Source organism: Ruegeria sp. CDSA193 (genome assembly GCF_059611885.1).
Map to the genome: position 1 here is coordinate 56,979 of NZ_JBXWPN010000005.1, position 361,203 is coordinate 418,181.

Below are 361,203 nucleotides of genomic sequence, written 5' to 3' on the forward strand. Positions count from 1 at the left end.
GGCCGCATTCGCGCAGAATCTTGGCGATCTGATTGACGGTATCGCGCGAATCCGCTGCAACCGTGGCCGATCCCGGTTCGAATGCGATTTTGCTGCTGGCCTGAACCTCAGCAAGCTGGTCTTCGCACAGCTCTGGGTCGGGCAGGCTGTCTGCGGGTTTCGGCGGCTCTTGATAGGTGATCGAAAGGGTGAAACCTTTGGCATCCCCAAGCTTTTCCGACAGCAATCCGGCGATACGGGCTTTGGCGTCCGGGTCGTAGCTGACTCCGCTGAGAGAAACGTCGTCAGGGGTAACAGTCAGAGCGCCGTTATGCAGCAGAGACAACGCTTCCAGCCCCGCCAGAACACGCACCGGCCAGTCTGGGGGTAAGTCGGAGGCGATGCGGGTGGCGGTATAAACCTGTTCCGATCCAAATGCCGCGCGGGCAAAACTGTCGGCCATGTCGCGCGACGTCTCATTGCTCAGACGACCGCGCATTTGGACCAGCCCTTCGGGGCTGCGCGTGGTCGAGAACTCGGGGGGGCCGGTGGAGTCGGCGGTTTCGGGTTCGGGCAGGACGGCGTGCAGGGCGAAAACCTCGGGCAGCGCATTTTCCAGCTCGCCCACCACACGGTCAAAGACCCCAGCCTCTGTTCCTTGCGCCGCCACCAGCGTGATATCCGCATCCGAAATCGTGACCGAACCCTGACCAATCTCGGACAGGGCACGAATGCTGAGCGTTGCCGCTTCGGGCCAACGGGGTGAGGGCACGCCCAAACCGATTGTACAGTTAAACGGGCCGGCAAGGCCTGCCGCTTTGGCAGCGGCGACGATGGCATCCCGCGCTTTTTCATTCTGGGCCGAGCAGGCATCGAACTGGCCGCCGTTGGCATCAATCAGGTAGCGCAGTGTAAAGGGGGTGATTACGGGGCGCGGAGCCGAGATCGACAACCCGATTCGCAAACTGGGAGGTGCTGCGCGGGTCAGGCTCTGTTCCAGTCGTTCTTTTTCCCGCAGGCTGTCTGCAATGGCGGTGATTTTCACCAAACCGGGGCTGGCCGATATTTTGGCGCGCGGCAGGCGGGTCAGCGCTTCGAGCGCATAGTTCAACGCGTCGTCCCAGCCTTCGGGTATAGGGTAATCCGCAGTTTCCATCAGATCCGAAACGGTGTCGCCGTCCATCCGGCGCAACCTTTCGATCAGCTCGCTGCGGTCTTGGCTTGCGGGTATCAGACCAATAATCGAAATACCGCTGTCGTTTCGCAAAATTTCAGCGGAAAAGCGCGGTGCTGCCAGTTGCCGGGTGGGGGCGACCTGCATGTCGTCAATAACGCGTGAGGTATCAACCTCGGTCCCGGCTGCGGTCAGCGCATTGAACCGCGTTGCTTCGTCAATGGCTGTGCCGGTCAGGACAACGCGCAGGCCATCGGATTCGACTTCGGCCCAGTCATGCCCTTTTAGGTCAAGCGCACGCCGCACGGCGAGTTCCGACGCTTCTTCAACTTTGGTTACCGCATATCCTGCGGCCACAAGCGATAGGCTGGCCGAAACGAGGAATATCAGGGAGGCAGCTAGGAAATAGGGCAGGCGCATGTGCGGGCAGACGACTCCTGAAGTTATTGAGCAGGACTCTTACAGAGGCCCGCGCCGAGGTGCAATCAGAGCAGCACAGCAATGCAAAGGAAGATCAGCGGAATAAGGCCGGTGTCACGATTGGCGCGGAAAAGCTGCAGTAATTTGGCGTTGTCTTCAGTGTCCAGCCCACGCAGTTGCCACGTCATGTGCCATCCCATCGCCCAAGGTCCCGCCAGTGCAACGAACATGGCTGTAATCGGCTCCTGCCCTATCATGGCGTCGATAATGGCCAGCGCCATCAGGGATACGGTTGCGGCCAGAAAATACTTCAACCACCGCGCGGTATCTGCGCCGAACAGGCGGGCGGTGGATTTGATACCGATCAGCTCGTCATCCTCGGCGTCCTGATGCGCATAGATCGTGTCGTAGAACAGCGTCCAGGCGATGCCGGCCAGGTACAGAGTGATAGCCGGGCCGCTGACCGTTCCGGTATGCGCGGCCCAGGTCAGCAGGATGCCCCAGTTGAAGGCAAGTCCCAGAAATACCTGTGGCCACCAGGTGAACCTTTTGGCGAAGGGGTAGACAGCGACGGGCAACAGGGACAGCACGCCCATGGCGATGGCGGCCTGGTTGAAGCTCAGCAGAACCAACAATGCCAGCAGGCATTGCAGCACCATCCAGATCGCGGCCTGCCGAACACTGACTTGCCCAGAAGGGATCGGGCGCGACCGGGTCCGTTCCACTTTTGCATCAAAGTCGCGGTCCGAAATGTCATTCCATGTGCAGCCCGCGCCGCGCATCAAAAAGGCACCGATGGCACAACCGATGGCGATCCAGAGGTCCTCCCACCGCGGGGTGCCGTCGCTGAGGATGGCCAGCGTCAGTCCCCACCAGCAGGGGATCAGCAGCAGCCATGTGCCGATAGGCCGATCAGCCCGGCTCAGCCGCAGGTAAGGGCGCGAGAATTCTGGCGCATAGGTGTCGACCCAGTTGCCGCTGACCGCATCAGCGACCTGACCGTCTGGTGTTGGCGCATTGCCTTGCATATGTAAGGTCTCATGAGTGCAAAGATCAGACTGTATGTAGAGCACCCTTTGGGTCCGGGGCAATCGGTAGAATTGACGCGCGAGCAGGCACATTACCTGTTCGGTGTCATGCGCCTGGCTGTGGGGGGGCAGGTTGCCTTGTTTAACGGACGGGACGGAGAATGGCAGGCCGAAGTGGCCGAAGAGGGAAAGCGTGGCGGTGTACTGACCTGTGTCGAACAGACCAAACCGCTGCAACGGCCACCCGACCTGTGGTTCCTGTTCGCCCCGATCAAAAAGGCACGCACCGATTTCATCGTAGAAAAGGCGGCGGAAATGGGTGCGGCGCGGATCATGCCGGTGCAGACAGAATTCACCAATTCCGAACGTATCCGTCAGGACCGCTTGCAAGCCCACGCGGTAGAGGCCGCCGAGCAATGCGGCGGTACCTTTGTGCCCGAGGTCGCCGATCTGCAGCGGCTGGACCGAGTTCTGGATAGCTGGCCCGAGGGGCGTCAACTGATGTTCTGTAACGAGGCCGAGGTCGGCTCGGCCCTGCGCCTGGCGGCGAATGAAAAGGGGTTGCCATGGGCGATCCTTATCGGACCCGAGGGCGGCTTTTCCCAACGTGAACGCGCCCGGCTGACCGCCTTACCCTATGCCCATGTCGTCAGTCTTGGCCCGCGTATCCTGCGTGCGGATACAGCAGCCGTTGCGGCTCTGACCATGTGGCAGCAGGCGTTGGGGGACTGGTCATGATTTGGCGTCTCGCGCAGGAGGCGGATGTACCGAAGATCGACCAGTTTCTAATGCGCCACATTCAGACGTCGATGTTCCCCTTGGCCAATCTGCGTGATTTTGGATTGCGGGGCACGGACCGACGTGCCGTTAATATCTGGGTGTTGGGCGACGATCCCCGTGCGGCGTTCTCCATCACGAATGAGGGCATGGTTTTACCGCAATGTCCCGATTGCACAGATGAAGAACTGGCCGATGCGATTGATCTGATCCGGGGGCGTGCCTTGTTTGGAATGGCGGCTGAGGCAACACAGGCCCGCCGGATCATGCGTCTTGCGGGGTGGGAGGATCGGCCGGCAACGCTGAACAGCGATGAACCGGGTTTCACGCTGGATTTGGAACAGCTTGCTATTCCGGATGCTACAAGCGCAAAATTGGTGCCTTTGGGTGCGTTTGATCGTGAAATCGTCGAAAGGTGGCGGTCTGACTACCTGGTCGAAGCAATGGAATTCAATTCGTCACGAGCGCAAAATCAGGCTGGCTTGGATTACGACGCCTATATCGAACGCGATTCTCATCGTGTGTTGCTAGTCGACGATCGGCCTGTCGCCATGACTGGTTTTAACGCGCGCTTGCACGAAGTTGTGCAGATTGGTGGGGTCTTTACACCTCGTGAAATGCGCGGCCGTGGATATGCGCGTCTGGCCGTCGCGCTGCATCTGGAGGAGGCGCGCCGTACGGGTGCGAAACGCGCGGTTTTGTTTGCGGCTTCCGATTCCGCTGCGCGTGCTTATATCGGTATCGGTTTTCAATCCGCGGGGCAGTACTCGCTCATCCTGTTCATAAACCCAGAGGATACCGCATGAGTTTCATCCGACCCGAAGCGAAACTGGCCCTGTGGCGCTGGCGCGAAGTGCTGGTTGCCGGTGTCATTCTGTTGGTTGGCCTCAGCTGGATCAGCGGCCCGGGTGGGTTGCTGGGCTGGTTGGGCTGGGTATTGGTGGCGGTGTCGCTTGCACTGGCCGTTATCGGGGTTCAGCGCTCCAGGTTTCGCACCGGCGTCGGTGGCCCCGGAGTTGTGACCATCGACGAAGGCCAGATATCTTATTTTGGCCCGCTGGACGGTGGCATGGTCGCGACGCGGGAAATCGAGCGGTTGGCGTTGGACCCATCCTCGAATCCGGCGCATTGGGTGTTGGAACAGCCTGGCCAGCCGACACTTCACATTCCTGTGAATGCTGAAGGGGCCGAAGCGCTGTTTGACGTGTTCTCGGCGCTGCCGGGGTTGAAAACAGAACATATGTTGTCGGAATTGAACGGTGGGGCCGTACATCCCGTAGTAATTTGGGAGCGTCAGCCGATGCGCCCTGCGCATATGCGGTTGCATTGACACCGCCGTCGTTTGCGACCACGACTGACCAACAAGACAGACACATCAGGATCGGAGCACGGTTCATGTCCATCCCCCAGTCCGGCGGCGGACCGATCGAACGCCACGAGCAACTTGCCGAATATCTGGAAGCGGGCTGCAAGCCCAAAGCCGATTGGCGCATCGGAACCGAACATGAAAAGTTCGGCTATTGTAAAGACTCACTGAAACCGCTGCCATTCGAAGGCTCGCGGTCGATTGTGGCGGTGCTTGAAGGGCTGCGTGACCGGCACGGCTGGGCCGAGGTGCGCGAAGCGGGCCACCTGATCGGTCTGGAAAAAGACGGGGCCAATGTCAGCCTTGAACCGGGCGGTGCACTAGAGCTGTCGGGTGCGCCGTTGGAGACGATCCACGAGACCTGCGACGAGGTGAACACCCACCTGCGCGAGGTTAAGGATATCGCTGATGAAATCGGCGTGGGCTTTATCGGTCTGGGCGCGGCCCCGATCTGGACCCATGAGCAGATGCCTCTGATGCCCAAAGGCCGTTATCGGCTGATGAACGATTACATGGAGAAAGTCGGCTCGATGGGTCGTGCCATGATGCGGCGCACTTGCACGGTTCAGGTCAATATCGACTTTGGGTCCGAGGCAGACATGGTGCAGAAACTTCGCGTGGCGCTGGCTTTGCAGCCTGTGGCGACTGCGCTGTTTGCCAATTCACCCTTCTTCGAAGGACAGGTCAACGGCCAGAAAAGCTGGCGCAGCCATATCTGGCGGCATCTGGACGATGCACGCACCGGTATGTTGCCCTTTGTGTTCGAAGAAGGCTTTGGGTTCGAGCGCTACGTGCAATACGCGTTGGATGTGCCGATGTACTTTGTCTATCGCGATGGCCAGTATATCAACGCGCTGGGCATGTCCTTCCGCGATTTCCTGCAGGGCAAACTGCCCGCGCTGCCGGGTGAAACACCTACCCTGTCTGATTGGGCCGATCACCTGACCACCGCCTTCCCCGAGGCGCGGATCAAGAAATTCATGGAGATGCGCGGCGCGGATGGTGGCCCGTGGCGGCGTCTGTGTGCGCTGCCTGCCTTCTGGGTTGGCCTGACCTATGATCAGGGCGCGCTGGATGCGGCCTGGGATCTGGTCAAGGGCTGGGATGCCGAAACGCGCGAGGAACTGCGCGTTCAGGCGGCCGTCAATGGCCTGCAGGCGCAGGTTGGCGACATCAACATGCATGATCTTGCCCGCGAAGTGGTTGCGATCTCGGAAAGTGGTCTCAAGGCCCGGGCCTATCCCGGCGCAGGTGGTCTGGTTCCCGATGAGACGCATTTCCTGAACGCGCTGAAGGAGAGTCTCGATACCGGCAAGGTTCCGGCGGATGAGTTGCTGGAACACTACAATGGCGACTGGAACGGCGATCTGACCCGAATTTATCCCGAATACAGCTATTGACCCACCGCGTCCCGCTTGCATTCGCGGGGCGGGGCCGATAGCAGGTTGGCGACCAAATTCAGAGGGCGTCATGGACGATCTTAAGGCAAAATATCTGGGGCAAATCGCCGAGGCGGGCGATGAGAACGCGCTTGAGGCGATCCGCGTCGCCGCCGTGGGCAAAAAGGGCGAGGTCGCGCTGAAGATGCGCGAGCTGGGCAAGATGACCCCCGAGGAACGTCAGGTCGCTGGCCCCGCGCTGAACGCCCTGAAGGATGAGATCAACTCGGCCCTGGCCGCCAAGAAAGCCGGTCTTGCCGATGCCGCGCTGGACGAACGTCTACGCACCGAATGGCTGGACGTTACCCTGCCGACGCGCGCGCGCCGCCAAGGCTCGATCCACCCGGTCAGCCAGGCGACCGAGGAACTGACTGCGATCTTTGCCGAACTGGGTTTCTCGGTGGCTGAAGGGCCGCGGATCGAGACCGACTGGCACAATTTCGACGCCCTGAACATCCCCGGCCACCACCCCGCGCGCGCCGAGATGGACACGTTCTATATGCACCGTGCCGAGGGCGACGAGCGCCCGCCGCATGTGCTGCGCACCCATACTTCGCCGGTCCAGATCCGCTCGATGGAGCTGCAGGGCGCGCCGATCCGCATCATTTGCCCGGGCGGCGTCTACCGCGCCGACTATGACCAGACCCACACGCCGATGTTCCATCAGGTCGAGGGGCTGGCCATCGACAAGGACATCTCGATGGCGAACCTGAAATGGGTTCTGGAAGAGTTCGTGAAGGCGTTCTTCGAGGTCGACGATGTCGAACTGCGCTTCCGCGCCTCGCACTTCCCCTTCACCGAGCCGTCGGCCGAGGTCGATATCCGCTGTTCCTGGGACAACGGTCAGCTGAAAATCGGCGAGGGCGACGACTGGATGGAGATTCTGGGTTCCGGCATGGTCCACCCCAAGGTGATTGCCGCCGGTGGCATCGACCCCGAGGTCTATCAGGGCTTTGCCTTCGGCATCGGCATCGACCGTCTGGCGATGCTGAAATACGGCATCCCGGATTTGCGCGCGTTTTTTGACAGCGACCTGCGCTGGCTGCGCCATTATGGGTTCGCGGCACTGGATATGCCGAACCTGCATGGTGGTTTGTCGCGGTGACGATTTCGATTGGCACCGGGTCGGGAGGTTGGTCTTGGTTAGAGATAGTGCAGATTACTCTTCCACCTTTTTTAGCACTAATCGGTGCAATTTGTTTGTTTTTTGCTCAACGAAGGTCTGATCGAGAGCAACATCTAAGGGAGAAAAGATCAGTCATCTACGCGGAATATCTTTCCGTGCTTATGGACCGTAACGTAGGTAGAGCATCAGTTTCAGTTAAAGACTTCTTCGATCACTCAAACCAGCTCATCAATCTACATAGTTTGATAGTTGTATTGGCGCCCAAAGACGTTGTTGAGGCATCCAAGAAAGCGTTTGGCACAGCCTTGGTTAGAGGTATGGAAAGAGCAAATGCCAAAGAGCCAGTTATTGATGTGGATACAGAAAAAAGCATTCTTGAAAATTATGCCGAAACTTATGACGAACTGAAAGAGCTTGGTGAAATAGACCAGGAATTTGTCCAAGCATATCAGAAGCTGGTTGCAACCATGCGTTCAGATTTACTTTCTGGCACCAAAATCGACAACTTCTCTGCTAACGAAACCTTCGTTAGAGAAGCTCTGAGGTAACCTAGCGCGCGGAGTAAAGGCCGATAGGCCGCCGCGCCATCGCCAGACCGCCCGCACGGGCTGGCGATTTGTCTCCGCCAGCGCAACGCTCGAACAGTGCTCGGATTTGGCTGGCATAAAGTGCCCAATACAGACCAGAGATCGCCACCCCGCGGTCTGGCGACGGCGCGGCTTGTTTCAGCCTCCCACGGGGTTGTGACGTGACTTCGTGCGCGGGCCGGGTAGGCTCCGAGTTATGTTTCGGATTCTGATCTGCCTGTTTTTCCTTCTCCCGCTCCAAGCTGTAGCAAATGGCTGCCACGGCGACACAACCTGCCCGCTGGGCGACCGTTCCTATCATGTGCTTGAACCCGACGGCTGGGATGGCGAAAGCCCTCTGCCGGTATTGCTGCATTTCCACGGCTGGGCACGGCAGGGGGATGTGGTGGTCAACCACGAACGCATCGCCGGGGCCACGAAACTGCGCGGGGTGCTGCTGGTGGCCCCGAACGGGCGCGGCAAAAGCTGGGATTTCTGGACGTCCGACACTGATGACGTCCCCTTTGCCGATCGGGTGCTAGAGGATGTCGCGACGCGCTATCCCATCGACCCGGATCGCATCTATGTCTCGGGCTATTCCTATGGCGGCGCGATGGCGTGGCGCTATGTCTGTCAATCCGGCAATGACATTGCGGCCTTGCTGGCTGTCGCTGGCAGCATTCGCCAGACGGAGGACTGCCCGCAGGCCCCGCGTCAGGTGCGCCATGTGCATGGGCTGGACGACACGGTGATGGATTTCCCCGTGGGTCCGGGCGGGGACACGACCTATCCGGTGGCGTTGTGGAAAGCGAAGTTCGACTGCAACGGTGCAACCCCGCGTGGCGATTGGAGCGTGAAGCCTTTCCTGACCCTCAGCCGTGTGGAATGGACCGATTGCGCGCAGGGCCGCGTCACGCTGGACACGCATCCGGGCGGGCATTTCATCCCGCATGGCTGGATCGGCTGGCAGTTGGATGAGCTGGCCGGACGAGCGCCGGTCTATCCCTGACCCGTTTGACAGCCCCCTACATCCGGGGTCATCTGCGCAGGCCATCTGACCAAGGAGCCTTGCCCGATGAAACCCCTGCTGGTGACCGCCGCGATCCTGGCCGCAACCTCTGCCCTGGCGCGTGATGCCTATCCGCCTGTTGATGTGTTGCTGCAAACGGACAAATCCGTGATCGGAGAGGCGCTGGAATACCCGGACGGCACGCCGCAGATCACCATGGCCATCATTACCATGCAGCCGGGTCAAGTGACCGGTAGTCACCGACATAATGCTCCGCTGGTGGCCTATGTGCTGGAAGGGGAAATCACTGTCGATTACGGCGCGGCGGGGACAAAGACCTACAAAGCCGGTGATGCCTTTGTCGAAGCGTTCCGATCCCCGCATGTGGGGGCGAATACTGGCGAAAGCATCGCGCGGATTTTGGCGGTGTTTGCCGGATCGGATAGCGTCGCCAACACAGTTGCCGAACAGTAGGTGATCATGTGGCACACGGCCTCTTTCCCCTTGTCTGAATATCCGTTACACGCGGGCTGACCCAAGATTATGCGGAATACGACCGATGAAATTCACCCTTTCCTGGCTCAAGGATCACCTGGACACTGACGCGTCGGTCGATGAGATCGCCGAAACGCTGACCGATCTGGGGCTCGAAGTCGAAGAGATCGTCAATCCGGCGGACCGATTGGCGGGCTTTACGCTGGGAAAAGTGACCGATGCCGAACAGCACCCTGATGCCGACAAGCTGCGGGTCTGTACGGTTGCGACGGATGAGGGAGATCTGCAGATCATCTGCGGCGCGCCCAATGCGCGCGAAGGTATCACTGTCGTGGTATGCAAACCGGGCATGTATATTCCGGGCCTGGACATCACCATCAGCGTCGGCAAGATCCGCGGTGTCGAAAGCTTTGGCATGATGGCCTCGGAGCGCGAGCTGGAGCTATCGGAAGAGCATGACGGCATCATCGAGCTGCCCTCGGGTGAGGTCGGCGATCAGTTCGTTGACTGGCTGGCCGAGAATGATCCCGCAAAGGTCGATCCGATGATCGAGATTGCGATCACCCCGAACCGCCCCGATGCGTTGGGCGTCGCCGGGATCGCGCGCGATCTGGCGGCACGCGGGGTCGGCACGCTGAAAGAGCGCGATTATGTGCCGGTGCCGGGCGATTTCGTCAGCCCGATCAAGGTGACAATTGATGATGACACGCTGGACGGAGCACCGCATTTCACCGGGCGTCTGATCAAGGGTGTCAAGAACGGCCCCAGCCCGCAGTGGCTGCAGGATCAGTTGAAGGCGATCGGCCTGCGTCCGATCTCGGCCTTGGTGGATATCACCAACTATATGACCTTCGACCAGAACCGTCCGCTGCATGTCTTTGATGCGGACAAGGTTCAGGGCAACCTGCGCGTACATAGGGCCAAGGGCGGCGAAAAGCTGGTGGCATTGGACGAAAAGGAATACACGCTGCAACCGGGCATGATGGTGATTTCGGACGACAACGGCCCGGAATCCATTGCAGGGATCATGGGCGGCGAAGAAACCGGCTGTACCGAGGATACCGTGAACGTCTTCCTCGAAAGCGCGTTCTGGGATCATGTGCAAATTGCACTGACAGGCCGGGCGTTGAAAATCAACTCGGATGCGCGGTACCGATTCGAGCGCGGCGTCGACCCGGAATACACGCTGGAAGGATTGGAACATGCAACGCAGATGATCCTGGATATCTGCGGTGGCGAGGTCTCTAAAGTGGTTGAGGCAGGCAAAGCACCAAACCATGCGCGGTCCTACAAGTTGGACTCGGCCCGGGTGCAATCGCTGGTCGGGATGGTCATTCCCGAAAGCGAGCAGCGCCAGACCCTGACCCGTCTGGGTTTCCGCCTTGAAGGCGAGATGGCCCATGTCCCCAGCTGGCGCCCCGATGTCATGGGCGAGGCTGATCTGGTGGAAGAGGTCGCACGAATTGCCTCCCTGACCAAGCTTCAGGGCAAGCCGCTGCCGAGGGTCACTGATGGCATTCCGAAACCGGTTATGACAGCCACTCAGCGCCGCCAGTCGATGGCGCGCCGCACCTGTGCCGCATTGGGTTATAACGAATGCGTCAGCTATACATTCATTGATCAGACATCCGCAGCGATGTTTGGCGGTGGCGATGAAGCGACGCTGTTGGAAAACCCGATTTCGTCCGAGATGAGCCATATGCGCCCCGATCTGCTGCCGGGGCTGTTGCAAGCGGCGGCCCGCAATCAGGCGCGGGGCTATGCGGATGTGGCGCTGTTTGAAGTTGGCCCAGTTTTTCACGACGGCGAGCCAGGCGATCAGAAAATCCAGATTACCGGCCTGCTGGTCGGTCGCGACGGCCCCAAGGATGTGCATAGCGCCACACGCCCGGCGGATGTGTTCGACGCCAAGGCAGATGCCGATGCCGTTTTGGCCGCCATCGGCGCACCCGCCAAGGTTCAGATCCTACGCGAGGGCGACGCCTGGTGGCATCCGGGCCGGCACGGCAAAATTTGTCTGGGTCCGAAAAAGGTACTGGGCGTTTTCGGCGAGTTGCATCCGCGTGTGTTGCAGGCGATGGACATCAAGGGCCCGGCGGTGGCTTTCACTATCTGGCCGGATGAGGTGCCTCTGCCGCGTAAATCCGGGGCGACCCGCGCGGCGCTGGAGCTGCGCGATCTGCAGGCGGTCGAGCGTGACTTTGCCTTTGTCGTCGATGAAGGCGTCGAGGCACTGACGCTGGTGAATGCCGCTGCCGGGGCCGACAAGGCGCTGATCGAGGATGTGCGCGTCTTTGATGAATTCATTGGCGGCAGCCTGGGTGAGGGCAAGAAATCTCTGGCCATCACCGTTCGGCTGCAGCCAACAGATGTGACCCTGAAAGAAAAAGACATCGAAGCGGTGGCCGAGAAGATCATCGCCAAGGTTTCCAAGGCAACGGGCGGCGTTTTGCGCGGCTAACGCGACCGTAATCCAAATGCAAAGCGCGCCCTTCGGCGCGCTTTTCTCGTTTCTCAGACGCCAGTGTTGCCGTGCTGCAACGTCCCTGCGTCCTGAAAATCCAGGAGTTGAGTGGAATCACCCCCTGGCCGTAAGTCCAGTCCCCTGATGCAATCACAATCCGGAGTCGGCCCAATGCCAGATCCCAGCCTCGCAAAAGCAATGCCCAAACCCTGATTGCCCGCCAACTGACCGGCGGGCCTGTTTCCCGTTGGAGAGTTGACATGAAACGCCAAGACATCTCGATGATCCGGCAGATTCTGCCGGAAGAGATGCCATTCTACTATTATACCGACCGGCAAAGCCCCTGGTTGCTGTGCCAGTCGATGGAGGCCGAAATGTCGGTTTCGGATCTAAAGCAATCGGGGCTGTCCCGTTTGCTGGCGCGTCCTTTGCTGAAACCCATGATCGCGCGGTGCGGTGGGGTTTTGCGGAGGCACGATGTGCTGACCGTGGCCCATGCGGATCGCGCCGTGTGTCTGAAAGGGCTAAGCCCTGCGGCGTTCCATGGTTTAGAAGCGGTCTATCAGTCCGAATGGCTGGATTTCTGCCTGAGCTTTGAGCGCTGGTCTGGTGAACAAACCACGCGCAAGGCGCATAACCTTGTGGTGCAGTTGGGCTTCCCGACCGAGCACGCCGAGCTGTTGTGGAAATTCGAACAGCGCGCGGCGGTGGGTGCGTTCCAAAGCTGTTGGCACCCGGTACGCACGCATGGCCGTCCGACTCTGGCCTGGTGCCGCTTGGATATAGATTTAACAAGTGGCTATTGTCTGATTGAAGAAATTCAGTCCGACTGGTTGCGCTTTGTCGGCCATGCCCGGCGTCGACTGCAATGCCGGGCGCCCCGGTCGCGTGAGTTGCGTTTGACGCGTGAATACGAGCAGGCGCTGCAGCAGAAATACGCGAAAATATGGGCCGAGGTCATGATGTTGGCAGTGTTGGTGCTGCTGCGCGACGAATTCGCCATTCGCGAAGTCTGGATGCACCAGCCAGAACCGGGCGCGCAGCTGAAAGGGATCACCTGGGGGCGGTTGCCGCCGCGGTCGATCTATACCCGTTTACCCCGCAGTTTCGGGTTCGAGCCAACATCCGAGATGCCGGGGTTTCTGGGAAGCAAGCAGCGCAGCGCGGCCCGTAGGGCAGTTCCCAACGGGCAGCCGGTGTTTTGGAGGCTAGCTTTCTGAGCCCCCCTTGGGTCAGGTCCATTTTGTCTTTAGGGTCGCCAATAAAATCAAAGGAGAAATCAATGGGCCTGAACGTCTACCTGTCCGGAGAGATACACACCGACTGGCGCGAGCAGATCATTGACGGGGCGAAAGGGTTGGACATTTCGTTCAACAGCCCTGTCACGATTCACGAAGCCAGCGACGATTGCGGCGTTGCAATTTTGGGGTCCGAGCCAAACAAGTATTGGCATGACCACAAGGGTGCGATGGTCAATGCGATCCGAACCCGCAAGGGCATTTCAGACGCGGATGTCGTGGTCGTCCGCTTTGGCGATCAATACAAGCAATGGAACGCAGCCTTTGACGCGGGATATGCGGCGGCTTTGGGCAAGTCGATCATCGTAGTGCACGGGCCAGATCATCAGCACGCGTTGAAAGAGGTTGATGCAGCCGCCCTGGCTGTTGCTGAACATCCCTCGCAGGTGGTGGATGTGCTGCGGTATGTTCTGACGGGTAAGCTTCCAAGTTAAATGGATGGGGTGAGGTATTGCCTCACCCCACACGTGTTAACCTGGGGAAGGAATCTGCAGCCCGCGCTGAACGGCGGGACGCGCAAGAAACCGATCAAGATAAGGTTGGAGATTTGCGTACTCATCCCAGCCAACAATGTCTCGGGCACCATAAAAATCCAACCCGCGCAGCCAGGGGACGATTGCAATGTCGGCGATCGAGTAATCCCCGGCGATCCATTCCTGGCCATCAAGTTGATTGTTCACGACATTTAACAGCCGCTTTGCCTCGTTGAGATAACGCTCACGGGGGCGTGGATCTTCGATCTCTTTCCCGGCGAATTTGTGGAAAAAGCCAAGTTGCCCGAGCATAGGACCAATTCCACCCATCTGGAACATGAGCCATTGGGTAATGCGATGTCTGTCGCTTTGTGTCTGGCCCATGAATTTCCCTGACTTCTCGGCCAGATACAACAGGATCGCACCGCTTTCGAACAGGCCCAGGGGATGTCCATCAGGACCGTTCGGGTCAATGATTGCAGGGATTTTGTTGTTTGGGTTCAGCGACAGGAACTCGGAGCTTTTGACATCCGCATCCGCAAGCGTGACCAGATGCGCCTCGTAGGGCAGGCCGGTTTCCTCAAGCATGATCGAGGTTTTGACACCATTAGGCGTCGGATAAGAATAGAGCTGAATGACCGAAGGGTCTTTGGCGGGCCATTTGTTTGTAATGGAATAAGACGCAAAATGTGTCATGGGGTCTCCTGAATAAGCCGATTGGGGAAAAATAGTCACGATTTCCCATAAAAACATACATTTTATAGTGCAATTAGCGCACAGTTGCCGTGCGTTTAGGCGCATAAAAATGACAACAGGGAAAGAGGGAAGTTATGTTCCAGGAGTTCAAGACATTCATTGCCAAAGGCAATGTTATGGATATGGCGGTGGGTATCATCATTGGAGCTGCATTTACCGCAATTGTTACGTCGCTTGTTGGCGATCTGATCAATCCATTGATTGGTCTGTTCACGGGTGGGGTTGATTTCACCAACAACTACTCCGTTCTGGCCGGTGATGTCGCCGAAGGGGCGAGCTTGGAAGCGGCGCGGGAAACCGGTGCTTCTGTTTTTGCATATGGTGCGTTCATCATGGCTATCATCAACTTTCTGATCATCGCCTGGGTGGTTTTCATGCTGGTCAAAATGGTGAACCGTGTGAAAGAGGCGGCAGAAGAGGAAGCACCGGCGGAAGAAGAAGCGCCAGCCGGGCCAAGCGAGCTGGACATCCTGATGGAAATCCGCGACGCACTGAAAAAGTGACTCCTGCAGTTACGGCAGAAGAGGAGCCCACCAGATAGGTGGGATTCAATTAACGATCTGAAAGCAGAAGGAAACCCGAATTGGAGCAGACGATGGAAATGGCAAATCAAGCCATGGATATGGCAAACGGCTATGTGCCAATCTTGATGAGTGCGGGCAAGGCTCTGATTGTTCTGATATTGGGCTGGATTGCGGCAGGTATGGTCGCTGGGGTTGTTCGCCGGCGTATCAACAAAACGCCCCATATTGATCCGACGCTGGGCAATTTTGCCGCCAGCATGATCAAATGGGTCATTCTGGCCATGGTAATTGTGGCTGTTCTGGGCATCTTCGGGATCGAAGCAACCAGTATCGTTGCCATTTTGGGCGCTGCTTCGCTGGCCATAGGCCTGGCGCTGCAGGGTACACTTAGTGATCTGGCGGCAGGCGTGATGTTGGTTGTCTTCCGGCCGTATAAGCTTGGCCAATATGTCGACATCGGCGGAACAGCTGGAACTGTCAAAGATCTGAATCTGTTCACGACCGAACTCGTGACCCCCGACAATGTGCAGATCATTGTACCCAATGGCCAGGCTTGGGGGTCAGTTATCACCAACTACTCGGCACACGAGACGCGTCGTGTAGATTTGGTGTTTGGTATCGACTATGGCGATAGCGCGGATGAGGCGATGAAAATCATTCTGGACCTCGCAATGGCTGATGGGCGCATCCACGGCGATCCCGAGCCCTGGGTGCGGGTCACAAATCTGGGGGACAGCTCGGTCGATCTGACGGCGCGCTTGTGGTGTGCCGCTGTCGATTATTGGGATGTCAAATTTGAAATGACCAAAGCAGTCAAAGAAGCGTTTGATGCAAAAGGCGTTTCGATTCCATACCCGCATTCGGTCGAGATCCAGAAACAGGGATGATGCTCCCGCCCGTCGCTCGGGCATTGAAATACCCTCCTCCGGTTGGGCCCGGCGCCGCGCTAATCGCGCGGCGTCGTTGTTTTTGGTGCCCCGTTCAACGCTGTGAACAGGTCACGCCGCTTCGAAGAGGCGGCGCTATGCCCAACGCTGCAAACGCCCTCGGGAGAGGGCGCTTCAGGGGCTGGAGGGTTTCGTCAGGATTTGATGACAACGTTGGGGGATACCACGTCAATCCCAAGCGCTTTGCCAACCGCATAATAGGTGAGTTGGCCGGCGTGAACGTTCAAGCCAGCCAGCAGGTGCGGATCATCCTGACAGGCCTGTTTCCATCCTTTATCCGCCAGTGCCAGCATGAACGGCATTGTGGCGTTGCCCAGTGCTATTGTTGACGTTCTTGCAACCGCGCCGGGCATGTTGGCCACGCAGTAATGCATGACGCCGTCAACTTCATAGATCGGGTCCGCATGGGTTGTGGCCTTTGAGGTTTCAAAACAGCCGCCCTGGTCGATGGCAACATCCACCAGAACCGCGCCGGGTTTCATGGTGGACAGCTGCGCGCGCGTCACCAGTTTCGGCGCTGCAGCACCCGGAATCAGCACAGCGCCAATCACCATGTCGGCTGTCTGGATCAGCTCCGCGGTCGCACCTGCAGTTGAATACTGGTTCTTGAACTGACCGCCGAACACGTCGTCCAGATAACGCAGCCGGGGCAGGGACCGGTCCAGTACCGTCACATCCGCGCCCATACCTGCGGCGATCTTGGCGGCATGGGTGCCGACGACGCCCCCACCGATAACCACAACTTTTGCTGGACCAACGCCGGGGACGCCACCCATCAGAACTCCGCGGCCGCCATTGGCCTTTTGCAGCGTCCAAGATCCGACCTGTGGTGCGAGACGGCCCGCAACCTCGGACATGGGTGCAAGCAGGGGCAGACCTCCATTTGCATCGGTCACTGTCTCATAGGCGATAGCCGTACAGCCCGATTCCAGCAGGTCATGGGTCTGATCCGGATCCGGGGCCAGATGCAGGTAGGTGAACAAAAGCTGCCCTTCACGCAGCATCTTGCGTTCGCCCGCCTGGGGTTCTTTGACTTTGACAATCATCTCTGCGGTGGCAAAAACTTCTTCTGCACTGTCCACGATGCGGGCACCTGCGGCGACGTAATCATCGTTATCAAACCCGGCGCCAATGCCAGCTCCGTTTTCGATTATCACGTCATGGCCACGAGACACTGCCTCTTGTGCGGCGTTGGGCGTCATGCCGACACGAAATTCCTGCGGCTTGATTTCTTTGGGGCAACCGATTTTCATTAGGTCTCTCCGTTCCTAAACTGCCTAAATAATGGGCGGTTTCGGGTGCAATTTCTGTGAAACTCTGCCCGCATTCTGGCTTTTCTTCGGGAAAATCTTCGCTACAATGGGTAAAACCCGCAAAGGAATTGCGTGGATGAGCCTTGATACGACAGATAGAAAGATTCTGGCTGCCTTGCAGCGGAATGGTCGTATGTCGAATGCCGAATTGTCCGAGCAGGTGAATTTGTCGCCTTCGGCCTGCCACAGGCGGGTACAGAGGCTTGAGGCCGATGGCTATATCCGCAACTACGTTGCCTTGTTGGACGCACGCAAGATGAATGTGCCAACAACGGTGTTTGTCGAGATCACCTTGCAGGGTCAGGCCGAGGAAGTACTGGAGGCTTTTGAGAAAGCCGTTGCGCGGATCCCGGATGTTTTGGAATGCCACCTGATGGCAGGAACTGCGGACTACATCCTGAAGGTCGTTGCCGAAAACACCGAGGATTTCGCCCGCATCCACCGCCAATATCTGTCTCGACTTCCAGGCGTGGCGCAGATGCAAAGTTCATTCGCGCTTCGGACTGTGTTCAAGACGACGGCGTTGCCGGTTTAACCTAGGCTGGGCCGGGATAGGTGAAAATCACCAGATGCGCCGCGTTAAAGGCGAAATGCATCAGAACCGGAACCCAAAGACGTCCTGTCGCGTAAAATCCCAGGCCACATGCCGCGCCAAGAAGGGCTGCAAAGAAAACCAATGCAGGTCCACCTGCAAAATGTGCAAGCCCGAAAAGCAGGCTGGCCGCAGCAATCCCCGCAGCAGCCCCCAGGCGTTTGGAAAGTGCTGATTGCAGATAGCCACGGAAAAAGGCCTCTTCCGTGAGGCAGGTCAGAAACAGGTTGGAAAGTGCAAAGATCATCCACCAATGGGGAAGGGTGAACTCTGGCCGGATGGCACCAACTGAGAGGCCAAGTAGAAACAGGGCCGGCAATGCGACCAGCCCGACCGCCAGCGGCGATTTGCGTATATACGCTACCCCATCATTCATGCGTGGCCAGGCCAGAAGGACGGCGAACAGGATCAGAGGCTTGTCCAGGTTCAGGTACATCGTGAAATCGGTGCTGCCCGGACCGGAATGAGCCCGGTCCAGTACCAGAAGGTTATGAAAGCCCGGAACCAGATGTGCGCCCATGGCCAGGCACCACAGGATCAAGGCGATATGTCCAACAAAGGAAAACGCACCGTTCAAACCGCGTAGCATCAACGCTCCGGCAAGACCTGCTGACGCAATAGCTGCGGCAAAGGGCGTGACCAGACCCAAGGTCAGAGCAATCAGGCCAAAACAGGTCAGCAGAACGAACCCCAAAGACCATTTCCCCGAAACAGCGCATATCTGCGCGGCGATCAGGATAAACCAGGGCCAAACAACCGGCAGAACAGATGTGAAATGCGCCACGGCCCCTCTCTGAAATGACCTGTGCTTTGATGCCCTCAGAACACTCGGGCTGGCAAGTCGTGTTAACAGGCTTCATACAAACTGAAGTAGGGGTGGTTCTGGCGGTTGAATGATCCAGCCGAGCGGAAATGCCAAGTTTCCGAATTCCTGGGGCAGTGATCTTGCTGACCCCGGCAGATAAGCTTAGAAAAAGGCTTTCATCTACCTCTGTGATGACATCAGGCGGTTACACGCGCCTGATAGGGTCCTGACCCGTTAATTGATAAGGAGCAGACCTTGACCGACGAATTTAACCATACACCAAAAGACTGGCTCGAAGCCGAGTTGGAAGACGCGCTGGACGAAGATTTTGAGATCGAATTCAGCGAGCCCATGCTGTCGGTGGAAGTGAGGAAGATCTACAAGGATCAGCATCCCGACATGCTGGATCGCAAGGTCTATTTCCGTAACTTGCTACGACTTCAGGCTGAACTGATCAAGGTGCAGGACTGGGTGCAACATACCGGTGCCAAGGTCTGTATCCTGTTTGAAGGCCGGGACAGTGCTGGCAAGGGTGGGGTGATTAAGCGGATTACGCAGCGCCTGAATCCGCGTGTTGCCCGGGTGGTTGCTCTGCCGGCGCCCAGTCGTCGTGAGCAGAGCCAGTGGTATTTCCAGCGTTACGTCCCGCATCTGCCCGCCGCCGGTGAGATCGTTCTGTTCGATCGGTCCTGGTATAACCGTGCCGGGGTCGAAAGGGTGATGGGGTTTGCCAGCAAAGATCAGGTTGATCAGTTCTTTCAGGACGTTCCCGAATTCGAACGGATGTTGGTTCGATCCGGGATCATCTTGCTGAAATACTGGTTCTCGATCACGGATGAGGAACAGCAGCTGCGATTCCTTATGCGGATTCACGATCCTATGAAACAGTGGAAACTGTCCCCCATGGATCTGGAATCCCGTATCCGCTGGGAGGCCTATACCAAAGCCAAAGAGGACATGCTGTTCCGTACCAACATCCGAGAGGCGCCCTGGTACATCGTCGAAGGCAACGACAAAAAGCGTGAGCGCCTGAACTGTATTGAGCATCTTCTGACCAAGATCCCCTATACGGATGTACCGCAGGAAAAAGTCGACCTCCCGGATCGCAAATATAATCCGGAATACGAACGGCGTGTTTTGCCGGACGAGCTGTACGTGCCCAAGATTTACTGATCACGAAAAACGCCCCCGGATTCCGGGGGCGTGGCTTTAGTTTTCGCTTGTCCGGCCTTCAGAACACAAAGTCGTCTCTGGCCAGGTCCGATAACAAGGTATCTTCTAGTGTCAGGGTGTGGCCGTTACCGGCATCGATGATGACGTCATTTCCGGATTGCGAAATGTGGTTCTTCATCAGATCGTTATACCCAACGATAGACTTGGCCTGCCGGAGGTTGACGATATCCTCGTCGGTGAAGTCCATCACAGTATCCGCGCCCTTGGTGAAGTAGAATTGATCCACTCCGGTGCCACCGGTCATGACATCTGCGCCATTGCCACCAAGCAATTTATCGTTGCCAGCGCCACCGATAAGAATGTCGTTGTCCTGCCCGCCTTTAAGCACATCGTTTCCGGCGCCGCCGTCCAGCTGGTCAATGCCATAGCCGCCTTTCAGAAGGTCTTTGCCATCACCCCCATTCAGGTCGTCATTATCAGCTCCGCCAACCAGAGTGTCATTTCCGCCTTCGCCGTTCAGGGTGTCGTCGCCGGAGCGGCCAAGCAGCTTATCTCGGCCGCCGCCACCAACCAGGGTATCATCACCGCCGCGCCCATCCAAAAGGCCAGACTGTCCGGATTTCAAAACGAACCAGTCATCCGCAGCAGTGCCGATCTTGCCAGCCCTGACGTCCAACTGCCCCGAGGGCGGTGGAGGTGTGGAACCACCGGAACCACCCGAACTGCTGGTATCAAGCTGCAAAGGCGCAGAAGTCCGTGCAAAGTTCTGGGTCACCATGATGGCGTTCCAGCCGTCATAGTTTCCGACCTCAATCCCAATTCCGATAACGGTCACGTTGGCGTCCAGAATATTCGCGCGATGGCCGGAACTGTTCATCAGGCTGTTGTGCAGATCCTGAACGTCATCCGACAGCCCCGGCGCACCGCGGACACTCTGCCATGCGATGTTTTCAGTTGCACGCCAGCTTCCGGAGAATTCGAAGCCCGCATCTTCCATTCTGTCCGATGGTCGCGACCCTCCGGCGCCGGTATGGCTGAACTTATCGACGTTCAGCATCCACTCGCTGTGATCTTCCGCCGCTGCGTTCAGCCGAAGCTCAAGCTTGACCGGTTGTAAGCCCGCCTTCGCCCGCTCTGCATTGATCAATGCGAGCATCTGCCGTTCTAGATCGCTGGCCGTTGACATGATTCTGCCTCCAATAGATTGCGTTATTTTGGCGGGACATTAGTGGCGAGAACTTGGCGACGAGAAGACACAATCGTGCCGCTCGCGGTTGGTGGGCAGATCGCCACCGGAAGTTGAATCTGAGTTCGCGATTTATCGCGCATTGACGCTGGGTTGCGTCAGCCAGTCGCGAAAAAGCGCGCAACGTCACCCTGAAAACGACAAACCCCCGGGCGATGCCTCGGGGGTCGTCAAATAGTGTCATCCAAAACTGGACGAGGAAGGTGCTTAGAGCAAACCTTCGCGCTGTGCTTTCTTACGTGCCAGTTTACGGGCACGGCGGATCGCTTCAGCTTTCTCGCGCGCTTTTTTCTCGGACGGTTTCTCGAAATGTTGCTTAAGCTTCATTTCGCGGAACACGCCTTCGCGCTGCAGCTTTTTCTTCAGGGCACGAAGCGCCTGATCGACGTTATTGTCGCGAACACTAACCTGCATGTGGTTGTCACCACCTTTCTAGATAGAGTTGCAAGGAAATTGCAGGAATTGGCCGTATAGCAAAGCGCCTCTATCTTGTCTAGTACTGGTCCTGATAACCGGAGAACCGCCATGACCACCACCTATGAAGACGCCAAGCAGCAGCTTTTGGATGCGATGCTGACACATGTTCCCTTCGATGGCTGGTCGGAAACCAGCTTTCGCGCGGCGATTGAAGAATGTGGAATGGATGACGTTCTGGTGCGTGCGATTTGTCCGCGTGGTGCCGTTGACCTGGTGTTGGCATTTCATGCGCGCGGGGACGCAGTGATGGCAGATCGCCTTAAAACTGAGGATTTGGGCGATATCAAATTCCGTGACCGGATCGCCGCTGCCATCCGGTTCCGGCTGCAGGCCGTGCCGGATAAGGAACTCGTGCGCCGGGGTATGACCATGTTTTCGCTGCCAAGCCACGCGGCTGATGGCGCAAGGGCAGTATGGCAAACCTGTGATCTGATCTGGGACACGTTGGGAGATACGTCGGACGACGTGAACTGGTACACCAAGCGGGCGACATTGTCGGGGGTCTATTCCTCGACCCTGTTGTTCTGGTTGGGGGACGATTCGCCCGGGAATCAGAAAACGTGGGAGTTTCTGGACCGTCGTATCGACAATGTCATGCAGTTCGAAAAGCTTAAGGGGCAGGTGAGGGACAATCCTCTGTTCAGACCGTTTCTTGCTGTTCCGAATTGGCTGGCCGGGCAGGTGAAGGCTCCGACTAAAACCCACGGCACGCTTCCCGGATTCCTGACACCGCGCAAGTAGTCCTCTTGCTACTGGGCCTTGACGTTTCAGCCTGCTAGGCATTGGCCAAAGGAGATCTACCCATGACTCAGATGATGCGCGCCATTGAAATCACCGAACCCGGCGGTCCGGATGTTCTGCAACTGACAGAACGCCCGATGCCCCATGCATTGGCCGGTCAAGTGATCCTCAAAGTCGCCTATGCGGGGGTGAACCGCCCGGATGCTCTGCAGCGCGCCGGTGCCTATAATCCACCTCCGGGTGCCAGTGATCTGCCGGGTCTTGAGGCCGCGGGTGAGGTCGTGGCCGTCGGGGCGGGGGTCGAAGACCTATCTGTTGGCGATCAGGTCTGTGCTTTGCTGCCGGGCGGCGGCTATGCCGAATATGTGGCCACACCTGCGGCACATTGTTTGCCGGTGCCAGCGGGGATGGGCCTGAAAGAAGCCGCCTGCCTGCCAGAGACCTTCTTTACCGTCTGGTCCAACGTCTTTATGCGCGGCAGCCTGAAGGCCGGTGAGCGGTTTCTGGTGCATGGTGGTTCCAGTGGTATCGGCACAACGGCGATTCAGCTGGCGAACGCCTTTGGAGCGCGGGTTTTTGCTACTGCAGGCTCGGCTGAAAAATGTGAGGCCTGTGAAAAGCTGGGTGCCGAACAGGCGATCAACTACCGTGACGCGGATTTCGTAGCCGCGATGCGGGCCGAGGGCGGGGCGAATCTGATACTGGACATGGTGGGCGGCGACTATATCCCACGCAACGTCAAGGCGCTGGCCGAGGATGGGCGGCTGGTGCAGATAGCCTTCCTTCAGGGGCCCGTGGTCGAGCTGAATTTTGCGCTTATGATGGTCAAACGGCTGACCTTGACTGGCAGTACCCTGCGCCCGCAAAGCGATCTGGCCAAGGCAAAAATCGCTTCGGATCTGCACGAAGCGGTCTGGCCTTTGCTCGAGGCGGGAAAAGTTGCCCCTGTCATGGATAGTGAGTTTGATCTGGCTGATGCGGCGGCGGCCCATGCCCGGATGGAAAGCTCTGGCCATATTGGCAAGATTGTTATGAAAGTTGCGGGATAAAGCTGTGTTTCAGGCCACGGCACGCCGATAGAGATGCCAGGTGGCGTGGCCCAGTACCGGCATCACGACGATCAGGCCCAGCAACATCGGGATCGCTCCGATGACCAGCAGCGCAGCAACGATGAATCCCCAGCTCAGGATGACGCCCGGATTGTGACGCAACACCCGTACGGATGTCACCACGGCGACCGGAACGCCCACTTTGCGGTCCAGCAGCAGCGGAAAGCTGACGACGCTGATTGCCAGGGCGACGAGGGCAAACAGAAACCCAACAGCGTTCCCGAACAAGATCATGGTCCATCCAGCGGCGGTCGTGAACACTTGGGTTAGAAAGGCACCCAGCGACGCGGGCAGGTCAGGGCCGAGTGTCTGAACATAGATGCTCTGCGCGACCATCAGCCAGACCAGAAACAGCATGACCATGTAAAACGCCAAAGCCAGAATTGCACCCAGGGAAGGGGACCGGAACACGCCAAACGCATCCAGCCATCCAGCCTCGCCACCTTGTTCTCGTTTGCGGCTGATTTCGTACAGGCCAAGGGCGGCTACCGGACCCACAAGCGCAAAACCACCAACCAGCGGTGCCAGCAGTGGAACCATGTTTGTGTTCAGCCCAATTCCGAACATCAGAAAACCTGCGATCGGATAGATGAGCACCACGAATATCGCATCGGCCCTTGTATCCAGAAAATCGCTGTATCCTGCCCTCAGGCAGGCCCAAAGATCATCCATCGTCAGCGTACGAACCACTGGCAGGTGTCGTGTATCCGCGCTGCCGATATGGCTGATATTTTCAGCTAGGTGATCCCCGGTTGCACCTATGTTCCGTGCCGCCCAGGTGATCGGATTGCCAATCGTTTTGTCCATTGCCGTCCCCTCCTGCATTGCGATGTTGCGCAGCGGGGTCAATCCGGCGACTTGTTGCTTTTGGCCGGACCAGCCAGCAACGCCTTGGGCATAGTATAGCACAAATTTTCGCGTTTGGGTTGCGCCTCGCGTAATCGTGTCGATTGCCCTGCGTCACAGGCATGTTAGCTTGTCCTGAGGCTAGAGGAGGACAACATGCAGAAAACGGCACGAACCGTCGTCATCCATGAACACGGCGGCCCCGAGGTTCTGAAGATCGAAGATCGTCCACTTGGTGAACCCGGCCCCGGTGAGGTTCATATTCGTCATCATGCCTGCGGGCTGAATTTCATTGATGTATATCAGCGCACTGGGCTGTATCCGCTGGATCTGCCTCAGGCTTTGGGCATGGAGGCCGCTGGCGTGATCGAAGCCGTCGGGGAAGGTGTAACGCATCTGGAACCCGGGCAGCGCGCGGCCTATGCTGCCTCTCCGCCCGGAGCCTATTGCGAGGCACGGGTCATGCCCGCCGCACAGGTGTGCCCGCTTCCGGATGGAATTTCTTTTGATGCGGCGGCCGCGATGATGCTCAAGGGGATGACAGTCGAATATCTGTTTCATCGCACCACACCGCTGAAACGCGGGGATACCGTGCTGTTTCATGCAGCTGCCGGGGGTGTTGGCTTGATTGCCTGCCAATGGGCCAAATCCGAGGGGATCACGTTGATCGGTACTGCCGGAACCGATGAAAAATGCAGTTTGGCGCAGTTCAATGGTGCCGCGCATTGCATCAATTACCGGACCGAGAACTTTGCCGAGCGCGTCGCGCAGATCACCAAGGGCAAAGGCGTAGACGCGGTGATGGATTCCATCGGGTCGGACACGTTTGACGGATCGCTCGACAGCCTGAAACCGCTTGGCATGATGATCTCGTTCGGCAATGCCTCTGGCCCGGTGCCTCTGATCGACATTGGCATTCTGGCCAAGAAAGGATCGCTCAAGATAACGCGGCCAACGCTCTTCACACATATTTCGGACCACGCGGTCTGTCAGGCCATGGCGCGGCGCCTGTTCAACAAGGTCGAAGGCGGCGAGGTCAAAATCCACATTGATCAGAGGTTCCCGCTGGATCAGGTGGCCGAGGCCCATCGCGCACTTGAGGCGCGCCAAACCACAGGCAGCACAGTTCTTGAACTGTAAATGAAAGGAACCCGGCGTTTGTGCCGGGTTCCGTCACTGTTTCCTTAGAACCGGTAGGTTGCACGGGCCTGGATTGTGGTCGCGTCCACATCAATTCCGGTCGAATCGAAATCGTTGAATTCGTGATACAGGATTTCGCCTCCAACGCTGACATTGGGGGCGACAATCTGTTCATACCCAGCGCCGATGAACCAACCATCGTCACTGCCAAGATTGTCCGTGCTCGCCTCGGCATAGCCCCCGATACCATATAGCAGCCCCACCGGAGTCACTTTGTATCCGGCGCGTGCTTTCAGGCGCCAAACGTCTTCGACCTCGACGCCGGGGGTCAGTTCAATGCTGGTCCAGTCATAGTCAAAGCCGCCACCGACAACCCAATCCCCCAGATCATAATCATATCCCAACACGATACCGCCAATCGCGCCATCACCGTCGACGCCCGAAACATTGGTGTCGATATCGGCATAGCCGACCTGAAGGCCGCCGTAAAAGCCCGTCCAGTTGCCCGAGGATTGCGCCGAGGCGCCTCCGGCCGCAATAGAGGCGATAAAGGCCGCAATAAAAAATCTACCTGTCATTCTGTTAACCTTTCTTTCGAATTGGTCTTCAGCAAACCTGTGCTGCTCATTTGTACGTGGTATTGCCAGGGCCCGGTCTGACGACCGGATCGCTGTCTTTTGGCTGTTTCCGTACCTGATTTCTGTGCCGCCGCTTCGGGGCACTGGCCCACGTTTTTTGGGCTCGTTCCTGCTTGAACAACTAGGGTGAAAAATGGCGGTTTCAAATGACAATCGGCGGCAGGGTGAACTGCCGCCGATCCGGTGTTTTTCTTAGGCGGATTATTGCGCCTGCAACTCGGCCGGGCTCTTGTCGGCGATATCTTTCCAGTTGGTGTCGGCGCTCTTGTTAAAGCCGGGGATGTCGCCTTCCCAGCGTTCCTGAATATCTGCGGACAGATTCAGGTACAGCTTGTTGTCGACGATTCTCCAGTAGTTCGGGTCGCCGTCAAACTTGAAGCCCATCGCGGTGCCGAATGCGCAATAGCCACCATAGGCGGGCAGGTAGGCTTCGGGGTTTTCTTCAAACGCGACTTTGTTTTCTTCCGAGGCAAAGCGGTACAAGGCTTCGTTGTGCAGCGCAGTGATGCGGTAATCGCCCTTGGTGGCTTCGCCAGCGGTGAAGTAAGCGACCGGGTCATAGCCCTGCAGCGCCAGACCGGTCGAACTTGCGTTCAGTTCGACGCCTGCAGCCAGGGTTGAGCTTGCGATGGCAACAGACAGCGCGACGCCGCCGATAAGGGATTTGATCTTGTTCATTGTTTTCACCTTTCGTGAATCGGACTGCCGGGGGATTCCGTAATTGAGTCTGGGCAACCCTGATTGTTTTGTTCCGTGCGGTCGGTAATTGGCCGCCACGACCCCGAAGTGGGCAGCGTATTGATCACGTTCAAAACAACTAAAGGTGATTGTGTGCTGGCAAACGGATCCTGTGCGTTTCCGCTCAGGATCCTTGGGTGCGCGTACCAGCAAGGATTAGGGTTCAACCCGGAACCGGCGGGGTTCCAGCCAGCCGATGACCGGCTTGCGACTTGCGGCATATCCCGCAACCGAACGTTCCAGCCGATCCGCAAGAACGGGCAACCGGCTGACAGGAACCTTCGGGAACAGATGGTGTTCGCGGTGGTAGAACATCAGATAGGCCAGCCGCGCCAGCACCCCGCGCTGACTGCGCGCGGCAACGCCACTGTCATGCGTGCCCTGATGGGTTATCCAGACCGCAAACAGGGCGGCAAGGCATTGGGCTGTGCTCATCGCAGCCACGTGCAGTAGCAGGGTTTGCGATCCGCTCAGCACAGCAGTGGCGATCACGGCAAGCACCAGCCCCCAGTCGATCAGGATGCGGCGACGGGCCTTGACGTTGGCGACCCGCCAGGCCGCACGGTTGATGTCGAAGGGAAACCGGGGTCCGTATACCAAGACCTGCGCCAGGGTCATGTGCCCGCAATTCCCCTCGCAATCGCCCGGACCCATGGCGTGTTTGTGATGCAGCAGGTGGCATTGGCAGAAAGCGTGGTTAGAACCCAACATAAGCGCGCTGAGCACATGCATCACCAAGGAATCCTGCCGCCGCGACAGCCCGAGATTGCCATGGATCGCTTCGTGGTTCAGGCGCAGGGCGCACAGAAAGAACAGAAAGCTGGCCATAGCACCAAGTGGCCAGAGGGCAGTGCTGTAGAGCGTCAGAGACAGCAGCAGCCAGGGCAGCGGCAGCATCAGTTCCTTGATCTTGTCCCAGCGGTTCAGGGGAACCAGGTCGGCCCATTGGATGCCTTTCGGGGCGCGTTCGGGCGGGCGTTTGGGCTGGATCATGTCATGCTCCTTCTTACATCATATTCTGAGATTTCTGTATCGAGAGAAATTTGGAGGCAAAATTTTTAGGGCGACTTGTCTCCTTGTCCCTTTGGCAGCAGCCGGGCGATGCGTCCGCCAAGTTTGACGATTGCCAGTTGAACGCGGCGAGGTAGACGGTTCACATCGACATACCAGTCGTCGAACATTTGCATGGTCTCTAGCGTCTCATCAATCCGCTGGCGCACTTTGGGCGAGGTGCCGTCATTCTGAGCCTCTTGGGCAACGATACGCAGCGCGGCCAGAGTGGGCGCATATTCACGTTCGCGGCGGCCTTCAACCACAGCTTTGGTCAGGTCAAACATGTCCCGGATCGAATGAAAGTGATCGCGCCGGTCACCCAGGTTTCGGCTGGCTTTGATCAGCTTCCAGCCTTGCAGTTCCTTCAGCCCGGTCGAGACGTTCGAGCGGGCCAGCCCGAGCGTTTCACAGATCTCATCTGCAGTCATCGGTTCGGGCGAGATGTGCAATAGCGCGTGGATTTGCGCGACCGAGCGGTTCACACCCCACTTGGTACCCATTTCCCCCCAATGGAGGATAAAGTCGCGCATGGATTCAGTAAGGTGCATGATTGTATCCAGTAATTTCTGTAATGACAGAAATTACAGATAGAAATGATTCGATCAAGAACCAATTAACTCAGGCGGATATCAGGTCTTGGACCCGATCCTGGGTTCGGTGCCAGCTTTGATGCGCGAGATATTGGCGGCATGGCGCCAGTACACAAGCAATGTCAGGACGATTCCCAGAATAAACGTCGACCCGTCACTCAAAACCATGACCCAGGTTGTAGACAGGGACGCTGCTGCAAGGGCCCCAAGCGACGAAATCCGCCAGATGGCAGCGGCCACCAGCCAAGTTATGCAGCAGGCAATGCCCACGCCCCAGTCAAGCGCTAGCCAGAGGCCCAGAAAGGTCGCGACACCCTTGCCACCTTTGAAGCCCAACCAGACTGGAAAACAGTGGCCCAGAAACGCGGCCAATGCGGCGACCTGTACGGCGTCTTCCCCGGCCATGGCACGGGCGAGCAAGACGGCAGCGGCCCCTTTCCCGGCGTCAAAGATCAGAGTCAGCGCGGCGGCGGCCTTGTTGCCGGTGCGAAGTACATTGGTCGCCCCAATATTGCCCGACCCGATATCGCGCAGATTTCCCAGTCCCATCACCTTGGCGATGATCATGCCAAAGGGGATCGACCCCATCAGGTATCCAATCGCGGCCCAGAGGATCAGCTGGGTCATCGTACTGTCGATCAGGGGCATCAGGGTCTCCGGTATACTTCTTGGCCTGCCACAAAGGTTGCGGTGACCTTACCTTGCATCCTCTGGCCGTCAAATGGCGTATTCTGCGATTTGGATCTAAGCGTGAACCGGTCCAGCACAAAGGGCACATCCGGGTCGAACAGAACCAGGTCGGCCGGCGCGCCCTCAGACAAGCGACCGCTGTCCAGACCCAGTCGTTTAGCTGGGTTCAGAGCCATCGCGCGGAACAGAGTCGGCAAGTCCAGTTGATCAGAATGGTACAGGCGCAAAGCCGCAGGCAGCAACGTCTCCAGCGCCACCGCGCCCGAGGCCGCCTCTTCAAACGGGAGGCGTTTGCTTTCTTCGTCCTGTGGCGTGTGCATGGAACTGATCGTGTCGATCAGACCTGCCCGCACCGCTTCGATGACAGCCCGCCGGTCATCTTCCGACCGCAGCGGAGGTTTGACCTTGAAGAAGGTGCGATAGTCGGCCACGTCCAGCTCATTCAGCGTCAGATGGTGGATCGAGGTGCCAGCAGTGATGTCCAGCCCGTTCCGCTTGGCCCGTTCCAGCGCGGGCAGGGCGCGGGCGGTGGTAATCTGATCGGCGTGATAGGCCGCACCGGTCATTTCCAGCAACGCAATGTCGCGGTCCAGCCCCATACGCTCGGCCATTGGGGAAACGGCGGGCAACCCGCGCAAGGCGGCGAATTTGCCGCTGGTGGCGGCGGCGCCAGCGCTCAGCCCCGGTTCCTGAGGGTGGGCGATCACCAGCGCACCGCAGGATTTCGCATAGGTCAGCGCGCGGGTGAACACTTTGGTATCTGCAATGACATGATCACAGTCGGTAAAGGCGACGGCACCGGCATCCAGCAGAAATCCGATCTCGGTCATCTCGCGCCCCTCGCGCCCTTTGGTCAGGGCCGCCATGGGCAGCACGTTGACCGGGGCATCCGCCTGTGCGCGCCGGGTCGCAAATTCCAGCGTTTCCGGCGTGTCCACGGCGGGTAAGGTATCGGGGCGCGTCACGATCGTGGTCACACCCCCTGCCGCCGCCGCCAGGCCTGCGGATTTATAGCTTTCCTTGTGCCGCTCGCCCGGCTCGCAAACCTTGACGCCGAGATCGACGATGCCCGGTGCCAGGCAATGCCCGCCGCAGTCGATGACCTGCGCGTCAATCGACGGGGCCGCACCTTCGCCCTTGGCCACGATACGGCCATCAGCCACATGCACCCATCCCGGTGCGTCCGCGCCAGTTTCGGGGTCGATCAGGCGGGCGTTGGTGAAGATCAGATTGCTCATGCCATGGCCCTTTCAATAGCGGTTTTGGTAGCGGCGGGATCTGCCTGATACTTGATCAGGTGCTTGTCCCCGCCTTTTGTAACGATTTGAACAAAGCTACCCATGGTTTTGACAGCCTCGATCTGGTTCAGCGCCACTTTGCGCGGGCCAGGGCCGGTCAGAGTAGTGTCTGTCATTTCCCATGCGGCCGTCAGCTCTTCTGAGGCCAGATACCACGCACGAATGCCGATTGCAGCAAGGCCCGCAGGCGCGCCGGTCCACACATAGGGATTACCGATCAGCCAAAGGATGATCATGGCCCCTGCCATAGCCGCGGCTGCCATCCACGTGTTGGTGCGGATATAGGCCCCTTTGTCGGGTGGAAAAGTCACAGGATCAGCCATAGGGCACCTCCGATAACCAGAAGGATCAGCAGCGCCAGAACCGCAGAGCCCATGCGACGCGGCCTGTCATTTTGCGGTGCGGATTGCGGCGCCGAATACGGTTTCGCGCTTTCCGTCTCAATTCGGCCACCTGCCCAGCTTGTTGCTTCTTCGGTGTACAGGCCGATCAGGCGCAGCCTGCGGTCGGGGCGCAAAGCGGCTGCACGACCGCGAAATGCGGCGCTGCGGACTACCAGAACCCAGCCGTCAATCGCATCCAGCGCTGTGCGGTCCAGCTGATCTGCGGACACGTCGCAGCCCTCGGTCAGATAGCCATAGAGGCCAAGGTCTTCGAGGTCCGAGACGGGAAAGACGTCAACCTGTTCGGGATCCAGCCCCGCTACCCCTAGAATCTGATCGGCGGCTCCGGGTTCGCGCAGAAACTTGGCCTCTTCCGGGCGCATGTCGAGTGCGAACAGGCGGATAACGCCGTGTTCATGGGATGCGACGACCAGATCGCTCATGCGGCCTCGCGCAGATTGCGGGCCAGCAGTTCCATCGCAGCCATGCGGACGGCGACACCCATCTCAACCTGCTCCTGAATGACCGAGCGGTTGATATCATCGGCTAGCGTTCCGTCAATCTCGACCCCGCGGTTCATTGGGCCGGGATGCATTACAATGGCATCGGGTTTGGCCTGCGCCAGTTTGGCGGCATCCAGCCCGTAGCGATGATAGTATTCACGTTCCGAGGGGATGAACCCGCCATCCATCCGCTCTCTCTGAAGGCGCAGCATCATCACGACATCGACGTCTTGAAGGCCTTCGTTCATATCGTCATAGATCTCGGCTCCAAACTCGGCAAATTGGCTGGGGACCAGCGTTGGCGGGCCGATCAGGCGAATGCGGTTTTCCATCTTGCCGAGCAGGATCAAGTTCGACCGCGCCACGCGGGAATGGGCGACGTCGCCGCAGATCGCGATGTTCAACCGGTGCAGGCGACCCTTGGCGCGGCGAATGGTCAACGCATCCAGCAGCGCCTGTGTCGGGTGCTCATGCCGCCCGTCGCCTGCGTTCAGTACGGCGCAATTCACCTTTTGCGCCAACAGATCAACTGCGCCGGAATGCGGGTGCCGCACCACCAGAAGGTCGGGATGCATTGCGTTCAGCGTCATCGCCGTGTCGATCAGCGTCTCACCCTTTTTGATCGAGCTGGCCTGCATTGCCATATTCATCACATCCGCACCCAGCCGCTTACCTGCCAGTTCGAAACTGGCCTGAGTACGGGTCGAGTTCTCAAAGAACATGTTGATTTGCGTCAGCCCCGCCAGCACATCCGAGTGCTTGTTCGGTTGCCGGTTCATCTCGACATAGGTCTCGGCCAGATCAAGAATGGCGGTAATATCGGATTGGGACAGGTGCTCGATGCCAAGAAGGTGACGATGGGCGAAACGCATGGGCGGACTCCTGTCTGACAATCGGCCCGCTTATAGAAAGCCGCGCCGCGCAAGGCAACCTTGGGATCAAGGCGTTAGGGCAGTTTCTCGCACCCCCCCTCGGGCAAGCACTGTTCGCCGGGTTTGCACCATTTGCCATAGCCGCAGTCGATCGCCTTAACCGGCACACATCCTTGATGGTTCGAACATTTGAATCCGGGGCGGCATTGTGATCCGGTTTTCTCGCACAAGAACCAACCGGGCTGTGCGCATCCTCCGCCTGGCAGGCAGGATGATCCGGCCGCACAGGTCAGCCCGTCCTCACAGGTGATGGGGCTGCCGTCGGTTGCTGAATTCGGGTCGAATTCAGGGGTGTTTCGCTGGCATTCCCCGCGCGCGTTGCAAAAGCTGTCGCCGGGGCAGTCCAGACGCGTGGTGCATGCGTTGGCCCCTTTGGGTGCGCAGCGTAGACCGCCTGCCACGCAGCGCTCGAACGGGCCGCAGCTGCGGCCGCCGCCGCAATAGGTGCCGCCCAGCGGGATGCAATGATTGTCGAAACTGCATCTTTGCCCACCGGAACAGCACCGGCTGCCACAGGCGAACTGCCCCGCGCGGCACTGGTCGTTACGGTCAAACAGCTGCGCCGAAACCGGCCCACTGGCCAAGGCCAGCAGCGCCCAAATTGAGAGGATTCGAAACAGGATCAGCATGATTGCCCCAATGGTCGGTGCGACCGAGCGCGCAATCAAGGCCAATTCGCTTTCCCTCGGTCAAAAGGAGGTTAGATTGAGCGTTATGGAATCGGCTTTGGATTATCACACAGCGCGGGCTCTGCTGGATTGGCAGATTGAACTCGGCGCGACGGATGCGATCGGGGATGCCCCGGTGGACCGCTATGCGTTGCCCGACACTGCGCCCAAATCCAAAAAGCCCACAGCGGTACAAACGGCGCCGGAAAAGCCCAAACCGGTCGATGCGTTGGCGATTGCCGATTCAGTCGCCAAGACTGCTGGATCGCTGGACCAGTTGCGCGCTGCGATGGATGCGTTTGATCATTGCGATTTGAAACGTGGCGCGCGCCAGTTGGTGTTTGCCGACGGGACGCCGGGCGCCCGGGTGATGATCATCGGCGAGGCTCCGGGCCGGGATGAAGACCGTGAGGGCAAGCCTTTTGTTGGCCGGGCCGGGCAGTTGCTGGACAGGATGTTGTCCGCGATTGAGCTGAACCGTGCCGAAAACGTCTATATCACCAATGTTCTGCCCTGGCGGCCCCCGCAGAACCGGGATCCCAAGCCCGAAGAGATCGGCATGATGAAGCCGTTTCTGGAGCGCCACGTCGCATTGGCCAAGCCCGAGGTTCTGGTCGTGATGGGCAATATCAGCTGTCAGGCGGTGCTGGGCAAACGCGGTATAAGTCGGTTGCGCGGCCAGTGGGATCAGGCTTGGGGGCTGCCGGTCATCCCGATGTTTCACCCTGCTTACTTGCTGCGGCAACCGCCAATGAAACGGCAGGCCTGGGCAGATCTGTTGGAGTTGAAGGCCCGGCTGGAGGGCAAGTGATGCGCATCCTGGCCTTTTCCGACCTGCATATGGCGCGCAGCCGGGCGGTCGAATTGGTTGCCGCCAGCGCCGAGGCGGATCTGGTGATCGGTGCTGGTGATTTCTGCAATATGCGGCAAGGGCTGGATCAGGCAATGGAGATGCTTGCGGGCATTTCGGCCCCTCTGGTTCTAACCCCCGGCAATGCCGAAAGCATCCAAGAGCTGACAGCGGCTGTGCCCGAAGGTGTCCACGTGCTGCACGGCACCGGGATGACTGTGGACGGGGTGCGCCTGTTTGGTCTGGGATATGGTGTGCCGGTGACGCCTTTTGGCGGTTGGTCCTGCGATCTGACCGAGGCCGAGGCCGCCGAGTTGCTGGATCGGTGCGACGCTGCCGATATTCTGATTACGCATTCTCCGCCCAAAGGGCATGGCGATGTCACGTCGATGGGCGGCGCCGTCGGTTCGGTCGCGGTGCGCGACGCGATCGAGCGGGTGCAGCCGCAGCTTTCTCTGCATGGCCATATCCATGACAGCTGGGGGTATCGCGGGGCAATCGGGCGCACCCAGGTGGCCAATCTGGGGCCCAGACCAAATTGGTTTGAGCTGCATTGATGATCGAAACTGTAACCCTTCTGGCGTTTATCCCGGCTGCGCTCGCTCTGAACCTCACACCCGGAGCTGATATGATGTTCTGCTTTGGGCAGGGCCTTCGCAAAGGCGCACGGCCCGCGCTTGCGGCCAGCGCCGGTATTTCTGCAGGGTCGATGGTGCATGTCCTGCTGGCCGGGCTTGGGTTTGGCGCGGTGGTATCGACGCTGCCCTGGCTGTTTGATGTGATCCGTTGGTTGGGGGTGGCCTATCTGCTGTATCTGGCCTGGCGTTCGATCCAAAACGGTGCCGTGCCGGCCGAGGCACCGGCACATAGCGGGAAACTTGCGTTTCGTGATGGGCTGCTGGTCAATCTCACCAATCCAAAGGTCATCCTGTTCGTGCTGGCCTTCATCCCGCAATTTGTGGACCCGACCTTGGGGCCAATCTTGCCGCAGTTCCTGACCCTTGGCCTTATCATCGCGGTGGGCGGCTTTGTGGTGAACGGGATGGTCGGCATGTTTGCCGGTGGCGCGGGCCGAGTCTTGGTCTCGAACCCGCGTGCCTCGCGTTTCATGGGCCGGGTGACCGGAGGGATTTTTACGGCGCTCGCCATTCGGCTTGCGATTATGGAAAGGGCCTGACGTCATATGTCACGCATCGACGAAAGCAAAAAATTCATTCCAGTTCGGATCGCCGTCCTCACTGTCTCGGATACGCGGACGCTGCCCGAGGACCGATCGGGACAGACTTTGGTGGATCGGATTCAGGCGGCGGGCCATTTGGTCGCGGACCGCAAGATCCTTCCGGATGAGCGCGCCCAGATTGCAGAACAGCTGCGCGTGTGGATCGCAGATCCTGAAATAGATGCCGTCATCTCGACCGGGGGTACCGGCCTGACAGGGCGCGACGTTACGGTCGAGGCGCATCGGGATGTCTACGAGAAGGAAATCGACGCGTTCGGTACGGTTTTTACAATCCTGTCGATGCAAAAGATCGGCACCTCTGCCGTCCAGTCGCGCGCCACAGGTGGCGTCGCCGGGGGCACCTATCTGTTTGCATTGCCCGGCAGCCCCGGTGCCTGCAAGGATGCCTGGGATGGAATATTGCTAAAACAGTTCGATTATCGTCACCGGCCCTGCAATTTCGTGGAAATTATGCCCAGATTGGACGAACATCTGCGACGGAAGTAAGCTGGTTACACGTTCAAATGTGTATTACCGCTTTGTGGCTTGGCATTTTTCGGGGCAAAGCTACCTTCTGAAATGCTAGCCTGATGCGAACGGGGTGATAGTAAATGCGCTTTCTGAGGCAGAGCCTTGCCGGAGTTTTCCTGACGTCCTTGACGTTGGCACTCTTGTTTGTGGCGGTTCAGATGATCGCGGGTGCAGTGCAGGATGTTCTGACGCGCGAGGATGCCGCTCCGCAGGCGCGGGAGCGCATTTTTGCGGTTACTGTCCGGAATGCCGAAGTGGAAACCGTAACGCCTTATCTTGAAGCATTTGGCGAGGTGCAAAGCCGCCGCCGCCTGGAACTGCGTGCAGCGCTTGGTGGCCGTGTGATTACCTTGTCCGAAGATTTCGAAGATGGCGGTGCCGTCACTGCAGGAGAGGTTCTGGTCGAGCTTGATCCGGCGGATGCACAATCGGCGTTGGATCGCGCCAAGTCGGACCTGCTGGATGCCCAGTTTGAGGAACGCGATGCCGAACGGTCGCTGCTGCTGGCGCAGGATGAGCTGAACTCGGCCGAGGCGCAGGCCGAATTGCGGGGCCGTGCCCTGCAGCGTCAAAAAGACTTGAAAAGCCGGGGAGTGGGCGCGGCGGCATCCGTGGAAGAGGCGGAACTGGCCGAGGCATCGGCACAGCAATCTGTTTTGGCCCGGAGGATCGCGCTGGCACAGGCGGAATCGCGCGTCGATCAGGCGACGACGTTGCTGTCGCGTGCCCGTATCGCACTGGCCGCCGCCGAACGTGATTTGGAAGACATGACCATCCGTGCCCGGTTCGGGGGCACATTGACCGACGTAACTTTGGTCGAGGGTCGCCTGGTCTCGGCCAACGAAAAACTGGCCGAATTGGTTGATCCTAAGGCACTTGAGGTGGCCTTTCGCGTCTCGACCGCGCAATTCGTGCGCCTGCTGGATGCTGAAGGGGATCTGATCAATTCCCCGGTCACTGTATCGCTAGAGGTCACAGGAGCAGATCTTGCGGCACAGGGCCGCATAAGCCGCGATAGCGGCTCGGCCGGAGAAGGGCAAACCGGTCGCCTGCTTTATGCCTTGCTCGAGGATACTTCGGGATTCAAGCCCGGTGATTTCGTGACAGTCTCGGTTCAGGAACAGCCGCTTGAGAACGTGGTGCGCCTGCCGTCCTCGGTTCTGGATTCAGCAGGGACGGTTCTGATTCTGGGCAAGGATGACCGGCTTGAGGTTCTACCAGTGCAGTTGATCCGCCGTCAGGGTGATGAGGTGCTGCTGCGCGGGCGGGGGTTGGAAAGTCGCGAGGTTGTCATTGGTCGAACGCCTCTGCTTGGGGCCGGTGTCCGGGTCAGGCCGCTGCGGGATGAGGCCAGCGCAGGGGGCCAGACGGATATGGTCGAGCTGTCCGAGGAACAGCGTGCCCAGCTGGTGGCGCAGGTCGAAGCCAGTGATGCATTGCCTCAAGATGTCAAAGCCCGCGTGCTGGGCCAACTGGGCGAAGCCAAGGTTCCCGCGTCGTTGGTGCGCAGCATTGAAAACCGAGCCGGAGGTTAGGCGCGATGATGCGCGAAATTCCCGGCGCGGCTGGGGGGATACTCAGCTATTTCACGCGTCACAGGACGGTCGCCAACCTGCTACTGCTAGTTATGCTGGTGCTGGGCGCGGCGGCCATCCCGAATATGCGGGCGCAGTTCTTTCCCGATGTGATCCTTGAACGGGTGGATGTCAGCGTTAGCTGGGATGGAGCTGGCCCTGAAGATGTCGATAATGGCATCGTTCAGTTGTTGGAGCCGGCCCTTCTGGCCGTTGAAGGCGTATCCAGCACCTCTTCGACTTCGCGCGAGGGCACAGCCCAGATCCGGATGGAGTTCGAGCCGAACTGGGATATGTCTCGCGCGGTCGAAGAGGTCAGAACAGCGGTCGACAGTGTCACCAACCTGCCAGACGACGCTGATGAGCCGACCATCCGACGCGGTGCCTGGCGCGATCGCGTCACGGATGTTGTCGTCACCGGCCCTGTCGATCCTGAACAGCTGGCCAAGTTCACCGATGAGCTGATCAACCGTTTGTTCGCTGTTGGCGTGACCCGCACCACGATCCGGGGCCTCGCCGCGCCGCGCGTTGTAGTCGAGGTGCCCACAGCACAGCTGATCGCCAACGACATCACCCTATCCGAGATCGCCTTAGCCATCGCTGCCGAGGTCAACGCCAATCCGGCAGGGGATGTGACAGGGGCCAATGCGCGCATTCGCACGGGCACCGAAAAGCGCAGCCCGGAAGAGATCGAAGGGATTACGCTGCGCAATTTCACCGATGGCTCAAAGCTGTTGATCGGTGATGTGGCGCAGATCCGGATCGAGGGGGTTACCCGAAACCGCAGCTATTTTGTTGGCAAGAACCCGGCAATGTCCGTCCGTGTGGACCGGTCAAATCTGGGGGACGCGATTGAAATTCAACACACGGTCGAAGATGTCGTCTCGCAGATGCAAGCCAGCCTGCCCGAGGGCGTAAAGGCCGAGCTGATCCGGACACGGGCGCAAGCGATCACCGACCGGCTGGATATTCTGGTCGATAACGGGCTGGTTGGGCTGGGTCTTGTGGTCTGCCTTCTGTTTCTGTTTCTGAATGCGCGGATTGCCTTTTGGGTTGCCGCGGGTATTCCGGTGGCAATGTCGGCGGCGATTGCGTTCATGTATATTGGTGGCCTGTCGATCAACATGGTGTCGTTGTTCGGCTTGATTATCACTCTGGGTATTGTCGTGGATGACGCCATCGTTGTGGGTGAACATGCCGATTTTCGCGCGCGACGGCTGGGTGAGCCACCAATGGTGGCCGCCGAACGCGCCGCACGTCGCATGGCGATGCCGGTCTTTGCTGCGACGCTGACCACGGTTATTGCCTTTTTTGGCCTGACTGCGATTGGTGGACGTTTCGGAGAGTTAATCCGCGATATCCCCTTCACGGTGATAGCGGTATTGATCGCTTCGCTGATCGAATGCTTTCTGATCCTGCCCAACCATATGGCCCACGCGATTGCGCACTCTGCCAAGGAACATTGGTATGACCTGCCGAACCGTGTGGTGAACAAGGGGTTTCGCTGGGTGCGCGATACGCTGTTCCGACCGCTGATCGCCTGGGTAATCTGGGCACGCTATGTGGTGGTGTCGGCGATGATCGTCATTCTGGCCAGCCAGATTTCCCTGTTCATCCGCGGGGACGTGAACTGGCGGTTCTTCAATGCGCCCGAGCGTGGATCGGTTACAGGCAATTTTATCATGGCCGAGGGCGCAGGCCGCGCGGATACGTTGGCCATGATGCACCAACTACAGACCTCGGTAGAGGCGCTTGGCCAACGCTATGAAGAGCGGCACGGGCGCAACCCCATTGATTACGTGCTGGCCGAGATCGGGGGATCCGCGGGCCGTGCACTTTCGGCAGCGGATGGCAAGGACACGGATTTGCTGGGCGGGATTTCGATCGAGTTGATAGATGCCGACCTGCGCCCCTATTCGAGCTTCGAGTTTGTCGGAGAGTTGCAGGAAATGGCGCCAAGCCATCCCAAACTTGAGCTGCTCAGCTTCAGGGGCTGGCGGTCTGGTCCGGGAGGAGATGCGATTGACGTGCAGCTCTACGGCGCCGATGTGAACACGCTTAAAACGGCTTCCGAGGACTTGCAGGTCGCGCTTTCGAAATACCCTGAGGTTTCAGCGCTGGAAGACAATCTGGCCTATGACAAGGAAGAATACATTTTGGATCTGACCGCGCAGGGACAGGCGCTGGGCTTTCGGATCGAAACATTGGGCCGGGTGCTGCGGGACCGTCTGAACGGGATCGAGGCCGCGACCTTTCCTGATGGCCCGCGCAGTGCCGAGATCCGGGTTGAATTGCCTGAAGGAGAACTGACCGCCGATTTCCTGGAACGCACACTGATGCGCACGCCCGATGGAGTCTATGTCCCGTTGGCCGATATCGTTTCGGTTCAGCGTAAATCCGGATTCTCGACCGTGCGGCGTGAAAACGGGCTGCGGGTGATTTCGGTCTATGGCGATATCTCCGAGGATGATCCAACACGCGCGGCCGAGATCGCCCGTGCGATGAGCGAGGAAATTCTGCCCAATATCGCAGCCACACGTCAGGTCGAGTGGACCATGGCAGGTCTGAGCGAGCAGGAAGAAGAGTTTCTGTCCGAAGCCCGTACCGGTCTGATCCTGTGCCTGACGGGCATCTATCTGGTGCTGGCCTGGGTCTTTGCCAGTTGGACCCGACCATTGGTGGTGATGGCGATCATTCCGTTTGGTTTGGTCGGAACCATTTGGGGTCATTATATCTGGGAGGTTCCGCTCAGCATGTTCACGGTCGTTGGCCTGCTTGGGATGACCGGAATCATCATCAACGACTCGATTGTTCTGGTGACGACGATTGACGAGTATCAGCAGACTCGTGGGCTGATGCCCTCCATCGTCGAGGGGACATCGGACAGATTGCGGCCAGTAATGCTGACGACGCTGACCACGGTTCTGGGCCTGACCCCACTGTTGTACGAAGGATCGCAGCAGGCACAGTTCCTCAAACCGACTGTGATCACGCTGGTCTATGGGTTGGCGTTTGGGATGGTGCTAGTATTGCTACTCGTTCCTGCCCTGCTGGGGATCCTGAACGATCTGTCGCGGCCAATGACGGCCATGCGTCGCGCAATTCGGGCGCCTGATCGTGTGGTGCAGGGGGCGCTTGTTGTCACCGGGTTTGCCTTGATGCTCTGGTTTGCGTTGACGATGATCTGGCCTGCGGTGACCGGGTCTCCACCGGGCCTTGTTTCGGGGCTTTATGCCGGGCTAGAGGGCCCCTCAATCCTGCGGATGGGGTTTGGAGCTTTTACTGCCGGCGCCACGGTGATTCTGGTGGTGAGCATTGTTTTGTCGGGCCTGTTGTACGCCCGTCTCAAAGGACGCACCGCCTAGCCCTGACGTAGTGCGGTTTCCAACAGGTTTGTGACCCGGTCACTCATGGGCAGTGCGCCTTGTCGGATCAAGTCCAGTGGGAACCAGCGTGCATCCATTGCGTCATCCCCTGCAACCGGTTGCCCGGTCTGATACTGGCAGGCCACGCCAACCAACAGGTAATGAGACAGAACCGCGCCATGAGCGTCGCGGCGCAACAGGTCCAGATTGTCCAGATACCGCAACGGCTCGGCAATCACCGAGGTTTCTTCGCGCAGTTCCCGCTGTGCTGCCTGCAGGACGGTTTCGCCCCATTCCACATGGCCGCCGGGAAAGCCCCATAGCCCCTTATCCGGTTGCTTGCTGCGCTGAACCAGAAGGACGTGCCCGTCATGAATGACGACCGCAAGCGCACCGATTTTCGGAGTTTGCATCATGGGGTCAGCCAGCGCTGCACCCCAGAATGTCCACCGCGTGATTGGCACCCAGAACAGTGATCCGGATCTTTGAGCGATCCAGCGCAAACGGACCGCCCGAGGCGTTGATCACCTCGGATGTGGCGACCAGAGTACCGCCCTGCCGTTTGGCGTCGGTTTGCGAGGCCCACAGCTCGGGGTTGCCGGGTTCGATCACGGCGATCTCGCGGCCACCTGCGGATGGCATGGTGACGCGCGCCTCGATCTGCATTCCGTCAGACGTCGGGGTCAGGTGGCACCGCGCGTTGGCGACCCGGGCTTCTTTGGCGGAATAGGGACGCTTGGCCAGTGCCGCCGCGATCGTCGGGTTGCGCTCTGCTTCGGCGTTCAGGGTGTGATCGAAGCCCAAACGTTCCGGGATACAGACGTCTTTGCAGACCCCCAGATCCACCGTGCCTTTCAGCCGCACGGGTTTGGCCGGGTTCTTCGGCGAAATCTCGACCGGCAGGACCATTTGATTTTCGTATCCAATCGACTGCAGGCCATTCTGGTCAAAGACATCCGGCGCGGGCCATGTGATCGACACGCTGCCGACATTGGTTGATCTTTTCCAGTCGAACTGTGGCGGAATACCCGCATCGCCCGGCGCCCGCCAATAGGTCTTCCAGCCGTCCTGCAGGGTCACCCGCAGCGCCCCAAGATAGGCTCCATTTGCTGTGCGCCCGCCGTCCAGGATATCCAATTCGGCCACCGAGCCGACCACTTGTGCAGATGCCGGTCCAATCGCGCCAACGGTCACGGCAAGGGCGGCTGCCAGAAATGTCTTGTGAATGTTCATACCCTATAAATGCGTGGTCTCGAGGCGAATTCCAAGTCACGTTCGGGTCACTCGAATGAAATCTAGCGAAATCGCCGCTCGTCCCTTGCCAATACCGGGACTGCGGGGGCATTGTTGATGGGAGCTCAGCAAGAGATGTCGTCTTATGGATCTGACCGGTAAACTGTTGATTGCGATGCCTGGGATGGGCGATCCACGTTTCGATCATTCGGTTGTCTATATTTGCAGCCATGGAGACGATGGCGCGATGGGTCTGATCATCAACAAACCTTCGGATTTACGCATAAAGACGCTGCTGGGTCAGTTGAACATCGCTTGCCGTATCCCGATCGTGGGTGAGCGTCTGGTGCATTTCGGCGGCCCGGTCGAGATGTCGCGCGGATTCGTCCTGCACAGCGCCGATTATGACGCGAACCTCCATTCCCTGCAGATTTCGGACGATTTCAGCATGACAGCAACGTTGGACGTGCTTGAAGACCTGGCCTCGGGGCAAGGGCCGCTGAATTCTATGCTGACGCTAGGGTATTCAGGCTGGGGACCCGGGCAGCTTGAGGATGAGATCGCGATGAACGGATGGCTCACAACCGATGCGGATTCGAAGCTGGTGTTCGATGTCCCCGATGATCAGAAATGGGAGGCGGCGCTGGCAACGCTGGGCGTCGATCCTCTGACTTTGTCGGCCAGCGCAGGGCGCGCCTGATCAACTGTCACGTGGCGCTGCGGCCCGGCGCAACCGGTCGTTGATAGCGGCACCCAATCCGTGGTCCGGAATAGGGGACACGGCAATCGGGCGTCCGGTGCTGTTGAGCTTGTGCAAAGCGGCAAACAGATTGGCCGCCGCCTCGGTCAGGTTGCCATCAGCGGACAGGTTCAGGTCGCATTCGACCGGCCCAAATCCCAAGAGAATCTCGTCACCATATGTAGTCTGCGCGTGCAACCGGACCGCCACGTCCGGGGCGTAATGCGACAGCATCTGTCCGGGTGCTGTTAGCGTGTCGCCCGATTGGTGTAGATGCAATGCCGAGCCGAGAGCTGCCTCGATCTGGTCCAAAGCCACCCCTCCGGGGCGTAGCAGAGCAGGTTCTCCAGCGAGGCCGACAATGGTGGATTCCAGCCCGACACCACAGGGACCATCATCCAGAATGGCAGCGATGCGCCCGTCCAGACCGGCGCGGACATGCGCGGCTGTTGTCGGGCTGATCTGTCCCGAAGGGTTGGCCGAGGGCGCAGCGACCGGCCCGTCGAACATCTCGAGAATAGCCCGGGCCGAAGGATGCGCAGGCACCCGAACCGCCAATGTATCCAGCCCGGCAGTGACAAGCGACGATACACCGTGCCCTTCCCGCAGCGGCAGAACCAGAGTCAGCGGGCCGGGCCAGAACGCATGTGCCAAAGCCTCGGCCTGATCTGACCATTCAACAAACCTGCGCGCGGACTCTACCGATGCGACATGCGCAATCAGAGGGTTGAAACTGGGCCGGCCCTTGGCGGCATAGATGCTGGCGACAGCCTCTCCGTTGCGAGCATCCCCACCCAGCCCATAGACCGTTTCAGTCGGGAAAGCGACCAGCTGTCCCTGCCTCAAAAGATCCGCAGCCTGAGCAATTCCCGCCTGGTCGGCTGACAGTTCGAGTGTACCGTTAGAGATCATTGTGAGTGACGCCGCGTTTTGATTGCTTGTAGCATAAGGATGGGTACGTAATCGTTCAAACCCAGATGAATAACGGCGAGTCAGCGGATTTCCAACCCCGGCGTCGCGGACCGTTCAAGACAGCCCCGAGGTAATATTATGCCCTATCGCGCACCAGTTGCAGATTACGAATTTCTGTTCCGCCATGCGGTTGATTTTGATCGTATTGCAGCGACCGACAAGTTCGCGGAAGCAAGCGAAGACGTCGTCAGCGCCATCCTGACCGAGGCTGGAAAACTCTGCGAAGAGGTCATGGCGCCGCTTCAGCGGAACGGAGACCTAGAGCCCGCGCGTCTGGAAAACGGCGTGTTGCGTACCTCGCCAGGATTTAGCGACGGTTGGAACGCTATTGCCGAGGGGGGCTGGATCGGCATGAGCGCCGATCCCGAGTATGGCGGTATGGGGCTGCCGATGACCTTGACCACTGCCGTCAACGAGATGATGTCTGCGGCCTGCCTGTCACTGCAACTGGCGCCGCTCATGACGCAGGGCCAGATCGAAGCACTGGAGCACCACGCAAGTGATGAGCTGAAGAACCTGTACCTGCCCAAAATGATCGCTGGTGAATGGTCGGGCACGATGAACCTGACCGAGCCACAGGCCGGATCGGATGTGGGTGCGCTGACGTCGAAGGCAGAACCGAATGGAGATGGCACCTATTCGGTGTCTGGTCAGAAGATCTTCATTTCCTGGGGTGACAACGATTTTGCTGAAAACGTGTGCCATCTGGTGTTGGCACGCCTGCCCGATGCAGTTCCCGGAACCAAGGGAATATCGCTGTTTCTGGTCCCCAAGTACCTGCCGGACGAGAATGGCAATCCAGGTGTGGCAAATGACCTGAAAGTGGTTTCGCTCGAGCACAAGATGGGCCTGCATGGTTCGCCAACTTGCGTGATGCAGTATGATGGCGCCAAAGGTTGGCTTGTGGGTAAGGAACATGGCGGAATGGCTGCGATGTTCACCATGATGAACAACGCGCGACTGGGCGTCGGCGGACAGGGTATCGGTGCCGCCGAAGGCGCCTATCAGCAGGCCCTAGAATATGCGCTTGAGCGGAAGCAAGGCAAGACACCTTCGGGCACAATCCTCGATCACGCCGATGTACGCCGGATGCTAATGAGTATGCGTGCGGATACTTTTGCTGCGCGCGCGATCATGCTTGCAAACGCAGCCGCGATTGATATGGCCAATGCAACAGGCGACGCGGACTGGGTTTCGCGCGCGGCCTTGTTGACGCCGATAAACAAGGCCTTCGGTACCGAAACCGGTATGCGGGTTTCGGAAGAAGGCGTGCAGGTCCATGGCGGTATGGGCTTTATCGAGGAAACCGGTGCGGCACAGTTCTATCGCGACGTCCGTGTGACCGCGATTTACGAGGGCACCAACGGCATTCAGGCCATGGACCTTGTCGCACGCAAGATGATGGATGGCGGCGAAGCGGCGTCCCGTTTGCTGGACGAAATCGAGGATCACGCCGAACGCGCGCGTGGGTCGATGCCGGAACTGGCGGGTCCTGTCTGGGAGGCCACGGAAAGCCTGCGTGAAACGACCGAGTGGCTGATATCGCAGTCCGACATGAACACGCGATTTGCCGGCGCCGTGCCCTATCTGAAGGCATTCGCCCGCGTTCTGGGCGGTCACTATCACCTCAAGGCGGCCCTGGCCGAGCCAAACGGCACCCGTTTCAAGCTGGCACGCTTTTATATCAATGCGCTGTTGCCTGAGTTTTCGGGGCTTTTGGTTCAGGCGCAGAACGGTGCAGATGACGTCTTTGCTCTCAGCGCCGAGGAAATGGTAGCTGCCTGATGGACGGTGATACACATTTGACGATCCGCTATCCTTGGCCCGAGGCTCCGGCCCTGGGCGAGGCCGTTGAAATTGCCGAAGGCGTGCTTTGGATGCGGTTGCCGCTGCCTATGGCGCTGGATCACGTCAATATCTATGCGCTGGATGATGGCGACGGATGGACGGTAATCGACACTGGCATGTCCTCGAACAAGACGCGCCGTATTTGGGCGGACCTGATGGCGGGACCGCTGGGGGGCAAACCCGTGACGCGCGTGGTGGTGACACATCACCATCCCGATCACGTTGGCAATGCTGGTTGGTTTCAATCTGAACACGGGGCCGAGCTGGTCACGTCGCGTACCGCATGGCTGTTTGCACGGATGCTGACGCTGGATGTGCAGGAAAACTGGCCGCAGGAAACGCTGGATTACTACCGAAGCGCCGGGATGGATGCCGATTTCCTTGCCAAAAGGATGACAGAACGGCCCTTCAATTTCTGCGACACGGTCTATCCGATGCCGCTGGGCTTTACCCGGATCAAACAGGGCAGCGTCATTCGTATGGGTGGGCGCGACTGGGATGTTCATATGGGCAATGGCCACGCTCCCGAACATGCAACTTTTTGGAGCCGTGACGATAATCTGGTGATCACGGGCGACCAGGTTCTCAGCTCGATCAGCCCCAATCTGGGCGTCTATGTTACCGAGCCCATGGCGGATCCCGTGGCGGAGTGGATGGAAGCCTGCGAGCGCCTGCAAGACCTGGCGCGCCCGGATCATATGGCGCTGGGCGGGCACAAACTGCCCTTTACCGGCCTGCCGGTCAGGATGAGGCAGTTGATCGACAACCACCACAGCGCGCTCGACCGTCTGCAGAATTATCTGGATCAGCCCAAAACCGCTGCTGAATGCTTTGTGCCCTTGTTCAAACGCCAGATCGGTGAAGGAGAGTATGGGCTTGCTCTGGTCGAAGCAGTTGCACATCTGAACCATCTCTACCACATTGGTGCTGTTACCCGAACGCGGCGCGCGGACGGGGCGTGGGAGTTTCAGCGCAAAGGGTAGAAGGCATGGACAAGATCGAAACCTCAGCCGAGGCAGCGGAATCAGCAGCATTGCCCCGATGTTACGAGGTGCATGCCAACCCGGATACGAAATCCGGCGCCAAGGATCTGCCCGGCCAGTTGCAAAAGCCCGTAGCCACCAAAAGCTCGGCGCAATGGGCCTATGAACGGTTGATCCTGTATATCCAGAATTTCGAGAATACGCTGGATGCGGATCATGAGGTCGCCATGGGATTTACTGGCGGCGATGCCGGGGTAATGCGGATCGAAGGAATGGGCTATTTCGACCCAGATATCATCACTTTTTACGGCGCAGATGGGTCCGGGGCGCGAACCCAACTCGTGCAGCATGTCAGCCAGTTGAATGTAATGCTGCGAGCGCTGCCCAAGTCGGTCGAGGATAAGCCCGCCAATCGCATCGGATTCCGACTGGCGGCTGATCTGGAAGAAAACTGATAGCCTGACTTGCAATTCACGTCTGCGCAGCCTTGAATGAATCAATCATTTGGGGGGCGCAACGTGGCCACTTTCTCTGCCGTTACAAAAGCATACAAGGGCGCGTGGGCACGCCGCCGGGTCTTTGTGCCGATCTATGTCGCCGTGCGCCTGTTGCTGATTGCGCTGATTGCGCCGGGCGTGGCGATTGCGGTGAACCTAGCGGTTTCGCTCTCCAGTCAGACCGCCCTGACGGATCAGGATATTGCCGCGTTCATCCTGTCTCCGCTGGGGTTTGCGGTCGCAATCGCAATGCTCAGCCTGTTCCTGCTGGCCGAGGTCTTTGTCTTCTCGGTCATGGCCGGGTCGCTGAGGATGGGCGAAAGCGATCCGTGGCGCGCGGGGAGCGCGGCGATCAAGTTGATCCTGTCGCGCCTGCCTGCGCTGTTTGGATTTGCTGCACGCCTGGTTCTGCGGATCATCCTGTTGATCCTGCCTTTCGCCGCTATCGCTGCTCTGATCGCCTGGTGGACGCTGACCGAGTATGACATCAACTATTACCTGACCTTCCATCCGCCGTCTTTCTGGATTGCCGTTGCGCTGATCGGAGCTGTGGTGCTGGTCATGGCATGGGTGCTGATTCGCAAGCTGTCCGCATGGGCGCTGGGACTGCATCTGGTTCTGTTCGAAAACCTGCCACCGGCTGATGCTTTCCAGGTCAGCGCGGATCGGATGGAGGGCAAGCGCGGGCGGCTCAAGATCGCACTGGTGTATTGGCTGGGGCTGAGGGCAGTTCTTGCCGCGCTGATCGCTTGGGGCGCGGGATCATTATTCGCGTTGGTGCCCCTGCAGGGGGCAGAGCATCTGCGGCTGGCGCTAGTTTACAGCCTTCTGGTCGCCGGGCTCTGGTCGTTGGCCGGGCTGGTTTTGGCAGCCACCGCGCTGGGAGCACTGGCGGTTTTGCTGGACGGTTTTTTCGAGATCCGGACCTCTGAACCACCACATCCCGCGCCAGGCAATCTGCGCATTGGTCTGCTGAGTGCTGTTGGCATTGCGGCGGTGGCGGTATTGGTCGGGCTCTGGTTCGGTCAATCCCTGCTGGAACGCGTTCAGGCCCCTGACAGGGCCGAGGTGATCGGCCACCGTGGTGCCGCTGCGTTACGGCCGGAAAACACCATGGCTTCGGTTCTGAAGGCGATTGAGGACGGGGCGGACTGGGTTGAAATCGACGTGCAGGAAACGGCGGATGATGAGATAATCGTCGCCCATGATAGCGATTTCATGAAGCTGGCCGGGGTGAACCTGAAGGTCTGGGATGCCACGATGGAAGACGTGGCCGAGATCGATATCGGCAGTTGGTATGGCCCGGAATATGCCGATGAACGCACGCCAACGCTGCGCGACGTGCTGGCTGCGGCCAAAGACAGGGCCAAGGTGATCATCGAGTTGAAATATTACGGTCATGACGTCGATCTGGAAAACCGCGTTGCGGCCTTGGTCGAGGAATTCGGCATGGAGGATGACATCGCCACCATGTCGTTGAAATATCCAGCTGTGCAAAAGATGAAGGCACTGCGCCCGGATTGGCGCGCGGGGGTTTTGGCGGCAACCGCTGTGGGTGATCTGTCGGGTCTCGAAGGGGATTTTGTGGCTGTCAACGCCGCCATGGCCACGCCGGGGCTGGTACGTTCGGTGCAGGCCGCGGGCAAGGATATCTATGTCTGGACGGTGAATGACCCGTTGCAGATGTCGGCCATGGCCTCGATGGGGGTGGATGGGCTGATCACGGACCGACCGGCAATGGCCAAAGAAGTCTTGCGTATCCGCGCTGAAATGGGGCCGGCTGAACGTCTGATGCTGTGGCTGGCAACGGTGCTCGGCATGGCCGTTGATACCGATGCGATGCGCGATGAAAGCCCGTAAACTGGCCGTTTCTCTGGCGCTGATCGCGGCGCCAGTCGGCGCGCAGGACTTTATGCGCAGTCTTGAGATGCCCGCCCATCGCGCGCTGATCGCACAGCGGGGCGCTGCGGAATTGACGCCGTTTGAAACGGATGGCTGCTCGGGCGGGTTGTCAGCCAGTTGGCGCTTTGTGGCCGACAGGTTTCCCAGCTTTCAGGCCTTGTTCGAGGCGCATCCCCCATGGGAGAGTTGCTGTGTCAGCCATGACCGGGCCTATCACCACGCGGGCGGAGGCCTGCGCCCCGAAGACAGTTATGACGCGCGCCTGTCAGCCGATGACAGCCTGAGGGCCTGCGTGCGGCAACACGGGGATGAGAACGCCGAAATTTACGCCGAACGCTATGACATGACTTCGGATCAGATACGATCCGCCCATGCCATAACCGCCGAGGCCATGTATGGCGCGGTGCGATTGGGCGGGGCGCCCTGTTCGGGCCTGCCCTGGCGGTGGGGGTTCGGATATCGCGGGTGTTCGGTCTTTGATTCCGTGTCACCTGCGCCCGAATGACGTGGTGACAGGCCCGAGATTTTCGACTATCCAACGTATCAAACACGCGAATTAGGATTCTGAAAATCATGGCTGAACATAAGCACGGCGAAATGGACATCACCGTTCAAACCAAAACCTTCAACGGTTTCGTAAAAGCGACCACATGGTGCGTGGTGGCGATTGCTTTCCTTTGCCTGTTTCTGGCGGTTTTCGCCGCTTAATCCCGGGCGAGGCTGACCGCCGTGATCAGATTTGTGATTGCCTGCCTGCTGGCAGCAACAGTGGCTGGCTGTGCCGGTTCGCAGCGTCCGCAGGCCGATCAGACCGAAGTTGTGGCCCGTTCCTATCGTGATCCGGGGCCATCAACACTGACGCTCTATACCATGATCAGCACCCGGACCGGTTCGGGGGCGCATACCTCGCTGATGATAAGCGGCAGCGAGAGGGTAATCTTTGACCCCGCCGGATCGTTTCGCGCCGATGTAGTGCCGATCCGGAACGATGTTCTGTATGGCATCACGCCGAATGTCGAACGCGCTTATCGCAGCAGCCACGCGCGCGAAACGCATTATGCGCGTATCCAGACGATTCAGGTGACACCACAGCAGGCCGAAATTGCCCTGCAACTGGCCAAGCAGATGGGCCCTGTCTCCGAAGCTTTTTGCGCCAACTCGACCTCGCAGCTTTTGCAGCAGGTGCCGGGTTTCGAGCAGATCAATACGACCTTCTACCCGGTCAAGCTGTCCGATCAGTTCGGTGAACTCCCCGGCGTCGTGACCACCGAATACCGCGAGAATGACGATGCTGACCTGCAGGCCGGTTTGGCCTCGAACAATGCGCGCCTGAACCAGTTGGAAGCGGCCTCAACCCAATAGGTACAGCAAGCCATAGAGCGTGCCCGCCCCGGCAAAGATGGCAATGACCACGTTTTTTGTGATGAAACCAACCGCCAAAGCAACCGCTGCTGCGGCCATGCGCGGCACGTCGGGCTGACCATCCGTTGCGGTTGGCCAGACCACCAGCGGCGCAATCAGGGCCGGGACGATGGCAACGGCGGTATAGCGCAGGTGGCGTAACAACCAGGGTGGCATCGGGCGGTCTCCGACGATGCCGATAAAGGTAAAGCGTAGGGCAAAGCTGCCAATCGCCAAGCCAACGATAATGCTCCACATGGTCACCGGATCAATCTGTGTCATGGCCTATTCCGCTCTAACATCAATTCGGCCTGCGCCCCAGCGATCATCCCGGCGGTCCCGGCGATCAGCAGGCCCAGGTTGAACGGCACGCCTACGGTCAACAGAGCAACGGTTATGGCGACTAAGGCGGCGATGACATGGGCAAGCGTCCTCATCATCGGCCCGATCATTGCCAGGAATGTGATCGGAAGTGCAAAATCCAGCGCCCAGCTTTCTGGAATCTGTGCGCCCAAAACTGCACCCAGATAAGTTGCCAAAATCCAAAGCGGCGTGATCGGCGTGACCGAGCCAAAGAAATAGGCCATGCGCTGCGGCACGGTCATATCGGGCTCTTTTTCGAACTGAACAATGGAGCAGGCATAGGACTGATCGACCGTCAGATAAGCGGCGCAGGCCCGCTGCCACAGGGGGGCCGCCCCAAGATAAGGTGTCAGTGAGGCCGAATACATTGCCACGCGTAGGTTAACCGCCAGGGCCGATGCCAGAACGATCAGGCTGGGTGTGTTGTCCTGCAACAGCTGCAGGGCGGTGAACTGGGCCGCCCCGGCAAAGACAGCCGCCGAAAAGGCGATTGTCTGGACAATATCCAGCCCAGCCTCAGTCGCAAATACGCCGAAAAGTGTGCCGAACGGAATTGCCACAAAGATAAACGGCGCTCCATCACGAAAACCCTTCCAGAAGTATGACTTGGATGTGGTGTAAGCCATGGCAAATTCCTATGGTATCGCCAACAGCAGTAGCGATCTTGGGAAAGGGTTGCAATTGGCCACGAAACCGGATGCCACCGACTACATCATCGCCCCTGATCCTGGCGCGGTCCGCTTGACCCGTGCGGTCGAAGGCATCGACCAGAATGGCGCGGTCAGCCGGATCTCGGTTGTCGAGGAACGCCCCCTGACAATTTTCCTCAACGCGCAGGAAATCGTGACTGCAATGACAATCGGCGATTACCCTGAATATCTGGCGCTGGGGTTCCTGCGCAATCAGGGGATGCTGTTGGCCGATGATGACATTACCGGCGTGGATTACGATGACGATCTGGAAACCGTGGTGGTGCGCACCGCGCGCGAAACCTCATATGAGGATAAGCTGAAGAAAAAGACTCGGACCAGTGGTTGTGCGGTAGGCACTGTGTTTGGTGACATGATGGAGGGGCTGGAGGACGTGCGCCTGCCGCAGGTTCAGGTCCGCACCTCATGGCTGTATGATCTGGCAGCCAAGATCAACCGAACCCCTTCATTGTATCTTGAGGCTGGTGCAATTCACGGCACGGTCCTGTGTCGGGAAAACCGGCCGTTGGTCTATATGGAGGACGTGGGCCGCCACAACGCGGTCGACAAGATCGCCGGCTGGATGCTGTCCGAAAATGTGGGGGCCGAGGACAAGATCCTCTACACTACAGGCCGTCTGACCTCGGAAATGGTCATCAAGACTGCAATGATGGGCATCCCGGTTCTGGCGTCACGATCAGGGTTCACCGCCTGGGGTGTCGAAATCGCGCGTGAGGTTGGCCTGACCCTGATCGGCCGCATGCGGGGGCAGCGGTTCGTGTGTCTTGCGGGCGAGGACCGGTTGGTGCGCGACGTCGACCCGTCGACAGTGGCGGTCGAAGATAAAAAGCATAGACGGAAGAGTGCGGAATGATTTTGGAAGTCTTTGGTTTATTTATTTTATTCGTCGCGACATTGGGCTTGCTGCCATTGATGGTCTATGTGTTCTGGCTCCTTGAGCGGTCGAAACGCGCGATCATTGAGGGTATGGCGCAATTGGACGTCAACCTGCGTAACCGTCTGGGGTGGGCGCCAGAGGAATACATCAGCATTTGGAACATCGCCGCCCCCTTTCGGCTTGGTTGGCAGGCATGGGGGGAGTTGTCTCAAAAACAAGCACTCGTGCTTCAGCGGGTTTTGATGCACGGTCTGCCTGAGTTTGCCGGGATACCAGATGAGGTCAGAAAGGCGGTGCGCACGTATCGGTGCTGTTTTGGTCTTATCTTTGCTGTTGGGGCGGTCTTAGTGTTTTTGCCAGCCCACTATAGCCTGAGTTACAAGGCGGCCGAATTGACGGGGTGGCCTGCAATTATTTGGTTTACAGCATTCGGATTGGCCGTCTGTCCATTGCTTTTCCTGCCCACCCAGAAATTCAGGAAATGGCCCGCGCTTGAGGAGATCAAATGACCCGCCCTCTCGGCATCATCCTCGCAGGAGGCCTTGCCACTCGGATGGGTGGTGGCGACAAAGGCTTGCTGACAGTCGGTGGGCAGAGCCTGCTGTCTCATGTCATTGACCGGTTTGGCCCGCAGGTGGTCGGTCTGGCGCTGAATGCCAATGGTGATCCCGAACGGTTCGCCGACCTCAACCTGCCGGTTCTTCCCGACACGATTGAAGGTTTCGCCGGGCCTCTGGCGGGTGTGCTGGCGGGGCTCGATTGGGCAGCAGAACAGGGCGCCGACAGTATCGTCACCGCCGCTGCCGACACGCCGTTTTTTCCGCGCGATCTTGTGGCGCGCCTAACGGATGCTGCTCAAGGGCAAACCCATCCGCTGGTGCTGGCGACTACGCCTCGAACCGGGGATGAAGCACTGAAATCCGGCGGCGGCAAACGGGTCAACCGGCATCCGACATTTGGCCTCTGGCCTGTCGCGTTGCGAGATGATTTGCGGGACGCCTTGAATGACGGGCTGCGCAAGGTTGTGCTGTGGACCGATAAACATGATGGGCGTGAGGCGCTGTTTCCGGCTGAGCCGTTTGACCCCTTCTTCAATGTCAACACGCCCGACGATCTGGCGCGGGCGCAAAAGCTGCTGGAGCAGGCATGAAGGTCTATGGCGTCACCGGCTGGAAAAACGCGGGCAAGACCGGCCTGATGGAGCGTTTGGTGGCCGAGATCACCGCGCGTGGCTTTTCGGTTTCGACCGTCAAACATGCCCATCACGCCGTCGATGTCGACCAGCCCGGCACGGACAGTTTCCGCCATCGAGAAGCCGGTGCGTCCGAGGTGCTGTTGGCGTCCGGCAAGCGCATTGCGATGATGCAGGAACTGCGCGGCGCACCCGAGCCGCCTCTCTCTGATCTGCTGGCACGCTTGGCTCCGGTTGATCTTGTGCTGATCGAGGGGTTCAAACGCGAAGCCCACCCCAAGGTCGAGGCGTATCGGGTGGCCGCTGGAAATCCGTTGATCGCGGCCGAGAACGAAACTGTGCGCGCGGTTGCCAGTGACACAGAGCTGAACTTCGACCGTCCGGTTTTTGATCTGGACGACACCGCAGCCATCGCAGGGTTCATTCTGCAAGAGGTAGGATTATGAGCAAACCGGACATTGCCCCACCGCCCCTGCGCAACGATTGTTTTGCCTTGCCTGCGGGCGTGAGCTGGACGCCGGTTGACGAGGCGTTGGCCCTGCTGCGCGACCGCCTTTCGGTCGTGATGGGGGCTGAAACCGTTCCGTTGGCACAAGCCGCAGGTCGGATTTTGGCCGCCGATGTATATGCCCAACGTTCGAACCCGCCGCAGGCAAATACGGCGGTAGATGGCTATGGCTTTGCCGGTCCGGTTCCGGATGGGCCGCAGGTGATGCCGCTGCAAGCCGGGCGTGCTGCGGCTGGTGTTCCCTTTGATGGTCAGCTTGCGCCCGGCCACGCCATACGGATTCTGACTGGTGCGGCTCTGCCCGATAGGGTGGACACGGTTATTCTGGAAGAGGACGTGACAGTTCAGGACGGGCATATCGCCTTTCGCGGCCCCCTGAAACAGGGTGCCAATACCCGCAATGCGGGCGAAGATGTGGTTGGAGGTGATCTGGCTTTGCCCGCTGGACGCCGGATGACACCTGCCGATCTGGCTCTTCTCTCCGCGACGGGTGCTGGTGATCTGCTGGTTCGCAAAGCTCTGCGGGTAGCCGTCCTGTCAACGGGGGATGAGCTAGTCGAGGCCGGCGAGGTTGCTGAGCCAGGGCAAATCTACGATGCCAATCGCCCAATGTTGCTGGCTCTGATCCAGCGGATGGGATTCCAGCCACTGGATATGGGCCGCGTTGCCGATGATCGTGAAACCCTGCGCGAGCGGCTGAACGAAGCTGCGAAAGAGGCGGATGTTGTTCTGACTAGCGGCGGCGCGTCGGCAGGGGACGAAGACCATGTCTCCGCGCTGTTGCGGCAGGCCGGAGCGATGCAGGAATGGCGTATTGCCCTGAAACCGGGGCGACCTCTGGCTTTGGGGATTTGGGACGGAGTGCCGGTTTTCGGACTGCCCGGCAATCCAGTAGCGGCATTGGTCTGCACCCTAATCTTTGCCCGCCCGGCGCTGGGCCTGATGGCTGGCGAGGGCTGGCGGGACCCGCAGGGGTTCGATCTGCCAGCCGCCTTTGATAAGCGCAAGAAACCCGGGCGGCGGGAATATCTGCGGGCCCGTATCCGAGACGGAAAAGCCGAAGTTTTCAACTCGGAAGGGTCCGGGCGGATCAGCGGGCTAAGCTGGGCCGAAGGGCTGGTCGAGATCGAAGACGGCGCGCGCCACATCCAACCGGGTGATCTTGTCCGGTTCATCCCCTATGGAAGTTTCGGAATCTAGTCGAAGGTTCCGGCCACACGCCCCAGCAACATGAAGGCCCGCGCGGTTCTTGTATCACCCAAAGCGGTCAGCTCTGCATCGCTGGCACGGGGTTCAAACTCGATGATCATGTGATCGAACCTGCGTAGAAAGTGATGGGCGGCGTCCCGGAAAATGGGATCCTGCTTCATCCGGGCCGAAGTCAGCGCCAGCGAGGAGCGGTCGCGAATGCCGCCCAAGGCCGCGACAGCCCGTCCGCGCCCACCCTGCGCAAATTGCCGCCAGATCTCGGGGCGGGCCATGTCAGGGCGCAGGTCATCCATATAGATGCCCTCTTGGCTGAGCAGGGTCAGCACGTCCTGAGAGGCCTGTACAAGCTTGGCTGTCTTGCGGTCCTTGAGCGCCAGCCGTAGGGCATCAAAGCCTTCGGTATCTTCCTGTGTTTCCGGAAAATTCAGCGCACGGATAAAGATGTCGGTGCCAAGCGGGGGCACGATATCCCCAGCTTGTGTACCCAGTTCCAGCGAAGTCTGATCGCCGTTCCCCACGGCTGTCGGTTGCTGTGCGGGTTCCCTGCGCTTGGTTGAAAACGTGGCCAGCGCGCTTTCGGCTTTCTTGGCCGTTTCCGCGATCTGATCCAGCTTCTTGGATACGGCTGGCTCATAGGTGCTGGAAGATCGCTGTTGCTGAGCGATATATGCGTTTCGGATGGCGTCAATCGAGGTTTGTAGTCGTGCGCTTTCCTCGCGCATGATCCGGCTGGCGCGCATGGCCATTGCTGCGACCCAGATCATCGCCACCGGCATAAAGACCGCCAGCAAGGTCACGACAAAGCCTCCGCCGTCGACCTCGTCGGGCAGCACCAGAAAAACAACCGAGACGATCAGCCAGATCACGCTGAGGGCGACGGCTGCAATTTCGATCTCGGTTATCGAAGGCTTGGTTGGCCTATCATATATGCCCAGTGAGGTTGGCCGATTGGCTTCCTGCTCTGGCGTGGGCTCGGACATTGGGAACGCTCCGGGGCTCAGGCGTAGGTGATGCTCAGGACTTCATAAGAACGTACGCCGCCAGGTGTGCGTACCTCGACACTGTCGCCTTCGTCCTTTCCAATCAGGGCGCGGGCAATAGGGGATTTGATGTTCAGCAGGCCGGCTTCGATATTGGCCTCATATTCCCCTACAATCTGCCAGGTCTTTTCCTCGTCAGTGTCTTCGTCAACAAGCGTGACCTTGGCGCCAAATTTGATAGCACCGGACAGTTTGGCAGGGTCGATCACATCGGTCAGTGAAAGGATGCCTTCCAACTCTTTGATGCGACCTTCGATAAAACCCTGCTTTTCCCGGGCCGAATGATATTCGGCGTTTTCTTTCAAGTCACCCAGTTCCCTGGCCGAGGCGATGGCTTCGATAATAGCTGGCCGCTCGACGGATTTTAGGTTCTTGAGTTCGGCCTGAAGCGCAGCATTGCCCGCAGGCGTCATGGGAATTTTTTCCATATTCTTGTCGTCCACGCTGAAATTGTAACGCCCCGCCGCATGGAACCAGCGTCGGGGCGATTTGATGGGTTGGCAAATACCTGACCCAAATGATGCGTGAAATGCAAGAGGTCAAAGAAGACAGTAAGCTGGATTTGCGACTTAACGCCGTTGGATTGGGCGCCGTGGGCACCTGTTACGCTGTCCAAACAGTTTACCGCGCTGCCATTTCCAGGTGGTTGAGGCCATCCAGAGTGTTTCAAGCATATTGCACTACCTCAAACTCGATGCCGTTCTCATCATCGAAATAGAACCGCCTGCCGGGCTCGTAATCTGCATGCGACTTGGGGGTGAAACCTGCTTTGATCACCTTGTCTTCGGTTGCGTCGATGTCTTCGACCAGAACGCCGACATGATTCAGCCCCCCGATGATGTCATAGCTGCTTTCACCCGAGGGTTTGGGATCGCTGGGTGCATAAAGCGCCAGGTAGGTATGTGCGCTACCGACATGCACGGTATAGCCACCCGCGATTGCAGGGCCTTCCCAGCGGGTTTTCCAACCGAAGACGTCCTGCATCCATTTGGCTGAAGCCTGCGGGTCGCGGACGGTGAAATTGGTGTGTTCAAGTGTCGCCATCATGGGATCTCCTATTCAATTTGAGGCTTGTCCCGACTCACCGTAATTACTAAACCTAACTTTAGGTCAAGGAATTTTTTGAGGGCGAGATGGCGATTTCAGAGGGGCTGGCAATAGGCGCTTTGGCCCAGCGCACAGGGCTGGCGGTTTCAGCGATCCGATATTACGAGGCGCAGGGTCTGATCGCCCCATGGCGCAATGCGGGTGGGCAGCGGCGATATCAGCGCGCCGACATAAGACGGTTGAGTTTTGTGATGATAGCGCAGCAATTCGGACTAACCCTGCCCGAAATCCGAGAAGTCCTGTCCGGCTTGCCCGGAAATCGTACACCAACGCCGCAGGATTGGAAAAACATAAGCAAGGATCTGCGGTCGCATCTGGATCAGCGAATCGATACGTTGATGCGCCTACGTGACAATCTGGACGGATGCATTGGCTGTGGGTGCCTTAGTTTGCCCAAATGTGCTCTTTACAATCCTGATGACCGTGCCAAATCCAAGGGAAGTGGCCCCAGATACCTGATGGGTGACACTCCGGACACGTGATCTGCCGCATAGCGGCATAGTTACGCCGTGTTTCGATTGACCTGTGGCTTTCCCAGCATGTAATCAGCCGTGAAACAAAATTGCGCCGACCGTGCGTTAGATGCGCCAATTCGGAAAGTTAGCGAAGGAGCCCGCAATGGCCGAGATTGAACGCGAAGCGATGGAATATGACGTGGTGATCGTGGGCGCCGGCCCCGCGGGACTGTCGGCGGCCATCCGTCTGAAACAGCTGGATGCCGATCTGAACGTCGTCGTTCTGGAAAAGGGCTCAGAGGTGGGTGCGCATATCTTGTCAGGTGCGGTGCTGGACCCGTGCGGCCTGGATGCGCTGATACCGGACTGGAAGGAAAAAGGTGCGCCGCTGAACACGCCGGTCACCGAAGATAACTTCTATATGCTGGGTGAGGCCGGAAAAATCCGCATTCCGAACTTCCCGATGCCGCCGCTGATGAACAACCACGGCAACTATATCGTGTCGATGGGCAATGTCTGCCGCTGGATGGCTGAACAGGCCGAAGAGCTGGGCGTGGAAATCTTCCCCGGCATGGCCTGTTCCGAGCTTGTCTATGGCGACAATGGCGAAGTCAAAGGCGTTGTTGCCGGTGTCTTCGGCCTTGAGGCCGATGGCTCCTACGGCCCGAACACCGAGCCGGGCATGGAGCTGCACGGCAAATATGTCTTCTTGTCCGAAGGTGTGCGCGGGTCGCTGTCCAAGGAAGTGATCGCGAAATACGATCTGCAAGCCGGAAAAGAAGTCCAGAAATACGGCGTCGGCATGAAAGAGATCTGGGAGATCGACCCGGCCAAGCACAAGGAAGGCACCGTCACCCATACGATGGGCTGGCCCCTGGGCAGCAACGCGGGCGGCGGGTCTTTCATCTATCACCTGGAAAACAATCAGGTCTATGTCGGGTTTGTGGTTCACCTGAATTACAAGAACCCGCATCTGTACCCCTATATGGAATTCCAGCGCTTTAAGCATCATCCGATGGTGGCCGAGCTGCTGAAAGGCGGCAAGCGCGTGGCTTATGGCGCTCGTGCGATTACTGAGGGTGGATATCAATCGATGCCCAAGCTGGTCGCGCCAGGCGTGGCGCTGCTGGGCTGTTCGGCGGGCATGGTCAATGTGCCGCGCATCAAGGGCAACCACAACGCGATGCTGTCCGGCAAAGCTGCGGCCGAGGCGGCATTTGATGCCATCAAAGCCGAGCGTTCGGGCGATGAATTGACTGTCTATGAAGCAGATGTTCGCGAAGGTGCCATCGGAAAAGACCTCAAGAAAGTGCGCAATGTCAAACCGATGTGGTCAAAGTGGGGTCTGATGCCCTCGCTGGCGCTGGGCGGTTTGGACATGTGGACAAACACTCTGGGCTTTTCGCTGTTTGGCACTCTGGGCCACGGCAAGAACGACGCGGAATCGACTGAAGAAGCCAGTAAACATAAACCGATCGACTATCCAAAGCCGGATGGCACGCTGTCCTTCGACCGCCTGACCAACGTCTCGTTCGCGATGACGAACCACGAGGAAAGTCAGCCTTGCCATCTAAAACTGTCGGACCCGGCGATTCCGGTCAGTGTCAATCTGCCCGAATTCGACGAACCGGCGCAGCGCTATTGCCCGGCGGGCGTGTATGAGATGGTCGAGGATGAAAATGGTCCGCGATTCGTGATCAACTTTCAGAACTGCGTTCACTGCAAGACCTGCGACATCAAAGATCCCAGCCAGAATATCACCTGGACCACGCCGCAGGGAGGGGATGGTCCGAACTATCCCAATATGTAAGCGAAAAATGGGCAATGGCGGCGTCGTGAAGGCTCTGCCATTGCCTCTTTCTGGTCAAAGCCCTAGCTTATTGCGCAACCGACAATCGCAAGGCAGGAATTTGGTGACTTTTCTCATTCGTCGCACAGCGCTAGCTGTGCTGTTTACCACGTCATTCGCCATTCCGGCTTATGCCGACACTGGGTTCGGTGCGTATCTTGCCGGGCGTCAGGCGATTTTTCAGGACGACTATACGGCGGCTGAGAAATATTTTGCGCAAGCATTGCGCGCAGATCCTCAAAACGACCGGTTGCTGGAGAATGTCGTCGTTGCGCGCTTGTCGCTGGGCGAGGTTAAGCGCGCTTTGCCGATTGCCCAAACCATCGAAGAGTTAGGCCTGCCCAACCAGCCCGCGAAAATGGCGATTGCCGCTAATCTGGTGGCTGAAGGCAAGCTGGATGAACTGCTGGCCCGCGACCCCGAAACGCAAGGCGTCGGGCCGCTGGTTGACGGGTTAATATTGGGCTGGGCCCATATGGGCCAGGGTGCGATGACCAGCGCGCTGGAGCAGTTTGACCAAGTTGCAGCGCAGGAAGGTCTGCGCGAGTTCGCGCTTTACCACAAAGCTTTGGCACTGGCCTCGGTCGGAGACTTTGAAGGTGCCGAGGCAGTCTTTGCGGCCGATAATGGTGTTGTGGCGCGATTTACCCGCCGCGCAGCGCTGGCACGGACCGAGGTTCTGTCGCAGCTGGACCGCAATGAGGATGCGCTGCAGTTTCTGGATGACGTGTTCGAGTCGGGCTCTGATCCCTCGATTGAAGGGTACGAATCGCGTCTGAGCGCTGGCGAAACGCTGCCCTTTACTCATGTCCGCACATCGCAGGACGGTATCGCAGAAGTGTTCTTTTCCGTGGGAGCCGCGCTCAGCAGTGAGGCGGCTGAGAATTACGTCCTGCTTTATGCGCAGGTCGCAGCCTTTCTGCGCCCGGATCACGTGGACGCAATCTTGTTGAGTGCCGAACTTTTGGACGAGTTGGAGCAATACGATCTTGCCGTCGAGGCCTATCGCAAAGTGCCCGCGAGCAGCAGTGACTATCACGCTGCTGAACTGGGCCGGGCCGAGGTGCTTGTCACGGCAGGCAAAACCGATGCGGCGGAAGAAGTCTTGCAGACCCTTGCGACGCAGAGACCGGATCTGCCAAGTGTTCACGTGGCGCTGGCTGATTTGCAAAGACGTGAAGAAAACTATGCTGCGGCTGTCGAAACCTATAGCACAGCGATTGAATTGATTGATGCTGATGGTGGCGGTAACTGGTTCCTGCACTACGCCCGTGGTATCTCGTACGAGCGACTAAAGCAGTGGGACAATGCTGAGGCCGATTTCCGCCGTGCGCTAGAACTTAACCCCGACCAACCGCAGGTCCTGAATTATCTGGGTTATTCGCTTGTAGAACGGCGCGAAAATCTGGACGAAGCGCTTGGCATGATCGAACGCGCCGTCGCCGCGCGCCCTGGTAGCGGCTATATCGTCGACAGCTTGGGATGGGTTCTGTTTCGACTGGGCCGCTATGAAGAGGCGGTCGAGCATATGGAGCGTGCCGTCGAGCTGATGCCGGTAGACCCAGTGGTGAATGATCACCTGGGTGACGTTTACTGGGCCGTGGGCCGCGCACGCGAAGCCGAGTTCCAGTGGAAGCGGGCATTGTCTTTCATTGACCTCGAAGACGCCGATGGTGAGGCCGACCCCGAGCGTATTCGTCGCAAGATCGAGGTCGGGCTGGACGGGGTTCTGATCGAAGAAGGTGCCGCGCCGCTGAAGGTCGCCAATGAAGGCTAAGGCTTTCGCGCCCGCCAAGATCAACCTTACCTTGCACGTCACCGGCCAGCGCGTGGACGGCTATCACCTGTTGGATTCGCTCGTGGTGTTTGCCGATCTGGGCGATACGCTGCATTTCACCGCAGGTGAGGCGCTGTCGATCTCTGTCACTGGCGAACATGCGGCGGGTGTGCCAAGCGATAGTTGTAATCTGGTGTGGAAAGCCGCCGAGGCTGCAGGCTGGACTGGACATATTGACCTGAACAAAGTGCTGCCGCATGGGGGCGGGATCGGCGGCGGTTCTTCCGATGCCGCCGCAACTTTGCGGATGATCGAGGGCCAGGGTGGGCACGTCCCGCCAGAAACAGCACTGCGCCTGGGTGCGGATGTCCCTGTCTGCTTGGCAGCCAGATCAAGCCGTATGCGCGGGATCGGAGAGTGTCTGAACCCGGTCACCCTCCCACATCTACCAGCCTTGCTGGTCAACCCGGGTGTAGAGGTTCCAACGCCTGCGATATTCGCGGCTTTGGAATGCAGGGAAAACCCGCCCATGGCAGAGGATATCCCGGTATTTGAGGGGCCTCAGGATTGTGCCGAATGGCTGGGGAAACAGCGAAACGACCTGGAAGGTCCAACCACATTGCTGGCCCCCGAAGTCGCGCAGGTGCTGGACGCACTAAAGGATACAAAAAAGACGCTGTTGTCGCGCATGTCGGGGTCAGGATCGACCTGTTTCGCGCTGTATCCGACGATGAAAGCTGCCCATTTCGCCGCCTATGAGATTGGAGCAGCCCATCCCGACTGGTGGTGCCGTGCGGTTCAGCTTAACTAAGGCGCGAGACGACGAAATCGGCGAGGTCACTCAGCAGGGTACGGATCTCATGATCGGGTAGGATGGTCAGCGACGCCTTGGCCTTATTGGCCCAGCCAAGCGCATCTTTGCGCGTCGCAGCAAGCGTGCCGTATTTACCCATGAGACCAAGAGCGGTTTCGAGGTCACCGCTCTCTTGACGGCCCCGGCCTATGGTCCGCTGCCAGAAGGCGCGTTCTTCGGGGGTGGCCTGCGCCACCGCCTTGATCACTGGCAGCGTCAGCTTACGCTCGCGAAAGTCGTCGCCGACATTCTTGCCGGTCGCTTTGCTGTCACCCTGATAATCCAGCAGGTCATCAGCGATCTGGAAGGCAATCCCCAGCGCATCGCCATAATCGAAGAGCGCCTTGACCTGGGCCTCTGACGCTTGGGCGATGACCCCGCCCACCTCGGTTGCGGCTGAGAACAAGGCTGCGGTCTTGCCGCGCACAACCTGAAGATAGATGGCCTCATCCGTGCCCAGATCGGTTGCAGCAGTCATCTGTAGCACTTCGCCCTCGGCGATTGTTGCAGACGCATTGGCAAGGATGTCCAGAACCCTAAGAGACCCGGTCTCGACCATAAGCTGGAAGCTGCGTGAGAACAGGTAATCCCCAACCAGAACGCTGGATTTGTTGTCCCAAAGCAGATTCGCTGTTGGCCGTCCGCGCCTTTGTGCGCTTTCGTCGACAACATCGTCATGCAACAGGGTCGCGGTGTGGATGAACTCAACCGTTGCCGCCAGACGCAAATGATGGTCCCCGGCATAGTCGAACAGCCGCGCCGCGGCCAGTGTCAGCATCGGACGCAGGCGCTTGCCGCCCGCTTCGACCAAATGTGCGGTGACTTCGGGAATGCGAGGCGCGTGTTCTGAGGCCATGCGCGTGCGTATCAGGTCATTGACCGCGTCCATTTCACCCGAAAGAATCTCGGCCAGCCGCTCATGCGGTTTTGAGACTGTGCTGATGTTCATCACACTCCTGATACAAGGCTCGACTTCCGCCTCACCTTGCCCTTACATCCATCCCCATGAAAGAACTTTTGCGCAGCACTGATCCGACGATCCTGGCCTTTGCATCCGCCCTACTTCAGGGCGAGGATATAGACTGCTTTCAGATGGACGTAAATATGAGCATCCTAGAAGGCGGCATCGGTATTTTCCCCCGGCGCCTTATGGTGCGGACCGATGATTTGACCCGCGCTGAACGGGTGATGCGCGACAACGAGATCCCGCTGGGCCGATGACGCAATTCACTGACCCAGAGCTAAGTTTGAACGACTTTCTGAATGGGCGCGTTCGGCTTTGGCAGCCCCTGTCCGGCTATCGCGCCGGGGTCGATCCTGTCTTGCTGGCGGCAGCGGTACGGGCCAAGGCTGGGCAATCCGTGCTGGAGCTGGGATGTGGCGCTGGTGCCGCCATCTTGTGCCTGATGGCGCGCGTGCCGGGATTGAACGCCACGGGTGTTGAGCTGCAATCGCCCTATGCCGATCTGGCCACCCGCAACGCGGATCAGAATGCGCAGGCGCTGACAGTGGTGCAGGCCGATCTGAGCAAACTGCCCGCTGAACTGAAACAACAGCAGTTCGATCATGTGATTGCGAATCCGCCCTATTACTTGGCCGGTGCCCACAGCCCTGCGGCGGACTCGGGTCGCGGAATTGCCTTGGGCGAGGATACACCGTTGCGCGATTGGTTCGATTGTGCGGCAAAGCGCCTTGCACCGCGGGGCTATCTGCACATGATCCAAAAGGCCGATCGGTTGCCAGACATGCTGTCAGCCTGTGCGGGGCGGCTTGGCTCAGTCGAGGTTCTGCCCCTGGCCGCGCGGGCAGGTCGGAAGGCTGAATTGGTGGTCTTTAGGGCCAGAAAAGGCGGTCGGTCTGCGTTTCAACTGCATGCCCCGCTGATTTTGCACAAGGGTGTGCGCCACGAAAAAGACGGCGAAAGTTATACCTCTCAGATATTGTCCGTTTTGCGCGACGGTGCTGCGCTGAACGGGTTTTCGGATCAATAGGCGCCAACCAGCCGAATTTGTCAGATTTATTATAGAATCTGTGCGTCTGCAGCGTGACAGGCTGGAAACGATGTGCTCAACTTCCTACGTTATTCAGAGACACCAATGAAGGAGTATCGCCATGAGCGTGAGCGCACATCTGACGGAACTGAAGAAGAAGCACGAAACTCTCGGTCTCGAAGTAGAACAAGCCCAGCGCGCGCCAGGCATCGACGATCTCCATATCGCTCAACTCAAGAAACAGAAGCTAAGGCTTAAGGAAGAGATAGAGCGACTTTCCAGTTAACTTTTAAGGCTGGCGCGCGCGGCTATGGCCGCGCCGCCGGTGACCAGGACGGCTGCGATTGCCAGGCCCCAGGATGGGGCTGCGATGCCGGCAACCACCAAAACGACGGTAGACAACAGGGGCGCTGCATAAGACGCGGTGCCGAGGATTTGAATGTCACCCTGTTTGACCCCAATATCCCAGACATAGAACGCCAATCCGACCGGCCCCAGCCCCAATGCCATGACCGAGGTCCAGCCAAAGGCTGTGTCCGGCCAAACGGTCTCTTCGATGGCTAGATGCAGACCGCCCGATGCGATGGCGGTAAAGACGCAGAACACCGCGACCGAGCTTGTGGGGGTGTCCCCCAGACGGCGGGACAAAACGGAATAGCCCGACCATGTCAGAGCGCACAGCAGCGCCAGCCCGTAACCGGGCAGGTGGCTGGCCTGAAATCCTGCGCCACCACCCCCGGTGATGATCACAGCGGCCCCGGCAAAACCCAGACAGGCCCCGATCAGATGCCCAGCGCGCAGATTCTCGCCCGGCAGGAGGCCGGAGAACAGCACAATCAGCAGTGGCCAGAGATAGGCGATCAGCCCGGCCTCGGCCGCAGGGGCCATGCGCAGAGCCGAGAAGTAGAGTGCGTGATAGCCAAACAACCCGATGGTGCCAAACAGATAGGTGGTCCAACGCACGGTCCGCAACTGCCCCAGCCCGCCATTGGCCCAGGCCCAGACCAACCCCAGCGTCCCCCCGATCGAGAAGCAGATCGTATTCAGCAACAGCGCAGGAACGGGGGCTGAACCGACGGTGAACAGGGCCAGAAGGGACCAGAGTAAAACGGCGACAAAACCGATAGTAGTGGCGCGGTTTCGGGTCATGCGGCTGACAGGTCCTCGACTGGAATGATGTCGAACTCATCGGATATATGTGCGGTCTTTTCAATCTCGGCCAGAAACCAATCCCGAAACGCCGCAATCTGAGGGCGGTTCTCGGCCCCCGAGAGGCACAGGAAGCGAAAGCGCCCCTTTGTTTCGATGGCGGTCTTGAAAGGTGCGACCAGCGTGCCTTCGGTCAGATCTTTCAGGATCATGGCCCGGCGGCCAAGCGCGACGCCAACGCCCGCAACAGCCGCGTCAATTGCGTGATCGGCGTTCGAAAACTCGGCACCATGGGTCGGGGTATGTGCGATGCCCACGGCCCTGAACCAGGCGGGCCAATCACTGGGTGGGGTCAGAAAGCGGATCGAGGCGTCATGGATCAACGGTGCATCCCGCAGGCTTTCCGGCGTGGTGAACTGGCGGGCGAGCTCGGGCGTCATGACCGGCGTCAGCCATTCCCGGCGCACTGGCACGGAATACAGCCCCTTATCCGCACCTTCGCCAAATCGGATGGCCACATCCACATCATCCCGTTCAAGGTCGATGATGCGTAACGTGGCCGAGAATTTCAGATCTATTTCGGGATGTGCGCGGGCAAATTCGTACAGGCGGGGCGCCAGCCATTTGGCCGTCAGGGCAGGGCCCGCTGTGACGGTCAGGCTAGTGTCGTCACCCTGTCTGCTCACGGCGCGCCATGCGGCTTGTAACGTGGCAAATCCATCCGCGGCGCCCGGGGCCAGGGTGCGCCCAGCCTCTGTCAGCTCCACCGCGCGGTTCAGGCGGTGAAACAGAGGGCGGCCCAAATGCTCCTCAAGGGATTTGATCTGAAAGGACAGGGCCGCAGGCGTTACATGCAGCTCTGCCGCGGCTTTGGCAAAAGACATGTGCCGGGCGGCGGCATCAAAGGCACGCAAAGCGGTCAAGGGCGGCAGGTAGTCGCTCATAGTATAGAAATTCTTAACTGAATGTTCAAAAAAGCTCGTTTGCGGCTTTGTCAACTAGAGTTCATATTGCTCATAAGTCAAGGAAAACTGTTTTGAACTGAGAGGCTGCCATGATTGAGATGACAACAAATCCAGCTGCACAATCGGCGATTCTGCGCGCGCATGAGGCGCGGGGCAAAGCGGTTCTGAATGTGTTGAAGTGGATTTTCGGTTCCCGCTGATCGCAGCGCGCGCGGTCTTACGGGATAAAAGAAGGGCCGGTTCTGCTTAGAACCGGCCCGCTTGCATTTTGGCAGCCAACTTAGGCGAAGAACTGAGCACCATTGGCCGAGATGGTCGATCCGTTGATGAATTGCGAGTCTTCAGAGGCCAAGAAAGCAACGCAGCGTGCGATCTCTTCCGGTTCGCCCAGTCGGCCCGCCGGAATCTGGCTGATGATGGAATCACGAACCTTCTCGGGGACAGCCATGACCATTTCGGTTGCGATATAGCCGGGGCAGATAGCGTTGGCGGTGATGCCCGCGCGCGCGCCTTCCTGCGCCAGCGACTTCACGATTCCCAGGTCACCCGCCTTGGTTGCGGCATAGTTCACCTGAGCGAACTGACCCTTTTGACCGTTGATCGAGCTGATGACGATGACACGGCCAAACTTGCGCTCACGCATGCCAGGCCAAACCGGGTGAACGGTGTTGAATACGCCGGTCAGGTTGGTGTCGATCACCTGATGCCACTGCTCGGGTGTCATTTTGTGGAATGGGGCGTCCTTGGTGATGCCGGCATTGGCAACAACGATGTCGATCGGGCCAATCTCGGCTTCGACCTTTTCGATGCCCGCTTTGGATTCGTCATAATCCGCAACGTTCCATTTGTAGGTGGCGATTCCGGTCTCGTCGGTGAAATTCGCGGCGGCTTCGTCGTTCCCCGCGTAGGTGGCTGCAACATTGTACCCTTCGGCCTTAAGCGCCTTGGAAATTGCTGCGCCAATGCCGCGGGAACCGCCGGTGACGAGTGCTGTTCGTGCCATTTAGGAATCCTCCAATTTAAGTCGTCTTGGTAATGCTGTTACTATTCCGAACCAACCAGCGCAACAATATTGCGCAGGCAAGTTGCCGCAGCGCTGGGGTTTTTGGTTTCGCCTCAGGGTAGTGTGAGGCCACGATCTTTACCCAATGCACGGCAATAGTCGATCCAGTCCTTATTTTCGTTCAGCAGAGCCAAATTGCCAAAGCGAACGTGCCATGTCTCGGACAATCGAACCTGCGCGGACTGGATGTGTTTGTAGGGGTTCTTAATGCCTTCCATTGCGGCCTGATCACGAGCTTCCACAACGAATAACGCCGCGCAGGCAAGCGCGGCGTCTGTGGTTGTTTGGTCCTTGTTCCGGCGTGCTCTCAGCTCGGCCAGCTCTGTAAAGATGATGCTGCACTCCGTCAGGCTGGTCGAAAGCGGTTGACGGTTCTGTGCGTCTGCGGCCCCTGCAAAGCAAATCACAAGGGCCGAAATAAGAGTGGGCCGAGAAGGCATTGTTAGATCAGTCGCGCTCGACACATAGGGCAACGCCCATGCCGCCACCGATGCACAGAGTCGCCAGACCTTTTTTCGCGTCCCGCCGCTTCATTTCGAACAACAGAGTGTTCAGAACGCGGCAGCCCGAAGCGCCGATCGGGTGACCGATGGCAATGGCGCCGCCATTGACGTTCACGATGGACGGGTCCCAGCCCATGTCTTTGTTCACGGCACAAGCTTGTGCGGCAAAGGCTTCGTTGGCTTCGATCAGATCCAGATCGTCAACCGACCAGCCCGCCTTTTCCAGCGCCTTGCGCGAGGCATAGATCGGGCCGACGCCCATAATCGACGGGTCCAGACCAGCGGTAGCATAAGATGCAATCCGCGCCAGAGGTTCAATCCCGCGCTTTTCGGCATTTGCCGCCGACATCAGCAGGGTCGCAGCCGCGCCGTCGTTCAGGCCCGAGGCATTGGCGGCGGTGACCGATCCGTCCTTAGCAAAAGCCGGGCGCAGTTTGGCCATGGCTTCCATGGTTGCGCCGTGGCGGATGTATTCGTCTTTGTCCATCACGATGTCACCCTTGCGGGTCTTGATGGTAAAGGGGGTGATCTCATCGGCGAATTTGCCTGCCTTCTGCGCAGCTTCGGCCTTGTTCTGGCTTGCGACGGCGAATTCATCCTGCATATCGCGGCTGATCTGCCACTTTTCAGCAACGTTTTCGGCGGTTTGACCCATGTGATACCCGTTGAACGCATCCCACAGTCCATCGCGGATCATTGTGTCGATATACTTCATGTCGCCCATCTTTTGGCCGGCGCGCAGAGCGGCGGCATGGGGCGACAGGGTCATGTTCTCTTGCCCGCCAGCAGCGACGATATCAGCATCGCCCAGTTGGATATGCTGTGCGCCCAGTGCCACGGCGCGCAGGCCGGATCCGCAGACCTGGTTGATGCCCCAGGCCGCGCTTTCCTGCGGCAGACCGGCGTTGATATGCGCCTGACGCGCCGGGTTCTGACCCTGGGCTGCGGTCAGAACCTGACCCAAAATTGTCTCGCTGACTTCGCCTTTTTCGATTCCGGCGCGTTCGACTACGGCTTCAAGAACGGCTGTGCCCAAATCATGGGCTGCGGTGTTCGCAAACGAACCACCAAAGCTGCCGACGCCTGTACGTGCGGCGGATGCGATAACTACATTGGTCATTATGATCAGTCCTTTACCGACATGGTCCGGCGGAATGTCTGACGGCGCAGGTCGAGAGGTTCCCCCCGCAACAAGAGCGCCCCGTAATCCCCCGCTCAAGTATCACTGCAATAGCGCAATGCTGCATTTGCAGCAACGGGCAGCTTGTCTCAGGACCCAAGGTCCCTGGTTTTTTGGGGTTAACCCGCCGATTTCTGTTCGTTTTCCGTTTTCCAGGGCGCAGAAACCGTAGGTGCGCCGAACAGAAATCCTTGCAGACAATCGACACCATTGGCCACCAAAAACTCAGCATCCGCTTTGGTTTCGACCGATTCGGCCGTGACCAGAATCTCAAATTCCCTTGCAACTGCGATCAGGGCACGAACCAGCGCCTGATTATCCGGGTTTTCACTGATGCCGCGGATGAACTGGCCATCAATCTTGGCGGCATCAAAAAGAAACTCGCGGAAATGGCGGAAGCAGAAATTGCTGGCACCAAAATCATCCAGCGCAAATGCAACGCCACGTGGTTGCAACCGGTCCATGAAATCGACCACGAGTTCCGGCACGGTCATGGCCGAACTTTCGGAAATTTCAAGGATCAGCCTTTCACCGATACTGGCATCTTTTTTCATGAACCGGTCAAGAACACGCGACCAACGTCCATATCCGATCGACCGTGCGGACATATTGATCGACATGCGGATGTCCGGGGTGCGCGCCAATGTGCGCAGGCCCATCTCAAGCGCGATGCAGTCCAATTCGCGGCCAATCGGGGTGTTTTCAAGCTGAGGCATAAATTCGCGTGCCGGGATGACACGACCGGTTTCATCCAGCACCCGGATGAAGCCCTCGTAGAAGGCGATACCATGTGGCGCGTTAGCCTGCATGACCGGTTGAAAGGCCAGTTTGCACTGTTTGTGTTTGACAGCATCCGTAGCCATCTGGATCGTTGAGTTGTCGCGCGACAGCACGGCCGCGTTTAACGGGCTGTCTGATCCTTCGGGTAAATCTGCCAGTTTCCTGTCCCGCATGATCGAAATCGCTTCCCTACCGTCGTCGGTCAGGATCCAATTTCAGGGCAAAGATGTGAATCTGCGGTTAATGGAAATGAAAATGTCAGCGGGCTGCGTCCAGAACACGTCCCAGAGATCTAGCGGCACCAATAACTGCGCCCGTAAATCCCAGCACCATCATGGCCAGTCCAAACGCGATCAGCGTTGCGGTCCCGGCGGCCAGCGCTGTCAGCATTGCGAGAAGCAGTCCTATCAGTCCTAAAACTGTGGAAAATGTTGTCCAACGGGTCATGATAATCTCCGGTCACTCGTAATGCACATCGTTTGGATATGTGCAGGCTGAGCTAATTTTCAAGAAAATCAGCACGTGACAGGCGGATTCAAGCTTGTTTTGCTTCGGATTTGTGCGTTTCGGTCTCAAAATGCTCAAATCCGGGCGTCCCTCGATCCCTGGGGTTGCGCGAGATATGCTTGGCTTTGATCTGCTCCGAGCTATCCCGGCTGCCGTCATGGCTGTAACCGGGTGGGGCAAAGCAATAGGCCAACCGCTGGCGCAATGTTAGCCCCGATTGCGTGGCATCCTGCCAGATTCCGACCCATTCGTGAAAGGCGACGCGCAACGGGTTGAAGGTTCCGATATTGTGAACCAACCCATAGTCGACTTTGTCATCGATCTGCTCTGGCACAAAGGTGCCGAACATTTTGTCCCAGATGATGAACACGCCGGCATAGTTGCAATCCAGATAGCGCGCGTTGCGGCCATGATGGGCGCGGTGGTGGCTGGGGGTGTTCATAACCGCCTCGAACCAGCGGGGCATCTTGCCGATGGCCTCGGTGTGAATCCAGAACTGATAGATCAGGTTCAGACCGCCGACAAACAGAACCATTGCCGGATGAAACCCCAGCAGGATCAGCGGCGCGCGCACGACCATCATGAAGGTGAATGTATAAGTCCAGGTCTGACGCAACGCCGTGGTCAGGTTGTAATGCTGAGAGCTATGATGGTTCACATGGCTGGCCCAGACCCAACGGATGCGATGCCCGAACCGATGCACCCAATAGTAACGCAAATCGTCCAGCAAAAAGCACAGGATAATCACCGGGATCGAGGTGCCCAGGTTCAGCGGAGTAATCTGCCACAACCACATAAAGAACCCGTAGGCGATGAAACCCAGCAGAAACCCCGAGGCAATATTGCCCGCGCCCATGATCAGCGAGGTGACCGCATCCCGCGTTTCATAGCGCCCGCCCCGGCCTTTGAAAGCGATCCAGACGAACTCGGCCAGAATTGCGGCGATAAAGAACGGGACTGCCCATTGCACGGCATCGGGAAAGGAAATCTGGTCGGTCATGCGGGCTCCATCAAGTGTCGCCAGTGGGCGCGTTCGATGTCATCGAGGTGGATGCGGGTTGAGGGGGTTCCGAAATCATGAAACTGAACTTCGAATCCGTCCGGATGCTCGATCCAGTCATAATCCTGCAGGTGGCGGGCCACGGTATCCGCGCCGAACGACCACAAAAGGCCAGAACCGGTTGTGGTTCGGATCAGCGCGGAACGTTGGTCATGCGCTACGGTTACATCTGCGATCACGTCATCGGGGAAATGGCGCGACCATTGCGCACGGGCCAGATCAGGCGTCAGGGCGAACTGCCGCGAACGGCCCGTCAGATGCAGCAGAATAGTAATTCCGCCGATCCCCCCAACGACCAGAACCAACAATATCTCCAGCGGCATGACTTCCTCCTGACCCACAAACTGCAAAGCGGAGGCTTGGCTGTCAAAGGTGGCGTCGCGTAAGCTGAAATTCGACCTGAAGCACCGGTTGGGGATCACGCTACCCGTGCAAAGAGGTCAGTTGGTAATCGTATAGGTCCCCCCGGAATCACCCTTGCCCCTGTTGCGGGTAAAGGTCACCTGGTTCCCTTCTATCGTTACTTTCTGGCAATCCTGCGGGATCTGATTTCCGCCAACAACAAGCGTTCGGCACCAAAAACGTTTGTTCCAGATCCACGCGCCCGAGAATTTGACCTTGTCGCTGGTTTGTCCGGAAATCTTCCCGTCGGGTGAAATAAGCACCCAAGTGCCGCCATCTACCAGTTTTTTACCAGCGACAGCATTCTGAAAATCTTGTTCTTTCCTGATGTCTTTGGCCTCCGCGACCAATGCCGAGCCCAAAATCAGACAGGCAGCAATGGCCAGAGTGAATACGTTCTTCATAAAGAAAGCCTCCTCGTTACAATGACGGGGAGGCTATCATAAATTCAGGACTTCAGGAAAACGACCTTAGCTTTCTTCCGCGACCAGTGCCGCAATGATCGCCTTGGCACTGTCTGAATTCCACTCGGCATCCCCGATCAGGCGGGCGACTTCATTGCCATCGGGGTCAAGAATGACCGTGATTGGCAGGGCAATGACACCGAACTCACGTGCCACAGCCGAGCCCGGATCTTGATGGCGCGGCAGGTTCTCGATGTTGTTTTCCTCGAAAAACTTCTTGATCCCCGCGGGTGAGTTCCGCCCGGTGGCTAAGGTCAGGACTTCGAATTTGTCACCCCCGAATTCCGCCTGCAACTCGGCGATCTGAGGCATTTCCTTGCGGCACGGTGCGCACCATGTGGCCCAAAAGTTCAGCAGAACGTATTTGCCCTGATAGTCGGCAAGCGTTGCGGTGCCACCGTCATCTTCCAACTGAAATTCGACCAAGGTGTGCGGTTTGGGCTCTTTGTGCAGGATCAACCGCTTCAGGGTGCCTTCGCGCAGCGGACCCAGAGTTTCCGCATCTGTGGCCAAAGCCGCGTTTGCACCTAGCGCAAGGGCCATATAAAGGGGGATCAGACGAAATAGGCGCATATCAACTCCGGGTTTTCTTACATGACCGATCAATCTTCGAACCAGATGTGGGGCGGCCGCTTTGCCGCCGGTCCAGACGCGATCATGGAGGCAATCAATGCCTCGATCGGGTTCGATCAGCGGATGGCAGCCCAGGACATTGCAGGCTCGCGCGCCCATGCCGCCATGTTGGCTGCCACGGGCGTTATAACTGATAGTGATGCTGAAGCTATTCGGGAAGGGCTGCTCACCGTATTGTCAGAAATTCAGAGCGGGGCGTTCCAGTTCTCGACCGCGCTGGAAGACATCCACATGAATGTCGAGGCACGGCTGAAAGAGGTCATTGGCGAACCTGCAGGCCGTTTGCACACAGGCCGGTCGCGCAATGACCAGGTGGCGACCGATTTCAAATTGTGGGTGCGTGATCAATTCGATGCCGCCGATGCCGGTCTGCTGGCCCTAATCCGCGCGCTTTTGGCGCAGGCAGAGGCCGGGGCGGACTGGGTCATGCCGGGCTTTACGCATCTGCAAACCGCCCAGCCTGTGACCTGGGGTCATCACATGATGGCTTATGTCGAAATGTTCGGGCGAGATCTGTCCCGCGTCCGCGATGCCCGCGCGCGGATGAACGAATCCCCACTGGGGGCTGCCGCGCTGGCTGGAACCTCGTTCCCTATTGATCGGGTCATGACCGCCGAGGCGCTGGGCTTTGACCGTCCCGCTGCCAATTCGCTGGACGCCGTCAGTGACCGCGATTTTGCGCTGGAATTTCTGTCAACTGCTTCGATCTGCGCAATGCACCTGTCGCGCTTTGCCGAAGAACTGGTGATCTGGTCTTCTGCCCAGTTCCGCTTTGTCACCCTGTCTGACCGTTTTTCGACTGGCTCGTCTATCATGCCGCAAAAGAAGAACCCGGATGCGGCAGAACTGATCCGTGCCAAGGTCGGGCGCATTTATGGCGCCAACACCGCGCTGATGATGGTGATGAAGGGCTTGCCGCTGGCCTATTCCAAGGACATGCAGGAAGACAAGGAACAGGTTTTTGACGCTGCCGATAACTGGATGCTGGCACTGGCAGCGATGGAAGGCATGGTCAAGGATATGACCGCCAACCGCGAAAGCCTGGCTGCGGCTGCAGGGTCGGGTTTTTCGACCGCGACTGATCTGGCCGACTGGCTGGTGCGCGTTCTGGGCCTGCCGTTCCGCGATGCCCATCACGTCACCGGATCGCTGGTTGCGATGGCCGAGAGCAAGGGCTGCGATCTGCCGGACCTGACGCTTGCGGATATGCAAACAGTGCATGCGGAGATCACCGATGACGTCTTTTCTGTCCTTACGGTGCAAAATTCGGTAAACTCGCGCCAGTCTTACGGCGGCACGGCACCGGATCAGGTGCGGGCTCAGGTCAAGCGATGGAAGGCGTTGGTGTAATGCGAATTCTGACTGCGGCTCTGTTGGTGCTGGCAGGGGTAACCCTGGCCGGATGCGGTGCGGATGGCGAACCGATCCAACCAACGATGAGCGCCAATATCGGCGTCGGCACCAGCGGCGCCTATGTCGGGGGCGGCGTTGGCCTGCAACGCGGCCCCCTGAGCGTTTTTCTCGGGCGGTAGTGTTTCCCGAGTTGCAGTTTCAGCACTCAGTTCCCATTTCAGACCGATCAATGGCGCTCGGCCGTAAACCTTGGAAAAAGAAATGAATATGAAGATTTTAGGCCTGTTCTTTGGCTTCGCCATTCTTGCGGCTTGCGACCCATCCTATAAACCGCGACCCGATCCCGAACCCCAATCCGGCGGATCTGGAATTTCGATATCCGGTTATGGGCGGGTCGGCGTTTCGCATATTGAATGACGCGACACCCCTGTTTGCGTAGAATCCATTGATCCGCCGGGGCATTTTGGTCTAAGCGCGTCTTTATGGATCACTTTCTTTACCGCGACGGCGCGCTTTACGCCGAGGATGTCCCGATCTCCGAAATCGCAGCTGCGGTTGGGACACCCTTTTACGTCTATTCGACGGCGACGCTGCTGCGTCATTTCCAGCTGTTCGATGAGGCGTTGGACGGGACCGACCACCTCGTATGTTATGCGATGAAGGCCGCCAGCAATCAGGCGATCCTGAAGACGCTGGCCGAGGCAGGCGCGGGGATGGACGTTGTTTCGGGTGGGGAATACCTGCGGGCCAAAGCTGCCGGAGTGCCCGGCGATAAGATCGTGTTTTCGGGCGTTGGCAAAACAGCCGAAGAAATTCGCACCGCTCTGACCGGTGGCATTCGTCAGTTCAACGTGGAATCCGAACCCGAGATGGAGGTGATCAACGCCGTTGCGCTTGATTTGGGCGTCGTTGCTCCGATCACCGTTAGGGTAAATCCGGATGTGGACGCCAAGACCCACGCCAAAATCGCCACCGGAAAATCCGAGAATAAATTCGGCATTCCGATCGCCCGCGCGTCAGAAGTCTATGCCCATGCTGCCAGCCTGCCCGGGCTGGAGGTCATTGGCATCGACGTCCATATCGGCTCGCAACTGACCGAGCTGGAGCCTTTTGCATTGGCCTATCAGAAGGTTGCTGAGCTGACTGAGACGCTGCGCAATGAGGGTCACAATATTCGCCGCCTTGATCTGGGTGGGGGGCTGGGCATTCCCTATGCGCGCTCGAACGACGCGCCGCCGCTGCCTTTGGAATACGGTGCTCTGATCAAAGACACTCTGGGTCATCTGGGATGCGAAATCGAAATAGAGCCGGGCCGCCTAATTGCCGGTAATGCTGGTTTGATGGTCAGCAAAGTGATTTATGTGAAATCCGGCGAGGGCCGGGATTTCCTGATCCTCGACGGTGCCATGAACGACCTGATCCGCCCGGCCATGTACGAAGCCTATCACGATATCGTACCGGTGATCGAACCCGTGCCGGGCACGGAACAGCAACCCTATGATATCGTCGGTCCGGTTTGCGAAAGCGGCGATACATTTGCCAAGCAACGGCAGATGCCGCCACTGGGTGCTGGTGATCTGGTCGCCTTTCGCAGCGCAGGGGCCTATGGCGCGGTCATGTCCAGCGAATACAACACGCGGCCCCTGATACCCGAAGTTCTGGTGCACGGAGATCAATTTGCCGTAATTCGTGAACGTCCGAGCTTTGACGAAATCATAAACCGCGATACCATACCCGAGTGGCTCTGACGCAATAGACGCGCGGGCCGCTGAACGGAGGCCCGACTTGACCGCAAGAGAAACCTTGCCGATCCCCAGATTGTCTTTGCTGCTAACGCAGGTGGGGATGCTAAGCGAGCAAGTTTGGCGGTCTTTCTGGCCGTTTTTCTCAATTTCCATGGCGCTGTTGGCCGCGCTGATGCTCGGACTGCAGGACCATGTCGGGGTGGAAACCGTTTGGGTCGCGGGGTCGGCGGCGTTGTTTGGGCTGTTGGTTGCACTGATCCACGGCGCGCGGCGGTTCCGTATCCCGACACGAAACGAAGCGTTGATCCGGATGGATGAGACCCTGCCAGGGCGTCCTATCCAGGCTCTGATGGATGAACAGGCCATCGGCGCGATGGATGCTGATTCTGTGGCCCTGTGGCGGGCTCATCAGGCGCGTATGGCGGAACGTGCCGCACAGGCTGCGCCGGTAAAGCCCGATCTCCGACTGGCCGACCGCGACCCCTATGCTCTGCGGTTCATAGCTTTGCTGGCGCTGGTGATTGCCGTGCTTTTCGGCTCTTTCTGGCGCATAGGATCCGTGACAGAGATGACACCGGGTGCAGCTGTTGCCGGTCAGGGACCAAGTTGGGAAGGCTGGGTCGAGCCGCCACGCTATACCGGCTTGCCAACGCTCTATCTGGCGGATCAATCCGACCCGACACTTTCGGTCCCGCAAGGCAGCCGCATCACATTGCGATTCTACGGCGAGGTCGGTGCGCACAGCTTGACCGAAACCTCGACACCGCTGGGCACGGAAGCGGTCACCGACCCTGAACAGGAATTTGTTGTCGAACGTTCGGGCCAAATGACGATAGACGGGCCTTCCGGGCGCGATTGGGCGTTGGAAGTGATCGCAGATACGTCTCCACGGATCACCGTGTCGGACGTTGCCAAATCCGAAGCAGGCGGCCAGATGAAACTGCCCTTTGCGGCCAAAGATGATTACGGTGTGATAGCAGGCTCTGCCCTGATCGAACTGGATCTGGATGCAATTGATCGCCGCTATGGTCTGATGGCGATTCCAGAACCGCGTGAGGTGATCGAGGTTGAGTTACCGATGCCCATTACAGGCGACCGGGCCGATTTCACCGAGAATCTGATCGAGGATTTCTCACAACATCCCTGGGCGCATCTGCCAGTAAAGATCACTTTGATGGCGCGTGATGCTGCCGATCAGCAAGGGCAGTCTGAACCCTATACAACAGCACTTCCGGCGCGTCGGTTCTTTGATCCGCTGGCGGCTGCGATCGTTGAACAGCGGCGCGATCTGCTGTGGTCACGGGACAACGCGAAACGGGTATCTCAGATTCTGCGGGCGGTATCGTATCTGCCCGAGGACCTGTTCCGCTCGGATACGGCCTATTTACGCCTGCGGGTGACACTTCGGCGGCTTGAGACATTTACCGAATACGGGTTGAAGCCGACGCAGCAGGAAGAAATCGCGGCCTCACTATGGAAGCTGGCCGTATTGATCGAGGACGGTACGCTTGCCGACGCTCTTGAGCGGATGCGCCGGGCGCAGGAGCGCCTGACGGAGGCGATGCAGAACGGGGCAAGCGACGAAGAGATCGCTGAGCTGATGCAAGAGCTGCGCGAGGCCACCCAGGACTATCTGCAACAGTTACAGCGGTTGGCAGAGCAGAACGGCGAAGAAGGTCAGCAGGGGCAAGACGGTGAATCCTTGCAAATGACGCAGGATGATCTGCAACGGATGATGGATCGAATTCAGGATCTGATGGAGCAGGGCCGTATGGCCGAGGCGCAGCAGGCGCTGGAGGAATTCCAGCAGATGATGGAGAACATGCGCGTCACGCAAGGCCAGGGTCAAGGTCAGCAGTCCGAAGGCCAACAGGCGATGGAGGGTTTGGCAGAGACATTGCGCGATCAACAGGGGCTGAGCGATCAGGCTTTCCGCGATCTGCAAGAGCAGTTCAATCCCGGTGCGCAGACTGGTGAAAACCAGGGCAATCAGGGCCGCAATGGCGGTCAGGGCCGTGGTCAGAGCCACGAAGGCCAGGGCGGACAGGGGCAGGGTTCGGACCAGGCTGATGAAGGTCAGCAGGGTCAGGGTTCGCTGGCCGATCGTCAACAGGCCCTGCGCGATGAGCTGGGCCGCCAGCAACAAAACTTGCCCGGTGCCGGTACCCCGGAAGGCGAAGCCGCCCGTGATGCGCTTGGGCGCGCTGGCCGCGCCATGAATGAGGCTGAGCAGGCTCTGCGGAATGACGAGCTGGCTGATGCTATCGACAACCAGTCCGAAGCGATGGATGCGCTGCGGGAAGGGATGCGCTCGTTAGGTGAGGCCTTGGCCCAGAACCAGCAGAATCAACCAGGTCAAGGCAGCCAAGAAGGCGATATGCAGGCCAACAACCGCGATCCACTGGGCCGCAACCCTGGGGCAAACGGGTCGATGTCAACCGATGAGAGCCTGCTGCAGGGTGAGGACGTTTATCGCCGTGCGCGCGAGTTGCTGGACGAAATTCGCCGCCGGACCGGTGAATCCGAACGTCCCGAGATTGAATTGGAATATCTCAAGCGCCTGCTTGAACGGTTCTGATCAGTTCTGGGAAGCGCCAGCCTGAGTATCCAGCCAAAGCCGGGCTTGATCCACCAAAGACACATAAGGTTTGAGAACTGCATCCGCCTGAGGAACAGCCTCACTGATTTGCGGAGCATTGCCGTAGATCAGGAACAGGATCACACCAAGTATCAAGATCAGAGCGAACCCACGCAGAAAGCCGCCGGATTTGCGGGGCGCAGGCGCTGATACCTCGGGCGCATCTGCAGAGGCGTCGCCGCGGAATCCGGAATTGATCGTCTCGACATCGGGCAGGGCGTCACCTTGCCCGGAATCTTTAGCGGTTTCTGTAGCTGTCAGTTCCTTGACCGCCTGTTCGGGGTCTGGTTCCGGCTCGGAAGGTGGATCAAGGGCAAGATCAGGCTGGCTTTCAAGACTGCTGCCTTCCTGGGCCCGCAATTCGGCTTCGCGTGCGGCTTCTTCCTTCAGAATATCGGCGACCGAAGGATCTACACTGCTGACCGGCGCACCATCCTTTGGTGGGGCTTCGGGCTCGGTCTGGTCGGCGGTTTCTGGCTCCGCCGGTGGAACTGCCTTATCCTCGGCAGTCGTTTCATCTGCAGGTTGCTCAACGGTTGGATCCGCCGGATGTTTGGCCTGGAACCACGTTTTCTCGCAATTCGAACACTGAACATCGCGGCCTTCCTCTGGAATGACCTCGTCTGGCACCTCGTATTGGGCACTGCAGTTGGGACAAGTAAGACGCATGCTGCCTCCGGGCCGGGGGTTGGCCTGATAATAGTTTTTTTAAGAATGATATTCCGTTAGAACCAAACAGCAAAGCGCGTTTTCGGTTTCGCGGGCCAAGTGTCACCATTTGGACCCGGTACGGGCATTGAAACCTGAACCGCGCTGGGGCAAGAAGAGCGGCACAAAAATTGGGGGCCCCCGTGATCGAGCTGGACCATGTCAGCTACACCTATGGTGGAGGTGAATTGCTGAGCGACGTATCGCTTAAGCTTCAACCGGGGTCGTTTCATTTCCTGACCGGGCCGTCCGGTGCTGGCAAAACAACCCTGTTAAAGCTCTGCTATGGCGCATTACTGCCCACATCGGGAAGGCTGAGCGTGTTCGATCAGGATATCGCCCGCCTTAACCGCGATCAGATGGCCCTGATGCGCCGCCGGATAGGTGTGGTGCATCAGGATTGCCGATTTCTGGATCACATGACTTTGGCCGAGAATGTCGCTTTGCCGTTGATGGTATCCGGTAAGGCGGAAATTGCCGAGCAAACAGATCTGTCAGATCTGTTAAACTGGGTCGGGCTGGGTGCGCGTCTTGACGCGCTGCCACCAGAGCTGTCAGGCGGTGAACGCCAGCGTGCGGCGCTGGCCCGTGCGGTGATGCTGTCGCCGGATGTCGTGCTGGCCGATGAGCCGACGGGCAATGTGGATTGGGAAATGTCTCAGCGCCTTTTGCGCCTGCTGGTCGAGTTGAACAAGATGGGCAAGACAGTCTTGATTGCGACCCATGATCTTAGCCTGATCCGTGCGGCGAAAAGCCAGGTGCAGGCGCGTGTTTTGCGCATCTCGCAGCGCCAAATTCAACTGGCGGGGGCGGATCTATGAACGTGGAAACTTTCCGCAACCTGTTGAAACGTGATGGTCGTGCCGACCGAGTTGTTCCGCCCACTGGCTATACTGCACATCTCACACTGTTCGTGTCCGGTGCGATGGGCTTTCTTGCGGTGTTCGCGCTGGCTCTGTCATTGGCGTCGGGGCGAGTGGCAGACCGCTGGGCAAGCGAACTTGCCGGCGCTGCCACGGTGCGGATCAATGCCCCGGCCGACCAGATGGCCGCCCAGACTGAAACCGCGCTGACGGTGTTGTCGCAAACACCCGGTGTCGCCTCTGCCCGGGCGTTGACCATCGAGGAGCAGATTGCGCTGTTGTCGCCCTGGTTTGGCCCGGATTTGCCACTGGACACGCTGCCCGTGCCGAAGCTGATCGAAATTGTCGAAGGTGAGCCAGGTCTGGATGCAGCAGGATTGCGCCTGCGTCTTGGGGCCGAGGTGCCCGGAGCCGTTCTGGACGACCACTCGCGCTGGCGCGAACCTTTGGTTGATGCGGCCCGCTCGCTCCGGAGGCTTGGCTGGGTCTCAATCCTTCTGATTGGCGGAGCGACCGCCGCCATGATCACATTGGCGGCCAATGCGTCGCTGGCAGCCAACGCGCAGATTATCGAAGTGCTGCGTCTTGTCGGGGCCCGGGATCGATTTATTGCCAATGCGTTTGTTCGCCGCTTCACCTACCGCGCATTTTTTGGTGCGATGGTTGGTGTGCTGTTCGGAATGACAGGTGTGTTGTTGCTGCCCGAGGCATCGTCGGACGAGGGCGGCTTTCTGACGGGCCTGGGCTTTCAGGGGGCAGGGTGGCTGTTGCCAGCCCTCATCCCGGTACTGGGTGCTGCGGTGGCCTTTCTAGCCACATGGACTGCGGCAAACCGCAAATTGAAGGAGCTTTCGTAATGGCCACTCCAATTCAATGGATCCGCTCACTGGTCTTCATGATCGTGATCTACATGTGGATGCTGGTCCTTGGCCTCGTGTTTGCTCCTTACGCCATGTTTGCAAAGCGCGGAGCGTTACATGCATGCAAGACCTATGCGCGCACAACCATGTGGCTGGCGCGTTGGATGGTTGGTATTCGATGCGAAGTTCGCGGGACTGTGCCAGTGGACGAGGTGGTCATCGGGGCCAAACACCAGTCTTTCCTCGATATCATCATGATCTTTAGTGCGATTCCTCATGGCAAGTTCATTATGAAGCGCGAATTACTGTGGACGCCAGTCATTGGGCTTTACGCCAGCCGCCTGGGGTGCATCCCGGTCAATCGCGGCAAGAAGGGCGCTGCTGTGGCCAAGATGGTCCAGGATGTGGCAAAGGAATTTACAGAACCTGGCCAGTTGGTGATCTATCCGCAGGGCACCCGTGTCGCGCCAGGCGTTCACAAACCGTATAAGGTTGGAACTGCCGTCCTTTACGAAGGCTTGGGAATCCCTTGCGTACCTGTTGCAACAAATGCCGGAGTGTTCTGGCCCCGAAGCGGCGTGATGCGCAAACCCGGCCTTGCGATCGTCGACTTCCTTGATCCGATAGAACCCGGCATCGAACGTGCGCGCTTTCTGGACCGATTGGAAGATGTGATCGAGACGCGCTCGAACGCTTTGATGACAGAAGTGGGGTTTGATCCTGATGCAGTTCATTGACGATATCGAAACGCTCGAGGGACATTACGGCGCACCGGGCGCCCCATCATTGCGTAAAGTAGCGCACCGGTTGACGCCTCTGTACCGGCAATGGGTCATGGCTTCGCGGCTATGCGTACTCAGTACGGTTGGGCCCGAAGGGGTCGATGGCAGCCCACGTGGCGATGATGGTTCGGTGGTTCTGGAACTGGATCCAAAGACATTGGCGATGCCCGACTGGCGCGGAAACAACCGGCTGGATAGCTTGCGCAATATCGTGCGCGATCCGCGTGTGTCCTTGATGTTCATGGTCCCAGGGTCGAACAATGTTGTGCGCGTCAACGGGTCGGCCCGACTGACAGCGGACCAAGACCTTCGAACCCGGTTCGAAAAACAAGGCAGGCTTCCGGCCACCGTGATCGTCATCGACATTACCGAGGTCTACACTCAGTGTGCCCGTGCGCTGATGCGTGCGCGGACTTGGAGCAGCGGGGACGAAGCCGCCATATTGCCGACAATGGGTGAAATCCTGGCCGAAGCGTCAGACGGCGAGGAAGGTGGCACGCAATATGATGAGGCCTGGGGGCAACGCGCCGCAAAAACGATGTGGTAGCCTGTTTACTTATCAAGGTTTGGTCAAAGAATCGTCACACGGGTAGGTAAGTAGAGAACCGTGAGGCAAATACAGGTTACAGGAGCCGTCAATGGAGCAGCTTAGTTCAGTTTGGGATTCTTTCCTGAACCACGCCCGCTATGTGTTTACGTCTCCTTTGGATCCCACGAACCGGATTTTCTATGTTTATGTTGGCAGTTCTCTGCTGATTGCCTTCGCCATCTATGCCGTGAAGCGCAGAAACGCGTCACATGTCGACGGTGAGAGCAGCTTTCTGGGGTTTCTGTTTCCCCGCAAGGTCTGGGACCACCCTTCGGCATGGCTCGATATCCGCTATTTCTTTTTCCACAAACTGATCGGGCATTTTCTGATATTGGGTCTGCTCGCCGGATCAGCTGCCTTGTCCTATCAATGGGCAAGCGGTGGGCTTGACCCCAATAACTCACCCCGGGCAGAGCCCTTGGTTGGCTGGTTGGGGGCTTTGGCTACCTTCACCTACATGCTCATTCTATTCCTGATTATGGATTTCATCGGCTACGCAGCCCATTACCTGCAGCACAAGGTCCCGCTGTTGTGGCAATTTCACAAAGTTCATCACAGCGCCGAGGTGATGCACCCGTTGTCGAATTTTCGCGAACATCCGATAGACAATATCCTCTACAATGTTGCGATTGGGTTTGGTGCCGGCGCAGTAACCGGGTTTGCGTTTCGACTGTTAGGGTACCAGCCGAACATGCCGGCATTGCTGGGCGTGCCGGTGCTGATGTTCTTGTTCAATGTCGGAGGTTATAATCTGCGACATTCCCATATCTGGTTGCGTTGGCCGGGTGTGTGGTCGAAAGTTTTTCCCTCGCCTGCGCATCACCACGTGCATCACAGTTGCCACCCGGACCATCTGGACAAAAACTTCGCCTTCATGTTTCCGTTCTGGGATGTGTTGTTCGGCACCTACATCATGCCTGAGGATAACAGGGACGTGAAATTCGGCGTGACCGAGAAGGACAAGGGTCACGAGATGGACACCTGCATGAAGCTCTATTTCCTGCCGTTCAGAGATGCGTGGCGTATTCTGAACAAGAAACGGCGGCCATCGTCTTACCAAGCGCCCGATGCAGATGCCGCCAGTCGCCATTCGGTCAAATAGCGAGCATCTGCGGTGGTTGCCGGCCTGACGTGATCCGCTGATCGCCTGTGCCCGGCAACGCCTTGGCGGTGGTTTCGGCTGGGCATAGTGACGCAAACGCCCTCAAGCCGCGGCGGCTCCGATCTTGGCGATCTTGCTGACCCAGCGGTCCACGTGACCCGGTTTGGGATAACTTGCCCCGGCAAAATAGGTGAACCGGGTCGGCTTGAAGCCAACAAATCCCAATATCTGATCGCGTACCTGGCGGATCAGGGCCTGGCGATAGATCAGGCGCATGAACCAACCCGGCGTATCTGATGTCAGAATGACGCGCGCGGTGCGTCCGCTCAGCATCGGGGCGGGCAATCCAATCTTCGTGGTGTTTCGCGTGTCAAAGGTGCGTCCGGGGATGAACATCCGGTCGATCAGACCTTTGAGCTTTGCGGGCAATCCGCCCCACCACATTGGCGTGGTCAAGACCAGGTGCTCGCTCCATTCGAAATCTTGCAATACCTGCTCAAGAACCGGTTCTAGCGGTTTGAAATCGTGATAGTTGCCCTGACCAAAATCAAAGTCGAATTGCATCTCGCTTAGATGGACCAGACGCACGTCATGTCCCTTGCCTCGGGCGGCGTCGGCATAAGTTTCGGCAAAGGTCCGTGACAGGCTGCTATCGGCGGGGTGTCCGTCGAGGACAAGTATTTTCTTCGGTTGCATGGGGCTCTCCTGAAAATGACCGTGGTCACTTATAGAATCGAAAAGTGACCGCGGTCAATAAAAATTTGACCATGGTCAAAAAACATGCGAGCTAACCATATGCAAAAACCACCCCAGAAACGAACTCTCAAAACTCGGGCCCGGCTTTTGGCGGCTGCCGAGGCACTCATTGAAAACAGCGGATACGAAGCGCTGAGGGTAGAAGAGGTCGTCCAGAGCGCTGGCGTCGCCAAAGGGACGTTCTTCGCGCATTTTCGCGACAAGGATGCCTTGATGGAGCTTCTGATCGCAGATCGGCTGAATGCCTGCCTCGATCAGGCCGAGGCTGGGACCGCGCCCAAATCGGTGAATGATATCATGACCGCCCTGCAGCCGGTTCACAGCTTCATGACATCCGAACGGTATGTCTTTGACTTGTTGATAAGATATTCGGGGGCGGCGGCTATCGCCGATATCGGACCGATCGCATATTGCTTTGAGCGCTACTTTCGTGTGGTGATGATGTGGCTTGACGCCGCGGATGTCCGGCAGGACATTCCGACCGAGCTGTTGGCCGAAGGTGTTCAGGCCTTTGCCATTCAGGCCATGTCCCTGAAGTTCTGCGCCTTGCACGCCTCGACCGGTTTTACCGACCGGTTGAGGGTCTATCTGGATGCATGGTTGACCCCGGCGACCTAGTCACCGGGGTCCTTTTGTTAGCTGTGAATTGGCCCGTCACCGCAGGCCAGGGCCGCCTCACGCACCGCTTCGGAATATGTCGGATGCGCGTGACAGGTCAGCGCCAGATCTTCGGCCGAGGCGCCGAATTCCATCGCCACGCAGACCTCGTGAATCAAATCACCCGCAGCCGGGCCAATGATATGCGCGCCCAGAATGCGGTCGGTTTCCTTGTCTGCCAGAATCTTGACGAAACCATCCGAGGCAAAGTTCGCCTTGGCGCGGCCATTGCCCATGAACATGAACTTTCCGACCTTATAGGCACGGCCCTGTTCCTTGAGCGTCGCCTCGGTCTCGCCGACATTGGCGACCTCGGGCCAGGTGTAGATCACGCCCGGAATGACGCCATAGTTCACATGCCCATGCTTGCCCGCAATCTGTTCGGCAGCGGCCATGCCTTCGTCTTCGGCCTTATGCGCCAGCATCGGGCCTTCGGTCACGTCGCCGATGGCGTAGATGCCGGGGACGTTGGTCTGCCAATCGGCGCCTACCTTGATCTGACCGCGGGGTGTCATTTCAACACCCAAAGCGTCCAGCCCCAAACCATCCGAGAACGGTTTGCGCCCAGTAGCGACAAGGACGGTATCGGCGTCAATCACATGCTCGCTGTCATCCTTCAGCAGCTTATAAGTCACCTTGGCCTTGGTCTTGGTGGCTTCGGTCTTTTGCACCGCAGCACCCATGACAAAGTTCAGGCCCTGTTTCTTGAGGATGCGCTGGAAGGTTTTCTGAACCTCAGGGTCCATGCCCGGGGTGATTTCCTTGAGGAATTCGATCACCGTGACTTCGGAACCCAGACGGCTGTAGACCGAGCCCAGTTCAAGCCCGATCACACCTGCGCCGATGACGACCATCTTTTTCGGAATCTTGCCCAGCGCCAGCGCGCCGGTTGAGGTCACGACGACCTTTTCATCCACTTCGACACCAGGCAGCGCGGAAGGCTCGGACCCGGACGCGATGATGATGTTCTTGGCCTCGTGAACCTCATCACCGACCTTGACCTGACCGGCAGCAGGGATCGAGCCCCAGCCTTTCAGCCAGTCGATCTTGTTCTTCTTGAACAGAAACTCGATGCCCTTGGTGTTGCCGTCAATGACTTCGTCCTTATAGGCCTGCATCTGCTTCCAATCGACCGACGGGCTTTTGCCCTTGAGGCCCATCTTGGCAAAGTTATGCTCGGCCTCGTGCAGCTGATGGCTGGCATGCAACAGCGCCTTGGACGGAATGCAGCCCACGTTGAGGCAAGTGCCGCCCAGCGTCTCACGCCCTTCGACCACGGCGGTTTTCAACCCCAGCTGCGCGCAGCGGATGGCGCAGACATAGCCGCCGGGGCCTGCTCCGATTACGATGACGTCATAGTTTGCCATTTGTCCGGTCCTTGTATTTGGTGGGGTCGGATGCGCTTGTCTGCGCAATGCACCCCCATTGAATAATCTATGCGGCAGCTCGAATCAAAACACAGCTGCCAACAGCATTGCAGTGGTCGCCAGCAGCCCGATCATCCAGATCACCGTACGCCATGGTGTCCAGCCAAATGCATAGGCCGGAACATAGGAAGCGCGTGCGATCAGGTAGACCCAACTACAGGCGGCAGTAAAAGCGCTGGATTGCCCCGAGGCCGTAATGACCAAAGATGCGATAGCGAACAAAACCAACCCTTCGGAATGGTTGCTAAGCGCCCGGTGCAGTCGTCCCATTGCAGCAGGTTTGTCAAACGGGGTATCACGTGGCCCCAACGCGTGCAGCACATCGACCTTGCCGTGGCCAGAGATCAAATAGGCGACAAATTGAGCGACCCAAAGAAGGGCTGCCAGCGACAAGACGGTCAATTCCGTGGTCATTCAGCTTGTTTCCTCGCACTAGGAACGGATGCGATAAATCGGTTTAAACTGGCGTCAGAAGCTTCACCTGAATATGCGCGATCCCGCCGCGTTCGTGATGCATGGCCAATTCCTCGGAATCAAAGAAACTCAGGGCCTTTTCAAGATCAACCACCTCAAACATTGCAACCGCATGATCACGCTGATCGGGGTCTTTCCAGATGTGGAGGTCGCGGATACCCGCGGCCTCCCGCATTGGCTTGTCTTCGCGAAACACTTTCAGCCAGACATCGAAATCGGCAACGTCAGCCTGCCAGAGTACATGAGTTGCCATGGTCATAGATCCATCAGCAGACGACGTGGGTCTTCCAGCGCCTCTTTCACGCGCACTAGGAAGGTCACAGCACCTTTGCCGTCCACGATCCGGTGGTCATAGGACAGAGCCAGATACATCATCGGGCGGATCTTGACCTCACCGTTGATGGCCATCGGACGGTCCTGAATCTTGTGCATACCAAGAATACCCGACTGCGGCGGGTTCAGGATCGGCGAGGACATCAGCGAGCCATAGACGCCGCCGTTCGAAATGGTGAAGGTGCCGCCCTGCATCTCTTCCATGCTCAGCTTGCCGTCACGGGCGCGCCTGCCCTTTTCGGCGATTGCCTTTTCGATCGCGGCAAATGACATCGAATCTGCATCACGGATGACCGGAACAACAAGACCGGTCGGCGTGCCTGCGGCGACACCCATATGCACAAAGTTCTTATAGACAATGTCGGTGCCATCAATCTCGGCATTCACTTCGGGCACTTCTTTCAGTGCATGACAGCAGGCCTTGGTGAAGAAGGACATAAAGCCCAGACGGACGCCGTGCTTCTTCTCGAACTGGTCTTTGTACTGGTTGCGCAGGGCCATCACCTCGGTCATGTCCACCTCGTTATAGGTGGTCAGCATGGCGGCGGTGTTCTGGCTGTCTTTCAGGCGTTTGGCGATGGTCTGGCGCAGGCGTGTCATGCGCACACGTTCCTCGCGGCTGGCATCCTGTGCAGCAACGGGTGCGCGTGGTGCCTGGGTCGCAGGTGCGGGTGCCGCGACAGCGGGCGCTGGGGCCGCGACTGCCTTGGCCACATCTTCCTTCATGATACGTCCGTCGCGTCCAGTTCCCGTGACCTGATCGGCGGACAGGCCAGCCTGGGCCATGGCTTTTTCGGCCGAGGGTGCATTGGCCACATCTTTGCCGCCAACGGAATCACTTCCGCTTGCAGGTGCAACCGCTGCCGGAGCGGCTACTGCCCCTGCTGCTGAACCCGAGATCACCGCCAGCTTGGCTGCGGCATCTACGGTTGCGCCTTCAGGGGCAACGATTTCTGCCAGAACACCCGCCGCAGGGGCGGGAACCTCGACCGAGACCTTGTCGGTTTCCAGCTCACACAGCATCTCGTCCTGTGCGACGCTGTCACCGACCTGTTTGAACCAGGTCGAGACCGTCGCTTCGGTCACGGATTCGCCCAGCGTGGGCACCATCACATCAACGCTGCCGCCCGAGGCTGCCGGTGCTGCGGCAGGCGCAGGTGCGGCGGCTGGGGCCGGGGCGGCACCTTCTCCGGCGACGATTGTCGCCAGCAGGGCATCAACACCAACGGTTTCGCCTTCGGCGGCGACAACCTCACCCATCACGCCAGCGGCGGGCGAGGGGACCTCGACCGTGACCTTGTCGGTTTCAAGCTCGCACAGCATTTCATCGACCGCGACTGCATCACCGGGTTTCTTGAACCAGGTGGCGACGGTGGCTTCGGTAACGGATTCGCCCAGCGTGGGAACACGAACTTCAATGGACATCATTACTTTCCTTCAATGCTCAGCGCTTCGTTCACCAGCGCTTCTTGTTGGGCTTTATGTTGGCTGGCCAGACCTGTCGCAGGTGAGGCCGAGGTGGCGCGGCCGACATAGACCGGGCGGGTATGTTTGGCGCCGATCCGGGTCAGGACCCATTCGATATTGGGTTCGATAAAAGACCATGCACCCTGGTTCTTGGGCTCTTCCTGACACCAGATGATTTCGGCTCCCTTGAACCGTTCCAGTTCATTGATCAGCGAATGCGCGGGGAACGGATAGTACTGTTCGATCCGCATCAGATAGACATCGTCGATGCCGCGCGCGTCACGCTCTTCCAGCAGGTCGAAATAGACCTTGCCGGAACACATCACGACCCGCTTGATTTTGTCATCCTTGACCAGGGTTGTGTCCGAGTTACCCTTTTGCGCGTCGTCCCACAGCACCCGGTGGAAGCTGGAGCCGGTGGTGAAATCCTCGGCCGTGCTGATCGCCAGCTTGTGGCGCAGCAGCGATTTCGGTGTCACCAGGATCAGCGGCTTGCGGAAGGTTCTGTGCAACTGACGGCGCAGGATGTGGAAGTAGTTCGCAGGCGTCGTGCAGTTGGCCACGATCCAGTTGTCCTGACCACACATCTGCAGAAAGCGTTCCAGACGCGAGGAAGAGTGTTCAGGCCCTTGCCCTTCGAACCCGTGCGGCAGCAGGGTCACCAGACCGGACATGCGCAGCCATTTGCTTTCGCCCGAGCTGATGAACTGATCGAACATGATCTGCGCACCGTTGGCGAAATCGCCGAACTGCGCCTCCCACAGGGTCAGAGCGTTGGGTTCAGCCAGGGAAAAGCCGTATTCAAAGCCCAGAACCGCGTATTCCGACAGCATCGAGTCGATCACCTCATATTGTGATTGACCAGCCCGGATGTTGTTCAGTGGATAGTACCGCTCTTCAGTTTCCTGATTGATAAAGCCGGAATGACGCTGGCTGAACGTACCGCGCGTCGCGTCCTGTCCCGACAGGCGAACTGGATAGCCTTCGGTCAGCAATGATCCAAAGGCCAGTGCCTCACCCGTGGCCCAGTCAAAGCCTTTGCCGCTTTCGAACATTTGCTTTTTGTGATCCAGCAGGCGGCCGACAGTTTTATGGAGCGCAAATCCTTCGGGGGCCCGGGTTAGCGATGCACCAACCTCGGCCAGGGTTTCTGGTGCAATCGCAGTATCGCCGCGAACATATTCGTCTTTGTTCTTATCCAGATGCGCCCAACGCCCGTCCAGCCAGTCGGCCTTGTTGGGCTTATAGTCTTTGCCGGCTTCGAACTCATCATTTAGATGGGCCTGGAAGGCGGCTTTCATATCTTCGATCTCGCCTTCGGGGATCAACCCGTCCTTGACCAGCCGTTCCGTGTATAGTGACAGCGTGGTCTTATGGGTCTTGATCTTCTTGTACATGATCGGATTGGTGAACATGGGCTCGTCGCCCTCGTTATGCCCGAACCGGCGATAGCAGAATATATCCAGAACCACGTCCTTGTGGAACTTCTGGCGAAACTCGGTCGCAACCTTGGCTGCGTGTACCACTGCCTCGGGGTCGTCGCCATTCACGTGGAAGATCGGGGCTTCAACCATCAGTGCGATATCCGTGGGATAAGGGCTGGAGCGCGAGAAATGCGGTGCGGTTGTAAAGCCGATCTGGTTGTTCACCACGATATGCATGGTGCCGCCGGTCCTGTGACCGCGCAGGCCGGACAGGCCGAATCCTTCGGCAACGACACCCTGACCGGCAAAGGCCGCATCGCCATGCAGTAGAATGGCCATGACTCTGGTCCGGTCGGTGTCGTTCAACTGATCCTGCTTGGCGCGGACCTTGCCCAGAACAACAGGGTTCACCGCCTCAAGGTGGCTTGGGTTAGCGGTCAACGACAGGTGTACGCTGTTGCCGTCAAATTCGCGGTCGCTTGAGGCGCCCAGGTGGTATTTTACATCGCCCGAGCCATCCACGTCCTCAGGCTTGAAGCTGCCCCCCTGGAATTCGTTAAAGATGGCGCGGTATGGCTTGGCCATTACGTTCGCTAGAATGTTCAGACGTCCGCGGTGTGGCATGCCGATGACAATATCGCTCAGGCCTAGAGCCCCGCCGCGTTTGATGATCTGTTCCATCGCGGGGATCAGTGCTTCGCCGCCGTCCAGACCAAAGCGCTTGGTGCCCATGTATTTCACGTGCAGGAACTTTTCGAACCCTTCGGCCTCGACCATCTTGTTCAGGATGGCCTTGCGGCCCTCTTTGGTGAACGCGATTTCCTTGCCATAGCCTTCGATCCGTTCCTTCAGCCAGGCAGCCTCTTCCGGGTTCGAAATATGCATGTATTGCAGCGCGAAGGTGCCGCAATAGGTGCGTTTCACGATCTCGACGATCTGGCGCATACTGGCCATCTGCAGGCCCAGCACGTTGTCGATAAAGATCGGGCGATCCATATCGGCATCGGTAAACCCATAAGTCTTGGGGTCCAATTCCGGATGCGTGCTGGCAGCCCGCATGCCCAACGGGTCCAGATCGGCGGCCAGATGACCCCGAATACGATAGGCCCGGATTAGCATCAGCGCCCGCAGACTGTCCAGAACTGCGCGCTTAATCTGGTCTTCGCTGACGGCAACACCTTTGTCGGCGGCTTTTTCCTTGATCTTCTTACCCGCCGCCTTGGCGTCGATCTCGGCCCATTCGCCAGTCAACGCACCGGTCAGATCATCCGTCGGCATCGGCGGCCAGTCGGACCGCGCCCACGAAGGCCCCTCGGCCTCGCGCTGGACATCAGGCGAGGCGTCGCCCATGGCCTTGAAGAACTCGGCCCAGGCGGCATCCACCGCGCCGGGGTTCTTGGTATACTGGGCGTAGAGCTGCTCCAGATATTCGGCATTATGCCCCTGCATAAAGCTTGAGGCGTGGAAGGCAGAGTTGGGCGTATGTTCGGTCATTGTAGGACCTCAAATGCGATTTCGGATTTGGTAGGATTTAGTTTTGCGGATCTTCGGGGTAGTTTCCGGCCTCGAATACCCAAGTCATTCTTCGTCGAACGATATCTATCGTATCTGCGTCGAAATAATCGGGCACCGGAATGCCTTTTCGTCGTTCGGCCATCGACTTTTCGTGCGGCAATTCAAAGCTGTCTTCCGGCAGCCCAAAAGAGCGATAAATCTCTTTCAGATCTGACTGCAGGTTTTCCTTGCGGACGAACTTGTCCACGATCAGCTTGTTGTTGATCGAGACTATGTCCCAGTTATTGCCCCAGGCCTTTGACCGGATGAACTCTTTGAACTGAGCAATTTCGGTCTGCGGGTCTTCCGAGGGCAATCCTTGCTGATGCTTCCGAAAGTGGTAGTCGGATACAGCACGATCGAACGGATTTCGTACGTTGGCGATCTTTGTATAGGAATCAAAGGTCTTTGCCCCAAGATTGGCTCGAACCTGTTTCGCAGGCATATGGTTGCGCCATGCGTATTTGCGCCAGAACTGCCATTTTGGCCGGACCAAACTTGCAGTTTTTCCACGAGCACCGACAATACCGTATTTCGATACGCGGATTTGCCCATTTTCAAGCCGCGGAAGACCGGGTTCTTCGCATAAAGGCTGAAGCGCTATCTCGGTAGAGGTTCCCGCAGTCTTCGTCGTCTTGAGATAGATGAATTTGTGCTCATGGCAAACCAAAACCATGTCAGATGGCCTTTCTGGCCACAGGGGCCGCTTGTAGAGAGTTTACGCTCAGCAGGTTCATTGAGGGACCTCTGAAGGATTGGGACCGTATTGGTTGGTGCCAGGCTGGCTGGGTCGGGCCAGCCACCACAGCACCAGAAGGGGAGAAACAAACAGGACTATAAATGTAGGAACGACGATCAGCAGTGTGGCGCGGGTGAACAGGATGTCCAGATTGCCACCATGCTGGAAATGCGAGGCGAGACCGATGCCAAAGACCAGTACGGCCCCGGCGCCAAAGAACAGCAGGATTGGCAGCAGCGCATACAGCCCGCTGCGCCCGGTATCATGCATCCGCCGCCATGCGACGGCCAGATGCGGGAAGAACACGATTAGACCAACAATACCCTGCACAGGCTGCGAAGACGTGACGGACACGGATCTGGACGTCTCGGTTTCAGTCACAGCGACTTGCGTGAAGAACTGCGCGTCGATGATCCCGGCAATAATGCTCCAGATCAGGATGAACAGGAAAAAGAACCAGTATTCGGGCCGCGAGGCACGACCCGAGAACGTGAAGTACTTGGAGAAACAGGTGCGGATGGCGTCGGAGAAGGTCATGGTTGTTGGTTGACTCATGCCTTGCCCCTAATTTTGGACCGCGCAGTCGAAAACTGACTGGCGGCGTTCAAATAGCAGAAGTGAGCTGCCGACCTGAGTATCGGAAACAAGTCTAGCGGATCCTTCAAATTGCGAGCACCAAAAATCGGCAGCTGCTTGCAACTCTTCATCGTCGACACGAATGCTCAAATAAGTAAATGAGATGCGGTCATCGCCCAATGTTTTTGTCGAGCCACCTGTGACGCCAGGAATGGCGCGAACGATAAATTGATCCATCGGTGCTTCACTAGATGCTTCGGCGCTGGCTAGGTTACCTAAGCAGGCGACCGCTACAACGAGTCCTGCCCAGCGGCATCGCCGGGCAGCGTCCGTCCACCCCGTTTTGCCTAAGGCAAACCAAAGAATTGACGGGCAGGCGCTTCGCACCCACCCGCGGTTGGGCGCCGCCCTCAGCTCATATGGGCAACAGGGAGTCACAGCTCACCCAATCGCTTCCAGCACAGCCTCACCCAGCTGTGCGGGGCTTTCGGCTACGACGATACCGGCCGAGCGCATGGCTTCGATCTTGTCCTCGGCTCCGCCTTTGCCACCGGCAACAATCGCGCCCGCGTGGCCCATGCGGCGGCCCGGAGGGGCCGTGCGGCCTGCGATAAAGCCGGCGGTGGGTTTCGAGCGGCCCTTCTTGGCCTCATCCGCCAGGAACTGCGCGGCTTCTTCTTCGGCCGAGCCACCGATCTCACCGATCATGATGATCGAGTGAGTCTCGTCATCGGCCAGGAACCATTCCAGCACGTCGATATGCTCGGTCCCTTTGATCGGGTCGCCGCCGATGCCCACACAGGTGGACTGGCCCAGGCCTACGTCTGTTGTCTGTTTCACAGCTTCATAAGTAAGCGTACCCGAGCGGGAAACGACACCCACGCTCCCGCGTTTGTGAATGTGGCCGGGCATGATGCCGATCTTGCAGGCGTCGGGCGTGATCACACCGGGGCAGTTCGGCCCGATCAGGCGCGAGCTTGAGCCTTCCAGCGCGCGCTTCACCTTCATCATGTCCAGAACCGGGATGCCTTCGGTGATGCAGACGATCACTTCCATCTCGGCATCAATCGCTTCGAGGATCGAGTCAGCCGCAAACGGCGGCGGTACATAGATCACACTGGCATTGGCTTCGGTCACATGCTTGGCCTCGTGGACCGAGTTGAACACGGGCAGGTCAAGATGGGTCATCCCGCCTTTGCCGGGGGTCACGCCGCCGACCATCTTGGTGCCATAAGCGATGGCCTGTTCAGAGTGGAATGTGCCCTGCGAGCCGGTAAAGCCCTGACAGATCACTTTGGTATTTTCGTCGATGAGGACTGCCATTTTGAGGAGTCTCCTAGTTAGATCTAGTTAGTGAGCACAGCACGAAAGTAGGATTTACCATCTACCTTGCCCCTAGGTGAGAAAATGAAGTTCGTTCCACCACGCGCAGACGTTCCGACCGCGCCTGTGTTGGGATCAACACCGATCTCGGCATTTCCATTGTTATCGCCCTCAGTGCTTCCTACTGCGAGTGCAAGTCCCAACAGTTCTGGTTTTTCTTTGGAAACGAATACCATTGAACAACTGCCGTTTGAGTTGCTCTGTTTAACCTTAATCGAAAGGTTCAGTCTGTTGTGGTACCAAGTGCCTGTGTCAGGATTCTGGGTAAACGGCATTTCCTTGAGTTGTTTTTCTGCTCCGGCAAAGGAAGGGGCGGAATTAATGCAGATCGCAAAGTTGTCGATTGTGTCCTGCACTGTTACAGACTGTGATCCAGGGCCCACAGAAGGCGCTGCCGTTGAATTGCTTGGGACAGTTTCCGTACAGGCAGATGTTATCGCAAAGCTAATCATAGCCAAGCCAAGTTTACGAATTCCGACCTTACGACGCCTTGCTACTGACTGGTCAATACAACGCAGCGGCGAGGTTTCCACTTTTGAACTCACCCTTTAACCGCCTTCACGATCTTCTCGGCACCATCTTTCAGGTTGTCTGCCGCGATCACGTCCAGGCCCGAGGTGTTGATGATCTCTTTGCCCTTCTCGACATTTGTGCCTTCCAAACGTACGACCAGCGGAACCTGCAGGCCGACCTCTTTCACTGCGGCCACGACGCCCTCAGCAATCACATCACAGCGCATGATGCCGCCGAAGATGTTGACCAGAATGCCTTTGACCTGCGGATCGCTGGTGATGATCTTGAACGCCTCGGTGACTTTCTCTTTGGTGGCACCGCCGCCGACGTCGAGGAAGTTGGCGGGCTCGGCCCCGTACAGCTTGATGATATCCATCGTGGCCATCGCCAGACCGGCACCGTTGACCATGCAGCCGATCTCACCATCTAGTGCGATGTAGTTCAGGTCGTATTTCGACGCTTCCAGTTCCTTGGGGTCTTCCTCGGTCGTGTCGCGCAGTTCTGAAATATCAGGGTGGCGATACATCGCGTTGCCGTCAAAACTGACCTTAGCGTCCAGCACCTTGAGGTCGCCGCTGTCGGAGACGATCAGCGGGTTGATCTCCAGCATTTCCATGTCCTTCTCGACGAAGGCGGCATAGAGCTGGCTCATCAGTTTGACGCATTGTTTGACCTGTGCGCCCTGTAGGCCCAGCGAGAATGCGATGCGGCGGCCGTGATAGGCCTGATAACCGGTGGCTGGGTCAACCGAGAAGGACAAGATTTTTTCAGGCGTGGCTGCGGCCACCTCTTCGATATCCATGCCGCCTTCGGTCGAGCAGACGAATGAGATGCGGCTGGTCTGGCGGTCTACCAGCAGGGCCAGGTACAGTTCGCGTTCGATGCCGGAACCGGCCTCGATATAGATGCGGTTGACCTGTTTGCCCGCAGGACCGGTCTGATGCGTGACCAGTGTGCGGCCTAGCATCTTTTTGGCTTCCTCCGCGGCCTCTTCAACCGACTTTGTCAGACGGACACCGCCCTTTTCACCGGCATCGGATTCCTTGAAAGACCCCTTGCCGCGGCCGCCCGCGTGGATCTGCGCTTTGACGACCCAAAGAGGTCCGTCCAACTCACCGGCTGCTGTTTTGGCTTCCTCGGCGCGCAGGACCGCGCGACCGTCGGAAACCGGGGCGCCATAGCTGCGAAGAAGCGCTTTGGCCTGATATTCGTGAATGTTCATCGAAACTGTCCCGTCTGACTACGATTGACCGATATAGGCGTGTCTAAGGGGTAAGTTTAAAGGCTTTTTTGATGTTGAGTAGGTTTTTCACGAAGATTTTCATTATTTGTGATCACAGCATTTCAGGGTGTGATCACAAAACTTGAGTCGGTATTGAACGTTGATTCGTCGGGAAATTCACCCAATAGAATATGACGTTTTCAAGCTAGCGCTAACCTATCCGCGTCTGAGGCGGACGATACCCTTTTTAACAGACATCACCAGTTTGCGCAGTTTGCCCAACAAGCCTTTGTCGACCAGTGGTCGGACTTTTTTCGACGCGCCGGGCGTGAGCTGTGCGTCGGCTTCGATAAGGCTGTTGATATGACGTTCGAGATCGGGCCCTACCAAACCGGCGACGGTTCTTGCACTGTCCAGCCGCTTGTCATGACGGCTGTGAAATTTGTAGTGATGCAGCAGGCGCGGGGCGCTGTGCAGAAAACCAAACATCTCGGCCTGACGATAATCGAGGAAGTTGTACTCGGGTGGCAGAACTGCCAGTCGCAACGCGCTGGCAAACAGCTTTTCGCGGATCAGCGCCTGATCTGAGGTCAGGTTTTCCGAGATGATAGTCTCTTGTACATCTCGCAGGAAATCCAGCACTGCGTCCGAAGTGCGAATTCCAACCAGCCCGCCATTGAGATGGGGAAATGCGTTGGGCAGCGGAGTTTTCCAAACACGTTGCGCATGGGCCGAGTTGCGTAAAGGGTCATGGACCATCGCGATATCAAACTGCTCCAGGACGGTGAAGATATCCGACATATCTGCCAGACAGCGCACATCGGCATCCAAATAGACCGTCTTTTCGAACCGGGACCGCACAAGGCTTTCGAACTTGGGTCGGAACCAGCTTTTGTCCAGCATGTGGATTTGGTCAAACACTTCTGTTCCCGGGATGTTTTCGAGGTCGGTGAACAGGTCGACCGGTACATCCGGCATGGCGACCTTTAACGACCGAGCCGCTGCCACCGCTGTTTCGATGTAATCCTTACCGCTTGCGGCAATCACAAATCCCTGGGGCGACATGGCAATCTTCCAAAAAATGACCCGGCCCACCAAAGGTGAGCCGGGCACTGTTTAACGGTATTAGGCGGATCAGGCCAGAGAGCTGTCGATGCCTTTACATGCTTCGATCAAGCCCTTCACGGCGTTGACCGAGTTGTCGAAACCGGCTTGCTCTTCTTCGTTGAGCTTGATGTTGACGATACGCTCGATACCGCCTGCGCCGATCACGGTGGGGACGCCGACATACATGCCTTCGACACCCAGCTCTCCGTCGCAATAAGCGGCGCAGGGCAGGACGCGTTTCTGGTCTTTCAGATAGGCTTCGGCCATTTCGATTGCCGATGTGGCAGGCGCATAGAAAGCCGAACCTGTTTTCAGCAGGCCAACGATTTCAGCCCCGCCGTCTCGGGTACGCTGCACGATTGCGTCCAGTTTCTCTTGTGTGGTCCAGCCCATCTCGACCAGATCGGGAAGCGGGATGCCCGCAACGGTAGAATAACGAACCGAAGGAACCATGGTGTCGCCGTGGCCACCCAGAACGAAGGCAGTGACGTCGCGCATGGACACGTTGAATTCTTCGGACAAGAAGTGGGCAAAACGGCCCGAGTCCAGAACGCCCGCCATGCCGCAGACCTTGTTGTGCGGCATGCCCGAGAATTCACGTAGAGCCCAGACCATCGCGTCCAGCGGGTTGGTGATGCAGATGACAAAAGCATCGGGCGCGTTGGCGGCGATGCCTTCACCGACCGACTTCATGACTTTCAGGTTGATGCCCAGCAGGTCATCACGGCTCATGCCTGGCTTGCGTGGGACACCTGCGGTGACGATGCAAACGTCGGCGCCTGCGATGTCCTCATAGGACTGGGTGCCTTTCAGCTTGGCGTCGAACCCTTCGGAAGGGCCGGATTCTGCGATATCCAGCGCCTTGCCTTCCGGAGTGCCTTCGGCGATGTCGAACAGCACGACGTCACCGAGTTCCTTCATTGCTGCGAGGTGGGCGAGCGTGCCGCCGATCTGACCTGCGCCGATCAGCGCGATCTTGGGTCTGGCCATTTGGAAAATCTCCGGTCGGTATTGAAATCGCGGTTTTGCTAGTCCTAAAACCGGCGCTGCGCAAGCCTTCTGCGGCGCGGCATGCCACCGCATACCGTTTGCATGTCTCCTACCGATTGCGCTAAACCGCCTGTGACTCATGCATATTTACGGGACACCGCATGTTCGAGATGGACCTGATGTTTTTTGCCGTGGCGATCCCTGCTGTGATCTTCGCCGGCATCTCGAAGGGTGGGTTTGGCTCGGGGGTGGCGTTTGCCGCATCATCGATTCTGGCACTGATCCTGACACCGGGACAGGCGCTTGCACTGATGTTGCCAATTCTGATGGTAATCGACGTCGCTACGCTGGGCCCCTATTGGAAACGCTGGAGCTGGCCGGATTCACGCCTGCTGATCGTGGGGGCAGTGCCGGGTGTGGCAGTGGGCGCCTGGCTGTATCGCGCCACGAATGACGACCTTCTGCGCCTGCTGATCGGAGGAATTTCAGTGGGGTTCGTGATCTGGCATGTGGCCCAGAGAAAGGGCTGGATCCGCGGCTTTGCCAATCGTCTGCCGCCATTTGCGGGAATTTTTGCGGGGTTGGTCGCCGGGTTCACCAGCTTTGTCAGTCATGCGGGCGGCCCACCCGCCGCCGTCTATCTGATCTCGCAGCGTCTGTCGAAAACCGAGTTTCAGGCGAGCACTGTGCTGGTCTTCTGGGTCATCAATGTCGCTAAATTCATTCCGTATGCCTATCTGGGTCTGTTCACATGGCACACTGCGCTGGCCGACTTGTTGCTGGCTCCATTTGCCGTGCTTGGTGCATGGCTGGGTGTGCGCGCGCATTTCATGATATCCGAACGCTTGTTCTTCGGTATTGCCTACGTTTTGCTGATGCTGACCGGAACAAAGCTGATCTGGGAGGCCCTGAGCTAGACATTGGGCGGCAGTGCTTCGGCCATATCTTCGTAGGACTGGCCCGAAGCCACAAGGCAGGTCATTCCATCCGGTAATGTCACCGTAATAGTCCAGCTTCCGCTTTGATCAGACGCAAAGACTTCCATCACCGCACCTTGTCGGGCGATGCCAATGCTCTTACGCGTTTCGCCATAAGTCTCGGCCAGTCGAGTTATGACCTCGTCGCGGGGGGCGCAGCTTTGAGCCTGCACCTGCTGGGCGGCCAGAACCATGATACCCAGCCCCATTGTCATATTGAACAGCGTCTTGCTCATCGGTGAACCCTTTTGATTGCGATCTGCCAAGACGGTGACCGTTGCAGACCGAAATACGGTTAAAGGAACGCACGTTGCGTCGTTAATGCTGCGGTGCGGCAAGTTTGCGCTTGAACTTTCCTGCAGAAAATGCCCCATTCTGCGCAACATTATTTCAAGAGGCCGAAGCCAATGGACTCCCGTCAGCGACCCTACCGTTCTGTATTGTACATTCCCGGTTCCAAGGACCGCGCGTTGGACAAGGCCCGCAACCTGCCTGTTGATGCGGTTATTTTTGACCTCGAAGATGCGGTCGCGGCGGACGAAAAAAACAACGCGCGCGAAACGCTGGGGGCTGCCTTGGCTGCTGGCGGTTATGGGGCGCGGGTCAAGATCGTACGAATCAATGGCCTGGATACCGAATGGGGCCGGGCCGATGCCCTAGCCGTGCGGGACATGGACGTGGATGTGGTTCTGCTGCCCAAAGTGAATTCTGCCGCAGATGTGGATGCGTTGGCCGCAATAACCGGTGATCTGCCGATATGGGCCATGATGGAGACGCCGCGCGGGATGCTGAACGCCGCCGAAATTGCCGCGCATCCGCAAATGGCGGGCTTCGTCATGGGCACCAACGATCTGGCTAAGGAATTGCAAACACGGTTCCGCCCAGACCGCCTGCCGTTGCAGACGTCGCTGGGCCTGTGCCTGTTAGCCGCCAAGGCCGAGGGGCTGATCATCGTAGATGGCGTCTATAACGCCTTCAAGGACAGCGAAGGCCTGGCGGCCGAATGCGCGCAGGGCCGCGATATGGGCTTTGACGGCAAGACCCTGATCCATCCCGCACAGGTCGATGTCACCAACGACGCCTTCGCCCCATCGGATGAGGAAATCGATCTGGCCCGCCGCCAGATCACCGCGTTTGAAGAGACCGAAGCACAAGGGCAGGGCGTCGCGGTCGTCGATGGCAAGATCGTGGAAAACCTGCACGTTGCAACCGCCCGTGAAATTCTGGCAAAAGCAGAGGCGATTTCAGCTTTGCAAGCGGGGTAAGCCAGCATGGGCTTTGTTCTTCTGATTCTTGGTGTGGCGCTCTGGTGGGCCGCACATCTGTTCAAACGCGTGATGCCGGACCAGCGCGCGGCGATGGGCAAAGGCGGTGCGGGCGCGGTGGCGCTGGCGCTGCTGGCGTCAATCCTGTTGATGATCTTCGGTTATCGCATGACCGATTTCATCCCAATCTGGTCGCCGCCGACCTTTCTGATCCACGTCAACAACCTGTTGGTGCTGATCGCCATCTATATGATGAGCCCCGCAGGCCAAAAGGGTCGTCTGCTGAACAAGCTGCGTCACCCGATGCTGGGCGGCATGAAGCTCTGGGCCTTTGCGCATTTGCTGGTCAATGGTGATCTGGCCTCAATCGTCCTGTTCGGCGGCTTGCTGGCCTGGGCGGTGGTCGAAGTGATCGTGATCAACAAATCCGAGCCGGACTGGACACCGGGCGAGCCGGGCACTTACGGCAAGGATGCGATGTTCTTTGTCGCGTCGATCGTTCTGCTGGGCATTATCGGCTATATTCACGGGTTGGTCGGCCCGTCGCCGTTTGGTTCATAAAGGTTTGACAACATGGCAACACTCTATCGTCTGCTGACCGAGGAAGACACCGCAGCCTTCTGTCACAAAGTGTCGGACGCGCTGGCAAAAGGGTGGGAGCTGTATGGCGACCCGTCCTATGCCTTTGACACTGCAAACAACGTGATGCGTTGTGCGCAGGCCGTGACCAAAGAGGTTGCGACCGACTATTCCCCTGAAATGAAACTGGGACAGCAATAATGGCAAAAACCAATCCGGGCCGTTTCTTCGAGGATTATTCTGTAGGGCAAGTGCTGCACCACGCGGTGCCTCGCACCGTGACCGATGGCGAACGGGCGTTGTATCATGCGCTCTATCCGGCGCGTCATGCTCTGTATTCCTCGGATGAGTTCGCCCGGAATTGTGGCCTGCCGCAAAGCCCGATCGATGATCTGGCGGCGTTTCACGTGGTGTTTGGCAAGACTGTCCCTGATGTATCGCTGAATGCAGTGGCCAATCTGGGCTATGCTGAGGGGCGTTGGTTGAAGCCGGTTTATCCCGGCGATACGCTGCGGTCGGAATCCGAAGTGATTGGGGTCAAGCAGAACTCGAACGGAAAAACCGGTGTGGTGTGGGTGCGAACCCGTGGCCTGAACCAGCGCGATGAGGTGGTTATTGAGTATGTCCGCTGGGTGATGGTGCGCAAATCGAACCCTGACGCGCCCGCCCCGGACACGGTGGTGCCCGAGTTGAAACAGGTGCTGGAGCCACAGGATCTGGTAGTGCCACAAGGGCTGAACTTTTCCTCCTATGAATTTGTTCCGGCCGGTGAGGCGCATCGGTGGGGCGATTACGCGATTGGTGAAAAGATTGATCATGTGGACGGCGTCACCGTGGAAGAAGCCGAGCATATGCTGGCCACGCGGCTTTGGCAGAACACCGCCAAGGTTCATTTCGATCTGACCTTCCGTCCCGAAGGCCGTCTTATCTATGGCGGGCACGTGATCTCGATGGCGCGGACCCTGTCGTTCAATGGATTGGCAAATGCGCAGATGATCGTCGGGTTGAACGGTGGCGCCCATGCCAACCCTTGCTTCTCAGGCGATACCATTAAGGCCTGGTCTGAGGTGCTGGACAAAGCCGAAACCGGCATCCCCGGCGTTGGGGCGGTCCGGTTGCGGCTGGTCGCCACGAAGGGTGGAGAGCCATTCGAGTTGAAAAATGACGATGGCCGATATCTGCCCAACGTTCTGTTGGACCTCGACTACTGGGCTTTGATGCCAGTCTGACCCCACATTCATTTGAACGCAGCCTGAAATATTCGTGCTAGGCTGTGACCATGTCTCTGCTTCGCTCTTTCGTCGCCTGTTTCTTTCTGGCCCCGACCGCCGAGGCGTGTGATCTTGCTTTGGCTCTGGCCGTTGATGTCTCGGGATCGGTGGATTCGAACGAATACCGCATACAAATGGACGGCCTGGCCGCTGGATTGCGTGACCCCATCGTCTCCGAGGCGCTGGTGCGCGGGAATGCGCGGTTGATGCTGGTCCAATGGACCGGAGCCTCTCGTCAGAAGGTGACGATCCCCTGGACACATATGGATAGCTTTGAAGCCATAGATAGTTTCGCCAACCAGGTGGCCGCAGATGCCAGAGTCTGGCGCAATTTTTCGACTGCAATCGGTGAGGCGCTTGAGACCACAATGTCCAGTTTCAGCGAGGTAACCGAATGCAAACGGCACCTGATTGATATCTCGGGTGATGGGGTTTCCAACGAAGGGGTTGAACCGTCCGAGATTCACGATGTGTTGCGTGGGAAAGGTGTCACGGTAAATGCCATCGCCATCGAGGAAAGCGAACCCGACTTGACGGCCTATTTCTTTGAGAACGTCATTGTAGGTGAGGGAGCGTTTGTCGTTTCGGCGGCCGGGTTCGAGGATTATCCGGCCCGCATCCGAAAGAAACTGTTGCGGGAAGTGACCGAGCAAACGGCCGGTCTTAAATAAGTGTGGCAGGGATTCGGAGCTGCAGGCGCTAACATCTGTTTCGTCTTATTTGATTTGTGATCACAAGAATATTTTGTGTGATCACTTTATCGCTTAATCTGTCATTTTGCGCGAATTCTGAGCTTTTTTGCAGCCGCAGCACGTGACAGTGTCGCAAAAACCAGTAAAACCTTCGGAAGCCAACCGAAAAGGAGCCGCCATGAGCGATGTAAATCGGGGCAACCGCCCGCTCTCACCGCATATCCGCATCTACCGCCCACAGATGACGTCTCTGTCGTCGATCATGGTTCGGATGACTGGATTGGCCGTGTTCGCAATCGCAGCACTTGTGGTGTGGTGGCTGTTGGCGGCGGCAACCTCTGAGGCTTCCTTTGCAGGCATAGACGGGTTTCTGCGCAGCTGGTTCGGTGATCTTGTCATGACCGGAGCGGCCTGGGGTTTGTGGTACCACACATTGGGCCGGTTGCGTCATGTCTTTTGGGATTTCGGCTACTGCCTGGATGTTGATCTCTCTGAAAAGCTGGGATGGGGCATGTTCGTTGGTGCCACGATCCTGACCATCATCACCGTTCTTATGGTTTAAGGAGACGTTCGATGCGATACCTGACTGACCGTAAACGCGCCGAGGGTCTGGGAGCGGGCAAATCCGGAACCCAAGCACATTGGAACACAATGGTTCGGGCGATGATCCTGACCGTTCTGGTGCCTCTCTTCATCTTCACATTTGGGGCCGGTCTGGGTGGAACCTACGAAGAGGTTCTGGCCTATTTCAGCCGGCCATTCCCGGCGATCGTATGCGCGCTGGCGCTGATCGTTGGCCTGTTGCAGCTGATGTACGAAGCGCAAGAGGCCATCGAGGACTATATCCATGGCGTTGCCGAGAAAGTGACGCTGGTTGCGATGTGGGCGTTTGGCTACACGCTGATGGTCGCGGGGCTGTTCGCCCTGGTGAAACTCGCCCTGTGATGATGCGCGGTAAGGAATAAGTACAATGACAGCAGCATATGAATATGAAACCCACGAATACGACGTTGTTGTCGTAGGCGCAGGTGGTGCAGGTCTTCGCGCAACGCTGGGTATGGCGGAACAGGGACTGCGCACGGCATGTGTGACCAAGGTGTTCCCGACCCGCTCGCACACGGTCGCCGCACAGGGCGGCATCGCGGCGTCGCTGTCGAACATGGGTCCCGACCATTGGCAGTGGCACATGTATGACACCGTTAAAGGCTCTGACTGGCTGGGTGACACCGACGCGATGGAATACCTCGCGCGTGAGGCGCCAAAGGCGGTGTACGAGCTGGAGCACTACGGTGTGCCCTTCAGCCGGACCGAAGAAGGCAAGATTTATCAGCGCCCCTTTGGTGGCCACACCACCGAATTCGGCGAAGGCCCCGCGGTGCAGCGGACCTGTGCCGCCGCTGACCGGACCGGCCACGCGATCCTGCATACGCTCTATGGTCAGTCGCTGAAAAACAACGCCGAGTTCTACATCGAATATTTCGCCATCGACCTGATCATGTCCGAGGACGGACAGTGTCAGGGCGTCGTCTGCTGGAAGCTGGACGATGGTACCATGCATGTGTTCAACGCCAAGATGGTCGTGCTGGCGACCGGCGGTTATGGCCGGGCGTATTTCAGCGCCACTTCGGCCCATACCTGCACCGGCGACGGTGGCGGCATGGTTGCCCGCGCGGGTCTGGCGCTGCAGGATATGGAGTTCGTTCAGTTCCACCCGACCGGTATCTACGGCTCGGGCTGTCTGATCACCGAGGGTGCTCGGGGTGAGGGCGGATACCTGACCAATTCCGAAGGCGAACGGTTCATGGAGCGCTATGCACCCCAGTACAAAGACCTGGCACCGCGCGACTATGTCTCGCGCTCGATGACTATGGAAATCCGCGAAGGACGTGGTGTGGGTGCAGAGGGCGACCACATCCACCTGAACCTCAGCCACTTGCCTGCCGAGGCATTGGCCGAACGTCTGCCGGGTATTTCCGAAAGCGCCAAGATCTTTGCCGGTGTTGACGTGACCAAAGAGCCGATCCCGGTTCTGCCAACCGTGCATTACAACATGGGCGGTATCCCGACTAATTATTGGGGTGAGGTTCTGAACCCCACCGCCAAGGACCCCACCGCTGTGGTCCCGGGCCTGATGGCTGTGGGTGAGGCTGGCTGCGCCTCGGTCCATGGGGCGAACCGTCTGGGCTCAAACTCGCTGATCGATCTGGTGGTCTTTGGCCGCGCGGCGGCGATCCGGGCCGGCAAGGTTGTGGATGCCGATAGCGCCAACCCGGTTCTGAACCAAGGGTCGGTCGACAAAGCCTTTGATCGTTTTGACGACGTCCGTAACGCCAGCGGAGCGATCCCGACTGCCGATCTGCGGCTTGAGATGCAAAAGACCATGCAGGCTGACGCGGCCGTATTCCGCACCGCCAAAACCATGGCCGAAGGCGTTGACAAGATGACGGCGATTGCCGCCAAAATGGACGACCTGAAAGTCACCGACCGCTCGCTGGTCTGGAACAGCGATCTGATGGAAACGCTGGAACTGACCAACCTGATGCCAAGTGCGCTGGCCACCATCGTCGGTGCCGAAGCGCGCAAGGAAAGCCGTGGTGCCCATGCGCATGAGGATTTCAGCGAACGCGACGACAAAAACTGGCGCGTTCACACGGTGTCCCGCGTGGACGGTAATAAAGTGAACCTCAGCTATCGCCCGGTGATCGTCGATCCGCTGAGCACCGAAGCAGAAGGCGGAATCAGTCTGAAGAAAATCGCGCCCAAGGCGCGGACTTTCTGATGTGATTGGGCAGTCCGCGACCAACCACCGGACTGCTCAAATTCTATGGGTAAGTAATATCTGTACTTAGCCAATCGGCTATGGCGAGATGAATGTTTCAATGTACTCATTCACATCGGCTTCAGAGATTTCCTGACGCTGTGCCAATATATCGAGAATTTTCAGGCTGACATCTGTGAACCTAAAAACACCTTCGGTTAGAATTGCCAGTCGCTTTAGTATCTGGCTGTTCAGCTCTGCAGGATCAGACAAGTCTCTGAGATAGATAATGTCCCCGTCCAGCATTTGTGTCGATTCAAAGTCCGAAAGAACTCCTGACCATTTCGATATGACCAGCCTGTTCTCGATATGCGCAAAACTATGGGGCAAAAACCCCAATTTTCTGAGAAATGTGTCAACCTCGCCAAAACCTGGCTGATTCTCGTACAATGGAAAAAACGACACTTCGGTCTGTATGGCGGCGACATTTTTCAGCGTGTTTTCCGCCGAGGTAAACACCGAAAGTTCGGCGCCCTGAATGTCAATTTTCAGAAAATCCACTGGACCCAAACCTGCGATATCATCCAGCCGCTGGGTTTGCATCTCCATACTGCCAATTTGCCTTGCAGCTTTGCGTAGGCCGCGCAGGTAAAAAAGTGTTTTTTCCCTTATTTTCAGCAAGGATGTCAAACCCGAGCCCTTGTAGATATTCAACAAGGCCGGTTTGCCGTCTCCGACTGCAAAGTTGAAATACTCTTCATTTTCACCTTTATTGCGGACGACCTCTTTCATCGTATTTTCCTGAGGTTCGAAACCGACGACATTGCAATATTTGTTCTTAAGTAGGTCACGGTAAGGGGCGTCATGGCGCATTGGATTGGCGCCAATATCGGCAATGCGTACAATACTGGTCAAATCTAGAAGATCGTACAAAGCAGAAATGCGGGCGTTGAAAAGATTATCCATTTCTTAGAACCGTAAGCGCTTCGGCCAACTTGCGGCTGATCCGCTCTGGCGCGCGCTCCTGAGCGAATTCGAAGCACGCCCTACGTTTTTCAGCGAGTTCTGAATCGGACATTTCCATCACCTTCATCATCATGCGGATCAGTCCTCGAGGGTTTTGTGCCGGATACAGTAGATCATGACAGGATTCCGGGGTCGTCTGCCGGTGGGGTTCAATGTCCGGGGCGACAACTGGCAAGCCGAAGGTCATGGCAAGCATTGCGGTTCCAGAGGTGAAGGTTTGTGTAGATGGCAAAACATAGGCGTGAGCTTGGGAAAAAACACTCGGAATAGCCTCATCTTCTACGCGTTCGCCTATCACGGTTACGTTTGAAATGGCGTCCAGCCGTCGTACCAATCGCCGACTGGGCCGAAAGACTCGGCCTACCACTGACATATGAAAGTCGAAACCCCTGTTGGTTAGCTTCCGGATGGCGAAATGAAGCCGGTCCAACTCGCGGTTTCCGCGCATCGCGCCAAAGGTCAAAAAATGGGTCTGATCGCGTGGTTGCATCAGGCGCGCAAGCGTGATTTCAGCGCTTTCATAAACGCCTAGATAGCTTGGGTGAGGGATCAGGCAAATCTTATTCGGCTCCGCGTCATATTGGGCGATCATATGTTGTCGCGCATTTGGGGTATGGACATGGATCATATCGACCAGCTCTGCCAACTTGCGTCGCGCCGCGTGAAATCCATCGTTGCCCTCACGCGCTGAATGCGCGGCGCGATTGTGAATGGTCCAGATGACGCGACCACCGTTTGATTTATACAGCTCAAGTCCCGACACGGCATCTTGAAACAGAGCGTTGTTCGCGGGATCTTCACCATCCTTGATCGGAAACAGCCTGTCATCCCATTGGATATGCAGGATTCCGTGTTCGGTCTGAAACTCTGGTTTCGCAATCTCTGCAAAGTTCAGCTGTTTCATTGCAGCTAGAGAAAACTCTGGCTCGCATGCGCTGTACATCATGTTTTGATATGGGTTTTTGGTGCCGTAGGGAATATTCAATACTCGTGTCTGCATACGGCACTCAGCTTTTGCTTTCTCGGGTGCAGACTCCATGCACATAAGCTCGATGTAAAGGTGAAATCACCCATCTTTATTGACTGTTTTCAAGGCTAAATGGTTGGCTTTCGCACTTGCAGCGTGTATCTATACACGGGAATTTAGCGAGGTCGGAAATGGTACAACTCACCCTGCCAAAAAATTCTCGGATTACCACCGGAAAGACATGGCCCAAGCCAGAGAGCGCGACGAATGTGCGCAAGTTCCAGATCTATCGCTGGAATCCTGACGACGGTCAAAATCCCCGGGTGGATACCTATTTCGTCGATATGGACAGCTGCGGTCCGATGATTTTGGATGCGTTGATCAAGATCAAGAATGAGGTCGACCCAACCTTGACCTTCCGCCGGTCTTGTCGCGAGGGCATTTGTGGGTCCTGTGCGATGAATATCGACGGGATCAACACGCTGGCCTGTATCTATGGCATGGATGAGATCAAGGGCGATGTGAAAATCTATCCTTTGCCCCATATGCCTGTGGTCAAGGACCTGATTCCGGACCTGACCCATTTCTATGCCCAGCACGCCAGCATCATGCCCTGGCTAGAAACCAAGACTAACCGGCCTGCGAAAGAGTGGAAGCAATCCATTGAAGACCGCAAAAAGCTGGATGGTCTTTATGAATGTGTGATGTGCGCCAGCTGCTCGACTTCGTGCCCAAGTTATTGGTGGAATGGCGACCGCTATCTTGGCCCGGCGGCTCTACTGCATGCATATCGTTGGATCATTGACAGCCGAGATGAGGCAACTGGTGAGCGCCTGGATGAGTTGGAAGATCCGTTCAAGCTGTATCGTTGCCACACGATCATGAACTGCGCCAAAACCTGCCCGAAGGGTCTGAACCCTGCAAAGGCAATCGCCGAGATCAAAAAGATGATGGTCGAACGCACGGTGTGAGGCGGACTTGATCCATGTGCCTGCTGTGTTGCGGCAGGTGCAATTCCCATTTGCAAGAATATGTGGTGTGAACGCCTGCAGCCTGTCCTATGTTTGGCTCAGGGAGGAGTGATTATGTCACAATGGGATCACTCCGATGAGAACCAAAACCAACTCCGCTGATGCCGCCGAAGCCCTGGAATTGCTGGAACAGGCATGGGCCTATTATACGCCAGAAACGGTAATCCCCACTTCAGAGCGGATGCCAGAGCTGTTCGAATACGCAAATGCTGCCTGACCTGCGATTGCAGGGCTTGAAAACAACCGACTGATCAGCAAAGCAGGAGAATGCCTGTTATTCTTCTGCTTCTTGCTGCCGCCGTATTCGCCTATTTTCTGTGGCGCGCCCGCACTTCGTCACTGACGCGTGAATGCCGCTGGCGCCAGCACCGAAAAGAAGGGCAATGGGTCTGTTCGTTTTGCGGTGCTCAGACCGATGGGGCGGAAAGCCCCAAGCAGTGTTTAAAGGGATCGACCGGTAGATAGCCGATGCGGGACAGGGTCGACCCTGCCCCAACCCGTTTGCTAAGCTTTTGGAAACGCCGCCTGAAGTGCGATCTCAACCATGTCGCCAAAGCTGCTTTCACGTTCGGACGATGGCAGAGCTTCTCCTGTCAGCAAGTGGTCGGAAACGGTCAGCACGGCAAGGGCCCGGCACTTGTGGCGCGCGGCCAGGATGTAAAGTTCGGCGGCTTCCATTTCGACGCCCAGAATGCCGTGACGCACCATCTGTTCGTTCAGATCGGGACGTTCATCGTAGAATACATCCGAGGAATAAATCCCGCCAACATGAGTTGGTGTTCCTTTGTTTGCCGCAGCCTGAAAGGCGGCCTGCAACAGGCTCCAATCCGCGCAAGGTGCAAAGTTGAGCTCTTTCATGATCCCCCGAGACGGAGTGCTGAGCGTGGTCGAAGTCATCGCCAAAATGACATCACGAATGTTCACACTGTCCTGCATCCCGCCACATGACCCTATACGGATCAAAGTTCTGGCGCCAAAATCGCGGATCAATTCATTCACGTAAATTGACAGCGAGGGCATTCCCATACCGCTGCCTTGAATCGTGACCGGATTACCTTTCCAGGTTCCGGTGAAGCCCAACATGCCACGCACGTCATTCACCAGTTTGGCGTTATCCAGAAAAGTTTCTGCAGCCCATTTTGCCCGGTAAGGATCACCGGGTAAAAGAACTGTTTCAGCGATTTCGCCTTTTTTGGCGCCTATATGAATCGTCATTTCGTTATCAATTCCATTCAGATTTCCATATCCGAAATATCCGCTCCGGCTTTCAAAGCTTCGTGTACCCAATGCGGCTTGCGACCGCGTCCCGACCAGGTTTGATCGTGGTTGGATGGATTTCGGTATTTTGCTTTCGTTTTCGAAATCTTAAGAGATTTCGAGGACCCATCAGAAAGTTCGGAAAGGGAAAACCCAAATTCCGCTGCGGCTTTCTGAGCGGCTTTCAAAGCCTCTTTCCTATCACGTCTTTCGGCTGCTTTCAGCGCCACATCTACATTGGCACGCAATTCCAACAGTTCATTGCGCGTCATCTTTTCGAGATTCATTCCCATTTACATTCCCCTGATGTTACCGAATTACAATGTCCCCGAAGAGTCACCGTAGTTCTAAAAGCATCCATTATCTATCCCTTTCGCGAAGGCGATAGATACGGGGAAAATGGGTGGCAAATTGGCGGTTATTCAGCGGCCAGGTTTTGCGGATCAACCAAGGAAACTATGTCGCCCATGATTGCATTCAACTCGAAGTTTTTTGGTGTGTAGATTTTGGCCACACCCATCGCTTTGAGCTTTTCAGCATCGTCATCAGGGATAATGCCACCGACAACAACAGGAACATCGTTCAGGCCCGCCTCGCGCAGACGGTTCAGAACGTCCTGAACCAACGGTATGTGACTGCCGGACAGAATCGACAGGCCGATCACATGGGCTTTGTCCTCGATTGCGGCGGCCACAATTTCCTCGGGTGTCAGACGGATGCCGTCATAGCTGATGTCCATGCCGCAATCGCGGGCGCGGAAGGCGATCTGTTCGGCGCCGTTTGAATGACCGTCCAGGCCGGGCTTGCCGACCAGGAACTTCAGGCGACGCCCCAGCTTGTCGCTGACCGCGTCAACGGCCGAGCGCAAGTCCTCCAGCCCTTCGGTTTTGTTTGAGACCGAGCCGGAAACGCCGGTCGGGCCGCGATATGTGCCATAGACTTTGCGCATCTCTTCGGCCCATTCGCCGGTGGTGACGCCAGCCTTGGCGGCGACGATTGACGGCTCCATTACATTCGCACCGGATTGTGCGGCCTCACACAAAGCGGCCAGCGCTGCTGCAACTGCCGCGCCATCCCGTTCGGTGCGCCATTCGTTCAGGCGGTTGATCTGTTCCTGCTCTACTGCCGGATCAACGACCATGATGCCGCCGTCTTCGGTTTCCAGGGGTGAGGGCTCGCCCTCGACCCATTTGTTCACGCCGACCACAATGGTCTCGTTGCGCTCGATCCGGTTGAGGCGCTCTGCGTTGGAATCGACTAAACGGGACTTCATGTATTCGATCGAAGCGACAGCACCCCCCATCGAATCCAGGTTCGCCAGTTCGGCCCGCGCGCCCTGTTTCAATTCTTCGACTTTGGCGTCTACGGCCGGGTTGCCGTCGAACAGATCGCCATATTCCAGCAGGTCGGTTTCATAGGCAAGAATCTGTTGCATCCGCATCGACCACTGCTGATCCCACGGGCGGGGCAGGCCAAGGGCCTCGTTCCATGCGGGCAGCTGAACCGCGCGGGCACGGGCCTTTTTCGACAAGGTCACCGCCAGCATTTCGATCAGGATACGGTAGACGTTGTTTTCCGGCTGCTGCTCGGTCAGTCCCAGTGAGTTCACCTGCACCCCATAACGGAAGCGGCGGAATTTCGGGTTTTCTACGTCATAACGTTGTTGCAAGATTTCATCCCAAAGATCCACAAAGGCGCGCATTTTGCACATCTCGGTGACAAAGCGGATGCCGGCATTCACAAAGAACGAAATCCGTCCGCACAATGCTGGGAAATCCTCGGCTGGGACGCGCGGGCGCAGCTCATCCAACACGGCGATGGCTGTGGCCAGCGCATAGGCCAGCTCTTGTTCCGGCGTCGCGCCGGCCTCTTGCAGGTGATAGGAGCAGACGTTCATCGGGTTCCATTTCGGCACATTGGAATAGCAATACTCGGCCACATCCGCGATCATCTTCAGCGATGGTTTCGGCGGGCAAACATAAGTGCCACGGCTCAGATATTCCTTGATCAGATCGTTCTGAACCGTGCCCTGCAGTTTAGAGACATCGGCGCCCTGTTCCTCGGCAACCGCTATATAGAGCGCCAGCAACCAAGGAGCCGTGGCGTTTATCGTCATCGACGTGTTCATCTGTTCCAACGGGATCTGGTCGAACAAAACCCGCATGTCGCCCAGATGGCTGATCGGTACACCCACTTTACCAACCTCGCCGCGTGCCAGCGTGTGATCGCTGTCATAGCCGGTTTGCGTCGGCAGATCGAAGGCCACTGACAGACCCGTCTGACCCTTGGCCAGATTCCCGCGATACAGCGCGTTGGACGCTTTGGCGGTGGAATGACCGGCATAGGTTCGGATGAGCCAGGGGCGATCTTTCTGCGTCTGCGTCATAACTGGGCCTCGTATTGCGGGTGGGCAAGAAAATTACGTTCATGGGTTCTAAAGCGCAATTTTCGGGACATGTCAATTCGCTGCGTCGCGGCATTTCCGGTTGTGCCGATTGTGGGATGCAGCGATTGGTGGCAGGGTGCATTTATGACACAGACCGTGGAACTTCCGCTTTGGCTGTTTTTGTTGATCCTGGTATTTGCCGCGGTCACACTGGCCTCGCATTTTCTGTTTCCGTCTGTGCGGTGGTTTTTTCGCCGTAGGTTGGAGCGCGCGGTCAAACGCCTGAACACGCGCCTGCAGCGCCCGATACAGCCGTTCAAGCTGGCCCGACGCCACGATATGATTCAACGTCTGATCTATGATCCTCAGGTAGGGCAGGCCGTGCAGCAGCACGCACGTGAAGAAGGCATCCCCGAAGCGGTCGCCTTTGAACAGGCCCAGCGGTATGCGCGCGAGATCGTGCCTTCTTTTTCCGCCGTTGCCTATTTCAGTATCGCCATCCGGTTGGCGCGGATTCTGAGCAACGCCTTTTATGATGTACGGCTTAGTTATCAGGATGAAGATGCCCTGAAAGATATTGATCCAAATGCGACAGTTGTTTTTGTGATGAACCACCGCAGCAACATGGATTATGTGCTGGTCACCTATCTGGCGGCCCAGCAATCGGCTTTGTCTTATGCTGTTGGCGAATGGGCGCGTGTTTGGCCGCTCAGTCGGTTGATTCGTGCGATGGGGGCCTATTTTATTCGCCGCAAATCCGGCAGCGAACTCTATCGTCAGGTATTGGCCTGCTATGTCCGGCATGCCACCGATGCCGGTGTCACACAGGCTATGTTCCCCGAAGGCGGGTTGAGCCTGACGGGGGCTATGGCACGCCCCAAGCTGGGGCTTTTGAAATACATAATCGATGGTGCCAGCGCGGATGGGGCGGATGTGGTGTTTGTTCCCGTTGCGCTAAACTATGACCGGGTTCTTGAAGATACGATCCTGACCAAGGCCGCACTTGGCAATCAAAGGCAATTTCGTGCCCGGATCGGGGTCATAACTGGGTGGATATTGAAACAAATAGGTAGGCGCCTAACCGGTCGCTACCAGCGGTTTGGATTTGCTGGGGTGCGATATGGTCACCCTATCTCATTGAAGGAATTTCGCACCGCCCATGACGATGTGATGACTGATCTCGCGCGCGAACTCATGCAACGGATCAAAGAAGCGATTCCGCAGGCGCCTGTTCCTGCAGCGTGCTGGCTGGTTCGCACCAAAGGAGAAATGCCCGAAGACGAGCTTAAAAGCTTGATCACCGGGTTTTTGCAACGTGACGGAACTTTGGGTGATCAGGATGAGTCTGCGGTTTCAGCTGCCTTGGATCAGCTGGTCGAACGCAGAATTCTGAAACGAGAAGGTGGGAAAATATCTCAATCCGGGCAAAGGGTTGATCTGCTCGACTACTATGCAGCCTCAGCCCCGATTGGCGACGGCTGGCCTGATGCTGCGGCAGCGAAAGAAGTTTCTGCAGGCGCTGGGTCATAAAATTACAAAAATGATGCAAAATCTATTGCATTATTTCCTTCAGGCCAATATCTCATCATCCAACGCAAGCGCTTCTGCATCGCGGCAAACAGGAATGAGAAATAAGGAGGCCAACATGGCTCTGGACACCGACAGCGGTATCGCAACTTACGACGCGCCGGAAAAAGACCTCTATGAAATGGGTGAAATCCCTCCGATGGGGTTTGTGCCTAAGAAAATGTATGCTTGGGCAATCCGTAAGGAACGCCACGGGGAACCGAATACTGCGATGGTCCAGGAAGTCGTGGACGTACCAGAGCTGGACAGCCACGAGGTGTTGGTTCTGGTGATGGCGGCGGGCGTTAACTATAACGGCGTCTGGGCATCCCTGGGCAAGCCGATCTCGCCCTTTGACGGCCACAAGGCCCCGTATCATATCGCCGGTTCTGACGCTTCAGGGATCGTATGGGCCGTGGGTTCGAAAGTAAAGCGCTGGAAAGTGGGCGACGAGGTTGTCATTCACTGCAACCAGGACGATGGCGACGACGAACATTGTAATGGTGGCGATCCGATGTATTCGGACAGCCAGCGGATCTGGGGTTATGAAACGCCGGATGGGTCTTTTGCACAGTTCACCAACGTTCAAGCCCAGCAGTTGATGCCGCGCCCCAAGCACCTGACCTGGGAAGAAAGCGCTTGCTATACTCTGACGCTGGCGACCGCGTATCGGATGCTGTTCGGGCACGAGCCGCATGATCTGAAGCCGGGCCAGAACGTTCTGGTCTGGGGTGCCTCGGGCGGCCTGGGCTCTTATGCGATCCAGCTGATCAATACCGCAGGCGCCAACGCGATCGGCGTGATCTCGGACGAAAGCAAGCGTGACTTTGTTATGGGGCTGGGCGCCAAGGGCGTGCTGAATCGCAAAGACTTTAACTGCTGGGGTCAGTTGCCCACAGTAAACACACCGGAATATGCGGACTGGTTCAAAGAGGCGCGCAAATTCGGCAAGGCGATCTGGGAAATCACCGGCAAAGGCAAGAATGTCGACATGGTGTTTGAACATCCCGGCGAAAGCACTTTTCCGGTGTCGACCTTTGTCGTGAAAAAAGGTGGTATGGTTGTGATCTGCGCCGGTACCACCGGCTATAACCTGACTTTCGACGTTCGCTATATGTGGATGCATCAGAAACGCCTGCAAGGTTCGCATTTTGCGCATCTCAAGCAGGCTGCTGCCGCGAACCAACTGATGGTCGAACGCCGTCTGGATCCCTGCATGTCCGAAGTGTTTGCCTGGGGTGAATTGCCCGACGCGCATATGAAGATGATGCGGAATGAGCATAAACCAGGCAACATGTCGGTTCTGGTTCAGGCGCCGCAGACGGGCTTGCGCACGCTTGAAGAGGTTCTAGACGCAAAAGGCTGAGCCCCCAAAAAAAAGAATATTAGCACCCGCGAATCGCATCGAGCGAGCGCGGGTGCATCTATTTCTAGGCATTAGGCAATAATTACAGTGGGTTGCGAAGTCGTGACCCGCTAGTTTTGGGGAGTAGAAACCAGTGAATAGGCTTAAAAGCATCTCACATGTTATGGTTGTGTTAACCCTTCGTTAACCGTTTCGGAGAGACTTTAGATGGCGCATAATGAGTGGATACTGGACGTTTTGTCGGACCTCAACGCCTTCGCTGTTGAAAACGGTTTGACCGCACTTGCCGAGCAGCTTGATGATACCAAGTTGATCGCAGCGGCCGAGATTGCGTCCATGCAGGATAAGGCACAGGCGCCCGCGAATGGGAACACAACTCGACATGAGTCAGGTCCTAGAGGACTTGGAAAGCACCAACACGCTTGACGAGTTGGGCGATGTAGCCGTTCGATTGCGCGACCGGCTGCAGGTTGAACATCTTATCTATCATTGGGTTGATGGTGCCGGGGATCAATACGGCTATACAACTTACCCGGACGCTTGGGCCGAGCGATACCGTGAGCGGAATTATCACCGCATAGATCCGGTGATCCTGGGGTGTTTCCAACGGTTCCACCCGGTTGACTGGAAATTGCTGGACTGGTCTGGAAAAGTGGCGAAAGCCTTTTTGCAAGATGCCCTTGAACATGGAGTTGGCAATCAGGGTTATTCGATCCCCATCCGGGGGCCGAACGGCCAGTTTGCCTTATTCACAGTGAATCACTCATGTGATGATGAGAAATGGAAGTCCTTCATCGAGGCCCATGGCCGCGAGCTGATTTTGATCGCGCATTACTTTAACCGAAAGGCTCTGGAGTTCGAAACCGACAGGCAGCCGGATACGACCCGGGGCCTGTCGCCTCGTGAGACGGATGCCATGACCTTGCTGGCGCTTGGATACAGCCGGGCACAAGTCGCGCACTCACTGTCAATCTCGGAACATACGCTGCGTGTCTATATTGAAAGTGCGCGTGCCAAGCTTGGGGCGCAGAACACCACCCATGCTATCGCAACGGCTCTTAGCCGTGGATTAATAGTGGTTTAACAAGCGCACGCTCTAAAAACGGGAAATTAACCACGACTTTGTACTCCCTTCGTTCTTGCACAAGACGAGGGGAAAAGTCATGTTGCGCTATTTGTTTGCGGACGAACTACATAAATTTCCGAATCTGGCCGAGGGGATGTTCCGGGATCGCGCCGATCAGTTCAAAACCCGGCTGGGCTGGGATGTCCACGTTGATGAAAATGGGGAAGAGCGGGATCAATATGATGATCTGAATCCGCTCTATGTCATCTGGGAAGAAGAGGATGGCAGCCATGGGGGGTCGATGCGGGTTTTGCCGACGACAGGACCTGTCATGGTGAATGAAGTGTTCGGGCACCTGACAGGGGGTAAGCCCGTCCACAGCCCGCTGATCTGGGAGGTGACGCGGTTTTGCCTGTCCCGAACGGCCAGCGCCCATACCGCTGGTGCCATCATGCTGAGCGGGGGCGAAATCATGGAAGGCTTCGGGCTGACCCATATTGCGGGCGTCTTTGATGCGCGGATGATTCGGATTTACCGTCTGATCGGATCGTCTCCAGTCGTTCTGGGGTCGCAAGGGAAAGGGCGTGATCAGATTTCGGTTGGGCTCTGGCCCTATTCGGCCGAGGATTGCAATCGGGTGGCTGAACGGGCGGGCATCCCACGTGAGCTGTCCAGGATGTGGTTCAAAGCCGCGTTTGGCACTGTCCGACAACACCGGTTTGCCCTGTCCGCCTGACGGGGTCTGAAAGCCAATTCCATATCTGGCGATAGCTGGCGTGGCCCTGTAGGGTCGCGCCATGTCTATACCCACAGTAACCTTTTCTGACGATCAAGCCGCCGCCTATGACAGCATTTCCGAGATGCTGAAATCTGCTGGTGTGGACCTGGATGATGATGCCCTGCTGAAAATGCCCGGCAATGGCGAATCTGGGGTGATGGCCGTGATCGGCAAGGCGGGTTCAGGGAAAACGCTACTGCTGGCAGAGCTTTACAAAGCATTGGCTGACGCGGGTCTTCAGATTGTTTCCGGTGATTTCGAAAGCCGCAAAGCGCGCGAGAAACGCAGCTTGGCCATTCTTGCGCCAACGAACAAGGCCGCTAGTGTTTTGCGCCTGCGGGGTGTGCCTGCGACCACGATCCACCGCATCCTCTATACGCCGGTATATGACCCGGAATATGAACGCATTGCCGAATGGCTGGCGGGCAACGGTGAGCGCCCCGAGGTTGAAGGGTTGACTGACGAAGCCCTGGACCGGGCGGCCGCTTTTTATCAGAACAACAAGTCGATCCCCGGCGCGCTGGCCGCTGCGGGCCTTCGTGGGTCCGACTTTATCACCGGCTGGAAACGTCGGGAGGAGCCGCTGGACATAGGCTTTGTAGATGAGGCCTCGATGCTGGATGACCGGCAGTTCGAAGACCTGAAAGAGATCTTTCCGACCCTGTTGCTTTTTGGCGATCCGGCGCAGCTCGCCCCGGTCAATCAGTCCGGCAGCATGGTATTTGAGACGCTGCCCGAGCCGCGAAAGCAGGTATTGCACAGGGTCCACAGGCAGACGGCAGACAACCCGATCCTGGACCTCGCGCATGCGCTGGCCGACCCTCAGATGGGGTTTGAGGATTTTGAACGGCTCGTCGAACAGACCGCCCGACAGGATCACCGTGTTGTTTGGGGGCAGCGTGTTGAAGTTGACCTGATGGCCCGCAGCCCGGTTCTGGTCTGGCGAAATGCCACCCGAATTCGCTTGATTCAGGCCTTCCGCAATGTTCACGCGGCACCCGACACCGAGCTTCTGGCGGGAGAGCCGCTGATTTGCGATGGAATCGAACTGCCGCTGAAGCACCGCAAGAAAAGGCTGGATCTTGAGGCGCGCGGGCTAATCAAGGGTGCTCAGGTCATCTATCTGGGGCCAGGACGAAAACCGGGGTTTTCGCGCCTGCATGTGATGGGGGCCGAGGATCCGCAGGTCAGCGCAGCGTCGATTGTCAAAATCGAAATGCCTGATGAGGAAGAACCGTTTATTCCATTTGCTGCGCGTATGGGGGCAACCTTTTTGCATGGCGCTGCAGTGACCATTCACAAGGCGCAGGGGTCGCAGTGGGACACGGTACAGGTGTTTGCGCCGGATATATATGCGGCTGCCCGGATGGGGCGAACCGAGGCTGGGCAACCTTTGTGGAAACGTCTGGCTTATGTTGCGATCACGCGGGCGCAAGAAAGGTTGATTTGGGTGGTGCGCAACAGGCTGGCCAAGCCCACTTATCCGCTGCGCGTGGATGATTTGCGCGCGGCTCCGGCGGCGACGCTGACCCTGGAGGCGGAAGAGATATGAAATCCATCATCATCACAGGCGCCAGTTCAGGCATCGGACGGGCAACTGCCGAGCTGTTTTTGGCCGAGGGCTGGGCGGTTGGGCTGCTGGCGCGCAGCGCGGATGTGCTGAACGAATTGGCTGAAAGGCACAAGAATGCGATCCCCCTGGTGACCGATGTTACCGACCCCACCGCTGTTTCGGGTGCTTTCGAGACATTCCAGAATGAGGCGGGACGTCTTGACGTATTATTCAATAATGCCGGAATCTTTGCCCCCGGCGGCACGATAGACGAAATCCAGTTGGAGGATTGGTACCAGAGCGTCAGCGTGAACCTGAACGGGATGTTCCTAAGCGCGCGCGAAGCCTTTCGCATTATGCGGCATCAGGCCCCTCAAGGGGGAAGGATCATCAATAACGGTTCGATCGCCGCGCATGTACCGCGTCCGAATTCGGTCCATTACACCGCTACGAAACACGCGATAACAGGCCTGACACGCAGCCTATCACTGGACGGGCGCGCCTTTGGTATCGCATGTGGTCAAATCGATATTGGCAACGCGCGAACACAGATGGTGCAAAACCTGGTTGAAAACGCCATCGCGGGAGGGCAGCAGCCCGACCCGACGATGGCTGTTGACGATGCCGCACGTTCTGTACTGCACATGGCGTCTTTGCCTGCAGAGGCAAACGTCCAGTTCATGACCGTCATGGCCACTACGATGCCCTATATCGGGCGTGGATAGGGCTTTAGTTCTCGCGCAATAGTCGGAAGGCTGTGGACGCTCCCCAACCCGCCGCGATGGCAATGACCAAAGACATCAGGCCATACCAGACCGGCTGCTGACGGGACATGTTGTAGAGGAACCGTTCCAGCCCGACCTTCCGCACGTCGATTGTGGTCTCGAACTGGGAAACAACCTCTCGGCCGCGGGTCAGGTATATGCGCGCGAAATAGGCGCCTTCGGTCAAATCGGCTGGCATGTCAATTGAGGTTCGGAACAATGTCTGCTCGTCCACCGCAACCGTATTTTCGCGGATAGAATACAGGCCCTCATCCTCACGGATGCGAACGACGGCCTCGGCAAAATTCTGCGCGCCCCGGATATTCATCGCGGCACCCACTGACCGAATGGCCCGTTCAATCGAGATCCTGTACCGCAGGTCTTCTGTATCTGACAGGATTTCTGTAAGCGGAGCGCTGGTGGCAACCGCATAAAAACTGGGCGCAAGGTCGACCAGGACGCTGTCGGTGTTGACCCAGATACCCAGCCTGCGTTCTTTTCGCCGGACCGTCACCGGGCTAGAGGGGCCTGCAACGGCCACGATAACTTGAAGCGGTGGGCCGGAAGGGATCGGTGTTTCACGTTTTACGGCACCGAAAATAAGAATTTCCGAGCCATCGAAGTTCGCCGTGATTGCAACCCGGTCCTGACTTAGACCAAGTACAACCTGCTCTTCCTCGGCCATAGCCGGGGTGACACAAAACGCAAGCAGCAGGATCAACCGTCGGAGCATGATCAGTGCCCTCCTGCGACGCCAAGCGAATACAGCTCGGAGGGTTCCAGAAGCAGATCCAGCGCCAGTTTGCCACAAACCACCAAGACCAGTGCAGCCAGCAATACGCGCAGCTGCTCGGCAGGCATTCGTGCGCCGATCACCGTTCCGATCTGCGCCCCGATCACGCCGCCGACCAGCAACAACACAGCCAGAACAATGTCGACTGTGTAGTTGGTTGTCGCGTGCAGCATCGTGGTGAACGCTGTTACGAAAATAATCTGGAACAGGGAGGTGCCGACAACGACTTTGGTGGGCATTCCCAGCAGGTAAATCATGGCAGGAACCATGATAAAGCCGCCTCCGACACCCATGATCGCAGAAAGGATACCTACGCTAAGCCCGACCAGGACGGGGGGGATGACCGAGATATAGAGGCCCGATGTACGGAACCGCATTTTGAACGGCATCGCGTGAATCCAGCCGCGCTGACGACGTGCAACAGGGGCGGCGGTGCCCTTTTTGGATTTACGCAGCGCGTTCAGGCTTTCGATGAACATCAAGCTGCCGACGACGCCCAGAAAGACCACGTAACACAGGGTTACGAGCAAATCGACTTGTCCGAGGCTTTTGAGATAGTTGAAGATCACCACCCCGAACGCAGCACCGATCAGTCCCCCGACCAGCAATACCGTGCCCATCTTCAGGTCGACCGTCTTTCGGCGGAAATGGGCCAGAACCCCAGAAAAGGACGAGGCGACAATCTGGTTCGCTTCGGTGGCTACGGCAACTGCTGGTGGAATGCCAATGAAAAACAACAGCGGGGTCATCAGAAACCCGCCGCCGACCCCGAACATCCCTGACAGGATGCCGACCATGCCGCCCAACCCAAGCAGCAGAAAGGCGTTTACGGAAACTTCAGCGATAGGAAGGTAAATTTGCATGAGGTACTAGTAATTAGGGCCAGCTGCGTCGCGCAATGTGACACATTCGACTTCTGGAATTTGTGAAAGGGTTCGTATCTGACGCGCAGAATCACGCCCTTGGCGAGGCAGGGTAGAGCAGGGCTGGCGGCTTGGACCAGTCTGAAACTGTGCATCCGCAGAAGGCGTTTTGACAGGGAGTATCCCCTTAGACCAAGCGCAAGACCTAGCATCCGGCACCCCGGCGAGAAACTCTCTCAAATCAGCTGTCACTGGAAACACATCCATGCCCCTTTAGAGCCGTTGCGGCATGTAAAATCAACTCTACATGCCGCCATGCAGCGAACAGGACTGACGTGTGTTTCAAACTGGACCTATTACCGCTCTTTTACATAGGGTTCGCCACCGGCTTTCGGTGGAACGGCCTTGCCGACAAAGCCGGCCAAAATGACGACGGTCAGGATATATGGCAGCGCATCCATGACTTGCACAGGAATCACCACGCCACCTAGGTCAATATTCTGGAACCGCAACGCAACGGCTTGCAACAGTCCGAACAGCAGGCAAGCCCACATCGCGTGCCATGGCCGCCATTTTGCAAAGATCAGCGCCGCCAGCGCGATGAACCCGCGACCGGCAGTCATTTCCTTGACGAATCCAGCTTGCAGGGCCGTGGCCAGATAGGCACCGGCAATGCCGCACAGCACGCCACAGATCGCTACAGCCGCAAAACGCAGCCCAACGACAGAAACCCCGGCCGTATCCACAGCGGCTGGGTTTTCACCCACCGCGCGCAGGCGCAGGCCAAAGCGGGTGCGGTACAAAACCCACCAGGTTGTCGGGACCAGAAGGAAAGACACATAGACCAGGATCGAATGGCCGGACAGCAACTCGGAATAGATTGGCCCAAGAAATGGGACATCACTCACCGCATCCGCAAAAGGGAAGGTGATCGGTTCAAAGCGCCCTCCGCCGAACAGCGAGGGGGTACGCCCGCCCTGTTTGAACCAGCTTTGCGCGATCAGGACCGTCAGCCCAGAGGCCAGAAAGTTGATGGCGACGCCTGAAATCAGCTGGTTGCCCCGAAAGGTGATCGAGGCCACCCCATGCAGGGCGGACAGAACAAGCGAGGCCGCGATCCCGGCCAGCAATCCCAGCCAGACCGATCCGGTCACGGCGGCAACGGCAGCAGAAAAGAACGCCGCGATCAGCATCTTGCCCTCAAGCCCGATGTCGAAAATACCGGCGCGTTCGGAATACAGACCGGCCAGACATGCCAGCAACAGCGGCGTGGCCAGGCGGACGGTCGAATCGAGGACCTGGATGAGGGTAACGAAAGTATCCATCGCTTAGCCCTCCTTCCGCATGGCCAGGAACAGCTTCTCGAGCGGCATGCGGACCATGTTGTCAAGCGCGCCGGTGAACAGGATCACCAGGGCCTGAATGACTACGATCAGCTCGCGCGGGATAGACGTCCATAGCGCCAGCTCGGCCCCGCCCTGATAGAGGAAACCAAACAGCAGCGCCGCAAGGAAAACGCCAAACGGATGGGACCGGCCCATCAGCGCCACGGCGATACCGATAAAGCCAGCGCCCTCGGTCGAGTTCAGAACCAGCCGCTCTGCCTCACCCATCACGTTGTTCGTGGCCATCAGACCAGCCAGCGCGCCCGAGATCAGCATGGCGATGATGGTGATCCGTACCGGAGAAATACCGGCATAGACGGCACCGGTTTCCGAATGCCCATAGGCGCGGATCTCATAGCCCAGCCGGGTGCGCCAGATCAGCGCCCAGACGATCACACAGGCCAGGACTGCAACAAAGAATGAGATATTGGCAGGTGCGCCACGGAATACGACGTTTTCAGCGGTCGAGAACATCGACTGGAACGTCGGCAGATGCACCGCCTCGGGGAAGCGTGCAGTTGCCGGGTCTTGCGAGCCCTGCGGGCGCATGACGTTGACCAGCATATAGTTCAGCAAGGCAGCAGCGATGAAGTTGAACATGATCGTGGTGATCACGATATGGCTGCCGCGTTTGGCCTGCAGATAGGCCGGAATGGCCGCCCAAGCGGCCCCGAACACCATCGATGCGGCACAGGCGGCCAGCAAGGCGATGCTCCAATGCGGCCAGTCGATGTAAAGGCACACGACGGCCACGCCAAGCCCGCCCAGCATCGCCTGACCTTCGCCACCGATATTGAACAGCCGGGCATGAAAGGCGACCGCCACGGCCAGTCCGGTGAACATGAAATTCGTGGCGTAATATAGCGTATAGCCCCAGCCATAGGTCGATCCCAGCGCGCCGGTGACCATCAGGTTCACCGCTTCGATCGGGTTTTCGCCAATGGCGAGGATGACCAGCGCCGACAGGATTGCGGCCAGAAGCAGACTGATCACCGGGATCAGAACGACATCGGCCCATTTGGGCATTTTTTCCATGTTACGCTGCCTCTCCCGCAACACCGGCCATCAACAGGCCAAGTTCTTTTTCATCAGTTTCATGGGGCAGGCGTTCGCCCATGATATGTCCGTCAAACATGACCGCGATCCGATCCGACAGCGAGAATATCTCTTCCAGCTCGACCGAGACCAGCAGGATCGCCTTGCCCTGGTCGCGCAGGTCGACGATCTGTTTGTGAATGAATTCGATCGCCCCGATATCCACGCCTCGGGTCGGCTGACCGACCAACAGCAGGTCTGGGTTACGTTCGATTTCACGCGCGACGACGATCTTCTGCTGATTGCCGCCCGAAAAGCTTTTGGCCGACAGCCAAGGGTTCGGCGGGCGCACATCGAACTTTTCGATCTTGGCTTCGGTATCAGCGCGCAGCGCCGCATTATCCATGAAGATGCCGCGTTGATAGGCCGGGTCACGGTGATAGCCGAAGGCCACGTTCTCCCAGGCGTGGAAATCCATGATCAGGCCTTCGCGCTGGCGGTCTTCGGGCACATGCGCAATGTGCTGCGCGCGCCGCGCCTGGCCATCTGACCCCGCCCCGCTGAGCGCAAGCGGCGTACCGTTCAGTTTGATCTGGCCCTGGCCCGGGCGCATCCCGCCCAGAACCTCTAGCAGTTCGGATTGGCCATTGCCGGCGACGCCTGCGATGCCCACGATCTCACCAGCGCGCACGTTCAAGTCGATGCCTTTGACACGCTCGACGCCCGCGCTGTCGAAAACACGCAGGTTTTCAATCTCGAGGATGGGCTTACCGGGCTGCGCCGGAACCTTGTCGACCTGCAGCAGAACCTTGCGGCCCACCATCAGCTCGGCCAGTTCTTCGGGGCTGGTCTCGGCGGTTTTCACGGTGGCCGTCATTTGCCCGCGGCGCATGACCGACACGGTGTCGGTGTTTTCCATGATCTCGCGCAGTTTGTGGGTGATCACGATGATCGTCTTCCCCTCAGCCCGCAGCCGGTCGAGGATGCGGAACAGCTGATCCGCCTCAGATGGGGTCAGCACGCCGGTTGGTTCGTCCAGAATCAGGATCTCGGCCTTGCGATACAGCGCCTTGAGGATCTCGACCCGCTGCTGCATCCCCACACCGATCTCGTCGATCCGTTTGTCGGGATCCACGAACAGCTCGTATTCTTCTTCCAGCTCTTTCAACTCTTTGCGGGCCTTGGTCAGGGACGGGGCCAATAGCCCGCCATCCTCGGCGCCCAGCACGATGTTTTCCAGAACGGTGAAATTCTCGACCAGTTTGAAATGCTGAAACACCATCCCGATGCCCGAGGCGATCGCGGCCTGGCTGTCAGGGATTTCGGTCTTTTGACCGTTGATCCAGATTTCACCTTTGTCGGCTTTGTAAAAGCCGTAGAGAATGCTCATCAGCGTGGATTTGCCCGCACCGTTTTCACCGATGATCCCATGGATCGTACCGGGGGCGACGCTGATGGAAATGTCTTTGTTGGCCTGAACCGGCCCAAAGGATTTGGATATCCCTTTGAGCTCAATGGCGGGGACGGTCATGTCTTGTCCTCAGTTGCCGAAAGGACTGCCCGGTCATCCCGGTGCAGCAAAGTGGAATCGGGCCGGGAGCATCACCCCCGACCCGCGCGATATCAGAACTGCAGTGCTGGGCAGCTGTCGTTCTCGTAATAGCTGACAACTGAAACATTGCCGTCGATGATGTCCTGACGGGCTTTGTCGACTGCTGCTTTCATATCATCCGAAACCAGCGGAGCGTTGTTGTCGTCGATCGCATAGCCAACGCCGTCTTCGGCCAGACCCATGATATATACGCCGGTCTCAACGTTCTCGCCTGCGCTCATCGCCTCATACACAGCGACGTCCACGCGCTTCAGCATCGAGGTCAGAACTTTGCCCGGGTGCAGGTGGTTCTGGTTGCTGTCGACACCGATTGACAGGATGCCTTCGTCAGCAGCGGTTTGCAGAACACCAACACCGGTGCCGCCAGCTGCGGCATAGACCACGTCGGCACCCTGGCTGATTTGTGCCTTTGTCAGTTCCGAGCCCTTAACCGGGTCGTTCCATGCCGCAGGCGTTGTGCCGGTCATGTTGGCAACCACGTTGATATCGGGGTTCACCGCCTTGGCACCCTGAGCATAGCCGCAGCCAAAGTGACGGATCAGCGGAACATCCATGCCGCCGATGAAGCCAACGGTTCCGGATTCGGACGCCATCGCAGCCATCATACCAACCAGATACGAGCCTTCGTGTTCAGCGAAACCAACCTGACGCAGGTTGGGCGCGTCCAGCCAGGTTACGTCGACAACAACGAATTTCGTGTCCGGATAGTCGGCAACAACCGCGCTGAGCGGGTCAGCCATACCGAAACCCATGGTGATGATCGGGTTCGAGCCTGCTTCGGCAAAGCGGCGCAGGGCCTGTTCGCGCTGCGCTTCGGACTGCATTTCGATCTCGCGGTAGGTGCCGCCCGTTTCTTCCGCCCAGCGTGAGGCGCCGTTGTGCGCGGCTTCGTTGAACGATTTGTCGAACTTGCCGCCCAGATCAAAGATCAGTGCCGGTTCGGCCAGTGCGGCACCCGCTGTCAGTGCAACCGCCGCTGCGGCGCCCATCAAGGATTTCATCAGGGTCATTTGTTACTCCCGTTTGTTTTTTTTCGGTCGGAGCCAAGATAGCCCCGTTTACCCACTGTTAGCGAGCATAACCGTTGTGATGGCGGGAATTAAGGCCGTTTGCAACCGCCGCGGTCAACAGATTTTTGACCATTTGGTCCAAGAAAATTCGCGACCTGTCTCAGGTTAAATTGCATTCCATGACGATGGCATCAATTTTCTGATTATTTTCAACCGTATAGTAATTCTTGCGCGTGCCGCACACACGATACCCGCAATGCTTGTAAAGTGTAATCGCGGGCTGGTTGGCGATGGAAACATCCAGAATCGCCCGGATAGCGCCCAGTTTTTTGGCAGCCGCGTGCCATTCGACCATACGTTTCCTAGCCAGTCCCTGCCGCTGAACTGTGGGATGGGTGGCAATCGTCAGCAGTTCGGCTTCGTCTGCAATTACCTGGAAAAGGGCAAAGGACTGGGCATCACCTACGATATGGGTAAAGCGATTCTGCAGCAGCTCTGCAAACTCTGTGGCGGTCCAGGGGCGCGATTGTGTGAATGCTGCGGCGTGAGTATTTGCCAGTTCTTCGGGAGTCATCCGTCCAGCAACATCGGAGGTTGGTCCTTGGAGGGCGCCGCATCAGCGGGGCGTATGTAAAGAGGGGCGGGAGCCTCGGTCTTGGTCAACCTTCTTTGTGCAGCCACTCGGGCAATAGCGCAGACCTGAGCCTCGGGGTTGTCGTTGAACGTCAGTGTGCCCAGCGATTTTGCCTGATCAAGCTGGATCAGTGCCGGTTCCATATCAGGCCGCGAAACATAGACCTGATCTCTGGGCGCTCGGATCGCTGGCAACGCATCGCTGTCCAGGACAGCAAGCGCGTCAAAGCCCGATACGCCAATGGCCGGTATCCCCAGACCTAAGGCCAGACCCCGCGCGGCCGAGACCGAGATGCGTATTCCGGTGAAATTACCGGGGCCTATTCCAACGCCGATCGCTGACAGGTCGCGCCATGAGCATTGTTCTGATGACAGCACCTCTTCGAGCAGCGGCATCAGACGTTCGGCTTGTCCCCGCGACATGGGCTCGACACAAGACGCCACAATCCGGTCACCGCGCAACAAAGCGGCCGCGCAATGCGCGGCCGATGTGTCAAACGCCAGAATGAGTGGTTCAGACGGCAACAGGGCGCACCTCGGTCACTTCGGGAATGTAGTGACGCAGCAGGTTTTCGATCCCCATCTTCAACGTCAGGGTCGAGGATGGGCAGCCTGCGCAGGCCCCTTGCATGTGCAGGTAGACAACGCCGCGGTCAAAGCCGTGGAACGTGATGTCGCCGCCGTCCTGTGCAACAGCAGGGCGCACCCGGCTGTCCAGCAGGTCTTTAATCTGATTGACCACTTCGGCGTCCTCGCCGCTGTGTTCAGCATGGCCCGAGCCCGCATTGGCATCCGCACCCATGATCGGCTGGCCGGACTGGTAATGCTCCATCACCGCGCCCAGAATGGCGGGTTTGATGTGATCCCACTGGACGTCGTCCGCTTTGGTCACGGTTACGAAGTCATTGCCGAAAAACACTCCGGTCACGCCACTTACAGCGAAAATGCGGTTGGCCAGCGGCGATTTCTCTGCAGCCTCAGCCGATGGGAAATCTGCAGTGCCCGCTTCCAGCACGGTCTGGCCGGGCAGGAATTTCAGGGTTGCAGGGTTCGGTGTGGATTCGGTCTGGATGAACATGGCGCGGCTCCGTATCTGTTGTCTCTGATATGCGGGTCCGCGAGCTGGAAGTCAAGAATTGGAACGATTCTAAATTTAGGCAGCCAAGCTTATAGCGTCGTCCAACCGATCATCGCCCCAGAACAGCTCATCCCCGACCAGAAAGCTGGGCGCGCCAAAAAGCCCTTTGGCCTGAGCGGTTTCTGTCTGCGTGATAAGCGCTGCTTTGATCGCCGGATTCTGGGTCTGGGACAGCAAATCTGGGGCAAGCCCGGCTGAGTTCAGGCATCCGGCCAGAACAGCCTCATCCGCGATGTTCTGCCCCTGGGCAAATTCGGCGGAATAGACGGCGCGCACAAAGGCGGCTTTTTGCACTCGGTCGTCAATCGCCAGCGTTAACCTTGCCGCTTTCAGGCCGTTCTGCGGAAAAGGATTGGGCCGGATCAAGGGCAGGCCGCGCTGGGCGGTTAGGCGTTCCATATCGCGCCACATGTACCGGCCTTTCGCCGGATACAGATTGAACGGAGAATTATCCCACCCTTGGGCGGCAAAGATCGGGCCCAACAAAAAGGGCTGCCATTCGACCGATACACCATGGCGGGCGGCGACCTCTTCGATACGCATCGCGCTAAGATAAGAATAGGTCGAGGCGAATTCGAACCAGAATTGAATGCTGCGTTGCATCGGTGTGACCTCAGGTAATCGCTTCGAGTTTTTCTTTGCTTAGATCACCGGGAACAATAGTGATTGGGATGGGCAGGCTGCCTGAGTTTTTGGTCAGTTGAGTCACCAATGGGCCAGGTCCCTTTTTGTCGGTGCCTGCACCCAGAACCAGAACGCCGATATCAGGATCGGACTGCACATGCTCGATGATCTGGGCAACGGGCTCGCCTTCGCGGATGGCCAGTTCAGGATCAACGTCCTGCTTGTCGCGCATCCATTTTGCGAAAACTTCAAAATGCGCATGGATACGCTCGCGCGCTTCTTCACGCATGACGGTGGCAACGCCGATCCAATGGTTGAATTCGTCCGGTGGGATTACCGACAGGATTGTTACGCCGCCGCCGGTATGGGCCGCGCGCATAGCCGCGAATCGCATCGCATTCAGGCATTCGCGACTGTCATCCAGAACCACTAGGAACTTGCGCATGGGTGTCCTCATTCATTTCCGGGGATCATGCCCGACTAGGTGCGTGCTGGCAACCAGAGCCTAACGCCCACTGGCGGCCCAGTCCCAATACAGGTCGCGTGCACGCCGGGCGATGGGACCGACCTGAAACCGGGTGTCCTCCAGCGCAGTCACCGGGGTGATCTTGCTCATGTTGCCAGTCATGAATACCTCGTCGGCCCCGTAGAAATCCTCGAAACTCAGAACCGCCTCATGCACAGCCACGCCGTCGGCCCGCAGGTTTTTGATATGTCGTGCACGGGTGATGCCGGCAAGGAAGGTGCCGTTGGGGACGGGGGTAAAGACCTCGCCGTCGCGGACCATAAAGATATTGGCGGTTGCGGTTTCGGCTACGTTGCCCAATGCGTCAGCCACCAGAGCATTCGAAAACCCGTTCGCACGTACCTCGTTCAGCATCCGTGCATTGTTGGGATACAGGCACCCGGCCTTGGCATTCACCACCGAGGATTCCAGTACCGGACGGCGGAATCGGGTCAGTCCCAGCGTGGCCGAGGCGGTCTCAGGGGCCATCGGAATCTCTTCCAGGCAGACAGCAAACCCGGTGCTGTTTTCCTGCGGTACGATCGCTGTCGCATCTCCGTCGATGCCCCAATACATCGGGCGGATATACACGGCCGCGTCGGGCGCATAGGCTTCAAGCCCTTCCAGCACGATCTCGACCATCTGGTCTTTGGTGACGGTCGGGGTCAGCATCAGCGCCTCGGCAGAGCGGTTCACGCGGGCGCAATGGGCCTCCAGATCCGGGGTCAGCCCGTTGAAGAACCGCGCGCCGTCAAAGACGGATGATCCCAGCCACGCGCCATGATCCGCAGCGCGCATGATCGGTGCATCCCCATCATGCCATTGCCCGTTGAAATAGGTGCGGATGTTCTTGCCGACTGCCATGACGCCCTCCCAAGCTTTGAGGCAAACCTAGGAAGGCGTTAAGGCAACGTCCAGAGCCAATCAGCCCCGTTTCGCACCAACCATGCCGACGATGTCATAGGTCTGCTGCAGGATCGGGGCTGCAATCGCCCGCGCCTTTTCTGCGCCATTGGCCAGAATGCGATCAATCTCGGCCTCTTCACCCATCAGGCGGGCCATTTCGGTCGAGATCGGAGACAGTTTGGCAACCGCCAGATCGGCCAGCATCGGTTTGAACTCGCCAAATTGCTTGCCGCCAACGTCGGCCAGAACCTGATCCGCCGTCTGATCGCTGAGGGCGGCGTAGATATTCACCAGATTGCGGGCCTCGGGGCGGTTGTCCAAGCCATCGACTTCCGAAGGCAGAGCGTCCGGGTCGGTCTTGGCCTTTCGGATTTTCTTGGCGATCGTGTCGGCATCATCGGTCATGTTGATCCGGGTCATGTCAGAGGGGTCGGATTTGGACATCTTTTTTGACCCATCGCGCAAGCTCATGACCCGAGTTGCCGCACCTTTGATGACGGGTTCTGTCAACGGAAAAAAATCGACGCCATAGTCATGATTGAACTTAGTTGCGATGTCTCGGGTTAGTTCCAGGTGTTGCTTTTGATCATCTCCGACGGGAACATGTGTCGCGTGATATACAAGGATATCTGCGGCCATGAGCGCCGGATAGGCGAATAGGCCCAACGATGCATTCTGCGCGTTCTTGCCAGCCTTATCTTTGAACTGTGTCATGCGCTGCATCCAGCCAAGCCGGGCAACGCAGTTAAAAATCCATGCAAGTTGCGCGTGCTCAGGAACCTGGCTTTGGTTAAACAGGATCGATTTTTCGGGATCTAATCCTGATGCGATATACCCCGCGCACAGCTCACGCGTTGCGTGCTGCAACTCTTTGGGGTCCTGCCAAACGGTGATCGCGTGCAAATCGACCATACAGTAGATTGTCTGATAGTCGGACCCTTGCATCCGGACCCAGTTCCGCAATGCGCCCAAATAGTTGCCAAGGTGCAGGTTACCGGATGGCTGTGCACCGGAAAACACGCGCGGCGTGAACTTGGAATCGGTCATCGAAGGGAACTCCCGTCTGGAAAAATCAGCCCCCGTCGCTTACCCATGAGGCAAAGGGACGTCAACAGCCGCGAAAGGCCCGCCCAATGAGCAGTGAGCATTATACACCCGCCGTGAACCCTCTGCCGCCCGTGGTGGTGGCTTTGTGTGTGTTCATCATGGGGGTTGAACTGGCATTTACTCTAGGTACGCGCGGGATCATTGGGGGGCCAACTGCTGTAGGCTGGCGCCTGGACGCTTTGCAGCACTATTCGTTTTCGCCGGATATCTTCGACTGGATGGTGGAAAACGGGCGCTGGCCGTTCGAGCATCTGATCCGCTTTGTCACCTATCCGTTTGTATCCGGTACGTTCACACAGGCCATCTTTGTCTGCGTCTTTGTGCTGGCCATGGGTAAAATGGTGGCCGAGGTTTTTGGCAGCGTTCAGATGCTGGTGATCTTTGTGCTGTCGGGCGTGGGTGGTGCGCTGGCTTATGCACTGTTGCTGGATCCGCGCTTTCCGCTGGTGGGTGGGTTCCCTCCGGTCTATGGGCTGATCGGAGCGTTTACGTGGATATTATGGCGCAAGCTGTCGCTGGTGGGCGCAAACCAATCCCGCGCCTTCAGCCTGATCGCCGTTTTGATGGGCATTCAGTTGTTGTTCGGCCTGCTGTTTGGCGGAACGCTGGACTGGGTGGCTGATCTGGGCGGTTTTGCCACTGGTTTTGCCCTGTCGTTCCTGGTTGCTCCGGGTGGGTGGGCGCGGATCGTCAGGCGTATTCGGCGCGACTGATCAGGATCGACGCAGAGCCTTTCTGAACTCGGAAAGTTTGAATGCACCAATCAGGTGGCCGAGCAGGAAATACGTGACTGCAGCAACGATGATCAAACCGAGCAGTGCCAAGTAACGCCAGCCTTCCAGGGCAAAGGCCCAGCCAAACAGCTCAATAGCGGCATACAAGACAGCTCCCATCCCCATGGACGCCGCAATGATCCGCCATGCCCTGTTCTTGAACCGGTCGTCAAACTGCGCTTCTTTCCCCATTTTTCGCGCGCCCAAGGCCAGCAGTCCAACCATGGCCCATCCGGCCACCGAGGCGGCAATCGCCGGTGCGAACCATCCCACCAACGGATACAGCCCGAAAGCCAGTGCACCGTTCACGACCATCGCAAACACTGCATAGTGAAAGGGCGAGCGTGTATCTTCTCGCGCGAAATACAAAGGCTGCAACAATTTCTGCAGCATGAACGCGGGCAGGCCGATGCCATAGATCGCCACGGCAAGTGCGGTGGCGGCGGTGTCTTCGGGGGTGAACTGTCCGCGCTCGAACAGAACCGAGACCAGCTGGGTGGGGATGAGGACAAAGGCAACGGTCGACGGGATGGTCAACAGCAACGTAAACTCACCTGCGCGAGAAAACGCATCGCGGGCGCCCGATTTGTCCCCAGCGCGCAGGCGGCGAGATAGATCGGGTAACAGGACGATGCCGACGGCGATGCCCACGACGCCCAATGGCAACTGGTACAAGCGATCCGCTGCAAACAACCAGCTGACGGCCTTTTCGGTTTTCGAAGCAACCAGCTGGCCCACCACCAGATTGACCTGTGTAACTCCCATGGCCAAGGCGGCCGGAACCGCAATGCGGACCATGTTGCGCATTTCAGGGCTGAGTTTCGGCAGGCCCGGGCGGATACGGATGCCCGCACGTTCGGTTGCAACCCAGACCAGCGCTAGCTGCGCAACTCCAGCGATGGGGATGACGGCGATCAGCCAACGGATGACCTCTCCGCCTGATATAGCGCCGGCGATCAGTGCTGTGCAGGCAAAGATGTTCAGTAAAATCGGGGCGGCCGCTGCAGCCGCGAAACGGCCGGTTGCGTTCAGCACGCCCGAGAACAACGCCGCAAGCGACATGAAAAAGATGTAGGGAAAGACCACATATCCATAATCAACGGCAAGGTCGAAGCGGTCGTCACCGTAAAAGCCCTCAGCCGTCAGCCAGACCAGGCCAGGCATGAAAACCATCGCCAGCCCGACCAGCGCCAGCACCGCCACGGCCAGCAGGTTGAACGCGTCCTGTGCAAAGCCTTGCGCGTTTTCCCCGCCTTCCAGCCGTTTGGAAAACATCGGCACAAAGGCTGCGTTAAACGCACCTTCGGCAAAGAAGCGGCGGAACATGTTGGGCAGGCGAAAGGCGGCGACGAATGCATCCATTACTGGCCCGGGCCCGATGTAGGCGGTCAGCAGGATTTCCCGCAGAAAGCCCAGAATACGGCTGGCCAGGGTCCAGAACCCGACAGTGAACAGGCCTGAAAACAGCCGGATCTGCTTCATGAGACCGCGCGCTCGGCGCCTTCGGAGATGGCCTTGCGCAGCTTGGTCTCAAGCCCGCGCTGCTTGCTTTCCGAGTGATATTTCAACCCAAACATATCCTTGACGTAAAAGGTGTCCACCACCTGTTCGCCATAGGTCGCGATCACCGCATTGGCGATATAGACATTGGCTGCAGCAAGCGTTCTTGTCAGATCGTAAAGCAGGCCGGGCCTGTCCCGGGTATCGACCTCGATGATCGTGTAGATCTCGGACCCGTCATTGTCGAAGATGATATGGGTCGGCACGTTAAAGGCCCGTTCGCGTTTCTTGATCTTGTCGCGTGATTTAAGGGCATCCCGCGCCACGACCTCGCCTTTCAGGGTCTTGTGGATCATCTGTGTCAGGCGCGGCAAACGGCTGGCCTCGAACGGGTGTCCATCGGCGTCCTGAATCCAGAACGCATCGGTCACATAGCCGTCTTTGGTGGTATAACTGCGCGCATCAACCACATTGGCCCCGACCAGCGCCAAAGCGCCTGCGATACGGGCAAAAATGCCGGGGTGATCACCCATGGCAAAGCAGGCCCGCGTCGCATCGCGGTCTTCATCCGGGTGCAGACGGATTTCCATCGCGCCAGCATCACCGCTGCGGTCCAGCTCTTTCAGCATCTCGGCAAATTCTACATGGGTCGAAAGGTTCAGGCCCTGCCAATAGGGGTCATAGTGCCGACCCGTCTCGGTTTTGAGGGCGGCTTTGGTCCATTCCGCCAGCTCGGCCCGCAACGCCTTTTTGGCACCGGCACCGCGATTGGCACGGTTGAGGTCTTCCATCCCGGTCTCAAGCGCGCGCTTGGTTTCTGCATGCAGCGCGCGTAGCAGGGTGGCTTTCCAGTTGTTCCAGGTGTTGGGTCCAACGCCGCGAATGTCGCAGACGGTCAACACGGTCAGTAGGTCCAACCTTTTGACTGTCTTCACGGCCTTGGCAAAGTCGCGCACCGTGCGCGGGTCGGAAATATCGCGTTTCTGCGCCATGTCCGACATCAACAAGTGATACCGCACCAGCCATTCCACGGTTTCTGAATCCGATTTGTTCAGACCCAGCCGAGGTGCAATCTTTCGGGCCATCTGTGCGCCCAAAATCGAATGATCCTCGGGTCGCCCCTTAGCAATGTCATGGATCAGCAGGGCAACATACAGAACCTTGCGATTGACCCCTCCTTCCAGGATTGAAGACGCAAGCGGCAGGGATTCCCCCAACTCTCCGCGTTCAATCTGGGCCAGATTGACGATGCACTGAATGGTGTGCTCATCCACCGTATAGCTGTGGTACATGTTGAACTGCATCATCGCCACGATGTGTTCGAACTCGGGCAGAAAGGCCGACAGCACCCCCAGTTCGTTCATGCGACGCAGGGCGCGTTCCGGGTTGCCGTGTTTCAGCATCAGGTCGAGAAAGATGCGCCGCGCCTCTTTGTCTTCGCGCATGTCGTCATCAATCAAGTTCAGGTTGGCGCTGACCAGCCGCATCGCGTCCGGGTGGATCAGCATGCCGGTGCGCAGACCTTCCTCGAACAGGCGCAGAAGGTTCAGCTTGTCCGCCAGAAACTTGTTCGGGTCGGCTACATCCAGACGTCCATGGACGACTTTATATCCGGCTTTGATCCTGGGGCGGCGGCGGAAAATACGCTCTAGCAGCGGCGCGCCTTTCATATGCGTCGCCTCGAGTTTGGTCAGGAAGATGCGCGTCAGCTCGCCAACCTTCGTGGCCTCGCGGAAATAGCGCTGCATAAACACTTCGACCGCCCGACGACCGGCCCGGTCTTCGTATCCCATACGGGAAGCAACCTCGACCTGCATGTCAAAGGACAGTTGTTCGGTTGCGCGCCCGGTCACCAGATGCAAATGCGAGCGAACGGCCCACAGGAAATCTTCGGCTTCCACAAAAGTGCTGAATTCCTCGGGGGTGAACAGACCCAGCGGTACCAACTCGGCCACGTCCTGAACGCTGTAGATATATTTGGCAATCCAGTAGAGCGATTGCAGGTCGCGCAATCCGCCTTTGCCCTCTTTTACGTTGGGCTCGACCATATACCGCTCGCCCTGTTTCAGATGGCGCGCGTCGCGTTCCTGCAGCTTGGCCTCGATGAACTGGCGCTCAGTGCCTTTGAACAGATCGTCTTTCAGGCGCGTTTCCAACTCATTTGCCAGATCGGCGTCGCCAGCCAAATAGCGCTGTTCCAACATCGCGGTGCGAATGGTGAAATCCTCGGATCCCAGGCGCAGGCAATCCTTGATGGTGCGCGAAGAATGCCCGACCTTCAGCCGCAGATCCCACAGGATATACAACATGGACTCGATCACACTCTCTGCCCAGGCAGTGATTTTGTAGGGGGTCAGAAACAGCAGATCGACATCCGAGGACGGGGCCATTTCCCCGCGCCCATAGCCGCCCACTGCCAGCACGGCCATTTTTTCACCCTGTGTCGGCGTGGCCAGCGGGTGAAGCTCGCGACTGGCCACTTGCATCGCGGTGCAGACCAGCCCGTCGGTCAGGTAGGTATAGGAATGGGTCAGCCGCCGCGCGTCAAATGGATCGCGGACAAAGGCATCCGCGATTGCCTGACGACCGGATTTCTGGACGTTGCGCAAAATCCGCACGGTTTCGCCGCGCCTTTCGGCGTTATCAGATGTCTTGTCGAAGGCCTCTGACAGCTGTGCCATAACGGCTGCGCTGTCAAAGATTTCTTCGGGCTGGCAAATCAGGTCACCCCTTGGGATGAGTGTCAGAGCCAGCCGATCAGAATCCGGCGCCAGAGAAGCTTTGTGGGGCAGGGTCAATCACAACCACCTGTTTGTTCTGGATCGTGGCAATGGCCAGACCACGTTCATTCGTACCGTTGGGTCGCAGACGGAAGATACCGCCAACGCCCTGAAAACCGGCGTTCTGAGTTAGGGCAGATGCGGTCAGAGCGTCGGATTTGCCCTGGCTGACCAAGGCAGCAATCGCGGCTATGCCATCATAGGCTAGGCCACTGATCGGATGTGGTGCCTCGCCATATGTGTTGTTGTACCGCTGACGATAAGCCTGTGCCTTGGATGGGTCCGGCAATGCGAACCAGCCACCCTGAACGCCTGGCAGTTCCAGTGTCTGGGCCGGGATGTCCCAGCGAGTCAGGCCCATATATTGCGTGGTTGCCGGGGAGACGCCCGCTTCTGGTAGAAGCTGGGAATACAGCGGCAACGCCCCTGCAGTGGTCGAAGTCAGAAAGATCGAATCCGCCCCCGAGGACGCCACAGTAGCCTTGATTGTCGGCACCGAGTTGATGACCCCCTGCTGAGAGCGGTCATAGCCGACCGTGCCTGCATTACCCACTCGGCTGTTGCTCAGTGCGGTTGCAATAGCCGATTGTCCAAGCCGCCCGGCGGCATCGTTGCTATGCACGATGACCGTTCCGGTCTTGCCGCGCGAACCGGCATAGTTGACCAACCGGTTGGCGGTGTTTCCAAAAGTGGGGCCAAGCACGAAGACATTGCCGCCTGCGATGCTGGTATTGTTCGAAAACGACAGCAGGTTGACCTTGTTGTTCAGTACCGCAAGACCAGCTGAGTTTGCCGCCTGGGCGTAGACCGGACCGATGATTATCTTTGCACCGTCTGCCACGGCTTGCTGCGCGACTGTTGCGGCGGTACCCGAATTGCCCCGGGTGTCGTAGACCCGCAAATCAATCTGTACATTCTGCAGATCGGACATCGCCAGGCGGGCTGCGTTTTCAAGGCTACGCGCCAGTTCAGCATCCCCGGAATTTCCAGATCCGGCCGGAACCAGCAAAGCAACCGGTACAGGTTTTGAGGTGTTGATCGACGGGCCTCCGCCGATACTGCTGACGTCACACGCCGCCAGAATGGTCGCGGTGGCCAAGACGGCGGCTGCACGCGCCAACTTGCGAACGGGCTTGCAAACGGTAAACATCTAAATGAAAACTCCCTGATCCGGCGGCTTGGGATGCTGCCATTATTTGCGCCGCGATAATAGACGTCACGCTGTGAGGGTCCAGCTTTGAATTTTCAAAAAGTCAAATTGGGCACGGGCCTGTATTTTGTTGCCACTCCGATCGGGGCGGCGCGCGACATTACGCTCAGGGCGCTAGACGTGTTGGCGTCGGTGGACATGATTGCCGCCGAAGACACGCGCAGCCTGCGCCGGTTGATGGAGATTCACGGCGTTCCTCTCGAGGGGCGCCGCATTCTTGCCTATCACGATCACAGCGGTGCAGGCGCCCGCGGCAAAATCCTGGATGCGCTGAAAGAGGGGAAATCAGTGGCTTATGCGTCCGAGGCCGGGATGCCGTTGATCGCGGACCCGGGATACGATCTGGGACGACAGGCGGCCGAGGCGGGGCACACTGTCACCTGCGCGCCGGGGCCGTCCGCCGCGCTGATGGCGCTGACGCTGGCCGGTTTGCCGACGGATGCCTTTTTCTTTGCGGGGTTTTTGCCCAATGCCTCAGGCGCGCGCCGGACGCGGATCGAGACGCTGCGAGATGTGCCTGGAACGTTGGTATTTTATGAATCTCCGAAACGTGTGGCGTCCTGTCTGTCGGATCTGGCCGAGGTTCTAGGGGAAAACAGGCAGGCCGCGATGTGCCGCGAATTAACCAAGAAATTCGAAGAAGTTCGGCGCGGGTCGCTGGCAGAGCTGGCAGAAGAATTGGCGAGTCAGACGGTCAAAGGCGAAATTGTTCTGCTGGTAGACCGTGGCGCTTCGGAAACTGTTAACGATTCAGACATAGAAGAGGCTTTGATACGCGCCCTGGAAACTCATTCAGTACGCGATGCGGCGGATTTGGTGTCGCAGATGTATAAACTGCCGCGTCGACCGATCTATCAGAAGGCGCTGAAACTCGGGAAAGGGTAAGATGACCTCACGCACTGTCCGAAGTTCGGTTTCTTATCATGCGGGTCAGGCGGCGGAACAGCAGGTTGCGGCAGACTACGAGCGGCGGGGATATTCCATAGCACATCGCCGTTGGCGCGGGGCAGGGGGCGAGATTGATCTGATCGTCCGCAACGGTGACGGATTGGTTTTCGTCGAGGTCAAGAAAAGCACAAGCTTTGAGATGGCTGCTGCCCGGATCAAACGGCGCCAGATGGACCGTATCTGTGCCTCGGCCGCCCAATTTCTGGAAGGGGAACCCAACGGCCAGCTGACAAATGTTCGGTTTGATGCGGCTTTGGTGGATGCGTTCGGCGCGGTGCAAATCATCGAAAACGCCTTTGATCAGGTCTGAACCCATTGAACCCCCGGCCTGGCTGGGCCATGTATCTGGCGTGAAACTGAGGGACACGCCATGAAAATTGCCTTTCAGATGGACCCGATCGGGGCCGTGGATATCAATGCCGACAGCTCATTCCGTCTGGCCGAAGAGGCACAGGCGCGCGGGCATATGCTGTTCTTCTACAGCCCTGACAAACTGGCTTATCAGGAGGGCCGGATCACGGCCCGCGGCCATGATATGACGGTGCAGCGCGTGGCCGGAAACCCGGCGGAATTGGGGCCCGAGCGCGAGGTTGATCTGGCCGAGTTCGACGTGGTCTGGCTGCGTCAGGATCCCCCGTTTGACATGCACTATATCACTTCTACCCACCTGCTGGACCGGCTTAAGGGACAGGCGCTGGTGGTAAATGATCCATTCTGGGTTCGGAACTATCCCGAAAAACTCCTGGTGCTGGATTTCCCTGATCTGACGCCACCGACAACCATCGCCCGCGATCTGCAGACGATTAAGGCGTTCAAAGAAAAGCACGGCGATATTATCCTGAAACCGCTTTATGGAAATGGCGGTGCGGGGGTGTTCCGGTTGGATGGCAACGACCGGAACCTGACATCTTTGCACGAATTGTTCACCGGGTTTTCGCGCGAACCTCTGATCGTTCAGAAATTCCTGCCCGATGTCAGCAATGGCGACAAACGGGTCATTCTGGTGGACGGTCAGGCTGTGGGTGCAATCAACCGTGTTCCCGCCAAAGGTGAAACACGATCCAACATGCATGTGGGGGGACGGCCCGAAAAGGTTGGTCTGACGGATCGCGATCTTGAGATTTGCGCAGCCATTGGACCTTTGTTGAAGGAAAAAGGGCAGGTTTTTGTTGGTATCGATGTAATCGGCGATTACCTGACCGAGATTAACGTGACTTCGCCAACCGGAATTCAGGAATTGGAACGGTTTGATGGCGTGAACATCGCAGAAAAGATTTGGCAGGCCATCGAAGCCAGGCTTTAAGATGCAATATTGGCGCTGATGCGAAAGCTCAGCGCCTCGGCCACATGGGGTCTTCGGACATCTGATGCGCCGTCCAGATCGGCGATGGTCCGCGCGACCCGCAAGATGCGGTGAAAGGCGCGCGCCGACAAACCAAATTTCTCAGCCGCTTTCAACAGCAGCTCTTTTCCTTCGGCATCCGGCGCGGCGATTTCTTCCAGCACATTGCCCTCAACATCCGCATTCTGGCGCGCGGACGTTCCAGTGTATCTTTGCGCTTGAACCGCACGCGCCTGCTCGACACGCGCGGCAACCGTGGCCGAACTGTCCCCGGATGGAGGTAGGTCAAGGTCGGTGAACCCGACCGGAGGCACCTCGATCCTCAGGTCGAACCGATCTATCAGCGGGCCTGAAATGCGCCCCAGATAATCCTCGCCGCAGACCGGCGCACGCGAGCAGGCCCGCGCCGGATCTGTCAAGTAGCCGCATTTGCAGGGGTTGGCGGCGGCAACCAGCATAAAGCGGCAGGGGTATTTCACATGCGCATTGGCACGTGCAATCATGACCTCTCCTGTTTCGATGGGTTGGCGCAGGGTTTCCAGAACGGTTCGTGGGAATTCGGGAAATTCATCCATGAACAAAACCCCGTTATGGGCCAATGAGATTTCTCCTGGTTTGGCTCCTTTCCCTCCACCAACAATGGCCGCCATCGATGCCGTATGATGCGGCTCGCGAAATGGTCTGGTGCGGCTGATGCCGCCTTCGTCAAGCAGGCCGCACAGGGATTGGATCATCGAGGTTTCAAGCGCCTCGGCCGGTGTCAGGGGCGGTAAGATCCCCGGCAGGCGCGCGGCCAGCATGGATTTCCCGGACCCCGGCGTGCCGATCATCATCAGGTGGTGCCGCCCTGCGGCGGCAATCTCCAACGCGCGTTTCGCCCGCTCCTGCCCTTTGACATCGCGCAGGTCGCGGGTGCTGGGGGAAAGGTTGACCTCGCCGGGCAGGGCAGCGGGCAAAGGGGCTTGGCCCGAGAAGTGGCGGACAACATCGCCCAAAGATTCAGCGCCGATCACCTGAGTAGCGTCAACCCAAGCCGCCTCGGCGCTGGAGGCCCGAGGGCACAGCAGGGTTCGGTCCTCGGCCGCGGCGGTCATCGCGGCAGGAAGCGCCCCGACAACAGGCACAAGAGACCCGTCCAGTGACAATTCCCCAAGTGAAACGGCCCCTTCAGCCGCGTCCTTGGGAATGATTTCCAGGGCTGACAGCAGAGCCACCGCAATGGGCAGGTCGAAATGGCTGCCTTCTTTGGGCAGGTCAGCGGGGGATAGGTTGATGGTGATACGCTTTGACGGCAGGGCAATGGCCATCGAGCTTAGCGCGCTTCGGACGCGATCGCGGGCCTCTGAAACTGCTTTGTCGGGCAGGCCGACGATGGAAAAGGCAGGCAACCCCGGTGAAACCGCGCATTGCACCTCGACCGGGCGGGCGTCGACACCTTGAAAGGCGACTGTATGAGAACGAGCGACCATGAACGACCTACTTGGTTAACAGGTCGTTACTGGCACGCCGCCGGTTTAGGAATCGTTAACGGCGCTGACCATCTGAGTGAATTTCGGCCATGCCTCCGGATCGGCGAGGGTTTTGTCGCGGCAGAACCGATTGCAGAATCCCCAGCGCTGACCGTCCAGGTCCAGAAAATCTGTGACGGGCTCTCCGGAATAGGGGCAGGTCTGGTTGACCGAGGGACCGCTCTGGGCGGCCACAGCAGACGATGCCCCGCCGATTGGCCAGGGATCCGATTGAAGGTCCAGCGAATACGGGAAAGGGTCGTACTGGACTGTTAGGCCCATCGCACGCCACTGCCTGACAACCGGATCCGACAGGAGGGTCAGGCAATAGTCCCGGTTGGCGTCCGAAACAGGCAGCCCATAACCGATGATCCGCGCGGCCACGGGCGTGTAAAACACATCCACCAAAGAATATGTACCGAACAAAGGGCCGGTGTTCGTCCCGGACACTTGGCGCGCATGATCCCAAAGGGTTTCGATCCGGCGCAGGTCAGCAAGCGTTTCGGCCGCCGGTTCGAACCCCTTCCAACTATGAAGCAGCTGCATCGCGCATTCCCCGCGCAGGGCTGAAAACCCGGCCACCATCTCGGTGCAAAGCCACCGTGCAGTGGCGCGGGCAGCCGCGTCAGAGGGCCACAATCCGACCTGTGGGTGGCGCTCAGCCAAGGTCTCGGCCATGGCAAGGCTTTCACCAACCACAGTTCCGTCTGGCAGGCGCAAGGCGGGCACCAGACGCGCCGGGAACAGGGGTTTCATATCCTCGGCCATGGTGCCTGAATACAGGCCGATCATGTGGTTTCGATAGGGCAGGTCGAACTTTTCCAGCATCAACCAACCACGCAAGGACCAACTGGAAAACAGGCGGTCTCCGATAAACAAATCATAGGTCATGGGCCTAGGATGGCTCAGGCTATTCAATCCGTAAAACAGAGATTTGTGCGCGGCCTGATCACGGGCAGTGATTGATCCGACCGACCGACCAACGGTCGCCGTGATGGGTGATCTCCGTCACGGAAAGATTGTCGATCCGGTGGCCGAAAGCCTCTTGCGCGTCCACATCCATGGCACGCTGGACCTGTGTCAGGATGACGCCGAAATGGGCAACAATGATCAGGTCCTGGCCGGTGTGATCGCCAATCAACCTGTCAATAACCGCGTTGACGCGGGCTCGGACTTCATTCCAGCTTTCGCCGTTTGGCGGGCGAACTTCACCGGGATTTTCCCAGTAGGCGAAGGTTAGTTCGGGGTCTTCGGCCTCGATTTCCTCGAACCCGCGCAATTCCCAACTGCCAAAATTGATCTCACGCAGGTCGGGGTGGTGGGGCAGGCGGTGCCGGGTGCCCTGTACCGCCGAAGCCGTGTCAGCGGCACGGCACAGGTCGGATGAGATCAACAACCCGTTGGCCGGCAGGTAGCTTTGTAGCCGACCAATGGCGGCGTGGTCGCTTAGGTCAGCAGGCAGATCGGACCAGCCGACCATGGTTTTGGCATGGGTCGGACCATGCCTGACTAGATGCAGACGCGTCATGGCAGTTGCCCTTTCAATACCACAGGAAGCCCGGCAGTGACCTGAACCACCAGATCAGCCTGCGCGGCGAGCGCGATGTTCAGGCGGCCTTGCGCCTCGCGGAATTGGCGAGACAGGGCGTTGCCCGGGACGATCCCGTGGCCAACCTCGTTCGAGACGATGACGACCGGGGCAGGACAGTCTCGTAACGCATCAAGCAGTGCTGTCTGGGCCTGCTGCAGGTCGTGTTCCGCCAGCAGGTGATTGGTTAGCCACATGGTCGCGCAGTCGATCAGACAGACCTGATCCGAGGTCAGCTTGGCCAGGGGCGCGCCAAGGTCCAAGGGGGCCTCGATCGTGTCCCAACCGCTGCCGCGCTGTGAAACATGGCGCTTAACCTTATCGCGCATCTCATCATCAAACACTTGTGATGTGGCCAGATAAACGCGGCTTTTCCCTGATAAAACAACAAGTTGCTCGGCGAATGCCGACTTGCCTGAGGCTGCTCCGCCCAGCACAAAGGTTAAATCCGAACCCACGATCATTACCTTTTAAGTGATCCACCTGGTGTTGTTCTGCGTATCGACCATGGGTCGGCAAGGCAAGCCCGGGCCGCGCCAGCGAAAAAGGGAGATTTCCATGGCACTGGACAGCGCAAACGATTTCTCGATGTCGCGCAGGGCGATGAAGGCCGAGTTACTGGATGCAGAAACCGAGTTGAAGCTGGCCTATGCCTGGCGCGACCAGCGCGATGAAAAGGCGCTGCACCGGTTAATCACCGCCTATATGCGACTGGCAATTTCGATGGCGGCCAAGTTCAAACGTTATGGCGCGCCGATGAACGATCTGATCCAAGAGGCCGGATTGGGTCTGATGAAGGCCGCTGACAAATTTGACCCGGATCGCGGGGTTCGGTTCTCGACCTATGCCGTCTGGTGGATCAAGGCGAGTATCCAGGACTATGTAATGCGAAACTGGTCAATGGTTCGGACCGGGTCCACCTCTGCCCAGAAATCCCTGTTTTTCAACATGCGTCGCGTCCAGGCCCGGCTTGAACGCGAAGCGGCCACTGATGGAATGGCGCTGGACCGTCACCAGTTGCACCAGATGATAGCAGCCGAGATCGGTGTTCCGTTGCGCGACGTTGAGATGATGCAAGGCCGGCTGGCAGGGTCGGATTTCTCGTTGAACGCTGTGCAATCCACGGATGAAGACGGGCGCGAATGGATCGACGCGTTAGAGGATGAACGGGCACAGGCCGCCGAAACCGTTGAAAACAAGCACGACACCGAACAGTTGCGTGAGTGGTTGGTGATGGCGATGCAGGCCCTCAACGACCGAGAGCGTTTCATCGTACGCGAACGCAAGCTGCGCGAACCGGTGCGTACGCTGGAAAGCCTGGGTCAGGAACTGGGCCTGTCGAAAGAGAGGGTGCGTCAGCTTGAAGCCGCCGCTTTCGTAAAAATGCGTAAGAACCTTGAAGCTCAATCGCGCGAGGTGCAACACTTCATCGCATGAAACAGATTGCGATTCTGATGTGTACGCTGATGGTTATGGCTGGGTCCGGTCTTGCCGATGACCTGATCCCTGACGATGTTGCGGCAGCGATGCGAATGGCAGACGTTGTTTTGCTGGGCGAAACCCATGACAATCCCCGCCATCATCTGGTTCAGGAACAGGCGATTACATTGACCGACCCCTCCGCCGTGGTCTGGGAAATGGTCACCGAGGAAGGCGCACAGCGCCTGGCGCAAAAAGCGGCGTCCGATCCCGAAGAACTGTCACGCATCCTGCGTTGGGCGGAATCCGGCTGGCCCCCTCTCAGCCTGTATTACCCGATCTTTCAGGCCACGGATGCGCCGGTCTATGGCGCAATGGTCCCGCGTAAGGCAGCGCGTACAGCGATGGAACGTGGCGCTGCAACTGCGCTGGGCGCTGACGCAGCGCGATTTGGGTTGACCGTTCCTCTGTCAAAGGCGGAACAGGCGGCGCGCGAGGCTGACCAGATGACGGCGCATTGCGATGCGCTGCCTGAAAGCGCTCTGCCGCAGCTGGTTGCGATCCAAAGGTTGCGCGATGCGGTGCTGGCACGGGCCATATTGCGTGCCGTTGACGAAACCGGTGGCCCGGTTGCGGTAATCACCGGAAATGGCCATGCCCGAAAGGATCGCGGTATTCCGACATTCCTGTCGCGCCTGCGTCCGGGTCTTAAGGTCTATGTCCTGGGTCAGTCCGAAGACGGCAGCATCCAAGGCGAGTATGATGCGGTCATCGACAGCCCGACCGCTGACCGAGAAGACCCCTGCTTGGCCTTTCAGCCGCAGAATTAACCGCTGGAACTGTTGGGCGCGCTTGCCTAATGTCGGGGCCGACCGAGACGGGAAGGGCACAACATGCTGGCATCGAAACGGATTCTGCTGATCATCGGTGGCGGTATCGCTGCCTATAAGTCGCTGGATCTGATCCGGCGACTGAAGGAACGCGGCGCCGCTGTGACCCCGGTCCTGACCCGCGCGGCCGAAGAATTCGTGACCCCTCTGTCTGTCGCCGCGCTGGCCGGTGAGAAAGCCTATCGCGATCTGTTCGATCTGACCGATGAGGCCGAGATGGGGCATATCCAGCTGTCCCGTTCCGCCGATCTTGTCGTGGTCGCTCCGGCGACTGCGGATTTAATGGGCAAAATGGCAGGTGGGTTGGCGAATGATCTGGCCTCGACCCTATTGATGGCGACTGACACACCGGTTCTGTGTGCGCCTGCGATGAATGTCCGTATGTGGGATCACCCGGCGACGCGTCGTAATTTTGAACAGTTGCAGGCGGACGGCATTCGGTTTGTCGGGCCGAACGAAGGCGACATGGCCTGTGGCGAATTTGGGCCGGGCCGCATGTCGGAACCGCTTGAGATTGTCGCCGCGATTGAGGCGTGGCTGGGCAGCGGACCCCTCAGCGGTAAACGCATTCTTGTGACCTCGGGTCCCACGCACGAGCCGATTGACCCGGTGCGCTATATCGCGAACCGCTCATCCGGGGCGCAGGGCACAGCGATTGCACGTGCTCTGTCTGCGTTGGGTGCAGAGGTTGTGTTTGTGACCGGACCTGCTGAGGTTCCCGCACCCGATGGGGTCGAGGTTGTGCGGGTTGAAACAGCCCAGCAGATGTCAGACGCGGTGGATGCAGCATTGCCTGTCGATGCCGGGGTATTTGCCGCAGCCGTGGCGGATTGGCGGGTGGCCAGCGCGTCGGACCGCAAGCTGAAAAAGACGCGCGACGGTCTTCCGGCGCTGGATTTTGCTGAAAACCCGGACATTCTGAAGCGGGTCGCCAAGCTGGACGATGGACGCCCAGCGCTAGTTGTTGGCTTTGCCGCGGAAACGGACAATGTGATCGAACATGCGACCGCCAAACGCGAGCGCAAAGGGTGCGACTGGATCATTGCGAATGATGTCAGCCCGGCGACCGGGATCATGGGGGGCGCCGAAAACGCGGTGATCCTGATCTCCGATGATGGGGCTGAGGAATGGCCACGCATGGGCAAAGACGCAGTGGCCGAAAAACTGGCACGCAAGATTTCCGACGCGTTGGCCGGTTAGACAAGAGGATATCCGATGGTAGCAATTCGTGTGATCCGTGAGGACGGGGCCGACCCTTCGGTGCCTTTGCCATCTTATGAAACCACCGGCGCGGCAGGCGCGGATGTGCGTGCAAACTTCCCGGGCAAGACGCCGATCACGTTGCTGCCCGGTCAGCGGGCTCTGGTTCCCACCGGACTGCGGATTGAAATCCCAAATGGGTATGAGGTGCAGGTCCGGCCCCGCTCGGGCCTTGCGCTGAAATACGGGATCACGCTGCCCAATACGCCGGGTACGATCGACAGCGACTATCGCGGCCCTCTGGGGGTGATCCTGTTGAACGCTGGGCAGGAGAGCTTTGAAATCACCCATGGGGAACGTATCGCCCAACTGGTCGTCGCCCCGGTGGTACAGGCGTCATTTGAGGCCACGGATACACTCAGCGATACTGACCGCGGTGCAGGCGGGTTCGGTTCGACCGGGCGCGGCTGATGTTACTTGTCCTGATCATCGCCGCAGCGCTTTGGGGGCTCGGCTATCTGGCTGGCGTGTCACGCAATGCACGGATGATTTCGGTTGGGGTGTTGTTGCTGGGGGTAATCTCGGCACAGCTGGTTTTGCCCCTTGGTAACCCCCTGCGTCAGGCCACGGGTGGTTCTGCTGCGACCTGGTTGATTTTGGTTGGTACGGCGGTTCTGGTTCTGATCTATGGAAAGGGACTGAAAGCGCTGCGAAAACGCGCGGCGCCGGCCTCGAACAAGGAGCCAGCCATGCCCTCAGACAAATTCTCCGAGACCGAGCTTGACCGCTATGCCCGCCATATCGTGTTGCGCGAAATTGGTGGGCCAGGGCAGAAAAAGATGAAGCAGGCCCGCGTGCTTGTGATCGGCGCCGGGGGGCTTGGGGCGCCCGCTTTGCAGTATCTGGCTGCGGCCGGGGTCGGCACGATCGGGGTGATTGATGATGATGAGGTTGAGAACGCCAATCTTCAGCGTCAGGTGATCCACCAGGATGCGGATATCGGCATGCCCAAGGTTTTTTCGGCCCAGCAGGCCATGCTGGCGCAAAACCCGAATGTGGTTGTTCTGCCCTATCACCGCCGACTGACCGAAGAGGTCGCCACCGAGCTATTTTCCGATTTTGACGTCATCCTGGACGGAACTGATAATTTCGACACGCGCTATTTGGCCAATCGCACGGCGGTCGCGTTGGGCAAGCCGCTGATTTCGGGGGCTCTGTCGCAATGGGAAGGCCAGCTCAGCGTTTTCGACCCGGCCAACGATGCGCCTTGTTATCAGTGCATTTTCCCCGAGGCTCCGGCTCCAGGTCTGGCCCCGTCCTGCGCCGAGGCTGGGGTGATCGGCCCCTTGCCTGGCGTCGTCGGTTCGATGATGGCTGTTGAGGCGATCAAGGTGATCACCGGGGCGGGTCTGGCACTGAGGGGTGAGATGCTGATTTACGACGCTCTCTATGGCGAAAGCCGCAAGATTACACTGCCTCGCCGTGCAGATTGCCCCGTTTGTGGCAAAGGATAACCCCCCTGCTCTGGATCGAACGCGCCGTCGTTCTTAGGTAGGGGACAAAGGAGACTTCAATGACCAACCCGATTCTGTCCGCCTGGACCAGCGCGTTCGAAATTGCACCGTTCGACACGATATCCGACACGGATTTCGCCCCGGCCCTGGACGCGGCCATGCAGGCCCATAACGCTGAGATTGGCACGATTGCCTCTAACCCGGAGGCCCCGACTTTTGCCAACACGGTCGAAGCGCTGGAAGCTGCAGGAGAGATGATGGACAAGGTTCTGTCGGTATTCTTCACGGTCGCGGGCGCAGACAGCAATCCCTTGCGTGAAGAGTTGCAGCGCGAATTTTCACCCAAGCTGGCCGCGCATTTCTCGGGGATTTCGTCCAACAAGGCGTTGTTTCAGCGGGTTGCCGATCTGTGGGCGCGCAAGGATGAACTGGGCCTGACGGATGAGCAGGCACGCGTTCTGATGCTGTCGCATCGCGGGTTTGTGCGCGCTGGTGCGGCGCTTGAGGGAAACGAAGACACGCGGATGCAAGAGATCAAAGCGCGGCTTGCCTCGCTGGGGACGTCCTTCACCCAGAACCTTCTTGCCGATGAGCGCGATTGGTTCATGGAATTGTCCGAAGATGACCTACAGGGGCTTCCTGATTTTGTGGTCAATTCTGCCCGGGCAGCGGGTGAGGAAAAGGGTGCAAAAGGACCGGTTGTCACCCTGTCCCGGTCACTGATCGTACCGTTTCTGCAGTTTTCACCGCGCCGGGATTTGCGCCAGAAAGCCTATCGCGCATGGACTGCCCGGGGGGCAAATGGCGGCGAGACTGACAACCGGGAAATTGCCGCCGAAATCCTGCAGTTGCGTCAGGAACGTGCAAAGCTGCTGGGCTATGAAAGCTTTGCCGATTTCAAACTGGAAACCGAAATGGCCCGCACGCCCGACCGCGTCCGTGATCTGCTGATGCAGGTTTGGGAGCCTGCCAAAACGCGCGCCAATGCTGATGCCGAAATCCTGACGCAGATGATGCAGAATGATGGGGTCAATGGGCCCTTGGAAGCGTGGGACTGGCGTTACTACGCCGAGAAACGCCGCAAGGCTGAACACGATCTCGATGAGGCGGCGCTGAAACCGTACCTGCAGTTGGATCGCATGATCGAGGCCTCTTTTGCATGCGCGAACCGTTTGTTCGGGCTGGAATTCAAGCAGTTGGACATACCGCTGTACCATCCGGACTGCCGGGCCTGGGAGGTGACACGGAACGGGCAACATATCGCGGTGTTCATTGGGGATTACTTTGCACGCGGCTCCAAACGGTCAGGCGCTTGGTGCAGCGCGATGCGCGGGCAGGCAAAGTTTCCCAAGGTGCAGGCTCCGGTCGTGATCAACGTCTGTAATTTCGCCAAGGGTGATCCGGCGCTGCTGTCTTATGACGACGCTCGGACTTTGTTCCATGAATTCGGCCATGCGTTGCACCAGATGCTGTCGAACGTGACCTATGAAAGCATCTCGGGCACCTCCGTTGCGCGCGACTTTGTCGAGCTGCCCAGCCAGCTATACGAACACTGGCTTGAAGTCCCAGAGGTTCTGGCCGAATTCGCCACTCATGCCGAAACCGGCGCGCCGATGCCGCAGGAGATGCTAAAGAAAGTGCTCAAGGCCGCCAATTTCGATCAGGGGTTCCAGACTGTAGAATATGTGGCCTCGGCGCTGGTTGATCTGGCCTTTCATGAGGGCGCAGCGCCCGACGAGCCGATGGCGAGACAGGCAGAAGTTCTGGCGGATCTGGGAATGCCCGCGGCAATCGGGATGCGCCATGCCACGCCGCATTTTGCGCATGTGTTTGCTGGTGACGGCTATAGCGCTGGCTATTACAGCTATATGTGGTCCGAGGTCATGGATTCAGACGCCTTCGCCGCGTTCGAAGAGGCGGGGGGCGCCTTTGATTCCGAACGCGCAAAAGCGCTGGAGGAAAATATCCTGTCCACCGGCGGTTCCCGCGAAGCCGAAGAACTATATCTGTCCTTCCGCGGTCGTTTGCCGGGGGTTGAGGCCCTGCTGAAGGGGCGCGGCCTTATCGCAGCCTAATATCCCAATTCGCGGTCAACGAGGTGCAGAAAAGGCTCGCCCGCCTCACCTCTGCGAATATTTTCACAGATCACCTGCGCCGATGTAACGGGGCGGGTTTCAGAGGCAATGTGAGGCGTCACCGTGACGTTTGGATGCGTCCAATACGGGTGGCTCGCAGGCAGCGGCTCGACCCGGAAAACATCCAGCGTTGCGTGACCGATCTGGCCCGTATCCAGAGCTGCCAGCAAGGTGTGATCGTCGATCAGCGGTCCTCGGCCCGGGTTGATGATATGCGCACCCTTGGGCATCAGCGACAGGGTTTCGGCGTTCAGTGTGTTTTCCGTGGCAGGCGTATCGGGCAGCAATAAAACCGCGATCTCGGCCTGTGTCAGTGCCGCACGCAACCCATCCTCACCGTGAAAGCAGGTGACCCCGGGGATGGCCTTGGCCGAGCGGCTCCAGCCGGTAACGTTGAAATTCAGTGTCGACAGCGCGCGGGCTGCGGCCTCTCCCAATGCGCCAAGGCCCAGGATGCAGACGGTTCTGTCCGAGGCCAGCGGTGGTGGATCTGGGGCCCAAACCCCATCCTGAACCGTGATGTGCCGGTCCATACCCAGATGATAGCGCAGCACGTGACCGACGACCCATTCGGTCATTCCCTGCGTCAACCCGTGGTCCACCATTCGCGCCAGCGGCACAGTCAGAGTGTCATTCTCGACGATGCTTTCGATCCCAGCCCAAAGGCTGAGCACGGCCTTGAGGCGGGTGTAAGGTGCAAAATCCCGTAAGCCGCTATTGGGCGCATAGACGACGTAATCCACCTGATCTGGTTCAAACGTGGTGCCTAGCTGAAACGCGACCCCGGCATTAGTCAGGTACTGTGTCATCAAGGGTTGATACACGGGCCATAGTTCGGGGCGTGCCGAGAACAGGATGTTTGCGGTCATAACGGGCCTTTCGGATCAGCGGGGGCGGTGAATATGGGCACTTTGGACAATGCCGAAAGCTGCCATCAAAACCAGCATGGCCGAACCGCCATAGCTGACCATCGGCAGGGGAACTCCTACGACTGGGGCCAAGCCCATGACCATCGACATGTTCACGGCAAAGAATAGGAAGAAGTTCAGTGCGATACCCAGCGTGACCAAAGAGGAAAACCTGTCCTTGGTTGTCAGGGCCGTAACCAGGCAAAAGATCAGGATCAGCCCATAGAGAACCAGCAGGGTGATGCCGCCGACAAATCCGAATTCTTCGGCCAGCGTCGTAAAGATGAAATCTGTGTGTTTCTCGGGCAGGAAGTTCAGGCGCGATTGTGTGCCCTGCATGAACCCGCGCCCGTTCCAGCCTCCGGACCCCAGCGCGATCTTGGATTGGGTGATGTGATACCCCGCGCCCAGCGGATCGGTGGAGGGATCAAGGAAGGTGTCGATGCGGCGGAACTGGTAATCCTTGAGCAACTGCCACTCGGTTCCGCGGCTGTTGAAGACCGTGGCGATCAGACCGACACCCGCGGCGATAACCGCAGCGAAATAGGCCCAGTGAACGCCGGCCAGAAACATCAGGCCTCCCCCCGCCGCCAGCAGCAGGATCGAGGTGCCGAGATCCGGCTGGCGCAACACCATGAAGGTGGGGATCAGGATCAGGATGACAGGGATCAGAACCCAAAGGGGGCGTGACGTTTTATGCGATGGGAGCCAGTCGTAATAGGCCGCAAGCACCATCACCAGTGCTACTTTCATCACCTCTGATGGCTGCAGGCGCATGAACCCCAGGTCGATCCAGCGTTGCGCGCCCATGCCAACCGTTCCGAACAACTCGACCACCACAAGTAGAGCGATCGCGGCCAGATAAGCCAGAACCGACATATTTCGCCAGAACCAGATCGGGACCAGTGCCACAATGAACATCGCGATCAAGCCCAACCCAAAGCGTTCCATCTGAGGTTCGGCCCAAGGGGTCCATGATCCACCCGCCACCGAGTACAGCATCAGGAACCCTGCGCTGGCCACGCTGATCAGCAGCAGGGTCAGGGGCCAGTTCATATACAGGAACTTGCGGAACCCCGATGGCGTGGATTTGACGGCATATTCAAGATAGCTCATGCGCGGTCCTTCTGGGGCGGACGCGCTTTGGGGCGGCGGTCGCCCTCCAGCCGTTTTTGCTGTTCCTTGATACGCTCACGATCGGCGGCCGGATAGGCTTCGAGTGGTGGCGTACCGTTGTACAGCGCCTGCAGCATGATATCCCGTGCAACCGGTGCCGCGGCCTTCGACCCCCCGCCGCCATGTTCCACCACGACGGCTACGGCGTATTTCGGGTTGTCATAGGGGGCAAAGCTGACGAACAGCGCGTGGTCACGGCGTTCCCACGGCAGGTCTTCGTTGCGGATAACGCCAGCCGCACGTTCTGCCTTGGTGATATTGCGGACTTGGCTGGTGCCGGTCTTGCCCGCCATACGAAACTCATCCGAGATGATACGGCTGCGATAAGCCGTGCCGCGCCGGTCGTTCGAGACCGAAAACATTGCCTTGCGGACATATTCCAGATTAGTCCGATTGACCGCGAGCGGTTCCCCCGCGCCCGAGGGTTGTTCAACCCCATTGACCGAACGCACAAGGCGTGGCGAGACCGCACGCCCAGTTGCAATCCGGGCTGTCATGACGGCTAGTTGCAGCGGTGAGGCCAGCATAAAGCCCTGACCGATTGAGGCATTGGCAGTGTCACCTACCAGCCATTCTTCGCCGTGGACACGCTCTTTCCAAGCCTGATTGGGGGCAAGCCCTGCAGCCACTGCGGACATCGGGATATCGTGTTTCACGCCCAGCCCAAAGATACGAGCCATGTCGGAGATATTGTCGATGCCTGTGCGCAGGGCAACGTCGTAATAATACACATCGCAGCTGCGTTTCAGAGACAGACCAAGATCAACTGTACCATGCCCGCCGCGTTTCCAACAATGGAACCGGCGACTGCCGACTTTCAAGTGGCCGGGGCAGTAAACAGTATTTCCAGGACCGATGACCCCAGCCTCAAGCGCGGCCATGGCAGTGATCATCTTAAAGGTCGAGCCGGGTGGATAGGTGCCCTGTACTGTCTTGTTGGCCAACGGGCGATAGTTGTCTTGTGTCAGAGCCCGGTAATCGGCAACCGAGATTCCGCGCACAAAAAGGTTGGGATCAAAGCTGGGTGCGGAACTGATGGCGCGGATATCACCGGTCTCACAATCGATCACCACTGCTGCGGCGCTTTCACCAGCCAAACGGGCCTGAGCGTATTGTTGAAGATCGGCATCGACCGACAGTTGCAAATCGGCCCCGGCCAAACCTTCTTGACGGTCAAGTTCACGCATCACGCGGCCGGTGGCGTTCACTTCGACGCGTTTGGCGCCTGCTTTGCCACGCAGACTGATTTCCTGTTTGGCCTCAAGCCCGACCTTGCCGATCTGAAAACGGGGAATGCGCAGAACGGGTTCCGGATCTTCTATCTGACTGAGGTCGTAATCGCTGACCGGTCCGACATAGCCGACGATATGCGCGAAATCCTCATATCTGGGATATTGCCGGGTCATCCCGACCTCGGGTGTGACACCGGGCAGGGCGGGGGCGTTGACGGCAACTTTCGAGATATCTTCCCAGGTGACTTGATCGGCCAGAGTGACCGGCAGGAACGGGGCCGATCTGCGCATTTCGGTCATGGCGCGTTCGATCTCATCCTCGGTCAGTGGGATCAGTTCAGAAAGCTTGGAGATGACGGCTTCAACATCGCCCGCATCTTCGCGCACCATGACGATACGGTAGGACGGAGAGTTTTGCCCGATGATCTGCCCGTTGCGATCGTATATTCGACCACGTGTGGGCGGGATCAGGCGGATGTTAATCCGGTTTTCCTCGGCCAACAGGCGGTATTCGTCAGCCTGATCTACCTGCATAAACCGCATCCGGGCAGCCAGACCCCCGATAAAAGCGGCTTGCAGGCCTCCAAGGATCAGCGCACGGCGTGGCAAACGTTTATAGGCGAGGCCCTGTGACTTAGGTTTGCGCTGTTTCATTACCGCCCTCCCGACAGGCCAGGGTCAGAAGGTGCGACACGACGCACACCAAAACCGTTCTGACTGAGCAGAACGATCAATGGGTAGATCCCGATTGTCAGAACCACTTGCACCACGACCATCCCCAATGCCGCTTGTTGCACGGACAGAATAGCAAGAATGACGCGATTCAGGAAAAAAACAGCTGTGATCACGACGGCAACGGTGGTCCATTCGCCCAAAAAGCCCGCGTCGCGCAACCCGGGAGTTGCGGACCGAAGATAGGCAGTACCCAACACAACAAGCGCGGCCAGCAAGCCGGGGGGACGTTGAAACAGAAGGTCGGCTGCCAGCATGATCAGGGCGACCAGCAGGGTTGGCACATATTCGGGGCGCCGCAGAACCCAGGCAAAGGTCAACGCAATCAGGAAATCCGGAAACGGCCAGCGATCCGGCTGCGTGTCCAGTGGCAGCAGGTGCAGGAACAAGACCAGCAGCGCCAACAGCAGATACAGGCCACGTTTGAGCCACAGATTGGACGCGGCACTATCCATCGCCGGTCTCCGTCGGTGTCAGTGCCGCCTCGGGCTGGCGTGGGCCGACAATTCCTCCGGGGTCCTGAATAAGTGGCGCAGACTGATAGCGCAGCACTCTTAGAAATTTGAGCCGTTCAAAATCTGCAGACAGCCGCACCCGCAGGCGTCCTCCCGGATCAGCGGTAATCTGACCGATCAGCAGGCCGCCAGGGAAAACGCCGCCATCCCCCGAGGTCACAACCCTGTCGCCCGGGCGCACCAGTTCGCGGTTCTCCAGAAACTCAACCACAGGCGCGGCGGTGTTGTCCCCGGCAATCAGAGCGGTCTGCCCCGACGGTTGAATCGTGGCAGGTATCGCGCTGGATGCGTCGGTCATCAGGATCACCCGTGCGGTATCTGGACCAACACCCGAGATACGACCGACAACGCCAATCCCGTCCATGGTGGCCCATCCATCCATGATTCCGTCACGCTCGCCCACGTTCAACAGAACCGACTGCCGGAACGGAGAACCGCTATCGGCCATGACGACCCCGGTAATGTAGGTCAGGCGCGGATCGAGACGCACATTGTTTAGATCCAGAAGCCGGGCATTTTCCTGCTCAAGTTGCAGTGCGGCCTCTTTCCAGGCGCGCATCAGACGCAACTCGCTGCGCAATTCCTGGTTCTGCTCGCTCAGGCGTTGATAGCTCTGAAAATCCCGTGCCAGATTGACCGCAGCGGTAACCGGAACCATCGCCCAATCCATCGAGGGCACCACGTTGTTGACAACCTGCGCCCGAAACCGTTCGACGCGAGGGCTGTCAATGCGCCAGACCAGAAAGATGCCCAGAAGGCACAGAACCACGATCCCCAGCAGCAGACGGCGGAGCGGGGTGGTGTATTCATCGCGCTGTGATCGGTCCTTTGCCACAGGACTCCTTCCCGTGCTGCTCGCGCCCGAATGTACCCTTTAGAGGGTGCGCGCCTTAGCTTTCGTAGTCAATCGCGTGGCGCAGCTGTTTTTCGTATTCCAGTGCCTTGCCGGTGCCCAAAGCCACACAGTTCAGGCTTTCATCCGCAATCGACACGGCCAGACCTGTCTGTTCGCGCAGTGCCAGATCCAGATCGCCCAGCAGCGCACCGCCACCGGTCAGCATCACGCCGCGGTCCACGATATCTGCGGCCAGATCAGGCGGCGTAGTTTCAAGTGCGGTCATAACGGCTTCGCAGATTGCCTGAACCGGTTCCGACAGGGCCTCGGCGACCTGCGCCTGGCTGATCTCGATTTCTTTGGGCACGCCATTCAACAGATCGCGGCCACGGATATGCATCGACTGGCCACGTCCGTCATCAGGCATACGGGCGGTTCCGATGGTGGTCTTGATCCGTTCGGCGGTGGATTCACCCACCAACAGGTTCTGCTGGCGGCGCAAGTATGAGATAATCGCCTCATCCATTCGGTCTCCGCCAACGCGGACCGAACGGGCATAGACAATGTCGCCCAGCGACAGAACGGCAACCTCGGTGGTGCCGCCGCCGATATCCACGACCATGTTGCCGGTCGGGTCAGTGATGGGCATTCCTGCACCAATAGCCGCAGCGATGGGTTCGGCGATCAGGCCCGCCCGGCGAGCGCCTGCGGACATAACCGATTGGCGAATGGCCCGTTTTTCAACAGGCGTAGCACCATGGGGGACGCAGACAATGATTTTGGGCTTTGAGAATGTGGAGCGTTTATGCACCTTACGAATAAAGTGCTTGATCATTTCTTCAGCGGTGTCGAAATCCGCAATCACGCCTTCGCGCATGGGGCGGATCGCTTCGATCGAACCAGGGGTTCGGCCCAGCATCAGCTTGGCATCCTCACCGACGGCGAGGACTTTCTTAACCCCATCCTTGACGTGGTAAGCCACAACTGAAGGTTCCGACAGGATCACACCGCGCCCTTTGACATAAACAAGCGTATTTGCTGTTCCAAGGTCGATCGCCATGTCCGCTGAGAACAAGCCGCCCAGATTGCCAAAGATGCCCATGTTGTACTGATCCCGTTCGTCAGAATTTCTACTGCCCGCGACTCGACGGTTCCGGGACGGATGTCTTATAGGGTGCCATCTCGCCCGGTAAAAGGGCTGATTCCGCGTAACTCAGCACCTTTCCGCCTTATTGAGAGGGACTTTAGAAGGCAACATGCTCTCTTATCAACACATTTACCACGCCGGGAATCTGGCTGATGTTCAAAAGCACGCTCTTTTGGCATGGGTACTGGACTATCTGACGCGAAAAGATAAGCCGATAACCTATCTGGAAACCCATTCCGGGCGTGGCCTGTACCAGCTAGACGCAGCAGAAGCCGTGCGCACAGGCGAGGCAGCCGTAGGTATCAAGCGAGCGCAGCGCGAAGGGTGGTTTCCATCTGATCATCCTTTGTCTCTGGCGTTGGCCAAGGTCCATGAACGGCACGGAGAAAACAGCTATGCCGGTTCACCGCTGATCGCGGCCAACCTGCTGAGGGATCAGGACAGTCTGCATTTCGCAGAGCTGCACCCGCAGGAATACGCGGCATTGTCGATGACCATGTCCCCCTTTGGGGCTAAGGAGTACAAACAGGACGGGTATGAGCTGGCGCAGTCTTTGCTGCCACCAACGCCGCGGCGCGGGATGCTGTTGATTGATCCCAGCTATGAGGTGAAGGCGGATTATGACCGGCTACCGGGCGTGATCTCAAAACTGCATCGTAAATGGAATGTGGGCGTCATCGCGCTGTGGTATCCGATCCTGACCGATCAACGTCAGGCCCCGATGGTTGCCACGTTGAAGGCGCAGGGCTTTCCCAAGGCGATCTGTCATGAAGTCCGGTTTGCACCTGCGCGGGAAGGTCATCGAATGGTCGGATCAGGGATGTTCCTGCTGAACGCGCCCTTTGGCATCCAAGATGAAATGGACCGTCTGTCAGAGCTGTTCAAAGGGCTGTGACGCCAGTCTGATTTCGGACCACAGGGTTCTCCCGCCCCATTTGCCAGCATCTAAAGATGCCATCAAACGTGTTGGGCCCGGCAGCGCGCCGCAGGCGCGCTGCCGGGCCCAAAGCCGCAAGGGCGTCCGGCGTAGCCGGGCACCCGCGGGTGCAGGAGCCCTTGGGAGTGTCATCCGGCTGTCAGGTCAGGTCCTTATAGCTGATTTCACGCGTGTCTGCACCTGGCCCGGCCTTTTCACGGCGCATGATCAGGCGGTTCAGTGCGTGGATATAGGCCTTGGCGGATGCCACGACCGTATCGGTATTCGCTGACTGACCGGTGGCGATCATGCCGTCCTCTTCCAGCCGAACCGATACGGTTGCCTGCGCATCAGTACCCTCGGTAACAGCATGGACCTGATACAGTTGCAGGCGGGCGGTGTTGGGATAGATTCGGCGAATGGCTTTAAAGGTGGCATCGACTGGACCGTCGCCATGTTCGGTCGCGACAATGTCCTTGCCATCCACTTCCAGCTCGACCGTCGATTCCGCCTGACCGCCGGTGCCGCAGGTGACTTTCATCGAAACCAACTGCAGGTGATCGTCGGCCTCATCATCCTGGCTCATCAACGCGATCAGGTCGTCGTCAAAAACCTCTTTCTTGCGGTCGGCCAGATCCTTGAACCGCACGAAGATGTCCTTGAGCTGATTGTCACCGACCTCAAAGCCCAGCGTTTCCAGCTTATCGCGCAACGCAGCCCGGCCCGAGTGTTTGCCAAGCGGCAAAGAGGTGCCCGACAGGCCGATATCTTCAGGGCGCATGATCTCGAAATTCTCTCGGTTCTTCAGCATGCCGTCCTGATGGATTCCGCTTTCATGCGCAAAGGCATTCTTGCCGACAATGGCTTTGTTGAACTGAACCGGGAAGCCCGCAACCGTCGCAACCCGGCGCGAAATATGCATGATCTTGGTGGTATCAATGCCAGTGTGCCACGGCATGATGTCATTGCGGGTGCGCAGCGCCATCACAACTTCTTCCAGCGCAGTATTGCCCGCACGCTCGCCAAGGCCATTGATGGTGCATTCGATTTGACGCGCACCACCAGCGACAGCCGCCAGAGAGTTCGCCGTCGCCATGCCAAGATCGTTGTGGCAATGGGTGGCAAACACCACCTCATCCGCGCCCGGAACCGTTTCGATCAGGCGCTTGATCAGGTCAGCGGATTCGACAGGTGCCGTGTAACCGACAGTGTCGGGTATGTTGATCGTCGTGGCACCGGCCTTGATCGCGATCTCGATCACACGGCACAGATAATCCCACTCGGTCCGGGTCGCATCCATCGGCGACCACTGTACATTTTCGCACAGGTTGCGGGCGTGGCTGACGGTTTCGTGGATCTTGTCGGCCATCTCGTCCATGGTCAGGTTCGGAATGGCACGGTGCAGCGGCGAGGTGCCGATGAAAGTGTGGATGCGGTTCTTGCCAGCGTGTTTGATCGCCTCCCAGCAGCGGTCGATATCAGCGAAATTCGCACGGGCCAACCCACAGATGCGGCTGTTTTGTGATCGCTCGGCAATCTCGCTGACGGCTTTGAAGTCGCCTTCTGATGCGATCGGGAAACCGGCCTCGATGATGTCGACACCCATCTCGTCCAGCAGTTCCGCGATTTCCAGCTTTTCGGCATGGGTCATGGTCGCGCCGGGGCTCTGCTCGCCGTCGCGCAAAGTGGTGTCAAAGATCAAGACGCGGTCTTGGTCGGTCACATTGGTCATGGGATTCTCTTTCTTCTTCTGTCCTAAAGCCTATGGCGCGCGGGCGTCCTCCTCTGAGCGGGCGCGCCGGGTGGCACGCTCAGAGGCGGATTAGGATCAGTAGGCCACGCAGAGACGCACCGCAGGGGGCGGTGTCGGCAACAAGGATATCTGCGCGGTTGATCATGGGGTTGAGCTTATACAGCGCATGCGGGGAATGAAAAGTAGGAATTTCATGCAGACGTCAAAACCTGCACGAACCGTGACGGTTGATTGCCGAGTGAAGACCGCTAGTTGATCCGGAATGGAGAAAGCTCTCATCATAGGTGCCTCGGGTGGTATCGGTGCCGCGCTGCAAAGGCTGTTGACCATGCAATCCGTAGACGTAACCACCTTGTCGCGTTCTGCAGATGGTTTCGACCTCACGAATGTCGAAGCTGTCGGCCCGGCTCTGGAAGCATTGCAATGCCCGTTTGACATGATCTTCATTGCGACGGGTGCTTTGGAAATCAATGGTGCACAGCCGGAGAAGTCCATCAGATCAATTTCAGCGCAGGCAATGATGGACCAGTTTGCCCTGAATGCGGTTGGTCCGGCCCTTGTGCTGTCACACGCTGCGCGGCTGCTACCACGGGGTAGGCGATCTGTCGTGGCGGTGTTGTCCGCCCGCGTCGGATCAATCGGAGATAATCAGCTGGGGGGATGGATCAGCTATCGGGCCTCAAAAGCTGCGGCCAATCAGATTGTGCGCACATCCGCGATTGAGCTGGCCCGCACCCACAAACAGGCGATCTGTGTGGCTCTGCATCCGGGCACAGTGCGTACAGAATTCACGCGCAAATATGTTGGGCGACACCCGACCGTTGAATCGGATGAAGCCGCGCGAAACCTGCTGAGCGTCGCCAGGGCGCTTGTGCCCGCAGACACGGGCGGGTTCTTCGACTGGGCTGGAAAACCTGTGCCGTGGTGAGACCCGCTAACCGTCAGAGGCAGGGCTGGTTGCCGTTGTCGCGCTGTCGTCTGCCGGAGCACTCTCCTGCGGCTCGCTGGTGTTTTCACCCGGCAGAACACCGTTTTCCCAGACGCCGGTTTCTTCTTTGCCGTCAGCATAGCGCATCGTGCCGTCACCGTGGCGTTTGTTGTCCAAAAACCCACCTTCGTACACGTCACCAGTCGCATAGGTGGCGGTTCCGGTGCCGCTGATCTTCCCCTCGACCCAACCGCCTGTATAGGTGAAGCCGCGCGGTGTGGTTATCGATCCTTGCCCGTGGCGCTGCCCATCTTTGAAATCGCCCTTGTATGTCGTTCCGTCCGGGAAGCTGGCTGTGCCCTCGCCCTGGCGCGCACCGTCGACCCAATCGCCTTCATATTTGTACCCGTTTGCAAATGTCAGAACACCGGTGCCGTGGTTCAGACCGTTCTTGAACTGCCCATCGTAGATGGCGCCGTTCGGGTAAGTGGCCTTGCCCTGACCCTCGAAGACGCCGGCGATCCAGTCGCCGTCGTAAATCAGGCCATCAGGATAGGTGTGCATTCCTTTGCCATGGGGCAGGTCTGCACTGAAATCACCGACATAGGTCGAACCGTCAGGATAGGTCAGCTCTCCGAGGCCCTCAATCTGGCCGTCTTTCCACTCACCGGTATAGTCGAACCCATCCGTGCCCAGAAAACGGCCTTTGCCGTGGCGGCGATCATCGTGATAGTCACCTTCGTAGATGGCGCCACTGGCATAGGTTGCCTTGCCTTTGCCCTGTCGGCGCCCATCAAAAAAATCGCCTTCATACAAATCGCCATTGGCTTGCAGTAGACGGCCTTTTCCGGTCATGCGATTTTCGGACCAGTCACCCGTATAACTCATACCTTCCGGCCGCGTCAGGCTGCCTGTGCCATGACGCTTGCCGTCTTTGATGTCGCCCTCATACACGTTGCCTTTGGCTGAGGTGATCTTGCCTTTGCCCTGCTTGACCCCGTCAACCCAGTCGCCCTCGTACACCTCTCCGGTCGGGTCGGTCAGAGTGCCTTGGCCGTGGTGCCTGGCATTCTTGAACCCACCTTCGTATTTCGCTCCGTTGGCATAGACGGCGACTCCTTGGCCGTTGAACGAGCCATCGGCCCATTCCCCTTCATAGCTGCCACCATCAGCATAGACGATCGTTCCGAACCCTTCGGGTTGACCGTTGGCAAAGGCGCCCTGATAGATCGACCCGTTAGCATAGCGCGCAATACCCTGGCCCTGAATTTCGCCTTCGATCCATTCGCCTTCGTATTCGAAACCATCCGGCAACTGGTAGGTGCCGGTTCCGTGCCGCAGGCCATTTAGGAACGTGCCTTCGTATACGCCGCCCACTTCGTCATCGGCCACGACTACCTGATCGTTCTGCGCGAAGGCGGTCAGCGCTGACAGGGTCAATGCAACTGCGGCGATTGAAGTGCGAAAAACGTTCATGTTTGGTCCTGTCTGCGCGAGCATCGTGCTTTTGCGCAAAACTAGGATACCGACGCAGGCAGGGCAACGGCTTTTGCCTTATTGGTCTTTCACTCGCGGTGCGATCTGGTAAATGGCAATAGGACAGACGAGGGCAAGAGGGCAGTATGGCCGACCGTTTCCGTATCACTCTGGCGCAACTCAATCCCATTGTCGGGGATTTGGAAGGCAATGCGGCCAAGGCTTTTTCTGCGTGGGAGCAGGCGCGTGAGGCCGGTGCCCAACTTGTTGCTTTCCCCGAGATGTTCATCACCGGCTATAATACGCAGGACCTTGTGATCAAGCCCGCGTTCTACAAAGCCGCAATGAAAGCTGTTGAGGCGCTTGCGGAACGTTGCGCCGATGGACCTGCGATTGCGATCGGTGGGCCGTGGTTCGAAGATGACCGGCTGTATAACGCCTATCTCATCCTCAAGAACGGCAGGATCAGCAGTAAAGTGCTGAAACATCACCTGCCGAATGAGACAGTCTTTGACGAAGTGCGCCTGTATGATTCCGGCCCGCTGGGCGGTCCCTATTCGATTGGCAACTCTCGGATCGGCAGCCCAATCTGCGAGGACAGCTGGCATCCGGATGTTGCCGAGACGCTGGAGGAGACAGGAGCCGAGTTTCTGCTGATCCCCAACGGCTCGCCTTATTTCCGAAACAAATATGATGTGCGCCTGAACCATATGGTGGCGCGCGTGGTTGAGACCGGATTGCCGCTGATTTACCTGAACATGGTCGGAGGGCAGGACGATCAGGTCTTTGACGGGGCGACCTTCGGGTTGAATCCAGGCGGAGAACTGGCATTCCGAATGCCTGTGTTCGACGAAGCGATAGCGCATGTGGATCTTGAACGCGGCGATGCAGGTTGGCGCATAATTCCGGACGAGATTGTGCCGCAGCCAGATGCGTGGGAGCAGGACTATCGCGCGATGGTCCAGTCTCTGCGTGATTACATGGCCAAAACCGGGTTCAAAAAGGGTGTTCTGGGTCTCTCTGGCGGCGTTGATTCAGCCCTTGTCGCGGCAATAGCGGTGGATGCGATTGGCGCTGAAAATGTTCGCTGCGTGATGTTGCCGTCGGAATATACCAGCCAGGATTCTTTGGATGATGCCGAAGCGGTGGCTAAGTCGTTGGGTGTTCACTATGATTTCGTCCCTATTGCACAGGGGCGCGCGGCGATCACGGATACGCTTGCCCCATTGTTTGCCGGGCGAGACGAAGATCTGACCGAAGAAAACATCCAGTCCCGCCTGCGGGGGCTGTTGCTGATGGCCCTGTCGAACAAGTTCGGCGAGATGCTGCTGACCACAGGCAACAAATCCGAAGTCGCCGTTGGATATGCCACGATCTATGGGGATATGAACGGTGGTTATAATCCGATCAAAGACCTGTACAAAATCCGCGTGTTCGAGACCTGCCGCTGGCGCAATGCCAATCATCGCGGCTGGATGAAAGGCCCTGAGGGTGAAGTCATCCGACCCTCGGTCATCGACAAACCTCCTAGTGCCGAGTTGCGCGAAGACCAGAAGGACAGTGACAGCCTGCCGGATTATCCGGTTCTGGACGCCATTCTGGATATATTGGTTGATCAGGATGGGTCGATCGCGGATTGCGTGGCCGCCGGGTTCGAAGAAGCCGTTGCGCGCCGGATCGAACATTTGGTCTATATCAGCGAATATAAACGGTTTCAGTCCGCCCCGGGGACACGTTTGACCAAGCGGGCATTCTGGCTGGATCGCAGGTATCCTATCGTGAATCGTTGGCGCGACAGGACCTGACGCCTTACAGGAATCACCATTTTGACGCGAAAACTGTTTCCATTTTATGGGTAATAACCGCTTGCTTCTGGAACTGTTTTTATTTTTGAGTGCAGTGGCTTAGATTCTCTTGGGCGTTTCCGAGCCCCCCTTGATACCCGGTCTTTTTTTTGCCACATTTTAGCTTGATTGTTGCCCCATGTGGGGCGGATGCGACGCATTGTGGGAAATAGGTGTTAATGAGCTTTCCCTTCGGTCTTTAGCGACGCGTCCGAAATTGGATGTCTGAGTTAACGATTTGGTGCCATTATGTACGATGAATACGATAAACCGCTTCATTCACCGCCAAAATGGCGGTCTATGCAATCCGAAGGTCGGTCTCTGGATGAGGCAAAGGTAGATGCTGCCATTGCCAATTTGTTGAATGAAGAGGTGCCCAAAGAGGAATCCACGACGGTGGGCCCCGGCGCGCAGTTTCTGGAAACAGAAGCCGAGGTGCCGGAAGGCGGTATCGCTACCTCTTTGCGTCAGAAACTGGCTGAATTGTGCGGCGCGGCCTGAAGTTTTCAAAATCCTGAATTAGATGCGCTGGCTTGCCACGTTGGCCGAATGGTCACAGGCCTGCGCAATAGTCATTGACGCAAAGTTTCTTCTGTTGCGTCTGTCGTGATCCCGCGCCTTCATTGCGGTCCGTGCAATGAATTATGAGCGGTTGATGCCTGGCCCCAAGCCTAATGCTGTTGAACCCGATCTAAAGCTGCCAAAAGCCGTTGATGTTGTTGTCATTGGTGGAGGAATTATTGGGGCATCAACCGCCCTCGAACTGTCAGAGCGGGGAATGTCTGTCCTTCTGTGCGAAAAGGGACAAATTGCCTCCGAGCAGAGTTCACGGAACTGGGGATGGGTGCGTTTGGGTATGCGCGATCCTCGGGAAATCCCGCTGATGCAGGAATCACAGCGTATCTGGGCGCAGCTCGATCAACGCACCGGGCGCAAGACAGGTTTCACACAGGCCGGTATCCTGTTCGGCGCCTCTGGCAAGCGGGAACAGGGCAATCTTGAACGCTGGCTTCGCCATGTGGAGGGGTTGAATACTGGTGCAAGGATGGTGTCCGGGGCTCTGTTGGCGGAACTAATGCCAGACCATCGGACGGGGTTGAATTGCGCATTGTTTATGCCGCAAGACGGTAGAGCGGAACCGCAATGGGCTGCACCCGCAATCGCCGAAGCTGCACGTGACCGGGGGGCTCTGTTGATGACCAACTGTGCAGTGCGCAGTCTGGATACAGAGGCGGACCGTGTCGTCGGTGTCTTCACAGAACGCGGTCGCGTGGCCTGCGGCAATGTCGTACTGGCGGGCGGAGCGTGGTCGCGCTTGTTTGCAGGGAATGCCGGAGTTGATTTTCCACAACTGAAGGTGCTGAACACCGTATTCCGAACCTCTCCGGTTTCCGGTCCTGAGGCTGCCTTGTGGTCGGACGATTTTGCAATACGCAAGCGGGACGACGGAGGGTATACGATTGCGTCCGGGCACGAAAACACCGTTGATATCGTGCCGGATAGCCTTCGTCTGGCGTGGCAATTTCTTCCTGCGTTTCGCCAGGAGTGGCGGTCGCTGCGGTTTCGGGTGTCGAAGCGGTGGGCCGAGGAGGCGCGACAGGATCGGAGGTGGTTGCCCACGGATGTGACACCGTTCGAACTTTGCCGCACTCTGGATCCCGAACCATCGCGCCGGGCGTTGCGGCGGGCTTGGAAAAGCGCAATCAGTGGTATTCCCGCGCTAAAGCAGGCTGAAATCGTTCAGAGTTGGGCAGGGATGATTGATGTAACGCCGGATGCGATCCCGATCATCTCGCACGTGGACCACAGGCCCGGCCTGTTCATCGCTACGGGTTTCTCGGGTCATGGGTTCGGGATCGGGCCCGGTGCCGGGCGGCTGATGGCTGATCTGGTCTCGGGCAATGTCCCCTGTGTTAATCCGGCCGTTTTCCGCCTGTCCCGCTTTGTGGACGGGTCGAAAATCCGGCCGGACCTGGGGTATTAGACGTTAACCCATCATCTGATAGCTGACCGGGACAAATCGGAACCCATCGCCGCGCGCCTCGACGTAACCGGCTGCGGGGAAGGGCATGTGATATCCGATCATCGGAACTTTGTCTGCCGCCAGCATCCCCAGCACATTGCGGCGTGAAGCGGTGGCTGCGACTTTGTCCATGTCGAACTTTACCTCCCACTCGGGACGAGCAAAAGACCACACATAGTGATTGGCCAGATCGGCCGTTAGAACCAGGCGTTGGCCATTGCTTTCCAGATGAAAGACTGTGTGTCCGGGTGTATGCCCGTGCGCTGAAACGGCCGTTATTCCGGAAAGAACTTCGCCATTATCCCCGACAAAGGTCATCTTTTCGGCCAACGGAGTAACTTTCGCGGCGACTAGATCACCAACCCGATTGCCAGAATCCTGAGCGGCCCAAAAGTCATATTCGGTCGATGCGGTGACATAGCGCGCGTTCGGGAAAGTCGGCGCGTCATTTGTGGTCATGCCGCCAATATGGTCAGGGTGCATATGGGTGATGACAACGACGTCGATTTGATCCGGGTTCACGCCTGCATCTGCCAATGCCGCCTGAATGCCGCCTTGCCCAAGGCCAGTATCAAACAGCACAAGTTCAGATCCGGTATTGACCAGCGTTGGTGTGAAAAAGAACTGGGCTTTATCGGCAGGAATAAAATTCTGGGCCGATACGTTTGCAAATTCCTCATCCGTGGCACCGCCGCCGAAAATCTCTTTGGCGCCATCGCGCGGCAGGCTGCCATCCAACAGAGTTGTTACGGTGAAATCGCCCAGCTGGAACGATTTCGCGATGGTTGAATTCGCTTTGGTATCGCTTGCTGCAGCCAGGATTGGGGTAGCAGCTGATGCAAAAGGCAATGCTGCCGCCGCGCCCAGTGCGGCCCTACGAGTTAGTGTAACGGTCATTTTGAGATCTCCCTGTGTGTGCCAGCACTTTGAAGATAGGGTATCGCCCGAGGATTGCCACCTGACGTTGGCGTGAACCGGTGCGGTGGCTGGACAATTTGCCCATCCTGTGAGAAGAGCCGCGCCAACAGGAGACTCCTATGACAACCACCCGTTTCGCCCCGTCACCCACCGGTTACATCCATGTGGGCAACCTGCGCACAGCTCTGATGAACTACCTGATTGCCCGCAAGGCTGGCGGCACCTTCATCCTGCGTATCGACGACACAGACCCCGAGCGATCGAAAGAAGAATATGTCGATGCCATCAAGCAGGACCTCGAGTGGTTGGGCCTGCATTGGGACCGGGTCGAACGACAGTCCGAGCGTCTGGACCGCTATGCCGAGGCAGCCGACAAGCTGCGCGAGATGGGCCGGTTCTATGAAGCCTTCGAAACCCCGACCGAGCTGGACCTCAAGCGCAAGAAACAACTGAACATGGGCAAGCCGCCGGTTTATGACCGCGCAGCATTGAATCTTAACGACGCCGAGAAAGACGCGCTGCGGGCCGAACGTGGCAACGGTGTCTGGCGCTTTAGGCTGGATCATGAACGGATCGAGTGGACCGACGGCATTCTAGGCGATATCTCGATTGATGCATCCTCGGTGTCGGATCCGGTACTGATCCGGGGCGACGGTCAGGTTCTGTACACGATTGCGTCGGTGGTCGATGATACCGAAATGGGTGTGACCGATGTGGTGCGTGGCTCGGACCATGTGACCAATACCGCGACGCAGATTCAGATCATCCAAGCGCTGGGTGGTACTTGCCCGCGTTTTGCACATCATTCTCTGCTGACCGGCCCCCAGGGCGAGGCGCTGTCTAAGCGACTGGGCACGCTGGCTCTGCGTGATCTGCGCGAGCAGGGCGTACAGCCGTTAGCATTGCTCAGCTTGATGGCGCGTCTGGGCTCATCCGACCCGGTTGAGTTGCGGACAGAGATGGCCGAGCTGATCGATGGATTTGACATTGGTCGTTTTGGTGCCGCACCGACCAAGTTTGACGTTCAGGACCTGTTTCCGTTGACGGCAAAACACCTGCAATCTTTGTCATTGGCCGACGTTGCGGATGCTGTGGCAGATGCGGGCGTACCGGCCGAACTGGCCGAACCGTTCTGGGCCATGGCCCGCGAGAACATCACCACTCTGGCAGACCTGAGAGGGTGGTGGGAGCTGTGCCGTAACGGTGCCGAACCTCTGATTGCCGATGAAGACCGAGAGTTCATCACCGAGGCCGTGGCGTTGTTGCCAGAAGGCCCGTTCGACGGCGAGACATGGGGGCAGTGGACCAGCGCGGTGAAAGACGCGACAGGCCGCAAGGGCAAGAGTCTGTTCATGCCTTTACGCAAGGCACTGACAGGGATGGAGCGCGGCCCCGAGATGGCAACACTGTTGCCCCTTCTGCAGGTGATCCGCGCGCGCGGCTGATCTTAGTGCCTTAGATTGTGATAAGGCGTGGTCTGCTGGCCGCGCCTTTTTTCTATAAGGTCTGTACGATCTGGGCTGCTATTCGCTTCAGCCGATCATCCACAAAACAAGTCTCATCCGGTTTCAATGCCTGGTGGCGCGGATACCGCGGCTCTGCCCGGTCATTCAGGATCGGGGCGTCCCAGCCATCAGTGGTGGCAAAAAAGCGATCGGCGCCCTCGGACCCGAACGCACGCAAATAGCCTTGCACAACCACGTCGATATAGCTCATCAGCAGGGGGTGGCGCCGGCTGGCCGCGGATTGACGGTCATCAGGTACCGCATAAACAGCGATCTCAACCTCGTGTGGCAGAGAATGGGTGACGGCCTTAGTCGCTGGAACGCGGTCGTAGGCCCACTCACGTTGATCCAGCGCGTCCCAGTCATTGCCCGGGACATGGGCAATCATGCCGTCGATTTCAGAAGTGGGATCCGGAATGGCAGTCAGGAAAGCGACCGGGCGCAAATCGGTATGCCGCCAGGCCCGCCGCCATCCCTTCAACTGCGCGGGATGCGGGTCGGGGAAATCGTGGGTCGCGAGGTTCACGAGGCTGCCGTAGCCAAAGAAATAGGGGTCTGCCATGCGGGATCACTTCTGACCGGGAATTGATGTATGTCAAACCGCTTTTTTGCCCAACATGCAATAAGGCAGCATGTTGAACTTAGGGAGGCAAACATGCGGATAACCAAGCGGACAAATATTGCTGTGCGCCTACTGATGTATTGTGCAGCAAATCCAGACAGGTTGGTGACCAAATCCGAGATCGCAAAGACCTGCAATATCTCGGAAAACCACTTGGCGCAGGTGATCAACCAACTCAGCCAGTTAGATTATCTGAGCACTCATCGCGGTCGCAATGGTGGTATGGTACTCGCTAGATCTGCTGATCAGATACGGATCGGTTCGGTTTTTCGACATATCGAGGGCGACTTGCCGATTGCCGAGTGCTTTGCGGATGCCGACAATACATGCCCGCTCACCAACGCCTGCCGGCTGCGCCTTGCGCTGCGGGACGCGGCCGAGGTTTTTTATGCCTCGCTGGACGAAATCACGCTGGATTCGCTGGTGTGTGACAATGCAAATCTGCTGACGATTTTGCAGCCCGTCGCCTGCGTCCGATAAACTCAGTCGCTGGCGCGCAAGATGCGCGCCGGGCGAACGGCAAGGGGTTTCAGGGCAAAGATCAACCCCGCGCCCAGCGTGACGATGATCCCGGCCAATACGATGCCGATGGCAGATGGCCAGATGACGTCAAAGCTGGTGTCGAAAATATATGTCGCAACCGCCCAGCCGCCGAGGATGCCCACCATCAGGGCTACAATTCCAGCGGCAGACCCCAGCAGAACAGCCCGAAGGGCAAAGCTGATCAATATGCGCCGTCGGTCGGCACCGATGGTCTTCAGGACTGCGGCCTCGTACCGCCGGGCTGGTTCACCCGCTGCCGCGGCGCCGATCAGGACCAGAAAGCCGGTTAGCAGCGATACACCAGCCCCATAAGACGTCGCAGCGGCCAACCCGGCCAGCAGACCCGAGACCCGGTCAATCGCATCGCGGACACGGATTGCGGTGATATTGGGGAATTTACCCGCCAGATCACGAAGGATCGCGGCTTCGGCCTGCTCTTCGGCATAGACGGTGGCAATGAAGCTATGCGGTGCGCCGGCCAGGGCCGACGGGTTCATGGACATGATGAAACCCATCCCGGCGGTCGAGAAATCCACCTCGCGCAACGAGGTGAGCTCTGCGGTGATGTCGCGCCCCAATATGTTGATGGTCAGTTGGTCACCCAGCTTCAGGCCCATCTCTTCGGCCTCTTCAGCGGCAAAGCTGACCTGAGGCGTTCCGGAATAGTCTTCGGACCACCATTCCCCGGCGGTGACCCGTGCGTTCGAGGGCGGGGCGTCGGAATAGGTGACCCCGCGGTCGCCTTCCAGTACCCAGTGGTCCCCGGCGACCTCAATCGCGGGCTGCCCGTTAATCTGCGTGATGATCCCGCGCAGCATGGGCGCGCTTTGGATCCGGCTTACGGCAGGGTCGTTTTCCAGCCGTTCGGTAAAGCCAGGCATCTGCTCTTTCTGGATATCGACGAAGAAATAAGAAGGGGCGACATCGGGCAGGTTTCCTGAAATCGCGTTTCGCAGCGTGCCGTCGATCTGCCCGACTGCGGCCAGAACCGACAGGCCCAGCCCCAGCGACAGGACAACCGATGCGGCTCCTTCGCGTGGGTCGGAAATGGCTGACAGGGCCCATCGCAGGGGCGGATTCCCTCGGGCGGGTTTTGTGGTCAAGCGTGCCAGTTTGCGGATTGCCAGCGCCGCCACCGAAAGCAGAACCAACGCTCCGGCCAACCCGCCGCTGGTCCAAAGGGTCAGGCGCGCCGATCCGCTGAAAAAGGCAGCTGCGCCGATCAGCGCCGCAAGCCCGATGCCTGTCGCTAGGATGTATTTTGCACGGGGCAGGAAGCGCGCCGAAGACAGCGCATCGCGAAACAGGGTCGCTGCGCGGACTTCTTCAGTACGGGCAAGGGGCCAGAGTGTGAATAAAAAGGCGGTGAGCACGCCGTAAAGCGCGGCTTCAGCCAGAGGCTGCGGATAGAACGAGAACACTGCGGGCACAGGCAGGCGAGTTTCGACCAGCGGCGCAAGCAGCAGAGGCACCGATCCACCCAATATGATGCCCAGAAAAATGCCGATGCCAGAGAGAATACCGATCTGGATCAGATAAGTCTGAAACACGGTCGCCCGATCGGCACCCAAAGTACGCAAGGTAGCAATGGTTTCAGTCTTTTGCGCCAGATAGGCACGCACCGCTGCAGATACGCCGATGCCGCCAACAGCCAGCCCGGATAGTCCAACCAGAACCAGAAAAGCGCTGAGCCGGGCAACAAATTCTGAAATGCCAGGGGCACCGTTCCGTGCATCGGTCCACCGCATTCCGCTGCCTTCAAGGGCTTCGCTTGCCTGCGCCGAAAGAGCTGTAAGATCAGACCCCGGCGGCAGATCCAGACGGTATTTGGTGGAAAACAGAGTACCCGGTGCCAATAATCCGGAATTCAGCAAGTCCTGTGTGCGGATCAGCGTGCGCGGACCCAATCCAAACCCGTCTGCCGCCCCGTCCGGTTCGTGGATCAGGGCTGCCATCAGGACAAATTCCTGAGTTCCAAGTGAAAACCGATCCCCAACCGATAGCTGAAGCCGGTCGATCAGAGCAGGAGCCATTACGGCACCGGGCGCCCCTTGCTGGCCTGTAAAGGCGTCACGCAGGGGCATCTGAGGCTCTAGTATTGGCTTGCCCAACAATGGATAGGAGTCGTCAACGGATTTGACCTGCGTAAGCGCCCGCTGTGGGTCACTATTCTGCTGCGCGACTGCCATTGACCGAAAATCGACGATTTCGGAGATGGCTAAGGCCGCGTCGTTCATCCATGCACGCTCAGCCTCATCCGCAAAGCGATAGGTGAATTCCAGCTGTGCATCCCCGCCCAGCAGAGCCGCGCCTTCTTGCGTCAGTCCGGTTTGGATGGCGTGGCGGACCGAACCCACAGCGGCAATGGCAGCGACCCCAAGTGCAAGACAAGCCAGAAACACCCGAAAACCGCGCAGACCTCCGCGCAGTTCCCGCCGCGCCAGCCGCCCGGCCATCCGCAGGCTCATTCGGCAGCCTCTTGCCTTGTGTCATCGGCAATCCTTCCATCGCGCAGCCGAACAACACGGTCACATCTGCGCGCAAGGCTGTGGCTATGGGTCACCAGAACCAAAGTAGCACCATGCCTGTCGCGCAGGCCAAGCAGCAGGTCAATGATGGCGGCTCCGTTTGTTTCGTCCAGATTGCCGGTAGGCTCATCCGCCAGCAGGATCTGTGGTCGCGGGGCAGAGGCACGGGCGAGCGCGACGCGCTGCTGCTCTCCTCCGGAGAGCTGCGCCGGATAATGGTCGCGTCGATGCGTCAGCCCTACGGACTCCAATTCGGCTTCGGCCCGTTGAAAGGCATCTTTGTGACCGGCCAACTCCAGCGGTGTGGCCACGTTCTCAAGGGCAGTCATCGTGGGGATCAGGTGGAAATTCTGAAATACAACGCCCATGCTGTTGCGTCGGAATCGCGCGAGCTCGTCTTCGTTCATGCGGGTCAGACTTTGCCCGAGTGCGGTTACCTGGCCGCCCGTCGCCTGTTCCAGCCCGCCCATCAGCATTAGTAACGACGATTTTCCTGACCCGGACGGCCCAATCAGACCCAGTGTCTCGCCCTTGTGTACGGAAAGCGTGATGTCGTGCAGGATATCTACCTGACCGGCATTGCCATCCAGCGATAAAGCGGCATTTTCAAGCGATAGAACAGTTGCGATCATGGGTTGGTCCGAACCGAGGTAATCAAATGGGATATGGAGCAGTTGAGATGTTGCGCAAGGCTTTGATGCCGGTGCTTATCACGTGTTGCGGCTTTGCGGCCACAGCAGAAACCGTAGTGATTGCAGCTCTCGGGGATTCTTTGACTCAAGGGTACGGCCTGCCCGAGCAAGACGGATTTGTTCCGCAGCTGGATCGTTGGTTGAAAGATCACGGAGCGGATGTGCGCCTGATCAATGCGGGTGTATCCGGGGACACCACCGCCGGAGGGGCGGCACGTGTGGACTGGACACTGACGCCCGACGTGGATGGGATGATCGTCGCATTGGGCGGGAACGATCTGTTGCGAGGGCTTGATCCGGCAGTTGCACGCGCAAATCTTGAGACGATCCTGAAAGCAGCAGATGGCGCTGAGGTCGCCGTGTTGTTGGTCGGGATGCAGGCGCCGGGGAATTACGGCCCAGATTACAAAGCCGCATTTGATGCGATCTACCCCGATCTGGCGGATCGATATCAGACTGGATATGCGCCAAGTTTTTTCACAGGTTTGACTGCGGCAGGAAACCCCGAAGAAGTACGGGAACACATGCAGGCAGATGGCATCCATCCCAACGCCAGTGGTGTGGCCCTCATCGTTGAAGACCTTGGACCAAAGGTTTTGGAACTTGTGAAATCAGCAGAAGATTGATCAGACGACCGTCACAACTGTTCCAATCGGCACCCGCTGGTACAGGTCGATGACATGCGTGTTCAGCATGCGTATACATCCGTTCGAGGCCGCACGGCCTATGGTCTGCGGCTGAGTGGTCCCGTGAATTCGGAAATAAGTGTCAACGCCGTTCTGGAACAGATAAAGCGCCCGTGCACCTAACGGATTGCCGTCACCGCCAGGCTGCACATAGTCGTTATCCTTGAAACGAGCATATGTAATTGGCTCACGCTCGATCATTTCATTGGTGGGGCGCCAGGTGGGCCACTCCTTTTTGACGTCTATGGTCGCTGTTCCGGTGAACTCCAGCCCGGCTTTGCCCACCCCGCACCCGTAACGGATTGCCTTGCGAGGTTCTGTTACGAAGTACAGATAGAACGAGCGTGGAACCACCAGAAGCTGGCCTGGCAGGAATTGCTTTTTGATTCGAACAAATTGAGGAGTGGGGTCGTATTCGACGGCTTTCTTTGCCGACGCGGCGGTCGAAACAAGGCTTGCTGCTGCTGTTGCAGTCAGGAATGTACGGCGTGTCAACATATCAGCTCTCTTCAATACAACAGAAAAATCATGACCATAGTGTCCGGATGATATCCGATCCGGTCAATCGTCGGGGAAGAGTAACTGAATTGTGATGTAATCGCCGGGACACACTTTTACAGGTGGTCGATCAGGCGCAAATAGAAAAGGGCAGAGGAAAACCCTGCCCTTACAGCGGCTTACGCCAGCTGGATGTCGTCGGCGCTTTCGCGACCGTCACGACCCGAGCGCAGCTCGTATGTGACTTTCTGGTTGTCGGCCAGACCGGTCAGGCCCGAGCGTTCGACGGCCGAAATGTGAACAAAGATGTCTTTGCCGCCATCTTCGGGTGCAATAAAGCCGTAGCCTTTGGTGGTGTTGAACCATTTTACGGTGCCTGAAGGCATATCCGTGTTCTCCTTATCTGGTGCTGCCCACGGAGTTGCGGCAGCCTGGCGTCGTCGTCTGTATCGATAGACTGAACGCCGTAGAAGGAGACAGTGGGTCGAAATAGAAAAACGTAAGCACTCTGATTATGCCAGTTCAGACGAGATGTGACAAGCCGGATTTGCAATCCTGAACGGCTGAAACTAGCGCCAGGCATCAGAATCTACGCATCAGAATATCCTGAAACAATCTATACAATGTATGTGGTTAGACTGAATTTTTTGGATCCACGAACGCCCGGAAGAACGTCACGCGCCAGACCGTCCGAGGATCACTTTGCGAGCGGCAATTTGCCCACGATCTCGTTCATTTCTGGCGAGGCCACAAAACATCTGGGAAGCTGGGAAATCACTTCGTCAATCGGATCGTAGATTTGGCTCGCGGCCTTTCGCAGATCTTCCGGAATATCTTTTTCAGCCCGTTCACGCCGCGGAGCCGGTACAAATTTCAATCCGGTAAATTCAGAGATTTCGTCCTGATATTCCCACAACGCATCGTAGTGAACGCACAATACCGGGATGTCGTCATAAGTGACCCATTCCTTGATCTGCCGTGCCTGTTGCAGCACATCCCGTTCGAAAAGCTCGTCATATGTGCCCGTCGCATGCAGATTGTAGAAGTGCTTTTTTATCCACTCAGGGCCATAGCCTTCCATCGCTGTGTAGACTGAAAAGGTAGAGTCCTTTGTCGAGCCAAAGCAAAAGACGACTCGGGTATCTTTTGACCAGTTTGACAAAACCTGCGGAAAATCATGCGTCTTGTAAAGAAACGGCGCCTGGAAGGTGGCGTCGTCCAACCGAGACACGAAACTGGCCTGACCCGAGAGGTTTGGGTCCAGCCTTTCCAGTGCATCGCGCAGCGCATGGTAGGTCATGGTGCTGCCCGACCGGCCATTGCTTGCGACGATCACACAGTAATCTGTCTTGTACATTTGCCGGATGCGCTTGCGCAGCGGCGCGCTGATTTTCAGCGCGCTACGTTGCCATTTTTCCAACCGTCTTTTGAGCTTCCGTCTCATCGCGCAAACTTCTTATGCTTCAACCGCTTCGGCTCCAGCGCGTCTGGTCCCAGACGGCGTTTCTTGTCCTCTTCGTAATCCTCGAAGTTGCCCTCGAACCATTCGACATGGGCATCACCCTCAAACGCCAGAATATGCGTGCAGATCCGGTCGAGGAAGAAGCGGTCGTGGCTGATGACCACGGCGCAGCCGGCGAAATCGACCAGCGCGTCTTCCAGCGCGCGCAGGGTTTCGACGTCCAAATCGTTGGTCGGTTCATCGAGCAGCAGGACGTTGCCGCCCTCTTTCAGTAGGCGGGCCATGTGGACTCGGTTGCGCTCGCCCCCTGACAGCAGCGAGACCTTTTTCTGCTGGTCGCCGCCCTTGAAGTTGAAGGAGGAGCAATAGGCGCGGGAATTGACCTGTGCGTCACCCAGTTGGATGATCTCGGCGCCGCCGGTGATCGCCTCCCATACGGTGTCGTTGTCCTTCAGGTCGTCGCGGGACTGATCGACATAGGACAGCTCGACCGTGTCGCCCAGCGAGATGGTGCCGCGGTCGGGCTGTTCCTGACCGGTGAGCATCTTGAACAGGGTCGATTTACCGGCGCCGTTGGGCCCGATGACGCCGACAATTCCGCCGGGGGGCAGGGTAAAGTCGAGGTTCTCGATCAGTTGCTTGTCACCCATATGTTTCGACAGGCCTTCGACCTCGATCACCTTGCCACCAAGGCGCTGGCCGTTGGGGATGACGATCTGGGCGCGGGTCAGCTTTTCGCGCTCGGACTGTTCCGCCAGATCGTTATAGGCGTTGATCCGGGCTTTGGATTTGGCCTGACGGGCCTTCTGGCCTTGACGCATCCAGTCCAACTCGCGCTGCAGAGTCTTTTGCTTGGATTTGTCCTCGCGGGCTTCCTGCTCCAGCCGTTTGGCCTTTTGTTCCAGCCACGCGGAATAGTTGCCCTCGTAAGGCAGGCCACGGCCACGGTCGAGTTCAAGGATCCAGCCGGTGATGCTGTCGAGGAAATAGCGGTCGTGAGTGACGATCAGGATGGTGCCCTTATAGTCGATCAGATGCTGTTGCAGCCAGGCGATTGTTTCGGCATCCAGGTGGTTGGTCGGCTCGTCGAGCAGCAGCATGTCGGGCGCTTCGAGCAGCAATTTGCACAGCGCGACACGGCGTTTTTCACCGCCTGAGAGGTTGGCGATATTGGCATCATCCGGCGGGCAGCGCAGGGCCTCCATGCTGACGTCGATCTGGCTGTCGAGATCCCAGAGGTTCTGGCTGTCGATCTCGTCCTGCAGCTTGGCCATCTCATCCGCGGTTTCGTCTGAGTAGTTCATCGCCAATTCGTTATAGCGGTCGAGGATCGCCTTTTTCTCGGCTACGCCCAGCATGACGTTTTCGCGCACGCTGAGGGTTTCGTCCAGTTTCGGCTCCTGCGGCAGATAACCGACCTTGGCACCTTCGGCCGCCCAAGCCTCACCCGTGAAGTCTTTGTCGAGACCGGCCATGATCTTCATCAGCGTCGATTTACCAGCACCGTTGACGCCGACGACACCGATTTTCACGCCGGGCAGGAAGCTCAGGTGGATGTTTTCAAAGCACTTCTTGCCACCGGGATAGGTCTTGGAGACACCCTGCATGTGGTAGACATATTGATAGGCGGCCATGGTGTGTCCTCTGGGTCGGGGAAATTGGGTTGGGCGGTGTGATAGCGAAACGTGGGCGCAGGGGCAATCAGGATCGCATCGCGGGTTTGATTTTGATTGCCTGATACGACGCGCTGTTTTCAAAAGGCGTTGCGTTGAGCTGGCTGGGGTACTAAGCGGTCGCGGAAGATAAATATGAACTGGCAAGCCAGAGTGACGACGCTGGATCGACTTAAAACGGGATTGGCGCTGCTCGCAGCGTTGGGCTTTGTCATTTTGGCAAGTCTGCATCTGACCCGTCCCGTATCTGCAGATTCCGAACCGATTCTGCTTGGCTTTGCCCCCGGTGACATTTGTGGAACCGGTCAACCGAACGGCGATCAAAGCAGGTGCCCGGTTTGCACCTTAGCTGAAAGTGGTGTCACCTTATGTGGCCCTCTCGTGCTTGCGTCCTTGTGCCCTGAGGGTGTGCCGCTTCTTATTCCAGTTCGGGTGGAGTTGGTGCCACGTGGCGCAACAACGGCATATTTTGCGCGTGGACCCCCTTGGATGGTGTGAAGCTTCAATCCGGGTTGACCCCGGACGAAACAGAACGTCAAACAAGGAAATACCTTATGAAACTGGTGAAACTTACATCGGCTGCGATGATCGTGGCTGCAATAGGGACGACTGCGCAAGCGCACGCAACTCTGGAGCAGCAGGAAGCTCAGGTGGGCAGCTTCTACAAGGGGGTGATGCGGGTCGGCCATGGCTGCGAGGGCGAGGCAACGCTAAAGCTGCGCATCGCCATCCCCGAAGGTGTGATTTCGGTCAAGCCGATGCCCAAACCCGGCTGGAAGCTCGAAACCGTCGCGGGTGATTATGCCAACAGCTACGACTACTATGGCACGACCCTGACATCGGGTGTGCAAGAGATTATCTGGACCGGCGAATTGTCGAATGATCATTACGATGAGTTTGTATTCCGGGCCAAGCTGGATGGATCGCTTGCGGCAGAGCAGATGCTGTTTTTCCCGACCATTCAGGAATGTGCCAACGGCAGCCACAATTGGGTGGAAATTCCGGCCGAAGGTCAGGATCCGCATGACTTGGATCATCCCGCGCCGGGCTTGTATCTTCAACCGGAGGGTAAGCATTCGCACTGACCCCGGAATGTTGATCTGATCTTAAGAGCGGCAGGCGTTGGTACTGCCGCTCTTGTATGGCGCGATCGGTGCCTGTAGCTCGGACAGGGATAAAGCGGGAAGACTGGCAATGGCGGATTTGAAGGCCTTGATTTCCGACTGGGCGCAGTCGGGTTGTGTCGAATGGATCGGATTGCGGCCTGCACGACGAGATGAGTTGCAGTTGGTTGAAACTGCGATGATTTCGGCCGACGGTCTCGATGGCGACCGAAGCCGTGCAGGCAAACGGGCCGTGACGCTGATCCAGCAGGAGCATTTAGCGGCGATTGGGTCTTATCTGGGGCAGGGGCCGGTTGCGCCTGAAATACTGCGGCGCAATTTGGTGGTGTCGGGGATCAATCTGGCGGCCCTAAAAGAGCGCGAGGTTCAGGTGGGGGAGGCTGTTTTGCGGTTCACAGTCATCTGCGCCCCTTGCAGCCGGATGGAGGAGGCGCTGGGCAAGGGGGGCTATTCTGCCGTGCGTGGGCATGGCGGGTGGTGTGCCGAGGTTGTTCGGCCCGGGCGGGTGCGGCTTGGTGATGCGGTACAGCCGATTGATTGACAACGCCCTTCAGTTCTGAACATCAGCAAGGGATGCAACGCAGTGACATTCCATATGTGCGGCCCGGGCAGGTCGTGGGGTTGTTCGGGGGGTCGTTTGATCCTCCGCACCAAGGCCATGTGCATGTCACGCGCGAGGCGATGAAGGCCTTTGGGCTGGACCGGGTTTGGTGGCTGGTGTCTCCGGGCAATCCATTGAAAGAGCGCGGGCCTGCGCCTTTGGCGCGGCGGGTGAAGGCAGCGCAAGCTGTGATGCAGCATCCACGTGTCGAGGTGACGGATATCGAGGCCCAGACCGGCACGCGCGCCACGGCAAATACTGTCGCAGCCCTGAAAAAGCTTTATCCGCAGGTCAGGTTTGTCTGGCTGATGGGCGCGGATAACCTGGCGCAATTCCATAAGTGGCAGGATTGGCAGTCGATTATCGAAACCGTACCGGTTGGCGTTGTTGCCCGTCCCGGAGACCGCATCTCTGCACGTATGTCCCCTGCGGCGCGTCGCTATGCCGACTACCGGATTGACGGGCAGGCGCGGCATTTACTCGGCCGGGCACAGGCCCCGGCGTGGTGTTTTGTGAATGTGCCGATGCTGGATGTCAGTTCGACCCAGTTGCGCATTCAGGGGGTTTGGGGCAACAAGGTGTTGCCTGAATAGCCCCTGTGGGCCCATAATTCGGATCTCAGGTTGTTTGCCTGTGATCTCTGGGATTTTAATTGACCCATGAATGATCGTTATTCGCGACGAGGATTTATTGCAGGGCTGGGTGCGGCCCTGATCCCTGTAGCTGTTGTGGCCGAGGCCCCGCTGACGTCACTGCGGCCTCAGCTTCGTAATGAGCCGATCGTAGGTGTTGAGCGCTTGGTCGATGCCGCGAACCTGCGCGGCGAGGTCGCCTTTGCCGTAGCGGACGCCAATACAGGCGTAGTGCTTGAGACCTATGGTGGCGACCGGAGCCTTCCTCCAGCGAGCGTTGGCAAGGCTCTGACCGCGCTCTATGCGCTGAATGTGCTGGGTGCCGATTACAGGTTTGAGACTGCATTGGTCGCCGAGGGGCCAATAGAAAACGGCATATTGAACGGCGATCTTGTTCTTGTTGGCGGTGGTGATCCATTGCTGGATACGGATGCGCTGGCCACGATGGCGGCAAACTTGCGCGAGGCCGGAATCACCGAGGTTCGCGGCGCGTTCAAAGTTTATGATGGCGCGTTGCCTTACGTGTTCAGCATTGATCCGGGGCAGCCAGATCATTTGGGGTACAGCCCTGCGATCAGCGGCATTTCTCTGAATTTCAATCGCGTGCATTTCGAGTGGAAAAAGCAGGGCGCCAGCTATGACGTGACCATGGATGCCCGAAGCACGCGCTATACCCCTGCAGTGGAAGTGGCGTCCATGAAGGTCGAGGGCCGCAACCTGCCGATCTATACCTACGAACCCAGCGCCCGTCAGGACCGGTGGACTGTTGCCAAAGGCGCGTTAGGTAGCGATGGGGCGCGGTGGCTGCCTGTCCGCAAGCCCGCGCTTTATGCAGGTGACGTTTTCAGAACATTGGCCCGATCCAACGGAATTGTGCTGGGGCGGACGCAGGTCACGCGGCAGATGCCGAATGGAACCCCTTTGGTCATTCATCAAAGCGACCCGCTCGGGAGCATATTGCAGGGCATGCTGAAATACTCGACCAACCTCACTGCCGAGATGGTAGGGCTCGCTGCCTCGAGGGCGCGCGGTACGCGACCGCAGACTTTGGCGGAGTCAGCCGCCGAGATGAACAGATGGGCCACAGAGACCTATGGTGTGACCGGGGTTGCGATGGTCGATCATTCAGGGCTTGGGGGCGATTCACGCGTAGCGCCCGAGGATTTGGTGGTCGCGCTGCTGGCGGCGCAGAAAGCCGGAGACCTCCGGCCTTTGCTGAAGAAATTTACCCTTGCCGACAGTCAGGGGCGGCCGGTCAAGGATCATCCGATCAGAGTGAATGCGAAAACCGGAACCCTGAACTTTGTCTCGGGCCTAGGCGGGTTCATAACCTCACCGGATGGGGCAGAGCTGGCCTTTGCGATATTCACGGCCGACATAGAGCATCGCGCAACGATCCCCCGAGCGTATCGTGAACGGCCCGAAGGCGGGCGGAGCTGGAATAACAGGTCGCGCAAATTGCAGCGCGCACTGATCGAAAGGTGGGGGAAGCTGGCCGGCAGCAGTTGACGTCAGGTCGTGTGCCGTGCCCGCGCGCCGCGCTCGATGGCAGCGGCATGCAAACGGTCGATGTCCAACTCGTAACGGATTTCTTCGAGCAGCCGCAATTCGGATTCTGCCAGCGTACCATCTGCAGCCGCAACATCACATGCAAGCGCATAGGAGGTTTCGTTCAGGCGTTCGGGCAGGTTGTCGCGGATCAGTCCAAACAGGGCATCCAGACCATCTTCTTGTTCAAACAGATCGAAGACGATCTGGGAAACGCGATACATCCGGTCGATGTCATATTCTGCAAAGACAGGCAGCATGTTGACCGCGCCCTCGATTTTGACCAGCTCGGCGGTGCGGATGGTCTCATCTGATGCAGAGATCGCAACCATAATCGCCACGAGGCAATCTTGAGGAGACATCGGGTGTGGCACTTGGTTGGTCATAGGGGTGTCCTGATTGAACTGTTCTGATCCCGCACGATAGGTGGGGCAGGGAATAGGTTCAACGGATTTTGGAGCGATAGATCAAAGAATGGGCAAAGGGCCACGTGTTTTCGTCTGCCGCAGTACAAAATTGCTGCGAGTGTCGCGGACTAACCCCGATTTCAACAGCCTTTGCATGATGAACGCCTCAAGATCTTCGGGTGTTTTCGAATAGACTTTCAGAATGAAGTCATGATCCCCGGTGATTGAGGCGCACTCGACAATCTGAGCCTCGGTCTCAACCAGCCGCAAAAACGAAGTGATGCTGTCTTCCTGATGATCGCGCAGCGCAACTTGAACATAGGCTATTGCGTTCAGGCCGACGGATTTGGCGGGCACACGAGCGGTATAGCCCGCCATAACCCCGGCAGCTTCGAGATCGCGAACCCGCCGCCAACATTGCGAGGCAGACAGGCCGGTGCGATCCGCGAGCTCTTGCATAGACAGACGGCCATCGGTCTGAAGCTCTTGCAGGATGGCGATATCCGCGTTTTGAAGCATTTGCGTCATATCTTTTGGGTTCGTGAAGTGTTTAGGTCATATTGTTTGATTCTGAAAAACATTCAAATGAAATTTTTCACGATGGCTGGCTATGCTCTTTTCAGGAGGAGCTTCCATGCCAAAGTCGACAAAATACGTCGCCAAGGTGACCAATGCCAATGGTCATATCACATATACCGACGAAGAGGATGCTGTCTGGGCTGATCTTTATGCCGCTCAGCAAGAGAACGTACAGCGCTATATGGCGCGTGATTATCTTGAGGGGCTGGACCGGCTGGAGCTTCCGAAAACCCGTGTTCCATCATGCGCTGATATTTCTGAGAGGCTTCTGGATATGACAGGCTGGAAAGTGCAGCCTGTACCCGCGCTGATCGGGTTCAAGACTTTCTTTGGCATGTTGGCCGACCGGGTTTTCCCGGCGGCCTCGTTCATCCGGTCCCGCGAGGATTTCGATTACATCGAAGAGCCTGACATCTTTCATGAGATTTTCGGCCATACACCACTGCTGAGCGATACGCGATTTGCCGCCTTCAGCCACGCTATCGGATTGGCGGGGGTGCAGGCCGGTGAAAAAGACTATGCCTGGCTGATCCGGCTGTATTGGTTCTCGATCGAATTTGGCCTGCGGCGTCAGGATGGGGTGATCAAGGCGCTGGGATCGGGGCTTGCCTCATCCCCGACCGAACTTGTCTACGCGGTGGAAAGCGAAATACCCGACCGCGATCCCTTTGACGTTCTGACGATCCTGCGCACGCCCTACCGGATTGATATGCGCCAGATGGGCTATTTCGTGCTGGACGACCCCGAGGAACTGTTTGCCGCCGCCGACCGGGATTTGCTGGCGGATGTGCATAAGGCGCAGTCACTTGGGCTGTTGCCGAATAAGTTTCCCGAAAAGGCAACCGCGGCGGAGTGAGCTGGACATGACCACATCAGAACAAACCTGCACCCTCTCGGATCGGACCTGTGCCCCTTGTTCCGGCGGTATTCCCGCTTTGACCCGTGATGCGGCAAGAGCCCATCTGGCCCAGTTGACCTCCGATTGGTCGCTGGATGCGGATGCAAAATCCCTCAGCCGTCATTTCAAAATCAAAGGCTTTGCCAAGGCGACCTATCTGGCGAACCTTTGCGCCTGGCTGGCCGATCAGCAAGGGCATCATCCCGATATCCGCTTTGGTTGGGGATATGTGGACGTTCTACTGACGACACACGAAATCAGTGGCCTCAGCGAGAATGATTTCATCTGGGCGGCCAAGTTGGATCAGTTGGTCGCCTGATGTCAGCTTCCCGTTAGGAAAAACAGCTTGCTTTATTGACTCATGCTGCACCGGCACAATAGGAGGGGTCGGTCGGCGGCAAACGAAAGCCGACGCTGTTTTCCCGATGGAGCTTGAAGAAAATGTCTGAACTGCGTGAAACCGCGATGTCGTCCAAGGCCTGGCCTTTTGAAGAGGCGCGCCGGTTGCTCAAACGCTATCAGAAAGGGGCTCCGGACAAGGGGTATGTGTTGTTCGAGACGGGCTATGGCCCGTCCGGCTTGCCGCATATCGGGACATTTGGCGAGGTGGCGCGGACCACCATGGTCAAGCGTGCGTTTGAGGCGCTGTCGGATATTCCGACTAAGCTGATCTGTTTCTCGGACGATCTGGACGGTATGCGCAAAGTTCCCGGCAACGTGCCGAATCCCGAAGCGCTTGAAGAGCATTTGCAGCGTCCTCTGACTTCGGTCCCTGATCCGTTCGGCGAATACCCAAGCTTTGGCGAATACAACAACGCAATGTTACGCCGGTTCCTCGACACTTTTGGGTTCGAGTATGATTTCTATTCGGCGCGCGACTTTTATCGTTCGGGTCAGTTTGACGAGATTCTGAAGCGGGCGGTCGACAACTATGATGCCGTAATGGCCATCATGTTGAAAAGCCTGCGAGAAGAGCGGCAGCAGACCTATTCGATCTTTCTGCCGATCCACCCCGAAACGGGTCGGGTTCTGTACGTGCCGATGAAAAAGGTCTGCGCCGAGACCTATACCGTCACCTTTGATGACGACGACGGCAAGGAATGGACGCTGCCGGTCACGGGGGGCAACGTAAAGCTGCAGTGGAAGCCGGATTTCGGTGCGCGCTGGGCCGCGCTGGGCGTTGATTTTGAAATGTATGGCAAGGAACATGCCACCAACGAAAAGATCTATGACGCGATCTGCCGGGCGTTGGGTGGCCGTGCGCCAGAGCATTTCAGTTATGAGCTGTTTTTGGATGAGAACGGTCAGAAGATTTCGAAATCTTCGGGCAATGGCGTCTCGATCGACGAATGGCTGACCTATGCACCGACTGAGAGTCTTGCGTATTTTATGTATCAAAAGCCCAAGACCGCCAAGCGGATGCATTTTGATGTGATCCCCAAGGCCTATGATGAATATCATCAGCAACTGCGGGCCTATCCGGGGCAAGAGTTGAAGGCGCAGCTGAACAATCCCGTGTGGCATATCCACGGTGGCGATGTTCCTGAATCGACGCTGATGGTGCCGTTTGCGATGCTGTTGAATCTGGCGTCAGTTTCGGGGGCCGAAGACAAAGAAGCGCTGTGGGGCTTCATCCGCCGCTATGCGCCCGAGGCTACGGCAGAGACGCATCCTGATCTGGATCAGGCGGCGGGATTTGCGGTCCGCTACTTTAACGATTTCGTCAAGCCCACCCGCCAGCACCGGGCGCCGACGGATCAAGAGCGCGAAGCGCTGGAGGCGTTGAAAGCAGAGCTGGCGGCATATGACGGACCGATCGAGGATGAGGCGCTGCAATCGGTGGTCTACTCTGTCGGGCGCGAGCGGTTTGACCCTATGCGGGGCTGGTTCACCGCGCTCTACGAGGTGTTGTTGGGCGCATCCCAGGGGCCGCGATTTGGCGGGTTTATCGCGCTTTACGGCGTGCCGGAAACCATTGCGCTGATCGACAAGGCGCTGGCTGGAGAGCTGGTCTGATTTGACCTGATCGCGTGTGGGGCTATCCTTCGATCAGGAGGTGGCCCCATGCGTCGTTTATTGCTTGCTGTATCTTTGAGTGCCGGACTGGCATTCGGAGCCATTGCCCAAAACGCCGAGATCGAGGCGAATATCGCGGGGCAGATACAGGCGTTCAAGGCGGATGATTTCGCAACCGCCTTTACATTTGCCAGCCCCACTATCCAGCGCCTGTTCGGAACGCCTGAGAATTTCGGGGTGATGGTCCGGCGTGGCTATCCGATGGTCTGGCGGCCTGCGGACGTGCGGTTTCTGGAACTTCGCGAAATTTCAGGGGCGTTGTGGCAGAAGGTGATGATCACGGATGGCGACGGGCAGGTTCACATTCTGGACTACGAGATGATCCCTCAGGGACAGAGCTGGAAAATCAATGGCGTGCAGCTTTTGGGCAATTCGGATCCGGCGGCGTAACGCAACACCACCGTCACGGTGATATGAGCGGCGGTTAATTCCTTTTCGATACTCAGGCTTTTGCGTTCGGGGCCGACCCCGAACACTGGGTTTATGCGCGTGGTGATTGGCCGCTGCGCGAATGGGAAAGGGATTTCTATGAACAAGGCAATCACCGACGGCATCGTGTTCATGCCGCCTGCTTTCGCAAACGGTCTGAACGTATGGTCAAGTGGTGACGGAACACCGGGTTCGCCAACCTATCATGGATCGGGGAATGGTGTATTTGTTCCGGCGGACGCGGATTTTGGCGGATGTCTGGAAATTCTGAAGGTGAACGCAACACAACAGCTGCGCTATATGGGTCAGACACCGCTGCTGCCCGGGTGCTACTTACAGATCAAAGCCCGGATAAAAGCGATTAGCGGCCCCTTGCCCGAAGTTCGTATCGCCGCCTGGGCGGGCGGGGCAGGTGATGTTCAGGTGCCGGGCGTGGTCGAACAGGGCCCGGCAACACAGCTGTCCGGGTACGGCACCGTGCATGAAATCACTGCGATTGTTGGCGCGGGGCAACGGATGGGCGTGGATATGCCCTGGGGTGTTTCCACCCTGTACGGGCATTTCGGGTTGGATATTGAGGGCACCAACGGGGCTGTGGTCCGGGTTGACGACATCGAAATCACGGATGTTACCAATGTGTTCCTGCGCGACATGATCTCTCTGGTCGATGTGCGCGATTTTGGGGCCGTGGGCGATGGCGTGGCAGATGACACGGATGCGTTTGTCGCGGCTGATCAGGCGGCGAATGGGCGGCGTGTTTTTGTCTCGAATGGCACTTACCTTTTGACGGAGAACACGACGATCTCGTCTGAGATTGAATTTGAGGGCACGGTCACGATGCCCGATGACAAGATGCTCTTGCTGACCAAGGATTTTAACCTGCCAGCCTATATCACCGCCTTCGGCGCCGAAGATCTGGCGTTCAAAAAGGCCTTTCAGGCTTTGCTGAACAACTCGGATCATGAATCGCTGGATTTGGGCGGACGCAAGATTTCGGTGAGCGAGCCGATTGATATGGCGGCGGCGGTTCCCAACAAACAGACAGGGTTTTCTACACGGCGGATCATCCGCAATGGCCAGTTCGATGTTCAAAGCAGTTCGGCCTGGGACACCGAGACATTCACATCTCTGGCAAGCTACAGCCCGTCGGACCCAACGCGTTTGACCAATGTTGCGAATGTGGCCAACATTCCTGTCGGCGCGCTGGTGCAGGGCAGCGGCGTAGGCCGCGAGATCTATGTCCGGTCCAAGGATGAGGGGGCGCGAGAGATCACTTTGAACGCCCCGATCTATAACGCATCCGGGACGCAAACGTTCACCTTTTTGTCTTTCAAATATCTGCTCGATTTCAGCGGTTTCAGCACGTTGCGCAAGTTCGGAATGGAAGAGATCGAGTTTCAATGCAATGGCCGCTGTAGCGCAATCCGCCTAGCGCCGTCAGGCAGCACATTTGCCATAACGAACTGTTTTATCAGCCGACCTTTGGATCGTGGTATCACCTCGATCGGTACAGGGTGTCAGGGCATGTTGGTCGATAATTGTCAGTTCCTGTCTTCTGAAGAGTCCTTTGACGTCTCGGATCGCAAGTCGATTGCGTTGAACTCAACGGCCAATGACATCAAGTTGCGCCACAATCGCGCGGTTCGTTTCCTGCATTTTGCGGTGCTGGCAGGGACCAACAACATGGTCCTGGGTAACCATTTTTTCCAGGGAGACAGCATCGCTCAGGGGGTGCGCTCGGCCGGGTTGGTCATGATCGGAACTTACAACAGCTCGACCATCGCCGAGAACTATGTCGATAACTGTTTTGTCGAATGGACAAATGAGCGGGATTCAGACCCTGTTTACACCGCTGGCTTCTCGTTCAGCGCCATGAGCATTACAGACAATATCTTCTACTCGAACGAGGTCGCTCCCTGGTTCAGCAGCATTGTCATTCGTCCCTATGGCGCCGGGCATTTCCTGAACGGCGTTGTCGTGACGGGGAACAAATTCCGATCCATCAACGGTGGGATCGACCGGGCCGAACGCGTGGACACGACATTTGCTGATCTGAACAACACAGCCCATTTGAACGTGACGTTTGAAAACAATACGTTCCATGGTGTGACTGCTAAAACCGCAAATCCACTGAGGGTACGGCACGCACAGAACACCGCTGCAACGGCGTGGACGGTGTCTTCTGAGGATCGGTTGCCCTTTGGTGGCAAGGCGCGCAGTTGTGACTCGGTTACCGTTCTGGGACCTTTGAAGACAGCGCTTGGGTCAACCAAATATTCGCACCCCTATGTCCTGCTGGAGCACGGGGTGGATGGATCTGATATCCAGTTACGCTGGCCTGAGGGTCTGAAGGGTGAGGTTTCAGCAATCCTGAGGATGGAGCGCTGACGGTGCGGGCGTCTGCCTGAATTAATGTAGGAACGGATTGGACTTAGAATTCGTTCCACAAAGCCAGTCTGATGCCCGTGTTTTTGCGGGCATCATTTCTTTCCACCCCCAGAATCCAGGCAGTAGAACTGTCTTTGGTTCGGATCATGACCGAGGGGCGTGCCTTCCAATATATCGAGTGCCCAGACCTGTAGGCCGTTTCGATTTGGATAAGGGGATTGATCAACCTGTCCGATGAAAGCCCTGTTGTCAGGTCGAGCTTTCGATAGATGTCATCATGTGTTCGGTTTTCGATGGCGGCATCAATCGCGATCCAACCGCTTCCCAAGGCGCTCTGGAATCCTTTGCCGTAAGACAGCGTCACTTTGTACTGTGCCCAGGCCCGTTCTTGTTTGTGATATGCACCGGCACCAAATTCAGCAGCGAGCCGACCCCATTGGCCCAAATCCGCTACTGGGACACGGGCAAAGATGAGTGCATGGCCATAGAGGTCTTGGTTTTGTTCGAAATCAAAGCCGACCGTCAGGTTCTGGCTGTATCCCCATTCCGCATAGAGAGAGGTTTTATAGTCGTACCCATCCTCAGGGAGCCGAAAAGCTGTCAGTGAGGCGGCTGTGAATGCTGCATCCTTTTCTCGCAGCCATGCACCTGACCAGGCAGGAGAGGCCATCAGCAACAGGTGCAATATCAGGGCAATGCGATACATGCTTGCAGCTTCCGTCAGCATGGTTAACGGAGTGTTAGTGTTTTGTTCATTTTTCGAATTGAAAAGAGCGCGCCAAGGCCAAAATGAAACACAAGACCTTTCAGAATCCTGTGTTAGGTTTGAGACAGACAAGGGAGTTTCAAGATGCCAAAGATTTCCAAAAACGCTACTGTGCAGACCGTAATCACGACATTTGAAATGACGCCTGGCACCTGCCAGGATCTGCTTGAGGCGTTGACGGATGCCTATGCCAGCTTCATCTCAAAGCAACCTGGATTTGTTGCAGCGGGATTGCACGTGAATGACGCCCAGACCCGGATTGCCAATTATTCGCAATGGGAGCGTCGCGAGGATTTTCTGGCCATGCTGCGTACGTCAGAAATGCGTGATAGAAACCGTAAAATCAACGAGTTGTGCAAGAGTTTTGAGCCCGTCATGTACGATGTTGCGGAAACCTTCAACTGATCCTGACCTGGATCAAGGTCACGCGTCTGGTAATCGACCAGTATACTTGAGCAACCAAGGAGGCGCGTGCCATGTATCACAATATTCTTGTACCAATATCATTCGACGACGCGCGTGATATGCCGTCCGCATTGAAACTGGCGCAACTGTTGGCAGCACCCGAGTCACAGGTCACGCTGCTGCACGTGGTCGAACATATACCGGCCTATGCCAGCGCTTATATGCCGGTCGGGTATCTGGACGATGCGCGCAAGGCCGTTCAGGCCGAGTTGGATGCGCTGGCGGAAAATATTTCGGGCGCCCGCGGAGTCGTTGTCGAGGGGCATTCCGGTCGGACGATCCTTGACTGGGCCGACGTGAATAAGCCGGATCTGATCATCATCGCGTCTCATCGACCAGGTATGCAGGACCTGCTTTTGGGCTCCACCGCTACCCATGTTGTCCGCCACGCTGCATGCTCAGTGCACGTGGTGCGTTAGGTCTCTGCCAGATCACAAGCGAGCAGCCAAGAATTTGGCGGTCTGTCTTGTTTGCTTGGCCCAGGCTCGTAGAGCGTCCTGCATCGTGACAGAGTTTCACAGATATGTTTGTCCCTTAGGTATCGGCATCCCACGGATACTGGTGTATTGATCGGGAATGCAGCCAGAAAAGACCACTCCAAAGGCGCTGTTCACGGATCCGAAATCGGCCAAACGTGTTCAACGCGCCGAAGCTCTGCGCCGGCGCGCATTGTCACCGGTGCGGATTCTGCTGATGGTCCTCATGTTGCCGCTGACGACAGGCATCATTGCCCTGAGCGTCTGGTTGCGCACTTCCGAATTCGAGCGTGATGAGGCGGTTTTACATCTTGTTGCTCTTGCCGGATGTGGTGCTGCGCTCTCAGTTCTTCCTGGTCCGTTTCTGGAGGGCGAGCCGGGCTATCACCTGCAAAACGATCCCGATCAGGATGGTGTGGCCTGTGGAGTGATTGCCCCGAATGCAGAACAAAGCGCTGCCCCTCAAAAACGCGTTGGCAATGCCAAATTCGTGAGGCCCTGACAGGTGGGTAAGGACTTCGGAACAAAGAGGCTGAGCCGATGACGCGAGCAGAGTTCAACAGTTTCTGCGCGGGCCTGAAGGCCAGCTCTCATGTGGTTCAATGGGGCAATGCAGACGTGTGGAAAGTGGGGGGCAAGGTGTTTGCGATCTGCGGCTGGAACGACGGTCAGGACGCCTTCACCTTCAAAGCCACTGAACTGGCCTTTGAGGTGTTGAGCGACGAACCCGGAATTCGCCCTGCGCCATATTTGGCCTCGCGCGGGATGAAATGGCTGCAGGTCTATGAGGACCGCGGGATGAGCGACACGTCGCTGCGCGATCATATCGTGACGTCCTATGATCTGGTCGTGGCCAAGCTGACCAAGAAGATGCGGGCGGAACTGGGCGTATAGGAATGGGTCATTCCATCCGCCACCCAGCCCATTTCACCTTTACTCATTTGCGCCAATAGTTGTTCGCCGCCGCCACGGTCTGGTAATTTGTCGCCACGACATGCGACACCATAGTCAGGCTGTCCGCATCGTTTTCGTAGATCGGCCTCAGGCGCTGACGAATCTCGTCATTGGGCTGCGTCTTCTTAACCGCCATCCGTGATAGTTTGATTGCCAGGTTAAATCCCTCCTCGGGTGTCTCGGTGATGAGCGTTGGTAGCCAGGACATGTGTTGCCTCCTATATCGTGCACAATAATATCGAGCACGATATAAACGACCTTGTGGGCGTGGGTCAATGAATTATATCGTGCACGATATAAGCGAGCGAAGGTGCTGCCGTGACAGATTCTCCGACCCAACCGAAGACCGACGAGATGTTTTGCCATGCGGTCTATACGTCATGGCATGTGATCAACCGCGCTTATAAGAGACACCTCGGCCCGCTAGGGCTGACCTATCCGCAATACATCACCCTGACTCTGCTGTGGCAGAGAGACCGGCGAAATGTCAGTGAGTTGGCCAACGCGTTGTCGATGGAAACCAGCACGCTGACTCCGCTGCTGAAACGCCTTGAGGCCGACGGGCTTGTCGACCGAACCCGTAGCAAAGAGGACGAACGCCAGGTTGTTGTTTCTCTGACCGGGGCGGGATCGGCCTTGCGGTCTGTGGCGCATGAGATCACCGCCTGCATGATCGCCGATACCGGGCTGGACGAACCTGACCTAGACCGCCTTTTGAATACGCTGGAGAAGCTGAAAGCCGGCTTGTCTCAGGCCGGCAATTAGCACAGGCCGCAAACACGGTGAACGGCGCTTTGGTTGATCGGGTTCGGTCTGGCTGCGGCTGTGGAATCACAATATGTGAATTCAGATGTCGAGCCTTCCGCGCTGGGCAGCAACTCTGGCGTGTCAGTGGCCCAAATACAGTAAGGCGTATGGTTGAAAATGGCCGCAAATCACGCGTATCAATGTGAGATTTAGGGCTGCCGTGCTAGGTTGTGTGCGGCGGGGTCGTTCCGACCGCGTCACATGGCGATATCGCCGGACGAGGGAGGAAGATCATGTTTGCACGTATTACTCAATTCAAGATGAAGCCCGGCACGCGTGAGGCGGCGACGGCGAAAATGAACGCATTGAAATCAGAAATCATGGGTATGCCCGGCATGCACAGCTTTACCAATGTGATGAACGAGGACGGGTCGGGCTATGTGATCTCGGTTGTTGAAAGCGAGGCGACCTCGAACGCAAACGCACCCAAAGTGGCCGAGCTGTGGGGCCATTTCGCCGAGTTCATGGAAAGCCCGCCAACGCCGGTTGGGTATGATGTGATTGCCCATTGGGATAAGGGATAAGGGATCGGGCGGGATATTCCCGCCCTTTTTTTGCAAAAGAACCTGTGCCAGATCCTCGGCCAGCACCACACGGGTGCCGCGCACTCGGTGAATGGCGCTCTGGACTTCATGCGTGCTGGGCAGGGTGTTGGAGTTCGTCATGGCAGCCGTTTGGAATCACAATCTGTGATTTCAAACGTGGAGGAGGGAGCGCTGGGCTGCAAGGGTGGAGTGTGACGTGTTGCACAGAGTTTCAGATAAAACTGGAACTTCTAACCTATGACGGATGTTTTACCTTCAAACTCAATCGCCAAACTATACCGGGCGTTCGGCCCGTCCTCAAAGTTCTCATTGTGAATGATGAATGGCTTTTGACCAAGGAACGGGCTAATTGCAGTGCTGACAGACCACAAGAGTATCATCTCATACGCAAAGGTGAGGCAATCACGCATCTGCGCTAAGAAGTCAGAAACTTCTGTCAAAATATCGTTTTTGTCCAAGCCAACTATATGCAGACAGGGAGCGCCGATCTGGCCATCCTGCCTCATCCAGTAGTCAGAAAAATTTATGTACCTGTTTGCTTTCGGGTGTTGCTCAATATTCCGGAACTCCCTGACCAACTTCATGTCATGTTCGACATTGGAGAATGCTCTTTCATTCTCAAAAAACTGTGCTGGCTCGAAGTCTACCCGACGTTTTAGGTCTGACAACCAATTCGCGCCCATGTCATTTTCAGGAAAGACGGAAACAACTAAATCACGAATTGCATCGCGAAAGGCACTAATCGCATAGAGAGAAGATGCCCACAGGTTGTCCAGCTCAGGATAGTTTGGAAGCGCAAAGTTTTTCATTGAAGTTAGTTCAGACAATTCTCTTTTTGTGACAGAGGCGTGCTCCTCCAATCGTGCAATATTATTGTCGATCAAACTACCGGATTGAGCTGCACGAAGGGCTGAGATCAATACGCCGTCGACAGAAACTGGCAATTCCCAACTTCTGTTTTTTGTCAGTTCAATTGCTTGGATTAATGTCCTGCTGACAACCTTGCTGGACGCTCCGCAAGAGGCAACGCGTTGTTGTAAATTAGGAATTTTAGCACTTGTTCGCTTGGGATCAATCTCGTCGGCTAATTGAATGCGCCAAATACTTGCTTCCTTGATGGCATACAGTTGATCGTTGATGACTTGCATAAATTTGACGCCACTTCGATCAGAAGCGTCACCAATGCTCATTGAGAATCCAAAATCGCGTTGGTGCATAGTCTTTACCGCTTCCGCCGCTTCACATTCCCACCCCGCTGCCCCGGCCTGCCAGCCGTTGAGCGTCCGCGCGATTTCACCGCGTCTTCCGAGGCTTTCTCGACCGCCCATTGGCGCGCCATGGGGTCGTCGGCGATGGCCAGATCGACTGCTTCCAGGCGTTTGATCTCGTCCCTAATATTGGCGGCCTCTTCGAATTCCAGATTCTCGGCAGCTTTGCGCATCTTGTCGCGCAGCCCGTCCAGATGCGCCTCAAGATTCGCGCCGTGCATCGGTTTGTCGATGGTGGCGGTGACGCGGTTCATGTCGACGTCGCCTTTGTAGAGACCGGCCAGAACGTCCTCGACATTTTTCTTCACCGTTGCGGGTGTGATGCCGTGTTCCTCGTTATAGGCCATCTGCTTGGCGCGGCGGCGGTTGGTCTCGTTCAGGGCGCGCTCCATGGAACCGGTGATCTTGTCGGCATACATGATCACCCGCCCGTCGGCGTTGCGCGCGGCGCGGCCAATGGTCTGGACCAGTGAGGTTTCGGATCGCAGGAAGCCTTCTTTGTCGGCGTCCAGAATGGCGACCAGCCCACATTCAGGGATGTCGAGCCCCTCGCGCAGCAGGTTGATACCGATCAGCACGTCGAACGCGCCCAGACGCAGGTCGCGCAGAATCTCGATGCGTTCCAGTGTGTCGATATCCGAGTGCATGTAACGGACCCTGATGCCCTGTTCGTGCATGTATTCGGTCAAATCCTCGGCCATGCGTTTGGTCAACGTTGTGACCAGCGTGCGATAACCGTCGGCGGCGACCTTGCGCACCTCGTCCAGCAGATCGTCGACCTGCATGCCGACAGGGCGGATTTCGACCTCGGGGTCCAAGAGCCCGGTGGGGCGGATCACCTGTTCGGTGAAGACACCGCCGGTCTGTTCAATCTCCCACTTGGCCGGGGTTGCCGAGACAAAGACGGATTGCGGGCGCATGGCGTCCCATTCCTCAAACTTGAGGGGGCGGTTGTCCATGCAGGAGGGCAGGCGGAACCCGTGTTCGGCCAGCGTGAATTTGCGTCGATAGTCGCCCCGGTACATGCCGCCGATCTGCGGCACGCTGACATGGGATTCGTCAGCAAACACGATGGCATTGTCGGGGATGAACTCGAATAGGGTTGGCGGCGGCTCACCCGGTGCGCGGCCGGTCAAATAGCGTGAGTAGTTTTCGATCCCGTTGCAGACGCCAGTGGCCTCAAGCATTTCCAGATCGAAGTTGGTGCGCTGTTCCAGCCGTTGGGCTTCCAGCAGCTTGCCCTCGCCGACCAGCTGGTCCAGCCGGATACGTAGTTCCTTTTTAATGCCGATGATCGCTTGGTTCATCGTTGGCTTCGGCGTCACGTAGTGCGAGTTGGCGTAAACCCGCACCTGTTCCATATTCGCGGCGCGTTCGCCGGTCAGCGGGTCGAACTCGGTGATGGTTTCCAATTCCTCACCGAAGAACGAGAATTTCCAAGCGCGATCTTCAAGGTGGGCGGGCCAGATTTCCAGGCTGTCACCCCGCACCCGGAACGAGCCCCGTTGGAATGCCTGATCATTTCGGCGGTACTGCTGGGCGACCAGATCGGCCATGATCTGGCGCTGGTTGTATTCACCGCCGACCTTCAGGTCCTGCGTCATCGCCCCATAGGTTTCGACCGAACCGATACCGTAGATGCACGACACTGAGGCGACGATGATCACGTCATCGCGTTCCAATAGCGCCCGCGTGGCCGAGTGGCGCATCCGGTCGATCTGTTCGTTGATCTGGGATTCTTTCTCGATATAGGTGTCGCTGCGCGCGACATAGGCCTCGGGTTGGTAGTAGTCGTAGTAAGACACGAAATACTCGACCGAGTTTTCCGGGAAGAAACCTTTGAACTCACCATAGAGCTGCGCCGCCAGTGTCTTGTTGGGCGCAAGGATGATGGCGGGTCGCTGGGTTTCCTCGATCACTTTGGCCATTGTGAAGGTCTTGCCCGTCCCGGTCGCGCCCAGCAGTACCTGTTCTCTTTCGCCGTCGAAGATACCGTTGGTCAGCTCTTTGATCGCGGTGGGCTGGTCGCCTGCCGGTGAGAACTCGGTATGCATGACGAATTCTTTACCGCCTTCCAGTTTCAGGCGGGCGCGGACGTCATCAGCAGTCAGCTGAGTCTTGTCGGAATGGGCGTAAGGCATGGGCAGGCTCCGGGTCAGGCCCCTACATTTGTTCTTATTTTGTCCAACTGCAAGACCTGATCCGAGATAGAAACGGCAGTTTCAGTAATACGCAAACCGATGATCCGGAATTTGATCCGAACGCACCTTTTCTTCAAGCGCTTTCAGGTTGTCACCCAGGACACGCCCCATCATCGCTTTCAGCACAGTCTGCCCGATAAGCCATCCCAATGGACCAAACTTCATTTGATAATCCATGCTCCAGACTACTCTGGATTGGTTGTTGGCAAGGGGTTCAACGGCGATTGCTGCATGTGCTTGGGTCAGAGGCATTGCAGACATCTCAGACAAGCGGACACGGTAGCCCCGGTTGATTTGCCAATCCGTGACTTCTTCGACCAGAGACGTCCCATTTTCAAAATGGCATCGTCGTTTCGATCCCACCCCATCCGCACCTTGTGTTAGCGCATCTACTGAAGTCACCTGCGGGGCGAAATCGTCGATATGCATGAACCGGCTCAGAATGGCCCAGATATCTTCGGGTCGGGTATCAATGTCGAGGCTGCGTTCGTGGTGGATCATCTTGCTGTCCTTGTTGTGGCGTTTGAATGATTATACCATTCCCCTAATGACAGTTTTCGTCATCAGAACATCCTTGTCCTCCGCGACATTTGCCACCTTGTCCCAGGCCTCGCTCTGACGCATAAACAACCTCAGCCAAGTGAGTACGGAGAGGCGACATGCGCGCACGGATCTACCAGCCTTCGCGGAATGCGATGACATCGGGTACGGCCAAGACCCGGCATTGGGTGTTAGAATATGCCCCAGCATCCACGCGCGAGGTTGATCCGTTGATGGGCTGGACGTCTTCCAGTGACACGCAGACCCAGGTGCGTCTGAATTTCGACACCAAGGAAGAGGCGCTGGATTACGCCAAGGACAACGGTATCGACGCACAGGTCAGTGAACCGCATAAACGCAAGCCGAACCTGCGCGCGCGCGGTTATGGCGAGAATTTTGCCACCGATCGGCGCGCACCCTGGACGCATTAAATGATCGACATTCGCGAGGCTGACCCAACCTCCGACGCATTGCGCCCAGTGGTCGAGGCGCATTTTGCCCATAGCGAAACCGCCGGGCCAGCCGAGAGCAATCACACGATGGATGCCAGTGCCTTGGCCGGGCCCGGAATGCGGTTCTGGGCTTTGTATGAGGGTAACAAGGTGCTGGGCTGCGGCGCGCTCAAGGCGCTGCCGGATGGGACCGCCGAAGTCAAATCCGTGCATATCCTTGCCACCGCACGTGGCCGCGGTCTGGCGCGAGTGATGATGACCCATCTTGCTGATCACGCACGGGTCGAAGGGACCTCGGCGCTGGTTCTTGAGACGGGCGCCGATCATCTGTCCTACTACGACGCCGCGCGCAGGCTGTATGAAGCGCTGGGCTATTCCTATTGCGGCCCGATCTACGGCTATGAGGCCGACCCCAACAGCGCCTTCATGCGATTGGATCTAAAGCCCGCAGAATAGGCCGGTTGTTAGGCACTATCTTCGTTCAGCAATGCCACGACCTGTTGCGTTTCGAGCCTTTGCCGCGTTGCGCCAGGTATCTGGATGAACAGAAAGTGGCCCGTTGGGCAGGTGTATTCGCTTGCAGACTTAAGAGCGCCGCTTGCCAAGGCATCCTCAAGCAAACATAGATGCCCCATCAGAATACCTGCACCTGCCTTCGCTTCCTCCACGGCCAGGCTGTACAGAGAAAACTTCGGCCCGGTCTGCGCATCCTGCAGTTCAATTCCCGTGTTCTGTGACCAGATTGTCCAATCGTCGTTCCAGGTCTGGTCATGCAGAAGGACGGCGTCGCCAAAGTGGTTCATACGTTCAAGCAGGCTAGGCGCGCCGACCGGAGAGATGAGATCGGGGCAAATGCAAATCTGCTCGGGCTCAGCATTGGGTTCGCCAATGAATATGGCCAGATCGAACAATTCCCGATCAAGACTGGGTGGGTTTTCCATCGCGGTCACCGAAAAATTGATATGCGGAAACTGCGCCCTGACCCGGCTTAGCCGTTTCGGTAGCCAAAGCTGCGCAACAGATGGCAAGGCGGCGATATGAAAATCGGCGTTAGGTTTGAGGTTGCGGAGGGCACGCGTCGCCTCGGCCAGCCCGTCGAAGGCTGCAGAAAATTCAGCCACCAGAGAAGCCCCGGCCTTGGTCAGTTCCACCCCCTGCGCATTGCGCCGAAACAACGCGGCACCTGCCCAGCCCTCCAATGTCTTGATGTGCTGCGAAATCGCTCCGGGCGTGACGCTCAATTCCTCAGCGGCGACGACAAAGCTGACATGACGTGCGGCAGCTTCAAAGGCGCGCATTGCATTCAGCGGGGGCCCTTTCGGGCGTTTGGGCATGACACTCATTTCAAGCCTTAGTTTTTCTACGCCAAGAAATAGCAAATCTGCTTTGCGCTGTCACGGAATGGCTGCCACCATGCTGCAAAACGGAGGACGTCCAATGACGCTTGCACAACGAGATTGGGTGCCGAGCACCAGTGAAACCCTGATTCAGGACATAGCGGCCACGACGGCGTCCGCAACGTCTGCCGATCTGCTGGCCCGTATCGAGCAGCTGGCCGAGCAGAACCGGGTGATCCATGAGGAAGAGTGCTTTAACCTCAACCCTGCGACCAATGTGATGAACCCGAAAGCCGAAGCGCTATTATCCTCTGGCATCGGGTCGCGCCCCTCTTTGGGGTATCCCGGCGACAAATACGAAATGGGACTGGAAGCGATCGAGGAAATCGAAGTGATCGCGGCCCAGCTTTGCGCGGATGTGTTCGATGCCAAATTCGCCGAGGTTCGTGTGCCTTCTGGTGCGATTGCCAACCTCTATGGCTTTATGGCCACCTGCAAACCGGGCGACACAATCATTGCGCCGCCCGCATCCATTGGCGGGCATGTGACGCATCATGCCGATGGCTGCGCCGGCTTATACGGCTTGCGCACCATAGAGGCCCCGGTGAATGCCGATGGCTATACCGTTGATCTGGACCAACTGCGGGCGCTGGCACGGGCCGAGCGGCCCAAGCTGATTACGATTGGTGGCAGCCTGAACCTGTTCGAGCATCCCGTGTCCGAAGTGCGGTCCATCGCCGATGAGGTCGGGGCCAAGGTCATGTTCGATGCGGCCCATCAATGCGGCATTATTGCCGGGCGCGCCTGGTCCAACCCGCTGGCCGAGGGCGCGCATTTCATGACGATGAGCACCTATAAAAGCCTTGGTGGCCCTGCAGGTGGGCTGATCGTTTCGAATGATGCAGAAATCGCCAAAACGCTGGACGCTATCGCCTTTCCCGGCATGACGGCCAATTTTGATGCGGCGAAAACTGCCGCACTTGCGGTCACGATGCTGGACTGGAAAGACTTTGGCGCGGCCTATGCGAATGAGATGATCGCTATGGCGCAGGCATTGGCTGCGGCTTTGGATGCACAAAATGTGCCTGTGTTCGCTGGGGCCGAGGGCTTTACCAACTCTCACCAGTTCGCTGTGCTGGCTGAGCCCTTTGGGGGCGGGCAGGCGGCCTCAAAAGCCTTGCGCCAAAGTGGGTTCCTTGCCTGTGGCATCGGTCTGCCTGTGGCGGCGGTTGAAGGTGATATGAACGGTCTGCGAATTGGCACGCCCGAGCTTGTCCGCTGGGGGATGACCGCAGGCGATGCGGATCGTCTGGCGGGGTTGATCAAACAAGGTCTGCAAGGCGCGCCGATTGCCTCCGAGGTTTCAGCCTGGAGACGCGCGTTCAATACGCTGTGCTTTGTCCAATAGATCACCGTTTCCAAAAGCAACCGGCGCGCACGGTGTTTGGTGATCGTTCAATCCCGGCCTTCACAAATGAATGGCCGGGATCTGTTCCGCTTGATCCAAACTTAGTTTCCCAGAATTCCAGGCAGGCGCAGCCCGTGTTCACGAGCGCAATCCTTGGCCAGGTCATAACCCGCATCGGCGTGACGCCACACGCCCGAGGCAGGGTCGTTCCACAAAACGCGCTCCAGGCGTTTGGCAGCATCATCGGTGCCGTCGGCGCAGATCACCACACCCGCATGCTGGGAAAAGCCCATGCCAACGCCGCCGCCATGGTGCAGAGATACCCAAGTCGCGCCCGAGGCGGTGTTGACCAGTGCATTTAGCAGAGGCCAGTCCGAGACCGCGTCAGACCCGTCCTTCATCGCTTCGGTCTCGCGGTTGGGCGAGGCGACTGAACCGGAATCCAGATGGTCACGACCAATGACCACCGGCGCGCTTAGCTCGCCCGTTCTGACCATCTCGTTAAACGCCAGACCCAGGCGATGTCGGTCACCCAGACCAACCCAGCAGATACGCGCAGGAAGGCCTTGGAATGCGATCCGTTCGCGCGCCATATCCAGCCAGTTGTGCAGGTGCGTGTTATCGGGCAGCAGTTCTTTGACCTTTTGATCGGTCTTGTAGATGTCCTCGGGGTCCCCCGACAGGGCCGCCCAGCGGAACGGGCCAATGCCACGGCAGAATAGCGGACGGATATAGGCAGGCACAAAGCCCGGGAAGGCGAAGGCGTCTTCCAGACCTTCCTCAAGCGCCATTTGCCGGATGTTGTTGCCGTAATCGACGGTTGGAACACCATCATTGTGAAAGGCAACCATCGCCGCGACCTGCACCTTCATCGAGGCGCGGGCTGCCTTTTCCACTTCCTTCGGAGCGGTTTCAGCCTTGGCGCGCCACTCGGCCACGGTCCAGCCCTGCGGCAGGTATCCGTTGATCGGGTCATGCGCGCTAGTCTGATCGGTGACGATGTCGGGCTTGACGCCGCGCTTGTGTATTTCGGGGAAGATATCGGCGGCGTTTCCGATCAGCGCCACGGATTTGGCTTCGCCCGCTTTGGTCCAACGTTCGATCATATCCAGGGCCTCGTCCAGGCTGTGGGTTTTCTCGTCGACATAGCGCGTGCGCAGTCGGAAATCGGCGGATTTCTCGTCGCACTCCACGGCCAGACAGCAGGCACCCGCCATCACAGCAGCCAGTGGCTGAGCGCCGCCCATACCACCCAGACCCCCGGTCAGGATCCAACGGCCTTTCAGACTGCCACTATAGTGCTGGCGTCCTGCTTCCATGAAGGTCTCATAGGTGCCTTGGACGATGCCCTGCGACCCGATGTAAATCCAGGAACCCGCAGTCATCTGGCCATACATCGCCAGACCTTTCTTATCCAACTCGTTGAAATGGTCCCAATTCGCCCAATGCGGCACCAGGTTCGAGTTGGCAATCAGGACGCGCGGTGCGTCCTTGTGGGTTTTGACGATGGCGACGGGCTTTCCCGACTGCACGACCAGGGTTTCGTCCGCTTCCAGGTCTTTCAGGCTGTCGACGATCAGGTCGAAATCCTTCCAGGTTCGCGCGGCCCGGCCTATGCCGCCATATACTACTAGCTCGTGCGGGTTTTCTGCCACGTCGGGATGCAGGTTGTTCATCAGCATCCGCAGTGGTGCTTCGGTCAGCCAGCTTTTGGCATTCAGTTCGGTCCCGGTTGGCGGATAGATGTCCCGGCTGTTCTTACGAGGATCGCTCATCGGTCATTCCCTTCAGATTGGATGGAGCCCGACAGGGCAAGGGCATTGAAGTTCTCAATCATGTTTCTCGGCTGCGGTCGCGCGCCATCATGGCAAAGACCGCCATCAGTTAAGGCCCGGCAAAGAGGCGTTCAGCGCGTTCAGCAACGCGCCCGACGCGACTAATTCCTTTGCCGCTTTCAGGTCGGGCGCCATATAGCGATCCTCTTGCAGGCTCGAAACATCCTCGCGCAGCCGTGCGATGGCCTGTTGCAGCAACGGGCTCGTCTGGAGGGGTGCGCGGAATTCGATGCCACGCGCGGCACAGAGCAACTCGACCCCAAGGATATGGTTGAGGTTTTCGACCATGCGGGCCAGCCGCCGCGCACCATGCGCTGCCATCGAGACGTGATCTTCCTGATTGGCGGAGGTGGGTGTTGAATCGGTGACACATGGGTTGGCCAGATGCTTGTTCTCGCTCATCAAAGCGGCTGTCGTCACCTCGGCAATCATCAGGCCGGAATTCAATCCGGGTTCAGGTGTCAGGAAAGGCGGAAGATCGAAGCTGAGCGTTGGATCGACCATCAGAGCAATACGCCGTTGACTGATCGCGCCAATCTCGGACAATGCCAGCGCAATCATGTCAGCAGCGAACCCAACGGGTTCCGCGTGAAAATTACCACCGGACACGATCATATCCGCTTCGGTCAGCACAAGTGGGTTGTCTGTTGCAGCATTCGCTTCGATCAAAAGGGTCTGTGCGGCCTGTCGCAGGACATCCATCGCCGCACCAGTCACCTGCGGCTGACAGCGGATGCAATAGGGATCCTGAACACGTGTATCATCATCCCGGTGGCTTTCTCGAATTTCGGATTGCGCCAGTATCTCACGCATCGAACCTGCCGCTTCGATCTGGCCACGATGTCCTCGCAGCGCATGGATTTCGGGCTGCAGCGGAGCGGTTGATCCCATGATGGCATCGGTGGACATGGCCGAGATGACCAGCGCATTGCGCACAGCACGCCAGACTTCGAACAGACCGGCAAGCGCATAGGCCGTTGAAAACTGTGTGCCATTGATAAAGGCCAAACCTTCCTTGGGGCCAAGCTCGATCGGGGACAGGCCAGCCTTTGCAAGCGCCTCGGCGCCCGGAAGAATTTCGCCTTTATATTCCGCCTCTCCCTCACCGATCACTACTGCGGTCATATGTGAAAGAGGTGCCAGATCGCCTGACGCGCCAACCGATCCCTGATTTGGAACAACAGGGGTGACGCCTTTTTCCAGCATGTCTTGCATAAGCTTGATCAGTTGCCAGCGGACGCCAGATGCGCCACGGCCAAAACTCAATAGCTTAAGAGACATCATAAGCCGAACCATCCGGCGGGGCATCGCGTTTCCTACGCCGCAGCAATGGCTGAGGATCAGATTTCGCTGCAAAGTGGCGGTGTCTTCAGATTTGATCTTGAGACTGGCCAATTTGCCAAAACCCGTGTTGACGCCATAAACCGGTACATCACCCGCAGCGGCGATAGCGATCCGTTTTGCGGCCGCCTCGACCGCAGGACGACACGTCGGATCAAGTATGACCGAGGCTTCATCCCAATAGATGGTTTCAAGCTGAGGCAGAGTAGCCTGCCCGGGCGCCAGAGTGAGAGTTGTCACGCTTGACCTCCAAAGATGCGTTTGTGAAGCGGGTTGAACCCGATACGATAAGAAAGCTCGGCCGGACGGCCCACATTCCAGACCGCCAGATCGGCCCGCTGACCCGCGGCGATCATACCGCGATCACTCAAACCAAGGGCACGCGCGGCGTTACAGGTCACGCCCGCAAATGTTTCCTCTGGCGTCATGCGGAACAGCGTGCAGCCCATATTCATGGTCAGAAGAAGAGATGTCAGGGGGGATGATCCCGGATTGCAATCGGTTGCCAGTGCCATTGGGACATCGTGTTTGCGCAGCAGCTCAATCGGAGGCTGACGCGTTTCACGCAGAGTATAGAACGCACCGGGCAGGATTACGCCCGCTGTTCCTGCCTGGGCCATGGTGATCACGCCGTCTTCGTCAAGATACTCGATATGATCCGCAGACAATGCGCCATAGGAGGCGGCAAGCTGCGCCCCGCCCAGATTAGAAAGCTGCTCGGCATGCAGTTTAACCGGAAGGTCAAGCGCAGCGGCGGCGTCAAAGACACGGGCGATCTGTTTGGGCTGAAAGGCGATCCCTTCGCAGAATCCGTCAACTGCATCGACCAGCCCTTCTACATGGGCGGCCCGCAATGTCGGAATGACGACCTCGTCGATATAGGCGTCATCGCGCCCCTTGTACTCTGGCGGAGTCGCGTGGGCGCCCAGATATGTGGTTTGAACAGAAACTGGGCGACGTTTTCCAATTTCGCGCGCGGCGCGCAGCATGTTCAGTTCTGTCTGTTGTTCTAGCCCATAGCCGGACTTGATTTCGATAGTGGTCATGCCCTCTTGGATCATCGCGTCGACGCGGGGCAATGCACTTTCTATCAGCTCTTCCAGGCTGGCGGCGCGTGTCGCTTGAACGGTTGCGTTAATACCGCCTCCGGCGCGCGCAACCTGTTCATAGCTTGCACCATTCAGGCGCATTTCAAACTCTTGGGCGCGGTCGCCGCCAAATACAACATGGGTGTGGCAGTCGATCAAACCGGGCGTCACAAGGCGTCCGTTCAGATCCTCGGCCTCAAGCTCGGTATATTCATCGGGCAGATCGCGTCTGGGTCCGACCCATTCGATAAACTCACCTGATATTACGATGATGCCATCCTCGATTAGCCCATAAGGGCCCTGCTGGCTGGCTTGTGTTGCAATTTTTGCGCCACGAAGGGTTGTTTTACCAGTCATGAGAATCTGATCCCAAGTTGCAATGCTTCTGAAATAGGTATACTGATTACTGCATAATGTGTACACAAAATAATGAAAGGCATCGCGCCGAAGCCGCCTTCTTGGAGTCAAATTAGGTAGAGGTCTTAGGTGCGGGGCAGAGTTACATGCTTCATTGCAGATGTCTTATGTGTATGTATAAGCCAATTAAGGCCGGTTTTTGAGTTGGGGAGTTTTATGGCAAGACCTCAGGGGAACATGAGCTTTCGGGACATCAAGCAGGTGGTTTTGGATCGAATCCAAACCGGTATCTGGAGCCCGGATTCCATTTTGCCAAGCGAGATGGATTTGGCCGCTGAATTCTCAAGTACACGAACAACGGTCAACCGGGCGTTGAGAGAGCTTGCCGAAGAAGGATACCTGGAAAGAAAACGCAAGGCCGGCACGCGGGTTCTGAATTCTCCCATCAGAAAGGCGCAATTTGCGATCCCTTTGGTGCGTGACGAGATAACGGCCACCGGTGCGGCCTATCGGTACTCTTTGGTGGACCGAGAGGTGCAACCCGCACCGTCCTGGCTGGCATCACGCCTCGACCTGAAAAAAGAGCAGGACGTCTTGCACCTGCGATGTATGCATTATGCCGACAACGTAGCGTTTCAGCTTGAGGTGCGATGGATAGTTGCCGACGTTGTACCTGAAGTGTTGGAGGAAAGTTTCGAACAATCGGGGCCGAATGACTGGTTGGTTAACAGGGTGCCATTCAGCAATCTGGAGCTTAGTTTCATGGCGACCAAGGCTGATGGTGAAATCTCCAAGTTCCTGGACACGCCACCTGGCGACCCGATCTTTACCGCCGAACGCATTACCTGGCTGCGTCGTGCGCCGGTGACATATGCCAAGCTTTACTTTGCGCCGGGATACCGGATGACGACACATCTCTGATCTGACCGGATTCCAGCTTTTGGGGCGGTAAAAAATGTCGGTCTTCGTCGGTCTGCCGAATTATGGGCTGACAGAACATCAAACAAAGGGAACGCGATGGCTGTTCAGAATCTAATGACGTTTAAGGCGGGTTCAACGCCGATTTTGCTGAATGTCCCACATGCCGGAACCTTGCTGCCTCCGGAGGTTGAACGCCGTTTGCGACCCGCCGCGCTGGAGCTGAAGGATACGGATTGGCACATGGACAAGCTGGCGCTGCCTTGTGCCGAATTGGGTGTGGGTGTCATGGCGGCGCAGTATTCGCGCTATGTGGTGGACCTGAACCGTTCAGCTGATGACGCGCCGCTTTATTCCGGTCCGACAACCGGCCTGATATCGCAAATCGATTTTGACGGTCAGCCGCTTTATCTGGAAGGGCAAGAGCCAGATGGGCAGGAGACACAGGCGCGCATCCAATCCTATTGGGCACCGTATCATCAGGCGCTCAAGTCTGAGATTCTGCGGATCAGGGCGCAGTTTGGCACCTGCATACTGTTGGATCTGCATTCCATCCGTTCCGAAGTGCCAAGGCTGTTTGATGGGGTGCTGCCGGATTTGAATCTGGGCACAAATAGCGGGGCCAGCACAGCCGCGCGCTTTGAGGCCTGCGCCGAAAGATCGCTGGGGTCCGGCCAATACAGCTTTGTCAAAAACGGCCGCTTTAAGGGAGGCCATATTACCCGGCACTATGGCCAACCCGACCAGAACATTCATGCGCTGCAACTCGAAATTGCACAGTCCACCTATATGATCGAGCACGCTCCTTGGGACCTTGCGCCCCCCAAGGCAGAGGTGCTTGGCGTCGCGATCAAGAACCTTGTTACCGCGTTGTTGGATGAAGTTAACACCACCCGTGGATGACCCAAACAGACTCGCCGATACGGCATCCAAGTAAAGGAAAGTGGATGACAACTGGATTTCATTTCAAACAGGCACTGACGGACCAGGGCTGGCTTAGCAATATCTCTGTAACCGTCACGGAATCTGGTGAGTTCGGAGCACTGGTCGCGGACGACAATCCCAATGCCTATCCGGTGATTGAAAGCCCGGTTGTGCCGGGCATGCCCAACCTGCACAGTCATTCCTTTCAATATGCGATGGCTGGGTTATCAGAAGTGCGCCGGAATCCGGTCGACAGCTTCTGGTCCTGGCGCGAAATGATGTACTATTTCGCTCATAACGTATCGCCCGAGGACCTGCAGGCAATCACTGCCAAGCTGTATATGGAATTGCTCAAAGGCGGTTATACCGAGATTGTCGAGTTTCATTATCTGCACAATGAAGAGGATGGAGCGCGCTACGCCCAACCTGAGGAGCTGTCTTCTGCTATTGTCTCTGCTGCAGATCGAACGAGCCTCAGCCTGACGCATCTTCCGGTGTTTTATGCACACGCAAATTTCGGCGGCGTGTCTCCGCAAGATGCTCAGAGGCGTTTCACCAATGCACGTGATCAATACGCTTTGCTGATCGAAACCCTGAAGCAGCAGCATGAAAAGCTTAACCTCGGAATCGCCCCGCATTCCTTGCGCGCCGTAACCGAGGATGAAATGTCATGGCTTATGGAGCTTCGGCAAGACCAGTTGCCGGGGTGTCCAGTTCACATCCATGTGGCCGAACAGACCAAAGAGGTGGAAGACAGTATCGCCCATAGTGGCAAACGCTCTGTTTCGGCGCTGATGGACCAGGTCCAGATTGACGCCGCGTGGTGCCTGATCCATGCCACCCATCTGGATGACGCCGAGGTTGCGGCCATTGCCGCTTCGGGTGCGACCGTGGGTCTGTGCCCGCTGACGGAATCAAATCTTGGAGACGGGATTTTCCGGGCGGTCGATTTCGTGGCAGCAAATGGCCATTTTGGTATCGGCTCGGACAGCAACATCTGTACCCAGGCAGTTCAGGAGCTGCGCACACTGGAATATAGTCAGCGCCTGCTGCACCGGCAGCGCAATGTTATGTGCTCCAAGGACATGCCCAATGTCGGCGGTTATCTCTGGCAAGCCGCCGCCCAAGGTGGAGCACGTGCAGCCGGGCGCAATATCGGCCGTATCGCAGAAGGGTGCCGTGCTGATTTTGTAGAATTGTCTTACGATAGGAATGGTCTGATGGCGGCGGTGTCGCCCGAAGCCGTGCTGGATTTCCACATGTTCTCGGGTCAGCAGGCAGAAATCATTGCCGTCTATGTTGCTGGTCAAAAGGTCATTGAAGATGGTCAGCACCCCGATCACGAGTCCATCGACGCCGGATATATTTCCACCATGCGTCGGTTGGCGCAAAAACTATGATGAAGGGTGAATAGAACCAACGGAACTCATTACTGCGCGAGCTTAAGAACCTTGGGGCACTTGGTGCTGGTCAGGCTGAAAACATTGTCCGAGATCGCCGAGGAATTTTCTGGCACCCAGCCCATTGGTTTCGAACATTCCAGTTGGTTCGCGCCTTCCGTACCTTGTCACATCAATGGCGCGCGTGATGCTGGCGGATCTGAGCGAAACGGAACTGGATCACCGTACCCCCCATGACGGGTCTGGGCATGTGTGCGGTGCTATTAACAATTCCGGCCACCGCAATCAGCTGGGATCTGCAGAAGATCTGATCAAACAGGTTTGCCACTGCGCGGCACAATATCAAATTGCAGTGATGCAGGTGGCGGCATCCCAGTTTGCCGATGTATTCCGTCATCGTGACAGGCTGCATAAGCGGCCTGAATTAGTCTGGTAAGTTCGACTCGGTTAGGGCCTTTTGAGGCATGGCTTCGAGGTGCAGTTCACCCAGCAATCAAGGTACCTGTATAAGCTTGCTCCGGTCAGAGATAATGCTGAAATCAGAGAGGTTTTTTGCCCCAAAACCTCATCTCTCCATCAAGTTGACAAGGCGAGGGATTTGGCTGATACAGCCAGAATATGAGCGGGCCGTTAGCTCAGCTGGATTAGAGCAGGGAACTTCTAATTCTCAGGTCGGGGGTTCGAGTCCTCCACGGCTCGCCAAATGCACAATTCCTAATTGAGTATTCATCCGCCACCCTCAGATTACGACGTTGGCAAAGCTCTCGACTGTGACGATCGGACGTGGTTGTCCCGCCAGGCTTTCTGCATCGGTCAGACGCTGCGCCAATGGGTCGGCGTCGCTAAGGGGGCCAAAGTTCAGCCCGGTTAATTTTTCCAAATCCCGGACGCGGATCTGGAATGTCTTATAGGCACCAAACTCAAACCCACCGACAGATTCCACGCTCCCCTGGTTCGAGAGCATCTGTTGGATGACCTCAACCTGGCTGAGTACATAGGCGGTGGAATGAAGGCGAAGAATGCCTTCGCTGCCATCCTCTTCGGCCAGCATGGTCACAAGCTTGAAGAACTTCAGGGGTACCGGCGATCCGGTATCTTTCAACATCGGCTCGTCACCGGTCAGGATTGGTCCGGTGAACACACAGGCCTTGAATCCATGTGTGCGCACATTTGTCATGATAAAGTTCTCAAGACCCAACCATTGCGCGTGGCTCCGGTTAAAGGCCCGGTGCTGCGGGGCAGCAGCGGTATAGTGAAAGCTGTCATCATTGGCCTGTTTGGCCTGTGCATCATCGACACCCCAATTTGTCGCCGCACGGCGAACCAGGTGGCCCCGGTCAATATCCGCGTGATCATAATCCTCTTTGCCGAGTTGGACATTTGCTGGGATGCGCAGGTCGGCGAACCACTTGTCGCTACCTCGTTTTTGCGGTCGGGTCTTGGCACCATCGATATTTAGCGCGGCAATGATCGGTGTTTTGAAAGTCGCAGAATAGAGAATGCCGAAATTCTGATAGCGCAATTCGTTGGGGCGTTCCGGGGTCGCATCCGACGGAGTGGCAAGTCCAAACGCATTCGGTACCACCGGCAGAGGCACCTCTGCCACCTGAAGGAAGTCCGGGTTGTACCCGTCGCGCGGTTCAAAATGGTCTGCGTCATGGTTTCCGTCAGGTCGTTCTGGCCGGACGATTTCAGTTCCGGGGATCGAGGTCGGCACCGCCCCGTCCAACAATGCGTTGACCGTGCTGATCCTGACCGCCGAGTTTCCGACGCCGAAGGTACCTGCATAATGCAGACCAACTGCTTTGCCGCTGTCCAACGAGATCACAGGCGAGCCCGAGTTGCCGCCCAAAGTCGTGCAGTCATGGCGCAGGATCGTCACGCCGCCATCTTCGATGAGAAATCCGGGCGAAAAGCGTTTCACGTCATACAGGTCGTTGAAATAGTTGGACATCTGCGTGGGGTCATTGCGCAGGGAATCCTTGGCGGGATACCCGATCACCGCGACGCATTCGCCGTGCTGGGCATCCGTATCGGCGCGCGGGATCGGCGCAGGCGTGAAATTGGCCGTATCTGCGGGCAGGTCGATCTTTCCAAGCGCGATATCTGCGGCCGCATCTTCGGCGATATAGGTGAACTTGCGAATGTCGAAAAGCCGTTCGGGGTCTTGTGCCGCGCCGACCTCTTCGAGGAAATCTATCCGGGCGCCATAGCGGGCATTGCCAGGGGCAAACATGAAGACACCATCGCCCAGGAAACTGCGCCGCGCGACCAGCTTGGCAACATGGCGATTGGTGATGATCAGCAGATGGTCGTCCTTCTTTTCGATCACCCAGCCAGTGCCACCCCAGCTAAAGTCATGATTGATAAACTCGATCCGCCCGACCGAGGCGATATTGTCTTCGGCCTTGCCGATACGAATGTCGATATCCGGCGGAAAGTCGGATGACAGCGATTGTTTGCCTTCAACCTTGCCGCCGCGCACGATCAGGGGCGGACGTCCGACCGCGCGCACGATGGCTTCAAGTTGCGAGGGCGTAGAGCCAAAGCTTTCCAGCTTATTCATCTGCGCGCCCATCAATTCACGGGCACGATCCGGTGTCAGGCCCATTTCGCCAAGAATGCCCGGACTGGTATCCAGAACCTCACGCGCCTTGTCGATTGTTCCGGCATTTCCAAGGCCTTCCAGCCGGCTGAATGTTTCCTTTTCGAAATCGCTCATGGCATTGGTTCCTCAGCTAGTATGAAGTTTTGAAACTCAGTCGATATGCCTCTAGGGATCGAGGTATTTTGGCCCCCGCCCTGTTTCGGCAAACATGGTCAGTGCCGGATGAAACACCACGGGCGCCCGGCTTTTGGTAAGCCAACCAAGGATTTCCTCTGTTCCTGAACCATGGGTGAGCCCCCGAGCAACTGGTGCAAGGCGGCGTTGCAGGGTTTGAGTGGACTTACCGCGCCCTTCGTTTAAAGGATCCGCCCAGAAGTTTAGAACTCGGTCTGCCAGACCATGACTGCCGCGTTCCAAAAGGTCGACGGTTCGACTTGATGTCAGGTCGCTCCATTTCCGTGTGGAATTCCATTCTGGTGGCGGTGGTGAGGGGAAGGCCCAATAGCCGCCGATGACTTGTTGCCAACGTCTTGCCGCGCGTGCGAGCGTTGGCAAGTCAGGGATCGGGTGGTAAAAACTGTACCCCTCGGCCCAATCAGCGGTAAGGCCCATCGCGCGCAATAGCGAAATCACATCCGTTGGACGCTCTGACAGCTGGGACATCGCATTGTTGATTCCCTGTAAACCCGGGGCAAAAATGTCAGCCGCTTCATAAAGGCCGGTGGCAAGGTTGGACAAATCGCGCAGAACACGACCCCGGCCACTTGCTTGAAACTCTTCCACAAGCGCCAGCATCCGGTCGAAATAGGGATTCAATGGGGCCAACGCGAGCCCGTAATCATCCGTCGGTAAAGCGGGGTCGGGCATGTCCGGCTCTGAATATTCCAGCCCGAACTCCTGACGGATACCCGCCGCATAGCGGAGCCTTTCATAGGTCAGCTCGCGTGGGCCGTGATCCAGATAGGGGGCGATCAGGCCCAGAACCTCATGATCACCCTCAAAACTCATACCCGTTGCCAGAAGAGCGAATTCAAGCGCTGCTGACTGCATTCCAATTCGAGACGAGCTGTTCACGACGCGAAGAGCTATGTCGCGAAAGTCCTTATCGCGGAGTCGGTTAACGAGCTCTTCGAATTCAAACTCGGCATAAATCTCTAGGAGCATCCGGCCTTCCAGTTCGGGCCTTTGTTGTGCCTCTCTCAGCAAGGTATCTGCTGGCAACAAATTGAATAGGCTTCGCGCCATGGACCAATGACCGCACTGCCAGTTGTGGCACAGGATCAGGATGCCAACTTCGCTTGCCGGATCATAGGCGCCTTTCAATCCTTCGCGTATGATATGTGTTGCCTCGCGGCGCTGGCCCTGCTCCAACATCGCTCGCAGGTCTTTGACTGCGCGACTATCTGGTGCGGCCACATAACCGCGACCTTTGACGATCCGTGCTCGTGCCGTCGCGGCCTTGGACTCAACCTGTACAAGGTCTTCGGGGGGAAGTTCAGAACCGCTGTCCAGCCCAGTGGCGCCGTATTCCCGTTGTTTGGTTTCTTGCACCGGGGCCGAGCGCTGGCCGCGAGCTTGACGGATCAGGTCCTGCGCGTCGATTGGCAGCTCTTTCAACAGCTGTTCGGGGAAGCGTTCAGCCAGTGAGGGATTGATGCTTGGAGGGGCTTCTCCGACGCGCATAAGCTGAAGCGAATGGTACAGGAACAGCAGCGGATCGCGGTCGGCGTAATACGCACAGGCCGCGCGGTTGACCTGCGCGGTTTCGATGGGGCTTTGGCTGTAGGTCGGTTCCAACAGGTCCCGCCGCATATCGGCCTTATGGGTCAGTTGACCTTCGGTGGCGGCGTCCATCAGCCAGGATTGCAGGCCAAGATCCGCGACGATTGTGCCTGCTTCGCTGCTGAGGTCACCCAGCCCAAGCGCCGGTGCAACGATGCCGTTCAGGTTGTCGGCGTTTATCTCGCTTAGAACCAAGCCGTAATTGGCAATGCCACGTAGGTGTACTGGCAGGCGCGATGTGATGGCCCGGTTCACGATGCCCGCGGCAATCGGGTCATTCTCGTCTTCGGTGACTTCGGCCAATCGGCCCTCGGTCTGCACCTCGTCAATCAGCAGCCGCAATTTCAACGGATTGCCCTGACAGCGCAAAATGATCTGATCGCGGAATTCCTCGGGGATTCCGGCCTCATCCAGCGTTTGATTGACCAACTCGTCTTCGATCTGGTCGAGCTTGATGTATTCGCCCCGTCTTGGGTGATCTTCGCCGAAAATCGGCCCGCGACCGGCTGAGATGATCGATACTTCGATCTGTTCCTTTTCGACAAAGCGATCCAGATCGTTCATGAGGTTATTCACGAAGGTCGCGCCCTGACCATGCAATACTTCGAGCGTATCCAGCAGGATAACCAGGCGCAGACCGGCATCAGCCACCGCATTGATCATCGCCCGGATCAACTGACGCGGTGTAAGGTCCGAGCTTTCGTATATCTCCCGTGTGACCTGTTCGGAATAGCGCAACCGCAATTTGCGGAGTTCGGGGGCCGCTTGGGGTATTGCGGTACCGATCTGACGCGAGATCTCTTCAAAGATTGGACCGGTCTGCAATGAAGGCTGATCGAAATCCAGCCGGATCAGGATGACGTCTTCGCGTTCGCTTGTAATCTGGATGATGCGTTCCAGCAGGTAGGATTTTCCGATCCCGTACTGACCTTCGATATGCAGGGTTTTCAAAGGGGCCGAGCGCATAGGGTGGTCGATCCAGCGTTGAATCTTGTCGATTTCGCTGACACGCCCCACGAATTTTTCACCCAGGCGCTCTTTTGACCGGCGCTCGCGTCTGAGCAGGTTCAATCGGCTGCGCAGCCTGAACAGGCGGTCATATCCCGGCGCTTTTTGGCCTGCACGCTCTAACGTGACAAGGTGCTGCGACAGGTTTTGTTCATCTGTTTCCGCCTCGATAAGGTGATCCAGAGCGCCCGGTGCGAAACCTTCTCGTCCCGACAGAGCCTGCACGATATCGGTCTGCGTTGCCGCCGAGTCGAACTCTTCGATCCCGGACAATTCGCGATGTCGTGCAGTCAGGCGCAGTATCCATTTCGTAGAGCTGCCCGACTTATCAACATGGCTCAACTCGCGCAGGGATGACATCAGCCGGGCCCGTAGCACCCGGTTGCCGTACTCATCTTCGCTAAGCACCTCGCGCATAAGCTGCCGTGGTTCAAATGCCCCGCGAAGGGCTGCGGCGCGCAGCAGACGCGAACGGAGTTCTTCCTGCGCCTGGTTCATTCTTCTATCTCCAGAAAGCGTTTGGCCTCTTGGCGAACACGGGTGACAACGGTTTCCAGATGTTCGCCATCGAATTCACCTGTGTTGTCAGGGCTCAACCCGGCCAGAGCAGAGTCCACCATTGCCCGTCGAGCAGCCGATGTCAGCTCTTTTGCCGGGTCAAGCGAAGTGATCATGCTGTTAATTGTAGCCTCAACATCGCTACGTGTGAATGGTCCCAGCTCTTCCACCAATAGGCCGCTGCGCTGCGCGCCGTCGACAGCGCCGACATTGGCAAAACGCAGGGGCGACAGGCGATAGGTCTCATAGCCTGCGAGGATCAGGCGCAGATTCTCGGATGTGGGCAAGCATTTGGCGATATGCTCGAACTGTACCTGGGCACGTGGTGAGAGCCCTTCGGGCGGGTTGTCGAAATAGATCCACCATGTTTGCCCTGCGGTTTTGGCGGCCTGATCCATGTCAGCAATCAGGGTCTCCACGCGGCTGCCTTCGAATGCAACATCGGTAGTCTGGGCGGCGGTTGTTCCAGCAGCAGCGTCTGGCGAGGCGACGGTCCCGTTGGCCTTCTCGGCAAGATCAGCAAGCAAATCGTCCGTATTCAGGGTCGGCCCCAATCGGATGCAACGATGTTGCGGCGCGGCGTTAGGTGCTTCTTGCATCAGCAGATAGGATTCCAGCATGTCATAGCTGAATCCGAGACCACGAATAGACGTCGTATCCTCGCGCCTGATCCAGATCCCACGCAGTTTGGATTTGGGATGTTCCAGCATATGGGCAAGCCCGGATACGAATTGGTTGCGGCCGATGATGATGGTCCCGTCAATGTCGCGGCTCAGCGACCACATGTCCCGCTGTTTCGAGTTCTTGCTGATCAGATCTTGGAAGTCGGGGTCATCGTGGAACTGCTCGAAAGGGACAAGCCGTTTCGTTGTCTCCCATTTGCCCTGGTGGATGCCCAAAAACCTGAACTGGCTGTCAAAACCGGGGCCACCTGATGAGCCACCGGATGTGTCGATGTCATGAGGGAACCGTTTGGCTCCGGGTTCGCGGTGTACCTTGCCGGGCATGAACCCCTTGGTGACACCTTCGGGGTAGTGGACCAATGTGAACAGGTCTGCACCCTCAAAATCGGGGGGGTCCCCGGTTACATCGACACTGCCATAGGTATGCCCCAGCGGCAGGAATATCCGCAGCAGCGCGATATCCACCTCATCGCCCGGTGGCAGGTTCCCAGCCTTTTCACTGTCGTGATAGGGCCAGAGCTTTACGCATTTTGCCCGGTACCGTTTTTCGTCCGAGGCAAGTATTTCAAGCCGTGGGTCGACCCCGGCGGGCACGGAGTTAAGCGGGTCCAGAACATGGGCTGCGGTCAGCACCAGGTTTGGGGCCACAAACGCGCCGGATCCTTCGAATGTGTTGTTGATCCAGATCTGACAGCGAAAGCTTTCCGCGCGCGGGGCAAAATCGCCCAATGCGGCAAAGTCGAACGAATTATTTGCCGGTGTGCCGATCAAGGTGCCGTCAAACCGAGCGATGTTTTCGGCAAAAATCAGGTTACGGTCGCGCGGCACAGGGTCGGCGCCGCGCGCGCGCAGAAAGTTGAGGAACTGCTTGACCTTCGCAGCGTCGACCAGAATTTCCAGCAAGACATCGGCAAGCGTTTCGCCGATATCTTCGTCTACACTTTCCTCGACGGCTTCATAATTCACCGGGTCATCAGGGTCGGGAAACAGCGCAGTCAGAGCATGACGCACAATCGGTTCATGCTTTCGGATTGCAATCCGGATATGCGCTGCATTCACCATCCGTGGCTTATCCCATGCCCAAATAGGCGCTGAGGGCCGGTTTGTCCGACAATGCGGTGTCCAGCCCCGAGGTCGGGGCGTCTTCGCCAACCATGGCCTCGGCCCCACCATCGCTTTCGACGATACGCTTCCGGGCCCCGCGACGATAGCTGAGCCAGATGATCTCATTGGCGTAATCGGCCATGTCTGGGGTAATTTCTCCGGCGGCCTCGCTGTCTGTTCCCGCAAGATGCGAGACCAGAATGTTCAATGTCGGGGTTGCATTCGGGTCGGGTGCCGCCGGGCTTTCGGCGCCTGTGGGTAGCGGCGCGTCCAGGACCGCCTTAGCGTTGATGATGCCCGCGCCAAGATCGGTGGCCCCGTTCCAGACGGCTGGCATGTTCATCCCGTGTTTGGCACAGTGCAACCACATCGCCTGAACGGTTGTTCCTGCATTCTGGGCCTTTTGCAACAGCGCCGCCCGACCGCCGTGATGCGCGACCCAAAGTGCAGCGACACCGCCTGTCATCGAGGTGGCAAGCGTGGTGCCCTGGCTGGCGCGGATACCCGAGTTTGGGTCGGTCGCCTTGTTCTTGGCCGCGCCCCAAACGTTTTCGCCATAGGCCGAAAAGCTGACCTCGGGGCCACGCCCAGTTTTGCGCCAGGGCCGTCTGTCGGGCTGCAGTGCAGCGACCGCTGTACAGATTTCCAGTGATGCATAGGCGGCGGGAAAGACCACGTTCGGATAACAGTTGCCCGCGGCGCAGACGATAACCAGCCCGGCCTGTACCGCATTGCGCAGCGCCTGTTCGGTTGAAGAGACCCGCACCGGCCCGCCAAGCGCCATCACGATGACATCGGCGTTTTGGTTGACCGCATGAGAGATTGCCGCAGGAATACGCAGCTGTGTCATGTCGATCACCGATTTGATCGCCCGGATTGGCAGAACCTTGGCCGCAGGGGCCGTACCGGTTATCGCCCCCGGCGAGGTGGTATCGCCATTCATATCGGCCCCGCCCCGCGATCCGACGACCGAGGTAACAAGCGTGCCATGACCGGGATGTTTAAGGACGCCGCCTGAAAACCGGTCACGCGCATCCCCGTTCCCTTCGACAAAATTCCACATGCCGTTGGTTTCGATCACGCCGGCCAGTTCGCTATGGTCGGAATAGCCCGTGTCGATCACCGCGACCTTGCTACCCTGACCCCGGGTGTGCTGCCAGGCCAGCGGTGTCTTGATCCGTTTGTGGTGCCAGCCATAGGGCCGAGAGTTGTCGCGCTTGGTTTCGCAGAAACTGAGAAAGCTTTCCGTACCCACATGTGCAGCCCCGTACAGGCTGTCTGGCAAGACCGGGTTGGCCTCGGCTACGTCCAGCGCCATACGGAGGGCACGGCCAAATGCAAAAACCTCACGCTCTTGGCCTTTTGGATCGATCTCAGGGAATTCAACAAAGAAAAACCGATCCGCATCTGCGTCGAAGACCGCTTGGGTACTGGTGGCAACATCAGGAAGTGCACTACCCACACGTTCTTGAATAGCCGACAACGATTGCGGTGTATCCGAGACCACTTCAATGACTAGCGGATCGCCGTCGAGCGAGACATCGGACCTTGTTAGGGCGTCATATTCCTGCATGGCAAATATCCTTATACAAAAGCAAAAGATGGTGGGGCGCATGGGCCAACGCCGTAAGCGCCAGCGCGGTCAGCAACAGGGTGAATGCGCTGGCGCGGGGGTCGGGGCGAAGAACGGCGCGCTCCGACAGGATGATCACTGTCAAAAAGATCATGACGGCAAAGTCGTGGGTCCCCAGCATGACAAGCATCATCGGCAAGCAAGAGGTGATGCAATCGCGCGCATAGGTCAGCCCAAAGATCAGCACATCGCGGTCGGCACTTGGACCAAAGGCGGCCAGGACCGGACGGCTGTGGCATTTCCTTAATGCGCTGCGTTTTTGCGGGCTGAACTGCCATACTGCGGCGCACAGGCAAGCCAACGGTGCAAACACGGTTTGGTGCAGAACCGGCGCCAGAAGAAACGCAGCAAGCGCGCCTGCGACCAGCCAGGCCAACAGATATGGCAGAACAAACAGAAGTGCCGCGCGTGATCTTCGATCTGCGAAGCTGCGCGCGCGGACATGTGCGATCTGCGGAACAAGCGTTGGAAGCATCATCGCCAGAACCATCGCCGGCCAATGCAATGAGGGCGCGGGCACCAAAGCAAGCCAAAGCCATGCAAGCGCGGCCACGCCAAGTGTCGTGCGTATTTCGATATCGGCCCGTCCAAACAGGCGAGGGCGATCTATTCCGGTAGCCGACGCCATGGGCGATCAGTCGAAATAAAGGTTTATGCGGCCGATCTCAATGTCTGGCTGCTGTTCTGTTGGGGCGATCTGTTCCAACCCTGGTACTTGGCCAAAGGCCTCGCTGTCATCAAACATCCGTTGAAACCGGATTTGCAACCTGTTGGCGTCGCCTTGGCTCAGCCCCAGTGCAAAGGCCAGCTTTGTGATCTCGTAAGTCACCGCAAGGCCGTTGCCGCCATGTGGGCCGTCCGGGTTGCTTGCCTGTTCAAGGCCAAACGGCGACAAGGTGCCGATAATCGCTGGCGGCAAAGCGTCATCCGGAAGATCCAGCATGACGCGGTAAGATCCGGGCATGCCACGGCCCTTGATCCCCTCAAGATGCAGGTGAACGCGCCGGGTGGTGCCGGGGGCCTCGGCGCCGGAAATCAGCGCGACTGAAGTGTCGAGCTTTACGCCGGCAGTGGTCATTGCACCACGCAACTTGACCGGAGCTTCGCTTGCGCCAGCAAGCTCGGGTTCCTTGCCTGCCATGACGAACTCCTCTGCTGGAATGGCGGGTTCTACTGAGGGTGGAACGCCGTCATATTGAAACCCGTGCAGGACGCTTGTGCTGTCCAGCATTTCTTCGCTGTTGAAGGTGAATGCCGCGCCATCGCCATCATGCATCGAGAATGTCTGGCCAGTGCGCCACAGTGGCGAGGGTGGGGAGACATGGCTCGGGTCGGCGTTGCGCCAGACTTCCCATAGCCGATCAATGTTGCAATGGTGCAGCCAGAAAATCGGATCAAAGGCCGCAGTGGCCGGATTTGCCATAAAACCGCCAGAGCCCCCAATCCAAACGTGTATATCGTTATGGGGCGTGCTTTCCAATGCGCCATTGTCCCCACCGCCGGGGTGAAACCCGGTTTGCGGGCCACCAAACCCTGATGAGAATCCGGGCGTATCATTGGTGAAATCTTCATGATCCAACGCATCCAACGACACCACGTCGTCCGGAAATCCGAAATCTCCATTCACCACTACACGTCGGCGGGAAAACAGGAAGTTGCGCGTGCCGTCTGACTTGGTCGGCTCACGGAACGCCACAGGAAGGCGGCGCGCATTCGGGTTTTCTGACAGGGGTTGGGAATAGTCCCAATAAGGCAGCGCCCAATCCTGCGGCCCGCCCAGATCGGCGACGGCTTTGCCGACGACGGCCTCAAATGCGGTGATATATCCGCGGTGCCAGGGCAGGAAGAACCAGCTTTGGTGCTGGCATTGGTTCCAGAATTGTCCGGAACCGGGAATGTTCGGAAAATTCTGCGGCTGCCCATGAACTGCGCCCATGAAAAACCACGATGTCGGGTCTTCCAGATCTCGGTCCCAGAGAGCTTCGACAGCACGCTCATACCAGATTAGAGTTTCGTCGTTGGCTGGCAGGGTCCAAACGTTTTTGCGGATTCTTGTGGCCATAACAATACCTCAAACTGCAAATAAATCTTGGAATCTAATAATGCGTCGAGTGTAACACTTGCGTGGTTTTATGTTAACCAAAATGAATCCAAGCCATAGCAGGGTAGGCCTGGACAGGTGTTGAGTGTGCCAATGTGCGTTTCCCAAATAAGATGAATTCAGGGTGACGCGCGGCCTTTCGCTTGCGTTCTAAGTCAGAGGCGCCAGTTACTCTTTATTTGTGAATTGGACGGCCGCAGCTGCAGTGGGCACACATGCCGAGTACCCGAAAACAAGGGTGAATTCGAGTAACAGTGAAATAATTCTTGCAACCGGTTGCAAAGAGAATCATTGTGGTGTCGAAAAAAGGGATTCGGGGGCGCGGGATGCTAAAAGTAGGATTGCTGGGGGCTGGGCGCATTGGGCGTGTTCACGCGCAGGCTATTGCGGCGCATCCTTACAGTGAACTGAGTGCGGTGTCTGATGCACTGCCCGAAGCTTCGGCGCGTTTGGCTGAGGAATTCGGGGCCAGTGCGCGACAGTCACAAGAGATTATTTCCGATCCTTCGATAAATGCAGTGCTGATCGCCACGCCGACGGATACGCATTCCGACCTGATCGAAGCGGCCACCCAAGCCGGGAAAGCGGTATTGTGCGAGAAGCCGGTTGATTTGAGCCTTGAGAGGGCTGTCGCCTGTCAATCATTTGCAAAAGCCACCGGCCAGCCCGTCATGGTCGGTTTCAATCGTCGATTCGACCCGAATTTTGCTGCTTTGAAGGCTGCGTTTGAGGCTGGTGAGGTCGGCAAGGCCGAGTTGTTGTCCATTACATCTTTCGACCCCTCGCCGCCACCGGTGAGCTATGTCAAAGTATCAGGAGGGCTGTTTCGGGACATGATGATTCATGATTTCGACATGGCGAACTTCCTGATGGGTGACCTGCCGGAAGTAATCTCGGCAGTGGGCACATCGGTTGTTGACCCCGAAATCGGTGCCGTGGGTGATGTGGACACGGCGGTCGTGACAATGACTTATGCAGATGGCCGGATCGCTGTGATCAAAAACTCTCGGCGTGCGGCTTATGGGTATGATCAGAGGGTTGAACTGCTGGGATCAGAAGGGATGCTTCAGGCACAAAATATCCTTGAAAACTCAGTGGTTAAGTCAACTTCGAATGGCGTGACCGGTGCCAAGCCGACTTACTTTTTCCTTGAACGCTACATGTCTGCCTATCGCGCAGAATGGGATGCATTCGTTAGGTCAGTAAATTCTGGATCAGGGGTGCCTGTAACTCTGGACGACGGTGTCGCCGCGCTTGCTATGGCCGAGGCCGCAACCCGTTCTGCGCAGTCCGGACAGTCGATGGTTTTGGCCAAAGTTTTGAAACCGGTTGCAAAATGATCGGATATGCGGAAACTTGGGGCAGCTTCGCCCCGGATCGGGGCGAAGAAGATTCGGTTTAATCGGAAGATTGGGGCCAAGACCCCAACACACTGTTCAAACGGGAGGAGAAACCATATGAATAATTTCTTTAAAGGCGCACTGGCAGCTGGTGCACTGGCGATGGCCACGCCTGCATTCGCGCAGGAGATCGTCGTTGTGTCTCATGGTCAGGCCAATGACGCCTTCTGGAACGTCGTGAAAAACGGCGTTGAGCAAGCGGGCAAGGATGTTGGCGTGAACGTGGAATACCGCGCACCCGAGACCTTTGACATGGTTGCGATGTCACAGCTGATCGACGCCGCCGTGAACCAGGAACCGGACGGGTTGATTGTCTCGATCCCGGATGCCGATGCGCTTGGCCCGTCAATCGAACGTGCTGTTGCTGCCGGAATTCCGGTGATCTCGATCAACTCGGGTTCGGACGTGTCCAAACAGCTGGGCGCATTGCTGCATGTCGGTCAGGACGAGTTTGATGCGGGCAAGGCCGCAGGCGAAAAGCTGGCTTCGATGGGCGGCGCGAATGCGATCTGTGTGAACCACGAAGTCGGAAACGTGGCGCTTGACCTGCGTTGCGCCGGTTTTGCCGAAGGCTTTGGTGGCAGCGTCGAAGTTCTGCCGACCTCGAACGATCCTTCGGAAATCGAAGCGAAGGTCTCGGCCGCTCTGGCCGCGAATGACGCTGTCGACACAGTCATGGCGCTGGGTGCAAGTTCGGCTGGTGAACCCACGGTAGCGGCTGTGAAGGCATCGGGCCGTGATGTGAACGTGGCCTCGTTCGACCTGTCTGCGAACTTCCTGCAGTCCATCGCCGATGGAGATGCGGCATTTGCCATTGACCAGCAGCAGTATCTGCAGGGCTATCTGTCTGTGAACTTCATGGGCCTGCATGCCAAATACGGTCTGATGCCAGGTGGCAACGTGCCATCGGGTCCGAACCTGATCACACAGGACAAGGCAGCCCAGGTTATCGACCTGTCGGCTCAGGGTATCCGCTGATCCGTTTGGGACAGTGAAAAACAGAAACGGCGCCAGGTGCGCCGTTTCAACCGAATTGGGAGGGAAACATGAGTGAGTCAGCGCCCGTCACTACGGACGAACGCGTAAAGAAAGAACCGTTTCTGACCAAGCTGATGAAACGTCCAGAGCTTGGTGCCATGGCCGGTGTGGTCCTGGTGGTCATTTTCTTCGCGCTCACGGCAGACGATTCCATGTTCACGCTGGCTGGAGTTATGAACTTCATGACGCCCGCGGCACAGTTGGGTATCCTGGCTATCGGAGCGGCGCTGCTGATGATCGGGGGTGAGTTTGACCTGTCGATCGGTTCGATGGTTGCCTTTGCAGGCCTGTTCTTTGGTGTCTGCGTGGTGACTTGGCAGTTACCTCTGATCATTGCGATCCCAATGACATTTGTTTTTGCGGCCTTTGTTGGGGCGGTGAACGGCAATATCGTCATACGGTCGGGTTTGCCTTCTTTTATTGTAACTCTGGCCTTCCTTTTCATTCTGCGCGGTCTCTCACTGGTGGGTCTCAAAGCAGCCACTGGGGGGTCAACCCAGCTGCGTGGCGTGCGCGATGTAGTCGAAAACGACTGGCTGGCCCCGTTCTTCTCGGGCGAAGCTTTTGCCGGTTTGTTTGCCTGGCTGGCTGCAAACGGATTGATCGACACATTCAAAAACGGGGCGCCGAAAGTACCGGGCATTCCGGTCGAGATTTTGTGGTTTATCGTTCTGGCCCTAGCGGCGACCTATGTTTTGCTGCGGACCCCAGCTGGAAACTGGATTTTTGCCGCCGGTGGCGACAGTAATGCGGCGTCGAATTCTGGTGTGCCGGTGAGCCGTATCAAAGTGTCTTTGTTCATGCTAACCGCCTGCTGCGCGGCGCTGGTTGCAATCATCACCGTGATCGACGCAGGATCGACCGATGCGCGCCGTGGCTTCCAGAAAGAGTTTGAGGCCATCATTGCGGCGGTGATCGGGGGCTGTCTGCTGACCGGCGGCTATGGATCGGCCATCGGGGCGTTCTTTGGCGCGATCATCTTTGGCATGGTGGTCATCGGGCTGACTTACACGGATTTCGATCAGGACTGGTTCCAGGTGTTCCTGGGCGCAATGCTTCTGATCGCGGTATTGTTCAACAACGCCATCCGCAAACGCGTAACCGGGGAGCGCTGATATGACTGAAGACAGCAAGTTCCATCACGGGGATGCGGTAAAGGATGTCGCGCCGATCGTGCAAATGAAGAATATCGAAAAGCACTTTGGTAACATTATTGCCCTGGCAGGCGTCAGCTTTGACGTCAGGCCTGGCGAATGCCACTGCCTGCTGGGCGACAACGGTGCCGGAAAGTCGACCTTCATCAAGACCATGTCCGGAGTTCACAAACCCACCAAGGGCGAGATCTTTTTCGAAGGCAAACCGCTGCAGTTTGACACGCCACGCGATGCGATGGAGGCGGGCATTGCGACCGTGTTTCAGGATCTGGCGATGATCCCGCTGATGAGTGTGACGCGGAATTTCTTCATGGGTCGCGAACCGACTAAGGGCAAGGGATTGCTCAAACGGTTCGATATCGACGAGGCCAATGAGGTCTGCATGGCCGAGATGCGCAAGATGGGCATCAACCTGCGCGGGCCGGATCAGGCCGTTGGAACCCTGTCAGGGGGCGAGCGTCAGACGGTTGCCATTGCCCGGGCGGTTTACTTCGGTGCCAAGGTTTTGATCCTTGATGAGCCGACCTCGGCCCTTGGGGTACGTCAGACATCGAATGTTCTGGCGACCATCGACAAGGTGCGCAATCAGGGCGTGGGTGTGGTGTTCATCAGCCATAACGTGCGCCATGCGCTGGCCGTAGGTGATCGCTTTACCGTGCTCAATCGCGGCAAGACTCTGGGCACGGCCACACGAGGCGAGATCACACCCGAACAATTGCAGGACCTGATGGCGGGCGGTCAGGAAATGGCCCAGCTGGAAGGCTCTCTGGGCGGAACGGTTTAACCGTTCCCCCGTCTGGGCCACAGGCCCGCTAATTTCGAAATTGCAGGAATGGCCGAGATGGCCTTGTGTTGAAAGGTATCACTATGGGCAACACAGTCCGACTGACCGCAGCGCAAGCTTTGGTGCGCTATCTGGGCGCGCAGATGAACGAAGCTGGCGAGCCCTTTATCGCCGGTGTCTGGGCCATTTTTGGCCATGGCAATGTGGCCGGGCTGGGCGAGGCGCTGCACGGCGCGAAAGACAGCCTGCCAACCTATCGCGGGCAAAATGAACAGACAATGGCACATTGCGCGATTGCCTATGCCAAGCAGACGCGGCGGACGCGGGCGATGGCGGTGACCTCATCCATTGGACCAGGGGCCACCAATATGGTCACCGCGGCGGCGTTGGCGCATGTGAATAGGTTGCCGGTTCTGATTATCCCCGGCGATGTGTTTGCCACCCGCGGGCCTGACCCTGTGTTGCAACAGATCGAAAGCTTTGGTGATGGTACGGTTAGCGCCAATGACTGTTTTCGCCCGGTCAGCCGGTACTATGATCGCATCTCGCGGCCTGAACATCTGTTGACGGCCTTGCCCCGCGCCTTTCGCACCATGACCGATCCGGCCGATTGCGGGCCTGTGACGTTGGCCTTTTGCCAGGATGTTCAGGCTGAAGCCTATGACTATCCCGAGAGTTTCTTCGAGCCGAGGGTCTGGTATCAGCGCCGCATTCGCCCGGATGAGGCGGAGTTGGCCCGTGCGGTGGCTGCGATCAGATCAGCCAAACGTCCCGTTATCGTTTCCGGAGGTGGCGTGCATTACTCCGGAGCGACGGATGTGCTGCAGAGCTTTGTGGAATCCCACAATATCCCGATCACCGAGACGCAAGCCGGGAAATCGGCGCTGGCTTGGGATCATCCGTTGAACCTTGGCCCGGTTGGTGTAACCGGTGGCGAACCGGCCAACGCCACCTGCGCCGAGGCCGATCTGGTGCTTGCTGTTGGGACGCGGTTGCAGGACTTTACCACCGGGTCCTGGGGGCTGTTTTCCAATCCGAACCGCGAGATGATCTGCCTGAACACAGCCGCCTATGACGCCGAAAAACACGGCGCAATGCCGCTGCAAAGCGATGCGCGTGTCGGGTTAGAGGAACTTGGCGAAGCCTTGCACGGCTACCGGGCCGACCCGGTGGCGGACACGGTGAAGGCAGATTGGTTTGGCAAGGTGGATGCACTGACCGACGCGCCCGGTGATGGAAACGCGTTGCCTACGGATATGCAGGTGGTGGGTGCAGTGCAACGCGCCTCGGACAATAACACGGTAGTCATGTGCGCCGCGGGCACGATGCCAGGTGAGCTGCACAAGCTGTGGAAAGCGCCCCGCCCAGGTGCCTATCACATGGAATACGGGTTCAGTTGCATGGGCTATGAAATCGCCGGTGCAATGGGCATCAAGATGGCCCAACCTGATCGCGACGTCATCTGCTTTACCGGTGACGGCACCTATATGATGGCGAACTCCGAAATGGCGACGGCAGCGATGATGGGCATCTCCTTTACTGTCGTCGTGACCGACAATCGTGGATTCGGCTGCATCAACCGCCTGCAAATGGGCACCGGCGGGGCCGAGTTTAACAATCTGCTGGATCATGCGGTGCACGAAACGCCCTCGGCCATAGACTTCGCTGCGCACGCGGCGGCGATGGGGGCGACTTCGGTCAAGGTGGGCTCGATCGTTGAGCTGGAGCAGGCATTGGCCAAACGTGGCGAGGTCACCGGCCCCTATGTGGTCGTCATAGACACCGATCCGTACCTGTCGACCGAATATGGCGGCACCTGGTGGGAAGTGGCCGTGCCCGAAGTCAGCATCCGCCCGGAAGTGAATGAAAAGCGCGCAGCCTATGAGGTTGCCATCAAGGAAAGAAACACGAAATGAGCGTGAAGATCGGCATCTCTCCGATTGCCTGGCAGAACGATGATCTGCCGGACCTGACCGCGGCTTACACGATGGAACAGGCCCTGAAAGAGGCGCGCGAGATCGGGTATACCGGCGTCGAACGCGGTCAGCGGATGCCCGGCGATACCGAAGGTCTGCGCGCCTATCTCGACACCAATGATATCGTCCTGTGTGGCGGTTGGTGTTCTGGGGCTTCTCTGGTTGACGATTTTGCCACCGAGCGCGAGGCCGTGCGCGCGCAGGTCGAACAATTCGTAGCGCTCAACAGCCCGTGCATCGTCTATGCCGAATGTTCGAACACCGTGCAGGGGCAGATCGGGGTCGCGGTTAATGACCGGGTGAAACTGTCCCGGGATGAGGTGTTGGCCTATGCCGCCAAAATCACCGAGCTGGCCAAATGGATGGCTGATCAGGGCATGCCGATGGCCTATCACCACCACATGGGCACGATTATCGAAAGCGAAGAGGATGTGAACTGGTTGATGGAAGGGTCGGGCCCCGAGGTCGGCTTGTGCTTTGATACCGGCCACTTGCTGTTTGGTGGCGGCAACGTGATGGCGACCCTCAATCGGTGGGGTGACCGGGTGCATCACGTCCATTTCAAGGATATCCGTCCGGCGGTCGTACAGGATGTGCGCGAAAACAACCGCAGCTTCCTGGATGCTGTCGTCGCGGGAGCGTTCACTGTGCCTGGCGATGGTTGCATTGATTTTCAAGCCGTGGCGAATGCGTTGAAATCTATGGGTTATAGCGGCTGGATCGTGGTCGAGGCCGAACAGGACCCCGCCAAGGCCCCACCCCAAGAGTATTCCAAGATGGGCTACGACCACATTGTCGATGTCTGCGCTCAGGCAAGATTGGAGATCACCAACTAACAAACCGTCCCAAGGGGCAACACCAAGGCCATGAAGAAGGAGAAAATCATGGTAAGTCAAAGAATTGGATATGTCGGGTATTTTGACCGGGAATCCTGTGATCTGGACGAATTCAAGGTGTTGACCTCTCGGAAACTGACCTCGGACATGGTTCCGCAGGCCGCGATGATCGAAAAGAACGTCCCCGTCTATGACATGAATGCCCTGCGTCCCGCGCTGGAAGATACAGGGCAACGGCGCGCTTTGATGGCGGAATGGGGCCATGTGCTGAACCAATCCGCCGGGGTGATCGCGCTGAAAGGGGCCTATCAGGATCTGTCGGTGATCGACCGGGCGACCGAGGTTTTTCGGCAGATCATCGACGAGGAACGCCAAAGCGGCGAAGGCGAGGGTGATCATTTTGCCGCCTCGGGTGCGAATGACCGGATCTGGAATGCGCTGCAAAAGCACTGCCTGCGTGATCCAGAGGGGTTCTCGAGGTACTTCGGCAACGCCGCTATTGCCACCGCCTGTGAGGCGTGGCTGGGGCCGAACTATCAGGTCACGGCTCAGGTCAATCAGGTCCGCCCCGGCGGCAAGGCACAGCAGGCGCATAGGGACTACCATCTGGGCTTTCAGACCGCTGAAAGCGCTGCCCGGTACCCTGTGCATGCACATCTGCTGACGGCGGCGCTGACCTTGCAGGGGGCAGTGGCACATTGTGACATGCCGGTGGAAAGCGGGCCCACCAAACTGTTGCCGTTTTCACAGCTATATCCAGCCGGATATATTGGCTTTCACGACCCCGCGCACAGGGACCACTTTGAGAAGAGCTATGTTCAGGTGCCGTTGAACAAAGGCGACGCGGTATTCTTCAACCCCGCGCTGTTCCACTCCGCCGGCGAGAACCGCAGCACGGATATCGACCGTATGGCGAACTTGTTGCAGATCTCATCCGCTTTTGGTCGTGCGATGGAGGCCATCGACCGCCGGTCCATGGCGCTGGCCGTACTGCCGTCACTGGTGGCCTTGAAGCGAAGCGGCGAGCTGACTGGGTCCGAGCTGGACGCGGCCATCGCGGCGACTGCCGAAGGCTATCCGTTTCCGACAAATCTGGACACAGACCCCCCGATTGGCGGTAATGCTCCGGAAAGCCAGGCGGATATCTTGCGGCGTGCGGTCGCCGAAGAATGGACGCCAGAGCAACTGACCTCGGCACTTTCGGCGTTGAAAACCCGACAATCCGCCTGACGTTACGAACCGGGCCGGCGCGCCCAGAAAGGAGGCCCCATGGCCAACCTGCTCAGGAAACCACGCGGCCCCTATGGCAAGGTGCATGACATCACCCCTGCCTCTGCGGGATGGCGTTATGTCGGGTTCGGTCTTTACCACCTACGCGCAGGCGACAGGGCGACCGAAGAAACCGGTGACAATGAGGTCATACTGGTCATGGTCGAGGGCAAGGCGCATATCACCGGGGCCGGGCAGGATTGGGGTGTGCTGGGTGACCGCATGGATGTCTTTGAAAAGACGCCGCCGCATTGTCTGTACCTGCCCAACGGAACCGATTGGCAGGCCGTGGCGGAAACCGATTGTGTTGTGGCCGTGTGTTCAGCCCCCGGCACAGGTGGCCACCCGGCGCGACGGGTCGGGCCGGGTGGCATCACACTGACCGAACGCGGGAAGGGTGTGAATACCCGCTATATCAACAATATCGCGATGGAGGCCGAAGACGTCGCTGACAGCCTGCTGGTGACCGAGGTCTTCACGCCCAATGGCCACTGGTCCTCCTACCCCAGCCATCGCCATGATGAAGATGACTTTCCTCGCATAACCTATCTGGAAGAGACCTATTACCACCGTCTGAACCCCTCGAACGGGTTCGGCATTCAGCGGGTCTATACCGATGATGGCGATCTGGACGAGGCTATGGCTGTGTCGGATGGCGATGTCGTGCTTGTGCCTCGGGGGCATCATCCCTGTGGCGCACCATATGGGTTTGAGATGTACTACTTGAACGTCATGGCCGGCCCGTTGCGGAAATGGCGCTTTGTAGCCGCCCCCGAAGTTGAATGGATCATGGAGCGTGACGCATGAGCACGAGTTTTGCGAATTACCCCGGTCTTGCGGGAAAAACAGTCTTTATCACCGGCGGGGCCGGGGGGATCGGCGCCGAAACGGTTCGCGCCTTTGCCGCCCAGGGGGCCAGGGTCGGGTTTGTGGATCTGAACGCAGATGCGGGCCAAGCGCTGCTGGCGGAGCTGGACGGGCAGCATGCCTTTGCCCAATGCGATTTGCGCGACATAGATGCGCTGCAAGAGGCATTCGGGCGGCTGGTCGCCGCGCTGGGCGAAGCGGATATTCTGGTTAACAACGCCGCACATGACGAACGCCACGACTGGCGCGAAGTGACGCCGGGATATTGGGATGACCGAATGGCCACCAATATCCGCCATATGTTCTTTGCCATCCAATCGGTTGCCCCAGGCATGATTGCCAAGGGCAAGGGGGCCATCATCAATCTGGGATCGAATTCCTGGTGGGAATGCGGCGCAGGATTCCCGGCCTATGCCACCGCCAAATCAGCCGTCCACGGCTTGACCCGTACCATGGCGCGCGAGTTGGGCGACCATCGCATCCGGGTGAACACGGTGGTTCCGGGCTGGATCATGACAGACAGGCAAAAAGAGCTATGGGTGACGCCCGAAGCGCTGGCCAAGCAACTGGATCGCCAATGCCTGCCGGACCCGATTGACCCGGTCTTTGTGGCGCGCATGGTCCTGTTTCTGGCCTCGGACGACGCGGCCATGTGCAGCGCGGGGAACTTCATGGTCGAAGGCGGCTCGATCTGAGGGGATGCCGCTTGGCGATGCGCTCCCGGCAGATTGGTAACATGACGCCCTAACGCTGGGGCGGGGCGCCGAATGCTCGGATCACAGTGCGGGCGGCTGCCTCGACCGGGTTGTGGGTTTCCTTCAGGATGGTGACGCGGTCGAACCTGTCGGGGTCGCGGTTGACGGCTTCACGCATGGCATTTCCGAATGCCATACGCAGCTCGGTTCCTATGTTGAACTTGCAGATCGAGGTCTCGCGCGCCAGCTTCATACGCTGCTCTACCGGCACACCGGACCCGCCATGAATGACCAAAGGCACTTCGGTCACGGCATCGATTTCGGCGATACGCGCCTCATCCAGGCCACCTTCTTTGTTTTGCTGCAAGTGAACATTGCCAACCGAAATCGCCATCGCGTCGACGCCGCTTTCGCGTGCAAACTTCGCGGCTTCCTCGGGGTCGGTACCATTTGAGCCTTCGCCACCGGAATACCCCACAAAGCCGATCTCTCCCTCGCATGAAATCCCGGCCGCATGGGCTATCTCGGCAATGGCCGCAGTCTCGTTGATATTCTGCTGCAAGGGTTTGCGCGACCCGTCGAACATCAGCGAGGTAAAGCCGCTGTCCAACGCGATCTTGCAATCCTCGAACGTATATCCGTGATCCAGATGGGCGACGACCGGGACCGAGGCATTCTCGGCCAGATAGCGGAACATCTTGCCCAGAACGGGCAGGGGGGTGTGCTCGCGGCAGCTGGGTCCGGCCTGCAGAATCAGAGGCGCGTTTTCGGCTTCGGCTGCGGCCACATAGGCGCGCATATCCTCCCATCCTAACGTGACCAGGCCGCCCACGGCATAGCCTTGTTCATAAGCCGGTTGCAGAACGTCTTTCAGTGTGGCGAGGGTCATTTGAATTTTGCAATCATGTCTTTGATGCCCGGTATGGTTTCGATCTGATAGGCATGGGTGGGTTGGAAATACTGGACTAGCGAGCGTTGGGTCAGGCCGCCGAGGATCGTGAAATAATACATCTCATACCCCGGCAGGACGCAGCAGGGGTGATAACCCTTGTCGATACAGACGGTCGATCCGTCCATGATATGATAGGCGTCGCCCGGTTCGTTATCCTCGCGCTGCAGCATCTGTAGGCCAGAGCCCCAGTTGGGTTTGAAACGAAAATTATAGGTCTCGTCATGGCGGGTCTCATCCGGCAGGCGGTTGGTATCGTGTTTGTGGCTGGGAAATCCCGACCAGCCGCCCTGACCCACGGTGAACAACTCACTCACCAGCAGACGGCCCACCTTGTCATGCTGTTTCTGGCCCAGGATGTGCTTGATCTTGCGGTGGGTTTTGGTGTCGTCGCTGCCGTATTGCACCAGATCGTGCTGGCGGACATCGAACGGGTCCAGCACCTTGTCGTATCTGGCGCCCGCGATGAAGACTTCGGTGTGGTCCGAGGCGCAGACGATCTGCACCTTGGCGCCAACGGGTGCATAAACGCCCTCTGGCTCTCCATCCCAGACATCCTCTCCTCGGTTGCCCAGCTTGGCAAATTGCACGCCTTCGACATCCACATCGACCGTACCTGTGGCCGGGACGATGCAGGTCTCATACCCCGGCACTTGATATTCGAACGCCTCGCCCTGTTTCAGTTTGACGATGTTGAAATAGTTCAGGGGCACCATTGGGTCATCGGCATCCACGATGGGTTTGTTCTGGTTCTCATAGGGGGCGATATGCATTGGGATCTCCTATGCCGTGGGGCCGGGATGGGTGGCCAGAAACGTGTCTAGCTGTTCGGTAGTCGGCATAGCGGGCGCACAGCCGGGTTGAGACACGACGATCGAGGCGCAGGCCGATCCGCGCATCACCGCGTCCTTCAGCGAGTACCCCGCTGCAACCGAGGCCAGTAACCCGGCCATGAAACTGTCACCTGCGCCATTCGGCTTGACGGCAGTCACCGGATAGATGCCTGTCTGAAATTCCTGCCCGTCCATCAGCGTGATGGCGCCTTTTTCACCCATTTTATAGATCACCACGCGGCCTGGTTTGGCCGCCAGTTCCTGCGCCTTGGCAAACCCTTTGTTTATCCCGCCCGCCATGAAACCGAATTCTTCGTCATTGCCTACGATCAGATCACTGGCGTCACCGGCGCGGGACAGGACCTCGGACGCGACTTCGGGTGAGGGCCAACTGTAAGGGCGATAGTCTATGTCAAATATTACGGGCACACCGGCCTTGCGGGTCGTATCGATGGCCCGGAATGTGGCGCTGCGCGAAGGCTCGGCCGCAAAGACGGTTCCGGCCGAGATCACAGCCGAGAAGGAGCTGAAATCGACCTGGTCCATATCCTCTTCGGTGACTTGGAAATCGACTGCGCCATTGCGGTAGATGACATTCTGGAAATCTTCTGTCCGGCTTTCGTAGATTGCCAGCGACATGCGGTATTCGCCCCTTACAACCCGTATATTGGACGTATCGACGCCGTAATGCGCCAGCCGGTTCAGGCAGAACCGCGCGACCGCGTCGTCAGATACCGAGGTGATCAGCGACGCTTGACTGCCCAGCTTGACCAGACCCACACATATATTTGCCGATGAACCGCCCAGATCGGCCCGGAACGCGTCGGCATCCTCACTTTTCTCGCCGATGGGATCGGCAAACAGGTCCATGCCCGCACGACCCAAGACGCCAAAGCGGTTTCCTTTGATACCGTCCATCAAAGCGGTCACGTCATTTCCTCCGGCGAAAAGGGTCGGCAAGGTGTGTTGATCCTTGCGTTGAATCGATTCACACGATACTGATTTTGCAACCGGTTGCAAATGATATGTGCGAGGCCGCGGCAGATGCCTGAAATTGGAATTGGAATTGTTGGCGGCGGCTATATGGGCAAGGCCCACTCCGTCGCGATGTCAGCGGTAGGTGCGGTGTTCGACACCGCGCTGCGCCCGCGGCTTGAGGTGATCTGTGCCTCGACATCTGCAAGCGCGGAAGTCTATCGCGCCGCCTACGGGTTCCAGCGCGCCACCGATGACTGGCGCATGCTGGTCGAGGATCCAAAGGTCGAGGCCATTGTGATCGCCTCACCTCAATCGACACACCGTCAAATCGCTGAGGCGGCGTTTGCCCTTGGTAAACCGGTGCTGTGCGAAAAACCCTTGGGGGCGTCCTTGGACGACAGCCGCGCGATGGTGGCGGCAGCCGAGGCCACAGGTGCAATCAACATGGTCGGGTTCAACTATATCCGTACGCCCGCTAGCCAATATGCGCGTCAGCTTATTGCTGAAGGGGAAATCGGTCAGGTCACATGGTTCCGTGGCGAACATACCGAGGATTTCTATGCCGACCCCGAGGCCCCGGCAACCTGGCGCACAACGGGAATGGCCAATGGAACCATCGGCGATCTTGCTCCGCATATGGTGAATGGTGCGTTGGCGCTGATCGGGCCGATCACTCAGGTTATGGCCGATGTGGAGACGGTGCACCGGCATCGCCCTGGCGGCGAAGTTACCAATGATGATCACGCGCAGATGATGTGCCGTTTTGAAAGCGGGGTCATGGGCAACCTCTATTTCAGCCGTGTCGCAACGGGTCGCAAGATGGGCTACGCCTATGAAGTCTCGGGTACCAAAGGTGCGATCCGGTTCGATCAGGAGGACCAGAATGCCTTGTGGCTGTACCGCCGCGAAGGTCCCGAAGCTGCACGCGGTTTTACCAAGATCCTGACAGGCCCTGCGCACCCGGATTACGAACCTTTTTGCCAGGGTCCGGGGCACGGCACAGGTTATCAGGATCAGATCATTATCGAGGCCAAGGATTTCCTACAGGCCATCCATTCCGGGCAGAATATCTGGCCCACCTTCCGCGATGGGCACGAAGTGAACCGCGTTCTGGCGGCTGCATTGGCATCGTCAGACGGGCGGCAATGGACAGATATCAGCGATTTCTGAAAGCTCACCACCCAATTTCCAAAGAGAGACTAAGACCATGACTAAGCTGAAATGGGGCATGATCGGTGGCGGTGAGGGCAGCCAGATTGGCCCTGCGCACCGCCTTGGCGCACAGGCCGATGGGCTGTTTGAGTTCGCTGCCGGAGCGTTGGACCACCGCCCCGACGTGGGACGTGAATATGCACAGCGTTTGGGCGTTGCAACTGATCGCGCCTATGGCAACTGGCAAGAGATGCTAGCCGGTGAAAAAGACCGTAGCGACCGCATCGATCTGGTTACCATCGCGACACCGAACTCGACCCATTTTGAAATTGCCAAGGCCTATCTCGAGGCGGGTTTTAACGTTCTGTGCGAAAAGCCGATGACGATGACCGTGGACGAAGGCGAAGAGATCGTGCGCATCGCCGAAGCATCGGGCAAGCTATGCGCCGTGAATTATTGCTATTCGGCTTATCCGATGGTGCGCCAGGCACGTGCAATGGTGAGGGTCGGGGATATCGGCAAGGTGCGTCTGGTCGTGACGAATTTCAGCCACGGCCACCACGGGGATGCCACTGACGCCGACAATCCACGCGTGCGCTGGCGGTATGATCCGGCGATGGCCGGTGTCTCGGGGCAGTTCGCGGATTGCGGTATACACGCGCTGCATATGGCCAGCTTCATTTGCGATGATGAGGTCACGTCGCTGTCCGCCGACATGGCCTCGACCATCTCAAGCCGCGTGCTGGAGGATGATGCCATGGTCAACTTCCGGACAGAGCGTGGCACCGTCGGGCGCTTGTGGACTTCGTCCGTTGCGATCGGGCGCCAACATGGGTTCGACATTCAGGTCTTCGGTGAAACCGGCGGTCTGCGCTGGACCTCGGAACAGCCCAACCAGTTGCTCTATACACCGGTCGGCGGCCGCACACAGATCATTGAAAAGGGCGAAGGTGGCTTGTACGAGGACGCCCAGCGCCTGTCGCGGGTGGCCATCGCACATCCTGAAGGGTTTCCCTTGGCTGTGGCCAACATCTATTGCGATCTGGCCGATGCCATTCGTGGCGAAACCCGCGACGGGTTGCCAGGCGCAGCGGATGGGGTGCGGTCTATCGCAGCGGTCCATGCTGCCGTTGCGTCGGGCAATGAAGACGGAGCCTGGAAGGATGCGCGCCCCCCTATGTTCCGCTGACTAGGCGCGGGGGCGCAGCGTGCCCCTTTCGACTACGCGGCAGGGGAAAATGCGGGCCTCGGGATAACGCTCGGGGTCTTTCAGCATTTCTTCCACCAGATCCACAGACGAGGTGATGATTTGCTTGATCGGTTGGTGGATGGTTGTCAGATTTACGCTTTCCCAACGCGACATCTCCATGTCATTCAGGCCGATGATCCCGATATCCTTGCCCGGTTTAAGCCCGTGATCCGACAGGGCGGACAGCGCACCGACGGACAGAATGTCATCGCCGCAGAAATAGCTTTCGGCTGGTTGACCCTTTAGCAGGTCCAGCATTTCCGCGCGCCCCGCCTCAAATGAATAGGCCCCGGCGAAAGAGTATGTGACCTCAAGACCAGGGTGCTTTTCGGCCTCTTCCATAAAGCCCTGATAGCGATCCATGGCCGAGGTCGCATCCTTTGGCCCGCCCAGATATCCAACACGCCGATAGCCCCGCGCCTGCAGCTCGCGGGCTGCCATGCGACCACATTCGACATTGTCGATCCCGACGACATGTACCTCTGGTGAGGTCGCCGAGCGCCCGAACGTATGCACAACCGGAACACCGGCATCGTGAAACGCCTTGGCGAAACTTGGCGGCAGGGTCGAAGAGGCCACGATGGCAGCGTCAACAGAATACTGGCGCAGCATCCGAACGGAATTGGCAGGCTCGGTCTCATCGGTCAGGTTCACGATCAACGGGCGCAAACCGCGTTCCTGCAAGGCGCGCGTGAATTGATCGAAGACTTCAAGGAAAATCGGGTTGTGAAAGTTGTTCGAGATCAACCCAATCAGTTTTGTCCGCCCTGTGGTCAGGGACGAGGCCAGGGCGTTTGGGCTGTAACCCAGTTCCGCCGCGGCCTTTTCCACCTTGCTTCGGGTTTTTGCCGAAACCGAGGCACCCTCGGTAAAGGTGCGCGACACGGCAGAGCGCGACACCCCGGCCAGAGCTGCGACGTCTTTTAGGGTGACGCTCATGTTTCGTACCTGCAGAAGAAAGGTGGGATGACAGACATTTTCATGTCGTGATACTAAGCCAGTTAGTCTGGTGGCTGCAATCGGTTGCAAATGATTGCTCGTTTGACGCGGGGCCCGGTTTATTGACCCCGAGCAGCTTCTCACCAATCGATTCTTTCTGACGGGAGATCAGGTAAATCTGCCGCCGCGCACCGTAAATCGGTCCGCGATTTGACACATTTCCGCCCAAAATGATCGAAAATTCGCCCTAAGCGGGAATTTCTTTTCGTTTGTGGGGAGGTTTCGGCACCGCCTCATCAGTAACGATTTAGTTAACGGGGGTGTGTTCCTCGTGTCAGTGCGGGATTTCGCACTTTGGTAAAACAGTCTGGAGTTCAAGTAATGTTGAATGGAATTCGCAAAGTATTTCTGAAGCTACGCAAAGACGAGAGTGGCGCCACCCTGGTTGAATATGGCATCGCGCTGTTTGTTGCGATTGTCGTCGGCGGGACAATTCTGACCAATTTGGCTGGCACGACCAGCAGCAACTTTAGTGATGCAAACTCGGCAGCCCAGCGGACAACGCCTTAAGCTGCGCGCCAATTTCCCAAGTGAAAAAAACCTGACTTCCCATTCGCAAGCGTGGGGCGTCAGTTTCCTACCAGACCACCTTTGATTTGCATAAGCGGTCTGTTTGGCCATTCAGGCCCAATTAAGTAATTATCCTGAGTTTTCCCGGGAATTGGAGGATACCATGCGTATTAAATCATTTTTGATGACTTTCCTGGGAATAGGTTTGGCGGGTGGCGCAGTCATTCTGGCGCAGGATCAGATCCGAAGGAATCAGTCAGCGGGTGAACCAACCATAGTTCGTGTTGTGGCCGTGGCCGAAGATATCGCATTCGGAACGCCGATCGAAGGGCACAAGCTGACGACCATTGATTGGCCTACTGCATCTGTGCCTGCAGGTGTTTTTACAAGCTTTGATGATGTCTTGCCTGCCGCCGGCATAGAACCTCGCCGGGCCAAGCGCGCTTTGGCGCAGGGTGAAATTCTTTTGACCTCGAAAGTTTCCGATTTTGGTGAAAAAGTGACAATCGTTCAGACGATTGGCGAGAATAACCGCGCGATGGCGATCAATGTCGACGCGCAGACAGGGGTAGGCGGATTTGTAACGCCTGGCGACTTTGTCGACATTGTTCTGACCCGCGGCACCAATGATACACTGCGTGCAGTGACGATCCTGCAGAATATCCGGGTCATCGGCGTGGACCAAACCGCGGATGAAGAGCTTGACCAACCGGGCATTGCCCGCACGGTTACGATCGAGGTCACCCCGGATGAAGGTCAGAAGTTGGCTCTGGCGCAGAAGGCCGGGCAGCTCAGCCTGTCTCTGCGGTCTCTGCAAACAGAAGAGGATAAGCCGCTGGAAGCGGTTCGCCTCAGCGACATCCTCCTTGAAAAATCACCGCTAGAAGAGGGCACGCCCAGGCCGATTGTGAAAGTTCGCCGTGGGGCAACCGACGTTCAGGAAATTCAGGTCTTTGGGAACACCAGTGCAACAACTGAGCCGGTGAACTGAGGTCAGGTTGGTCTTTCGAGGGAGGTTGATATGACTTCGCTACGCAAAATCAGGGACAAAGAAGACGGCACAATTCTGGTTTTTGTCGGCATGTTCATGGTCGTCATGATCGGAATGGCTGCACTGACTTTTGATCTGGGGCGTATCGCCTCTACCCAAACTGACATGCAAGCCTATACCGACCACGTGGCGCTTGCCGCCGCAGGAGAGCTGGATGGCAATGCTGACGCTATCACCCGTGCAACAGCTGCGGCATCCGGCATGATCGACGACGAACAGTTTTTCGCGGATGGCAGCCAAAGCCTTGGAACTTCTGCGGATTTTTCGCTTCGCTTTCTGACCGGATTGCCTACTCCGGTGGCAGACCCAGACGATAACGACTCGGTTACGCCCTTTGTGACGACAGACCCGGCGCGTGCCGTCTTGGTCGAGGTGACCGCGACACCACGGACTGTTTTCCTGCCCTTTGGCCGATCGCTGGCCAGCTTGCTGGGTGTCGCCAGCCCGTCCGGAGAGGTGAATTCAGTCTCGATCGCTGGGTATTCAGCATATGCCTGTGACGTAACGCCGTTGATGTTCTGCATCCCGTCGGGCTGGACCTCCAGCGCCAATATCGGCGCTTCCATCAAATTGCGTACTGGCGGCAACAACTCGGCCTGGGGGCCGGGGAATTTCGGATTTCTGGATCCAACGGATATCGGGATCAATCCAAACGGGCCATGCGCCGGTCTGACTGGCTCAAAGCTGTATATCTGCCTCATTGCTGCGAATGGGAACCTGACCAAATGCGTGTCTCAGCGCGGTGTCGACACCGAACCCGGTCAGCGGAACGGGATTGGCAGCGCTATCTACAATTCGCGGTTCGATATGTTCCAGGCGACCATGAACCAACTGAAAAACGATCCAGACTATGCGCCGGGTCCAAATGTGATTTCAGGTTGGGACCATTCTGGCGGGGGCTGTGTGAAAAACAACCCGGACCTGTCGACCAATACTATTCCAATGCCGCCGGATGATTGCTTTGACCCGGTGAGTGGTCTTTGCAATGGCAGCCGTTTTGGCAATGGCAACTGGACGTCAGGGCAAGCGGCTTACAATCTTATGAATTATGGAGTTGGACCGGACGGTACGCTGACACCGCATGCGCAGGGCGCACCGACAGGAAACACCCGGTATCAGGTATATCTGGACGAGGTCAGCCGGGCCGGGTCGGGCGATATCGTCACCGGACGTGACGAGACCGGCCGCGCCCAATGTTCAGGCCAACCCAGCACCGATCCCGAGCGGCGTACGTTCATCGCCGCAGCGATTGACTGCACCGCGAACCCGGTTTCCGGGCGGGCCACCGATGTGCCGGTGAAGGAATTCGTAAAAGTCTTTCTGTTTCAGCCACTTGAAGAATCCACAGGTTCGGATTTCGACATCTTCGTCGAGGTGGTCAAACAGGTTGGCGGCGGAGTTGGTGGCAGTGCCGTTGATGGCATTTTCCGCGATGTCGTGAGGCTGTACCGATGAAGCCGCTGGGTCGCTTCCTCTCACGCTTTCAGCGCTGCGAGTCTGGCGCGCCGATGGTCGAGTTCGCCATGGTTCTGCCGGTTATCTTGCTGTTCTTTGTTGTGATCATCGAGGGCAGCCGGATCACCTGGATACATCAGGCGACATCTGCCGGCGTACGGGATGCGTCGCGCATGATCGCTCGCATCGCACCGCTGGATCTATGCAGCGCGGGCGGCGTCGCAAGCTATGATGCAATGGCCACAGATATTGTCGCCAACCGACTGGGCGGTGGGGCGCATTTGCCGGTCGGAACAACGCTGGTGGATGTAACCCCGACCTGCATATCGCGGTCTGGCAGCTATCGTATTGACCCGACCTCAGTGGTCGAAGTGACCGCGAAAATCCAGATTGATTTTATCCTGGGCAATGTTCTGGGCTTGTTCGGCGGGGCTGTTAGCACGCTTGACACGGTGATTTCGGATCAGAGCCGGGTGTTCGGCGTATGACCCGGTTGTCGCATATCCTGCGGACCTTCCGGAGTCAGGAGCGTGGCGCTGCCCTAGTCGAATTGGGGATGGTCATTCCACTGTTCCTGTTGCTGATGTTCGGCATTGTGGATTATGGCCGGTTGTTCTGGTCGACTACCATGGCGCAGAAGGCGATGCAAAAAGCATCTAGGCTGGCAACTCTTGGGCCTCCGCTTTGCGGTGCGTTGCCGACCGAGCACACGCTGGCAAGCGGCGCTCCTACAAGTACGAAATTTGGGGTGCTCTGCCGCAGTGGCAATGTCTGTGCCGTGCCTGCCCTGCCTGCGCCTTGCCCGTTGAATACCGCGACGGATTACGGCGCACGTGTCTGGAATGATATCCGCATGTTGCTGCCACCGGGAACGACTGCCGCCAACGTACAGATCGGATATTCGCATGACGCGCGCCTTGGATTTTTAGGGGGGCCATATACGCCGGTCGTTACCGCCGAACTTGTTAACGTAAACTTTAACTTCATGATGCCAATCGCCGGTCTGGCCGCTCTTGCGTCGAACGGCACAACACCTGCGTCAAATACCCCCAACAGTATTTCTCTTCCCGCGATGAGCACATCGGTTCCCGCCGAAGATCTGGCGGCCGGGGCGAGTGAGTAAGGAGAAACATAATGAGTGCCAAGCAGATTTCAGTATTGTTGATTTCACCGGACGAGCAGATTTACTCGGCCATCGAAGGCTCGTTGCGGGGGCAGGCGAACTGCCGGTTCACCGGTCGTCAGGACACCGTTGCGGGGGTAAACGGCTCTGCGATCTCGCTGACTGCAGAGCATGATGTTGTTCTGTTCGATGTGGATGAGAATTCCGGGGACCTACTGCAAACCGCACGGAAAATCTGTGATGCCCGTATGCCAAATGCGATCATCATTGCGTTGGCCCACGAGGATCTGCCCTTGGAAAAGGCGCGCCAGCTGAAAAAGCTTGGTGTCGACGACGTTCTTCCGAGAAAGTGGATCGACGAGGAAATTGTGCCGCAGGTGGACGCAATCCGGGCCCGCCGTCAGGCGCAGTTGCCGGCCGTGTGGGGCGGTCAGGCAACCCTGGGCAAAGTGATCGCCGTGGCCAAATCCCGTGGTGGGGTTGGATCGTCTATCGTCGCTGCCAATCTGGCCAACGAGCTACAGGCCAAGGAAGGGTTCTTCAAGAAGAAAGCCGCCAACGAAGTCGCGGTTGTCGATTTGGATTTTCAGTTCGGATCTATTGCCGCCCTGATGGATGTTGAGGAAAGTGACGCCATGTGGCGGATGGCGATGGATGAGAGCATTCCCGATGGCGCCTTTCTGGAACAGGCCATGACCAAGTCCCCCTGTGGGGTTGATGTTCTGGCTGCACCGTCGCGCTTTGGTCCTCTCAGTGCCATTAATGAAGAACAGATCTCGGCCATTTTGGACAGCCTCAAGCGCAGCCATGATTATGTGATTATTGATCTGCCGAGAGCTCTGGTCGAGTGGATTACGCCGGTTTTGTCCCAAGCCGACCGGCTGCTTTTGGTAACGGATGTCGCGGTGCCTTCGATCCGGTCAGCGCGGAAATTGATGGATTTCTATCACGCCGAAAACCCGGCCTTGGAAATTCAGCTGGTTGCGAGTCTGGAAAAGAAACCCCTGATCCCGGCCGCGCACCACCGCGCAGCGGCAAAGTTGTTGGAACAGGATTTCGCCCACTGGGTTCCCAAAGATGAGCGAACCGTTCGTGAATGCGTGGACCGGGGCGTACCTCTGCAAGAGGTCTCAAATCGGGCGCCTCTGACACGGGCCATCCGCCGCATCGCGCAGGAAACCACAGTTTCTCTGCCGCCACGCGTGGGCAAACAGTAAATCGAAGTCCGAAGATGTGAAGATCAGTTAAGTAAAAGGTAAAGCAGAATGTTTCGTGAATTTGACAGAACGGGTCGCACAACATCCCAATCCCCAAAAGTTGTGCCTTTGGACACGAAACAGCCGAACGGAAATGTTGCTGATATCGAGGTCAAGAACGCCGAACGCCGTGCCATGGAGCGCGAGCGCGAGATGGACCGTATTGACCTCAAGGCTCGGATGCACAACTCGCTGCTTGATAAGCTGAATCTGGCTGTGATCGACAAGGTCGAAGAAGACACATTGCGGGGCGAAATCGGCAAACACGCAACTGATCTGTTGCGGTCCGAGGGCCGGGCCATGCGGTCTGAGGAAATCAAGCTTTTGGTCGAAGAACTGATGCACGAGGTGCTTGGGCTTGGGCCACTGGAGCCTTTGCTGGCCGACCCTTCGATCAACGATATTCTGGTGAACGGTCACAAGCAGATTTTCGTCGAACGTTCAGGTATTCTGGAAAAAACCTCGGCGCGTTTTCGGGATGAACGTCATTTGCTTCGGATCATCGACAAGATTGTCAGCCGTGTTGGCCGCCGTATCGATGAACGCCAGCCCTGGGTGGATGCGCGGCTTGAGGATGGCAGCCGTGTAAACGCGATCATTCGGCCCTGCGCGCTGGACGGGCCGGCCTTGTCGATCCGTAAATTCGCGCGCGTACCGCTGACGATGGAGCGGTTGGTTAAGAACGATGCATTGAATGACAGTGCCGCGGCGTTGTTGCGCGGTCTGGTCGAGGCAAAGATGAATGTCCTGATTTCCGGAGGAACCGGATCAGGTAAAACGACGATGCTGAATGCCTTGTCTTCCTATATCGGCGGCAACGAACGGGTCGTGACCATCGAAGACGCTGCTGAACTGCAACTGCAGCAGGAACATGTTCTCCGCATGGAGACCCGCCCAGCTGGTTTGGACGGGACCGGCGCTGTGGCCCAGCGTGATCTTGTCCGCAACGCGCTGCGGATGCGCCCTGACCGTATTGTGGTCGGCGAGGTGCGCGGATCAGAGGCCTTCGACATGCTGCAGGCGATGAATACCGGCCATGACGGTTCGATGACGACCGTTCATGCCAACAGTCCACGCGATGCGCTGTCTCGGGTCGAACAGATGGTACAGATGGGTGGGATGGAGCTGCCGCATTCGGCGATCCGGGCCACCATCGCTTCGGCCATCCACTTTGTGCTTCAGTTGAATCGACTTTCAGACGGGACGCGCCGGGTTACTTCGATCTCGGAAGTGACTGGAATGGAAGGCGACATCATCACCATGCAGGACATCTTTGTCTTCAAGCGCGAAGGCAAGGATGAAAACGGCAAGGTTCTGGGCCGGTTCATGCCCACGGGAATTCGGCCAAAATCCAGTGATGCACTGGCGGCTGCCGGTGTCGACCTGTCCACCGTCAAGTTCAACTAAGGAGGTCCGGGATGTTCGAGAAAATCAGGTCATATCTGGCCAATCTGAACATCAACAACCTGATCGGCCCGGAAATGGAAGTTGCCGGGTTCGATGTCAGGTTTGTTCTGGCGCTTGCGGTTTTCCTGGGTGCGCTGATTGCTTTTGAAGGGCTGCGTCAGTTTATGCGGCGTGGCGAAAACCGCGAAGAGGCGATCAACCGCCGAATTCAGATGCTGTCCGAGGGGAAGTCGGGTGAGGATGTCCTCAGCCTGTTGAAACCGCAGGAAGCCAAGCCACTGTTGCGGAGTTTCCCGCTGGTGGGGGATTTGCCTCTGGCGTTGAAGGTTTCGGGCCTGAACATGGTTCCCGAAATGTTTCTGGCCGGTTGTGGCGCAGCCTTTCTGATCTCGGCCATTGGTGGGTCTATGGTGGCTGATCCGTTGAAAGTGGTCCCCACCTGCGCCCTTGTTTTCCTGATTGCGCCACTGGTTGCGTTGGGGGTGACGTTGCGCAAGCGCAAGGCGGCGTTGATCAAGCAGTTGCCCGATGCGCTGGACCTGATGTCCCGTGGATTGAAGGTGGGGCACCCACTGAACACAACCTTACAAAGTGTCGCTGAAGAAATGCCTGACCCAATTGGAACAGAGTTTGGGCTGGTCGTTGATCAGGTCTCTTATGGCGAAGAACTGACAACTGCGATCAAAAGCATGGCTGACCGCATCGATGAAGAAGATATCCAATATCTAGCTGTTGCACTGATGATGCAGCACGGCACAGGTGGCGACCTGGCCGGCATCCTGCGCACGCTGGCTCGTGTGATCCGAGCGCGCATGTCATTGCGTCGCAAGGTCAAGGCCATCTCGGCCGAAGGCCGCATGACAGCATATATCCTGTCATCCATTCCCGTTGGCATTGCCGTGTTCATGACCATCATGACGCCGACATATTATGGCGATGTCGCGGACTCTCCGGCCTTTGTGCCAGTCATGAGCGTTATCGCCGTGACCATCGTCCTGAACGCGATTGTGATGTTCAAGCTTGTGAATTTCCGGATTTGAAGAGGCGTATTCGATGGAGTATTTGAGTTCGATTTTTGATAGCGAATTATCAACGCAGATCCTGGTTCTGGGTTGTGTGCTGATAGGTGCGGTCGTAGCGTTTCTTGGTATCTCGTCCTCGCTTAGCGAACGGTCCACAGCCGCAGAGCGCATGGTGTCAAGCCGACCACGTCAGGCTTTGTCACGGGCAGTTCCTGAAAAAGTCGAGGGCGATGCGCCGACAGGGTTGAGTGCGGCCCTGATACCCAGCGATGCCAGTGTACGTTTCGAAGTTGGGCAAGTGTTGGCGCGTTCCGGATTTCGCAGCAAAAACGCAATCGTGAATTTCTATCTTATCCGTTTGGGGCTGGCGACGTTCCTGCCGCTGGCCTTCCTCTTCCTGATGTCCTGGCAACCGGCAAACAACTTGGGTGCGCGGATCGCGGAATATACGTCCAGCCTGAACGCGTTCGAGATTATCCGGAATGTCGGCGTATTGTGCGGGATCGGGTATCTCATACCGCAGTTATGGATGGGCGCCCGGATCAAAGAGCGCAAGCGTCTGATGGAAAATGCGTTTCCGAACATGCTGGATCTGCTTCAGATCGGTATCGAGGCTGGCCTCGGTTTTGATCAGGCCTTACTGAAAGTGGCGGTCGAAATGCAGCTTGTCGCGCCGGAAATGTCCGAAGAGATGCTGATTGCGCTTTCCGAGATTCAGGCAGGGCGTGACCGAGATACCGCGCTGATGCGTATGGCGCGTCGAACAGGTATCGAGGAAATGAGCTCATTCGTAAGCGTTGTGCTGCAATCGACCCGGTTTGGCGTTCCCCTGGCTGCGGCTTTGAACACCTATGCCGAAGAAATGCGTGAACTGCGCGAGGTGCGGGCACAGGAAAAGGCCAACAAGTTGCCTGTCCAAATGTCGGCGGTTATGGCCAGTTTTATGCTGCCTGCAATCGCTGGGCTGATCCTGGCCCCGATCGTGATCCGTTATATGGATGCGTTTGGCCCCTAAGACGCTGACATGGTCAGAACCAAAGCGCTGTAGCCGACCAGATTGCAAGGATCACCCCGGATGATCCGATAGCGATTCCAAGAGGAAATTCGCGCGACTGGGCGGTCGACTTGATATGCGGGGAAGTTTGTCGGGCGAGGCGCCGAAACAGCGACATTCCGATCAGCCCCGCTGCCATGCAGCCTGCCAGTATTAGCAGATAGGTCGATACGACTGGGACCGGAATTGCGGCAAATACGATTGGCAATATTTTGGCGTCGCCGCCGCCAAGCCAACCCGCAGCAAACAGACCGAAACAAATCGCAAAACACGCTGCGGCCACAAGAAGGCGCAGCAGCAGTTGGTTCCAATCCGGAAACGGCGCGGTCACAAGCACGACTGCACCGCCCAGCAGGCAGTACAGGTTAGGGATGCGCATTTGGGTGAAATCCGTCCAGGCGATCATTACGAACAGCGGTGTGAATACCCACAATGTCAGCCAGGACTGCCAGTCCAGTTCAGGCATCAAGCACGTGCCTGGCCAGGTTTCCCAAAAAGGGCCTCGCGCTCTTCTACCGATACCAAGCGCCGGGCCAGCATGTGGAAGGTGTCCAGCGCCGTTTTTGAATAGATATGCTTGAGATGCGTGCGAACTGTCGCTGGTCCGATCTCAAGTTCGGCACCAATGGATTGGGGCGACAGCCCGCGTGAAACAAGAACGCAAACACGCCATTCGGCACGGGTCAGGCCCGTCGGGTTCTCGGTGCTGAGAATAGGTGCTTCACTGTATGATTTCCTGAGTGCGGTGACTGATTGCCGAGACAGTGATTCAGTGATCAGTCCGGCTCGGCGGGCCTGATAGGTCTCGGATAGTTGCGGAGCCACCTGTTCAATGGCTTCGCGGCAACCGGGTTCGGAACTCTGCCCGAAATGAAGTTCCAGAAAGTCGATTTCGCCGCCGTTATGGTCCAGGCATACGAACAGAATGTCATCCAGCTTGCGGTGCGACATCCAATCCAACAAAACTGCGGAGATATCACTGGGGTCTGCCCCGTCATCTCGCAGACTAAACACCGAGGCGCGTTTTGGTTTGTTCCGAAACGGGCCGAGGGCGTCGTTGGCGAAAGAATGAAACAATGGTCTTTGGAATTTTGGATCCCTTGTGTCAGCCCGTGCGGCAACACGATGGGCCCCCTTGTTCAGCCACACACGGCTGATGACAGCACAATCGGCGCCAAATGCTTTGACGATACCTTCAAGCGCGGCATCAAGAACGACGCCTGCCTGGCTCCAATGAATGAAATTAATGATGGCTCTGGCATGAAGCGCGTTTGGCAACCACGCAGCGCTCTGAGCATTCCCCCGGACCATAGATAACAACCTGTACTCGAACAAACATAAACGCGCATTTGCAATATAAGAGTGCGCAACCTCCTACCGATTCTTTACATTCCTATAGTTCTATATAATCGTCTAAAACTCATCTAAAAAATCATTAACCTAATTATGTACGATCAATTCGTCGCGTTTCAGTAAACAAACTGCACAAAATCCGCGGACTATTTCTTTGACCTATTCGCGGAATGCGGGGTGAAGCGTAGTGGTTTATGCCTTTTTTGTAAGGTTATTGCGCTTGTTTGGTCGTCGGTTGGTCGGGCGGTTGCCTGTATTCACCGATGCAGCCGTGGAGGGATTAACCGTTTTTCAATTTGTCACAATTCTTGATTTGCACGATGCTTCGGGTTTGAGAACCCAGGTTCAAACGGCTTGATCTCCAAGGGAAGTCAGCTCGTCCCGGTGACCATCTGAGCTGTATCATACGGCCCGGGCTCTCCTTTAGATTTAGCAACAACTTCTTGCTTGCCGAGCAGAGCGGCACTGCCTGCATGGCGATCACCGGCATGTTTTCAAATAATACCTTTTAATTTCAATTCTTAAGAAGCATAAGATGTTTGAAAATTTACAAAAATCCGCACCTAGGTGTTCATTTGTTTACATAACATAGCTGCTTTTTGAATAGGTTATTGAGAAATTTTCAGAACCCCCGCCATACTCGCGGTGCGTAAACCTGCGCAATCGTTTGCTGGAAGAGGAGCCAACAGACGTAAAACAGGGAACTGGGAGGAATGAATGACTAATAAATCTGTCACACGCCGCGGCGTGCTGAAGTCTGGTGCTGTTGCCGGTACCGGTCTGGCCCTACCTACGATTTTTACTGCATCGTCGGCTGCTGCATATACTAACGAACCTTCTGGGTCGTCTGTCACATTGGGTTTCAATGTTCCGCAGACCGGGCCTTATGCAGAAGAGGGTAATGATGAACTGCTGGCACAGCAGCTTGCAGTCGAGCATCTGAACGGTGAGGGCGATGGCGGTTGCCTGAACACCTTTACGTCCAAGGCCCTGAAAGGGAACGGGATTCTTGGTAAAAAGGTCGGGTTCGTAACCGGCGACACCCAGACCAAATCGGACGCCGCACGCGCATCGGCCAAGTCGATGATCGAAAAAGACGGTGCGATCATGATCAACGGCGGCTCGTCCTCGGGCGTGGCTGTCGCAGTTCAGGGTCTGTGTCAGGAAGCGGGCGTGATCTTCATGGCTGGCCTGACCCATGCCAACGACACGACCGGTAAGGACAAGAAGGCGAACGGTTTCCGCCATTTCTTCAATGCTTACATGTCGGGCGCTGCTCTGGCGCCGGTTCTTGCTGCCGAAATGGGCAGTGAACGCCGGGCCTATCATCTGACCGCTGACTACAACTGGGGCTGGACTCAGGAAGAGTCGATTGTGGCCTCGACCGAAGCCCTGGGATGGGAAACAGTCAACACGGTCAAAACACCGCTCGCGTCGACGGACTTCTCGTCCTATATCGCGCCGGTTCTGAACTCGGGCGCGGATGTGCTGGTTCTAAACCACTATGGCGGTAACATGGTGAACTCGCTGACCAATGCGATTCAGTTCGGCCTGCTCGACAAGGTGGCCAACGGCAAAGACTTTAAGATTGTCGTGCCGCTGTATTCCGAATTGATGGCTGCTGGTGCTGGCGAGAACATCAAGGGCGTGCTGGGTTCGATGAACTGGAACTGGCAGTTGCAAGACGAAGGCACCAAGGCCTTTGTGAAATCCTTTGGTGAGAAATACGGCAAGCCGCCGTCCAATTCGGCTCAGACCTGCTATGCACAGGTTCTGCTCTATGCAGATGCGTGCGAACGGGCGGGTACCTTCAACCCCTGTGGTGTCGCCGAAGCGCTGGAAGATTTCGAGTTCGACGGTCTGGGCAACGGACCGACCTGGTATCGAGGCGCGGATCATCAGTGCTTTAAGGATGTGCTGGTGGTGCGGGGCAACGAGAACCCGACCAACGCCTATGACACGCTGGAGATCGTCGAGATCACCCCACGCGCGCAGGTCGAATACGATCCCGAGCACCCGATGTTTGCCGGTGGCGAATTGGGTAAATGCAATCCGGGCGCGTAACACAAGCGCGAGAATTTTCGACGAAAATTCTCTGACCTAGAAAACGGGCTCTCCCACCTATGGGGGAGTCCACTGGACAGGCCAAAGGTGGGGACTATGGACGCCATTCTTCTGCAAATTCTGAACGGGTTGGACAAGGGGTCGGCTTATGCGCTGATCGCGCTTGGCCTGACGCTGATTTTCGGAACGCTTGGAGTTGTGAACTTTGCCCATGGGGCGCTGTTCATGATTGGTGCGTTCTGCGCCGTGTCTTTGCAAAAACTCTTTAACTTGAGCTACGTGACCCTTGATGAAAGTCAGAAAGATTTTCTGGGCAACCCGCTGAAGGTTGAAACCCCGTATATTGAGGCCTGGTTCGGCCCCGAGATTGGCGCGTCAATCATAGATTGGTCCGTTCCTCTGGCTGTCCTGTTCGCGATCCCGATCATGTTGTTTGTCGGCTACGTGATGGAGCGCGGGCTGATCAAACATTTTTACAAGCGCCCTCATGCGGATCAGATCCTTGTGACTTTTGGCCTGGCGATCGTGCTGCAGGAGATCATCAAATATTTCTTCGGTGCCAATCCGATCCAGACCCCGCCCCCCGATATGCTGAGTGGGTCTGTTGATCTTGGCATCATGGTTGGATTCGATCCCAACGCCATCATCTATCCGATCTGGCGGCTGGTCTATTTCGGGTTTGCCGTTGGCATTATCGGAGCGGTGTTCTCGTTCCTGCAATTCACAACCTTTGGCATGGTCGTGCGGGCTGGCATGGCAGATCGTGAAACGGTGGGCCTGCTGGGGATAAATATCGACAGGCGGTTTACCATCATGTTCGGGATTGCGGCCGCGGTCGCGGGTCTTGCCGGGGTGATGTACGGGCCGCTCAACCCCCCAAATTATCACATGGGCATGGACTTTCTGGTTCTCAGCTTTGTGGTTGTGGTTGTGGGGGGGATGGGCTCATTGCCGGGCGCGGTTCTGGCCGGGTTCCTGCTGGGCGTGCTCGAAAGCTTTGCGTCGACCACCTGGGCCACGACCACGATCCCCGGCATCAACCAGATCATCATCTACCTTGTCGCCATCATCGTGCTTTTGACCCGTCCACGCGGGTTGATGGGGCGCAAAGGCGTGATGGAGGAATAAGCTATGTTGGGACTGAACAAGAGAGATACCAGCCTGCTGATCATCGTCGCCATACTGACCCTGTTGGCGCCCTTTATCCTGAACCCGTTCCCCGAAGGCAGCGCCATGGCGCAGTTCAACGCGGGCTATCCCGATTTGATGCAGCGGTTCGTGATCTTTGGGATCTTTGCGATCGGCTTCAACATTCTGTTTGGATTGACCGGATACCTGTCCTTTGGCCATGCGGCCTTTCTTGGGGTGGGGTCGTATTCCGCTGTGTGGATGTTCAAACTGCTCAGCTATAACGTCATTCCGGCCATCGCACTCAGCGTTCTGGTTGCTGGATTGTTTTCGCTGCTGATCGGATTTGTCAGCCTGCGTCGGTCGGGCATCTATTTCTCGATCCTGACGCTGGCTTTTGCACAGATGAGCTTTGCGCTGGCCTATTCGGTGCTTTCGAACCCAAAATTCAACCTGACAAATGGTGAGACCGGCTTGCAGGTCTATGCGGACGATCCGCAGATCCTGCAATCGGCCAGCGCGCCAAACCTACCGCATCTGTTCGGCATTCCCATGCGCGCGACCTATACGTTGGATGTGGGTGCCTGGAGCTTTGACTTTAACGCGGGCTATTACCTGTGTGCGGTGATCATGATGGCGGTGTTCTATCTCTCTATCCGGATCTTCCGCTCGCCCTTTGGCATGATGCTGCGGGCGGTGAAATCCAACCAGCAGCGGATGAATTATACCGGTCTAAATTCGAAACCCTACACACTGGCAGCCTTTGTGATTTCAGGCATGTATGCCGGTCTGGCGGGGGGGCTGATGGCCGCAATGGACCCGCTGGCCGGGGCCGAACGGATGCAGTGGACTGCCTCGGGCGAGGTGGTACTGATGACAATTCTGGGCGGTACAGGGACCCTGATCGGGCCGGTACTGGGAGCAGGTTTTATCAAGTATTTCGAAAACATCTTCTCGAAGATCAACGACAATGTTCTGCACAGCTGGTTCGCTTTCCTGCCCGATGGGCTTGAGGACGCGGTTGTGTTCCTGATCCATCCGTTCATCGGCAAAGGTTGGCATCTGACGCTGGGTATCCTGTTCATGCTGGTGGTGATCTATCTGCCGGGTGGGCTGGTAGAAGGTGGTCAGCGGCTGATGGGCTGGTTCAAGCGTAAGAAACCGGGCGCCGATGATGCCCCGAAGGGCAAAACCGAGCCAGCGGAATAAGGGGGCACCATGGCAATTCTACGAGTCAAAGACGTCAGCAAACGCTTCGGTGGCCTCAAGGCGCTGTCGGATGTGAACCTCAACGTCGAAGAAAACTCGGTCCACGCGATCATCGGCCCGAACGGTGCGGGCAAGTCAACCTTGCTGAACTGTTTGGTGGGAAAGCTGATGCCGGATACCGGTTCTGTTTTGTTCGACAACAATTCTGTTCTGGGGTTGGAACCCTATCAGATCAACCAGATGGGTATCAGCCGTGTGTTCCAGACGCCCGAGATTTTCGGCGATTTGACTGTGATGGAGAACATGTTGATCCCGATCTTTGCGATGCGGGACGGCGCGTTTCGGATGCACGCCTATGAAACCATCTCCAGTGAAAAGGCGATTGTCGAGCAGGCCGAGGCGATGCTGTTAGAGATGAACATGGCTGACAAACGCGAGATGCACGCGGCATCGCTGTCGCGCGGGGACAAGCGACGACTTGAGATCGGCATGTGCCTCAGCCAGAACCCGCGCCTGCTTTTGCTGGACGAACCCACCGCCGGGATGGCCCGGGCAGATACCAACAACACGATCGACCTGCTCAAACAGATCAAGGACGAGCGTGACATTACCATCGCCATCATTGAACATGACATGCATGTGGTGTTCAGCCTGGCCGAGCGCATCACCGTTCTGGCGCAGGGAACACCTCTGGTCGAAGATACGCCAGAAAACATCCGCGGGCATCCCAAGGTTCGCGAAGCTTATCTGGGTGAGGCCGCGTAAGGAAAAGCAATGAACGAGAAACCTGACTTTTCGAAAAACGCCAATATGGCCAGCACCGCCCCTGCGTTTTTGTCCGTATGGGACATGCATTCATACTATGGCGAAAGCTATATCGTGCAGGGCGTCAGCTTTAACGTGCACGAAGGTGAAATTCTGGCCCTGCTGGGCCGGAATGGTGCTGGCAAGACCTCGACGCTCAGATCCATCGCGCGGGTCAGTGACCCCGAGGTGCGTCATGGTGAGATCTGGCTGGATCACAAGCCGCTGCACAAAATGACCAGCTATGAGGCTGCCGCCGCAGGCCTTGGCCTTGTGCCCGAGGATCGCCGTATCATCCCCGGTCTGACGGTCGAAGAGAACCTGCAACTCGCCCAGATCGCTCCACCTGTCGGCTGGTCGCTGGAACGGCTTTATGAGCTGTTCCCAAGGCTGGGTGAGCGCCGCAAGCAAGAAGGCATTACCCTGTCTGGCGGAGAGCAGCAGATGCTGTCGATTGCGCGGGCTTTGGCACGGGACATCAAGGTGTTGCTTCTGGATGAACCCTATGAAGGGCTTGCCCCGGTGATCGTGGATGAGATCGAAAAGACTCTGCTTCACGTCAAACAGCAGGGTATGACCACGATCATTGTCGAGCAGAACGCGGTGCGCGCCCTGGAATTGGCGGACCGTGCGATCATTCTGGATACGGGCAGCATCGTGTTTGATGGAGCCGCCAGCGAGGTGTTAGAGAATCCACAGCTGCGCGAGGAATATCTGGCAATCTGAACATGCGGATTCAGAAATTGTTCTGAACCGTCGGGCGGGGTGTTCATCCCCGCCCGTTTTCGTTGTTCAGCTTTCGATTGGCGGTGTCCTGGGTCCGGGTCACCAACGGAAAATGACAATATTCAACGAATTTCTAGAATTTACGGATAATTTATTATTTAATTTCAATACTCTATCTAGGGCTACGGGAAACCCCCTATATCTTTGATTGGAGCGATTCGTTAACTTCAAATCATCCAAGGAGTTTCCAAGGACCTACCACTTTTCCCCCTTGAGGGGCTGGCTACTTACCCCCTCGGCCGGCCCCTCACTAGTTGGGGGACATCAACCCAATTCCCCCAAAAGCTCACTTACGAGCGCAGGCACTTCGTGCCAGTCGGCGAAGTTACAGGTATGATACAGTTCAGAAACCGGGCTTTTCCGATAGCCTTCCGTGAATAGCAAAAAGGGCACCTGGGCCCGTTCAGCGGTTTCTGCATCGACCTCACTGTCACCCACGAACAGGCGCGGACCTATAGCGGCCACTGCGCTAAAACTTGCCTCAAGATGGGCTGGGTCTGGTTTGCGCGTGGCCAGGCTGTCACCACCCAGGGTGGCATCGAAATGATGGGTCAGGCCCATCGACTTCAGAACATGGTCAGCCGGTGCTTTGGGTTTGTTTGTACAAACACCCAGAACACAACCCATCTGGCGCAGCTGTTCAAGCGCTTCGGCCACGCCAGGGTAAACGACGGTTTTGTCGCTGGAGGCTGCGTTGTAGTGGGTCAGCGTCAGTTCCGATAGCTCGGCATGGCGATCCATAGGCAGGTCGCAATGAAACATCATACGTTCTACCAATTTCGGGAGGCCATTGCCGACGAATTGTTTGATCGTGTCCTGGGGCAGGGGCGGGACACCAGTGTCCCGCAGCATTGCATTCGCAGCGGCGGTGATGTCCGGAAGGCTGTCGACCAGTGTTCCGTCCAAATCGAACATAATTGTAGCGCTCATTGAAATCCTTGCCTCTGAAGCTGCACAGCAAGTCCTAATTGGTGTGTTCAGGCAGTGCAATTCAACCCGGTTGCGAGAGTGGGATATTGAGGCTTGACATACCTGACTAAAATAATCAGATTATATTTCAAGCCGTCAGCAACCCCGGAATCGGGCCAGCCAGATACCCGAAAAGTAAACCGATAAGGCGCATTGCCTGAAACCCTCCGGAGTGATCCTGATGAATGTTCAGAACCCGAATCCCAGCCAGTCTTTTGCCGTATCAATGCTGCCTGCACATAAGGCTGAAGATCTGACCAAAGGGGGCAATCTGGCCCATATCGAGCTGGGCGATCAGCTGTACACCCTGCGCATCACGCGCGCGGGCAAACTGATCCTGACGAAATGAGCGCGCCTGTAGCCCGGGGTGGCGCGACCGTTGGTCGTCTGTCCGACCTAAGCCCTGTCGAGGCCGGTGCGGTCATGTATCTGCGCCTCTGGGGGGACGGAATGCAAACGCGTATGGATGCGGCGCAGGACTTTCAGATCGCCCTGGGTACGGATCAGGGCCGGGCAGCGATGTTGACGCTGGACCGGCTGTGCTCGCTTTGTGCCCATCACGGGCGGCGCCCGCTGATCCGGCATGGGTTGGGCTGTGCCTGCCTTGGCGCGGATGAAAACTGTTTCGCCCAGATGATTGCGGCGGCATCAGAAGGCGCGCGCGAAGACGCTATGATGATGGCGTCCCTGATCGCCCGTCCCGATTTTGCCCCCGCATTGGCCGCTTTGTCTGAGGAATTAGGGCTGGCTTTGCGACGCATGACGGTCTCGATCCCGATGCCAACCTCAAGACATCAGAACCCCACTGCCACGCTGCACTAAGCAGCAGGGCAGGTGCAGAACCCCGGCGAATGCGCGCCGGGGTTCCGTGCCCTCAGCAGCAGCCGCACCCTGCGTGGTGATGGTCATGATCGCATGAGGGTGGCGGGCTGTAATCACCAACTTCTGCCAGCACATCCCGTAATGCCCACAGGATCATGTCCACATCTTCCGCTTCGATCGTCAGCGGCGGGCGAATTTTCAGGATGCTGTCCTTTGGGCCTTCGCTGCCAATAAGAATCCGGTGGTCGCGCATCCGGTTCTTGACATATTTGCAGATCTCACGGCCCTCAGAGCCATCGGGGTTGATCAGTTCGACTCCAACGAACAGGCCCATGCCGCGCACATCACCGACAGATCCGAAATCGGTCTCGATCTGACGCAGGCCTGTCATCAACCTGTCGCCCATCAGGCGGGCATTGTCCTGCAAGCCTTCATCATCGACGATATCCAGAACTTCTTTGCCGATGCGGCAGGACAGGGTCGATCCGCCAAAGGTCGAAAAGAACTCGATCCCGTTGTCAAAGCTGCGGGCGATCTCTTTGGTAGTAACCAGAACGCCTAATGGATGACCGTTGCCAATGGGTTTGCCCATCGCCACGATATCCGGCAGCGCGCCTTGATGCTCAAAGCCGAAATAATATTTGCCCAGACGCCCCAAACCTGTCTGCACCTCGTCGGCGATGCAGACACCACCAGCGGCGCGGATTTTATCATAAACCGCGGGCAGATAGCCTTTGGGTGGTATGATCTGCCCGCCAACTGAAGGGAAGGTCTCGGCAATGAAACCGGCAACGCCCTGACCTTTGTCCTGTAGGGCTGCAATCGCTGGGTCCACTAGATCTGCAAACTTCTGGGCGCGATCGGGGTCGTCGCGCCGGAAAGACCCTCGGTAGTCATCCGCGACCTCAACCAGTTCCACCCAATCCGCCTGACCAACTCCGCCCGGTTTGTTGAACTTATAGGCCGAAATTGCCACGGCGGCGTTGGTATTGCCGTGATACCCATGATCGGGCGTCACGATCCCTTTGGCGCCGGTATGGGCGCGGGCCAGCCGCAGGGCGAGCTCATTGGCTTCGGTGCCGGAATTCACAAAGAAGCAGACCTCGAGGTGATCGGGCAGCTTGGACAGAACCTTATCGGCAAAAGCCGTCTGGGCCGGATGCAGATACCGGGTGTTGGAATTCATCCGCTTGAGCTGATCTGCTGCGACAGCCTGAATGCGCGGGTGGGCGTGGCCCACATGGGGTACATTGTTATACGCATCCAGATAAGGGCGACCCCATTCGTCAAACAGGTGATGCTTCCAACCGCGTACCAGCATGACTGGATCGTCATAGGTCAGGGACAGGTTGCCTCCGAAGTGGTCCTGCCGTCCCTGCAGGATCGCCTGTTTATCGGTCGGCCGATAGAACACCTTGTCATCGGGAAGGTTCAGCAGAGCCGCCGGATTCGGGCAGACGGCGTGCCACAGTTCAAGCTCGTCAGGGTCGCCAACACCCGGCCAGTTGGCCTGCATCCCGTTCGTAGTCAGGGCCAGCTGGAAATGTACATGTGGGGCCCAGCCCCCGTTCTGTGTGACATCCCCAAGCCGTGCAAAAGCCGCTCCCTGTGCGACTGGATCGCCCGGGTTCAGCCTGTCGCAGACCTCGGGATCCAAATGTCCGTAGAGTGTATAGAACGGATCGCCTTGGGGTGTTTCGTGATGCAGGATCACCACCCCGCCATAGTCAAGGTGACTGTCGCGGTTCTCGACCGCCTCGACCCGGCCACTGATCGGGGCATTCAGGACAGTGCCGGCAGGCGCGAACACATCCACCGCCAGATGCACGGTGCGTCGGTCCGAAGCTTTCCATGGCCCTTTGCGGAACCCCGGCTCTGCGTAAATCAGGCGGGGTTCATTGTAATATCCCAACCAGAAGTCTGTGATATTTTCCTCGCCAACACGTGCCGCCTCGGCCAGGGGCATGTGGAATGGGTTTTGCGGCCACACGGAGTTTTCGACCGATAGCGAGCCAATGGGCACATCTTTTAGACCCTGTCCAAACATCTCGGCGAATTGACCACGATGCGCGGACAGATAGGCATGGATGCGTTCGGCCCCATCGGTGACCGGCAGACTACAGGCGACGCGCAGGCGCGCTGGCATCAATCCGCCATTGACGCTGTGGTCCTCAAGAAACCGCCAGGCCGGCGCCTGACTGATGGTGACATAAGGATCATCCGGGTTTTCAAGGGCCATCAGGGTCGAGTTCACAACCGACACAGCCAGTCGCATCCGCAAGAGAGGCCAGATCAGATCGACTTCGTCCGCGCGCAGGGGGTTTGCCGCCTGATAGCCGCGCACCAGTGCCGCCAATGCGCGTTCGGGTTGCGGATGATCCAATACGATATAGGCCCCGGCAATCGCCAGATCGCAAACGCGTGGCGCGGCACACATATCGCCAAGGTCAATCAAGCCCGACACCCCCGGGCGCTGGCCAAGCTCTGCTTCGACCAGAACGTTATAGTCATTGGCGTCATTATGAATCGCCTGACTGGACAAGCCTGCCAACTTGTCTGATATCGCATTGAATTCGGAACATATCTCGGCCAGCACTGCCTGTCGCGCGGGGCTACTAACGGTGTCCAGATGCTGTTCGATCCACCCTGCCTGCGTCAGATTCCATTTGAAATCGCCCCGGGCCAAACCCTCATGCGTGAACCGCTCTAATGCGCGGTCTGTAGCACCCAGAACGCGACCCAGCTTTAGGATCAACTCTTCGGATTTGGGTGCCGATTTCGCATAGCATTGCCCAGGCAGGCATTCCAGCAACCAAACAATGCGCGGTACCCCCTCGTGATCTTCGATTCGGGGCAGATAGCCCCCCTGCAAATCGGGAAACACTGTAGGAAATGGCAGCCCTGGTGCTTCTGAGGCGATATGTTCTAAGGCTTTGACCTGCAGGTCCACAAGCTCTGCTTCGCATCCGGGGCGCATGACTTTCAGAACATAATCCTGTCCGTTGGTTGCCCGGACCAGAAAATTAAGATCGTATTCGCCGTCCAATCGGGTCAGCCGCGCGTCCAGCCCCCAATTTTGCCGCAAAGCATCAGCCCAAAATGCGATGATGTCGTTCATTTGAAACCCTGTCCCAGTAAACCGGGGTCCTTTTCATCTGGCTAAAAATATCTTCGGGAGTGAATTGGCCCTGCGGGCCAAGAGGGGGGCAGACAGCCCCCTTTTCCCGTTACCCCAATGCGCGCAACCGTTTAATAAGCGAGGACGTATCCCACCGATTCCCGCCCATTTTCTGCACATCCTTATAGAACTGATCAACCAAAGCCGTCACCGGCAGGGATGCCCCTGTTTCATCTGCGGTATCCAAGCAAATTCCCAGATCCTTGCGCATCCAGTCCACCGCGAAACCGTGCTCGAAATGATCGTCCAACATGGTTTCATAGCGGTTCGCCATCTGCCAACTGCCTGCGGCCCCCTGACTGATCACTTCCACAACCGCCCGGCCATCCAGCCCGGCTTTTTCGGCAAAATGCAGCGCCTCGCTGAGGCCCTGAACCAGTCCGGCAATGGCGATCTGGTTGCACATCTTGGTCATCTGACCGGCGCCACTGTCCCCAATGCGGCGGCAGATTTTGGAATAGACCTGCATAATGGGCTCGGCCGCGTCATAGGCAGCCTGATCCCCCCCGCACATGATCGACAGAACGCCGTTTTCGGCACCGGCCTGTCCGCCCGAGATCGGCGCATCTACAAAAGCGATTCCTGCAGTTTTCCCGGCACCATAAAGCTCTCGGGTTACCTTTGCGGAGACGGTCGTATGGTCGACGAAAACCGCGCCGCTGGACATTGCGCCGAAGGCGCCATCGTCGCCGGTGCAGACCATGCGAAGGTCATCATCATTGCCCACACAAGCCATGACAAACTCGGCTCGCTCAGCCGCCTCGCGCGGGGTAGCGGCCATTGAGCCGCCATATTGGGCGACCCAAGCCTCGGCCTTAGCGGTGGTTCGGTTGAAAACCGTGACCTCATGACCTGCAGCCTGCAGGTGGCCGGCCATTGGATATCCCATGACACCCAAACCAAGGAACGCAACTTTTGCCATTTGGTGAACCTCTCTGCTGTCCGGGTCCGGTCAGACGCCGCAAGCCGGATTGTTTGGCAGAGACAAAGCAAAGCTGAAGACAAAGGGCAACCCCGTGTCAGGGTTGTCCGCCCAAATCCTTCAGGATCGGACAATCAGGCCTGTCGTCGCCGGCGCAGGCGTCAATTAAATGACCCAACGTATCGCGCATCGCATTAAGGTCGGCAATCTTCGCTTCGATCTGGACCATATGCGCGCGGGCAACCTTCTTCACATCTGCACTTGCGCGGGATTCATCCTCATACAAGGCCATCAGGGTCCGGCAATCTTCGATCGTAAATCCCAATGCGCGGGCCCGGCCCAAAAAGCTCAGTTTGTGCACATCCTGACTGCGGAACCGGCGATAGCCATTATCATCGCGCAGGGGTTTGATCAGTCCGATATCTTCGTAATAGCGGATGGTCTTGGTAGGGAGACCGGTTTGGTTGGAAACGTCGCCGATATTCATGACGTCACCATTTGTGGAGCCGCCGTATGTGATCCCTCGGGCAGGCTGGCGCGAACCCTGCGAAGACGCAGCGCGTTTGTGACGACAAAGACGCTGGACAAAGCCATGGCTCCGGCCGCCAGAACCGGGGAAAGAAGCGGGCCGCCAAAAGGATACAGCAGCCCGGCGGCGACGGGGATCAGCAAAACGTTATATCCAAACGCCCAGCCCAGATTCTGACGGATATTGCCCATAGTCCGGCGGCTGATTTCAACCGCATTGGCGACCCCGCGCAGATCGCCCGACATCAGCACCACATCCGCCGTTTCAATCGCCACATCCGTGCCAGTTCCGATTGCAATGCCGACATCCGCCGCAGCCAATGCCGGGGCGTCGTTGATCCCGTCACCGACAAAGGCCAGCTCTCCGAACTGGTCGCGCAGGGCGTTGATTGTGGCGAGCTTTCCGTCCGGCAGGACCTCGGCTGTAACATGGTCAATGCCCAGCTTGTTTGCCAAAGCCTGCGCAGTTAGGGCGTTGTCCCCGGTGACCATCGCCAGCGTCAGGCCCATAGTGTGCAGCCTGTGCAAAGCTTCGATCGTGCCCGGTTTGACCGGATCCGAGACCGTAAGAAGTGCCGCAGCCTGACCGTTGATCGCGACGAACACAGGTGTCGCCCCTTCGGCGGCATGCTGGTCGGCCTGTTGGCTCAACGCGGATAGATCAATGCCGTTCTGCGCCATTAATCTGGGTGAGCCGATCAACAGATCGTGCCCATCAACGGACGCGTGCGCACCCAGCCCTGTTAGCGATTCAAAGCCGGAGATCGAGGGCAGGTCCGCCGGTCCGGCCCGCGTGATCGCCGTGGCAATCGGATGCTCGGACCGCGCCTCAACCGCAGCGGCCAGCCGCAGAACCGTATCGCGCTCAAACCCATTCGTGGTCGTAACATTCGCCAGTTCAGGACGCCCCAGTGTCAGCGTCCCGGTCTTGTCCAAAGCGATGATCTTAGCCTGTTGCAACTGCTGTAACGCATCACCTTTGCGAAACAGGACGCCCAGTTCGGCGGCTCGCCCAGTCCCCACCATGATCGAAGTCGGAGTCGCCAGCCCCATGGCGCAAGGACAGGCAATGATCAAAACCGAAACCCCTGCGACCAATGCCATCGGCAAGGCAGGAGCGGGGCCAAAGACCAGCCAGACCGCAATGGTCAGTAGGGCAACGCCAATCACAACGGGAACAAACCACGCCGTGATCCGGTCGACCAACCCCTGTATCGGCAACTTGGCACCCTGAGCTTGCTGAACCATCTGGATCACCTGTGCCAGCACCGTTTCGGACCCAACCCGCGTGGCGCGCACGCGCAGCGCGCCCGTGCCGTTGACCGTGCCCCCTATCACCTGATCTTCGGCCGATTTCCCTATAGGAACGGGTTCGCCGGTAATCATGCTTTCATCCACGTATGAGGTGCCGTCCAACACCTGAGCATCCACTGGGACGCGCTCTCCGGGTCGGATCTGCAGCACATCGCCAACCAGGATTTCGGATATGGGCCGATCGACCGTGCCCCCGTCCTGTTCTAGCCGGGCTGTTTTCGGTTGAAGCCCGACCAGTTTGCGAATAGCGGCCCCGGTCCGGCCTTTTGCCCGCGCCTCCATCGCGCGACCCAGCAGGATAAGGACCACGATGACCGAGGCGGCCTCGTAATACACATTTGCACTGCCTTGCGGCAGAACCTGAGGCGCAAAGGTGGCCAGGACGGAATACAGATAGGCGGCACCGGTTCCCATCGCGACCAGCGCATTCATATCAGGTGTCCCGCGCAGCAAGGCCGGGATACCCTTGGCATAGAACACCCTTCCGGGGCCAATCAGCAGAACCGATGTCAGCACAAACTGGATGAGATGGCTGGTCTGAATCCCGATTGTCGCCTGAACCCAGTGATGAAAGGCTGGGATCATGTGCCCGCCCATCTCGAGTATAAACACAGGCAAAGCCAGCGTTGCAGCGATCAGGGTGGTGCGGATCAGCGCAGAGGCTTCGCCCGGTTTCTCATCGTTGCTTTCGGCCATCCTGGAAGGGTGCGCCGGATAGCCCGCTTTGGTGCTTAGCTGCGCCAGCTTCACAGGATCAGTTGCCCCGTCGGCAAAACGAATGGTCGCGGTTTCAGTGGCCAGGTTGACCCGAGCACTTATGACGGCCGGATCTGCGCAGAGTGCTCGTTCAATCCTTGCGACGCAAGAAGCACAACTCATTCCGTCAATCTGCAGAACGGCTTCTGCCACTGACACCGGATAACCAGCTTTGTCCAGCGCGCCCGTCAGGTCGCTGATCGGCCCGTCATAAGTGACCTGTGCGGTCTCGGTTGGGAAGTTGACCGAAGCCTCGGTAACCCCGGGAACATTGCGCAACGCAGATTCCACGCGGCCTACGCAGGATGCGCAGCTCATTTCGGTGACCTTCAGTCTGATAGCATGTGGGGTGGCCAATCGACTCATCCTGTCCTGTTTCCAACCCTAGATGGGGGTTCCAGTCACAGGAAGGTCAAGGGCAGAGATCATGATTTAGGCACAATCTCTTGTTTCGGGGGCCGTACGGTTCTTAGTCTTGGGTCAGTTTTTCCAGCAGCAGCGAATTATAAAGCGCGGGCGGGGATGTCCGAACAGCTTCGGGAGATGCGAAAAATCCCAGCATAAGAAAGGCAATCGACAAAGCGAAACCAAACAGGACTATGAAGGCTCGGTGCAGCGTTAACGTTATCATGATGTCAGTCCTTAAATCACAAGTTGGGGAATGCTTGGCACTGGTGCTTATTTCTTATTTTCCAGTTCCCGTTTCAGCCGGTCATTTTCCGCCTGAAGTTGGGCCATCTGCTGGCCCAATTCGTTCAGGTGGGGGCGCAGCTCGGCCTCGGTGAATCGTGGGGTAATGTGACTTGGGCAATTCCAGTCCAGACCTTCGACCTTGATAATGACGGCGCGCTCTGCCGGGGTCTGGGTGCCTTCGGGGGAGAGGCTGGCAGCCGCCGCAGCGCCTTCGGCAATTTCGACACGCCCAAGTATTTTAAGGCGTCGCTGGTTGGCATAATCCATCAGGATCAGCGCAACCCGGTCATTGCCATCCAAATTCCCGCGCGAGATATACTGTTTGTTGCCCGAAAGATCAGCATACCCGATGGTCTGCGCATCAAGTACTCGTAAAAACCCCGCGGGTCCGCCACGATACTGCACATATGGCCAGCCGGTCTCGGACACGGTTGATTGGTAGAACCCGTCGCGGGCCTCGATGAACTCTTTTTCGGCGGCTCTGATTTCGTGACCCTGCACAGGGCCGCTTTCCAGGAATTTCGCATAGGTTTTTGCCGATCCCATCCTTTCTTGATGGGTGAGAACAGCAGGCGTGAAGGTTAGTTTGGAAAAAGCACGTGGCATAATAGGTCCTTTCTACAGGCCCAGATCAGACAGGCCGGGATGGTCGTCAGGGCGCGGACCAAGAGGCCAAAGGAAAACCCTATCCTGTTGCCTGATCGAAAGGTCGTTCAGCGAGGCATGACGTTTAGCCATCCGACCATCCCTATCGAATTCCCAGTTCTCGTTACCATATGAGCGGAACCACTGGCCGCTGTCGTTCCGCCATTCATACGCATAGCGCACGGCAATACGGGTTTCCGAATAGGCCCAGAGTTCTTTGATCAGCCGGTACTCCTGCTCATTTCTCCACTTGCGGGTCAAAAGCGCGTGAATTTCAGCATGGCCCGCGACAAACTCGGCCCGATTCCGCCATTGGCTGTGCTCGGTATAGGCGGGCGTCACGATATCCGGATCGCGGCTGTTCCAAGCATTTTCAGCCATGCGGACCTTTTGTGTAGCGGTCTCAGCAGTGAATGGCGGCAGAGGGGGGCGGCTCATGTCATGATCCTTCAGGTCAGCGATGCAGCGAGCAGCGCAAGGGTCAACAGAAATGGGATGTACTGGCGGTTGAAGGGGCTGGTACGGCGTTTCATGACGGCTCCTAGTTAACTGATCGGTACATCGTATCGTTAAGGTGTACTGATCGGTACCTCTTTGCAAGGGGCGCCTGTAAAATATCTAAAATTTTTCTCTATCCAGGTGGAAAATAAAGAGAATTTCCTGAACATTGGTGGCCCTTGCGGATTATGGAGGGTACAATTATGTACAGATCGGTACGTATAGGAGGCGAATCATGCGCCCAAACAAAAGGGATGAGCTGGTCCGCAAGGCCCTGAAGGTCTTTTATCGTGACGGTTTTCATGCGACCGGCATGGACAAGCTGGTGGCTGAGACGGGTGTGTCGAAGACTTCGATGTACAAACATTTCCGCACCAAGGAAGATCTGATTCTGGCGGCTTTGCGTCTGCGGGACGAGAATTTCCGCAACTGGTTCATGCGTCGTGTCGAGGAATTGGCCGACACCCCTGCGGACCAGTTGATTTCAAGCTTTGATGCACTGGGCGAGTGGTTCGCCGAAGACGGGTTTCGCGGCTGCATGTTCATCAAGGCTGGCGCCGAGTTCCAGGAGAAAGAGCACCCGATCCACGTGCAGGCGGCGGAACACAAGCGGTTGTTGTTGGAATATTTCACGGATCTGGCCCGCAAAGCCGGTGCCTGCGACCCTGAAAGCCTGGGATGTCAGATTCTTCTGCTGAAAGAAGGGGCAATCGTGACGGCGGTTCTGTTGAAAAGCTGTGATCCCGCGCAAGATGCCAAAGCTGCAGCGCGGGTCTTGCTGGAAAACGCGTTGGCCGCACCGATCCCGTGACCCGGCGAAATCTTCCAAAAGACGTTGCGTAGCGTTTCATCCAACGCATTGGATTACTTGGCGGTCCAAATTACGCTGGCGGCAAGTTGATCTTGGAGGATGCGCAATGTCTCTTATTACCCCTACATCCAGCTGGGTGTCCGAAGAGCACCAGATGTTTGCCGAAATGGCGAACCGTTTCATGCAGGACGAACTGGTGCCCAATATCGAGCGCTGGACCGAAAACGGGGTTGTTGATCGTGCGTTCTGGCGCAAGGCCGGTGACATGGGACTGATGGCTGGCGCGATCACCGAAGAACACGGCGGTGTCGGTGGTGGCATGGGATTTGATGCTCTGACCATGTACGCCCAGACCTCGCACGGAGATTCCGGTTGGGGCTATGCGATCCAGTCGATTGTCATCCACTATATCACCGCTTATGGCAGCGAAGATCAAAAGTTGAAATGGCTGCCGAAACTCGCCTCGGGCGAGATGGTCGGCGCGCTGGCCATGACAGAGCCCGGAACCGGTTCGGATGTGCAGTCGATCCGCACAACTGCGGAAAAGAACGGTAACTCCTACTGTCTGAACGGGTCCAAGATCTTTATCACCAATGGGCAATCTGCGGACTTGATCCTTGTGGCCGCAAAGACCGACAAGACCCAAGGGTCGAAAGGGGTATCGTTGGTCGCGGTCGAAACGCAGGGCGCAGATGGGTTCCGCAAGGGGCGGAACCTCAAGAAACTGGGCATGAAGTCCAATGACACGGCCGAGCTGTTCTTTGAGGACGTCAAGGTCCCGATGACAAACCTGATTGGTGCGGAAGAGGGGCAGGGTTTTTACCAGATGATGCGGCAACTTCCCTGGGAACGCCTGACGATTGCAATCGGTGCCCTGGGTGCGATTGATTTCGCGATTGCCGAAACAGTGAAATACACGCAGGAGCGCAAAGCCTTCGGTCAGCGCGTGATGGATTTCCAGAATACCCGCTTCAAGCTTGCCGAGTGTAAAACCAAGGCCGAAGTGCTGCGCAGTTTTGTCAACGACTGTATTGCCCGACTTGAGGCTGGAACTTTGGATGCATCGACCGCGTCGATGGCCAAATACTGGGGGTCTGAGGTGCAGAATGAGATCATGCACGAATGTCTGCAGCTGTTTGGTGGCTATGGGTTCATGATGGAATATCCGATTGCTCGGCTTTACGCGGATGCGCGGGTTCAGATGATCTATGGCGGGACAAATGAGATCATGAAGGAACTCATTGCTCGGTCGTTGGACACATAATCCTGTTCGGAACGCTCCCGCCCCGCAGTTTTCTAGGGTGGTCGGAATGGCCCGGTCACGAGATTTGGTCGACTTGGCCTTGCAGCCAAGAACAGAACGACTTCAGCGGCTCGGATGCCACCCGGGATTGCGGCCAGACCAGAAAGAAATCGCCCAGACTGACGCCCGGGCCTTTCCAGGCGGGAACGAGTCGCCCGGTTTTCAGGTCGTCTTCGACCAGATAGCTGGGCAGCAGCGCCACCCCAAGCCCATGAATTGTGGCTTGTCCCATGGTCGAGAATTGGTCGAACAACATGCCGCCAAGCCCTGATGCCACAAGCCCTTGTGCGGCAAACCATTGCTCCCAGGCATCAGGGCGCGTTTCCAGGTGCAGCAGCGGGGCATTCATTAGCCAGTCAATCTGTTCCGGGTTTTTGGGCAGAATTTCCGGAGCGCAAACCGGTACAACATTTTCACGCATGATCGGCAGGTAGTTGACGCCGTGCCAATCTCGACGCCCGAAATGAATCGCGGCGTCGAAATGTTCCGTTTCGAAATCGAAGGGGCGAAGCCGGGTGTTCAGATTGACGGTCACCTCGGGATGTCGGCGGGCAAAGTCCTGAAGACGGGGCGCCAGCCAATGCATCCCAAACGCCGGCAGGATCGACAGGTTCAGCGATCCTCCGGTCGGATTGGCTCTGAGTTTTAGGGAGGCCTGCGCCAGTTGGTGCAAGCTTTTGCGCGCGACCTGAACGTATTCTTTTGCCGCCGGGGTAAGCTGCAGCCGCATCTGGGTTCGCTGGATCAGTTCGATGCCCAGCTGTTCCTCCATCGACTTGAGCTGTCGGCTGATGGCGCTTTGGGTCAGCGAAAGCTCTTCCGCTGCCGCCGAAGCACTGCCAAGGCGGTCAACGGCCTCGAGTGCCAGCAGAGAGGGGATAGACGGCAGAAAACGACGGGGGGCGATCATATGATAATTCCTCATACCTTTCGGATGGAATATCACTGGCTTTTAGGGCCCGCCAGCCCGATACCAAATGAATATTTTGGTCAAGAGAGACGTTGGCAGTGTCCAGGGAAATCGCAGCAGATAGTTTTAGGCGTGCAGACAGGCTGCGCGGGATTGAGTTGTCAGAGATTGTTCAGATCTCTGAGCAGGCTGCACGCCTAAAGGCGCAGGGTGTCGATGTGGTCGCGCTCAGTACTGGCGAGCCTGATTTTCCGACCCCTGAACATGTGGTCGAAGCGGCCCATCAAGCGGCGCTGGCCGGGCAAACACGGTACCCGGCGACGGCAGGGGCGCCGGACCTCCGGGCGGCTATCGCCGTCGGGGCCAGTGTCCGGCCGGAAAACGTGATCGTCTCGACCGGTGCTAAACAGGTTTTGTCCGGGGCGCTGATGGCCACGCTCGATCCCGGGGATGAAGTTATTATCGCGGCGCCGTTCTGGACCAGCTATGCGGATATGGTCAGGCTGTCCGGCGGTATTCCGGTTGTGCTGGACTGTCCGGTTTCTCAGGGGTTCAAGCTGACCCTAGCACAGCTTGAGGCCGCAATTACGCCGCGCACTCGCTGGCTTTTGCTGAACACGCCCTCAAACCCGACCGGCGCGGTCTATACTGAATCGGAAATGCAGGCTCTGGGTCGTGTTTTGGACAGGCATCCCAATGTTTGGGTGATCTCGGATGAGATTTACCAACACCTGACCTATGTTCCCTTCACGCCATTTGTTCAGGCCGTGCCGCATCTGGCGGATAGAGTGCTGACCGTAAATGGAGTTTCCAAGGCCTATTCGATGACCGGGTGGCGGATCGGTTGGGGAATCGGGCCATCACCCTTGATCAAGGCGATGACCGCTGTTCAGGGGCAGATTACATCAGGCGCATGTTCCATCGCGCAGGCGGCAGCATTGGCTGCGATTACCGGGCCGCAAACGCTATTGGGCGAACGCCTGCAGGCGATGCGGGCGCGCCGTGATCTTGTGGTTGCTGGGTTGAATGCCGCGGGTCTGGAGTGTGCCGTTCCGGATGGCGCGTTCTATGTCTTTCCCAAAACACCGGCTGAAATGCCGGTCGATCACGAATTCTGCCGGTATCTGCTGGACGAAGTCGGGGTGGCACTGGTGCCGGGGCGTGCCTTTGGTTTGCCGGGCCATCTGCGGCTTTCTTTTGCTTACGCCACCGAAAGCCTGCAAGAAGGGTTGCGGCGCATTTCTGTTGCGACCGCCAGATTGAAGTAGAGGGGCCGCCATGGATCGCGCTCAGATCGTTCATGAGAATTTCCTGACACGTGTGGCGCAAGGCCACCTGCCTGACGGCGCAGCCCCGCGCCCCGGACTTAGCAATACCGAGGCGGTGTCGCTGTACCGGTCGCAGGTTCTCAGCCGGGCACTGGACCGTACCAGCCGCGCAATGCAGAAGGCGGGGCAGGGGTTCTATACCATCGGCTCGTCCGGGCATGAGGGCATGGCGGCTGTCGCCCATGCTCTGCGGCCCACGGACATCGCGTTTCTGCACTACCGGGATGCCGCCTTTCAGATCGCGCGATCCGAACAGGTGCCGGGTCAGCAAATCGCTTGGGATATGTTGCTGAGTTTCGCCTGCTCGAAAGAGGACCCGATCTCGGGTGGTCGGCACAAGGTACTGGGCTCGAAGGCACTGATGATCCCGCCGCAGACCTCGACCATCGCCAGCCATCTGCCGAAAGCTGTGGGTGCGGCCTATTCCCTGGGTGCAGCGCGGCGGCACCCGCCCGAACATCGCGAGCTGCCACAGGACGGGATCGCGATGTGTTCGTTCGGGGATGCGTCGGCCAATCATTCCACTGCGCAGGGGGCGATCAATACGGCGGGGTGGACCAGCGTGCAATCGACCCCTCTGCCGCTGTTGTTCGTCTGTGAGGATAACGGGATCGGTATTTCAGTCAGAACGCCAAAGGGATGGATTCAGGCGTCGATCGAGCACCGCCCGGGGATCAAGTATTTCCAGGCCAATGGGTTGGATATTTTTGAGACCTACGCGGTCGCGAAAGAGGCGGCAGACTACGTGCGCATCCGTCGCAAACCTGCCTTCCTGCATCTGAAAACCGTTCGGCTTTATGGCCATGCGGGCGCAGACGTCCCGACGACCTATATGGCGAAATCCGAGGTCGAAGCTGATGAGGCAAATGATCCGCTGCTGCATTCGGTGCGGCTGTTGGATCAGGCCGGGGTGCTATCGCCGGATCAGGCGCTGAAGATCTATCAAGACACTTGCGCCCGCACCGACAGGGTCGCGGCACAGGCTGTGACCCGCCCGCATCTGACTACCGCTTCCGAGGTCATGGCCAGCCTGATCCCGCCAAAGCGTGACTGCAAACCCACCAATGGTCCGGGGGCCGAGGCCCGTTCAGCCGCTTTTGGCGGCGACATGCGCGCGATGGACGATCCTCAGCCGATGAGTCGTCTGATCAACTGGGCACTGACCGATCTAATGCTGGAACACGCCGAGATCGTGTGCATGGGCGAAGATGTGGGACGCAAGGGTGGCGTCTATGGCGTGACCCAAAAGCTGCAACAGCGGTTCGGCCCGGATCGGGTGATCGACACGCTGTTGGACGAACAGTCCATCCTGGGGCTGGCCATCGGTATGGGGCATAACGGCTTTGTCCCGATCCCTGAAATTCAGTTTCTGGCCTATCTCCACAATGCCGAGGACCAGATCAGGGGCGAGGCCGCGACCTTGCCCTTTTTCTCGAACGGGCAATTTACCAATCCGATGGTCCTGCGGATCGCCGGGCTGGGATATCAGAAGGGTTTCGGGGGGCATTTCCATAACGATAACTCTCTGGCCGTTCTGCGCGATATTCCTGGTGTGATCATTGCCTGCCCCTCGACCGGTTCGGACGCGGTGCAGATGCTTCGAGAATGCGTAAGGCTGGCCCGCGAAGAGCAGCGCGTCGCGGTATTCCTGGAACCCATTGCGCTTTATCCGATGCGCGACCTCCATCAGGCACAAGATGCCGGATGGATGACGACCTATCCTTCACCGGATCGCAGCATCCGCCTGGGCGAGGTCGGGGTACAGGGGGACGGCACCGATCTGGCGATTGTGACCTATGGCAACGGCCACTACCTGTCGCGGCAAGCCTTGCCCGAACTTGAGGCCGCAGGGATCCGAACCCGGATTATCGACATGCGATGGTTGGCTCCATTACCTGCAGAAGCGTTGCGCGAGGCCACCAAAACCTGTGCGCATATTCTGGTCGTTGACGAATGCCGTCGGACCGGAAGCCAGTCAGAGGCGCTGACAACTTTCTTCGTCGAAGAAAGCCCCGACACCCCAATCGCCCGCGTAGTGGCAGAAGACAGCTTTATCGCGACCGGGCCTGCATATGCTGCGCCATTGCCGTCAAAGGATAATATTGTCGCCGCTGCGCTCAATCTGACTGGAAACCGCTCATGACCCGCACTGCCGTCGTGATCTGCCCGGGTCGGGGCACCTATAACAAGGCCGAGCTGGGGTATTTGCACCGACATCACGCAAACCGGATGCAGATGTTTGGCAATTTTGACGCCATCCGCGCCAATGCGGGGCAAGCGGCAGTCACGGCGCTGGACGGTGCTGATCGGTTCACGGTCAGCAAGTACTCGCGCGGTGATGTGGCCTCACCCCTGATTTATGCGGCCTCTTTGGCCGATGCTCAGGTGCTGGCCGATGACACTGAAGTGGTGGCTGTCACCGGCAACTCGATGGGCTGGTACATCGCCCTCGCCGTCGGAGGCGCGGTGTCGCCCGAGAATGGCTTTCGTGTGGTGAACACAATGGGGACGCTGATGCAAGACCACCTAATTGGTGGGCAGCTCGTATACCCGTTTTCAGACGATAGCTGGGTGGCTGATCCTCAGCGTAAGGCTGAATTGCTGGCGGATGTGGCGCAGATCAACGCGCAGGACGGTCAGGTGCTGGCATTGTCGATTGATTTGGGCGGAATGCTGGTTCTAGCGGGTAACGAAGAGGGCTTGCGCGCGTTCGAGGCATCGTGGCCGAGTGTGCAAGACAGGTTCCCCATGAGGTTGGCAAATCACGCCGCATTTCACACCCACCTTCAAGCTCCGGTGGCTGCGGAAGGGCGCACGCAACTTGGTGCGGAGCTGTTCAAACAGCCTGACCGGCCTCTGATCGACGGGCGTGGCAAAATCTGGTGGCCGGGTGCGACGGACACGCAGGCACTGTGGGATTACACCCTGGGACATCAGGTGACCGCGGCCTATGACTTCACCCGCGCAATCCAGACCGCCGCGCGCGAATTCGCGCCTGACCTGTTCATCGTGACAGGCCCCGGAGCGACTTTGGGCGGTGCCGTTGCGCAATCGCTGGTTCTGGCCGGGTGGCAGGGGATGTGCGATCGGGCAGCGTTTCAGTCGCAGCAAGAGGCGCGGCCTTTCCTGATCGCGATGGGGCGTGAGGATCAAAGGGCTCTTGCGACGACCTGATCCCGCGTCCTAATGGTTTTTGACACCGCAAGGAGCCCGCATTGAGCGACTACGATCAATCCCTTTGGCTACACACCTGCCGCGAGCATGTGGAGAGCGCCCCGCTGACCAGCGATTTGTCTGTGGACCTTGCGGTGATCGGCGGCGGTTATACTGGCTGTTCCGCGGCTTTGACGGCCGCACGGGCCGGAGCCTCGGTCTGTGTCTTGGAGGCACAGGAGATCGGGCATGGGGGATCCGGGCGCAATGTGGGGCTGGTCAATGCCGGACTCTGGGTGCGCCCTGCTGACATTTGCGCCCATCTGGGGGATGCGGACGGAACGCGTCTTATCGAAATCCTTGCGGCGGCCCCAAGTGAAGTATTCAGCGTGATCCAGACACATGGGATCGAGTGCGAGCCGATGCGCAAGGGCACGTTGCATTGTGCGCATTCTGGCTCTGGTCTTGCTGATTTGAAAACACGCCATGCACAGTTGCGTCAGGCAGGCGCTCCGGTCGAGTTGCTGTCGTCGGACAAGACGTACCAGCGCACGGGCAGCGCCACCTTTCGTGGAGCTCTGTTCGACCCGCGCGCCGGAACGATCCAGCCGATGGCATATGTGCGTGGTCTGGCCCGCGCGGCTGCCGCAATCGGGGCACGCGTTCACACGCACAGCCCAGTGATGACGATGCGCCATGTCGATGGCCAGTGGCTGTTGGAAACCCCGCAGGCCACGGTGCGCGCCAAATCAGTGATCCAGGCCACCAACGCGTATCATCGGAACCTGCCCGATACGGCACCGGCCTATGTTCCTGTCTCGTATTTTCAATTCACTACTGCGCCGTTGTCCGACAATCTGCGCGCGAGTATTCTTCCCGGAGCCGAAGGATGTTGGGATACCGGCCTGATCATGACCTCTTTCCGAATGGATCACGACGGGCGCTTTATCCTCGGCGCAATGGGCAATCTAGAACATGCGGGCAGCGCCGCGCATACCGGATGGATCAAGCGCAAACTGTCAGAGCTTTATCCTCAGCTTGCGGATCAACCCTTGCAGCAGGGATGGCATGGCCGCATTGCGATGACCTCGGATCACATTCCCAAGATCACCCGGATCGGACCGGATGCGGTTTCGATCCATGGCTATTCAGGCCGGGGTATCGGGCCGGGCACGGTGTTTGGCCGTATGGCGGCTGAGAGCCTTTTGGCAGGGGATCCGGCGTTGCTGCCAGTTCCCGCTGTGGCGGAACATACTGAACGCTGGACCCGCCTGCGTCACGCCTACTTTGAAACCGGTGCTGCACTGACCCATTTGATCAAGGCGCGCTGATGTCAGCTGCTATGGCTTCGATCCTTCTGCGCAGCCAACGATGCGCTGGATCATTGGCCGACCTTTGGTGCCAGACCATGTAAAGCGGAACCGGGGTGCATTCGAAGGGCAAATGCGCACAGTCCAACCCGGCCAGAGGACCTTGTCTCATCAAGGCGGTATCGGTCGAGATCAACGAGCTGCCCCGCACAAAGGCCGGTATCGCGTTGAAATGGGGCAGGGTAACAATCGGCGCTCTGATCTGGCTTTGATCAACACCCCGCATGACGGCACGGGCGTTGCGACCATCGGAAAAGCGCACCTCGATATGGTCGCTCTCGCAGTAGGTCTGCCAACTGTTTGGCGGGGTGCAATGGCCGGCATCATAAAACATCATCAGCGGGCTTTCGAGCAGCCGTTTCTGGTAAATGTCCGGCCCATCCGGCGGCAGAGGGGTGACCATCAACTGACACCGGTCGCTGCGCAACAGGTCCGGATCGGGAACGCCCGATGGGATGAACTCTAACCGTAGCCGTGCACCCTCGGCGCGTGTGTCGCGCAACAGCCTTGGGAATATCACTTCGCGTGGCATGTCATTTGTGGCGATGCGAATGTCGATCTGTTCGGATAACGGGTCAAAGGGGCGACCGTCGGTCAAGGCACGCATCCCGTCCAGCACCGTTTGAATAGGGTCCTTCAGGGACAAGGCCCGTTCGGTCGGGGTCAGGCCCTGACCTGAACGTACAAACAACGGATCGCCCAGCACCTGCCGCAGTTTGGACAGCGTGTGGCTGATTGCCGATTGCGTGACCCCCAGCCGATCGGCTGCTTTCGAGACCGAGCTTTCCTCGAGTATTGTCAGAAAGACCCGCAGGACTTTGCCGTCCAAATCAGTGAAATCATTTTTATTCATATTATTTATGATTAAGTATGAATGGTATTGCTGTCTACCGGGCATTAAGGGTCAGACGGGCAAGGGGAGGCACGCTATGGGAATCCGTTTCTTTTCAGACCGGAACAGGCCAGTTCATATGGGCGGCTACCCGCTAGAGCGGTTGGCGCGGCAGGACACAATGCCGGACCTGTCTCAGGTGACGCCTATGGGCGATCTTAGCTTTCGCCGACCCGATCAGCCCCACAGCATCGTCAATGCGATGGGTGAGTTTCAGGCGATGATGGATGCGATCCGCGACGGGTTGGTGAACCCGGCAATGGGCGATATCCCGTCAGATCCGAATGCGCGCGCCAACCATCTGAAAGCCTTTGGTTATTTCAACGATGCGTCGATGATTGGGTGCGGGCCACTGCCGCCGGAAGCACTGTTGCCCGAGCCGCGCCGCAACCCTGATATCGACCGGCTGGCTGATGCCCTGAGGACACGGCAAACCAAGACGTTGGCCTCGGGCATTGATGTCATCATGGCGGATTTGAAGGACAGTATCGAGGCTGCGCCCAAGCCAATCGACACTCACCGCCATGCAATCGTGTTTCTCTACGAGCACAACCGCGACCCGGACCCTTCTGAACCGGGCGCCGATTGGATCACGGATGCGCAGGACCACCGCGCCTGTCTGCTGGCGGCCGAGAATGCGGTGGTGATTGCCAACTACATCCGTCTGCTTGGCTTTGATGCACGGGCGCATTCGGCGATGTCGTCGGATGTTGATCTGGGCAAATTAGCGGTCGCTGCGGGATTGGCCTCGGTCGAAGGTGGACAGCTTGTCGCCCCCTGGCTTGGGACCCGGTTCGGGCTGGCCGTGGTGACGACCGAGTTGGAGATCGCTCATGACCGCCCGCTGTGCCCGATGGCTCAGCAACCGTGGTTTCGCACACAAGGACCGGCATGGTGGTTGGGGGCGGGTTTTGCCAAGAATGCGTTGAACCGAGACTCCTATGCCAAACGGCGCTATGTCGACGGCGCGCATCCCTTCGAAAAGCTTAAGCGTGTCGAAACGCCGACAACTTATATTGACGAGGAAAACGTTGCACGCGTCCCCAAACGGGCTGACATGTTTGCCCGGGCGCAATTCGGCGACATGGGTAAGACTCTGCAGGACGCCGCCAAGGGTGGGCATTATGTGCGCAAGGCGGCCCCCAGTTTCGCGCAACGGCGCGCGCTGGGCGCGTTTGTTCTACTGCAGGATGGCGACAGTGCCCAGACCACGCCACCGACAGATGCCGCCCGGAACGCCGCCAATATCAAGGCCGCGACCTATTTTCTGGGTGCGGATGCCGTCGGTCTCAGCCGGTGCCCCGATTGGGCGTGGTATTCACATGATGCCGCCGGAGAAGAGATCACGCCGCCGCATGATCAAGCCATCAGCATGATCATTGATCAGGGTTACGAGACCATGGAAGGGTCCAGTGGCGACGACTGGATTGCAGTGGCCCAATCCATGCGCGCCTATCTGCGGTTCTCGCTTTTGGGTGGGGTCGTTGCACAGCAGATCCGCAACCTTGGGTACAAGGCAAAGGCCCATACGGTGATGGATGGCGAAGTGCTGCAGCCTCCGCTTTTGCTGTTGTCGGGACTGGGAGAGGTCAGCCGGATTGGCGAGGTCATCCTGAACCCCTATTTGGGCCCGCGTCTGAAATCCGGTGCGGTCACAACAGATATGCCTCTGGCTCATGACAAGCCGATAGATTTCGGACTGCAGAGTTTTTGTGAAAGCTGCAACAAATGCGCGCGAGAATGCCCCTCGGGGGCGATCACCGCCGGGCCAAAACTGATGTTCAATGGCTATGAAATCTGGAAATCCGACAGCCAGAAATGCGCCACTTACCGGGTGACAACATCGGGTGGTGCGATGTGCGGGCGGTGCATGAAAACCTGCCCATGGAATCTGGAAGGCATCTTCAAGGAACGTCCCTTGCGTTGGGCCGCGATGAACTTCCCCCAAGCCGCGCCAGCGCTGGCGAAACTGGACGATGCGGTGGGCAATGGTGGCTTGAACGACACCAAGAAATGGTGGTGGGATATCGAATTGCAGCCCGACGGCGCGTATCGCCCGACCCAGCATCCGCTGAACCGGCGCAACCTGCAGACGGACCTTGCCCTGAAATATGAGGATCAGACGCTGGCGGTCTATCCCGCCTATCTGGCCCCGCATCCCTGGCCCTATCCTTTTGCCATGGACCGCGAAGCCGGGATTGCAGCTTATGAAGCGATGGTCACGGCAGAGGAGTACAAGGCACGCAAGGCCGCCGGGGACATGTCTGTTGTTCACAACTATTCGATCGCAGGTGATGCCCCTGTCATGCGGGTCGAGCTGAGCATGGTCGACCGGATGACAGATGATGTGACCAAATATGAGTTCGCGACGCTGGATGGCGCGCCGCTGCCTCAGTGGACCGCAGGCGCCCATCTGGACGTGCTGGTCGCGCCAGAGTTCCTGCGGCAATATTCAATGTCCGGCAATCCGGCGAACGCAGCGACCTATCAGATCGGTGTCTTGCGCGAGGATGAGGGGCGGGGCGGCTCGGCCCTGTTGCATCGGATTTTTACCGAAGGGCGCAAGGTTTTCATCTCGAAGCCGATCAACCATTTCGAACTGGAGGAGACCGCCACCAGGACATTCCTGATGGGCGGCGGAATCGGTATCACGCCGATGATCGCTTTTGCCCACCGCCTGCACAGTCTGGGCAAACCCTTTGCGCTGCATTACTCGGCCAGTACCCGCGCCGGGGCGGGGTATCTGGACGATCTGGCTGCAATGCCCTGGGCCGATCACGTGCACTATCATTTCTCGGACGAAGGCACGCGCGCTGATTTACAGTCAATCCTGTCGGGATATCAGGCAGGTTGGCACGTCTATACCTGCGGCCCGGATCGGTACATGGAAGGCGTGATGCAGGCAGCGGAACGTCAGGGGTTCCCAGACGAGGCGCGGCATCTGGAGTATTTCTCCGTTCCCGAGCAGCCCGAATATGAGAACCATTCTTTCACGCTGAAACTGGCCAAATCGGGGCGAGAGCTGCAGGTTCCCGCCGACAAACACGCGGCGCAGGTGCTGAACGAAGCCGGAATTCAGGTCGATGTGAAATGTTCGGACGGAATTTGCGGCGTCTGTAAATGCGGTGTGATTTCAGGTGAAATCGAGCATAGGGATTTCGTGCTGTCGAACAAGCAGCGCGAAGGCGCAATCATCCTGTGCCAAAGCCGTGCTGCGGACCCGGACGGGGTGGTCGAGATCGACCTCTGATCCGAGGTCTGGAAACGACATTTCGGGATCGAAAAATAGGTCGTTCTTGCCATGGACGCCAGTGTGTTGCTGCACTAACGTCCCTGCGAACCCCAGTGGATCCTGACCAACAGGCGCGAGGTAAAATCATGGATTATCACAGGCCTGCCAGCTTTGCCGAGGCGTCGGCTCTGGCAGAAAATGCAAAAGGCGTTACACGGTTTCTTGCCGGTGGCACCGATGTTCTGGTGCAGTTGCGCTCGGAATTGGTGACGCCTGATACATTGATAGACATCAAGAAAATCAATGGCGTAAGCGATATCACCCGCAATGCTGACGGCAGCTGGACGCTGGGCGTGGCGGCGACGGGTGCGGAAATGAGCGAACATCCTGGGTTGGGCCTCGACTGGCCCGGCGTGGTCGAAGCGATGGATTTGATCGGATCGACTCAGGTGCAAGGGCGCGCGACGCTGACTGGCAACCTGTGCAATGGCTCGCCTGCGGCGGATTCGGTGCCAGCCATGGTGGCAGCGGGCGTGACCGTGACAGTCACCGGACCAAGTGGCACCCGTGAGGTTGCCGTCGAAGATATTCCGACCGGCCCGGGCAGAACGTCCTTGGCCAAGGGTGAACTGATCTCGGCGGTCAATATTCCTGCACGCGGCGAAAACGGAGGTGATGCCTATCTGCGGTTCATCCCAAGGACCGAGATGGATATTGCGGTGGTTGGCGTAGGTGTGAATCTCCGTCTGGACGGGGATACCATCACCGAGGCCCGCGTGTCTCTGGGTGCCGTGGCTCCGACTGTTCTGTTTGTCGAAGACTGCGCCAAGGCGATCATGGGCAGCACCCTTGACGATGCTGCATTGGACGCGCTTGCCGCTGCCGCATCTACTGCCTGTAACCCGATCGACGACAAGCGCGGCACAATCGCATTCCGTACCGAAGTGGCCGGGGTTCTGGCCAAACGCGCCGCGAAAATCGCCTATGCCCGTGCCAAGGGAGAGCAAGCATGAGCAAGTTCCACGTATCCACCACCGTCAATGGTGACACGGTCGAATACCTGTGTGACCCACGCGAGACCCTGCTGGACTGTCTGCGCGACAAGCTGAACCTGACCGGTGCGAAAGAAGGCTGCGGCACCGGCGATTGCGGTGCCTGCTCGGTAACTGTCGATGGCCGTTTGGTTTGTTCCTGCCTGATGCTTGGGATCGAAGCAGAGGGTAAACAGATCGAGACCGTCGAAGGTCTTGCAGACGGGGACGTTCTGCATCCGCTGCAGAAGAAGATGATTGAATATGCTGCTCTTCAATGCGGTATCTGTACCCCCGGTATTCTGGTCGCGGCCAAATCGTTGCTGGAAAAGAACCCGAACCCGACCGAGGAAGAGACACGGTATTGGTTGGCCGGTAACCTGTGTCGCTGCACCGGGTATGACAAGATCATTCGCGCCGTGATGGATACAGCGGCTGAACTGCGGGAGGCTTCGTAATGGCACTCGACGATCGCAAATCTGAATTCACTTTCGTTGGTACCCGACCGAACCGCCCTGACGGGCTGGACAAGGTCACGGGGCGCGCGAAATTTGGCGCTGACGCCACCGCGCCGGGCATGTTGCACGGGGCTATTCTGCGCTCACCCCATGCCCATGCGCGGATCGTAAAGATCGACACCTCCAAGGCCCAAGCGCATAAAGACGTCAAGGCCGTTGTGACCCGTGACGATTTCGCTGAGGTGCCGTTTAAGCCCGGTCTTGAAGGTGAGTTCTGGAACGTGCTGGAAAACGTTATGGCAGGCGAGAAGGCCCTGTATGACGGCCACGCGGTGGCAGCTATTGCGGCAACTTCGGCGCTGTCGGCGCGTGATGCACTCAAGCTGATTGAGGTCGAATATGAGGTGCTGCCCCATGTGACCGATGTCGACAAAGCGATGGCCCCGGACGCTCCGGTTATACGCGAGGGGGCGGCGGATTATTCCGTGCCCGAAGGGATGCACCCGAACGTCGTGCGCTATCACGAAAGCGGGCATGGCAATGTCGAAGCAGGTTTTGCCGAGGCGGATCTGGTCGTTGAAGACAGCTTTGTCACCGAGGCAACCCATCAGGGCTATATCGAACCTCATGCCTGTTTGGCGACGCTGGGAAATGACGGCAAGGGTGAGCTGTGGTGCACCACACAAGGTCACTGGATCGCGCAGAAAACCTGTGCGGCTTTGCTGGGGATCGAAACATCGCAACTGCGGGTGACGGCGTCCGAGATTGGCGGCGGCTTTGGTGGCAAGACAACCGTATTCATCGAGCCGGTCGCGCTGGCGCTGAGCCGCAAGGCCAACCGGCCGGTCAAGCTGGTGATGACCCGATCCGAGGTATTCCGGGCCACCGGTCCGACTGCCTCCGCGTCGATGGATATCAAGATCGGGATGAAGAAAGACGGCACGATCACCGCAGCGCAAGGCGTGTTCCGCCTGCAGGGTGGGGCCTTCCCCGGCGCGCCGGGTGATATGACGGCCATGTGTGCCTTTGCTCCTTATAACCTGACTAACGTCAAGCAGGTGGGCTATGACGTCATGGCCAACCGCCCGAAACAGGCGGCCTACCGGGCGCCCGGTGCACCGATGGGAGCCTTTGCTGTTGAATCGGTGATTGACGAGCTGTGCAAGAAACTGGGTCTGGACCCCGTGGATGTGCGTCTGAAAAACGCCGCCTACGAAGGTACCAAGGCCAGCTATGGCCCGCGCTACGAACGCATCGGTCTGGTCGAAACGCTTGAGGCCGCCAAGGCGCATCCGCACTATTCTGCGCCACTGAAACCAGGGCAGGGGCGTGGGATATCCTGTGGATTCTGGTTTAATCACGGGGGCGAGACATCCGTGTCGCTGGCCCTGTCCGAGGATGGTTCGGCCCAGCTGATGGTCGGCACGCCCGATATCGGCGGTTCGCGCGCGTCGATGGCGCTGATGGCAGCCGAGGTGTTGGGCATTCCCTACGAGAATATCCGCGTCACCATCGCGGACACGGCGACGCTGGGATACAATGACGTTAGCCACGGATCGCGCGTGACCTATGCCTCGGGTCTGGCCACGATCAAGGCGGCCCGGCACGCGGTCGAAAAGCTCAGCGAACGGGCGGCGGCCAAGTGGGGCATCCCGGTGGATGCGGTGAAATGGGAAAACGGCTGCGCGGTGCCCTCGGGCCCCAATGCGGGCGATTTCGATCCGATGCCGCTGGCCGATATCACCGCTGATATGGGCGCGACCGGTGGTCCGATCTCGGGCCATTTCGAGGCCACGCCCGAAGGCGCAGGCGTGTCGTTTGGCACCCATATCGTCGATGCCGAGGTCGACCCGGAGACCGGCAAGACCAGCATCACCCGCTATACGGTCATTCAAGACGCCGGAAAGGCGATCCACCCGACCTATGTCGAAGGCCAGTATCAGGGCGGCGCGGCGCAGGGCATCGGTTGGGCGCTGAACGAGGAATATGTCTATGGCGAGGATGGTCGTCTGCAGAACTCGATCTTCCTCGATTATCGTATCCCGGTCGCCAGCGACTTGCCGATGATCGATACGGTGATCGTCGAAGTTCCCAACCCCGGCCACCCGTTTGGGGTGCGTGGTGTGGGTGAAACCGGTATCGTTCCGCCTCTGGCTGCTATCGCCAACGCGGTTTCGAACGCAGCGGGTGTGCGGATGAAACAACTGCCGATGTCACCGCCGCGCATTCTGGCGGCGCTCAAGGACAATGGTTGAGGTCCACCTGTGGTCCGGCCTCCGGTCTTTGACCGGGGGTCAACAGGTGGTCGAGGTTGAGGCCAAAACCACCGGCGAGTTGTTGCAGGCACTCGCGCGGGTACATCCGCAGCTTCAGGCGCCGATAGATGCCGGTGTATCCATCTCAATCAATGGGCGCGTGATCGCCAGCGGGTTGACCGAACCGATCCCCGAAGGCAGCGAAGTGTATCTGATGCAAAGGCTGCGCGGCGGTTAGCCCTTGGGTAACCAGGGTTCGCGCCCGACCATCCTGTCTGCTTCGGCCGTGATGTCGTTCATATGCGCCTCAAGGCTTAACCGCAGGGTCTCGAGTTCTTCTTCACTGGCCTTGCGGGGAACGTTTTCGGTCCATTCCCGGCACAGAAACACGCCTTTGTTGCGCCAGGGGCGCGGCATCAGCAAGCGATCCCAGGTACCGGCCTCGCTGCCGTGGCGGGCAGAAAAGGTGATACCGAAGACCCGCTTGCCCGAGGTGCGTGCCCAAACCAGAGGCACGGTCGACAGCACCCGTTCCGGACCGCGCGGGCCGTCAGCGGCGATACCGATGGAAATGCCCCGCTTGATCTTGCCGATCACTTCGCGTGACACCGCGATGTTGTTGGCGTTTTTGCTGGTCATGGCGATGGTGTCCATGCCGAACAGTTTCTGCACCCGACCAACCATGCTGCCAGCGCGTGCCGAAGATGTGATCGAGCAGATACGCCCCTTATCCAACGGAAAGAAATAGGGTGATTGTGCCAGTCGCTGATGCCAAAGGACAACGATGACCGGCTCGCCCTGATCGGCCAGTTGGTCCAGCTCTTCATAGCCGATGCGTTGCCATTGGGTGTTGCGGTTGACCATCCGAATATAGCTCGCGATGCGGCGGGCGGTCCAATTCAGGACGGCCTCGCTATCGGCGATTTTCTTGCGGATACTCACTAATGGTGACCCTCATATTGATCAAACCGTGTCTTATAGAACTCAACGCCATACGCAACTTGTTTGTCGTGCGCATAACTGAGGAGGAATCTGAAAAAGCCTCTTGAGTCCGCCGCGCGGCTGGCATATTTGGGGCGGACCTTAGGGGTATAGCTCAGTTGGTAGAGCGACGGTCTCCAAAACCGTAGGTCGCGGGTTCGAACCCTGCTGCCCCTGCCATTCTCTCCATTGCCAGAAGTTTGTGCCAGCTTGGGCGGAATGGGACACGAGTGACCCTTTGCGCAGCCTAGCTGTTACAACTTGGACCAGCAGAGCATTCGACCGATGCGATAAACCGCGTTCTGGTTGCTCAACAAATCACGGTCTAACCCAAAATCGGTGATATGCCACCGGCAAAAGCGGCCAAGATTGGGGCCGTCAGGGCGAAGCCGGCGCGGATGATGTCACCTGTGCCTTCTGTCAGCTTATGCGACGATCTCCAGTCATCAATGTCGAATGCCTGGTCTGTGCCGCCCTGATTTCGGGCAGCCAAAGCGAGGTTAGAAATTCTTCCGTCCAGAAGGACTGCCACGGGAAGAAAGTAGCTGAGCATTAGCAAGCAAAAATATGTGCCGGTGAACAAGGCCGATGCGTTGAGCAATGCGCTATAGGCGGCCCTTTCTGATTCAGCGATCATGGGCAAGGGCCAGTACATCCAGCTTGCGGCAAAGAACATGCCGAAGGTCAGCACCAGACTGGACAGGTAGAGCTGCTGCCGCATCTGCCGCAGGTTTTGCGCCAGCTCAGCTGCGGTTGCTTCGATGTCCTGAGATTCATGCCGACCAAGACACAATATCATTCCGACAATCAGCGACCCGATCGCAAGGCCGGCCATTGCATTCACCAGGTCCAGAATACGGTTGAACAGCGAAAGAACAGGGGCCTGCCCGCATTTCCCAAACATCCAGCTATCTTCCGAACCGGAACATGCCGGTAAGGTGCCTTGCGACAATGCTGTTTCAAAAACGGCTTTGCCGATCTGGTGGTAAATCTGCGGGCTTTGGTCGGTCATATGCTTTTGAATGGTCGGCACGAGAGCCAGAAACACGATGGCGACTACAATCGCGATTGCCGCGATCCGGGTGTTTTTTTCGATCGGGCGTGACAGGGTCCGGAACAAGACTGCCACGGGCAACAAGGCCAGCGATAAAAAGAACCAGGACGCGGCAAGAAACCGAAACCGACCAACGGCTTCCTGCCAAGAGCTACCGCTCAACACAAAGTTCACTGGAACGTCCAGTTCATTGGCGATCATTTGGTTCTGGATCAGTTTATGGATTGCGAAAACACATACCGGCAGCAGGGCGATGGCAAAATAGCGCGGTTTTACTCGGCTTTTTGACACGTGATACCTTTCTTGCCGGGGCGTTGCACAGCACACAGTTTAGCACAAAACTCGTACATCGATGCCTGGAGTTTCAGGCGGGCTTTCTGATGGTGACAATCGAACGGCCGGTACGCTTGCCCATTTGCCCCAGCCAGACCGCCAGAAGTACGATACAGACACCGGCGATCTGCACAAAGGTCAAGTTTTGCCCAAGCATGACCCAACCAATCATTACGGCGGATAACGGGCTGAGAAAGCCAAGTGCCGAGACCGCAGAGGGTTCGATCCGGGCGAGGCCTCGGAACCACAGGATATAGGTCAGGGCAGCCCCGATGACGCTCAGATATCCAATTCCGAGAAGGCTGTTTGTTTCGAGCGCTGGTAAGGCGGGCTCAAATATCAGTGCAAGCGGCACCAGCAACAGCCCGCCGGCGGTTAGTTGCCAAGCGGTAAATGTCAGCAGCGGCACTGGCGGTTGCCATTTGCGCGTCAGGACAGTTCCTGCCCCCATCGAAAGGGCGCCACCCAGTCCAGCGATCAGGCCAACCGTATCAAGATTGATAGCTGTTCCGAGGACAAGGCACCCGACGCCGATCACCCCCAGCAGCGCTGCGCCGACCGATCTCAGCCCAACCGGGGTGTTCAGCAGAAATGCCGACAGGAAGACTACAATAAGAGGTTGTACCGCGCCGACAGTGGCTGCGACCCCACCGGGGAGCCTGTAAGCCGCGACGAAAAGCAGGGTCCAGAACACGGTGAAATTGAGCGCGCCCAGAATGAATATGCGGCCCCACCAATGACCTGTTGGAAGTTGACGGGACAAAACTAGCAGCAGCAGTCCGGCAGGCAGCGCACGCAGCGCGGCCATCGTGATCGGATATCCGACGGGCAAAAATTCGGTCGTAACATAATAGGTGCTACCCCAGATCAAAGGGGCAACAGCAGTTAGGGCGATGTCGGTTTGGTGTCTCATGGCGATTCCCCTTTATCTTGACGTCAAGATATATTGCAAAATCTTGACGTCAAGATAAAGTTCGGCTAGCCAGAATTCATGGATCATGTGGAGCGAATTATCGCGCAGTGGAACAGTGCCCGGCCCGACCTGGATGTGGGGCCGATGGAAACCGTTGGTCGACTGACGCGGTTGGCGGTTCAGTTGCGAAGGGCGATGGAGCATACTTGGGCTCTTCATGACATGAACGCTGCCAGCTTTGATGTCCTTGCCACGTTGCGAAGGTCTGGCAAGCCAGAGGGTCTTTCACCTGGCGAGCTTTTGGAGCTTACAATGGTGACGTCCGGCACAATGACGAATCGCGTCAATCAACTGGTTAAGGCGGGGATGGTCGAAAGAGTGCAAAACCCTGAGGATGGCCGGGGCTTCCTGATCCGTCTTACCCAAAATGGGTTCAAAGCGATCGAGGCCGCCGTTTCGGATCATGTAGAGACTCAGCAGCGCCTGGTTCAGGGTTTGTCCCTGCAACAGCGCGATCAGCTCAATCACCTGCTCAGATCGTTGTCTGAAACGCTGGACTGATCCAGGCAGGTAAGCATTCTGGACCGGGGTGCCAATTCCGATGTGGCATAAGCCGTTTTAGTGCGCACGGCTCAAATTCTATAATTCTTGGGCTATGCGGTTTCCTCGGTCAGGGGATTGGCATATTGTTCAAACGAATTTCAGGTAGCCGGATGAGGATACATGTCGCGCTTCGATGGATATTTCCTGCGGCAACTGCTGATTCTGTTCGGCTTTTTCACTCTGATTCTGGTGGGGGTTTTCTGGATCACCCGCTCGGTCAGCCTGTTTGACCGTGTCATCAGCGGTGGTCAATCGGCCATGGTGTTTCTTGAATTTACCGCTCTTACTTTGCCGACGCTGATCCGTACGGTGATGCCCATGGCCGTGTTCGCAGCGGCCGTCTATGCCACCAACCGCCTGAGCCGTGAAAGCGAGCTTACGGTGATGCTGGCCACAGGTTCCAGCCCGTGGCGGCTGGCTCGCGCTGTGGTTCTGTTCGGTCTTGTTGCTGGTCTGATGATGGCCTCGATCAGTGTTTTCCTGCGCCCGGCCTCGGTCGATCTACTGGAAAAACGGCAGGCCGAAGTGGCGGGTGACGTCACAGCGCAGTTATTGAATGAAGGCGAATTCCTGCATCCTGCAAGTGACGTGACCGTCTATATTGGGGGGATTGATCAGGACGGGACTTTGCGCGAAGTTTTTGTTTCGGACCGGCGGGATAAAACCAGCCCGGTCAGCTATTCCAGCCAAACAGCTTATCTGGTCAATAACGGCTCGGGCATTCATCTGGTGATGGTTGACGGGGTTGCCCTGCGTCAGGACCGGCAGGGACGTACCCTGTCGTCTACACTGTTTCAGGACGCGTCCTATGACATCTCAGAATTGACGAGTACCGACAACACGGCCGAGCGAAGCCTCGAGGCCATTCCCACCGCAGAGCTGTTGCGCGACCGGGCTGCGATTGCGGCAGCAGAAGGGTTCACTGAGGGCGCGTTGATCGACGAGCTGCATCAGCGATTTTCATGGATCACCATTTGTATCGCGGTCGCAATGGCGGGCTATGCAACCCTTATGTTGGGCAGCTTTTCCAGATTTGGCCTGTGGCCACAGATTTTTGGAGCATTCATAATTCTGGTCCTTTTGGAAGGTATGCGCGGCTTTGTGTCCCCGTTGGTGATCGAAGACCCGAAATTGTGGCTATTGCTCTATTTGCCTGCTGTCATGGGCATATTGATCTCGTGCCTGTTTCTTTTGATTGCAGGTCGTCCGCTTCTGCGCGTGCGCGCAAGAAAACACTCGCAGGCATTGTCCCAAGCCTGAAGTTACGGCGCATTTCGGCGCAATGTTCTTCGGCCAAGCTAATTCGTTTTTTCGCTCAGGTTTTCTGCGTTAGGCTGCGGTTGGATGATCAGTCAAAAGGACCGGACCATGCTGGACAAAACCCACAAACCCACCTGGACCAGCTTTGAAGAGGCGACCAAGGCCGATTGGGACGCCGTCATGGAATACGAAGAGGCCTATAACGCCGCGTTGCCGGACAGGATACTGGATGCGATCCGTTCGCTGGACGAGGATTGGACGCCCTATCCCGTGAACCGCTATCAGCACAGCCTGCAGGCCGCGACGCGCGCCTATGAGGATGGGGCGGAAGAAGAGCTGGTCGTCGCAGCGCTGATCCACGACACCGGCGATATCCTGTCTCCCTATAACCATGGAGAGCTGTCAGCGGCGATGATGAAGCCCTATGTCAGCCAGAAAACCCATTGGATCCTCAAACATCACTGCGTGTTCCAGGGCTATTACTACAATCACCACCTGGGCGGAGACCGCAACGCCCGAGACAAGTACCGCGACAGTCCTTATTGGGAGGAATGCCGCTATTTCTGCCATGAATACGACCAAAAGGCGTTCGATCCGGATTACCCGACCAAACCGTTGGAGTTCTTCGAGCCGATGCTGCGCCGTGTCCTAAGCCGCGGCGAGGGGCATATGGAGTTGAACGAAACCGCCGAAGGTTAGCAGGCGGCCATCAGACGGTAGACGATCTGTGCGGCGGTAAAGTCCCAGGCGGCATTGCCGTCCGGGGCCAGTTCGACCACGTCGAACCCCACGCATTTGCGCCCCCGAAGGGCATGCTCGACCAGTTGCAGCGCCTGATAATAGCCCAAGCCGCCGGGCACGGGTGTTCCTGTGGCCGGCATTTGCGAAGGGTCCAGCCCGTCGACATCAAAGCTGACATAGACCAGTTCGGGGAAATCCTTGGGCAGATCGACCGCGTTGATGTTACCGGTGACCAGCTCCTCGGCATCAATGTGGAACACGCTGTTCTTCACCCGGCTCTGCGCCTCTTCGGTCGAAAAGGCCCGGACGCCGAATTGGGCCAGTCGGACGCCTTCTTCGGCCAGTAGATGCATGACCGAGGCATGGCTGTGCTTTTCACCCTGATACGTGTTGCGCAGGTCCGCATGCGCATCAATCTGGACGATCCCGATCGGTTGGTTCAACGCGCGGGCCACACCCATCACCGCACCGTAGCTCAGAGAATGCTCACCGCCCAGAGTAACCGGCACTTTACCAGCGCGAATGGCGGCTTCGGTGCGCAGGGCAAGGCGTTCCATCACTGCAGGCATAGGGCCGTCACAGTTCAAAGGTTCCTCAGTGAAAATACCCGCTGTGCAAGGCTCGGCAAGGCCAGTGATGCGCTCCAGCTCGTTGCTGGCCTCGATGATCGCCGCCGGGCCACCGGCTGTACCCGAGCCGTAGGATACCGTGCGCTCCAGCGGTACTGGGATTACACGAAACCGGGCGTTTTCGGTCCGTTCCGATGTGGTCAATTCACTGTCGAGGAAAACGCTCATGAGAGCCTCTCTTTAAAGTCGTCATAGCCGAACTGTTTGATAATTTTCAACGCGTCGGTTTCGCTGTTCCACAGGGCGATTGTGGGCAGGGGGACACCGTTGAAGGTGTTGGTCTTGACCATCGAATAATGCGCCTGATCTAGGAAGGCAAAGCGTTGGCCGATCTCAAGCGGTTTGTCCCACGTATAGTCGCCGATCACATCCCCCGCCAGACAGGACGGGCCGCCCAGACGGTAGGTATGGCCTGCCTCGGCCTCGTCCATCAGGGCCGGGCGATAGGGGGCTTCGATCACGTCCGGCATGTGGCAGGTGGCCGAAATGTCGGTGATCGCAAGGGTCATGCCATTGGTCGGCAGGTCGAGAATTTCGCCCACCAGAATGCCCGCATCCAGTGCCACAGCCTCGCCGGGTTCAAGATAGACGTCGACGTCATGGGTTTCGCGGATCGCCTTGATGAACGCGATCAACCCATCACGATCATAGTCGTCACGGGTGATATGGTGGCCACCGCCGAAGTTCAGCCATTTGAGATGACCCAGGAACGGGGCGAGTTTTGGTGCAACGGCTTCCCAGGTGCGTCGCAAGGGCTCGAACCCTTGTTCGCAGAGGGTGTGCATATGCAAGCCATCGACCCCGGCCATGATTTCAGCGCTTAGATGGCTGACTGGCGTGCCCAGACGCGAACACGGCGCGCAGGGATCGTATTTAGGGATTTCACCTTCGGAGTGTTCGGGATTGATGCGCAGGCCGACCTGAACTTTGGCGGCCTGTGCTTTGGTCAGGAACCGGTCCTTTTGTGCGGGTGAGTTGAAGATGATGTGGTCGGACAGTGACAGGATTTCATCGATGTCAGCGTCTTTGTACCCGGCGCAGTAAGTGGCGACCTCACCGCCATATTCTTCGCGGCCTAGACGGGCTTCATAGATACCGCTGGCGCAGGTGCCGCCAAGGTGTTGGCGGACCAAGGGGGCCAGCGAGAACATCGAGAACGCTTTGAGCGCGCTGAGGACATGTGCACCGGACCTGCTGCCGACATCGGACAGGATCGCCAGATTTTTCTCAATTGCTTTTTCGTCGACCACAAAGCACGGGGTCGGCACGCGGGTGAGGTCGAAATTGCGGAAAGCACCGGCATCGCCTGCTTGTGTGGTCATCATGTCGGACATATCAGGCGTCTCCGAATTTGGAGAGGGCGGGGGGCGCTGCCCCCCGGACCCCCCGAGGTATTTAGGGCCAGATGAAGCTTTGCGGATCAGAACTCGACCGGGCCGTCTAGTTCGTGGACCTGCCATGGCAGACCATGTTCATTCAGCATGTCCATGAAATCATCCGGGTCGAGCTGTTCCATGTTCCACACTCCTGGCGCGGTCCAGTTGCCTTTGAGCACCTGCGCGGCACCGATCATAGCCGGAACGCCAGTAGTATAGCTAACCGCTTGGCTGCCGACCTCGGCGTAGCATTCCTCGTGGTCACAGATGTTGTAGATGTAATAGGTCTTCTCGCCCGAGCCATCCTTGGCCTGACCTGTAGCGATGTCGCCGATACAGGCCTTGCCCTTCGTTTCCGCACCCAGATCGCCGGGATCAGGCAGTAGGGTTTTCAGGAACTGGATCGGAATGATTTCCTTGCCGTCATGCATTACCGGGTCGATGCGGGTCATGCCGACATTTTCCAGCACTTTGGCATGGGTGATATAGGCGTCGCCGAAGGTCATCCAGAAGCGGGCGCGCTGGATCTCGGGGAAATGGGTGGAGAGGCTCTCCAGCTCCTCGTGATACATCAGGTACATGTTTTTGGGGCCGATGGCGGGAAAGTCGAACTCGACCTTATGGGTCATGGCGGGGGAGTGTTTCCATTCGCCGCCTTCCCAGTGGCGCACCTCGGCGAGAACCTCACGCAGGTTGATCTCGGGGTTGAAGTTGGTGGCGAATTCCTGATCGTTGCTGCCGCCATTGGCGTCCAGCACGTCGATCTGGCGGATCGTATCCAGCTTGTGTTTTCTCAGCCACGTCGCAAAGACGGAGGTCACGCCGGGATCAAAGCCAGAGCCGAGGACTGCGGTCAGGCCCGCCTGTTTGAACCGGTCCTGATAGGCCCATTGCCAATGGTATTCGAACTTGGCCTCATCCTCGGGCTCGTAATTCGCGGTGTCGATATAGTGGATGCCGGCCTCTAGACAGGCGTCCATCAGCACGAGGTCCTGATAGGGCAGGGCCAGGTTCACAAGGATTTCGGCACCGGTGTCCTTGATCAGCTTGACCGTGTCGGCGACCTTGTAGGCGTCCAGCTCCGCAGTTGCGATGTCCACACCCACGCGTTCTTTTACCGCTGCGGCGATGGCGTCGCATTTCGACTTGGTGCGGCTGGCCAGGGTGATTTCGGTGAAGATATCCGAATTCATCGCCATCTTGTGCACCGCAGCGTGAGAGACGCCGCCCGCGCCGACAACCAGTGTTTTGCCACTCAAAGTTCCCATGGGGTCATCTCCTCTCGGGGGTTATTCGTAATAGGTGTAGCCGTTGATCGAGTCGCGATAGGCGCTCATCAGGGTTTTGCGGTCTTTGGCCAGCAGAGTACCGGTCGAGATCGCCTCGTCCACCATTTTGCGGAAGGCGGCGACACAGTCGGCCGGATCAAACTCGACATAGGACAGGACCTGACCAATGGTGTCGCCCTCTTGCTCGTGCAGCAGATCGAAACCGCCATCGGAGCGCAGGTCGATGGTAACCACGTTGGTGTCGCCGAACAGGTTGTGCAGATCGCCTAGCGTTTCCTGATAAGCACCAACAAAGAAGACGCCCATGAAGTATTCGTCATTCTCGGGCAGGGAATGTACCGGCAGGCTGGGCGAGACACCGTCGGCCAGAATAAACCGGTCGATCTTGCCGTCGCTGTCGCAAGTGATATCGGACAGCACCGCGCGGCGGTCGGGTGTTTCGTTCAGACCCTGCAGCGGCACGATCGGGTGTAGCTGGTCAATGGCCCAGACGTCGGGCAGCGATTGGAACAGTGAGAAGTTGCAGTGATAGATATCAGCCACTTTTTCCAACTGTTCGTCGACATCCGTGTCGAGCTCATCACTGGCAGCCAACGCCTTGAGGCGGGCCATCAATGACAGATAAATGCGTTCGGCGCGCGCCATCTGGCGCAGGTCGATATATCCGCGGCGGAACAGGGCGCGCAGCTCGTTGCGATAGAAGGTGGCATCGTTCCAGCACTCTTGCAACCGGTCGCTGGAGAGGTATCCGTGCACAGCTGCAAGGTCTGACACCAGATGATGGTCATCCGCCTCGACTTCCGGCCCATCCGGCGCGTCATAAAGCGTGCTTTCCAGCACGTTGAACACCAGCATCGATGAGGTCGCAACGATAGCGCGCCCGCTTTCGGTGACCAATGTGGGGTGCTCGACCTCGGCTTCATCCATGGCATAGGCGACGGTTTCGACCACGTTGGCGCAGTATTCTTCGACCGTGTAGTTGATCGAGTTTTCGGCGGCTTTCTTTTCGCCCGTGTAGTCCACGCCCATGCCGCCACCCAAGTCCAGATGGGTCAGCGGTACGCCTTCGCGGGTCAGTTCGGTATAGTATCGGCAGGCCTCACCCACGGCGCGGCGCACGTCATTGACGTCCTGCACCTGCGATCCAAGATGCGAGTGTTGCAGCTTCAGGCAGTGCAGCAATCCGGCGGCCTTCAGCTTGTCCACCGTGGCGACCAGTTGATCGGTGTTCATGCCAAAGGCGGAACGGTCGCCCGAGCTTTCTTCCCATTTTCCGCTGATCTGGTTGGTCAGTTTAACCCGTACGCCGATCAGCGGTTCGATGCCGAGTTGGTTATAGACTTCGATCACCGTGTCGGCCTCTTTCGGGCTTTCCAGCACGATCACCGTATTGAACCCGATTTTACGGCTGAGGATGGCCAGCTGGATAAACTCGGCATCCTTGACGCCGTTGCAGACGATCAGCGCCTCATTGGCCAGACGATGGGCAAGCGCGACCACAAGTTCCGGTTTCGAGCCAGCCTCAAGGCCATAATTGTACTTCTTCCCAAACTCGACGATCCGGTCGACCACCTGAGCCTGTTGGTTGACCTTGATCGGAAAGACACCGCGATAGCTGCTTTTGTACCCAACCCGGGCAATCGCCTCTGCAAAGCTTTCGTTAATATGGACAATCTCGTGCTCCAGATAGGAGCTGACGCGCAGGATCATCGGAGCTTTGATGCCGCGATCGTCCAGATCACGCAGAATACCGGGCAGGCTGATTGCAGCAGTCTCTGGTGCAAGGGGATTGCGCAGACCGATTTCGCCGTCTTCCGTCACCTCGATGAGGTCTTTGCCCCATTTCTCAACCCCGTAGATGGAATGCGGTGCGTCGGGCGTCTGTTTCAATCAAGTCTGTCCTTAACCTAGGGTGCCTGCTTCGCGCCCGCCAATACGGCAGCAATTCGATTCGTCCAAGTGTAATCTATGTGACGGGTATTTCCGAATTTATACAGGCAGACCAACGGGAACCAGATGGTTATCCCACTGACAATCCGGCCGGGCGGAAATGCGGGCCTTGGCAGTAAGCGCTCCGACCAGTCCGGTGCCTGTGGTGAAGACAAAACCGGAAGGCCCGGCACCCAGGCCGCAGACATCCTCAAGCGGGGTCATGTCGTTAAGTTGACCGGTCAAGCTGTCGAACCGGAGCAAACTGTTGCCGCGAGGGCAGGTGATGGCGATGGTTTTGCCGTCCCCGGCAAAAGCAATGCTGCCAGCGTAACCCTGCAAGACACTTTGCACCGATTCCGGGGCTGCAAGCAGGCGCGGAGCCTCGCCTCTTTTGTGCAGTCCCAGCAAAGGCGGGTGGTTTGACTTGTTGCCCTGCCATTGCATTGCAAACCCGACCAGACCGTCGGATCGAACGGCAAGGTGTCGGATCGAATTTTTATGCAGTGTCCGGGGCAGCTCTATCTGTTCCAGGACCGAACCTGACAGACTCAGATAGGCTAGGCGCGGTTGCATGATGGGCAGATTCAGCTTGGTTCGGCCCATTTCAGGATGTGTTTCAATGCCGCCATTTGCGATGATCAGAGTTTCCCCATCCGGCATGAGCCGCATATCATGCGGCCCGACCCCGCCCGAAGAAAACTCGCCCAACCGCGTGTAGTCCTCCGAGTCCCAGACGCCAATCACACCCTCACCGGCCTCATAGTCGTTCTCGGTGGTGAACAGATGGGTTCCATCCCGGGAAAACACGCCATGGCCATAGAAATGGCGGCCTTTGGGAGCATCCATCCGTGCGGTTTGGGTTCCGCTCTTGCAATCGATCACCACGCCAAAGGTGCCAGGGCGGCGAGCGAAAGCCACGGCTTGCGCGCGTGACGGATGCGCCGCAGCGGCATGGCCGCGCGCCGGCAGGGGGAGAGAGAATAAGATACCGCCTTCAGAACTCAGGCCCGCCAGCCGATAGGTGCCGTCCGGAAACAGCGCCGCCGCCAGGAAATCTGGCGCGCCGACAGTCGACCAACCTTGTGTTGGGGCAAGGCTAGCTGCAGCCAGGCCCGCAAGGAATTGACGGCGGCTTGTCATGGCTTAGTCCCCGTCCAGCGAATTGAATCCGGCACTGATACCCAAGGTCGGGCCCAGCTCGGTTGCTGCAATCGTGTGGATGTCGTTGATCATCTGCTGCAAGGCTTCGACCCGTATCCGACCCGAAGGTGTCGAGACACCGGCCAGTGTAGGGTCGTCTAACTCACGCGTGCGGATGATAGCCTTGTCGAACGCATTATCCAAATCAGCGGCAATCTGCGGATGATCTGCGGACAGCCCGGTGGCCAGATCGCGCAGCGTGATCAATGACAGTTCGACCTGGCGTAGTGACCGTTCAGACCTGCGCGCTTCGGCCCGATTGGGGCGGGGGCGCTCTAGGGTGCCCATGGGGCGTCCAAGGCGTGTTTCGGCAGTGAATTCCAATCCGGTGATCAGAGCTTTGTAAAGTTCCTGCATGGCCTCATCAGCAGACCGGTAAGGACTGTCTCCGCCGGGCATGGTCAGGTTGGCAGAGAAAGGTTGCCAGTCGTGGTCCATCGCCTTCGCATTGCGGTTTATATCTGCAGCAATCGCCCGGATCAAAGCGCATCGATAGGCCCTGTCGCCCTGATCCGCGAGGGCTGGGTCGAATAGCATCAATTCAAGTGCAAGAAACCCGCGTCCCGCGATCGAAGCCTCGGCATAAGCCTCGGGGGTGTCAACCACCGCGTCTTGGGTGGCAATCAGGCCGGATAGGGTTTTGGGTGTAAACCCTTTTGTGTCTGGCCAGAATGCCATCGCAAATGCGCGGTCATCGACCTCGGAGGGGCCAAAGCGCAAGTGGCTTACCGTGACCCAGCGGTCGAATGCCAGGTGATAGGCTGCACGAAGGTTCGGTGAAGCGGCTGTGCAATCCGCCTGCGCTGCCGCATCCAGCGCAGCTGTTGCGTCAGATAGCTGTGCGTATCCGGGGAGAATGTGCCCTTCAACAACATCTGTCAGGATCTGGCTGGGATTTTGCGCCAAGGCTGACAGGGGCAGAATAAGGGCAATGGCCAGGCCGAGGGCACGCATCAGAGGCTCTCCAGAAAGCGGATCAAAGCGTCGCGGTCGGGTTTGGGCATCGAGACAACGGTGTCGCGCGCCGTCTGCGCCTCTCCGCCGTGCCACAGAACGGCCTCCAGCAGCGATTGCGCCCGCCCGTCATGCAGGAATTGTGTGTGGCCAGAGACCTGCCCCGTCAGACCGACACCCCAAAGAGGTGGCGTGCGCCATTCCCGGCCTGTTGCCCGCGCTTCGGGGCGGTTGTCGGCCAGACCATCGCCCATGTCGTGCAACAGCAGATCGGTATAGGGCCAGATCAGCTGAAAACTGTGTTCGGGCCGGTCGTCCATCCGGTGGGTGACATAAGACGGCGTGTGGCACGAGGCACAGCCGGTATCAAAGAACACCTGCTTGCCGCGCAGGACCTGCGGGTCATCAATGTCGCGCCGCCCTGGGACGCCGAGATTGCGGCTGTAAAACGCCACAAGGTCCATGCCTTGCTGGTCAATCTCGAACACGCGGTCGTCGTTGTCGCCATGGGGAGCGGTGACGCAATCCGCCTGCAATTCGGTGCAATCGCCATGGGCTGTAGGGAAAAGCGGGCTCGAAATCCCGATATCCCCGGCAAAAGCCGCCGCTGATTGCTCCATGATCGTGGGCATCCCGGCCTTGTATCCGAACCGGCCCATCATCGGCGCGTCGTATTCGGCTGACCAAACGATGTTGGGACGGCCCGAGATGCCGTCGCCATCCGCGTCGTCCGGGTCGGCCTTTGCCAGCAGGTCCGCGACCGGAATCGCTTCAAGCAATCCCAGACCGATCATCTGTGGGGCCACGCGCGGGCTCAGCATCGCCTCGGGGTGCAGCGGGCCATATCCAAGATCCGCCGCGGTATAGGTCGGGCTGCGGAGAATGACCGTTTCGCCGTCTGACAGCGCGACAGGAAGGTTTTCATAGGTGATGTGCAGCCGGTACTCGGCGGGGTGGCCCGCGAGGGCCAGATCCTGCATCTGCCCGCCGTAATTGGGTTCGGGCTGAGTGGCGATGTAGTCCGCGATTTCATCGATTGCGCCGCCACCGGGGATTGAGACCCGAAGGAACATCGAAACAGCCCCGTCATCGGGCCCATTTGGTGTGTGGCCGCGCCCGTCCTTGATGTGACATCGTTGGCAAGAGCGCGCGTTGTACAATGGCCCCAAACCGTCCGAGGCCAGGGTCGAGGAAGGCGAAGACACCCAGATTTTCTTGAACAGCCCGTTGCCGACCTTGAAATCCAGTTCCTGTTCGAATTTCAGATTGCCCGAAGGTTGCGAAAATGCATCTGCGTCCTGACGTGCCCTTACGGTTGCGGCACCGGCGGGCAGGTCCTCGAACCGTTGCGCGGCGTCGAAATCCGTGGGCGCGGCGATCACATCCGCGATCCGGGCCTTTTCATCTTCGGTTCTGGGTTGGAAGTTGAGATGCAGATCCTGCAGTTCAGCGGACAGGATCGGGGTGGCTGCAATCGCAGCCACCGCCACAAGCGAGAGCTTACTCGCCTTCGTCCATTTTCGATGCGTTAAGTTGCGCATAATTGGCTTCGCCAATCCTTTCGTACAAATCAAGCTGTGTTTCGAGGAAGTCGATGTGGCCTTCTTCGTCACTGATCAGGTTCTCGAACAGAGACATAGTGACGTAGTCGCCCGCCTCTCGACAATATTCACGGGCCTCAACGTACAGGGCACGCGCATCATTCTCGGCAGCCAAATCACATTCCAGAGTTTCCTTCGGGGTCTGTCCAATCCGAAGCGGGTCCAGTTTCTGCAGGTTGGGGTGACCTTCCAGAAAGATTATGCGCTCGATCAGCTTGTCGGCATGGCCCATCTCTTCGATGCTTTCCTCACGGCTTTTCTTTGCCATGTGGGTCAGGCCCCAATCCTCTTGCAGACGGTAATGCAGCCAATACTGGCTGACTGCCGTCAGTTCATGCCGCAGAGATTTGTTGAGGTATTCTATGACTTTGGGATCGCCCTTCATCTACACTCTCCTGTGATGCCTTGGTGCGTAATGCACAAAGCTGCATGGGGACTTCCAGATTATCGCTGGAGCGCATGGTGTCTAGGAAAAGCGGCATGCATCCGCCACAATCCGCTGATTTTCCAAGGGCATGATAGATCTTGCCAGGGGTTATGACTGCCCTAGGGTCGGAAACGCGCATCCAGTCGATGGCGGCATGAATCTCGGTGTCTGTGATCTTGGTGCAATGGCAGACAATCATGGAGGTGGCGCTCTGGTTTGTATTCTTACTATATTAGTCAGTTATTAAGTGCATGTCCTGCGGCATACTGTCAATTAGCCGAAAATAAGTTGGGGGCGGGATAATCCTCCGCCCCCGAACCGCTAGGTTTACTGGAAAACAGCCGTCGGGTTGTCCAGGCTTTCAGAACCTTCGAACTCAATCTGATCGACGTCCAGAATGGTGACGATCCGCTCGATTGTCTTGGTCTGGTCCACCAGCCCGTTCACACCGCCCATGATCAAAACTTCGCCACCTTCGTTGCCGCGTTCCAGCATCTGGTCATAGGCGAACCCGGCCTCGGCTGTGGATTTGATCCGACCCAGCGCCTGCATTGTGTTGGCCAGCTTCAGCTTCATCTCGGCGTCTAGAGATGGGTCGGAGGCAATCACCAAATCCGAAAGCGATGCGCCGCTGACAGGAGTTCCGTCGATGCGGGTATAGCTGCCTAAATAGACGTTCTGAATGCCAAGACCATCATAGTAGTGGCTGTTATGCGTGTTGTCCGAGAAGCAGTCATGCTCTTCCTCGGGATCGTTCAACATCAAGCCAAGACGCATCCGCTCACCGGCCTGCTCACCATAGGACAGCGAGCCCATTCCGGTGAGGATCGCGCTTATTCCTGCGCTCTCATTTTCGGTCAGGGCAGTTCGGGCCGCACCTCCGTCCTGCCATTGGGTCGCCATCCATTCCAAATCGGTGACCAGCAGTTCAGTCACGGCCTCAAGGTACTGGGCGCGGCGGTCACAGTTACCGCCGGTGCAGGCATCACCTTGGGCATAGTCCGTCCATGGACGGCTACCCGCGCCTTCACCGTGGCCGTTCAGGTCCTGGCCCCACAACAGGAACTCAATCGCGTGGTAACCAGTGGCGACGTTGGCCTCGATCCCGTCTGCCTCGTGCAAAGTGCCCGACAGCAGTTCCGGGGTGATGTCGTTGGCATCGATTGGTTCGCCTGAAAGTTCAAAGCTTGGGTTGGCGATGACGTTCAATGCGGCGAACTCATTCTCGTCGCTCGGGCCGCCGTAGGTGGTGTCTACATAGTCGATCAAGCCCTCATCCAGGGGCCATGCGTTCACTTTACCTTCCCAATCATCAACGATCGCATTTCCGAACCGATAAACCTCGGTCTGCTGATAAGGGACGCGGGCCGCAATCCAAGCGGAACGGGCGGCATTCAGTGTTGCGTCGTTTGGTTCGGAAATCAGCGCGGTCACGGCGCGTTGCAGCGATTTGGCTGCAATCAGGCTGTCATCGTACTTCGCCTCGGCGATATTGGCGTAGGTATTCAGAACATCGGCTTTCGATGGGGTCTCGGTTGCAAAAGCAGAGGTGGCGGCCATCAGAGCCACGGCGCTTGTCAGGTTCAGGGGGGTATTCATTGGGGGGTAGTCTTTCTTGTCAGATAACAATGGGTTCGCGCGATGCGACGCTCGACCAATTAACTGATAGAAATAGTCAACTAAGTCAACCTGAGTTTTATAGTCAGGTAAATTGTGAGTGAAAATAGCTCATTCCTACCCAAATCTAGTGGGCTTTGGTGTATTGTGACGCGATTGCGCGAATGTTTTTTCAGTTTAGAGTCGCTTAGTTGATTCTTTTCAGATGGTTCCATGGTCATGAAGTTCTTAGTGTTTGTTTTAACGCTTTTCCCGGTAAACGCGTTGCCTCAGTCCCAGGTTGCAAATCAGCACGAGCATGGGCAGGGCCGATTGGCGGTTTCCTTTTCGGAAGCCGGGATTTCAATTTCCCTTGTGGTTCCCGGTCTTGACGTCCTGGGGTTCGAAGGTCCAGCGGAAACCGAAGGCGATCAGGCCTCGGTCGCCGGAGCCATTTCCGAATTGTCTAACCCGCTTGATCTGTTCAGTTTGCCTGAAGAGGCGGGGTGTTTCACTGTCTCGGCCAATGTCACCCTGTCTGGTGAAGGGTTGGGACCGGTCGTAGACAACGGATCAAATGTGCATACCGAATTCAGGGCAGACTATCAGATGCAGTGCCAGGACATGACGCATCTGGACCACGTCACCTTTCCTTATTTTGACCGCTTTCAACGTGCTGAATCTCTGATTGTTCAGATCGACAAATCCGGGAAGGTTGATCGTCACACCGTGACGCGCGACGCGCCTGATTTAGACCTCAATACTGGCCTGTAATTCGGCAAAGAAAGCAAAGGCTTTGCTGCCAGAATAGGTTGGGCTTTCCTGTGTTCTTCAGCACCAGTTCCCAGTGCAAAGGCCATCGCATGTCTGAAGCCAGAGGACCCCGCATCCAACGTTAGTCTTCTTGCACCCACCGGCAAGACATTCCTGCATTGCCCCACAATCATTGTGCCACCACATACAGGATCTCGAAGACGAACATGTGCAGGTAGGCGGCGCGCCTTTAGCAATTTCGATAATCGGGCTATCGCAAGCATTGTCGCCGAGTTGCTGCGTATATTTATGAAACACCGAGTGATCTGGAAAAACCTTCTCGATCACAGGCGACAACTCATCAAGACGAGAAGTGGCCGTATGGTTCGCTTTGTCTTCCGAGTAGCAGTCAGGATTGAGTAACTCCTGAAGCTCGGAAAGTAATCGGCACTGAGACTTGTCAGACAGTGCCGCAATGCCTTCACTAAGCCGGTCTTGCCACACTGCCGCCTGAACAGCGGCGGGAAGGCAGTCAAAAATTGACTTCTGTTCGGCGATGTTCAATGCAGACAAGCCGATCCGAAATTTTGAGATAGATGATACGGGATTGTACATAGTAGCCCCCTTTTCTAAGGGGCCATCATAACACATTTTTCGTTTGCGCGTTTGTCACGACCTTCTGAGGGCGCAGAGAACAGGCTGAATCAAGGGCTCGATAAGCTTGGTATGTCCTTAGAAGCGAGATCGAGGACGAAGTCGGAAAGAGAGCGTTTTGGCTTGCTTTTGTGATGGCAGAGTCGCCAGCACCATCACAAATTAACCGGGTTTCTTTAGGTCTTGGTGCAGCGCATCAGCTGCACCGGTGCAAACCCGGATTCCCGCTGATTTGAACTGTGAACTCAACGCTCAGTTATGAAGGACAGTCCAGACACGAGCTGTCTCAATCCAAGTGCTGCGCCTGCAAAGATTGCAGCGAATGTTACGGGCGCGCTGTAGGCCAGAAGTGAGAATGCAGATATGCCTTGCCCGACGCTGCAACCAACCGCGATGATCGCACCTGGACCCATAATCGCAGCGCCCAGCATTTGTCGCTTGAGTTCACGTGGATCTTCGCATGCTTCCCATCGGAAATGGCCTTTAGACCACGACCCCAGAAACGCGCCAATGAGAACGCCGGAGACTGATCCGACCGCAAAGGACAAAGTGTTTCCGGACGCAGTCATAAGGTAGAAAATAGTGTCACCCAGGGGTGCCGCGAAGGTATGGGTTTGCACCGGCTCACCATCGAAACCATGTGTCGCAACCCAATTCGTGCCAAGCCAGCCCGAAACGATTGCCAGTCCAACTACAGACCCCCAAAACACCTGTGCCGGAGTGCGGCGGAAGCGATGGCTTGCCAAAGCAAAAAACACCAAAGCCACACCGATAACAGAGCCAATGAGCCAAGCTGGAATAGAGGTCAACCGTTCGGCAAGAAAGCTAATGCTCTGGGGGCCATTGAGATCCATTTCCTCTGGAAAGATCCATACCCGCAGATAGGCGAGGGGTCCGGACATTACGACGTAAGCGGAAAGACCCATGATCAAAACAATAACGAATGATCGAAGGTCACCACCTCCCAGCCTTGCCAGCGCGCCATAGCCGCAGTTACCGCAGATGGCCATTCCGTACCCGAACATGAGGCCCCCCACGATCGAACCGAGGGGGTTCCAGGTCTGTGCAAGATACCTTGTTCCGACAGGGTCAAGTCCCCCCAATGCCATAGCTGTGTGGCTGCCGACAATCGCAACACCGATTGCCATTGCCCACATGCGAAGCCGCCGGTCATCATCCGCGTAAAGGTAGTCTTCGATTGCACCCAACGTGCAAAAACGGCCGATGCGTGCGGCCAATCCTAATACGATGCCACCAATCAAACCGATCAGAGCAACGGTATTTGTGTCTCCCAATGCTTCGAGCATTGCCAGTCTCCTCCCAAAGCTGGCGGCTTTCTGACCGGCTTCTACTTCTCCCTGCAGAAAAGGTCGTAAACGACTTCCAGGATTTGGGTCGAACGATCATCAGCCAATCTGTAGTAGATCGTTTTCCCCTCGCGTCGTGTCTTCACCAATCCCTCGAAGCGTAAGCGGGAGAGTTGTTGAGATACCGCGGCTTGACGCGCTGAGAGCATTTCCTCCATCTGCGTGACCGATTTTTCCCCTGACGACAGATAACACAAAATCATCAGGCGCCCCTCATGGCTGATTGCCTTGAGGAAATTTGACGCGGTCTGAGCATTCTCCATCATTCTGTCCATGTCTTCGGCGCACATGTCCTTGGAGAACACAGGCAGGTTCGAAGATTTGTCCAACAAGATCGCCTCGCTTTCATGGCTTCACGCATTCAAAACAGTTTATGTAATATACCGCAGTTTATCCAGAGGTCTCAATTAGTATCCCAGCGTCACGCAGTAAAACGCCCAACACACCCCAGAAAAAATCTTCACCGGGATAGCCTTCGATTCGTCCGACCTCTCGGCCATTGTCCAACAGAACAAAGGTTGGTGTGTAGTAGAGAGGCCGTTCCAATGTGATGTCGTCAGGCATGGCTGCGCGGATATCGACACGCCGAAGCGGTGCTGCATTTCCTTCGGGTGTCTTAGGGTAGATTTCTGAAATTTCGGAGTCCCAGCGGGCGCACCACATGCACCCATCTTCTTCTGCCATCAGAAGTGTCATTTCGGCCCGTAAAGCCACGGGAAAAACAAGCAACGTGATCGCAAGCAAACGTAGGATTAGGTGGCGCATCCAAAGCTCCGATTGACCGCAGTGATATATCTTTATAATTTTGAATGTGTGAATAATAGCGCGTCAGGACAGGTTTGACCATGCTCGACATTACTTTTGCAGGAGCTTTGGTCGCCGGACTTTTGTCCTTTCTGTCGCCTTGCATCCTGCCAATTGTGCCGTTTTACCTTAGTTATCTGGCTGGTGTCGGGATGGAGCAGATTTCTGCGACATCCGCTATTTCCGGCGAGGTTCGCCGCCGGGCAACGCTTGCTGCAATCGCATTTGCGGCAGGAATCATAACCATCTTTATGGCTCTCGGGGCCACGGCTTCGATATTTGGTCAGCTGGTACGAGAATACTTCGATATTCTGCGTTGGATTGCTGCAGCCATCATCATAGCGATGGGCCTGCATTTCCTGGGGTTAATTCGCATCGGGTTCCTGTATCGGCAGTTACGTGCAGATATTGGCGAGACATCAAACGTGAGCCTCGCTGGGGCATATGTACTTGGATTGGCATTTGCTTTTGGCTGGACGCCCTGTGTTGGGCCGGTGCTCGCTGCAATCCTGTTTACAGCGGCCGGAACTGAAACGGCTTGGCGGGGCGCGGGGCTTCTGTTCGTTTACGGGGTTGGAATGACTGCACCGTTTGTTCTGGCGGCCTTTTTGGTTCGCCCCTTCATGCAATGGATGGTGCGGTTCAGGAAGCACTTGCCGCAGATCGAAATGGCAATGGGGGGGCTGTTGATCCTGTTCGGGGTCCTGATCGCAACCAACTCGATCAATCACATAGCACAATGGATGCTGGACTATATGCCCTGGCTTGCGGCCATTGGTTAATCCGGGAGGAAGACATGAAACGCACTTTGTCAGTTTTGATCGCATGCATGATAGGGGCTGCAGTCTCTGCTGCTGATCTGGGCGACGATGGATTGCATAAAACACCGTGGATGCGTGATACGTTCAAAGATCTTCGCGAGGATCTTGAAGAGGCGTCAGGTGAAGGTAAGCGGTTGGTTTTGTTCATTGAACAACGGGGCTGCATCTACTGTAAAAAGATGCACGAAGAGGTTTTCCCGCAGCCCGACCTGGCGGCGTTTATCGAAGAGAACTTTTTTGTCGTCCAGCTGGATTTGCATGGAAGCACCACGGCCACTGATTTTGACGGAGAAGAGAGTGAGCAAAGAGCGCTGATGCGCAAATGGGGGATTCTGTTTACCCCAACGCTTGTTTTTCTGCCGGAAGAGGTGCCCGAGGCTGCCTCAGCCATCGATGCTGCCGTTGCTGTAATGCCGGGAGCATTCTCCAAGGGAACAACCTTAGACCTTTTCACCTGGGTCGATCAGAAGCGATATGAACTTGATAATGGCGAAGATTTCCAAAGGTATCACGCGCGGCGCATTCAGGAGCGAAACAATATTTCGCAGGAGTGAGATTGGACGTTACAGATAAAAAAATTCATTATGATGAATTTGATGTTGCGATGAACCATGTTCGTCGACTACGGTGCACAAAGTCTTTGGGTCGCAAAGCGCCACAGGCGCGGTAGCAAATGGGAGGGATCATGAAGCTGAGACTCTTAACACTGGCATCCGCTATGATGGGCGTTGCCGCATTTGCCGAAGAGACAAGTCCGAAAGACGTACCCTATGACGACTATGGTGCAATCGAGGTCTCTCTGACCGATGTTAATGGTGACGCGGCAAACGGTGCACTCATCGTTGGCGACAAGTCCAAAGGCAATTGCGTGGCATGCCACGCGGTCTCAGCTTTGGCGGACATTCCGTTCCATGGTGAGGTTGGCCCGATGCTGGATGGCGCCGGTGATCGTTGGACCGAAGCAGAGCTTCGCGGTTTAGTCGCAAACGCAAAAATGACGTTCGAAGGCACGGTAATGCCGGCGTTCTACAAGGATGACGGTTATATCCGGCCAGGCGATGCCTATACGGGCAAAGCGCCAACGGCGCCTCTAACGACGATCCTGACTGCACAGGAAATTGAGGACGTGGTCGCGTTTCTAGCGACACTGAAAGAGGAATAATCTCGCCTTCTGGCGTGGCTTTTCGAAGATTCAAAGGAGATTGAAAATGGAACTCTCTCGCCGCGAGACTCTGGCCCTTGGGCTGGGCGCCGCGTTCCTGACAATTATGCCGCTACGAGCGAATGCAGCTGCTGAAGATGCGATCTCCGCATTTTCAGGCGGGGCAGATGTGGCTGATGGCGGTGTTACACTGACGGCACCGGAAATCGCGGAAAACGGAAACACCGTACCAATCGAAGTCAGTGCTCCGGGCGCAGCTGCAATTCTGATCGTGGCCGCAGGCAACCCCGAACCGGGCGTGGCAACGTTCAATTTCGGCCCGCTGGCTGCTGAACAAGCCGCTTCAACCCGCATCCGTCTTGCCGGAACGCAGGATGTCATTGCTGTGGCGAAGATGGCAGATGGCAGTTTTGCCAAAGCGTCCGCGACCGTAAAAGTGACAATCGGCGGTTGCGGCGGTTAATCGCCACGCGCCCTGAAGAACAGGAGATTAACCAATGGCATCCGGTGTAAAGCCCCGCGTCAAGGTTCCAAAGACAGCCGCTGCTGGCGAAGCTGTTACGATCAAGACTCTGATCAGCCACAAGATGGAAAGCGGCCAGCGCAAGGATAAAGAAGGCAACGTCATCCCGCGCTCGATCATCAACCGTTTCACCTGCGAGTTTAACGGTGAAATGGTGATTGATGTGACTATGGAGCCTGCGATTTCGACAAATCCGTACTTCCAGTTCGAAGCAACCGTGCCCGAGGCCGGTGAGTTTGTCTTCACCTGGTACGATGATGATGGCTCAGTTTACGACGAGAAGAAAACGATCGAGATCGCCTGACGGCTCGACCACTAAGGAAGGCTAGCGCTGGTTGTGATTTCTGGCGCTGGCCCACCAAGGGAGGAACGTAATGAATACCAAGGCACTTACGGCGATCGCGGCTGTTCTGGCTTTCCCAATGGCAGCAATGGCTGGACCGGACGAAGATAATCTTGTGATCAATGACGAGCTGAATATGACCTCGGTCACCGAGGCCTCGGCGCATCTGGAGAATTTGGACACGATCTATTCGGGTTGGCATTTCCGCACAGATGAAACTCAGGCACTGCAGATTGATGATTTTGACAATCCGGCAATGATCTTCGTCGATCAGGCAGCCGACCTCTATGAGGCAGTTGATGGTGCTGCAGGTGAAAGTTGTGCCTCGTGCCATGATGGAGTGGAAAGCTTCAAAGGATTGCAGGCGTCCATGCCCAAGGTCGATGCTGAAAGCGGCGAGCTGGTGGTTATGGAAGATCTGATCAACAAGTGCCGTACCGATCGCATGGAGGCCGATGCCTGGAAATGGTCTGGTGGTGACATGCAGGGTATGGTCGCATTGATCGGTCTGCAGTCACGCGGGATGCCCATGAACGTTGCTATTGATGGTGATGCCGCGCCATTCTGGGAAGAGGGCAAGGAAATCTATTATACCCGCTACGGTCAGTTGGAACTGAGCTGCGCCAACTGTCATGAAGAAAACTGGGGCAATATGATCCGAGCGGATCACCTGAGCCAGGGTATGATAAATGGATTCCCTACCTATCGTTTGAAGCAGGCCAAACTGATCTCGCGCCACAATCGGTTCCGCGGTTGTATTCGCGATACGCGTGCGGAAACCTTTGCCGAAGGGTCGGACGAGTTCCGGGCACTGGAGCTCTATGTCGCTTCGCGTGGCAACGGGCTTTCAGTCGAAACCCCAGCTGTACGTCAATAACGAATGACCCGCTTGGGCAATGCCCGGAGCGGGTTTTTCACTTATATAACATTCACACATTTATATGTGTAATAGGAAAGTTGATAGATGATTTCTCGACGTGACTTCTTGCAGGTTTCAATGGCGGCCTCGGCTCTGTTCGGAGCGTCCGGGTTTGGCAACTGGGCCAGACTTGCTGCGCAGCAAAGTCTAACGCAGGATCAACTGCTAGAGTTCGAGAACTTTGGCAATATCAGCCTGATTCATGTCACCGACATTCACGCGCAACTCAAACCAATTTATTTCCGTGAACCCGAAGTCAATCTTGGTATTGGCGATGCAAGAGGACAGATGCCGCATGTTACTGGCGCCGCGTTCCGCAAGGCATACGGGATAGAAGATGGAAGCCCGTCGGCCTATGCGCTGACCTACACCGATTTTGAGTCACTGGCCAAGACCTACGGTCGGGTGGGTGGCTTGGATCGGGTCTCAACTGTCATCAACGCCATTCGAGCGGACCGTCCTGATGCGTTGCTTCTTGACGGGGGTGATACTTGGCACGGTTCTTACACCTGCTATCAGACGGCCGGTCAGGACATGGTCAACGTCATGAATGCGCTGAAACCCGATGCGATGACTTTCCATTGGGAGTTCACGTTGGGCAGTGACCGGGTCAATGAGATTGTCGAAGGTTTGCCTTTTGCCGCCTTGGGGCAGAACATTTTTGATGCGGAATGGGATGAGCCCGCAGAGATGTTCAAGCCCTACAAGTTCTTTGATCGGGGCGGTTCCAAGATTGCGGTGATCGGACAGGCCTTCCCTTACATGCCGATTGCAAATCCGGGATGGATGTTCCCCGAATACTCGTTTGGGATCCGGGATGAGAACATGCAGGCAATGGTGGACGAAGTTCGCGATGCCGGCGCCGATGTCGTTGTTGTTCTAAGCCATAACGGCTTTGATGTGGATAAGAAGATGGCGGGTCGTGTTCTGGGGATAGACGTTATCCTCAGTGGCCACACCCATGACGCGCTGCCCGAGCCGGTTCTGGTGGGTAAAACGCATATCATCGCCTCTGGATCGAACGGCAAATTCGTCAGCCGTGTGGATCTCGACGTGCGGGATGGGCAGATGTTGGGGCTAAAGCACAAGCTTATCCCGATTTTCTCTGATGTTATTGCACCAGATCCTGCGATCACTGCTCTGATAAATGATCAGCGCGCGCCTTATGAGGCGGCGCTGAGTGAGGTTATCGGCAAAACGGACTCGTTGCTGTACCGCCGCGGCAATTTCAACGGCACTTGGGATGACCTGATCTGCGATGCTCTGATCAATGAGCGTGAGGCAGATATCGCAATGTCGCCCGGCGTCCGTTGGGGGCCGTCAATCCTTCCGGGACAGGAAATAACGCGCGAGGATATTTGGAACGTCACCTCGATGTCCTATCCGAACGCCTATCGCACAGAAATGACCGGGGAGTTCATCCATGTCATCCTGGAAGATGTCGGCGACAATCTGTTCAATCCCGACCCCTATTACCAGCAGGGTGGCGACATGGTCCGCGTTGGCGGGCTGGGCTATCGGATCGACGTAACCAAGCCGCAGGGGCAGAGGATCAGCGACATGACGCTGTTGAAAACCGGTGAGGCGATCGACCCGGCCAAGTCCTATGTCGTGGCCGGTTGGGCCAGCGTCAACGAAGGCACCGAGGGCCCGCCGATTTGGGATGTCGTCGAAAACCATGTTCGCAACCTTGGCACCGTAACGGTGCAAGAGAACACCAGTGTCGAAGTAATCGGCGCTTAAGAAACCGATGGAGACCTAAGAGATATGGATGACGCGTTCAAACCGTCCCGCCGGGCCTTCCTGAAAGGCAGTGCCGCGGTCGCCGCAGGATCCGTTGCAGGTGCGGCAGCGGCAGAAACACCCGACCCACTGATAACAGAGCTTCAGGATTGGGCATCTTATACGGGGGCAGGTGTTGATGAGACGCCTTATGGCATGCCGATCAGCTTTGAATCCCATGTCGTGCGCCGCAATGTGGAATGGCTGACCGCCTCTCCGATTTCGTCGATCAACTTCACGCCGATCCACGCGCTCGATGGCACGATCACTCCGCAGGGATGCGCCTTTGAGCGTCACCATTCAGGCGCGATCGAGCTGCGCAAGGAGGACTACCGCCTGATGATCAACGGGCTGGTTGATCGCCCGCTTGTCTTTACATACGAAGACATTGAGCGGTTCCCGCGCGAAAACCACGTGTATTTCTGCGAATGTGCGGCGAACACGGGTATGGAGTGGGCCGGTGCGCAACTTAACGGCGTCCAATTTACTCATGGTATGATTCACAACATGGAATACACCGGTGTTCCGCTGCGCGCGCTGTTGCAGGAAGCAGGTGCCGACATCTCACCTGACAAATGGGTCTATGTTGAGGGCGCAGATGCGTCGTCCAATGGCCGCTCTATCCCGATGGAAAAAGCGCTGGATGACGTGTTGGTTGCATTCAAGGCGAATGGCGAAGCGCTGCGGATGGAGCATGGGTACCCTGTGCGTCTCGTGGTGCCGGGTTGGGAAGGCAACATGTGGGTCAAGTGGCTGCGCCGGATCGAGGTTGTTGATATGGCGGTCGAAAGCCGCGAAGAAACATCAAAATACACCGATGTTTACGTCGATGGCACGGCCCAGAAATGGACTTGGGTGATGGATGCTAAATCTGTCATCACCTCACCCAGCCCGCAAATGCCGATCAAACACGGACCGGGTCCGCTGGTCATTTCCGGGCTTGCCTGGTCAGGCCACGGACAAATTACACGGGTCGATGTGTCAAAGGACGGTGGAATCACATGGGAGACAGCGCGTCTTGGTAAGCAGGGCGACACCAAGGCTCTTACACGTTTCTATCTCGATACGAACTGGGACGGGACGCCAATGCTCTTGCAGGCCCGGGCGATAGACGAGACCGGTTATGTGCAACCAACCAAAGACCAGTTGCGTGAAAAACGCGGAGAAAACTCGGTCTACCACAACAACTGTATCCAGACTTGGTACGTGAGCGCAGAAGGGATCGCCGAGAATGTTGAAGTCTCTTAGTCATGTTTTCCTGCCCGTATTTGGCGGTACGGCGTTGGTGCTTGCGGTAGCTGTGTCTTTCGCGAACCGGAACTACGGCCACTCGAAGATAGAGACATTGGAAACCCGGATAGGGCAGGTTGAGGCGCATGCAGCAGTTGCCCAGGGGAATGCGGAAGCAGAATCCAAACGAGCAGCCGAACTGGAGATCAAAGTCGAAGAAATCCAGGCAGCGGCGGCAGAACGGGTCGCCAATGGTGCGAACTTGACCGCATCCGCGCCCATCCGTGAGAGTAGCCTTGGGCTTGGGCGGTCGGCACTGAAGGAAGAGATCGCGGCCTGGGACGTTGATGTCTTGCCTGATGGGCGTGGCCTACCCGTAGGTTCAGGCGACGTCTGGACCGGAGAAGAGGTGTTTGTGGCCCGCTGTGCGTCGTGCCACGGTGAATTTGCCGAAGGTGCAGATAACTGGCCTGTTCTGGCCGGTGGGTTTGACACGCTTGCAGACGAAGATCCTGTAAAAACCGTTGGGTCATATTGGCCACATTTGTCGACTGCCTGGGATTACATTTCCCGCTCAATGCCCTTTGGTGAAGCGGGCACGCTGACAGCGGATGAGACCTACGCAATTGTCGCATACATCCTCTACTCCAATGATTTGGTGGATGACGATTTCGAGCTAAACAACGAAAACTTCGCCGAGTTCAAAATGTACAATATGGACGGTTTCGTAGTCGATGTACGACCCGAGACCGAATACACTGAATGGCGCGAAGAGCCTTGCATGGAGAACTGCAAGGCAGAGGCCGCCGTCACGATGCGTTCTGTTTTTCTGGTTGAGACTCCCGCGGAGGGTGGTTCGAACTCGGTCATGAATAATGCCAGCCCGGATGAGTTGCCGGCGTTTTCGGCGAAAGGCCCCTCGTTCATTCCAACTGCAGCGCCAAAGCCTGATGAAGAGGCCGCAGTCATACCGGCCGCTCAAGAAACCGAAGTGACAGACGAGGTTACAGAACTGGCTGCTGCCGGAGAGAAAGTCTTTAAGAAGTGTAAATCCTGCCATCAAATTGGTGAAGGTGCAAAGCACAGCACTGGGCCTGCTCTGAACGGGGTAATCGGAGCTAATGCTGGATCGGTCGAGGGCTTCAAATACTCCAAAGCGATGCAGGCGTCTGCGGAGGCAGGACTAGTCTGGACCGATGAAGAAATGACTGCCTTTCTTACGAAGCCCAAGGAATACATGAAAGGCACAAGGATGTCTTTTGCAGGTCTCAGAAAACAGGACGATATCGAAGCTTTGATCATCTATCTTAAGACGTTTGGAAGTTGACGATGCGTTTGTCGAACGCGCTTGTCTGTGCCGCGTTCTTTGGGGCTACTGCTTCATCGACCTACGCTGCAGAAGACCTTGGCGATGCTGAGGCAGGGAAAGCTGTGTTTGCCAAATGCAAAGGCTGTCATCAGGTTGGAAAGGGGGCCGAAAACAAAATCGGTCCGCATCTGAATGGGATTTTTGGGCGCAGGGCAGCTGGTCTGGATGGCTTTAGCTATTCCAAAAGCCTTGCGCGCGCGGGTAGCTCGGGTCTGGAGTGGCACGCTGACACACTGTCTGCGTACATCGAAAACCCACGTGCATTCGCGTCAGGCACCAGGATGAGTTTTGGTGGCCTGAAAGACCCGGAAGACCGCGCCAACGTGATCGCCTATTTGCGGGATTTTTCCGACAATCCTCAGGACATCCCAGAAGCGGACCCGACGGCGAAGGGCACGGATCATTCTATCGACCCCGCGATCTTGGCGATTCAAGGAGATCCTGAGTACGGCGCATATCTCAGCAGCGAATGTACAACGTGCCATCAGATCGACGGAGGCGATGAGGGCATTCCCTCGATCGTGTACTGGCCTGACGAAGACTTCGTGGTCGCCATGCACGCATATAAAGACAAACAGCGGCCACACCCGGTCATGCGAATGATTGCCGGACGGCTGAGCAATGACGAGATCGCGGCATTGGCTGCCTACTTCAATAATCCATAGTGACTGTGTCCAAGAGGAGGAAACGCGATGACGCTAAATAGACGAGTATTTCTTGGAGCCGCCGGGGTGGTAGCAGCCGGTTTATCGGCACCGATGGTGTTGGCGCAAGGCAAACCACGTGTGGTAATTGTCGGCGGCGGTGCAGGCGGTGCAACTGCTGCGCGCTACATCGCAAAAGACAGCAGGGGTGAGATCGACGTAACGTTGATCGAGCCGTCGCGGACCTATTACACCTGTTTCTTCTCAAACCTGTATCTGGGAGGGTTTCAGGAGCTTTCGGACATTGCCCACAGCTATGGCACGCTTGCCGCGAACTACGGCATCAACGTGGTGCATGATTGGGCCACAGGGGTGGATCGCGATGCCAAGACGGTGTCCTTGGCAGGTGGCGGGTCTGTTCCATATGACAAGCTGATCCTGAGCCCGGGTATCGACTTTGTTGATGGTGCGGTCGAGGGCTGGGACGTCTCGGCGCAAAATAAAATGCCGCATGCGTACAAGGCTGGATCTCAGACCGAGCTTCTCAAGGCGCAGATCATGGCAATGCCCGAAGGCGGTACATTTGCAATGGTCGCGCCACCGAATCCGTACCGTTGCCCGCCCGGACCGTATGAGCGGGTTTCAATGGTTGCGCATGTTCTTAAGGCGAACAACCCGACAGCAAAGATCATCGTTGCTGACCCGAAACCGAAGTTTTCCAAGATGTCATTGTTCCAAGAGGGATGGGCCAACCACTACGAAGGAATGGTTGACTGGATCGGCGAAGATTTCGGCGGCGGCAATGTCGCCGTAAACCCGGATGCAATGACCGTTACTATCGACGGCGAAGAAACCAAGGTCGATGTCTGCAACGTGATCCCAGCGATGAAAGCCGGACGCATTGCGGAAATGGCAGGGGTGACCGATGGCAACTGGGCACCCGTGAACGCCGCGGATATGTCCTCCAAAGCCGACCTGGATATCTACGTTCTTGGTGACGCCAGCCAACAGGGTGACATGCCCAAATCCGGCTTCTCGGCCAACAGTCAGGCGAAAGTCTGTGCGAATGCCGTGCGAGGTGCGTTGACCGGGTCCAAAGTGTTTCCGGCCAAGTTCTCCAACACGTGCTGGTCGCTCATCGACACCGATGATGGCGTCAAGGTTGGCGCAACTTACGAAGCGACTCCCGAAAAGATTGCCAAAGTGGACGGCTTTATCAGCCAGACCGGCGAAGATGCGGACTTGAGAAAAGCAACTTATGAAGAGTCGCTGGGTTGGTACGCTGGTATCACTTCAGACATGTTCGGTTAAGGTATTCAGGGGCTTTGACTGGTGTCAAAGACCCTGATGAGCAATCTGAGAAGATGCGGCTCAAGAGGAGGATTAAAATCATGAAACACTTTATCGCTGTAGCCGCGTTTTCCACTGTTCTGGTGAGCCATGCCTTTGCGGAAGAGATCATCACCGCCCCATTTGACGGCAGTTTTGATGATGCAACCTTCGCCGTCGAGTCCGCGATTGTCGGACAGGGACTGGTCATCGACCATGTAAGCCACGTAGGCGACATGTTGAATCGCACGGGCGCTGATGTCGGCAGTGACAAGCAGATATTTGCGGCCGCAGACATCTTCATTTTCTGCTCGGCAAAAATTTCGCGCGAGGTGATGGAAGCCGACCCTATGAATATCGGCTTCTGCCCCTACGGGATTTTTGTAGCCGAGGACGACAGTGGCGTGATGGTGGGATATCGAGGCTACCCTGACGGGCCAATGCAAAAGGTTCAGACCCTGTTATCCGAGATCGTCGAAGAGGCCGTAGGGAATTGAAATGAACTATCAGCAGTTTTTTCGTGATCAACTGGACCAGCTTCAAGAGGAAGGGAACTATAGGGTCTTTGCGGATCTCGGAAGGCAGTGCGGTGCATTCCCGACCGCGCGCAATTACGCAGAAGACGGTCCCGAAAAAGTCACTGTCTGGTGCTCAAATGATTATCTTGGCATGGGTCAACACCCCTGCATTCTTGCAGCAATGCACCATGCGATTGATGAGTGTGGTGCCGGGGCGGGTGGTACGCGGAATATCTCTGGAACCACTCACGAGCACGTTTTGCTGGAACAGGAACTTGCCGACTTGCACTGCAAAGAGGCGGCATTGCTATTTACGTCCGGCTACGTCTCAAACTGGGCGGCTTTGGGAACTTTGGCCTCCCGCATTCCTGGTATCACCGTACTGTCAGACGAGTTGAACCATGCCTCGATGATTGAGGGAATTCGCCACAGCCGTTGTCAAAAGCGGATCTGGAAGCACAATGACATTGCAGACCTTGAAAGGCAGCTTGCTGACATACCAGCCAACGCACCAAAGCTCATTGCGTTCGAAAGCGTCTATTCCATGGATGGTGATATAGCGCCAGTTGCCGAGATCTGTGATCTGGCGGATCGCTATGGCGCGATGACCTATTTGGATGAGGTTCACGCCGTAGGGCTTTATGGACCGCGCGGCGGTGGCATCGCCGAACGTGAAGGCCTGATGGATCGCCTAACCGTTATCGAGGGGACATTAGGCAAAGCCTTCGGTGTCGTCGGTGGATACATCGCGGCGTCGAAAGAGCTTGTGGACTTCGTCCGGTCCTTTGCCAGCGGGTTTATCTTTACCACTGCATTGCCTCCGGCCGTAGCTGCAGGTGCGGCAGCCTCGGTTCGGCACCTGAAGCAAAGCAATGCGGAACGATATCTGCACCAGCAGCGAGTGCGCGAAGTTCGAGGCAGGCTGGACGAACTGAGTATTCCCCATACTCCGAACCCAAGTCACATCATTCCGGTCATGGTCGGCGATCCGGTTAAGTGTCGCTTCATCTCTGATGTACTGATGCGTGACTATGGAATTTACATCCAGCCGATCAACTATCCAACCGTTCCCAAGGGAACGGAGCGTCTACGGATTACACCGTCGCCGGTGCATTCTACTGAAGACGTGGATCGACTGGTATCTGCATTGGGTGAGTTGTGGACGCAATGCCAGTTGGCGCGCAGGCCAATGGTCGCGCAATGACAACTTGACCGAAGACAAGGATGCACACGTTACGAAGTGAGAGTTTCTGTTGATGGAGAGACTCATCGATCTGTTGGGAGACTCTGGTGCCTTGGCATCTGCCGGAGTGCTCGTCGGTATCTTGTTCGGCGTGACGGCTCAGAAGTCTCACTTTTGTTTAAGAGCGTCGGCAGTCGAAGTCGCCGAAGGCGAGCTAGGTCCCCGCTTGGCGGTTTGGCTGATCGCCTTCACCACTGCGCTCGCCTTGGTACAGGCGCTTATCGCGTTTGAGTGGCTAGACCTGTCCGAGACACGTGCAATCGCGTCGACAGGTAGCCTGAGCGGCGCGGTAATCGGTGGAGCGATGTTCGGCGCAGGCATGGTTCTGGCGCGTGGATGTGCATCTCGCCTTTTGGTATTAGCCTCCTGCGGTAATTTGCGCGCCCTGGTTACGGGATTGGTTTTGACCTTAGTGGCTCAAGCCGCCTACACAGGTGTTCTTAGTCCCGCCCGCGAGTTGCTGTCTGGTATCTGGGCTGTCCCAGGAGGCGCGCCGCGTGATCTTTCAGAAATACTTGGGCTCTCGCCAACGGTTTATACAGCCGTTGCAGCGTTGGGATTGGTGTCGGCCATTGTCTTTGCGTCCCACCGGAAAGTCGCGCCTATAAGGATCATAGCGGCCGCAGGAGTTGGCCTGGCTGTGGCGCTCGGCTGGTTGATAACATTTGCCATCGCGCAAGCATCTTTTGAAGTCGTGCCTGTGTCTTCTGTCACCTTTACCGGACCGGCCACGGACACACTAATGGCGTTGGTTGCGAGTCGAAACGTTGTGTTGTCCTTCGGTATCGGCCTTGTCCCAGGCGTAGTAATTGGCGCGGCAGGCTCAGCCTTGACTGCAGGGGAGTGGAGGATCGAACGATTTGGCTCGGATACTCCGATGGAACGCTACCTCGTAGGGGCTGTTCTCATGGGGTTTGGGGCCATGCTGGCGGGAGGTTGCGCGGTGGGTGCCGGGCTTTCAGGAGGGTCCGCCCTGTCATTGACCGCATGGGTTGCCGTATTTTTCATGTGGGTCGGGGCGATCAGCACGCATAGACTATTGATGCTAATCCCTGTTCCGCGACATTCCTGAGCTACTCGAATTCCATCTGTTCGAAAACGCGCCCCGCATTTTTCGTGGCCAGTTCTTCAAACGTGTCCAGGTTGGCATAAGGTGACTGATCGACGTAGTAAGCCTCAGCCAGATCACCTCCTGCATCCATATGCTCTTGAATCTTGCCGCGCAGATATATCAGGTAGTCGCGTGTATAGCGGCGCACCTGATCCATGTTCGTAGGATGGCCGTGTCCCGGTATCACATAAGTGGCATCTAAAGCCTCGAATTCGGTGTCCCAAGTTACAAGCCAATCCGCTGTATAGGTGTCTTGAAAGATTGGCAGCATGCGTTCGTGAAACGCCATGTCGCCCGCAATGACAAGGCTTTGGTTCGGCAACCAGATCGAGATATCGCCGGGACTATGGGCAGGGCCGAGGTACTTTGCCTCAATCCGGAATTCACCCATCTCAACCACGTACTCATCATCGAATGTCTCGGTTGGGCCAGCCAGGAATGTTCCGTCTGCCTTGTCCTGATTGTATCGCTGCATTCCCTGCAGAATTTGCGGGCCATATTCCTCGAATTCAGCCGCTGCTTCTGAATGTGCGATGATCGGAATGCCGAGTTCTGACCAGTAAGCGTTGCCGAGCATCGCGTGCCCCTGGCCATTCTCGTTGAAGACAAGTCTGACCGGCTGATCCGTGATGGCCTGAATTTCCTTGTGAAGCGCTTCGGCAAGGACATAGGCTGCACCGCCGTTTATGACGACCACACCTTCACCGGTTACAATGAAACTGAGATTGTTGTTGTGACCAGAGTTTTCGTAGGTTGGTGGTGCGGTTGCGCCAATGGCGGAATAGACGCCAGGGATATACTCGACCGGTTTGGAATACAGCACGCTTTGCGGATATTGGTCTGCAATTTCCTCGCTTGCCCAAGCTGGTGCGGCCAAGGCCAAGGCAATCGCAAGCGTTCGTATCATGTTGGTTCTCCAATGAACTTATACGCAGAGCCAGTTTTTTCGACCCGGCCGATTCCACCATTCGGCAGGTGGAAGCCAATTATCTTCATTTGCTCGCGAGAAATCTGATCTAGCAGCAAACTACGAGTTGCTGCAGCTGCCTGTGGATCCTGATCCGTGCCACTGTGCCAATCAGGCCGTTCAAAAGCCACGTGTGGATTTCCCAACGCGTCGCCGACAATCATCACGGATTCACTGCCGCTGCGGATTTCAAACGCCATGTGGCCGGGTGTGTGCCCAAAGCTTGCACGGGCGGCAATGCCTGGAAGGATCTCTTGTCCGTCGTCAAAGAACGCCACCTGATCCTCAATTTCTGCCATCCGGCGCTTCGCGCCTACAGCGAACGCAGCGCGATCTTCTCCTATTGAATCTACCGTTGAAGGGTTCCACCAATAATCCCACTCTTTACGGCCAAAGTGATGCGTCGCGTTGGGGAAAAGCAGGTCGTCGAAGTCATCCAAAATGCCCCAGATGTGATCCGGGTGCGCATGGGTGAAAATCACGTGCGAAACGTCTTCGGGCGACAGGCCGATTGTTTCAATAGTTTCCATAAGTTTGCCAGACGTGGGCATGAAATCCGGCCCAGCTCCGACATCGAATAACACCGTGTTTTTACCATCACGATAGAGCGCCACGTTGCACTCTGGCTCGTACTTGGTTGCGTCCACTCGATTGCGATTCAGAAGCTGCTCGAGTTCTTCTTTCGGCATGGACCCAAAGATCATTTCCGGTGGCAATGACAGGTACCCGTCTGATACGGTTGAAATCCGAGCTGAAGGGCCGAGTTGCAACTCGGCTCTCACGATCCTGGATTGAGTACCAAGCATCCCAAGGCAAGCGGCGCTGTACAAGAAAGTGCGGCGAGAAAATGTATTTCCATCCATACACAATCAATAAAATGAATGTTATTATTTGTAAATGGAGAAAGAAAGGCTGTGTGTGCAAAGCTGCTTTCGTCGTGATCACTAAGAAGTCTACTCAACTTCTTCGGTACCGGCGGGTAAGTTAGCGATTACACCGGTGCCCCTGAGAGCCTGCATCTCAACTCTTGGAGCGAAATGGGACTGGTTTCGGCGTGTGGCTGCTTCCCGCTTTTTCGTGACGATTCCCAGTTCTTTTTGAACACAAAATTCGTCTGCTGTTACCCAAAATGCCACTCAAACCATGTTTGCGGTTCGAGAGAGCAACGCTGAGTTCACGTTTCTAACTGATATGTTATGGGAATTTGGTAGCGGAGGAGGGACTTGAACCCCCGACACGCGGATTATGATTCCGCTGCTCTAACCAACTGAGCTACTCCGCCATGAGTGAATGGCGATTTAAGGGAGGGGTTGGGGAGGGTCAAGAGGGAAATGGCGCCTTTGTTGGGAATATTTTAGCTGGGACTAATCCGAATTCGGCACAACCGTCGCCCTGGGTTCTGTATTTTGTACCACGCCGCGAATGAAGTTGTTGCAGATGTCCGGGACTGTCAGGGGGATCATATGGCCCAGCCCTTCGATCTGTTCAAAACTCAGACCAAACGCCTGCATTGATTCACCGTGTTGCGTGGCTGACAAGAGCGCATCCTGTGCTCCAAACAATATGGAGCCAGGCACTTTCAGGTCGCCATAACGGGCGACCTGCGCCGGCATGCTCTGTTCAATCCCGATCACATCCTGTGAGGCGCTGATAAACGCGGATGGACGCATCCCCAAAGCGCCGCCGGCGCGGTCCAGAAAGTCTTGGGGCGCGGGTTCTGGCGCAAAAGCCGCGCTAAGGGTGTGCGGTGCGGTTTTTGCGGCCAGCGGGACGGCAATCGTGTTGCCGATCAGACTGCGCAGCCATGCTGTCCGGATTTCAAGCGGTTTGAACACGGCGGGCGGCCCGGGCATCGCCTGAGTAAGCGGAGCTAGCAGGGCCAGCGCTTTGATCTTGTCCGGGTAATCCAGCGCCATCGTCAGAGAAACCGCGCCACCCAGCGAATGGCCGACCAGAATTGGGTTGCTGACCCCCTTTGCCTCTAGAAATTCATGTATCATGCGGCCCTGTTCGGGCAACCGCCCAAGCTCTGCCGACTCACGAGTTGAGTATCCGCAACCGGGGCGATCCACGGCAATGACGTGAAAATCCTCGGCCAGTTTATCCATCAAGGCGTAGGTGAAATGTTGCAACTGCCCGGCCAGCCCATGAATAAGCACAACCGTCTGATTGGAAGGGTCGCCCTTTTCCACATAGTGGATATCGCCGCCGCGCACGGGAATGATCTCCCCCGGTTGCGGAACACGCATCTGGCCGTCACGGGTCAGCTTGCGTGTCCAAAGGTTCATCGCAACAAGAAACAGTGCAATGAACAGCGCAATAGTCAGGAAGATTGTCATCAGCCTATCCTCTGGATGGAGCAGATCAGATTACTGGCCGGATAGCGCCACAACCCGAAGCCAATGTCCACAGCTCGCTTGAAGGATCTAATGCGGACTGGGTTAGCCGCGCAAGATCGTCCCAGTTGGATCAAAGGGCGGTTCTTTCAGGATCGTTGCCCTATGCGGGCGCCCTAATACCATGACCTCGACCCTATCGCCTGCCTCGGCACCCGAAACATAGCCCAAGGCCAGCGACATACACACGGAATAGCCATAAGCACCCGATGTCACCCGACCAATTCCGCGCCCGTCCATGAAAATGGGTTCGCCTCCGGTCGCGTCAGCGTTCGAAGCTGCGGTGTCGGCTTCGTCCAGATGCAGCAGGACAAGCTGCTCTCTGGCTGGAGAGGTCATGGCAGTTTTGGCGGCATCTTTGTTCAAGAACAATTTGTCGAATTTGCACAACCGGTCCAACCCGACCTCGTGTGGCCAGTATTCGGGGCTGTATTCGCGCCCCCAAGACCCATAGCCCTTTTCGATCCTCAGCGACATCAGTGCGCGGCTGCCAACTGGGCCTGCGCCGAACTCTTTTCCGGTCTCGATCAGCGCCTCATACAGGCGGAGCTGATCTTTCGCGGCGCAATGCACCTCCCAGCCCAGATCGCCGGTGAAGGAGACACGCAGCGCCAGGACCGCAATTCCGGCGATTTCGATCTGTTGCGAGCGCATGAAGGGGAAATCCTCGGAGCTGAGCGAGGTATTCGTAAGCCGTTGCAGGATTTCGCGCGATTTCGGGCCAGCCACGTTAAAGCCGCAATTCTCTTCGGTGCGGCTTTCGAAACGGGTGCCATCGGGCAGAGGAACCTGTTTGAAGAACCGTTTGTGATAGCGCTCGGCCATGCCCGAGCCGATGATCCAGAATTCGTCGTCGGCCACGCGGGTCACGGTGAAATCGCCGGCAATACCTCCCCGTTTTGAGATCAGTGGCGTGAGGCAGGACCGCCCCACCGATTTCGGCATGGAATTTGCGAATACGGCATTGAGCCAATCCTCGGCCCCGGGACCTGAGCAGACATATTTGGCGAAGTTTGAGATGTCGATGATCCCCGCCCGATCGCGCAGCATCCGGCATTCTGCGCCCACCGGCCCCCACCAGTTCTGGCGGGTAAACCCGTTGGTGTCTTTGGCGCCCGGCGCATCGGCGAACCAAACGGGGTGCTCCCATCCGGCATTCAGACCAAAGACCGCGCCCATGTCCTTTTGCCTGTCATAGATCGGACGGGTGCGGGCAGGGCGCCCGGCGCTGCGTTCTTCATTGGGAAAGTGGATAGCAAAGCGGTGGGCATATTGGTCTTGTACGCGGGCCTTGGTGAAGTCTTTGGTGGCCCATGTGTCGAACCGCGCCATGTCCCAGGCGAACATGTCGTATTGGGTTTCGCCCTCGATGATCCACTGCGCCGCCATCAGGCCCATGCCGCCCGATTGCGAAAATCCGGGGATGATACCATTGCAGCAGAAATAGCCGTCGACCTCGGGCACAGGCCCTATCAGAACATTGGCATCCGGAGACCAGATCATCGGCCCGTTGATGACCCGTTTGATCCCGGCCTCGCCCACGGCAGGCACGCGTTCGATAGCGTTCATCATATTCTCTTCGATCCGCTCCAGATCGTCGGGGAACAGATCATGGGCAAAGTCCAGAGGGGTGCCGTCCTCGGCCCAGAATTTCATATCTTTCTCATAGGCTCCGACCAGAAGGCCTTGGCCTTCCTGCCGCAGGTAATACTCGCCATCGCGGTCACTGACCGAGGGAAGGCGGGTAGCCTGCGCCGCGACATCCGCCATGGTTTCAGTGACGAAATACTGATGCTCGGTCGGTTGCAAGGGCAGGTCTATCCCGGCCAGCTTTGCCACTTCGCGGCCCCACAGACCGGCCGCATTCACAACCCACGGCGTGTGAATGTCGCCCTTAGGGGTACGCACGATCCAGGTGCCGTCTTCTTGCTGATCTGTCGCTGTGACCGGGGTAAAGCGGTGGATTTCGGCCCCGCGCTGGCGCGCGCCAACCGCATAGGCGTTGGTAACCCCCGAGGGGTCCACATTGCCGCCATCGGGTTCATACATGACACAGCGGATGCCATCATAGTTGACCAGCGGATTCAGACTCTGCGCCTCTTCGATGCTGACCTCATAGAAATTCATACCGTAGAGCTTGGCCTTGGCGGCCTGCAGCCTCAGCTGGTGCTCGCGCTCTTCGGTCTGGGCCAGATAGAGAGATCCGGGCTGGAACACACCGCAGCTTTGGCCGGTTTCAGCCTCAAGCTCTTTGTACAGCGTCATCGTATAGTGTTGGATGCGGCTGATATTGGTGCTGTCATGCAGTCCGTGGATGTTCGCCGCCGCGTGCCAGGTCGAGCCGGATGTCAGTTCATCCCGTTCCAACAGCACCACGTCTGACCACCCCGATTTGGTCAGGTGATACAGGATCGAGCACCCAATCACACCACCGCCGATTACCACTGCCTGTGCATTTGTCTTCATGAGTCTGTCATCCAAAATTTTGGTCTTGTCGTCATGTGTTACCAGTACTGAACCCAAGACAACGGGTTTAAATTTCACGTGGGATTGAACAGATATAAACCAAGCTTAGTCTCCGATGCCCACCACTATGCACGTCCATACTCGACCAGTCTGTGGTTCAATTCATCTGTTTCAGAGGCCCCGGCTTCCAGGGCGAATATAAAGGCGTGGGTCAGGTAAAAACAGGCCGCGTCGATATCTTGCACCGCTTCGCATTCATCTGCTGCAATAGTGTAATAGCGGACCAACGCGGCGGGATCATCATGATCATGCGCCTCAAGTAGCAAGCGATCCAGTTCTGTTCTCTCCATCGGGTCTCCGTCGCGTCTGGCCAGTCGTGCGTGGCCAGACAGCTGGTTCAGTCGGCGCGACCGCTTTCAATCTGCGTCGCAACCCAGTGATGGAAATTATGGGTCGGACCATCCATCACCGGAGAGAACCGACCGCCGTCGAACAACATTCCGTGCCGACCCTTTTGCATCCCTTCAACAACGAACACATCCTCTTCAAACACAGTTTTCCATTGCTGGGCGTTTGCCGCCCTCAGGCCATCATGTTCAGGTGTGTCTTCGATGCTTTTGGCATAATAAAGCTCGATATGCTCAACGGTATTTTCGTGATCAACCGGTTCCAGGACAATGGCAAAGGCATGGTCACGCTGCACACCCAAAAGAACATTTGGATACACGGCCACATACTCTGCGCCCTCATTCCATTGATCGCTTAGCCCGTCGAAATCGGCGAATGTGGTGCCGTCATGGTCAGTGAGTTGTCGATAGACCAGCGTGCCTTGACCGGAATAATGCCCGCGCATTTCGATGTTATAGTGATCTTCAAGTCGCGAATAACTGTTCAGGCCGGGATGCACCCAGGGCAGGTGATAGCTTTCGCAATAGTTCTCAACCGCCAGCTTCCAGTTGGTCTTGACCTCCAACTTGAACGAAGAGGCCTCACCGCCGTGATGTACTGGTTGATCAAACTCTTTCCAGCGTTCCAATAAGGTGGCGTGCGCCTCTTCGAATTCGGGTGCATTGCCGTCCACATTAACAAAGACCACGTCCCGCCAGACATAAGAGCGAATACGGATAAGGCCCAGAGATTTGCGATCCACGTCCTCATGGGTGTTGTGACCGGCGCCGCCAACATGTGGCGTCGCACGCAGCTCTCCCTTCAGGCTGTAGCACCAGCTGTGATAGGGGCAACGGATCGCGCCACTTATCTTGCGAGGGGTATCGACAAGGATCATCCCGCGGTGACGGCAGGTATTTTGAAATACGCCAACCTCACCATCCCGATCCCGCACGATTAGTAAAGGCATGCCTAGGAAATCGACCGGCATGGCATCGCCTTCCTCGGGCACGTCTTTGCCAAAGCCGATCCCGGACCAGTTGGCGTACAAAACCGATCTACGCTCTTCGGCGAAAAGTGCCGGGTCGATATAGTGTTCGTTTGGCAGGCCGTTTGCGACATTCACATCGACCAGAACGGAAGACAGCGCAGTATGCTTGTTCATCGGGCTCTCCTGCAGGTGTTGCTTGGTCTCTATTGGCGGATACGCTGGCATCCACTCAATATCAGAAAACCTCATCACTGGGTGATTTCACCTAAACCGAACCGTCCTGAACCTCTTGAATGATCCAATCTTTCAGCGCCCGGGCACTTTCGGACAAGTCTTCATCCGAGCGGCCAACCAGATAAAACTGGTTTGGAGCGATCTGGAGATGGGGCCCGATTGCCACCAGCTTTCCCGATTGCAGCATGGGTTGGATCAAGCGTTGCCATCCAAGAACCAGCCCGGCCCCCTTACGCGCCCGCTGGAGGGCTACTGAATAGCTGTTCACACGAGAATCGATCGGAATGGTTCCCGTGTACCCGAGTTGTTGAAACCATTCGGGCCAAGTGGTCCAGCTGCGGTCTTCAGAGTCCAGATGTATCAGTCGTTCAGCGGCGAGATCTTCGAGGCTTGCACCGGCCAACCGATCCGCCACCTCTGGGCAGGCGACGGGGACCAGGCAATCCCGAAACAGAGGGGTGTGCGACAGGTCACCGTTGCCGTCCCGGCCGTAGCGAATAAAGAAATCGATATCCGGTCGATCCCGAAATGGTCGATCCTGTGAAAGCTGGTCAACATTTACTTCAGGCATTTCGCGCCAGAACCGGATTACCGATGGCGACAACCAAAGAGCAGCCACTGCAGTGGTTGATCCTACGGTTACCTTTTCGACGGTGGCACGGTCGCGGATTGTTGCCAGTGTTTTTGAGATGCGGGTAAACGAAGAAGCCAGCGCGTCATACAGCGCTTTGCCGTCTTCCGTCAGTTCGACCCCCCGGTGTTTGCGCTGGAACAAGGCGGTGCCAAGATCACCTTCCAACGCTTTGATCTGATGACTGACCGCGCCCGGCGTCACTGACAGTTCTTCAGCCGCATTCTTGAAGCTTAGATGGCGCGCAGCGGCTTCGAAGGCCGACAGCGTGGTGAGTGGCGGCAGATTATAGTGACGTCTGGACATGACAGGTGTAGCCGTTGGCGGTCTTCAGGTTAATTATTCTCACTCAAATATTGGACTTTTTAAGATTGTGCGCCAGAAGAAATTTTCAAAAACGATGATGTCGAGTGCCGTGTTTCCGATGCGTGCCGTCAAAATCAGGTAATGTTTCTGTGACGACCGGGTTTGGTGTCAGCCAGTTCATTGACGGTTCTTATGCAATCACCGGCATGGAGTGGATCATAGATATGGGCGGAGATGATCCCGAGCCAAGCAAGGTTGAACTGATAGCAGGTCTAGTCGTCATCATGGGTCTGTAGATCATTTCGGCGGTTTCGGGTGTGGGTCGCTTCCTGCAAACATGTATCGCAATTAGTGAGGCTTGCTTTGACCAAATACCGCAATCTTTTGGGGAGGATTGGAGGATCGCCCTGTGAATATTCGTACCATGACCCGAACCGGTGGCCGCGCGGCCCGGCGCGCGCTGCGCTCTGCTCCGAATTTCGAGATGTTGCCCGGCCTGACCCGAGGCATCCCCCTATGCGAGGTGATGGATGGCAGCCAGATCGACCGGATTGACAGCGCCTCAATGGATATTCTTGAGAATGTCGGTGTTCAGTTTCGCGATGCAATCGCACTGGAGGATTGGAAAAAAGCTGGCGCAAAGGTCGAGGGCGAACTGGTCTATCTGGACCGGGGCCTGGTCCGAGAGCTGATCGCCACCATTCCCAGCACCTTCACTTATCATGCACGCGATCCGAACAAGAACGTGCGACTGGGTGGACGGCACTCGATCTTTGTGCCGATGACCGGCGCGCCCTTTCTGCGCGATCTCGATGACGTGAGGCGCAATCCGACGCTCGATGATCTGGCAATGTTCCACAAACTAAGCCACATGCTGCCGGCGATGCATTCCTCGGCGCATCACATTGTCGAACCTTACGACCACCCGATCAGTCAGCGACATCTGCGGATTACCTATTCGTCGATGAAACATTCGGACAAGACGTTCATGGGTATGACCACCTCGCCCAGAAACGCCGAAGACGTCATTGAGATGTGTGCGATCCTGTTCGGGGAAGATTTCATTGAAGATCATCCGGTCACCACGGGCAACTGCAACGGAAACTCTCCGCTGGTCTGGGACGAAACGATGCTGGGCGCGATGCGGGCCTTTTCTCGCCGCAATCAGCCTGTCTTGTGCTCGCCCTTTGTGCTGGGCGGGGCCAATACGCCCGCATCGGTTCCCGCCACAGTGGCGCAGTTGAACGCCGAAGCACTGAGCGCGCTGGCCTATACCCAAGTCATTCGCAAAGGTGCTCCGGCGATTTACGGGCACTACCTGTCGACGGTGTCGATGAAATCAGGTGCCCCGATGGCCGGCACGCCCGAGATCAGCCTGATGAACTTTATGATCGGGCAGATGGCCCGGTTCTACGACGTTCCATGGCGCACCTCGAATACGCTGGGTGGGGCCAAGACATTTGATGCGCAGGCCGGGTACGAATCCGCCACGACGCTACAGGCCGTTCTTCATTCCGGTGCGAACTATATTTGGCATTCGGCCGGCTGGAATGAGGCCGGGATGCATTGTTCCACCGCCAAGTTCATTGTCGATGCTGAACAATGTGCGATGGCTTATCGCATGGCAGAAGGCCCGCAATGGGATGATTTTGACCAAGCTCTTGCCGCCATTCCAGAGGTCGGTCCAGGCGGGCACTATCTGGGTCATCCGCACACGCAGGACAATTTTCAAACGGCGTTTTTCATGCCCGAGATGTTCGACAATAACTCGATTGAGCAATGGGTGGCAGAAGGCGGGGTTGAGATCACTGAGCGCGCGTTGAAGCACGCGCGCAAGCTGCTGGCCGAATACCAGGAACCGACACTGGACGTGGCCAAAAACGAGGCCCTGCTGGACTATATTGCCCGGCGAGAACGGGAAATTCCCGCCGCTGACGAGCTGAACCAAACCTATTAAAGATTTCGCCTTGGACCTATCCCGACTGCATTGTCGGGTGGGTTTCCATTTAGCACTCGGAGGGAAAATGGAGCTGACGGGCAAAACAGCGCTCATCACAGGGGCTGCGGGCGGCATCGGATCTGCTATTGCACAGCGGATGCGGCAGGCAGGAGCACGAGTTGCGGTTGCGGACGTTTCGGTTGAGGGTATCGAGGCCGACGCCCATTTGCCCGGCGATTTGCGCGAGAGCGCTTATGCAGATGCATTGCCGCAACATGCTGCGGATGCGCTGGGCGGGCTGGATATCGTCGTCAACAATGCGGGGGTCATCACCCGCGGAGCGGTGACCGAGACTTCGGATACCGACTGGGCATTGTCGCTGGGCGTAAATGTCGAGGCGCCCTTTCGCATCTGTCGCGCCGCAATCCCGATCATGGTGGCGCGTGGTGGTGGCGCGATCGTGAACACCGCGTCATGCTGGGGGCTGCGCCCTGGGCCGAACCACGCGGTCTATTGCATGACCAAGGCAGCTATTGCGTCGTTGACACAATGCATGGGTATGGACCACGCGCATCAGGGCATCCGCATTAACGCCGTCTGCCCGAATGAAGTAAACACGCCGATGCTGCGGTCGGGGTTTGAAAAACGCGGCTTCGATCCGGATACTGCCGTGGCCGAGCTGGGCCGGACAGTGCCCTTGGGGCGTATCGCCGAGCCCGAGGATATTGCTGATGTGGTGATGTTTCTTGCCTCGGACGCCGCGCGCTATGTGTGCGGGGCATTGCTGGAAGTGAACGGAGGAAAACCGGTTTCATGACGCGATTTACCGGCAAAACCGCACTGGTTACGGGCGGGCGCAGCGGTATCGGATGCGCCATCGCGGAACGTTTGCAACACGAAGGTGCACGGGTCTTTACCGTGCAACGTGGGAGCGATCCGGAATTCGAAGGGTTCGAGGCCGATTTCAGAGATCCCCACAGCCCGCAAACGGTGGTCAATCAGGTCGTTGATCTGTCCGGGCGATTGGACATTCTGGTCAATAATGCAGGCATGATGCAGGAAGCCGGCGTCGAGCAGATGAGCCTTGCAGACTGGCAGCGCACGCTGACAGTCAACCTCACGGCCCCGTTCCTGTTGATCAAGGCGGCGCTGCCCCATCTACGGCGGGCGGGCGGGGCGATTGTCAATATCGGCTCGATTGAGGGGCTGGGCAGCAATCCCGGCCATGCTGCCTATTGCGCATCCAAAGCCGGGTTGCATGGCCTGACACGAGCGGTGGCCGTGGATCATGGGGCAGAGGGCATTCGTTGCAACGCCGTGGCCCCTGGCTGGATCGACACCGAGTTGAACGTGGATTTCATCGCCTCAATGCCGGACCCGGAGACATTTCACGAGGATATCAAGCGCATACACCCCGTTGCCCGAACCGGAAGCCCGCAAGAGGTTGCGGCGCTGGTCGCCTTCCTGGCGTCGGATGATGCCAGCTTTATCACCGGGCAGGTCTACACAGTCGACGGAGGCCGCATGGCCAAGCTGAGCCTGCCCTGATCACTCGTCCCGCGCGCGCCATTCTTTCCAGCGCAGCACTGCATTGGCACCGATCTCTCGGAATGGTTTTGGGGGCAGGCGTTTGGGTTGATCCTGGGCGTCGAAATACCGGGTGATATTCGAGCTGTGGCCGCAGGTGCGTTCTGCTGCCGCGATACCGGTCAGGGTGCCGCGCGCCGTGCCTAGCCCATTCTGGACGCAGCCGGAAATCACGCCCTGTTCGACCTCTCGCGCGACGGAAACGCCGTTCAGGCTGAGGCAGAGATGACCGGCCCAGTGATATTGCATGTCCAGCCCCGCCAACTGCGGAAATCGCTGGTCGAATTTGCGCTGCATCACCCGCGAGGCGCGCGCCAGATCACCAGCAGTTGAGGTCATGCCCGGGCGCAGGGCCGCGCAGGTACGGGTTATGATCCGATTGCCGCCCTGCGCCGTATCAATGCGCCGCATCGTTGTACCCAACGGATCAGATGGTGTGACACTCCAGCGGGGTTGCCCCCCAAGCCGCGATAGCACTTCGGCGTCCAGCTCAGGGGTCATTGCCGCAAAAAGGAACAGTTGCATCAGTCGGTCGCGCTCGATCCCAAAGCTTTCCAGATGCCCGTTAACCGTTAGGATGACTGTACCAGTGCTGACGGTACCGCGCGCGGTTTTTACCAGCCACGCACCGCCTTGCTTCTCAAACCCGGTCACGCCAGAGCTCTCGTACAATGCAATGCCATCCTTGATCAGTCCCGCAGCCAGACCGCGAATATAGCCTGCTGGTTGCAACATAACCGTGCCGGGTGTGTATAGCCCCGACCGATAGTGGCGCGACCCTGTCAGGGCGTGCATCTGCTGTTGGTCGAGCATTTCACTGGTCTCACCCAAAGTGCTGAGATGATGCGCATAGCTGATATTATGTGCATGTCCCGCCGCGCTCACCGCTCCGTTAACCTTGCCAGCCGGATCAAAGAAATTCGGGTCGATCTGATATTGCTCGACCGCCGATCGGGCAAAATCAATTGCAAGTCGGTTTAATGTGATCATGGTGCGATCATCCCCCGGCCCGGAATAATTGTCCGAGGCCAGGTCATGTGGCAGATCGATCATAAAACCCGTATTGCGCCCCGCAGCCCCTTCGGCCACGCGGCCAGCCTCAAGCACGATGATCTTTGCGTCGCTTTGCAGCTGCCTCAAACGCTGTGCCGCTGACAGGCCTGCGAAACCGGCACCAACAATCACGACATCCGCCGTCAGATCACCATCCAGTTCTTGGGCTGGGGGTGGATCGCCTAATATGACGCTCCAGGCCGCAGGTCCGCGATGGACAGGCAGGGTTCGGGCGGCATAGCTGCTCAATCCACGGCCTCATCCGCATCGTCGGACAGGTCGACCCAGATGGTTTTTAGCTGGGTATACTGGTCATGCGCATGGATCGAGTTGTCGCGCCCACCAAAGCCAGACTGTTTATAACCGCCAAAGGGCGTGGTGATATCGCCCTCTCCAAAACTGTTTACAGTCACCGTTCCCGCCCGGATCATCCGCGCCCCGCGGATGGCGCGTTTCGCATTGGCTGTGAAGATCGACGCACACAAACCATACTCGGTATCGTTGGCGATCTTGATGGCCTCATCGAAGCTGGAAACCGTGATCACCGAAAGAATAGGACCAAAGATCTCGTCACGTGCCAGGATGGCGTCATTGCCAGGTAGTTCGACTACGGTGGCCTCGACAAAGCCATTGTCCGCTTTGCCTCCGATCACTACGTTTTCGGCCTGATCCAGATATCCGCAGATCTTATCGAAATGAGCTTCGCTGACCATTGCGCCCAATCGTGTTTCCGGGTTCAGAGGCTCGCCGACATTCCATTGCTTTACATGATGGGCGATGCGGTCGAGCAACTCGGCCTTTACGGCCTTGTGGACAATCAGGCGGGAGGTGGCCGAGCAGTTCTCACCCATGTTCCAGAACGCACCATTGACGATATGTGCCGCCACGCGGTCCAGATTTTCTGCATCTTCCATCACAATGGCCGGATTCTTGCCGCCCATTTCAAGCACCACCTCTTTGGCGTTGCTTTCCGCCGAATAGCTCAGAAACCGTTTGCCAGTCACGGTTGAACCGGTGAAGGACACCATATCGATATCCATGTGCCGTCCGATAGGTTCGCCCACCTCGGCACCTGCGCCGGGGACGATGTTTAGGACGCCGCGTGGCAGACCGGCCTCCATCGCCAGTTCGGCCAGCCGCAATGCCGTCAGTGAAGTTTCCTCGGCCGGTTTCACAACCACCGAGCAGCCCGCAGCCAGAGCGGGCCCGATTTTCCATGCCAGCATCAGCAATGGGAAATTCCAGGGCAGGACTAGCCCGACAACGCCAATCGGCTCGCGCACGACCAAAGCGATGTGGTCGTCACTGGCGGGCGAGACCTGATCATAGATCTTGTCGATCGCCTCAGCATGCCATTTCAGGCAATGAATGGTCTCGGGCAGGTCGACGGTCTCGCAGTCAAAGATGGTCTTGCCACTGTCGATACTTTCCATCACCGCCAGTTCACGTGCATTGCGTGTGATCAGTTTGGTCAACCGGATCAGCACATTTTTGCGCTTGGATGGGTGCAGCCTCGACCAGCGGCCATCTTCGAACGCTTCGCGCGCCTTCTCGACGGCGAAATCCACGTCCGCTACACTGCAGGCGGCAATGTTGGCCAATTTCTTATTGGTCGCCGGGTTAACCGTTGTGAAGGACTGCCCGGAAATCGCCGGGCGATACGCGCCATCAATAAAGGCGCCGGTTGGCAAGGTCAGACCCGCGGCGATGGAGTCGTATTCGTCCTGCGTCAGCAATGTCATACCTTACTCCTCTGCCATGATGTCAGCGATTTTCTGTTTCAGCACGCGCGTCACTTGCTCTAGCGCGCGTTTGTCATCTTTGTTCAAAGATTTCAGCGGCGGCCGAACGATGCCCGCGTCAATCCCATTCATTGTGACACCATGCTTGATGGTCTGGATGAATTTGCCACCCTGTTCTAATACCCGCATCAAGGGCATCAGCGCCGACATGATCCGACGGCCCTTGGCAAAATCGCCCTCGATTACACAGGCCTGGTATAGCGCCACATGCTCGGCAGGCAGAAAGTTCGAGCCGCCACAGACCCAGAAAGGCGCGCCCCAGGCAAAGAATTCCAGCGCCTGATCGTCCATACCGCATCCCAGTTGGATATGCGGATAGTCCCGCGCCAGAAGATGCACCCGGTTGATATCGCCCGAGCTTTCCTTGATGCCGCAGAAATTCCTGCTGCGTCCGACGCGGTCCAGGAATTCCTCGCCCATCATCGTGCCTGTGCGGTGAGGATAATTGTACAGCATTACCGGCAGGTCGGCGGCCTTGTCGATGGCCAGCGCATTCAGCGCATTTTCGCGGTCGGTGGGCACCGAATAGGGCGGGCTGGCCAACAGGATCGCATCTGCCCCGATTTCCTTTGCACCCGACGCCAGCGCAACCGAGTCCGACGTCAACATCGCGCCCGTGCCAACAACCAGAGGCAAACGGCCTTTCAGACGCACATGGGTGAACCGCGCCAATTCGAGCCGTTCCTCCACGGTCTGCGCATAATTCTCACCGGTCGACCCGCCCGAGATCAGACCATGCACGCCATTCTTGATCAGAAGCTCAATCACCTGCGCCAGCGCGTCCCAGTTCACGCTGTCATCGGCCTGATAGGGCGTGACCACCGGGGTATAGACCCCCTCAAATCGGAAAATTGGGTTCATTCCGTCCTCATGCAGGTTTCGAAAGCGGTGGGAGGCCCATTGGGACATCCAGCGCATCGGGCATCACGAACAGTTCGATCTGATCGCGTGACAGGTTCCAGTGATCTTCGGCCAGCTGCGCAGCAGCCGTTTCATCGCGTGCTTCGATGGCGTCGATGATGGCGTCGTGTTGCTGGCTTGCCTCGGACAGGTTTTCGACCATCCTGCCCGACTGCGGCCGGTAGAAGGTCATGCCGATACGGGCATGGTCAATCAGCAAACGGTTGAAAGAGGGCAATAGATAGACATTGCCCGACATTTCGCCGGTCACTTCGTGAAAGCGGTTATTGGCCAGGGCGCGCTCTTCGGCTGCCCCATCCCGCAGCGCGGCCTTGAATGCCTGCTGTGCGGTTTTCAGGGCTTCAATCTGCACAGGCTTTGCATTCGCCGCTGCCAGTCGCAGGATTGCACCATAGATCATCGGCGCGGCCAGAAAGAAATCGCGCAAGGTGGTATACGACATTTCGGACACGCGCGCGCTGCGGTTTGTTCGCAGGTCCAGATACCCTTCTCCGGCGAGTTGTCGGAACACTTCGCGTAAAGGCGTTCTCGACAGGCCAAACGCATCGGACAGATGCACCTCGTCCAGATCGGTGCCAGGTTGCAGGCGCAAAGTCAGGATCGAGACCTTCAAGTGCTCGGCCAGCTGCGTTTTGCGGGTTTTTGCGACGTCCTTCATCCGGATCCTCCAGCCCAGCCAGCAAGAATCGATTGGGTTCGATTGCCTCCTTTTTGTATCCGAATAAAATACATATTGTATACATAGAAGTTTCGTGCAGCATAATGCAACTACAAAGACTCAGCCAATCCGGCCGAACAAAGTGGAAAACCCTATGCCTCAGATGCGGCACATCACCATTGTTCTGATCGAGGAGTTCTCGCATCTCGCCTTTTCATGTGCCGTCGAACCACTGCGGATCGCCAATCTGGTCAGTGAGGAAACGCTATATGATTGGACGCTGATATCGGAGGACGCAGAGCGTGCAGTATGTTCCAATAAGGTGGTGACACTTGTGCATGGCGGGTTGGGCGATATTCCAAAGACTGATCAGCTGTTTGTCTTGTCGGGCATCCACATGCGCAACCATGTCTCACGTGACCTTCTGGCGACGTTGCGACGCGAACGTGCGCGGGGCACGCCGATCGGGGCATTGTGTTCTGGTGCTTGGCTTCTAGCAGAGGCCGGATTTCTGGATGGCTCTCAGGCTGCGATCCACTGGGAATATCACGATGCGTTTATGGAAGCGTTCCCAGAGGTGAACCTTGTGCGCAGTGTCTTCGTGGCAGACGCGAAACACATCACGGCATCGGGTGGGACGGCAACTGCCGATCTTATGCTGCATCTGATCGGACGCGACCACGGCGAGGAGCTGGCGATCGCGGTTGCAGACCAGATGGTGTATAATGCTGCCCGCAACGCAACGGCCAAACAAAGGGTATCATTGCAATCGCGCAACGGGATGCGTAACGCACATCTGGCTCGGGCTATCCATACCATGCGCGAATGCCTTGAAGCACCGATTTCTCCGTCAAAGATCGCGGATGATCTTGGCATATCCACGCGCCAGTTAGAGCGGTTATTTGGTAAGTATCTCAACACTTCGCCCAAAAAATACTTTATGGAATTGCGCCTGGAACGCGCGCAAAAGCTTTTGCTTCAGACCGAAGCATCTGTCACCGAGGTCGCGTTGGCTTGTGGCTTTGAAAATCCCGGCCATTTCTCGCGGGTTTATCGATCCAGTTTTGGTGTCACACCGCATTCGCAAAAAAGCAAAATCGATTGACGGAAGGCGGCGGGGGGAGCTGCTCTGCCCTAGGGCGAGCCCGGCCCGGCAGGCGCTCACCCCCTAGTCCCGCTTGTACCCCCTCGTTAAATTCAAACTCGTAAACTGATCAGCAGGATTGACTGTTTGTATTTGGTAAAAAGGGCACAAATTCTGCAAGATCGTGTCAGATGTAAGGGGGTTTAGGGCGATATAAAGGCCCAGATTTCTGCAAAAAATGCGGCTCAAATCCCACACAATTAATAGCTCAAATAGCCAAGTTTGTCCTTGAGTTTGCGTTACATATGAAAAATGGCTTTTAAGTTTAGCCAAAATACCGGGTATACTTACAAACTATGGCAGAGATTCACATCGGGATGCATTTTCGAACCCCCATGTTCCCTTCAGCAACCAAAGCCGGAGGCCATGCATGAATTTCGAAACTTACCAGCCGGTCGTGACACCTGTCCCGCCAGTCATACCCGTAGACGTGCGCGAGGATCAGATTATTCAGGCCTCGCAGGCGGCCAGTTCAGCATTTGAAAAGATATCCGCCACGGCAATATTTGAGGTGGATACAGTCACTGATACTCAGAAGCGCATACTTGCGATCTTTCGCTGGTATTTTCTGGCGGCCTATTGCACGCGGATGTTGTCTGGGGCAACGCATCGGCTGGATCATTTGACGATGCAAGTAGGCATGGATGTATACAGTGCGGTTGGTATGATTTTGTCCCGCGATGAGATCGAGTATTCGAGAAACCTGATTGAAAAAATGCCGGATTCTGCGGCTGATGCACGGATGAAGGCGATCGGTGCGCGGGGGCACAAGGCAGGTTGGATCGCGGCCAATCAATATAAACAGGGCAGAGGCATGCCCTTAGAGATCAAGGTCGCTCTGTCGGGTGCTTTGGCAGCTGTGGATCGTTTGAATTGAACAGCGGTCCCAATTTGACATGAATTTACAAGTGTAGGTGGATTTGCTTCGCAGCAGGCAGGCGCGCGCCTTTCGTTGAAGCTCAGGTCGAAGGGGGGAAATGCTGCCCATTCACAGTAGGGGATTGAAAACCGTACCAAATCACTACATTCACCCCTGATAGATCCAACAGGTTAATGCTACATGCCCCTTTCAAGAAGATTGCTAGCCTATGGCTCGGTTCCCGTGGTTGCGATTGTATGCTTTGCCGTTTGGTATACCAGTATCGGTTCCAAACCAGGTCCTGAGTTTGTCCGGCTGGATGGTGGAGAATTCCTGATGGGTTCGCAAAACTTTCAAGCGGAAGAGACTCCGGTCCATCCAGTGAATGTCAGGTCCTTTGACATTACGCGGACAGAAATTACCAACGACCAATTTGCGAAATTTGTCGAAGAAACCGGGTATCAGACAACGGCAGAGCGTGGCTTGTCGGCGGAGGATTTCCCGGGTCTGCCTGCAGATTTGCTTGAGCCTGGATCGATGGTCTTCGCCCAGCCTAAGGAAGCGGTGTCGCTGAATAATCCCAACGCATGGTGGCGCTATGTCAAAGGTGCAAGCTGGCAACACCCGGCAGGACCGGGCAGTTCGATTGCGGAACTGGGCGACCATCCGGTGGTGCATGTGTCACCCGAGGATGCCGCAGAATTTGCAGAGTGGATCGGAGGTCGTCTGCCGACCGAGGCCGAATGGGAATTTGCAGCTCGCGGCGGGATCGAAGGCGCCGACTACACCTGGGGTGACAGCTATGATCCCAGCAATGGGTGGAAGGCAAACACCTGGCAAGGACAGTTCCCAAGCGAAAACCTGGCTGACGATGGCCATGTCGGAACCGCACCCGTAGCTTCATATGTGGCCAATGGCTACGGCCTGTATGACATGGCGGGCAATGTCTGGGAGCACGTGGCCGACTGGTGGGTGCCGGGGCACATTCCTGGCGACCAAATTGATCCTACCGGCCCGGAAAAGGCCTTTGCCGCCCAGTTCGGTAGCGCATCGATGGGTGCAATGCGGTTGGTCAAAGGGGGCTCATGGCTTTGCGCACCGAATTTCTGTCTGCGTTACCGACCTGCAGCGCGGCAGCCGGTTGAGATGTCGTTGGGCAGCAATCATGTCGGATTTCGCGTTGTCCGCGATGTAGACTAACCGCCGGGCATTCCGGTCATGCGGCGGGCTTATTCCGCCCCGTACTGGTGGCACAATCGATTCCAGAACATATCAAGCGCGGCAAATTTAACGCCCTTGCGACGGGCAGCGCATATGTTCCAGGTCAGAGGTTGCGTGGTTCGTATCTCTTTCAACATCCCCAATTTCAGGTGCTGATCAAAATCTTCCTTCATTCCTCCGGCAATCAGGTCTGCTCTGCAGGCCATATCGGCAACTAAAGAGAAATCGTCACTTTCGATCTGGGGCAATCGGTCAACAATATGCCAGGCTTTCTCGTCATTCCCCAAAGTGGCGGCAATGGCAGAGCGCCAGTGGCGATGCATATGCGCGGTTACAAACGGATGCCGAAACACCTCAGCGATTGAGACCGGAGTAGCCTGATGAATGGGATGGTCGGGGCGAGCGCAGAAGAAAACGGGTTCCTTTCGAACGACCTGAATGTCCAGATCGCTTAGGTTGGGCGTGTGCGTAAGATCGCAAACCGCCACGTCCAGACGCCCTATCCGCAATGCTTCGAGGGGTTCCATGGTGGCCCGCACATCAACGCGGACGCGAAGATCTGGCCAGTTATCAAGCAGCTCTGCCAGAAGCGGCGTGATGATCGTCCGGGTCGTCAGGGGGCCGCAGCCGATATTCAGCACCTCCGGGCCGACCGAACGCAGCCGTTTGACTCCTGCTTCAAACTGGCTGGTCGCATTGTGCAGCGCGTCCAGAAGTTGCAGAAAGCGTTTCCCCGCCGGTCTGATGGTTGCGCCGCGGCCTGTCCGTTCGAATAGCGCCTGACCGGCATAAGTTTCTGCCTGGCCGATATAGCGTGAGAAACTTGCCGGAGAGGTTCCGATTGCATCCGCTGCCACGCGAAAGTTGCCGTGTCTGGCCAATGAGCGCACCGCATCTATGGCTTTGGAATCAATCATTTACACCCTCGTTCCAATATTCAGAACGCTCATACCAAATGATGGAATGGTCGTCTCTTTCTGTAGCCGGAATTGTCGTTTCCTGCGACATTATTGTCGACCGTGGCACGACGCCCCGGACTTCCCACATAACGGAGGATTCAATGGTTCCTTTAAGGAATATATTAGCTGTGCTTGGCGCTTCGGCGTTATCAACGACTTCAGCACTTGCCGATTCTGAGGATACACGCCCAAACGTTCTTATTCTAATCGCAGATGACATGGGGTTTTCCGATGTTGGCGCATTTGGCAGTGAAATCGAAACGCCCTCGATCGACCAACTGGCAGATGACGGTATGCTGTTCACCAATTTCCACGTCGGAGCGTCTTGCTCGCCCACTCGGACTATGCTGATCAGCGGTGTCGACAACCATCTCGCAGGCCTCGGCAATATGTTAGAGATTCAGGCCGATAACCAATTCGGCAAGCCTGGCTATGAAGGTCATTTGAACGACAAAGTTGTTGCGTTGCCGCGTCTGTTGCGCGACGCAGGATACCACACCTATATGACCGGCAAATGGCACCTAGGTCATGAGCCTGGCACGATCGCTTATGACCGCGGATTTGAGAAATCCTTTATGCTGGGCGAAAGCGGTGCGGATAACTGGGTCGAGCAGCCCTATGCCCCATTCTATACGCGGGTGCACTATTACGAGGACGACAAGCTTGTCAGCCTGCCAACGGACGACTACTTCTCGTCCGATTTTTATACCCAAACGATGATCGATTACATCGACAGCAACCTGGATGACGGTAAACCATTTTTGGCCTGGGTCGGGTATCAGGCCGTCCATTATCCTCATCAGGCGCCAAAAGAATTCATCGACAAATATGACGGCGTTTATGACGAAGGGTTCGAGGCCCTGCGGGTTTCGCGTCTGAAAAAGCAGAAGGAACTTGGGCTGATCTCTCCGGATGTGGAATTGGACCCGGAGTTTGCGAAAACCTCTTATGAACCGTGGCAGATGCCGGATTGGGAAAAGCTTAACGACGAAGAAAAAGCATTCAACGCGCGACGGATGCAGACCTATGCCGGAATGCTGGACAATATGGATGTCAATATCGGCAGGATTCTGAGCTATCTGGATGAAAAAGGTATTGCGGACAACACCATCGTCATTTTCCTTGCGGATAACGGCCCGGATCCGAACCAGTTGCCGCTGTCTGAAGCCTATCGTGATTGGTACAAAGCCCATTACGACAAGGTCTATATCGAGGATTTTGACGGCGATTATTCGGATATGGGGCAGCAGGGTGTCTATGCTGATTACGGCCCTGGCTGGGCGGCAGCCGCAGCGGTTCCGGGCAGCTACTTTAAGACATTCTCGACCGAGGGTGGTTTGCGTGTCCCTTTGATCGTGAAATTCCCGGGTGTTGTCGAGCCCGGATCGCAAGTCGATAAATTTGCCTTTGTTCGCGATATCGTTCCAACACTTCTTGACGTTGCCGGCGTAGACGTTCCCGGACCGGTCTATGACGGTCGCGAAATTTATACGCCAGACGGTATCAGTATGATGCCGGTCCTGAAGGGTGAGACGGAAACCGTGCGCGACGATAACAACCCGGTCGGATATGAGCTTGCAGGGTCCTCAGCAGTATTCCAGGGCAAATATAAACTGATGCAGAATCTGGCCCCTAAAGGCACAGGCGAATGGGAACTGTTTGATATCGAAGCTGATCCGTCGGAATTACACAATCTGGCGGACCAGATGCCCGAGCGTGTCGCAGCGATGCAGGCCTATTTTGAGGACTATGCAAAAAGGGTAAATCTTGTGCCTGTTCCAGAAGGCTATAACCCTCTGGAGCAGACGGTCGTCAACGCCAAGCGCAGTGGCGCGCATTAACTGAAATGTCATCGCGCCGTTTCGGGACGGAAACGGCGCGATGCGTATATTTGAAAAAGGCACAGTGCTGGTTGGTCCGCCGATAGATATGTGGCGCTACTGCGGGTGCAGCCACTGTTTGCCGCAAGCACACGCCCAAGGAACAGGCCGGTGCATTGTTAGGAGGAGATGCGGGTTATTGCCCTGTGATTTCCGTGCAAGTTCCTTTGCCCCAACCGGTTCTACTACCAGAGGCAGAGAAATCGAACGTGCCTTTCTGGGGGTGGACGTTATAACTCAGCGTGTGATCCTCGCCGATATACAGGTAGGTCAAGGTATCGAGCCCCGGGAAAACATCGACCTCTTTGTCGATGTCACCGATCTTGATACGACCTTTGTTTTGATCTTCATATTTGATCAGTTTCGCAGCCATTTCGGGATGCTGTTCGTCTGGCGACTGACATTCAAACACCCGCTCTTCTGCAAGCGCCGTGAAGGGCATAAATATAAGAAGAATGGCCAACTTTTTCATTTGATCTCACCTAGAGCAGATTCGTTTCGAACGCCGCAGCTAGGTGTGATTTCTGTCATAAATTTGCTGAAATTCTGGCCAGACTGTGCCTTGGGCACAACCAAAGAAAATATAGGTGTTGGACCGTCTGCAAAATCAAGATTCTAGCGTCTCGGCAAGAAGCCTGTGGCAAAGATCGCATCCCAGAACAGAATGCAGGTCGGCTCCACTGAGCATTGCATTCACTACCAATCAAATCTCTCATAAGTATCTGTTTCAATACAAGTAATATTTGCATCTCCGAGGGTTGAGATCGGCTCGTCCAGAACATCCACCTCTGGGGCATTGTCGGTCGAATGGATAGCATCCCAAGGCAGGGTTCCAGGAGTACTCGAGTACAGCGCTTCGTAAGCCAGTTCTTCGTCCAAAGAATTCCCTGGGCTGACAGGGTCGTCACCGACGGTCAGGGCAAATGGGTTTTCCGAAGTGATGAGAGTGCCGGCGCTGTCTATGTCTGACACAACGATTTGACCATGAATTACGCCCTCGAAACCTACTGGCGGGGAAAGCTCCAGGTGGTTCAGGTTACAACCCGACAAATCCACCGGATCACCATTGGTGATCACCGAATGCTCACCACTGATTATCAGGGTATTTGCCGGTAACCCTTCCAGTGTAACATTCGCCTGATCAGACGCATGCGACACCTGGATGCCAACTTGGATCGCGTCGTCCTTGGGAACCGACAAACCGGGATCGGCCTGCATCACCTCACGGCCATCGGTATCCGGACCGTCCCATTCCAGCTTCAGCCCCGCATGGCCGTGGTTCTCGACATATCGGACTTCGATGCCATAAGTCCCAGGCTCAAGGTTGACCTCTTCTGAATACGTGCGAAACCCATGTGGCTTATCGTACTCGATGATCTTTGTTCCATCGATGAAAACAGCAATCCCATCATCTGCTCCGGCAAAGAAAGTATAGCTGCCCCCTTCCTCGACAGTGAAGGACCCTTCCAGCCTGGCACCGAATGTGTCGGAGGATCCGCCTTCCCAGAATGAGTCTTTTCCAAGTTCGTAGTCGATTTTGGAAACAACTTCCTGATGAGTCGGGGCTGAGTTCCAGTCGATTTGATCCATTCGGGTCAGTCTCTGGTCTACATCGTAGTAACTTGCATGAAAACCAGTTTGCATCTCGGCGCTCGGGGCAGGGGGCTGTGCTCCGCTCTCATATGGTGCCGAAGGTTGGTTCGGATCAGCAGGCGATTCAGGCTGAACCGGACCGAGACCATCTGGCTGAAACTCTGCCTTTTCCGAAATGGGATCTTGGGCATCACTCCCATCAGGAAGTTTTGCATCTGGTTCAGGCTCGTCAGGCTCGCTCTCGGTGACTTGGGGCTGGTCCCCATCTGTGCCGGCGGAAATACGGGGATCGACCATGTCCGCGACATTGACGGTAAAGCTTTCGGTCAGAGTAAGACCGCCCTCGTCAATGACAGTTACATCCACCGTTACAGATGAGGCCTCTTCGTGATCAAGCGCCACATCAGGTTTTAGCCGCAACTGGTTGTCGACAACCTCGAACCGGTCATCAGAGACTTCAAACCGATGCGAGCCGCCAAGGTCAGGGTCGTCAAAAGGGATTTTTCCAACAACGGCACCTTCAACATTCTCGGCCACCGTTAGCTCGGCCGCAGTCAGAGTAATGTTGTCGACAAGCGCGCCATAGCTGTCATTTTGGTTTGCAGCTTCCCTCAGCTCCAGGTTGTCCTGACCGGTTCCAACCACCTGAAGGTCGAATGTTTGCCATTCGGCGGATTGAGGATCAAGCTCCGCGACCAAATTGCCATTCCAGTAGACCTCAACCGTGTCCGTTCCACCTGCAAGGCGTTCGCGCAGGTCGATGCCAAGATCATAAAGCTGGCCTGCCTCGGTTTCGACGACCTGAGAGATGCTGTCTACGCCGCGCGCATGGTCCATTTCCATTAGTTGATCACCCTCAGAAGCCTGGGTTCCGCCGAGACGGTCCCAGATTTCGATCCCGTTTGCGTCGGTCCAGGCGCCGCTATCGTCGCCGTCAAATCCCCGCCAGCGACCTTCATCAAGGTCAAACTCTTCGAAACTACCGTTGTGGATCAGGTTTTCAGTGTCATTGCCAAGGCTAAGATCTGTGGGTCCTTCGTTGATGTCTTTGATGTTGATGACAAAAGACTCGGTCACGCTCAGCCCTTCAGAATCGGTGGCGGTGACCTGCAGGTCGATCTGAGCGGTCTCTTCGTGATCAAACTGCATCCCGGGGTTCACGCGAAGCTCTCCATTGAAGACCTCGAACCGGTCATCTGACACTTCGAATACGTGGGCATCTTCCGCGTCCGGGTCGATCGCCTCGATTCGGCCAATAATCGCACCGGTGACGTTTTCCGATATTGTGGTATCGTTCAGCGCGATACCTACTGGGCCTTCATTCACGTCGAGAACATCAACCGTGAATCTTTCCGTCAGGCCCAACCCGCCGGCATCGGTGACTGTGACATCCACCTCGACCTGCGCCGCCTCCTCATGATCCAGCGAGAGGCCGGGTTTTAGCTGTAGCTGACCGTCTACAACTTCGAAGCGGGCATCCGAGACTTCGAATGTATGTGTGTCGCTGTCATCCGTGTCAGTGATTGTGATGTGGCCGACGACCGTGCCCGTCGAGTTCTCGGAAATGGTATTGCCTTCCAAGGTGATTTTTTCTGGTCCTTCATTCACGTCGAGAACATCAACCGTGAATCTTTCCGTCAGGCTCAACCCGCCGGCATCGGTGACTGTGACATCCACCTCGACCTGCGCCGCCTCCTCATGATCCAGCGAGAGGCCGGGTTTTAGCTGTAGCTGACCGTCGACAATTTCGAAGCGGGCATCCGAGACTTCGAATGTATGTGTTTCCCCGTCATTCGGGTCCACAACCGAAAGGGTTCCGACCACGCCGCCCACTGCATTTTCGGCTATAGTCGTGCCGTCCAACAAGATTTCTTCGGGGGCGTCGTTCACGTCCGGCTCCGAAAAATCTGGAGACTGTCCGGCAGTTTTCTGGAATGAAATCGGCTGACTTGGTTCCGCCGCTTGCAGAGCCAGTGGGTCAATTTCAATGGCCTGTTGTAGCTCGAAAGGAGTTTGGGCGGGCATGTTCCCTTCGAGAGGCGGGGTATGCACCGCGGGTGTGTCCGCTGTGTCCTCAGACTGCAAAGGCTGCGCGGCACTTGAGGATCCAGTTGTGCTGAAATTGGATAGGCTCTGGTCGGTTGGTGCCTCGAAACTTTCAACCGCGGTTGGCGCGGTTACGTTCAGCGTTTCAATCGACTCTTCAAAGCGCGCGCGGTCTTCCAGCGCGCCGGATTGTTGCTCGCCGGTATGCAATGTACTGCGGCTGGGATCGTCAGAGGTGTTGACAGTATTGCGCGATAGATGAGCGGCGATTTCATGCGTTTCGTCGTGTTCGGCCTGCAGTGTTTTCGCCCGAAATTCCGGATTGTCTTTCATATTGCTCATCGCGTGACACCTCAGGAAATTTGTTGATTCACGTCACCTTTTACCATGCAGGTGTTCAGCGAAGGTCAATTAAACCTTTAAATTTTAAGAGAAAATTTCCTCTCTCACGGCGCTCAGATTTACTGTTCTTCAATTTTACGTCCCCAAAGCTGAAGGCCAACCAACTGGGTGAAGAGAACGATGAAACCGCGTGGGTTATCCGGGCGAATGACGGCAGGACAAAGCGATATCCCTGTCTGGGCCGCATCCATTTCGCTGAATGTGCTTTCGTTGCTGATGCCAATTTCGATCCTGCAGATCTTTGATCGGATCATTCCATTTCAGTCGGTCGACACCCTGCGGGTCCTGACAGTTGTGTTATTGGTCAGCGCAGTGTTGGAGCTGATTTTGCGTCAATGCCGTGCAATTTTGCTCTCGGCTGCAGCTGAGGATGCCGCTGTATCGAATTTCCAGCGGTTTATGACCACGGTGATCACAGCGAATACGCTGAGCTTTTCCAAGGTTCCGGCAAGCACTTACGCGGAACGTTTCGGGGCGATCGGCCAGTTAAGAGATCACCAGGCCGGGCGGGGGCAAACTCTTTTGATTGATCTGCCATTCACCCTGTTGTTTGCGGTGCTGATCGGGTTGATCGGGGGTTGGCTTGTTTTGGTCCCGCTTATAGCATTTTGTACGGTCACCATTTTCGCGGCCATCATGAAGCGTGCGCAATGGCATTTGTTCCGCCGTCGTAAATCAATCGACACGCGCCGCTATGCGTTTCTATCCGAGATTTTGACTAGCATGCAGACGGTCAAGGCCAACCGGATGGAGCGGCAAATGACCCGCCGTTTTGAGATGCTTGAAAGCCAGACAGTGGATATGAGCCGGAAGTTGATTCAGTTTTCCGGTCTGGCCCAAAACTTCGGAGCGATCTTTTCGCAAATGACCGTGGTGGCCATGGGTCTGCTTGGAGCCTATCTGGTAATCAGCAATCTGATTGGCATTGCTGAAATGGCTGCCTGCATGTTGCTGAACGGCCGGATTGTGCAGCCGTTAACCAAGCTGATGGCGCTTTGGGTCCAGTCCGAGAATGTCGCGATCTCGCGCAGCAGGCTCGGCGAAATGGGCAGTCTGCAGACGGTTTCCAGTGCGGTCTCTGATCAGCCAGCCTTGACCGGCAGGATCGAGATCAATGATGTCTCGATGAAGCGGTTGAATGGCTCTGGGCATAGTTTCGGCCCTATCAGATTTCGCGGCGCGCCTTCTGTTGGGGTTTTGATTGAAGCTGAGAAAAGCTGGATGGTAGACGAGCTTTTCGATGCCTTGTCCGGGCAACGAATGCCCGATCAAGGAGAAGTTTGGATCGACGAACGGCCCGCAGTCCAACGTGCGGCACAGCGTGGGCAGAACGCCATGGTCATGCTCGAGGCTCAGCCAGCGATCCTGTCCGGCACGCTGTTGCAAAACCTCAGTGCTTTTGGTGATGCCACGATGGTCGAGCGAGCAAAAACAGTAGCTGCAGCATTAGGGCTGGAGAAACGCATTCATCGTCTTCCTCTGGGCTATAACACTCCGCTGAACACCGGGACAGCATTTGAAAAAGACCCGGTGAACAGGCAGATGATCGCCCTGACACGGGCTCTGGCCTTGCAGCCGCGCATCCTGCTTATGAATGAGCCAACGGCAGTTTTGGACACCGCCGAAAGGCAAGCGCTGGCTGACTATCTAATGTCTGTTTCGCCGCGACTAACCCTGATTATTGCCAGCCCCGATCCCCGAATGAAGAACCTCACACAAGAGACAGTTCGCCTCAGGTCCTCTGCCGAGGGTGTGTATGCGGAATGGGAACTCGACACGACTTTAGAGCAAACAGCGGCAAAGCTTATCAGAAAGGGGGCGGCATGATCGCTTTGAACGCGGAAATTGCAGCGCAGTTGTTACAGCAGCTTCTGGTTCAGGGCGGATGGCGAAACCGTCCGGATGCGATCATCGAAGCTACGCCACACATGTCCGAATGGTTTCGGGTAGAGGATATTCTTCAGACGCTCCGCAACCTTGGTCTTCCCCATACGCAGTTGAGGTGCCGCGAAAACGAGATATCTGATTGGCAATGCCCGGCCATGGTCTTTCCAGATCAGGGAGGCTGCTATCTTGCGATAGGACGAACAGGGCGCGGCATCCAGGTCAGCGACGATCACAATCCCGATCTGCGTTTATTACAGCCAACACATCGTTTTTGCAGGGTTATCAGGATCGACCGGTTTGATCATCAACACGAAGACGACCGCCCGATAACTGTAGGAGCAGCATTTGGTGGCCTGCGGGCGATGATGCCATGGCTGATCATTTCGTCGTTTCTAACTAACCTGCTGGGGCTGACCGCGCCCCTGTTGGTCATGGGCATTTACGATCGCGTGATTCCGTCTGGATCAGTCGATCTTTTAATTTCATTGGCTTTCGGCGTGGCCATAATCGGCCTCTCCGACCTGTGTTTTCGTCACGCTCGTACCCGAGCGCTTGCTTACATTGGCTGGAATGGCGAACGACAGATGATGGAGGCATTGTTTCGCAAGTTGATGTCCCTTCCACTGAGCCAGCTTCAGAAGTCTGACATAAATCAGCAACTGTCCCGGTTCAGACAATTCGAATCCCTGCGCGACATGTTTACCGGTCCGGGAATGGGAGCTTTTCTTGACCTGCCCTTCGTTCTGATTTTCTTTGCGGTTTTGTGCTATCTGGCGCCATCTGTCGGTCTGTTGACATTGGGTTCGATCCTGTTCCTTGTCGGCCTTGGTATCTTTACCACTGCCTTTCAACAACGATTGGACAAGTCGGCGGCCGAGGCTAATGCGGCCAGTCAAGCCGCCATTCATGACGCGGTGCTGCATCAACAGGTGATGGTCAATCTGGGAATGCAGAAACAATGGCTGGCACGCAGTCTGCCCCTTGCTGAAGCCGGCGAACGCGCGACAGCACGAGCGCGTTTGTTTCAGTCATTTACCCAGTCGCTTGTACAGTCAATCTGTGGATTGGCGACGGTCGGGGCAGTCGTTTTAAGCGCATATGGGGCCCTGAATGGCTCATTGAGCTTTGGCGCAATGATCGCCTCCATCGCGTTGGTATCCAAAGTGCTGGCTCCGATTCAATCTCTGTACACCAGCTTCCCTCAAATTCTATCGTTCCGGTCCAGCAGCACACAAGCCGATCGAGTTCTTGGACTGCCCGAAGAGTTGGAAATGGGGCTCAAGCAATCGCATCAGAAGACGCTTAGCGGTTGGGTCTGTTTTTCGGGGGTGACGTACCGTCCCGATCCGTTGAATCCTCCGATCCTTTCGCAGGTCAGTTTCCAGTGCAATCCGGGTGAGGTCGTGCTGGTCATGGGGAGTGATACGGCAAGTCGCACTGCCATTCTCGACCTGATAGACGGGCTGTATAGCCCCCTGAGCGGCACCATCGAGCATGATGGGATAGATATTCGCCAGATCGCTCGCGACGAATTACGGAAATCCGTCACATACGCAACCTATGAGAAATCCTTGTTCTACGGCACGGTCGCGCAGAATTTCCGCCTGGCGGTGCCCAGCCTTTCTCCGGACCAGGTTGCCGAGGCTCTGGACGGGATGGACCTGCTGCATGATCTCGAACTTTTACCAGAAGGCCAGGAAACGCGACTGACCGACACTGTGCTGTCGCAGTTGCCTGAAGAGGCGGTCAAAGCGCTGACTCTGGCTCGCTGTATGGCGCGGCCTTCTTCGCTCTTTCTGTTTTCCGAACCGACCAATGGTCTTTCGGATCGTCGGCGTCACCTGTTTAAGCACTGGGTTGGTGACAAGCGGGGGAAATGCACTGTAGTCATCGCAACCGCCGACCGCTCATTCATGCAGATCGCCGACCGTTTCATATTTCTCAATGGCGACAAGGTTGCTGTGAATGCCACCGGAGAGGCTGGCCGGAAGAAGCTGCAAGCCGTGTTGAAAGCGCTCGGAGGATAGCCATCGCCATATTCTTGAATAAACCAATCCCGCAAGAGGCGTCGGAAGTGAACAGCCGAAATCGCAGCAGGCAGAAACCGCGCCTGGCAGCCTTTTTGGCATTGACCTCTTTGGGGATGATCGCCGGCCTGATTGCTCTGTCAACGCAAACGGCGATCCCGCAAATCACGCGCGCACCGGGTACAATCATCCCTTTCGGAGACTATTTACAGATCGAGACACTGCAGGGCGGTGTCGTTCAGTCTGTGCATGTCCATGACGGTCAGATTGTCGAAGAGGGCGATGTCCTGATTCAGCTTCAACACCCAGACCTGTTGCACGAGCGCGATGTCCTTGCGGGGCAGATGTCAGCGGTCGGGCAGGAATTGGCGAACGCGCGCGCCGTGCTGACAAAACTGGGCAGTTCAGAACCGTTGTCTCAGTCGGAAATCGGGGTTCTTGCCCTGAGCGGTTTAACAAGCGCTTCGGCGGCGCTGGAGCTGTATGCCGAAAGTCAGCGTATCCAGCGCCTGTCCATCGCCCAGCAGGAGGGGACACTTTCTATCCTAGCCAAGGCGGCTACGGTCGCTCAGGAACGGGTGGACAAGAAAGAGATTGCCTTGCAGCGATACGCGCAGCTGCAGTCACAAGGCCTCAAATCCCTAAGCGATTTTCTGGAGGAAGAGGACGAGGTTGATGCATTGCGCGCTGCCGTCTCTGACGCGCGGGTCCGGGTTGCGGAACTCAGGAACGCCCTGACTTTGGCAAAGGCATCTCTGGCCCGGGAAACCCTTTCGTTACGCGAAGAAACGCTTATTCGGCTTTCCGAATTGGAACAGGAAGATGCGCGCCTGCGTGTATCGGTTGGCGTGGTAACCTCCAAGTTGGACGCCCTGCGCATTTCTGCTCCGGCTCGTGGCATCATCCAGGCGGTCACACACCCTAGCCCCGGTGAGGTCATCGCCCCCGGAGAGGCGATATTTGAACTATTGCCGACACGACAGGAACTGGTTGTCGAGGCGAGGATACCCAATTCCGAAGTTGGGCATGTAAGCACTGATCAGCCGGTCGCCGTCAGCCTTGATACTTTTGATGTGCGTCGATTTGGGAAAGTCCCGGCGCGTCTGCAATCGGTCTATCCGTTGCCGTTGACAGATGAGCAGACCGGAGAGACCTATTTCCGCGCAGCCTTTGCCCTGTCCCAAGACAAAATCGGATCGGGATCGTTCCAACGTCCTTTGAGTGCAGGCATGACCGTGGTGGCCGAAATGACAACCGGAGAGCAGACTCTTTTGTCATACCTATTGAAGCCGGTTCAACAGACTATCGAGGGGGCATTCAAAGAGCGCTAGATTTTTGGCGCATCTCAGAGCCAGAGGAAATGAAGATGTAACTGCCAAAATCCAGCCTGAATTCGCTTTCCCAAGGGCCGACTTACAACAGCATCGGTTTCGTAAAACAGAGCATACAAACATCCAAAACACTGGGCATTCAGTGTCGATTTGTCCACAGCAAGGATATTAGAAACTAGCGGGAAATGGTGGGTGATGAGAGACTCGAACTCCCGGCATCTTCGATGTAAACGAAGCGCTCTATCCTAATCCGCACGTGCAACAAGGTGCTGTTTTTCCCCTGCCGCAATCAGCACTACCTTGGAGAGATATCTAGTGTTGTCAGTGGCTTGAAGGTTGGACAATCTTCTGGACGTATCAAGATCATATGACATCTTTCTTAGATCAGGTCTGTCGCTGATCGAACTGAAACAAAGAGTTGGTGCAGCGGTGGCGCAGCGCTGCATGCACAGCCGCAGGGGCTATGGTGGCAATTGTCCCTCTGTGATCCTTAGATAGGGGCTCCAAAAAGTGTGTTGCAAATCCTTGTCGGCCCCCACTTAGTGTGTAGTGGAAAAGCAATCTAACTATTCGCAACGTAACAATACACCGAGGCGGAACTTGGTCGGTGTCATTCCGGTTTGACCTCGGAAAAAGCGAGTGAAATGGGACTTGTCGGAATAGCCGAGCATCAGACCAATCTCTGCGATTGTCATCTGGTCTTCTTTGAGGTGCTCTTTGGCGACATCGACACGCAGCCGTTTGATTTCACGGGGTAGCGTTGTGCCTTGTCGCTGAAGCGCTTTCAGAAACCGTTCCGGTTGTATTCCCAGCATTCCAGCCACCATCTCTGGCCCCAAATCGGTTTCATCCAGTTTGTCGCGTAAGACAGAGCGCAAAGCTGCCACCACGGTTACTTCTTCCTCTTGTTGAGGTGAGACTATGGGCTTGGCAGAGCCCTCAGAGACATGGTGCAAAAACAACCAATCCACAGGAAAACTAATTTGCATTCCGGGATCACTCCCAAGGCCAACCTCAATCCCTTTGTAGTCGATAGGCAGACCATTGATGTATCTGCTTTCCCATCGCACACGCGAAGAATCCCAAGAATCTCCGACGACGGTCTGCAATAGGCGTACATAGATTGCGGCACCAAAACCGGTCACCTGAATGGGTGGGACAGTTGGTTCCTGTTGCCTCTCGATACGGTAAGTCGCTTTGTCTGCTTCGATGACGAGACTGTGCCGCACAGAATTGGACTCCTGCGGTACGAGCCCAACAAAGCTAGTAAAAAACTCGAATAGCGTTTTTGTAGATTGCAAAGCTTGAGCGAAAGGCGGCCATCCTTGTAGGTCAAACGCCTCCCCTACATTCAGTCCTAGGTATCGATCCCCTGATACTTCTGAGAAGGCATTCACCAAACCGTAGACCAGCTCTGAGTGAACGAAGACGGATGGGTCAGACAACAGTTCGGCTTTCAATCCGACCTGGTCCAATGCTGGTTGCGGATTGATCTTGCGTTCGGTGAGATACTGCAAAAACGGAGCGGCTAAGGAGAGGCGAATAAAGCCTTCGCTATGCTCTTGAGAGGTTGAGTTGAAAGGCAAGCTCGTCACCCTTGTGATGATTAGTATTTGTATTCAGTGGCCATTTTTACGAACACATTCGAACATGCTAATTCAAAAGTGGCAACCGAGGAAAAGTTTTCCGGACTACAGTTGGCAAAACATGAATATGAAGGGAGTACTTATGTCCGGTCTACGAATGTCGCTTTGCTCGACGGTAATTGTCGCTGCAGGTCTTTCTTTTTCAGCGTCCGCGCAGGCTCAAGATCAAGAAGAACCCCAAACGTTGTTTACCAACGTGCACATCTTCGATGGCGTGAATGAACAACGTATCGAGAATGCCAGCGTATTGGTCGAGGGCAACCTGATTAAGTCCGTATCAACCGATGCGATCGATGCCCCCAATGCTACGGTCATCGACGGAGAGGGGCGGACACTGACACCCGGGTTTATTGAACTGCACGCGCACCTCATGTTGATGGGGCCGACCTTGCCTGCGATGGAGGCCAACACGACCTGGGAGGACTTTGCCATACACGGTGCGCGGATGGCTGAGATGTATTTGATGCAGGGTTTCACCACTGTCCGGGATGCTGGTGGCGCTAATGGCGGACTACGTAGGGCGATTGACTCGGGGCAAATCGAGGGCCCTCGTTACTATCCATCTGGGGCGTTTATCGGAACACGCGGTGGTCACGCTGACTTCGCGAATTTCACAGCACCACCTGGTTCGGAGACAAACATGGGTCGGCTGAACATGGCTCAGGAGGTCAGTGGTGTTGATGACGTCTATAAATTCGCACGTAACAACTTTCGTATGGGCGCGACGCAATTGAAATTCATGCAATCCGGTGGTGTCGTGTCGGCATTCGACCCTTGGCAATTGCTGGCCGGGTCGCCCGAAGAAATCAGAGCCGCCGTGCAGGTCGCGAATGAATATGGCAGCTATGTCATGGCGCATTCCTATCGTAAGGAAGCTATCCTGAGTGCGCTCGACGCAGGTGTTATGTCAATCGAACATGGTTTTTCTTTTGACTGCGAAATTGCCGAAGTCATGAACGAGAAGGGTGCGTACATTACAACAAACCTAACGGCATTTGACCCCGGCCTTCTCGACATTCCGGCTGTGGCGAATGTTCCGGCGAGCCTTGCCAAGGCAAAGTCTGCCTCGGCCACATTTGCAGGCTATATCGACAATATGAAAGAATGCCCGGTGAAGCGGGGTTTCCAGACAGACTGTGTTGGTTCGGTAGAGGCGTGCAATATCCAGATTGCCTACGAAAAACACTTAAACAATGATTTCTTCGGCCCCTATACGTCCATGGTCACGTTGACATCGACGGGTGGCGAGGCAGTCGCTCTATCAGGAGACTTTATGAACCCTTATACCGCAGGAAAACTGGGTGTGATCGAGGAAGGCGCCTATGCAGACATCCTGCTGATCGATGGTAACCCACTAGAAGACTTCTCGGTCGTTGGCACGGGTGACCAGTGGTTTGGTGCCGATCCGAGGCCGGAAAGCCCTGAAACGATCCGGCTGATCATGAAGGACGGTGTGATATACAAAAATACACTGAATTGACCCCAAAACTCGACCGGAGAGTATTCATGTTCCTTTGGTTTCGTTCCGTCTTGCTCGCGGGTTTGGTCTGTTACGGTCATTCTGCCATGGCAACGCCAGGAGCAGTGCTGGACTGGGCAGACCTCCCGGACCCATCTGTTCAGGTCTTTGAGGATCCCTATCGGGACCTCAGCCCCGAACAGTTCGACGACGTCCTATTCGTTGTGCGGATGCGTGGCAGGCTGCAGCAAGACACTGGCAGCGCGGAAGAAAGATTGAAATGGCAGGAGCTTCTGACCGAGACCGAGGATGCCTTGGCGGGAGTTGGCGTTGATGTCGATTGGCTGCTCGATCAAAGAGAGCTTGTGAAAGAACGGCGAAGAAAGGCAGGAACAAACGGAAATCCGCAATTCGACGGTCAAACAATAACAATCGCGGGCTTTGCCATCCCGGGCCCGAGCGATCCAGACGGGCGATCTGTGGCGTATCTAGTGCCAGAACGAGGAATGTGTAGCCACATGCCCCCGCCCCAACCCAATCAAATGATTCGCGTGCGGTTGAATGGCGACTGGACGCCCAGCTATTTCCACGAACCCGTTCGGCTGACGGGCACGCTGACTATCGATCCCACTGTTCAGAATATGATGGTTGTGGACGGCCTCATGCCTATGAGTGCGACATTCCAGTTGGAGACGGAACGTGTCGAAACTCTGGAAACCGAAGCAGACAGGCTGGAATGGAAGCAGCGTGCCGCTGATCGTATCCGAGCGGCGGGCAATCGCAAGACCGGCGGGGCAAAGGCGTCTGAATGATAAGACTTCTCGTTGTCGTACTGAGTATTGTCTCAGCCGGCGCGGCGTCGGCTCAAGGTCTGTCCGGGCCCTCTTCGGTCGAAGCTGATCTTGAGCCCGGAGATGGACTGACCGATCCACAATATCGTTCCGATTTTCCGCGCAATACCGCACCGGGTTGGTTTCAGTGGAAAGACAGACTGGCGGAGAATGGGTTTCGGTTCAACATTGATTACTTGGCATTGGGTCAAACCACGAACGCGGATCTGGGGGAGGGCGAAGCTGCCAGCGGAATTGCGCGGTTCTATGGCAGTTGGCAGGCGACTGAACGGGGGTCTCTGACATTCAAGATCGAAGACCGGCACAGCTATACCGATGTTGCCCCACAGTTTCTTGGGCTAGATGGCGGAGCCCTTTCGATCACGGGAACAGCCTTCAACGATAATGGTTTGCTATTGACCAACCTGTTCTGGACCCAAAGGGCCGAGAACGGTTCGTGGACGCTGCAAGTCGGCCAGATTGATGTAACGGACTTTGTGGATATCTATGGGTTGGTAAGCCCCTACAGTGGTTTCCAAAACCTGTCTTTCAATACCAATCCGACAATTAACACGCCCAATCAAGGCCTTGGCATTGCCGGTGGGGTAAAGCTAAGCGAGAACCTTTACGCCGTTGCGAGCGTCTCAGACGCAAACGCCGACCCGTCTGATCCAAACTTTGATGTGTTTAGCGACGGCAATCTCTTCAAATCACTCGAACTTGGTTACACCTCTGATTTTGATCGCATTTACTTCGACAATATCCATCTGACCCTCTGGCATGCGGATGCGGCTGACGATGGTAGCCGTCCAGAAGATTACGGTGCCGCGTTCTCAGCAGCATGGTTTATTGACAATAAGTGGATGCCGTTCTTCCGGGCAGGGGCCTCAAAAGGGGCAGCAGCACTCTATGATCGGTCCGTTTCTGCGGGTATTGGCTACTACGGTCGCAATACCGATTTGGCCGGGTTGGGCCTGAACTGGGCCGAGGCAAGAGGCATAGATGGCGATCAGTTCACACTCGAAGCATTCTACCGTTTTTCAATCGCACCCGGACTGCAGATCACGCCATCACTGCAGTTCATTTCTGACCCGCTGCTGAATCCCGCTCAGGATAGCATTACGCTGTTCGGTCTAAGAACCCGGATCGTTTTCTGAGGTGGATCGAAAGTAGCAGCTAAGATCAAAACAGTTAGGGACGTTCTGTCATGAAGACCCTGTTGGCCGCATGCGCCATAGCGACCACTTTTGGTGGCGCGCTACACGCCAGCGAGGAAAGCAAGACTTGGGATGCGTCAGAAGAGGCGAAGCATTTCGTGCAAGACATAATCGTCCTCGGCATGTTGGCTAGCCCCTACGGCACTCGTTGAACCGACTACTACCAGCTTCATACCTACTTCGCGCGGGCTCGGGACTTTCGCAGCACTTCACCAAGTGTCATCTCGGATACGCCCACACTGAGGGTTGGGGTTAGCAATCCCCTGTCGGTGCTCATCTCCGTTTCACTAGCCCACTTCGTCGCATCAGCACGCTTATGAATAGACTTAGATCGGGATTGCCCGTCCTTCCGCACAATCGCTTGCCACTTCCCGCTAGGTCGTTTTACGATTGTTGCCAGAGCTCCTATCTCCTGTGTTGGAGACTTCACCTCCGTTTAAGTGCAGCGGAGGCGCAGCGGACACAGTTTCATGCGCAGCACAGCAAGAGGTGCTAGTCGCGTAAGACCTTGATACATTGTGGGGAATGGATGGTGGGTGATGAGAGACTCGAACTCCCGACATCTTCGGTGTAAACGAAGCGCTCTACCAACTGAGCTAATCACCCGTGAGGCTGCATTTAGCCAAGCCGGCGCGCGGGCGCAAGAGGGTCCGGCACAATTTCTTTCACTGAATTTAGACAAGGCGGGAATCTGGGGTGATATCACAGCCAACCGGGCTCCGATTTATCAGACTTTCTGAGGGATCACGAAATCTGAACCAGTCGTTTCGGACCAGGCACCTTCAAAATATCTTGGGTGTTGTTGCGGCTATGGATTGCCCGTTTCAAAGGTTCTTATTCACGATGCGTCCTATCGATGCTTGCGCGCCCCCCGCCGCCTCAGATATCCCCTGATGGAACCTTAACCTACGAGACGGGAACAATATGACCCTGTCATCCGCAAGCCATTTTCTGGTTGCTGCTATTGTTTTGGGTAGTTTGATATCGACTCCGCAGCGTGCAGAGGCCGACGATGTTTTGGTTTTTGCTGCTGCCAGTCTGAAAAATGCTCTCGATTCACTTGTGCCGAGTTTTGAACGGCAAAGTGGTCAGGAGGTTGTCATATCGTATGCGGCGTCTTCTATACTGGCACGTCAAATTCAACAGGGCGCCCCGGCGGATGTGTATATTTCAGCCAACAGTGACTGGATGGATGTCCTTCAGGAGAATGGGCTGATTGATGCTGGATCGCGGGTTAACCTTTTGGGAAATGGGCTTGTCCTGATCGGTGGGCCGACGGCCGTTGAAATTGAGGGGCTTTCCCCGCAGACGGACATCTCAGCCGCTTTGTCAGGTGGGCATCTTGCGATGGCCCTGGTCGATGCCGTGCCTGCGGGAATTTACGGCAAAGCGGCGCTGCAAAACCTAGGTCTTTGGGATAGTGTTCAGCAGCAGGTGGCGCAGACCGACAATGTACGCGCGGCTCTGGCTTTGGTTGCCGCGGGGGCTGCCCCCTTGGGTGTTGTCTACCGATCGGATGCGCAGGCCGAGGATCGGGTGCGGGTGGTGGCCTCTTTCCCTGCAAATCTTCACCCGGAAATTGTCTACCCGGCCGCTGTAACAACGCAAGCCTCAGCCGAGGCATATGCATTTCTAAGCTACTTACAGACGGGCGCAGCGATGACAGTCTTTGCAGAGCAGGGATTTGCCCTGCCGGGCGACTAGCCGATGGGTTGGCTGGGACCGGAAGAACTTGAGGCGCTGAAATTGTCGCTGCGTGTCTCTTTCTGGGCAACGCTGGTTACTTTGCCCTTTGGTGTATTCGTTGCCTATGCGCTGGCGCGCTGGCGCTTTCCCGGGCGACAAGTGCTGAATGGGTTGGTGCATTTGCCATTGATCCTGCCGCCGGTTGTTACGGGATATCTGCTGCTATTGACCTTTGGTATTCAGGGCCCGATTGGTGGACCTCTGGCAGGGCTTGGAATTGTTTTTGCGTTTCGCTGGACCGGCGCGGCGCTGGCCGCTGGGATCATGGCGTTTCCGCTGATGGTCCGTGCTATTCGCCTTTCGATCGAAGCCGTCGACCCTAAGCTCGAACAGGCCGGAGCCACGCTGGGTGCCTCGCGTCTTTGGGTTTTTGTCACCGTAACTTTGCCGATGATTCTGCCGGGGGTGATCGCCGGGACCATCCTTGCCTTTGCAAAAGCCATGGGTGAGTTCGGCGCGACGATCACCTTTGTTTCGAACATACCTGGACAGACACAGACGTTGCCATCGGCCGTTTATGCGTTTCTGCAGGTTCCGGGTGGTGAGGCGGCGGCGATGCGGCTAGTGGTGATATCGGTCATCATCGCGATGGGGGCTCTGCTGTTGTCAGAGTTTGTCGGTCGTCGCGCCGCGGCAAGGGTGTCGGGGACATGAGCCTTTCCGTCAATCTGCAACATGATCTGCCAGGTATTCAGTTGGATGCCAAATTTGATGCGCCTGCCGGGGTGACGGTTCTGTATGGAAGGTCCGGCGCCGGTAAGACGACAATCGTTAACGCTGTTGCGGGATTGCTGGAGCCCAAAGCTGGTCGCGTATCCGTGGACGGGTGGACGTTGTTCGATACGGAAAAGCGCCTTTGGCTGCCTCCGCATAAACGCCGCTTGGGGTATATTTTTCAGGAAGGCCGGCTGTTCCCGCATCTGACAGTGCGCCAGAACCTGTCCTATGGGCGCTGGTTTGCGCCCAAAAGCGTGCCGCGCGAAGACCCCGATAAGGTAATTGAGATGTTGGGGATCGGGCATCTTCTGGACCGTCGTCCACTGAGCCTGTCAGGTGGCGAGAAGCAGCGTGTCGCCATAGGCCGCGCCTTATTGGCCAGCCCGCGTCTGATCCTCGCGGATGAGCCTCTGGCCGCATTGGATGATGCACGGAAGGCCGAGATACTGCCCTATTTCGAACGGCTTCGGGATGAGATTTCGGTGCCGATCCTTTATGTGACCCACTCGGCAGCCGAAGTTGCGCGGCTGGCAACTTCTGTCGTTGCCCTGCAGGACGGCAAGGTGGTTCGGCAAGGCCCGGCTTCCGAAGTGATGGCTGATCCTTCTGTGGCCCCGCTCGGTGTCAGAGCCGTTGGTGCGGTGCTTCAGGTGCAGGTATCAGCTCACCAAGCAGACGGGTTGACCGAGTTGGCAGCCGAAGAGGCGCGCCTATTTCTGCCGCGTATTCCCCATAAGGTCGGTGAAAGCCTGCGTATTCGCATCCCCGCACAAGAGGTGATCCTTGCCAGTAAGCGGCCCGAGGGCTTGTCAGCGCTGAATGTACTGGAGGGCAAGGTTGATACGATCCGAGCGGGGGAAGGCCCCGGTGCGATCGTCTCTGTCATTACACCTGCAGGGACTATTCTGGCTCGGATCACCCGACGTTCGGTAGAAGCCCTTGGGCTTGCTGCGGGCAAACCTTGCTTTGCGGTGATCAAAACCGTGGCGCTGGCACCGCAGGATGTTGGTGGGCGGCTGCACTTTGAGAATTGAAACGGCGCTTTACGGAAAGCGCATCTGTTCTATGATTTCCCAAGGAAACCATTTTGTCCGGGGTCGAGCACCATGAAATACTTTGTATCAACATGTATTCTAACGCTGATGATGGTGCCTGCCATGGCCCAGGCTGTTGGGTTCGGGGTCGGTATAAACCCCGCATTCCGAACGACAGTGACACCACGTGACAATGGCGTTTACGAGGTCGCAACCAGCGGCAGCTCTGCGCCAGTGGCCTATTGGTGCGGGATCGGGGATTTTGCGATACGCACGCTTAGAACCAAATCGAACCAGCGTATTTACATAACCCGGGCCTATGACAAACAGACACGGACGGTGCAATTCTCGCTGACTGCGCCCGAAGGGGTTGATACGACGCCGGGCTATTCGGTTACTGTCAAACGCGTTGGCGAGAACATGTCAGCGGCATCGGCGCAGCGCTATTGCTCTGACAATTTCATGGATTTCGGGTTCTGAAACCCCGGAAGTAAAAAGCACCGCAGGGGGCAGGTCAGGCGTTAGACCCATTTGGCCAAGGGCGGCAGGCTCATAAGCACTGCGTCCGGGTCGTGCCCGGTCTCTAGCCCGAATTTGGTTCCGCGGTCATAGACAAGGTTGTATTCGGCATAGAGCCCGCGATGAATCAGTTGGGTATCCTTATCGGCGGTGTCAAAGCTCTGTTGCCTGCGCTTTTCGACCAAAGGCAGAAAGGCTGGCAAGAAGGCCCGCCCGATATCCTGTGTCAGGGCAAAGTCCGATGACCAGTCTCCGGTGCAATAGTCATCCAGAAAGATACCGCCGACACCGCGGGCGCGCTTGCGGTGCGGGATAAAGAAATACTCGTCGGCCCACTCTTTCAAACGCGGATAGTGGCCCGGTCCGTGGGGATCCAGATGGGCCTTCTGGGTTGCGTGGAAATGGGCAGTGTCTTCGTCATATTCGATACAGGGATTCAGGTCTGATCCGCCGCCGAACCACCAGGCGTGAGGTGTCCAGAACATGCGCGTATTCATGTGAACAGCAGGAGCGTGCGGGTTCTGCATATGGGCAACCAAGCTGATACCCGAGGCCCAGAACCGCGGGTCCTCGGTCATTCCGGGAATGCCTTTTCGGGCAGCCATTGCCTGTTGCGCCCGTTCCCCGAGCTGGCCGAATACTGTCGAGACATTGACGCCGACTTTCTCGAACACGCGGCCGCCGCGCATCACGGACATCAAACCGCCACCGGCGTCCGCCCCGTCATCGGAATGCCGTTTGGTCTCTTTGACTTCGAAACGACCGGGTTGAGCATCGGAAAAAGGTCCGGTGTCGTGGGAATCCTCAAGCTGCTCAAAAGCGTTTACGATTTCATTGCGCAAGTCACGAAACCAGGCTGCGGCGGTGGCTTTTTCAGTATCGAACATCTGTCTAATGGGCCGGGGCTGCGACGGGGTCCAGCAAAGTGCGCCCACCGTCAATGGTTAGGATTTGTCCAGTGATGAAACCTGCGGCGTCCGAGGCAAGGTACTGTGCGGTTTCGGCCAGTTCGTTTGGCGCGGCAATCCGGGAAAGGGGTGTGTGCTTTTCGATATCATCCCGAAATGTGCGATTTTCCTTGAGCGTGGATTGCAGCGAAGCGCTCATCACCGATCCCAGCGCGATCGAGTTCACGCGGATGCGGTTTGGGGCAAGGGCAACGGCCAGGGATCGGGTCAACTGATCAAGCGCTGCTGTAGACACCGAATAGGCCATCAGATCGGGATGGGTGCGACGGGCAGCAATCGAAGATAAATTGATGATGGATCCCGCAGGGTTTTCGTTTTCATCATCACCGGATTGCTTGATCATCCGTTTGGCAACAAGTTGGCTCAGTCGCAAGGCAGGCATCAGGTTCTGGTTCAACAAGGTGCGGACCGAGTCGTCTTCCATGTCCAATGGATCAGACGGGATAACCTGGCGCGAGCCATTTATCAGGATGTCGACCTGTTCGAAAGCGTCAATCGTGGCCGAAAGCAGGTTCGCAATCGTCAGCTTTTCACGCAGATCCCCGGCGAAGAAACGGATGTTGCTGTCATCTGCCTGCTCGCCCAGTTCATTGGCCAGTCGTTTTTCATCCATGTCGGCGAACATGACATTGGCCCCGGCATCCGCGAAGTGACGTCCGATGGCCAATCCGACACCATTTGCACCACCTGTGACGATCGCGGTCTTGCCGGCTATGGAAAAGGACATGCGTATTCTCCTGATATGCGGTGCAGGTTAGCGGGGTTCACCGCCGAGGGCGAGAGGCGTGGAAGACCTTGAAACGATTGTCCCCGGTTACTTCCTTCACCTGCGCAAAGGCCTCGTTCAGCGTGATTTCATAGGGCAGGTGCCGATTGGCGACCATCCAAAGGGAACCGCCCCGTGTCAGACTGCGCGCAGCAGATTTGATGAATCCCTGACCCAACGTGGGATCAGCACTGCGCGATGTGTGAAACGGCGGGTTCATAATGACCGTATCCAGCGGCTCAGGCGCGCGCCATGTGACCGCGTCGGCCCAATGGAACTGCGCACGGTCGTCTTTTACATTTGCACGAGCACATTGCAGGGCGATGTGATCGGCCTCGACCAGATGCAATTCCTGCAGCCCCTTTGCACCCATTAGCCCTGTGGATAGGTATCCCCAGCCAGCCCCCAGATCGGCGACCCGACCGCCCAGTTTTTCAGGCAGGGCGGCAAGCAGTATTACTGAGGCCGGGTCGACCCCGTCTGCAGAAAATACTCCGGGCGCTGTCTGAAATCCGTCGGCGGATTGGGTGGCGGGTGCGGCCCAGTCCTCGAACGCGTTTACGTCGGACTGGAACCAAAAGATCTTGCCATGTGCTTTTGCGATGGGCCCCTGCACGGTTACGCGTTTGCGAATATCCTTCAACAGGCTGTCGACGCCATTTGTCTTGGCGCCATCAATCACAACCAACCCGTCCGCGCGCTGGCAGGCCTGATGCACAAGGCTGCGGGCCAAGGCCTTGGCGCGGGGCAGGAACACGATTGCATCCTGGCACGGGTCATCAGCCTCGGGCGTGGCCGTGAACCCATGGTCTGCAAAATGGTCGTGAAACGGCTTGAAGGGCTGAACCACTTGCGTCTCTGAGGCCAGCCCAGAGAGGTCTTCCTCGGGCGTTGGCCCAATCACGGACAGGGGTTGCGCGATTTCAAGGCCGCTTTGCAAGGCAAGGTCTAGGCGAGGGGACATTGGCAATTCCGAAAAGAGGTCAGGCGTCGCCTTACTCTTCGCGTTCCATAGTGCACTGCAGGGGGTGTTGATGGCGGCGAGCAAAATCCATGACTTGCCCGACCTTGGTTTCGGCAATCTCATGACTGAAGACACCAACAACGGCGACGCCCTTCTTGTGGACGGTTAGCATGATCTCGAACGCCTCTGCGTGGGTCATGCCAAAAAAACGTTCCAATACGTGAACGACAAACTCCATCGGGGTGTAGTCGTCATTCAAAAGCAGCACTTTGTACAGCGGCGGGCGTTTGGTCTTGGGGCGCGTCTGTACCAGGATCGACGAATCTGCATCGTCGTCCGGTTTGTCAGACATCATCCATTGGTTCTCAAACATTAGGCGCAAACGTCCGATTCAGGCTTCGGTTTATCTGTGCGCTTATATAACGTCCAATGCGTCAGATAAAAGAGCCAGCAGGACGTTATCCAAATGGGCGAAAAACTAACCACAATCGGGTTCGATGCCGATGACACGCTGTGGCACAACGAACGGTTCTTTCAGCTGACGCAGGCACATTTTGTCGACCTGCTATCAGATCATGCCGAATCGGATCACCTGATGGACCGATTGCTGGCTGCCGAAAAACGCAATATCCGGCATTATGGGTATGGAATCAAAGGCTTCACTCTCTCCATGATCGAAACGGCGATCGAAGTGACCGAAGACCGTGTTCCTGCAGCGGTCATTCGCCAACTGATCGAAGCGGGGCAAGAGATGTTGGCCCATCCGATCGAGCTGTTGCCCTATGCCCGGCAGGCCATCGAAAGCGCTGCCGACACCCACCGCGTAATCCTGATCACCAAGGGTGATCTGATAGACCAGGAACGCAAACTTGCGCAATCCGGTTTGGGCGATCTTTTCGACGGGGTCGAGATCGTGTCTGAAAAGACCCCGGAAATCTATCGCCAGATCTTCGCGCAGCATGGCGAGGGGCCCGCTGCGGCTATGATGGTCGGAAATTCGATGCGGTCCGATGTGGTTGCTCCGATTCAGGCCGGATGCTGGGGCGTATACGTGCCGCATGGGCTGGTCTGGGAGATCGAACAGGCCGACGTGCCGGCCGACAGTTCCAGATACCACGAATTGCCCGATCTTGGTGGATTGACGGCGCTTGTTCGCTCTTTGAGTTGATGTTGCCATTTGGTCGCAGTTTCCGAAAATAGGGGCCGGTCGACGACACAGTCTTGACGAAATGGCAGGTTTAGCGGTGCACCGCCGTTTGCACCGCCACATCTAGTGGGTCTTTGACATACGCTGAAAGCGTTAAAGATATGAGCTTTCGGTTTCTTTCGCGGGGGTGCTGTGCTACGCTGATGGGTAATAAAATAAATAGTAGCTGACCGGGAAAACCCGGCGGCCTGAGGTAGACAGAGGCAAAAATCGTGCAGGTACGGCGGACAGTTCCGGCCCCTATGGGCGTATTCCTTGCAGCATTCCTGTTGTTGTTTTCCTTCGCTCCGGCGCAGGGCATTGCTGCCCCATATGCGGCGATGGTGATCGACGCGCGAACGGGCGAAGTGCTGCATTCCCGAAACGCCGATACACGCCTCCATCCGGCCTCGTTAACCAAAATGATGACACTGTACATCGCATTTGAAGCGGTTCGGAACGGCGAAATCACTCTCGATACGCAGGTGACCATCACCAAAAAGGCTTCCTCTGAACCGCCTTCAAAGCTGGGTTTGCGTTCGGGGCAGAAGATTGCTTTCCGCTATTTGATCCGTGCGGCGGCGGTGAAGTCGGCCAATGACGCAGCCACTGCCATTGGTGTTGCCCTCAGCGGGTCCGAGGCCGCCTTTGCGCGCCGCATGACACGTACCGCCAAGGCGATGGGAATGAGCCGTACAACCTTTAAGAACGCACATGGTCTGACCGAGGCCGGACATCTGTCGACCGCACGGGACATGACCACGCTGGGGCGGCATCTGCTGTATGATTACCCGCAATATTACAACCTGTTTTCGCGCCAATCCACGAATGCGGGGATCAAAACCGTTCCCAATACGAACCGTCGCCTGCTAGCGGCCTATCGCGGTGCGGATGGGATCAAGACGGGCTATACCCGTGCAGCTGGGTTCAATCTGGTTGCCTCGGCCAAGCGCAAGGACGAACGGATCATCGCGACTGTCTTTGGTGGCAAATCCGGCGCATCGCGCAATGCCAAAGTAGCCGAGCTGTTGGACATGGGTTTCCGCCGCGCCCCGTCGCGCGCGCCGATCCGCAAACCAGCCCGGCCGGCCTATGCCGGTAATGCAGGTTTGAATGCGAAAGTCGCCAGCGTAAGCGGCGCGCCCACCAGAAGCCTGCGACCGGTTCTTCGACCCCAGCGGGGGAGTACCGTTCTAGTGGCGAACAACGTCGCCGCAACCGCAGCCAAGAACGACGCGCGGATTCAGGACGGTATCGCCGCAGCCATCGCCTCGGCAGGTGTAGAGACGCCGACCGAAGGAACGACGCGCCCGACGGTACGCACGGATGATCTGGTGCTGGCCTCGGCAGAACAGCCCGAGCCAGAGCAGGAAATCGTCACACGCTTGTCGACCTCTGGCGGTCATTTGTGGGGCGTGAATGTGGGGCGCTATACGACCCGGTACGAGGCTGAAAAGGTTCTACTGAAAACGGCCCTGTCGGAAATGACCACATTGGAAGGCACGCTGCGCAAGGTCAATCAAAACTCACGCGGGTTCGATGCGACGTTCCAGGGCATGACCCGAGAGCAAGCCGATCTGGCCTGCCGCAGACTTCAGGCCCGCAATGTCACCTGTTTCATGATCGGGCCGTCATAAGACCCGACATATACTCTCCTGGATGGGTCTGGCCACGGAATTCCGTGGCCTTTTTTTGCTGAGCGAGCGTGCCGTAGTAGGCGGCAGGGATCAGGTCAGTCGAATACGTGGCCGTGCTGATATTGCTCATCCTGACCGGCGGCCGCAGTCAGGGCCGCGACGTTATCTTTGGTAAAGAACCCATCATACTTATGACAGCGCTCGATATACTCGGTGATCAGCAGAGTGTTCTTCGAGTGTTTTGAGAAGATCTGCTTGAGGTTCGGATCGTCTTTGCACTCTCCAACCACATGGGCCAGGAATGGCACCCCTTGGTCTTTCAGAGTGTTCACAACGAAATCCACATTCTTTTCGCCCGCACCGTGATCGCCGTCCAGAATCTCGATCGCCATGTGATGCAGCCGACGTCCGAAATTGCGGACGAAATCCTCGGTTGGCATGGGCCGTTTGGCAAAAGAGTTTACAAACGAAGGCGTATTATTGGCTGTAAATACCTTGGCCGGGGATTTCTTGTCATCATCCACACCGGCATTGCGGTTCACATTGGTCGACGAATTCATGTCGAAAATGTTGTACGCCCCCCAGAAATAGTAGGGCACCATCGTCAGAAATTCGAGGATCGCATCCTCGCGCTCACCAGCCAGAACGCGTGTCGCCAGATGGTCGATGCCCAACATCAGTGAAGAGATATTGCTATCGGCACCAAAGGCAGCAGCCTCATCCAGTCGCGCTTGTTCTGCGCTGCTGAGCAATACCCTGTCGCCCAGACCCAAACTGTCGGTATCGTTGAAATCCAGCGTTGAATAACCGACCCGGTTGCAGGTGAAATCAGAAGGGGTGGTGAACCGAAGGCCCTTTAGCGTGTAAAACGGGTTCTCGGTGTCGCCGGAATATTCGAACCGGATATTCTGATCCTCCAGCGTTTTGGTCAGCGTGTTCAGGTCAGTGGCGCCAAACACTTCGCCAACATAGCGCGTTTGCGGCGTGTTTCGTGCCAACGGGTACATGCGGTTGATGCGCGGGATGAAGTCTTCGAATGTCGGGCTAAGCGGAGCCATCACGATGAGCGCCGGGTAGTCCAGGTGTGAATGCAGGACCGAGTATTTATGTGTCCGTCCAAGATAGCTGGCCGTGTGACGGTATGGCGACATCACATATAGCTCGACCAGAGTGTCGAAAAGAACGTCAGTTTCGACCTGAAGCACGACAGCGCGCATGGACCCAACCTGCTGGGCGACACCAGAGCTGGCACGGCGTTCGTAAATTTTTGGCAAATACTCGTTGAAGAAGTCCGAATTCTTCTTGTCGCCGCGTGGTTCGTAAGACGCTAAATCAAAAGACATAAAGTTACTCCTTGCCCAGACTAGGCAAACCAGGTGCGGTTCGTTGCCGGGATTGTGGTATTCAGAACATATGCTTGCTGACATGCTAGGGAGGGAATTCAGCCTCGGCAACAGTCTGAGTACGTGCGGACGCATTGCACCCGCGGGATTACCGCAGGAACTTTGTCACCTCGACCCCGCCCGCGATCAGGTTTTCGCGGACCGAATGCGCAATCTGAACGGCGGTTGGTCCATCCCCATGCAGACAGATCGTGTCGATCGCCGTTTCAAGCCTTTTGCCGGTTTCGGTAATGATGGCCCCCTCGCGGACCATTTCCAGCATCCGAGGCCCGGCGATTTCGGGGTCGTGGATGACGGCGCCGGGCAGGCTCCGGTCGACCAGAGTGCCATCGTCGTTATAGGCGCGGTCGGCAAAGATCTCACCGACCCACTTGCAGCCCAGATCCCGCACGGCCTCTTCCTGTTTGGTGACGGCCAGCACCATTATGATGATGTCCGGGTTCACGTCCAGCGCGCCCTGATAACAGGCCCGCGCCATATCGATATCGACCGAGCACATGTTGGCCAGCGCTCCGTGCAGTTTCAGGTGCCGGACTTGCGTTCCAACAGCGGTTGCCATGCCGATCGCTGATCCCAACTGATACCGAACAAGGTTGCGCAGGCTGTCATGGGGTATTTTCATATTGCGACGGCCAAAGCCCTGCAGGTCAGGAAAGCCCGGATGCGCGCCAATGCCGACCCCGTTTTCCGCCGCCAGACTCATCGTATGCGCCATGACGTCCGGATCGCCAGCGTGAAAGCCGCAGGCTATGTTGGCCGAGGTGATAATCCGCAGCAGGCTTTCGTCATCGCCCATGCTCCAAGGCCCAAAGCTTTCCCCCATATCGGCATTAAGATCGACGCTGGGCATCGGCATTCTCCTTAGTCTTTGGCATAGATCATTCCGCTGATCAGTTGATAAGATAGCAGGTCCGCAATGTCATGAGGATCACGGATCAGGGGCTCGACCTTGGATGGCAGGTTGGCGAGTTCCTTTTCAAAGGCCGCCTGCAGGGTAATGGCCTCGTCCGATTCGACCAGCCTGAACTGAAGCTGCGCGCCTGCCGGGGTCTGCGCTGCCTGTGGCATGTCACAGGGAAGGACGGTTGCAATCCTGGGGTATCCGCCGGTTGTCTGACACTCGGGCAGCAGAATGAAGGGATTTCCAGTGCCGGTCATCTGAATGTCGCCGGGGGTGATGACCTCGGACAATATGTTCAGCTGCCCCTTCGCGGCGAAACCCTCTCCGTCGCTTTCCAGCTGCATTCCCATGCGATTTGCGCGGGCCCCGCGTGTGAACGTGGTGCGCAAAAAGCGGTCCAGCGTTTGCCGGTCGAACAGCTCGGTCTGAAAGCTGGCCACAACCCGCAGCGAACCGCCCGAGAACCGATCTTCAGCCCGCAACTTCTGTCCTGCCAGCTGTGACGCTGCCCCGGCGGATAAGCTGTCTCCGGCCTGTAGGGCGCGCCCGATTTTGGCAGTAAGGTGAGTTGAGCGGGATCCCAGAAACTCCTGCATCTCAATACCGCCGCCCAGGTGCAAATATCCATAGGTTCCCCGTGTGGCGGCCCCGATCATCACCCGCTGTCCGGTTTCAAGGCGGTAAGAGGCATTCCACGAAATGGCAGTGCCATCAATACTGGCCCGCATCGGCGCGCCCGTCAGTGCAATCTGTATGGGATGAGTGGCCTCAAATTCACCGCCCATTCCGGCCATTTCAAGCGCGGCAAGTTTTGGGCTTTGTCCCAGCAATGCGGCGCCTTCGTGCAGGGCCAGTAAATCTGCTGCGCCAGATCGGGAAAGCCCTTGATCCAGATACCCGTGGCGGCCTTGATCCTGTATTGTACAAGCAGGCCCTATGCGCAGGACAGACAGGCTCAAACCGCGATCTCCTGACAGGTTGCGCCGCCTGATCCATCAACGTCATTGGCGCGTATCGCCTCTAGTTCCTCACGCGTGACTGACATGAACTGCATTTCGTCGCCGGGTTTCAGGGCAAAGCTGTTATGTGCTTCAGGACGAAAACAGCGAAAAGCGGTTTGGCCGATATGTCGCCACCCGGTTGGTGAGGGCCCCGAGAAAAGGACAAATTGCGAAATCGCCAATACCAAAGCGCCCTCGGGCACCATCGGGGTCAACTTATTGAGGCGCGGTATGTTGAACTCGGGGCCGAGCGGGCCAAGATATGGCTGACCGGGAGCAAATCCGATCGTCAGGACGCGGACGGTTGTGGCGCTCAATCGATGAACGGCTTCATCGGGGGACAGCCTGGCCGCAGCCGCTGCCTCATCTAATTGAGGGGCAAGCGCGCCGCCATAAACCGTGGGGACACTCCATAACCTGCGCCCCTGGGGGAGGGGCGCTTTGTACCAATCCTGCCGCCGCAGCAGCTGCTCGACCCGGTCGCGAAGGTTTGCGTGGGCAAACTGGGATGGTTCAAATCGGATATAAGTCGACGCCAGCGTCGCTGAGGTTTCAATGACACCTTCCCACCGTTCAGAATCCACCGCAGCTCGAAACGCCAATGCTGCCCTGTTCGATGGCTCGGCCATGGTTTCGGCGAAAGAGACCAGCAGGCCGTCAAAGCCGACGGTGCATATGCGTGGGAAGATGGCGGCGTGTGTTCGTGTCATCTCGCTGCGTGCCAGTATGTAACTAGTCAGGTGACCTGAACGCAATCCAGAGCGTTTCGCAAGAGAGGGTGCAAAGTATTTGCCGGTGCATCCCTGTTTCAGACCGCGTGCAGGCAAATTCCGACTCGGTGCGGGTGTGTTTCATACCCGGCGACTCACACGAGTCTTGTAGTAGACGTGGGGAGCTCAACAATATGTTGATATCGGGCATAGCTCGTACGGAAAGCAGTGTGGATACCTTAGCCGTGATAATGGGCTTTCCTGGGTGCATCGGTCGAATTTATCACCTTAATTATCTGAATTTATTGAGTAAAATAAGAAAGTGCAAAAAAGTTTCTCAGGGCGTGATTTTCTGCTTGCGGTGTATGTTTGTAATGCTTAGAACCCCCTTCACCGGCGCTGCTGAGGCGCTTGGGACACACTGGAGAGACGGTGGGACGGGTTGGAGAGACGACCGGACGCATCGGAGAGACGGTGGAGACGCTCAGGAGAGGCTGGGGGCATCTTAGGGAATGATTTAG

At 57.4% G+C, this 361,203-nt stretch carries 356 protein-coding genes, 4 tRNA genes and 1 pseudogene (1 of these 361 cut by a window edge); 191 read left to right on the forward strand and 170 right to left on the reverse strand.

Features of this window, described 5'->3' with window-relative positions; genetic code table 11:
- Together AC2FLG_RS10570 and ubiA are read right to left on the reverse strand one after the other, a co-directional pair.
- Window positions 1-1,573, reverse strand: partial view of an OmpA family protein gene (locus tag AC2FLG_RS10570; RefSeq protein ID WP_496706127.1) — the 5' portion only. 326 nt of this gene lie to the left of the window's left edge; the window shows 1,573 of its 1,899 coding nt (coding positions 1-1,573); it begins with the start codon at window positions 1,571-1,573; its stop codon lies off the left edge, out of view.
- Between the two features lie 65 nt (window positions 1,574-1,638).
- The gene (gene ubiA / locus AC2FLG_RS10575; protein ID WP_496706128.1) at window positions 1,639-2,601 is read right to left on the reverse strand and encodes a 4-hydroxybenzoate octaprenyltransferase; all 963 of its coding nucleotides are present in this window, start codon (window positions 2,599-2,601) and stop codon (window positions 1,639-1,641) included.
- Window positions 2,602-2,613: 12 nt separating this feature from the next.
- Between ubiA and AC2FLG_RS10580 the strand changes: the two genes are divergently transcribed.
- From AC2FLG_RS10580 to AC2FLG_RS10630, 11 genes are all read left to right on the forward strand, one after another.
- Complete coding sequence (locus AC2FLG_RS10580; protein ID WP_496706130.1) at window positions 2,614-3,339, forward strand: 16S rRNA (uracil(1498)-N(3))-methyltransferase; 726 nt, start codon at window positions 2,614-2,616, stop codon at window positions 3,337-3,339.
- Window positions 3,336-4,184: a GNAT family N-acetyltransferase gene (locus AC2FLG_RS10585; RefSeq protein WP_496706132.1), complete on the forward strand. Its 849-nt coding sequence runs from the start codon at window positions 3,336-3,338 to the stop codon at window positions 4,182-4,184. The genes AC2FLG_RS10580 and AC2FLG_RS10585 overlap by 4 nt, the downstream gene beginning before the upstream one ends.
- A complete protein-coding gene (locus AC2FLG_RS10590) occupies window positions 4,181-4,708 on the forward strand; it encodes a hypothetical protein (RefSeq protein WP_496701825.1) in 528 nt (175 codons plus the stop codon). Before AC2FLG_RS10585 ends, AC2FLG_RS10590 begins: the two co-directional genes overlap by 4 nt.
- Before the next feature lie 65 nt (window positions 4,709-4,773).
- Window positions 4,774-6,144 carry a glutamate--cysteine ligase gene (locus tag AC2FLG_RS10595; RefSeq protein WP_496706133.1) on the forward strand — a complete coding sequence of 457 codons (1,371 nt, stop codon included), beginning with the start codon at window positions 4,774-4,776 and terminating at the stop codon, window positions 6,142-6,144.
- Window positions 6,145-6,214: 70 nt separating this feature from the next.
- A complete protein-coding gene (gene pheS, locus AC2FLG_RS10600) occupies window positions 6,215-7,288 on the forward strand; it encodes a phenylalanine--tRNA ligase subunit alpha (protein WP_281972601.1) in 1,074 nt (357 codons plus the stop codon).
- A 47-nt stretch (window positions 7,289-7,335) separates the two neighbouring features.
- Window positions 7,336-7,857: a hypothetical protein gene (locus AC2FLG_RS10605; RefSeq protein ID WP_496706135.1), complete on the forward strand. Its 522-nt coding sequence runs from the start codon at window positions 7,336-7,338 to the stop codon at window positions 7,855-7,857.
- 235 nt (window positions 7,858-8,092) lie between these two features.
- Window positions 8,093-8,884, forward strand: a complete 792-nt coding sequence (locus AC2FLG_RS10610; protein WP_496706137.1) for a CE1 family esterase — start codon at window positions 8,093-8,095, stop codon at window positions 8,882-8,884.
- Window positions 8,885-8,950: 66 nt separating this feature from the next.
- Window positions 8,951-9,358, forward strand: a complete 408-nt coding sequence (locus AC2FLG_RS10615) for a cupin domain-containing protein (RefSeq protein ID WP_496706139.1) — start codon at window positions 8,951-8,953, stop codon at window positions 9,356-9,358.
- Window positions 9,359-9,443: 85 nt separating this feature from the next.
- Window positions 9,444-11,840, forward strand: coding sequence for a phenylalanine--tRNA ligase subunit beta (gene pheT / locus AC2FLG_RS10620; RefSeq protein ID WP_496706141.1), 2,397 nt, complete (start codon window positions 9,444-9,446; stop codon window positions 11,838-11,840).
- A 263-nt stretch (window positions 11,841-12,103) separates the two neighbouring features.
- Window positions 12,104-13,063, forward strand: coding sequence for a hypothetical protein (locus tag AC2FLG_RS10625; RefSeq protein ID WP_496706143.1), 960 nt, complete (start codon window positions 12,104-12,106; stop codon window positions 13,061-13,063).
- Between the two features lie 62 nt (window positions 13,064-13,125).
- The gene (locus tag AC2FLG_RS10630) at window positions 13,126-13,575 is read left to right on the forward strand and encodes a YtoQ family protein (RefSeq protein WP_142635314.1); all 450 of its coding nucleotides are present in this window, start codon (window positions 13,126-13,128) and stop codon (window positions 13,573-13,575) included.
- A 36-nt stretch (window positions 13,576-13,611) separates the two neighbouring features.
- Here AC2FLG_RS10630 and AC2FLG_RS10635 read toward each other — a convergent pair whose 3' ends face one another.
- Window positions 13,612-14,310 carry a glutathione S-transferase family protein gene (locus AC2FLG_RS10635; RefSeq protein WP_496706145.1) on the reverse strand — a complete coding sequence of 233 codons (699 nt, stop codon included), beginning with the start codon at window positions 14,308-14,310 and terminating at the stop codon, window positions 13,612-13,614.
- 134 nt (window positions 14,311-14,444) lie between these two features.
- Here AC2FLG_RS10635 and mscL point away from each other — a divergent pair, with 134 nt between their 5' ends.
- Together mscL and AC2FLG_RS10645 are read left to right on the forward strand one after the other, a co-directional pair.
- The gene (gene mscL, locus AC2FLG_RS10640; protein WP_142635318.1) at window positions 14,445-14,873 is read left to right on the forward strand and encodes a large conductance mechanosensitive channel protein MscL; all 429 of its coding nucleotides are present in this window, start codon (window positions 14,445-14,447) and stop codon (window positions 14,871-14,873) included.
- 98 nt (window positions 14,874-14,971) lie between these two features.
- Window positions 14,972-15,781, forward strand: a complete 810-nt coding sequence (locus AC2FLG_RS10645) for a mechanosensitive ion channel family protein (RefSeq protein WP_496691894.1) — start codon at window positions 14,972-14,974, stop codon at window positions 15,779-15,781.
- Window positions 15,782-15,975: 194 nt separating this feature from the next.
- Here AC2FLG_RS10645 and ald read toward each other — a convergent pair whose 3' ends face one another.
- Window positions 15,976-17,094, reverse strand: a complete 1,119-nt coding sequence (gene ald, locus AC2FLG_RS10650) for an alanine dehydrogenase (RefSeq protein WP_271948547.1) — start codon at window positions 17,092-17,094, stop codon at window positions 15,976-15,978.
- Between the two features lie 136 nt (window positions 17,095-17,230).
- On the opposite strand from ald, the gene AC2FLG_RS10655 reads away from it, so the two are divergent.
- Window positions 17,231-17,689 (forward strand): Lrp/AsnC family transcriptional regulator, encoded by a 459-nt coding sequence (locus AC2FLG_RS10655; protein WP_142635322.1) that lies wholly within the window; start codon window positions 17,231-17,233, stop codon window positions 17,687-17,689.
- Between the two features lies 1 nt (window position 17,690).
- Here the strand turns inward: AC2FLG_RS10655 and AC2FLG_RS10660 are convergent, their stop codons facing one another.
- Window positions 17,691-18,530 carry a CPBP family intramembrane glutamic endopeptidase gene (locus AC2FLG_RS10660; protein ID WP_496706147.1) on the reverse strand — a complete coding sequence of 280 codons (840 nt, stop codon included), beginning with the start codon at window positions 18,528-18,530 and terminating at the stop codon, window positions 17,691-17,693.
- Window positions 18,531-18,806: 276 nt separating this feature from the next.
- Between AC2FLG_RS10660 and ppk2 the strand changes: the two genes are divergently transcribed.
- A complete protein-coding gene (gene ppk2 / locus AC2FLG_RS10665) occupies window positions 18,807-19,724 on the forward strand; it encodes a polyphosphate kinase 2 (protein WP_496706149.1) in 918 nt (305 codons plus the stop codon).
- Between the two features lie 58 nt (window positions 19,725-19,782).
- On the opposite strand, the gene AC2FLG_RS10670 is transcribed toward ppk2, so the two are convergent.
- Both AC2FLG_RS10670 and rpsU read right to left on the reverse strand, forming a co-directional pair.
- Window positions 19,783-20,910, reverse strand: coding sequence for a CAP domain-containing protein (locus AC2FLG_RS10670; RefSeq protein ID WP_496706151.1), 1,128 nt, complete (start codon window positions 20,908-20,910; stop codon window positions 19,783-19,785).
- Between the two features lie 267 nt (window positions 20,911-21,177).
- Window positions 21,178-21,384 (reverse strand): 30S ribosomal protein S21, encoded by a 207-nt coding sequence (gene rpsU, locus AC2FLG_RS10675; RefSeq protein ID WP_005614280.1) that lies wholly within the window; start codon window positions 21,382-21,384, stop codon window positions 21,178-21,180.
- Between the two features lie 111 nt (window positions 21,385-21,495).
- Between rpsU and AC2FLG_RS10680 the strand changes: the two genes are divergently transcribed.
- Entirely contained in the window at window positions 21,496-22,188 is a 693-nt protein-coding gene (locus AC2FLG_RS10680; RefSeq protein ID WP_496706153.1) for a COQ9 family protein, read from the forward strand.
- 62 nt (window positions 22,189-22,250) lie between these two features.
- Complete coding sequence (locus AC2FLG_RS10685; RefSeq protein WP_496706155.1) at window positions 22,251-23,237, forward strand: NAD(P)H-quinone oxidoreductase; 987 nt, start codon at window positions 22,251-22,253, stop codon at window positions 23,235-23,237.
- Between the two features lie 9 nt (window positions 23,238-23,246).
- Here the strand turns inward: AC2FLG_RS10685 and AC2FLG_RS10690 are convergent, their stop codons facing one another.
- Entirely contained in the window at window positions 23,247-24,104 is an 858-nt protein-coding gene (locus tag AC2FLG_RS10690; RefSeq protein WP_496689066.1) for a DUF2189 domain-containing protein, read from the reverse strand.
- Window positions 24,105-24,299: 195 nt separating this feature from the next.
- Here AC2FLG_RS10690 and AC2FLG_RS10695 point away from each other — a divergent pair, with 195 nt between their 5' ends.
- A complete protein-coding gene (locus AC2FLG_RS10695; RefSeq protein WP_496706157.1) occupies window positions 24,300-25,283 on the forward strand; it encodes a quinone oxidoreductase family protein in 984 nt (327 codons plus the stop codon).
- 44 nt (window positions 25,284-25,327) lie between these two features.
- On the opposite strand, the gene AC2FLG_RS10700 is transcribed toward AC2FLG_RS10695, so the two are convergent.
- From AC2FLG_RS10700 to AC2FLG_RS10745, 10 genes are all read right to left on the reverse strand, one after another.
- Window positions 25,328-25,861, reverse strand: a complete 534-nt coding sequence (locus AC2FLG_RS10700; RefSeq protein ID WP_271948532.1) for an outer membrane protein — start codon at window positions 25,859-25,861, stop codon at window positions 25,328-25,330.
- A 261-nt stretch (window positions 25,862-26,122) separates the two neighbouring features.
- Window positions 26,123-26,599 (reverse strand): YHS domain-containing (seleno)protein, encoded by a 477-nt coding sequence (locus AC2FLG_RS10705; RefSeq protein ID WP_496693544.1) that lies wholly within the window; start codon window positions 26,597-26,599, stop codon window positions 26,123-26,125.
- Window positions 26,600-26,815: 216 nt separating this feature from the next.
- A complete protein-coding gene (locus AC2FLG_RS10710) occupies window positions 26,816-27,652 on the reverse strand; it encodes a fatty acid desaturase (RefSeq protein WP_496696516.1) in 837 nt (278 codons plus the stop codon).
- A gap of 65 nt (window positions 27,653-27,717) precedes the next feature.
- Window positions 27,718-28,260, reverse strand: a complete 543-nt coding sequence (locus AC2FLG_RS10715) for a GbsR/MarR family transcriptional regulator (RefSeq protein ID WP_496676669.1) — start codon at window positions 28,258-28,260, stop codon at window positions 27,718-27,720.
- Window positions 28,261-28,341: 81 nt separating this feature from the next.
- Entirely contained in the window at window positions 28,342-28,950 is a 609-nt protein-coding gene (gene plsY / locus AC2FLG_RS10720; RefSeq protein ID WP_142635346.1) for a glycerol-3-phosphate 1-O-acyltransferase PlsY, read from the reverse strand.
- A complete protein-coding gene (pyrC, locus tag AC2FLG_RS10725; protein WP_496689060.1) occupies window positions 28,950-30,230 on the reverse strand; it encodes a dihydroorotase in 1,281 nt (426 codons plus the stop codon). The genes plsY and pyrC overlap by 1 nt, the downstream gene beginning before the upstream one ends.
- Window positions 30,227-30,613: a hypothetical protein gene (locus tag AC2FLG_RS10730; protein WP_142635350.1), complete on the reverse strand. Its 387-nt coding sequence runs from the start codon at window positions 30,611-30,613 to the stop codon at window positions 30,227-30,229. The genes pyrC and AC2FLG_RS10730 overlap by 4 nt, the downstream gene beginning before the upstream one ends.
- Window positions 30,598-31,116: a hypothetical protein gene (locus tag AC2FLG_RS10735; RefSeq protein WP_496706160.1), complete on the reverse strand. Its 519-nt coding sequence runs from the start codon at window positions 31,114-31,116 to the stop codon at window positions 30,598-30,600. Before AC2FLG_RS10735 ends, AC2FLG_RS10730 begins: the two co-directional genes overlap by 16 nt.
- Window positions 31,113-32,048 (reverse strand): aspartate carbamoyltransferase catalytic subunit, encoded by a 936-nt coding sequence (locus AC2FLG_RS10740; RefSeq protein ID WP_142635354.1) that lies wholly within the window; start codon window positions 32,046-32,048, stop codon window positions 31,113-31,115. The genes AC2FLG_RS10735 and AC2FLG_RS10740 overlap by 4 nt, the downstream gene beginning before the upstream one ends.
- 74 nt (window positions 32,049-32,122) lie before the next feature.
- On the reverse strand, window positions 32,123-32,782 hold the full coding sequence (locus tag AC2FLG_RS10745; protein WP_496706162.1) for a scavenger receptor class F, member 2: 660 nt from the start codon (window positions 32,780-32,782) through the stop codon (window positions 32,123-32,125).
- A 40-nt stretch (window positions 32,783-32,822) separates the two neighbouring features.
- On the opposite strand from AC2FLG_RS10745, the gene AC2FLG_RS10750 reads away from it, so the two are divergent.
- From AC2FLG_RS10750 to AC2FLG_RS10775, 6 genes are all read left to right on the forward strand, one after another.
- Window positions 32,823-33,587: a uracil-DNA glycosylase gene (locus AC2FLG_RS10750; RefSeq protein WP_496706404.1), complete on the forward strand. Its 765-nt coding sequence runs from the start codon at window positions 32,823-32,825 to the stop codon at window positions 33,585-33,587.
- Window positions 33,587-34,183, forward strand: a complete 597-nt coding sequence (locus tag AC2FLG_RS10755) for a metallophosphoesterase family protein (RefSeq protein WP_496706164.1) — start codon at window positions 33,587-33,589, stop codon at window positions 34,181-34,183. Before AC2FLG_RS10750 ends, AC2FLG_RS10755 begins: the two co-directional genes overlap by 1 nt.
- Window positions 34,183-34,803 (forward strand): LysE family translocator, encoded by a 621-nt coding sequence (locus tag AC2FLG_RS10760; protein WP_496706166.1) that lies wholly within the window; start codon window positions 34,183-34,185, stop codon window positions 34,801-34,803. Before AC2FLG_RS10755 ends, AC2FLG_RS10760 begins: the two co-directional genes overlap by 1 nt.
- Before the next feature lie 6 nt (window positions 34,804-34,809).
- The gene (moaB, locus tag AC2FLG_RS10765; RefSeq protein ID WP_281995252.1) at window positions 34,810-35,352 is read left to right on the forward strand and encodes a molybdenum cofactor biosynthesis protein B; all 543 of its coding nucleotides are present in this window, start codon (window positions 34,810-34,812) and stop codon (window positions 35,350-35,352) included.
- Window positions 35,353-35,456: 104 nt separating this feature from the next.
- Complete coding sequence (locus AC2FLG_RS10770; protein WP_496706169.1) at window positions 35,457-36,911, forward strand: efflux RND transporter periplasmic adaptor subunit; 1,455 nt, start codon at window positions 35,457-35,459, stop codon at window positions 36,909-36,911.
- Window positions 36,912-36,916: 5 nt separating this feature from the next.
- The gene (locus AC2FLG_RS10775; RefSeq protein ID WP_496706171.1) at window positions 36,917-40,315 is read left to right on the forward strand and encodes an efflux RND transporter permease subunit; all 3,399 of its coding nucleotides are present in this window, start codon (window positions 36,917-36,919) and stop codon (window positions 40,313-40,315) included.
- On the opposite strand, the gene AC2FLG_RS10780 is transcribed toward AC2FLG_RS10775, so the two are convergent.
- Both AC2FLG_RS10780 and AC2FLG_RS10785 read right to left on the reverse strand, forming a co-directional pair.
- A complete protein-coding gene (locus AC2FLG_RS10780; RefSeq protein WP_496696497.1) occupies window positions 40,312-40,728 on the reverse strand; it encodes an NUDIX hydrolase in 417 nt (138 codons plus the stop codon). The two genes, AC2FLG_RS10775 and AC2FLG_RS10780, sit on opposite strands and share 4 nt — an antisense overlap.
- A 7-nt stretch (window positions 40,729-40,735) precedes the next feature.
- Window positions 40,736-41,548 (reverse strand): protein-disulfide reductase DsbD domain-containing protein, encoded by an 813-nt coding sequence (locus tag AC2FLG_RS10785; protein ID WP_281972581.1) that lies wholly within the window; start codon window positions 41,546-41,548, stop codon window positions 40,736-40,738.
- Between the two features lie 145 nt (window positions 41,549-41,693).
- Between AC2FLG_RS10785 and AC2FLG_RS10790 the strand changes: the two genes are divergently transcribed.
- The gene (locus tag AC2FLG_RS10790) at window positions 41,694-42,248 is read left to right on the forward strand and encodes a YqgE/AlgH family protein (RefSeq protein ID WP_496700966.1); all 555 of its coding nucleotides are present in this window, start codon (window positions 41,694-41,696) and stop codon (window positions 42,246-42,248) included.
- Here AC2FLG_RS10790 and AC2FLG_RS10795 read toward each other — a convergent pair whose 3' ends face one another.
- The gene (locus AC2FLG_RS10795; RefSeq protein WP_496706173.1) at window positions 42,249-43,199 is read right to left on the reverse strand and encodes an L-threonylcarbamoyladenylate synthase; all 951 of its coding nucleotides are present in this window, start codon (window positions 43,197-43,199) and stop codon (window positions 42,249-42,251) included.
- Window positions 43,200-43,337: 138 nt separating this feature from the next.
- Between AC2FLG_RS10795 and AC2FLG_RS10800 the strand changes: the two genes are divergently transcribed.
- The 7 genes from AC2FLG_RS10800 to AC2FLG_RS10830 all read left to right on the forward strand — a co-directional run bounded on the left by AC2FLG_RS10800 (window position 43,338) and on the right by AC2FLG_RS10830 (window position 49,851).
- Complete coding sequence (locus tag AC2FLG_RS10800) at window positions 43,338-45,044, forward strand: acyl-CoA dehydrogenase (protein WP_271948509.1); 1,707 nt, start codon at window positions 43,338-43,340, stop codon at window positions 45,042-45,044.
- Window positions 45,044-46,090, forward strand: coding sequence for an MBL fold metallo-hydrolase (locus tag AC2FLG_RS10805; protein ID WP_142635372.1), 1,047 nt, complete (start codon window positions 45,044-45,046; stop codon window positions 46,088-46,090). Before AC2FLG_RS10800 ends, AC2FLG_RS10805 begins: the two co-directional genes overlap by 1 nt.
- Window positions 46,091-46,095: 5 nt before the next feature.
- Window positions 46,096-46,545 carry a DUF6173 family protein gene (locus AC2FLG_RS10810; RefSeq protein WP_496691825.1) on the forward strand — a complete coding sequence of 150 codons (450 nt, stop codon included), beginning with the start codon at window positions 46,096-46,098 and terminating at the stop codon, window positions 46,543-46,545.
- Between the two features lie 36 nt (window positions 46,546-46,581).
- Window positions 46,582-48,447, forward strand: coding sequence for a glycerophosphodiester phosphodiesterase family protein (locus AC2FLG_RS10815; protein ID WP_496706175.1), 1,866 nt, complete (start codon window positions 46,582-46,584; stop codon window positions 48,445-48,447).
- Window positions 48,434-48,994 (forward strand): hypothetical protein, encoded by a 561-nt coding sequence (locus AC2FLG_RS10820; protein WP_496696489.1) that lies wholly within the window; start codon window positions 48,434-48,436, stop codon window positions 48,992-48,994. Before AC2FLG_RS10815 ends, AC2FLG_RS10820 begins: the two co-directional genes overlap by 14 nt.
- 68 nt (window positions 48,995-49,062) lie before the next feature.
- Window positions 49,063-49,197: an aa3-type cytochrome c oxidase subunit IV gene (locus AC2FLG_RS10825; protein WP_142635378.1), complete on the forward strand. Its 135-nt coding sequence runs from the start codon at window positions 49,063-49,065 to the stop codon at window positions 49,195-49,197.
- Between the two features lie 21 nt (window positions 49,198-49,218).
- Complete coding sequence (locus tag AC2FLG_RS10830; RefSeq protein ID WP_271948503.1) at window positions 49,219-49,851, forward strand: hypothetical protein; 633 nt, start codon at window positions 49,219-49,221, stop codon at window positions 49,849-49,851.
- On the opposite strand, the gene AC2FLG_RS10835 is transcribed toward AC2FLG_RS10830, so the two are convergent.
- Window positions 49,840-50,172 (reverse strand): AzlD domain-containing protein, encoded by a 333-nt coding sequence (locus AC2FLG_RS10835; RefSeq protein WP_496706177.1) that lies wholly within the window; start codon window positions 50,170-50,172, stop codon window positions 49,840-49,842. The genes AC2FLG_RS10830 and AC2FLG_RS10835 overlap by 12 nt on opposite strands.
- Complete coding sequence (locus tag AC2FLG_RS10840) at window positions 50,169-50,879, reverse strand: AzlC family ABC transporter permease (protein WP_281972575.1); 711 nt, start codon at window positions 50,877-50,879, stop codon at window positions 50,169-50,171. The genes AC2FLG_RS10835 and AC2FLG_RS10840 overlap by 4 nt, the downstream gene beginning before the upstream one ends.
- A gap of 49 nt (window positions 50,880-50,928) precedes the next feature.
- Between AC2FLG_RS10840 and AC2FLG_RS10845 the strand changes: the two genes are divergently transcribed.
- From AC2FLG_RS10845 to AC2FLG_RS10865, 5 genes are read left to right on the forward strand one after another with little or no spacing between them, the layout of a single operon-like run.
- Entirely contained in the window at window positions 50,929-51,816 is an 888-nt protein-coding gene (locus tag AC2FLG_RS10845) for a formate dehydrogenase accessory sulfurtransferase FdhD (protein WP_496676784.1), read from the forward strand.
- Window positions 51,813-52,349 carry a hypothetical protein gene (locus AC2FLG_RS10850; RefSeq protein WP_496676638.1) on the forward strand — a complete coding sequence of 179 codons (537 nt, stop codon included), beginning with the start codon at window positions 51,813-51,815 and terminating at the stop codon, window positions 52,347-52,349. The genes AC2FLG_RS10845 and AC2FLG_RS10850 overlap by 4 nt, the downstream gene beginning before the upstream one ends.
- Window positions 52,346-52,990 (forward strand): molybdenum cofactor guanylyltransferase MobA, encoded by a 645-nt coding sequence (gene mobA, locus AC2FLG_RS10855; protein WP_496706179.1) that lies wholly within the window; start codon window positions 52,346-52,348, stop codon window positions 52,988-52,990. The genes AC2FLG_RS10850 and mobA overlap by 4 nt, the downstream gene beginning before the upstream one ends.
- The gene (mobB, locus tag AC2FLG_RS10860) at window positions 52,987-53,478 is read left to right on the forward strand and encodes a molybdopterin-guanine dinucleotide biosynthesis protein B (RefSeq protein WP_271948498.1); all 492 of its coding nucleotides are present in this window, start codon (window positions 52,987-52,989) and stop codon (window positions 53,476-53,478) included. The genes mobA and mobB overlap by 4 nt, the downstream gene beginning before the upstream one ends.
- Window positions 53,475-54,740 carry a molybdenum cofactor synthesis domain-containing protein gene (locus AC2FLG_RS10865; RefSeq protein ID WP_496706180.1) on the forward strand — a complete coding sequence of 422 codons (1,266 nt, stop codon included), beginning with the start codon at window positions 53,475-53,477 and terminating at the stop codon, window positions 54,738-54,740. The genes mobB and AC2FLG_RS10865 overlap by 4 nt, the downstream gene beginning before the upstream one ends.
- Here AC2FLG_RS10865 and AC2FLG_RS10870 read toward each other — a convergent pair.
- From AC2FLG_RS10870 to AC2FLG_RS10880, 3 genes are all read right to left on the reverse strand, one after another.
- Window positions 54,737-55,729: a hypothetical protein gene (locus tag AC2FLG_RS10870; protein ID WP_142635394.1), complete on the reverse strand. Its 993-nt coding sequence runs from the start codon at window positions 55,727-55,729 to the stop codon at window positions 54,737-54,739. The genes AC2FLG_RS10865 and AC2FLG_RS10870 overlap by 4 nt on opposite strands.
- A 17-nt stretch (window positions 55,730-55,746) precedes the next feature.
- Entirely contained in the window at window positions 55,747-56,217 is a 471-nt protein-coding gene (gene greA, locus AC2FLG_RS10875; protein ID WP_142635396.1) for a transcription elongation factor GreA, read from the reverse strand.
- A 238-nt stretch (window positions 56,218-56,455) separates the two neighbouring features.
- On the reverse strand, window positions 56,456-56,836 hold the full coding sequence (locus AC2FLG_RS10880) for a VOC family protein (protein ID WP_496700945.1): 381 nt from the start codon (window positions 56,834-56,836) through the stop codon (window positions 56,456-56,458).
- Between the two features lie 86 nt (window positions 56,837-56,922).
- Here AC2FLG_RS10880 and soxR point away from each other — a divergent pair, with 86 nt between their 5' ends.
- The 4 genes from soxR (at window position 56,923) to AC2FLG_RS10900 (ending at window position 61,788) form a co-directional block, all read left to right on the forward strand.
- On the forward strand, window positions 56,923-57,378 hold the full coding sequence (soxR, locus tag AC2FLG_RS10885) for a redox-sensitive transcriptional activator SoxR (protein WP_142635400.1): 456 nt from the start codon (window positions 56,923-56,925) through the stop codon (window positions 57,376-57,378).
- Window positions 57,379-57,514: 136 nt separating this feature from the next.
- On the forward strand, window positions 57,515-59,161 hold the full coding sequence (locus AC2FLG_RS10890) for an electron transfer flavoprotein-ubiquinone oxidoreductase (protein ID WP_271948491.1): 1,647 nt from the start codon (window positions 57,515-57,517) through the stop codon (window positions 59,159-59,161).
- A gap of 103 nt (window positions 59,162-59,264) precedes the next feature.
- On the forward strand, window positions 59,265-60,977 hold the full coding sequence (locus AC2FLG_RS10895; RefSeq protein WP_496706182.1) for a tetratricopeptide repeat protein: 1,713 nt from the start codon (window positions 59,265-59,267) through the stop codon (window positions 60,975-60,977).
- A complete protein-coding gene (locus AC2FLG_RS10900) occupies window positions 60,967-61,788 on the forward strand; it encodes a 4-(cytidine 5'-diphospho)-2-C-methyl-D-erythritol kinase (protein WP_496706184.1) in 822 nt (273 codons plus the stop codon). Before AC2FLG_RS10895 ends, AC2FLG_RS10900 begins: the two co-directional genes overlap by 11 nt.
- On the opposite strand, the gene AC2FLG_RS10905 is transcribed toward AC2FLG_RS10900, so the two are convergent.
- Window positions 61,781-62,779, reverse strand: a complete 999-nt coding sequence (locus AC2FLG_RS10905) for a polyprenyl synthetase family protein (RefSeq protein WP_496706186.1) — start codon at window positions 62,777-62,779, stop codon at window positions 61,781-61,783. The two genes, AC2FLG_RS10900 and AC2FLG_RS10905, sit on opposite strands and share 8 nt — an antisense overlap.
- 56 nt (window positions 62,780-62,835) lie before the next feature.
- Between AC2FLG_RS10905 and AC2FLG_RS10910 the strand changes: the two genes are divergently transcribed.
- From AC2FLG_RS10910 to AC2FLG_RS10920, 3 genes are all read left to right on the forward strand, one after another.
- Window positions 62,836-63,051 (forward strand): putative signal transducing protein, encoded by a 216-nt coding sequence (locus AC2FLG_RS10910; RefSeq protein ID WP_142635410.1) that lies wholly within the window; start codon window positions 62,836-62,838, stop codon window positions 63,049-63,051.
- Window positions 63,048-63,821, forward strand: a complete 774-nt coding sequence (locus AC2FLG_RS10915; protein WP_496706188.1) for a tRNA1(Val) (adenine(37)-N6)-methyltransferase — start codon at window positions 63,048-63,050, stop codon at window positions 63,819-63,821. Before AC2FLG_RS10910 ends, AC2FLG_RS10915 begins: the two co-directional genes overlap by 4 nt.
- A 121-nt stretch (window positions 63,822-63,942) precedes the next feature.
- Window positions 63,943-64,107 carry a YdcH family protein gene (locus tag AC2FLG_RS10920; protein ID WP_142635414.1) on the forward strand — a complete coding sequence of 55 codons (165 nt, stop codon included), beginning with the start codon at window positions 63,943-63,945 and terminating at the stop codon, window positions 64,105-64,107.
- Here AC2FLG_RS10920 and yddG read toward each other — a convergent pair.
- From yddG to AC2FLG_RS10975, 11 genes are all read right to left on the reverse strand, one after another.
- Complete coding sequence (gene yddG / locus AC2FLG_RS10925; protein WP_282021646.1) at window positions 64,104-64,970, reverse strand: aromatic amino acid exporter YddG; 867 nt, start codon at window positions 64,968-64,970, stop codon at window positions 64,104-64,106. The two genes, AC2FLG_RS10920 and yddG, sit on opposite strands and share 4 nt — an antisense overlap.
- On the reverse strand, window positions 64,967-65,914 hold the full coding sequence (locus AC2FLG_RS10930; RefSeq protein ID WP_142635418.1) for a transcriptional regulator GcvA: 948 nt from the start codon (window positions 65,912-65,914) through the stop codon (window positions 64,967-64,969). Before AC2FLG_RS10930 ends, yddG begins: the two co-directional genes overlap by 4 nt.
- A gap of 301 nt (window positions 65,915-66,215) precedes the next feature.
- Window positions 66,216-66,938 carry an acetoacetyl-CoA reductase gene (gene phbB / locus AC2FLG_RS10935; RefSeq protein WP_271948478.1) on the reverse strand — a complete coding sequence of 241 codons (723 nt, stop codon included), beginning with the start codon at window positions 66,936-66,938 and terminating at the stop codon, window positions 66,216-66,218.
- Window positions 66,939-67,051: 113 nt separating this feature from the next.
- A complete protein-coding gene (locus tag AC2FLG_RS10940; RefSeq protein WP_496706190.1) occupies window positions 67,052-67,438 on the reverse strand; it encodes a hypothetical protein in 387 nt (128 codons plus the stop codon).
- Window positions 67,439-67,445: 7 nt separating this feature from the next.
- A complete protein-coding gene (locus AC2FLG_RS10945; RefSeq protein ID WP_142635424.1) occupies window positions 67,446-68,621 on the reverse strand; it encodes an acetyl-CoA C-acetyltransferase in 1,176 nt (391 codons plus the stop codon).
- Between the two features lie 179 nt (window positions 68,622-68,800).
- Window positions 68,801-69,634: an EAL domain-containing protein gene (locus AC2FLG_RS10950; protein ID WP_271948473.1), complete on the reverse strand. Its 834-nt coding sequence runs from the start codon at window positions 69,632-69,634 to the stop codon at window positions 68,801-68,803.
- A gap of 85 nt (window positions 69,635-69,719) precedes the next feature.
- Window positions 69,720-69,908, reverse strand: a complete 189-nt coding sequence (locus AC2FLG_RS10955) for a hypothetical protein (protein WP_496691815.1) — start codon at window positions 69,906-69,908, stop codon at window positions 69,720-69,722.
- A gap of 88 nt (window positions 69,909-69,996) precedes the next feature.
- On the reverse strand, window positions 69,997-70,968 hold the full coding sequence (locus AC2FLG_RS10960; RefSeq protein WP_271948469.1) for a sterol desaturase family protein: 972 nt from the start codon (window positions 70,966-70,968) through the stop codon (window positions 69,997-69,999).
- Entirely contained in the window at window positions 70,965-71,351 is a 387-nt protein-coding gene (locus AC2FLG_RS10965; RefSeq protein WP_271948467.1) for a hypothetical protein, read from the reverse strand. The genes AC2FLG_RS10960 and AC2FLG_RS10965 overlap by 4 nt, the downstream gene beginning before the upstream one ends.
- A gap of 117 nt (window positions 71,352-71,468) precedes the next feature.
- A complete protein-coding gene (locus tag AC2FLG_RS10970; protein WP_496706192.1) occupies window positions 71,469-71,834 on the reverse strand; it encodes a hypothetical protein in 366 nt (121 codons plus the stop codon).
- Between the two features lie 66 nt (window positions 71,835-71,900).
- Window positions 71,901-72,467 (reverse strand): TlpA disulfide reductase family protein, encoded by a 567-nt coding sequence (locus tag AC2FLG_RS10975; protein ID WP_271948463.1) that lies wholly within the window; start codon window positions 72,465-72,467, stop codon window positions 71,901-71,903.
- A 21-nt stretch (window positions 72,468-72,488) separates the two neighbouring features.
- Between AC2FLG_RS10975 and argH the strand changes: the two genes are divergently transcribed.
- From argH to AC2FLG_RS11000, 5 genes are all read left to right on the forward strand, one after another.
- Window positions 72,489-73,877 (forward strand): argininosuccinate lyase, encoded by a 1,389-nt coding sequence (gene argH, locus AC2FLG_RS10980; protein WP_496706193.1) that lies wholly within the window; start codon window positions 72,489-72,491, stop codon window positions 73,875-73,877.
- On the forward strand, window positions 73,877-74,059 hold the full coding sequence (locus AC2FLG_RS10985; RefSeq protein ID WP_496691811.1) for an argininosuccinate lyase: 183 nt from the start codon (window positions 73,877-73,879) through the stop codon (window positions 74,057-74,059). The genes argH and AC2FLG_RS10985 overlap by 1 nt, the downstream gene beginning before the upstream one ends.
- A gap of 82 nt (window positions 74,060-74,141) precedes the next feature.
- Complete coding sequence (locus AC2FLG_RS10990; protein WP_496706195.1) at window positions 74,142-74,297, forward strand: hypothetical protein; 156 nt, start codon at window positions 74,142-74,144, stop codon at window positions 74,295-74,297.
- A gap of 65 nt (window positions 74,298-74,362) precedes the next feature.
- Window positions 74,363-75,628, forward strand: a complete 1,266-nt coding sequence (lysA, locus tag AC2FLG_RS10995; RefSeq protein WP_496689007.1) for a diaminopimelate decarboxylase — start codon at window positions 74,363-74,365, stop codon at window positions 75,626-75,628.
- Window positions 75,629-75,665: 37 nt separating this feature from the next.
- Entirely contained in the window at window positions 75,666-78,203 is a 2,538-nt protein-coding gene (locus AC2FLG_RS11000; RefSeq protein WP_496706197.1) for a TIGR02302 family protein, read from the forward strand.
- On the opposite strand, the gene AC2FLG_RS11005 is transcribed toward AC2FLG_RS11000, so the two are convergent.
- Window positions 78,204-78,932, reverse strand: coding sequence for a zinc-ribbon domain-containing protein (locus tag AC2FLG_RS11005; RefSeq protein WP_496706198.1), 729 nt, complete (start codon window positions 78,930-78,932; stop codon window positions 78,204-78,206). It abuts the gene before it with no gap.
- Between the two features lie 182 nt (window positions 78,933-79,114).
- Here AC2FLG_RS11005 and AC2FLG_RS11010 point away from each other — a divergent pair, with 182 nt between their 5' ends.
- The 5 genes from AC2FLG_RS11010 to AC2FLG_RS11030 all read left to right on the forward strand — a co-directional run bounded on the left by AC2FLG_RS11010 (window position 79,115) and on the right by AC2FLG_RS11030 (window position 83,167).
- Window positions 79,115-79,792 carry a cell division ATP-binding protein FtsE gene (locus tag AC2FLG_RS11010; protein WP_142635446.1) on the forward strand — a complete coding sequence of 226 codons (678 nt, stop codon included), beginning with the start codon at window positions 79,115-79,117 and terminating at the stop codon, window positions 79,790-79,792.
- Window positions 79,789-80,691: a cell division protein FtsX gene (locus tag AC2FLG_RS11015; RefSeq protein WP_496706200.1), complete on the forward strand. Its 903-nt coding sequence runs from the start codon at window positions 79,789-79,791 to the stop codon at window positions 80,689-80,691. Before AC2FLG_RS11010 ends, AC2FLG_RS11015 begins: the two co-directional genes overlap by 4 nt.
- Window positions 80,691-81,431, forward strand: coding sequence for a lysophospholipid acyltransferase family protein (locus AC2FLG_RS11020; RefSeq protein WP_496706201.1), 741 nt, complete (start codon window positions 80,691-80,693; stop codon window positions 81,429-81,431). Before AC2FLG_RS11015 ends, AC2FLG_RS11020 begins: the two co-directional genes overlap by 1 nt.
- The gene (locus AC2FLG_RS11025) at window positions 81,418-82,023 is read left to right on the forward strand and encodes a pyridoxamine 5'-phosphate oxidase family protein (RefSeq protein WP_496700916.1); all 606 of its coding nucleotides are present in this window, start codon (window positions 81,418-81,420) and stop codon (window positions 82,021-82,023) included. The genes AC2FLG_RS11020 and AC2FLG_RS11025 overlap by 14 nt, the downstream gene beginning before the upstream one ends.
- A 91-nt stretch (window positions 82,024-82,114) precedes the next feature.
- Window positions 82,115-83,167 (forward strand): sterol desaturase family protein, encoded by a 1,053-nt coding sequence (locus AC2FLG_RS11030; RefSeq protein WP_271948450.1) that lies wholly within the window; start codon window positions 82,115-82,117, stop codon window positions 83,165-83,167.
- A 102-nt stretch (window positions 83,168-83,269) separates the two neighbouring features.
- Here AC2FLG_RS11030 and AC2FLG_RS11035 read toward each other — a convergent pair whose 3' ends face one another.
- Window positions 83,270-83,863: an NAD(P)H-dependent oxidoreductase gene (locus AC2FLG_RS11035; protein ID WP_142635456.1), complete on the reverse strand. Its 594-nt coding sequence runs from the start codon at window positions 83,861-83,863 to the stop codon at window positions 83,270-83,272.
- Between the two features lie 99 nt (window positions 83,864-83,962).
- Here AC2FLG_RS11035 and AC2FLG_RS11040 point away from each other — a divergent pair, with 99 nt between their 5' ends.
- On the forward strand, window positions 83,963-84,541 hold the full coding sequence (locus AC2FLG_RS11040) for a TetR/AcrR family transcriptional regulator (protein ID WP_496706203.1): 579 nt from the start codon (window positions 83,963-83,965) through the stop codon (window positions 84,539-84,541).
- A 17-nt stretch (window positions 84,542-84,558) separates the two neighbouring features.
- Here AC2FLG_RS11040 and lpdA read toward each other — a convergent pair whose 3' ends face one another.
- The 13 genes from lpdA to mdh form a co-directional block, all read right to left on the reverse strand.
- Window positions 84,559-85,947 (reverse strand): dihydrolipoyl dehydrogenase, encoded by a 1,389-nt coding sequence (gene lpdA / locus AC2FLG_RS11045; RefSeq protein ID WP_496706204.1) that lies wholly within the window; start codon window positions 85,945-85,947, stop codon window positions 84,559-84,561.
- A gap of 84 nt (window positions 85,948-86,031) precedes the next feature.
- Window positions 86,032-86,421 carry an MAPEG family protein gene (locus AC2FLG_RS11050; protein ID WP_496700912.1) on the reverse strand — a complete coding sequence of 130 codons (390 nt, stop codon included), beginning with the start codon at window positions 86,419-86,421 and terminating at the stop codon, window positions 86,032-86,034.
- 43 nt (window positions 86,422-86,464) lie between these two features.
- Entirely contained in the window at window positions 86,465-86,734 is a 270-nt protein-coding gene (locus tag AC2FLG_RS11055) for a hypothetical protein (protein WP_142635953.1), read from the reverse strand.
- Between the two features lie 2 nt (window positions 86,735-86,736).
- Window positions 86,737-88,239: a 2-oxoglutarate dehydrogenase complex dihydrolipoyllysine-residue succinyltransferase gene (odhB, locus tag AC2FLG_RS11060; protein WP_496696446.1), complete on the reverse strand. Its 1,503-nt coding sequence runs from the start codon at window positions 88,237-88,239 to the stop codon at window positions 86,737-86,739.
- 2 nt (window positions 88,240-88,241) lie between these two features.
- A complete protein-coding gene (locus AC2FLG_RS11065) occupies window positions 88,242-91,199 on the reverse strand; it encodes a 2-oxoglutarate dehydrogenase E1 component (protein WP_496696444.1) in 2,958 nt (985 codons plus the stop codon).
- Window positions 91,200-91,236: 37 nt separating this feature from the next.
- Window positions 91,237-91,935 carry a sulfotransferase family 2 domain-containing protein gene (locus AC2FLG_RS11070; protein ID WP_496700906.1) on the reverse strand — a complete coding sequence of 233 codons (699 nt, stop codon included), beginning with the start codon at window positions 91,933-91,935 and terminating at the stop codon, window positions 91,237-91,239.
- Window positions 91,936-91,992: 57 nt separating this feature from the next.
- Window positions 91,993-92,535, reverse strand: coding sequence for a DUF805 domain-containing protein (locus AC2FLG_RS11075; RefSeq protein ID WP_496706405.1), 543 nt, complete (start codon window positions 92,533-92,535; stop codon window positions 91,993-91,995).
- Window positions 92,536-92,562: 27 nt separating this feature from the next.
- Window positions 92,563-92,811, reverse strand: coding sequence for a hypothetical protein (locus tag AC2FLG_RS11080; RefSeq protein WP_496696442.1), 249 nt, complete (start codon window positions 92,809-92,811; stop codon window positions 92,563-92,565).
- Window positions 92,812-93,015: 204 nt separating this feature from the next.
- Window positions 93,016-93,897 carry a succinate--CoA ligase subunit alpha gene (gene sucD / locus AC2FLG_RS11085; protein WP_109312903.1) on the reverse strand — a complete coding sequence of 294 codons (882 nt, stop codon included), beginning with the start codon at window positions 93,895-93,897 and terminating at the stop codon, window positions 93,016-93,018.
- A 23-nt stretch (window positions 93,898-93,920) separates the two neighbouring features.
- A complete protein-coding gene (locus AC2FLG_RS11090; RefSeq protein ID WP_496706208.1) occupies window positions 93,921-94,502 on the reverse strand; it encodes a hypothetical protein in 582 nt (193 codons plus the stop codon).
- Window positions 94,499-95,692: an ADP-forming succinate--CoA ligase subunit beta gene (gene sucC, locus AC2FLG_RS11095; protein WP_496688984.1), complete on the reverse strand. Its 1,194-nt coding sequence runs from the start codon at window positions 95,690-95,692 to the stop codon at window positions 94,499-94,501. The genes AC2FLG_RS11090 and sucC overlap by 4 nt, the downstream gene beginning before the upstream one ends.
- A gap of 216 nt (window positions 95,693-95,908) precedes the next feature.
- A complete protein-coding gene (locus tag AC2FLG_RS11100; protein WP_271948429.1) occupies window positions 95,909-96,757 on the reverse strand; it encodes a putative nucleotide-diphospho-sugar transferase in 849 nt (282 codons plus the stop codon).
- Between the two features lie 69 nt (window positions 96,758-96,826).
- A complete protein-coding gene (gene mdh / locus AC2FLG_RS11105; protein ID WP_142635480.1) occupies window positions 96,827-97,789 on the reverse strand; it encodes a malate dehydrogenase in 963 nt (320 codons plus the stop codon).
- 161 nt (window positions 97,790-97,950) lie between these two features.
- On the opposite strand from mdh, the gene AC2FLG_RS11110 reads away from it, so the two are divergent.
- The gene (locus AC2FLG_RS11110; protein ID WP_496700902.1) at window positions 97,951-98,706 is read left to right on the forward strand and encodes a sulfite exporter TauE/SafE family protein; all 756 of its coding nucleotides are present in this window, start codon (window positions 97,951-97,953) and stop codon (window positions 98,704-98,706) included.
- Here the strand turns inward: AC2FLG_RS11110 and AC2FLG_RS11115 are convergent.
- Window positions 98,703-99,002, reverse strand: a complete 300-nt coding sequence (locus AC2FLG_RS11115; protein ID WP_271948426.1) for a hypothetical protein — start codon at window positions 99,000-99,002, stop codon at window positions 98,703-98,705. The two genes, AC2FLG_RS11110 and AC2FLG_RS11115, sit on opposite strands and share 4 nt — an antisense overlap.
- 171 nt (window positions 99,003-99,173) lie before the next feature.
- Between AC2FLG_RS11115 and AC2FLG_RS11120 the strand changes: the two genes are divergently transcribed.
- The 8 genes from AC2FLG_RS11120 to sdhA all read left to right on the forward strand — a co-directional run bounded on the left by AC2FLG_RS11120 (window position 99,174) and on the right by sdhA (window position 105,352).
- Complete coding sequence (locus AC2FLG_RS11120) at window positions 99,174-100,031, forward strand: HpcH/HpaI aldolase/citrate lyase family protein (protein ID WP_142635486.1); 858 nt, start codon at window positions 99,174-99,176, stop codon at window positions 100,029-100,031.
- Between the two features lie 6 nt (window positions 100,032-100,037).
- The gene (locus AC2FLG_RS11125) at window positions 100,038-100,592 is read left to right on the forward strand and encodes an NnrU family protein (RefSeq protein WP_496688977.1); all 555 of its coding nucleotides are present in this window, start codon (window positions 100,038-100,040) and stop codon (window positions 100,590-100,592) included.
- A 12-nt stretch (window positions 100,593-100,604) separates the two neighbouring features.
- Window positions 100,605-100,811, forward strand: a complete 207-nt coding sequence (locus AC2FLG_RS11130; protein ID WP_142635490.1) for a DUF1737 domain-containing protein — start codon at window positions 100,605-100,607, stop codon at window positions 100,809-100,811.
- A complete protein-coding gene (locus tag AC2FLG_RS11135; RefSeq protein WP_496701747.1) occupies window positions 100,811-101,839 on the forward strand; it encodes a MaoC family dehydratase in 1,029 nt (342 codons plus the stop codon). The genes AC2FLG_RS11130 and AC2FLG_RS11135 overlap by 1 nt, the downstream gene beginning before the upstream one ends.
- A gap of 50 nt (window positions 101,840-101,889) precedes the next feature.
- Window positions 101,890-102,552 carry a DUF1194 domain-containing protein gene (locus tag AC2FLG_RS11140; protein ID WP_496706210.1) on the forward strand — a complete coding sequence of 221 codons (663 nt, stop codon included), beginning with the start codon at window positions 101,890-101,892 and terminating at the stop codon, window positions 102,550-102,552.
- Window positions 102,553-102,751: 199 nt separating this feature from the next.
- Entirely contained in the window at window positions 102,752-103,135 is a 384-nt protein-coding gene (sdhC, locus tag AC2FLG_RS11145) for a succinate dehydrogenase, cytochrome b556 subunit (protein WP_496706211.1), read from the forward strand.
- Window positions 103,136-103,146: 11 nt separating this feature from the next.
- Entirely contained in the window at window positions 103,147-103,518 is a 372-nt protein-coding gene (locus AC2FLG_RS11150) for a succinate dehydrogenase, hydrophobic membrane anchor protein (protein WP_496691789.1), read from the forward strand.
- Window positions 103,519-103,543: 25 nt separating this feature from the next.
- Window positions 103,544-105,352, forward strand: coding sequence for a succinate dehydrogenase flavoprotein subunit (gene sdhA, locus AC2FLG_RS11155; protein WP_496706213.1), 1,809 nt, complete (start codon window positions 103,544-103,546; stop codon window positions 105,350-105,352).
- 78 nt (window positions 105,353-105,430) lie between these two features.
- On the opposite strand, the gene AC2FLG_RS11160 is transcribed toward sdhA, so the two are convergent.
- A complete protein-coding gene (locus tag AC2FLG_RS11160) occupies window positions 105,431-106,297 on the reverse strand; it encodes an FkbM family methyltransferase (RefSeq protein ID WP_496706215.1) in 867 nt (288 codons plus the stop codon).
- Window positions 106,290-107,261, reverse strand: coding sequence for a glycosyltransferase family 4 protein (locus AC2FLG_RS11165; RefSeq protein WP_496693579.1), 972 nt, complete (start codon window positions 107,259-107,261; stop codon window positions 106,290-106,292). The genes AC2FLG_RS11160 and AC2FLG_RS11165 overlap by 8 nt, the downstream gene beginning before the upstream one ends.
- A 254-nt stretch (window positions 107,262-107,515) precedes the next feature.
- Between AC2FLG_RS11165 and AC2FLG_RS11170 the strand changes: the two genes are divergently transcribed.
- Together AC2FLG_RS11170 and AC2FLG_RS11175 are read left to right on the forward strand one after the other, a co-directional pair.
- Window positions 107,516-108,295 (forward strand): succinate dehydrogenase iron-sulfur subunit, encoded by a 780-nt coding sequence (locus AC2FLG_RS11170; RefSeq protein ID WP_496706217.1) that lies wholly within the window; start codon window positions 107,516-107,518, stop codon window positions 108,293-108,295.
- A 136-nt stretch (window positions 108,296-108,431) separates the two neighbouring features.
- On the forward strand, window positions 108,432-108,572 hold the full coding sequence (locus AC2FLG_RS11175) for a hypothetical protein (RefSeq protein ID WP_185956642.1): 141 nt from the start codon (window positions 108,432-108,434) through the stop codon (window positions 108,570-108,572).
- Window positions 108,573-108,859: 287 nt separating this feature from the next.
- Here the strand turns inward: AC2FLG_RS11175 and deoD are convergent, their stop codons facing one another.
- The 3 genes from deoD to AC2FLG_RS11190 form a co-directional block, all read right to left on the reverse strand.
- Complete coding sequence (gene deoD / locus AC2FLG_RS11180) at window positions 108,860-109,570, reverse strand: purine-nucleoside phosphorylase (protein ID WP_496706219.1); 711 nt, start codon at window positions 109,568-109,570, stop codon at window positions 108,860-108,862.
- A 17-nt stretch (window positions 109,571-109,587) separates the two neighbouring features.
- On the reverse strand, window positions 109,588-109,905 hold the full coding sequence (locus AC2FLG_RS11185; RefSeq protein WP_281995213.1) for an H-NS histone family protein: 318 nt from the start codon (window positions 109,903-109,905) through the stop codon (window positions 109,588-109,590).
- Between the two features lie 125 nt (window positions 109,906-110,030).
- The gene (locus AC2FLG_RS11190; RefSeq protein WP_496706406.1) at window positions 110,031-112,013 is read right to left on the reverse strand and encodes a protein meaA; all 1,983 of its coding nucleotides are present in this window, start codon (window positions 112,011-112,013) and stop codon (window positions 110,031-110,033) included.
- A gap of 129 nt (window positions 112,014-112,142) precedes the next feature.
- Here AC2FLG_RS11190 and AC2FLG_RS11195 point away from each other — a divergent pair, with 129 nt between their 5' ends.
- The 6 genes from AC2FLG_RS11195 to AC2FLG_RS11220 all read left to right on the forward strand — a co-directional run bounded on the left by AC2FLG_RS11195 (window position 112,143) and on the right by AC2FLG_RS11220 (window position 119,051).
- Window positions 112,143-113,528 carry a 1-acyl-sn-glycerol-3-phosphate acyltransferase gene (locus AC2FLG_RS11195; protein WP_496696416.1) on the forward strand — a complete coding sequence of 462 codons (1,386 nt, stop codon included), beginning with the start codon at window positions 112,143-112,145 and terminating at the stop codon, window positions 113,526-113,528.
- A 115-nt stretch (window positions 113,529-113,643) separates the two neighbouring features.
- Window positions 113,644-114,930, forward strand: coding sequence for a crotonyl-CoA carboxylase/reductase (gene ccrA / locus AC2FLG_RS11200; protein ID WP_496706221.1), 1,287 nt, complete (start codon window positions 113,644-113,646; stop codon window positions 114,928-114,930).
- A 364-nt stretch (window positions 114,931-115,294) separates the two neighbouring features.
- Window positions 115,295-116,014: a helix-turn-helix transcriptional regulator gene (locus tag AC2FLG_RS11205; protein ID WP_496691781.1), complete on the forward strand. Its 720-nt coding sequence runs from the start codon at window positions 115,295-115,297 to the stop codon at window positions 116,012-116,014.
- 79 nt (window positions 116,015-116,093) lie between these two features.
- Window positions 116,094-116,732 (forward strand): acyl-homoserine-lactone synthase, encoded by a 639-nt coding sequence (locus tag AC2FLG_RS11210; protein WP_496706223.1) that lies wholly within the window; start codon window positions 116,094-116,096, stop codon window positions 116,730-116,732.
- Between the two features lie 61 nt (window positions 116,733-116,793).
- Window positions 116,794-118,326: an ATP-dependent DNA helicase gene (locus tag AC2FLG_RS11215; RefSeq protein WP_496706225.1), complete on the forward strand. Its 1,533-nt coding sequence runs from the start codon at window positions 116,794-116,796 to the stop codon at window positions 118,324-118,326.
- Complete coding sequence (locus AC2FLG_RS11220; RefSeq protein ID WP_282021633.1) at window positions 118,323-119,051, forward strand: SDR family oxidoreductase; 729 nt, start codon at window positions 118,323-118,325, stop codon at window positions 119,049-119,051. The genes AC2FLG_RS11215 and AC2FLG_RS11220 overlap by 4 nt, the downstream gene beginning before the upstream one ends.
- Before the next feature lie 4 nt (window positions 119,052-119,055).
- On the opposite strand, the gene AC2FLG_RS11225 is transcribed toward AC2FLG_RS11220, so the two are convergent.
- The 13 genes from AC2FLG_RS11225 to trpS all read right to left on the reverse strand — a co-directional run bounded on the left by AC2FLG_RS11225 (window position 119,056) and on the right by trpS (window position 130,641).
- On the reverse strand, window positions 119,056-119,823 hold the full coding sequence (locus AC2FLG_RS11225; protein ID WP_282021632.1) for a TIGR02186 family protein: 768 nt from the start codon (window positions 119,821-119,823) through the stop codon (window positions 119,056-119,058).
- A gap of 2 nt (window positions 119,824-119,825) precedes the next feature.
- Entirely contained in the window at window positions 119,826-120,746 is a 921-nt protein-coding gene (locus AC2FLG_RS11230; protein ID WP_142635531.1) for a sulfite exporter TauE/SafE family protein, read from the reverse strand.
- A gap of 356 nt (window positions 120,747-121,102) precedes the next feature.
- Window positions 121,103-122,071, reverse strand: coding sequence for an ABC transporter permease (locus AC2FLG_RS11235; protein ID WP_142635533.1), 969 nt, complete (start codon window positions 122,069-122,071; stop codon window positions 121,103-121,105).
- A gap of 3 nt (window positions 122,072-122,074) precedes the next feature.
- On the reverse strand, window positions 122,075-123,166 hold the full coding sequence (locus tag AC2FLG_RS11240; protein WP_142635535.1) for an ABC transporter permease: 1,092 nt from the start codon (window positions 123,164-123,166) through the stop codon (window positions 122,075-122,077).
- A 1-nt stretch (window position 123,167) separates the two neighbouring features.
- Window positions 123,168-124,697 carry an ABC transporter ATP-binding protein gene (locus AC2FLG_RS11245; RefSeq protein ID WP_282021631.1) on the reverse strand — a complete coding sequence of 510 codons (1,530 nt, stop codon included), beginning with the start codon at window positions 124,695-124,697 and terminating at the stop codon, window positions 123,168-123,170.
- 92 nt (window positions 124,698-124,789) lie between these two features.
- Window positions 124,790-125,788, reverse strand: coding sequence for a BMP family lipoprotein (locus AC2FLG_RS11250; protein ID WP_142635539.1), 999 nt, complete (start codon window positions 125,786-125,788; stop codon window positions 124,790-124,792).
- Between the two features lie 160 nt (window positions 125,789-125,948).
- Window positions 125,949-126,362: a GNAT family N-acetyltransferase gene (locus AC2FLG_RS11255; RefSeq protein WP_282021630.1), complete on the reverse strand. Its 414-nt coding sequence runs from the start codon at window positions 126,360-126,362 to the stop codon at window positions 125,949-125,951.
- Complete coding sequence (tsaB, locus tag AC2FLG_RS11260) at window positions 126,359-126,946, reverse strand: tRNA (adenosine(37)-N6)-threonylcarbamoyltransferase complex dimerization subunit type 1 TsaB (RefSeq protein WP_496700869.1); 588 nt, start codon at window positions 126,944-126,946, stop codon at window positions 126,359-126,361. Before tsaB ends, AC2FLG_RS11255 begins: the two co-directional genes overlap by 4 nt.
- Window positions 126,936-127,499: a NifU family protein gene (locus AC2FLG_RS11265; protein ID WP_271948391.1), complete on the reverse strand. Its 564-nt coding sequence runs from the start codon at window positions 127,497-127,499 to the stop codon at window positions 126,936-126,938. The genes tsaB and AC2FLG_RS11265 overlap by 11 nt, the downstream gene beginning before the upstream one ends.
- Before the next feature lie 75 nt (window positions 127,500-127,574).
- Window positions 127,575-128,162, reverse strand: coding sequence for a 2-hydroxychromene-2-carboxylate isomerase (locus AC2FLG_RS11270; RefSeq protein WP_496706227.1), 588 nt, complete (start codon window positions 128,160-128,162; stop codon window positions 127,575-127,577).
- A gap of 10 nt (window positions 128,163-128,172) precedes the next feature.
- Window positions 128,173-128,628, reverse strand: coding sequence for a universal stress protein (locus AC2FLG_RS11275; RefSeq protein ID WP_142635548.1), 456 nt, complete (start codon window positions 128,626-128,628; stop codon window positions 128,173-128,175).
- A gap of 60 nt (window positions 128,629-128,688) precedes the next feature.
- Window positions 128,689-129,552, reverse strand: coding sequence for a branched-chain amino acid aminotransferase (locus tag AC2FLG_RS11280; protein WP_496706229.1), 864 nt, complete (start codon window positions 129,550-129,552; stop codon window positions 128,689-128,691).
- 60 nt (window positions 129,553-129,612) lie between these two features.
- Window positions 129,613-130,641 carry a tryptophan--tRNA ligase gene (trpS, locus tag AC2FLG_RS11285; RefSeq protein WP_142635552.1) on the reverse strand — a complete coding sequence of 343 codons (1,029 nt, stop codon included), beginning with the start codon at window positions 130,639-130,641 and terminating at the stop codon, window positions 129,613-129,615.
- 86 nt (window positions 130,642-130,727) lie between these two features.
- Here trpS and AC2FLG_RS11290 point away from each other — a divergent pair, with 86 nt between their 5' ends.
- Window positions 130,728-131,414 (forward strand): rhomboid family intramembrane serine protease, encoded by a 687-nt coding sequence (locus tag AC2FLG_RS11290; RefSeq protein ID WP_281995206.1) that lies wholly within the window; start codon window positions 130,728-130,730, stop codon window positions 131,412-131,414.
- Here the strand turns inward: AC2FLG_RS11290 and murJ are convergent, their stop codons facing one another.
- The 3 genes from murJ to AC2FLG_RS11305 are packed head-to-tail and all read right to left on the reverse strand — an operon-like array spanning window position 131,415 to window position 136,904.
- Window positions 131,415-132,956: a murein biosynthesis integral membrane protein MurJ gene (gene murJ, locus AC2FLG_RS11295; RefSeq protein WP_496706231.1), complete on the reverse strand. Its 1,542-nt coding sequence runs from the start codon at window positions 132,954-132,956 to the stop codon at window positions 131,415-131,417. It abuts the gene before it with no gap.
- Window positions 132,953-135,772: a [protein-PII] uridylyltransferase gene (locus tag AC2FLG_RS11300; protein ID WP_496706233.1), complete on the reverse strand. Its 2,820-nt coding sequence runs from the start codon at window positions 135,770-135,772 to the stop codon at window positions 132,953-132,955. Before AC2FLG_RS11300 ends, murJ begins: the two co-directional genes overlap by 4 nt.
- The gene (locus AC2FLG_RS11305) at window positions 135,732-136,904 is read right to left on the reverse strand and encodes a penicillin-binding protein activator (RefSeq protein WP_496706235.1); all 1,173 of its coding nucleotides are present in this window, start codon (window positions 136,902-136,904) and stop codon (window positions 135,732-135,734) included. Before AC2FLG_RS11305 ends, AC2FLG_RS11300 begins: the two co-directional genes overlap by 41 nt.
- 87 nt (window positions 136,905-136,991) lie before the next feature.
- Here AC2FLG_RS11305 and rsmI point away from each other — a divergent pair, with 87 nt between their 5' ends.
- The 3 genes from rsmI to gshB are packed head-to-tail and all read left to right on the forward strand — an operon-like array spanning window position 136,992 to window position 139,215.
- Complete coding sequence (gene rsmI, locus AC2FLG_RS11310; RefSeq protein ID WP_496706237.1) at window positions 136,992-137,849, forward strand: 16S rRNA (cytidine(1402)-2'-O)-methyltransferase; 858 nt, start codon at window positions 136,992-136,994, stop codon at window positions 137,847-137,849.
- Between the two features lies 1 nt (window position 137,850).
- A complete protein-coding gene (locus AC2FLG_RS11315; RefSeq protein ID WP_281995202.1) occupies window positions 137,851-138,222 on the forward strand; it encodes a YraN family protein in 372 nt (123 codons plus the stop codon).
- 60 nt (window positions 138,223-138,282) lie between these two features.
- Window positions 138,283-139,215 carry a glutathione synthase gene (gene gshB / locus AC2FLG_RS11320; protein WP_496696384.1) on the forward strand — a complete coding sequence of 311 codons (933 nt, stop codon included), beginning with the start codon at window positions 138,283-138,285 and terminating at the stop codon, window positions 139,213-139,215.
- Here gshB and AC2FLG_RS11325 read toward each other — a convergent pair.
- From AC2FLG_RS11325 to cobU, 4 genes are read right to left on the reverse strand one after another with little or no spacing between them, the layout of a single operon-like run.
- Entirely contained in the window at window positions 139,212-140,723 is a 1,512-nt protein-coding gene (locus AC2FLG_RS11325) for a YifB family Mg chelatase-like AAA ATPase (RefSeq protein WP_496691773.1), read from the reverse strand. The two genes, gshB and AC2FLG_RS11325, sit on opposite strands and share 4 nt — an antisense overlap.
- Before the next feature lie 45 nt (window positions 140,724-140,768).
- Window positions 140,769-141,653 carry a glutathione S-transferase N-terminal domain-containing protein gene (locus AC2FLG_RS11330; protein WP_496706238.1) on the reverse strand — a complete coding sequence of 295 codons (885 nt, stop codon included), beginning with the start codon at window positions 141,651-141,653 and terminating at the stop codon, window positions 140,769-140,771.
- A gap of 58 nt (window positions 141,654-141,711) precedes the next feature.
- Window positions 141,712-142,290 carry a histidine phosphatase family protein gene (locus AC2FLG_RS11335; protein ID WP_496701726.1) on the reverse strand — a complete coding sequence of 193 codons (579 nt, stop codon included), beginning with the start codon at window positions 142,288-142,290 and terminating at the stop codon, window positions 141,712-141,714.
- Window positions 142,287-142,808 carry a bifunctional adenosylcobinamide kinase/adenosylcobinamide-phosphate guanylyltransferase gene (gene cobU, locus AC2FLG_RS11340; protein WP_496706239.1) on the reverse strand — a complete coding sequence of 174 codons (522 nt, stop codon included), beginning with the start codon at window positions 142,806-142,808 and terminating at the stop codon, window positions 142,287-142,289. Before cobU ends, AC2FLG_RS11335 begins: the two co-directional genes overlap by 4 nt.
- Before the next feature lie 100 nt (window positions 142,809-142,908).
- On the opposite strand from cobU, the gene AC2FLG_RS11345 reads away from it, so the two are divergent.
- The 6 genes from AC2FLG_RS11345 to AC2FLG_RS11370 all read left to right on the forward strand — a co-directional run bounded on the left by AC2FLG_RS11345 (window position 142,909) and on the right by AC2FLG_RS11370 (window position 149,448).
- Entirely contained in the window at window positions 142,909-143,787 is an 879-nt protein-coding gene (locus AC2FLG_RS11345; protein ID WP_496706241.1) for an RNA polymerase factor sigma-32, read from the forward strand.
- Complete coding sequence (locus AC2FLG_RS11350; protein WP_496706242.1) at window positions 143,784-144,599, forward strand: ChaN family lipoprotein; 816 nt, start codon at window positions 143,784-143,786, stop codon at window positions 144,597-144,599. Before AC2FLG_RS11345 ends, AC2FLG_RS11350 begins: the two co-directional genes overlap by 4 nt.
- A gap of 63 nt (window positions 144,600-144,662) precedes the next feature.
- A complete protein-coding gene (coaBC, locus tag AC2FLG_RS11355; RefSeq protein WP_496706244.1) occupies window positions 144,663-145,859 on the forward strand; it encodes a bifunctional phosphopantothenoylcysteine decarboxylase/phosphopantothenate--cysteine ligase CoaBC in 1,197 nt (398 codons plus the stop codon).
- Window positions 145,860-145,874: 15 nt separating this feature from the next.
- Window positions 145,875-146,330 (forward strand): dUTP diphosphatase, encoded by a 456-nt coding sequence (dut, locus tag AC2FLG_RS11360; RefSeq protein WP_496691767.1) that lies wholly within the window; start codon window positions 145,875-145,877, stop codon window positions 146,328-146,330.
- The gene (locus AC2FLG_RS11365) at window positions 146,330-147,373 is read left to right on the forward strand and encodes a HesA/MoeB/ThiF family protein (RefSeq protein ID WP_281972520.1); all 1,044 of its coding nucleotides are present in this window, start codon (window positions 146,330-146,332) and stop codon (window positions 147,371-147,373) included. Before dut ends, AC2FLG_RS11365 begins: the two co-directional genes overlap by 1 nt.
- 59 nt (window positions 147,374-147,432) lie before the next feature.
- Entirely contained in the window at window positions 147,433-149,448 is a 2,016-nt protein-coding gene (locus AC2FLG_RS11370; RefSeq protein WP_496706246.1) for a M3 family metallopeptidase, read from the forward strand.
- Here AC2FLG_RS11370 and AC2FLG_RS11375 read toward each other — a convergent pair.
- From AC2FLG_RS11375 to AC2FLG_RS11400, 6 genes are read right to left on the reverse strand one after another with little or no spacing between them, the layout of a single operon-like run.
- Window positions 149,445-150,377, reverse strand: a complete 933-nt coding sequence (locus AC2FLG_RS11375) for a 2-hydroxyacid dehydrogenase (RefSeq protein WP_496706247.1) — start codon at window positions 150,375-150,377, stop codon at window positions 149,445-149,447. The genes AC2FLG_RS11370 and AC2FLG_RS11375 overlap by 4 nt on opposite strands.
- A gap of 15 nt (window positions 150,378-150,392) precedes the next feature.
- Window positions 150,393-151,532 (reverse strand): rod shape-determining protein RodA, encoded by a 1,140-nt coding sequence (gene rodA / locus AC2FLG_RS11380; protein ID WP_271948355.1) that lies wholly within the window; start codon window positions 151,530-151,532, stop codon window positions 150,393-150,395.
- Entirely contained in the window at window positions 151,529-153,478 is a 1,950-nt protein-coding gene (gene mrdA / locus AC2FLG_RS11385) for a penicillin-binding protein 2 (protein ID WP_271948353.1), read from the reverse strand. The genes rodA and mrdA overlap by 4 nt, the downstream gene beginning before the upstream one ends.
- Entirely contained in the window at window positions 153,478-154,011 is a 534-nt protein-coding gene (locus tag AC2FLG_RS11390) for a rod shape-determining protein MreD (RefSeq protein WP_142635595.1), read from the reverse strand. The genes mrdA and AC2FLG_RS11390 overlap by 1 nt, the downstream gene beginning before the upstream one ends.
- Window positions 154,004-154,906 (reverse strand): rod shape-determining protein MreC, encoded by a 903-nt coding sequence (mreC, locus tag AC2FLG_RS11395; RefSeq protein ID WP_496700849.1) that lies wholly within the window; start codon window positions 154,904-154,906, stop codon window positions 154,004-154,006. Before mreC ends, AC2FLG_RS11390 begins: the two co-directional genes overlap by 8 nt.
- A gap of 55 nt (window positions 154,907-154,961) precedes the next feature.
- A complete protein-coding gene (locus AC2FLG_RS11400) occupies window positions 154,962-156,008 on the reverse strand; it encodes a rod shape-determining protein (protein WP_142635599.1) in 1,047 nt (348 codons plus the stop codon).
- Window positions 156,009-156,162: 154 nt separating this feature from the next.
- Here AC2FLG_RS11400 and rlmJ point away from each other — a divergent pair, with 154 nt between their 5' ends.
- The gene (gene rlmJ / locus AC2FLG_RS11405) at window positions 156,163-156,948 is read left to right on the forward strand and encodes a 23S rRNA (adenine(2030)-N(6))-methyltransferase RlmJ (RefSeq protein ID WP_496706248.1); all 786 of its coding nucleotides are present in this window, start codon (window positions 156,163-156,165) and stop codon (window positions 156,946-156,948) included.
- Between the two features lie 181 nt (window positions 156,949-157,129).
- On the opposite strand, the gene AC2FLG_RS11410 is transcribed toward rlmJ, so the two are convergent.
- On the reverse strand, window positions 157,130-158,701 hold the full coding sequence (locus tag AC2FLG_RS11410) for a 2-isopropylmalate synthase (protein WP_496676505.1): 1,572 nt from the start codon (window positions 158,699-158,701) through the stop codon (window positions 157,130-157,132).
- 283 nt (window positions 158,702-158,984) lie between these two features.
- On the opposite strand from AC2FLG_RS11410, the gene AC2FLG_RS11415 reads away from it, so the two are divergent.
- Complete coding sequence (locus AC2FLG_RS11415) at window positions 158,985-159,650, forward strand: SDR family NAD(P)-dependent oxidoreductase (protein WP_496691762.1); 666 nt, start codon at window positions 158,985-158,987, stop codon at window positions 159,648-159,650.
- A gap of 6 nt (window positions 159,651-159,656) precedes the next feature.
- On the opposite strand, the gene AC2FLG_RS11420 is transcribed toward AC2FLG_RS11415, so the two are convergent.
- Window positions 159,657-161,126, reverse strand: a complete 1,470-nt coding sequence (locus AC2FLG_RS11420) for an MORN repeat-containing protein (protein WP_496706250.1) — start codon at window positions 161,124-161,126, stop codon at window positions 159,657-159,659.
- 146 nt (window positions 161,127-161,272) lie between these two features.
- Here AC2FLG_RS11420 and AC2FLG_RS11425 point away from each other — a divergent pair, with 146 nt between their 5' ends.
- From AC2FLG_RS11425 to AC2FLG_RS11435, 3 genes are all read left to right on the forward strand, one after another.
- Window positions 161,273-162,931, forward strand: a complete 1,659-nt coding sequence (locus tag AC2FLG_RS11425; RefSeq protein WP_496706251.1) for an NAD+ synthase — start codon at window positions 161,273-161,275, stop codon at window positions 162,929-162,931.
- Window positions 162,932-163,219: 288 nt separating this feature from the next.
- Window positions 163,220-163,471 carry a hypothetical protein gene (locus AC2FLG_RS11430; RefSeq protein ID WP_496691760.1) on the forward strand — a complete coding sequence of 84 codons (252 nt, stop codon included), beginning with the start codon at window positions 163,220-163,222 and terminating at the stop codon, window positions 163,469-163,471.
- Window positions 163,472-163,625: 154 nt separating this feature from the next.
- Entirely contained in the window at window positions 163,626-164,954 is a 1,329-nt protein-coding gene (locus AC2FLG_RS11435; protein ID WP_496706253.1) for an NAD(P)/FAD-dependent oxidoreductase, read from the forward strand.
- A gap of 3 nt (window positions 164,955-164,957) precedes the next feature.
- On the opposite strand, the gene AC2FLG_RS11440 is transcribed toward AC2FLG_RS11435, so the two are convergent.
- A complete protein-coding gene (locus AC2FLG_RS11440; protein WP_496706254.1) occupies window positions 164,958-165,890 on the reverse strand; it encodes an MBL fold metallo-hydrolase in 933 nt (310 codons plus the stop codon).
- A 140-nt stretch (window positions 165,891-166,030) separates the two neighbouring features.
- On the opposite strand from AC2FLG_RS11440, the gene gltX reads away from it, so the two are divergent.
- Window positions 166,031-167,356 (forward strand): glutamate--tRNA ligase, encoded by a 1,326-nt coding sequence (gltX, locus tag AC2FLG_RS11445; RefSeq protein WP_496706256.1) that lies wholly within the window; start codon window positions 166,031-166,033, stop codon window positions 167,354-167,356.
- A gap of 52 nt (window positions 167,357-167,408) precedes the next feature.
- Here the strand turns inward: gltX and AC2FLG_RS11450 are convergent, their stop codons facing one another.
- Window positions 167,409-167,978 (reverse strand): gamma-glutamylcyclotransferase family protein, encoded by a 570-nt coding sequence (locus tag AC2FLG_RS11450; protein WP_271948342.1) that lies wholly within the window; start codon window positions 167,976-167,978, stop codon window positions 167,409-167,411.
- A gap of 93 nt (window positions 167,979-168,071) precedes the next feature.
- On the opposite strand from AC2FLG_RS11450, the gene AC2FLG_RS11455 reads away from it, so the two are divergent.
- Window positions 168,072-168,518, forward strand: coding sequence for an RrF2 family transcriptional regulator (locus tag AC2FLG_RS11455; RefSeq protein WP_496691756.1), 447 nt, complete (start codon window positions 168,072-168,074; stop codon window positions 168,516-168,518).
- 2 nt (window positions 168,519-168,520) lie between these two features.
- On the opposite strand, the gene AC2FLG_RS11460 is transcribed toward AC2FLG_RS11455, so the two are convergent.
- Window positions 168,521-171,049 (reverse strand): ABC transporter permease, encoded by a 2,529-nt coding sequence (locus AC2FLG_RS11460; protein WP_496706257.1) that lies wholly within the window; start codon window positions 171,047-171,049, stop codon window positions 168,521-168,523.
- Window positions 171,046-171,741: an ABC transporter ATP-binding protein gene (locus AC2FLG_RS11465; RefSeq protein ID WP_496706259.1), complete on the reverse strand. Its 696-nt coding sequence runs from the start codon at window positions 171,739-171,741 to the stop codon at window positions 171,046-171,048. Before AC2FLG_RS11465 ends, AC2FLG_RS11460 begins: the two co-directional genes overlap by 4 nt.
- Before the next feature lie 26 nt (window positions 171,742-171,767).
- Between AC2FLG_RS11465 and AC2FLG_RS11470 the strand changes: the two genes are divergently transcribed.
- A complete protein-coding gene (locus AC2FLG_RS11470) occupies window positions 171,768-172,427 on the forward strand; it encodes an arylesterase (RefSeq protein WP_425595584.1) in 660 nt (219 codons plus the stop codon).
- Here the strand turns inward: AC2FLG_RS11470 and AC2FLG_RS11475 are convergent, their stop codons facing one another.
- The 4 genes from AC2FLG_RS11475 to ettA all read right to left on the reverse strand — a co-directional run bounded on the left by AC2FLG_RS11475 (window position 172,428) and on the right by ettA (window position 176,081).
- Complete coding sequence (locus AC2FLG_RS11475; RefSeq protein ID WP_142635628.1) at window positions 172,428-172,985, reverse strand: L,D-transpeptidase; 558 nt, start codon at window positions 172,983-172,985, stop codon at window positions 172,428-172,430.
- Window positions 172,986-173,164: 179 nt separating this feature from the next.
- Window positions 173,165-173,371, reverse strand: coding sequence for a cold-shock protein (locus AC2FLG_RS11480; protein ID WP_142635630.1), 207 nt, complete (start codon window positions 173,369-173,371; stop codon window positions 173,165-173,167).
- Window positions 173,372-173,682: 311 nt separating this feature from the next.
- Entirely contained in the window at window positions 173,683-174,429 is a 747-nt protein-coding gene (locus AC2FLG_RS11485; protein WP_142635632.1) for a hypothetical protein, read from the reverse strand.
- Window positions 174,426-176,081 (reverse strand): energy-dependent translational throttle protein EttA, encoded by a 1,656-nt coding sequence (gene ettA / locus AC2FLG_RS11490; protein ID WP_496706261.1) that lies wholly within the window; start codon window positions 176,079-176,081, stop codon window positions 174,426-174,428. The genes AC2FLG_RS11485 and ettA overlap by 4 nt, the downstream gene beginning before the upstream one ends.
- Window positions 176,082-176,674: 593 nt before the next feature.
- On the opposite strand from ettA, the gene AC2FLG_RS11495 reads away from it, so the two are divergent.
- From AC2FLG_RS11495 to dacB, 4 genes are all read left to right on the forward strand, one after another.
- The gene (locus AC2FLG_RS11495; protein WP_496700828.1) at window positions 176,675-177,205 is read left to right on the forward strand and encodes a YcnI family copper-binding membrane protein; all 531 of its coding nucleotides are present in this window, start codon (window positions 176,675-176,677) and stop codon (window positions 177,203-177,205) included.
- Window positions 177,206-177,314: 109 nt separating this feature from the next.
- Window positions 177,315-177,785: an MOSC domain-containing protein gene (locus tag AC2FLG_RS11500; protein WP_496706263.1), complete on the forward strand. Its 471-nt coding sequence runs from the start codon at window positions 177,315-177,317 to the stop codon at window positions 177,783-177,785.
- A 32-nt stretch (window positions 177,786-177,817) separates the two neighbouring features.
- Window positions 177,818-178,438: a nicotinate-nucleotide adenylyltransferase gene (locus AC2FLG_RS11505; protein WP_496706265.1), complete on the forward strand. Its 621-nt coding sequence runs from the start codon at window positions 177,818-177,820 to the stop codon at window positions 178,436-178,438.
- Window positions 178,439-178,504: 66 nt separating this feature from the next.
- The gene (gene dacB / locus AC2FLG_RS11510) at window positions 178,505-179,986 is read left to right on the forward strand and encodes a D-alanyl-D-alanine carboxypeptidase/D-alanyl-D-alanine endopeptidase (protein ID WP_496706267.1); all 1,482 of its coding nucleotides are present in this window, start codon (window positions 178,505-178,507) and stop codon (window positions 179,984-179,986) included.
- 2 nt (window positions 179,987-179,988) lie between these two features.
- On the opposite strand, the gene AC2FLG_RS11515 is transcribed toward dacB, so the two are convergent.
- Window positions 179,989-180,411 carry a tellurite resistance TerB family protein gene (locus AC2FLG_RS11515; RefSeq protein ID WP_142635642.1) on the reverse strand — a complete coding sequence of 141 codons (423 nt, stop codon included), beginning with the start codon at window positions 180,409-180,411 and terminating at the stop codon, window positions 179,989-179,991.
- A gap of 81 nt (window positions 180,412-180,492) precedes the next feature.
- Window positions 180,493-180,960 (reverse strand): Lrp/AsnC family transcriptional regulator, encoded by a 468-nt coding sequence (locus AC2FLG_RS11520; RefSeq protein WP_496706269.1) that lies wholly within the window; start codon window positions 180,958-180,960, stop codon window positions 180,493-180,495.
- A gap of 106 nt (window positions 180,961-181,066) precedes the next feature.
- Here AC2FLG_RS11520 and phhA point away from each other — a divergent pair, with 106 nt between their 5' ends.
- The 5 genes from phhA (at window position 181,067) to AC2FLG_RS11545 (ending at window position 186,802) form a co-directional block, all read left to right on the forward strand.
- Complete coding sequence (phhA, locus tag AC2FLG_RS11525; RefSeq protein WP_496706271.1) at window positions 181,067-181,867, forward strand: phenylalanine 4-monooxygenase; 801 nt, start codon at window positions 181,067-181,069, stop codon at window positions 181,865-181,867.
- Between the two features lie 7 nt (window positions 181,868-181,874).
- On the forward strand, window positions 181,875-182,228 hold the full coding sequence (locus AC2FLG_RS11530) for a 4a-hydroxytetrahydrobiopterin dehydratase (RefSeq protein ID WP_496706273.1): 354 nt from the start codon (window positions 181,875-181,877) through the stop codon (window positions 182,226-182,228).
- A 122-nt stretch (window positions 182,229-182,350) separates the two neighbouring features.
- Window positions 182,351-183,925 (forward strand): lysine--tRNA ligase, encoded by a 1,575-nt coding sequence (locus tag AC2FLG_RS11535; RefSeq protein WP_496691746.1) that lies wholly within the window; start codon window positions 182,351-182,353, stop codon window positions 183,923-183,925.
- A 48-nt stretch (window positions 183,926-183,973) separates the two neighbouring features.
- Window positions 183,974-184,375: a DUF4864 domain-containing protein gene (locus AC2FLG_RS11540; protein WP_496706274.1), complete on the forward strand. Its 402-nt coding sequence runs from the start codon at window positions 183,974-183,976 to the stop codon at window positions 184,373-184,375.
- Window positions 184,376-184,513: 138 nt separating this feature from the next.
- A complete protein-coding gene (locus AC2FLG_RS11545) occupies window positions 184,514-186,802 on the forward strand; it encodes a glycosyl hydrolase family 28-related protein (RefSeq protein ID WP_496706275.1) in 2,289 nt (762 codons plus the stop codon).
- Between the two features lie 43 nt (window positions 186,803-186,845).
- Here the strand turns inward: AC2FLG_RS11545 and AC2FLG_RS11550 are convergent, their stop codons facing one another.
- Window positions 186,846-187,529: a hypothetical protein gene (locus tag AC2FLG_RS11550; RefSeq protein WP_496706276.1), complete on the reverse strand. Its 684-nt coding sequence runs from the start codon at window positions 187,527-187,529 to the stop codon at window positions 186,846-186,848.
- Between the two features lie 123 nt (window positions 187,530-187,652).
- Here AC2FLG_RS11550 and AC2FLG_RS11555 point away from each other — a divergent pair, with 123 nt between their 5' ends.
- From AC2FLG_RS11555 to AC2FLG_RS11570, 4 genes are all read left to right on the forward strand, one after another.
- Window positions 187,653-187,973, forward strand: a complete 321-nt coding sequence (locus AC2FLG_RS11555; protein ID WP_142635654.1) for an antibiotic biosynthesis monooxygenase family protein — start codon at window positions 187,653-187,655, stop codon at window positions 187,971-187,973.
- Window positions 187,974-188,044: 71 nt separating this feature from the next.
- Window positions 188,045-188,452, forward strand: a complete 408-nt coding sequence (locus AC2FLG_RS11560) for a universal stress protein (RefSeq protein ID WP_281972496.1) — start codon at window positions 188,045-188,047, stop codon at window positions 188,450-188,452.
- A gap of 157 nt (window positions 188,453-188,609) precedes the next feature.
- A complete protein-coding gene (locus AC2FLG_RS11565) occupies window positions 188,610-189,011 on the forward strand; it encodes an excalibur calcium-binding domain-containing protein (protein WP_246097187.1) in 402 nt (133 codons plus the stop codon).
- A 38-nt stretch (window positions 189,012-189,049) separates the two neighbouring features.
- Entirely contained in the window at window positions 189,050-189,403 is a 354-nt protein-coding gene (locus tag AC2FLG_RS11570) for an MmcQ/YjbR family DNA-binding protein (protein ID WP_496706278.1), read from the forward strand.
- Window positions 189,404-189,446: 43 nt separating this feature from the next.
- On the opposite strand, the gene AC2FLG_RS11575 is transcribed toward AC2FLG_RS11570, so the two are convergent.
- Window positions 189,447-189,671: a hexameric tyrosine-coordinated heme protein gene (locus AC2FLG_RS11575; protein WP_496706280.1), complete on the reverse strand. Its 225-nt coding sequence runs from the start codon at window positions 189,669-189,671 to the stop codon at window positions 189,447-189,449.
- 110 nt (window positions 189,672-189,781) lie between these two features.
- Between AC2FLG_RS11575 and AC2FLG_RS11580 the strand changes: the two genes are divergently transcribed.
- Together AC2FLG_RS11580 and AC2FLG_RS11585 are read left to right on the forward strand one after the other, a co-directional pair.
- On the forward strand, window positions 189,782-190,228 hold the full coding sequence (locus AC2FLG_RS11580) for a MarR family winged helix-turn-helix transcriptional regulator (RefSeq protein ID WP_271948315.1): 447 nt from the start codon (window positions 189,782-189,784) through the stop codon (window positions 190,226-190,228).
- Window positions 190,229-190,503: 275 nt separating this feature from the next.
- Window positions 190,504-190,794: an antibiotic biosynthesis monooxygenase family protein gene (locus AC2FLG_RS11585; protein WP_142635662.1), complete on the forward strand. Its 291-nt coding sequence runs from the start codon at window positions 190,504-190,506 to the stop codon at window positions 190,792-190,794.
- Window positions 190,795-191,045: 251 nt separating this feature from the next.
- On the opposite strand, the gene AC2FLG_RS11590 is transcribed toward AC2FLG_RS11585, so the two are convergent.
- The 3 genes from AC2FLG_RS11590 to AC2FLG_RS11600 all read right to left on the reverse strand — a co-directional run bounded on the left by AC2FLG_RS11590 (window position 191,046) and on the right by AC2FLG_RS11600 (window position 194,785).
- Complete coding sequence (locus tag AC2FLG_RS11590; protein ID WP_496706412.1) at window positions 191,046-192,143, reverse strand: hypothetical protein; 1,098 nt, start codon at window positions 192,141-192,143, stop codon at window positions 191,046-191,048.
- Window positions 192,038-194,224 (reverse strand): excinuclease ABC subunit UvrB, encoded by a 2,187-nt coding sequence (gene uvrB, locus AC2FLG_RS11595; RefSeq protein WP_496691741.1) that lies wholly within the window; start codon window positions 194,222-194,224, stop codon window positions 192,038-192,040. The genes AC2FLG_RS11590 and uvrB overlap by 106 nt, the downstream gene beginning before the upstream one ends.
- Before the next feature lie 81 nt (window positions 194,225-194,305).
- On the reverse strand, window positions 194,306-194,785 hold the full coding sequence (locus tag AC2FLG_RS11600; RefSeq protein ID WP_496691740.1) for an SRPBCC family protein: 480 nt from the start codon (window positions 194,783-194,785) through the stop codon (window positions 194,306-194,308).
- Window positions 194,786-194,943: 158 nt separating this feature from the next.
- Between AC2FLG_RS11600 and AC2FLG_RS11605 the strand changes: the two genes are divergently transcribed.
- Entirely contained in the window at window positions 194,944-195,255 is a 312-nt protein-coding gene (locus AC2FLG_RS11605; protein ID WP_142635668.1) for an ETC complex I subunit, read from the forward strand.
- Window positions 195,256-195,732, forward strand: a complete 477-nt coding sequence (locus AC2FLG_RS11610) for a GNAT family N-acetyltransferase (protein WP_142635670.1) — start codon at window positions 195,256-195,258, stop codon at window positions 195,730-195,732.
- Window positions 195,733-195,740: 8 nt separating this feature from the next.
- Here AC2FLG_RS11610 and AC2FLG_RS11615 read toward each other — a convergent pair whose 3' ends face one another.
- On the reverse strand, window positions 195,741-196,610 hold the full coding sequence (locus AC2FLG_RS11615) for a LysR family transcriptional regulator (RefSeq protein ID WP_496706282.1): 870 nt from the start codon (window positions 196,608-196,610) through the stop codon (window positions 195,741-195,743).
- A 103-nt stretch (window positions 196,611-196,713) separates the two neighbouring features.
- Between AC2FLG_RS11615 and glyA the strand changes: the two genes are divergently transcribed.
- Complete coding sequence (gene glyA / locus AC2FLG_RS11620) at window positions 196,714-198,021, forward strand: serine hydroxymethyltransferase (protein ID WP_496706284.1); 1,308 nt, start codon at window positions 196,714-196,716, stop codon at window positions 198,019-198,021.
- A gap of 101 nt (window positions 198,022-198,122) precedes the next feature.
- Here glyA and hutU read toward each other — a convergent pair whose 3' ends face one another.
- The 3 genes from hutU to hutI form a co-directional block, all read right to left on the reverse strand.
- Complete coding sequence (gene hutU, locus AC2FLG_RS11625) at window positions 198,123-199,796, reverse strand: urocanate hydratase (protein ID WP_496706286.1); 1,674 nt, start codon at window positions 199,794-199,796, stop codon at window positions 198,123-198,125.
- Between the two features lie 105 nt (window positions 199,797-199,901).
- Window positions 199,902-201,437, reverse strand: coding sequence for a histidine ammonia-lyase (gene hutH / locus AC2FLG_RS11630; RefSeq protein ID WP_496701674.1), 1,536 nt, complete (start codon window positions 201,435-201,437; stop codon window positions 199,902-199,904).
- On the reverse strand, window positions 201,434-202,642 hold the full coding sequence (hutI, locus tag AC2FLG_RS11635; protein WP_496706288.1) for an imidazolonepropionase: 1,209 nt from the start codon (window positions 202,640-202,642) through the stop codon (window positions 201,434-201,436). The genes hutH and hutI overlap by 4 nt, the downstream gene beginning before the upstream one ends.
- Window positions 202,643-202,858: 216 nt before the next feature.
- Between hutI and hutC the strand changes: the two genes are divergently transcribed.
- The 5 genes from hutC (at window position 202,859) to AC2FLG_RS11660 (ending at window position 206,586) form a co-directional block, all read left to right on the forward strand.
- Window positions 202,859-203,563 carry a histidine utilization transcriptional repressor HutC gene (gene hutC / locus AC2FLG_RS11640; protein ID WP_246097191.1) on the forward strand — a complete coding sequence of 235 codons (705 nt, stop codon included), beginning with the start codon at window positions 202,859-202,861 and terminating at the stop codon, window positions 203,561-203,563.
- A 96-nt stretch (window positions 203,564-203,659) separates the two neighbouring features.
- On the forward strand, window positions 203,660-204,463 hold the full coding sequence (gene hutG / locus AC2FLG_RS11645; protein WP_496706290.1) for an N-formylglutamate deformylase: 804 nt from the start codon (window positions 203,660-203,662) through the stop codon (window positions 204,461-204,463).
- 44 nt (window positions 204,464-204,507) lie between these two features.
- The gene (locus AC2FLG_RS11650) at window positions 204,508-205,884 is read left to right on the forward strand and encodes a formimidoylglutamate deiminase (RefSeq protein ID WP_496706291.1); all 1,377 of its coding nucleotides are present in this window, start codon (window positions 204,508-204,510) and stop codon (window positions 205,882-205,884) included.
- A gap of 187 nt (window positions 205,885-206,071) precedes the next feature.
- On the forward strand, window positions 206,072-206,320 hold the full coding sequence (locus AC2FLG_RS11655) for a hypothetical protein (protein WP_496706293.1): 249 nt from the start codon (window positions 206,072-206,074) through the stop codon (window positions 206,318-206,320).
- A 188-nt stretch (window positions 206,321-206,508) separates the two neighbouring features.
- Window positions 206,509-206,586 (forward strand) — tRNA-Arg (locus AC2FLG_RS11660).
- 37 nt (window positions 206,587-206,623) lie between these two features.
- Here the strand turns inward: AC2FLG_RS11660 and AC2FLG_RS11665 are convergent.
- From AC2FLG_RS11665 to AC2FLG_RS11690, 6 genes are read right to left on the reverse strand one after another with little or no spacing between them, the layout of a single operon-like run.
- Window positions 206,624-208,606: a DNA/RNA non-specific endonuclease gene (locus AC2FLG_RS11665; RefSeq protein WP_496700795.1), complete on the reverse strand. Its 1,983-nt coding sequence runs from the start codon at window positions 208,604-208,606 to the stop codon at window positions 206,624-206,626.
- A 51-nt stretch (window positions 208,607-208,657) separates the two neighbouring features.
- Window positions 208,658-211,780 carry an ATP-binding protein gene (locus AC2FLG_RS11670; protein WP_496706295.1) on the reverse strand — a complete coding sequence of 1,041 codons (3,123 nt, stop codon included), beginning with the start codon at window positions 211,778-211,780 and terminating at the stop codon, window positions 208,658-208,660.
- On the reverse strand, window positions 211,777-213,585 hold the full coding sequence (locus tag AC2FLG_RS11675; protein ID WP_496706297.1) for a S1 family peptidase: 1,809 nt from the start codon (window positions 213,583-213,585) through the stop codon (window positions 211,777-211,779). Before AC2FLG_RS11675 ends, AC2FLG_RS11670 begins: the two co-directional genes overlap by 4 nt.
- 7 nt (window positions 213,586-213,592) lie before the next feature.
- On the reverse strand, window positions 213,593-215,200 hold the full coding sequence (locus AC2FLG_RS11680; RefSeq protein WP_496706299.1) for a S8 family peptidase: 1,608 nt from the start codon (window positions 215,198-215,200) through the stop codon (window positions 213,593-213,595).
- Entirely contained in the window at window positions 215,187-215,888 is a 702-nt protein-coding gene (locus tag AC2FLG_RS11685) for a copper chaperone (RefSeq protein WP_142635698.1), read from the reverse strand. Before AC2FLG_RS11685 ends, AC2FLG_RS11680 begins: the two co-directional genes overlap by 14 nt.
- A 6-nt stretch (window positions 215,889-215,894) precedes the next feature.
- A complete protein-coding gene (locus AC2FLG_RS11690; protein ID WP_496706300.1) occupies window positions 215,895-217,322 on the reverse strand; it encodes a tyrosinase family protein in 1,428 nt (475 codons plus the stop codon).
- A 365-nt stretch (window positions 217,323-217,687) separates the two neighbouring features.
- Here AC2FLG_RS11690 and iolG point away from each other — a divergent pair, with 365 nt between their 5' ends.
- From iolG to AC2FLG_RS11735, 9 genes are all read left to right on the forward strand, one after another.
- Entirely contained in the window at window positions 217,688-218,701 is a 1,014-nt protein-coding gene (iolG, locus tag AC2FLG_RS11695; protein WP_496706302.1) for an inositol 2-dehydrogenase, read from the forward strand.
- 117 nt (window positions 218,702-218,818) lie between these two features.
- Complete coding sequence (locus tag AC2FLG_RS11700) at window positions 218,819-219,739, forward strand: sugar ABC transporter substrate-binding protein (protein WP_142635704.1); 921 nt, start codon at window positions 218,819-218,821, stop codon at window positions 219,737-219,739.
- Between the two features lie 68 nt (window positions 219,740-219,807).
- Window positions 219,808-220,914, forward strand: a complete 1,107-nt coding sequence (locus AC2FLG_RS11705; protein ID WP_142635706.1) for an ABC transporter permease — start codon at window positions 219,808-219,810, stop codon at window positions 220,912-220,914.
- A gap of 1 nt (window position 220,915) precedes the next feature.
- Entirely contained in the window at window positions 220,916-221,737 is an 822-nt protein-coding gene (locus tag AC2FLG_RS11710; protein ID WP_496706304.1) for an ATP-binding cassette domain-containing protein, read from the forward strand.
- An 83-nt stretch (window positions 221,738-221,820) separates the two neighbouring features.
- Entirely contained in the window at window positions 221,821-223,653 is a 1,833-nt protein-coding gene (gene iolD, locus AC2FLG_RS11715; RefSeq protein WP_496706305.1) for a 3D-(3,5/4)-trihydroxycyclohexane-1,2-dione acylhydrolase (decyclizing), read from the forward strand.
- Window positions 223,650-224,549: a myo-inosose-2 dehydratase gene (gene iolE, locus AC2FLG_RS11720; protein ID WP_496706307.1), complete on the forward strand. Its 900-nt coding sequence runs from the start codon at window positions 223,650-223,652 to the stop codon at window positions 224,547-224,549. The genes iolD and iolE overlap by 4 nt, the downstream gene beginning before the upstream one ends.
- A 48-nt stretch (window positions 224,550-224,597) precedes the next feature.
- On the forward strand, window positions 224,598-225,779 hold the full coding sequence (locus AC2FLG_RS11725; RefSeq protein ID WP_496706309.1) for a phytanoyl-CoA dioxygenase family protein: 1,182 nt from the start codon (window positions 224,598-224,600) through the stop codon (window positions 225,777-225,779).
- Between the two features lie 39 nt (window positions 225,780-225,818).
- Window positions 225,819-226,625 carry a 5-deoxy-glucuronate isomerase gene (gene iolB / locus AC2FLG_RS11730; protein ID WP_496706311.1) on the forward strand — a complete coding sequence of 269 codons (807 nt, stop codon included), beginning with the start codon at window positions 225,819-225,821 and terminating at the stop codon, window positions 226,623-226,625.
- Entirely contained in the window at window positions 226,622-227,380 is a 759-nt protein-coding gene (locus AC2FLG_RS11735; protein WP_496691722.1) for an SDR family NAD(P)-dependent oxidoreductase, read from the forward strand. Before iolB ends, AC2FLG_RS11735 begins: the two co-directional genes overlap by 4 nt.
- A 49-nt stretch (window positions 227,381-227,429) precedes the next feature.
- Here AC2FLG_RS11735 and AC2FLG_RS11740 read toward each other — a convergent pair whose 3' ends face one another.
- From AC2FLG_RS11740 to iolC, 3 genes are read right to left on the reverse strand one after another with little or no spacing between them, the layout of a single operon-like run.
- Window positions 227,430-228,269, reverse strand: coding sequence for a class II fructose-bisphosphate aldolase (locus AC2FLG_RS11740; RefSeq protein WP_496706313.1), 840 nt, complete (start codon window positions 228,267-228,269; stop codon window positions 227,430-227,432).
- On the reverse strand, window positions 228,266-229,102 hold the full coding sequence (locus AC2FLG_RS11745; protein ID WP_496701653.1) for a 5-deoxy-glucuronate isomerase: 837 nt from the start codon (window positions 229,100-229,102) through the stop codon (window positions 228,266-228,268). Before AC2FLG_RS11745 ends, AC2FLG_RS11740 begins: the two co-directional genes overlap by 4 nt.
- Window positions 229,103-229,111: 9 nt before the next feature.
- On the reverse strand, window positions 229,112-230,080 hold the full coding sequence (gene iolC, locus AC2FLG_RS11750; RefSeq protein ID WP_496706408.1) for a 5-dehydro-2-deoxygluconokinase: 969 nt from the start codon (window positions 230,078-230,080) through the stop codon (window positions 229,112-229,114).
- 126 nt (window positions 230,081-230,206) lie between these two features.
- Between iolC and AC2FLG_RS11755 the strand changes: the two genes are divergently transcribed.
- Both AC2FLG_RS11755 and AC2FLG_RS11760 read left to right on the forward strand, forming a co-directional pair.
- Window positions 230,207-231,310: a Gfo/Idh/MocA family protein gene (locus tag AC2FLG_RS11755; protein WP_496706315.1), complete on the forward strand. Its 1,104-nt coding sequence runs from the start codon at window positions 230,207-230,209 to the stop codon at window positions 231,308-231,310.
- Window positions 231,311-231,347: 37 nt separating this feature from the next.
- Window positions 231,348-232,481, forward strand: a complete 1,134-nt coding sequence (locus tag AC2FLG_RS11760) for a Gfo/Idh/MocA family protein (protein WP_271948257.1) — start codon at window positions 231,348-231,350, stop codon at window positions 232,479-232,481.
- On the opposite strand, the gene AC2FLG_RS11765 is transcribed toward AC2FLG_RS11760, so the two are convergent.
- The gene (locus AC2FLG_RS11765; protein WP_281972472.1) at window positions 232,482-233,480 is read right to left on the reverse strand and encodes a LacI family DNA-binding transcriptional regulator; all 999 of its coding nucleotides are present in this window, start codon (window positions 233,478-233,480) and stop codon (window positions 232,482-232,484) included.
- A gap of 381 nt (window positions 233,481-233,861) precedes the next feature.
- Between AC2FLG_RS11765 and AC2FLG_RS11770 the strand changes: the two genes are divergently transcribed.
- The 9 genes from AC2FLG_RS11770 (at window position 233,862) to AC2FLG_RS11810 (ending at window position 242,379) form a co-directional block, all read left to right on the forward strand.
- Window positions 233,862-234,050, forward strand: coding sequence for a Flp family type IVb pilin (locus AC2FLG_RS11770; protein WP_281972471.1), 189 nt, complete (start codon window positions 233,862-233,864; stop codon window positions 234,048-234,050).
- Between the two features lie 163 nt (window positions 234,051-234,213).
- A complete protein-coding gene (gene cpaB, locus AC2FLG_RS11775) occupies window positions 234,214-235,041 on the forward strand; it encodes a Flp pilus assembly protein CpaB (protein WP_142635731.1) in 828 nt (275 codons plus the stop codon).
- 30 nt (window positions 235,042-235,071) lie between these two features.
- Window positions 235,072-236,556, forward strand: a complete 1,485-nt coding sequence (locus AC2FLG_RS11780; RefSeq protein ID WP_496706317.1) for a pilus assembly protein TadG-related protein — start codon at window positions 235,072-235,074, stop codon at window positions 236,554-236,556.
- Complete coding sequence (locus tag AC2FLG_RS11785) at window positions 236,553-237,044, forward strand: TadE/TadG family type IV pilus assembly protein (protein ID WP_271948250.1); 492 nt, start codon at window positions 236,553-236,555, stop codon at window positions 237,042-237,044. The genes AC2FLG_RS11780 and AC2FLG_RS11785 overlap by 4 nt, the downstream gene beginning before the upstream one ends.
- The gene (locus AC2FLG_RS11790) at window positions 237,041-237,679 is read left to right on the forward strand and encodes a TadE/TadG family type IV pilus assembly protein (RefSeq protein ID WP_496706319.1); all 639 of its coding nucleotides are present in this window, start codon (window positions 237,041-237,043) and stop codon (window positions 237,677-237,679) included. The genes AC2FLG_RS11785 and AC2FLG_RS11790 overlap by 4 nt, the downstream gene beginning before the upstream one ends.
- Before the next feature lie 11 nt (window positions 237,680-237,690).
- The gene (locus tag AC2FLG_RS11795) at window positions 237,691-238,896 is read left to right on the forward strand and encodes a CpaE/TadZ family protein (RefSeq protein ID WP_496691718.1); all 1,206 of its coding nucleotides are present in this window, start codon (window positions 237,691-237,693) and stop codon (window positions 238,894-238,896) included.
- A 48-nt stretch (window positions 238,897-238,944) separates the two neighbouring features.
- Window positions 238,945-240,342 carry a TadA family conjugal transfer-associated ATPase gene (locus AC2FLG_RS11800; RefSeq protein WP_496691717.1) on the forward strand — a complete coding sequence of 466 codons (1,398 nt, stop codon included), beginning with the start codon at window positions 238,945-238,947 and terminating at the stop codon, window positions 240,340-240,342.
- A gap of 11 nt (window positions 240,343-240,353) precedes the next feature.
- Window positions 240,354-241,382 (forward strand): type II secretion system F family protein, encoded by a 1,029-nt coding sequence (locus AC2FLG_RS11805; RefSeq protein ID WP_142635743.1) that lies wholly within the window; start codon window positions 240,354-240,356, stop codon window positions 241,380-241,382.
- A 13-nt stretch (window positions 241,383-241,395) separates the two neighbouring features.
- Window positions 241,396-242,379 (forward strand): type II secretion system F family protein, encoded by a 984-nt coding sequence (locus AC2FLG_RS11810; protein ID WP_496706321.1) that lies wholly within the window; start codon window positions 241,396-241,398, stop codon window positions 242,377-242,379.
- Window positions 242,380-242,392: 13 nt separating this feature from the next.
- Here the strand turns inward: AC2FLG_RS11810 and AC2FLG_RS11815 are convergent, their stop codons facing one another.
- Together AC2FLG_RS11815 and AC2FLG_RS11820 are read right to left on the reverse strand one after the other, a co-directional pair.
- Window positions 242,393-242,884 carry an A24 family peptidase gene (locus AC2FLG_RS11815; protein WP_142635747.1) on the reverse strand — a complete coding sequence of 164 codons (492 nt, stop codon included), beginning with the start codon at window positions 242,882-242,884 and terminating at the stop codon, window positions 242,393-242,395.
- Window positions 242,884-243,729 (reverse strand): helix-turn-helix transcriptional regulator, encoded by an 846-nt coding sequence (locus AC2FLG_RS11820; RefSeq protein WP_496696253.1) that lies wholly within the window; start codon window positions 243,727-243,729, stop codon window positions 242,884-242,886. Before AC2FLG_RS11820 ends, AC2FLG_RS11815 begins: the two co-directional genes overlap by 1 nt.
- A 759-nt stretch (window positions 243,730-244,488) precedes the next feature.
- Here AC2FLG_RS11820 and AC2FLG_RS11825 point away from each other — a divergent pair.
- From AC2FLG_RS11825 to AC2FLG_RS11845, 5 genes are all read left to right on the forward strand, one after another.
- Window positions 244,489-245,835 carry a substrate-binding protein gene (locus AC2FLG_RS11825; RefSeq protein WP_142635750.1) on the forward strand — a complete coding sequence of 449 codons (1,347 nt, stop codon included), beginning with the start codon at window positions 244,489-244,491 and terminating at the stop codon, window positions 245,833-245,835.
- Window positions 245,836-245,931: 96 nt separating this feature from the next.
- Complete coding sequence (locus AC2FLG_RS11830; RefSeq protein WP_142635752.1) at window positions 245,932-246,963, forward strand: branched-chain amino acid ABC transporter permease; 1,032 nt, start codon at window positions 245,932-245,934, stop codon at window positions 246,961-246,963.
- A 3-nt stretch (window positions 246,964-246,966) separates the two neighbouring features.
- Window positions 246,967-248,172, forward strand: a complete 1,206-nt coding sequence (locus AC2FLG_RS11835; protein ID WP_496696250.1) for a branched-chain amino acid ABC transporter permease — start codon at window positions 246,967-246,969, stop codon at window positions 248,170-248,172.
- Between the two features lie 9 nt (window positions 248,173-248,181).
- A complete protein-coding gene (locus tag AC2FLG_RS11840; protein WP_142635756.1) occupies window positions 248,182-248,937 on the forward strand; it encodes an ABC transporter ATP-binding protein in 756 nt (251 codons plus the stop codon).
- A gap of 9 nt (window positions 248,938-248,946) precedes the next feature.
- Complete coding sequence (locus AC2FLG_RS11845; RefSeq protein WP_142635758.1) at window positions 248,947-249,702, forward strand: ABC transporter ATP-binding protein; 756 nt, start codon at window positions 248,947-248,949, stop codon at window positions 249,700-249,702.
- A gap of 324 nt (window positions 249,703-250,026) precedes the next feature.
- On the opposite strand, the gene gph is transcribed toward AC2FLG_RS11845, so the two are convergent.
- Complete coding sequence (gph, locus tag AC2FLG_RS11850; RefSeq protein ID WP_496701641.1) at window positions 250,027-250,692, reverse strand: phosphoglycolate phosphatase; 666 nt, start codon at window positions 250,690-250,692, stop codon at window positions 250,027-250,029.
- Between the two features lie 220 nt (window positions 250,693-250,912).
- On the opposite strand from gph, the gene hemP reads away from it, so the two are divergent.
- Both hemP and AC2FLG_RS11860 read left to right on the forward strand, forming a co-directional pair.
- Complete coding sequence (gene hemP, locus AC2FLG_RS11855; protein WP_142635762.1) at window positions 250,913-251,080, forward strand: hemin uptake protein HemP; 168 nt, start codon at window positions 250,913-250,915, stop codon at window positions 251,078-251,080.
- Entirely contained in the window at window positions 251,077-251,553 is a 477-nt protein-coding gene (locus AC2FLG_RS11860) for a hypothetical protein (RefSeq protein ID WP_496706323.1), read from the forward strand. The genes hemP and AC2FLG_RS11860 overlap by 4 nt, the downstream gene beginning before the upstream one ends.
- Before the next feature lie 52 nt (window positions 251,554-251,605).
- Here the strand turns inward: AC2FLG_RS11860 and AC2FLG_RS11865 are convergent, their stop codons facing one another.
- The 7 genes from AC2FLG_RS11865 to AC2FLG_RS11895 all read right to left on the reverse strand — a co-directional run bounded on the left by AC2FLG_RS11865 (window position 251,606) and on the right by AC2FLG_RS11895 (window position 260,027).
- On the reverse strand, window positions 251,606-254,671 hold the full coding sequence (locus tag AC2FLG_RS11865; protein WP_496706324.1) for an aminotransferase class III-fold pyridoxal phosphate-dependent enzyme: 3,066 nt from the start codon (window positions 254,669-254,671) through the stop codon (window positions 251,606-251,608).
- Between the two features lie 109 nt (window positions 254,672-254,780).
- Window positions 254,781-255,653 (reverse strand): NAD(P)-dependent oxidoreductase, encoded by an 873-nt coding sequence (locus tag AC2FLG_RS11870; RefSeq protein ID WP_496700757.1) that lies wholly within the window; start codon window positions 255,651-255,653, stop codon window positions 254,781-254,783.
- 97 nt (window positions 255,654-255,750) lie between these two features.
- Window positions 255,751-256,140 carry a Cu(I)-responsive transcriptional regulator gene (cueR, locus tag AC2FLG_RS11875; RefSeq protein WP_496706326.1) on the reverse strand — a complete coding sequence of 130 codons (390 nt, stop codon included), beginning with the start codon at window positions 256,138-256,140 and terminating at the stop codon, window positions 255,751-255,753.
- Window positions 256,137-258,617, reverse strand: a complete 2,481-nt coding sequence (locus AC2FLG_RS11880) for a heavy metal translocating P-type ATPase (RefSeq protein ID WP_496706328.1) — start codon at window positions 258,615-258,617, stop codon at window positions 256,137-256,139. The genes cueR and AC2FLG_RS11880 overlap by 4 nt, the downstream gene beginning before the upstream one ends.
- Before the next feature lie 103 nt (window positions 258,618-258,720).
- Window positions 258,721-258,882 carry a hypothetical protein gene (locus AC2FLG_RS11885; protein ID WP_496696238.1) on the reverse strand — a complete coding sequence of 54 codons (162 nt, stop codon included), beginning with the start codon at window positions 258,880-258,882 and terminating at the stop codon, window positions 258,721-258,723.
- 47 nt (window positions 258,883-258,929) lie between these two features.
- Window positions 258,930-259,550: a pyridoxamine 5'-phosphate oxidase family protein gene (locus AC2FLG_RS11890; protein ID WP_496706330.1), complete on the reverse strand. Its 621-nt coding sequence runs from the start codon at window positions 259,548-259,550 to the stop codon at window positions 258,930-258,932.
- A 12-nt stretch (window positions 259,551-259,562) separates the two neighbouring features.
- Complete coding sequence (locus AC2FLG_RS11895; RefSeq protein WP_496706332.1) at window positions 259,563-260,027, reverse strand: nuclear transport factor 2 family protein; 465 nt, start codon at window positions 260,025-260,027, stop codon at window positions 259,563-259,565.
- 295 nt (window positions 260,028-260,322) lie between these two features.
- Between AC2FLG_RS11895 and AC2FLG_RS11900 the strand changes: the two genes are divergently transcribed.
- Together AC2FLG_RS11900 and AC2FLG_RS11905 are read left to right on the forward strand one after the other, a co-directional pair.
- Window positions 260,323-260,898, forward strand: a complete 576-nt coding sequence (locus AC2FLG_RS11900) for a TetR/AcrR family transcriptional regulator (RefSeq protein ID WP_496700747.1) — start codon at window positions 260,323-260,325, stop codon at window positions 260,896-260,898.
- Between the two features lie 106 nt (window positions 260,899-261,004).
- The gene (locus AC2FLG_RS11905) at window positions 261,005-262,162 is read left to right on the forward strand and encodes an acyl-CoA dehydrogenase family protein (RefSeq protein WP_142635778.1); all 1,158 of its coding nucleotides are present in this window, start codon (window positions 261,005-261,007) and stop codon (window positions 262,160-262,162) included.
- Window positions 262,163-262,217: 55 nt separating this feature from the next.
- On the opposite strand, the gene AC2FLG_RS11910 is transcribed toward AC2FLG_RS11905, so the two are convergent.
- The gene (locus AC2FLG_RS11910; RefSeq protein WP_142635780.1) at window positions 262,218-263,111 is read right to left on the reverse strand and encodes a LysR substrate-binding domain-containing protein; all 894 of its coding nucleotides are present in this window, start codon (window positions 263,109-263,111) and stop codon (window positions 262,218-262,220) included.
- 98 nt (window positions 263,112-263,209) lie between these two features.
- Between AC2FLG_RS11910 and AC2FLG_RS11915 the strand changes: the two genes are divergently transcribed.
- From AC2FLG_RS11915 to AC2FLG_RS11930, 4 genes are read left to right on the forward strand one after another with little or no spacing between them, the layout of a single operon-like run.
- Complete coding sequence (locus AC2FLG_RS11915) at window positions 263,210-264,379, forward strand: pyridoxal phosphate-dependent aminotransferase (RefSeq protein ID WP_496706410.1); 1,170 nt, start codon at window positions 263,210-263,212, stop codon at window positions 264,377-264,379.
- Window positions 264,380-264,389: 10 nt separating this feature from the next.
- Entirely contained in the window at window positions 264,390-266,582 is a 2,193-nt protein-coding gene (locus AC2FLG_RS11920; protein ID WP_496706334.1) for a dehydrogenase E1 component subunit alpha/beta, read from the forward strand.
- On the forward strand, window positions 266,579-267,613 hold the full coding sequence (locus AC2FLG_RS11925) for an ACP S-malonyltransferase (RefSeq protein WP_496706336.1): 1,035 nt from the start codon (window positions 266,579-266,581) through the stop codon (window positions 267,611-267,613). Before AC2FLG_RS11920 ends, AC2FLG_RS11925 begins: the two co-directional genes overlap by 4 nt.
- 41 nt (window positions 267,614-267,654) lie before the next feature.
- Window positions 267,655-268,923 (forward strand): NAD(P)/FAD-dependent oxidoreductase, encoded by a 1,269-nt coding sequence (locus tag AC2FLG_RS11930; protein ID WP_496706337.1) that lies wholly within the window; start codon window positions 267,655-267,657, stop codon window positions 268,921-268,923.
- On the opposite strand, the gene AC2FLG_RS11935 is transcribed toward AC2FLG_RS11930, so the two are convergent.
- Window positions 268,910-269,815: a LysR family transcriptional regulator gene (locus AC2FLG_RS11935; RefSeq protein WP_281972455.1), complete on the reverse strand. Its 906-nt coding sequence runs from the start codon at window positions 269,813-269,815 to the stop codon at window positions 268,910-268,912. The two genes, AC2FLG_RS11930 and AC2FLG_RS11935, sit on opposite strands and share 14 nt — an antisense overlap.
- Window positions 269,816-269,891: 76 nt before the next feature.
- On the opposite strand from AC2FLG_RS11935, the gene AC2FLG_RS11940 reads away from it, so the two are divergent.
- From AC2FLG_RS11940 to AC2FLG_RS11960, 5 genes are all read left to right on the forward strand, one after another.
- A complete protein-coding gene (locus AC2FLG_RS11940; protein ID WP_496706339.1) occupies window positions 269,892-273,104 on the forward strand; it encodes a reductive dehalogenase in 3,213 nt (1,070 codons plus the stop codon).
- Window positions 273,105-273,232: 128 nt separating this feature from the next.
- The gene (locus AC2FLG_RS11945; protein WP_496706341.1) at window positions 273,233-274,099 is read left to right on the forward strand and encodes an FAD binding domain-containing protein; all 867 of its coding nucleotides are present in this window, start codon (window positions 273,233-273,235) and stop codon (window positions 274,097-274,099) included.
- Complete coding sequence (locus tag AC2FLG_RS11950) at window positions 274,096-274,575, forward strand: (2Fe-2S)-binding protein (protein WP_281972452.1); 480 nt, start codon at window positions 274,096-274,098, stop codon at window positions 274,573-274,575. Before AC2FLG_RS11945 ends, AC2FLG_RS11950 begins: the two co-directional genes overlap by 4 nt.
- Entirely contained in the window at window positions 274,575-276,830 is a 2,256-nt protein-coding gene (locus tag AC2FLG_RS11955) for a xanthine dehydrogenase family protein molybdopterin-binding subunit (RefSeq protein ID WP_496696213.1), read from the forward strand. The genes AC2FLG_RS11950 and AC2FLG_RS11955 overlap by 1 nt, the downstream gene beginning before the upstream one ends.
- A complete protein-coding gene (locus AC2FLG_RS11960; protein ID WP_281972450.1) occupies window positions 276,823-277,068 on the forward strand; it encodes a MoaD/ThiS family protein in 246 nt (81 codons plus the stop codon). The genes AC2FLG_RS11955 and AC2FLG_RS11960 overlap by 8 nt, the downstream gene beginning before the upstream one ends.
- On the opposite strand, the gene AC2FLG_RS11965 is transcribed toward AC2FLG_RS11960, so the two are convergent.
- Entirely contained in the window at window positions 277,065-277,772 is a 708-nt protein-coding gene (locus AC2FLG_RS11965; protein ID WP_496706342.1) for a lysophospholipid acyltransferase family protein, read from the reverse strand. The two genes, AC2FLG_RS11960 and AC2FLG_RS11965, sit on opposite strands and share 4 nt — an antisense overlap.
- Window positions 277,773-277,915: 143 nt before the next feature.
- Here AC2FLG_RS11965 and AC2FLG_RS11970 point away from each other — a divergent pair.
- Window positions 277,916-277,991, forward strand: a tRNA-Trp gene (locus AC2FLG_RS11970).
- 145 nt (window positions 277,992-278,136) lie between these two features.
- On the opposite strand, the gene AC2FLG_RS11975 is transcribed toward AC2FLG_RS11970, so the two are convergent.
- Together AC2FLG_RS11975 and AC2FLG_RS11980 are read right to left on the reverse strand one after the other, a co-directional pair.
- Window positions 278,137-279,156, reverse strand: coding sequence for a hypothetical protein (locus tag AC2FLG_RS11975; RefSeq protein ID WP_496691697.1), 1,020 nt, complete (start codon window positions 279,154-279,156; stop codon window positions 278,137-278,139).
- Window positions 279,157-279,229: 73 nt separating this feature from the next.
- Window positions 279,230-280,111: an EamA family transporter gene (locus AC2FLG_RS11980; RefSeq protein WP_496706344.1), complete on the reverse strand. Its 882-nt coding sequence runs from the start codon at window positions 280,109-280,111 to the stop codon at window positions 279,230-279,232.
- 78 nt (window positions 280,112-280,189) lie between these two features.
- Here AC2FLG_RS11980 and AC2FLG_RS11985 point away from each other — a divergent pair, with 78 nt between their 5' ends.
- The 3 genes from AC2FLG_RS11985 to AC2FLG_RS11995 all read left to right on the forward strand — a co-directional run bounded on the left by AC2FLG_RS11985 (window position 280,190) and on the right by AC2FLG_RS11995 (window position 282,673).
- Window positions 280,190-280,672, forward strand: a complete 483-nt coding sequence (locus AC2FLG_RS11985; RefSeq protein ID WP_496706346.1) for a MarR family winged helix-turn-helix transcriptional regulator — start codon at window positions 280,190-280,192, stop codon at window positions 280,670-280,672.
- Between the two features lie 162 nt (window positions 280,673-280,834).
- On the forward strand, window positions 280,835-281,974 hold the full coding sequence (gene lptF / locus AC2FLG_RS11990; RefSeq protein WP_496700732.1) for an LPS export ABC transporter permease LptF: 1,140 nt from the start codon (window positions 280,835-280,837) through the stop codon (window positions 281,972-281,974).
- A 108-nt stretch (window positions 281,975-282,082) separates the two neighbouring features.
- Window positions 282,083-282,673 (forward strand): HD domain-containing protein, encoded by a 591-nt coding sequence (locus AC2FLG_RS11995; RefSeq protein WP_142635974.1) that lies wholly within the window; start codon window positions 282,083-282,085, stop codon window positions 282,671-282,673.
- On the opposite strand, the gene speB is transcribed toward AC2FLG_RS11995, so the two are convergent.
- The 10 genes from speB to AC2FLG_RS12045 all read right to left on the reverse strand — a co-directional run bounded on the left by speB (window position 282,670) and on the right by AC2FLG_RS12045 (window position 293,722).
- Entirely contained in the window at window positions 282,670-283,512 is an 843-nt protein-coding gene (gene speB / locus AC2FLG_RS12000) for an agmatinase (protein ID WP_496701614.1), read from the reverse strand. The genes AC2FLG_RS11995 and speB overlap by 4 nt on opposite strands.
- A complete protein-coding gene (gene nspC / locus AC2FLG_RS12005) occupies window positions 283,509-284,678 on the reverse strand; it encodes a carboxynorspermidine decarboxylase (RefSeq protein ID WP_496700729.1) in 1,170 nt (389 codons plus the stop codon). Before nspC ends, speB begins: the two co-directional genes overlap by 4 nt.
- Before the next feature lie 86 nt (window positions 284,679-284,764).
- Window positions 284,765-285,988, reverse strand: a complete 1,224-nt coding sequence (locus tag AC2FLG_RS12010) for a saccharopine dehydrogenase family protein (protein WP_496706347.1) — start codon at window positions 285,986-285,988, stop codon at window positions 284,765-284,767.
- A 21-nt stretch (window positions 285,989-286,009) separates the two neighbouring features.
- The gene (gene speA, locus AC2FLG_RS12015; RefSeq protein ID WP_496696199.1) at window positions 286,010-287,899 is read right to left on the reverse strand and encodes a biosynthetic arginine decarboxylase; all 1,890 of its coding nucleotides are present in this window, start codon (window positions 287,897-287,899) and stop codon (window positions 286,010-286,012) included.
- A gap of 99 nt (window positions 287,900-287,998) precedes the next feature.
- On the reverse strand, window positions 287,999-289,081 hold the full coding sequence (locus AC2FLG_RS12020; RefSeq protein WP_496706349.1) for a DUF1513 domain-containing protein: 1,083 nt from the start codon (window positions 289,079-289,081) through the stop codon (window positions 287,999-288,001).
- Between the two features lie 3 nt (window positions 289,082-289,084).
- Window positions 289,085-290,095, reverse strand: a complete 1,011-nt coding sequence (locus AC2FLG_RS12025; protein WP_271948190.1) for an imelysin family protein — start codon at window positions 290,093-290,095, stop codon at window positions 289,085-289,087.
- Entirely contained in the window at window positions 290,095-291,636 is a 1,542-nt protein-coding gene (locus AC2FLG_RS12030) for a di-heme oxidoreductase family protein (protein WP_496706350.1), read from the reverse strand. Before AC2FLG_RS12030 ends, AC2FLG_RS12025 begins: the two co-directional genes overlap by 1 nt.
- Window positions 291,596-292,081 carry a bacterioferritin gene (gene bfr / locus AC2FLG_RS12035; RefSeq protein WP_142635826.1) on the reverse strand — a complete coding sequence of 162 codons (486 nt, stop codon included), beginning with the start codon at window positions 292,079-292,081 and terminating at the stop codon, window positions 291,596-291,598. The genes AC2FLG_RS12030 and bfr overlap by 41 nt, the downstream gene beginning before the upstream one ends.
- Window positions 292,029-292,322 (reverse strand): (2Fe-2S)-binding protein, encoded by a 294-nt coding sequence (locus AC2FLG_RS12040; RefSeq protein WP_496700718.1) that lies wholly within the window; start codon window positions 292,320-292,322, stop codon window positions 292,029-292,031. Before AC2FLG_RS12040 ends, bfr begins: the two co-directional genes overlap by 53 nt.
- A 128-nt stretch (window positions 292,323-292,450) precedes the next feature.
- Complete coding sequence (locus tag AC2FLG_RS12045; RefSeq protein ID WP_496700717.1) at window positions 292,451-293,722, reverse strand: imelysin family protein; 1,272 nt, start codon at window positions 293,720-293,722, stop codon at window positions 292,451-292,453.
- A 249-nt stretch (window positions 293,723-293,971) separates the two neighbouring features.
- Here AC2FLG_RS12045 and AC2FLG_RS12050 point away from each other — a divergent pair, with 249 nt between their 5' ends.
- On the forward strand, window positions 293,972-294,493 hold the full coding sequence (locus tag AC2FLG_RS12050) for a ZrgA family zinc uptake protein (RefSeq protein WP_496706352.1): 522 nt from the start codon (window positions 293,972-293,974) through the stop codon (window positions 294,491-294,493).
- 57 nt (window positions 294,494-294,550) lie between these two features.
- On the opposite strand, the gene AC2FLG_RS12055 is transcribed toward AC2FLG_RS12050, so the two are convergent.
- The 4 genes from AC2FLG_RS12055 to AC2FLG_RS12070 form a co-directional block, all read right to left on the reverse strand.
- A complete protein-coding gene (locus AC2FLG_RS12055; protein ID WP_496691685.1) occupies window positions 294,551-295,087 on the reverse strand; it encodes a bacteriocin fulvocin C-related protein in 537 nt (178 codons plus the stop codon).
- A gap of 284 nt (window positions 295,088-295,371) precedes the next feature.
- Window positions 295,372-296,433, reverse strand: a complete 1,062-nt coding sequence (locus tag AC2FLG_RS12060) for a YeeE/YedE family protein (protein WP_142635836.1) — start codon at window positions 296,431-296,433, stop codon at window positions 295,372-295,374.
- Between the two features lie 41 nt (window positions 296,434-296,474).
- Window positions 296,475-296,783 (reverse strand): ArsR/SmtB family transcription factor, encoded by a 309-nt coding sequence (locus tag AC2FLG_RS12065; protein ID WP_142635976.1) that lies wholly within the window; start codon window positions 296,781-296,783, stop codon window positions 296,475-296,477.
- 100 nt (window positions 296,784-296,883) lie between these two features.
- Window positions 296,884-297,258, reverse strand: coding sequence for a hypothetical protein (locus AC2FLG_RS12070; RefSeq protein ID WP_496691683.1), 375 nt, complete (start codon window positions 297,256-297,258; stop codon window positions 296,884-296,886).
- Between the two features lie 80 nt (window positions 297,259-297,338).
- Between AC2FLG_RS12070 and AC2FLG_RS12075 the strand changes: the two genes are divergently transcribed.
- From AC2FLG_RS12075 to AC2FLG_RS12140, 14 genes are all read left to right on the forward strand, one after another.
- Window positions 297,339-298,079: a cytochrome c biogenesis CcdA family protein gene (locus AC2FLG_RS12075; protein ID WP_496701601.1), complete on the forward strand. Its 741-nt coding sequence runs from the start codon at window positions 297,339-297,341 to the stop codon at window positions 298,077-298,079.
- Window positions 298,080-298,093: 14 nt separating this feature from the next.
- A complete protein-coding gene (locus AC2FLG_RS12080; RefSeq protein WP_496688793.1) occupies window positions 298,094-298,672 on the forward strand; it encodes a thioredoxin family protein in 579 nt (192 codons plus the stop codon).
- A gap of 131 nt (window positions 298,673-298,803) precedes the next feature.
- On the forward strand, window positions 298,804-299,280 hold the full coding sequence (gene soxX / locus AC2FLG_RS12085) for a sulfur oxidation c-type cytochrome SoxX (protein ID WP_142635844.1): 477 nt from the start codon (window positions 298,804-298,806) through the stop codon (window positions 299,278-299,280).
- Between the two features lie 46 nt (window positions 299,281-299,326).
- Window positions 299,327-299,743 (forward strand): thiosulfate oxidation carrier protein SoxY, encoded by a 417-nt coding sequence (gene soxY / locus AC2FLG_RS12090; RefSeq protein WP_142635846.1) that lies wholly within the window; start codon window positions 299,327-299,329, stop codon window positions 299,741-299,743.
- 34 nt (window positions 299,744-299,777) lie between these two features.
- Window positions 299,778-300,107, forward strand: coding sequence for a thiosulfate oxidation carrier complex protein SoxZ (gene soxZ, locus AC2FLG_RS12095; protein ID WP_142635848.1), 330 nt, complete (start codon window positions 299,778-299,780; stop codon window positions 300,105-300,107).
- 70 nt (window positions 300,108-300,177) lie between these two features.
- Window positions 300,178-301,023 (forward strand): sulfur oxidation c-type cytochrome SoxA, encoded by an 846-nt coding sequence (soxA, locus tag AC2FLG_RS12100; RefSeq protein WP_496706353.1) that lies wholly within the window; start codon window positions 300,178-300,180, stop codon window positions 301,021-301,023.
- An 87-nt stretch (window positions 301,024-301,110) separates the two neighbouring features.
- On the forward strand, window positions 301,111-302,808 hold the full coding sequence (soxB, locus tag AC2FLG_RS12105) for a thiosulfohydrolase SoxB (protein ID WP_496706355.1): 1,698 nt from the start codon (window positions 301,111-301,113) through the stop codon (window positions 302,806-302,808).
- A 24-nt stretch (window positions 302,809-302,832) separates the two neighbouring features.
- On the forward strand, window positions 302,833-304,095 hold the full coding sequence (soxC, locus tag AC2FLG_RS12110; protein ID WP_496706357.1) for a sulfite dehydrogenase: 1,263 nt from the start codon (window positions 302,833-302,835) through the stop codon (window positions 304,093-304,095).
- Window positions 304,079-305,404, forward strand: coding sequence for a c-type cytochrome (locus tag AC2FLG_RS12115; protein ID WP_271948168.1), 1,326 nt, complete (start codon window positions 304,079-304,081; stop codon window positions 305,402-305,404). The genes soxC and AC2FLG_RS12115 overlap by 17 nt, the downstream gene beginning before the upstream one ends.
- A gap of 2 nt (window positions 305,405-305,406) precedes the next feature.
- Entirely contained in the window at window positions 305,407-306,111 is a 705-nt protein-coding gene (locus AC2FLG_RS12120; protein WP_496700701.1) for a c-type cytochrome, read from the forward strand.
- 27 nt (window positions 306,112-306,138) lie between these two features.
- Window positions 306,139-307,401: an NAD(P)/FAD-dependent oxidoreductase gene (locus tag AC2FLG_RS12125; protein WP_281972435.1), complete on the forward strand. Its 1,263-nt coding sequence runs from the start codon at window positions 306,139-306,141 to the stop codon at window positions 307,399-307,401.
- Window positions 307,402-307,481: 80 nt separating this feature from the next.
- Window positions 307,482-307,916 carry a DUF302 domain-containing protein gene (locus AC2FLG_RS12130; RefSeq protein WP_142635862.1) on the forward strand — a complete coding sequence of 145 codons (435 nt, stop codon included), beginning with the start codon at window positions 307,482-307,484 and terminating at the stop codon, window positions 307,914-307,916.
- Window position 307,917: 1 nt separating this feature from the next.
- On the forward strand, window positions 307,918-309,141 hold the full coding sequence (hemA, locus tag AC2FLG_RS12135; RefSeq protein WP_496706359.1) for a 5-aminolevulinate synthase: 1,224 nt from the start codon (window positions 307,918-307,920) through the stop codon (window positions 309,139-309,141).
- A gap of 52 nt (window positions 309,142-309,193) precedes the next feature.
- Window positions 309,194-310,252: a YeeE/YedE family protein gene (locus tag AC2FLG_RS12140; RefSeq protein WP_496706361.1), complete on the forward strand. Its 1,059-nt coding sequence runs from the start codon at window positions 309,194-309,196 to the stop codon at window positions 310,250-310,252.
- 1 nt (window position 310,253) lies between these two features.
- Here AC2FLG_RS12140 and AC2FLG_RS12145 read toward each other — a convergent pair whose 3' ends face one another.
- From AC2FLG_RS12145 to AC2FLG_RS12180, 8 genes are all read right to left on the reverse strand, one after another.
- Window positions 310,254-311,198: an MBL fold metallo-hydrolase gene (locus AC2FLG_RS12145; protein WP_496706363.1), complete on the reverse strand. Its 945-nt coding sequence runs from the start codon at window positions 311,196-311,198 to the stop codon at window positions 310,254-310,256.
- On the reverse strand, window positions 311,195-311,947 hold the full coding sequence (locus AC2FLG_RS12150) for an MBL fold metallo-hydrolase (protein WP_496706364.1): 753 nt from the start codon (window positions 311,945-311,947) through the stop codon (window positions 311,195-311,197). Before AC2FLG_RS12150 ends, AC2FLG_RS12145 begins: the two co-directional genes overlap by 4 nt.
- Window positions 311,948-312,463: 516 nt before the next feature.
- Window positions 312,464-312,540, reverse strand: a tRNA-Met gene (locus AC2FLG_RS12155).
- Between the two features lie 82 nt (window positions 312,541-312,622).
- Complete coding sequence (locus AC2FLG_RS12160) at window positions 312,623-313,597, reverse strand: alpha/beta fold hydrolase (RefSeq protein WP_496706365.1); 975 nt, start codon at window positions 313,595-313,597, stop codon at window positions 312,623-312,625.
- 102 nt (window positions 313,598-313,699) lie between these two features.
- Window positions 313,700-316,120 (reverse strand): GcvT family protein, encoded by a 2,421-nt coding sequence (locus tag AC2FLG_RS12165; protein ID WP_496706367.1) that lies wholly within the window; start codon window positions 316,118-316,120, stop codon window positions 313,700-313,702.
- 125 nt (window positions 316,121-316,245) lie between these two features.
- Window positions 316,246-316,470 carry a hypothetical protein gene (locus tag AC2FLG_RS12170; protein WP_496706369.1) on the reverse strand — a complete coding sequence of 75 codons (225 nt, stop codon included), beginning with the start codon at window positions 316,468-316,470 and terminating at the stop codon, window positions 316,246-316,248.
- Between the two features lie 47 nt (window positions 316,471-316,517).
- Window positions 316,518-317,672, reverse strand: a complete 1,155-nt coding sequence (locus AC2FLG_RS12175) for an aromatic ring-hydroxylating oxygenase subunit alpha (RefSeq protein ID WP_496700689.1) — start codon at window positions 317,670-317,672, stop codon at window positions 316,518-316,520.
- A 91-nt stretch (window positions 317,673-317,763) separates the two neighbouring features.
- Window positions 317,764-318,669, reverse strand: coding sequence for a LysR substrate-binding domain-containing protein (locus AC2FLG_RS12180; RefSeq protein WP_282021563.1), 906 nt, complete (start codon window positions 318,667-318,669; stop codon window positions 317,764-317,766).
- A gap of 143 nt (window positions 318,670-318,812) precedes the next feature.
- Between AC2FLG_RS12180 and AC2FLG_RS12185 the strand changes: the two are divergent.
- The 4 genes and pseudogenes from AC2FLG_RS12185 to AC2FLG_RS12200 all read left to right on the forward strand — a co-directional run.
- Window positions 318,813-318,962: pseudogene (locus AC2FLG_RS12185) on the forward strand (BCCT family transporter); the annotation flags it as partial.
- Window positions 318,963-319,093: 131 nt separating this feature from the next.
- Window positions 319,094-320,626, forward strand: a complete 1,533-nt coding sequence (locus AC2FLG_RS12190) for a trimethylamine methyltransferase family protein (RefSeq protein WP_185956652.1) — start codon at window positions 319,094-319,096, stop codon at window positions 320,624-320,626.
- 67 nt (window positions 320,627-320,693) lie between these two features.
- Window positions 320,694-321,425 carry an SDR family NAD(P)-dependent oxidoreductase gene (locus tag AC2FLG_RS12195; RefSeq protein ID WP_496688710.1) on the forward strand — a complete coding sequence of 244 codons (732 nt, stop codon included), beginning with the start codon at window positions 320,694-320,696 and terminating at the stop codon, window positions 321,423-321,425.
- Window positions 321,422-322,156: an SDR family NAD(P)-dependent oxidoreductase gene (locus tag AC2FLG_RS12200; protein ID WP_496688708.1), complete on the forward strand. Its 735-nt coding sequence runs from the start codon at window positions 321,422-321,424 to the stop codon at window positions 322,154-322,156. The genes AC2FLG_RS12195 and AC2FLG_RS12200 overlap by 4 nt, the downstream gene beginning before the upstream one ends.
- Here the strand turns inward: AC2FLG_RS12200 and AC2FLG_RS12205 are convergent, their stop codons facing one another.
- The 4 genes from AC2FLG_RS12205 to AC2FLG_RS12220 are packed head-to-tail and all read right to left on the reverse strand — an operon-like array spanning window position 322,157 to window position 326,629.
- Window positions 322,157-323,497 carry an NAD(P)/FAD-dependent oxidoreductase gene (locus AC2FLG_RS12205; RefSeq protein ID WP_282021560.1) on the reverse strand — a complete coding sequence of 447 codons (1,341 nt, stop codon included), beginning with the start codon at window positions 323,495-323,497 and terminating at the stop codon, window positions 322,157-322,159.
- On the reverse strand, window positions 323,494-324,990 hold the full coding sequence (locus tag AC2FLG_RS12210; protein WP_496706371.1) for an aldehyde dehydrogenase: 1,497 nt from the start codon (window positions 324,988-324,990) through the stop codon (window positions 323,494-323,496). The genes AC2FLG_RS12205 and AC2FLG_RS12210 overlap by 4 nt, the downstream gene beginning before the upstream one ends.
- A 3-nt stretch (window positions 324,991-324,993) precedes the next feature.
- Window positions 324,994-325,911, reverse strand: coding sequence for a dihydrodipicolinate synthase family protein (locus tag AC2FLG_RS12215; protein ID WP_496676274.1), 918 nt, complete (start codon window positions 325,909-325,911; stop codon window positions 324,994-324,996).
- A gap of 7 nt (window positions 325,912-325,918) precedes the next feature.
- Window positions 325,919-326,629, reverse strand: a complete 711-nt coding sequence (locus AC2FLG_RS12220) for a GntR family transcriptional regulator (RefSeq protein ID WP_271948135.1) — start codon at window positions 326,627-326,629, stop codon at window positions 325,919-325,921.
- 154 nt (window positions 326,630-326,783) lie between these two features.
- On the opposite strand from AC2FLG_RS12220, the gene AC2FLG_RS12225 reads away from it, so the two are divergent.
- The 3 genes from AC2FLG_RS12225 to AC2FLG_RS12235 all read left to right on the forward strand — a co-directional run bounded on the left by AC2FLG_RS12225 (window position 326,784) and on the right by AC2FLG_RS12235 (window position 329,832).
- Window positions 326,784-327,734, forward strand: a complete 951-nt coding sequence (locus tag AC2FLG_RS12225) for a GlxA family transcriptional regulator (protein ID WP_496706374.1) — start codon at window positions 326,784-326,786, stop codon at window positions 327,732-327,734.
- 409 nt (window positions 327,735-328,143) lie between these two features.
- Window positions 328,144-328,650: a hypothetical protein gene (locus AC2FLG_RS12230; protein WP_496688700.1), complete on the forward strand. Its 507-nt coding sequence runs from the start codon at window positions 328,144-328,146 to the stop codon at window positions 328,648-328,650.
- A 183-nt stretch (window positions 328,651-328,833) separates the two neighbouring features.
- Window positions 328,834-329,832, forward strand: a complete 999-nt coding sequence (locus AC2FLG_RS12235; protein WP_496706376.1) for a formylglycine-generating enzyme family protein — start codon at window positions 328,834-328,836, stop codon at window positions 329,830-329,832.
- Window positions 329,833-329,861: 29 nt separating this feature from the next.
- Here AC2FLG_RS12235 and AC2FLG_RS12240 read toward each other — a convergent pair whose 3' ends face one another.
- Window positions 329,862-330,770, reverse strand: coding sequence for a LysR family transcriptional regulator (locus AC2FLG_RS12240; RefSeq protein ID WP_496706377.1), 909 nt, complete (start codon window positions 330,768-330,770; stop codon window positions 329,862-329,864).
- Window positions 330,771-330,913: 143 nt separating this feature from the next.
- Here AC2FLG_RS12240 and AC2FLG_RS12245 point away from each other — a divergent pair, with 143 nt between their 5' ends.
- Window positions 330,914-332,653 carry an arylsulfatase gene (locus tag AC2FLG_RS12245; protein ID WP_496706379.1) on the forward strand — a complete coding sequence of 580 codons (1,740 nt, stop codon included), beginning with the start codon at window positions 330,914-330,916 and terminating at the stop codon, window positions 332,651-332,653.
- Between the two features lie 175 nt (window positions 332,654-332,828).
- Here AC2FLG_RS12245 and AC2FLG_RS12250 read toward each other — a convergent pair whose 3' ends face one another.
- Both AC2FLG_RS12250 and AC2FLG_RS12255 read right to left on the reverse strand, forming a co-directional pair.
- The gene (locus AC2FLG_RS12250; RefSeq protein ID WP_142635900.1) at window positions 332,829-333,164 is read right to left on the reverse strand and encodes a hypothetical protein; all 336 of its coding nucleotides are present in this window, start codon (window positions 333,162-333,164) and stop codon (window positions 332,829-332,831) included.
- A gap of 224 nt (window positions 333,165-333,388) precedes the next feature.
- Entirely contained in the window at window positions 333,389-336,673 is a 3,285-nt protein-coding gene (locus AC2FLG_RS12255; protein WP_496706381.1) for a PA14 domain-containing protein, read from the reverse strand.
- Between the two features lie 207 nt (window positions 336,674-336,880).
- Here AC2FLG_RS12255 and AC2FLG_RS12260 point away from each other — a divergent pair, with 207 nt between their 5' ends.
- The 3 genes from AC2FLG_RS12260 to AC2FLG_RS12270 are packed head-to-tail and all read left to right on the forward strand — an operon-like array spanning window position 336,881 to window position 341,978.
- Entirely contained in the window at window positions 336,881-338,560 is a 1,680-nt protein-coding gene (locus AC2FLG_RS12260; RefSeq protein WP_496706383.1) for an ABC transporter transmembrane domain-containing protein, read from the forward strand.
- Window positions 338,557-340,647 (forward strand): ABC transporter transmembrane domain-containing protein, encoded by a 2,091-nt coding sequence (locus AC2FLG_RS12265; RefSeq protein ID WP_496706385.1) that lies wholly within the window; start codon window positions 338,557-338,559, stop codon window positions 340,645-340,647. The genes AC2FLG_RS12260 and AC2FLG_RS12265 overlap by 4 nt, the downstream gene beginning before the upstream one ends.
- Before the next feature lie 14 nt (window positions 340,648-340,661).
- Window positions 340,662-341,978 carry an HlyD family type I secretion periplasmic adaptor subunit gene (locus AC2FLG_RS12270; protein WP_496706386.1) on the forward strand — a complete coding sequence of 439 codons (1,317 nt, stop codon included), beginning with the start codon at window positions 340,662-340,664 and terminating at the stop codon, window positions 341,976-341,978.
- A 566-nt stretch (window positions 341,979-342,544) separates the two neighbouring features.
- Here AC2FLG_RS12270 and AC2FLG_RS12275 read toward each other — a convergent pair.
- Window positions 342,545-343,564, reverse strand: a complete 1,020-nt coding sequence (locus tag AC2FLG_RS12275; RefSeq protein WP_496706388.1) for an AraC family transcriptional regulator — start codon at window positions 343,562-343,564, stop codon at window positions 342,545-342,547.
- Here AC2FLG_RS12275 and AC2FLG_RS12280 point away from each other — a divergent pair.
- The 4 genes from AC2FLG_RS12280 (at window position 343,554) to AC2FLG_RS12295 (ending at window position 347,282) form a co-directional block, all read left to right on the forward strand.
- Window positions 343,554-345,104 (forward strand): amidohydrolase family protein, encoded by a 1,551-nt coding sequence (locus AC2FLG_RS12280; protein WP_496706390.1) that lies wholly within the window; start codon window positions 343,554-343,556, stop codon window positions 345,102-345,104. The genes AC2FLG_RS12275 and AC2FLG_RS12280 overlap by 11 nt on opposite strands.
- Before the next feature lie 86 nt (window positions 345,105-345,190).
- Window positions 345,191-345,895: a DUF3299 domain-containing protein gene (locus tag AC2FLG_RS12285; protein WP_496691656.1), complete on the forward strand. Its 705-nt coding sequence runs from the start codon at window positions 345,191-345,193 to the stop codon at window positions 345,893-345,895.
- On the forward strand, window positions 345,892-347,070 hold the full coding sequence (locus AC2FLG_RS12290) for a carbohydrate porin (protein ID WP_496706392.1): 1,179 nt from the start codon (window positions 345,892-345,894) through the stop codon (window positions 347,068-347,070). Before AC2FLG_RS12285 ends, AC2FLG_RS12290 begins: the two co-directional genes overlap by 4 nt.
- Before the next feature lie 50 nt (window positions 347,071-347,120).
- On the forward strand, window positions 347,121-347,282 hold the full coding sequence (locus tag AC2FLG_RS12295; RefSeq protein ID WP_496706394.1) for a hypothetical protein: 162 nt from the start codon (window positions 347,121-347,123) through the stop codon (window positions 347,280-347,282).
- A 378-nt stretch (window positions 347,283-347,660) separates the two neighbouring features.
- Here the strand turns inward: AC2FLG_RS12295 and AC2FLG_RS12300 are convergent.
- Window positions 347,661-347,736 (reverse strand) — tRNA-Val (locus AC2FLG_RS12300).
- A 318-nt stretch (window positions 347,737-348,054) separates the two neighbouring features.
- Here AC2FLG_RS12300 and modA point away from each other — a divergent pair.
- From modA to AC2FLG_RS12320, 4 genes are all read left to right on the forward strand, one after another.
- Window positions 348,055-348,834 (forward strand): molybdate ABC transporter substrate-binding protein, encoded by a 780-nt coding sequence (gene modA, locus AC2FLG_RS12305; protein WP_496706395.1) that lies wholly within the window; start codon window positions 348,055-348,057, stop codon window positions 348,832-348,834.
- 3 nt (window positions 348,835-348,837) lie between these two features.
- Window positions 348,838-349,530 (forward strand): molybdate ABC transporter permease subunit, encoded by a 693-nt coding sequence (gene modB, locus AC2FLG_RS12310; protein ID WP_142635905.1) that lies wholly within the window; start codon window positions 348,838-348,840, stop codon window positions 349,528-349,530.
- A complete protein-coding gene (gene modC / locus AC2FLG_RS12315) occupies window positions 349,527-350,627 on the forward strand; it encodes a molybdenum ABC transporter ATP-binding protein (RefSeq protein ID WP_496706397.1) in 1,101 nt (366 codons plus the stop codon). Before modB ends, modC begins: the two co-directional genes overlap by 4 nt.
- A 72-nt stretch (window positions 350,628-350,699) precedes the next feature.
- On the forward strand, window positions 350,700-351,107 hold the full coding sequence (locus AC2FLG_RS12320) for a hypothetical protein (RefSeq protein ID WP_496691650.1): 408 nt from the start codon (window positions 350,700-350,702) through the stop codon (window positions 351,105-351,107).
- Between the two features lie 41 nt (window positions 351,108-351,148).
- Here the strand turns inward: AC2FLG_RS12320 and hemF are convergent, their stop codons facing one another.
- From hemF to clpS, 4 genes are read right to left on the reverse strand one after another with little or no spacing between them, the layout of a single operon-like run.
- Complete coding sequence (gene hemF / locus AC2FLG_RS12325; RefSeq protein WP_496696131.1) at window positions 351,149-352,033, reverse strand: oxygen-dependent coproporphyrinogen oxidase; 885 nt, start codon at window positions 352,031-352,033, stop codon at window positions 351,149-351,151.
- A 4-nt stretch (window positions 352,034-352,037) separates the two neighbouring features.
- The gene (locus AC2FLG_RS12330) at window positions 352,038-352,841 is read right to left on the reverse strand and encodes an SDR family NAD(P)-dependent oxidoreductase (RefSeq protein ID WP_142635913.1); all 804 of its coding nucleotides are present in this window, start codon (window positions 352,839-352,841) and stop codon (window positions 352,038-352,040) included.
- Between the two features lie 37 nt (window positions 352,842-352,878).
- Window positions 352,879-353,844, reverse strand: a complete 966-nt coding sequence (locus AC2FLG_RS12335) for a class I SAM-dependent methyltransferase (RefSeq protein WP_496700654.1) — start codon at window positions 353,842-353,844, stop codon at window positions 352,879-352,881.
- A 31-nt stretch (window positions 353,845-353,875) separates the two neighbouring features.
- Window positions 353,876-354,217, reverse strand: coding sequence for an ATP-dependent Clp protease adapter ClpS (gene clpS, locus AC2FLG_RS12340; protein ID WP_142635917.1), 342 nt, complete (start codon window positions 354,215-354,217; stop codon window positions 353,876-353,878).
- 93 nt (window positions 354,218-354,310) lie between these two features.
- Here clpS and AC2FLG_RS12345 point away from each other — a divergent pair, with 93 nt between their 5' ends.
- Complete coding sequence (locus tag AC2FLG_RS12345; RefSeq protein WP_271948113.1) at window positions 354,311-355,012, forward strand: HAD family hydrolase; 702 nt, start codon at window positions 354,311-354,313, stop codon at window positions 355,010-355,012.
- Window positions 355,013-355,293: 281 nt separating this feature from the next.
- Window positions 355,294-356,667 carry a D-alanyl-D-alanine carboxypeptidase family protein gene (locus tag AC2FLG_RS12350; protein ID WP_142635921.1) on the forward strand — a complete coding sequence of 458 codons (1,374 nt, stop codon included), beginning with the start codon at window positions 355,294-355,296 and terminating at the stop codon, window positions 356,665-356,667.
- A 95-nt stretch (window positions 356,668-356,762) separates the two neighbouring features.
- Here AC2FLG_RS12350 and AC2FLG_RS12355 read toward each other — a convergent pair whose 3' ends face one another.
- The 4 genes from AC2FLG_RS12355 to AC2FLG_RS12370 form a co-directional block, all read right to left on the reverse strand.
- Window positions 356,763-358,010: a hypothetical protein gene (locus AC2FLG_RS12355; protein WP_142635923.1), complete on the reverse strand. Its 1,248-nt coding sequence runs from the start codon at window positions 358,008-358,010 to the stop codon at window positions 356,763-356,765.
- 148 nt (window positions 358,011-358,158) lie between these two features.
- Window positions 358,159-358,920, reverse strand: a complete 762-nt coding sequence (locus AC2FLG_RS12360; protein ID WP_496706401.1) for a LamB/YcsF family protein — start codon at window positions 358,918-358,920, stop codon at window positions 358,159-358,161.
- Window positions 358,921-358,931: 11 nt separating this feature from the next.
- The gene (locus tag AC2FLG_RS12365; RefSeq protein ID WP_496706402.1) at window positions 358,932-359,930 is read right to left on the reverse strand and encodes a 5-oxoprolinase subunit C family protein; all 999 of its coding nucleotides are present in this window, start codon (window positions 359,928-359,930) and stop codon (window positions 358,932-358,934) included.
- Window positions 359,927-360,682 (reverse strand): 5-oxoprolinase subunit B family protein, encoded by a 756-nt coding sequence (locus tag AC2FLG_RS12370; RefSeq protein ID WP_496691645.1) that lies wholly within the window; start codon window positions 360,680-360,682, stop codon window positions 359,927-359,929. Before AC2FLG_RS12370 ends, AC2FLG_RS12365 begins: the two co-directional genes overlap by 4 nt.
- Window positions 360,683-361,203 lie beyond the last annotated feature (521 nt).

Excerpts from the sequence above, each read along its gene's own strand:
- AC2FLG_RS11160 (WP_496706215.1), bottom strand. The coding sequence starts at position 106,297 with ATGGATAATCTTTTCAACGCCCGCATTTCTGCTTTGTACGATCTTCTA.
- AC2FLG_RS10795 (WP_496706173.1), bottom strand. The coding sequence starts at position 43,199 with ATGATCTCTAACGGTACACTCGAACTGTCAGCCGACCAGGCGGGAATT.
- AC2FLG_RS12045 (WP_496700717.1), bottom strand. The coding sequence starts at position 293,722 with ATGAATACCCCCCTGAACCTGACAAGCGCCGTGGCTCTGATGGCCGCC.
- AC2FLG_RS11250 (WP_142635539.1), bottom strand. The coding sequence starts at position 125,788 with ATGACCCTGATGAAATCCTTGATGGGCGCCGCAGCGGCGGTTGCACTG.
- AC2FLG_RS12225 (WP_496706374.1), top strand. The coding sequence starts at position 326,784 with ATGCCTCAGATGCGGCACATCACCATTGTTCTGATCGAGGAGTTCTCG.
- AC2FLG_RS11235 (WP_142635533.1), bottom strand. The coding sequence starts at position 122,071 with ATGGATACTTTCGTTACCCTCATCCAGGTCCTCGATTCGACCGTCCGC.
- AC2FLG_RS10955 (WP_496691815.1), bottom strand. The coding sequence starts at position 69,908 with ATGACCCGTTGGACAACATTTTCCACAGTTTTAGGACTGATAGGACTG.
- AC2FLG_RS10750 (WP_496706404.1), top strand. The coding sequence starts at position 32,823 with ATGGAATCGGCTTTGGATTATCACACAGCGCGGGCTCTGCTGGATTGG.
- AC2FLG_RS10790 (WP_496700966.1), top strand. The coding sequence starts at position 41,694 with ATGGATCTGACCGGTAAACTGTTGATTGCGATGCCTGGGATGGGCGAT.
- AC2FLG_RS11210 (WP_496706223.1), top strand. The coding sequence starts at position 116,094 with ATGTTGCGCTATTTGTTTGCGGACGAACTACATAAATTTCCGAATCTG.
- AC2FLG_RS10945 (WP_142635424.1), bottom strand. The coding sequence starts at position 68,621 with ATGACCAATGTAGTTATCGCATCCGCCGCACGTACAGGCGTCGGCAGC.
- gshB (WP_496696384.1), top strand. The coding sequence starts at position 138,283 with ATGAAAATTGCCTTTCAGATGGACCCGATCGGGGCCGTGGATATCAAT.
- ald (WP_271948547.1), bottom strand. The coding sequence starts at position 17,094 with ATGAAAATCGGTTGCCCCAAAGAAATCAAGCCGCAGGAATTTCGTGTC.
- AC2FLG_RS11050 (WP_496700912.1), bottom strand. The coding sequence starts at position 86,421 with ATGACCACGGAATTGACCGTCTTGTCGCTGGCAGCCCTTCTTTGGGTC.
- AC2FLG_RS11985 (WP_496706346.1), top strand. The coding sequence starts at position 280,190 with ATGGATCATGTGGAGCGAATTATCGCGCAGTGGAACAGTGCCCGGCCC.
- iolC (WP_496706408.1), bottom strand. The coding sequence starts at position 230,080 with ATGGACGGTATCAAAGGAAACCGCTTTGGCGTCTTGGGTCGTGCGGGC.
- AC2FLG_RS11545 (WP_496706275.1), top strand. The coding sequence starts at position 184,514 with ATGAACAAGGCAATCACCGACGGCATCGTGTTCATGCCGCCTGCTTTC.
- AC2FLG_RS10835 (WP_496706177.1), bottom strand. The coding sequence starts at position 50,172 with ATGACACAGATTGATCCGGTGACCATGTGGAGCATTATCGTTGGCTTG.
- AC2FLG_RS12215 (WP_496676274.1), bottom strand. The coding sequence starts at position 325,911 with ATGAACCCAATTTTCCGATTTGAGGGGGTCTATACCCCGGTGGTCACG.
- AC2FLG_RS11830 (WP_142635752.1), top strand. The coding sequence starts at position 245,932 with ATGGACGCCATTCTTCTGCAAATTCTGAACGGGTTGGACAAGGGGTCG.
- AC2FLG_RS10890 (WP_271948491.1), top strand. The coding sequence starts at position 57,515 with ATGGCCGAGATTGAACGCGAAGCGATGGAATATGACGTGGTGATCGTG.
- AC2FLG_RS11480 (WP_142635630.1), bottom strand. The coding sequence starts at position 173,371 with ATGCCTTCAGGCACCGTAAAATGGTTCAACACCACCAAAGGCTACGGC.
- sdhC (WP_496706211.1), top strand. The coding sequence starts at position 102,752 with ATGAGCGATGTAAATCGGGGCAACCGCCCGCTCTCACCGCATATCCGC.
- AC2FLG_RS11165 (WP_496693579.1), bottom strand. The coding sequence starts at position 107,261 with ATGAAACAGCTGAACTTTGCAGAGATTGCGAAACCAGAGTTTCAGACC.
- AC2FLG_RS11470 (WP_425595584.1), top strand. The coding sequence starts at position 171,768 with ATGGGATATGGAGCAGTTGAGATGTTGCGCAAGGCTTTGATGCCGGTG.
- AC2FLG_RS10930 (WP_142635418.1), bottom strand. The coding sequence starts at position 65,914 with ATGAGCGACTACCTGCCGCCCTTGACCGCTTTGCGTGCCTTTGATGCC.
- AC2FLG_RS12120 (WP_496700701.1), top strand. The coding sequence starts at position 305,407 with ATGCGTTTGTCGAACGCGCTTGTCTGTGCCGCGTTCTTTGGGGCTACT.
- AC2FLG_RS12010 (WP_496706347.1), bottom strand. The coding sequence starts at position 285,988 with ATGGGAACTTTGAGTGGCAAAACACTGGTTGTCGGCGCGGGCGGCGTC.
- AC2FLG_RS10625 (WP_496706143.1), top strand. The coding sequence starts at position 12,104 with ATGAAACGCCAAGACATCTCGATGATCCGGCAGATTCTGCCGGAAGAG.
- AC2FLG_RS10950 (WP_271948473.1), bottom strand. The coding sequence starts at position 69,634 with ATGCGGGACAGGAAACTGGCAGATTTACCCGAAGGATCAGACAGCCCG.
- AC2FLG_RS11555 (WP_142635654.1), top strand. The coding sequence starts at position 187,653 with ATGCCAAAGATTTCCAAAAACGCTACTGTGCAGACCGTAATCACGACA.
- AC2FLG_RS11590 (WP_496706412.1), bottom strand. The coding sequence starts at position 192,143 with ATGGGCGGTCGAGAAAGCCTCGGAAGACGCGGTGAAATCGCGCGGACG.
- AC2FLG_RS11215 (WP_496706225.1), top strand. The coding sequence starts at position 116,794 with ATGTCTATACCCACAGTAACCTTTTCTGACGATCAAGCCGCCGCCTAT.
- AC2FLG_RS12195 (WP_496688710.1), top strand. The coding sequence starts at position 320,694 with ATGGAGCTGACGGGCAAAACAGCGCTCATCACAGGGGCTGCGGGCGGC.
- AC2FLG_RS11810 (WP_496706321.1), top strand. The coding sequence starts at position 241,396 with ATGGAGTATTTGAGTTCGATTTTTGATAGCGAATTATCAACGCAGATC.
- AC2FLG_RS11670 (WP_496706295.1), bottom strand. The coding sequence starts at position 211,780 with ATGAACCAGGCGCAGGAAGAACTCCGTTCGCGTCTGCTGCGCGCCGCA.
- AC2FLG_RS11500 (WP_496706263.1), top strand. The coding sequence starts at position 177,315 with ATGGCGGATTTGAAGGCCTTGATTTCCGACTGGGCGCAGTCGGGTTGT.
- AC2FLG_RS11835 (WP_496696250.1), top strand. The coding sequence starts at position 246,967 with ATGTTGGGACTGAACAAGAGAGATACCAGCCTGCTGATCATCGTCGCC.
- AC2FLG_RS11870 (WP_496700757.1), bottom strand. The coding sequence starts at position 255,653 with ATGGCAAAAGTTGCGTTCCTTGGTTTGGGTGTCATGGGATATCCAATG.
- rodA (WP_271948355.1), bottom strand. The coding sequence starts at position 151,532 with ATGAGCTATCTTGAATATGCCGTCAAATCCACGCCATCGGGGTTCCGC.
- AC2FLG_RS10635 (WP_496706145.1), bottom strand. The coding sequence starts at position 14,310 with ATGACACATTTTGCGTCTTATTCCATTACAAACAAATGGCCCGCCAAA.
- AC2FLG_RS10990 (WP_496706195.1), top strand. The coding sequence starts at position 74,142 with ATGAATATGAAGATTTTAGGCCTGTTCTTTGGCTTCGCCATTCTTGCG.
- soxB (WP_496706355.1), top strand. The coding sequence starts at position 301,111 with ATGATTTCTCGACGTGACTTCTTGCAGGTTTCAATGGCGGCCTCGGCT.
- AC2FLG_RS10840 (WP_281972575.1), bottom strand. The coding sequence starts at position 50,879 with ATGGCTTACACCACATCCAAGTCATACTTCTGGAAGGGTTTTCGTGAT.
- AC2FLG_RS10940 (WP_496706190.1), bottom strand. The coding sequence starts at position 67,438 with ATGCCTTCTCGGCCCACTCTTATTTCGGCCCTTGTGATTTGCTTTGCA.
- soxA (WP_496706353.1), top strand. The coding sequence starts at position 300,178 with ATGAATACCAAGGCACTTACGGCGATCGCGGCTGTTCTGGCTTTCCCA.
- AC2FLG_RS10910 (WP_142635410.1), top strand. The coding sequence starts at position 62,836 with ATGAAAGAACTTTTGCGCAGCACTGATCCGACGATCCTGGCCTTTGCA.
- AC2FLG_RS11925 (WP_496706336.1), top strand. The coding sequence starts at position 266,579 with ATGACCCGCACTGCCGTCGTGATCTGCCCGGGTCGGGGCACCTATAAC.
- murJ (WP_496706231.1), bottom strand. The coding sequence starts at position 132,956 with ATGAAGCAGATCCGGCTGTTTTCAGGCCTGTTCACTGTCGGGTTCTGG.
- AC2FLG_RS12230 (WP_496688700.1), top strand. The coding sequence starts at position 328,144 with ATGAATTTCGAAACTTACCAGCCGGTCGTGACACCTGTCCCGCCAGTC.
- AC2FLG_RS11550 (WP_496706276.1), bottom strand. The coding sequence starts at position 187,529 with ATGCTGACGGAAGCTGCAAGCATGTATCGCATTGCCCTGATATTGCAC.
- AC2FLG_RS11745 (WP_496701653.1), bottom strand. The coding sequence starts at position 229,102 with ATGCATATCGCCCCCTATGAGAACCAGAACAAACCCATCGTGGATGCC.
- AC2FLG_RS11725 (WP_496706309.1), top strand. The coding sequence starts at position 224,598 with ATGGTAAGTCAAAGAATTGGATATGTCGGGTATTTTGACCGGGAATCC.
- phhA (WP_496706271.1), top strand. The coding sequence starts at position 181,067 with ATGCCAAAGTCGACAAAATACGTCGCCAAGGTGACCAATGCCAATGGT.
- sdhA (WP_496706213.1), top strand. The coding sequence starts at position 103,544 with ATGACAGCAGCATATGAATATGAAACCCACGAATACGACGTTGTTGTC.
- AC2FLG_RS12245 (WP_496706379.1), top strand. The coding sequence starts at position 330,914 with ATGGTTCCTTTAAGGAATATATTAGCTGTGCTTGGCGCTTCGGCGTTA.
- AC2FLG_RS11910 (WP_142635780.1), bottom strand. The coding sequence starts at position 263,111 with ATGATCGCCCCCCGTCGTTTTCTGCCGTCTATCCCCTCTCTGCTGGCA.
- AC2FLG_RS11255 (WP_282021630.1), bottom strand. The coding sequence starts at position 126,362 with ATGACTCCCGAAGAACTGGCAAATACTCACGCCGCAGCATTCACACAA.
- AC2FLG_RS10850 (WP_496676638.1), top strand. The coding sequence starts at position 51,813 with ATGATTTTGGAAGTCTTTGGTTTATTTATTTTATTCGTCGCGACATTG.
- AC2FLG_RS11120 (WP_142635486.1), top strand. The coding sequence starts at position 99,174 with ATGGACTCCCGTCAGCGACCCTACCGTTCTGTATTGTACATTCCCGGT.
- gltX (WP_496706256.1), top strand. The coding sequence starts at position 166,031 with ATGACAACCACCCGTTTCGCCCCGTCACCCACCGGTTACATCCATGTG.
- AC2FLG_RS11330 (WP_496706238.1), bottom strand. The coding sequence starts at position 141,653 with ATGACCTATGATTTGTTTATCGGAGACCGCCTGTTTTCCAGTTGGTCC.
- AC2FLG_RS10905 (WP_496706186.1), bottom strand. The coding sequence starts at position 62,779 with ATGAACATCAGCACAGTCTCAAAACCGCATGAGCGGCTGGCCGAGATT.
- AC2FLG_RS11605 (WP_142635668.1), top strand. The coding sequence starts at position 194,944 with ATGCGCGCACGGATCTACCAGCCTTCGCGGAATGCGATGACATCGGGT.
- AC2FLG_RS10610 (WP_496706137.1), top strand. The coding sequence starts at position 8,093 with ATGTTTCGGATTCTGATCTGCCTGTTTTTCCTTCTCCCGCTCCAAGCT.
- yddG (WP_282021646.1), bottom strand. The coding sequence starts at position 64,970 with ATGACCCGAAACCGCGCCACTACTATCGGTTTTGTCGCCGTTTTACTC.
- AC2FLG_RS12285 (WP_496691656.1), top strand. The coding sequence starts at position 345,191 with ATGGCAACGCCAGGAGCAGTGCTGGACTGGGCAGACCTCCCGGACCCA.
- AC2FLG_RS11665 (WP_496700795.1), bottom strand. The coding sequence starts at position 208,606 with ATGAGCGATTTCGAAAAGGAAACATTCAGCCGGCTGGAAGGCCTTGGA.
- AC2FLG_RS12265 (WP_496706385.1), top strand. The coding sequence starts at position 338,557 with ATGATCGCTTTGAACGCGGAAATTGCAGCGCAGTTGTTACAGCAGCTT.
- AC2FLG_RS11410 (WP_496676505.1), bottom strand. The coding sequence starts at position 158,701 with ATGACCAATGTGACCGACCAAGACCGCGTCTTGATCTTTGACACCACT.
- plsY (WP_142635346.1), bottom strand. The coding sequence starts at position 28,950 with ATGCCCCTGATCGACAGTACGATGACCCAGCTGATCCTCTGGGCCGCG.
- hutI (WP_496706288.1), bottom strand. The coding sequence starts at position 202,642 with ATGACTGGTAAAACAACCCTTCGTGGCGCAAAAATTGCAACACAAGCC.
- soxC (WP_496706357.1), top strand. The coding sequence starts at position 302,833 with ATGGATGACGCGTTCAAACCGTCCCGCCGGGCCTTCCTGAAAGGCAGT.
- AC2FLG_RS11655 (WP_496706293.1), top strand. The coding sequence starts at position 206,072 with ATGCTGGCGGATCTGAGCGAAACGGAACTGGATCACCGTACCCCCCAT.
- AC2FLG_RS11955 (WP_496696213.1), top strand. The coding sequence starts at position 274,575 with ATGGCACTCGACGATCGCAAATCTGAATTCACTTTCGTTGGTACCCGA.
- AC2FLG_RS11115 (WP_271948426.1), bottom strand. The coding sequence starts at position 99,002 with ATGAGCAAGACGCTGTTCAATATGACAATGGGGCTGGGTATCATGGTT.
- AC2FLG_RS11020 (WP_496706201.1), top strand. The coding sequence starts at position 80,691 with ATGGCCACTCCAATTCAATGGATCCGCTCACTGGTCTTCATGATCGTG.
- AC2FLG_RS11130 (WP_142635490.1), top strand. The coding sequence starts at position 100,605 with ATGGCAACACTCTATCGTCTGCTGACCGAGGAAGACACCGCAGCCTTC.
- AC2FLG_RS11600 (WP_496691740.1), bottom strand. The coding sequence starts at position 194,785 with ATGATCCACCACGAACGCAGCCTCGACATTGATACCCGACCCGAAGAT.
- AC2FLG_RS12350 (WP_142635921.1), top strand. The coding sequence starts at position 355,294 with ATGGGCGTATTCCTTGCAGCATTCCTGTTGTTGTTTTCCTTCGCTCCG.
- AC2FLG_RS11890 (WP_496706330.1), bottom strand. The coding sequence starts at position 259,550 with ATGCCACGTGCTTTTTCCAAACTAACCTTCACGCCTGCTGTTCTCACC.
- AC2FLG_RS11845 (WP_142635758.1), top strand. The coding sequence starts at position 248,947 with ATGAACGAGAAACCTGACTTTTCGAAAAACGCCAATATGGCCAGCACC.
- AC2FLG_RS10595 (WP_496706133.1), top strand. The coding sequence starts at position 4,774 with ATGTCCATCCCCCAGTCCGGCGGCGGACCGATCGAACGCCACGAGCAA.
- greA (WP_142635396.1), bottom strand. The coding sequence starts at position 56,217 with ATGGAAAAAATTCCCATGACGCCTGCGGGCAATGCTGCGCTTCAGGCC.
- lpdA (WP_496706204.1), bottom strand. The coding sequence starts at position 85,947 with ATGGCAAACTATGACGTCATCGTAATCGGAGCAGGCCCCGGCGGCTAT.
- AC2FLG_RS10920 (WP_142635414.1), top strand. The coding sequence starts at position 63,943 with ATGAGCGTGAGCGCACATCTGACGGAACTGAAGAAGAAGCACGAAACT.
- AC2FLG_RS12170 (WP_496706369.1), bottom strand. The coding sequence starts at position 316,470 with ATGGAGAGAACAGAACTGGATCGCTTGCTACTTGAGGCGCATGATCAT.
- AC2FLG_RS11135 (WP_496701747.1), top strand. The coding sequence starts at position 100,811 with ATGGCAAAAACCAATCCGGGCCGTTTCTTCGAGGATTATTCTGTAGGG.
- AC2FLG_RS11900 (WP_496700747.1), top strand. The coding sequence starts at position 260,323 with ATGCGCCCAAACAAAAGGGATGAGCTGGTCCGCAAGGCCCTGAAGGTC.
- AC2FLG_RS11435 (WP_496706253.1), top strand. The coding sequence starts at position 163,626 with ATGCCTGGCCCCAAGCCTAATGCTGTTGAACCCGATCTAAAGCTGCCA.
- AC2FLG_RS12160 (WP_496706365.1), bottom strand. The coding sequence starts at position 313,597 with ATGACAATCTTCCTGACTATTGCGCTGTTCATTGCACTGTTTCTTGTT.
- AC2FLG_RS10975 (WP_271948463.1), bottom strand. The coding sequence starts at position 72,467 with ATGCGCCTATTTCGTCTGATCCCCCTTTATATGGCCCTTGCGCTAGGT.
- phbB (WP_271948478.1), bottom strand. The coding sequence starts at position 66,938 with ATGGCACGAACAGCACTCGTCACCGGCGGTTCCCGCGGCATTGGCGCA.
- AC2FLG_RS11055 (WP_142635953.1), bottom strand. The coding sequence starts at position 86,734 with ATGGCAACTCATGTACTCTGGCAGGCTGACGTTGCCGATTTCGATGTC.
- rlmJ (WP_496706248.1), top strand. The coding sequence starts at position 156,163 with ATGCTCTCTTATCAACACATTTACCACGCCGGGAATCTGGCTGATGTT.
- AC2FLG_RS11025 (WP_496700916.1), top strand. The coding sequence starts at position 81,418 with ATGCAGTTCATTGACGATATCGAAACGCTCGAGGGACATTACGGCGCA.
- bfr (WP_142635826.1), bottom strand. The coding sequence starts at position 292,081 with ATGAAGGGCGATCCCAAAGTCATAGAATACCTCAACAAATCTCTGCGG.
- sucC (WP_496688984.1), bottom strand. The coding sequence starts at position 95,692 with ATGAACATTCACGAATATCAGGCCAAAGCGCTTCTTCGCAGCTATGGC.
- AC2FLG_RS11070 (WP_496700906.1), bottom strand. The coding sequence starts at position 91,935 with ATGGTTTTGGTTTGCCATGAGCACAAATTCATCTATCTCAAGACGACG.
- AC2FLG_RS12180 (WP_282021563.1), bottom strand. The coding sequence starts at position 318,669 with ATGTCCAGACGTCACTATAATCTGCCGCCACTCACCACGCTGTCGGCC.
- AC2FLG_RS11350 (WP_496706242.1), top strand. The coding sequence starts at position 143,784 with ATGAAACAGATTGCGATTCTGATGTGTACGCTGATGGTTATGGCTGGG.
- pheS (WP_281972601.1), top strand. The coding sequence starts at position 6,215 with ATGGACGATCTTAAGGCAAAATATCTGGGGCAAATCGCCGAGGCGGGC.
- AC2FLG_RS12370 (WP_496691645.1), bottom strand. The coding sequence starts at position 360,682 with ATGACACGAACACACGCCGCCATCTTCCCACGCATATGCACCGTCGGC.
- AC2FLG_RS11140 (WP_496706210.1), top strand. The coding sequence starts at position 101,890 with ATGTCTCTGCTTCGCTCTTTCGTCGCCTGTTTCTTTCTGGCCCCGACC.
- modB (WP_142635905.1), top strand. The coding sequence starts at position 348,838 with ATGGGTTGGCTGGGACCGGAAGAACTTGAGGCGCTGAAATTGTCGCTG.
- soxY (WP_142635846.1), top strand. The coding sequence starts at position 299,327 with ATGGAACTCTCTCGCCGCGAGACTCTGGCCCTTGGGCTGGGCGCCGCG.
- AC2FLG_RS12295 (WP_496706394.1), top strand. The coding sequence starts at position 347,121 with ATGAAGACCCTGTTGGCCGCATGCGCCATAGCGACCACTTTTGGTGGC.
- AC2FLG_RS11740 (WP_496706313.1), bottom strand. The coding sequence starts at position 228,269 with ATGACCCTCGCCACACTGAAAGACGTTCTGCAACCGGCTTATGAACAA.
- AC2FLG_RS11230 (WP_142635531.1), bottom strand. The coding sequence starts at position 120,746 with ATGCAAATTTACCTTCCTATCGCTGAAGTTTCCGTAAACGCCTTTCTG.
- AC2FLG_RS11945 (WP_496706341.1), top strand. The coding sequence starts at position 273,233 with ATGGATTATCACAGGCCTGCCAGCTTTGCCGAGGCGTCGGCTCTGGCA.
- hemA (WP_496706359.1), top strand. The coding sequence starts at position 307,918 with ATGAACTATCAGCAGTTTTTTCGTGATCAACTGGACCAGCTTCAAGAG.
- AC2FLG_RS10645 (WP_496691894.1), top strand. The coding sequence starts at position 14,972 with ATGGCAAATCAAGCCATGGATATGGCAAACGGCTATGTGCCAATCTTG.
- hutG (WP_496706290.1), top strand. The coding sequence starts at position 203,660 with ATGGCTGTTCAGAATCTAATGACGTTTAAGGCGGGTTCAACGCCGATT.
- AC2FLG_RS11950 (WP_281972452.1), top strand. The coding sequence starts at position 274,096 with ATGAGCAAGTTCCACGTATCCACCACCGTCAATGGTGACACGGTCGAA.
- AC2FLG_RS11365 (WP_281972520.1), top strand. The coding sequence starts at position 146,330 with ATGTTACTTGTCCTGATCATCGCCGCAGCGCTTTGGGGGCTCGGCTAT.
- AC2FLG_RS11800 (WP_496691717.1), top strand. The coding sequence starts at position 238,945 with ATGTTTCGTGAATTTGACAGAACGGGTCGCACAACATCCCAATCCCCA.
- AC2FLG_RS11275 (WP_142635548.1), bottom strand. The coding sequence starts at position 128,628 with ATGCGCAAGTTCCTAGTGGTTCTGGATGACAGTCGCGAATGCCTGAAT.
- AC2FLG_RS11195 (WP_496696416.1), top strand. The coding sequence starts at position 112,143 with ATGACACAGACCGTGGAACTTCCGCTTTGGCTGTTTTTGTTGATCCTG.
- AC2FLG_RS11710 (WP_496706304.1), top strand. The coding sequence starts at position 220,916 with ATGACTGAAGACAGCAAGTTCCATCACGGGGATGCGGTAAAGGATGTC.
- AC2FLG_RS10780 (WP_496696497.1), bottom strand. The coding sequence starts at position 40,728 with ATGCAAACTCCGAAAATCGGTGCGCTTGCGGTCGTCATTCATGACGGG.
- AC2FLG_RS10735 (WP_496706160.1), bottom strand. The coding sequence starts at position 31,116 with ATGAGCGATCTGGTCGTCGCATCCCATGAACACGGCGTTATCCGCCTG.
- soxR (WP_142635400.1), top strand. The coding sequence starts at position 56,923 with ATGGCGATTTCAGAGGGGCTGGCAATAGGCGCTTTGGCCCAGCGCACA.
- AC2FLG_RS11755 (WP_496706315.1), top strand. The coding sequence starts at position 230,207 with ATGCCTGAAATTGGAATTGGAATTGTTGGCGGCGGCTATATGGGCAAG.
- hutC (WP_246097191.1), top strand. The coding sequence starts at position 202,859 with ATGGCAAGACCTCAGGGGAACATGAGCTTTCGGGACATCAAGCAGGTG.
- AC2FLG_RS11305 (WP_496706235.1), bottom strand. The coding sequence starts at position 136,904 with ATGTTTACCGTTTGCAAGCCCGTTCGCAAGTTGGCGCGTGCAGCCGCC.
- AC2FLG_RS10805 (WP_142635372.1), top strand. The coding sequence starts at position 45,044 with ATGGACGGTGATACACATTTGACGATCCGCTATCCTTGGCCCGAGGCT.
- AC2FLG_RS11785 (WP_271948250.1), top strand. The coding sequence starts at position 236,553 with ATGAAGCCGCTGGGTCGCTTCCTCTCACGCTTTCAGCGCTGCGAGTCT.
- pyrC (WP_496689060.1), bottom strand. The coding sequence starts at position 30,230 with ATGAGCAATCTGATCTTCACCAACGCCCGCCTGATCGACCCCGAAACT.
- AC2FLG_RS11335 (WP_496701726.1), bottom strand. The coding sequence starts at position 142,290 with ATGACGCGTCTGCATCTAGTCAGGCATGGTCCGACCCATGCCAAAACC.
- AC2FLG_RS11765 (WP_281972472.1), bottom strand. The coding sequence starts at position 233,480 with ATGAGCGTCACCCTAAAAGACGTCGCAGCTCTGGCCGGGGTGTCGCGC.
- AC2FLG_RS10820 (WP_496696489.1), top strand. The coding sequence starts at position 48,434 with ATGAAAGCCCGTAAACTGGCCGTTTCTCTGGCGCTGATCGCGGCGCCA.
- AC2FLG_RS12165 (WP_496706367.1), bottom strand. The coding sequence starts at position 316,120 with ATGAAGACAAATGCACAGGCAGTGGTAATCGGCGGTGGTGTGATTGGG.
- AC2FLG_RS11770 (WP_281972471.1), top strand. The coding sequence starts at position 233,862 with ATGTTGAATGGAATTCGCAAAGTATTTCTGAAGCTACGCAAAGACGAG.
- AC2FLG_RS10825 (WP_142635378.1), top strand. The coding sequence starts at position 49,063 with ATGGCTGAACATAAGCACGGCGAAATGGACATCACCGTTCAAACCAAA.
- AC2FLG_RS11885 (WP_496696238.1), bottom strand. The coding sequence starts at position 258,882 with ATGATAACGTTAACGCTGCACCGAGCCTTCATAGTCCTGTTTGGTTTC.
- argH (WP_496706193.1), top strand. The coding sequence starts at position 72,489 with ATGACCGATCAATCTTCGAACCAGATGTGGGGCGGCCGCTTTGCCGCC.
- AC2FLG_RS10915 (WP_496706188.1), top strand. The coding sequence starts at position 63,048 with ATGACGCAATTCACTGACCCAGAGCTAAGTTTGAACGACTTTCTGAAT.
- AC2FLG_RS10880 (WP_496700945.1), bottom strand. The coding sequence starts at position 56,836 with ATGATGGCGACACTTGAACACACCAATTTCACCGTCCGCGACCCGCAG.
- AC2FLG_RS11610 (WP_142635670.1), top strand. The coding sequence starts at position 195,256 with ATGATCGACATTCGCGAGGCTGACCCAACCTCCGACGCATTGCGCCCA.
- AC2FLG_RS11690 (WP_496706300.1), bottom strand. The coding sequence starts at position 217,322 with ATGGCCACAAGAATCCGCAAAAACGTTTGGACCCTGCCAGCCAACGAC.
- AC2FLG_RS10960 (WP_271948469.1), bottom strand. The coding sequence starts at position 70,968 with ATGACCGACCAGATTTCCTTTCCCGATGCCGTGCAATGGGCAGTCCCG.
- AC2FLG_RS10865 (WP_496706180.1), top strand. The coding sequence starts at position 53,475 with ATGAGCAAACCGGACATTGCCCCACCGCCCCTGCGCAACGATTGTTTT.
- AC2FLG_RS10775 (WP_496706171.1), top strand. The coding sequence starts at position 36,917 with ATGATGCGCGAAATTCCCGGCGCGGCTGGGGGGATACTCAGCTATTTC.
- AC2FLG_RS12025 (WP_271948190.1), bottom strand. The coding sequence starts at position 290,095 with ATGCGTGCCCTCGGCCTGGCCATTGCCCTTATTCTGCCCCTGTCAGCC.
- AC2FLG_RS10785 (WP_281972581.1), bottom strand. The coding sequence starts at position 41,548 with ATGAACATTCACAAGACATTTCTGGCAGCCGCCCTTGCCGTGACCGTT.
- rpsU (WP_005614280.1), bottom strand. The coding sequence starts at position 21,384 with ATGCAGGTTAGTGTTCGCGACAATAACGTCGATCAGGCGCTTCGTGCC.
- AC2FLG_RS10970 (WP_496706192.1), bottom strand. The coding sequence starts at position 71,834 with ATGAAGAACGTATTCACTCTGGCCATTGCTGCCTGTCTGATTTTGGGC.
- hutU (WP_496706286.1), bottom strand. The coding sequence starts at position 199,796 with ATGAGCGATCCTCGTAAGAACAGCCGGGACATCTATCCGCCAACCGGG.
- modA (WP_496706395.1), top strand. The coding sequence starts at position 348,055 with ATGACCCTGTCATCCGCAAGCCATTTTCTGGTTGCTGCTATTGTTTTG.
- AC2FLG_RS11815 (WP_142635747.1), bottom strand. The coding sequence starts at position 242,884 with ATGCCTGAACTGGACTGGCAGTCCTGGCTGACATTGTGGGTATTCACA.
- AC2FLG_RS12355 (WP_142635923.1), bottom strand. The coding sequence starts at position 358,010 with ATGTCTTTTGATTTAGCGTCTTACGAACCACGCGGCGACAAGAAGAAT.
- moaB (WP_281995252.1), top strand. The coding sequence starts at position 34,810 with ATGTCACGCATCGACGAAAGCAAAAAATTCATTCCAGTTCGGATCGCC.
- AC2FLG_RS11290 (WP_281995206.1), top strand. The coding sequence starts at position 130,728 with ATGAGCAGTGAGCATTATACACCCGCCGTGAACCCTCTGCCGCCCGTG.
- AC2FLG_RS10870 (WP_142635394.1), bottom strand. The coding sequence starts at position 55,729 with ATGTCCGAGCCCACGCCAGAGCAGGAAGCCAATCGGCCAACCTCACTG.
- AC2FLG_RS10770 (WP_496706169.1), top strand. The coding sequence starts at position 35,457 with ATGCGCTTTCTGAGGCAGAGCCTTGCCGGAGTTTTCCTGACGTCCTTG.
- AC2FLG_RS10680 (WP_496706153.1), top strand. The coding sequence starts at position 21,496 with ATGACCACCACCTATGAAGACGCCAAGCAGCAGCTTTTGGATGCGATG.
- AC2FLG_RS12060 (WP_142635836.1), bottom strand. The coding sequence starts at position 296,433 with ATGCTCGAAGCATTGGGAGACACAAATACCGTTGCTCTGATCGGTTTG.
- AC2FLG_RS11505 (WP_496706265.1), top strand. The coding sequence starts at position 177,818 with ATGCAACGCAGTGACATTCCATATGTGCGGCCCGGGCAGGTCGTGGGG.
- AC2FLG_RS12140 (WP_496706361.1), top strand. The coding sequence starts at position 309,194 with ATGGAGAGACTCATCGATCTGTTGGGAGACTCTGGTGCCTTGGCATCT.
- AC2FLG_RS11575 (WP_496706280.1), bottom strand. The coding sequence starts at position 189,671 with ATGTCCTGGCTACCAACGCTCATCACCGAGACACCCGAGGAGGGATTT.
- AC2FLG_RS10800 (WP_271948509.1), top strand. The coding sequence starts at position 43,338 with ATGCCCTATCGCGCACCAGTTGCAGATTACGAATTTCTGTTCCGCCAT.
- AC2FLG_RS11460 (WP_496706257.1), bottom strand. The coding sequence starts at position 171,049 with ATGAGCCTGCGGATGGCCGGGCGGCTGGCGCGGCGGGAACTGCGCGGA.
- AC2FLG_RS11100 (WP_271948429.1), bottom strand. The coding sequence starts at position 96,757 with ATGTCGCCCCAGGGATTTGTGATTGCCGCAAGCGGTAAGGATTACATC.
- AC2FLG_RS11325 (WP_496691773.1), bottom strand. The coding sequence starts at position 140,723 with ATGGTCGCTCGTTCTCATACAGTCGCCTTTCAAGGTGTCGACGCCCGC.
- AC2FLG_RS11125 (WP_496688977.1), top strand. The coding sequence starts at position 100,038 with ATGGGCTTTGTTCTTCTGATTCTTGGTGTGGCGCTCTGGTGGGCCGCA.
- AC2FLG_RS12255 (WP_496706381.1), bottom strand. The coding sequence starts at position 336,673 with ATGAGCAATATGAAAGACAATCCGGAATTTCGGGCGAAAACACTGCAG.
- lptF (WP_496700732.1), top strand. The coding sequence starts at position 280,835 with ATGTCGCGCTTCGATGGATATTTCCTGCGGCAACTGCTGATTCTGTTC.
- AC2FLG_RS10705 (WP_496693544.1), bottom strand. The coding sequence starts at position 26,599 with ATGAACAAGATCAAATCCCTTATCGGCGGCGTCGCGCTGTCTGTTGCC.
- soxX (WP_142635844.1), top strand. The coding sequence starts at position 298,804 with ATGAAGCTGAGACTCTTAACACTGGCATCCGCTATGATGGGCGTTGCC.
- AC2FLG_RS12330 (WP_142635913.1), bottom strand. The coding sequence starts at position 352,841 with ATGTCCTTTTCCATAGCCGGCAAGACCGCGATCGTCACAGGTGGTGCA.
- AC2FLG_RS11805 (WP_142635743.1), top strand. The coding sequence starts at position 240,354 with ATGTTCGAGAAAATCAGGTCATATCTGGCCAATCTGAACATCAACAAC.
- AC2FLG_RS12240 (WP_496706377.1), bottom strand. The coding sequence starts at position 330,770 with ATGATTGATTCCAAAGCCATAGATGCGGTGCGCTCATTGGCCAGACAC.
- AC2FLG_RS11110 (WP_496700902.1), top strand. The coding sequence starts at position 97,951 with ATGTTCGAGATGGACCTGATGTTTTTTGCCGTGGCGATCCCTGCTGTG.
- AC2FLG_RS10630 (WP_142635314.1), top strand. The coding sequence starts at position 13,126 with ATGGGCCTGAACGTCTACCTGTCCGGAGAGATACACACCGACTGGCGC.
- mobB (WP_271948498.1), top strand. The coding sequence starts at position 52,987 with ATGAAGGTCTATGGCGTCACCGGCTGGAAAAACGCGGGCAAGACCGGC.
- AC2FLG_RS11825 (WP_142635750.1), top strand. The coding sequence starts at position 244,489 with ATGACTAATAAATCTGTCACACGCCGCGGCGTGCTGAAGTCTGGTGCT.
- AC2FLG_RS11280 (WP_496706229.1), bottom strand. The coding sequence starts at position 129,552 with ATGGCAGTCGGCAAGAACATCCGCACCTATTTCAACGGGCAATGGCAT.
- sucD (WP_109312903.1), bottom strand. The coding sequence starts at position 93,897 with ATGGCAGTCCTCATCGACGAAAATACCAAAGTGATCTGTCAGGGCTTT.
- AC2FLG_RS10730 (WP_142635350.1), bottom strand. The coding sequence starts at position 30,613 with ATGGCTGATCCTGTGACTTTTCCACCCGACAAAGGGGCCTATATCCGC.
- AC2FLG_RS11015 (WP_496706200.1), top strand. The coding sequence starts at position 79,789 with ATGAACGTGGAAACTTTCCGCAACCTGTTGAAACGTGATGGTCGTGCC.
- AC2FLG_RS11420 (WP_496706250.1), bottom strand. The coding sequence starts at position 161,126 with ATGAACGTTTTTCGCACTTCAATCGCCGCAGTTGCATTGACCCTGTCA.
- uvrB (WP_496691741.1), bottom strand. The coding sequence starts at position 194,224 with ATGCCTTACGCCCATTCCGACAAGACTCAGCTGACTGCTGATGACGTC.
- AC2FLG_RS10715 (WP_496676669.1), bottom strand. The coding sequence starts at position 28,260 with ATGCACCTTACTGAATCCATGCGCGACTTTATCCTCCATTGGGGGGAA.
- AC2FLG_RS11345 (WP_496706241.1), top strand. The coding sequence starts at position 142,909 with ATGGCACTGGACAGCGCAAACGATTTCTCGATGTCGCGCAGGGCGATG.
- AC2FLG_RS11880 (WP_496706328.1), bottom strand. The coding sequence starts at position 258,617 with ATGAGTCGATTGGCCACCCCACATGCTATCAGACTGAAGGTCACCGAA.
- trpS (WP_142635552.1), bottom strand. The coding sequence starts at position 130,641 with ATGACCGATTCCAAGTTCACGCCGCGCGTGTTTTCCGGTGCACAGCCA.
- AC2FLG_RS11960 (WP_281972450.1), top strand. The coding sequence starts at position 276,823 with ATGGTTGAGGTCCACCTGTGGTCCGGCCTCCGGTCTTTGACCGGGGGT.
- AC2FLG_RS11935 (WP_281972455.1), bottom strand. The coding sequence starts at position 269,815 with ATGAATAAAAATGATTTCACTGATTTGGACGGCAAAGTCCTGCGGGTC.
- AC2FLG_RS11205 (WP_496691781.1), top strand. The coding sequence starts at position 115,295 with ATGGGAACACAACTCGACATGAGTCAGGTCCTAGAGGACTTGGAAAGC.
- AC2FLG_RS10985 (WP_496691811.1), top strand. The coding sequence starts at position 73,877 with ATGCGAATTCTGACTGCGGCTCTGTTGGTGCTGGCAGGGGTAACCCTG.
- mobA (WP_496706179.1), top strand. The coding sequence starts at position 52,346 with ATGACCCGCCCTCTCGGCATCATCCTCGCAGGAGGCCTTGCCACTCGG.
- AC2FLG_RS11795 (WP_496691718.1), top strand. The coding sequence starts at position 237,691 with ATGAGTGCCAAGCAGATTTCAGTATTGTTGATTTCACCGGACGAGCAG.
- AC2FLG_RS11650 (WP_496706291.1), top strand. The coding sequence starts at position 204,508 with ATGACAACTGGATTTCATTTCAAACAGGCACTGACGGACCAGGGCTGG.
- AC2FLG_RS11240 (WP_142635535.1), bottom strand. The coding sequence starts at position 123,166 with ATGGAAAAAATGCCCAAATGGGCCGATGTCGTTCTGATCCCGGTGATC.
- modC (WP_496706397.1), top strand. The coding sequence starts at position 349,527 with ATGAGCCTTTCCGTCAATCTGCAACATGATCTGCCAGGTATTCAGTTG.
- AC2FLG_RS12055 (WP_496691685.1), bottom strand. The coding sequence starts at position 295,087 with ATGTACAATCCCGTATCATCTATCTCAAAATTTCGGATCGGCTTGTCT.
- AC2FLG_RS11865 (WP_496706324.1), bottom strand. The coding sequence starts at position 254,671 with ATGAACGACATCATCGCATTTTGGGCTGATGCTTTGCGGCAAAATTGG.
- AC2FLG_RS12190 (WP_185956652.1), top strand. The coding sequence starts at position 319,094 with ATGACCCGAACCGGTGGCCGCGCGGCCCGGCGCGCGCTGCGCTCTGCT.
- AC2FLG_RS11170 (WP_496706217.1), top strand. The coding sequence starts at position 107,516 with ATGGTACAACTCACCCTGCCAAAAAATTCTCGGATTACCACCGGAAAG.
- AC2FLG_RS11980 (WP_496706344.1), bottom strand. The coding sequence starts at position 280,111 with ATGAGACACCAAACCGACATCGCCCTAACTGCTGTTGCCCCTTTGATC.
- AC2FLG_RS11075 (WP_496706405.1), bottom strand. The coding sequence starts at position 92,535 with ATGACCTTCTCCGACGCCATCCGCACCTGTTTCTCCAAGTACTTCACG.
- AC2FLG_RS11485 (WP_142635632.1), bottom strand. The coding sequence starts at position 174,429 with ATGAGACGGAAGCTCAAAAGACGGTTGGAAAAATGGCAACGTAGCGCG.
- mrdA (WP_271948353.1), bottom strand. The coding sequence starts at position 153,478 with ATGAAACAGCGCAAACCTAAGTCACAGGGCCTCGCCTATAAACGTTTG.
- AC2FLG_RS12040 (WP_496700718.1), bottom strand. The coding sequence starts at position 292,322 with ATGATTGTCTGCCATTGCACCAAGATCACAGACACCGAGATTCATGCC.
- AC2FLG_RS11080 (WP_496696442.1), bottom strand. The coding sequence starts at position 92,811 with ATGGATCAATTTATCGTTCGCGCCATTCCTGGCGTCACAGGTGGCTCG.
- AC2FLG_RS10580 (WP_496706130.1), top strand. The coding sequence starts at position 2,614 with ATGAGTGCAAAGATCAGACTGTATGTAGAGCACCCTTTGGGTCCGGGG.
- AC2FLG_RS11535 (WP_496691746.1), top strand. The coding sequence starts at position 182,351 with ATGTCTGAACTGCGTGAAACCGCGATGTCGTCCAAGGCCTGGCCTTTT.
- AC2FLG_RS11440 (WP_496706254.1), bottom strand. The coding sequence starts at position 165,890 with ATGACCGTTACACTAACTCGTAGGGCCGCACTGGGCGCGGCGGCAGCA.
- AC2FLG_RS11030 (WP_271948450.1), top strand. The coding sequence starts at position 82,115 with ATGGAGCAGCTTAGTTCAGTTTGGGATTCTTTCCTGAACCACGCCCGC.
- AC2FLG_RS11175 (WP_185956642.1), top strand. The coding sequence starts at position 108,432 with ATGAGAACCAAAACCAACTCCGCTGATGCCGCCGAAGCCCTGGAATTG.
- iolE (WP_496706307.1), top strand. The coding sequence starts at position 223,650 with ATGAGCGTGAAGATCGGCATCTCTCCGATTGCCTGGCAGAACGATGAT.
- AC2FLG_RS11225 (WP_282021632.1), bottom strand. The coding sequence starts at position 119,823 with ATGCTCCGACGGTTGATCCTGCTGCTTGCGTTTTGTGTCACCCCGGCT.
- cpaB (WP_142635731.1), top strand. The coding sequence starts at position 234,214 with ATGCGTATTAAATCATTTTTGATGACTTTCCTGGGAATAGGTTTGGCG.
- AC2FLG_RS10690 (WP_496689066.1), bottom strand. The coding sequence starts at position 24,104 with ATGGACAAAACGATTGGCAATCCGATCACCTGGGCGGCACGGAACATA.
- AC2FLG_RS10670 (WP_496706151.1), bottom strand. The coding sequence starts at position 20,910 with ATGTCAACGGCCAGCGATCTAGAACGGCAGATGCTCGCATTGATCAAT.
- AC2FLG_RS10815 (WP_496706175.1), top strand. The coding sequence starts at position 46,582 with ATGAATCAATCATTTGGGGGGCGCAACGTGGCCACTTTCTCTGCCGTT.
- ccrA (WP_496706221.1), top strand. The coding sequence starts at position 113,644 with ATGGCTCTGGACACCGACAGCGGTATCGCAACTTACGACGCGCCGGAA.
- AC2FLG_RS11780 (WP_496706317.1), top strand. The coding sequence starts at position 235,072 with ATGACTTCGCTACGCAAAATCAGGGACAAAGAAGACGGCACAATTCTG.
- AC2FLG_RS12220 (WP_271948135.1), bottom strand. The coding sequence starts at position 326,629 with ATGAAGGACGTCGCAAAAACCCGCAAAACGCAGCTGGCCGAGCACTTG.
- AC2FLG_RS12020 (WP_496706349.1), bottom strand. The coding sequence starts at position 289,081 with ATGACAAGCCGCCGTCAATTCCTTGCGGGCCTGGCTGCAGCTAGCCTT.
- AC2FLG_RS11615 (WP_496706282.1), bottom strand. The coding sequence starts at position 196,610 with ATGCCCAAACGCCCGAAAGGGCCCCCGCTGAATGCAATGCGCGCCTTT.
- AC2FLG_RS12290 (WP_496706392.1), top strand. The coding sequence starts at position 345,892 with ATGATAAGACTTCTCGTTGTCGTACTGAGTATTGTCTCAGCCGGCGCG.
- AC2FLG_RS10710 (WP_496696516.1), bottom strand. The coding sequence starts at position 27,652 with ATGATCCAGCCCAAACGCCCGCCCGAACGCGCCCCGAAAGGCATCCAA.
- AC2FLG_RS11220 (WP_282021633.1), top strand. The coding sequence starts at position 118,323 with ATGAAATCCATCATCATCACAGGCGCCAGTTCAGGCATCGGACGGGCA.
- coaBC (WP_496706244.1), top strand. The coding sequence starts at position 144,663 with ATGCTGGCATCGAAACGGATTCTGCTGATCATCGGTGGCGGTATCGCT.
- dacB (WP_496706267.1), top strand. The coding sequence starts at position 178,505 with ATGAATGATCGTTATTCGCGACGAGGATTTATTGCAGGGCTGGGTGCG.
- AC2FLG_RS12235 (WP_496706376.1), top strand. The coding sequence starts at position 328,834 with ATGCCCCTTTCAAGAAGATTGCTAGCCTATGGCTCGGTTCCCGTGGTT.
- AC2FLG_RS11495 (WP_496700828.1), top strand. The coding sequence starts at position 176,675 with ATGAAACTGGTGAAACTTACATCGGCTGCGATGATCGTGGCTGCAATA.
- AC2FLG_RS10810 (WP_496691825.1), top strand. The coding sequence starts at position 46,096 with ATGGACAAGATCGAAACCTCAGCCGAGGCAGCGGAATCAGCAGCATTG.
- AC2FLG_RS10965 (WP_271948467.1), bottom strand. The coding sequence starts at position 71,351 with ATGCCGCTGGAGATATTGTTGGTTCTGGTCGTTGGGGGGATCGGCGGA.
- AC2FLG_RS11700 (WP_142635704.1), top strand. The coding sequence starts at position 218,819 with ATGAATAATTTCTTTAAAGGCGCACTGGCAGCTGGTGCACTGGCGATG.
- AC2FLG_RS12030 (WP_496706350.1), bottom strand. The coding sequence starts at position 291,636 with ATGCGCAACTTAACGCATCGAAAATGGACGAAGGCGAGTAAGCTCTCG.
- clpS (WP_142635917.1), bottom strand. The coding sequence starts at position 354,217 with ATGTTTGAGAACCAATGGATGATGTCTGACAAACCGGACGACGATGCA.
- AC2FLG_RS11560 (WP_281972496.1), top strand. The coding sequence starts at position 188,045 with ATGTATCACAATATTCTTGTACCAATATCATTCGACGACGCGCGTGAT.
- AC2FLG_RS11265 (WP_271948391.1), bottom strand. The coding sequence starts at position 127,499 with ATGTTCATCCAGACCGAATCCACACCGAACCCTGCAACCCTGAAATTC.
- AC2FLG_RS11705 (WP_142635706.1), top strand. The coding sequence starts at position 219,808 with ATGAGTGAGTCAGCGCCCGTCACTACGGACGAACGCGTAAAGAAAGAA.
- AC2FLG_RS12080 (WP_496688793.1), top strand. The coding sequence starts at position 298,094 with ATGAAACGCACTTTGTCAGTTTTGATCGCATGCATGATAGGGGCTGCA.
- AC2FLG_RS11520 (WP_496706269.1), bottom strand. The coding sequence starts at position 180,960 with ATGACGCAAATGCTTCAAAACGCGGATATCGCCATCCTGCAAGAGCTT.
- AC2FLG_RS11790 (WP_496706319.1), top strand. The coding sequence starts at position 237,041 with ATGACCCGGTTGTCGCATATCCTGCGGACCTTCCGGAGTCAGGAGCGT.
- AC2FLG_RS11425 (WP_496706251.1), top strand. The coding sequence starts at position 161,273 with ATGGCCGACCGTTTCCGTATCACTCTGGCGCAACTCAATCCCATTGTC.
- AC2FLG_RS10760 (WP_496706166.1), top strand. The coding sequence starts at position 34,183 with ATGATCGAAACTGTAACCCTTCTGGCGTTTATCCCGGCTGCGCTCGCT.
- AC2FLG_RS12345 (WP_271948113.1), top strand. The coding sequence starts at position 354,311 with ATGGGCGAAAAACTAACCACAATCGGGTTCGATGCCGATGACACGCTG.
- AC2FLG_RS11450 (WP_271948342.1), bottom strand. The coding sequence starts at position 167,978 with ATGGCAGACCCCTATTTCTTTGGCTACGGCAGCCTCGTGAACCTCGCG.
- hemP (WP_142635762.1), top strand. The coding sequence starts at position 250,913 with ATGAATGTTCAGAACCCGAATCCCAGCCAGTCTTTTGCCGTATCAATG.
- AC2FLG_RS12125 (WP_281972435.1), top strand. The coding sequence starts at position 306,139 with ATGACGCTAAATAGACGAGTATTTCTTGGAGCCGCCGGGGTGGTAGCA.
- AC2FLG_RS11895 (WP_496706332.1), bottom strand. The coding sequence starts at position 260,027 with ATGAGCCGCCCCCCTCTGCCGCCATTCACTGCTGAGACCGCTACACAA.
- AC2FLG_RS10685 (WP_496706155.1), top strand. The coding sequence starts at position 22,251 with ATGACTCAGATGATGCGCGCCATTGAAATCACCGAACCCGGCGGTCCG.
- AC2FLG_RS11530 (WP_496706273.1), top strand. The coding sequence starts at position 181,875 with ATGACCACATCAGAACAAACCTGCACCCTCTCGGATCGGACCTGTGCC.
- mscL (WP_142635318.1), top strand. The coding sequence starts at position 14,445 with ATGTTCCAGGAGTTCAAGACATTCATTGCCAAAGGCAATGTTATGGAT.
- lysA (WP_496689007.1), top strand. The coding sequence starts at position 74,363 with ATGGATCACTTTCTTTACCGCGACGGCGCGCTTTACGCCGAGGATGTC.
- AC2FLG_RS11375 (WP_496706247.1), bottom strand. The coding sequence starts at position 150,377 with ATGACCGCAAACATCCTGTTCTCGGCACGCCCCGAACTATGGCCCGTG.
- soxZ (WP_142635848.1), top strand. The coding sequence starts at position 299,778 with ATGGCATCCGGTGTAAAGCCCCGCGTCAAGGTTCCAAAGACAGCCGCT.
- AC2FLG_RS10695 (WP_496706157.1), top strand. The coding sequence starts at position 24,300 with ATGCAGAAAACGGCACGAACCGTCGTCATCCATGAACACGGCGGCCCC.
- hemF (WP_496696131.1), bottom strand. The coding sequence starts at position 352,033 with ATGTTCGATACTGAAAAAGCCACCGCCGCAGCCTGGTTTCGTGACTTG.
- AC2FLG_RS10585 (WP_496706132.1), top strand. The coding sequence starts at position 3,336 with ATGATTTGGCGTCTCGCGCAGGAGGCGGATGTACCGAAGATCGACCAG.
- AC2FLG_RS11515 (WP_142635642.1), bottom strand. The coding sequence starts at position 180,411 with ATGACCAACCAAGTGCCACACCCGATGTCTCCTCAAGATTGCCTCGTG.
- AC2FLG_RS11840 (WP_142635756.1), top strand. The coding sequence starts at position 248,182 with ATGGCAATTCTACGAGTCAAAGACGTCAGCAAACGCTTCGGTGGCCTC.
- AC2FLG_RS11585 (WP_142635662.1), top strand. The coding sequence starts at position 190,504 with ATGTTTGCACGTATTACTCAATTCAAGATGAAGCCCGGCACGCGTGAG.
- AC2FLG_RS11370 (WP_496706246.1), top strand. The coding sequence starts at position 147,433 with ATGACCAACCCGATTCTGTCCGCCTGGACCAGCGCGTTCGAAATTGCA.
- iolB (WP_496706311.1), top strand. The coding sequence starts at position 225,819 with ATGGCCAACCTGCTCAGGAAACCACGCGGCCCCTATGGCAAGGTGCAT.
- AC2FLG_RS10655 (WP_142635322.1), top strand. The coding sequence starts at position 17,231 with ATGAGCCTTGATACGACAGATAGAAAGATTCTGGCTGCCTTGCAGCGG.
- AC2FLG_RS11735 (WP_496691722.1), top strand. The coding sequence starts at position 226,622 with ATGAGCACGAGTTTTGCGAATTACCCCGGTCTTGCGGGAAAAACAGTC.
- AC2FLG_RS12260 (WP_496706383.1), top strand. The coding sequence starts at position 336,881 with ATGACGGCAGGACAAAGCGATATCCCTGTCTGGGCCGCATCCATTTCG.
- AC2FLG_RS11065 (WP_496696444.1), bottom strand. The coding sequence starts at position 91,199 with ATGACCGAACATACGCCCAACTCTGCCTTCCACGCCTCAAGCTTTATG.
- gph (WP_496701641.1), bottom strand. The coding sequence starts at position 250,692 with ATGAGCGCTACAATTATGTTCGATTTGGACGGAACACTGGTCGACAGC.
- mdh (WP_142635480.1), bottom strand. The coding sequence starts at position 97,789 with ATGGCCAGACCCAAGATCGCGCTGATCGGCGCAGGTCAGATCGGCGGC.
- AC2FLG_RS12335 (WP_496700654.1), bottom strand. The coding sequence starts at position 353,844 with ATGTCCCCTCGCCTAGACCTTGCCTTGCAAAGCGGCCTTGAAATCGCG.
- AC2FLG_RS11760 (WP_271948257.1), top strand. The coding sequence starts at position 231,348 with ATGACTAAGCTGAAATGGGGCATGATCGGTGGCGGTGAGGGCAGCCAG.
- iolG (WP_496706302.1), top strand. The coding sequence starts at position 217,688 with ATGCTAAAAGTAGGATTGCTGGGGGCTGGGCGCATTGGGCGTGTTCAC.
- AC2FLG_RS11455 (WP_496691756.1), top strand. The coding sequence starts at position 168,072 with ATGCGGATAACCAAGCGGACAAATATTGCTGTGCGCCTACTGATGTAT.
- AC2FLG_RS11565 (WP_246097187.1), top strand. The coding sequence starts at position 188,610 with ATGCAGCCAGAAAAGACCACTCCAAAGGCGCTGTTCACGGATCCGAAA.
- AC2FLG_RS11680 (WP_496706299.1), bottom strand. The coding sequence starts at position 215,200 with ATGCAGGAATATGACGCCCTAACAAGGTCCGATGTCTCGCTCGACGGC.
- ettA (WP_496706261.1), bottom strand. The coding sequence starts at position 176,081 with ATGGCCGCCTATCAATATGTCTACCACATGCAGGGTGTCTCCAAGACC.
- AC2FLG_RS11995 (WP_142635974.1), top strand. The coding sequence starts at position 282,083 with ATGCTGGACAAAACCCACAAACCCACCTGGACCAGCTTTGAAGAGGCG.
- AC2FLG_RS11940 (WP_496706339.1), top strand. The coding sequence starts at position 269,892 with ATGGGAATCCGTTTCTTTTCAGACCGGAACAGGCCAGTTCATATGGGC.
- iolD (WP_496706305.1), top strand. The coding sequence starts at position 221,821 with ATGGGCAACACAGTCCGACTGACCGCAGCGCAAGCTTTGGTGCGCTAT.
- AC2FLG_RS10700 (WP_271948532.1), bottom strand. The coding sequence starts at position 25,861 with ATGACAGGTAGATTTTTTATTGCGGCCTTTATCGCCTCTATTGCGGCC.
- AC2FLG_RS12200 (WP_496688708.1), top strand. The coding sequence starts at position 321,422 with ATGACGCGATTTACCGGCAAAACCGCACTGGTTACGGGCGGGCGCAGC.
- AC2FLG_RS11540 (WP_496706274.1), top strand. The coding sequence starts at position 183,974 with ATGCGTCGTTTATTGCTTGCTGTATCTTTGAGTGCCGGACTGGCATTC.
- dut (WP_496691767.1), top strand. The coding sequence starts at position 145,875 with ATGGTAGCAATTCGTGTGATCCGTGAGGACGGGGCCGACCCTTCGGTG.
- AC2FLG_RS12070 (WP_496691683.1), bottom strand. The coding sequence starts at position 297,258 with ATGCGCCACCTAATCCTACGTTTGCTTGCGATCACGTTGCTTGTTTTT.
- AC2FLG_RS10615 (WP_496706139.1), top strand. The coding sequence starts at position 8,951 with ATGAAACCCCTGCTGGTGACCGCCGCGATCCTGGCCGCAACCTCTGCC.
- AC2FLG_RS12210 (WP_496706371.1), bottom strand. The coding sequence starts at position 324,990 with ATGACATTGCTGACGCAGGACGAATACGACTCCATCGCCGCGGGTCTG.
- AC2FLG_RS11465 (WP_496706259.1), bottom strand. The coding sequence starts at position 171,741 with ATGATCGCAACTGTTCTATCGCTTGAAAATGCCGCTTTATCGCTGGAT.
- AC2FLG_RS11820 (WP_496696253.1), bottom strand. The coding sequence starts at position 243,729 with ATGGTCCGGGGGAATGCTCAGAGCGCTGCGTGGTTGCCAAACGCGCTT.
- AC2FLG_RS12115 (WP_271948168.1), top strand. The coding sequence starts at position 304,079 with ATGTTGAAGTCTCTTAGTCATGTTTTCCTGCCCGTATTTGGCGGTACG.
- AC2FLG_RS10900 (WP_496706184.1), top strand. The coding sequence starts at position 60,967 with ATGAAGGCTAAGGCTTTCGCGCCCGCCAAGATCAACCTTACCTTGCAC.
- AC2FLG_RS12175 (WP_496700689.1), bottom strand. The coding sequence starts at position 317,672 with ATGAACAAGCATACTGCGCTGTCTTCCGTTCTGGTCGATGTGAATGTC.
- AC2FLG_RS11905 (WP_142635778.1), top strand. The coding sequence starts at position 261,005 with ATGTCTCTTATTACCCCTACATCCAGCTGGGTGTCCGAAGAGCACCAG.
- AC2FLG_RS12320 (WP_496691650.1), top strand. The coding sequence starts at position 350,700 with ATGAAATACTTTGTATCAACATGTATTCTAACGCTGATGATGGTGCCT.
- AC2FLG_RS11185 (WP_281995213.1), bottom strand. The coding sequence starts at position 109,905 with ATGGGAATGAATCTCGAAAAGATGACGCGCAATGAACTGTTGGAATTG.
- AC2FLG_RS11415 (WP_496691762.1), top strand. The coding sequence starts at position 158,985 with ATGGAGAAAGCTCTCATCATAGGTGCCTCGGGTGGTATCGGTGCCGCG.
- speB (WP_496701614.1), bottom strand. The coding sequence starts at position 283,512 with ATGAGCGTTTTCCTCGACAGTGAATTGACCACATCGGAACGGACCGAA.
- AC2FLG_RS11400 (WP_142635599.1), bottom strand. The coding sequence starts at position 156,008 with ATGGGCATCTTTGGCAATCTGGGCGGCTTGTTCTCAGCGGACATGGCG.
- AC2FLG_RS11270 (WP_496706227.1), bottom strand. The coding sequence starts at position 128,162 with ATGCAACGCAGCATTCAATTCTGGTTCGAATTCGCCTCGACCTATTCT.
- AC2FLG_RS12130 (WP_142635862.1), top strand. The coding sequence starts at position 307,482 with ATGAAACACTTTATCGCTGTAGCCGCGTTTTCCACTGTTCTGGTGAGC.
- AC2FLG_RS12360 (WP_496706401.1), bottom strand. The coding sequence starts at position 358,920 with ATGCCCAGCGTCGATCTTAATGCCGATATGGGGGAAAGCTTTGGGCCT.
- AC2FLG_RS11005 (WP_496706198.1), bottom strand. The coding sequence starts at position 78,932 with ATGCGTCTTACTTGTCCCAACTGCAGTGCCCAATACGAGGTGCCAGAC.
- cueR (WP_496706326.1), bottom strand. The coding sequence starts at position 256,140 with ATGAATATCGGCGACGTTTCCAACCAAACCGGTCTCCCTACCAAGACC.
- glyA (WP_496706284.1), top strand. The coding sequence starts at position 196,714 with ATGACGCTTGCACAACGAGATTGGGTGCCGAGCACCAGTGAAACCCTG.
- AC2FLG_RS12150 (WP_496706364.1), bottom strand. The coding sequence starts at position 311,947 with ATGCCGAAAGAAGAACTCGAGCAGCTTCTGAATCGCAATCGAGTGGAC.
- AC2FLG_RS11685 (WP_142635698.1), bottom strand. The coding sequence starts at position 215,888 with ATGGCGTCGGCTACCGGAATAGATCGCCCTCGCCTGTTTGGACGGGCC.
- AC2FLG_RS10590 (WP_496701825.1), top strand. The coding sequence starts at position 4,181 with ATGAGTTTCATCCGACCCGAAGCGAAACTGGCCCTGTGGCGCTGGCGC.
- AC2FLG_RS10740 (WP_142635354.1), bottom strand. The coding sequence starts at position 32,048 with ATGCGTTTCGCCCATCGTCACCTTCTTGGCATCGAGCACCTGTCCCAA.
- AC2FLG_RS11675 (WP_496706297.1), bottom strand. The coding sequence starts at position 213,585 with ATGGTGAATGCAGCGCATATCCGGATTGCAATCCGAAAGCATGAACCG.
- AC2FLG_RS12075 (WP_496701601.1), top strand. The coding sequence starts at position 297,339 with ATGCTCGACATTACTTTTGCAGGAGCTTTGGTCGCCGGACTTTTGTCC.
- pheT (WP_496706141.1), top strand. The coding sequence starts at position 9,444 with ATGAAATTCACCCTTTCCTGGCTCAAGGATCACCTGGACACTGACGCG.
- AC2FLG_RS11150 (WP_496691789.1), top strand. The coding sequence starts at position 103,147 with ATGCGATACCTGACTGACCGTAAACGCGCCGAGGGTCTGGGAGCGGGC.
- AC2FLG_RS11315 (WP_281995202.1), top strand. The coding sequence starts at position 137,851 with ATGACCTCACGCACTGTCCGAAGTTCGGTTTCTTATCATGCGGGTCAG.
- AC2FLG_RS11920 (WP_496706334.1), top strand. The coding sequence starts at position 264,390 with ATGGATCGCGCTCAGATCGTTCATGAGAATTTCCTGACACGTGTGGCG.
- AC2FLG_RS11430 (WP_496691760.1), top strand. The coding sequence starts at position 163,220 with ATGTACGATGAATACGATAAACCGCTTCATTCACCGCCAAAATGGCGG.
- AC2FLG_RS11475 (WP_142635628.1), bottom strand. The coding sequence starts at position 172,985 with ATGTTGACACGCCGTACATTCCTGACTGCAACAGCAGCAGCAAGCCTT.
- ubiA (WP_496706128.1), bottom strand. The coding sequence starts at position 2,601 with ATGCAAGGCAATGCGCCAACACCAGACGGTCAGGTCGCTGATGCGGTC.
- AC2FLG_RS11860 (WP_496706323.1), top strand. The coding sequence starts at position 251,077 with ATGAGCGCGCCTGTAGCCCGGGGTGGCGCGACCGTTGGTCGTCTGTCC.
- AC2FLG_RS12145 (WP_496706363.1), bottom strand. The coding sequence starts at position 311,198 with ATGATACGAACGCTTGCGATTGCCTTGGCCTTGGCCGCACCAGCTTGG.
- AC2FLG_RS10755 (WP_496706164.1), top strand. The coding sequence starts at position 33,587 with ATGCGCATCCTGGCCTTTTCCGACCTGCATATGGCGCGCAGCCGGGCG.
- AC2FLG_RS11245 (WP_282021631.1), bottom strand. The coding sequence starts at position 124,697 with ATGACCGTCCCCGCCATTGAGCTCAAAGGGATATCCAAATCCTTTGGG.
- AC2FLG_RS11040 (WP_496706203.1), top strand. The coding sequence starts at position 83,963 with ATGCAAAAACCACCCCAGAAACGAACTCTCAAAACTCGGGCCCGGCTT.
- deoD (WP_496706219.1), bottom strand. The coding sequence starts at position 109,570 with ATGACGATTCATATAGGCGCCAAAAAAGGCGAAATCGCTGAAACAGTT.
- AC2FLG_RS12250 (WP_142635900.1), bottom strand. The coding sequence starts at position 333,164 with ATGAAAAAGTTGGCCATTCTTCTTATATTTATGCCCTTCACGGCGCTT.
- AC2FLG_RS11035 (WP_142635456.1), bottom strand. The coding sequence starts at position 83,863 with ATGCAACCGAAGAAAATACTTGTCCTCGACGGACACCCCGCCGATAGC.
- nspC (WP_496700729.1), bottom strand. The coding sequence starts at position 284,678 with ATGTCCGACATGATGACCACACAAGCAGGCGATGCCGGTGCTTTCCGC.
- odhB (WP_496696446.1), bottom strand. The coding sequence starts at position 88,239 with ATGTCCATTGAAGTTCGTGTTCCCACGCTGGGCGAATCCGTTACCGAA.
- AC2FLG_RS12065 (WP_142635976.1), bottom strand. The coding sequence starts at position 296,783 with ATGTGCGCCGAAGACATGGACAGAATGATGGAGAATGCTCAGACCGCG.
- AC2FLG_RS11570 (WP_496706278.1), top strand. The coding sequence starts at position 189,050 with ATGACGCGAGCAGAGTTCAACAGTTTCTGCGCGGGCCTGAAGGCCAGC.
- AC2FLG_RS11390 (WP_142635595.1), bottom strand. The coding sequence starts at position 154,011 with ATGGATAGTGCCGCGTCCAATCTGTGGCTCAAACGTGGCCTGTATCTG.